General features: G+C 35.7%; 302 protein-coding genes and 7 pseudogenes (1 of these 309 cut by a window edge). 90 read left to right on the top strand and 219 right to left on the bottom strand.

What is annotated here, in order from left to right:
* The 9 genes from ASC72_RS17375 to ASC72_RS17335 all read right to left on the bottom strand — a co-directional run.
* Positions 1–1,365 (bottom strand): IS4 family transposase (locus tag ASC72_RS17375; RefSeq protein ID WP_131725836.1); only part of this gene is annotated, 1,365 nt, incomplete at its 3' end.
* A gap of 207 nt (positions 1,366–1,572) precedes the next feature.
* Positions 1,573–2,031, bottom strand: a complete 459-nt coding sequence (locus tag ASC72_RS17370; protein ID WP_056193506.1) for an RNA methyltransferase — start codon at positions 2,029–2,031, stop codon at positions 1,573–1,575.
* A 165-nt stretch (positions 2,032–2,196) separates the two neighbouring features.
* Positions 2,197–4,776 carry a glycoside hydrolase family 9 protein gene (locus ASC72_RS17365; protein ID WP_082564346.1) on the bottom strand — a complete coding sequence of 860 codons (2,580 nt, stop codon included), beginning with the start codon at positions 4,774–4,776 and terminating at the stop codon, positions 2,197–2,199.
* 28 nt (positions 4,777–4,804) lie between these two features.
* Entirely contained in the window at positions 4,805–5,932 is a 1,128-nt protein-coding gene (locus ASC72_RS17360; protein ID WP_056193503.1) for an alpha/beta hydrolase-fold protein, read from the bottom strand.
* 24 nt (positions 5,933–5,956) lie between these two features.
* Positions 5,957–7,255: a glycosyl hydrolase family 8 gene (locus tag ASC72_RS17355; RefSeq protein ID WP_056193501.1), complete on the bottom strand. Its 1,299-nt coding sequence runs from the start codon at positions 7,253–7,255 to the stop codon at positions 5,957–5,959.
* Positions 7,256–7,302: 47 nt separating this feature from the next.
* Positions 7,303–8,265 (bottom strand): glycoside hydrolase family 43 protein, encoded by a 963-nt coding sequence (locus tag ASC72_RS17350; RefSeq protein ID WP_056193500.1) that lies wholly within the window; start codon positions 8,263–8,265, stop codon positions 7,303–7,305.
* 61 nt (positions 8,266–8,326) lie between these two features.
* On the bottom strand, positions 8,327–10,933 hold the full coding sequence (locus ASC72_RS17345; protein WP_056193498.1) for a TIM-barrel domain-containing protein: 2,607 nt from the start codon (positions 10,931–10,933) through the stop codon (positions 8,327–8,329).
* 7 nt (positions 10,934–10,940) lie between these two features.
* The gene (locus tag ASC72_RS17340) at positions 10,941–12,878 is read right to left on the bottom strand and encodes a glycoside hydrolase family 97 protein (protein WP_198528516.1); all 1,938 of its coding nucleotides are present in this window, start codon (positions 12,876–12,878) and stop codon (positions 10,941–10,943) included.
* A 662-nt stretch (positions 12,879–13,540) separates the two neighbouring features.
* The gene (locus ASC72_RS17335) at positions 13,541–15,655 is read right to left on the bottom strand and encodes a thioredoxin domain-containing protein (RefSeq protein ID WP_056193493.1); all 2,115 of its coding nucleotides are present in this window, start codon (positions 15,653–15,655) and stop codon (positions 13,541–13,543) included.
* A gap of 295 nt (positions 15,656–15,950) precedes the next feature.
* Between ASC72_RS17335 and ASC72_RS17330 the strand changes: the two genes are divergently transcribed.
* Positions 15,951–17,417, top strand: a complete 1,467-nt coding sequence (locus tag ASC72_RS17330; protein WP_056193628.1) for an MFS transporter — start codon at positions 15,951–15,953, stop codon at positions 17,415–17,417.
* A gap of 131 nt (positions 17,418–17,548) precedes the next feature.
* Here the strand turns inward: ASC72_RS17330 and ASC72_RS17325 are convergent, their stop codons facing one another.
* From ASC72_RS17325 to ASC72_RS17195, 28 genes and pseudogenes are all read right to left on the bottom strand, one after another.
* Positions 17,549–19,714, bottom strand: coding sequence for a beta-glucosidase (locus ASC72_RS17325; protein WP_056193490.1), 2,166 nt, complete (start codon positions 19,712–19,714; stop codon positions 17,549–17,551).
* A 157-nt stretch (positions 19,715–19,871) separates the two neighbouring features.
* Complete coding sequence (locus tag ASC72_RS17320) at positions 19,872–21,320, bottom strand: RagB/SusD family nutrient uptake outer membrane protein (protein WP_056193486.1); 1,449 nt, start codon at positions 21,318–21,320, stop codon at positions 19,872–19,874.
* Between the two features lie 15 nt (positions 21,321–21,335).
* A complete protein-coding gene (locus ASC72_RS17315; RefSeq protein ID WP_056193485.1) occupies positions 21,336–24,485 on the bottom strand; it encodes a SusC/RagA family TonB-linked outer membrane protein in 3,150 nt (1,049 codons plus the stop codon).
* Positions 24,486–24,560: 75 nt separating this feature from the next.
* Entirely contained in the window at positions 24,561–25,076 is a 516-nt protein-coding gene (locus ASC72_RS17310; protein WP_056193478.1) for a hypothetical protein, read from the bottom strand.
* Between the two features lie 47 nt (positions 25,077–25,123).
* The gene (locus ASC72_RS17305) at positions 25,124–26,320 is read right to left on the bottom strand and encodes a hypothetical protein (RefSeq protein WP_056193475.1); all 1,197 of its coding nucleotides are present in this window, start codon (positions 26,318–26,320) and stop codon (positions 25,124–25,126) included.
* Positions 26,321–26,485: 165 nt separating this feature from the next.
* A complete protein-coding gene (locus ASC72_RS17300; protein ID WP_056193472.1) occupies positions 26,486–29,779 on the bottom strand; it encodes a VCBS repeat-containing protein in 3,294 nt (1,097 codons plus the stop codon).
* Between the two features lie 29 nt (positions 29,780–29,808).
* Positions 29,809–32,013: an FG-GAP-like repeat-containing protein gene (locus ASC72_RS17295; protein ID WP_131725835.1), complete on the bottom strand. Its 2,205-nt coding sequence runs from the start codon at positions 32,011–32,013 to the stop codon at positions 29,809–29,811.
* A 44-nt stretch (positions 32,014–32,057) separates the two neighbouring features.
* A complete protein-coding gene (locus tag ASC72_RS17290) occupies positions 32,058–33,554 on the bottom strand; it encodes a vanadium-dependent haloperoxidase (RefSeq protein WP_056193467.1) in 1,497 nt (498 codons plus the stop codon).
* Between the two features lie 164 nt (positions 33,555–33,718).
* Entirely contained in the window at positions 33,719–34,261 is a 543-nt protein-coding gene (locus ASC72_RS17285) for a hypothetical protein (RefSeq protein WP_056193463.1), read from the bottom strand.
* 176 nt (positions 34,262–34,437) lie between these two features.
* Positions 34,438–35,925, bottom strand: a complete 1,488-nt coding sequence (locus ASC72_RS17280; protein ID WP_082564345.1) for a RagB/SusD family nutrient uptake outer membrane protein — start codon at positions 35,923–35,925, stop codon at positions 34,438–34,440.
* A gap of 10 nt (positions 35,926–35,935) precedes the next feature.
* Entirely contained in the window at positions 35,936–38,944 is a 3,009-nt protein-coding gene (locus ASC72_RS17275; RefSeq protein WP_056193456.1) for a TonB-dependent receptor, read from the bottom strand.
* A gap of 655 nt (positions 38,945–39,599) precedes the next feature.
* A complete protein-coding gene (locus ASC72_RS17270; protein ID WP_056193454.1) occupies positions 39,600–43,721 on the bottom strand; it encodes a two-component regulator propeller domain-containing protein in 4,122 nt (1,373 codons plus the stop codon).
* Between the two features lie 244 nt (positions 43,722–43,965).
* Complete coding sequence (locus ASC72_RS17265; RefSeq protein WP_056193451.1) at positions 43,966–45,909, bottom strand: glycoside hydrolase family 97 protein; 1,944 nt, start codon at positions 45,907–45,909, stop codon at positions 43,966–43,968.
* Between the two features lie 49 nt (positions 45,910–45,958).
* Entirely contained in the window at positions 45,959–48,553 is a 2,595-nt protein-coding gene (gene xyl3A, locus ASC72_RS17260; protein ID WP_056193448.1) for a xylan 1,4-beta-xylosidase, read from the bottom strand.
* Positions 48,554–48,589: 36 nt separating this feature from the next.
* Positions 48,590–50,158 (bottom strand): glycoside hydrolase 43 family protein, encoded by a 1,569-nt coding sequence (locus ASC72_RS17255; RefSeq protein ID WP_056193445.1) that lies wholly within the window; start codon positions 50,156–50,158, stop codon positions 48,590–48,592.
* Between the two features lie 18 nt (positions 50,159–50,176).
* Positions 50,177–52,474, bottom strand: coding sequence for a glycoside hydrolase family 127 protein (locus ASC72_RS17250; protein ID WP_198528515.1), 2,298 nt, complete (start codon positions 52,472–52,474; stop codon positions 50,177–50,179).
* A 4-nt stretch (positions 52,475–52,478) separates the two neighbouring features.
* Positions 52,479–54,941 carry a glycoside hydrolase N-terminal domain-containing protein gene (locus tag ASC72_RS17245; RefSeq protein WP_056193442.1) on the bottom strand — a complete coding sequence of 821 codons (2,463 nt, stop codon included), beginning with the start codon at positions 54,939–54,941 and terminating at the stop codon, positions 52,479–52,481.
* Between the two features lie 39 nt (positions 54,942–54,980).
* Positions 54,981–57,698 (bottom strand): alpha/beta hydrolase-fold protein, encoded by a 2,718-nt coding sequence (locus ASC72_RS17240; protein ID WP_082564344.1) that lies wholly within the window; start codon positions 57,696–57,698, stop codon positions 54,981–54,983.
* Positions 57,699–57,725: 27 nt separating this feature from the next.
* A complete protein-coding gene (locus tag ASC72_RS17235) occupies positions 57,726–59,465 on the bottom strand; it encodes a glycoside hydrolase family 43 protein (RefSeq protein WP_056193439.1) in 1,740 nt (579 codons plus the stop codon).
* Positions 59,466–59,978: 513 nt separating this feature from the next.
* On the bottom strand, positions 59,979–60,227 hold the full coding sequence (locus ASC72_RS17230) for a hypothetical protein (protein ID WP_056193436.1): 249 nt from the start codon (positions 60,225–60,227) through the stop codon (positions 59,979–59,981).
* A 501-nt stretch (positions 60,228–60,728) separates the two neighbouring features.
* The gene (locus tag ASC72_RS17225; RefSeq protein ID WP_056193432.1) at positions 60,729–62,360 is read right to left on the bottom strand and encodes a beta-N-acetylhexosaminidase; all 1,632 of its coding nucleotides are present in this window, start codon (positions 62,358–62,360) and stop codon (positions 60,729–60,731) included.
* A 30-nt stretch (positions 62,361–62,390) separates the two neighbouring features.
* A complete protein-coding gene (locus ASC72_RS17220) occupies positions 62,391–63,245 on the bottom strand; it encodes a fumarylacetoacetate hydrolase family protein (RefSeq protein ID WP_056193429.1) in 855 nt (284 codons plus the stop codon).
* 174 nt (positions 63,246–63,419) lie between these two features.
* Positions 63,420–64,137, bottom strand: a pseudogene (locus ASC72_RS17215) (SDR family NAD(P)-dependent oxidoreductase); the annotation flags it as partial.
* Between the two features lies 1 nt (position 64,138).
* Positions 64,139–64,292: SDR family NAD(P)-dependent oxidoreductase (locus ASC72_RS24620; protein ID WP_241775746.1), on the bottom strand; the 154-nt coding region annotated here is incomplete at its 3' end.
* 25 nt (positions 64,293–64,317) lie between these two features.
* Positions 64,318–65,937: a UxaA family hydrolase gene (locus ASC72_RS17210; protein ID WP_241775742.1), complete on the bottom strand. Its 1,620-nt coding sequence runs from the start codon at positions 65,935–65,937 to the stop codon at positions 64,318–64,320.
* 53 nt (positions 65,938–65,990) lie between these two features.
* On the bottom strand, positions 65,991–67,280 hold the full coding sequence (gene fucP, locus ASC72_RS17205) for an L-fucose:H+ symporter permease (RefSeq protein ID WP_082564357.1): 1,290 nt from the start codon (positions 67,278–67,280) through the stop codon (positions 65,991–65,993).
* A gap of 212 nt (positions 67,281–67,492) precedes the next feature.
* The gene (locus ASC72_RS17200; RefSeq protein ID WP_056193423.1) at positions 67,493–69,751 is read right to left on the bottom strand and encodes a GH92 family glycosyl hydrolase; all 2,259 of its coding nucleotides are present in this window, start codon (positions 69,749–69,751) and stop codon (positions 67,493–67,495) included.
* 81 nt (positions 69,752–69,832) lie between these two features.
* A complete protein-coding gene (locus ASC72_RS17195) occupies positions 69,833–71,986 on the bottom strand; it encodes a glycoside hydrolase family 3 N-terminal domain-containing protein (protein ID WP_056193420.1) in 2,154 nt (717 codons plus the stop codon).
* A 459-nt stretch (positions 71,987–72,445) separates the two neighbouring features.
* Between ASC72_RS17195 and ASC72_RS17190 the strand changes: the two genes are divergently transcribed.
* The 3 genes from ASC72_RS17190 to ASC72_RS17180 all read left to right on the top strand — a co-directional run bounded on the left by ASC72_RS17190 (position 72,446) and on the right by ASC72_RS17180 (position 76,636).
* On the top strand, positions 72,446–74,119 hold the full coding sequence (locus tag ASC72_RS17190) for a GLPGLI family protein (protein ID WP_056193417.1): 1,674 nt from the start codon (positions 72,446–72,448) through the stop codon (positions 74,117–74,119).
* 196 nt (positions 74,120–74,315) lie between these two features.
* Positions 74,316–75,647, top strand: coding sequence for an alpha-L-fucosidase (locus tag ASC72_RS17185; protein ID WP_082564343.1), 1,332 nt, complete (start codon positions 74,316–74,318; stop codon positions 75,645–75,647).
* Between the two features lie 20 nt (positions 75,648–75,667).
* A complete protein-coding gene (locus ASC72_RS17180; protein ID WP_082564342.1) occupies positions 75,668–76,636 on the top strand; it encodes a M20/M25/M40 family metallo-hydrolase in 969 nt (322 codons plus the stop codon).
* Positions 76,637–76,947: 311 nt separating this feature from the next.
* Here ASC72_RS17180 and ASC72_RS17175 read toward each other — a convergent pair whose 3' ends face one another.
* The 8 genes from ASC72_RS17175 to ASC72_RS17135 all read right to left on the bottom strand — a co-directional run bounded on the left by ASC72_RS17175 (position 76,948) and on the right by ASC72_RS17135 (position 90,873).
* Positions 76,948–78,516: a SusD/RagB family nutrient-binding outer membrane lipoprotein gene (locus ASC72_RS17175; protein WP_056193410.1), complete on the bottom strand. Its 1,569-nt coding sequence runs from the start codon at positions 78,514–78,516 to the stop codon at positions 76,948–76,950.
* A 30-nt stretch (positions 78,517–78,546) separates the two neighbouring features.
* A complete protein-coding gene (locus ASC72_RS17170) occupies positions 78,547–81,879 on the bottom strand; it encodes a SusC/RagA family TonB-linked outer membrane protein (RefSeq protein ID WP_056193407.1) in 3,333 nt (1,110 codons plus the stop codon).
* A gap of 276 nt (positions 81,880–82,155) precedes the next feature.
* Entirely contained in the window at positions 82,156–83,172 is a 1,017-nt protein-coding gene (locus ASC72_RS17165) for a LacI family DNA-binding transcriptional regulator (protein ID WP_056193404.1), read from the bottom strand.
* 542 nt (positions 83,173–83,714) lie between these two features.
* Complete coding sequence (locus tag ASC72_RS17160; protein WP_056193402.1) at positions 83,715–86,384, bottom strand: glycoside hydrolase family 3 C-terminal domain-containing protein; 2,670 nt, start codon at positions 86,382–86,384, stop codon at positions 83,715–83,717.
* Between the two features lie 40 nt (positions 86,385–86,424).
* Positions 86,425–87,762 carry an alpha-L-fucosidase gene (locus tag ASC72_RS17155; RefSeq protein WP_056193400.1) on the bottom strand — a complete coding sequence of 446 codons (1,338 nt, stop codon included), beginning with the start codon at positions 87,760–87,762 and terminating at the stop codon, positions 86,425–86,427.
* A gap of 673 nt (positions 87,763–88,435) precedes the next feature.
* Positions 88,436–89,215, bottom strand: coding sequence for an SDR family oxidoreductase (locus tag ASC72_RS17145; RefSeq protein WP_056193394.1), 780 nt, complete (start codon positions 89,213–89,215; stop codon positions 88,436–88,438).
* Between the two features lie 66 nt (positions 89,216–89,281).
* Positions 89,282–89,629: an L-rhamnose mutarotase gene (locus ASC72_RS17140; RefSeq protein ID WP_056193391.1), complete on the bottom strand. Its 348-nt coding sequence runs from the start codon at positions 89,627–89,629 to the stop codon at positions 89,282–89,284.
* Positions 89,630–90,006: 377 nt separating this feature from the next.
* A complete protein-coding gene (locus ASC72_RS17135; RefSeq protein ID WP_056193387.1) occupies positions 90,007–90,873 on the bottom strand; it encodes an AraC family transcriptional regulator in 867 nt (288 codons plus the stop codon).
* 267 nt (positions 90,874–91,140) lie between these two features.
* On the opposite strand from ASC72_RS17135, the gene ASC72_RS24155 reads away from it, so the two are divergent.
* Genes ASC72_RS24155 through ASC72_RS17120 form a run of 4 tightly spaced genes read left to right on the top strand, consistent with a single transcriptional unit; the run spans position 91,141 to position 95,984 of the window.
* On the top strand, positions 91,141–91,311 hold the full coding sequence (locus ASC72_RS24155; RefSeq protein WP_157849291.1) for a hypothetical protein: 171 nt from the start codon (positions 91,141–91,143) through the stop codon (positions 91,309–91,311).
* 48 nt (positions 91,312–91,359) lie between these two features.
* Entirely contained in the window at positions 91,360–92,364 is a 1,005-nt protein-coding gene (locus ASC72_RS17130; RefSeq protein ID WP_056193384.1) for an isoaspartyl peptidase/L-asparaginase family protein, read from the top strand.
* 32 nt (positions 92,365–92,396) lie between these two features.
* The gene (locus ASC72_RS17125) at positions 92,397–93,845 is read left to right on the top strand and encodes an alpha-L-fucosidase (protein ID WP_056193381.1); all 1,449 of its coding nucleotides are present in this window, start codon (positions 92,397–92,399) and stop codon (positions 93,843–93,845) included.
* A 15-nt stretch (positions 93,846–93,860) separates the two neighbouring features.
* Positions 93,861–95,984, top strand: coding sequence for an alpha-L-fucosidase (locus tag ASC72_RS17120; RefSeq protein ID WP_056193378.1), 2,124 nt, complete (start codon positions 93,861–93,863; stop codon positions 95,982–95,984).
* 197 nt (positions 95,985–96,181) lie between these two features.
* On the opposite strand, the gene ASC72_RS17115 is transcribed toward ASC72_RS17120, so the two are convergent.
* The 7 genes from ASC72_RS17115 to ASC72_RS17085 all read right to left on the bottom strand — a co-directional run bounded on the left by ASC72_RS17115 (position 96,182) and on the right by ASC72_RS17085 (position 109,354).
* On the bottom strand, positions 96,182–98,416 hold the full coding sequence (locus ASC72_RS17115; RefSeq protein WP_056193375.1) for a GH92 family glycosyl hydrolase: 2,235 nt from the start codon (positions 98,414–98,416) through the stop codon (positions 96,182–96,184).
* A gap of 31 nt (positions 98,417–98,447) precedes the next feature.
* Positions 98,448–100,769 carry a beta-N-acetylhexosaminidase gene (locus tag ASC72_RS17110; protein ID WP_056193372.1) on the bottom strand — a complete coding sequence of 774 codons (2,322 nt, stop codon included), beginning with the start codon at positions 100,767–100,769 and terminating at the stop codon, positions 98,448–98,450.
* Positions 100,770–100,773: 4 nt separating this feature from the next.
* Positions 100,774–103,914, bottom strand: coding sequence for a glycoside hydrolase family 2 TIM barrel-domain containing protein (locus ASC72_RS17105; RefSeq protein WP_056193369.1), 3,141 nt, complete (start codon positions 103,912–103,914; stop codon positions 100,774–100,776).
* 214 nt (positions 103,915–104,128) lie between these two features.
* Entirely contained in the window at positions 104,129–105,211 is a 1,083-nt protein-coding gene (locus ASC72_RS17100; protein WP_056193366.1) for a putative glycoside hydrolase, read from the bottom strand.
* Between the two features lie 6 nt (positions 105,212–105,217).
* Positions 105,218–106,285, bottom strand: coding sequence for a carbohydrate-binding family 9-like protein (locus ASC72_RS17095; RefSeq protein ID WP_056193364.1), 1,068 nt, complete (start codon positions 106,283–106,285; stop codon positions 105,218–105,220).
* Between the two features lie 7 nt (positions 106,286–106,292).
* Positions 106,293–107,258: a glycoside hydrolase family 130 protein gene (locus tag ASC72_RS17090; protein ID WP_056193360.1), complete on the bottom strand. Its 966-nt coding sequence runs from the start codon at positions 107,256–107,258 to the stop codon at positions 106,293–106,295.
* A gap of 218 nt (positions 107,259–107,476) precedes the next feature.
* Positions 107,477–109,354, bottom strand: a complete 1,878-nt coding sequence (locus ASC72_RS17085) for a sodium:solute symporter family protein (protein ID WP_056193357.1) — start codon at positions 109,352–109,354, stop codon at positions 107,477–107,479.
* 426 nt (positions 109,355–109,780) lie between these two features.
* On the opposite strand from ASC72_RS17085, the gene ASC72_RS17080 reads away from it, so the two are divergent.
* Both ASC72_RS17080 and ASC72_RS17075 read left to right on the top strand, forming a co-directional pair.
* A complete protein-coding gene (locus ASC72_RS17080; protein ID WP_056193355.1) occupies positions 109,781–110,839 on the top strand; it encodes a sensor histidine kinase in 1,059 nt (352 codons plus the stop codon).
* A 62-nt stretch (positions 110,840–110,901) separates the two neighbouring features.
* Positions 110,902–111,615, top strand: a complete 714-nt coding sequence (locus tag ASC72_RS17075; RefSeq protein WP_056193352.1) for a LytTR family DNA-binding domain-containing protein — start codon at positions 110,902–110,904, stop codon at positions 111,613–111,615.
* Between the two features lie 338 nt (positions 111,616–111,953).
* Here ASC72_RS17075 and nagB read toward each other — a convergent pair whose 3' ends face one another.
* The 9 genes from nagB to ASC72_RS17030 form a co-directional block, all read right to left on the bottom strand.
* The gene (gene nagB, locus ASC72_RS17070; protein ID WP_056193349.1) at positions 111,954–113,867 is read right to left on the bottom strand and encodes a glucosamine-6-phosphate deaminase; all 1,914 of its coding nucleotides are present in this window, start codon (positions 113,865–113,867) and stop codon (positions 111,954–111,956) included.
* 186 nt (positions 113,868–114,053) lie between these two features.
* Positions 114,054–115,268 (bottom strand): MFS transporter, encoded by a 1,215-nt coding sequence (locus ASC72_RS17065; RefSeq protein WP_056193346.1) that lies wholly within the window; start codon positions 115,266–115,268, stop codon positions 114,054–114,056.
* Positions 115,269–115,331: 63 nt separating this feature from the next.
* Positions 115,332–115,913 carry a TetR/AcrR family transcriptional regulator gene (locus ASC72_RS17060; RefSeq protein ID WP_056193344.1) on the bottom strand — a complete coding sequence of 194 codons (582 nt, stop codon included), beginning with the start codon at positions 115,911–115,913 and terminating at the stop codon, positions 115,332–115,334.
* An 85-nt stretch (positions 115,914–115,998) separates the two neighbouring features.
* Positions 115,999–117,084 (bottom strand): nitronate monooxygenase family protein, encoded by a 1,086-nt coding sequence (locus ASC72_RS17055; protein WP_056193341.1) that lies wholly within the window; start codon positions 117,082–117,084, stop codon positions 115,999–116,001.
* Positions 117,085–117,100: 16 nt separating this feature from the next.
* Positions 117,101–117,553: a nuclear transport factor 2 family protein gene (locus ASC72_RS17050; RefSeq protein ID WP_056193339.1), complete on the bottom strand. Its 453-nt coding sequence runs from the start codon at positions 117,551–117,553 to the stop codon at positions 117,101–117,103.
* 1 nt (position 117,554) lies between these two features.
* The gene (locus ASC72_RS17045) at positions 117,555–118,289 is read right to left on the bottom strand and encodes an SDR family NAD(P)-dependent oxidoreductase (protein WP_056193336.1); all 735 of its coding nucleotides are present in this window, start codon (positions 118,287–118,289) and stop codon (positions 117,555–117,557) included.
* A 5-nt stretch (positions 118,290–118,294) separates the two neighbouring features.
* Positions 118,295–118,513 carry a 4-oxalocrotonate tautomerase family protein gene (locus ASC72_RS17040; protein WP_056193333.1) on the bottom strand — a complete coding sequence of 73 codons (219 nt, stop codon included), beginning with the start codon at positions 118,511–118,513 and terminating at the stop codon, positions 118,295–118,297.
* A 4-nt stretch (positions 118,514–118,517) separates the two neighbouring features.
* Entirely contained in the window at positions 118,518–119,072 is a 555-nt protein-coding gene (locus ASC72_RS17035; protein WP_056193330.1) for a YceI family protein, read from the bottom strand.
* A 409-nt stretch (positions 119,073–119,481) separates the two neighbouring features.
* Complete coding sequence (locus tag ASC72_RS17030) at positions 119,482–120,054, bottom strand: Crp/Fnr family transcriptional regulator (protein ID WP_056193327.1); 573 nt, start codon at positions 120,052–120,054, stop codon at positions 119,482–119,484.
* Between the two features lie 159 nt (positions 120,055–120,213).
* On the opposite strand from ASC72_RS17030, the gene ASC72_RS17025 reads away from it, so the two are divergent.
* From ASC72_RS17025 to ASC72_RS17015, 3 genes are all read left to right on the top strand, one after another.
* Positions 120,214–120,609 carry a DoxX family protein gene (locus ASC72_RS17025; RefSeq protein ID WP_056193324.1) on the top strand — a complete coding sequence of 132 codons (396 nt, stop codon included), beginning with the start codon at positions 120,214–120,216 and terminating at the stop codon, positions 120,607–120,609.
* Between the two features lie 157 nt (positions 120,610–120,766).
* Positions 120,767–121,654, top strand: coding sequence for an oxidoreductase (locus tag ASC72_RS17020; protein ID WP_056193321.1), 888 nt, complete (start codon positions 120,767–120,769; stop codon positions 121,652–121,654).
* Between the two features lie 66 nt (positions 121,655–121,720).
* Complete coding sequence (locus ASC72_RS17015; protein WP_056193316.1) at positions 121,721–122,533, top strand: AraC family transcriptional regulator; 813 nt, start codon at positions 121,721–121,723, stop codon at positions 122,531–122,533.
* A 138-nt stretch (positions 122,534–122,671) separates the two neighbouring features.
* Here the strand turns inward: ASC72_RS17015 and ASC72_RS17010 are convergent, their stop codons facing one another.
* The 9 genes from ASC72_RS17010 to ASC72_RS24615 all read right to left on the bottom strand — a co-directional run bounded on the left by ASC72_RS17010 (position 122,672) and on the right by ASC72_RS24615 (position 128,994).
* The gene (locus ASC72_RS17010) at positions 122,672–123,439 is read right to left on the bottom strand and encodes a LytTR family DNA-binding domain-containing protein (protein ID WP_056193313.1); all 768 of its coding nucleotides are present in this window, start codon (positions 123,437–123,439) and stop codon (positions 122,672–122,674) included.
* Positions 123,420–124,436: a sensor histidine kinase gene (locus ASC72_RS17005; RefSeq protein ID WP_056193310.1), complete on the bottom strand. Its 1,017-nt coding sequence runs from the start codon at positions 124,434–124,436 to the stop codon at positions 123,420–123,422. Before ASC72_RS17005 ends, ASC72_RS17010 begins: the two co-directional genes overlap by 20 nt.
* A gap of 220 nt (positions 124,437–124,656) precedes the next feature.
* Entirely contained in the window at positions 124,657–125,430 is a 774-nt protein-coding gene (locus ASC72_RS17000; protein WP_056193307.1) for a thioredoxin family protein, read from the bottom strand.
* A gap of 77 nt (positions 125,431–125,507) precedes the next feature.
* Positions 125,508–125,918 (bottom strand): organic hydroperoxide resistance protein, encoded by a 411-nt coding sequence (locus ASC72_RS16995; RefSeq protein ID WP_117595805.1) that lies wholly within the window; start codon positions 125,916–125,918, stop codon positions 125,508–125,510.
* A 95-nt stretch (positions 125,919–126,013) separates the two neighbouring features.
* Positions 126,014–127,051, bottom strand: coding sequence for an alpha/beta fold hydrolase (locus ASC72_RS16990; RefSeq protein WP_056193301.1), 1,038 nt, complete (start codon positions 127,049–127,051; stop codon positions 126,014–126,016).
* Positions 127,052–127,206: 155 nt separating this feature from the next.
* Positions 127,207–127,617 carry a cupin domain-containing protein gene (locus ASC72_RS16985; protein WP_056193298.1) on the bottom strand — a complete coding sequence of 137 codons (411 nt, stop codon included), beginning with the start codon at positions 127,615–127,617 and terminating at the stop codon, positions 127,207–127,209.
* A gap of 325 nt (positions 127,618–127,942) precedes the next feature.
* The gene (locus ASC72_RS24305; protein WP_056193295.1) at positions 127,943–128,494 is read right to left on the bottom strand and encodes a hypothetical protein; all 552 of its coding nucleotides are present in this window, start codon (positions 128,492–128,494) and stop codon (positions 127,943–127,945) included.
* A gap of 127 nt (positions 128,495–128,621) precedes the next feature.
* Complete coding sequence (locus ASC72_RS24860) at positions 128,622–128,768, bottom strand: hypothetical protein (RefSeq protein WP_371258469.1); 147 nt, start codon at positions 128,766–128,768, stop codon at positions 128,622–128,624.
* A gap of 16 nt (positions 128,769–128,784) precedes the next feature.
* Entirely contained in the window at positions 128,785–128,994 is a 210-nt protein-coding gene (locus tag ASC72_RS24615; protein WP_241775745.1) for an alcohol dehydrogenase catalytic domain-containing protein, read from the bottom strand.
* Positions 128,995–129,404: 410 nt separating this feature from the next.
* Between ASC72_RS24615 and ASC72_RS16975 the strand changes: the two genes are divergently transcribed.
* The 5 genes from ASC72_RS16975 to ASC72_RS16960 all read left to right on the top strand — a co-directional run bounded on the left by ASC72_RS16975 (position 129,405) and on the right by ASC72_RS16960 (position 133,467).
* Positions 129,405–131,048, top strand: a complete 1,644-nt coding sequence (locus ASC72_RS16975; protein WP_056193292.1) for an FAD-dependent oxidoreductase — start codon at positions 129,405–129,407, stop codon at positions 131,046–131,048.
* On the top strand, positions 130,999–131,577 hold the full coding sequence (locus tag ASC72_RS16970; protein ID WP_056193288.1) for a flavodoxin family protein: 579 nt from the start codon (positions 130,999–131,001) through the stop codon (positions 131,575–131,577). The genes ASC72_RS16975 and ASC72_RS16970 overlap by 50 nt, the downstream gene beginning before the upstream one ends.
* Before the next feature lie 181 nt (positions 131,578–131,758).
* Positions 131,759–131,887 carry a hypothetical protein gene (locus ASC72_RS24715; protein WP_256380486.1) on the top strand — a complete coding sequence of 43 codons (129 nt, stop codon included), beginning with the start codon at positions 131,759–131,761 and terminating at the stop codon, positions 131,885–131,887.
* Positions 131,888–132,068: 181 nt separating this feature from the next.
* Entirely contained in the window at positions 132,069–132,515 is a 447-nt protein-coding gene (locus ASC72_RS16965) for a hypothetical protein (protein WP_056193285.1), read from the top strand.
* Between the two features lie 271 nt (positions 132,516–132,786).
* A complete protein-coding gene (locus ASC72_RS16960) occupies positions 132,787–133,467 on the top strand; it encodes an SRPBCC family protein (RefSeq protein WP_056193281.1) in 681 nt (226 codons plus the stop codon).
* Between the two features lie 362 nt (positions 133,468–133,829).
* Here the strand turns inward: ASC72_RS16960 and ASC72_RS16955 are convergent, their stop codons facing one another.
* Positions 133,830–134,426, bottom strand: a complete 597-nt coding sequence (locus ASC72_RS16955; RefSeq protein ID WP_056193614.1) for a ferritin-like domain-containing protein — start codon at positions 134,424–134,426, stop codon at positions 133,830–133,832.
* A gap of 367 nt (positions 134,427–134,793) precedes the next feature.
* On the opposite strand from ASC72_RS16955, the gene ASC72_RS16950 reads away from it, so the two are divergent.
* Positions 134,794–135,189, top strand: a complete 396-nt coding sequence (locus tag ASC72_RS16950) for a YidH family protein (RefSeq protein WP_056193611.1) — start codon at positions 134,794–134,796, stop codon at positions 135,187–135,189.
* 116 nt (positions 135,190–135,305) lie between these two features.
* Positions 135,306–135,662, top strand: coding sequence for a hypothetical protein (locus ASC72_RS16945; RefSeq protein ID WP_056193278.1), 357 nt, complete (start codon positions 135,306–135,308; stop codon positions 135,660–135,662).
* Positions 135,663–135,726: 64 nt separating this feature from the next.
* Here ASC72_RS16945 and ASC72_RS16940 read toward each other — a convergent pair whose 3' ends face one another.
* On the bottom strand, positions 135,727–136,164 hold the full coding sequence (locus ASC72_RS16940; RefSeq protein ID WP_056193274.1) for a hypothetical protein: 438 nt from the start codon (positions 136,162–136,164) through the stop codon (positions 135,727–135,729).
* A 298-nt stretch (positions 136,165–136,462) separates the two neighbouring features.
* Between ASC72_RS16940 and ASC72_RS16935 the strand changes: the two genes are divergently transcribed.
* Positions 136,463–136,759: a hypothetical protein gene (locus tag ASC72_RS16935; RefSeq protein WP_056193271.1), complete on the top strand. Its 297-nt coding sequence runs from the start codon at positions 136,463–136,465 to the stop codon at positions 136,757–136,759.
* A gap of 135 nt (positions 136,760–136,894) precedes the next feature.
* Here ASC72_RS16935 and katG read toward each other — a convergent pair whose 3' ends face one another.
* Both katG and ASC72_RS16925 read right to left on the bottom strand, forming a co-directional pair.
* On the bottom strand, positions 136,895–139,168 hold the full coding sequence (gene katG / locus ASC72_RS16930; RefSeq protein WP_056193268.1) for a catalase/peroxidase HPI: 2,274 nt from the start codon (positions 139,166–139,168) through the stop codon (positions 136,895–136,897).
* Between the two features lie 423 nt (positions 139,169–139,591).
* On the bottom strand, positions 139,592–140,134 hold the full coding sequence (locus ASC72_RS16925) for an NAD(P)-binding domain-containing protein (protein WP_056193265.1): 543 nt from the start codon (positions 140,132–140,134) through the stop codon (positions 139,592–139,594).
* Between the two features lie 194 nt (positions 140,135–140,328).
* On the opposite strand from ASC72_RS16925, the gene ASC72_RS16920 reads away from it, so the two are divergent.
* Positions 140,329–143,352 carry a sensor histidine kinase gene (locus ASC72_RS16920; RefSeq protein ID WP_056193262.1) on the top strand — a complete coding sequence of 1,008 codons (3,024 nt, stop codon included), beginning with the start codon at positions 140,329–140,331 and terminating at the stop codon, positions 143,350–143,352.
* On the opposite strand, the gene ASC72_RS16915 is transcribed toward ASC72_RS16920, so the two are convergent.
* The 8 genes from ASC72_RS16915 to ASC72_RS16880 form a co-directional block, all read right to left on the bottom strand.
* Positions 143,349–143,978, bottom strand: a complete 630-nt coding sequence (locus tag ASC72_RS16915) for a response regulator transcription factor (protein WP_056193259.1) — start codon at positions 143,976–143,978, stop codon at positions 143,349–143,351. The two genes, ASC72_RS16920 and ASC72_RS16915, sit on opposite strands and share 4 nt — an antisense overlap.
* A 193-nt stretch (positions 143,979–144,171) precedes the next feature.
* The gene (locus ASC72_RS16910) at positions 144,172–145,773 is read right to left on the bottom strand and encodes a family 43 glycosylhydrolase (protein ID WP_056193256.1); all 1,602 of its coding nucleotides are present in this window, start codon (positions 145,771–145,773) and stop codon (positions 144,172–144,174) included.
* A 316-nt stretch (positions 145,774–146,089) separates the two neighbouring features.
* Positions 146,090–146,617 (bottom strand): PPC domain-containing DNA-binding protein, encoded by a 528-nt coding sequence (locus ASC72_RS16905; RefSeq protein ID WP_056193253.1) that lies wholly within the window; start codon positions 146,615–146,617, stop codon positions 146,090–146,092.
* Positions 146,618–146,744: 127 nt separating this feature from the next.
* Positions 146,745–147,965, bottom strand: a complete 1,221-nt coding sequence (locus ASC72_RS16900) for a response regulator (RefSeq protein WP_056193250.1) — start codon at positions 147,963–147,965, stop codon at positions 146,745–146,747.
* 27 nt (positions 147,966–147,992) lie between these two features.
* A complete protein-coding gene (locus ASC72_RS16895; protein WP_082564338.1) occupies positions 147,993–154,352 on the bottom strand; it encodes a HAMP domain-containing protein in 6,360 nt (2,119 codons plus the stop codon).
* Between the two features lie 84 nt (positions 154,353–154,436).
* Entirely contained in the window at positions 154,437–154,868 is a 432-nt protein-coding gene (locus ASC72_RS16890; RefSeq protein WP_082564337.1) for a response regulator, read from the bottom strand.
* Between the two features lie 3 nt (positions 154,869–154,871).
* A complete protein-coding gene (locus tag ASC72_RS16885) occupies positions 154,872–156,314 on the bottom strand; it encodes an ATP-binding protein (RefSeq protein WP_056193247.1) in 1,443 nt (480 codons plus the stop codon).
* A gap of 142 nt (positions 156,315–156,456) precedes the next feature.
* Positions 156,457–156,879: a response regulator gene (locus tag ASC72_RS16880; protein ID WP_131725834.1), complete on the bottom strand. Its 423-nt coding sequence runs from the start codon at positions 156,877–156,879 to the stop codon at positions 156,457–156,459.
* A 408-nt stretch (positions 156,880–157,287) separates the two neighbouring features.
* On the opposite strand from ASC72_RS16880, the gene ASC72_RS24150 reads away from it, so the two are divergent.
* Together ASC72_RS24150 and ASC72_RS16875 are read left to right on the top strand one after the other, a co-directional pair.
* A complete protein-coding gene (locus tag ASC72_RS24150) occupies positions 157,288–157,458 on the top strand; it encodes a hypothetical protein (RefSeq protein ID WP_157849290.1) in 171 nt (56 codons plus the stop codon).
* A gap of 176 nt (positions 157,459–157,634) precedes the next feature.
* Positions 157,635–158,003, top strand: coding sequence for a response regulator (locus ASC72_RS16875; protein ID WP_056193241.1), 369 nt, complete (start codon positions 157,635–157,637; stop codon positions 158,001–158,003).
* Between the two features lie 95 nt (positions 158,004–158,098).
* Here the strand turns inward: ASC72_RS16875 and ASC72_RS16870 are convergent, their stop codons facing one another.
* Complete coding sequence (locus ASC72_RS16870) at positions 158,099–158,338, bottom strand: hypothetical protein (RefSeq protein ID WP_056193240.1); 240 nt, start codon at positions 158,336–158,338, stop codon at positions 158,099–158,101.
* 186 nt (positions 158,339–158,524) lie between these two features.
* Here ASC72_RS16870 and ASC72_RS16865 point away from each other — a divergent pair, with 186 nt between their 5' ends.
* The 4 genes from ASC72_RS16865 to ASC72_RS16855 all read left to right on the top strand — a co-directional run bounded on the left by ASC72_RS16865 (position 158,525) and on the right by ASC72_RS16855 (position 163,234).
* Positions 158,525–161,809: a CheR family methyltransferase gene (locus ASC72_RS16865; RefSeq protein ID WP_056193235.1), complete on the top strand. Its 3,285-nt coding sequence runs from the start codon at positions 158,525–158,527 to the stop codon at positions 161,807–161,809.
* Positions 161,810–162,274: 465 nt separating this feature from the next.
* Positions 162,275–162,415 carry a hypothetical protein gene (locus tag ASC72_RS24145; RefSeq protein ID WP_157849289.1) on the top strand — a complete coding sequence of 47 codons (141 nt, stop codon included), beginning with the start codon at positions 162,275–162,277 and terminating at the stop codon, positions 162,413–162,415.
* Positions 162,416–162,440: 25 nt separating this feature from the next.
* Complete coding sequence (locus tag ASC72_RS16860; protein WP_056193232.1) at positions 162,441–162,902, top strand: hypothetical protein; 462 nt, start codon at positions 162,441–162,443, stop codon at positions 162,900–162,902.
* A 32-nt stretch (positions 162,903–162,934) separates the two neighbouring features.
* Positions 162,935–163,234, top strand: coding sequence for a hypothetical protein (locus ASC72_RS16855; RefSeq protein ID WP_056193229.1), 300 nt, complete (start codon positions 162,935–162,937; stop codon positions 163,232–163,234).
* Positions 163,235–163,896: 662 nt separating this feature from the next.
* Here the strand turns inward: ASC72_RS16855 and ASC72_RS16850 are convergent.
* Positions 163,897–165,126, bottom strand: a complete 1,230-nt coding sequence (locus ASC72_RS16850; RefSeq protein WP_056193225.1) for a PQQ-dependent sugar dehydrogenase — start codon at positions 165,124–165,126, stop codon at positions 163,897–163,899.
* A gap of 465 nt (positions 165,127–165,591) precedes the next feature.
* On the opposite strand from ASC72_RS16850, the gene ligD reads away from it, so the two are divergent.
* Positions 165,592–168,144, top strand: coding sequence for a DNA ligase D (gene ligD, locus ASC72_RS16845; RefSeq protein ID WP_056193222.1), 2,553 nt, complete (start codon positions 165,592–165,594; stop codon positions 168,142–168,144).
* On the opposite strand, the gene ASC72_RS16840 is transcribed toward ligD, so the two are convergent.
* Positions 168,141–168,920, bottom strand: a complete 780-nt coding sequence (locus ASC72_RS16840; protein WP_056193219.1) for a Ku protein — start codon at positions 168,918–168,920, stop codon at positions 168,141–168,143. The two genes, ligD and ASC72_RS16840, sit on opposite strands and share 4 nt — an antisense overlap.
* A gap of 188 nt (positions 168,921–169,108) precedes the next feature.
* On the opposite strand from ASC72_RS16840, the gene ASC72_RS16835 reads away from it, so the two are divergent.
* The gene (locus ASC72_RS16835) at positions 169,109–169,918 is read left to right on the top strand and encodes a mechanosensitive ion channel family protein (protein WP_056193215.1); all 810 of its coding nucleotides are present in this window, start codon (positions 169,109–169,111) and stop codon (positions 169,916–169,918) included.
* 63 nt (positions 169,919–169,981) lie between these two features.
* Here ASC72_RS16835 and ASC72_RS16830 read toward each other — a convergent pair whose 3' ends face one another.
* Positions 169,982–178,999 (bottom strand): gliding motility-associated C-terminal domain-containing protein, encoded by a 9,018-nt coding sequence (locus ASC72_RS16830; protein WP_056193212.1) that lies wholly within the window; start codon positions 178,997–178,999, stop codon positions 169,982–169,984.
* A gap of 597 nt (positions 179,000–179,596) precedes the next feature.
* Between ASC72_RS16830 and ASC72_RS16825 the strand changes: the two genes are divergently transcribed.
* On the top strand, positions 179,597–181,786 hold the full coding sequence (locus ASC72_RS16825; protein ID WP_056193209.1) for a tetratricopeptide repeat-containing sensor histidine kinase: 2,190 nt from the start codon (positions 179,597–179,599) through the stop codon (positions 181,784–181,786).
* A 23-nt stretch (positions 181,787–181,809) separates the two neighbouring features.
* Entirely contained in the window at positions 181,810–182,451 is a 642-nt protein-coding gene (locus ASC72_RS16820) for a response regulator transcription factor (RefSeq protein WP_056193207.1), read from the top strand.
* A 257-nt stretch (positions 182,452–182,708) separates the two neighbouring features.
* On the opposite strand, the gene ASC72_RS16815 is transcribed toward ASC72_RS16820, so the two are convergent.
* Positions 182,709–183,188: a CinA family protein gene (locus tag ASC72_RS16815; protein WP_056193203.1), complete on the bottom strand. Its 480-nt coding sequence runs from the start codon at positions 183,186–183,188 to the stop codon at positions 182,709–182,711.
* A 299-nt stretch (positions 183,189–183,487) separates the two neighbouring features.
* Here ASC72_RS16815 and ASC72_RS16810 point away from each other — a divergent pair, with 299 nt between their 5' ends.
* The 3 genes from ASC72_RS16810 to ASC72_RS16800 are packed head-to-tail and all read left to right on the top strand — an operon-like array spanning position 183,488 to position 184,580.
* Positions 183,488–183,859, top strand: coding sequence for a hypothetical protein (locus tag ASC72_RS16810; RefSeq protein ID WP_056193200.1), 372 nt, complete (start codon positions 183,488–183,490; stop codon positions 183,857–183,859).
* A 15-nt stretch (positions 183,860–183,874) separates the two neighbouring features.
* Positions 183,875–184,273: a hypothetical protein gene (locus ASC72_RS16805; RefSeq protein ID WP_056193197.1), complete on the top strand. Its 399-nt coding sequence runs from the start codon at positions 183,875–183,877 to the stop codon at positions 184,271–184,273.
* Between the two features lie 37 nt (positions 184,274–184,310).
* A complete protein-coding gene (locus ASC72_RS16800) occupies positions 184,311–184,580 on the top strand; it encodes a hypothetical protein (RefSeq protein WP_056193194.1) in 270 nt (89 codons plus the stop codon).
* Positions 184,581–184,913: 333 nt separating this feature from the next.
* Here ASC72_RS16800 and ASC72_RS16795 read toward each other — a convergent pair whose 3' ends face one another.
* The 9 genes from ASC72_RS16795 to ASC72_RS16765 form a co-directional block, all read right to left on the bottom strand.
* Entirely contained in the window at positions 184,914–185,288 is a 375-nt protein-coding gene (locus ASC72_RS16795; protein ID WP_056193191.1) for an STAS/SEC14 domain-containing protein, read from the bottom strand.
* Between the two features lie 259 nt (positions 185,289–185,547).
* Positions 185,548–185,685 carry a hypothetical protein gene (locus tag ASC72_RS24610; protein ID WP_241775741.1) on the bottom strand — a complete coding sequence of 46 codons (138 nt, stop codon included), beginning with the start codon at positions 185,683–185,685 and terminating at the stop codon, positions 185,548–185,550.
* A 123-nt stretch (positions 185,686–185,808) separates the two neighbouring features.
* Positions 185,809–186,036, bottom strand: a complete 228-nt coding sequence (locus tag ASC72_RS24605; RefSeq protein WP_241775740.1) for a hypothetical protein — start codon at positions 186,034–186,036, stop codon at positions 185,809–185,811.
* A 42-nt stretch (positions 186,037–186,078) separates the two neighbouring features.
* Positions 186,079–186,615, bottom strand: a complete 537-nt coding sequence (locus ASC72_RS16785; protein ID WP_241775739.1) for a hypothetical protein — start codon at positions 186,613–186,615, stop codon at positions 186,079–186,081.
* Positions 186,605–186,727, bottom strand: coding sequence for a hypothetical protein (locus ASC72_RS24710; RefSeq protein WP_256380485.1), 123 nt, complete (start codon positions 186,725–186,727; stop codon positions 186,605–186,607). The genes ASC72_RS16785 and ASC72_RS24710 overlap by 11 nt, the downstream gene beginning before the upstream one ends.
* 361 nt (positions 186,728–187,088) lie before the next feature.
* Entirely contained in the window at positions 187,089–188,858 is a 1,770-nt protein-coding gene (locus ASC72_RS16780; protein WP_056193189.1) for a RagB/SusD family nutrient uptake outer membrane protein, read from the bottom strand.
* A 5-nt stretch (positions 188,859–188,863) separates the two neighbouring features.
* Positions 188,864–192,148 carry a SusC/RagA family TonB-linked outer membrane protein gene (locus ASC72_RS16775; protein ID WP_056193184.1) on the bottom strand — a complete coding sequence of 1,095 codons (3,285 nt, stop codon included), beginning with the start codon at positions 192,146–192,148 and terminating at the stop codon, positions 188,864–188,866.
* 73 nt (positions 192,149–192,221) lie between these two features.
* The gene (locus ASC72_RS16770) at positions 192,222–193,238 is read right to left on the bottom strand and encodes a FecR family protein (RefSeq protein ID WP_241775738.1); all 1,017 of its coding nucleotides are present in this window, start codon (positions 193,236–193,238) and stop codon (positions 192,222–192,224) included.
* Between the two features lie 192 nt (positions 193,239–193,430).
* Complete coding sequence (locus ASC72_RS16765) at positions 193,431–193,955, bottom strand: RNA polymerase sigma-70 factor (protein ID WP_056193181.1); 525 nt, start codon at positions 193,953–193,955, stop codon at positions 193,431–193,433.
* Positions 193,956–194,219: 264 nt separating this feature from the next.
* On the opposite strand from ASC72_RS16765, the gene ASC72_RS16760 reads away from it, so the two are divergent.
* On the top strand, positions 194,220–195,281 hold the full coding sequence (locus tag ASC72_RS16760; protein ID WP_056193602.1) for a phosphatidylinositol-specific phospholipase C1-like protein: 1,062 nt from the start codon (positions 194,220–194,222) through the stop codon (positions 195,279–195,281).
* A gap of 330 nt (positions 195,282–195,611) precedes the next feature.
* Here the strand turns inward: ASC72_RS16760 and ASC72_RS16755 are convergent, their stop codons facing one another.
* The gene (locus ASC72_RS16755) at positions 195,612–197,555 is read right to left on the bottom strand and encodes a metallophosphoesterase (protein WP_056193178.1); all 1,944 of its coding nucleotides are present in this window, start codon (positions 197,553–197,555) and stop codon (positions 195,612–195,614) included.
* Positions 197,556–197,831: 276 nt separating this feature from the next.
* On the opposite strand from ASC72_RS16755, the gene ASC72_RS16750 reads away from it, so the two are divergent.
* On the top strand, positions 197,832–198,206 hold the full coding sequence (locus tag ASC72_RS16750; protein ID WP_056193175.1) for a YdeI family protein: 375 nt from the start codon (positions 197,832–197,834) through the stop codon (positions 198,204–198,206).
* 85 nt (positions 198,207–198,291) lie between these two features.
* Here the strand turns inward: ASC72_RS16750 and ASC72_RS24300 are convergent, their stop codons facing one another.
* The 7 genes from ASC72_RS24300 to ASC72_RS16710 form a co-directional block, all read right to left on the bottom strand.
* A complete protein-coding gene (locus tag ASC72_RS24300; protein ID WP_241775737.1) occupies positions 198,292–201,174 on the bottom strand; it encodes an RICIN domain-containing protein in 2,883 nt (960 codons plus the stop codon).
* Positions 201,175–201,398: 224 nt separating this feature from the next.
* Positions 201,399–203,036, bottom strand: a complete 1,638-nt coding sequence (locus ASC72_RS16740; RefSeq protein WP_056193174.1) for a glycosyl hydrolase family 18 protein — start codon at positions 203,034–203,036, stop codon at positions 201,399–201,401.
* 164 nt (positions 203,037–203,200) lie between these two features.
* Complete coding sequence (locus tag ASC72_RS16735; RefSeq protein ID WP_056193171.1) at positions 203,201–205,873, bottom strand: beta-1,3-glucanase family protein; 2,673 nt, start codon at positions 205,871–205,873, stop codon at positions 203,201–203,203.
* Between the two features lie 117 nt (positions 205,874–205,990).
* On the bottom strand, positions 205,991–209,875 hold the full coding sequence (locus ASC72_RS16730) for a family 16 glycosylhydrolase (RefSeq protein ID WP_241775736.1): 3,885 nt from the start codon (positions 209,873–209,875) through the stop codon (positions 205,991–205,993).
* Positions 209,876–210,535: 660 nt separating this feature from the next.
* On the bottom strand, positions 210,536–213,466 hold the full coding sequence (locus tag ASC72_RS16720) for a triple tyrosine motif-containing protein (RefSeq protein WP_056193162.1): 2,931 nt from the start codon (positions 213,464–213,466) through the stop codon (positions 210,536–210,538).
* A gap of 399 nt (positions 213,467–213,865) precedes the next feature.
* Positions 213,866–214,504 carry an HAD family phosphatase gene (locus tag ASC72_RS16715; protein WP_056193160.1) on the bottom strand — a complete coding sequence of 213 codons (639 nt, stop codon included), beginning with the start codon at positions 214,502–214,504 and terminating at the stop codon, positions 213,866–213,868.
* A gap of 79 nt (positions 214,505–214,583) precedes the next feature.
* Positions 214,584–215,048: an NUDIX domain-containing protein gene (locus ASC72_RS16710; protein WP_056193155.1), complete on the bottom strand. Its 465-nt coding sequence runs from the start codon at positions 215,046–215,048 to the stop codon at positions 214,584–214,586.
* Positions 215,049–215,232: 184 nt separating this feature from the next.
* On the opposite strand from ASC72_RS16710, the gene ASC72_RS16705 reads away from it, so the two are divergent.
* On the top strand, positions 215,233–216,402 hold the full coding sequence (locus tag ASC72_RS16705) for a DUF4861 family protein (RefSeq protein ID WP_056193152.1): 1,170 nt from the start codon (positions 215,233–215,235) through the stop codon (positions 216,400–216,402).
* Positions 216,403–216,596: 194 nt separating this feature from the next.
* On the opposite strand, the gene ASC72_RS16700 is transcribed toward ASC72_RS16705, so the two are convergent.
* Entirely contained in the window at positions 216,597–217,604 is a 1,008-nt protein-coding gene (locus ASC72_RS16700) for a LacI family DNA-binding transcriptional regulator (protein ID WP_082564336.1), read from the bottom strand.
* Positions 217,605–217,830: 226 nt separating this feature from the next.
* Between ASC72_RS16700 and ASC72_RS16695 the strand changes: the two genes are divergently transcribed.
* From ASC72_RS16695 to ASC72_RS16635, 12 genes are all read left to right on the top strand, one after another.
* Positions 217,831–218,280, top strand: a complete 450-nt coding sequence (locus tag ASC72_RS16695) for a YhcH/YjgK/YiaL family protein (RefSeq protein WP_056193146.1) — start codon at positions 217,831–217,833, stop codon at positions 218,278–218,280.
* A gap of 19 nt (positions 218,281–218,299) precedes the next feature.
* On the top strand, positions 218,300–219,112 hold the full coding sequence (locus ASC72_RS16690) for an SDR family oxidoreductase (protein ID WP_056193143.1): 813 nt from the start codon (positions 218,300–218,302) through the stop codon (positions 219,110–219,112).
* Positions 219,113–219,385: 273 nt separating this feature from the next.
* Entirely contained in the window at positions 219,386–220,570 is a 1,185-nt protein-coding gene (gene uxuA / locus ASC72_RS16685; protein ID WP_056193140.1) for a mannonate dehydratase, read from the top strand.
* A 194-nt stretch (positions 220,571–220,764) separates the two neighbouring features.
* Positions 220,765–222,405, top strand: coding sequence for a glycosyl hydrolase family 28-related protein (locus tag ASC72_RS16680; RefSeq protein ID WP_056193137.1), 1,641 nt, complete (start codon positions 220,765–220,767; stop codon positions 222,403–222,405).
* Between the two features lie 216 nt (positions 222,406–222,621).
* On the top strand, positions 222,622–226,716 hold the full coding sequence (locus ASC72_RS16675; protein WP_056193133.1) for a two-component regulator propeller domain-containing protein: 4,095 nt from the start codon (positions 222,622–222,624) through the stop codon (positions 226,714–226,716).
* Positions 226,717–226,930: 214 nt separating this feature from the next.
* Positions 226,931–229,933 (top strand): TonB-dependent receptor, encoded by a 3,003-nt coding sequence (locus tag ASC72_RS16665; protein ID WP_056193125.1) that lies wholly within the window; start codon positions 226,931–226,933, stop codon positions 229,931–229,933.
* Between the two features lie 12 nt (positions 229,934–229,945).
* Positions 229,946–231,463, top strand: a complete 1,518-nt coding sequence (locus ASC72_RS16660) for a RagB/SusD family nutrient uptake outer membrane protein (RefSeq protein ID WP_056193122.1) — start codon at positions 229,946–229,948, stop codon at positions 231,461–231,463.
* Between the two features lie 27 nt (positions 231,464–231,490).
* The gene (locus tag ASC72_RS16655) at positions 231,491–232,669 is read left to right on the top strand and encodes a glycoside hydrolase family 88 protein (RefSeq protein WP_056193119.1); all 1,179 of its coding nucleotides are present in this window, start codon (positions 231,491–231,493) and stop codon (positions 232,667–232,669) included.
* A gap of 191 nt (positions 232,670–232,860) precedes the next feature.
* Complete coding sequence (locus ASC72_RS16650; protein WP_241775735.1) at positions 232,861–235,182, top strand: glycoside hydrolase family 2 TIM barrel-domain containing protein; 2,322 nt, start codon at positions 232,861–232,863, stop codon at positions 235,180–235,182.
* Positions 235,183–235,332: 150 nt separating this feature from the next.
* Positions 235,333–237,141, top strand: a complete 1,809-nt coding sequence (locus tag ASC72_RS16645; protein WP_056193113.1) for a glycoside hydrolase family 2 protein — start codon at positions 235,333–235,335, stop codon at positions 237,139–237,141.
* 103 nt (positions 237,142–237,244) lie between these two features.
* On the top strand, positions 237,245–237,808 hold the full coding sequence (locus ASC72_RS16640) for a DUF2911 domain-containing protein (RefSeq protein WP_056193110.1): 564 nt from the start codon (positions 237,245–237,247) through the stop codon (positions 237,806–237,808).
* A gap of 121 nt (positions 237,809–237,929) precedes the next feature.
* Complete coding sequence (locus tag ASC72_RS16635) at positions 237,930–239,324, top strand: serine hydrolase (protein ID WP_131725833.1); 1,395 nt, start codon at positions 237,930–237,932, stop codon at positions 239,322–239,324.
* 173 nt (positions 239,325–239,497) lie between these two features.
* On the opposite strand, the gene ASC72_RS16630 is transcribed toward ASC72_RS16635, so the two are convergent.
* From ASC72_RS16630 to ASC72_RS16615, 4 genes are all read right to left on the bottom strand, one after another.
* Positions 239,498–239,953, bottom strand: coding sequence for an Hsp20/alpha crystallin family protein (locus tag ASC72_RS16630; RefSeq protein ID WP_056193104.1), 456 nt, complete (start codon positions 239,951–239,953; stop codon positions 239,498–239,500).
* 895 nt (positions 239,954–240,848) lie between these two features.
* Positions 240,849–243,059, bottom strand: a complete 2,211-nt coding sequence (locus tag ASC72_RS16625) for a xanthine dehydrogenase family protein molybdopterin-binding subunit (RefSeq protein WP_056193101.1) — start codon at positions 243,057–243,059, stop codon at positions 240,849–240,851.
* Positions 243,060–243,067: 8 nt separating this feature from the next.
* Complete coding sequence (locus ASC72_RS16620) at positions 243,068–244,048, bottom strand: xanthine dehydrogenase family protein subunit M (RefSeq protein WP_056193098.1); 981 nt, start codon at positions 244,046–244,048, stop codon at positions 243,068–243,070.
* Entirely contained in the window at positions 244,045–244,686 is a 642-nt protein-coding gene (locus ASC72_RS16615; RefSeq protein ID WP_056193094.1) for a (2Fe-2S)-binding protein, read from the bottom strand. Before ASC72_RS16615 ends, ASC72_RS16620 begins: the two co-directional genes overlap by 4 nt.
* 170 nt (positions 244,687–244,856) lie before the next feature.
* Here ASC72_RS16615 and ASC72_RS16610 point away from each other — a divergent pair, with 170 nt between their 5' ends.
* On the top strand, positions 244,857–245,984 hold the full coding sequence (locus ASC72_RS16610) for a cysteine desulfurase family protein (protein ID WP_056193091.1): 1,128 nt from the start codon (positions 244,857–244,859) through the stop codon (positions 245,982–245,984).
* Between the two features lie 60 nt (positions 245,985–246,044).
* Here the strand turns inward: ASC72_RS16610 and ASC72_RS16605 are convergent, their stop codons facing one another.
* Positions 246,045–246,632, bottom strand: a complete 588-nt coding sequence (locus ASC72_RS16605) for an NTP transferase domain-containing protein (RefSeq protein ID WP_056193087.1) — start codon at positions 246,630–246,632, stop codon at positions 246,045–246,047.
* An 11-nt stretch (positions 246,633–246,643) separates the two neighbouring features.
* Positions 246,644–247,765: an XdhC family protein gene (locus ASC72_RS16600; protein ID WP_056193083.1), complete on the bottom strand. Its 1,122-nt coding sequence runs from the start codon at positions 247,763–247,765 to the stop codon at positions 246,644–246,646.
* Positions 247,766–247,998: 233 nt separating this feature from the next.
* Here ASC72_RS16600 and ASC72_RS16595 point away from each other — a divergent pair, with 233 nt between their 5' ends.
* Entirely contained in the window at positions 247,999–248,331 is a 333-nt protein-coding gene (locus tag ASC72_RS16595; protein ID WP_056193080.1) for a YegP family protein, read from the top strand.
* 50 nt (positions 248,332–248,381) lie between these two features.
* Here ASC72_RS16595 and ASC72_RS16590 read toward each other — a convergent pair whose 3' ends face one another.
* From ASC72_RS16590 to ASC72_RS16525, 14 genes are all read right to left on the bottom strand, one after another.
* Positions 248,382–248,771: a helix-turn-helix transcriptional regulator gene (locus tag ASC72_RS16590; RefSeq protein WP_056193077.1), complete on the bottom strand. Its 390-nt coding sequence runs from the start codon at positions 248,769–248,771 to the stop codon at positions 248,382–248,384.
* 214 nt (positions 248,772–248,985) lie between these two features.
* A complete protein-coding gene (locus ASC72_RS16585; protein ID WP_056193074.1) occupies positions 248,986–249,405 on the bottom strand; it encodes a hypothetical protein in 420 nt (139 codons plus the stop codon).
* Between the two features lie 386 nt (positions 249,406–249,791).
* Complete coding sequence (locus tag ASC72_RS16580) at positions 249,792–251,729, bottom strand: family 43 glycosylhydrolase (protein ID WP_056193071.1); 1,938 nt, start codon at positions 251,727–251,729, stop codon at positions 249,792–249,794.
* A gap of 59 nt (positions 251,730–251,788) precedes the next feature.
* The gene (locus ASC72_RS16575) at positions 251,789–254,344 is read right to left on the bottom strand and encodes an alpha-L-arabinofuranosidase C-terminal domain-containing protein (protein WP_056193068.1); all 2,556 of its coding nucleotides are present in this window, start codon (positions 254,342–254,344) and stop codon (positions 251,789–251,791) included.
* Positions 254,344–255,714, bottom strand: coding sequence for a glycoside hydrolase family 27 protein (locus ASC72_RS16570; RefSeq protein ID WP_082564335.1), 1,371 nt, complete (start codon positions 255,712–255,714; stop codon positions 254,344–254,346). The genes ASC72_RS16575 and ASC72_RS16570 overlap by 1 nt, the downstream gene beginning before the upstream one ends.
* 306 nt (positions 255,715–256,020) lie before the next feature.
* The gene (locus ASC72_RS16565; protein WP_056193064.1) at positions 256,021–258,444 is read right to left on the bottom strand and encodes a sugar-binding domain-containing protein; all 2,424 of its coding nucleotides are present in this window, start codon (positions 258,442–258,444) and stop codon (positions 256,021–256,023) included.
* A 102-nt stretch (positions 258,445–258,546) separates the two neighbouring features.
* Positions 258,547–260,130, bottom strand: coding sequence for a glycoside hydrolase (locus ASC72_RS16560; RefSeq protein ID WP_056193061.1), 1,584 nt, complete (start codon positions 260,128–260,130; stop codon positions 258,547–258,549).
* 134 nt (positions 260,131–260,264) lie between these two features.
* Positions 260,265–261,899: a glycoside hydrolase gene (locus ASC72_RS16555; RefSeq protein ID WP_082564334.1), complete on the bottom strand. Its 1,635-nt coding sequence runs from the start codon at positions 261,897–261,899 to the stop codon at positions 260,265–260,267.
* Positions 261,899–263,500, bottom strand: a complete 1,602-nt coding sequence (locus tag ASC72_RS16550) for a RagB/SusD family nutrient uptake outer membrane protein (RefSeq protein WP_056193053.1) — start codon at positions 263,498–263,500, stop codon at positions 261,899–261,901. Before ASC72_RS16550 ends, ASC72_RS16555 begins: the two co-directional genes overlap by 1 nt.
* A gap of 12 nt (positions 263,501–263,512) precedes the next feature.
* A complete protein-coding gene (locus ASC72_RS16545) occupies positions 263,513–266,545 on the bottom strand; it encodes a TonB-dependent receptor (protein WP_056193050.1) in 3,033 nt (1,010 codons plus the stop codon).
* Positions 266,546–266,590: 45 nt separating this feature from the next.
* Positions 266,591–267,988: a hypothetical protein gene (locus ASC72_RS16540; RefSeq protein WP_056193045.1), complete on the bottom strand. Its 1,398-nt coding sequence runs from the start codon at positions 267,986–267,988 to the stop codon at positions 266,591–266,593.
* Between the two features lie 664 nt (positions 267,989–268,652).
* Positions 268,653–272,699, bottom strand: coding sequence for a two-component regulator propeller domain-containing protein (locus ASC72_RS16535; protein WP_056193042.1), 4,047 nt, complete (start codon positions 272,697–272,699; stop codon positions 268,653–268,655).
* A gap of 205 nt (positions 272,700–272,904) precedes the next feature.
* Entirely contained in the window at positions 272,905–275,460 is a 2,556-nt protein-coding gene (locus tag ASC72_RS16530) for an adenosylcobalamin-dependent ribonucleoside-diphosphate reductase (RefSeq protein ID WP_056193039.1), read from the bottom strand.
* Positions 275,461–275,840: 380 nt separating this feature from the next.
* Positions 275,841–276,839, bottom strand: coding sequence for a zinc-binding alcohol dehydrogenase family protein (locus ASC72_RS16525; RefSeq protein WP_056193036.1), 999 nt, complete (start codon positions 276,837–276,839; stop codon positions 275,841–275,843).
* A 92-nt stretch (positions 276,840–276,931) separates the two neighbouring features.
* On the opposite strand from ASC72_RS16525, the gene ASC72_RS16520 reads away from it, so the two are divergent.
* A complete protein-coding gene (locus ASC72_RS16520) occupies positions 276,932–277,312 on the top strand; it encodes a helix-turn-helix domain-containing protein (protein ID WP_056193033.1) in 381 nt (126 codons plus the stop codon).
* A gap of 119 nt (positions 277,313–277,431) precedes the next feature.
* On the opposite strand, the gene ASC72_RS16515 is transcribed toward ASC72_RS16520, so the two are convergent.
* From ASC72_RS16515 to rhaT, 10 genes and pseudogenes are all read right to left on the bottom strand, one after another.
* Complete coding sequence (locus ASC72_RS16515) at positions 277,432–277,908, bottom strand: GNAT family N-acetyltransferase (RefSeq protein ID WP_056193030.1); 477 nt, start codon at positions 277,906–277,908, stop codon at positions 277,432–277,434.
* Positions 277,909–278,608: 700 nt separating this feature from the next.
* Positions 278,609–278,992 carry a hypothetical protein gene (locus tag ASC72_RS16505; protein ID WP_056193023.1) on the bottom strand — a complete coding sequence of 128 codons (384 nt, stop codon included), beginning with the start codon at positions 278,990–278,992 and terminating at the stop codon, positions 278,609–278,611.
* A gap of 337 nt (positions 278,993–279,329) precedes the next feature.
* Entirely contained in the window at positions 279,330–279,917 is a 588-nt protein-coding gene (locus ASC72_RS16500; protein ID WP_056193020.1) for an LUD domain-containing protein, read from the bottom strand.
* Entirely contained in the window at positions 279,910–281,310 is a 1,401-nt protein-coding gene (locus tag ASC72_RS16495; RefSeq protein WP_056193017.1) for a lactate utilization protein B, read from the bottom strand. Before ASC72_RS16495 ends, ASC72_RS16500 begins: the two co-directional genes overlap by 8 nt.
* A 33-nt stretch (positions 281,311–281,343) precedes the next feature.
* The gene (locus ASC72_RS16490) at positions 281,344–282,084 is read right to left on the bottom strand and encodes a (Fe-S)-binding protein (RefSeq protein ID WP_056193014.1); all 741 of its coding nucleotides are present in this window, start codon (positions 282,082–282,084) and stop codon (positions 281,344–281,346) included.
* Between the two features lie 272 nt (positions 282,085–282,356).
* Positions 282,357–283,718, bottom strand: a complete 1,362-nt coding sequence (locus ASC72_RS16485) for an FGGY-family carbohydrate kinase (protein WP_056193011.1) — start codon at positions 283,716–283,718, stop codon at positions 282,357–282,359.
* 10 nt (positions 283,719–283,728) lie between these two features.
* Complete coding sequence (locus ASC72_RS16480; RefSeq protein ID WP_056193009.1) at positions 283,729–285,003, bottom strand: TIM barrel protein; 1,275 nt, start codon at positions 285,001–285,003, stop codon at positions 283,729–283,731.
* A gap of 382 nt (positions 285,004–285,385) precedes the next feature.
* Positions 285,386–286,484, bottom strand: a pseudogene (locus ASC72_RS24600) (SDR family NAD(P)-dependent oxidoreductase); the annotation flags it as partial.
* A gap of 1 nt (position 286,485) precedes the next feature.
* Positions 286,486–287,624: class II aldolase (locus tag ASC72_RS24595; protein ID WP_371258465.1), on the bottom strand; the 1,139-nt coding region annotated here is incomplete at its 3' end.
* Positions 287,625–287,653: 29 nt separating this feature from the next.
* Complete coding sequence (gene rhaT, locus ASC72_RS16470; RefSeq protein ID WP_056193007.1) at positions 287,654–288,703, bottom strand: L-rhamnose/proton symporter RhaT; 1,050 nt, start codon at positions 288,701–288,703, stop codon at positions 287,654–287,656.
* A 392-nt stretch (positions 288,704–289,095) separates the two neighbouring features.
* On the opposite strand from rhaT, the gene ASC72_RS16465 reads away from it, so the two are divergent.
* Positions 289,096–290,136 (top strand): GntR family transcriptional regulator, encoded by a 1,041-nt coding sequence (locus ASC72_RS16465; RefSeq protein WP_056193004.1) that lies wholly within the window; start codon positions 289,096–289,098, stop codon positions 290,134–290,136.
* 146 nt (positions 290,137–290,282) lie between these two features.
* On the opposite strand, the gene ASC72_RS16460 is transcribed toward ASC72_RS16465, so the two are convergent.
* The 3 genes from ASC72_RS16460 to ASC72_RS16450 form a co-directional block, all read right to left on the bottom strand.
* Positions 290,283–292,127: a rhamnogalacturonan lyase gene (locus tag ASC72_RS16460; protein ID WP_056193001.1), complete on the bottom strand. Its 1,845-nt coding sequence runs from the start codon at positions 292,125–292,127 to the stop codon at positions 290,283–290,285.
* Positions 292,128–292,282: 155 nt separating this feature from the next.
* Positions 292,283–294,409 carry a hypothetical protein gene (locus tag ASC72_RS16455; RefSeq protein ID WP_056192998.1) on the bottom strand — a complete coding sequence of 709 codons (2,127 nt, stop codon included), beginning with the start codon at positions 294,407–294,409 and terminating at the stop codon, positions 292,283–292,285.
* 145 nt (positions 294,410–294,554) lie between these two features.
* Positions 294,555–297,965: a DUF4450 domain-containing protein gene (locus tag ASC72_RS16450; RefSeq protein ID WP_056193597.1), complete on the bottom strand. Its 3,411-nt coding sequence runs from the start codon at positions 297,963–297,965 to the stop codon at positions 294,555–294,557.
* A gap of 245 nt (positions 297,966–298,210) precedes the next feature.
* Between ASC72_RS16450 and ASC72_RS16445 the strand changes: the two genes are divergently transcribed.
* The 3 genes from ASC72_RS16445 to ASC72_RS16435 all read left to right on the top strand — a co-directional run bounded on the left by ASC72_RS16445 (position 298,211) and on the right by ASC72_RS16435 (position 304,068).
* Positions 298,211–299,578, top strand: a complete 1,368-nt coding sequence (locus tag ASC72_RS16445; protein WP_056192997.1) for a rhamnogalacturonan acetylesterase — start codon at positions 298,211–298,213, stop codon at positions 299,576–299,578.
* 20 nt (positions 299,579–299,598) lie between these two features.
* On the top strand, positions 299,599–302,454 hold the full coding sequence (locus ASC72_RS16440) for a glycoside hydrolase family 2 TIM barrel-domain containing protein (RefSeq protein ID WP_056192995.1): 2,856 nt from the start codon (positions 299,599–299,601) through the stop codon (positions 302,452–302,454).
* Between the two features lie 105 nt (positions 302,455–302,559).
* Positions 302,560–304,068 carry a rhamnogalacturonan acetylesterase gene (locus ASC72_RS16435; protein WP_056192993.1) on the top strand — a complete coding sequence of 503 codons (1,509 nt, stop codon included), beginning with the start codon at positions 302,560–302,562 and terminating at the stop codon, positions 304,066–304,068.
* Positions 304,069–304,392: 324 nt separating this feature from the next.
* Here the strand turns inward: ASC72_RS16435 and ASC72_RS16430 are convergent, their stop codons facing one another.
* The 15 genes from ASC72_RS16430 to ASC72_RS16360 all read right to left on the bottom strand — a co-directional run bounded on the left by ASC72_RS16430 (position 304,393) and on the right by ASC72_RS16360 (position 329,673).
* Complete coding sequence (locus ASC72_RS16430; protein WP_026983373.1) at positions 304,393–304,569, bottom strand: histone H1; 177 nt, start codon at positions 304,567–304,569, stop codon at positions 304,393–304,395.
* Between the two features lie 232 nt (positions 304,570–304,801).
* Positions 304,802–306,181 carry a sulfatase-like hydrolase/transferase gene (locus tag ASC72_RS16425; protein ID WP_241775734.1) on the bottom strand — a complete coding sequence of 460 codons (1,380 nt, stop codon included), beginning with the start codon at positions 306,179–306,181 and terminating at the stop codon, positions 304,802–304,804.
* Positions 306,182–306,203: 22 nt separating this feature from the next.
* A complete protein-coding gene (locus tag ASC72_RS16420) occupies positions 306,204–308,612 on the bottom strand; it encodes a glycosyl hydrolase 115 family protein (RefSeq protein WP_056192989.1) in 2,409 nt (802 codons plus the stop codon).
* A 135-nt stretch (positions 308,613–308,747) separates the two neighbouring features.
* Complete coding sequence (locus ASC72_RS16415) at positions 308,748–310,076, bottom strand: glycoside hydrolase family 28 protein (RefSeq protein WP_056192986.1); 1,329 nt, start codon at positions 310,074–310,076, stop codon at positions 308,748–308,750.
* Between the two features lie 22 nt (positions 310,077–310,098).
* On the bottom strand, positions 310,099–311,532 hold the full coding sequence (locus ASC72_RS16410; protein WP_056192983.1) for a family 43 glycosylhydrolase: 1,434 nt from the start codon (positions 311,530–311,532) through the stop codon (positions 310,099–310,101).
* Between the two features lie 30 nt (positions 311,533–311,562).
* Positions 311,563–312,903, bottom strand: a complete 1,341-nt coding sequence (locus ASC72_RS16405; RefSeq protein ID WP_056192980.1) for a hypothetical protein — start codon at positions 312,901–312,903, stop codon at positions 311,563–311,565.
* Between the two features lie 265 nt (positions 312,904–313,168).
* Positions 313,169–314,521, bottom strand: coding sequence for a glycoside hydrolase family 105 protein (locus ASC72_RS16400; protein WP_056192977.1), 1,353 nt, complete (start codon positions 314,519–314,521; stop codon positions 313,169–313,171).
* A 33-nt stretch (positions 314,522–314,554) separates the two neighbouring features.
* Positions 314,555–315,841 carry a DUF4861 family protein gene (locus ASC72_RS16395; protein WP_056192973.1) on the bottom strand — a complete coding sequence of 429 codons (1,287 nt, stop codon included), beginning with the start codon at positions 315,839–315,841 and terminating at the stop codon, positions 314,555–314,557.
* A 122-nt stretch (positions 315,842–315,963) separates the two neighbouring features.
* Positions 315,964–316,293: an L-rhamnose mutarotase gene (gene rhaM, locus ASC72_RS16390; RefSeq protein ID WP_056192969.1), complete on the bottom strand. Its 330-nt coding sequence runs from the start codon at positions 316,291–316,293 to the stop codon at positions 315,964–315,966.
* 26 nt (positions 316,294–316,319) lie between these two features.
* The gene (locus tag ASC72_RS16385) at positions 316,320–317,390 is read right to left on the bottom strand and encodes a glycoside hydrolase family protein (RefSeq protein ID WP_056192966.1); all 1,071 of its coding nucleotides are present in this window, start codon (positions 317,388–317,390) and stop codon (positions 316,320–316,322) included.
* A 1-nt stretch (position 317,391) separates the two neighbouring features.
* Positions 317,392–318,924 (bottom strand): sialate O-acetylesterase, encoded by a 1,533-nt coding sequence (locus ASC72_RS16380; protein WP_056192964.1) that lies wholly within the window; start codon positions 318,922–318,924, stop codon positions 317,392–317,394.
* Between the two features lie 524 nt (positions 318,925–319,448).
* Positions 319,449–321,392 carry a RagB/SusD family nutrient uptake outer membrane protein gene (locus ASC72_RS16375; RefSeq protein WP_056192961.1) on the bottom strand — a complete coding sequence of 648 codons (1,944 nt, stop codon included), beginning with the start codon at positions 321,390–321,392 and terminating at the stop codon, positions 319,449–319,451.
* A 22-nt stretch (positions 321,393–321,414) separates the two neighbouring features.
* Positions 321,415–324,534, bottom strand: coding sequence for a TonB-dependent receptor (locus ASC72_RS16370; protein WP_056192956.1), 3,120 nt, complete (start codon positions 324,532–324,534; stop codon positions 321,415–321,417).
* Positions 324,535–324,984: 450 nt separating this feature from the next.
* Positions 324,985–326,523, bottom strand: coding sequence for a RagB/SusD family nutrient uptake outer membrane protein (locus ASC72_RS16365; RefSeq protein ID WP_056192953.1), 1,539 nt, complete (start codon positions 326,521–326,523; stop codon positions 324,985–324,987).
* Between the two features lie 6 nt (positions 326,524–326,529).
* Positions 326,530–329,673 carry a TonB-dependent receptor gene (locus ASC72_RS16360; protein ID WP_056192950.1) on the bottom strand — a complete coding sequence of 1,048 codons (3,144 nt, stop codon included), beginning with the start codon at positions 329,671–329,673 and terminating at the stop codon, positions 326,530–326,532.
* A 571-nt stretch (positions 329,674–330,244) separates the two neighbouring features.
* Here ASC72_RS16360 and ASC72_RS16355 point away from each other — a divergent pair.
* The 5 genes from ASC72_RS16355 to ASC72_RS16335 all read left to right on the top strand — a co-directional run bounded on the left by ASC72_RS16355 (position 330,245) and on the right by ASC72_RS16335 (position 340,240).
* On the top strand, positions 330,245–331,300 hold the full coding sequence (locus ASC72_RS16355) for a GntR family transcriptional regulator (RefSeq protein ID WP_056192947.1): 1,056 nt from the start codon (positions 330,245–330,247) through the stop codon (positions 331,298–331,300).
* Positions 331,301–331,539: 239 nt separating this feature from the next.
* Complete coding sequence (locus ASC72_RS16350) at positions 331,540–334,341, top strand: glycosyl hydrolase (RefSeq protein ID WP_056192944.1); 2,802 nt, start codon at positions 331,540–331,542, stop codon at positions 334,339–334,341.
* Between the two features lie 22 nt (positions 334,342–334,363).
* Complete coding sequence (locus ASC72_RS16345) at positions 334,364–335,482, top strand: glycoside hydrolase family 88 protein (RefSeq protein WP_056192941.1); 1,119 nt, start codon at positions 334,364–334,366, stop codon at positions 335,480–335,482.
* Positions 335,482–338,448 carry a sugar-binding domain-containing protein gene (locus tag ASC72_RS16340; protein ID WP_056192938.1) on the top strand — a complete coding sequence of 989 codons (2,967 nt, stop codon included), beginning with the start codon at positions 335,482–335,484 and terminating at the stop codon, positions 338,446–338,448. The genes ASC72_RS16345 and ASC72_RS16340 overlap by 1 nt, the downstream gene beginning before the upstream one ends.
* A complete protein-coding gene (locus tag ASC72_RS16335; RefSeq protein ID WP_056192936.1) occupies positions 338,432–340,240 on the top strand; it encodes a prolyl oligopeptidase family serine peptidase in 1,809 nt (602 codons plus the stop codon). The genes ASC72_RS16340 and ASC72_RS16335 overlap by 17 nt, the downstream gene beginning before the upstream one ends.
* Before the next feature lie 388 nt (positions 340,241–340,628).
* On the opposite strand, the gene ASC72_RS16330 is transcribed toward ASC72_RS16335, so the two are convergent.
* The 14 genes from ASC72_RS16330 to ASC72_RS24855 all read right to left on the bottom strand — a co-directional run bounded on the left by ASC72_RS16330 (position 340,629) and on the right by ASC72_RS24855 (position 352,168).
* Positions 340,629–341,429 (bottom strand): hypothetical protein, encoded by an 801-nt coding sequence (locus ASC72_RS16330; RefSeq protein ID WP_056192933.1) that lies wholly within the window; start codon positions 341,427–341,429, stop codon positions 340,629–340,631.
* Between the two features lie 27 nt (positions 341,430–341,456).
* Positions 341,457–342,305: a conjugative transposon protein TraN gene (gene traN / locus ASC72_RS16325; RefSeq protein ID WP_056192928.1), complete on the bottom strand. Its 849-nt coding sequence runs from the start codon at positions 342,303–342,305 to the stop codon at positions 341,457–341,459.
* 16 nt (positions 342,306–342,321) lie between these two features.
* On the bottom strand, positions 342,322–343,617 hold the full coding sequence (traM, locus tag ASC72_RS16320; RefSeq protein ID WP_056193592.1) for a conjugative transposon protein TraM: 1,296 nt from the start codon (positions 343,615–343,617) through the stop codon (positions 342,322–342,324).
* A complete protein-coding gene (locus ASC72_RS16315) occupies positions 343,607–344,071 on the bottom strand; it encodes a hypothetical protein (protein WP_056192925.1) in 465 nt (154 codons plus the stop codon). The genes traM and ASC72_RS16315 overlap by 11 nt, the downstream gene beginning before the upstream one ends.
* 6 nt (positions 344,072–344,077) lie before the next feature.
* Positions 344,078–344,686 (bottom strand): conjugative transposon protein TraK, encoded by a 609-nt coding sequence (traK, locus tag ASC72_RS16310; protein ID WP_241775733.1) that lies wholly within the window; start codon positions 344,684–344,686, stop codon positions 344,078–344,080.
* Positions 344,687–344,720: 34 nt separating this feature from the next.
* On the bottom strand, positions 344,721–345,902 hold the full coding sequence (gene traJ / locus ASC72_RS16305) for a conjugative transposon protein TraJ (RefSeq protein ID WP_056192918.1): 1,182 nt from the start codon (positions 345,900–345,902) through the stop codon (positions 344,721–344,723).
* Positions 345,903–345,906: 4 nt separating this feature from the next.
* Positions 345,907–346,542 carry a hypothetical protein gene (locus ASC72_RS16300; protein WP_056192915.1) on the bottom strand — a complete coding sequence of 212 codons (636 nt, stop codon included), beginning with the start codon at positions 346,540–346,542 and terminating at the stop codon, positions 345,907–345,909.
* A 12-nt stretch (positions 346,543–346,554) separates the two neighbouring features.
* Positions 346,555–347,169 (bottom strand): hypothetical protein, encoded by a 615-nt coding sequence (locus ASC72_RS16295; RefSeq protein WP_056192913.1) that lies wholly within the window; start codon positions 347,167–347,169, stop codon positions 346,555–346,557.
* Between the two features lie 6 nt (positions 347,170–347,175).
* Complete coding sequence (locus ASC72_RS16290) at positions 347,176–347,865, bottom strand: hypothetical protein (protein ID WP_056192910.1); 690 nt, start codon at positions 347,863–347,865, stop codon at positions 347,176–347,178.
* Positions 347,866–347,878: 13 nt separating this feature from the next.
* Positions 347,879–350,347: a TraG family conjugative transposon ATPase gene (locus tag ASC72_RS16285; protein ID WP_056192907.1), complete on the bottom strand. Its 2,469-nt coding sequence runs from the start codon at positions 350,345–350,347 to the stop codon at positions 347,879–347,881.
* Between the two features lie 33 nt (positions 350,348–350,380).
* Positions 350,381–350,683, bottom strand: coding sequence for a DUF4133 domain-containing protein (locus ASC72_RS16280; protein ID WP_371258464.1), 303 nt, complete (start codon positions 350,681–350,683; stop codon positions 350,381–350,383).
* 56 nt (positions 350,684–350,739) lie between these two features.
* On the bottom strand, positions 350,740–351,075 hold the full coding sequence (locus ASC72_RS16275; protein ID WP_056192903.1) for a DUF4134 domain-containing protein: 336 nt from the start codon (positions 351,073–351,075) through the stop codon (positions 350,740–350,742).
* 112 nt (positions 351,076–351,187) lie between these two features.
* On the bottom strand, positions 351,188–351,661 hold the full coding sequence (locus ASC72_RS16270) for a hypothetical protein (RefSeq protein ID WP_056192900.1): 474 nt from the start codon (positions 351,659–351,661) through the stop codon (positions 351,188–351,190).
* 186 nt (positions 351,662–351,847) lie between these two features.
* Complete coding sequence (locus ASC72_RS24855) at positions 351,848–352,168, bottom strand: hypothetical protein (protein WP_157849288.1); 321 nt, start codon at positions 352,166–352,168, stop codon at positions 351,848–351,850.
* 139 nt (positions 352,169–352,307) lie between these two features.
* Between ASC72_RS24855 and ASC72_RS16265 the strand changes: the two genes are divergently transcribed.
* The 3 genes and pseudogenes from ASC72_RS16265 to arr form a co-directional block, all read left to right on the top strand.
* A complete protein-coding gene (locus ASC72_RS16265) occupies positions 352,308–352,886 on the top strand; it encodes a Crp/Fnr family transcriptional regulator (RefSeq protein ID WP_056192895.1) in 579 nt (192 codons plus the stop codon).
* An 87-nt stretch (positions 352,887–352,973) separates the two neighbouring features.
* Positions 352,974–353,378 (top strand): VOC family protein, encoded by a 405-nt coding sequence (locus ASC72_RS16260; RefSeq protein WP_056192891.1) that lies wholly within the window; start codon positions 352,974–352,976, stop codon positions 353,376–353,378.
* 910 nt (positions 353,379–354,288) lie between these two features.
* Positions 354,289–354,669: pseudogene (arr, locus tag ASC72_RS24725) on the top strand (NAD(+)--rifampin ADP-ribosyltransferase); the annotation flags it as partial.
* Between the two features lie 550 nt (positions 354,670–355,219).
* On the opposite strand, the gene ASC72_RS16245 reads toward arr, so the two are convergent.
* From ASC72_RS16245 to ASC72_RS24575, 3 genes are all read right to left on the bottom strand, one after another.
* Entirely contained in the window at positions 355,220–355,687 is a 468-nt protein-coding gene (locus ASC72_RS16245; protein WP_056192883.1) for a hypothetical protein, read from the bottom strand.
* Between the two features lie 84 nt (positions 355,688–355,771).
* The gene (locus ASC72_RS24580) at positions 355,772–356,047 is read right to left on the bottom strand and encodes a hypothetical protein (RefSeq protein ID WP_241775732.1); all 276 of its coding nucleotides are present in this window, start codon (positions 356,045–356,047) and stop codon (positions 355,772–355,774) included.
* A gap of 4 nt (positions 356,048–356,051) precedes the next feature.
* Positions 356,052–356,204 (bottom strand): hypothetical protein, encoded by a 153-nt coding sequence (locus ASC72_RS24575; protein ID WP_241775731.1) that lies wholly within the window; start codon positions 356,202–356,204, stop codon positions 356,052–356,054.
* An 877-nt stretch (positions 356,205–357,081) separates the two neighbouring features.
* Here ASC72_RS24575 and ASC72_RS16235 point away from each other — a divergent pair.
* Positions 357,082–357,264 (top strand): hypothetical protein, encoded by a 183-nt coding sequence (locus ASC72_RS16235; protein WP_056192880.1) that lies wholly within the window; start codon positions 357,082–357,084, stop codon positions 357,262–357,264.
* A 515-nt stretch (positions 357,265–357,779) separates the two neighbouring features.
* Here ASC72_RS16235 and ASC72_RS24570 read toward each other — a convergent pair.
* On the bottom strand, positions 357,780–358,133 hold the full coding sequence (locus ASC72_RS24570; protein WP_082564333.1) for a hypothetical protein: 354 nt from the start codon (positions 358,131–358,133) through the stop codon (positions 357,780–357,782).
* 105 nt (positions 358,134–358,238) lie between these two features.
* On the opposite strand from ASC72_RS24570, the gene ASC72_RS16225 reads away from it, so the two are divergent.
* Both ASC72_RS16225 and ASC72_RS16220 read left to right on the top strand, forming a co-directional pair.
* Positions 358,239–359,036, top strand: a complete 798-nt coding sequence (locus ASC72_RS16225; RefSeq protein WP_056192877.1) for an alpha/beta hydrolase family protein — start codon at positions 358,239–358,241, stop codon at positions 359,034–359,036.
* A 256-nt stretch (positions 359,037–359,292) separates the two neighbouring features.
* The gene (locus ASC72_RS16220) at positions 359,293–359,808 is read left to right on the top strand and encodes a RidA family protein (RefSeq protein WP_241775730.1); all 516 of its coding nucleotides are present in this window, start codon (positions 359,293–359,295) and stop codon (positions 359,806–359,808) included.
* A gap of 271 nt (positions 359,809–360,079) precedes the next feature.
* Here ASC72_RS16220 and ASC72_RS24850 read toward each other — a convergent pair whose 3' ends face one another.
* The 4 genes from ASC72_RS24850 to ASC72_RS16200 form a co-directional block, all read right to left on the bottom strand.
* The gene (locus ASC72_RS24850; RefSeq protein WP_082564331.1) at positions 360,080–360,277 is read right to left on the bottom strand and encodes a YqaE/Pmp3 family membrane protein; all 198 of its coding nucleotides are present in this window, start codon (positions 360,275–360,277) and stop codon (positions 360,080–360,082) included.
* 23 nt (positions 360,278–360,300) lie between these two features.
* Complete coding sequence (locus tag ASC72_RS16215) at positions 360,301–361,494, bottom strand: hypothetical protein (protein WP_056192874.1); 1,194 nt, start codon at positions 361,492–361,494, stop codon at positions 360,301–360,303.
* 31 nt (positions 361,495–361,525) lie between these two features.
* Entirely contained in the window at positions 361,526–362,392 is an 867-nt protein-coding gene (locus ASC72_RS16210; protein ID WP_206743216.1) for an AraC family transcriptional regulator, read from the bottom strand.
* A 338-nt stretch (positions 362,393–362,730) separates the two neighbouring features.
* Positions 362,731–363,423 carry a hypothetical protein gene (locus ASC72_RS16200; RefSeq protein WP_056192867.1) on the bottom strand — a complete coding sequence of 231 codons (693 nt, stop codon included), beginning with the start codon at positions 363,421–363,423 and terminating at the stop codon, positions 362,731–362,733.
* A gap of 338 nt (positions 363,424–363,761) precedes the next feature.
* Here ASC72_RS16200 and ASC72_RS16195 point away from each other — a divergent pair, with 338 nt between their 5' ends.
* A complete protein-coding gene (locus ASC72_RS16195) occupies positions 363,762–365,462 on the top strand; it encodes a helix-turn-helix domain-containing protein (RefSeq protein ID WP_056192864.1) in 1,701 nt (566 codons plus the stop codon).
* Positions 365,463–365,735: 273 nt separating this feature from the next.
* On the top strand, positions 365,736–367,046 hold the full coding sequence (locus ASC72_RS16190) for a site-specific integrase (protein WP_056192860.1): 1,311 nt from the start codon (positions 365,736–365,738) through the stop codon (positions 367,044–367,046).
* 45 nt (positions 367,047–367,091) lie between these two features.
* On the opposite strand, the gene ASC72_RS16185 is transcribed toward ASC72_RS16190, so the two are convergent.
* From ASC72_RS16185 to mobA, 4 genes are all read right to left on the bottom strand, one after another.
* On the bottom strand, positions 367,092–367,409 hold the full coding sequence (locus ASC72_RS16185) for a hypothetical protein (protein ID WP_241775729.1): 318 nt from the start codon (positions 367,407–367,409) through the stop codon (positions 367,092–367,094).
* The gene (locus ASC72_RS16180) at positions 367,396–367,671 is read right to left on the bottom strand and encodes a DNA-binding protein (protein ID WP_056192857.1); all 276 of its coding nucleotides are present in this window, start codon (positions 367,669–367,671) and stop codon (positions 367,396–367,398) included. Before ASC72_RS16180 ends, ASC72_RS16185 begins: the two co-directional genes overlap by 14 nt.
* Before the next feature lie 365 nt (positions 367,672–368,036).
* Entirely contained in the window at positions 368,037–368,252 is a 216-nt protein-coding gene (locus ASC72_RS16175) for a hypothetical protein (RefSeq protein WP_056192854.1), read from the bottom strand.
* Between the two features lie 399 nt (positions 368,253–368,651).
* Positions 368,652–369,086, bottom strand: a complete 435-nt coding sequence (gene mobA, locus ASC72_RS16170; protein WP_056192852.1) for a conjugal transfer protein MobA — start codon at positions 369,084–369,086, stop codon at positions 368,652–368,654.
* 221 nt (positions 369,087–369,307) lie between these two features.
* Between mobA and ASC72_RS16165 the strand changes: the two genes are divergently transcribed.
* From ASC72_RS16165 to ASC72_RS16145, 4 genes are all read left to right on the top strand, one after another.
* A complete protein-coding gene (locus tag ASC72_RS16165) occupies positions 369,308–369,997 on the top strand; it encodes a nucleotidyl transferase AbiEii/AbiGii toxin family protein (protein WP_056192851.1) in 690 nt (229 codons plus the stop codon).
* Positions 369,998–370,045: 48 nt separating this feature from the next.
* Complete coding sequence (locus ASC72_RS16160) at positions 370,046–370,357, top strand: hypothetical protein (RefSeq protein ID WP_056193583.1); 312 nt, start codon at positions 370,046–370,048, stop codon at positions 370,355–370,357.
* A 2,045-nt stretch (positions 370,358–372,402) separates the two neighbouring features.
* A complete protein-coding gene (locus tag ASC72_RS16150; RefSeq protein WP_056192845.1) occupies positions 372,403–373,746 on the top strand; it encodes a hypothetical protein in 1,344 nt (447 codons plus the stop codon).
* Between the two features lie 17 nt (positions 373,747–373,763).
* On the top strand, positions 373,764–374,174 hold the full coding sequence (locus ASC72_RS16145) for a hypothetical protein (RefSeq protein ID WP_056192843.1): 411 nt from the start codon (positions 373,764–373,766) through the stop codon (positions 374,172–374,174).
* 205 nt (positions 374,175–374,379) lie between these two features.
* Here the strand turns inward: ASC72_RS16145 and ASC72_RS24845 are convergent, their stop codons facing one another.
* Entirely contained in the window at positions 374,380–374,784 is a 405-nt protein-coding gene (locus ASC72_RS24845) for a DDE-type integrase/transposase/recombinase (protein ID WP_371258468.1), read from the bottom strand.
* A gap of 59 nt (positions 374,785–374,843) precedes the next feature.
* Here ASC72_RS24845 and ASC72_RS16135 point away from each other — a divergent pair, with 59 nt between their 5' ends.
* Complete coding sequence (locus ASC72_RS16135) at positions 374,844–375,131, top strand: hypothetical protein (RefSeq protein ID WP_056192838.1); 288 nt, start codon at positions 374,844–374,846, stop codon at positions 375,129–375,131.
* Positions 375,132–375,149: 18 nt separating this feature from the next.
* Here the strand turns inward: ASC72_RS16135 and ASC72_RS16130 are convergent, their stop codons facing one another.
* The 13 genes and pseudogenes from ASC72_RS16130 to ASC72_RS16080 form a co-directional block, all read right to left on the bottom strand.
* Positions 375,150–376,376: a Glu/Leu/Phe/Val dehydrogenase dimerization domain-containing protein gene (locus ASC72_RS16130; protein WP_056192835.1), complete on the bottom strand. Its 1,227-nt coding sequence runs from the start codon at positions 376,374–376,376 to the stop codon at positions 375,150–375,152.
* Positions 376,377–376,435: 59 nt separating this feature from the next.
* Positions 376,436–377,875: pseudogene (locus ASC72_RS16125) on the bottom strand (aromatic amino acid hydroxylase); the annotation flags it as partial.
* 1 nt (position 377,876) lies between these two features.
* Positions 377,877–378,290: pseudogene (locus ASC72_RS24565) on the bottom strand (phenylalanine 4-monooxygenase); the annotation flags it as partial.
* Between the two features lie 66 nt (positions 378,291–378,356).
* The gene (locus tag ASC72_RS23695) at positions 378,357–378,680 is read right to left on the bottom strand and encodes a TSUP family transporter (protein WP_241775727.1); all 324 of its coding nucleotides are present in this window, start codon (positions 378,678–378,680) and stop codon (positions 378,357–378,359) included.
* 243 nt (positions 378,681–378,923) lie between these two features.
* On the bottom strand, positions 378,924–379,481 hold the full coding sequence (locus ASC72_RS16120) for a Crp/Fnr family transcriptional regulator (protein ID WP_056192832.1): 558 nt from the start codon (positions 379,479–379,481) through the stop codon (positions 378,924–378,926).
* 77 nt (positions 379,482–379,558) lie between these two features.
* Positions 379,559–381,067 (bottom strand): aminotransferase class V-fold PLP-dependent enzyme, encoded by a 1,509-nt coding sequence (locus ASC72_RS16115; RefSeq protein WP_056192830.1) that lies wholly within the window; start codon positions 381,065–381,067, stop codon positions 379,559–379,561.
* 20 nt (positions 381,068–381,087) lie between these two features.
* Positions 381,088–383,085 (bottom strand): cytochrome c biogenesis protein CcdA, encoded by a 1,998-nt coding sequence (locus tag ASC72_RS16110; RefSeq protein ID WP_056193579.1) that lies wholly within the window; start codon positions 383,083–383,085, stop codon positions 381,088–381,090.
* Positions 383,086–383,285: 200 nt separating this feature from the next.
* Positions 383,286–386,069, bottom strand: coding sequence for a pitrilysin family protein (locus ASC72_RS16105; protein WP_056192828.1), 2,784 nt, complete (start codon positions 386,067–386,069; stop codon positions 383,286–383,288).
* 77 nt (positions 386,070–386,146) lie between these two features.
* On the bottom strand, positions 386,147–387,280 hold the full coding sequence (locus tag ASC72_RS16100) for a TlpA disulfide reductase family protein (protein ID WP_056192826.1): 1,134 nt from the start codon (positions 387,278–387,280) through the stop codon (positions 386,147–386,149).
* Between the two features lie 31 nt (positions 387,281–387,311).
* Positions 387,312–388,505, bottom strand: a complete 1,194-nt coding sequence (locus ASC72_RS16095; RefSeq protein WP_082564330.1) for a TlpA disulfide reductase family protein — start codon at positions 388,503–388,505, stop codon at positions 387,312–387,314.
* 66 nt (positions 388,506–388,571) lie between these two features.
* Positions 388,572–389,978, bottom strand: a complete 1,407-nt coding sequence (locus tag ASC72_RS16090) for a RagB/SusD family nutrient uptake outer membrane protein (RefSeq protein ID WP_056192821.1) — start codon at positions 389,976–389,978, stop codon at positions 388,572–388,574.
* A gap of 17 nt (positions 389,979–389,995) precedes the next feature.
* Complete coding sequence (locus tag ASC72_RS16085) at positions 389,996–393,571, bottom strand: SusC/RagA family TonB-linked outer membrane protein (protein WP_056192818.1); 3,576 nt, start codon at positions 393,569–393,571, stop codon at positions 389,996–389,998.
* A gap of 207 nt (positions 393,572–393,778) precedes the next feature.
* Positions 393,779–394,924 carry a FecR family protein gene (locus ASC72_RS16080; protein ID WP_056192815.1) on the bottom strand — a complete coding sequence of 382 codons (1,146 nt, stop codon included), beginning with the start codon at positions 394,922–394,924 and terminating at the stop codon, positions 393,779–393,781.
* A gap of 559 nt (positions 394,925–395,483) precedes the next feature.
* Here ASC72_RS16080 and ASC72_RS16075 point away from each other — a divergent pair.
* Positions 395,484–396,083 carry an RNA polymerase sigma factor gene (locus ASC72_RS16075; protein WP_056192812.1) on the top strand — a complete coding sequence of 200 codons (600 nt, stop codon included), beginning with the start codon at positions 395,484–395,486 and terminating at the stop codon, positions 396,081–396,083.
* Positions 396,084–396,381: 298 nt separating this feature from the next.
* On the opposite strand, the gene ASC72_RS16070 is transcribed toward ASC72_RS16075, so the two are convergent.
* From ASC72_RS16070 to ppdK, 4 genes and pseudogenes are all read right to left on the bottom strand, one after another.
* Entirely contained in the window at positions 396,382–396,879 is a 498-nt protein-coding gene (locus ASC72_RS16070; RefSeq protein ID WP_056192809.1) for a hypothetical protein, read from the bottom strand.
* Positions 396,880–396,982: 103 nt separating this feature from the next.
* Positions 396,983–397,696, bottom strand: a pseudogene (locus tag ASC72_RS16065) (NAD(P)/FAD-dependent oxidoreductase); the annotation flags it as partial.
* Position 397,697: 1 nt separating this feature from the next.
* The coding region (locus ASC72_RS24560) for an NAD(P)/FAD-dependent oxidoreductase (protein WP_241775726.1) at positions 397,698–398,050 on the bottom strand (353 nt) is incomplete at its 3' end.
* Between the two features lie 636 nt (positions 398,051–398,686).
* Entirely contained in the window at positions 398,687–401,473 is a 2,787-nt protein-coding gene (ppdK, locus tag ASC72_RS16060) for a pyruvate, phosphate dikinase (RefSeq protein ID WP_082564329.1), read from the bottom strand.
* 1,365 nt (positions 401,474–402,838) lie between these two features.
* On the opposite strand from ppdK, the gene ASC72_RS24840 reads away from it, so the two are divergent.
* A complete protein-coding gene (locus tag ASC72_RS24840; RefSeq protein WP_371258467.1) occupies positions 402,839–402,895 on the top strand; it encodes a hypothetical protein in 57 nt (18 codons plus the stop codon).
* 801 nt (positions 402,896–403,696) lie between these two features.
* Entirely contained in the window at positions 403,697–404,740 is a 1,044-nt protein-coding gene (locus tag ASC72_RS16045; protein WP_082564328.1) for a hypothetical protein, read from the top strand.
* A gap of 427 nt (positions 404,741–405,167) precedes the next feature.
* On the opposite strand, the gene ASC72_RS16040 is transcribed toward ASC72_RS16045, so the two are convergent.
* From ASC72_RS16040 to ASC72_RS16015, 6 genes are all read right to left on the bottom strand, one after another.
* Entirely contained in the window at positions 405,168–406,541 is a 1,374-nt protein-coding gene (locus tag ASC72_RS16040; protein WP_056192794.1) for a DUF4302 domain-containing protein, read from the bottom strand.
* 27 nt (positions 406,542–406,568) lie between these two features.
* Positions 406,569–407,429, bottom strand: coding sequence for a substrate import-associated zinc metallohydrolase lipoprotein (locus tag ASC72_RS16035; protein WP_056192791.1), 861 nt, complete (start codon positions 407,427–407,429; stop codon positions 406,569–406,571).
* A gap of 15 nt (positions 407,430–407,444) precedes the next feature.
* Positions 407,445–408,920, bottom strand: a complete 1,476-nt coding sequence (locus ASC72_RS16030; RefSeq protein WP_056192789.1) for a RagB/SusD family nutrient uptake outer membrane protein — start codon at positions 408,918–408,920, stop codon at positions 407,445–407,447.
* 12 nt (positions 408,921–408,932) lie between these two features.
* The gene (locus ASC72_RS16025; protein ID WP_056192787.1) at positions 408,933–412,607 is read right to left on the bottom strand and encodes a SusC/RagA family TonB-linked outer membrane protein; all 3,675 of its coding nucleotides are present in this window, start codon (positions 412,605–412,607) and stop codon (positions 408,933–408,935) included.
* A 197-nt stretch (positions 412,608–412,804) separates the two neighbouring features.
* Positions 412,805–413,920 (bottom strand): FecR family protein, encoded by a 1,116-nt coding sequence (locus tag ASC72_RS16020; protein WP_056192785.1) that lies wholly within the window; start codon positions 413,918–413,920, stop codon positions 412,805–412,807.
* Positions 413,921–413,992: 72 nt separating this feature from the next.
* Entirely contained in the window at positions 413,993–414,610 is a 618-nt protein-coding gene (locus tag ASC72_RS16015) for an RNA polymerase sigma factor (RefSeq protein WP_056192782.1), read from the bottom strand.
* Positions 414,611–415,617: 1,007 nt separating this feature from the next.
* Between ASC72_RS16015 and ASC72_RS16010 the strand changes: the two genes are divergently transcribed.
* Complete coding sequence (locus tag ASC72_RS16010) at positions 415,618–416,427, top strand: oxidoreductase (RefSeq protein WP_056192778.1); 810 nt, start codon at positions 415,618–415,620, stop codon at positions 416,425–416,427.
* An 8-nt stretch (positions 416,428–416,435) separates the two neighbouring features.
* Positions 416,436–417,248 (top strand): AraC family transcriptional regulator, encoded by an 813-nt coding sequence (locus ASC72_RS16005; protein WP_056192775.1) that lies wholly within the window; start codon positions 416,436–416,438, stop codon positions 417,246–417,248.
* A gap of 427 nt (positions 417,249–417,675) precedes the next feature.
* On the opposite strand, the gene ASC72_RS16000 is transcribed toward ASC72_RS16005, so the two are convergent.
* A complete protein-coding gene (locus tag ASC72_RS16000; RefSeq protein WP_056192772.1) occupies positions 417,676–418,041 on the bottom strand; it encodes a helix-turn-helix domain-containing protein in 366 nt (121 codons plus the stop codon).
* A 223-nt stretch (positions 418,042–418,264) separates the two neighbouring features.
* On the opposite strand from ASC72_RS16000, the gene ASC72_RS15995 reads away from it, so the two are divergent.
* Entirely contained in the window at positions 418,265–418,612 is a 348-nt protein-coding gene (locus tag ASC72_RS15995) for a nuclear transport factor 2 family protein (protein ID WP_056193576.1), read from the top strand.
* Between the two features lie 89 nt (positions 418,613–418,701).
* A pseudogene (locus ASC72_RS23950) lies at positions 418,702–419,240 on the top strand (IS3 family transposase); the annotation flags it as partial.
* A 525-nt stretch (positions 419,241–419,765) separates the two neighbouring features.
* Here ASC72_RS23950 and ASC72_RS15980 read toward each other — a convergent pair.
* Entirely contained in the window at positions 419,766–420,944 is a 1,179-nt protein-coding gene (locus tag ASC72_RS15980; RefSeq protein ID WP_056192766.1) for an NAD(P)/FAD-dependent oxidoreductase, read from the bottom strand.
* Between the two features lie 266 nt (positions 420,945–421,210).
* On the opposite strand from ASC72_RS15980, the gene ASC72_RS15975 reads away from it, so the two are divergent.
* Together ASC72_RS15975 and ASC72_RS15970 are read left to right on the top strand one after the other, a co-directional pair.
* Positions 421,211–422,185, top strand: a complete 975-nt coding sequence (locus ASC72_RS15975) for an AraC family transcriptional regulator (protein ID WP_056192763.1) — start codon at positions 421,211–421,213, stop codon at positions 422,183–422,185.
* 1,335 nt (positions 422,186–423,520) lie between these two features.
* Positions 423,521–424,438 carry a YhcG family protein gene (locus ASC72_RS15970; RefSeq protein ID WP_241775725.1) on the top strand — a complete coding sequence of 306 codons (918 nt, stop codon included), beginning with the start codon at positions 423,521–423,523 and terminating at the stop codon, positions 424,436–424,438.
* 496 nt (positions 424,439–424,934) lie between these two features.
* Here the strand turns inward: ASC72_RS15970 and ASC72_RS15965 are convergent, their stop codons facing one another.
* Both ASC72_RS15965 and ASC72_RS15960 read right to left on the bottom strand, forming a co-directional pair.
* Entirely contained in the window at positions 424,935–426,668 is a 1,734-nt protein-coding gene (locus ASC72_RS15965; RefSeq protein ID WP_056193573.1) for an alpha-L-fucosidase, read from the bottom strand.
* A 211-nt stretch (positions 426,669–426,879) separates the two neighbouring features.
* Positions 426,880–427,122 carry an alpha-glucosidase domain-containing protein gene (locus tag ASC72_RS15960; RefSeq protein WP_082564326.1) on the bottom strand — a complete coding sequence of 81 codons (243 nt, stop codon included), beginning with the start codon at positions 427,120–427,122 and terminating at the stop codon, positions 426,880–426,882.
* 632 nt (positions 427,123–427,754) lie between these two features.
* Between ASC72_RS15960 and ASC72_RS15955 the strand changes: the two genes are divergently transcribed.
* Positions 427,755–428,636 (top strand): AraC family transcriptional regulator, encoded by an 882-nt coding sequence (locus tag ASC72_RS15955; protein WP_056192756.1) that lies wholly within the window; start codon positions 427,755–427,757, stop codon positions 428,634–428,636.
* A gap of 85 nt (positions 428,637–428,721) precedes the next feature.
* On the opposite strand, the gene ASC72_RS24290 is transcribed toward ASC72_RS15955, so the two are convergent.
* The 6 genes from ASC72_RS24290 to ASC72_RS15930 form a co-directional block, all read right to left on the bottom strand.
* Positions 428,722–429,288 (bottom strand): MATE family efflux transporter, encoded by a 567-nt coding sequence (locus tag ASC72_RS24290; RefSeq protein WP_198528514.1) that lies wholly within the window; start codon positions 429,286–429,288, stop codon positions 428,722–428,724.
* A complete protein-coding gene (locus tag ASC72_RS24285) occupies positions 429,200–430,108 on the bottom strand; it encodes an MATE family efflux transporter (protein ID WP_256380483.1) in 909 nt (302 codons plus the stop codon). The genes ASC72_RS24290 and ASC72_RS24285 overlap by 89 nt, the downstream gene beginning before the upstream one ends.
* A gap of 120 nt (positions 430,109–430,228) precedes the next feature.
* Positions 430,229–431,101: an AraC family transcriptional regulator gene (locus ASC72_RS15945; RefSeq protein ID WP_056192753.1), complete on the bottom strand. Its 873-nt coding sequence runs from the start codon at positions 431,099–431,101 to the stop codon at positions 430,229–430,231.
* A 175-nt stretch (positions 431,102–431,276) separates the two neighbouring features.
* Positions 431,277–431,819 (bottom strand): cysteine hydrolase family protein, encoded by a 543-nt coding sequence (locus tag ASC72_RS15940; protein WP_056192750.1) that lies wholly within the window; start codon positions 431,817–431,819, stop codon positions 431,277–431,279.
* Between the two features lie 468 nt (positions 431,820–432,287).
* On the bottom strand, positions 432,288–433,634 hold the full coding sequence (locus ASC72_RS15935) for a c-type cytochrome (protein ID WP_056192747.1): 1,347 nt from the start codon (positions 433,632–433,634) through the stop codon (positions 432,288–432,290).
* Positions 433,635–433,647: 13 nt separating this feature from the next.
* Entirely contained in the window at positions 433,648–435,090 is a 1,443-nt protein-coding gene (locus ASC72_RS15930; RefSeq protein ID WP_056192743.1) for a cytochrome c, read from the bottom strand.
* A 367-nt stretch (positions 435,091–435,457) separates the two neighbouring features.
* On the opposite strand from ASC72_RS15930, the gene ASC72_RS15925 reads away from it, so the two are divergent.
* From ASC72_RS15925 to ASC72_RS15910, 4 genes are all read left to right on the top strand, one after another.
* Entirely contained in the window at positions 435,458–436,063 is a 606-nt protein-coding gene (locus ASC72_RS15925) for a Crp/Fnr family transcriptional regulator (RefSeq protein ID WP_056192740.1), read from the top strand.
* Between the two features lie 195 nt (positions 436,064–436,258).
* Positions 436,259–436,648: a nuclear transport factor 2 family protein gene (locus tag ASC72_RS15920; RefSeq protein ID WP_056192738.1), complete on the top strand. Its 390-nt coding sequence runs from the start codon at positions 436,259–436,261 to the stop codon at positions 436,646–436,648.
* 150 nt (positions 436,649–436,798) lie between these two features.
* Positions 436,799–437,551, top strand: a complete 753-nt coding sequence (locus tag ASC72_RS15915) for a carbonic anhydrase family protein (protein WP_056192734.1) — start codon at positions 436,799–436,801, stop codon at positions 437,549–437,551.
* Positions 437,551–438,345: a DUF2490 domain-containing protein gene (locus tag ASC72_RS15910; protein ID WP_056192731.1), complete on the top strand. Its 795-nt coding sequence runs from the start codon at positions 437,551–437,553 to the stop codon at positions 438,343–438,345. The genes ASC72_RS15915 and ASC72_RS15910 overlap by 1 nt, the downstream gene beginning before the upstream one ends.
* Positions 438,346–438,416: 71 nt before the next feature.
* Here the strand turns inward: ASC72_RS15910 and ASC72_RS24280 are convergent, their stop codons facing one another.
* The 6 genes from ASC72_RS24280 to ASC72_RS15880 all read right to left on the bottom strand — a co-directional run bounded on the left by ASC72_RS24280 (position 438,417) and on the right by ASC72_RS15880 (position 442,223).
* The gene (locus ASC72_RS24280; RefSeq protein WP_056192726.1) at positions 438,417–438,725 is read right to left on the bottom strand and encodes a YHS domain-containing protein; all 309 of its coding nucleotides are present in this window, start codon (positions 438,723–438,725) and stop codon (positions 438,417–438,419) included.
* Positions 438,726–438,865: 140 nt separating this feature from the next.
* Positions 438,866–439,732: a helix-turn-helix domain-containing protein gene (locus ASC72_RS15900; protein ID WP_056192724.1), complete on the bottom strand. Its 867-nt coding sequence runs from the start codon at positions 439,730–439,732 to the stop codon at positions 438,866–438,868.
* Between the two features lie 35 nt (positions 439,733–439,767).
* A complete protein-coding gene (locus ASC72_RS15895) occupies positions 439,768–440,139 on the bottom strand; it encodes a hypothetical protein (protein ID WP_056192719.1) in 372 nt (123 codons plus the stop codon).
* A 10-nt stretch (positions 440,140–440,149) separates the two neighbouring features.
* The gene (locus ASC72_RS15890) at positions 440,150–440,764 is read right to left on the bottom strand and encodes an SCO family protein (protein WP_056192717.1); all 615 of its coding nucleotides are present in this window, start codon (positions 440,762–440,764) and stop codon (positions 440,150–440,152) included.
* Positions 440,765–441,117: 353 nt separating this feature from the next.
* On the bottom strand, positions 441,118–441,495 hold the full coding sequence (locus tag ASC72_RS15885) for a hypothetical protein (protein ID WP_241775724.1): 378 nt from the start codon (positions 441,493–441,495) through the stop codon (positions 441,118–441,120).
* A gap of 149 nt (positions 441,496–441,644) precedes the next feature.
* The gene (locus ASC72_RS15880) at positions 441,645–442,223 is read right to left on the bottom strand and encodes a Crp/Fnr family transcriptional regulator (RefSeq protein WP_056192713.1); all 579 of its coding nucleotides are present in this window, start codon (positions 442,221–442,223) and stop codon (positions 441,645–441,647) included.
* 233 nt (positions 442,224–442,456) lie between these two features.
* Here ASC72_RS15880 and ASC72_RS15875 point away from each other — a divergent pair, with 233 nt between their 5' ends.
* Positions 442,457–442,545: the 5' portion of a polysaccharide lyase family 1 protein gene (locus tag ASC72_RS15875; protein WP_056192709.1), read on the top strand. Its footprint extends 1,039 nt past the window's final position; 89 of the gene's 1,128 nt are visible here — the first part of the coding sequence; the start codon lies at positions 442,457–442,459; the stop codon falls past the right edge of the window.

Genomic DNA, 442,545 nt, shown 5'->3' with positions numbered 1-442,545 from the left:
TATCCAGCCTTGCATGACTGAATTGAATTTTTGCAGGCCAATCCAAAAGGTTGTGATACCAGGTTTTCTTTCAGAAAGATAACCTTTCCATCCTCCTAATCTAGCAATAGCCCATATATATCGTTTCAAATCGGACGATTTATATGGGTTTTTTAGTTTTTCGGTTTTACCTTCTAATTGTATGATTTGCAACTCTAAGCATTCTATTTCTTCTTCTGAAAAACAGCTTCTGGGTTCGGATTCTTCTTCGCTGGCATAGGCTATTTGCATGATAAAGAGCTTTATAATAGTCTCCAACATCAAAAGACATAGTTTGCGAACTGCTTTACCTTGGGATAATTCGCTGGCTTCTATATTGAAGCCCTCTTTCTTTAAAATTCTAAATACTTCTTCAATAGTCCATCTATAGGTGTACCATTCGATACAAAGTAATGCAGTTTGCAGATCTTCAACTTTCTTTGTTGTTAGTAATCTCCAAAGTATTGGATTTTCAATATTTTCTCCTACTTCTTTTGCTTCAATAGCGTAAAGATTGATTTTATCGGGAAGATGTTTCCCTGAATATTGATGTTTGCCTATTGTTATTTCTGAAAAGCGTACTTCTATAGTAGCTGTTCTTTTTTGGATCTTTCTCCTTTTATCTCCTTCTAGTTCAATTGTGTAGCTTCCTTGAAGTGGCTGTGAACTAAGATGATCGAAAAGTTYTATTTTATTATCAAGCAATCGATTAAATCGGGATCTAATCAATAAATGAGTCTTACTATCGGGGATAAGGCAAAATTGTTCGAAAATATCTCCCTCTCTATCCTGAATAATGATTATTTCTTTTGCTTTACTTAGTCTTTTCTTAGTTTCAAGAGAARAATCGATCCATCTATAAGACTCTTTTTCTTCAATGGGTATGCGATGGTGAGTATTAGTCTTCATTTTAGCAGGCAGTTCATGCCCTCTATTCCATATTTTCACATCTGAAAAACCATAGGGCATTAGTGTATCTGCATCTATGATAAAACTTGGATGAATAAAAAAGCCAAGTCCACCAACASAAGCATTGGTAAGTCCAATTGACTCATCCTTTTTGATCCTGTTTCTGTGATTATAAAGGTTTATTTCACTGCTGTCCTGAATACACAAAACAGATTTATCTTCAACGCAGCTTACACAATTAAAAGACATGTTCTTTATAATATCAGCTTCACTAACATTATCATTTTGTAAAAATCGGTAAATCGCTTTGGCTTCAGCGTCACTTTCTGCTAATTGTCTTATCGAATAAATACTATTAGCAAACAAGCGATTGAGAATAGAATTACCTCTATTCAACAATCGCTTGTCTTTTAAATTTTCAAAATATCTRGTCTGCACTTTTTCTCAAATATAATTAAAAAAAAATATTTGTGTCCAGACGGTAGGCTAAAAACCTTGTTTTTCTAAATCGGGAGATACCGCCCTCTATTCAACAATCGCTTGTCTTTTAAATTTTCAAAATATCTAGTCTGCACTTTTTCTCAAATATAATTAAAAAAAAATATTTGTGTCCAGACGGTAGGTTATAAAAGTTAAGTTTTTGTTTTAAGAACGTGGTTTAGGCAAGTTTCTGTCGTACATAATAATTGTTCCTGCCACGGCCACATTTAAACTTTTTTCTGATTTAAATTTTACTAAGTGATGGCATTTATCCATTACTTTTTTGGATAAGCCATGATCTTCTGCTCCCAATAAATAAACACAACGTCTTGGGTGCTCGAAGGTTTCTAAATCTGAAGCTTTGTCATCTAATTCTACACCAACCAATCGCGCGCCTTTAGGTAAGTTTTCAAAAAAAGCTTCAAAAGTATCATAATGAAAATAAGGAATTGCTTTAACCGCATCATGAGTATCACAAGCTTGTTTGGCATATCGATTACCAATGGTAAATATAAAAGTAGCACCCAAGTTTTGAGCCGATCGCCACAAAACACCCAAATTTTCAGGTGTTTTACCATTTTGTATTCCTATCCCAAAATATTCATTTATAAAATTATCATTCATAAGGGCAAAAATACAAACTGTAAGTACATAAGTCAACCCTCTCTATTTGGGAATTGAATAGATCTATTTCTTTCGCATAGGCCGCTCTGTGTTTTTAAACAGGCGAAGTGTCTTTTACCGCATGCTAAACTATGTTTCTATGTGTTTAAATTTTAAGTCTTCTTTTTATTTTTCCTTAGCCAGATCATTAACAGCATTTGCCAGAAAAACATACCACGCACCACCATCTATAATACATTCATTTTCTCCCCAAAAAAATGGCCAGTCGTCTTTATTCTCCAGATAATCCGGTTTTAGAAAAATAAGTCCCGGAACTACTCCGCCGGCAATTGTGGTAAAGTCTGCGCGATTGCCTCCATAAGCTACTTTTTTAGATCTGTTTCCGACCGCATTTACAAAAGATAAATTAGAATAAGGATGACAGCCTAAAACATAATTCAATCCCTGATAAACACTTTCTTTATCCATGATATCAGGATAAATATTGTGAATATAATAATTGGTACTTGCCCAATTAATAACCTGCGAACTACCTCCCCAGCCTCTTTTTGCAATCGGCACGCCGTAAGGATTCTCGCTGTTTTCTTTGTCCATTTTTTCTTTATACTTCATTACATAGCCACGTACTTTTTGCTTGTAATTATCGTCCATAGAAGAAACGGCCAGTAGCGCTGAATTCATATTAAAATCTAAGTTTTCATCCAGTAACTTCCATATTTTATCTTCAAAACCTTTTTTATACTGTTCGTCTTTTGTGCTTAAGTACAGCTGTAATAGTGCAATCATATCACTTCCTTTTCCCCATCTGGACATTGGACTGTTATCCGGTTTTGCCTTTTTATCTATTTCAGTTGCTTCGTTGGTTAACTTTATAGCAAGAGACAAACATTTAGCTGAAAGTGCATTATTATACCCTTTTAAAGCTCTGCTAGCTGAGGCTAATGCTCCTGCAGTTCTGAAATCCAGAAATGAAGTTCGGTTGGTAAATGCCCATCGGTCATCTTTCGTTCCGCTGGAAACTCCGTTAGACTCAAATGGTTTAAGAGATGAATTATAAGGAAGATTATCGGTTTCAGTTGAAGCATCTCCCAAATGATGGTACTGATGCAGATTAGGAACTACAATTCCTCTGACAGGGTGCCCAATATTCTCCACTTGTGCCACAAGGTTCAAAACGCCGTGCTCAATTTGCTGCAATAAATCCGGTTGCCCATCAGGACGGTGAATGTCTACAAACTGTGTTTTTTGATCTATATAAGTTTCATCTCTGCTTACTTTGAAAGCTTCCCAGGATTCTACAAAACTATTGATGACACTGACATGCGAAAAAGTCTGTATATCAAAATCACCGGCATCAAACCAGCCTCCAACCGACATTCCCGGAATACGTTCTAAAGGTTTGTATTTTGTTTCAGTTGTTGGACCTTGTTTATAACCATCAAAGTGTTCGTGATTGACTGGCGCCTGAAGGCAGTCGTCTAAAAACGGTCTTCCGTGCCATACTCTATACGCCTCATTCACTTCCATATGATCCATCTGAACCGGAAACCAAACGTCCATAGTGGGATGCCATATTTTGGAATAAATATCCTCCTCGATCTGAAACGTATTTGTTTTTTGGTCGCCATACTGAATATAATAAAGCCCTTTTTCTTTAACAGCGCTAAAATCAATCTGTGCATAATTGTATCGGAGATAAGTTCCCCAATCTTTGACATTAACCTTTAGTGCTTCTGTAAATTTCCCGTCCGCACCAAGTTTAAAAATCGACGCCGTACTTAACGCCTTGTCATTTTTATCCAGTTCGACAACCGCTACTTTCTTTTGGCCCGGCATATATCCCACTTGTGAAAAGCCAATTACGGGTTCTCTTTTCCAGTTTGGTATCGCATTAGGTTCAACATACCAGCTCATTACTTTCCCTTTTTTGTTTGAAGGAAGAATACTTCGCGCTATAAACCACCCATTCTGGCCCAAATTTCTCCCATCAAAAAGCATTACATCCTGATCTTCGGACTGAATTTTTACGGTACGTTCCGGATTTTCGGGCGCAAAGATGAAACTCTTACCCGATTCTAAAGGAAGTGTTGCTATAAATTCATTCCTTCCACGATCATCAAATGTGGTATGTCCCGCAAACTGAGGAATTTTTTCAGCCAACGGGCGAATCTCAGTATTACTTGCAGGATATCGAGGGAAAGTTCCCGCTTTTCCATCGACTACATAATTGCTCTCAAAATAAGAAGTGGGTATAAATTCCATATTAAATCCGGCCCTTCCTTCCAATTGCTTCGGAACTGGTTTGTCTAATATCACATCGATAACAAAACCTTTTCCTTTTGGCGTGACTATAATTTTGGAATCAAAATTAAACTCCTCATATCGCAAGGTGACTTCAATGGTTTTCTTTGCCTTGTCGACTTTTCGGCTGATCATTTTCGGAATTAAATCCCATTGTTCCGGTGTGTTTTGAAGTCTGATAGCACCGCCGGTTACCGTTCTGACACCATGATGAATAAATTCTATTCCGGCCGTTTTTTCGTCGAAAAACATTCCGTTATATTCATTATTAAAAACCCAGACATTCAGCCCCGGAGTTTCGAAATATTCTTTTTCATTTAATACTAAAGTCTGAGAAAAGGAACTGTTGAACAGGCTAAAAAAACAAATAAATAAGAATACTTGTTTCCATAAAGTTCTTTTGAAATGAAACAGAACTGTGGAGGTATTATTAAGTTTACGCATAATTTAGATTTTAATTTTTATTGAAAACTTATTCTTTAAACAAAAGCGGCGCTAATTCTTTAAAGCTGCGACGCCAGGTTTGAAATTCATGTCCTGTTCCTTCTGAAATATAAGGAACCGCATTAAAGCCGGCAGTTTTAAGAGACGAAACGGCAGTTTTAATACCATCAGGACGTTCCTTACTTCCGCAACTTAAGAAGATCAGTTTGACTTTTGATTTGTCCTTAATGTCTTCCGGTTTATAAGTTCCGCCACTAAGAAGTGCGTAGTGAGAGAAAACTTCAGGTTTATTAAGCGTTATCGATTTTGTTTCCATACCGCCCATCGATAAACCACCCATGGCACGGTTAGCCTGATTGGCAAGCGTACGGAAATTTGAATCCACATACGGAATTAATTCTTCTGTCAGAACCGCCTGAAAGGGTTCTATTTTAAAACTGGCCAAGCCACCATATTTAATTTCATTGGTCATTCCGTAGGTCATTACAATCAGGAATGGTTTTATTTTACCTTCTGCAATCAAATTATCCATGATCAAATTAACACGTCCCTGATTGCTCCAGGCTGTTTCATCTTCTCCCCAGCCATGCTGTAAATACAAAACCGGATATTTCTTTGCATTTTCTTTATCATAACCTGGCGGTGTGTAAACATAAGCTCTGCGAGACGTATTGGTATTCTTTGAAGGGAAAAGAATCTGCTGTACATTTCCGTGCGGAACATTTTTCAAGGCATAAAAATCCTGATCGTGGGCCGGAATTTCGATTCCGCTTTCCCAACGGGTAGAGCCGTAAAAGTTAAGTGCGCCTGGATCGTTAAAAACTCCTCCGTCAACCGTTATATGATAATAATGAAATCCTTCATCCATGGCGCCGGCGGTGGTGCCTTTCCACAAACCATCTTCAGCTTTTGTAAGGATTGTGCCTCCTTTTGCCCCTCCCAATCCAAGGCTTACCACAACAGATTTGGCTTGGGGAGCCATAATTTGAAATCTCGCATACCCCTGAGAATTCACTTGTGGATATTCTTGTCCGGGCTGATTGACTGTTGAAGGTTTAAAGTCTTCGGCAATGGTGCCCTGATTGGATTGTGCAAAACCTGTAAAACCTGATAAAAAAATAAAGCCCCATAAGAGCACAACTGTATACTGTTTCATATTTTTATATTTTAAGTTTAAAATTTATTTAACTGTCGGATTTATAATTTGGTAGTTTCCGCTTAGATGCATTAAACTGAAGAGATACATTAAACCATCATAGTACGGATCAAAATAACCGTCCTCATAAGGTTCAAGCTTCGCCTTCCAAAGCGCGTGAACAAAGTCCATACTTGCTTTATCGGGATTGACTAATGAAGCAGTAGCTGAGGTTGCTACCAATCCGATAGAATGTCTGAGTTTTTTAACCGGACCAGCCTGCAGTATAAATTCCGGTTTAGAACCATCGAGATTAAACTGATCCTCAAAAGTGTCTAATCCCTTTGATCTCAGAAAATTTTGAAATTTTCTGGCATATTCTTCCTGCCACCTTTTATCTTTTCCATACCAGGTATAATCCATTGCGATGTTCATAGGCACACGCCACGAATCGTAACGAAATCCGGAAGGCATCCATGGTGTCGCATGAGGTTCTCCGGTGAATTCGGTGTAATCGGAATTTAGGCCTGTTATAGTATGAGTCGCTTTATGCAGAAAATTACGGGAAACATCGGCACATTCTCTATAAAACTGCTCATGACCATCTTTGGCATATAAAGCCCATATTTCGTAAAACGCCGGAACATGATACGAAGGGTCGGTCCAATTGTACCCGCCCCCTTCCGGTACGAAAGATATCTGCTTATGTTCGGTATTTATAATATTATGGATATTACCTGTGCCGTCTTTTTTCCACATGGCATCCAATATTCTTCTGGCTTCCTTATAGTAATGAATTCCAGTATCATTGCCCCATTTGTTAGAAGCAAAAAGCAAACTGGTGATATAATACAACTCTCCATCTGACGCAGAACCAGCCGAATTTTGTTTTTTAGTTTGAGGATTTACACTCCACGCAAAATAACCTTCTCTGGGGCCATCCTGATGCTGCATGTATTTGACGGACCATCTCCAGATACGGTCAAAAACCTCTTTTTTATTGAGTTGAACCGCGACCATCATGCCATATGACATTCCTTCGGTACGGGCATCTTTATTTTTAACATCCGAAACATATCCTAAAGAATCGCCTTCTTTAAAATATACTTTATTCGGTCCTTCAAAAACATCATAATAGGCTTTGGCTAATTTTTGGTCTATTTCAGCCTGACTATAACCGGCTTCTTTAAAAAGATTGCGGTAGTGAGGTCTGTTGGATTCTGATTTTTCTGTTTTCTTTTTATTCTGACTCATCCCCAAAATCGGAACAATCATCAAAATAGCCACGACTAAAATCTGAATTATGAGAAAATTTTTCCTTCTGCATTTTTTATTTCTAACCATAATTTTTTTTATTGGATAACAAAAAACTTAAATTGAGATTCTACTTTTTACTTGATTTTGCTCACACCTTCAGTAGTTTGCATTATTTTTTGAATGGTTCCATCCTCATTATAATACATATAGTCTACACAAACAGAACGTCTGTAACTGCCGCCTGTAGGCAAACTTCCGTTGTGATAAAAAAAGTATGATTTGCCTTTGTAATCAATAATTCCCGGATGTGTCGTAAAACTGTTGGGTACATTTTCCTGAATAATGCCCTGATATGTCCAGGGTCCGGTTGGATTTTTGGCGGTACAATATTCGATCATTTCAGGTTTTGTTCCTGCACTGGCATATACTAAATAATAAATCCCTTTTCGTTTATACACCCACGGCCCTTCAATATAATTTTTAGGTTTGAAAGTGGTAATCTCGCCATCCAGTTCAATCATGTTCTTTTTCAGTTTTACCCATTTACAGCTTCCATTCCCCCAAAACATATACGCCTGACCATCATCATCGACAAAAACCGTCGGGTCAATATCGTCCCAGGCATACTTCATGTCGGTAGTCATTTCGTTAATGATAAGCGCTTTTCCTATTGCATCCTTAAAAGGACCTGTAGGACTGTCAGAAACAGCAACGCCTATTGCAGCACCGCCTCCGCTAACCTCGTCTTTTTTATGAAAGGTAGAAACGAACCAATAAAACTTTCCTTTTCGCTCAATACATTGTGCTGCATAAGCATCTCCGGTGGCCCAGGAAAAAGTACTTGGCGAGAGCGGTGACCCATGGTCTTTCCAGATAACCATATCTGTTGTCGAATATACACGCCAATCGGCCATTTTATAGTTGGTATCCTGCTCGGTAGCTACATCATGTCCTGTATACAAATACAAGGTGCCTTTATGTACAATTGGTGCCGGATCTGCAGTAAAAATATTTTTGATAATAGGATTTTGTGCTGTAGTTTTAATTGCTGACAGACAGCACAGTAGTGCAAATAAAATTTTGGTGTGGTTTTTCATTTTATTAGTCTTTTGGTTTGTATAGTTAATAGGGAATGCTGTGGTAATTATATCATTGAATTCATTTATTAATCTGTCTTTTTACTACTACTTTCTTTCCAACATACTTTATTGTTTCAGAAATGATATCGTTTTGTTTTCCGGAGATCCAGACAATATTCATGGTATATACTGCTGTTTGATTCTTATAGCTACCTATTTGTTTTCCTAAAGTCAGGGTTTGATTTTTTTCGTTCCAGACTATAGGAATCTCAGTATGTTTTCCTTTTTCATAATTGTAATTATCGCCTTCATCATTATAAAGAGTAAACGCTGCATCCTTACCGGTATAAATCCGAATTTCAAGTTCGTCCTGTTTCGAATTTGTATCCTGAATTATATTTCCCATCGCTACAATTGAACCTTCCTTTACGAAAACTGGAATTTTATCCAATGGTGCAGGAGTTGAAATCGTCTGCCCTCCTTCAAATCGCTTGCCGGTCCAGAAATCAAACCAGGCATTTTGTCTTGGCAGGTAAACATCCCAATTGGTAACATTGGGCGCGGTAACGGGCGCTATTAAGAATGCTTTGCCAAACATATATTGGTAAGCCGTACTGACAGCAGTTGGGTCCTCATTAAAATCCATAACCAGCGGCCGCATCAATGTTGAATTATTCTTAGTGATCTGCCAGGCTTCAGAGTATATATAAGGGAGCAATTGATATCTAAGATTCATCATGGAACGCATATTATTTTCTACTTTTTCACCATATTTCCAGGGCTCAGTTTCTGTTTGATAACCATGGATGCGAAATATGGGGTTGAATACACCCCACTGAAACCAACGTGTTAGTATTTCATGATACTTTTCATCTGTGTATTGTGTGGGTCCCGGGCGAAAAAAACCACCTATATCGGTCGTCCAATACGGCATTCCGGTAAGATTGTAATTTAAGCCCGCCACTATTTGACGTTTATAGGCATCCCAATCCCAGCCTATATCGCCTGACCAGTTGATTGTCGCATAACGCTGCTGTCCTAAAAAGGCAGAACGGGTAAGAATGGCGACTCTCTTTTCGGGATTAGTATTTCTTTGACCTTCATAAACAGCTTTACTAACAAATAATGGATAGGTTAATCGGTAAAAATCACCCAATCCAAAATAAGTCTGTTTGCCTCTTAAGGCATCATTTTCAGGTTCGGTAGCGTCCATCCACCAGGAATCTACTCCCAGTGCAAATAAATTTTTATTTAGTGCATTCCAATGTGTTCTCTGAGTTTCCGGATTATAAATATCAATCCAGGGACTGTTTGATATAAATAATTTTTTGGATAGATATTCCTTAGCAATTTCAGATTCCTTATTTAGATTTTCCCAGACAGAAATAGAAAAATGAGCCTTTAAATTGTGAATTTCCTTTATGAATTTTTCAGGTTCCGGATAATTTGTTTCATCAAACTTTGGCACTCCCCAGCCATATTTACCCCAATATTGCCAATCCTGTACAATTACATCCACGGGTAAATTACGTTTTCTAAATTCTTTTATAGTTGAAACCAAATGCTCTCCGGAAGTATAACGCTCACGACATTGCCAAAATCCAAATGCCCATTTAGGCAACATAGGAACATTACCGGTAAGATTGCGGTAATTGGCGATAATTTCGTCTGTATTATTTCCTGCAAAAACGACATAATCAAGTGATTTTGCATTGGGAGATTTAAAAACCGTTTCGTTATTAGAAAGTTTAAGACTAAGAGATGGCGTATTAGTCGATTTACAAATTACTTTTACCGTATGCTCTCCTGCCTTTAAGTGAACTAATTTACTCACTGCCGGTGGCAACCATAAATTAGATTGATTAATTACGTCAATGCCATCAATCAAGACTAAATGACGGCTATCCATGTCTCCAAAATCCAGAAATATCGAATATTCACCCTCTTTGGCTACAGAAAAATCTCCGGAATAGATGGATTGTTGTTGTGAAACTTTCTGCGTGCCCGAAGTTGTTGTCACTTCAACTTCATTTTTCTCCCCTTCATTTTTACTATTCTTAACCAAAGTGATCTCCTGACTTGTTGGATTAAAATAAGTTAGCCCATATTGATGCCATAACAAACCATACCCTTTATTGGATACCAAAAACGGAATGGCGATTTGTGTATTCACCTGAATTAATTTTCTGGTGGTATTTTTTAAATTATAAAAACCATCCTGAAACTGTCCTAATCCGAATAAATATTCATCCTCAGGAGATTCAAAACCTTGTTCAGCGATAAAACAAGGTTCTCCCATAATTAGGTCAGGCTTCAATAGCCTTGTATTTGCTTTTTCGCTAAGAAATACATTCCCTGATTTATCACTATACGCTAGTACGCCTGTCTTTTTATTGTACGTAACTACAATACTTTTTGTGCTGAGTTCTAAACTGGCAGCAGTTTCCTTTAATGAGAAAGCAGGTACATTCGGTTTATTTATCAAAACAAACTCTTGTTCTTCTTTTTTATTTCCGATTTGATATTGTATGCGGATCGATTTTTCGGTAAGAGGAAATATGTTTAGCACTCCTTCAGATAAGTCTATAGATAATCCATCCTTGCTTGCAGCATGTTTTTTATACTGCTGCGCACTAAGTGAAGTGGACAAAAAACTTAAAATTAAAATGTAAATAGTTGTTTTCATAACTAGGTTATTTATCTATTGGAGTTAATGAAATAGCAAAACCTCCTCTGCGAAGGACTTTAATATCGATAGTTGAATTTTTATCGACTTCTATCACTTGTGAAGCAAAAGTCTTATCATGATCGCCATCAGCAATTAAGACGGCACGATAATTAACTCCTTCTTTTAAAAATGAGAAGTGGAGTTTCTTTGTTGTTTCTTTGTTTTCAGAAGCACTAATTCCTCCAACATACCAAGCATTTCCTTTTCGACGAGCCATTATAACTTCCTGACCCGGATAACCGTCAATAAGCTTTGTGTCGTCCCACGCTGTAGGTACTTCTTTTAAAAAGGTTTTAGCTTCTTCAGGCAGTTCATAATATCCTTCCGGCCTGTCGGCTAAATGTTGCAAAGGAGATTCAAAAATTACGGAAAGCGCCAGCTCATGTCCGTAAGAAGTATGATGCGGATATTGCGAATTCGTAAAAGTAACCGGCGTATAATCCATTGCTCCTACTACGTTTCTTGTAAAGGGCAAAATGGTATTATGTTCCGGTGCTGTAGTTGAAAAATCAGGGCCATTATTATACCATTCTGCTCCCCGAACCGCTTCGTATGTCATTAAATTCGGATAAGTGCGTGACCAGCCCCGTGGTACAATACAGCCATGAAAATAAACCATCATTTCAAACTGGGCAGCATCTTCTAAAATATCAAGATAATATTGGATCATATCCTGTTTCTCGCTTTCAAAAAAATCAACCTTAACGCCAACAACACCCAGCTTTTTAAGTTTTGTAAATTCTTCAACCCTGTTTTTGTGCGTAAGCATCCTGTCTTTTGGAGTAGAAGGCACCCACGTATGATCTCCTCCCGAATTATACCACATCAATGGTTTTATTCCTTTAGAATGGATATATTTTAAGGCATCTTCCAAATTTCCGCCATTTGCCATACTATCCCATTCCCAGTCCAGAAGCGTGTAGGGCCAATTCATTTTTACGGCTAAATCAGCAAACTCACATACGGTTTTATAATCTTTGGTTCCATGATTGCTGGACCAGTAATTCCACGATACTTTTCCCGGTTTTACCCAGTCGGTAGTTTTAAAACGAGTTGGCGTTGATACATCTTCAATCAAAGTACTTTCGACAATATCAGACAAACTCCCCATAGTAATGACTCTCCACGGTGATTTCCACGGAAGTGAAATAGCAGGTTTAGATTCACCCTTTCCTCTGCCATCTTTTGGATCAGGGAATGTAAGTTTATAAGTATTACTGTCTTTTGTATTGCTTAATTTTGTTCCGCAGTAATTACGGTCCAGATCAGCTTCGTGCAGCAAATACCAGCACGATTGACCTGATGCATTAAACAGTGCCGGATAGCACCATTCCTGCTGTATAATTTTATCATCACTTGTGGCGGCATACAAACCCTCATTTGCCGGGTTCCATTTTTCCAGCCATCTCTTATGGTCTTTTGGTATCTCATACGCCGTCAACTCATCATTAATAGTATAAGCTCCCTGCTTCTCAGGAAATTCGTATCGAAAGGCAATACCATCATTATAAGCTCTTATAATTAGATTTAATTTTGCTTTTTTTGGATTCTCAAAGGAAACAATTACTTCATTAGCTGTATTTACACGTGTGGCTTTTTTGCCGAAAGGAAGTCCATAATGCTCTTTTATTATTCGCGGATTTGTGGCTTTTAAAAAATGAAGTTCTCCCGAAAAATCCTGATCGCTTCTTGAAAGTCCCAAGCTTATTTTTGGAATTATTTCAGATAAATTAGTATTGGTTTGATAGTATACCTTCAAATACCATTCTCCCTGATTTTGAGAATCCATAGCATGCAATGACATTGCAATTTTTCTATTTGGAGATTGCAATTGTAGTTGCTGCGACCAGGAATGGCAGGAACTGAGCAGAACAAAAAACACTAAAATAATTTTAAACTTCATGATTTTATTAATTCATTGTTATTATTATCTTTTTATCCTAATCGAATTACAGATCGTATAATTCGAACGTAATGAAAAAGCCGAAAGTGATGAAGCTTTCGGCTTTTAATTTAAAAACTAATACTTACACTTAGTTACAAACCAATTTTGTAGAATAACACTTATAACCAACATTAATTTTTAAATCTAAACTCAAAGTCTTTATGAGGTAATTGCATAAACAATTTTATAAATCTTTATAAGCGTATTTACTACAAATATAAGCAAAAACAATTAATACACAACCGGTTGTCTAATTATTTTATTTATGAATCGTCAAAAAATTATCAATAAAAAACATTCTACATATTTTTATCAAACAAATAATGAATTAAATATATTATGAGGATTGTTTTAAAAGGGAATTTTGAAAAATAAAGTGACTTCCATCTATTTTTTTTAATAACTCGTAAAAATTTAAAAGAATAAAAAAATAATATCAAATACTTGAAAATCAATAACATTTGATACTATAAGTTAAAAAATATGAAAGCAATTAAAAACAACTGGTTGCGTCCAAGTTTAAACAGGAACTTAACCAATTAATTTCAAAATTCACTTTGAAAAAGAAAAACAAGGATATGATGAAGTCTTAGACTAAGCAATTGATTTATAACTATTCGCTATAAACCATTTTTTATTTTATTCACCGCTACAGCGACATCTTTTTCAGGCATTTTACAAGTCTTGTTCACGCAGACATAAATATAAGTCTGATCGTCTGCAAAGCGATTTTCTAAAATAGGCAACTTACTTTCTTTAGTCGCTCCTGCAATCAGAATATTAGGCAAATAATAACTCTGAAGCTGACTGGTTTTAGTCAAAGCATCTTTGCCTGAAATGGCAACTTCATAATAATTGCCGGTATAATTGAGCATTAAATTCAGCCAATTGTAATATTCCGTTGGTGACTGCAAGGCTTCTTCTTTTACATTATTCAACATCTGCTGTGCCGTTTTGGAATACGTATCATTTGAGTAATAATGTCCTAATAAAAATAAATTTTGAGCCAGAATAGAATTAGAACCCGGAATTACATTGTCAGCGATTTCCATTTTTCTGGTAATTAAACCTGTTGCAGCATTAGAAGTAAAATAAAAAAGGTTCGATTTTTTATCCAGAAAATGAGTCATGGTATAATCCGTTAATTGCTTCGCTTTGTTGAGCCATTTTTCGTCAAGTGTAATCTGATACACCGCAATAAAAGCGTCTATAACGGTAGCATAATCTTCTGAAAAACCAACAATACTGCTTTTGCCGTCTTTATAACTGTGGTATAAACTTCCGTCTTTTTGAAGCTGGTTCTCCAGAATAAAATTGGCGTTTTTTAAAGCAATTTCCTTATAATGTGGATTCTTAAATGCACGATAAGCACTAATATAGCCCCTTATCATTAAAGCGTTCCATGAAGTCAGGGTTTTGTCATCTAAATGAGGTCTTGATCTTTTGTTTCTTGCTGTTAAAAGTATTTGTTTCCAGTTTTTTATTTTAACATCCAGTTCTGTTAAAGTCAATTTGTTTTGGAGCGCAAAGTCTTTATCTGATTGCGTTTTAAATAAAACATAGTTCCCATTTTCCCATAAACCATTTTCATTACTATTGAAATACTTTTGAAAAAGAGAAAAATCAGATTTTAAAAGCGCTTGTAATTCTTCTTTTTTCCAAACATAATACGCTCCTTCTTCCAGTTTTTTTTCTTTGTTTTTGCTGTCAGCATCCAGGGAAGAATAAAAAGCACCATTTGGAGCCACAAGTTCTTTTTCTACAAAATTCAGGGTTTCAACTACCGTTTTTTTATACAACTCATTTTTAGTAGCCAGATACGCATCAGCATATAAACTCACTAATTGCGCATTGTCATAGAGCATTTTCTCAAAATGGGGAACATGCCACTTTACATCAGTTGAATATCTGGAGAAACCACCACCAATATGATCGTAAATTCCGCCATTAGCCATTTTTTTGAGTGTGGTATCCACATAGGTTTGAATCGCTTTGTCTTTATTCTGAGTGCTATAGCGAAGCAGAAAACTCAATGCGTTTGGCATCGGAAATTTAGCATCCCCAACCAAGCCGCCTTCCTTATAATCTAATTGCTCTTGCCATAGTTTTACGGCTTCAGAAAGTTCTGAACTTTTAAAATTAGCCTGACTATTATTAACCGAAATTAATTGTGATTTCTGAATGCCTGCCACTAATTTATCTGCATATTCATTCGCTTTTTTGGGATTGTTTTTATACAAACCAGAAAGTTCCGTTAGGGCTTTTGTCCATTCTTCTTTGGTAAAATAAGTGCCTCCAAAAATAGGACGTCCATCAGGAAGTGCAATACAGTTTAAGGGCCAGCCGCCTTTGCCGGTCATTAATTGTACGGCATTCATATAAACCTGGTCAATATCCGGGCGCTCTTCCCTATCTACTTTTATACTGATAAAATTATCGTTCATTAATTTGGCTACAGCCTCATTTTCAAAACTTTCTTCTTCCATAACATGACACCAATGGCAGGCAGAATAGCCTACAGAAATAATAATAAGTTTATTTTCTGCTTTTGCCAGGTCTAGTGTCTCCTGATTCCACGCTTTCCAGTTAACAGGATTGTGCGCATGCTGCAAAAGATACGGGCTCGTCTCATTAATTAAATCGTTGGTATATTTGTGATACTCTTCAGTATGCTGTTTTTTATTACAACCAATAAAAAAACAGGAAACGATTAATAAAAGATAGAGAATACGCATATAAATAAAATGAAAAAAGTGTGAATAATGGTGTTGATTTTCAGTTGTTTTTTAAATCAAAAGCTAAAATAGCAATTTAAATTTAATAGATTTGCCATAACTAAAGAATGCTTCAAATGTGCTATTAAAGGCTTCAAAATTGACAATCTTATTTCAACTTTCAAGCTATTTTTACGTTTAACATTTTATTAAAATGAAATGAAAACGAAACGTTATTTTTATAATTAAACATCGCTCTAAAAAAATTTCAATCAACACGATGGTGATAAGCAGAAAAAAAGCAACCAGTATATTGATGAGCAATACTTCTCAAAAGCTTTCTGTACTGGAAAAAATTGGTTATGGTTTAGGAGATTTTGCGGCGAATTTGATTTTTCAGACCCTGCTAACCTTTTTAGCTTTCTTTTATACCGATGTTTATAAAATTCCTGCCGGAACAGCAAGTATCATCATTTTTATTGGAGGTTTTATCGGTGCTTTTTTTAATATCATTATGGGGGTTATTGCTGATCGTACCCAAACCCGCTGGGGAAAATTCAGGCCCTGGATATTATGGACGGCTTTACCTTTTGGAATTGGTGCTGTTCTTTCTTTTTTAACTCCCGATTTTGGAGAAAATGGCAAGATAATTTACACCTTATTGACTTACTTTTTCCTGGTTATCATCTACTCTGCTAATAATTTACCCTATGTTGCTTTAAGTGGTGTTTTAACTGGCGACATGAAAGAAAGAAATAGTCTTTCCTCCTATCGCTTTGTAGCCGTGATGATCGCTCAATTTATAATTCAGTCCCTTTTATTGCCATTGGTTTTAATTTTAGGACATGGCGATAAAGCAGTTGGCTTTAAAAATACAATGATTCTATTTGCCGTTACAGGAGTAATTTGTTTATTGATTACTTTTTTTACTACCAAAGAACGAATTATACCTGCGGAGAATCAGAAATCTTCGGTTAAGCAGGATTTTATCGATTTATCTAAAAACGGTCCCTGGCTGGTTATGTTGCTTGTTACCATTCTTGTTTTTATCACCTTATCTTTAAAAGGCGGAATGTATGTTTTCTATTTTAAATATTATTTAGATCCCGTAGCGCAAACTGTTTTTTTGAAGGATATTGGTTTTACTGCATTTATTCACGATCTGAACAATTCATTAATTTCAATGGGATTAGTTGATTTTCAGTGGCCAAAAGATGCTCCAACTTCTGCCTTTAGTCTTTTTAATGCCGGGGGAATTCTTTTTATGATTTTTGGAATTTTGTTCTCGAAATCACTCGCAGATTCTTTTGGTAAAAGAAATATTTACATCAGTTTCATTTTTTTATCCGCTATAAGTTTGTTGCTTTTTAATTTTTACAGCAGAACCGCTATTGTAATGGTTTTTCTGACCCAATTGGCACACGGATTTATTTATGGAGTAACGATTCCGTTATTATGGGCTATGATTGCTGATGTAGCCGATTACAGCGAATGGAAAAACAATCGAAGAGCGACTGCTACTGTTTTTTCGGCCATGATTTTTGGACTAAAAATAGGGATTAGTATCGGCGGTGCCCTGGGTGCGGCTTTTTTATCTAAATACGGTTATGTAGCAGAGGAAGTCAATCAGGTACCGGCAGCAGTAGATGGAATTAAATTGTGCGTAAGTATCTATCCTGGCTTTATATTCATTATAAGCGCCGTTTTACTCTGTTTTTATGTTATAGACAGGAAATTGGAAATTCAGATTGAAAAAGATTTAAGGGAAAGAAGAGGAAATTAGTTAGGTAATCCCTTTGCGTGCCTTGCGGTTAAATTTAACGCAAAGTACATGCAAAAAAAACAGTAATATAGTTTTCCCCACAAAACTATACTACTGCAAAAAATAGAAACCTTATTTTTTTTAAAATAAATTTATTGTACCATAATAGTTAGACTATTCACAATATTCTCTGCTGATGTTGCTGTATAAAGTACAAATTCACCCGGCTCAATTTTCCAGCCCGAAGTCTTCTCATCGTAAAAAGCCAAATCTTTTACTTTTACTTTTAAATCAACTGTTTTTTGCTCTCCTGGTTTCAGGAATATTTTATCAAATGCTTTTAATTCTTTTTTAGGTCTTAAGACAGATGAACTCGTTTGGCCAGCGTACAATTGAACTACCTCTGCACCATCCATTTTACCTGTATTTTTGATATTCAATTTTACTGTTATTTCATCATTGACACCGTAAGTTTTTTTATCAGACGCTACATTCGAGATTTCAAAAGAAGTATAAGACAAGCCATAACCAAAAGGATATTGAGGGGCAATTCCCTTGGTGTCAAACCAGCGATAACCTACCAAAATATCTTCCTCATAATTTACTTTTAAATCGTGCCCCGGATAGGCTCCTAAAGCATGTGCCGGAGATTGGCTTAAAGTAACAGGCATTGTAAAAGGCAGTTTTCCGGAAGGAAACTCTTTTCCGCTCAATACATCAACCACAGCGTTACCGGCTTCCATTCCGCCATACCATCCCCAAACTACCGCAGGCACACGTGATTCAATGCCCGCCAGTTCTAGTGGAGAGCCAGCAATAATTACGACGATTGTTCTCGGGTTTGCTTTGGCGACTTCCTGAATTAAAGTTTCCTGTCCGTATGGCAAACGCATGTGCATTCTGTCAAATGATTCGGAATCGAAATCATGGTTTAGACCTGCAAAAACAATGGCTACCTCCGATTTTTTGGCCTGAGCCACTGCATCTTCGATTAATTTCCAATCTACTTTATCAGTGTTTAACTGACCGTCGCTGCTTCTTTCCACCACATGAGATTGTTTTTCGTAACCTTGCGCGAAATTGATCTGCATCGATTTTCCGTATTTAGTGATTATGGCCTGAAGTGGTGTTACCTCATATAAAGCCTTGATTTCTGAGCTAAATCCACCACCGCAATGGGTACGAGTTGCATTATCACCAATAATCGCTACTGATTTTATCGCGCTCATATTTAACGGCAAAGTTTGTTTTTCGTTTTTCAGTAAAACAACCGCTTCTACAGCAGAACGATAGGCCGCCTGTTGATGTTCCTTTGTATTTATAGAACCTGTTATTCTTGTTTTTGGATCTAAAACTTTCGTTTTAATCATAACTCTTAATATGTTGGCCACTTTTTCATCTACGAGGCTTTCTTTTATATGGCCTTCCTGTACTGCCTTAATCAAAGGATCGGCGAAATACCAGTCGTTATAATTTTCTTTTTCGGTTCCCATTTCTAAGTCTAAACCAGCCAAAGCCGCCTTTTCAGTACTGTGAACAGCATCCCAGTCCGACATATAAACACCTTTAAATTTAAGTTCATCACGTAAAAGTGTTCGTCCTAAATAATCATTCTCGGTACAATAGGAACCTCTGAATTTATTGTAAGCACCCATAACACCCAACACTCCTGCATCTACAATGGAAGCTTTAAAACCTGGCAGATAAATTTCGCGTAAAGCGCGTTCGCTCATCGTCACATCAACAACAAAACGATTTTCCTCCTGATTATTAGCAACAAAATGTTTCACACAAGCCGCAACATCCTGAGTTTGCAAAGCCTTGATATAATTAATGGAAAGCTGCGAAATAAGAAATGGATCTTCGCTCAAATACTCAAAATTTCGTCCGCAAAGCGGAGAACGAATAATGTTGATTCCAGGCCCTAGCAAAACATCTTTTTTACGAAAACGCGCTTCTTCACCCAAAACAATACCGCGTTGTTTTGCCAATTCCAGATTCCAACTTGCGGCCATGGCCGTTCCCGGAGGAAAACAGGTCGAAGCATCATCTGTTTGTCCTGTATATTTCCAGTTGTGACGATTCATTTCTGCCCGTACTCCGTGTGGTCCGTCTGATAAGGCCCATTCCGGAATTCCGAGATGTTTTATTTCTTCCGTGTAAAATTTAGAATTTCCATGCAGCATGCCGACTTTTTCCTTCAAAGTCATTTTCTTAATTAACTGTTGAATTCTTTTTTCTGTCGAAGGATTTGTTTGTGAAAAAGAACTTTGAAAAAATACGGAAAACAAAGCCGCAGCTATAAATCGTAATCTCATTTTATATGTTTTAGAGAACCTTTTTGGTTAAATTAGATAATTAGGTTTTGAATGTTAAATGGAAAAAATTCCTGTTAACAAGCTCTCAAAAATAGCCGAATACGAAATATAGGAATCCTATAAATTGAGCATTTTATATAAAAAATGAAGCACGTATTTAAGGATTTGGCACCATTAATTTATTTGTGGAGATTTCCCCACTTGGTATAGGCCAAATATAATTACTGCTGGTTGGCAGCACCAAAGGAGCTGTTCCGATAGAACCTTTTTTGGCGGGCAGCGTTTGTACTTTTCTTTGCAGGTCCATCAATCGGAAACCTTCGCCTAAAAACTCAATATCTCGTTCTTTTTGTATGGTTGTAAGCAATGCCTCTTTTGTTGCAATGTCATTTACTGGAAAAACATAATTTGGGTCTGAACGATTTCGTACTGCTTTTAATAATGCTGTTGCCAGTACCAAATCATTAGAATTGGCAGTGGCTTCGGCATAATTTAAGAGTATTTCGGCATAACGAATTACAGGCACATAATCTCTGAAAGGTGCTGTGGTGACACTGAATTTTTTCAATACTTTTTGATTGGCTGCACTAGTTCCAATAAGGCCCGAGCGAGCATCAGCGGCAGAACTAAAAACCGGATCGCTCACAATTCCTGCAGCTGCCAGAAAGATAATCGGCTGTGTTAAATAATTATAAGCCAAAGCATATTGCGCTGAAGGAGTTTCGGTAGTAGAATTGGCAAAAGGAATCGAAAAAACAGCTTCAGTTCCGGTATAACTTCCTCCAAAAATTGCGACATAATTAGACTCTAGTTTTTGGGTTAAATTTCCTTCGGCATATTGAAAAGGCGGAGTAGCAGAAACGATTTTTTTAGCTTCTGAAATTACTTTGTCAAAATTATTCTGTACCAATAAAACCCTTGTTTTTAATGCAATTGCGGTAGCTTTTTTTGCTCTTGAAGTATTGAGTAATGGCGTTGCATAACTAACCGGTAAATCTGTTTCGGCTTCATCTAAATCTTTCAGAATCTGGTTGTACACCATTTCAACAGAACTTCGCGCTAAATCATTATTTCCAGAAGTAGTGATTGGTGTCAATCGCAAAGGAAGTCCTAAAGAACTTTTGTCCTGATTATATGGTTTGGCATAAGTCTGCACCAAACTAAAATAACAAAAGGCACGAACAAATTTGGCTTCGGCAATATAGTTTTTGGCCAGCTCTTTTGAAATCACCGTGGTTTCATTCATTTTGCTGATTAGAATATTAGATGCATTAATGGCAGTATATCCTACTGACCAAACGTTGTTTACAAAATCATTTGTCGAGGCTACATTTTGATTCCATACCGCAGAACCTGTTGCGGCATTTCCGTCATTCTGCCCAAATTGATCGGCACGCTGTTCATTAAAAACAATAAACCGGCCGCCATAAAAACTTTGGTTTTGCAATTGTTTGTATAAGTTATTAGTCTGCGCCAAAATTTTATCCGGAGTACTAAAGGCTATTGATTCAGGAATGCTGGTTTCTGGTTTGGTGTCTAATAAATCATCATTACAGGCCGTCATAAACATTAGAATAAAACAGCTCATTAAAATATATTTTTTCATTGTCTTTGCTTTTAATTAAAATCCAATATTTAAACCGACAGTATAAACCTGGGAATTAGGTGGAACATTTTGATCTTTTCCTGAATTAATTGAATTTCCGTTGATAGAAACCTCTGGATCAGAACCTCTGTATTTGGTAAATGTGTATAAATTGTTTCCTTGCAGATATACGTAAATCGAACTGAAAGTGTTTTTCAGGAAAGAAAGTTCCATTGGCACATTATAGCCTAAAGACACATTTTTGAATTTCAGATAAGAACCGTCTTCAACCTTCGAAGTGCTGGAAAATGAAAAACCCGCAGAAACATTATCGCCGTAATACAACTTTTGAATATCAGTAATCTGGCCAGGAGTTGTCCATCTGTTTTTAATAAATTCTCCATTGTTGAAGTAACGCTGATCGGAGTTGGTGGCTCGGGTTCCGTTATACAATTTATTGCCCTGTGCGAAAGTCATATTTACGTTCAGCACAAAATTCTTGTAACTGAAAGTGTTGTTTAAACCACCAAACAATTTAGGCAAAGAAGGCCCCTGTATCACACCATCTTTGTAATTGTCGATTGCCGGAGCAGCGGTACCGTCGAGATACGTCCATTTTGGAGAACCTATATGATTGTACTGTACCTCTTTGCCTTCGCTGTTTATAAAAACCATTTGGCCATTATCCGGATTTACACCTTTTGTCGGCACTGCAAAAACTGACCCGATAGAATACCCTACTCTCGTCATATTTTGTACACCAAAAACACTTGGTACAAACACATCACTGGTTAAGGAGGTCACTTTATTTTTAAGCGTAGAAAGATTCAGGCTTACATTCCAGTTGAAATCGCGGGTTGTAACAGCCAATGCGTTAATACCAATTTCAAAGCCTGTATTGTACATACCTCCCACATTTTCATTGATATAATTATTCGGAATTCCAGCTGAAAGTGATTGTGGCGTTTTCAGGATTAAATCTCTTATTTTGTTGTTGAAATAATCAAACTCCATCGAAATGCGATTGTTCAGCATGGCGAAATTCAATCCTAAATCGAGTTTTGAACTTGTTTCCCATTTTAGATTTGGATTAGCCGTTTGTGAATATCCTAAGGTTGGCGCGCCGCCATACGTAGATGAATTATACGTTCCGATAGCAGGATAATTTCCTATTTCACTATTTCCGACAATACCATAACTAGCCCTTAGTCTCAGGTTGTTCAGAAAATTTCTCACTTTAGAATCTTTAAAGAAAGACTCTTCTAATAAGTTCCAGCTTACAGAACCCCCTCCAAAATTACCATATTTATTTCCTTCAGGTAAAGCTGATAAACCATCAATTCTATAATTTAAGCTCAGGAAATATTTGTTTTTGAAATTGTAGTTTACGTTAGTAAAATAGGACAGTAAAGCATTCTCCGCAAGATCATTACCAATGGGAGAAATATTCGCGTAACTTCCCTGATAATTTTTATAGTATGGGTCTGTGACATTACTCTGAGATGCACCCCAGCTATCCAGCGTCGTTTTAATTCTTTCATAACCCAACAGAAAAGTGAAGTTATGGTTTTCCTTAAAAGAATCTTTGTAGGTAAGGGTATTTGCCCAGTCGGTTCTTGATAAATCGGTTGCGATGTTTGTTGCCACACCGTTATATGCAGCGCCTCCACCGTGAATTGGATTTAAAATCAATTTATTTTCCAGACCAATCGTATTCAATCCAAAACTGGTTCTAAAGATTAGTTTTTTGGTGATATCAAACTCTCCATATACATTTCCTAAAAGCGATTTACTGATCGAAGTTGTCAGATCGAGTTCCTGCACCATTGCCAGATTGTAGGCGTTTATGGTACCTATAATCGACGGAATATTGGCGCCATAACCTACACTTATTCCGTTTTGAATACTATAAGAACCATCCGCATTGTAAACCGGTACATTGGGAGGTAAAACATAGGTCATTCTCCCTAAAGGTTCATTGGTAATATATTCCGTGTTATAAGTGGATGATGATAAGGTGTTTCCTGCTACAGCACCCGTGTTCGGGCCTACGTTTTTAGCCCTGCTATAAGAAATGTTCACACCTACCCTGATAAAATTATTGACTTCATGACTCAGGTTTAATCGTGTCATGTAATTTTGAAAAGTGTTGTTTTTTATAAAACTATTTTGGTTGGAGTAGTCTGCTGAAAAATAATATTGAGTGGTTTCATTACCTCCTGAAATATTGATATTCTGATTGCTGGAAATTCCAGGTTCGTAGGCGGCATCATACCAATTTGTATCGACTGTGCTTCCATCCGGATTTTTGGACAAGAAAAAACCAGGGGCTTTACCTGCATTGACCAAAGCTTCATTTTTGATCATCGTATAATCTTCTGCATTTAATAATTTAGGCAAATTATAAGGCGTGCTTCGGCTGAACCAGGTATTGTAATTAAATCTTGTTTTTCCTTTTTTTCCTTTTTTGGTGGTAATAACCATAACGCCATTTGCTGCTCTGGAACCATAAATGGCAGCAGCCGAAGCATCTTTCAGTACATCGACAGTTGCAATATCATTCGGATTAATTCCGGATAACGGATTGTTGCCTACAAATCCACCCAAAGAACCCGTGAAAACGGCTACGCCATCTACCACAATTAAAGGAAAAAGTCCGGATGTAATGGTGTTTAAACCCCGAACCCTAATAACTGGTGTATTGTTTAATACGCTTGTAGACTGAATTACATCAATTCCTGTTCCCTGACCGCCTAATAGCTGGTCAAAACTAGTGGTTGGGCGATTCTGCAATTGCTTTGCCGAAACCGTAGTAACAGAACCCGAAAACTCCGATTTTTTTTGGGACAAATAGCCACTTGAAATCAGGACTTCATCTAATTGATTGGAATCTTTGATTAATTTTACTTTCAATAAATCAAACGAATTCACTATAATTTCCTGTGTCTTATATCCTATATAACTCAATGTTACTGTAACTGGTAATTTTTGATTCTGAATTACAAATTCGCCCCTTTCATTGGTCATAATTTCCTCCATTTCTGACTGAACTGTTACGCCGCTCAAGGGCAAATCGTTTTTACCATCTACGACTATCCCATTCAAATTTTGCTGTTGCGCCTGCATTTGGGCGCTAAGTAAAAAGAAGAAATATAATAATAACTTTAAATATTTTTCTAATAACATATTGTTAGTATTGATTTTAAATATTGAAATTTAAATTAAGGAAGTAGTTAGGCTGGTACTTTGCTGAAATATCATTTATTCGTTTAGAATTTGATGATTATGTGTTTGAGTATTTGCTGCAAATTTTTCCTGCTCTTTTTTCAAATTCATTTCTACATAATAATCCTCATTATATTTTCCAGCTATAACAAGTGCTCCCGCAACCAAAACGAGATTTTTGATAATGTATTGACCAACCAAAGTTGGTTCGTAAGGGAAGACCTCAAAACAACTGGATTTTAGAATAAAAAAAGGAAAAAGTGTTGCTGTCATATGTAATAACAGCAACATAATAGTTTTTGGTATCAATTTTCTTATAAGTAATCCTATTCCGATGAAGACTTCAAAAATTCCAAGAATTGGAATAAAAAATTCTGGTCTGATCCAAAAAACGGTTTTCTCTACCAAATCACCAGCAGGGCTCATTCCGAGGATTTTCAGAACTCCAAACCAAATGTAAATTATCGCAAGAGCAATGCGCATTAAGCTGACACCGTATTTTTCCATTTTTTTACTTAAAAAGAAATAGAAATTGTTAAAAGTAGTTTTCATTTGTTTCGTAATTAGATAATAAATTTTTACTACAATATGATGTGCTATTAAGGCATTGTTAGTTTCATCTTTTTGCCCAAACTAAATCGGTACGAGTATCCTAAATTGATAGAATAATCTGCGAAAGCAGCATCTCCCTGCACATGCACATATTTGGCCGGATCAGTGATAACCGAATTCTGCAAATTCTGACTGGCAATATCAGCAGCGCTTTGGATACGGTTTTTTACGATATTATAAGGGATAAACAAACTAAAGTTGTGTTTCCCGATATGATACGCAAAACCATATTCTATTGCTATAACATAGCCGGGGCGACGATAAGCTACTTGTCCTCCAAAAGCATCATAAGCTGGAATTCCTTCAATTCTACCAGCCAGCGAAACACTGAAATTTTCTTTTTTATCTACAGCTGCAGACAAACCTGCCCTTGCAAAATACTGATCCGGACAAGCATAAATTTCATAGCCTTCTAAACCTGCTTTTGGTGGTGATTTAAAAGTACCGTTGGATTCTTTTGGGTTGAATAAATAATAGCCGTTTGCAAATCCGTAAAGACGACCAGTTAATTGTCTGAATACTTGTATTTCTGCCGCGATTCCAATTCCGCCATCACCTGGCTGGATGGCCTGATCCATTATTACGCTTTTTGTAGTTCCGTCAGTTTGAGGTGCGTCATCCATTTTAGAATGGCTTCCTGTATTTAGCTTTACTCCCAATCCCAGCATTAAATTGCCTTTATGAGCCGTTTTAGGATCAAAAAACCAATAATTTACACTTATCCTTGCATCTGCAAAACCTTGTGCATAAACGCTGTATCTAAGTGTATCTTTTACAGGCGTTGCTTGTCTTAATACCTGAGAACGTTCATTGTGTACATAAGGTAAAGTAGCGTTGATCTGGATTCTATCGGTGATTCCGTACGAAAAATTAAAATCCAGTGCATGCGAATAAATATTTACGGCATTACCTTGTTCAACGCCATTGTCGTCATGTCCGCCGCCGGTAGTTTGACGCTCCAATTGTTCTTCTTTCCCAACAAAATGTCTCCAGGAATGAAAATAACGGTAATTTGTCCCGACCTGAAATTCGCCTTTGCCCAGATTATAAGAACTGGCAGAATTCATATAGAGTCCACCCATTTGGCGAACAGCTACACAACCCTGAGCGGTCATTTTTTGGGTTTGAAAAACGATAAAAATGAACGCCATAACTGATATATATAATGATGCTTTTTTTTTCATGATTGTGGTTTGGTTTTATTTTCTAAAAAATGAGTTATTAAATTTTAGAAAAAAAGATGATTTAGCTTAAAACATTAAATTCTGTATATAACAATTCCTTACAAGACCTCTTTGGATCTTGTAAGTATTGTATAAAAAGTTTTATAAGATGTTTCGGCTAAGGTTTTAATTTATCCTTACGCTTTGTAAAAACGAATTATTTTTTGTGACCAAGAGATAGTTTTTGCCTTTTACCTGAATTTTTTCCATGTTTTTAACATCGCCCGGAGTAAAAAATCCGCTGTCAACTGCTGCAATTGATTTGAATTTACCTTTGCCATCTCCCTTTAAAAACAATCCGTGACCAGCATCGTTTCTTGGAGTTTCTACTTCGGAGTTGTACATGTTACCCGTTATTAAAACATCAAGTTTACCATCTTTATCGTAATCGTCAACCATTATTTGATTGATGCAGCTAAGCTGTGCTTCAACTGGAAGTTCGTGAATGATGAATTTGCCGTTTTTATTTTCTAAATAAATACTGGCAAATGATTTTACTTTATAATGTAAGGCTTCTTTAAGTGATTTCTCTGTATAAACATCAACAAGGGTCGCTTCTGAAAAACTTTCGTAGTCTTTAAATTTCTTCTTGATATTTGGAATTTGCTGAGACGAACAGCCACGGCCACGCACGGGATATTGCTTGCCATCATTATAATAACTCAACACAATATCCTTGTGTTTATTATTGTCAAAATCTTTTACATAAATATCAAAGGTTTCACTAGGAGTTGCTTTGTATTTGTAATTCAAACCATTGTTTCCAACGATATAATCCATATCGCCATCATGGTCAAAATCGCCTTGCTGAATGCTCCACCACCAACCGGTTGTATCATCGTTAAGTCCCATATTTTTTGTGACTTCTTTGAAACCTGATTTAGTGTTTTCAAAAATACGGATCGGCATCCATTCGCCCACCACAATAATATCGGCTAGTTTGTCATTATTAAAGTCGGTAACTACGGCGCTTGTTGCCATTCCTAAATTGGTAAATTCTTTAGGAGATTTTTTAGAAACTTCAAATTTTGGCTGAATTGGCGAACTTATATTGTGCAGTAAGTAAGTGGTTGCCGGTGACGGATATTGTCCCGGAACCTGTCTTCCTAAAACTAAAAGATCTTTTTTTCCATCTTTATCAAAATCAATAGGATACACTTTTGAACCACTAGTTAACATGTTTGGCAACACTCCTTTTGGCGCTTTGGTAAAATCGCCTTTTCCGTTGTTGAGGTATAATCTGTCTTGTAATTTTGAGTCGTTAACCAAAAATTCATAACCACCGCTCACTACATACAAATCATTATCGCCATCGTTATCAGCATCAAAAATTAATGCTCCGGTATCTTCATTGGCTTTATCGTCTTCGAACGCCTGAATTTTCTTTTCTGCAAAACCAGTTGCAGTCTGCATAAATATTTTTCCTGAGTAAGTTGCGGAGCCTCCAATAAAATAATCATCCAAACCATCTTTATTTAAATCACCTACAGCAATGGCAGGACCAAAAGTTGACATTTTATGAGGCAACAAAACCTGATCTTTAAAATCATCGTATTTATTTTCTTCGTGTTTGAAAACCGGAAAAACTGCATTTTCAGTGGCGAACAAATGAGTTTTAGGAGTCGTTTTTGAAGCTGCTTCTTCTTTGGCGTCCTGCTCCTTAAAGCTTAGTGTTTGATTTACCTTAACATTAGATAATTTTTGCACCTTACCGTTTGTCCACACAACTTTTACTTCGTCAATAGTTTTGTCTTTGCCCACGCCAAAATGCAATTCAGGAGCGACTGACGACTGAAAACCCCTTGTTAAAGTAAGCTCTTGCATTTGAGTTCCTTTTTTCAATTTTATGTAAACACGATTTCCTAAACCAAAAGTATTTTTAGTATTTCCTTTAAAATTTACTTTGATGTAATTATTAAGTTTCGAACTTGAATTTTCAAAAACAGAAGCATAATCATCAATATTATTGACAACCAAATCTAAATCGCCATCGTTATCTAAATCAGAATACGCTACACCATTTGAAAAACCTTTGAATTCAATTCCCCATTTTTTATTGGCTTGTTCAAAATTTAGATTTCCCTTGTTTTGAAACATAAAATTGTCAATTTTCTCCGAAGGAATTTCCTGAGACTTCTTCAACAAATCTTTTGGCTTTAGATTGAGCGCTTCTAAACTATGAAAGAAATCATTGTTATTAATTTCTCTACGGGTTCCATTCGTTACAAACAAATCTTTATTCCCGTCATTATCAAAATCGGCGAATAAAGGTCCCCAGCTCCAGTCTGTAGACGAAGTTCCGGTAATACGGGATACATTACCAAAATGCGGAATACCATTTTCATTAACTCCTGTATTCAATTGCATGCAATTGTGCATGTATTGGTAGTTAAAACCGGCATCAACGACATCCCAGAAAAGTTTTGGATTCATACTGGACATGTTCGCTTTTTTACGACGATTGTCTTTTGCATCCATATCTACCTGAAAAACATCTAAATTTCCATCGTTGTTAAAATCAGAAATATCCACACCCATTCCGTAAAAAGAATTATGCGCCATTGCCTCTTTTACCACTTCCTTAAAAGTACCATCCTGATTGTTGATGTACATAAAATCAGGCGAGTTGAAGTCATTAGAAACATAGATATCAGGCCAACTGTCATTGTTTAAATCACCAATTGTAGCACTTAATGATAATCCGTAATTTTTTACACCAGCTTGTTCGGTAACATTGGCAAAATGATTGCCATCATTTCGATATAAATGTCCTGATTCATTGTCTTTGACATGGCGCATCATTTGCACATAATCACCCGTTGCCGAATTGAATTTTGTAGGCGGATAATTTGCTACAAATAAGTCTAAATCACCATCTTTATCGTAATCAAAAAAAGTTCCCTGAACACTATTTCCTATGTCATCAATACCATACTCTTTGGCTTTTTCTGTAAAAGTTCCGTTATGATTGTTGATATACAATTCATTGTTTTTAGGTCCAAATTTCCCTCCTACACTACAATAGATATCTAGAAAACCATCACCATTTACATCTGCCATAGTTACTCCGGTATACCAACGGGAATCACCGCTAACACCGGCTTTTTTTGTAATATCTTCAAATTTTAAATTTCCTTTGTTTAGGTACAATTTATTCGATACCTGGTTTCCTGTGAAATAGATATCTACAAGACCATCATTATTAATGTCGCCGGTAGCAACTCCTCCACCTAAATAAATATAATTGTAGGTAAAGTAATTCAGTGAATCATTTTCTTTTAGATTATTACTAAAATCAATCCCGGTGTCAGAACGATCTAAGGTAGAAAAGATCTTCTCGTTTGATTCTTTAGAACAGCTGGCAAGCAATAATAAACCCAGAAGGCTAAAAAAAGTTGCTTTTATTTTTATATTTTTCATATTTATGCTTCTAACTAAATTTAATTTTTTCAAATACAAAGAGGAGAATGTGCTCCGGCAGTTGAAAAAGAAGTTCTTTTAAGGTCTATTTTTGAAAAAGTATCTTCGCCTTCAATAATTTTAATGTATTGATTTGGCTTTATGTTTTTAAACACTTTTTTCTTTTGATTTTTTGGCCAGGTAATTTCGATTTGATCAATGATTGTTGCTTGTCCAATTCCGATTTCCATTCTTAAAGCCGACGCCCCAAAGCTACCACCTGAATTTAAGACCCTGTGCACCGATCTGGAAACACCATTTTCTTTGAAAGTGACTTTCACTTTGGTTCCAATAGCGGAACGATTGCTCTCTGTACCTTCTAACTGCAATTTTATCCAACGGTTGTTGTTTTGACCCGGGTTCATGTATAAGGAATTACTGAAAGAATCTCCTAAATAAGCACCACCTACTTCAATAAAAATATCGTTGTCACCATCATTATCTAAATCATTAATAGCCACACCATGACCTTTTTGCAGATTTCCTACCCGGCCGGAAACTGTGACATCAGCAAATTTTCCATTGCCCATATTTCTAAATAATCGATTCGGTGATAATGATTTATAATCCGGATTTCCTGTTCCGAGGTACATATCCAGAAAACCGTCATTATCGATATCCCCAAAATTGGAGCCCATTGCAAATACGGTTTTACTTAGTCCGGATATTTTAGAAACATCAGAAAAAGTGCCGTCATGATTGTTATGGTACAAATACATTTTACTGCTTTCATTTGGAATGTTCAGGGCTTCCATTGCAATTTCGCCTGCAATAGAACCATTATACTGATAACCACAAACAAAAATATCCTGCCAGCCATCGTTATCATAATCCCAAAACCAGGTTGGAAAAGTCATAACATTAATGCCTGCCAAACCTGCCTGATCTGTAGCATCTGTAAATTGTGGAATCCCATTTTTGAGTCCGTTATTTTTTAATAGAATTTTTCTCTTGTTCATTCCGGAGAGAAACAGATCAATATCGCCATCATTATCATAATCAGCTGCTGTTGCTCCTTTTATATAAGCGATAACATCGCATTTCGCGGCTTGCGCCACATTAGTAAATGTTCCATCCTGATTATTCAGATACAATTCTGAAGGATATGATTCATCTGATGATTCGTTGCCAATAAATAAGTCCAGATAGCCGTCATTATTAAAATCATTCCATGTACCAGCCTGAGTTGGAAATTCAGAATATAAGCCGCTCTTAATCGTTACATCTGTAAAAGTACCATCGCCGTTATTGCGTAAGAGTGAGTTGGGTTGTCGTCCGTATTTACGCATCCAGGCCCCTCTTAAAACAAAAATATCAATATCGCCATCATTGTCATAGTCCGCTTGTATCATGCTTAAGCCTCCTTTGAAAAGTCCTAAATTTGAATTTTTGGAATAGTCCAGGTATTTTCCTTTTTTATCGTTTTGATAATAATGCATCACGCCATCCAGACTCCAGTCGGAGGTTACAATATCCAGATAGTTATCGTTATTAAAATCATCCACAATAACTCCGCCTGACATATTTCTGCCTTTTATACCTGCATTTACAGCAACATCCAGAAAAGGTTTTATACTGTATCCTGAATCTTTATTCAGATTGGGTATCAGCCATTGTTTAGGAACTTCTGACGGATAACCACCCAATGTCATATAAGCTACATTGAGCAGCCATCTTGATTCGTAATCATCAGGGTTTATCGCTAATAATTTCTTATAAATTTCAATTGCTTTTTGAGAACCCTGACGTATTGTATGAATTCCATTTTTTTGTATGGGCATAATACACGATTCCGGATTGTGGTAATTTACACAATTCTGTTTTTCTCCCAGTCTCATATAGGCAATGGCCAAAAAATGTAGCGATTTCGGATTATCTTTTCCGTCTATCTTCTTCATCCTGTCGATGGCACTTTCGATAATGGCTACAGATTCAGCTTCTTTTCCCAATTTTAATAATGCATTTCCCTTATTTAACTCGTTCGTTAATTTAAAGAAACCTTCATCAGAATTGTTTATAATGGAATCATAATAAGCAACTTCTGTTTTTGAAGCAAATGCATTATCTTTTACATCATACATTTTTTTTCTGGCTTCCAAAATCTTAACTATCTTGTTATTTGGATTAGAAAAATAATCACAGGACTGCATTACAATAAGGACTATAAAGAGCAATGTTATTTGTTTAATTTTCATAATTAAAACATTTACAGATTGGGCTACTTTGTTGTGAACCTTACTCAATTTTCAGCTATTGTCTCAAAAGTTTTATTTCCAATGTGCAGATTATAAAACTTCCAAACTTCATGGGCCACATTTCTGCCCAGCTTTAATCCTTCAACATTATCTGCCTGGATATGATAGCCTCCCATTACTCTGGAAATTCCTGCCATATTTGCTGTTTCTGTAAAGGTTGGGAATTTAAGCACAACAGGTTTTCCGATGTTGTTTGGCTCTGTCATTGATCCTGGCGTACTACAGATTGCAGATTCTCCAAAAGTATCACTTCCGGTCCATAGTTTTAATGCTTCACCGCAACCTCCACTAATTGTACTGTGTCCGGAAACATACCCTGGAAAAGCGGGACATAAAAAAATATCCGGCGAGTATGGTCGCCAATCCTGACCTTTCATTTCTATATTTCCAAAACCTGGTCCGCCCCAGGCTTTTATAGTCTGATCTTTATAATAATAATGTACTAATGCATAAGGACGTGCAAAGTCATAAAACATTTTTGTATCCCAGCAGGCTATAAAGCAATCCATAGCAGTGACCTGATTGTAAAAAAACATTTTTACATCCTGATCTAAAGTATGATTATCACGTCTGGAAACATCCTGGGCAAATTTTAGCCAATGTCCTGCCTGTTGTACTGATTTTGGACCATCCCGCATAAATTCTACCAATGCTTTTTGTTCATTGGTAAGATTATATTGTAAATCAAGTAGCTCTTTAACTTCATTTTTAAGTTGTTCAGAATCCAATGCAGGAGGAGGTATAGGGCGAAACTGATCTCCTGATTTTAATCCTACAGGCTTTACTTTGTTCCAAAATGGAGTAGCGCAGCCTGGTGCAAACTTACCGCCTTTTCCATCTGAAAAATATTTTGGCTGCCAATGAATTACATCCTTCATTTCGTCTGGAGTATTGACTGGATTATAATTTACATAGTTAAAATAAGGAGTTCCATTTGAACCATTTTCTTCTCCATATTGATTTGATCCATCATGTTTTCTTGCTTCAATTACTGCTTTTGCGGCTAAATTTCCTATTCCAACCGGTGTTTTGGGATCTAGTGATTTATCATTAGGATCGAGTCCTAATTTGACCATAAAAGCGACAAACAAGTCTTTGTCTGAAAAATAATATTCACATAATGCATTATAGGCCGCATAACTGATAGCAATCTCCTTATTTTTGAGTGTCTGTTCTTTATTAGGTCTTCTTTCTGTATTTTTTAAATATACAGGAATTGCTTTTTGATCATAACGGCTCCAGGCATCAAAAACAGCAACAAATGTTAATCCTAAAAAACGGGAAGTCACTGTTGGTCTTGGTTTAAATCTATCAGTATCATTACCAGTGGCAACAATTGCGATTTGCGACCATTTATAGGCCATATTATTTTCGCCGGTTGGTTCTTTAATTTGATTTTTGTTGTCTTTTACTTGTGCAAAAGTATTTACGCTTAAAATGCTAAAAAATAACACTTTAAACAAAAATTTATAAGTTTTCATTTTTAGTTGGTTTATATGGTTGTTAAATAGCTTTTTCTTTCAATTAGGATTAATTGAAGTTGTATGTTAAATTGTAAATAAGCAGACTTAACCCTTAGCTATAACTAAAAATTTAGTATCTGAGAGTAATCAAATGCTATTTACATTTTGACATCAAGGAAATGCTATACCATATCAGGGGGAGGATAATTGGTAGTAAAATATCCCGAAAGAATATTTTGTTGTGGAAGGGATGAATTTAAAGTAACAGTCGAAACTAATTTTATAGAAGTACTTATAAAAATTATTGGGTTACCCGGAATGTAATCCTGAATAAAGGATTTCATTAATTTTTTGCCTGGATTTTCTTTATTTGAATTATCATCAAATAACTGACTATCGACAATTTTTTTTAAATCTTTATTTAAAGCTTCGTTATGCGAATTTTTTAGGCAATATAATTTTAAAACATTATTTTGAATTCTTTTCTTAAAGACATGATACGTTTTATTTTTGATCACGAAGTCTTCATTGGTGTCTTCAATACCCGAATCAACTACATAAGCATAAGGGTTGATTTTAACTTCAATTATTTCAAAATCTGAATTATCAGTTTGCTCCATAGCATTCACCCACACTTGCTCTTGTTGTTCAGCAAACATGATATAAAATCCCAGAACATTGTAAAACAATGTTACGATTAAAAAAAGTGAAGCAATTCTTTTCATATTGAATAAAATTGAGCCTGCCTTAAAACTTATTTAAATATTGAAAAGCTAAAGTCTTTAGAAAATAATCTGGTGTTTAACAAAACATAATGTACTGATAAACAGCGCATATTAAAATGCGCTGTTTGTCAAATACTAACTTAACTAACTCAAACTAACAAACTTCAATGACCTGCCTAGTAACCAGGATTGTTATCACTAGGTTTTATATTAGGATTTGAAGATGTTTCTCTATTTGGTATTGGCCATAATTCACTTCTACCAGCTTTAAAGCCTGTTCCCGCCAGTTCAGTACTAGCAATACCCCATCTAATTATATCGTCAAAGCGAACTTGCTCTCCAGCTAATTCTACTTTACGTTCATGCACAAGAGCGGTAAAAACCTGATCTTTTGTAAGTGTTAATAGTAATAGCGGCACACCTGCTCTAGCGCGAACCTGATTAATGTAACCAATAGCTGTTGCCTGTACACCTCCGGCTCTCATGCTTTCACATTCTGCCATCATAAGCAATACATCAGAATAACGCATTACTTTGAAGTTGATACTTGAATCCAGATTTTCATCAGTACGTTTATAGTAGTTTTGATATTTTTTCCATCCTGCTCTTCTAAGCCCTTCTGATGAAGAGAAATTAGCGGCTGTCATTGTATTGGCTCCGTTATTATATTTAGATCCGGGAACGTAAAAAGTATCTCCAAAACGCTTATCTCCAGGCTCATACGAATCTAATATATTATCTGAAGGATAAACATTATACCAACCTAAATTACCGTATTCCTGACCTCTAAGCGTTGATTCAGCCACACCATCTCCGGCAGTATCGCTACCCCATTTATCAGCTACTCCTAATTTTTCATCATATTCAATCTCAAAAATTGATTCCGGACCATGCTCCGTTTCATCCATAAAATTGTTATAAAAATTAGTTTCTAAGCTAAATCCTGTAACTTTATTAAAAGCAGCTAAAGCTTCATCATATTTCTTTTGATACAATAATGCTTTTCCTAAATAAGCAAAAGCGGCTTCTTTAGTTGCTCTTCCCTTATCTTCTACGTTTTTGCTTAATAAATTCTTAGAAGCAAAGTCAAAATCAGCTTCAATTAATTTATAGATTTCCGCTTTTGGGCTTCTTGGAGCACCTACAATTGTTTGTTTCGTATAAATAGGCAAATCACCAAAACGAGGCACTAGCAAAAAGTAATAATACGCTCTTAAAAAATGGGCTTCTGCTAAAAATTTATTCTTTTTCTCTTGCGTTAAAACTGAAGTTGGCAAAGCCTGAATTTTATCTTCATTATCTAATACAAAATTAGCTTTGGATATTCCTAAGAAACAGGTTTCCCAATAAAACTGGATAATATCACTACTCGCATCAAAAGAGAAATTAAGAAAAGGTTTTTTGTTACCTTCTAATTGTGGATTTCCTTTATTTTCCTGAGCCATATTATCTAAAGCAAAGAAAATATGTCTGGCATAGAGTCCTCTTGTCTGCAGGTTTGCATAGGCTGCGTTTACTGCAGATTGTACCTGTGCCTCCGATTTAAAGAAAGTTTCAGGGGATAATTGATTTGGATTTGTTAATTCTAAATCATTATCGTTACATGAATTTATTGTTAAAATTCCTAACAATACTACAACTATATATTTTATTTTTCTCATCATCTTTTATAAATTAAAATGTAACATCAAGTCCAAAAATTACTGATTTTGGTTGCGGATATCTTCCTATATCAATTCCGGCAGAATTTGCGTTAGTATCTACACGTGCAACTTCAGGATCTAAACCAGAGTAATCTGTAATTGTAACAAGATTTTGTGCACTTACATAGAATCTTATGTGTGAAAAATAGTTACTAAATGTATCTCCTGAAAAGGTATAACCTATAGTAACATTTTTTAATCTTGTGTAAGAACCATCTTCAACATATCGTTGACTTGCTGAAGACCAGTTTTGACTTGCCCCAAGTGCTCTTGGTAATGTAGCAGATGGATTGGTAACTACTCCATTTACAACAATTGATCTGTCCTGAACTTCAGTACCTGAGTTAAACAAACGTTGCATAGCTTGTAAGTCGAACTTATTTGCGTTAAAAACATCATTTCCCTGAACTCCTGTTATAAAGCAGTTGAAGTCGAATTTTTTATACGCTGCTGTAAGGTTTAAACCATATGTAAAATCAGGATATGGGTTTCCGATATTTGTTTTATCATCTGAATTGATTACTTTATCTCCATTACGATCCACAAATCTAATATCACCTGGCTGTACAGAAGTCTGACCAGCACCTAAAACAGCATCTACTTCTGCCTGGTTTTGATAAATTCCGTTGGTTTGATACCCATAAAAATAGAATAAAGGCTGACCAACTTCCAGTCTTGAGAAGCTCTCCAAACCAGCTCTTCCTGATGGACCACCTAATACACTTGTTACACCCGGAGCTAAAGCTGTTACTTCGTTTTTGCTTGTACCTAAATTAGCTACAGCAGACCACGTAAAATCTCCTTTTCTGTCATTGTATCCAAGTGATACTTCAAATCCGTGTACTTTTACATCGGCGATGTTTTGAATTTGAGTTCCTCCACCGGCTGAACCTACAGAAGCAGGAAGCGGCACTGCGAAAAGGATATCGCTACTTTTATTATTAAAATATTCGAAAGATCCTGTGAACTGCTCATCAAATAAACCAAAATCCAAACCTATGTTTCTGTCATTTTTAGACTCCCATTTCAAATCAGGATTTGCAGCTCTACCTGCTGTAACACCAGCTCCTGCAGTTCCATTAAACGGATAAGTATAATTTGCTGCTAAAGATGAACTGTATTGATAATCGTCTATTCTGTCATTACCTGTTGTTCCGGTACTTGCTCTAAGTTTCAATGTGCTAAAAACAGAATCAGCCATAAAACTTTCTTTTGCAATATTCCAACCTAAGGCAACAGAGTAGAAATTACCATAACGGTTATTAGACCCAAAACGAGAAGAAGCATCTCTACGTCCTGAAACAGCCAACAGGTATTTCTCATCATAATCATAGTTAATACGAGCGATATAACCTAAATTATTGGCTTCAATATTACTAGAACTTAAATTGGCATCCTGTAATCTCAACTGATCTATATCATTTGAAATATAGTAACGGCTGCTTGCTATTAAATTCTTGCTCTTATTTTCAATTTTAGTTATAACTCCTAATACTTCTAAATTATGTTTATCAGCAATAGTAGTTTTGTATGTTAAACTGTTATCAAAAACTATGGTTTGTCCTTTAGAATCTGTTTCAGCTGTTGAAGAATAAGCTTGTTTGTGAGCTGAACCATCTTCGTAACCAGGAATAAAAGTATGATCATCGCTTGTATAATAATCTAGCGAAACTTGTGATCTGAATTTTAAGCCTTTATAAATTTCCAATTCACCATAAATGTTTCCTATTATAGATAATCCATTAATTTTTTGATATCCTAAATTGGCAACACGAACCGGGTTTTCTGCATCTTGCCCATCAGCTGTAGAAGGACCTTGATAACCACCTACGTTATCTGCATTATAAACAGGTAAATAAGGCGCCATTTTAATAGCGTGCTCCAATAATGTTCTTCCTCCTGAGGCGCGCTCCGGATTAGTTTCACTAAAAGACAATCCGATATTACTTCCAATGGTTAGTTTACCTATGTTTTGTGTATTATTCGCTCTGAAAGAGTAACGTTCGAAACCTGTACTAATAACAGCTCCTTCTTGTTTTAAATATTCAGCAGAATAACGGCTTGTAGAATTATCTGTACCACTTGAAAAACTTAGATTATAATCCTGCATTATACCATCCTGAAAGATTTGGTCTTGCCAATCTGTATTGATGTTACCAAATTGAGCCGCTCTTGCAGTTAAATCACTTCCTAAAGCTTTGGCATATTGCAGATATTGTTGTGTATTTAAAACATCATATCTTTTAGTAATAGTTTGAAAACCTGCGTAAGTACTAAAGTTTATTTGACCAGGACCTTTTTTTCCTTTTTTAGTAGTCACCATAATTACCCCGTTAAAAGCTTTCGAACCATATAAAGCTGTTGTTGAGGCATCTTTTAAAACTGACATCGATTCAATATCGTTAGGACTTAATCCAGATAAGTTACCTGTCAAAACTCCGTCGATAACATATAAAGGAGCACTATTTCCCATTGTAGCTAAACCACGAATACTAACAGTAGGACTTGAACCAGGTGAACCATTTACAACAGTCACACCAGCCGCTCTACCTTGCAAGGCCGATTCTGCATTAGTAATAGGAACTGCCGTAATATCTTTTGAACTTACTGTTGAAATTGCTCCTGTTACCTTAGATCTCTTTTGAGCACCATAGGCTACAACAACTTCCTGTAAGTTTTGTGCAGCTTCTGCTAATGTTACGTCAATTGTAGAACGTGTACCAACTGTAATAGTTTGTGTAACTAAGCCAACATAAGAAAATATTATTTTGTCTGTTGGATTAACTCCTTTTAAAGAGTATTTACCATCAAAATCTGTTGATGCACTATTTTTTGAACCTTCTACATTAACACTGGCACCAGGCAAAGGAAATCCTGATGGATCAGTTACCACACCTTGTATGGTCTTTGATTGTGCCATCACATTCTGATAGCTTATCATTAGCAATGCGATTATTGCAAATTTTAATTTTAACATCATATTAATTGGTTTTTTGTTTAGTTTAAATAATTGTTTGGTTGTAAAGTTTTTTGTTATTTATTATATCGAGATGATTATAGTTTATTCAACTATTTTCTGCCTTTTTCAAATTTCGAAAACTCATGATGTGGCGTCTTCAAAATTTTAATTTTTTCATAATCATAATTTCATATTTCAATTTTGATTTTAAAAAAGAGGTTTTCAATACATAAATGTGGTTTTAATTCATATTCAAAAGTGGTTTTAAGATTGTTAATAATTGTTTCCTGATTATTGATATTAGTTAAACCAAAAATAGAACGTTAACATAAATTTCACATACTACATATGATGCAAAAACTATCAAATTTGTAGCACGAGAGTTAAAAAAACGAGTAAAATCAGTATTTTACGATTATTTAATATTGAAAATAAAAATAAGGAATTGATAATAATGATGCAGAATTTTTCTTGTATTAAGAAATTAAAAGACAATAAATATGTATTTAATAATTACTAAAAAACATCATATTTCTGTATGTGATTATTGCTTTAATAATTGAAGTGCAAGGTTATTGATTTATAAATATGAAAAAACCAAAATAAATATAGATTCGGTATTTATAAAAGCAAAAAAAGACGGCATAAGCCGTCTTTATATAATTCCTAAAAAGTACTATCTTTTATTATTATGAGTAGGCAGATAACCATATTTATCTTTATAACATTTCGTAAAATACGAAGGAGAGCTAAAACCAACCTTATAACTAATTTCGGTTATATTATCATTCCCTAATTCTATTAATTCTTTAGCTTTTTCTAAACGAACATTACGAATAAATTCATTTACTGACACGCCTGTCAATGTTTTAATTTTTCGATACAATTGGCTTCTGCTTAAAAATACCTTCGAGGCCAGATCTTCGACACTTAACTCCGACTCGCTTATATTTTCATTAATGTAATTCAATACATTTTTTATAAAATCATTGTCTAAAGTGGTAGTTTTTTCTTTTGCTTTTGGCGTAATTCCATTATAGAATTTATTAAACATAATTTGCCTGCTGTTAATCAATTGCACCAGACTGGACCTTAAAATATCCATATCAAAAGGCTTACTTAAGTACATATCTGCACCGGAATCAATTCCTTCCAGTCGATCTTTGACTAATGCTTTTGCAGATAACATCATTAACGGAATATGACTGGTTTTTAAATCGGCTTTAATGCTTTTACACAATTCTAAACCGTTCATAATAGGCATAATTACATCTGTTAAAATCAAATCCGGTAATTTCTGTAATGCTAATTCTAAACCAACCTGACCGTTTTCTGCAACCAGGACCTTATATTCTTTTTTGAGTTCGTTTTTCAAATAATTCCTTAGTTCTACATTGTCTTCCACAATGAGGATCGTATAAATTCGATCTTGTTTTTCCTCATCATCTTGTGATTGAATTTCCTCTTTTTCTATAATTGGCGTGAAACTCATTTTTTTCTCCTTTTTGAATTCCTCAAGCAGAATTTCGCTTTCATTAAAGAACTCTTTTCCAACAGGAAATAATAATTTGAAAGTCGTACCAACCCCCAATTCACTTTCTACTTCAATTATTCCTTTATGTAATTCTACAAATCCGCGAACTACTTCCAATCCTATCCCTGTACTTCCATAATAGGCTTTATTTAAATTATTTACCTGATAGAAACGGTCAAAAATTCTCTTTATATCTTTTTTATCTAATCCGGAACCGGTGTCTTCAACAATAACCTCAAATGATGGATAAGCAGTAGTTGAATCTATCAAAGGGAAATGAATCAATTCGTTGTCAACTACTATTTTTACTGTTATTTTTCCATTATCCGGAGTAACTTTGAAAGCATTTGAAACTACATTAAAAATAATTTTTTCGAACATTTTTGGATCTATCCAATCTTTCAACGCTGTTTTATTTGTTTCAAACTGCAACTGAATTCCACGACTAAAGGCTTCTTCATCAAAATAACTGACAATTTCTCTCGTAAAACTCACCACCTCAATTAGTTGTAATTGCAATGTCATTTTATTAAACTGCAATTGGTTAAAATCCATTAACTCATTGATTAATCTTGAAAGTCTGTCAGAACTTTTTTGAATGGTCTGCAATTTATTCAATACACCCTCTGGTAAATTCGCACTATAATTCTTGATTATATCTCCTAATGGATTTAAAATTAAAGTCAGCGGTGTCCTAAACTCGTGAGAAATATTGGTAAAGAATTGTAATTTTTTATTATTTAATTTTTCAATCTGAATCGCCTTTGTCTTTTCAAATTCTATCATTTGTTTTTGTTTAAAACGATTCTGATAATATTGATTCGCAAAATAAATAGCTGCTAACAACAATAAGGTATAGAATAAATAAGCAAAAGAGGTTTTCCACCAGGGTGGTAAAATTTCAATTTTTAATTCCAGTGGCTTTTGGCTCCATACTCCATTTTTCTCTGCCGCTTTAACTTTAAAAACATAATTACCAGGTGCCAAGTTGGTATAAGTGGCCGAGCGTTTATTGCCAACATAATTCCACGAATCCTCAAAACCTTCTAAATAATACGCAAATTCATTTCTGGCAGGAAAAGAATAATTAACCGCAATAAAATCAATAGTAAAAACAGACTGATCATGTCTCAGTATTATTTTTTTTGTTTGAGATATTACTTTTACTAAAGGCGAATTTTTTTCAAGCGGCCCCACTGATTTATTAAAAAGTTTTAGATCAGTAAAGTAAATCGGAAGCTGTTTTTTGCTTTTAACCAAATTCGTAGGATTAAAGTAATTTAGACCTTCGTAACTTCCAAAATACAATACTCCGTTTTCATCTTTTAAAACCGAATTGTTATTAAAGTCATTACCCAACAAACCGTCATAAATAGAGTAATTAAAGGTAGTTTTGTTTTTTAAATCCAGTCTTGTAATTCCTTTCTTCCCACTTAGCCAAATACCCCCATCATTAGATTCTACAATAGATGAAAGTGACTTTTCATGAAGCCCTTTGAAATTTATGTACCATTTTAGGTTATCTGTTTTTTTATTGTAGCTGAATAAACCTGCCCCATCTGTACCAATCCAAATTTCTTTGTTTTTAGCTTCATATAAAGTATTGATCGTATGCGTACTTTTATGATTTTTGAGTTTTTCAGACATTTTATCGCGAAAAGATACTACAGAAAAAGTAACAAAATCTTTTGTGGAAACCTTGTATAAGCCGGTTGTAGAACCTACCCAAACGGCATCATCTGAATCTACCATCACATTTCTGATATCTAAATTCATTACATTATGAAATGGTTTGGAATTACAATAGTGAAATTTCCCATCTGAAGGAGTATAATAATGTAATCCTTTTGCGAAGGTTCCGATCCATATGACCCCTCTTGAATCTTCCGTAATACTCATAATATTATCAGAGGCCAGATTAGTGTTTTTTGCATTGTAATTAATAAAGTTTCTGCTACCTTTCTTTAATAGAAAAATGCCTTCGTTCCAGCTGGATAGCCAAATATTCTGCTTTTTATCGATATATACTTTTGTGATATTGTCATTGGTTAATCCGGAATAAAAACTATTATCAGATCTGGTAATATGTTTAAACGTTTTACTTACCGGATTGTAAACATCGACTCCGCCGCCTTCCATAGAAATCCATAACTGTCCTTCATGATCCTTGGCAATACCTGTTACACAATTGGTTTGTAAGGATTGTGAATTCCCCGGCAAACTTTCAAGAATATTGACCTTGCTGTTTATTTTATCAAAAACGCCTAAGCCTTTGTTATAATAGCCCAGCCAAATTCTACGCTCTTTATCCAGAAATAAAGACCAAACCGAATTTGAACTTAAACTGCGCATGTTGAATTTACTGTTTATATATTTTTTTTGAACGACACCCTGATCGTTTACAATGATGAGTCCGTCATTTTCTGTTGCGCAAAGAATTGTTTTAGGGTCTGTTGCCAATATTGACATGATCCTTTTTGCAGTAATAGGATAAGAAACCGCCTCTTTAGAATTTAGATTTACTTTAACCAGTCCTTTATATCCATTGCCAATCCAGAGGTTTTGTCTGCTGTCCATAAACATAGAGACTATATTTCCGGATAAAATTTGAGTAGTGTTTACGGCAGTAACTTTTTTAACCTGGTTTTTTGCCTGATCTACTACTTTTAATCCAAAATTGGTACCCAGATAAATCGTTCCGTTTTTATCCTTAACCAGACTATTGATAAGATAATTGGCCGGATTAGCAACATCCAGTTTCATCGGGGTTATTTCCCTTGTCTTGATATTTAATTTCAGTAAACCGCCATTAAAGGTTCCTAGAAAAAGATTTCCGTTATTGTCTTCAATAATACTCTTGACAGAAATCACAGTTTCTTTTTTTGTTTTTTTCTGAATATCAATACTTTCAAAACTGTTCAAATCACGGTTATAAAGACATAATCCTTCATCAGTTCCTATCCACAACCGGTTGCGAACATCGACGTAAGTTGCGTAAATAAGGTTGCTATTGATAGAATTAGTTACGTTGGAGTTTTGTTCATACGAAACATAATTTACTCCATCGAATTTATATAAACCTGCACCATTTGTTCCAATCCACATGATCCCAAATTGATCTTGTGCAATGGTATAAATGCCACTTTTTGACGACTCTTTATTTACTAAACGAAATTGATAGTTTTCAAATGTATTTTGAGAAAACAAATTAGTTACCAGAAAAAATAAAATGACAATGAATCTAAAACAATTTTCCTTGGACATATAAAATGATTAGTAATTTAATTTAAATATATACTATTTAATCGAAAATCAATTGTTTGTTTTTCAATTAAATACAAGATTTCTTAGTTTTTCAGCTTAAAACCTCGCTTTAATCCTTCAGAATTAAGACGAATAAATTTTAAAAAATTCTTCCTCAGCTTTGTATTTTTATGGATTGTTTCCAAATTCGGCCCAACCAAAAATTACAAGTTCTGTATATTTTCAATTGATATAAAAAATCTACTTAATTCAATAAAAGTATTCCTCCGTTACAAGGAATTTTTATTTCAACCTCATTATTATTTTTAAGCTTTATTCCTTCTACTTTTCCATTAAGTTTTTGATCATCTGAATAATACTTCAATGTTGTACCAGAAGCTAACATCGGTAGTTTTAGCTTAATTTTTAAGGTTTCCTTTTGAGCATTAATGCCTGCTATATACCATTTGGTTCCTTTTCGGCGAGCAAATACTACATATTTACCCGGATATCCTTCTAAAAAACGAACTTCATCCCAGGTTGTCGGAACTTCTTTCATGAAATCTATAGCCCAGGCAGGAGCATCCGTTAAATTGTTTGGTGCCAATGCAAAATGCTGAACCCCACTTTGGAAAAGAACCGCGGTAGCCAAAGCAAATACATCCGAAGTTCTTCGTTTTGAGCCTTTATTGGGAATATTATCACTATTATAAAACTTATTTAAGGCACTCCCGCCAAAATCCATGCTTCCAACTGTATTTCGAATAAAAGTATGAGTCGCCGCATTAGTAGCTTCATTATCACAGCTTGCTTGTCCAAAATGCAGATTTTCGCTCGCTAAAACAGCCTCACTCGCTGCATAATTGGGATACATTCGCTCCCAGCCTCTTGGCAAGGTACAACCGTGAAAAATCACCATTATGCCAAAATCATTGGCATCTGTCAGGATATCTTCATACAATTTCATGGTTACCTGTTTGTCCCCTCCAAAAAAATCTACTTTGATCCCTTTCACACCAATGCTTTTCATCCAGGCCATTTCCTTACGACGGATTATTGAATTGTCCATTATTCCTCTTGGTCCTTGAGGTGCATCATTCCAATACCCGTTCGAGTTATACCATAAATACAAACCAACCCCTTTTCCTGCACCGTATTTTGCCAGTTCAGCGATTTTATCTTTTCCTATCTGAGTATCCCAAAGTGCATCAATTAAAATGGTTTCATAGCCCATTGCTGCACTAAAATCGATGTATTCTTTTTGTACTGGAAAAGTAGTATTTGAATCCATTTTCATGATCCAGCTCCACGAACCTTTGGTATATTTATAGTTTTGAGAAGCTTCGTACTTTGGTTTAACCAAATCAAAGGGAATAGTGGTTGCTACAATTGGGGCCAGGGTTTCTCCAATAGTAATGGTTCTCCATGGCGTTTCGCTAATAAGTGCTATTCCCGATGCTGTGGTTCCGTTTCCGTTATTCTCCCCCGCCATTGGAAATCCGATAGTATATAATCCTTTATCATGTCCAATTAATCTGCTGCCACAATAACCGCTATCAACGCCTGTTTCCGAGATTAAAACCCACCCATTATTTTTTATTTTAAAAAGACAGGGAAACGTATATCCTTCACCTATACCATTTTGGCCCATTGGCACATCTAATGTATACGAAGTTTCATAACTCGGGGCGCTTCTGGCATACCCGGTCATGGGTTTACTTTGCGGACAAAGAAATGTTGTACTTCCTTCGGGCAGTACAAAACCGGAAGCTTCTTCCTGCACTACACAGGACAGTATTTCTTTTTGTGGATATATTTTATATTTAAAGGCTACATTGTTATTGCTTACCCTGAATATTACATCAATGGCAGGTTTATTTTCTTTGCTGAAAGAAAATATAGCTTCATTAGCCTCATAATGTACAGTATGCTGTTTGATATTAGGCAATTCATACGTTTCATCAATTTTATTTTGATTTGCATCTGCTTTTAAAGCTAACCCTGTTGTAAAATCACCCGCACTGGTTTTTAACCCCAATGGAGAATTTTCAAGGAAGCTTTTTTCATTGTAAGTTACACTATACGAAGGCATTCCACTAGATACCATAAGAGAAACTTTAAGTTTTCCGTCGGGACTCTTTACGACAGCTTGCGCACTTAATTTTAAAAAACCTAACAGACATAAACACAAAACATATTTAAAACTCATAACGTACTTTATATTAATTACTTTTTTTGCTTCTAACAGAATAGCTAATTTATTGAATTAAAACTTTAATCGCTTTTAAATCTTTGGCAGCTGAACTTGTACCATAATAAACTTCATATTCACCTGCCGTTATATTCATTCCTCTCTTTTTTGAATCATAAAATTCAAATGAAGAAGCAGGCAAATCAATTGTTACGTTTTGGCTCTCGCCGGTTTTTAAATTGATTCGTTTAAAAGCTTTCAGTGTTTTTAAAGGTCCGTCTGTATCGTTAATTTTTCGAACATAAACCTGAATAATTTCTGTTCCTTCTCGTTTACTTGTGTTTTTTATGGAAAAATTTAACTGTGTACTTTCAGTTGTTTTTAAGCTTGTTTTAGCCAAATTTGCTTTACCAATTTGGAATGTAGAATAACTTAAACCAAAACCAAACGGAAACAAAACATCTGTTGTATATCGATACGTGCGACCCTTCATGGAATAATCTTCAAAATCAGCTAATTTATCTGAGTTTTTGTAGAAGGAAACCGGCAGTTTTCCTGAAGGATTATAGTCTCCAAAAAGAACATCGGCTACAGCCTGACCTCCGGATTCTCCCGGATACCAAGCCTGTAAAATGGCATCGCAGCTTGCTGTTTCGGGTGTTAATGCAATTGCAGAACCGGAGCAGTTTACAAAAACCACTTTTTTGCCTGCTGCTTTCAGTTCTTGCAAACATTTTCTTTGTACGACAGGAAGTTCGATATTGGTTCGGTCTCCGCCTTTAAAACCCGGATAAGAAACCGGCATTTCTTCACCTTCCAATAAAGTAGAAAGTCCGCCTACAAAAATTATCGTATCAATGCCTTTTAATTTCTGAAGTAAAGTGGCGAAATTGATATCATGTTCTTTTCCGAAATCAAATTCAAGATTGGCTTGCCAATTGTTGGACTGTGCATACAGAATTTCGATTTTATATTTTTTGCCTGCTTCGACCGCAAATTTAATTTTTCCCGGAAGCGTTCGCCAGTTGGTATATTTTGATAACGATTTACCATTAACCAATAATTCAAAAGCTCCAGTAGCTCCCGTTTTAAAAACAAGACTGTCATTTTCCTTAGCAACAAATTCTGTTTCATATTTGGCTGAAAATCCCTCTAGTTTTACTCCCGAAGCAAATTCATGCTGCCCGGCAGTTGTCATTTTTATTGGATTTACAATTTGCTGTGTCGCAACACTATTTCCTTCCCTGTTAGGATTGTTCCAATAAGTAGCTTTGATTCCTTTTTTTCCTTCAAAAGAAAGCTGGTCAAAATAGGTTTGATTTACCTTGTCTTCAACCAGATCACAGGCTTTGTCATACACGATTTTATCTGCCGTAACTTTTGATTCTATACCACTTTTAATCGTAATTGTTTTAACTGGCGTTCCATTATAATTTCCCCATAACATCGGTTCATTATCCGCATTCGGACCAATAACAGCTACTTTGTGTATGGTTTTATTTAATGGCAAAATGTTATTTTTATTTTGCAAAAGCGTCATTGACTTTTGTGCCATTTCGAGCGTTAACTGCTGATGTTCTTTACTATTAAGCACAGAAGCGGGAATTTGAGCCCAAGGTACAATCGCGTCATCATCCATTTCCCCCAAATCAAAACGGCCGGTTAAAACACGAAGCAGACTTTTGTCAATATCAGCCTCTTTTATTAAGTCTTTTTCAACGGCTTCAGGTAAGTTTTTAAAAGGATATTTCTCCCAGACACATTCCACATCAGTTCCCGCCAGAACAGCTTTTGAAGCTGCATGCGTTGCATCTGACGAAACTTTATGCGTCGTATAAAAATCAGTAACAGCTCCGCAATCTGAAACTACCATATATTTATAACCCCACTCATCTCGCAAAATACGCTGCAACAAACGCGTATTACTACAGCAAGGTTCATCATCCAAACGCTGGTAGGCACACATAACCTGACGCACATCGGCATCCTGTACCAAAGCTTTAAAAGCAGGCAAATAGGTTTCGTACAATTCACGAGGATCTACATTATTCAAGTTCAGTTCGTGTCTGCTCCATTCCGGGCCGGAGTGAACGGCAAAATGTTTGGCACAGGCCAAAAGTTTGCGGTATTTAGCATCTGCAGGGCCTTGTAATCCTTTAACGACTGAAATTCCCATTCGGGAAGTTAAATAAGGATCTTCGCCATACGTTTCCTGACCACGTCCCCATCTTGGATCTCTAAAAATATTAACGTTCGGAGTCCAAACCGATAAGCTCAAAAATCGTTTATTTTCATTACCGCCCTTAATCCATTGGTTGTATTTGGCACGGGCTTCATCAGAAACAGCATTAAAAACATGGTACACCAACTGATCGTCAAAAGAAGCTGCCATACCAATAGGTTCAGGAAAAACCGTAACATTATCATTATTGGCATAACCGTGCAGGGCTTCGCTCCACCAATTGAATTTTTTAATTCCGAGTCGCGTTATCGGATTACTCTGGTCGCACATTAAAGCCGCTTTTTCTTCAAGGGTTAATCGTGAAATTAAATCTTTGGCACGTTCTGTTGAGCTTAAAGATGCATCCTTAAAACGGTATTGCTGCGCGTTTACACTAAAGACAGCAACTAAACTTATGATAAACAGACAACTAATTTTCATGATTTCTGAATTATGTTATGAATATTTTGCGACGAACTAATTATTTTTTGAAATTTGATGCTCAATATGGAAATAATCAAAGTCAACAAAGCCTCCCGCATTTTTTGTTGCATAATTGAACAGACCAAATCGATACCCCATAAAATGCGGAAGTGTATAAGGCAGTTTTATCGTTTTGCCAATACTGATCCATTTTTTACCGTCTAAACTGTAAAAAAATCTTCCTTCATCTGTTCTGTTTTTAAAGTTACATTCTGCCCTGAAATAAATTTTATCCTGAGTTAAAGGAACGCTCTCTATTGTTGTTGGAATATCTTTCAGCGCTTCAATCATTACGATTTTCTTCGAATCCTTTTCAACCTTTACGCCGATCAGTCCGAAGTCTTTTTGCAATAAAGAAAGTCCGGCAAAGTCGCCATCTTTCATTTTAGAAACTTCCATCAGAATAGTTCCTGTACATTCCGGTCCAAAAGTTCTTTGTGTTAAGGTGTTTTTTGCCTGAACAAAACTGCTGTCTATTCTGCCGGTTTTTAATCTTAAATAACCTTTTCTTTCTTTTACCGACCAAAGTGAATGATCCGGATTGTGGTTCCATTGCCATACCAAAGGCAAATCGGGCTCATTTTTTTTTCGGTTAAAATCATCTGAGTTTACAATTCCCGGAATTAAACCTTTGCTTGCCGGTAAATCAAGATATTCCGGTACTTTACCATTTTCGCCTAAAATTGGCCAGCCATCTTGCCATTTAACCGGAACGAAATAAGGAATACGTCCTACTCCTCCAAAATCCCTGAACAGATAGGAGAACCATTTTCCGGCTGGTGTATCGATAAGTCCGCCTTGTGCCACGCCTAAATCCTGTAAGCTTACTTTTCCTTCCCACGGACCGGAAATTTTATCAGCTCTATGTATAATTACCGTTCGCATGCCGTCTTTTGGCCAGACGATATTAAACAGATAATATTTGTCTTTCACTTTAAAAAGCTGTGAACCTTCAGATTGCAGCATAATATTAGTACCTGCGGGAGCACTGGCGTTTTCTATTAGGACTTTTTTTGTTTCTTCTTTTACAGCTGATAAATCTGAATTTAATTCGACAATATGCAGTTTTCCAGCGCCCCAAACCATGTAAACCTTTCCATCATCATCAAAAAAAATAGAATGATCGTGATAAGAAGTAGTGAAAACCGTCCTTTTCCACGGACCTTTCTCTATATCTTTTGTAGAAAAAATATAGGTTTTACCGGTAGTTCCGGAGAAAGTACTGACATAATAAATACCATTGTGATAATTCAGACTGCTCGCCCATGAACCTCTTCCATAATCATTTTTGCCATTATCCAGATTTAGTTTATCATTATCATCTTCTAAGGTTTGATAGGCATAATTGACCAGTCTCCAATTTACTAAGTCATCAGATTTCATAATAGGAACACCTGGATTCATATGCATGGTCGTGCTGCTCATGTAATAGATATCGTTTACACGAATGATCGACATATCAGGAACATCGGCAAAAATAACCGGATTCTGCGCCTTGTTTTGTGCATAAGTACACAAACTAAAAAGCAGGATGACACTAAAAAAAGCATTTCTAATTTTCATTTTATTTGGGATCGTTTTCTACTCTTTTACAATTCTGAATTGATGAAACTTTGGACTATTGCTTCCGTCATTTGATTTTATAGTAATGTTTACAATTTCAATGTTTCCAACATTTAATCGAATGGTTTTATTTGCTGAAGAAATAATCTGTGCCGGTTTTTTATTAATGAGAATGGTAATTTTATCTGTTTTAAAATCGGCTGTGCAGCTTATATCCAAATATTTTCCGGACTTATTTTTATTTAATAATTGATAGGAAATATACGAGCGCGTACTTCTCCAGGCTTTTGTATCGTCGTAACCTGAATCACTTTTTTCACCTTTATAACGATGATCCACTTCTGACTGCTGTTCGCCACAGTTAATGTTATCGATAGTCCTGGTTTCCAAAGCCATTGCCTCAATTTCCTGCTGCTTCAATAAGGCGTGTTTTTCCTGATACTGTTCTTTGGTATAATTTTGAAAATACATTTGATAACGCGTGTCATGAATTTCAAAAAAAGGCTGTAATTCTAACGAATCTAAACGGAAATGAAGGTTTCCTGATTCCTTCAATTTTGCTATATACCCTGCCTTATCTCCAATCATTTCATACGCCTGATCAAGAGGATAATATTTACCGGAAGCGACATGTCCCATTCGGCTGTCATCGGCAAATAATCCATCTAAATCCTTGTTTGAGGTTTTGGCCGCCAATACAATAGGTCCGTTAACAAAAGCACTCCAGTTAGAACCGTCTGGCAAGCTTTCTAAATGTGTCGACGTTTTGAATGTAACGGTAATCTTGTCTCCTGATTTCCATTTTCTGTTAAGCGTTACATAACTGGACGGCTTTGCTTCTATTTTCTGAATTTTTCCATTGATCGAAATTTCAAAATCCTGAGCCCATTCCGGACGACGAATATTCATAGAAAATGTATTGCTTTTCTTTAGTTTCAAAACGAGTTCTGCACTGTTTTGATAGGGAAATTTGGTGCTTTGTTCGATATAAATTTCCTTTTCTTTCCAGTCTAAAGTGGACGGAATAAATAAATTTACAAAAACATCATTATCGGTGTGACTGTAAATTAATTCTCCATATTTAGAATGATTTTCAAGCCCTGAACCAACGCAACACCACATGCTTGTTTCGGGTTGGGAATATACCCTATAATGATTCGGCCTGATGGGAGTGAAATAAACAAACCCGCCTTTTTCAGGATGCTGGCTCGAAAGAATATGATTATAAAGCGTACGCTCATAAAAATCAAGATAACTTACCTGGTTTTTGTCCAGAAACAAAGCTTTGCTCAAACGCTCCATATTGTAGGAATTACAGGTTTCGGGTCCCTGGTTTGATTTAAGCATTCCGCTAAAATCTTCTGTTGGATTAAAATGTTCGGCAAAACTATTTCCGCCAAAAGCTACGCTGCGTTTTTGGGTAACATTTTCCCAGAAAAATTGCGCGGCATCTGTCCAGTCTTTATTTCCTGACAGTACGCCGATTTTCTCAAAGCCAATCACTTTTGGAATCTGTGTATTGGCATGCAATCCCGTTAACTTATCTTCTTTTTTCTCCAGCGGATTTAATATTGCCAAATGCGAAACTTTTTCGGCCGTTTCCAGATATTTTTTGTCCTTGGTGATGCTATACAAATCGGCAAAAGATTCGTTTATGCCGCCGTGTTCTGTTTTTAAAATATTCTGAATCTGGTCCTCAGAAAGCGGACGAATTAGTTCGATAAACCAATCGCCCAATTTTATTAAAACATCCTTTGCTTTTTCATTTCCGGTATAACGATAGGCATCAGTTAAACCGGCAAAAAGCTTGTGAATATTGTACAGCGGAACCCAGGTATTGTTTAATCCGAAATTACTTCCGTCGATGTCTCCGTTATGAATGCGATCCCAAAAAACTTTTCCCTGCGGAATTCCACCCACATAGCCATTGCCATTTTTTTGCTGACATTTTTCTAATTCTGAAATCATATAATCCAGTCGGTTTTTGACTTCCATATTTCCTGTAGAAGCATACATCATAGCTAATGCAGAAAGATAATGCCCTGCAATATGACCGTCAAGTCCGATGCTTTCCCAATTGCCATAGCGTTCTGCTTTTACCGGTATTCCCGAGGCAATTAGATACGGAGCTAAAAGACGATCAGGATTCATCTCTAAAATGTATTTGAGATCGACATCCTGGGCATTTTTAAACGGACCTTCTGTTAATCGTACCTCCTTTAAATCAAATAACTGCATTTGGGCTGTTACGGACGAGGTTACAACTAAGCCCAACAGGCAATACAAGATTCTATATTTTATAAAACGATTTTTCATGTTATTATTTAATTACGAAACTGTAGATTTTTCCCTTTTCAGTTTCTATGTCGTATAAGTTAGTTGAGTTAATATCTAAAGGTTTTATAGTAGCTGCAGCAGCGATAAGCGTTTTTTTCACTTCTTCTGTCTGATAAAAAACATTTGGATTCTTTCCGGCAGCTGTTTTTAATTCTTTATTGTTTTTTAGCTTAATTTCATTTGGCGTTCGTAATCGAAGATTCCCACCAAGATTGGACTGAATAGTTAGTGCAATTAATTTTCCGTCTTTCCATTTCAAATCCTTAATTTCAAAACCGCCACGTGCTTTTAAACCCCTTATTTCGCCATATTCCTTTAAAGCATCCGGCAAGGCAGGCAACAAATGAATCGCATCATCTGAACTTTGCATCAACATTTCGGTAATTCCTGAGGTACATCCAAAATTTCCATCAATTTGAAAGGGCGGATGCGCATCAAACAAATTATTATAAGTTCCTCCTCCCTCTTTGTTTACACCTAGCGGAGTCAATTGATTCTGAATTAAACTGTACGCATGGTTACCATCCTGCATTTTTGCCCACCAGTTTACTTTCCATCCCATGCTCCAGCCTGTAGAAATATCGCCTCTTTGCAATAAGGTATTTCTTGCTGCTGCAAAAAGCTCCGGAGTTCTGTAGGCAGAAATTTGATTGGAAGGATACAAGCCATATAAATGTGAAATATGACGGTGATTGTCTTTGGGATCATCGACATCATCCACCCATTCCTGAAGCTGATTGTGCTTTCCAATTTGCATAGGAGGCAGCATATTTCTTAAGGTTTTTAAACTGTTTGTATATTGTTTATTTTTCCCTAATACTTCTGATGCTTTTATAACCGAGCTGAAAACATCAAATACAATTTGATTGTCCATCGTTGAACCCGCCGTAACAGCTGAACCCTGATGTGCTGCAGGCGAGTTTTCAGGTGAATTTCCAGGCGCCACGACCAACCAGCCATTTGTAGGATCTTTTACTAAAAAATCAGCATAAAAATCGGCTGCGCCCTTAAGGGTTTCATATACAGATTCAAGATATTTTTTGTCACCTGTGTAGAGATAATGTTCCCATAAATGCTGGCTTAACCAGCCTCCGCCTGCGTTCCAGACTCCCCAGGTGGCACCGTCAACAGCGCCATTAATTCTCCAGATATCTGTGTTATGATGTGCCATCCAACCACGGGCACCATACATTACTTTTGCAGTTTCTTTTCCGGTTTGCCCTAATTCCTGAATCATTTTTAAAAGCGGCTCATGCATTTCTGATAAGTTGGTTTTCTCAGCCGGCCAATAATTCATCTCCGTATTAATATTGATGGTGTATTTGCTATCCCATGCAGGCGTCATACCAGCATTCCAAATTCCCTGCAGATTTGCCGGCTGACCTCCGGGCTGTGATGATGAGATCAATAAATACCGTCCGTATTGATAATATAAGGTAACAAAAGATGGATCTGAAACATTTCTGAAATTAGCCAGTCTTTCATCTGTTGGTACTTTTGAAGCTGTTGATGTTCCTAAATCAAGCGTAACCCTTTTAAAATATTTTTGATACTGGGCAATGTGAGCCTGCTTCATTTTATCATAATTCTTATCAAATGCCTTATTCAAAAAAGATTTTGCAAGCTCCTTTTCGCTACCGCTGATATCCTTATAATTAATAAAGTTGGTCGCAATAGAGACATAAATCAAAACGGAATCTGCTCCTTCAATTTGAATTGAATTACCGGTGGTATTTATTTGTCCGCCTTTTACTTTGAATTTGGCGAGTGCGTTAAATTTGACTTTTCCCTCTATTCCTTCATGATCACTTGTCGTGCCTGAAAGTGACAGCTCATTAGTACCGTTAATTGTTATTTCCTGTTTTTTATGCTGCGAAGTAAAATGGGCTCTAAAAGATAATTTTCCGGGTTTGTCGGCCGAAAGTTTTATCACTAAAACGCGATCCGGAAAAGAGGTAAAAGCTTCTCTTGTATACGTAATTCCATTAACTTTATAAGTGGTTTTTGCAACTGCCTTTTCAATATCAAGTTCTCGGTAATAATCGGTAAAGTTGTGCTGATCTGAAAAACTCAATTCTAAATTTCCCACAGGCTGAAACATCTGTCCATGAGATTTTTTAGTAATTATATTTTCATTGATCAGCTTTTCCGCTTTTTTATATTCTCCCTGAAAAATAAGGTTTCTTATTTCGCCCAAAGCTTGTTTTGCATTTGGGTTGTCATTTCTGTTCGGACTTCCGCTCCACACGGTTGCTTCGTTTAATTGAAAAATTTCTTTTTCGATATTCCCATACACCATAGCGCCCTGAAAACCATTTCCCAGTGGTAAAGCATTTTCCCAAACCGTACCAGCAGGATTTGTATACCAAAGCTTTAGATCATTGGTTTGCTGTGCAGACAATGAAACTCCAAAAAACAGCACTATACCAATCCAATATATTTTCATACTTCTTTTTCGTTTTTAGATCTATTCATTTCGAAATAATTAATTAAATAATAAGGGTGCGAACATCATTAAATCGTGTCTCCATACTGGCCAGCTATGACCTCCAGGATATTCGCTGTATTTATATTTAATGCCCAATTCATCAAATTTGCGCATCATTATTTTGCAATTTTCATAAGCAATGTCTTCCTTGCCACCCATTGAAATCCAAAAGTTTTTAATATTTGAATTAATAGTTGCGGCATTATTTTTCATAAACTCATATTGAGGTGCTGATAAAGTAGCATTATTAGCCCACCAACCTGAACTAAAAACACCAATCGCAGAAAACAGATCTGAATTTTTAACACCGGCATACAAGGTCTGCAATCCGCCCATTGATAAACCGGCTAAAGCCCTGTTTTTAGCGTCTGTTGCTACTTTAAAATTACTTTCTATAAAAGGGATCGCGCCTGTTTTTAATTCATTTTCAAAAGCTTTCAATGCATTTTCATTAAAACCTGCAACGCCTCCGCTATTTCCCATATTGCCATCAAGCATAGCGATCACCATTGGTTTTGCTTTCTTGTCGGCTATTAAATTGTCTAAAATTAAATTGGCCTTACCCTGTGTAGCCCAGCCGGTTTGGTCTTCACCTCCTCCATGTAATAAGTATAAAACCGGGTATTTCTCAGTGGAATTTTCATAACCCGGTGGTGTATATACATACATTTCACGCCAGGAATTAGTGGCTTTTGAAAAATATTTCTTAATTCTGATATCACCGTGAGGTACCGTTTTTAAGGCATAAAAATCTCCTTCTTTATTCGGAATTTCAATACCGCTGGCCATGCGTCCCATGCCATAAAAGGTATTACTTGACGGATCGGCTACAGCCACACCATCAATAACTAAGGAATAATAATTAAATCCTTTATTTATTGCATCAGTGGTTACGGTCCATAATCCATCAGAATCTCTTGACATATCATACTTTCTGCCTAAATCAATTTGCACTTTTGAGGCTTCCGGAGCTTTTACTTTAAAAACAACACGATTGTCCGGCAATATCTGCGGATACTTCGCATTACGAATGTTAGTTGGTACCGCATCTCCTAAAATAGTATAGGAAGAGAAAAGAGATTGATCTACAGGTTTAAACAAAAACTGCGAAAACATATACAAACCGTTTTTCCAAACTTTAAAATCATGTACTCCCGGCTCAATATAATAGATATGAGGCACATCATTTTTATACAAATAATCATGGGTTCTTCTGCTGTTTTCAATTAGCCAGTCGTTATCGCCACAGGAAATCCAAAGCAGTTTTAATTTCTTTTTTGCTTCTTCCGGATTCGGGAGCAATTCTTGAGGCATTTTTGTATTGGGAGCTGCTGAAAACGCACCAACCCACGCAAATTTATCCAGATTCCCCAAACCGAAATTCAGCGACTGCCCGCCGCCCATAGACAAACCGGCAATGGCACGGTGTTCCCTGTCTTTGTAAGTCGGGTATTTTTTTTCGATAAACGGAATTAAATCGTTTAGTAAGTCTTTTTCAAAAACCGCAAATGCCTGTACTTTATCCGGGGCCATAATGTTTCCGGTAGCACTGTCGTCTTTCATTGCACGGCCGTTTGGCATCACCACAATCATGGGTTCTATTTTTCCTTCAGCGTACAGATTATCTAATATAACTTGCGGATTTGCTCCATTAAGCCATTCTTTTTCATCGCCGCCAATTCCGTGTAAAAGATACAATACAGGATATTTTTTCTTCTTATTAAATCCAGGAGGCGTGTAAACAGTAACTTTTCGTACCGATCCTACTGTTTTGGATTCATAACTGATACCTTCTATTTTTCCGGATGGCACAGTTGAATTTAACTGATCATAACCAACAGGAGCCTGAATTCGTAAAGGCGCTTTGCCTTCTGCGAATTTATACCCCAATAAATAAAGCATTTTATCTGCATAACGTCTTCCTAATTCTCTGTAGCCTGCAGCATTGAAATGTAAAAAATCAGGCTCAGCGGTGCATCCCTGAGATGAAATTACATATGAATTCTCGATTGTTTTTGGCAGTGTGGCAATGATTTTATTCATGCTTCCACATTTACCATTTTGATCTTCGTTTACGGTTTCTCCTGAAAGCAGGGGCACCTTTTTAGGATCCAGATTTAAATCTTTTATCAAATTATCGTACACGATTTTTACCTTTTTAGGCCAAAGTGTATCGCCTGTATTTGATTCTCCCTGATGCAATAAAATCCCTTTAATTATGCCTTTTTTTTGTGCAATTTTGGCCATTTCTACAAGGCGCGCGTAGGGATTATTATCATATTCTTTCAATATTCCTTTCATCCAATCTGGCGCTGTTGCCACATAGTCTGCTGTTTTGTCTTTATCAAAAAGTTCAATTTTACAGCCTCCAACCGCTACATTGATAACGCCCACTTTTATATTTTTGGGCAGATTGGCTACCAGGTTTCTTCCAAAATAATCGACCGGTGTAAGTCCGGTGTTGCAACGACACAAAGGCGGGATAGCGGTATACCAATTTCCTTTTTCTTGTTTAAGATCAGGGCAATTAACCACCTGCAAAACCTGAAATCGTTCATCAACCCCTTCTTTATCCTTTGGTTCTATTTTGGCATATCCTTCCATATTCGACTGGCCAAAACTCAGATAAACATGAAAATTAGGATCTTGTGAATATCCTTTTTGTGCAATTAAAAAAACAACAGCAAATGCGAAAAACCTAATTATTGATTTCATTTATAAATGTTTTAATGTCTATATTTTCTATTTTACCTGAGCATCATTTGAAGCCGTAGCATACAATCCAACTAAAGCTCCCGTAAACCCTCCAGCCACATTGGTTGAAAGAATATCTCCTGAAACAATTCCACCTAAAATTTCAAAGTCGGTACCATTTAGCGCATAACTAAATTCGTAGCTGTCGCCGGTTGCCTTAACTTGCAAACGAATATTTTTCTTGATTTCAATTTTGGCACTTGCGATAATTTTTGAAACGCCTTTTTCAGTTCTTTCTAATAAAATATAAGTGTCTTTTCCTTTTTTTGTTATGCCAAAAACGTAATTGTAACGCTCGTTCTGAAGACATACAATTCCGGCAAGATCTTTTTCAGATGCAGGTTTATAATCTATTGTTGTTGCAAAAGAAAAAGTGTTGTGCTGCTGTCTGTAAAAAAGCGTTGAAGTTGGTTTTAGCTCTTTAATATTTACTTCAAAAGGCTTAATTTCAAGTCCTTTTTTAGTTACCGAAATAAATTTCTCACGAGGTCCTCTCAGTCCTATCCATCTGTAATCTAATTTTTCAGAAGTGAAATTTTCAGTAAACGTAAAATTTCCATTAGGGACAAATCCATCTTTTCCTGCTTTGTTCTCAGTAACACCTTTAGGCATTTTAATTTTTGGCTCCAACGGTACTAATCCATTTTCGAAAACAGGAAAAAGGCCCGACCAATCAATGGGAAGCATAAAAGTTTCGCGTCCTGTATTTACCCTGTCTTTATCATTTGGGCGCACTCCCAGAAATACACCATAATATTTATTATCAGGTCCTAAAACTAAATCGGCATGACCAGCCCAGTCTACTTTTTCATCTCTGTCCTTCGGAAAATAACGTTGTGTAAGGATAGGGTTATTTGATGCCGGTTTAAAAGGTCCTTTTGGACTGTCACTAATAAAAACCACTTCACTATGATTATCACCTGTTCCGCCCTCAGCGCACATTAAATAATAATGTCCATCTTTTTTATATAAATGAGGTGCTTCAACCCATATTGGTTTTTTAGAAAGATCTACTCCTCCATCTACTATAATTTTATCGGTACCCGGAATTACCTTATCGTTTGCAACATCGTATTCCCACACTTTAATGACACGATGGCCTTCATATAATTCTTTTCCTTTATCGGGAGCGTCATTATGAACGATATACCCTTTTCCGTTATCGTCAAAAAAGATGCAAGGATCGATTCCGTTAAAATCCAGTTTTATCGGACTTCCCCAACCCTTCATAGGATCTTTTGTTTTTACAATAATATTTCCCATATTCCCTGTAAAAGCGGTTACAATCATATAAAAAGTATCATTGTGAGGATTATATGTGATTCCCGGAGCATATACGCCCTGACTAATACCAGTATCATGCGGATTAAATTCGGACACTTTATTCAATACACCTCCCAGATCGGTCCAATTGACTAAATCTTTAGAATGAAAAATCGGTACTCCCGGAAACATCGCAAATGATGAACAAACCATATAATAATCATCTCCTTTTCTGGTAATGGCAGGATCAGGATAACATCCCTGTAAAACCGGAGAGTAAAACTCATCTGGTTTTAGCGGATTGTTTTTATAGATATTGTCATCTCCCTGATATATAACATTAGAAAAAATAGGCCCTCTCTCATTTTGTTTTTTTACAAGGGTTCCAGTTACTGATATCCCGTTAAAAGAAAAAAGAGCTAATACCGATAATGATAATAAGGAAAGGATTTGTCGTTGTTTCATTTGTATTTTCTTATTTATAACACTTCTTAGAAATGTCAGATTATATTAAAAATAGTAAATATTAAATGTACTTATTAATAAGTGTATTTATTACAAATATAAAAAAACATTTGAAAGCACAACCGGTTGCTTTGAAATATTTTTTACAAATCAACAATAAAACAAACCATAAAAAACATTCTATGGAATTAAATTGATAAAAAATAAATATATTATCAATTCACACCGATAGTAAATTTAAGGATTTTGCGGGATTTTTAAATTTCCGTTAAAAATGCAGTAACCTATTTTATAACGAAAAAGCTTTCTTTAAAACATGCTCTGCTATTTTATGCCGGTATCGGCAAGAAAATAACGGAAAACACTATCTTGTTTATTAATTTACCGATAACGGAATTTAGTAGAGAGAGATTTCGATAGTAAATAAATTTTACCTCTCTATAAAAAACAAAAAAGTGTTCAATTACTGAACACTTTTTTGTTTTGAATTTGAATACTAAACTATTTTTAATATCATTTATATAGCGTTATTGTATCTGCTAAGTTTTCTCTATTAATAAATGCAGTAATATATTCCTGTACTTCATTTTTTGTTTCAACAGGAGTTTCAAATGAATTAATATGAAACTCGTCATCCTGATCCAGAATATGTATGATTTCTGTATATCCTTTAGAAATTAAACTTCCTTTTAATTTAATTATATTAAACTGCTGTTGACCATTCAATTCCTTACGCACTTTCAATTGTATAGCTTTTTCCATAATAAATATTTTAAATTAATAAGCCGTTAACTAATTTCAAATATAAAAATTAATTTTTTGAAACTATTCATCAAACCAAACTTTAAAACATTATTTATCAACACATTAATAACATTTTATTTTTATTAAAACTTAACTATTATTTCTGTGCTGAAAATTGTAAAAAAAATGGAGCAAATTTTGTTTCGTTATTTACTGCAGTTACAGAAGTTGCTAACCGTACATGTTTAGGCACATTAATGGGCCCTGTCGCCTCTTTATTAGCCCGTATAAATAATTATGCAACTGGTCAGTAAACGGAACATTGACCGGATATTATCCGTATCAGGAAGTTCTATTTATATTGATCTGTATTTAGATCAAGTTAAGATATGCTTTACGTTAATTAAAAAAAATAAGCATCACAGCAACTTAAATTAATTTAAACGCATACTATAAAAAAACGAGGAACTAATGATTCCTCGTTTTCTTTTTAAAATCTTTCTACTTCAATACGAACTGTTATTCTTTAAAATAATTCGCTCCCCAGATTGTATATCTTTTTTTCATGGTTTCAATTTTTGTTTGAAACTCCGGCCAGTTTTTGTTTTCTTTTGGAGACCATAATACTTCACTCAAAGCACTCAAACGCGGGAAAATCATATACTCTACTTTTGCAGGATTTGCCATATATTCTGTCCAGACATTTCCTTGTGCTCCTAAAACATATTTTGCCTGTTGTTCATTTAATTCTTTAGGAATTGGCTCATAATTATAAACCGTCTCTATTGGCAAATAACCTCCGATCGTAACTTCCTTTTCATTCTTGGTTTGAGAATGATCTAAATAAACATGGCTACCTGGTGTCATAATAACCGGATGATTTTCTTTTGCGGCTGCAATTCCGCCTTCTTCGCCTCTCCAGCTCATTACCACAGCGTTTGGAGCAAGACCACCTTCTAATATTTCATCCCAGCCAATTAAGGTTCTTCCTTTTCCATTAATGTATTTTTCCATGCGCTGAATAAAATAACTTTGAAGGCCGTGCTCATCCTTCAAATCTTTTTCTTTTATTAATTGCTGGCAAAATTCGCTTCTTTTCCAGGTATCTTTGGGAGCTTCATCACCACCAATATGAATGTATTTGGAAGGAAATAAGGCAATAACTTCATCCAAAACATTTTGTAGAAACTCAAAAGTATATTCACTGGGAACATAAACATCCGAATGAACTCCCCAGGTTTCCTGAACAATTTTATTTCTTCCGTTTGCCATTTCCTCTTTACTTTTTGCTGAAATCATAGTATCAGGAAGTTGTGTTTTCTCGTTAGGGAAACAGCTCAGCTCCGGATATGCCGCAATAGCAGCGCTACCATGCCCTGGCATTTCAATTTCCGGAATTACCGTAATAAACCGATCTGAAGCATATTTTACAATATCTTTTACTTCTTCCTGGGTATAAAAACCTTGTTCTGGTGTGTTATCGCTTCCTTTACCCGGGTAGCTTCCAATGATGCTTCCGTTTCTCTTAGAGCCTATTTCAGTCAGTTTAGGATATTTTTTTATTTCGATTCTCCATCCCTGATCTTCCGTTAAATGCCAATGAAAATAATTCATTTTGTGCAAAGCCAGATAATCAATAAATTTCTTCACAAAAGCAACCGGAAAATAGTGACGCCCAACATCCAACATTGCTCCCCTGTAAACAAAACGAGGCTCATCTTTCACTTCTACTGCTGCAATCGCAAGACTTTTGCTTTTTTCAACAGGCAATAATTGAATTAGGGTTTGCATTCCATAAAAAGTACCAATAGCAGCATTTCCTGTAATTTCAACACCGTTTTTATCTGATATAAGAATATAGCCTTCACTTTTAAGGCCTTCAATATTCTTTTGACTGCTTAATTTGATGTAATTTTTATTTGCTTTTTTAGCAATAGGCAATACAAAACCATAATAATTAAATAAATAACCATTCAAAAAAGTAGCCGTAGCATTATCTTCTTTATTGGTAACAACCAAACTTGTTTGTGACGTAATCACAAAATTTCCGGTATTTCTAACAACTTTTACTGGCTGCGGAATAATATTTACTTCCTGTGCAAACGACAATGTACTGCATAAAAGAAGTGAAAAGAATAATGACTTGACCATGTTTATTATTATTAATTATTACCAATTTTATTATTTAGTATAGGCAACTGCAGTTTGTTTACTACTCCCTAAACCTTCAATTCCAAGTTCCACCACATCACCCGCTTTAAGGTAAATAGGATCCGGTTTAATTCCCAAACCAACTCCAGGAGGTGTTCCTGTACTGATGATATCACCAGGAAGCAGAGTCATAAACTGGCTTAGATAATGTACTAAAAATGGAATTTTGAAAACCAGATTCAATGTATTACTGTCCTGGTATTTTTTACCGTTTACCGTAAGCCACATCGATAAATTGTCAACATCCTTTACTTCATCTTTTGTAGCTAAGAAGGGTCCAAGAGGCGCAAAGGTGTCGCTTCCTTTTCCTTTTGCCCATTGCCCTCCACGCTCGATTTGAAAAGCTCTTTCACTATAATCGTTAAGTAATGCATATCCTGCAACATAATCCAAAGCTTCGGCTTCTTCTACATAACTTGCTTTTTTACCCACCACAAAGGCTAGTTCTACTTCCCAGTCTGTTTTTTCACTGTTCTTTGGAATGATCAAATTGTCATTTGGTCCGCACAAAGAAGTAGTCGATTTAAAAAAGATAATAGGTTCTGTTGGAATTGGCGCATTGGTTTCCAAACAATGGTCTACATAATTCAGTCCAATACAAATTATTTTTGAAGGTCTCGCCACCGGAGAACCTAAACGTATATTTGCATCCACTTCCGGTAAAGTCGGATTACTATCTAATGCTTTCTGTAATTTCTCCAGGCCATTTTCTTCAAAAAAACTTTCGTTAAAGTCAGTTACAATTGACGAAACATCATATCTCTTTTCACCAATTAAAACTCCTGGTTTTTCTTTTCCTATCTCTCCAAAACGTATTAATTTCATTTTTTTTCTTTTTTTAAGGTTCTAAGGTACTAAGTTCCTAAGGTCCTAAGGTTTTTTTCTTAGTACCTCAGAACCTAAGCCTCTTAGTCCCTTTTTTTTATTAATCATTTTTTTCGGTGCTGAGAAGCTTAAATACTAAAAAGCCTTAGTGCCTCAGCACCTTAGCCCCTTTTCTCAATTATTTAACTTGATAAATCCTCCGTCGATTGGGTAATCGCAACCGGTGATGAATCCGGCTTCGTCGCTGCATAAGTACAAGGCTAACGCTGCGATTTCGTCTGGTTTTCCCATTCTTCCTATTGGTTGTGACTGGGATAATTTTTCGAACATTTCTTCTTCTTTTCCGGCATAATTTTTCGAAATAAAACCATCAACAAAAGGGGTGTGAACCCTTGCCGGGGAAATAGAATTACAACGAATATTTTCTTTTATGTAATCCTTGGCTACTGATAAAGTCATGGCCATAACAGCTCCTTTTGCAGTTGAATAAGCAAATCGATCCGGGATTCCAACCCAGGCCGCAATTGATGCCATGTTGATAATGACACCCCCATTTGAAAGCCGGAATTGTGGAATCGCTGCAAACAAACAGTTGTACACTCCTTTTACATTTACCTCCATAACACGATCAAAATCTGCTGCCGGTGTAGTGTCTACTTTACCAACATGTGCTATTCCGGCATTGTTGATTAGAATATTGATATTGCCTATTTTTTCGAATGTTGCTGCAACTTCTTCCTGGTTGGCTACATTGCAGGCATACGAAAATACTTTTCCGCCATTTACTTTTATTTCGTCAACAGCAGTTTTAGCACTTTCTTCTGTTAATTCAATAATATGGACTTCAGCTCCCTGCTTTGCAAATAAAACCGAAATGGCTTTCCCAATTCCGNCTTTTATTTCGTCAACAGCAGTTTTAGCACTTTCTTCTGTTAATTCAATAATATGGACTTCAGCTCCCTGCTTTGCAAATAAAACCGAAATGGCTTTCCCAATTCCACTTCCGCCACCGGTAACAACCGTTTTTTTGTTTTGTAATGAAAACATATATTTTTATTTAAAATTTTAAAATTTATAGCGAAACTCCTCGTTTCCAAGGAATAAAATCATCCTGGTTTAATAAAACTGCCTTTGGAATAATTTCACCGCTTGCTGCTTTAATGCAATATTCCAAAATATCTTCACCCATTTCTTCAATCGACTTTTCGCCGCTAATTATCGATCCACAATCGATATCAATAATATCACTCATTTTATTTGCGAGAACAGAGTTGGTAGCCACCTTAATAACCGGGCAAACCGGATTTCCGGTTGGAGTTCCTAATCCTGTGGTAAACAATATTAAAGTTGCTCCGGCTGCCGCTTTACCGGTTGTTGCCTCCACATCATTTCCTGGTGTGCAAACCAAACTTAAACCTGATTTTGTGGCTGGTTCCGTATAATCTAATACATCAACCACGGGTGCTGTTCCTCCTTTTTTAGCTGCTCCGGCGCTTTTTATGGCATCCGTTATTAATCCGTCTTTGATATTTCCTGGTGATGGATTCATATGAAATCCTGACCCTACTTTATGCGCCAAAGCATCATAAGACTGCATTAAATCAATGAATTTTTTAGCAACCGGTTCTGATATACAACGATCAATTAAATTCTGCTCTACTCCACATAATTCAGGGAATTCTGCCAGTAATACTTTACCACCCAAAGCCACCAATAAATCAGAAGTATAACCTACAGCCGGATTAGCAGAAACACCACTAAAACCATCACTTCCTCCGCATTTAACTCCCAAACATAATTCGCTTAATGGTGCCGGAACTCTTTCTTGTTTGTTTATTTCAATTAAGCCTTCAAAAGTCTTTTTAATGGCATCGGCAATCAATTGTTCTTCACTTTTTGACTGTTGTTGCTCAAAAATAAATATCGGTTTATCAAAAGAAGGATTCTGCTTTTTAACATCATTAGTAAAATCCTGCACTTGCAAATGTTGACATCCTAAACTTAATACTGTAATTCCTGCTACATTTGGATGATTCGCGTATGAAGCCAATAAAGCACTCAAGGTAGCTGAATCCTGACGCGTACCTCCGCAACCACCCTGATGATTTAGGAATTTGATTCCGTCTACGTTTTTAAAAACCTTATTTGCATTATAATCCGGCGTCAATTGTACATCAATTGTCTCCAGGCTTTCTCCTTTTTTATAGGCCTCAAGTAAATGATGCGTATACTGCGTATACTTATCACTTACTGAATAACCTAATTCATTATGCAAAGCTTCACGTATGACATCAAGATTTCGGTTTTCACAAAATACAGTTGGTACAAATAACCAATAATTGGCTGTTCCAAAGCGACCATCATTTCTTTTATATCCTTTAAAAGTCCTGTCTTTATATTTTGATACATCCGGTGCCTGCCATTCAAATTCAACATCGCGATACTGATACGGTTCTGCAGCATGTTTAAGATTTTCTGTTGTCATGAGACTGCCTTTTGCAACATCATTTTGCACTTTTCCAACCAGGACGCCGTACATAATTATCTCAGCTCCCTCTTTCAGATCACTGGTATAAAATTTATGTTTTGCCTTAATTGTATCCTGAAGGATATAAGTCTCTTTTTCAAAAGTTACACTTTCTCCTTTTGCCAAATCTGTTAAGGCCACCAGTACATTGTCTTCCGGGTGCATTTTTATCACCAGCCTTTTAACTCCGTTTTCTAACATATTATATAAAATAGAATTTATGCTTTATTTGTTTTATGTCCGTTAAATGCGAACAATAGTATTACTGAAAAACAGATCAGCGGAACTACATAACCATTCTGAATACTTCCTGTAACATCTGAAATATATCCTAAAACCGGAGGCAGTAAAGCTCCCCCAACTATTGACATTACAATCAGTGAAGACCCTATTTTGGTATTGTGTCCGAGTCCGTCAATTCCCATTGAAAAAATCGTTGGAAACATGATACTCATAAAAAATGCAATTGCGATTAACGTATACACGACTATCATTCCTGTTCCTATAATTGCAAGTACTGATAACAGTATCGTAATGATCGAATAAATGATCAATAATTTCCGTGGCTGTATATATTGCATGAAAAATGTTCCTGCGAAACGACCTAACATAAAGGCAAGTCCATAAAAACCTAAATATTTGGCCGCTGTATCTTCATCTAAACCAGCTGAAGTTGTCGCCATTTTGATAAAAAAACTTGCTACACAAACTTGTGCTCCAACATAAAAGAATTGTGCTAAAATTCCCCATCGTAAACGCATTGAACTCAAAGCTCCGGCAAAACTCGCTCCGTCTACTCCTTCTTTATCTTCATCTTTTACATCTGGCATATTGGTAAAATAAAAAACTACAGCTACTGATAAAATAATCAATCCTAATATCAAATAAGGCATTTTGACACTTGCCGCTTCTTCTAAAATATGAGCGTGTAATGCAGCGGGCGTCATGACATTTAATTCAGCCTGAGTTAAGTTTTTTCCGGATAAAATCATTGGTCCAATATATGCGGGCGCAATAAAAGCCGCCAATCCATTAAACGATTGTGAAAAATTCAATCTTTTGGTCGCTGTTTCAGATGGTCCCAAAATGGTTACATAAGGATTTGCCGCTGTTTCCAAAAACGTAAGTCCGCATGCAATTACAAACAAAGCCCCCAGAAAATAAATATATTGTAGAGAATTGGCAGCAGGAACAAACAAAATAGAACCAATACCAAACAAAACCAATCCGATCATGATACCAGATTTATAACCGTATTTTCTCATGATATAACCTGCAGGCAAAGCCATGACAAAATAGGCGATGAAAACCGAAGAATCAATTAAAGAAGATTCTAAATCTGTTAGATTAAATGCTTTTCTTAAATGCGGAATAAGTATAGGATCTAAATTGTGTACAAATCCCCAGAAAAAAAACAAACTGGTTACCAATATAAAAGGAAACAGCCATTTTTTATTTTCTTTAGAACCAACATTCTTTTCAATATCTATCTGAGTTATTAATGCCATATATTTTTTATTAAATTCATACATTTTTAGTAATATAAAAATATAATACCTGAAGTATAATAATTAATTCAATATTACCCTTGTTTAATTAGTAATTATCTTTTTTTCCTGAAATTAGACCAAATAAAAAATGTGCTTACCAAAAGTCCGGAAAAACATTTCTATTCGTGATAAATAAAAAATATCTTTCCGGACTCATTCCTTCAAATAATTTATTCTGCAGAATAAGGTCTGTCTTTAGCAGCAACTCCCCAAGTTTTAGAAGGTTTTCCTCCCATAGTAAAAATCAATTCTCCACCCTTTATAATGTCCGAATGAAGCAGGTAACTTTTGGTATATGCTTTTCCGTTCAGTGTTGCTTTTTGGATGTAAATATTTTTTGGGCTATTATTTAAAGCCTTCACTGTAAAACTTTTTCCATCGGCTAAATTCAGGACCGATTCATCCATAGCTGGACTTCCGATAACATACATTCCGTTGAAAGGATTTACAGAATACATTCCCAAAGTACTCCAAACATACCAGGCTGACATTTGTCCGACATCTTCGTTTCCGCACAATCCATCCGGTTTATCACTATATAAATTATCAACAATATAACGTACTTTCTCAGCTGTTTTCCAGGGTTGTCCTACGAAATTATATAAGTAAGTAATATGATGGCTTGGTTCGTTCCCATGAGCATATTGTCCAATCAAACCCGTAATATCATTTGAAGCTTCAGTTCCCATATCACCTTTAACGGTAAACAAATTATCCAGTTTTTTTGTAAAAGGTTTTTCTCCCCCCAACATCGCAATCAGTCCTTCAACATCGTGAGGCACTAACCACGTGTATTGCCATGCATTTCCTTCGGCAAAATCATCTTTCATATGGGCAGATTTAAATGGGTCAAAAGGGGTTCTCCATTGGGTATCGCTTACTTTTCCGCGTACAAAGGTGGTCGAGGCATCATAATATTTTTTATAGGCTTTTGAGCGATTGAAGGAGTAATTATAATCTTCCGTTTTGCCCATTTTTTTAGCCATCATCGCAATCGCACCATCAGAGATTGCATATTCCATTCCGATCGCTACGGATTCTTTTAGACTATCTGCCGGAATGTACCCTATTTTTTTGACGAAGTTCAATCCGCGGTCGTCCTGCATGGCAGTTGCTTTTACTGCTTCAAAAGCCAATTCACCATCAATTCCTTTGATTCCTTTTAAATAGGCATCGGCAACAATCTGAATGGCACTGTTTCCAGGCATACAATAGGTTTCATTCCCCATCAAATGCCAAACCGGAAGATGTCCTGATTCCTGATAAATCGCCAACATCGTATTGACCATATCCGAAACTTTCTCTGTTTGTGTTAAGGTAAATAAAGGGTTTGCACCTCTATACGTATCCCACAGCGAAAAAGTGGTCAAATTGGTAAATCCTGCGGCTTTATGAACCTGTTTGTCTGAACCATAATAATCGCCATTGCTATCATTGTAAATCGAAGGTGCAATCATGGTGTGATATAAAGCCGTGTAGAACGTTTTCATTTTGGCAATATCACTAGATTTTATCGCAATTTTATTCAACTCTTTATTCCATTTTTCATCAGCCTGACTTACTACTTTTTCAAAGTCCCATCCTGCGATTTCTTTTTTAATATTCATTAGAGCGTTATCCATGCTTACTGCCGAGATTCCCACTTTAATTTTTATTACTTCATCTTTTGAAGTCGAAAATTGAATCACTGCTTTTGCACTGTCTCCCAAAACAACCTTATTGATCATTTCTTTTGTACTGTTGTACAATTGGATTTTCTTAGCCGGTTTTGACAAAATTGCGGCAAAATAAATTCGTTGGTCATTTGCCCAGCCTTTAGAAAATCGATACCCTTCGATCAAAGTATCATTTTTTACACGGATGTAAGTATCTACAGCCTTATCCCAGCCAATTCCTTCAACCAAATCCAGAATGATATGTGATTTATCCGAAGCCGGAAAAGTGTATTTTTGAAAACCAACTCTTTCAGAGGCCGTCATTTCTGCCTTAATTCCGTTTTTCTTCAAAATAACCGAATAATAACCTGGTTTCGCAACTTCGTCTTTATGGTCAAAACCAGAAATATAGCCGTTCTCCATGTCTTTGGCAGTTCCTTTTTTCAGATTTACTTTACCAACCGCAGGCATGAAAAGAAAATCACCAAGATCACCAATTCCGGTTCCGCTCAAATGCGTGTGTGAAAATCCGATAATAGTGGGGTCAGAATAATGATAACCCGAACACCAATCCCAGCCTTGTGAAATATTGACAGGCCCTAGCTGAACGGCTCCAAAGGGTACATTTGCTCCCATGAAAACATGCCCGTGAAATCCCGTCCCAATAAAAGGATCTACATATTGTGTCCAATTTTGCTTAGAACTCTGACTATTCACCTGCAGCGTACAAACTCCTAAAAGTGCAAAAAATGCTGATTTAAAAATTTTATTCATTTCTTCTATTATTTTACACAAAGAGCAAAGCAATAAAATCTTGCCTCTTGCTTCTTTACTCTATTTTCTATCCTCTATATTCTATTTCCCAATTTCAAAACTCGTTTCCAGCATTGCATCTCTCGAATTCGAACCGATTTTCACTTTATATTGTCCTTCGTAAATTTTAAACTGTTTTTTAGTATCATCCCATTTTTGAAGTTCTGTTAATGGAATTTCCAATGTAATTGTTTTTGAATCCCCTTTAGAAATAGATATTCTTTTAAAAGCCTTCAATTCTTTTAATGGCATTCGGTCTATATTTGGATATTCGATATAAACCTGAGCCACTTCATCAGCATTATAATTTCCGGTGTTTTCAATTTTTATTTGTATTGAAATTTTATCAGACGTCGTTTTAATATTCTCCGGTTTTTGAATCCAATTGTATCCAAAAGTCGTGTAGCTTAATCCAAAACCAAAAGGATATTGTACTTCCTTATCAAAATAACGATAGGTACGGCCTGCCATCGCATAGCTGCTGTAATCCGGTAGATCACTAAAAGATTTATAAAAACTAACTGGTAAATGTCCTGACGGAGATACTTTTCCGAAAAGAAGATTAGCCAAAGCAGTTCCGCCTTGTTCGCCCGGATACCACGCAAAAACAATAGCATCAACATAAGGTTCAATTGCCGAAATATCAACAGCACTACCTCCGGTAATTACAGCTACAAGAGGCGTTTTGGTTCCTTTTCTAAGTGCTTTAATGTAGGCAATATGTGAAGCCGGCAAATCCATATTTTTTCGATCCCCTTTTCCATCAGCCAGGAAAGCATCGCCTTCTTCGCCCTCATAAACGGGTGTAAAACCAATTACAGCAATCGTCAAATCGGCTAAAGAAGCAGCCCAGACTCCTCCAAAATTGGTTGTATCTGTAAAGTCGCAACCCATATCGTATTCTATACGAGTATCAGGATCAACAGCTCCGGCAATTCCTTCCACAAAATTCACAGCCTTATCTGTAATTCCATGATAATTCCCTAACAGAGCATCCAAAGAAGCAGCGTTTGGCCCTACCACCATCAGCGATTTATAATCTTCTTTTTTCAGAGGCAGTAACTTTGTTTTCTTCTCACCTACTTCTCCATTTTTCAATAAAACCATACTCTGCTCTGCCATTTTTCGGCTTAGATTTCTATGGTAAGTATTGGCTATACTGTCAATACCATATTTTCGATACGGATTGTCTTCCGGTTTATCATAAAATCCTAATTTGAATTGTGTTCGCAATGTTGGAGCCAAAGCATTATCAATGTCTTTTTGGGTAATTAATTTCTGATTCAGAGCATTGATAGCATCTTTTTGTAACAGACCGCTGCAATCCATATTCACGCCTCTTTTTATCGCTTCTGCTGCAACAGCTACACTGTTTGGCAACGTTTTGTGTCCTTCATAAATGTCCTGTAATGCCCAACAATCGGTTACTACATGTCCTCCGAATTTCCATTCTTTACGTAAAATATCCTGCAGCAATGTTTTACCGGTACAACAAGGCTCAGAATTCACGCGATTGTAAGCGCACATTACTGTTTCTACCTTAGCATCAACAAGTTTTTTGAAAGCATATAAATATGTTTCTCTCAAATCTTTTTCATCTACAATAACATCAATAGAATGTCTTGTTTTTTCAGGTCCGCTATGTACGGCAAAATGTTTGGCACAAGCTGCCGTTTTCATGTATTTTGGATCTGTTCCCTGTAATCCTTTGATGTAAGCTGTTCCCATTTTTCCGGTCAGAAAAGGATCTTCTCCATAGGTTTCCTGTCCTCTTCCCCAACGTGGATCCCTAAATATATTGATGTTTGGTGACCAAAAATTTAATCCCATATATTGTAAACGACGATCCTTGGCAACTGCCATATTGTTCTTTGCTCTGGCTTCAGTCGAAATAGAATTCGCTACTTCATTTAATAAATCATCATTAAAGGAAGCCGACATTCCTATAGCCTGTGGAAAAACAGTTGCTTTACCCGCTCTCGCTACGCCATGTAAGGATTCATTCCACCAATTGTATTGCGGGATGTCCAATCGCTTAATTGCTTTGCTTTCAAATCCTAACAAGGAAATTTTCTCTTCAGTGGTCAATTGTTTCAATAAATCGTCTACTCTTTTATCAATTGATAAATTCTGATTTTTATAAGGAAATGCTTTTTGCTGGCCTTGCAGCATACTTATGCCGAAACAAAAAAACATTATTAAACTGTAGCTTTTTAAACAATTCATTATTGTATTTTAATTATGTTAATACTAAAACAATGGTAACACTTTAAACTTAAGCGTTTTATATAATACAAAAAAAAAGTATTTTACTGTATTTTCTGCTAAATTTATATTCTTTTAAAAATTGAAAGGTATTGGGACTTCTATTTATATATTAATTCAATATTATCTTTGTTTAATCAATTTTTACCTTTTGATAAAACAAAACAGTGTTACTTCCTGTTACAATTCAAAAATATTTATCTTAGCTTTTGAGAAAAAATTAGCTCAGATCATAATCACTATTTCTTAAACGTATAATACTAGAACACAATGGAATCAGGGTTTTATTCGTCTTTAATTAAATCGATTTAGTAAAATAACGAAACCTCTTTTAATTTACCAAAATAACCGTCAGTTTTTATTCAGGGAGCTGATCAACAAAACCATAACATGAAGAAAATTTTATTTACATTCTTTGCTCTTTGCCTAATCAATTTATCTTTTGCTCAAAAAACAAACAGCGCCATTAAAATTACTTACCTAAGAAGTTATAACGGAAAAGTAAATCCGAATCAGGATCCGTTGTTTTTATACGCTTCTAAAGATTTGAGTTTGATTACAACAGATAAAATCATGCAACAAAAAGCAGATCTTCCTTTTGAGCAAACTTTTGTTGATTTCAAAACCAAAACCATTTTACAATTAGCGCAACTCAAAACCAACAAATTGATTCTCAATCAGGATAATGAAGCTTTGGAAAAACAAAAATTTGAATTCACAACGGAAACCAAAAAGATTCTAAATTTCAATTGCAAAAAAGCAATAACCATAGTGAATTCGAATAAAATCGAAATTTGGTACACCAATGAATTGGGACTAAAAGGCGGCCCAAGTGTTTTGGGACAAGATTTAGGTTTGGTTTTGGAAACTATTCGTAACGGAAATAGTATTGTTACGGCTACCAAAATTGAGTATTTAAAAGCAGTTCCAACCATTCTTTCAATACCAGCGGTTCCCGAAGTGGATCAACTGACCTATAAAGATTTATTGTGGAAAAGTCGTTTTATAAATATTTCTGTTTTCAACAAAGAACAAATTCACTTTGTAAATGATGCAAAATCGAATGACAGTGTCTTTAGATACGCGAGCGGAACGGTAATTGTTCGAAAAATAAAATTCCCGGAAATAAAAAAAGGAAGTTCTATTTATGTGGATGTGACGCAACAATCAAATGGTGATGCTTACGATAGAACCGGTTCGGTTTTTATGATTCCGATGGATAAAAAAAGCTCGTTTTTGGACGGATTAAAAAATGGAGTGAAAACATTACCGGTTTATGAAAACGGAAATGGCAAACAATATCAGGGCGTTGCCGCAACAGACAACTATGCACCTTTGCTGGAATTGATGCGCTTTTTTACTCCTTTTGGGGTAAAGCACTTTAATTATTTACAATTAAAAAATAAGGTTTGGCAGGATAGTGTTTTCTATCGTCAGGACATTTCACTTTTACAGCCTAAATTGAGTAATCAGGAAGTGTATATCGGAATGTTTATTGGAAATTATGATGCAGGCGGACATAAAGCAAGTTTAAACATTACAATTCATGAGGGAGAAGATAACAATCCAAAAGGCGATTTTATTTTACCTCTTTTCAATACACTAAACGTAATGGAAATGGCAGGACAAGAATATGCCACCATGTTTGATAACGAAAAAGGACTGGAAATGACTTTTGATGTTCCGCAGGGATATAAAAATTTTAAATTGAGTTACACCACCACAGGCCACGGAGGCTGGGAAAATGGTGATGAATTTTTACAGAAAAAGAACACTATTTTTATTGATGGAAAAGAAGTTTTTGGATTCACGCCATGGCGCACCGATTGCGGTTCGTATCGTTTGAGCAATCCGGCTTCGGGAAATTTTGGCAACGGATTATCATCTTCTGATGAAAGCCGTTCTAACTGGTGTCCGGGAACCACTACCAATCCAAATCTTATTGATTTAGGAAATCTTTCGCCAGGAAAACATACTATTCGCGTATTCATTCCGCTTGGAAAACCGGAAGGAACCAGCAGCAGCGCATGGAATGTTTCCGGATTTTTGATTGGAGAAAGGTAATTGATGATTAAATTTAGATAATATCGACTTACTGACTATGCTAAAGTCTTTATACATTTAAATTTCTAAAAACGTAAATTAATTAAGCACAATGAATTATGACTTTTGTCAATGAATTGTCATTTTATTCTAAATGCTTATTAGTTCTGGTTTTCACTATTAAAACTTTACTATCAAACCACCTAACTTAAAAAACATGAAAAAAACCACACTTTGCCTGCTGTTTTTCTCGATGAGCATGACAGCATTATTAGCACAAACTTATACTCCATTAGAAGGAAATCTAAAAAACAGACAAGAATTTCAGGATGATAAATTCGGAATGTTCATTCACTTTGGCCCATACAGCGTTCTTGGGAATGGTGAATGGATTATGACCACCCAAAATATAAAAGTTACCGAATACGGAAGATTGCTTAACGTTTTTAATCCACAGGATTTTGATGCCAAAAAATGGGTTGGCATTGCAAAAGCGGCCGGGATGAAATACATCACTTTTACGACTCGCCACCACGACGGTTTTAGCAATTTTGACACCAAATTATCCGATTGGAAAATTACAAATACCCATTTCAAAAGAGATTTATTAAAAGAATTAGCCGACGAATGTCATAAAGAAGGTATTAAATTGTTTTGTTACTATTCACTTCTGGACTGGACCAGAACAGATTATCAATATGAAACAGGAAAAACAGGACAAGGAACAGGCCGAACTAAAAAGAGCGACTGGAACAGTTATATTGCTTTTATGAAAGGTCAGTTAACAGAGTTACTGACCAATTACGGGGCAATCAGCGGAATCTGGTTTGACGGACATTGGGATCAATTGGATAACGACACCGATAAAACATTAACATCAAAAGTAAACTGGCACTATGATGAAATTTACAAATTGATTCATTCCATCCAGCCGAATTGTTTAATCTCTAACAATCATCATCTTACTCCAATTCAGGGCGAAGATTTTCAGGCTTTTGAAAAAGATTTACCAGGTGCAAATACTTCTGGATTTGGCGGACAATCTATTTCTCAATTGCCTTTGGAAACCTGCGAAACCATGAACAATTCCTGGGGTTTTAATATCAATGACAGAAAATATAAATCGACTAAAGATTTACTGCATTACTTAATAAATGCTGCCAGTTTAAATGCTAATTTTCTTTTGAATGTTGGGCCAATGGCTGACGGAACAATTCAGCCTGAATTTGTTGCAACTTTGAAAGAAATAGGAATCTGGATGGATAAAAATGGAAACAGTATTTACGGGACAAGAGGTAACGTAATGAAGCCACAAGACTGGGGCGTATTTACTGCTAAAGATAAAATTTGGTTTGCACATATCATCAATGCTCCAAAACAACCTAATTATATTTTTATCCCTGAAATGAAACAAAAAATAAAAAAATGTTATTTGATGGGTGGCAAAAAAGAACTGAAATTCAAACAACAACCAGAAGGAACTTTTGTGTATTTGGATGGCGTAAAAATGGATGCAATCGATACAATAATCGAAATGCAGATACAATAAGGCTCATAAATTATCATAACATGTTTAATAAAATTCTTTCCCTTTCTATTGTTTCTTTAATAGCAACTGAAAAAGGAACTGCACAATCTACATTTTCAGCCGAAAGGTTCCTGAAACACGATACCTATTTAGCTTCGGATAAATTAGAAGGGCGTCTTGCCGGAACTAAAGGAAATAACGAAGCGGCGGCTTACATTAAAAAATATTTTAAAAAATTTGAATTGAAAAAATTCAATAACGATTATTATCAGCCGTTCAAAATATTCATAAAACCCGACATCAACAAAATGAAATCGGACAGCGTATCGACTCAAAATGTTGTGGGTTATATCGAAGGCTCAGATGAAAATCTGAAAAAAGAATTCATTGTAATCGGTGCACATTATGACCATTGGGGCTGGGGCGGAAAAGGTTCCGGCAGCAAGAAAAAAGATACACTTGCGATTCATAACGGAGCCGATGATAATGCTTCAGGAGTTTCGGCTCTTTTATCTATTTTGGAAGAATTTCATCGTAAAAAAACCGCTCCAAAAAGAAGTATTATTTTCATCTCTTTCAGTGCTGAAGAAGAAGGTTTATTGGGTTCGAAGTATTTTGTCAATCATCTGCCTGTAGATAAAAATGCCGTAAAAGTGATGATCAACATGGATATGGTTGGTCGGCTAAATGATAAAAAAGAATTATACATGGGCGGTGCCGGCACTTTTCCGGACGGTGTAGAACTGATGAAAAAACTAGGGGAAGGCAGCGGACTGAATCCAATTGTTTTTGCGGGAGACGTTGGTGGTTCTGATCATGTTACTTTTTATAAAAATGATATTTCCGCTATCGGCTTACACACAGGCGGGCATCCACAATACCATACACCGGAAGACGATACCGCTTTGATAAATAGCGAAGGAGCTGTTTTGGTTTCCAAATATATTTACAATGCTCTGACTGCAATTGCCAACTACGAGCAACCTCTAACTTTTATCAAACAAAACTAAAATAGATAGTCTTTCCTACTGTGTTTTTAGAGTAAGCAAAGATCAAAAATAAAAAATCGGCGAACTACAGTAAAATAAACTGCAAATTCGCCTTTTTTTTATGCTTTATAGTTACCAATATTTAGAAAATTCTTTTATTTCCTGTAAACAAAGTTTCAATTTATCTATCACTAATTACCTCTAACATTGATACTTATAGTGACATTGTCATTGATATTGTAATTGATATCCAAAAAGAAACCCCATCCTCCGTGATGATCCGGACTCTGGGGTTTCTTACTAATAAACAAAATAATTAATTTAAAGAAGGATTACTTTACGTCCCAGAAAATTTTAGTGCTTAAGTTATCTTTATCCTTAACAGTATTATAATTATCTGTATTATAAACTCTCTCAGAATTTGGATAAGTCCAACGTGTTGGAGGTGTTTTTCTGATACTACTTGTTCCATCTTCCATAAAAGTTAATGCCGGAAGTTTTAGTCTTCTTTGTTCAGCCCAGGACTCATCAGCCTGCATGATATTGTAATGGATATACTTTTGGAAAGCAATTAACTTCAATTGATCAGCAGCTGTTAAGGCTCCGGCAAAGTTAATTTTAAGGATATAAGCCTCAATTTCAGCAGTTGTTGGCTCCGTTGTTGGTTTCCATGTAACATCATCAGCTTTATCACCTAATCGTACATAGTATTCAACCGACTGTCTGATCGCTTTCTCGAAATATGTTTTTGCTGTAGTAGCATTTCCATTTCTTGAATAATATTCTGCAAGAATCAGGTTTACTTCGGCTGCATTGATTAATGTACCAGGTAACCATTTATTTCTGCTAATTACAGATCTATTGTAGATTGCTAGTGTACCCTCAAGAATTAATTGATCCTGGTCTCCTGATAACATCATTGGATCTAGTCCTACATAAGTTGTACTTATTCCTTTTTCAAATAACCAAGCTTCACGAGGATCACTATTAGCATTCATGTGATCGATCATTGTTTTTGGAGCAATATTGTTGTTCCAGGACTCCATAGCATCTTTAAAACCTGCAGAATTTAATCCTGTATCAGCATTTTGATCATAAACTCTAAATGCAATATTTTCTGCATTTTCATCTACAATTTTTGCTTCAGCAATAATTTCACCCATTTCTGTATTGGCCCTTGCTGATAAAGCAGGAACTCCTGAAGCCCTGTTCAACATTCTTAAACGTAAAGAATTGCAATAGTTCTTCCAGCTTATCAGGTTTCCTTTATTAATCAGGTCCTGATTTTTGAATACTGTTTCTACACCCTGAGCCAAAGTAATTGAATTCAATTCAGTAGAAAAGGCTTTCAAATCGTCTAACATTTTAACATAAAGCTCTGTTTGATTGTCATATTTAGCTGATGCTTCGGCATAATTACCTCCTGTAAAACTAATTTTACCCGCTTCAGAGAAAGGAATATCTCCAAAGTTATCAATCATTTTTGCCGTATGATCATACAAATAAATGGTTGCCGTAATCATGTAAATTCTATTTGCAGCCTGATCAGCAGGAGATGAAGAAGCCATTACTTTTTCCAGCTCTCTGTATTGGGCAATAAATTTGTAATACCTCTTCCATCTGTCCTCTACAGCAGCTCCCGGAATATAACGTCCCGTTGTATTAGTAAACCCGTGTGCCTGGGTATAACTTAAAGAAGTCGTTCTTAGAACTGTAAAATAATTCCAATACGCTGGAATTACATCCTCATAGTTAATTTTCATGAACCCGGCAAACTGTTTAGGCACAGTTGTCGTTGTTACTGTAGATGGGTCTCTATATGCCTCTGCAAAATCATTATCGGAACAAGAGCCTAAAAAAATTGCTGCTGTCGCTAATGATATATATAATAATTTTCTCATGTTGTCTGTTTTTAATTATAATTTATCCAATTAGAAAGATGCTCTCAACATTACTCCGTAACTTCTTGTTGATGGAGCCAATCCAGCATTGTTTACGTTTTTATCCCATCTGGATCCTGAAGTGGTAGCCTCAGCATCCATATCTTTAATAGTTCTGTAGATATAAAACAAATTACGTCCAAAGAAAGACAAACTTAATTTAGTAGCTCCAAATTTACTGGCATAAGATGCTGGTACATTAAACGCAAAAGAAACCTCTCTTAACTTAACATAATCATTTTTCTGAATATACAATTCATAACGTGAGCTACTGTACTGTGGTCCTCCCCAGTTGTAAGTCTGATTATAATATCCTGCCTGAGAGATCACAGTTGTATTTTTAGTACCATCAGTATTAACACCGTCCATTAACATACCATCGCGGAATAATGGTTGCCCTCCCGGTCCGGCAGTTGCACTATTAGGCACCTGAACTCCTTTACCATTGTCCATATAATATGTTAAACCACCACGATCATTTGTACTATAATTCAATGTTTCCTCTGTTAAACCTCTAGATTTCATCCAATTAATACCAGTTGGCATTAAATAACCTCCATAAGAATAATCAATATTTACATCTAATGTAAAACTTTTATAGGTAAATGAATTCAACAAACCTCCCACACCTTTAGGCATAGCTGTTCCGTATTTTACCCATTTATCGCCATCAATCATATAGTAACCGTCAGCGTCAACCATTTTATTACCATTAGCATCTGTTTTAACAGGGTGCGCATAGATACCTCCCATCGGATCACCTACTACCGATTTCAATTGAGCAGCAGATCCATCATAGTCAGCATGTAACAACTCCGTTGCGCCGTTGGCTAATGATACAACTTTATTTATGTTTTTTGCCCAGTTTAAAGTTACATCCCAAGAGAAACTTTCTGTTCTGAAAGGAGAACCTGTCAGCGCTACTTCAAATCCTTTATTACTCAACTCTCCTACGTTAGCTAATATTTTACTTGCTCCTGTAGTTTGAGCCAGAGTCAAATCAAGAATTTGATCTTTAATTTTTGCATTGTAATAAGAAAAATCTAATCCTAATCTTCTGTCGAAAAATTTAGTTTCGAAACCAAGCTCGTATTCATTTTTCATTTCAGGTTTGATTCCCTCATTTCCATACTTGTCCTGAGAATTTGTAACCAAAACCGGGTTTGAAGTTCCCTGATTTCCCAATGTTTTTTGTTCGAATGCCACATTTGCTCTGTAACGATCCGGATAGTTACCTACAATACCCCAAGAGCCACGCATTTTTGCATAACTGATAAACTCTGGTAATTGTACCGCATCTGACAATACAAAACTTGAGTTTACTGACGGATAAGTAAAAGCATTATTATTTGGGTTCATCGTAGAAGTACGGTCTCTTCTGATCGTTCCTTCAACGAACAAATAATTTCTGAAGCTACCACTTAAGGTTCCAAAAACAGCATCTTTTACAGTCTCTTCCCTTTTTGAAGTACTCGTTGCTGTACCTATAGAAGAATTGATATCATACCATCCTTCAACACTTAAACCACGATAAGTAGAACGAGATAATGTTCTAAAAGTTTCTTTTGTACCAGAATAACCAAGAACAGCATTTACGCCAAAATCTTCATTGATTTTTTTGTTGTAGGTCAATAATAAATCACCGTAAAGAATATTATAGTCCTGTCCCTCCATCATAAAGGACCCAGAAGTATCTCCATCTCCCCCAAATTGATAAACCAGAGGTATTTCTACAGGATTTTTGTTTTCTATATTTACTGCACTTAAATCAGTTGAGATGCGACCACGTAATGCTAAATCATTGGTAATCGAAAGCGTCTCAGTAACACTCGCAATCAAACGGTTTGTAATCTCACTTTGTTGTTTAGCATTTGTGTTCCAGAAATAATCCCCAATATCAGCTTTGAAACCATTATAAATAATGTTTTCGCTTGGTGTCAAACTTTGACCAGTTACACCTCTAACATATTTGTATCCTAAACTGGTTTTATATTTAGCTCTGTACCAATCACCATTATCAAATGTACCAATCATACCCGTAAAATTATTTACCAAACGATCCATGGCAAAAGTACGGTTCTGTAAATTTTGATTCATATAACTAACAATAACATCCGTTTTCAGCTTACCTGTTTTGAATGATGCATTTACGTTAAAATTGTTCTTTTTGTTATGATTCCCCATACTCAATCCTTCTGATTCAATACGTGTGTAAGAAAAACGAATATTACTATTTTCAGTACTGTTTGTAAGAGCAAAGTTTGTTGTCGAATCCCAAGAATTCTGGAACATATTTTTGTATCCGTCTCTTTGAGCAGTATACGGACGTATTACTCCATCCCATGAAATAACAGGTTTACCGTCAAACCAAGGACCAAAGTTGCTTGAATAATTTTGAACCCCTCTTGTTTCCTTACTGCCATTACCATCTACATCATAATAAGTAAATCCGTCAGCTTCATATCCTCCATCTACATAAGAAGTAGGATAACCCGGTCCTCTTTCGTATTGAAATCTAGGCAAATATGCAATTTCATTACCCGAGTAACTCGTACTAAAGTCAACACCTAAACCTTTTTTCCCTTTACCAGATTTGGAAGTAATTAATACAACCCCATTTACAGCCTCAGAACCGTATAATGCAGCAGCAGAAGCTCCTTTAAGAATCGAAATATTCTCAATATCTTCAGGGTTAATATCTGCTAAACCATTATTTTTAACACGTTGTTGATTCCAGTAGTCATTGTTGTCAACCTCTCCATCACGAATTGGCACACCATCTAAAATGATAAGTGGCTGATTTCTTCCAGTGATAGAGTTAATTCCACGGATCTGAATATTGATAGCTCCAGCTCCTCCCGGAGTAGAACTAATACGAACACCTGGTGCTTTACCATATAAAGAGTTAGCAATAGTTGGTGAAGCTGTTTTTACGATTGCATCTGCTTTAATAATACTTGTAGCATACCCAATTGATTTGTTCTTTTTAGTTTGCCCCAATGCAGTTACCGTAACGCCTTCAAGTTCATTAGTACTACTTGCTAATTTTATTTTCATTCCGTCAACAGCTTTTAATTCTGTTGTTTTAAAGCCTATTGAGCTTACTACGATAGTAGCACCTTCTCTTACAGAGATTGTAAACGCTCCATTCTCATCTGTAATCGTTTCTACTTTTGTTCCTTTTTCTTTAACAATAACTGATGGAACGGGCAAATTTGCATTATCTGTAATTACCCCAGAGATTGTTGTGTTTTGCGCTTTCGCATTTTGAAAGCACAATACCATTAGAAAAACTAACAGCGATTCATATAACAGTTTTCTCATAATTAATATTAGTTTGGTTTGGTTTTTAAATTTTGTTTGAATTGAAGATTTCGATTTCTAAAAAATATGGAATACTAAAATCTTTAATTTTAAATTACCGGCTTCTCCTTATCAGAATTAGGTAATAATTTTCTCGATTAATACTCTGTTTCTTTTATATCATAAGCTTTTTGTTTGTTTAATAATTTGTTTAAGTTTTCTGAATTATTCTCTGAAATTGTGGTTTACAAGCACTATAACGTTTTAGTGTTTTGACTTTAAAAAAAGGCATTTTAATTATCCTACCGATTCTCTTATAATTAAATTGCCTTTTTTCTTCTCTTTTTCAATTTTATAATTACTTCCGTCATTCATTTGCATCATTAATAACCTTACTGCTTTTTTTCCCATTTCTTCAATTGGTTGGGATAAAACGGTTATAGAGGGCGAATGCAATCTAAAACTGTCGTGATCATCAAAACTAATTACTGCTTTATCAGTTGGGATTTTTAATTTCAATTTACTTAAGGACTGCAAGCCCGCCAGCAACAAATAATTTGCCCCAAACAATACAGCATCTATTTCGGAGCTACTGCTCAAAAAAACAGCAATCTTTTCTATTCTTTCCTCTTCAGGAATATGGTATTCCAAATCAAGTATTTTAGCTTCATCATACAAGCCTGCTTTTTTCATCGCATTACTGTAACCCTCTTTTCTGAACCGCATCTGAATTAACTGTGAGTAATTACTAATAAACGCAATTTTTTTAAACCCTTTTTCCAAAAGATAATTGGTTGCTGTTTCTCCTCCCTCAAAATTATCAAGCACGACATGGCTTACCTCTTGTTCTTCAAAATAACGGTCAACTAAAACAACCGGACATTGAAGTTCTGATAAGCGGTCTATAGTTGCTTTCATATTTTCTGTAGGAGTGATAATAAACCCATCTACATTAGCCTGTAACAGGCTATTCACTAACTCAATTGCACGAGCGTCATCTCCGCCTGTACTACAATAAAATACTCTATAATTTAAGTTTATTGCCTCTCTCTCAATTATTCTTGCCAAATCAGAAAAAAACTGATTTGAGATATCTTCGACAATAAGCCCAATAGATCTTGTTTTACCAGTTCTTAAACTACTGGCGATCATATTGAGTTTGAATTTCATTTCTCCGCTAATTGTAAGAACTTTTTCAATCACTTCTTTTCTAATCCCCATCTTCTCTCCCTTATCGTTCAGAACAAATGAAACCGTAGTTACCGATACATTTGCTGCTTTCGCGATATCTTTGATAGTGATCTTTTTGCTCATTAAATGTTAACTTTTTCTTAAACCTTAGTTAATTACTATTAGCAAATATATATTTAATAAAACGATTTACAAAAACGTTTTAGTATTTTTTTTATTTGTTATTATTACACTTAATATTTTATAGAAATAATTCTGATTTAAAATCACAACAGTCTATATATTAAATAAATACATATTATTTAATGAATAGCTTTCTTTAATAAACACCGCAAAAACACCTCTTGTTTTGATAAAAATTAAAGCCTCAAAAAAAGCCACTCAAAAATCAAAAAAATTATGATATTATTAACATAAATAGCTAATACTTAAAATTCATTTAACATTTTAATTACCCTTTTTTTTCGAACTTTTTTGCAAGCGTCATTTCTGTTTTTTCACCTTTTATAAAATTGATTCCGCAAAATTATTTTCATCTCCTATGTCTCTACTTTTGCTTCAATTGTAGTATTTTAAAACTTTTAAGTATTTTTTTACATTTTTTAAAAATCCTTGATCAAAACCGATTTCAAAAATTTATTTTGCATTACTTTTTGATTTAAAATCTACTCTGTAACCGTAAGAATTTCTCTCAATCGAATATCTCTGGAAGATGCGCCAATCATAATTCTGAAATCACCTGGTTCAACAACCCATTTCATATCATTATTCAACATTTGCAAAGTTTCTTTGTTGATGTCAAACGAAATTTCTTTTGATTCTCCTGCTTTAAGTGAAATTCTCTGAAAACCTTTAAGCTGTTTAATTGGCTGTGCAATAGATGCCAAAACATCACGTACATACAGCTGAATCACTTCATCACCGTCAATAGAACTGGTATTTTTTATGGTACAATACACTTTCGTAGTTTCCGATTTTCCTATTTGTTTTTTGTCAAATCGCAAATTGCTATAGTCAAAAGTGGAGTAACTCAAGCCGTATCCAAAAGGAAATAAAGGCGCACCGTTCAAATTCGTATAGTCATCTGAACGCCCTGTTGGTTTGTGGTTGTACACCAATGGCAATTGTCCCTCAAAAACAGGAAAAGTAATTGGCAGACGTCCAGCAGGGTTTTTATCACCAAACAAAATATTCGCAACAGCATGTCCACCATCTTCACCCGGATACCAAACATCTAAAATTGAAGGCACATTATTGATCCATTTGTCCATGGTAATCGCGCTTCCTCCAACCAAAACAACTACAACCGGTTTTCCTGTTGCAGCGACAGCATTTATTAATTCTTCCTGATGTCCCAACAAACCTAAATAAGCTCTGTCATTAAACTCACCTTCTTCAATTCCGGCAGCAATTACCGCCACATCTGATTTTTTTGCGACAGCTACCGCTTCGTCAATTTTATTTTGCCAATCGTTGTTTACACCTACATTCCAAACCAATTTGAATTTGGCATAGCCCTGCGATTCAAAAAACTCTACTTTGATGTCGTATTCTTTGTCTTTTTCAAAGCTGAAATCCACCAATTTTGTTGAATAGGTTTGGCTTTTCCAATGGTCAATAACCCGTTTTCCATTCAAATACAAACGGTAACCATCATTGCCTTCAAAACCAATTTTATAAGTTCCTGCTACAGGAGATTTGATCTTTCCGGTCCATTTAGCCGAATAAAAATCATAATTGATTTTTGCCTGATCCGGAGAATATAAAGTCCAGTCAAAATTGATTGAATTATCTACTCTTGTCACAACCGGCCTTCCACTTAATTGAACGTTATTGAAATATTCCCCTGCCAATCCGTTTACTGATTTCCCTTTTTCAACACTAAATAAATTTGCAGTTGGCACCGGAATATATTCTGTATTTTTTCTTGCACAACCATCGGCAAGATTAATCGTAACCGATTTTCCTAATTTCGCTTTGATTCCTTCAAGCATATTTACTTTTCCGTTGCCCGGACCACTATAGCCGCCCAAACGAGCTTCGGTAATATCATTTCCTATTAAGGCAATTGATTTTATTGATTTTCTAAGAGGCAAAACATTGTTTTCATTTTTCAGCAAAACCATTCCTTTTTCGGCCGCCTCTCTTGATACTAATTTGTGAAGCGGATTTCCGTTCCATTTATTTGTTTCTTTTTCGTCTGCATACGGATTTTCAAACAATCCCAATTCAAATTTCAATCTCAAAACTCTCGCAACGGATTCGTCGATATTTTTCATATCTATTCTTCCGTCTAAGAAAGGTGGTTGAAATAATTTATAATGATCATAAGCCGTTTGAAAAATCACGTCTAAACCATTGTTGATCGCATTGGCACCTGATTCCGGATAATCTTTTGCAGTATAATGCAACACATTTCCTCCTCCAACAGCATTTGCATCTGAAATAATGAATCCTTTAAAATTCATTTCCCCTTTTAGTTTTTTATTCAACAACCAATCGTTGGCTGTACACGGGCTTCCGTTTAAAGAATTATAAGATGTCATAACGCTACGACTTCCTCCCTCAGTAAAGCAGGCGCGAAACGGAGGAAGTTGATACTCTTCCAGATAACGTTCATTGTAATCAATTGGGTAGCTATCACGACCGCCGTCTCCGCTGTTTGCAAGAAAATGTTTGGGCGTTGTAATTACACCTCTTTCCTCAAAAGAAGACACATAAGCCACTCCCATTTTTGAAGAAAGAAAAGGATCTTCACCATAGGTTTCCTCTACACGTCCCCAACGAACATCAGAAGCAAGATTTACCACGGGCGATAAAATCTGACGAATTCCACGACTTTTCGATTCCATTGCAATAGCAGTTGAAACTCTTTTTACCAATGCCGGATCAAATGTTGCAGCCAATGAAATAGATTGAGGAAAAGCCGTTGCGCCATCTCTAACTAATCCGTGCAAAGCTTCATCAAAAGCAATAATCGGAATACCAAGACGTGTTTTTTCAACAAAATAATGCTGAATTTTATTAATCAATTTTACAGTTTCCTGAGCATTACTTGCTGCACTGTAATCTAAAATTTGATTGCTGGCATCAGTACTTCCTTTAGCACTTACCTGAAAACCAAAAATTCCATTTTTATAATTCTCAGCTCCATCAGACAAATCGCCGGGAATCATGAACATTTGCCAAAATTTTTCTTCAATCGTCATTCGGGATAATAAATCCTGAACGCGTTCTTCAACGGGTAATTTCGGGTTTTTATACTTTGGAGTGTTTTGGGAAAACAGAATTTGAACTCCAAGAAATAAAGCTGTTAAAAGTACTTTTTTGTTCATAATTGTACTGTTTCAATACCATTCGGCATGAATTATAATATTAGTTAGTCAGGAAACCACCCTGACCTCTGTATAATTTAACCGACGTATTTAAGGTAACTTTAATACAAGTCACATATTTATCGACAGCGTTCTCTGGCAAATCAATGTAAACCAATCCGGGAACAGCGCTCCAGGAGATTTTACCCACTACTTTATGCGTCAGTTTTACATTTGAACCCAAGACCGTAATATCTTCAATTTTATTATCAAGTCCTTTTAGCATCAATTGTCCTGAAGTTTTTCCGTGAACAAATAAATAAAGTGTTTTTGAATCTTTAGAAAGTGTCGTTGGTCCGTAAAAATGTCCTAATGGAATTCCGGGAATGGTTCCGAAAATCCCTTCACCGTTTCTTCTGTTCCAGTCACCTAATTCTTTCAATGTAGAAACTACCGTTTCTGGATAAGTCCCGTCAGGTTTTGGCCCGATGTCTAATAATAAATTTCCTCCGTTTGAAACAGCGTCCACAAAAATGGTAATGATTTCATAAGGTGTTTTCCAATTAGTATCGCTTACACGGTAACCCCAGTTTTCATTCATGGTCATACATAATTCCCACCATTTGAAAGCTGGACGCACAACCGGGAAATTTTGTTCCGGAGTATCATAATCGCCATAACCCTGCAAACGTCCGTTGATAATCGTATTCGGATTTCTGTCTAACATCATTTTACGCGTTTTCTCGGCTTGCCATTCTTCTGCGCTGTGTTCCCAGTCACCATCAAACCACCACAAATCAGGATTGTACCAATCTGAAATTTCTTTGATTTGCCCCTGGAAGAATTTTTGAAAACGTTCCCAACGAGCCGGTTCTTTTTTGATGTCGTAACGCGCCTTATCTTTCAGAAATCCCGGATAATCATTATGAGTCCAGTCGATTAAGGAGAAGTATGCACCGCATTTTATATCTCTTTTGCGCAATTCTTCGAAAAAAGGCTTCACCATATCTTTTTTAGCAGGACAGGTTTTTACCGAACTCAATTTTCCTAATTTGGTATCGTACATCGCTACACCATCATGATGTTTTGTTGTAATTACCGCATATTTCGCACCTGAATCTTTGATCATTTCTGCCCAGGCCGCAGGATCATAATGGCTTAAGGTGTAGCTTTTTTGTTGTTTCATATAATCTTCAACAGAAATATTTCCGTTGTGAAAACTCCAGGATTCAGAGACATCGGCAACCGAATAAATTCCGGCATGAATGAATATTCCCAATTTAGCATCTTCAAACCATTTCATTTTTTCAGCAATATCCTTTGCAGCGATTTTGTTCTGTGCATTCCCTGCTATAGTTGTTCCAACGACCAAAGCCGCTAAGATTATTTTTTTAATCATTTTTTATTTATTTAATTCTGATTATTGTTTCAGCAGATTGCAGTCCTGCACTTTCTACTTTCATAGTAAATTGTCCTTTTGATCTTTTTTAGCTTTTCCAATTACTAAAATTTTTCCATTACAAGCAGGTCTTTCAGTACTTTGAAATGGTACAGGATTCGTTGCATCTCCATTGTCTTTTATTTTACAATTTGCAATTAGAATGGGCCGTAAAGAAAAGACAGGTTTCTTCAAATAAAAACAACCTTAATTTAACTCGAAATCTAAACAAATTTAATATTTGACAAAACTATTTTAGACGAACGACATATAAACGAAGATAAACATCAAAAAAAATCATAAAAAACCATCTTATTATGAATTTTAGTTCTAATAAACTTTATCGTATATTATTACGTTATCATTTCTTTTTTGGCTTACTTACTTTTTATTTAACACTTTTCGATGAGAAAGCTATTCGATGATTATAGGTATTTTTAAAAACAAATTTGCTGGGTTTTCCAAATCACATGACTTTGTGTCCTATATGTACTTGCCATTTTGGAACAGCACAAAAAAAGATAATCCCATTGCCAAACAGTTCTTGTTCAGTGAAAATATCTTTTTATTTATAATTGGAAAGGTTCAATTATTTTGGTTTGATTTTTCGGAAAATTTATTTTTTAACTATAAATTATAACGAACGATCTAAATGTGTATAACCTCCATCTACATAAATCAACTGACCAGTGGTGTGGCTTGATTTATCAGATAATAAAAACACGACCATATTGGCGATTTCTTCTGCAGTTGTCATTCTATTTTCCAGTGGAATATTAGCCGTAATTTCTTTTAGTTTTTGCTCCGGATTTTCGAGTGTTTTAATCCACGTATCATATAACGGTGTATAACATTCAGCGACTATAACCGAATTTACACGGATTCCGTATTTCAATAATTCAACTGCCCATTCTCGGGTTAATGCATTACGTCCACCATTTGAGGCCGCATAAGCTGAAGTATTTCCCTGTCCGGTATCGGCAGTTTTTGAACCGATATTTACAATTGCTCCCTTTGTTTTTTTTAACTCCGGCAAAGCGTGTTGTGCCATCAGGTAATAATGTATCAGGTTCTTATGAATTGATGCCACAAATTTTTCGTAATCACCGCTTTCTAAACCGACACCATCATTTACACCGGCATTATTGATTAAGCCGTTAATCCGACCGCACATTTTGATTATTTGATCTACCGCGTTTTTACAAGCTTCAGGATTCGTTAATTCAGCAACTACAGATAAAGCTTTTCCGCCTTCTGCTTCTATTTCTTTGACTGCAATTTGATTGTCGGCATCTGCTCTGCCAACTATAACTGGAATCGCACCTTCTGCAGCTAAAACTTTACAGATTCCAAGACCAATTCCTTTTGCGCCACCCGTTACAATAATTATTTTGTCGTTAAGATTAAGATTCATTTGTTTTGTTATTTTGGTTGGATAGTTAGTTGTTATACGATTAAGATGAGCTTGTCATCAAATCGATTATGTATTCTTATGCAGGTCAAATATCTTTTCCATCAACATCCATTTTTCACCTTCTTTCGCTCCTGGCAAAGCTTTTTGATATTTCCACATCAGTTCTTCCCATTTCTGAACCACCGGATTATTGGCATCCATCTCCCCTTTTCTTTCAAAAGTAAAAGTTTCGTTCGCCTCGATGATCATAAACATTCTGTTACCTACGCAATAAATATCAAGATTTTCAATCCCGGAATTGACAATACTTGCTGTGATTTCCGGCCAGATCTTTTCATGATATTTTTTGTATTCAGTGATTAAACCCGGATCGTCAATCAAATCTAATGCGAAGCAATATTTTTGAGTTACCATATTATTCTATTTAAAAATTTAAGATTAAAACCTAAAATTAATGATTAAACAATTGACAAATTTGCTAAAATGAGATGCTTTTACTTTCTCCATTTATAATGAATAGAAACTGATTTACTAAAACGTTTTATATTTATGTACAACATTTTGACACAATCTCAAAAAAATAAAATTATTGCATTATTATGTTATATGCTAGCTCAAAATTATCATTAATTAAGCAATTATTATCTTAATAATTAATTTCACAATAAAAGAAGAAATAGCCGCACATTTTAGAGATAATTTACGAACTAAAAAAACAAAACAGATCTAACAAAAAGATATGGTATCACTGCCTACTATTATTTTAATTAAAAAAGAAGAATTCTCCAATCTTAAACTAAAGCATTTTTTCGGTATTCCTTTGGAGTTGTTCCAATTAATTTTTTGAACAGCTTATTGAAGTTGGAAGCTGTTTTATAACCACATTCGTAGGCAATTTCAGAAATTCCCAAATCAGTTTCAATTAAATACTTACAAGCATTTGAAACCCTTATTTCGTTAAGGTATTCTACAAATGGTTTTTTGGTTTTGGCTTTAAACATTCTGCAAAATGACGTAGGTGTCAGATTGGCGATTTTAGAAATTTCATCAAGTGATATTTCTTCTTTATAATTTGATTTTACATATTGGAAAACAGCTGCAAGCCGGTCATTTTTATTTTCATCGCTAACAGAAACATAGGAGTCATCATTGATATACCTAAGATCTTTGCTTTTTGATAAAAGAAATAAAATTTCAATAAGTCCCATAACAACTTCAAAACCTTTCTTTTTGAGCAATTTTTCCATCTTTTTAGAAATGATTGCATTAGTTTGTCCCGTGATCGAAACTCCTTTTATGGCCTGAGAGAAAAACTTTTTAACTTCAAGGGCTTCCGGTAATTCATAAAAAGAATTTCCAAAAAGATCTCTGCTAAAATAAATCACTATAGCTTTAGCTTTTAAACTATTTATTCCTTTATAAAAAATTTCATCATTAAGCCAAACATGCGGAATATCATCTCCCAGAAAAACCATATCTCCCGATTCGAAAGATTCTACAGAATTTCCAATAATACGTTTTCCGTGACTTTCTAAGATATAAACCAACTCAAATTCAGGGTGCGAATGAAAAGGCGATTGGAAAAAAGATTCCTCACGAGAAAACACAGATAGCGACGTATTTGTATAAGAAGCGATATTGGTTTTAACAATTTTCATTTTTTAGAATAACAATGATAATTAATAACTAAATAAGGATAAAATTGGAGTATTTATTAAATTAATTTAGATTTAATTTTATATTTCATATAAAACAAAAATAGCAAAAAATCCTTACGACATTACTAAATCGATTTAATAAATTTAAAAAAACGTAAAATTATCGGAAATAAATTGTTAAATCCTCAATTTTACTATTTTCAAGGTAAAACGATTTAGTAAAAGTCTGAAAATTTGGAATAAAAAGAAAAACACTTACACCGAAAAATGAAAAAAGCACTCCTAATTTTCTTGATTCTGTTGTGCATCAATTCGATTGCACAGACAAAAACGACCGGAAATGTTATAGAATATTTTGAAAAAGAAAAAAATATTAGCACAGCAGAGGGAAATGTTTTGCATCAATTTACAAACGGATTTACACTACAAACTGAATAAAAACACTTATTTTTAACAACAAAAGCAAAAAATAAAAAGACACAATATATGAACAATCGTAGAAATTTTCTAAAAACCGCTGCAATGGCTTCGGCTGCTGTAGCGCTAAGTTCTTTTACGGGAAAACCAGAAGAAGACGAAAGTCATGATAATCTTTCTGATGGAAAAATAAGAAAACCAATTGTCCTTTCTACATGGAATTTTGGTTTGAAAGCAAATGAAGCTGCCTGGGAAGTATTAAAAAAAGGTGGTCGTGCCCTGGATGCTGTAGAAGCAGGAGTAAAAATCCCGGAAGGTGATCCAACAGAAAGAAGTGTTGGTTATGGCGGAAGGCCTGACAGAGACGGACGTGTAACCTTAGATGCCTGTATCATGGACGAAATGTCTAATATTGGTTCAGTAGGTTGTCTGGAATTTATCAAGCACCCCATTTCTGTGGCACGTGCTGTGATGGAAAAAACACCACATGTAATGTTGGTTGGCGATGGAGCACTTCAATTTGCTTTGGCCCAAGGTTTTCCAAAAGAAAATCTACTAGTTCCTGATTCGGAAAAAGAATGGAAAGAATGGTTAAAAACTTCAGAATACAAGCCAATTGCCAATATTGAAAATCATGACACTATTGGAATGATTGCTTTAGATGCTGATGGAAATCTTTCGGGAGCTTGTACTACTAGCGGAATGGCCTTCAAAATGCACGGCCGTTTAGGAGACTCTCCTATTATTGGTGCCGGATTATATGTTGATAACGAAATTGGCGCCGCAACTGCAACTGGTCATGGCGAAGAAGTAATTAGAATTTCAGGAAGCCATTTGGTTGTTGAATTGATGCGTCAGGGAAAATCTCCACAAAAAGCGTGTGAAGAAGCGGTTTTGAGAGTTGTGAAACTGATGAAAAACAGAAACAAGGATTTAAAAGATATTCAGGTTGGATTTATTGCCCTGAACAAAAAAGGAGATTACGGTTCTTATTGCGTTCAGAGCGGTTTTAACTACGCTGTTTATGATGAAACCGGGAACAAATTAATCAATCCTGAGTTTTACATAAAGTAACCAACAGTAACTACTTATTAAAAAGATATAAAATGAAAAATAGATTCAAATTATTATATACAGCATTTGTCTGTGCTAGTGCACTTTCAGCTCATGCACAGGGTGATTTCAGTATGAAGGCCGACAAATCAGAAGAAGCAGGTTATGTTTGGACAAAAGATCCGTTAGTAAAGGCTAATCTGGACAAATGGCAGGGTTACAAATTTGGAGTCTTAATTCACATGGGACTTTATTCTCAGTTGGGAATTGTAGAATCCTGGGGACTAGCCCCTGAAGATTGGGTAACCAGAGACGGTTATGACGATTATTACAAATATGCTACGGATTACAGAAATACCAAATTCAAATTAAATCCGACAAACTTAAACTCTGAAAAATGGGCCAAAATGTTCAAAAATGCCGGAGCAAAATATATGATTTTCACCTCGAAACATCACGATGGATTCTGTATGTATGATTCGAAATTTACAGATTTTAAAATTACCAATCCGGAGTTACCGTACGCTAAAAATCCAAAAGCCGATGTCTTAAAAGACGTTTTGGATGCTTCAAGAAAAGAAGGATTGGCAGTGGGTGTTTATTTCTCAAAACCGGACTGGACTACAGAGAACTTTTGGTGGTCGTATTATCCTCCAAAAGACAGAAACCCTACTTACGATATCAAAAAATTCCCGGAAAGATGGCAAAGTTATGTACAATACACTCAAAATCAGTTGAACGAATTGACTACCAATTACGGAAAAGTAGATATTCTTTGGCTTGATGGCTGTTGGGTTCGTCCATTATCAACCATCAACAAAAAAGTAGAAGAGTTTTGTAAATATCCTTACGATATGGATATCAACATGAAATTGATTTCAGAAACAGCCCGAAAAAAACAACCCGGAATGTTGGTTGTAGATCGTTGGGTTCCGAGCGAATATGAAAATTATTTAACGCCTGAACAAAAAACTCCGGACAAACCATTAAGTGTGCCTTGGGAAAGTTGCATTACTCTTGGAGGTGCCTGGGGATGGGTGCCAAACGACCATTACAAATCTTCAACAGAAGTAATTCAGTTGATGACTAGTATTGTGGTAAAAGGAGGAAATCTATTATTAGGCGTTGGACCAGATGCCAAAGGAGAATTTGATCCAAAAATTGAAACAACTTTAGCGAACGTAGGGAAATGGTTATCTGTAAATGGTGAAGCTATTTACGATACCAAACCTGTTGCACCATATTTAGATGGAAAAGTGGGGTATACGCAGAAAGGAAAGTCAATTTACGGAATTTACATGCCTGCAAAAGACGAAAAAGAATTACCTGCAGAAATTAGCATCAAAACTGATATTAAAGGAAATTTAAAAGCTTCTTTACTAAATAACAAACAAAAATTGATCAGTAAAAAAGTGAATGACGGAATCGTTGTTACCATCCCTAAAGAATTGAGAACTTCATTGGCAAGCCAGGAAGCGGTGGTCATTAAAGTAACACAATAATTGATATAAGATCAAATGAAAAAACTAGTAGTAACTTTCTTAGGATGTTTTGCCTTTTTGTCAATGGCGGCACAGAGAGTTGGCCCTCCGGCTCCTTATGGGGCATTGCCAACCGAACCTCAATTACGTTGGCAGGAATTAGAACAATATGTTTTGGTGCATTTTACGCCAACCACTTTTCAGAATAAAGAATGGGGATATGGCGATGCAGATCCTAAAATTTTTAATCCTGCAAAATTTGATGCAAGTCAGATTGTGAACGCTGCTAAAGATGGTGGTTTTAAAGGCGTAATTTTCGTGGCCAAACACCATGATGGTTTTTGTTTATGGCCAACGAAAACAACGGCTTACAACATAAGCGCAAGCCCTTTTCGCAACGGAAAAGGTGACATGGTAAAAGAATTTGAAGTTGCTGCACGCAAGGCAGGAATGAAATTCGGACTCTATTGTTCGCCCTGGGATCGAAATAATGAAGATTATGGAAAACCTGAATATGTAGAAAAATACCGAAATCAGTTGAGAGAATTGTATTCCAATTATGGTACCTTATTCATTACCTGGTTTGATGGCGCAAATGGCGGCGACGGTTATTATGGAGGTAAAAACGAAAAAAGAAGCATTGACCGATCTACATATTACGGCTGGGATAAAACCTGGGGAATATCTCGCGAATTACAACCCGGAGCCGTCATTTTTGCTGATAATGGCGATGTACGCTGGGTTGGAAATGAAAGAGGTTTTGCAAATGAAACTTCCTGGGCAACCTTTACTCCAGAACCAATAGCAGGAAAAACAATTGCGGTTCCCGGAGAAACGGATTCAGAGAAAGCTCAGGGCGGAACTCGAAACGGTAAGTACTGGAAACCTGCCGAATGTGATGTACCACTTAGAAATGGCTGGTTTTATCATGCAAATGAAGATAATAACGTAAAATCAGTTTCGGAATTATTCGAAATTTACTTGAAATCTGTCGGAAGAGGCGCTGGTATGGATATCGGAATTGCACCAAATACGGACGGTTTATTACACCAAAATGATGTTAAGGCATTGAAGGATTTCGGAGATTTTCTGAAGAAATTATTTGCAGATAACCTTGCACAATATGCTGTGCTTACTGCTTCAGAAATTCGGGGTGAAAATCAAATATTTTTCGGAACCAAAAATCTTACTGATAACGACCGTTATTCGTATTGGGCAACCAGTGATGAAATAAAAAAAGCAACCCTGACTTTAGAATGGAAAACAGCACAAACGTTTAATATCATTCGTTTAAGAGAAAACATCAAATTGGGGCAACGAATTGAAAAAATAGAAATTGATGCTTTTATCAACGGAATTTGGAAAAAAGTAGGCGAAGCTACCAGTATTGGTGCCAACCGATTGGTACGCTTACCAAATTATATCACAACTTCAAAATTGAGAATTAGTATTAAAGAATCTCCAGTTTGTATTGCTTTGAGCGATGTCGGTGTGTTTAGGGAGCCAGAACATTTAGCACTTCCAAAAATTAAAAGAGATAAAGATGGTAATGTTTCTATCACTACTGAAACACCTGCACACCAAATCCGTTATACAATTGACGGAACAGAACCTACCGTACAATCGCCAGTTTATGGAAACCCATTTCCATTTTTAACCTCAGGTGATGTGAAAGCAAAATCATTTGGAACAGATATGAAATCTAGCGAAGCAACTATTCAATCTTTCAATGTGTACAAAAAAGACTGGAAAATAGTTACCACTAGTTTTGAAAATGAAGAAAATGAAAAAGCATTAAATGCTATTGATGAAAATGCTGAAACCGTTTGGAATACAATCGAAAATACATCTTTAACGCCTTTACCTCAATTCATAGTTATTGATATGGGACAAGAAATGGAAATTACAACTTTATCCTATTTGCCTCGTCAAAACGGAACGGGTGGAATTGTAAAAAATTACCAATGGGAAATAAGTACAGACGGTATAAGCTGGAGTACTGTTGCGGAAGGTGAATTTGCTAATATCAAAAGTAATCCGGTCGAGCAAAACATCACTTTAAAAGCATCGGCGAAAGCCAGATATATTAAATTCATTGGAAAAACCAGTGTAGATGGAAAATATATTACTGTTGCTGAAATAGGAGTAAAAACGAAATGATTTAGTTTTCTTGTAACATCGATTAGATGATACAAAAATGCCATTCGCAGTGACGAATGGCATTTTTTTATTAAGTTACTATCCCGAGCATCGGGGCTCAGATTCTAAGTGGCTAAGCTTAAATTCTTTATTCTTTATTCTTTATTCTTTATTCTTTATTCTTTATTCTTTATTCTTTATTCTTTATTCTTTACTCTTTATTCCTGAATCACTTTCAGCGTTGTTCCGTTTACAAAATCATCATGTGAAATAAAGAAACTATTCAGGGCTTTTCCATTTAATTGAATTTCCTTAATTTTTCCTTCTGTATTGCTTTCCCGTTCAATTACGATATTTTCTTTCTTATAATATCTTGGATCTAATTGAATCGTTACTTTATCAAACATTGGCGTTGTAATGGTGTAAATTGGATCTCCAGGCGATATTGGATAGAATCCCATCATAGAATACACCAGCCAGGCCGACATCGTTCCTGTATCGTCATTTCCGGGTAATCCTTTTGGTTCATTCTTGAAATATTCTCTCACTAATTTCTTTACCATATCCTGACTCTTCCATTCCTCACCTTTTATGTAATTGAATAAATAAGGATAAGCAATATCCGGCTCGTTTGCCATATCAAATTGTTTAATGTCAAAAACTTTTTGCAACTGATCAGAAAAAGGTTTGTCGCCTCCCATTAATTTTATCAATCCCCTGATATCATGCGGTATCATAAAAGCATACTGCCAGGCATTCCCTTCAATAAAGCCAACATTAGCCTGAAAATTAGCTCCTGCTTCAGGATCAAAAGGTTCATACCATTTGTCATTCGCCGTTCTTGGTCGAAGTAATTTTAAATCTTTGTCGTATAATTTTCGGTACGATAAGGAACGTTTACTAAAACGCTTAAAATCTTCTTTCTCACCTAAAGCTTTCGCTAAAAGTGAAATCGCATAATCTGAAGTATTATATTCTAACGTTGTAGAAACAGGTCCAGGGTAATTGGTTGATAAATATCCTTTGTCGAGATATTCTTTGAGCCCGGGGCGCAACGGGTTATCTTCAATTTGGTCTGCACCTTTCAACATGGCATGGTAGGCTTTGTAAATATCAAAATCCTGAATTCCTTTTAAGCAAGCGTCTACTATAACTATACTTGCGGGATCTCCAACCATGGTGAATGTCTCGGTTGAATTTAATTCCCATTTTGGTAACCAACCGTTTTCATCATACATTTCCAACATGCTTTTTATCATATCGGACTGCTGTTTAGGATACACTAAAGACGTTAACGGATGCATGTTTCGATAGGTATCCCACAAAGAAAATACCGTATAACGCGTATCTGTAGTTTTTCCAATCTTTGTTCTTTTTATTCGGGGATATTCTCCATTAATATCATTTAAAGTGTTAGGATGAATTAAAGTGTGATACAATGCCGTGTAAAAAATAACTTTATCCTGATAGGAGCCACCTTCGACCAAAATTTTAGAAAGTTCCTTGTTCCATTCGTCATAGGTTTCTTTATAAACAGTGTCGAATGATTTTCCTCCGGTTTCTTTTTCTAAATTCTCACGGGCATTTTCAATGCTAACATACGAAACTCCAATTTTAACTTCAACCGTTTCTTTTTTATCAAATTCATAGGTAAAATAAGTTCCGATACTATCTCCAACTACTGTTTTAATGGTATTTTTCATCATTCGGGTTTTACCATTGTACCCCATCCACTGCGCTTCTACACCTTCATATTTTGGCGTCTTTTTCCAGACTCCATAGTGGTTCGCCGGTTTTGAAAATTTAGCTACAAAATAAACAGGATAAGCTTCTTCAGGACTGTTATAACAAAACGAACCAACAGTACGCATTCCTTCTATTTCTGTTGAAGAAACCACTTTTACCATTGCTCCCTCTTCATTTGTCAATCCTAAACCAAGATTTAATAAAATATTAGATTGTCCTTTTGGAAAAGTGAATTTGCTTACTCCTACTCTTTTCGAAGCCGTAAATTCTCCCTTAACTTTATATTTATCAATATTTACGCTATAATAAGCCGTTTTGGCCACTTCATTCGAATAAGTAGAACCATATTTCATATGATTGGTTTCAACTGCTCCAGTCGTTGGCATTAGTAAAAGCACACCCAAATCAGGACAGCCTACACCACTTAAATTCACCTGGCTAAATCCGGTCAAAAAGGTATTTTCATTTACATAAGGATTTGACAACCATTGACTGTCTTTTTCTAAAGGTCGGTTTTTAGATCCTGCAACATTAAACGGGCTAATACTTGCCATTCCTCTTGGTGCGATTGGTCCCGGAGATGTAGCTCCATAATTTGAAGTCCCTATAAACGGATTCACAAGATCTGCGGGTTGTTGCCCAAAAATACTTATGCTAAAAAACAGCATGTAAAAAAAACATGCTGTTTGGATTGTCGTATTTCTCATTTCTTTTTTAGCTATTATTACTTCAGCTATTTTAATTCACTACTATTTCATCTACAAATAACCATGAACTATCGCCCTTTGGACTCTTTCTTAAGTTAACTGCAATTATTTTTACAAATCTCGCATTTTGTTTTTGAAAATCAATTTTAAAATCCTTTAATTCTGAAATTGGATTTGCTGCATAAGTACGATTCACTTTTCCAACTTCTTTATAATTGATGCTATCGTTTGAAACCAACACTTTTATTTGTGTCGGAAAATTTATTCCGGCTCCCTGACTTTCCAGTGTTCCAACCGATACCTGCTGTATGCTTTCTTGTTTTTCAAGATCAATTACAATTTCCATGTCATTGACTAACCAGGCCTGCCATTGTCCATCATGAAAGTTTTTAGAACCACGAATTGTATTTACCATTCCAAAAGGTCCATCACCTTTGTAATTGCTGTTGTATGGCGTAAGGTAACTGACTTTATGTCCAACTCCTTTATGAAATACGATCGTATCCGTAAATGTTTTTCCTACGGGTTTGTCATTCTGAAATAATGATGCTTTTAGAATCGTTGTTTCGTTAAACGGAATTGGGTTGGTATATTTTAAAGCCTGTTGATCTAAAGGTTTATTACCTAAAACATAGCGAATATCCGGATTTGGAAATTCATTTTTTAGTGTAACATTAATTTGTTTATGAACCAAATCTGCGCTTGAAGAAGCTGTTACTAAATAAGCACTTTTTGCATAATTGATCCCTAAATAATTGTAACGCTGAAATAATGAAGATAATCTTGTGGTGAAATCATTCCAGTTTCGACTTTCTTTAGGACTCCATAAAACCTCAGATAAAGCAGCCAATCTAGGGAAAATCATATATTCTGAAGCACTTGGACTGGAAAGAAATTCTGCCCATAAGTTCGCTTGTCCGCCTAAAACATGACTGGCCTGTTGTGGTGTCATAGTTGGTACAACCGGGTCAAATTCGTAAACTTTATTTAATGGATTATAAGCATCAAAAGCTAAAGGTTCTTCATTTTGAGGGCCCTGATAAAAATTAAAATAACAAGGTGATTCCGGTGTCATAATAACATCATGGCCTTGTTCTGCTGCTTCAATACCTCCTTTAGTTCCTCTCCAGCTCATTACAGTGGCGTCCGGAGCGAGACCGCCTTCTAATATTTCATCCCAGCCAATTAGCTTTTTGCCTTTAGAATTGATGTATTTCTCCATTCTTTTTACAAAATAGCTTTGCAGTTCATGGGTATTTTTCAAACCATTTTCCTGCATTCTTTTTTGGCAATGCGGACATTTTCCCCAATTGGTTTTAGTCGCTTCATCGCCTCCAATATGAATATATTTTGAAGGAAAAATGGTAATTACTTCGTCTATTACATTCTGCAAAAATTCAAATGTTGTTTCTTTCCCTGCACAATAAATATCGGTAATAGGCCATAATCCTCCTGAAGGAACTCCAATACGCTGATCAAAACAAGCTAGTTCCGGATACGCAGCAATGGCACTGCTTACATGTGCCGGCATTTCGATTTCAGGAATAATTTCTACATTTTTTGATGCTGCATATTTTACAATTTCTTTTAATTCTTCCTGAGTTAAAAAGCCTCCATAAGTTCCTTTTTCATCTGGATTTACAGCAAGTCTTGCATTCCATGATAAATTCTCCTGATCGACTCTCCAGGCTCCAACTTCGGTTAATTTTGGATATTTTTTAATTTCAATTCTCCATCCCTGATCGTCCACTAAATGTAAATGCAAAACATTCATTTTATGCATGGCTAAACGATCGATTGTAGCCAAAATATAATTTTTATCGAAGAAATGACGGGATAAGTCCAACATTAAACCTCTCCATTGAAAACGAGGTTTATCATTGATAACCAGATTTGGAATTTGCCATTTTTGCTTCGCTATCACATTTTTACTTTCGATAACCACCGGAAGCAATTGTCGAATGCTCTCTAATCCGTAAATAAAACCTGCCTGTCCTTTGGCTGTAATGGTAATGATTTTAGAATTTACATCTAGTACATATGCTTCTTTTTCTAAAGTTTCATCTACTTTAAATTGTACATAATTGCTATTTGGAATCGCAGTCGATAATTCAGGACGAAATCCTCCTGCTTTTTCAAACTTGTTTATAAGAGCATTTGAAATTTCCTTTTGAAAATCAGTAACAGCTATAAATTTTGTGCTTTTAGAAAATTCAAATACACCTTTGCTAATTACTAACTGCGTTGGTTTCGGAATAATTTTAATGTCTTTTTCCGTGTAGACTTTTTGACTGTAACCCGCAGTTAAAACGGTTAAGAAGATTAAGACAAATAATGGTTTTAATGTTCCCATATTATTATTTTAAAGATGGTGTAATTTTAAATTGATACTGATAATTTTTGTCTTTCAAAAGGTATTTTTCCATTGGCCACGCTTGCCAGCTGTCGATACCTCCTACTCCCATTTGTTTGTAATCAATCTTTAAACTGGTTAAATCTCTTTCTTTTAATTCGGCTGCGTGTCTTTGATCTTTTTTCAATCCGTCATCTAAATCTTCATTCAAATAATGCAAAGCTGTTATAGCTAATAAATTATCTGATTTTACCGTTAATTTCAATTTATCGTTTGATAATTCAAGCCAACGAATATCTGTTTTATTTCCGGTTTCCTGCGGGCGAATATAAGGATAATATTGCTCTGAAACCGTTTGATTATAAAGACCAACTTGCGAACTGTAATTACGGTCGATATAATTTTCATGGGGTCCTCTTCCGTAATAACTCATATTGCTAAAATCTTTCGGAACAATTATTTCCATACCAAATCTTGGCAACATGGGCTGTTCTTTTGTTTTATCAATATTGATTTCCTCTTTCACCCTTAATTCTCCGTTGCCGCTAAGTTCGTAATTCAAAACTAATTTTGAAACAACCTGAGGCAAATCATATGTTGCTATAACACTAATTTTATTGTCTTTGGATGTGGTGTAAGACCAGCTTACAAGTATCGGATTTTCAGTAGCGTCTTTCCATGATTTCAATTTTTCCTGAAGATAGGCCCCAAAATCATTATCGTTTGGCGCTCTCCAAAAATTAGGACGCAATTGATAGCCTTCTTTTATAATTGGCAGATTATTAAACGAATAGCCATTTACAAATCCGGTTTTTTTATCAAAAGCAATTTCCATTTTATCACTTTTAAATACGGTACTGTTTTCTTTTTTCTCTACCGTTATTTTTGAAGCACCTTCGATTTTAATATCGTTTTTCCAGCTTCCTTTAAATGCCAATTGTCCTGTTGCAATCTGAAAATCTTTTGGCAAAAACGGTTCGTCCTGTTTTATATGATACGTCACATTGATAAAAGCTTCCTGAAACTGTTTTCCATCTAAATTAACTGGTAATTTATACGATTTTGATTCGTTAGATTTTATTTCTAAATTATCAATAACACCACTTTCAGCCTCTTTTCCATCCAAAATTAACTTCCAATGCAAACTTACATTACTTAAATCTTTAAATGAAAATTCATTATAAACTTTTATAGTTCCGGTCTCTTTATTTTCCCAGGAAGTCAAAATATTTTGATACACATTTCGCATTTCAAAAGCATGTGGATTTGGTTTTCTTTCCGGGCTGAAAACACCATTGTCTAAAAAGTTATTATCACTTGGGGTATCTTTAGGTCCAAAATCACCTCCATAAGCTAAAACCACTGTTCCGTCTGGCTGTGTTTTATAAACCGACTGATCAATCATATCCCAAATAAAACCTCCTTGTAAATTTGGATACTTTCGGATAATATCCCAATAATCTTTGAAATTCCCCATTGAATTTCCCATCGCATGCGCGTATTCACACAAAATATAAGGTCTTGACGGATTTGGATTTGCCAATATATATTCTTCCATTTTATCCGGAGAACTATACATTGGATCTATGATATCAGAATTCCATTCGTATTTCAGATCTTTTCCATCCCACGCTCCGGCAGTTGCTCTTTCGTACTGAATTGGTCTTGATTTGTCACGATTTTTAATCCATAAATAACCTCTGTAAAAATTATAACCATTACCCGCTTCGTTCCCCATACTCCAGATAATTATCGAAGTGTGGTTTTTATCCCGCTCCACCATACGTTGCATACGCTGTAAGTGTGCCAGCTCCCAATCTGGTTTATTTCCTAACGTTTTGGTAAGATCATACCCCATTCCGTGTGACTCGATATTGGCTTCATCAACCACATAGATTCCATATTTATCACATAATTCATAAAAATACTCATCGTTTGGATAGTGTGCCATTCTAACTGCATTGATATTAAATTCTTTCATCAATTTAATATCTTCTTCCATACGCTCTCTTGAAACCGTTTGTCCCGTAACAGGATCGGTTTCATGACGATTCACTCCTTTTATGTAAATCGCTTTTCCGTTAACCAAAAGCTGTCCGCCTTTGATTTCTACTTTTCTAAAACCAATATTTTGATGAATAACTTCAACAATATTTCCTTTTTTATCTTTTAAAATAAAATCAACCTGATATAAATTCGGAATTTCAGCACTCCATTTCTTCGGATTATTTACAGCAAAATCGAACGTTTGTTTTTCGCTTAAAGTGGTAATGACTTTTGAGGTAATGACTTTATCTCCGTCTTTCAATTTAACTTCCAATGTATAATTGTCTTTTTTATTTACAGCTGAAAATTCAGTGGAAATTTTTAAACTTCCATTTACATAAGAAGCATCTAAATCCGGAACGATTTCGTAATCTTTTAAATGTGTTTTATTTCGGGCAACCAAATAAGAATCTCGGGTAATACCGCTAAATCTCCAGAAATCCTGACATTCCAAATACGAACCATCACTCCATTTCATCACTTTTAAAACGATCGTATTTTTACCTGCTTTTACATATTTGTTCAGATTAAATTCAGAAGGCAATTTTCCGTCTTCGCCATACCCCACATAAACACCATTTACCCAAACTGTAAGATTTGATTTTGCCGTACCAATATGAAGAAAAATATCTTTTCCTTCCCATGATTTATCGATTGTTATTTCGCGTCTGTAAACTCCGGTTGGATTATAATTTGTGGGAACAAAAGGCGGATTTACTTTTATGTATTTTGCAAAATCGTAAGTTGTATTAGTATAAACGGGAAATCCATAACCATTTACATCCCAGCTTGCCGGAATTTTAAAATTATCCCAGGAAGTATCGTTAAAGTTACTTTTTTCAAATGCCGCCGGAAGATCTGCAGGGCTGTCAACATATTTAAATTTCCACGCTCCGTTTATATCCAAATAGTTTTTTGATGATTTCCAGTCGTTATTGGCTGCTGATTTTTCATTCTCAAAAACATAATAGGCCGTGTGCATCGGCTCTCTATTATCTTCATTGATTTTTTCATTTTGCCAGAAAGGAATACTTTCCTGCGCCTGGACAGAAAATATAGAAGAAATTATAATTGCGGCGATGAATACAGTTTTTTTCATTATTTGATTTTTACTCGTATAAATTCTAAAATTTTATTTCATTAGAAAAATAATAAAGCATTCTTTCTTATGAAATAAACACACACACTATCTTAAAACAAACAGAACCACAATTACTATCATGGTTCCTGCAAATATATAAAGTTACTTTTGATCAAAATCCGAATATCTACACTAACCAAAAATTGCAGACATCCGGATTTGATAAAAACCACTAATTATTTAAACTTGCTTTTGTTTCTTTAATTGTTTTTAAATTACTTTCAGATAAAGCTCCGCCATCAAAAAAGGAAACTCCAACGGCTCCATTTTCTTTTGCTAGTAAAATGGCTTCTTTTAATTCTGCATCATTTTTCAATCCGGGAATATAAATTCCTGTATTTATTTTTGTTTGTTTTCCTTGTAAATCGGCTACGCCTTGTTTTGTTGCGTAACCAACCCAGTCAATTTCTTCATTATAAAAACTATGATAAATCATTGGGTACACTTCATCAATATCCCATTTATCCCAACGTTGGCGCACCATATGATCTGCCATTTCAGGATAAGGAAAAACTGCTGCTGTTAGTTTTTTGTTGTGTTTGTGTACAATTTTGTAAGCGTCATTAACGACAGCTTGTATCGCATTAAGTCTGAAGTTTTTCCACTCCATATCGATAGAAGTATTGTGGCTTGTTTTTGGGTTTTTATGATGGATTTTTTCAAACGCTTTCACACATTCATCACAATAACAAAAGTCGAATTGAGGTAATTCTATGTCCTGAACCAAGTTGTATTTTGGCAATAAACTGATTGGTAAAAAGATGTCCGGGAAACGAATGTAATCTAAGTGGACGCTTTCAATGCCTTCTACTTTAGCCAGTTCTTCAACTAAATGCAAAACGTGTTCTCTTGATTCTTTTCTGGTTGGACATAACCATTGATAATAATCTACGTACGGACGGTTATCAAAACAAGATTTTCCTTCTTTACTTACCTGATACCAATCAGGATGCTGCAAAGCAATTGAATCTCCGGGTCTGTTCATGGCCATAATCCAGGCGTGTACTTTTAAACCTTCTTTTGCTGCTAAAGGTGCTATTCTCGTTAAAAGTTTTGGATCTGTTCCTGTATTTATCAATACTTCATCAATTCCGCCATCTTTGTATTTTTTGAATTCTTTTGTATAATCTGCGTCAGATTTTTTAGTGTCTGCGGTTGTCCAGACTCCAAATTTAAAAGTGGTTTGTTCTTCTTTTTTAGTACACGAAAAAATAGTTAGTGCAAATAAAAAAAGTAATAGTTTTGGTAGTTTCATAGTGGTTTATTTTGATATTATTTTGCCATCTTCTTCTATAATTAAGGTTTTATTCGAAAATGGACTTTTTACTGAAATATTAAATCCGGACGCATGATTTTCAAGTACTGGTTTTAGAACTTTTCCCTCAACAGTAATCGTTTTTTTAGTAAGATCTGTTACCGATTTAGCCCATGTTTTATGCTTGCTGTAATACTCTTTCTGTGCCCGGTAAAGTGTGTACAATTCCCATTTTACTTTTTCATCCTGCGGAATTGCAAAACTGTCTTTTCCTTCTTTGGAAGAAAAATAAACATAACCCCATTTTTCGGGCTCATGCATGTTGATGACGCCCATTGGCGACCAAACCCAATTGTATTCGGGAAGAAATTTTCCGCCAGCATCTTTCTTGCGTTCGTAATTTCCATTTTTAATATCATGCTGCCAGTTTACTCTTGAGAAATTAACTCTCCAGAATTTATCTACAGGAACATTCTGATCGAAATAAGATGTTTTATAAGAGGCCCACGGAATAGCCATTTCCAACACCCAGCCTTCATCGGTATCGTTTGGGTTGTTTAAAGTTCCGTTGATTTTTACAGCCGATTTTAAACCCGGAATATTCCAGTCGTTTAAAACTACTTTATCATCTTCTCTGTACGGTTTTGTTAAAAATAGATCCCAAGCTGTATTTAAAGCATTAATTTCTAATTCATAATAGTTAAAAGTATCGCTGTCGGGATCTATGAAAACTTCGAAATCATTGTTATAAAAAATAATAGTATCACGTTGTTTTAAATTGGCCCAAACGTGTGGTTCCTCCATTTTTGCCAGTATGTAAAAGTTGGTTTCGTCCCAAAGCATTTTTATTTTGGTTGCATATTTTGGTTTTATATCATTTGATATATCTTCAAAAAGAGCAGTCCATTCTACATTATTCCACGAAGCATCCTTTTCCTCTCCATCAATTACAATTGGAGTTGAAGTTTTAGCAGCCACATACGTTTTTGGCACAACAGTTTTTTTCGATTGTGAATAGCCACTTATTGAAAGAATACCTAAAGCAACTGCTAAACATTTAGATTTTAAAAGCATATTTTTTCTATAAACTGTTATCTTTTGTAAACTGAACCACTTCACTCAATTTACCAAATGCCATTGCCACAACTGTATCGGCAGCACCATAATAAACAGCTAATTTATCTTCTTCTGTATCATGCAAAGCAGCACAAGGAAATACCACATTTGGTACATCTCCAACCATTTCATAAAGTTCCGCTGGCCCTAATAAATAAGGCTGTGTTCTGTATTTTACTTTATCCGGAGAATTGACATCCAAAAGTGCCGATCCCATTGCATAACGAAAACCGTTGCAGGTATTGATAACTCCGTGATAAATCATTAACCAGCCTTCGTTAGTAAGAATCGGGATTGGTCCTGCTCCTACTTTTGTACATTGCCAGGCGCTGTCTTCAAACGGACTTGGTTTCATTACCAAACGGTGTTCTCCCCAATATTTCATATCCGGGCTGTAACTGATCCAGATATCTCCAAAAGGCGTATGACCGTTATCACTCGGACGGCTTAACATCGCGTATTTTCCATTTATTTTCTGCGGAAACAAAACACCATTTCTGTTGAAAGGCAAAAAGGCATTTTCGCATTGAAAAAACTCTTTGAAATCAAAAGTATATCCAATTCCGATTGTTGGTCCGTTGTAACCATTACACCAGGTAATCCAGTAACGATCTTCGATAAAAACCACGCGAGGATCATATTTGTATGCCGATTCAATCATTTCCGTATTTCCGGACTGCATTACAATTGGTTCGTGATTAATGTCCCAATCGATTCCGTTTTTACTGAAACCAGCAAAAATATTCATTTGAACGGCTTTATTATCGCATCTGAAAACACCTGCAAAGCCATCTCCAAAAGAAACAACCGCACTGTTAAAAATACTGTTTGATGATGGTATAGCATATCTATCTATAATGGGATTTTGTGAATATCTCCACATTACATCGTTACTGTTTTCGGGTCTGTCTTGCCAAGGAATAGTACTCATCTTTTTTATTGTTTGTTGTTTGTTGTTGCTTGTTATTTAAACACATAGAAACATAGCTACCAGAAATGCTTAAAAGGCGTTTCACTTGCATTAAGAAACATTGCTATGTGTTAGAAACTAGTTTCTTTTTGTATTCTTTTTACACATTTAAAACCTATGTTTCTATGTGTTTAATTTTTTCTATTTGCTATTTTCAATTATCTAATTATCTAATTTATCTAATCTTCAATTCTGCGAACTTTATCCAACCAAGTAAATTTCAAAATGGTTGTTGTCACTAAAAACACTACTAATGCTATAATCGCCTTTGGATAATCTCTGATCACGAAGAAAATCGGAAGCAAAATCATACTCGATTGCCACACAATTCCGATAACACAATTCAGCATATCTTTCCAGAAATCATTATTCTTTTCGAAAGTCTGATCTTCTAATTTTAATGTTTTATAAACCGGACTCCACCATCCCCAAGGTCTAACATTGGTGTAGAAAGATCTTAGAACATCCATGTCTGTTGGTTTGCTTAAAAATGTTCCTAAAAGGCAGCCTAAAATAGAGAAACCAAATATTACCGGAAACAAATAAATCGCCTGTACGGCAGCCAAATCAAATAAAAATGACCCTTCTGTAAAAGTTCCTTTATATTGCCCTAAGACAAATTGGAAAGAAGCCACAATCAAACCTGCAAACATTCCCCAGAAGTAACCCCAGCCGTTAAAACGCCACCAAATCCATTTTAGAAAATTGGCAGCAACATAACCTCCGTATAAGGCACTCGTAATCCATAAGGTCAGGGAATTAATGGAATCTGCAAAGAATCCCATGAAAACCCCTAAACCAACAACCACGAAAGAAGAAATCTGACTCACTTTGATATAGTGTGCATTGGTTGCGACTGGCTTGAAGTATTTTTTATAAATATCATTTACAATATAAGCGGGTCCTGCATTTACAAAAGCAGAGAATCCAGACATAAATGCGGCCAATAAACCAGCAAGTAAAAGTCCTTTTATTCCAACAGGCAGATATAAGTTAACCACTTTTGGCATTAATAATTCTAAATCGGCCCCGGTTAAACCTGTGTTTGCATTTAGCTCTGGTGCCAGGTTTATCAAAGCAATTACCACAATTCCTGTGATTAATAAATATCTTGGGATGAACAGAATTAAATTCGTAAAACCACTCATATATGCAGCTTCTTTTACTGATTTTGTAGACAAAATTCTTTGTAAATCATAACTTGGGGTTGGTCCGGCAATACTAGCGAAGAAACCTTTGAATAAGGTCATTCCGATAAAAGCACCAAACATTTTATAGCCTTCAGAATCAATTAAATTATTGAAAGTCTGAAACTTTTCGCTCCATTGGGTTTCAAACTGCCATCCGAAGAAGACATTTTTCCATTCTTCGCTAATTACGGAGTTAATCTGAATATCAGTATAATTTACAAAGGCATAACCCGCGATCAAAACACTGGCAATAATCATAATTAAATATTGCACCACTTCTGTTGCCACAACAGAAAACATTCCACCTTTAACAGTGTAGATTGTCGTTAAAAAGATGATTATTAAAGCGTAAGATCGTTCTGATGTCAATAGAATTAAATCTCCATACTGAAGCGTTAAATCCCAGGGAAGAATAATGGTGATGAATTTCCCGATTCCTTCAAAGAAGTAAGCAATAAAACCAATGGTTGAAATGATGGCAAAAATGGCTACAATAATATGGGATGCTTTTCCGGCTTTGTCGTTTCCAAAACGGGTTAAAATCCATTCAGAACCTGTCATTACTTTTGATCTTCTGATCCAGACAGCGAGGAACATCATCACGAAGATTTGATTCCAAATTGGCCAGAGCCACATAAACATAAAACTTTTTACTCCATATAAAAACAGGACACCAATCATCCAGGAAGTTCCTGAAACGTCGAACATTCCTGATCCGTTACTTAAACCTAAAAAATACCATTTGATTGTTTTTCCGCCAAGGAAATAATCATCTAATCCTTTTGATGCTTTTCTTGAAATCCAAATTCCTATTCCGACTGAAAGCAGAATATAGGCTACGATGATCGATACGTCAATGATATCCATTAATTTTAGTATTTATTTGTTGGTTAGTTAATTGTAATTCTTGTTTTGGTTCTTTGCGTGATTGTTATTTTGTTTGGAGTTCTCCGTAATAAACCAATTCTAAATTGATTTTAGAATCCTAAGGAAAAACTTGTTGATGACGCGATATTGTTTCTTCGTTAACATAAGTATATTATTTTATATGAAAATTGATTTAGTGAAGAAAACATAATTAAAAAAAATCTTGCCGACTTTTATTTTTGTACACTTTTATTTTACAACTTGCAACTAGAAATTACGAGTAAAATAAAACACAGAATTCCTCAGATAAAACAATCTTAATTTAACTCTAAATCTAAACAAATTTGATTTTTAGTAAAACTATTTTAGACGGACGACATATAAACGAAGATAAACATCAAAAAAGTCACAAAAAACACTCTTATTATGAATTTCAGTTCTGGCAAATTTTATCGTATACCGTTGCGTTATCATGTCTTTTTTTGGCTTACCTACTTTTTATTTAATACTTTTCGCTGGGGAAGTTATTTCAATGATTACTGGTATTCCTTAAAAACAAATTTGCTGGGTTTCCCTATTCACATGACTTTATGTTATTTGAATATTTTGATTTTCATGCCTTATCTTGTGTATAGAAAAAAGTATTTTCTGTATGTAGTTGCGATTCTATCCTCTATTTTTTTAATGGTGATTCTTAAATACAACCTGACATACTTATTAATAACGCATAACGTTTGGCCAGAAGGACCAGAAACTATAAACAAACTGACACTCAATTACAGCATTGAGATGATGATGGGAGAATTGTACGTAATCACTTTTGTGGCCGCAATTAAAATAACCTATGATCTTTTGAAAGAGCAAAAAAGAGTTACAGATCTTGAAAAATCGCAACTGGAAACAGAATTGCTTTTTTTGAAGTCTCAAATTTCTCCGCATTTCTTCTTCAATACGCTAAATAATATTTATTCTTTAGCTGTTGAGAAATCAAACAAAACGCCAAAAGTCGTCATAAAACTCTCTGAATTAATGCGTTATATGTTGTATGATACCAAAAGCACAAGACAAACTTTAGAAAATGAAATATTGTGTATTCAGAATTATCTGGATCTTGAAAGGATTAGAAATGATGATCGATTAGAAATAAATATGTCAATTTCCGGTGATATTCATGATAAGGAAATTGCTCCAATAATACTATTGACCTTTATTGAAAATGCTTTTAAACATGGTGTAAACAGAAACACGGGTAAGGTAATAATCAATATTAATTTTAAAGTAAAAGACGATTATTTGCATTTTACGATTTCGAACCCAATGCCAGAAATTACGCATCATTCAGATAATTTTAACCAGTCGAGTGGCATAGGAATTGAAAATGTCAAAAAAAGACTGGAATTAGGTTATAATAAAAATGAGTACAAACTTTCTTTTACAAATAAAAAGAATATTTTTGTCGTAAAGCTTAAAATTAAAGTCACTTAATACGGCTTAGTGTAAAGAAATACTACCAAAATTATTTCGCTCAAAAAATAATATTTATAAAGATGAAAATAAATTGTTTAATAATAGATGATGAGCCATTGGCAATTAATGTCATTAAAAATTATTTAGAGCCAATTGAAAATTTTGAGGTGATCAACACTTTTAGTAATCCAATAGAAGGTTTGAATTTTTTGAAAAACAACAATGTCGATGTCATTTTTCTGGACATTAACATGCCGGTTCTTGACGGAATCAATTTTATAAAAAGTCTTGAAAATCCGCCGCTACTTATTATTACCAGTGCTTACAGCCAATTTGCTATTGAAACTTACGAACTTGATGTTTTAGATTATCTGGTAAAACCAATTGAATTTCCAAGGTTAATGAAAGCTTTAAATAAAGCAAGTAAAAGACTTGAAAACAAGAATAATATCTCACAGGAAAATAGTCCAGAAAGCCCTTTTATTTTTGTAAAAATTGATAAGAAGAGAATGAAGAAGATTTTCTTTAATGAAATTTTGGTCATAGAAAGCTTAAAAGATTATTTAAAAATAAACACCCTTACGGGCAAATATATCATTCACAGTACCTTATCTGATTTCACTGATTTACTTCCGGAAAGAAATTTTTTAAGAATACACAGATCCTATACCATTGCGATTGATAAAATCGACGCTGTTGAAGGAAACAGTATTGAAATTGAAGGCCTTAGATATGTAATTGGCAGATCATACATGGATCATGTTAAACAAAGGATTTTGAATTCTTCGATTTAAAAATACACACCCTTTTTTCCTGAAGTTTGTCATCCTGAGCAAGTCGAAGGACCGCACTAGCATCTCTACAACAATTGCCGATCTCTTTACGGCATTCCTTTGCGATCCTTCGACTTCGCTCAGGATGACAAGATTATGGATAATCTTTATTACATTTTAGTATGCGATATAGCTTTGCGTTCTTTCAACTTCACTAAGAATAAAAAAACCTTGCGATCCTTGCGGTTAAATTCGCACTCATAAAAAAAATGCAGCCTTACCAGGGCTGCATTTTCAAAACTTGGTAACTAACCACCAAATAAACCACATGAAAATAGTTTATTATATTTTTAATCAATCTAGAAATAATAACGTTTAAAAGCCTCAATAGCCGAATAATCTGCTAATCCCAAAGCGTGATATTTTTCTGCTGTTAATCTGTTTCTGTCTTCCACTCTTACCCAGAATTCTCTGCTGTCATCTCCTTGGAACATTACCCCGTCTTTTTGAGATTGGTGGTAGAATATAGCATGACGTTTTTTAAGCACCTGATCCGGGCTCATTGGGACTGCCATTTCAATTTGGTATGACTCCCATTCGTGCCAAGCTCCTCTGTACAACCAAACCCAGCAATCATCCATATAGCTCTTGTGTTTCAATCGTTTTAAAGCTTCAAACAAACTGTCTAGACAAACTTTATGCGTTCCGTGCGGGTCTGCTAAATCTCCGGCTGCGTAAATTTGGTGTGGTTTAATTCTTTCGATAATATCACACATAATTTCGATATCCGCTTCGCCAAGATTGTTTTTCTTAACTGTTCCAGTTTCGTAAAAAGGAAGATCAAGAAAATTTACATTTGAATCCGGTAATCCTAAATAGCGGGTTGCAGCTAAAGATTCACTTCTTCTGATCAAACCTTTTAATTTTCTCACTTCCAGCGAATCAATATCATTGCTTTTTTTGTTTTTTAAGAAGTTGATAATATTTTCTGATTCAACCGAATTGGAATTTAATGCTTTTGAAATTTCAGCAAATTTTAAAGCCTCTTCGTTTGAAACGGCAATATTTCCTGAAGTCTGGTATGCTATATGAACATCGTGTCCCTGCTCCACTAGTCGGTCAAAAGTACCTCCCATCGAAATAACATCATCGTCCGGATGCGGACTGAAAATGATAATTCTTTTTCTCTCTGGCGTTGCACGTTCTGGTCTGTAAGTATCATCTGCATTCGGTTTTCCACCTGGCCAGCCCGTAATGGTTTGCTGCATTTTATTAAACATTTTAATGTTTAAATGATAAGCAGTTCCTTCCTCGGTTAACACGCTCGACATTCCGTTATCGTTATAATCTTTGTCAGTCAGTTTTAAGAAAGGTTTTTTAGTCAATTCGCTCAACCAGGCAACGGCTTTCAATTTTAATTCTTCAGTCCAGATTACTGATTTTACCAACCAAGGCGTTTTTACCCTGGTTAATTCTGAGGAAGCTTCTGTATCTAAAACAAATGTTGTGTTGTTGTGCTGTTGCAGATATGTAGCCGGTACTCTTGAAGAAATTTCGCCTTCTATTGTCTTTTTTATGATTTCGGCTTTGCTGATTCCCCATCCTAACAATACAATTCTTTTGGCATTTTTTACAGTGCCAATTCCCATTGTAATGGCCTTTCTTGGTACATTATCAATCCCTAAAAAAGAAGAAGCTGCATCAACTCTGGTTAAGTGATCAAGTGTAATACTTCTGGTTCCGGAATTTACGTGAGAGCCAGGTTCATTGAATCCGATGTGACCTGTTCTTCCAATTCCTAAAAGCTGAAAATCAAGTCCACCGTAATCTTTAATCTTCATTTCATAATCAATGCAATATTGCTGAAGATCTTCACTGCTGACATTTCCGTCGGGAATATTGACATTTTGAGGTAATATATTGACATGATCAAAAAGATGCTCGTGCATAAAGTGCCAGTAACTCTGAATATTGTTTTTATCCATCGGATAATATTCATCCAAATTGAAAGTGACCACATTGGCAAAACTCAAACCTTCTTCTTTATGAAGTCGTACTAATTCTTCGTATACTTTTACAGGAGAAGATCCTGTTGCCAAACCTAAAACACAAGGTTCGTTTAGTTCTTCTTTTCTCTGAATTATATTGGCAATTTCCTGAGCTACTAATATCGAAGCTTCCTGAGACGACTCAAAAATTACATTATGAATCTTCTCAAAACGGGTTTCTTCAAACTTTCCGGCTTCTTTAAAATTGATGGTTTCTTTAATCATTTTTGTGTTGTCATTTAATTAGTCAGTATAAAATTAAATATTACATATTCTAAACAATTAAAAATTCGACAGATGACTTCTAACCTTCGGCAAAAAGCATAAATAGAAACTCAAAGCAATATCCGGCATTGAAACTTTGGATTAAAACAATTGAAAAAGAACCTGTTTAAACAAACTTCTTTTTAATTATGCCCTAACAGTCGCCGCTATAACATTTCTCGATCTGTATCTATTAAAAACTATAAAAATAAGACCCATAATAAATAGTAACGAAATGTTTGCTGTCCCAAGCAGTAATTGACTTTTAACGGCATATAAATTAACAAATCCATAGCTGAAGACGGAGCTGACCATATAAGTAGCACCTCCTGTAAGTCCGCTTGCTATACCTGCATTTTTTGAAAAACGACTTAAACAGTAGCCGTAAATAATATTAAAGATAAAACCTCCACAGACATTCAGTCCCATTGTAAAACCAATTACAGTGTAAATATTACTTTCAAATTGGGCGGTAAAAATCATCAGTAAAACTAACGTAAGTTGTACAGAAACCGCAATTGACACTTTTTTTGCCAAAGGTTTATGAATAAGAGATTTGGCAATGATACCGCCTGTCATCACAGATAAACCAGATAACAAAGAACTATAACCCGTTGTAATAGCAGAATACCCAAATACGCGTTCAATAATAAAAGGGCTAACCAAATTATAAATAACCACTAAGCCAAAACAAATACCAAGAATTACAATTCCCAAGGTAAAATCGGCTGTTTTTAGCATACCTGAATAAGTTTGCTCAATAGATTTTAATTTAAACGGATGAAAATATTTTAACGATTCTCCGCTATATAAAAGTTCTAAAACCAAAAAAAGCAATGATAACCCACCAAGGAAATAAAAATTAGATCTCCAGCCAAAAAGGCTTTGCAGATATCCGCCTAAAAATGGCGCCATAATAGGCGCGCAGGCCCAAATTATAGAAAATAAACTGATATAACTTTTTAATTTGTCTCCTGAATACAAATCGACAAAGTAGGCACGTTTCGAGACTACAATAAAGGCAATTGCAATTCCCTGAATGATACGCATGGCGTAGATTACATAAATATTAGGCACAAAAGCAATAACAAAACTTGTTACTGAAAACACGGCCAATGAAGCAATACTGATTTTAAAACGCCCAAAACTATCCAGTATACTTCCTATAAAAATCTGGCTTACTCCTAAACTGAACATAAAAAAGACTAATGAAAGCTGAATGGCACCGGCTGTTACATTTAAGTCTTTTGCCATGGCAGGAAGCGATGGTAAATAAATATCTGTTGCAAATCCGGATAACGGTATGAGTGCCAGAGCTAAAAGGGTACTAAAACCTTTATGGTTTTCTTGTAAATTTCTCATTTTGTAAAAATTATTATTAATTAAAATAGACCAATCGGTCTAAAATTGTTTAAAAAAAATAGATTATAAAACATATCTTTCAAATTCATATTTGATACTGTCCAGAACAATATTCATCTGATCATTGTTTCCAAATACTTTTCGGCATAAAATAGCGCCTTCAATCATTGCAAAAATCTTAACACTAAAATGTTCCGAATTTATTTCTGAAGACAATTCTTTATTCTGAATGCCGTCTTCCACTATAGTAAAAAATCTTTTTTGAGCAGAAAGAATTGCTTTTTTTACGTGTTCTCTCATGACCGGATTTGTGTCATCGGCTTCTGTTCCAAAATTCAAAATCGGACAGCCTTCTGCCATATTTTTGTCATTGCTATAAACATCCAGCAAACTAAAAAGCTTCTCTCTAGCAGATTTACCTTTAGAAACAGCCAAATCTAATTTGGAAGCTAATTGTGTCCTTAGATATAAAAAAGATTCCATACAAATCTCCTCTTTATTTTCAAAATTACCATAAATGCCACCTTTGGCCAGCTTTGTAGCCTCCATAATATCACTCAATGAGGTACCGGCCATGCCTTTCTTGTTAATAAGAGGCGCTGATGTTTCAATTATAAATTGTCTGGTTCGTTCTGCTTTACTCATGATTTCCAAATTCTAAGCTACAAATATAGACCGAACGGTCTTTAATTTGCAACTATTTTAACTTTAATTTTTAAAAGAAATGCTTTCATCCTTTCAAATCCTCAAAATAAGCTGTTGCTTCTTCAATTAAAGAATGCATTAATTCTTTGGCTTTTGTATGTTTTAAAATAGGTGCAATTTGTCCTCCCCAAAATAAAATCATATCCCATTTTTCCTGATCGAGGGCCGCTTTTCGCAAAGGTGACATAAAGGTCGTTTGTAATGGAAATGGTAAAACATTCGATTCTTTACCCCTAATTTCCTTTGCAATTCTGCTGGTTAATCCACGGCCTAATCTTCCTGTATAAGCGCGTGACAAAGTAGAATATTTTGCTGCATCTGAGAATAACATTTGTTTATGGATTGGCAACGCGTTCGATTCGTCAACGGCTAAAAAAGCGGTTCCAATTTGAGCTGCACTTGCTCCCAAAGCTAATGCTGCTGCGACTCCTTTTCCGTTTGCAATTCCACCCGCCGCAATAACCGGAATTTTTACTTTCTCCCGAATTAACTGCAACAAAACAAAAGTTCCGTTTAAAGAGCTTTCTGCCGAAGCTAAGAATGAAGGTCGGTGTCCACCAGCTTCAAAACCGGATGCGATAATCATATCAACACCTGAATTTTCTAAAAAGATAGCTTCGTCTAAAGTTGTTGCTGCACCAACTGTTACGATTCCTAATTTTCGACATTGTTCTAAAACATCGGGAGGCAGCGCACCAAACATAAAACTGAATACTTTTGGACGAACATCTAAGATCACTTGCAATTGATTTTCAAATCTGGATTGAAATGATGCTGGTTTCTCCGGTAACGGGATTCCGGCTTCATCAAAATAAGGTTTGAATAATTCTTTTGCTTTATTAAATTGTTCATCTGTTAAACCTCCTTCAGGAATATCATGATCAGAAACCCAAAGATTAAGATTATACGGTTTATCAGTTGCAGCTTTTATCTGTTTATCAATTTCAAAAATTTCCTGAGGTGTCATTGTATAAGCTCCGAAACCGCCAAGTCCGCCTGCATTTGAAACCGTCGCCGTCAAGGCTACCGAGGATAAAGTACCTCCAAATGGCCCTTGTAATATTGGATATTGAATTCCAAGTAATTCTGTTGCTTTTGTATTGTACCACATGACTTTACATTTAAAGTTATTCACTTAAATTGGTCAGCATTTTATTGATAATATACCATTTGCCATTAATCCTATGGAAAGATAAAAAATCCCGATAATTAAACTCGTACATTTTTAAATTAATCTCTGCCATCGCAATTGAATTTACGACTTTTATATTTAAAATTTCGCCCTTAAAAGGTTTCCCTGAATCTTTTGGACTTTGTCTGTTTTTGACGCCATTCAAATAAAGGTCGGCTGTTTTAAAGTACGGCTGTCCGTTTACATCTCCATAAACTAATGTTCCGGGATAAAAAATACTTTCCAACAGTATTGCATCTCCTTCGTAAATGCCTTTAAAATAATAATTTTCTATTGCGTCTGTGATGGCTAACACAGCTTCGTGTTGATTTTCCATTTTGATATTGTTTTGTGCTTTTATGCCTTGGAATGTCCAAAGCATAAAAGCGATTAATAAAATAGTTTTCATCTTAATTTAAATTATGACCAGCTGCTTTTCCACCATCAACATTGATAATTGATCCCGTAATAAAAGTGCTTTTTGCAACAGTGTATACCATTTCGGCAACATCATCGATTTCCCCTACTCTGTTTAATAAATGCAGGCCAGCATTCTGATCGGCTTTATCACCGTGCATTGGCGTTCTGATAACACCTGGAGCAACTGTATTAAAACGAATGTTTTGTTTTCCGAATTCTGCGGCCAATTGAATAGTTAAAGCATGAATTGCACCTTTACTTGATACCGGAGCCGAAGCTGGCCATCCGCCTAATCCGTGGTTTACCAAAGGCGTTCCGATGTTAATTACAACACCGTCTTTTTGTTTCAACATTTGAGGAACAACTGCCTGAGTAGTAAAATAAGTTCCTTTAAGGTTTATAGTTAAAAATTTATCCAGATACGCTTCATCCACTTCTAAAAAGGGTTTGCTGTCAAAGATTCCGGCATTGTTTACCAATACATCTACAGAGCCAAATTTTTCGATTGCGATTTTTACCAGTTGTTCACCTGTATTTTTATTGCTGATATCTCCGGCATACATTGCCAGATTATCTCCTGCACCAAATTCATTATAAGCACTTTCCAATGAAGCTGGAGTTACTGAATTGATTACTACATTATCGCCTCTGTCTAAAAAATATTTAGCGATTCCTTTTCCTATACCAGATGCTGCACCTGTTACAATTATGGTTTGTTTTTTCATGATACTTATTTTTTCTCGGCTGTTATGCCTTTTTCTCTTAATACTGATACTTGTTCTCCTGCATAACCCCAATCGTCTAATTCAATTTCCTGAATTACAACGTGGGTTAAATGTGGATCTTTGTTTAATACTTCTGTAATCAGGTTGGTGATACCACTGATTAATTCTTGTTTTTGCTCGCGTGTTACGCCTTCGCGAGTCAATTCGATTTTTACGTAAGGCATGGCTTTAGTTTTTAGATTGTCCCGAAAATATGGCTTCGGCAGTGATATTAAAATCCAACTCGAAGTCGTTATAAATTAATGTATCACCCAAATCTTTGAAGAAATTCCCTGAACGGAATCTGATATCATATTTAGTACGATCAATTACCAATTTACCAGTAAGTGTAATTGCATTTCTATTATTTTCTAACGTTGCTTCAAAACCAACAACGTGTGTAATATCTTTTATGGTAAGATTACCTTCAAGATAAAAAGTACGGTCTGTTATTTCTTTTACTGAAAGAATATCAAAAGTAGCAGTAGGAAATTTTTTGATTGAGAAAAAATCATCTGAGGCAAGATGACCCGCAAATTGTGTATTAGTTGCCGGATCTGTTACATCCAGAATTTTAATGGAAGCGGTGTCGATAACAACTTTTCCATCTTTTACTTTTCCATCGTTTAAGATGAAATTACCTTCTTTGATACCAATTGTACCATTATGAGCACCGGTAACTTTTTTACCAGTCCATTCTACGTTGCTATTTGAGCTTACGATTTTAAAATTTGTTGTTTCCATTTTTATTGTATTTAAAAGTACAATACAAAGGAACGGCGACTATAAAAATTGGTTACGTGATGTAGATCACATTCTGATTTTGGGGTTAAATCATGGAATTATATTGGTTTATTTCACGCAGATATAAGTTTTTATATATGTTGCCTTTTTAATCTCGCAATCCCGATAGCTATCGGGAGCTGAGTTGCAAAGTTTTTTTGTTTCACGCAGATTTAAAAAGATTTAAGCAGATTAGCGCAGGTTTATTATTTGCTAATGTTAAAAAAAATCTTTTTAAATCTGCTGAAATCTGCCAAATCTGCGTGAAAAATTGACAAAGATTAGCAAAAAACACAGCGTCAATCCACTTATCTTTTTAAATCTGCGTGAAACTTTTTGTACTTGCAGCTCCAAAAAAATAAAGTTTCTTTTACGAACTATATAATCGGCTTAAAGTTTCTCTTGAAACTCCCAGATATGCTGCAATCAAATGTTTTGGGACAAGATTGTATAATTGAGGATATAATGCCAAAAGTTCTTCATATCTTTTTTTGACATTATTATTCATAAACGATAAAAGCCTTTTTTGAGATGCTATGTAGCCTTTATTGGTTCTCCAGCGGAAAAAATGTTCTAACTGATGGAATTCTCTGCACAGTTTTTCGCGGTCTTCACTAGAAAGACAAAGCACTTCAGCATCTGTAATACAATCAACGCTTATTGTTGCGGGCGTCTGGTTGTATAAAGCAGCATAATCAGAAGCCCACCAGGTTGGCATGGCAAACTGCAATATGTAAATTTTGATTTCATCATTAATAAAGAAAGCTTTCAGGCAACCCGAAATTACAAAATATTCGCAATCGACTTTATCTCCTTCACCGATAATAACCTGTCCTTTTTTAAAAGACTGTGGTTTAAAATGAGAGAAAATATAAGTGAATTCATCATCGGTCAATGAAGCAATTTTTGCAATATGTTGTTGTAATAGTTCTTTGGCTTCCATTAGAAAATCTGAATAAATGTTTTGTAAAGTTATGAAATCCGTTGAACTTATTGATTGTCTATTTTGAAGCTGAAATTGTCCATTTCAACAAAAAAGTACTATTTTTTTTAATGCTTCTCATAGAAATTTGTCCTGTTTAACAACTTAAAATTTAAAATCATGAATGCAAAAACAACAAACATTATTTATTGGACAGGTGTACTATTAACTTCTTTATGGTTTGGTGCCAGCGGTTTTTTCGAGCTTACAACAAATCCAATTGTTTGGGGAATTACACAACAATTAGGTTATCCGGAACACTTCATTTATTTACTTGGGGTATTTAAAGTGGCTGGTGTAATTACGTTATTAATTCCGAATAAATTATTACGATTGAAAGAATGGGTATTTGCGGGGATTTTCTTTGACATTACCTTCGCTTTCTTTTCAAAACTGGCAGTATTAGGTTTTTCTGCCACAATTGATGCTATCATTGCTTTTACAATGGTAAGTGTGACTTATTTCATGTTTAGAAAATTATATAGCGCTGACTATAGTGTCAATACTGCAGCATAAAGCTAGTTTCAAAAAATAGAATCAAAAGCCTGAGATTTAATCTTAGGCTTTTTTGCATAGAAACTGAACTTCTCAACAAATAAATTTGAGCTTTTCAACAAACTATCTACCTACCCTTCTAATGTAATTTTGTAATGAACAATTAAATATAATTACAATGAACAAAATATGGTTTATTACAGGAAGCTCCAGAGGATTAGGACGTAATCTTACAGAAGCAGTTTTAGAAAGTGGCGATAAAGTTGTAGCAACAGCCCGCGATATTAATCAGTTAAACAATTTGAAGGAACGTTTTAAAGATCAGATTTTTCCAATAGCATTAGATGTTACCAACTACAAACAAGTGTCTAGCGCAGTTCACACAGCTGTAGAACATTTTGGAAGAATAGATGTATTGGTAAACAATGCCGGATTCGGAATCATTGGTGCTGCTGAAGCTTATACCGATGAACAAGTTAGAAGTCAGTTGGAAACCAATCTATATGCACCAATTGAGATTACACGTGCGGTCTTGCCTTATATGCGCAAACAGGGTTCAGGAAGAATTTTGCAAATCAGTTCTATTGGCGGGCGTGTCGGTAATCCGGGTTTAACGATGTATCAGGCGGCAAAATTTGGCTTAAGCGGTTTTACGGAGGCTTTAGCTAAAGAAGTGGCTCCATTAGGAATATTCGTAACCAGCGTTGAACCAGGTGGTTTCCGTACGGATTGGGCGGGTGCTTCCATGTCGTATGCAGCTGAAATAGAAGGCTACAAAATGGTAAAACAACGTACTGATTTTTTCAAAGAAGGAAAATTTGTTGCGGTTGGAGATCCTGAAAAAGCAGCCAGGGTAATGGTCGATTTAGCCTCTCATCCAAACCCACCGATACATTTAGTATTAGGAAGTGAAGCTATTGGAATCTTAAAAAATGCTGATCAAAGCCGAACAGAAGAAATGGAAAAATGGATTGATGTTAGTTTATCTACAGACCATACCGATGCCGGAAGCTTTTTTGATACAGCACAGGGAAAATGGTATACCAATAATGGTAAAAAACAATAAGGTAAGTACCTTTTACAATGGGCAGTTATCCATAATAACTGCCCATTTTTTTTATAAATTTGTGATATGAACGATTCAAAAATAAATCAAAAAACATCTCCAATTGCTTATTCGTGCTACTACACTCAAAATCGGGAAGGCGAGCAATTTGCTGCAGAACATGTTTTAAGTTTTCAGATTTCGGGAATACTTACTTTAAACAATGGAAATCAGGAATATATTTTCAAACCTGGGGATTTTCGATTTATCAAAAGGAATCAGCTTATAAAATTCATTAAACAACCCGATCCGAATACTGCTTTTCAATCCATATCAATTTATCTGAATCAGGAGGCGTTGCGCGATTTTTCTATAAAACACAATCAGAAAACCAGTTTAATTAAAAGCCCTGAAACAGAAACTGTCTTTCAGTTAAAACAAGTTCCGCTGCTTAAAAGCCTAATGGATTCGCTAATTCCTTATATCAATGAAGATCAATTGATTACTGAAGAACTTCAGGCTTTAAAAGTAAATGAAGCCATTACTATTTTATTGCAATGCAAACCGGAACTCAAAGACATTTTATTTGACTTCAATGAACCCGGCAAAATTGATCTGGAAGCTTTTATGAAAAAGAACTTTCATTTTAATGTGCAATTAGAGCGTTTTGCCTATCTCACCGGCCGCAGTCTGGCTACCTTTAAACGTGACTTCCAGCGTATTTTTGAAATTTCACCAAGCCGATGGTTACTACAAAAGAGATTACAACAAGCGCATTATCTTATAAAGGAAAAAGGAAAAACACCATCTGAAGTTTATTTGGAAGTAGGTTTTGAAGATCTTTCACATTTCTCCTTTGCTTTTAAAAAACAATATGGATTGTCTCCTTCTAAGGTGTGAAAAATTTAACCGCAAGGGACGCAAGGTTTTTTGAAATAGAGGACTTTATAAAAACGCAAAGGTCGCAAAGCTAGCAGATAGCTTTGCGACCTTTGCGTAAACTCCTTGCGTCCCTTGCAGTTAAATTAAATGTACCGCTTACCTATTTTCCAGCCAACTTAAAAATGTGGTAGCTTTCTCTTTTCCTACCAATAATTTTTCTTCTGTCGGAATCGTTAATTTAAGAATTAATTTGCGGGAGAAATAATGTTCTGCTTCTCTTATTGCTGAAAAATTAATTAAATATTGCCTGTTGATTCTGAAGAATTGCGTTGGAGACAATAACTTATGAACCTCATCAAGAGATTGCGTAATTTGATATTCGGCTTTATCAAAAGTAATAATTGTCGGAGTCTCGTTTTTAATGCAAAACAAAGCGATATTCTCTGTTAAAACCGTTTGGTATTTATTGTTTTTAAAAACCAGGAAACTGCTTTTACCTTTATTCTCGCCAGTTCGCGTTAATAAATACTCAAAATCCGGCATCATTTTTTTATTTCTTTGGAAGAAATTCTTCAATTCACCTGCTTTTTTGATTGCCTGAGCAATGCTTTCTCTCGAAAAAGGTTTCAGCACATAATCGATTCCGTTTGACTTAAATGCGTCGATAGCATAATCATCAAAAGCGGTACAAAATATGACAGGCGACAGAACCTCAACATTTTTGAAAATCTCAAAACAGAGACCATCTGCCAACTGAATATCCATAAAAATCAAATCCGGCTGATCATTTTCCAACAGATAACTCACGGCTCCGTCTATGCTTTGTATATACGACAAAATTTGAGCATCGGGCCTGATACTCAAAATTAGCTGACCAAGGCCTTTGGCCGTTTTTATTTCATCTTCAATTACTATGATAGTCATAAATCAGTGGTATTTTTACTTTAAAAATAGTTTCGGTTTTATCAATTTCAATTTCTTTGTGAACCAAATGCATAAAACGCTGATTGATATTGTCCAGGCCAACCCCGGTAGACAGTACGCCTCTTTTAAGCTGAATCTGATTTTCGATTACTAAGAAATCATCTTCGGTATATAATTTTATTTCTAATGGTTTATCCAAAGAAACCACATTGTGTTTGATACAGTTTTCAATCAATAATTGCAAAGTAAAAGGCGGAATAGCCGAATCGTATTGTTTTGGATCGACATTATTATTCAAAACAAATCCATCTTCAAAACGCGCTTTTAGCAAATAAACATAGGAATCTAAAATTTGAAGTTCTTCGCGAAGCGGAATTAAATCTAACTTGCGACTCTCCAATGTAAAACGATAAAAATCAGATAATTTCAGAATAAAATCAGAACTCTGCGGATCCTGAATATCGACCATTGATTTCAACGTATTCAGACTATTAAATAAAAAATGCGGATTCACCTGCTGTTTCAATAGTTCGTATTGTGCTCCCAAATTTACAGCATGAGTGCGTTCTAATTCAATTCCCATTTGCTGTGTCTGATAGTTTTGAAAAAGCAAATGCAGAAACATATAAACGATCAAATTGATTAAAATACCACGTAACTCGAACATAATTGGTGCATCCATTTTGGATATCTGAAAAAGTTCCTGATGTCCAATTACCAGTGCCACCATTATCAAAATCCCCATTACAACACTCAATAAAAGTTTCCAGTTGAATAAGCTTTTATTAGTGCGTTGTGAAGAATATTTTGGCAGGCTGTAAATATTGTAATACCATATAAAAATAGAGAACATCAAGGTAATCGAAGAATTGATGACAATATCCCCAGAAGTTGAATCGGCATCAAATAATTTTGGTATCGAAGCAAGAATTGCAAGCGCTATAGAACTTCCCCAGATCACCTTTTGGGAAACGTGAAAGCTTTTTACTTTTTCCATAATTGTAGATATTTTTTAAATCTCGCTTTGCCAAAGATAGAATATTTTGAAAAGGATTTTTATTGACGGAAAAATCGAAATAAAATATTTTACCCGATTTCATCCTCTTTATAAGTTCAAATTTCAGAGCCAAAGTGCTTTGTTTACATGACGCTTTAAAGTGTTGGTGCGTTTTGCTTTTCCATTTTACTGCAACGGGTCAAGCTTAAGAAGATTTTTTTCATAAGATAGAAGAAGATTGAAAAATAGCTCTTGCTGCTCCTGAAATAGTGCCCTTATTTTTGTCCTGAACAATACCAATCACTTCAAAATCTTTTGCATTAAAACTTTTTGGCAGATGAATAAAAACTGTTCCTTTTTTGTCTTTTAAAGCTACTGAATATAAATGATATACAATTTGATAATGTGACAAAATTCGGTTAGCATTCTCCCCTCTTTTTACATTACTTTTTGCTGTTTTTTGGACAATGGCAATTAATAAATTACTGTTTTTAAAAGTTCCTTCGATGCTATAATTTACGTTAAGCTTATTGTTGGCCTGTTTAGCTTCTAGAGATAAATTGGTTGTAACGGGTTTTGAAAGTGCCGATTTGATTCCGTTTCTAACCAAAGTTTCCTGCGAAGCGATATAATCTGCTCTTCCGTTTATGATTAACTGCGGTGTATAGATAGGTTCTTTTCCAAGAAACTTGGCATAATCATATTGTCTTTTGGCATAATCTGCATTACTAAAAATATCTTTCCAGCCTTGTCTGTCCCAATAATCGACATGATAAGCCAAAACATAAACATTGTCATCTTTGTATTCATTTTGAATTCGTCCCATCAATTCATCTGCTGGTGGACAGCTCGAGCAGCCTTCAGAAGTATATAATTCTAATAAAGCAAAACCTTTTTGACTATTAGTATTTTTAATATTCTGACTGAAAGAATCTATTGCTATTAGTAAAAACAATGCAATAAAAAGGCTTGATATTAATTTTATCTTTTTCATTTTTTCTAAAGTTAGAAGTTAAATGTAAAATGTTAGAAATTAACAATCACAACTAACATTTTACATCTATACCTATTTTAAAGAATATTAATTTCAACATTAATGTTTCCTCTTGTAGCTTTTGAATAAGGACAAGTCTGATGCGCTTCATCAGCTAGTTTTCTTGCTGTTTCAGTATCTAAGCCAGGAAGACTGATATTCAATCTTGCCTGTAAGGAATATGCTCCGTCTGTTACAGCCAAATCTACTTCGGCATCAACGGCGGTATCAGCGGGCAGTTTGATATTTAGTTTTGAAGCGGCAATTCCCATTGCGCCAATAAAACAGGCTGACCATCCAGCTGCAAAAAGCTGCTCTGGATTTGTTCCCGGACGTGAAGATCCCGGAGAACTCAATTTAATATTCAATTGATCATCTGAACTTTGTGATGCTCCTTCGCGACCACCAGTTGTGTGTGTTTTTCCTGTGTATAAGATTTTTGTTTCCATGACTTTATTAATTGTTAATTGTTAATTGTAAATTTTATATGCTTGATATTGAGATGTAAAATGTGAGATGCAAAAGGTAATTAATCATTTACAATTTACAATTTACTATTAGCTACGTCTATAATAGCCTGAGCAAATGCTTTCGGGTCTTCCTGAGGCACATTATGTCCGATGCCTTTTAGGATTCGGTGTTCGTATTTACCGGTGAATTTGTCGGCGTATGCTTTTCCATCCACGAAAGCGCCGTCAAAATCACTTGCTATAGTAATTGTCGGAACTTTAATTGCCGGTCTTGCTGCCAAACGTTTTTCTAAACCATCGTATTTAGATTCTCCAGCGTCAAGAGATTGTCTCCATCTGTAATTATGAATTAAGATTGCTACGTGATCCGGATTATCAAAAGACTGCGCTGTTTGATCGTAAGTTGCTTTGTCGAATTTCCATAAAGGAGAAGCCAATTGCCAGATTTGTTTGTTAAACTCATAAGTATTTTGAGCGTAACCTAATTTTCCTCTTTCTGTTGCGAAATAATATTGATACCACCATCCTAATTCTGCTTTTGGAGGTAATGGTTTTAGGTTCGCTTCAAGATTTACAACCAAATAACCACTTACAGAAACCAGTCCTTCTAAACGTTCTGGCCAAAGTGCCGCCATAACTACAGCCGTTCTTGCTCCCCAGTCGAAACCACCAATAACAGCTTTATCAATTTTAAGGGCATCCATCAGTGCTATAATATCGCTTGCTAATGCAGCTTGTTGTCCGTTTCTAAAAGTATCTTTCGAAAGAAAGGTTGTAGTGCCTGATCCTCTTAAATAAGGTGTGATTACTCTATAGCCTTTTGAAACTAAAATGGGAACCACTTCATTATAACTGTGAATATCATAAGGCCAGCCGTGAAGCAGAATTACTACTTTTCCGTTTGAAGGTCCTGCTTCAGTATATCCTACGTTTAATAAACCGGCGTTGATTTGTTTTAATGTTCCAAGAGAAGAGTTTACTGCTATTTCATTTCGCTTTTGATTTTCTGATTGTGCATTGATTGATGTCATTGCAAAGAAAAGAACTGCGATTAAAAATACTTTAGAAGTTAAAGCAGTAATACTGTTTGTGATTTTTGATATTGCTTGCATAATTCCTGATTGTTAATTAGTTGATTATAGTTAATTTACTCACCAAAAGTAGTTTGACAATAGTTATTCTGAAATTAGAAAAGAGTTCAAACGGACGAAGTAAATGGTGAAACGGGCAGACTGAAAGTTGAAAATTCTGCTGTTGAATACGTTGTTTATTTTTTAAGAACCAAAATTGGTTTTCCTTTTTCAACGATATAAGTCGCCAGTTCTGAAGCTTTTGCATTACTATTATTTCTAGCGGAATGCACTACGCCTGCCGGAATAAAAAGTACTTCTCCTGCTTTTAGTGTTACGGGTTTATCATCATTAATCTGATATTCTAATGAACCTTCAAGTACATAAATAACTTCTTCGCCGGGATGAGAATGTTTTCCGAAAGCAGTATGCGGTTCAAAATCAATTCTCGCCTGTAACGTTTCGTGTCCTGCAATACTAAGATCATGCTGTTGTAAATTGGTACGTTTTATTCCTGATTGTTGTGCCGAAACACTGCCTGAAATAAGTAATGCAAAAAAGCTAAGAATAGTGATTGCATTTGATCTGAAGTTTTTATTTGTTTTCATATTGTTTTGATTTTTAAATTATTTGATTATCAGTTAATTTCTTCGTCAAAAGTACCCTGACAATCCTTCTTTTAAAATCAGAAAATAGTCCAAACGGACAAAGTAAGGAGTGAAACGGACAGTATGAAATGTGAGATTTGAAATGAATAACTTTGCGACTTAACCGCAAGGTGCGCAAAGTTTTTTTAAGCAGGGTTTATAAAACACAAAGGTCGCAAAGCTATATGATGATAACTTTGCGACCTTTGCGTAAATCCTTGCGGTTAAACAATTTCAACCTAAAGCCTGAAACAAAATAAAGCCCTGAAATTTCAGGGCTTTATTTTTATTTCTTCTTTTTCGATTTTGATTTCGATCTTTTCGCTTTCTTTTTGGCTATTTTTTTTGCCTTAGCTTTATCTTTTGCTTTTTTAGCTTTTGCCTTCTTTTTGGCTTTTGCTTTTTGCTTTGCTTTTTTAGCTTTCTCTTTCTTTTTGTCTTCTTTCGCTTTTTCTTTTTTCTTGGCTACTTGTTTTTTCTTTTTTGCTTTTTCTTTGTCCTTGTCTTTTGCGTCTTTTTCTTTCATCTTGTTCTTCTTATTTTTAGTTTTACTATTATTTTCATCCTCTGAAACAATTCCTTGCGTTTCTTGCGAAACATCAGTCGAAACAACTTCTTCTTTTTGTTCTATTGTTTTTGGTGTAGAAACTGGTGCCTTTTTTACAGGTTTTTTAGCTGTGACAGTAGCCTTTGGCTTTGTCGGTTCTTTTGGTTTTGAATCTGCTACTTCAGCTTTTATTTCATTGTCAGAAGCAATTTCATTTTTAAGAGTTTGCTCACCGGTTTTTAAACTATCATTTTCAGAGTTCTGATTTAATTCATTTTCTTTTTCTTTCATGTACAGCAATATTTATTAGAGTGAAATTTTAAATAATTTTCAATGTTATTGACAGGTTACCTTAATGTTAATTAATTATTAACAAATATACTTTTAAAAACAACGCTCCAATGTTAAGCTTTGCCTCTCAGCGAAAACTTAACATTGGACATTTTTTGTTGTGCATAAAAGGTTTCAAAGTGTGGTACATTTTATCCTGAAGAAATTGAAGGTTTCGTGATAAATGCAGTACAATCATAATGGCTGCATCAATCGTTTCAGGAAAACCTTCAATTACTTTTATAATTGCCCTAATACCTCCGGCCGATGCACCAATGGCAATAAGATTTTAGTATACCACCTTCTGGCCCGTAATGTTCCGGGTTACTATGTTCGCAGTTTCCTACCAAATTATGATCACAGAAAAAACAATTTCCGCAGGCAATAGGAAACGGAATGACAACGCGATCGCCTCTTTTAAGATGGGTAACTGTCGAGCCTGTTTCCTCAACAATGCCCATAAACTCGTGTCCCAATACCATGGTCTTGGTTGTGGCAGTCCGCCGGAATAAATGTGAAGATCACAACCGCATATAGTGGTAGAAGTTACTTTTAAAATAATATCGTCTTTTCTTTAAGTTTCGGGTCATCGACTGTATCATATTGTACAGAACCGGGCCCATGTATAACAGCTGCTTTCATATATCTGTTTTTCTCGAATTAATAAAAATCTAATTAACTAATATTAAGCTTTTTACACTTATATTATTTATCAAAATTCTTACATAAAAAACACCATGGTAATCCTATAAAATTTAGCATTAAACTTATAAGATTTCCTTACAAACCCTTACTAGCTTTGATAGCATTTACTATAAATATCAGTCTCTTGCATAATTAGACAAATCTCAAAAACAAAAAACAAACAATCATGGACAATAAATCGAATCATAGTTTAAAAAGCTCCAGCATAACTTCAGGCGACAATGTTTCGTTTTGGATTGATTCTACGCAAATTATCTCCTGCAATATCCCTGACCAGGATATAGAAACTGAAGTTTTAATTATTGGAGGCGGAATTGCTGGTTTAACTACCGCTTATAAATTGCTAAAGGCCGGAAAAAAAATAGTTATGGTAGAAGACGGTTTTATTGGCAGTGGCGAAACCGGGCGAACTACAGCACATTTAACGTGCGCTTTAGACGACCGTTATTATTTTCTGGAGAAAATATTTGGAGAAAACGCTGCTAAACTTGCAGCTGAAAGTCATACTGAAGCCATAGATGAAATTGAAAAAATAGTGAACGAATTAAATATCGATTGCTCTTTTAAAAGAGTAAATGGTTATTTGTTTCTTCATCCAACGGATAAGGAAGAAAATTTAGATAAGGAATTTCATGTCACACAAAAAGCAGGATTAAAAACCTCTATTTTAAAAGGAATTCCTGCATTGGCGAATGCCGAAAACCAACGATGCCTGGCTTTTGCCAATCAGGCACAATTTCATATTTTACAGTATTTAAAAGGGCTTGCTGACGCTATAACTTCTTTAGGAGGCATAATTTATACAGAAGCCCATGCTGAAGATATTACCGAAAAAGGTGCAAAAGTGAATGGATATAATTTTTCTGCACAACATATTGTAGTAGCAACAAACAGTCCTGTTAATGATGTTTTGACCATGCACACCAAACAACATGCTTACAGAACTTATGTAATAGCCGGAAAAGTTCCGAAAGGAGAACTTCCTTACTCTCTTTGGTGGGATACAGGCGATCAAAAATCAAAATGGGTTTCACAACCTTATCATTATGTACGTTTGGAAAGTTATGATGAAAACTACGATTTATTAATTTCAGGAGGAGAAGATCACAAAACAGGTCAGGCAGATGAAGAAGGGATTTCGCCAGCTGAACGTTATGACAGACTCGAGGCATGGACCCGAACTTATTTTCCGATGCTCGAAAATGATTTAACTTACAGATGGTCAGGCCAGGTAATGGAACCAGTAGATTCTCTGGGATTTATGGGGAAAAACCCAGGCGATAACAATATTTATATTATCACCGGAGATTCCGGAAACGGTATGACACATACCACTATTGGTGCAATGATTATTTGTGATAGTATAATGGGCATTAAAAACAAATATGAAGATTTATATAACCCATCCCGAATTACCCTTAAAATTGCTGTTGACTTTGCAAAAGAAGTCTGCAATATGGCTTCTCAATATGTTGACTGGATTACGACATCTGACTTAAAGAATACGGCAGATTTACCTGCCGGAGAAGGTGGTGTAATTTCGTCCGGATTAAAAAGGATCGCCGTTTACCGCGATTATGATAATTCCTTAAAGGCGTTTTCTGCTGTATGCCCTCATTTGGGCTGTATTGTAAATTGGAATTCCGATGAAAAATCTTTTGATTGTCCTTGTCACGGTTCAAGATTTTCGACAGACGGATCCGTTATAAATGGCCCGGCACAAACAGATTTACATAAAATTCATATCAAATCAAAAGCACATGAAAGCAATTATACTTCTGGCTACACTCAAAAAGAAAGGCCGCTCTAATACTGAAACACTTGTTGAATTTTTTGTTGAATATCTGAAAGATCAAAATATTGATTACGAAATCATTAAACTTATTGATCATCATATCGTTCCGGGATCCTATATACATATGGATGTCAAAGATGACTGGCCGGAGATTTATCAGAAAATTTTAAATGCCAAAATTCTACTTTTTGCAACACCAATTTGGTGGAACAGCCATTCGTCTGAATTACAACGCTGTATCGAAAGACTCGATGAAGTATATGACATTATTCTTGCCGGAGAAGATTCTCCACTCGATCGAAAAATTGGCGGTGTCATCATAACGGGAGATTCAGATGGCGTTGAACATATTACAGGAAATATTGCAAATTTCTTTTGCAATATTGGTGTGACCGTTCCGCCGTACACATCCCTGGGTGTAATATGGGATGGGCATGCAAAAGATGCAAAAAAAACTAAGCCGCAATTACTGCAATATTACAAACGCATGTATGGCAAAGATGCTCAAGCGATGGCAGAATCCTTAAAAAAGGCATCGAAGTAAATAATTAAATTTAGTTTTTGTTCATGCAGATTTTAAAAAAGACTTAAGCAGATTAAAGTTGATTTAAAATCTGCTTGCCTTAAATTCTCTCGCAGATCTGGCGGATTGAGCAGATCTTGACTGATTTATGACTGAGACTTCTTTTTTTTAATTGTTTGACGCAGATTTTAAAACTTACTATATGAAATCCACAGATTCTAATACCCAAAATAAAGAGACTGATAAAAAGAGCAGTAACTCAAAAAATACCGATCAGAAATCAGGAAAAGATGCAGAGAGAACAGTCATTAGAAAAAGCCCTGCTAAATAGTTACTTCTAAGATGATGAAGAATAATAGCATTACTTGCTCATTAACTTTACGATAATAAAATAGTGTACTCCCGGTTTCAATTGTTTTTGATGTTAATGCTTACTGATTTTTTGACACCAATATTACTCGAAACGATGAGACTTGGGAGTACATTTTTTTAATAACCAAAACATTCTAATTATGACTTTTCATATACTATCACAAATACTAATTACCACAATAGCTGCAACATCTTTAATGACCTTGTTTAGTTATGTTGTCTCAGCAAGTGCCAGAGAATTGTACAAAGAGCCTGTATTGCTTACGTATCTACTTTCTTCACTAAAAATTGAAGTATCGCCACAAATAAAAACTTTTTTAGCGTGGCTTTTACATTATATAATTGGGCTTCTTTTTGTGTTAATTTATCATTATTTATGGGTGTATGATCTAGTCGAAATGTCATGGCCGGCAGCTTTTGTTTTGGGAGCAGCCAGTGGTGTCATAGGAATTTTTGGATGGATTTTACTGTTCAAAATTGTACCTCAAAAACCTAATATCAATTTTAAAGGTTATTATGTTCAGTTGTTTTTTGCACATATCATTTTTGGAGTCGTTGCTTTCCTTGTTTACAAACTTTTTATTTAAATAATTCACTGATTTTGCGGAAATATTTCCTACTGATTTTACGGATCAGGTGGGTGTTTGTGCTGTTTTTTTGCCGTTCCCGATAGCTATCGGGATAAAGGTTTAAAAAGTTTTTCTGCCACGACACAGACGAAGCAACTCACGAATGATAGTGCAGAATTGAATTATAAGGTTAATTCTGTAAGGATCAACATTAATAGTGTAATGCAAAAAACACATAAAGCGCTTATTTTTAACACAATAAAATTTAATATTAATAAAATATAGAATTATGGAAACAGCAGCAACCTCTTCAAAACAAGTTTCTAGTTCAGGGACTTCAAAACTTAAAACAAACGTTTCAGCATTGGAAAGAATTTTAATGGTTACCAGTGGTGGCTATCTTTTATATAAAGGTTTATCAAAAGAAGATAAAAGTATCGCGCAAATTGGCTCAGGAAGTGCCATGCTTTTACGCGGACTTTCAGGATATTGTCCTGTTTATGATGCCGTAGATCATTTAAAAAATGACAAGGCATCAAATGTAAATATCAGAGTTAGCAGTGTAATCAACAAACCTATAAGTGAGGTTTATAATTTTTGGCGTGATTTCGAAAATCTGCCAAAATTCATGAACCATCTTGAATCTGTAAAACCATTAAGTTATACAACCTCAAAATGGACAGCCAAAGGTTCGGCCGGACTAGGAAAAATAAGCTGGAAAGCTGAAATTATAAAAGACGAAAAAGAAAGATTAATCAGTTGGAATTCACTTCCGGATTCCTCCATTAAAAATGCCGGAAAAGTGGTTTTCAGACCAAGTGGAAATAGCACCGAAATTATTGTAACGATTTCGTATCACGCACCACTGGGAGTTGCTGGCGAAAGCGCTGCAAAATTGCTTAATCCGTATTTTGAAAAACTGGTAAAAGATGATATTATGAATTTCAAAACGTACTTAGAATCTGTTTAGGACTTGGTATATTTACCTAAACGATTTTAAAATAAGAAGAGCCTGTAATTGAATATTACGGGCTCTTTTTATTCTCTTCAACTGTAAAAAAATGGATATTAAGTTCGTTTATAATAAACGTAATCATCGTTTTTCGGGTAGCGGACTCAGAAAGGAAGTATAATAAATATAATTCATCCAGATATAGTACGTTATTATATAAACAAAGAAAAAGGATATGACATCCTGAACAGATGAAATCGATACTTGAATGTCACTATCAACGTGAAACTCCATTAAACGGTTCTAATTTTAAAATGATAAAAACCTGTAACCTTTTCTAAAAGAAAGATTACAGGTTTTTTATTTTTATATTATTGAATTTATTCTTCATCCGAAGCTTCAAAATTAATGTTGTTATAAGCTACTTCGGTTAAAAGTATGTCTGCTTCTTTTTCTTCGTCTAAAGTTTGCTCTAATAGATCCAGCGCTTCATCTTCACCTAAGGTGTGAGCAAAAGCGGCCAATGTACCGTAAGTAGCAATTTCGTAATGCTCAATTTTTTGTGAGGCAGCAATGATTCCGGCATCACGAACTGGCCCTTGTTCAGTTTCTTCCATAATGCTCACGCCTTCTTTAATCAGACCTTCCATTGCTTCGCATTTCTTTGCTGATGCTTTTTCTCCAATCAATTCAAAAACTTGCTCTAATCTCGTTACCTGTTCTTCTGTTACGGTGAGATGATCATTAATTGTAGCAATGAGATTTTCTGAAGTTGCATTTTTAGCCATTTTTGGAAGCGCTTTTACCAAAGCTTTTTCTGCCCAATAAATGTCTTTCAGTGAGTCTACAAATAATTCTCTCAGTCCTTCTGCGGCTGACGATTTTGCTTTTACAGCTCCATTTGCTCTTGATCTCGATGTTCTGGCACTTTTAGTTGTTGTGTCAGTTGTACCGGTTTTAGTGCTTGTCGTTTTCATAATATTTTTTTTAATTAATTTATACTTGTCAAAAATATACTTCACACACTATCAGTTATTTACAAAATTATAATTGGGTTTTATAAAATTAGCACACTCCTTTTCAACTCAGTTTTTTTGATATAGATATTGTATAAATGTGAAATACAATTCTATAAATAAAATAAAATATGTCGTTATAACTTTGATAGTAACCTTTTATACAACTAACATTATGGTAAAATTATTCATCCCATAATCCAAAATATGGTTTTAGTTATGGTTCCCGGAGAATTTAAAGGGTTAAAAAAAGATCTTTTTAAAGAGTCAATGAATTGGGTGGAAGGCAATAGCTCAAAAGAAGTTGATAATTATTAACAATAACAAAATGGAGAAAAATAAAAAAATGATCAATGAACATATGTCAAATGAAAGGACATTTTTGTCCTGGGTACGAACTGGTATCGGAATTATGGTATTTGGATTCGTAATTGTCAAGTTTTCATTGTTTGTCAATCAATTGCCTGCCACTTTTTTTCACGAAGCTAATATTCCTAAAAATGGTTTTACCATATTTCTTGGAATTGCTTTAGTTTTGACCGGTGCCCTTACTATTTTATTATCCTATTGGAAATACAAGCAAACACATAAACTTCTTCAAAAGGGTGAATATTTGTATTCTACCTTACTATTAACCCTTTTAACTGTTGTCATTTTTGTAATGAGTATCATCATAATTGCTTATTTAATTATGGCTGCGTATCCTTTTCCTTCCTTGGAATAATGGACAAACGCTTTTTAAAAACCTGTAAATTATGTAATTACCAGCGTTGTGTTTTATAAAATTTTGATTTTGAGTACCTGTATTTTAGCACTATTATAAATCTAAAATTAACCATTATGAATATAGATGAAAAAGAAAAATTCGGACGCGATGAACCGAATTTTCAAGACGAATATTTAGACGATGATAGAAATGCTGCCTTAGATGATGGGGTAATTGATGATGAAAATCAGAATCTAAATCGACAATTTAACGATATTGATAATAATGGTAATGACGAAGAAGATGTTGATGCTATTGACGATGAATCTCGTAACGATGAAGAGGATTATGATGATATTGATGACGACGATGATTTAGAAGAAACAGATCAATCAGGTGATCTTTATAAAGATGCCGATCTCTCTTTACAAGATGAAATAAATCAGGATCGTGAAGAAATAGATCCGGTAAATCATCAAAGGAAGTTTTAAACTCAAAACCGCTTTAATCGCATAAGCGGTTTTTGGGTTTATATTTTTAATTCTTTACAGTAATCTAATCGGCTTTGTATTTATTATTCCATAATAGCATTAATAATAAAGTGACAATTACACAAGAAGCAGATCCTTCAAAAAGAAGACAAAGTACATAAGTAGGTACTGAAGGATCGCCACCAAACATAAAAGCTTCAGACAGTGATTTTACATATGCATCGCCACCTCTGGCATAACTATAAATAAGTAATGCAATAATACTAAGTACAACCCCGGTAAAAGAAGTTATCATAGCTGATATTGCATTTGGAAGAAAAGTATTTTTGCCTTCTACAAGATTCATTTTTAAGGTCCTGTTTACACCATAAAAAATGAAAAGTACATTTAGCACACGCAGATAAAATAAGTGAGAAAGATTTAAAACTTCCATTAACAGGAAGAAAATGGCAATTCCCAGAAAGATATAAAAACCGTTAATTATTTCTTTAGGTATTTTCATAGTTTTCAATTTAAATGATACTAATTGGAGAGAAATAAATTTATATCAAATAAATAAAAAAGGATAATCAAAATCTTCTAAAATTTCTTTTGAAGATTGTAAAATATCCATAAGTATATTTTTTGACGAAGATTACACCAGAGAACAAAATGAAAAGAAAATAGTTCAGCTGGAGACATTAAAACCAAGTATCTGATAATAATATAATTATAGAATAAAAACCTATAACTCGTTTTTTTTTCTAGTTGGTAGATTTGTATTATTAACTTTTGTATTATTAACTATTAAATTAATTATTATGAATACGTCAAACCACAGAAACAGCAGATCTGATAATGAAGCTATTAATTCTGAAACAATGGAAAACAAAGATCCGGCAATTAATCAGTATCAAAATAACTATCAGAGCAGAGAGCCATACAACAATGATAATTCAAACAATCACCTAGATGACAATGATGATATTAATCTTCAAAAAAAAAGTAATCGAACAATAGATGCTGAAAGAGATTTAAGTGATAAAAATGATCCGGACCGAAGAACTTTAGACGAATACAGCGCCAATAAAGCAGAACCGGATGATGATGAGGAATAAATGCTTCAGAGAAATAAAAACAGAAAAAATAATAAATCAAAAAGCCGTCTCAGCGACGACTTTTTGTATTTTAATTTGGGTCAATAAAAAAGGCGCCGAATTACCGGCACCCTTTAGCTATTTATTTTGTCTTACTTAAGCAAGATCAAATCGATCCAGATTCATGACTTTATTCCATGTTGCAACAAAATCTTTCACAAATTTTTCCTGTGCATCGCTACTTGCATACACTTCTGCAACAGCTCTTAATTCTGAATTAGATCCAAAAACCAAATCGGCACGTGTTCCTATCCATTTTGGCTGCCCTGTTTTACGATCGTTTCCTGCATAAAGCTCCTTATCGTTAGAAACAGCTTGCCACTGTGTATTCATGTCAAGCAGGTTTACAAAGAAATCATTAGTAAGCTGACCCGGACGGTGTGTAAATACTCCGTTTTTAGAACCATCAGTATTAATATCCAATACACGTAATCCTCCTAAAAGCACTGTCAATTCTGGTGCTGTAAGCGTTAATAAATGTGCTTTATCAATTAGTAATTCTTCAGTTGCCACTGCTGATTTTGTTCTTCTGTAATTACGGAAACCATCTGCTTTTGGTTCTAAATATCCAACAGACTCCACATCAGTTTGCTCTGCGGTTGCATCCATTCGTCCTTGGTAAAAAGGTACATTAACTGAACTTCCGGCAGCTGCAGCTGCTTTTTCAACTCCTGCACAACCAGCCAAAACAATTAAATCTGCTAATGAAACTCTTTTTCCGTCTCCTTGTGCTGCATTAAAGTCTTCCTGAATACTTTCCAGTTTATCTATAACTACCTTAAGTTGTGCAGGATTATTTACAGGCCAGTCTTTTTGTGGAGCCAGTCTGATACGTGCGCCATTGGCACCTCCACGTTTATCTGATCCTCTAAAAGTAGAAGCCGAAGCCCAGGCTGTTCCCACTAATTGAGAAATGCTTAATCCTGAATTAAGAATTTTTACTTTTAATTGTTCTATATCGTTCTGATCGATTAATCCATGATTTAATGCCGGAATAGGATCCTGCCACAATAATTCTTCCTGAGGAACATCAGGTCCTAAATAACGTGAAATTGGTCCCATATCACGATGTGTCAGTTTATACCAGGCACGAGCAAAAGCATCTGCAAACTGATCCGGATTTTCAAGAAAACGTCTTGATATTTTTTCATACTCAGGATCCAATCGCAGTGATAAATCGGTAGTAAGCATGGTTGGCAAATGCTTTTTAGAAGAGTCAAATGCGTCCGGAATAATAGGTTCTGCATTTTTAGCTACCCATTGGTGCGCACCTGCAGGGCTTTTAGATAATTCCCATTCAAACCCAAATAAGTTTTCGAAAAAGTTATTACTCCATTGTGTTGGTGTTGTTGTCCAGGTCACTTCAAGTCCACTCGTAATGGCATCAGCACCTTTACCAGAACCAAAACTATTTTTCCATCCAAAACCCTGTAATGCTAAATCTGCTGCTTCAGGTTCTTCTGCCACATGATCAGAAGAAGCAGCTCCATGCGTTTTTCCAAAGGTATGTCCACCAGCAATTAATGCCACTGTTTCTTCGTCATTCATTGCCATACGCCCAAAAGTATCTCTAATATCTTTCGCCGCTAAAATAGGGTCCGGATTTCCATCTGGTCCTTCAGGGTTTACGTATATAAGTCCCATTTGTACTGCAGCAAGCGGTTTCTCCAGATTTCTGGAATGTACATGTCCACTGGCATCATCATCTGACGATACAACTCCATGCTCTTTCGGCACTCCTTCAGAACCATCTTTGTAACGTTCATCTCCACCTAACCATGTAGTTTCTGATCCCCAGTAAACGGCTTCGTCCGGTTCCCAAACATCTGCTCTTCCTCCGGCAAAACCAAAAGTTTTAAAACCCATCGATTCCAAAGCAATATTTCCTGTTAGAATCATCAAATCGGCCCAGGAAATTTTTCTTCCATATTTCTGCTTTATTGGCCATAATAGCCTACGTGCCTTATCAAGACTTACATTGTCAGGCCAACTGTTTAAAGGGGCAAAACGCTGTTGTCCGGCACCTGCTCCACCACGACCATCCTCTACACGATAGGTTCCTGCACTGTGCCATGCCATTCGGATGAAAAGACCTCCATAATGACCAAAATCTGCCGGCCACCATTCTTGTGAATCAGTCATTAGGTCATGTAAATCTTTTTTTAGAGCTTCAAGATCAAGGCTTTTAAAAGCTTCTGCATAATTAAAATTCCCTCCCATTGGGTCTGATAATGGAGAATGTTGTCGCAGAATATTTACTTTTAATTGATTGGGCCACCAGTCACGATTTTTTGTGCCTGTAGCTGCTACATTGTCCATACTGCCATTATGAAAAGGGCATTTACTGATGTCATTTGAGTGGTCTTCCATGATTACAATTTATTTTTTGTTTTTATTATTTGTCTAATTAATTTATGATCAGACTAATTTACAAACAATATAAAAGAGTTAAACGAAAGATGCATATTAAATTAATCTACTTTGATAGATAAAATCTATTGCTATAAGGAAATACTATTTAATATCTTGGGGTAAAATGAGGTAAATCAAAAGTTTACATTCCTTTTGTAGCCATTATTTATTAGAATTGAAAGGAAGGAAAAGTGATAATTATATAAGTGCAAATTTTAATTTTATAAACTTACGTTTTATAAGGTTTCTATATTTGAAAATATAATTATCGGAAAATTATAATCAAATTATGTACTTCCTTGTTGAATGTGTTTTTTTCATGCTGATATTTACAGAGGATAACCTGGAAGTACATTTTTTTTAACCGTACTATTTACAATTTTAGCATCGGCTTAAGTGATACTCTTCAAGATCGCAACCTGAAAAATTTATAGTTTTTAAAAAACTTTTTACCTTATTTTTTGCCTTTGTATTTGTTCCGGTATAAAATATTTCATTTCCGGTCTGATTTTGAGATCCTGACAAGATTATTCCCGGTTGTAAAATATTGAATATTTTAACCACATGAGCAGCTGGTAACAGAGAAGCTATAATTTCGCTGGAAGATTTGGTATACTTAGCAGATTCCAGATAATCCAGACTAAAAAGAGGATTGTTTGTATGAAGTAATATCTTTTCTGACATATCAGGCAAATCATCAAAAAAAGCTTTAAGGTCCTGACGAGGAATAAACAATATGATCATACTGGCTTTTACTGCTTTCTCTTTGGTAACCAATTTTACCTTATTTCCCATTCTTTCAATAATAGGCTTCAAACTTTGGTTGCAACGATTATGACTAATCAGCACTTCATGTCCTGATTTGGCCGCTCTGTCAGCAAAATCTAAAGTTATATTACAGACTCCTATAATACCTATTTTCATAATCTCTAATTTTTATTCATCTTTCTTTTTTAATGCAAAAGTTTTAAGACTACGTTTTAAACAAATATACCTGTATCGAACATTGTGAAATTACGATAACTTGTACCAATAAACCTACAACTTTGTAGATTTAAAACTACAAATCAAAAATTATGAATTATGTTTGTTAAGTTTGTGTGCCTAAAATCAGTCCGATGTCAAAAATGACGTTGTTTTCATCATTTCGTTATTGCTTCCTTGTAGTATTGCTAACTTCAATTAAAGTAAATTGTCAGGAAAACTATACAGCAAGATGGTATACGGCAGACAATAATGAATTACCCCAAAGTAGTGTAAAAGCAATTGCACAGGATAAATACAATTTTATCTGGATGACAACCGAAAATGGACTGGTTCGTTATGACGGTAACACATTCCTTACTTTTAATTCTTCTAATACAGACTTAAAACAATGTCGTTTTACTGAGATTTTAGGCAACGTACAAAAAGATAGTTTGTTCTGTTATAATACTGATAAAAAAGAACTTATTCTTATTAATCAGAGAAAGATACAGCTTATCAAAAAGGCAGGGCCTGCCTATAATATTACCAGAAATGGCCAACGTTTTTACTATCATGACGGGCTTCCTTCCAACAACACCATAAACCCGCATGAGCCTTATTATATTAGAACTTCCAGCGGAAATATTTTTTTTATAGATACCAAAAAAATAGAATTGTGTAATGCTAAACTGCAGCGTATTTATAAAATAAACTACAAAAGCGAAAGTGTGTTTAAGTTTTTTATCATTAAAAACACGTTATTTTATCTCAAAGAAAACGGTAACTACGATTGTTTTTCAGAGCAGGGAAAATTCCCGACAACGCTTCACTCTTCGTTTCTGGAGACCAAATACAAACTCTACTGGAATGTTAATGCCAGCCAGGTATTTATTTACTCCAAAAACAATATTTATCTTCTAACAACAGCTGCAGATCGCTTATCCTTTATACCAATTGTGAGCTTCAAAGAGTTCGAAAGGGGCAATATCGTTTCTCTTCTTTATGACAGCAAAAACCAAAAACTATATTTAGGAAGTTATACAAATGGACTATGCATCATCACTTTTCCCGATTTCAATACTGTAAAAAAGGATTTCCACAAATCAGCGGAAATTTATTATGGATCAATAGCTGCCAATGATAATACCCTTGTTACAGCTGAAGGGCTGATATTTACTAATAAAAAAGTTATCGATAGCCTGTCCTTTGTTAAATCTACCTACTTAAACGAACACATCACAATTGCAAAAGATACTGATGAGAATTTATGGATCGGCAGGGCTTTTAATGTTTATTGTTATTTAAAGAAAGCCAATTATAAAAAATATAATACCTATAAATTTAAACAATATACAAAAGCCATCTTTAAGGATCAAAGCAATACAATCTGGATCAGTCTGGCAAAAGACGAATCTCAAAAGGCAAAATTATACAGTATTAAAGAAGGGGCTTTGTCGCTTGTCGCAGTATTCGAAGACAACATCAACCATATTGCGCAATATGATAATAACACCTTGTATTTAGGAACTGAAATAGGTCTTTATAAATATACAAAAGAGGAAAAGAAGTTATTTTTTATAAAAAACTCCAAAAAAATACATGTTAGGGGTGTTTTTATTGATAGTGGAAAAAAAATATGGCTTACTACTTATGAAAAAGGTTTTTTCCTGTACTCAGACAAGGTTTTTCATACTTTCCCTAAAGATCAACACAATTATCTTAACTCCTCTCATTGTATAATTGAAGACAAAAATGGTTTTTTCTGGATCCCTACCAATAAGGGTCTCTTTCAGATGTCCAGAAAAGCATTATTAGATTACAGCAAAAATAAAAAACAATCTATATATTACCATCAATACAATAAGACAGATGGTTTTTTAACCAATGAATTTAACGGCGGGTGCCAGCCTTGTGGAAATTTTCTTAAAAATGAACAAATCGCTTTACCCTCGATGAATGGTTTTGTATTTTTTGATCCTTACAAAATTACTCCGTTGCTTCCCGGTCAGGAACTTTTTATTGACAAAGTGCTTGTTGATCAGAAAGTTTTTTATCCAAAAGATACTATTGTACTGAAGGATAATTTTCAAAGAATAAGCTTTTCAATAGTTTACCCCTATTATGGCAATCCGGAAAATATAAACATTGAAGCGAGATTAGATAAAATAGCCAATAGTCGTTGGGAAAAAGTAAGAGAAGATAATGTAATATCTTTTACTACATTACCTCCGGGAGAATACACGCTGACAATAAGAAACTTATCTGGTTTTGATGGAAAGTATGCCTATAAAAAATTCACCATATTAATTCCGGCCAAATTTCATCAAACCGTTTGGTTTGAGATTCTTTGTTATGTATTAGTACTACTATTTCTAATTTTTATCTGGTATGTACGATTGTATTATATCGAATTGAAAAATATCGAGCTTCAGGAGATTATTGCAAAAAAAACCAAAAAGCTGGCAAGAACTGTCAATAAACTAAAAACCACAGAAAAAGATCTTAAACAAGAGATCAAACAGCAGGAGACTTTGGTAAAAAGTATAAGTCATGATATAAAAAGTCCATTAAAATTTCTAACATCCTCTATAAATCACTTATCTGATAATATAAATAGTAATCAGGATGAAAAACTTAAACGACAAATAGAAACGATACAATTATCTTCAGATCAATTATATGAGTATGTTGAAAACCTTATAAAATATTCAACGATATTTAGCGAAGGGAAAAAACTCGAAGATAAAAGTTATTCCTTATATGATCTCATTGAAGAAAAAATTCAGATTTTCAGAAAAATTGCTGCCGCAGAAAATACGATAATCGTCAACAATGCAGATCAAAATCTATTCATTCGAACAAATAATAAAGCCTTGTCTATTATCATTCATAATTTACTTGATAATGCTATAAAGAATACAAAAAATGGAAAAATAGAATTAGTATCTTTTACACAGGATAATATGCTAACCTTAACAATTATGGATAATGGAAAAGGTATGAGTAAAGAACTGATTGCTTATTATCATGATTTTTACAAAAACCCCATCGTAAAAAATTATCATTTGGGGCTGCATATGATTATTGAACTTCTTCTAATTATTAAAGGAAATATCAATATTAAGAGTACTATTGATGAAGGAACCACTATCGAAATAATAGTGGAATTTAATTAATACTCAAAAATTTTATAGAGATTGATTAATTCTACCAAATTATTAATTTTAAGCTTCTCAAAAACTCTTGCCTTATAAGTGCTCACCGTAGACATGTGGATATCCAGCATATTAGAGATTTCAAGATTACCATTGCCATTTATTAATAATTGTGCGATTTGAAGTTCTCTTTTAGATAAAACGTCCATCGGATTTATTGCCTTTTTGCGTCCCTTTGCTTCTACTAATTTGTTTACGAGTTCAGCAGAAATATAAGTCGAAGTTTCAAAAATGGAGGTAATGGCAAACATCATTTTCTCTTCACTGCAAAGCTTATTGAGATATCCATTAGCACCAGCAGTAATATACTTTAAGGCATAATGCTCTTCTTCATGAGCTGAAAAAACAAGAATTCTAACACAAGGCTGAATGGCTCTCAAATCGGTAATCATCTCGGTACTTTTACCTCCCGGAATATTGATATCCAAAATAATCAGGTCAAAAGCGTCTTCCTTTAAAAGCGCAATAGCGTCAAAGAAATTTTCGGCATTTGAGATCGCTACATCTTCAATTTGTTTCTCTAAAACCATAGCAACTCCATTTCGCACCACTAAATGATCGTCAACTATTAGAATTTTTTTGGCCATAATGAATTACATTTCTACAAATGTAAATTATTTAGTTATTCAGCCAAATTTCTAAAATTTAAATTCCAATAAAAAAAATCCAAATTCCAAACTCGAGATTTCAGGTATCAGTTTCAAGGTTCACAGGTGCTATCATTTGTAGCGCCTGCCTTTTCACTTTTACGTTCCATTTTAAACTCATAACTTATAATTCCTAATTTTTCACCAAAGACACATCATCAACTAAACAAAATGCATTTGCATTTGCATCTGCCTTAAAACCTACTTCAACTTTTCCACCTTTAACAGCAATATTTTTAATTACAATTGTTTTCCAATCCGCATTCTCGTTTTTAATAGTCGAATTAAATGTTTTTCCGTTGCTTAAAGCATACATTTCCAAATTCGTAAACCCATTACTGTTTTTAACTTTTGCTGTTAAAATATAGGAACCATCCTCCAATTTTACATAGGGTGAGGAAGACATAATCTGAAAAATTTTTCTTTTGAAATTAACTTTATCGCTAATATTTAAACTCTTTTCTCCAATGACAATTTTTCTTTCACTTTCCGTATTAAAATGATTTAAAACCGGTGAATTAATACTGTCCAATCCAATTTTATTTCCTTCCAAAACTTCGCTAGCCCAGCCTGTCAATTGAATTTGTACCGGTTTAACAGGACTCGGAATATGTCTGCGATCCGCTTCGAAACTGCCATTTTTCACATAGTTATTCTCTGAAGCTACTTTCCAGTTTCCCGTTTTAGCATCGAGATCCCATGAACTTAAAGAATTAAAATAAGGTGTTTTTCCATCAAAAGAAATCGGACACCATTGATTGTATCCCAAGCCGTTTCCCGCAAAATCTGCCCAGCGGTCCCCACAATACACAATTGTTTCTTTCTGGCTTCCTTTGACAGAAAAGAAAAATCCGGTTTGCGAAATATGGGCAAAATCTTCTTCACAACCTTTCATTACCAGCATATCATTTGCTGGAAGATAAGGGCCTCTGATATCATCGGCTACTAAATAATAAGCAAAAGAAGCATCCCAGCCATAAATGTTAGAAGCAAACATATAATACTTATTTTGATACTTGAACATGCAGTTTCCTTCACGACTTTCTCCTTTAAAAACTTCTGTGCAATCCAGCAGATTTACTTTCCCGTCTTTCAGTCCAATTTCAGAAACATAGATTTTGTTACGGCCACTTCCGTAAGAATAGACTAAATACGATTTTCCGGTATCTTCATCTGTAAAAATGGTTTGATCGCCCGTATTACTTGTTCCGATCATTTTCTCCATATTTATTTTCCTATCCCAAACAAATTCCCCTGTAGGCGAATCTGAAAGCGTAATCAATACCTCTTTGTCATGTTGCACAAACATGGCATATTTTTTCAGCTCTTTGATATAACATACACCTAAGCGCCCCACCCAGCTTTTGCCAGTCGGATTAGCTTTTTCTTTTGTCAAAACGTTGCCTTCAAATGTCCAATTCACCAAATCAACTGAACTATAGCAAGTCACCGCTTCAAAAGTTGACCTGGTTAGTGTGATTGCCGGATTGGCCCGATAACGATTGGCTTCGACATATTGCACGCCATACCAATAATATTTTTGCACACCAGTTACAGGATCAGCAAATTTAAAGATTCCACCACCCTGACTATTTAGAGGAAGGCCGTCTTTGGTATTCCAGAATACATCATTTTTGATATTTAGTTCCTGAGCAATGCAAGAGTTTGAGATTCCAATAAAGAAGAAAATTATCAAAGCAATAAAACTAAAAGAATATCTTTTTTTAGTATTCATATCAATTTTGGTTAGATTAGTCACTAATAAAAGTATCTAATACTAACCAAATTAGCGTCATGCACTATCCTGTTTACTAAATTTTACAGAAAAAATGTTTTGTACAAATAAGAAATTCAAATCTGAGCAAAACAGAATATAATGTTCTTTTATATTACTGATTTTCATCAGCCAGCAGTATATTCTTCTAAACTTTCCCATTATGAAAAGCTTTTTTTTCATAATTAGTGGTTGTAATATGCTTATCGGGTCAATCTAAAAACCTAAATACCAGATACTTTAGCTCTAAAAGATTTTAAACTTTAAATTTAATACGTTAATTTTTCACACAAGGCAATTGCAATACATTTGCTCCTAATGGCTGTTCCATTTTTCTTTCTAATTTTTCCTGATTTACAGTTACATAAATTTCCATTGAACCTGTTCCGACTTTAAGTGCCAGAATATGTCCGCCATAAGCTTGGAACTGATCATCGGTTGCAACCCCATGGATATGCAAAGAAGGTTTTCCCCCACTCCAGGCAATGGAACCAGTAAGGCTCCCCATCTCTACTTTGTTAAATGTTTTGGGATTATACTTCTTCTGATTAAAGTCGAAAAAGCCAAAAGTAACTTCCCCTGCAAAACCAATTCCGGTAAAATTTCCAGAAGGGATTTGTTGCTCTTTAACAAGTTTTTCAATTGAAGCAATAACATCATCCCCTTCGCGCAATACGAGCAGAAATCCTTCAGCTGTTTTACTATAACGACATTTAGAATTTGTTGCGTTTTGCTGCGCGTTTACGAAACTGATTGCCAAACAAAAAACTGATGTAACGATTCTATTTTTTATGGATAAATACATAGCGATTGATTTTAAAATTAAACTTCAAACAAAAGAATAATCCTTTCATTTTCAGAACCTTAAAATTAATTTACTACTCATTTTAAATTTTATATAAATCCAAAATAGTATTACAGGAATTCAATTATTAACAAGGGATATAAATGTTAAAAGTTGCTCCTTGCATGGGTTCGCCAACAGCATTTATATGACCATTATGATTTTCGACAATTTTCTTTACGATCGCCAGTCCAATTCCGGTTCCTTCGTACAAATCCCTTCCATGTAATTTCTGGAAAACACCAAAAATTTTCTCGCTGTGTTGTGGTTCAAAACCAATTCCGTTATCTCCAAAACTAATGTGACAATAATTGACATCTCTCGACAAGTTTTCGATTTTCAAATCCACACCATAAACCAAACGGCTTTTTATATTGATCTCTAATGGAGTTTCTGTTTTGGCAAATTTGATGGCATTATGAATCAGGTTCTCCATTAACTGAACAAACTGAAAAGGGATTACTTTGGCCGTATCATGAAAATCAGTGACAATGGTAGCTCCTTTTTCGTTTAAATTTTCATTTAACGCCTCTTTTACATCGTTAATTATCGTATTGAGATCAACGGTTTCAAATCTTCTGTCCACAAGTGTGGCACGGGAAAACGTAAGAAGGCTGTTAATAAGTTCCCGCATTCTGTTGCAGGCATAAAGAATCCTGTCGAACTTTGCCTTTCCATCTTCTGATAAATTGCCATATTCATTAGACATAATGAGATTTGCAAAAGTCTGAATTTTTCGTAGTGGTTCCTGAAGATCATGGCTTGAAATGTACGTAAAAGCATCCAGTTCCATGTTTTTCTTTTTTAGTTCTTCGGCATGTTTTTCTATCGCTGCATATTGAGAGGCAAGTTCTTTATGGGTCTTTAGGATGATTTCATTAAGCGCATGGGTTTCTTCTTCTTTCTTTCTTAACTCCTGGTTTTTTCGGAACAATTCGGTAAAAACCATCACTTTTGCCTGCAAAATTTCTGGCGACAAAGGTTTGATCATATAATCAACCGCGCCGGACTGATACCCTTTGAAAATGTATTCATTGGTATTCATATTGGCGGTTAGAAATATAATGGGAACGTGTTTTAGTTTTTCACTTTGGCGAATTAATTCGGCTGTTTCAAAACCATCCATCAATGGCATTTGAACATCCATGAGAATAATAGCAAAATCCTGGTTTTTGAGCAGAATCCGCAAAGCATCTTTCCCTGATGTTGCTTCAACAAACTGATAACCACGGTCAGCCAGGATGACTTGTAGAGAAAGTAGGTTTTCTTTTTTGTCATCGACTATTAAGATTTTAATTGCGTCTCCCATTCTTATTTTGCATTGAATATAAAATTATTATTTAAGCCACACGCGCATTAGCGACGACAACTGCTCAACATTTACGGGTTTGGTCATATAATCTGAGGCTCCTGATTCTATACAACGCTGTCTGTCTCCTTTCATCGCTTTTGCGGTTACAGCAATAATGGTAAGATCCTTATGTTTGCCATCTTTTCGAATGCGTTTCATCGTTTCATAACCATCCATTTCAGGCATCATAATATCCATCAGGACAATATTTATATCTTTATTTTGATTCAGAATATCGATTGCTTCCTGACCACTTTCTGCACTTATTACATCCAGGCCATATCGTTCCAGAGCTGTTGTTAGTGCAAAAAGATTACGTACATCATCATCCACTAATAAAACTTTTTTGCCCTGCAATACATCCTCTTTCAAATAAAACGATTCGATGATTTCTTTCATTTCATTAGGAAGCTCTTTATGAACACGATGCATAAACAAAGCCGTCTGGTCAATCAGCTCCTCCATCGAACCAGCACTTTTCGTAATGATACTATGAGCGAATCTGTTTAGTTTTAGTCTTTGTTTTTTTGTAACATCGCCAGCCGAATGTATAATAATAGCTGTTTCCTGTCCGGCAATATTATTCTCCAAATCCGTAATGATCTCAAGACCATCTGCATCTGGCAAAACCAAATCTAAGATAATACAATCAAATGATTTTTGCTGTATTAATGCAACTGCTTCTGAGGCCGTTTTAGCGCTGGATATCGTAATATCATCTCCATCAATAGCATTTATTATTCGGCTCAGTTCAAGTTCATTATCATCTACTACTAGCAGGTTTTTTATCTTTTTATTCTTAAAGTCATGAATATCTTTAAAAAGATAAGACAGTGAATCGTTCTTAACCGGTTTTAAGAAAAAGTTTCTCGCACCACGTTTAAGTCCTTTATTTCTCTCGTCTTCACCAGAAATAATATAAACCGGAATATGGCGCAGGTTAAAATCGGTTTTTAGTCGGTCCAGAATTTTCCATCCACTGGTGTCCGGCATGTTTAAATCCATCGTAATGGCGTGCGGATGAAACTGATTAATAAAATCTACAACATCGTTTCCTTTAGTGGTTACAATTGCCTTAATTCCGTTGATATGCGCCTGTTCGAGCATAATTTTGGCAAATGTCAGATTATCCTCTGCAATCAGTAATATTTTGTCTCCAGGCTTAATATCTGTTCTGTCATCGCCTATTTCATCCACAAAGAATAAATCAATATCAGAGCGATTAAACTTCTCGGATGGTAATGATTTTATACGACCTTTTACATCAGCTTCTTCTTCTACCTCAATATCTTCTATTTCAGAAATATCTACATATTGCAATGGAAGGAACAAGGTGAATTTACTTCCGATATTCATGTCACTTTCCAGTTCGATACTTCCTCCTAATAAATCAGAAAGCCCACGGCTAATTGATAATCCCAAACCAGTTCCACCGTATTTACGGCTGGTTGAACCTTCGGCTTGTTGGAAAGCTTCAAATATGATGTTTTGTTTTTCTTTGGAAATTCCAATTCCGGTATCCGAAATCTCAAAAGCAACCACAGCCTCTGCTTTATCCAGACTAAGATTGGCCGTTTTCCAATTGTTATTGGCTTTGTATATTTTTAATTGTACTTCGCCTTTTTCAGTAAATTTAAAAGAGTTCGACAGCAAGTTTTTTAAAATCTGGTTCAATCGTTGTGAATCGGTTTCAATGAGTTCGGGAAGTTCTGCATCCATGCTTATTTTAAAGCGTAAATGTTTGGCCTCTGCAATTGGATTAAAGGTCGACTCCACAAATCGGCTGATTTCATCAAAACTAATCGGATTGTAATCCACAGAAATATAACCGGATTCGATTTTTGAAAGATCCAGAATGTCATTGATCAACTGAATTAAGTCATCACCACAGGAATTGATCGTTTTGGCAAACTGAATTTGTTTCTCGGAAAGGTTTCCGTCTCTGTTGGCGATTAATTCGTTGGCTAAGATCTGTAAACTATTCAGCGGAGTTCTTAGCTCATGCGACATATTGGCAAGGAATTCCGATTTATATTTGGATGTTAAGGTCAGCTGATCTGCTTTTTCTTCCAAAGCTTTTCTCGCTACCTCTACCTCTTGGTTCTTAAGCTCTACTTCTTCTTTTTGATTGGCCAGCAAGAAAGCTTTTTCTTCCAGCTCTTCGTTGGTGTTTTTCAGTACCTCCTGTTGGCTTTTTAATTCGCTTGCCAATGATTGAGATTGTACCAAAAGTTCTTCGGTTCTGGAGTTCGATTCGATCGTATTTAGTACAATACCAATACTTTCTGTCAATCCTTCCAGGAAATCTAAGTGTGTCTGACTGAAAGTATCCAAAGAAGCCAGCTCAATAACGGCTTTTAGTTGTCCCTCAAAAAGTACCGGTAGAATAATAACGTCCTGTGGCTTGGCATCTCCCAAACCTGAATTGATTCGGATATAGTCTTTTGGCACATTGCTCAGAATAATTCTTTCCTTTTCTATCGCTACCTGACCAATAAGTCCTTCTCCCATTGCATATTGCGTAGGTGAATTTTTTCTTTTGATGTAAGCATAAGAGGCAATCAGATTCAGTTTTGAGTCCTCAAAATTTTCATCTTCCTGCAAAATATAAAAGAGCCCGTGTTGTGCTGTTACAACTGTTGCCAGCTCAGAAAGGATTTTTCTGGTAACCGAATTCAGTTCTTTCTGCCCCTGAAGCATCTGGGTGAATTTAGCTAAATTCGATTTCAGCCAGTCTTGTTCCTGATTTCTTAAAGTGGTTGCTTTCAGGTTGGAGATCATTTGGTTGATGGTATCTTTAAGCGCCTCAACCTCCCCTTTTGCTTCAACACCAATGGTTCGTGTTAAATCTCCTTGTGTTACCGCAGAAGCCACCTCAGAAATTGCACGCACCTGAGTGGTTAAATTCGCCGCAAGCTGATTTACGTTTTCTGTTAAGTTTTTCCAGGTTCCGGAAGCTCCCGGTACATTCGCCTGGCCTCCAAGTTTTCCTTCTGCCCCTACCTCACGCGCCACGGTTGTTACCTGATCGGAGAAAGTGGCCAGGGTATCAATCATTTCGTTGATCGTATCGGTTAATTGCGCCACCTCTCCTTTGGCATCAATCGATAATTTTTGCTTTAGGTTTCCTTTTGCAACGGAGGTTACTACTTTCGCAATTCCACGTACCTGTGATGTTAAATTCGAAGCCATCAAGTTCACCGAATCCGTTAAATCTTTCCAGGTTCCGGCCACCCCTTTTACTTCAGATTGCCCTCCCAGTTTTCCTTCGGTACCCACCTCACGCGCCACACGGGTAACCTCAGATGAAAACGAATTCAGCTGTTCCACCATCGTGTTGAAGGTATTTTTCAGATCCAGAATTTCTCCTTTTACGTCAACGGTAATTTGTTTAGAAAGGTCACCATTGGCTACGGCTTTGGTTACATCGGCAATATTACGCACCTGACCTGTTAAATTCGATGCCATCTGATTCACCGAATCCGTTAAATCTTTCCACGTTCCGGCAACTCCCGGTACAAAGGCTTGCCCTCCCAGTTTTCCTTCTGTTCCTACCTCTCTGGATACACGGGTTACCTCCGAAGCAAAACTTCGAAGCTGATCCACCATCGTGTTTACCGTTTCTTTTAATTGAAGGATTTCTCCACGAACGTCGGCGGTAATTTTTTTGGACATATCCCCGTTTGCAACGGCGATCGTTACCTCTGCAATATTACGTACCTGAGTGGTTAAGTTACCTGCCATCTGATTCACCGAATCGGTCAAATCTTTCCAGGTTCCGGCAACTCCCGGTACATTCGCCTGACCCCCCAATTTTCCTTCGGTTCCTACCTCACGCGCCACACGAGTTACCTCGGAGGCAAATTCACGAAGCTGATCCACCATTGTATTGAGGGTTTCTTTCAACTGCAGAATTTCCCCACGAACGTCAACGGTAATTTTTCGGGACATATCCCCGTTTGCCACGGCAATCGCCACATCGGCAATATTACGTACCTGCGCGGTAAGGTTACCTGCCATCTGGTTCACCGAATCCGTTAAATCTTTCCACGTTCCGGCAACTCCCGGCACATTGGCCTGACCTCCCAGTTTTCCTTCTGTTCCTACCTCTCTTGACACACGGGTTACCTCCGAAGCAAAGCCTCGAAGCTGATCCACCATGGTATTAATTGTATTTTTAAGCTCCAGGATTTCTCCCTTTACGTCTACTGTAATTTGTAATGACAAATCCCCTTTTGCTACCGCTGTGGTTACCTCGGCAATGTTACGCACCTGACCCGTTAAATTCGATGCCATCTGGTTTACCGAATCGGTCAAATCTTTCCAGGTTCCACCAACACCTTCCACCTGCGCCTGACCTCCCAGTTTTCCTTCGGTACCCACCTCACGCGCCACACGGGTTACCTCCGATGCAAAAGAGTTCAGCTGACCCACCATCGTATTAATGGTGTTTTTAAGCTCCAGGATTTCTCCTTTTGTATCTACGGTAATCTGGCGCGATAAATCGCCTTTTGCTACCGCTGTGGTTACCTCTGCGATATTACGTACCTGACCTGTTAAGTTCGATGCCATCTGATTCACAGAATCCGTTAAATCTTTCCAGGTTCCTCCAACTCCTTTTACTTTTGCCTGACCTCCCAGTTTTCCTTCGGTACCCACCTCAAGTGCCACACGCGTAACCTCAGAAGAAAAGGAGTTCAGCTGATCCACCATCGTATTGATGGTTTTCTTGAGCTCCAGAATTTCCCCTTCGGCCACAGCCGTAATCTTTTTCGATAAATCCCCATTGGCCACCGCGGTTGTTACCTCGGCAATATTACGTACCTGCCCCGTTAAGTTCGATGCCATCTGGTTTACTGAATCGGTTAAATCTTTCCAGGTTCCACCAACCCCTTTTACTTTTGCCTGACCTCCCAGTTTTCCTTCTGAACCTACCTCTCTCGCCACACGGGTTACCTCGGCACCAAAAGAGTTCAGCTGATCCACCATCGTATTGATCGTATTTTTTAATTCTAATATTTCTCCAGCTACGTTTACTGTAATTTTTTTAGATAAATCTCCTTTTGCCACGGCGGTTGTTACCTCGGCGATATTACGTACCTGACCTGTCAGATTCGATGCCATCTGGTTTACCGAATCGGTTAAATCTTTCCAAACTCCCCCAACTCCTCTTACTTTTGCCTGACCTCCCAGTTTTCCTTCGGATCCAACCTCTACCGCCACACGCGTAACCTCAGAAGAAAACGAGTTGAGCTGATCCACCATCGTGTTGATGGTGTTTTTCAATTCTAAGATTTCCCCTTTTACGTCTACGGTAATTTTTTTGGATAAATCTCCCTTAGCTACCGCAGTGGTTACATCGGCAATATTACGTACCTGGCCCGTTAAATTCGACGCCATCTGATTTACCGAATCGGTTAAATCTTTCCAGGTTCCCCCAACTCCTTTTACCTGCGCCTGGCCTCCCAGTTTTCCTTCGGTTCCTACCTCTCTCGCCACACGGGTTACCTCAGAAGAAAAGGAGTTCAGCTGATCCACCATCGTATTGATGGTATTTTTTAGTTCTAAGATTTCTCCTTTTACGTCAACGGTAATTTTTTTGGATAAATCTCCTTTTGCTACCGCGGTTGTCACATCTGCAATATTACGTACCTGTCCGGTAAGGTTACTAGCCATCTTATTTACAGAGTCAGTCAAATCTTTCCAAACCCCTCCAACACCTCTTACTTTTGCCTGACCTCCCAGTTTTCCTTCTGTACCTACCTCACGTGCTACACGGGTAACCTCCATCGAAAACAGGTTCAGCTGTTTCACCATTCCGTTTACCTCTTTTGCAATTCTGAGGAATTCTCCCTGAAGCGGGTTCCCTTCAATAGAAAGCGGCATTTCCTGAGATAAATTCCCTTTAGCCACCGAGGTAATTACGTGGGCAATTTCGATAGTTGGATGCACAAGATCCGAAATCAGTGTATTTACCGAATCAACGCAGGAGCTCCAGGAACCTCTTGCGCCATCAAGGGCAACTCTATTGGTCAGTTTTCCTTGTTTACCAATACTTTTACCCACTTTCTGAAACTCAAAAACCATGCGTTCGTTCAGATCAATGATTTCATTCAAGGTATCGCAAATTGATCTTTTAATTCCATTCTGATCCGTTGGGAAACGCTGAGTGAAATTACCATTTTTGACTTTCAACAAAATCTTTAAAAACTCTGCATCAGTCAAAATAGATTCCTCAGCATCTACTTTTTTGCCCCTTGCTTTTGAAGGTTTTTCTGGCAAAACAATCGGAAACTCAAGAACATCCGGAGATTCTGTCGTTATAATTTCTTTTTTATTTTTCATATTCCCAACTTTTATCGAATGATTTAAAAAATCTGCCCCTTAATTTTTTACTAATCTACTGTTTTTTACTATAAAAACACTTTGTTATATACCGTCATCAAACAATATTTTCCTTAAATGAAATTGCACAAAGGCGTCCATAGAATCAGAACGTTTTGTATTATCATTGTAATTCAAAGGTTTTATAATATAACCTGATATCCCCAATCTTTCTGCTGCAGTACGATCATTTCCTTCTGAGGATGTTGTCATAATAAAAACCTTTAAATCCCTTAATTTTTTATCTTCTCTTACCACTTTCAAAAATTCTATTCCGTTCATTCTTGGCATATTAATATCCAGCAAAATTACATCGGGAACTAATCCTGTTTCAGGATCTCTGAGTATTTTTAATGCTTCAATTCCATTATAAACGGTGTATAGTACATATTCACTATCCAGTTTTTTCAGGGATCGCTCTACGCTAATCACATCCAGTTCGTCATCTTCAACTAATAAAATGGTTGGCTTTTTCATAACTTAATTATTTCTCCATGTAAAAATGAATTCGGCACCTTCGCCCAACTTCGATTTAACTATTATACTCTCCTGTTGATCATCAATTATTTTTTTTACAATCGCAAGACCAACTCCGGTACTTTCCTGTTCATTTTGTTCCCGAAGTGTCTGAAATATTTCGAATATTTTCTGGTGATATTCCCCTGCAATACCAATTCCGTTATCTTTTACCGAAAATTCATGCACACCATCAAATGTGACACAACTGATCTGAATCAAGCCCTCTTCCTGTGGCGTATATTTTACGGCATTACTAATCAAATTGGCAAAAACCTGTTCCAGTTTAATTCTTTCTGTAAATAAATACGGAAGGTTCCCTATTTCGAGTTTGAAATTTCGAGGAACGATCGAATCGGCGATTTCATGTACCAAAGCGTTAGTATCGATATATTCTGAAGGTGTTTTTAAGTTTAGACGGGCATAATCCAGCAAGCCATTAATAAGCGCTTCCATGCGTCTTGTTTTTTGCGGAATAATCCGGAGGTATCTTTTCAATTCTGGCGATAACTCGTTTTCCATATCTTCTTCTATCCAGCTTACCACATTATGAATACCACGAATAGGTGCTTTAAGATCATGAGAAACGGCATAGGCAAATTTATTGAGCTCGGCATTTCTGTTTTTCAGCTCATGAATATTTTTATCAAGTTTTCCTGACATTCTGTTTAGTGACGTTGCCAGGGCAGTCAGTTCATCGTTTCTGGTATCCTTAACTATAGTAAAATTTCCTTTGGAAATATTCTCGGCAAGACGAACCATCGAATTAATTCTTTTGTTGGTGACATACATAATAAAGATAGTACTTAACAACCCAACGATGACAGTTAGCGTTAGGAAAATAAATGAAAAAGTATGCGCATATCTCAAAGAAGTGAGTAATATTTCTGTATGATGCTTCCTTTTTTTATATTCGGTTTTATCGAATCGGGAAAATTTTTCGGAAATAGCGTCATTTATTTTTTTTCCAACATACCTTTTTAGGGAAGTATTGAATAACGTTTTATACGAATCCGGCATTTCTTTTCTGGATTTTATCAATTCATCAGAATAGCGAACCCAATTAGTATGAAGTGTACTAATCGAATCTAATGTGGCACGCTGGTCATTATTATTTCCAATGCGAAGTTGCTGCTCTTTGATTAATGAAGGGACTCTTTTGAGTCCGATAAAGTACGAATCCAGAAAAGTATAATCATCAGTAAGCAAAAAACCTCGAAAAGCGCTTTGCATTTCGATTATAGCTTTATGGGTTTTATTAGAATTACGAATAATCTCTTCAGATCTGGCCAGAAACTGCGAGTTAAGCTGCACCTTTTTTGATAACATATAATTCGTGTATGAGTCCGCAATGGACAACAAAATCACAAGGGTAAAGGCAACTAGAATTTGGGTAGATAATTTCATCTAATTACAATTAAAGGACCATATACACCATTTGGCACTCGATTATCCAATAAAAATAATAAAATCTTTCCTGAATATTTTCTTAGCATCATTTGCACTGCTGAACCTTTTAGAGCTACAATAATAGTATAATTAATAACTTCTATACTGAAAAAATATATTGACTTAAAATTTGTTTTAAGTCATTAAAATTATTTGGCTTGGATATATAATCATGGGCTCCATACGATTTGGCCTCATCAATAATATCATCTAATTGCGAAGTCGAAAAGATAATGATGGGGATTTCTTTTAATCCTTCCTCCTTTTTAATCTCAGTCATAAATTCAAGTCCTGACATAATGGGCATGTTAAGATCAAGAAAGATAACATCGGGGTTAATTTCCTTCTGTATCAATTTTCGCAATGCTTCGACCGGATCATAAATAGCAGTGTAGTTAGCGGCAGATACTGCTTCTAGTGCTTCCATGAATAATTCACAATCATCTGAATCATCATCAATTTGTAGTATATTACTATACGCTATGCGTTTATTTGTCATTTCTAATGTGTAAAGTTCTTTCAATAATTCTAATTTTTTAAAATTAAAAATAGTTTTCTCACTATTTGATATGCTTATAAATATGAATATCAAATTGAATTTGAAAATAAAAATATAATGTAATCAATTAAAAAAAAAGCATATTGATTGTAATAGCACTTGTTAAAATTGCAACCCTATTTTCATTTTCTGAATAATTTGAGCTTCTATTTTACATTATAACTTCGATTCGATTTTACAAAACTCCTCATCCTTCTGTTTCATTTTTTATTGGTAGAACCAATTTGTTTTTCTGTTGTAGAAATTTACTAAAAATAATGTGCATTTCGTCGAACATGGGAATTATGTAACGAAATACAAAAATTATATAAAATCGTCTTTTGTTAGCCATTTATTTTTATAAAAAATCAGTAACTTAACTTATATTTTGCTATGAAAAATTTAAATTTAAAAATCATAACAGGAGCATTATTTTTAACTATTGCAGCAATGAGTTGCAGCAAACATTGTGATGATGAAGATTATAGAAGAGATTCAAAACCCAAAACAACCATAACTTCGGATTCCTTAAAAGTTTCTTCAGACCATCATAATGAAACTTAATATGGAAGATTGAGAACTTGTTTAACAACAAGTTCTCAATATCTTTTCAATTTAAAAAACCAATAAAATCTTACAATTTATAAAAAAAACAACGCAATAAACTATTTTATTACCTTTAAAAGATTTAAATTTACGAGAAGATCATCTGATAGAAAATCAAACCAAATAACCTGCTTATGAAGTATAAAAATATTTTGCAAATTGATGATGATTTTGACGATTGCGAATTCTTTCAGCAGGCGCTGGAAGGAGTGTCAACTGCTGCATATATGGCACTTCATAATCCGATTGAAGCTTTACAAAAATTAGTTGACAGAGAAATAAAACCGGACTTGATTTTCCTTGATATTAATATGCCAATGATGAGCGGTATTGAACTTTTGGCAGAAATAAAAAAAAGAGATACTCTTAAAAATATTCCTGTTATTATATTTTCAACAGCTCCGATATCAGCAAATTTGGCAAAAATACTCGATGCTAAAGATTATTTAACTAAACCCAGTAATTTTAATGACCTCAAGAACATATTAAGAAGTATTTTATAATTGATTTTTCAAATCAATTAATTTACAGGTAATGAATTCAATAAAAAAGCCCGTATTACACAGGCTCTTTTCATTTTCTACAATTTGATTTTCCATTATTTTTCTGGTTTTATGGTATCAATTGCAGTTGTAGGTCTTGTACTGCTTTTCTTTTTAGTAACAGGATGCTTTGTTTTAACCGAATCTGTCTTATGTGTAGAAGATTTTGTGGTACGGTTACTTTTTAAAATCGTGTCTGTACTCGTTTTAGCTTTTTTAGTTGTTTTAGGAGTTTCCTGTGCAGAGACAGTTCCAACAAAAAGAAGCATGGCCAATGTCATTAATAAATTCTTCATGATATTGATTTTTAAATATTTATATTTTTTTTTAAAAAATCTTGTAATAAGACAAATTTTAAAAAGATTTTAGCAATTTATTTACATATTTATAATTTAAAGGTTACATCTTTTCCATAATAATTTTACATTATTTTTTTATAATCAAAGACTTCATTTATCTTTGATATAGTGATACCATAAGCGATGAAACTTACTGATACAAAACGCCCCAGAATAACAGGGCAGAATTTCCCGGTTGTAGGCATTGGCGCCTCAGCAGGCGGATTGGATGCTATGAAGAGATTAATTAAAGCGATACCTGCAGATTCTGGAATGGCTTATGTAATTGTGCAGCACTTATCTCCTGACCATCCTAGTAGTTTGCCCGAAATTTTAACCCAATACACAGAGATACCGGTTTATGAGATTATAAATGATATTAATCTGGCACCGGATCGTATTTATATTATTCCCGAGAACACTAATCTTGTAGCCGAAGATGGCCTTCTAAAATTGCATCAGCGAACACGGAACGAAAGAAAAAATGAAAGCATTGATATTTTCTTTGACTCGCTGGCAGAAGTGCATCAAAGTTTTGCCATTGGTATTATTCTTTCCGGAACCGCTTTTGACGGAACTTTTGGATTAAAAAAAATAAAGGAAATTGGTGGTGCAACGCTGGCCCAGGATCCTGAAACCGCTGAGTTTAAGGGAATGCCACAAAGTGCCATAGATACTGATATTGTGGACTATGTGTTGCCCCCAGAACTTATGCCTGCACAACTACTGGAAATACGAAAGAGTTACACGACAAATCTTGCCTATAATGAAGAAGGACATCTCCCAAAGAATGAAGAAGAAATTTTACTGCAAATTATAAACCTGATTTTTTTAAGAACCGGAAATGATTTTCGTCATTATAAGCAACCCACCATCAGAAGACGTATTGCAAGACGAATGGTAATAAACCGTAAAGAAAATTTACAGGATTATTACCATCATCTTCGTAATGATAAATCAGAACAAGATGCGCTTTTCAATGATTTTTTAATTCCTGTAACATACTTTTTTAGGGATCAGAGCTTTTTTGAATCTTTACCCAGACTTGCTTTTCCTCAATTACTTCAAAATACCGTTAATAATAATTTGCGTATCTGGATTGCGGGATGTGCAACTGGTGAAGAAGCATATTCACTGGCAATAGCTCTGCATGAATATTTAGCCGAAAGAAATAGCGATATTAAAGTTCAGATTTTTGCTTCTGATATTTCTGAAAAATGCATCGCCAAAGCGCGAACTGCTATCTATTCGGCACAAGACATACAACAAGTTTCGCAAAGCAGATTAAACCATTATTTTACTAAAAGAGATGGGTATTATCACATTAATAAAGTGATTCGTGATATGTGTATTTTTGCTGTACATAACTTTATAAAAGACCCGCCTTTTGCCAGAATTGATTTAGTTTCTTGTCGTAATGTGCTTATTTATCTGGATTCTTTTTTACAAAATAAAGTGTTAAGCTCTTTCCATTATGCGCTAAAAGACAAAGGAATTTTGTTTCTTGGAAAGTCTGAAAGTGTTAATAATGCACAAAATTTATTTGAACCTATTGGAAAGCATGAAAAAATTTATGTCCGTAAATTTGCAGCCGGACGCTATATTCCAGAAGCCTTTAAACCTGTTAATCTCAGCAATCGTGATAAAGTAGAAGCATCAGATAAAAAGAAATCTCTGGCAAGTGATTTTCTCAAAACAGCTTCTGATATTTTATTTACGAAATATACTCCGGCAAGTGTCATTGTTGATGAACATCTTGAAATTGTACATTTCCATGGAGATACAAGTCCTTTTTTACTTCAATCTCCGGGAAAACCCAATTTTAATATTTTAAAAATGGCCCGGGATGGTATTAGTTTTGAATTGCGAAATGCCCTCACTAAATTAAAAAAAGAAGCAGAACCTGTAATTAAAGAAAATATTCTGGTTAAGAACCAGCCTTATCTAGTTTCTTTTGAAATGATTTTGCTTCCGAATCCTAATAAGGAAGAATATTATTTAATTCTTTTTGCTAAAAAACCATTGCCCGATATTGATACTGAAAATAAAATAAAAAGTAAAAACGTTGATCAGCTTCGCATTAAAGAACTCGAAAATGAGTTGATGCAAATGCGGGAAGACATCAAAAGAATAAGTGAAGAACAACAAACCGCCTTTGAAGAACTGCAAACTACTAATGAAGAATTATTAAGCAGCAGCGAAGAGCTCCAGGCGATGAATGAGGAGTTGGAAACCTCTACAGAGGAATTACAGTCAAACAACGAGGAATTAATATGTGTGAATGACGAATTAATGGATCGTCAGGAACAACTCATCTCGATGCGAAATTATTCTGAATCTATTATCGATACGATTCGTGAGCCGTTATTGATTATCGACAGGGATTTTTTTGTAAAAAGTGCCAATCCCGCATTTTATAAATATTTTGAAACCACTGAAAAAGAAACAGAAGGACATTCTTTTTTTGAAATTGGCGACTGTCACTGGGACATACCAGAATTTAAGGAATTGTTATTTAAAATGCTTGATGAAAAAGAAGCGGTTCACGATTTTAAAGTAGATACGGTTTGCTCGGGAATAGGCAAAAAAATCATGATGGTTAACGCACGCAAAATCTTAAATGCACAACCGGCCGGTATGATACTTCTGGCTATAGAAGATATAACAGATTTGGTGACTACCAATACGTTATTGACCAAAAAGAACCAGGAATTACAAAAATATAACAATGAGCTGGAAGCTTTTAGTGCTGCAGCAAGTCATGATTTACAGGAACCACTACGCAAGATTCAGATGTTTTCTAACCGAATTATCGACAATGAAAAAAACCTGACAGAATCAAGCCTTCATAATCTTGAGCGAATCAGGATTGCTTCTTCAAACATGAGTCAGTTAGTTACTGATCTTATCGGTTATTCGAGAATTAATTTTATTGAGAAAGAATATAAAAGAACTGATCTTAATACACTTTTTAAGAAGATTATTTCTGATTTAAAGGATCAGATAGCCGAAAGAAATGCGCTCATCACGGTTTCATCACTACCCCAGGTAAATGTTATTCCGTATCAAATACAGCAGTTATTTGTCAATTTAATTATGAATGCTGTCAAGTATACAAAAGATGATGTTACACCTCAAATTAAAATTGAAGCAGAAGAGCCATCGAAAGAAGAAATAGTTAAAATTGGTGGAGATCCGCAAATTAATTATGCAAAAATTAATGTTATCGATAATGGTATTGGATTTAATACTGATTTTGAAGAGAAAATTTTTGATCCATTTTACAGATTGCACGGCAACGATCAATATAGCGGAAGCGGTCTTGGCTTAACTATAGCTAAAAAAATTGTATCCAATCACCATGGATTTATTGTCGGAACAAGTAAGATCAATCATGGCAGCACATTTTCTGTTTACATCCCTTTGTAAAAATATTTTTTTTTATCTCCTAATACATAAAAAGGTGCTACTTCATATCAGCATCTTTTTTTTGGCTTTAAGTGAAGTATTCCTGAATTTAAACCAAACCGCTTTTTTTAAACAACTTCACCAAAACACTGATAATTATACAATTACAAACTGAAATTTTGTAAAGAAAACGATCTGTACAGTTTTAAATTTGAATTACAAACATTAGATCACTTACAATGAATTTATAATTCAAGACTGTTTTAGAATTGATTTTGTACTTCTGGTATCCTAATAACTTTTTTTATCATGAATAAGAATTAGTAAAACTGCACCGGAGTTCACTGGAATTTCCGGGCTGATATCAGAAAATACATTTTCATATTCAAAACAAAACATCTGAAAATTATAAAAATGCAAATTATTATATTTTTTTAGTGATTCTATTTTTGTAAACCTATTTATTAATTAAAACTAATTATTATCATGAACACTTCAAATCAAAAAAGCAGCAGCACTACAAGTGCAAAAACTTCAGATAGAAAATCTGATGCTAAAGGAAGTACTTCAAAAAGTAGTACAAAATCAAATACCGCTGATAAAAAATCAGCTTCGAAAAAAAATTAATTTTTTTTAAACAAAAAACTCAAATATGAGAACAGAAAATCCGGAAAATTACGGTCAGCCTGACCGTGATTTTCATTTTAGCGAATCAGCAGTTACAAATCCTCAGGTAGATGAAAATTCTAGTTATGTTGATCAATACGAAAGCAATAAAACCGACACTGATTATGATCCTAATGAGGAAATCGTTAATGAAGAAGATTCGATCACAAACGATCAGGATAATTTAGACCAGGAATTTTTAGACGCCTTAGAAGAAGATCGGGAAGAAGAAACATACGATGATCAAAATAATCTTGACAAAGGCGATCCAAATGCTTATGATGACGGAAATCCGGATATCGATGATCTCTATGAAAACGAAGATGCAGATGATAATGATCTTGCAGACAATAATCTTAATGATCTGGAAGGCGATCATCTTAATAATCCGGATCTGGACAGAGAAGAACAGAATATCGGTAATAAAGATTCGTCAAAAGTTGATTAAACAAACTATTTCTAACTTATAAGTCTAAAATCATGGAAAATATTTTTAATCCCGAAAACATGGGCAATATTGGAGAAACCTTAGAAAATAAATTTTCAGGCCTTTCATCAAACACGTTCCTTTGTGCCGGAGCCGGCTCTTTGTTTCTGGCTGCAACTTTAAAACTGGCAGGAAAAGGTCTAGCCAGTTCACTCTTTGCAAAAGGCGCTATTCCGTTACTAGCCATCGGATGTTATAAGAAGTATTCAGATTCTCCTGTTTCTAAAACCAATGAAAATAAGGAAGAAGAAAAAGAAAACCAAATAGATAATGATCCAATTGCGAGTACTTAATAATAATTGATGTGTTTCATGTATTTTCAAATAATCAATGACAATAGATGAAACACATTCATTTAAGTATTCAAAAAGTAACCTGGTATGGATCTTTATATTATTCTTCAGATAATAATAGTTTCAATTGCCGCAACATCGGCTATGACCTTATTTAGTTATGCAGTTTCAGCAAGCTTTAGAGAATTATTCAAAGAGCCTCTATTGCTAAATTACTTCTTGCATAATTGGGGAATTAATCTCTCAAATGCTTCCAAAAACACGTTGAGTTGGTTGTTTCATTATGGTATCGGGCTAATTTTTGTAACTGTATATCATTATTTATGGGCACAAAATATATTAACAATTATCCTTTTCAGATGCTTTTTTATTAGGTGTTGTAAGCGGTATTATAAGTATCATCAGTTGGATGATTTTTTTTAAGATATCACACTACCAACCTCCCATTAATTTTAGAGGCTTTTATATACAATTATTTGCTGCACATATTATTTTTGCCTTTACAGCTACTGCAGTTTATGCTATTTCCTTAACTATCGCTTTGTTAACTAATGCTTATTTAGCCCCAAAGTGACTACAAAAATTCAAAAAAATTCACACTAATTGATACAACAAAAAATGGCACTTAAAAAGCGCCATTTCTGTTTTTATATGATTCAGTATTATTTCTTGTCAATTTTGTAAAGTCGGCCCTGATCTGTAACTGCATATAACGCACCATCATTTCCTTGTGTAATATCTCTAAAACGTTGTCCTTCGCCGGCAAGAAGTCTTTCTTCTCCAATCACTTTATTATTTTCTATAGCCAGGCGAACAATATGCATACCACTTAATGCCCCAATAAAAAGGTTGTTTTGCCATTCAGGAACACGATTTCCGGTGTAAAAAGTCATTCCGCTAGGAGATACCACAGGATCCCAATAATAAACAGGTTGTTCCATACCGTCTTGTTTTTGAATTCCTGCTCCAACTTTTTCCCCGCTGTATTCGATTCCGTATGTAATAGTTGGCCAACCATAATTAGCACCTGCTTTCAGACGGTTAATTTCATCGCCACCTCTTGGTCCGTGTTCAGACAGCCAGATTTCGTTGGTAACGGGATTAATTGCCAATCCTTGCGGATTCCTGTGACCAATAGAATATAACTCCGGTAAAGCTCCGGCTTGCGTAAAAGTTGGATTTCCTGCTGCCGCTTGTCCGTTTTTAGTTATCCTGATTACTTTTCCCAATGCTGCTGTAACAGATTGTGCCAATGGTCTGGTTTGTAATACAGAGCGTTCTCCTGTACTTACAATCAAATTTCCTGTTTGGTCAAAAAGTATACGCCCACCATAATGTAAATCACTTGGATTTGCAGGATTAGCGCGATAAATTACAACTGCCCCTTCTATTGTTTTTTCATCTGCAGATAATTTTCCTTTGGCAACTGAAGTTTGATTTCCTCCTGTTGATGCTTCAGAAAAAACCCAGTAAATCATTCGGTTTGACGAAAATTCAGGATCAAGACATAATCCTAACAATCCTCCCTGCCCTGCCGGATTTACAGTTGGAATACCTGTAATTGGAGCACTTACCTCTCCGGCAACAGTAACAATACGCATCGTTCCTGCCTTTTGGGTAATCAGTAACCTTCCATCGGGAAGACTTTTAACACCCCAGGGAGCAGTTAGTGCTGAAGTAATAACTTTTCCTTCGTAACTGGTATTGGTTTGCAAACCGCCAATTCGTGTTTGTCCTGAAAAAGCAGGAGTATAAGTTGTATTAGCCGGATTATTTTCTACCGGACTAGTAGGAGTTCCCGGATCTGGATTTGTAGCAGGATTATCGTTAGAGCAGCTACATGCAATTAGTAAAGCGCTCGAAAAAACAGCAATATAGTTAAAGTGTCGCATTGTATTTAGTAGGTTAAAGGTTAATATTAAATTAATTCGTTAAAATTTCAGACGAAGTTCTAAAATAAAATATAGAAAATCTTACATAATTAATCGTAGAACTTATACAATTTATTGTAAGTCAATGTAAATACTTTATCAGAACGTTTCCCAACGGTTGAAACGTTTTAAACAAATCTGTGCAAAATCAATTATAGCCTAAGGTTGAAAGCTTGGGAGACAATATCTGGTCATTGTGAATATTTGGATCTCAACCGTTGAACCATTAGTTATGTTTAACGGATTATTTGCAATAAAATCTGATAATTATGAAATCGTTAGACAGAATCTTATAAAAAAATTCCTCTTTTTCAATTCTATATTTGTTGTTATAACCAGCATAATAATCATTTAAAATTTTAAGCTATTATTTTTTTTATAGTTTGAGCCAGTTCACTCATTTTCCTAACTCCTCAATTCTAACCTATGTCACTTTCCAAATACAATAAAAAAAGAGATTTTAAACAAACACAGGAACCCAAAGGCAAAGTTGAAAAATCAGTAAATAAATTGATTTTTGTGGTGCAAAAGCATGCAGCTTCACATTTACATTATGACTTTAGGCTGGAAATGGATGGAGTTCTTAAAAGTTGGGCGGTTCCAAAAGGACCTTCGATGGATCCTGACGTTAAGCGTCTCGCTATGATGGTTGAAGATCACCCCTACAGTTATAAAGATTTTGAAGGTACTATTCCGGCTGGAAATTACGGTGCCGGAAATGTCATTGTATGGGATAAAGGAACTTATACCCCATCAGAAAAAACAACAACACCTGAAAAAACGTTATTGGTAAACTTAAAAAAAGGCCGTTTGAGTTTTATTCTTACTGGCGAAAAACTTAAAGGTGAATTTTCATTGGTAAAATTAAATGGAAAACAGGAAAATGCCTGGTTATTAATCAAGAAAAATGATAAATATGTCAACGATAATGACATATTGCAAAAAGATAAATCGGTTATTTCTAAAAGAACGTTAGATGAATTGGGAGAAAAAGCTACTAAAAACGAAGTAGTTCCGGATTCCAACGAGGAAAAGCAAACCGAAAAAACAGTTAAAAAGTCTGGTAAACCTGCTGAATTCATTAAACCGATGTTAGCCACAATTACGGATAAGGCATTTGATAGTGAAGATTGGATATTTGAAAATAAGTATGATGGTTACAGGACTATTGCGGTCATCAACCCAAATGATGATGTTGAATTATACAGTAGAAATGAAATCTCTTTCAATACTAATTTTAAACCTATTGCAGAAGAATTAAAAAAAATTGACCATGCAGTTGTGTTGGATGGAGAAATTGTGGTTGAAGACGAAAAAGGCAAAGCAAGTTTTCAATTGCTTCAAAATTACCTTAAAACAGGTTTTGGAAATTTAAAATATTATGTATTTGATTTGCTGAATTTAGACGGAAATCTTGTTACCAAATTGTCTACTCTGGACCGAAAAGAACTATTGAAAATTTTATTTAATAAATATAATTTTTCAAATATTATTTATGCCGACCATACTATTGGGGACGGGATAAAACAATTTGAACTCGCTAGCAAAAAAACAGAAGAAGGTATTGTTGCAAAAAAAGCAAACAGCATCTACCTATCTGACAAACGCAGTCATGACTGGCTTAAAATTAAAACCGCCAATCAGGAAGAAGCAATTATCATAGGAATTACAGAGCCAAAGAATTCCAGAAAACATTTTGGAGCCATTTTGATGGCGCAATATTATGGAAAAAGACTTCAGTATATTGGAAAATGCGGAACCGGTTTTACAGAACAAATACTTGAGGAATTGTACACTAAATTACAGCCGTATTTTATAGCCGAATCTCCTTTGGGCGAAAAAACGGGGCTACGAGATATCATTCAATGGGTAAAACCAAAATTAGTTTGCCAAATAAAATTTTCTGAATGGACAGATGATAAACGACTCAGACATCCTGTCTATCTTGGTTTGAGAATAGACAAAAAACCCAATGAAGTTTTTTTACCAACGGATATTAAAAATCCAACTGAACTAAAAGAAGAAGAAAAAATGGAGGATACTAAAAAAAATAAAACAGAGGATGATTTTGATTTAAAAGTGGGCAAAACGGTACTTCATCTAACCAATCAGAATAAAATTTATTTTCCTGATGATAAAATTACCAAAGGAGATATTATTCAGTATTATAATGAAGTTGCTGATTTGATGCTTCCCTATTTAAAAAACAGACCACAATCGATGAATCGTTTTCCTAACGGAATTGACGGCACTAGTTTTTATCAAAAAGAAGTGGATGTAGAAAAAAGTCCGTCCTGGTTAAAAACAGAAAAAATATTCTCTGAATCGAATGATGCTGATATAAACTACCTTATTTGCAACAATAAAGAAACCTTGCTTTATATGGCCAATTTAGGCTGCATTGAAATCAATCCGTGGAATTCTACCATTCAGCATATTGATAATCCGGATTGGCTTGTGATTGATATTGACCCTGACAACCAAGATTTTACCGAAGTTGTAAAAACTGCTTTAACCGTAAAAGAAGTCATGGATGAATTGGAAACCGACTGTTTGTGCAAAACTTCGGGTGCTTCTGGCTTACATGTCTATATTCCGTTAGGGGCGCAATACGATTACGATTCAACAAAGATTTTAGCCGAATTAATAGCCAAAGAAGTGCAATCACGTTTACCCGATACAACAACCATAGAACGCAGCATCAAAAAAAGAGATCGTAAAATTTATATTGATTTTTTACAAAACAGACGTGCTCAAACTTTGGCAGCGCCGTACTCCGTTCGTCCTAAACCTGGCGCAACAGTTTCTACTCCTCTAGAATGGAGTGAAGTAAATGACAATTTGCATCCATCGCAATTTACCATAAAAAATGTCTTGCAACGTTTTGATAAAAAAGGTGATTTATGGAAACCAATTTTAGAGAAAGGAGCCAATGTTAAGAAGATCATTAAAAAAATTGAAGATCACGACAAAGGCTAAGAAGACTTTTTCTTTTTAGTATCTAAACTTGCTTTTAGCATTTCCATAAGATTATCAGATTGTTTATGAACCACCTTAAATTCTGCCGGTTTTTTGGTTACTTTTCCTTTGGCTTTCTTTTTAATGATATCCAAAAGTTTCGCGGTATATTCATCCTTAAAACTACTGATATCAAATTTTTCAGTAAGCTGATCAATTAATTTTTCAGCCATATTAATTTCTTTCGCGCTGGTTTTAGCCACCGGAGGAAGTTTTAATTCGGATGGATCTCTAATTTCCTGTTCAAATCGGATTCGGTTTAAAACAATAACATTTTTATAAGGCTTTAAAATAGCAAGACCTTCTTTATTACGCAAAACAAAACTGGTAACACCCACTTTGCCAGAAGATGCAAGTGCATCACGAAGTAAGCCATACGCTTTCATTGCGCCTTTGTCAGGTTCCAGAAAATAAGGCTGTTCATAATAAATACTGTCAATCTCTTTTTCAGATACAAAACTTTGAATATCAATAGTTTTTGTTTTGACTGCATCTGCAGCCTGAAAATCTTCTTCTTCCAGTATTACATATTTGTCTTCTATTTTGTAGCCTTTAATGATATTTCCATATGCTACTTCTTTACCCGTACTTTCATTAAATCTTTTAAAAGTAATGTTCGAATGATCTTTTGAATCCAGCATATCCAAATCGAGATTACTTTCCTGTACAGCTGAAAATAATTTTACAGGAATATTTATTAAACCAAAACTGATTGAACCTGTCCATATTGATCTCATGATTTCACGATTTAAAAATTAAGCTTAAAATTAACTCAGAGCGCAGATTATCTTTTATAGGATCTCCAGAATCTTTTATAAAATACCGAGTCGGTCAAACGCTAAAATTTTATAAGATTTTTGATTTTTTCTATAATTCGTGCTTTTTGAATAAAACGTAAATTTATTTTTCATGAAAAATTATCATTATGGAAAATTTTATTCAGGACATTTTTAAGCATGTAGAAAATTATTATTACAGCCTTGTCGATTTGACTCCAAAATTATTACTGGCTATACTTACCCTGCTCCTATCCTGGTTTATTGCCACCAGAATCGGACTCTTTGCAGACCTCAGGTTAAAGCGAAAAATGGACGATCCTTTGCTTGCAACCTTTATTGCCCGATTGATTAAATATATTCTTTTGATTATCGGCTTATTATTCATGTTCCGAATTATTGGCCTTACCGGAGTTGCTCAAAGTATTTTAGCCGGAGCCGGAATTTCTGCTTTTATCATCGGTTTTGCCCTTAAGGATATTGGAGAAAATTTTCTCGCCGGAATTCTTCTTGCTTTTAAAAGACCTTTTTCAATAGGAGATATTATTGAAAGCAATGGTGTAAAAGGTGAAGTTATTACCTTAAACCTGCGTGATACCGAAATCAAAAGCGATAACAAAATCATTTATATTCCGAATGCCTTACTTATTAAAAGCACTTTAATCAACTATAGTAGTGGCGGTTTTTTGTTGCAATCTTTTACAGTTGGCCTGGAATATGGATCAGATTATGACCGTGCTATTTCATTGGTAAAGGAAGTACTTAAACAAAATGACAAAGTAAGCGACAAAGATCATGATGATGCCGTCGCTATAACCGATGTCACTGCTGCAATTGTACAGTTGAACATTCGTTATTGGGAAGAAACAAGCGTCAGGAAAAATGATTCAGAAAACCGTTCTAAAATTATAGCTGAGGTTCTGAATACCTTGAAAGAGAATGGATTTGTGCTGAAATAAAAAAAGGCTATCGGAATAAATAGCCTTTTCCTGAATTCTCTGCATTAAAATTTTATATTCTCATTAATTCTTCCCGGACATATATAAATATCCAGTTTTACTTACTGGTTCATTCAGATATGTGGTGTAAGTGATGACATAGAAATAAGTTCCGTCCGACAATCCTTTTTGCTTATTGATAGTGGCTCTTCCTTCAGAAATACCTCTAAAGGCTACTGCATTATTATCATAGTTATAAGCATCATAAACCAGAACTCCCCAACGGTCATAAATTTGTACATATGCGTTAGCATAACATTCGATGCCATCTATTTTAAAGAGCTCGTTTTGACCATCACCATCTGGAGAAAAAGCATTGTGAATCGTGACTTTACAAGCGTTTAAAGCAAGAACCGTAGGGTTATCTTCTGAAATAAAGTTGTCATCAGAAAGATCTTTTACTGTTAATCCATTAGCGCTTAAGGCAGTAACCTCAGCCTGATTTTCTACAAGACCTGCATCAAGATCAGCTGCAGTTAGTACATAGTTGCCAACAAAAGCAGTGGTATTACTTTCTTCTTGTTTCAGACTAATCGAATTTCCTGAAATCGCAACTCCGGGTTTAGGATCTTTTACAACAATGTTTGCTAAGTCAACATTTCCGGTATTGGTAATTGCAAAGCGGTAAGTCAAGGTCTCTCCTATTTCTGCATAACCATTTTTGTTTTCATCATTAAATAGTGCTGTTTTAACCAGGGCTATTGCAGGTCGTAGAGTCAAATCAATAACGGTCGGATCATCATCGCCGGCCAGTGTCGGATCAGTACTGTCTGAAACAGCTGTAACAGGTTTTCCCTGTGGATCATCACCAATCGCAAGAGCGGTATTTATTACTTCTCCATTTGCAACATCGCTTGCTTTTACAGTGTAAGAAGCCGTCGCTATTGCTGTTGCACCAGGTGCCAACGTACTTGGTGTTGCCGGTATTGAAGTTGTAGTCAACATCGGGTCTGTTATTGTAACATTTGTAAGAGGCACGTTTCCTGTATTTTTAACAGTAAAACTATAATTTATTAAAGAACCAGCGTCTCCGTTTCCAGTTAATTGTGCTCCTTTAATTAATGTTAAATCTTTAAACTGAATAACGGGTGTTACCGTTGGATCATCATTACCAATAAGTCTCGGATCATTGCTGTCTGATAAATCCTGAATGGCAGTTCCGACGGCAGGCTGAGCTCTAACCAAAGCCTGATTGACAACAAATCCTGCATTGATATCAGCCTGTGTTATCACATAAGTTCCCGTATAATTGGTTGTATTAAACTGTCCTGCGGCTAATGTCCCAATTGAAGTTCCGGTAATAATTGCTTTTGGATCTGTAACCGTAACATTAGTCAAATCTATGGTTCCTGTATTTGTAATGCGGAATGAATAGCGAATTGATTCTCCGGGTTGTGCGTAACCATCGCCATTAGTATCAGAGAAAACACCTTGTTTAACCAATGTAATTCCAGGTTGCAAAACCGAGATTTTAATGATCGCCTGATCACAATTTACGGCATTCAGATTTTCACAAATTCCATAAACAATAGTATATACTCCCGATGGTGTACCGGCCGGAACACTTACCAAACCTGTTGTTGCATTCAGTATCGGAACTACTGCTCCGGAAATAGGATTCGCAGGAGACAAAACCGTTATTTTAACCTGAGATAAAGTTGGTGCGATGTTCTCTACTAAATCATTCGTTAAAACATTTACCACATTGGCAGCTCCGTCTAAACCATTGATTCCGGTTGTGGCATCGTCATTGGCAATAATTGGTCCTGAAATAACCGTTAAAAGAATATCTGCCTGACGGCAGTTTATTGGATTTAAATTCTCGCAAATAGAATAACGAATGGTATACGTTCCGCTTGATGTGCCTGCCGGAACATTTACCTGCCCTGAAACAATATCTAATGTTGGTACTGGGCCAGCATTAATTGATATCGCTTGTGTTACAACTCCTATTGTAATTTCAGACAATAGCATTGCAACTCCATTTAGTTTATCATTGGTAATGGCATTTACAACATTCGCCTGACCGTTAAAACCATTTATGTTTAATACAGTATCATTATTGGCTTCAATTGCCGTTGCAGTAACAATAACAAATACTGTAGCGTCATCAAAATTTGACGGATTTAAATTCTCTGCAATCCTGTATTGAATCGTATATAATCCAGCAGGAGTTTGCGGAGGAACATTTATGATTCCGGTTGCAGGATCTAAAACAGGAATATTTGGGTTTCCGTTAATAGGATCTGCCGGATCTAAAATTGTAATGGTGATTTGGCTACTATTTATAGCGACCACTTTTGCTTTTTTAGCATCAATTGAAGAATCGTTAAAAGTATCATTGTCTAAAACATTTAATGCATTTGGATTTCCTGTATAACCGTTAACAGTGATATTATGATCATTATTAGCAATTATTTTAGCTGCATGTACCACAACAATACTATTTGCTTCGCTACAATTTGTTGGATTCAGTTTTTCGCAAATATTATAATGAATGGTATACACTCCCGCTGAAGTTCCTGCAGGTACATCTATACTTCCTGTTTGGGTATTGAGAACCGGAATCGGATTTCCTGCAACATAATCTCTCGGAGTTGTGGTATTTAATGAATTAATATTTATTTGCGTCAATTGAACTGTAGCTGCGTTTAGCGAGTCGTTTGCAATTGCATTTATAACATTGCCTGCACCTATATACCCGTTAACATTGGCTGTTGTGTCATCAACAGCAAGAATTGGTGTTCCAATAATTGTGATATAGACAGTTGCATCATTACAATTGACTGGATTTAGATTTTCGCAGATATGATACTTAATCTCATAATTTCCTGCCGGAGTGCCTGCCAGAATATGTACTTTTCCAGTTAAAGGATCAAATATTGGAACTGGCCCGTTATTAATTGGCGTTGCGACACCATCAACTATGATAGTAATATTGCTTAAACTGATTGGCGCCCCGTTAAGTGTATCATTTGCCAAAACATCGATCGCATTATTTGTTGCAATATAACCGCTACTATTTGCCAGAATATCATCGTTGGCTTCTATAACAAGTGGATCAACTACAATTGTAACAGTAGCTATATCATTATTGCTCATGGTTGATACTTCCCGAAGCGTGTATGTAATTGTATAGACTCCCGGAGTTGTGCCTGCCGCTACATTAACAACACCTGTTGCGGGGTCTAATACTGGTAGTGCTCCCCCGTTTATTGCTATTGCCGGAATAACATTGGTAATAAGTACAGCTGCCGGATTAACTAAAACTCCGTTCAAAGTATCATTATCTAAAACATTAATAGCATTTGTTGTTCCAACAAATCCATTGATTCCAGAAGTTGTATCATTAACTGCGTCTATTGGTGCAGGAACCACTCTAATTTTAATCACAGCTTCATCACAATTAAATGGATTTAATTTGCCACAAATTTTATAAACAATAAAGTATTCTCCCGCATGCGTACCTGATGGAACATCTATATTTCCTGTCACACTATTAAATACAGGAACCGGAGCCCCGTTGATAGTACCTGGTCCGGAAACTAATGTACCTCCGGAATTCAAAATTGTGATAGGATTGCCATCTAAAGTATCATTATCATAAGCGTTTAATGCATTATTTGCTCCTGTACTTCCGTTAATATTATCTACAAAATCATCACTTGCAACAATTGGCGGCACTACTACAAGAACCGTGATAGTTGCTTCATCACAATTTAAAGGATTGAGCCTGTCACAGATTACATATTTAATTTGATAAGTTCCCGCGGGAGTTCGTGGCGGAATAGTAACTAGTCCGGTTGCAGGCAGGAAGAAAGGAACTACACCTCCATCAATTGGTGTTGCAGGAGATATAATAGTGCTTTTTACTAAATTAATATCACTTAAAAATGCTCCGTTATAGCTGTCATTGCTGGTCAGAGCATTCACTACTTCTGGAGCACCTGGAAAACCCTCAACGTTAGAAATTAAATCATCTTCGGCTTTAATTTGAGGCGCCTCTACAATAACTACAATTATTGCCTGGTTACAATTGCCCGAATTTAATTTTTCGCAAATTTTGTATTGAATTGTATAAGTTCCTGCCGACGTTCCAGCAGGAACGTTAACATTTCCGGTAGACAAATCTAATACCGGCACAATTCCATTTGTTGAAGTTGCCGGTACTATTGTGTTTATGGAATGAATATCAATTTGAAGTGTTTGAACTGGCACACCATTAAGCTGATCATTTGTTAGCGCATTAACAACATTGTAAGCTCCTGTATATCCGTTAGTATTACTCGAAAAATCATTGTTGGCATCAATTATTGTTGCCGATACATTCAGGCTAATAGCTGCTTCACTGCAATTTGAAGGGTTTAATTTTTCGCAAATTCTGTAATGAATGGTATAATTTCCTTCTGATGTTCCAGCTGGTACATCTACATTTCCTGTTAGTGCATTCAGTACCGGAATTGGATTTCCTGAAACATAATCTGCAGGCGTTGTTGTACTAAGTGGTGTAATATCAATTTTAATTAATGGAATATCCATTCTGTTTAATCTGTCATTTGTAATAGCATTTATTACATCATTTGCTCCATTACATCCATCAATATTAGTCACAGAATCATTATTAGCAATAATACCTGGAGCTGTAACTGCGATCGTTATGGTTGCAGTATCAAAATTTGAAAGATTCATATTCTCGTTTAAACGATAGGTAATAAAATAAGCACCTGCTGTTGTACCTTCAGGAATGCTAACATATCCGGTTGTTGCATCTAATACCGGAATTGCTCCACCATTAATAGCACTCGCCGGAATGACATTACTTATGGTTACCTGGGATGGAATTATAGCAATTCCGTTAAAAGTATCATTAGTCAAAGCATTCACCACATTTGCTGCACCTGCAAATCCATTAACCGGAATTGAAGAAATATCATCAACTGCGTCAATTGGTGCGCCAACTATATTAATAAATACAATTGCATCATTACAATTGGCAGGGTTTATTTTTTCGCAAATATGATATTTAATTTCATAATTTCCCTCAGGAGTTCCCGCCGGAACTCTTACAATACCAGTTAATGGCTGCAGGACGGGAACAAGCCCTGCGTTAATTGATTGTGCAGGAGCATCAACTGTAATAGTTACCTGATTTAAATTTGCACTTAGGCCATTTAGTGTATCATTAGTTAAAACATTTATTGCATTCACCGTTGCGATATAACCATTAATATTTGCAACCGTATCATCATTTGCTTCAATAGCTGCCGCTATAACATCTATTATTACAACTGCTATATCGCTATTGGTAAGATTTAATTTCTCAGTTAAACGATACGTTATAAAATAGCTGCCTGCCGCAGTACCCGCCGGAACATTAACATTTCCGGTTAGGGGATTTAAAATCGGAACAGGATTTCCATTTATAGAAGTGGCCGGTATCAGAACATTTATTTCAACTTCTGAAGGATTTACTACAAGACCATCTAAAGTGTCATTATCTAAAACATTTAAAGTGTTTGGATTTCCTGTAAATCCATTTACAGCTTCAAAAGGAACATCATCTTCTGCAACAATTGGAGCCGAAACAACAACAATAGTTATGACTGCATCATCACAATTGTTTGGGTTTAACTTCTCACAAATCTTGTAAACAAATTTATATTCTCCTGCAGGAGTTAACGGAGGAACACTTACACCCCCTGTTGCTGTATCAAATGACGGAATTGGGCCTCCGTTTATTGCGCTTGGACCAGATATAACAGTAGGGATTACAGTATTAAGATCAAGTGTACCTCCATTTAATAAATCATTATCATAAGCGAATAAAAGATTTGTTTTACCACTATAGCCATTTACCGCTGTTAGTAAATCATCTGTTGCGGTAATGGTAGGTGCAATTACATTTATTGTAATTATGGCATCATTACAATTGCCGTAATTAAGATTTTCACACAACTGATATTTGATCTGATATTTTCCTGCCGGAGTTCCAGCCGGAATATTCACCCTTCCGGTAGTGACAATCAATTCAGGCACAGGACCACCATTTATAGCAGCAGCCGGACTCAGAATTTTTGGTGTAATAAAACCAGCTAAACTTATATTAACAATACCTCCGTTAAAAAAATCATTGTTTTCGTAAACATTAATTACATTACCAGCTCCCTCAAAACCATTAATATTATTCACAATATCATCGTTAGCGACGAGCGGACTGGCATCTACAACAATTGCGATACTGGCATCTGAACAGTTGTTCGGATTCAATTTCTCACAAATATGGTAAGTAATAAAATAGGTCTTTGCCGGAGTTCCCTCAGGTACACTTACATTTCCTGTTGTTGTACTAAATAACGGAACGTTCGCTCCTGAATATAAAGGAAGCGCAGCAGACTCTTGCGTTATCGTTATGTCATTAAAAGTTGTGCCACTAATTAGCACATTGTTTAATTCGTCATTTTCGATCGCATTAATCGCATTCAACCGACCAAGAAACCCGTTAATATTTTCAATTTTATCATCATTCGCATCAATATGGGCTACTCCTACTGACATTACAATTCTTGCTGTATCGCAGTTTCCCGGAGCAGCCAATTCGCATATTTTATATTCTATCTCGTACATTCCCGTTACTGTCCCTGCCGGTACATCGACATTTCCTGTTGAGGTATTTAAAACAGGAACTAAAAGAACATTAGGGTCAACAGGCAAAGCTGGATGAACAACCGAAATTTGAACATTTGAGGTTGTTGCCGGTATACCAACCAGTTTATCATTTGTTAAAACATTTACAACAGCTAAATTTCCTACAGATCCATTTAATATAACAGGAACAATATCAGTTATAGCATCTATTCCACTTGTAGTTACTTGTATTATTTCTGTAGCAGCAGAGCAATTGGAAGGATTTGTATTTTCACAAATTGTATAGTTAAGTGTATAATAATCTGCAGGTGTTCCAGGTAACACAGTAATAGTGTTTGTAAGAGCATTAAATGTTAAATAACTTGAAATAGAATTTACCGTTACAGTCACATCTGCCGGGTTTAAAATTACTCCGCTTACTAAATCAGCATCTAAAATACTATGTGTTGCCGTGTTTCCTCCCGAATCTCCTGAAATGGATGCAAATATTTCAGGGACAGCACATACTCTATTGAAAATTGTAAATTCGGTATTGGGAGATATACAAGTATTTAAACCAATCTTTCTAACAGAGATCTGTTTGACACCAGATGCAAGATTGGTAAAAACATTACTTGTCTGGAAGTTAACTCCATCGATACTGTATTCGTATCCTGTTCCCAAATCGGGATTTGAAATTGATATTGTTCCATAAGCATTCTCACATGATGGCTGTTGCGTAACACTGCCTACTGGGGCTGCTGCTTTATCAGACACATTCAAGGTAACCAGATTTGAAATGGTACGGCAAGCTGCTTGCGATTGAGAGATTAAAACCCTAAAATATCTATTTCCTGCTGTTGCGTAAGTTGGTGTTGTGTATGAGGCTGTTGTACCTCCTGTTCCTTCAGTTACATTCAAATAAGGTCCAAATGAAACTGTTGCCGTTTGCCATTGATATACTATATTTCCCGGTAAAATATTTCCGGAAGCTACTACTGTAAATGTATTGGTTTGATTAATACAAACTTTTCCATCTATAGGTTGTGTATGTATTACAGGAGATTCAAAAATATCAACTTTAGCCGGATTTGAATTGGCAACACCACAACCAACGCCTGAATCGATTGCCTTTAATCTATAAAAAGTATCCATGGTAAGCGTACCAGTTGTATAACTTGTTGTATTGGCACCTGTACCGTTAGTTACATTTGTCCATCCTGTTAATCCGTCTAATGATTTTTGCCATTGATACGTAAAATTTCCTGAACCATTTGCAGCAGCAGATGACATTGTAAAGGTTCCTCCTTCGCATATATCTCCGCCTGTTGGCTGTATTGTAATTGTTGGATCAGAAATAACAGTTGCCATAACTGTATCCGTTACAAGTGTACATTTTGGATTTAAGGACGTGATTACAGCCCGATAATATGTTGTGCCTGTTAAGCCGCCAGAAGTATAATTTGCTGTTGAACTACCTGTCCCGTCCGAAACATTAGTCCATGCTGTTGTGCCATCTGCAGAACTCTGCCATTGATACTTAAATGTTGCGGAACCTCCATTTGCGGAAGCTGTAGCAGACAGTGAAATTGTTCCTCCAACACAAATAGCAGCAGGAGTTACCGGCTCTTTAATAATACCCGGAATCATAACTACTGAAACATTTGAAGTAACAGGGACGCATCCTTGAGTAGTATCTGAAATTTCAACTACATAAAAAGTATTTTGTGTTAAAACAGGAGTTGTATACGATGCTGAATTAGCTCCCGAAATAGTAGTATAGGGACCTGCTAATATCGTAGAATTTTTCCATTGATAACTATAATTACCAGAACCTCCGCCCGCTGTTACATTTAAAGTTGCTGTTGAACCATCACAAATATTTGTTCTTAATACAGGTTGCTTAGTAATTAAAATATTGGGCAGAACAACCACCGGAGCAACAACTGAAGTTATTGTCAATTCATTTCCACTAGTTGAAACAGTTACTTTATAATAAGTCGTCTGTGCCAAAGCTGGTGTTATATATGCTGCTGATATTGCTCCGAAGACAGCTGTAAAAGTAATATTATCTGTACTGCTAAACCATTGATATAGTAAGCCTGGCGTATCGTTAGTGGCTGTTACAGATAACGTATGATTTCCCCCGGAACAAATTGTGGTTCCAAATGGCTGAACGGTAATTATTGGTTCAGGAACAACCGCTTTTACTGTACAATTTAGACCAGGCTCCTTATAAGCTGTTCCCGATAAATAAAAATAATTTGGCAGAAGCAATGGTTCTCCCTCTGGACATATAATTCTGTGTGTATTTGCATTTACGTCATTCGAAATTGTATAAATTGGTAAGATAAAAAACAGATAAATTAAAACTTTTTTAATCGTTTTAAGATCAATCAAAGAGTAAATTGATATCATAAATTCTTTGTATTAAAACTGTTTTGGTGCTTATTGCAAAAAAATGGGCAACTGTATGTAAAAAAGACAGGCGTTTAAAATTGTATATCAACGACAATTATTTATTCTAAAAAAACTTGGGGGTTCATTTTTTTAAAATAAAATTAAATTTTAGCAACGCTTTACTAATCAATTATAAGAAGCATTAAGGCTTATCTTATAAATTGAAAATTAAAAACTGACATTTTGGTGGAAGAATATAAGAGTGTAAAAAACAACTCTATTTGTTAAATATAGGAAATAAGTACTTAATAATAAAATTTCCCTCTTGCTTTTTCAACGAAAAATCTTTCGTTTTTAAATTATTGTTGGTTCTTACAGTCTAATCCCAGATATTCCAATACTTTTATTTCTTCTGGGAGATTTTAAAACAATGATAACAATGTAATCAATGGCTTAAATAAAAATTATTCGGTACAAATCTTATTTATCTAACATTTTTCTTTTAAAAAAGAGAATTTAAATGAGGTGTTTGTAGTATTTTTAAAACCTAAAACAAACCTAAACATCAAATTCACAAGCATTTAAGTATATTTTCTTGTTTTGATTGCAAATTATATGGTATATAAAAGATTATATTTCTGGATCATCTTTCTTTTCTCCATCACTGCGTCTGCGCAAATTGAAAATGAAAAAAAAGCCTTGGTACATAAAAAAAAGATTGTTTCAAAAGAAGAGAAAACAATTTCTGATCTTTATTGTTTATATAATAAAGGCGACGAGAAAAAAGCATTTGAAAAAGCTAAAATAATTTTACAATCTGCAAAAAGCAACAGGACTATTGCATGTTCTAACTTATTACTGGCTTATTATTTTAATAAGAGAGCCGTAATCGATTCATCACTTTATTATACAAAACAGGCTTTAAAATTTAATACTTCTTTAAATGATTCTCTCAAGAATAGACTTTTTTCACTGAGCTATAATTTACTAGCGATCAATTGCAAAAAACGTGGCCTTCCTGAAGAAAGTAAAAAATGGCATATTAAAGGTATTGAAACGGCTCAAAAATATCATGAAACAAACCTTTTCTATACGCACACGCATGGCTTAGCCAAAACATACAGCGATTTAGGGGATTACAATAAAGCGCTGGAACTCTTTAAAAAATGTCTTGATTACAAAGGAGATCAGGAAGTTATTTTAGGAAGTTACATTAATATGGGTGATATCTATTCTGAAATGAAGGACTATGATAATGGAAATTATTACTATAAAAAAGGGAAAATACTTTGCGACAAAATCAACAATAATCAAGCTCGAACTGCTATTTTACTTGGTTTGGGTTCCAATTATCAATTACAACACAAATCTGGTGAGGCTTTAAAAATGTATCAGGAAGCGGCAGTTATAGCCGAAAAAAACGAATTGAATCAGCTTGAAATAATAGCGCATGCTAGTATTGGTGATATTTATATTGAACAAAAAAAATATCCTGAAGCAAAACTTATTTTTTCAGAAGCATTACAAAAAGCGATTCGATATGGTCTTCTTCAAAATCAAATCTCTTTTTATGATGAACTCAAAAAAGTAGCAATTGCTCAGGAAGATTATAAAAATGCTTATGGCTGGTTAGGAAAATCAAACCAAATTAAGGATTCTATCAACAAACTTCAGCAGTTAAAAGAGATTCATGAACTAGAGGTAAAATACCAAACATCTCAAAAAGAAAAAGCTATTAAAATTTTGGAATTTGAAAATGAAACCAAAAAACTAGCACTCGAAAATCAGGCTGAAGCCATAAAAAACATGGGCCTTCAGAAAGAAATAACGGAAAGAATAAATGAAAATGCGATTTTGTTTTTCCGGAATTCATCGGATAAAAAACGAAACGAAATCTCACTTCTTAAAAAAGAAAAACAGTTAAAAATACTTGAAATTTCGCAGCAAAAAAGAACTAAAATATTTATACTAATTGCCTTCTTGTTGATATTAATTCCAACTTCTGGTCTTTTATTTCAATATCGAAAGCGTTTAAAAAGTCAGCGTTTATTAAATATAAAGCAGATAGAAATAAGTACCCAAAAACTAAACGGTATTTTAAAAGAACAGGAACTTCAACTAATCAAAGCGGCAATAAGTGGCCAGGATAAAGAACGGGAACGTATTTCGCAGGAACTACACGATAGTATTGGCGGAAATCTGGCGGCGATAAAACTACAACTCAATAGTTTAAATGCATCAAATTTAAACCGAATTGAAAACCTGAGTGCACAATTGGATGAAACCTATCAGCAGGTTCGGAATTTATCCCATAATCTGATTCCGAAAAAATTTAACCATCATAAATTCTGTGAAGTTTTAGAATCTTATCTGAACAATATAAGTGATGCCAGTAAACTAGAAATCTCATTTACAACGTATCCTAAAACCAGTATAAATGAGATGAATGAACTGGTGCAAATAGAAACATTTAAAATTGTTCAGGAACTTTTGACCAATACAATCAAACATGCAAAAGCTTCTAAGGCTGAACTACAATTAAACCTCATCGAGGATTGCTTAAATATTTTATTTGAGGATAACGGAATTGGTTTCGATACCCAAAATTATACCCGTGGAATTGGTTTTATTAATTTAGAAACCAGAGTAAAAAAATTAAACGGAACATTCTCTTTAGATTCAAAATTAGAAAGAGGTACTATTGCTAATATAGAAATTCCAACCCTTGCAGTTTCAATTAAAAAAAATACTTTAAAAGGGATTTCGGTAAAAAATCAAATAGATCAGTTGAATAAAAACGTTTAGTGAAAAAAGTATATTTTAGAAAAATGAAAAGAATTAACCTGCTTATTGCCGATGACCACACGATGTTCTTACAAGGAATTGTATCGTTACTCGAACAAGAATCTGAAATAAATATTGTTGGAAAAGCAAACAACGGCATCGAAGCGTTAAATATCATAAAAAAAGAAGCTATCGATTTGATCATCCTTGATATTAGTATGCCGGAAATGGATGGAATTGAGTTAAGCAAAATTCTCAAAAAAGAATATCCGGAAATAAAAATTCTCGTACTAAGTACACACAGTAATGTCAACATTATTTCGAGATTAATTAGAATTGGGGTTAATGGTTATCTTTTGAAAAATGCTGAAAAATCAGAATTGTTAGAAGCCATCTATTCTATTATTCAGGGTGATAATTATTTCTCAGAAGAAACAGAAGAAAAATATTTAGCAAATCAGTTTAAAATTGAAAAACAGGTTTCGACTTTAACCGAATTAAGCTCGCGTGAAAAAGAGATTCTGGTTTTGATTGCACATGAATACAATACCGCTGAAATTGCCGAAAAAACCTTTATTAGTCTTAATACGGTAAATACACATCGTCGTAATTTATTATCAAAATTAAATGCTAAAAATACGGCGGGACTCGTAAAATATGCTGTTGAAAATGGTTTAGTAGATTGATGTTTCAACTATTGTAAGTTGTAGCTTAATCACTCGTTACAGTGCCGCTTACTGTTTCCCCAAAAACATATGCGGCACCATTATGAGTTTTTTACTCAATGGCTCAGAGCTATCCTACTTTCACTTTTGCCATCTTAGTACATTATTCAAAATATATACTGAAGTTGGTGTTGGTTACCTTTTTCAGTATGATGCAAAATTACAATCCCACTTATTATAGCGCATCACTATAAATAGTGATTTTTCATTTTTGAATACTAATTTTTAGCTTCTTGCAAAATCAAATCGGCTATAGCATCTGTTGCCTGATCAAGAATTTCTTCAGGTGATCCGTTAAATAAAAGTCGTGTAGCAATTTCTTTATCAGGAAATACAATATGAATAAAAATAGTACCAACAGGTTTGGTCGGACTTTCACTTCCTCCCGGAGTTGTCAGTCCTGTTAAAGCAACACAGATATCTGATTTGACATGACGATGAAAATTTTGTGCCATTAATTTGGTTACTATGGCTGATTCTGCAGTATACTTTTTAATCGTTCCATGTGGGATGTGTAGTAAATCTTCTTTCATTGAAGGATGATAACAAATCATTCCGCCAATTAAAATTTTGCCAGAATCAATAACGGTAGAAAACTCATAATTAAGTTTTCCTGCCGAAGCACTTTCTACAAAAGTTATAGTCCATTTTTTTTCTATAAGGGCTTTGCAACAAGCGGTTACCTTTTTAGAAGCCATAGTATTTCAAATTTAAATGATACATTTTTTATTAGAACAGATGAGGTTTTTCTATCCTCAATTTCACAAACAAATATAAATAGTGATAATTAGTACGCGCTTACATGATTTTTATCGAAAATTATATGATTTGAACTATTAAAATTGTCCTATTTTTTATTCCAACTGATAATTATAGAAATAGAATCTAATTTTCTGTAACAATTTCAAACGAGCCAAAAGCTAATTTTGTAAAATACAAGCCTTTAAAGAAAAAATCGGAAAATTTATTCCAGGAAAACAATTAAAATTAAAATGTCATGGAAAAGTATAATAACGAGAATTATGGCCCGAAAGACCCGGATTTTATCGATCAGGAAACACTTATTGATACTGATAATTATAAAAAAGATGAAGATCCATATGAGGAACAGTATCGTGGGGAATTTATAGGAGATGTAAATCACGAGACAAATGATTATAACCGTAATGAAAATATTCCGAATGAAGAAAGAATCATTAATGAAGATGGTTTAATTACCAATGATGAAGACAAGGATAATGAATACATTCCCGACGATGTCGATGATCATAGTCAGCCCGAAGACGAGGAAGAGCATATAGACGACGACACTGACAAAATGGACGATTTCGAGGCAGAACATTTTCCTGAAACGCATCCAAGAGAATAAGAAAAACATCTATTTATGGATCTTTTAACCCAAATTATTTGGCTTTTCGTTTTAGCAGTTCCAATTGCATGTATCAGTTGGACAGTAACGCATGAAGAAATATTTCGGGAACCTCGCGAATGGTGTGTCAGACATTCTCAAAATGACAGGACATTATTGTCACGAAAAATGTTTTATCTTTTTACGTGTGAATATTGTTTTAGCCATTATGTCACAATTGCCTGTTTATTCTTTACAGACTATAAACTTTTGTTAAATGACTGGCGTGGCTACATTTTGGCAGGATTCTCGCTGGTTTTTGTAGCAAACGTCTATATGAGCCTTTTAGCTTTGTTAAGACAAGCCATTAAAAAAGAAAAAGTAGAAATTGAAAAAATTGAGATCGAAACAGATAATGAAAAGATTTCATCATAAAATACAAACAAGTTCAAACAAATAAATTAGTATAATCATGGAAAATTTAAATTTTATAGACCCACTATTGCACGGAATCACACCAAACCCGGCATCAAAACTTTCAGTTAAAAATTTAGTTTGTGCCGGTATCAGTTCACTTGTTATTGGTGCTGTATTAAAAAAAGTTGGTCACAATAAAACTGCAGCAATTGTAGGTGGTCTTGCTGTGCCATTATTGGCTTCTGCCTGCTATAAACATTTAGAAAAATCATCAAAAGCAAAAAGAGAAGCTACTGAAAGTAGTGGTATCGAGTATAATCACTAAAATTTTGTTTCAGGTTTTCTTTGCTTCATGTTTCAAGTTATTGGAACCTAATAATACAAACTAAAAAATTAGCCACGAAAATTCCTGAGTGTCTACTTCTGTAGAAAAACTCTTGAAGGCGTGGCTATTTTTTTGTTTGTTTCAAGTTTCAGGTTATTGGAACCGAATAGCAGCAGACTAAAAAAACCACGAATTCACTAATTAATTGTCTACTATGATGTAGAAAAATTCGTGAACTCATGGCTATTATTTTAACGTTCGCGGAGAACCTGAAACTTGCCTGGAGGCTTTAGCCGAATTGGCGAAGCGAACAAAAAAAACTTGAAACAAGTTCTACGCCAAATTAATATTTCCCTCAACCCAGTTTAAGGCTTTATTAAATTCTAATTTTTTAAATCCGTGGAATTCTCCCGGAACGACATAACTAAATCCGTTAGTAAAAGAAATAATATCTTCTGAATCTGTAATTATAGCAGCTCTGTTCCATTTTCCAAGATGTTTTAATCCAAGTAAAGCATCTTCAAGCCAGGCACCAGCCGTGAAATTTTCTGTGTCTGTATCTAAAACTAATAAGAAATTAATTTCATTGATTTGTTTCACTAAATGCTCAACCGCAGGAACTACTACACTTAGAAAATCGTCTTTAGTTACTTCTGCCAATGCTCTAAAAGCTACTATATTATCTGTTGTGTCAATTTGATGTATCATGATGTTATATTTTGAATTACTATTAATTTGTCAGTCGATATATTAATTTTTCCACAGTCTATGTGGAATTATCAAAAATACCACTAGTATATTATTCAAATATTATATCATTGCAGTCCTTTTTTATAAAATAACAACTATGAGGTACTAAGGTTCTGAGGAAAAAACACAGAATCTTGGGAGCGACAAATTAAATAGATACAGCTCTAAATTGCTAAGTTCTAAGCTAAAAACTTAGAATCTTAGTCCCTTAGCACCTTTACTTACTAATCCTTGATTTCTCAATTTCATCAATAAACGGAATTGAATCTTGAATTTCTCCTCTTATAGTGGTTTGAAGATATTGCTCTAACTGAACAAATTTGGCAGCATTGCGGCCGCCAACTGCTTTTTTCATTTTACTAAATGTTTTAGATAATAGTTTATCTGATTCAGCATTAGTTTTCAAATTTGTTTCTGTCAATTCTGCTGCTTTGGCATCATCAAGGTTATCGTAATTATTAGCATAATCATTGATTAATTACATTTTCTTTTGCCCTAATGCTTTACGTTGCGTTTCATATTCATCATAAATTTTCTGGAATGCTGATGCCTGTGGTTCTGACAAGTTCATATATTGTTTCACTAAATCAGCTTTAGATTTACCATAAATACTCTGGATTACTGCAACATCATCAGCAAGACTGGAATCAGATTGCGCATATCCGCTCACAAAGGTTAAGACAAGTAATAAAAATATTTTTTTCATGATTTTATTTTTAAGGTTGAAATTCGATTTAAGGTCTGTTTTTTATTTACTGAAGTCGTAGCTTAGAGAAGCTCCCAGTCCGAACTGAAATATTGACGCATAATCAGTAACCGCCAGAGGGCCATAATAGTAGTCCCAATAGTAATCATATCCAACAGCTGCCGACATAGATTGCAAATAAGCATGAAGATTAATTGATAGTGGTGAGTTGGTTTTTACTTTTACACCAGCTTTAATTTCCCACGCAAAATAAGTTCCGTTGCCACTTTGAGGTGATTCCAGAATCGCTACACCTGCTCCTGCACCAAAAAATGGTAATGCTTTTTGAGAACTTGATCCAAAATAATACGTATAATCAGCTAATATATAATTAATAGCACCTTTATCATCTCCGGCATTAAGCTGAGTCCCAGCGGGAACAGGATTATTAGGTGTCAAAGTCTTCGTGTATAAAGGCATTTTTGTATCAAGTCGGTTATATTTTAATTCTATAGAAGCATTATCCATTATAAAATATTCAAAACCTGCACCATATTCAAAACCATCTTCTACATAAGCATAAGAGTTGTCAAATTCCACCTTGTCCTAAGATATAACCTCCGTACAAATTAAGTAAAAATGCCCCTGAACTTTGTGCCGACATTACCCGCGAAAAGAAAAAAACAACAAATAATAAATGATACTTTTTCATGATTTCTAATTTTTATTTTGATTAATAATTTTATTTACTTGTAAATTGAAATTTCAGACAATACTACACTGTTACTTTTCTTTTTAATAATTCTGATGATCAGTCACTTTTAAATTAAAGTAGCTTAATCTCTCAATTGTCAATTAAATATTACATTTTTTCTCAAAGCTAAATAGAATTAAAAATAAATATCTGAAGTATTGTGCCTTAATGGTTTCAAATTATAATTTGAAACCAAAATGGAATAAAAAATAATGAAGAAAACTTCTTTATTTTTTTGATTCTTTACAAAAAAACAAAAGCCTGTCTTTCTGGGACAGGCTTTTTGTAAAAAAATAAATAAAAATAAACTAACACAAAACTAATTGTATCCTTGATTTTGTTTGAATTCCTTCGTCACATCAATTGTCGACTGCGGAATTGGGAATACTCTTCTAAAGGGCTGTGAAGCTGCTTTTGCAGTTCCTGGTAAATCAAACTTTCCAAAACGGATCATTTGTGGTCTTCTGTACAATTCCCAGTACAATTCGAAACCTATTTCTTTGTACAATTGCGCTGCATCTAAAGAAGTAAGCGCTTTTCCCGGAGCACTTGCATACAAAGATTCTCTTTTTCTGCTGGTACGTAATTTATTCAAATCATCCATTGCTAATCCTGTACTTCCTTTTCTGAAATAAGCCTCAGCTCTCATGGTGTAGATTCCACCTAAACGAAACAATGGAATATCAACATTACTATTTCCGTTTCCTCCTTCAGGATCAAATTCATATTTAAAAACACGGGCTCCCTGATTGATTTCGTTTTGGGCAAAAACAGCCTGAGCAGGATTTTTAAACGTTAATGATGGTGTGAAATCCATTCTTGTAGTGGTGCTTTTTTCCATATATAAAGGAGAAACTTTAATACGGTTCCCAACCATCTCTAAAGATCCCGAAGGCAGTAGTATTGGTCCATATTGAAGTCCGGCCTGAATTCCTCTGTTAAAATGAAACCAAGGTAAATTAGTACTTTTAGGTACAATATCTGTTGCCGGAACACTTACATCTGTACCGTCATTCATAAACCATGTCCCATCTGCGTATTGATAATGTTGTTGAAATCTCGGGTCATCGTGATTCCCATCCCATGTTGCATAAAATTCAGGTGTTGTACAAGCAGCATTTGTTCCTCTGTTTGCAGCAGATGTTCTCTGATTACGCTCCATACTCACATAAGCAAAACTATTAGAACCGTTACGGATGTAATCGATCTTTTGAGAAATAGCAAAAATAAGTTCCTTACCGTTTTCATTGTCTCTTGCAAAGTTTTTGAAATAATCACTTTCTAAACTGTATTTTCCGGAATTGATCAATAATGAAGTGTAATAAATAACACGATCCATATCAGTTCCTCCACCGCTTACCGCAGGCTCACTAAAATTAAAGCTTGAATTTGCATTAAAACGATCTTTAAAAACGGCACGGTTCAAATACATAGTAGCTAAAAAACCATACGCTGCTTCTTTTGTAAAACGTCCGTGGTGTGTTTGTTGTTCACCCATTGATGCCAAATCAGGAATCAAAGCTTCAACATCTGTAATTAACTGATCGATTTGAGTATCGGCTTTTAAAATTTGCAAAGGCGCATTCGGGTTCATTGGATCTCTGTATGGCGTTTGTCCGTACAAATCCAAAGTCGTGTATAAATAATACGCTAAAAGGGCTTTGGCTTCAGCCGAAAACAACTTTTTCTGCGGAATTGAACTTTCTTCAATCGACTGAATTGCTGTTAAAGAACGTGTAATTCCGTTAGTCAGTTTGTTCCAGTTGTCACCTACAACGGCATTATCAGATTTCCATGTAAATTCGTGCATGTCTCTCCATTTTCCTCCATCTCCCCAGTCACTTCCGCGGGTTGGCAAAATAGCTTCATCTGTTGTATATTCCTGTAAAGAAAAAATGGCTCCGTGATCAGTAAAAGTTCCGTCTCCCAGTCTGTCATAAGCTGCAGCAAGTGCACCAGCAGGATTAGAAGCATTATTTCCCAATACCTCATCCAAAACAACCTCGTTAAGATCAGTACAGCTGGCAAACAACCAGATGAAAGAGAACAATGCGATTAATTTTATATTAAAAATTTTATTTGTCTTCATAATAATTATAATTTTAAAGTTGCTCCAAAACTGAACGTTCTGGAAGTTGGATAACTAGCGTAATCAATACCAATAGACTGATTTCCTCCGTTTGATTTTGGGCTGTTGATTAAAGGATCATAACCAGAATAATTCGTAATCGTAATTAAGTTTTGCCCTGTAACATAAAGTGTCAATCCGTTTATCCAGTTCAATCCTTTTAAATCAAAATTGTAACCAACACGAGCTGTATTCAATCGAATGAAATCTGATTTTTCTAAGAAAAGTGTAGATAAAATTGGTGAGTTTGTCGCATTTGCACCCGACTCATAATATCCTGTAGCAACGTTTCTGTCAGAAGCTAAATTGTTTATGTTCAAAGCGTTTAATCCTGTGTTATTCAACAAGTATCCTCCGGTTTGACCAATGATAGAGAACGAGAACGTAAAGTTTTTATATCGCATATCACTATTAAATCCATAATAGAAAGTTGGCAATGCACCTTCAATAATTACTCTGTCGCTGTTATCAATTTTCCCGTCTCCGTTTTGATCTTTAAAAATATTCGCTCCGTTTGCATCAAAACCTGTATGTTGTAACAAATAGAAAGATCCGGCAGCATAACCGCTTTTGTAAATATTAGCATTTACTCCGGATTGTCCTGGTCCTGAAATCGTTCCGCTTAAAATTTCTGAAACCGGAAGGTCTTCAATTTTATTATTTAAAGTAGCACCGTTTACATCGATATTCCATGAGAAATCCTTTTTATCAATTAGCTTAGATCCTAACATAAATTCAAAACCTTTATTGATAATTTTTCCGTCAATATTCGTCCAGATTGTAGTTGTTGGACTCAATGCCTGTGAAGGAACATTCAAAATCGCATCCGTTGTCGTTTTGTTGAAATAATCTAAAGTTCCGTAGAATTTATCATTCCAAAAACTAAAATCTAAACCAGCATTATATTGTGTTACAACTTCCCATTTTAAATCAGGATTTGGTGTTCTGTTTACAGAAACTCCGTTTACCAAATTCAAATCGTTGTACAAATAATATCCGTCGGCACCTGATAAAGAATAACTTGCCTGAGTAATTTTGTTTTCAACTTCCTGATTTCCAGTTTGCCCCCAGCTTAATCTTAATTTTAAGTTACTTAGGGCTTTAGCGTTTTCTAAGAATTTTTCTTTAGAGATATTCCAACCCAAAGCAGCTGAAGGAAAGTATCCGTATTTATTATTATCACCAAAACGAGTTGAACCGTCTGCTCTCATCGAAGCTGTTAAAAGATATTTTTCATTGAAAGTATAATTCACCCTTCCGAAATAAGACTGCAATTCATTTTCCTGCGCATAACCAGAAACTCCGGATTGTGTGCCTGCAAATCCAGGATTAATTGATGGTGGTACCCCAACTCCCTGATTTGAAATTCCGTCAATACTGAAACTTGTTCCTGATCTTTCAAACTTCTGATAAGAAAATCCGCCTAAAGCTTCTAATTTATGTTTGTCTAACTGTAAATTGTAAGTCAGATAATGCTCGATCAAAGAGTTTTTTGAATCTAAATTATTTTGAACATATTTCCCTTTTGGATTCAAATCCGTTAAGTTTGGAAAAATTGTGGTGTTTCTTTCCGCTGTAGAACGATCAAAACCAATGTTTACTTTATATTCCAATCCGTCTACAATTCGCAATGATGCTTCAAAATTGGCCAAAACTCTTAGTGTACGCGTTTGGTCATCATAAATACTTAATAAATAAGCCGGATTGTAATGCGCATTCATATTGAAATTGGTATACTTTCCATTCGCATCAAAAACAGATCTTGTTGGATTTGCCATTAAAGTATGAACAATCAACTGCCCGTTTGAACCTCCGTCATCACTTGTCGGAACTCCATCGTCTTTGGTTTCACTCGCCGTAAGATTCATTTTTACTTTCAAGCGTTTGTTATCCAAAAATGATTCAGCCGCGTTAATTCTACCCGACATACGCTTGAAATTACTGTTTCTGATAATTCCTTCCTGATTCATTTGCGCTGCAGAAGCATAATAATTTCCTGTTTCTGTTTGTTTAGAAAAAGCCAGTGAATTATTTGTTGTAATAGCCGTTCTGTAAATTACATCTTGCCAGTCTGTATTTCCTCCATGGTCAAATGCCGGATCTTTAATGGCTTTTCTGTATTGATCAGCATTCAAAACATCCAATTTATTAGCTACTGTTGAAACTCCTGTATAAGAATCAAAAGTTAAAGTTCCTTCACCTTTCGATCCTTTTTTAGTTGTTACCAATACAACTCCGTTAGATCCTCTTGCTCCGTAAATTGCAGCAGCCGAAGCATCTTTCAAAACCGTAATAGATTCGATATCACTATTATTCAAAAAGTTTAACGGATTTTTAGCCTGCGAGCTTCCAAAACCAACATTACTTGCACCAGGACTCACATCGTCGTTTGATAATGGCACACCATCAACCACAAACAATGGTGTACTTCCGCTTCTGATAGAACCAACTCCACGAATAGTAACATTTACTCCCGCTCCCGGTTCTCCACTAGTACTTACCACTCGAACACCGGCAACCTTTCCTTGTAATAATTGGTCTGGAGAGGTAGAAATACCTTGTTTAAAATTGCCCGCTTCCAATTGTGTAACCGCTCCGGTAACATCCTTTTTAGATTGCTTACCGTAACCAACAACTAAAACCTCTGCCAATTCAGATGTATTTGGTTCTAACTGAATGGTCATAAAACCATTTTTTGCAACCACCGTTTGTGTTTTATAACCTAAATAAGAGATTTCGATTGTTTTTCCTTCTCCCACCGTGATTTCAAATTCACCATCAAAGTTTGAAACTGTTGAATTTGATGAGCTCGTCTCCATGATAGTTGCACCAGGAATTGGCACTTTGTTTTCATCAACAATTTTTCCTTTTACTTTGATTCTGTCAACCGCTTTATGTGTTGTCGTTTTTGGAGCTTCTGTTTTCTGAATTAAAACTAATTTTCCATTAATATTGTAATTGAAATTAGCTTTTTTAGAAAGGTCACTTAAAATTAACGAAACCGATTCGTTTGTATAATTTACCGTATAAACTGTATTATCAGCAATAATAGCTTGTCCATAACTAAATTTATAATCTGTTTGCTTACTTAATTTTGAAAAAATAGAAACTAATGTCGCTTTTTCTACTTTATTTTTTACATTTGATTTTTCAGAAAAATTAGTTGTACTGTAACCATTTTGAATGGCCAGTAACGCCATTACTAAAAAGACAATTCTCTTTAGATTTAAATAGGAAAGTTTAAAATACATGATTTAAGTTATTGGTTTTTTATCGATACTTACTTATTAATCGCAGTTGTTCTCAGCAATTGCTTTTTGTTTTTTAATCCACTTTTACTATTTCGTCATAAACTTTAAATTTTAGGTTTGTGATATAATTTATTTGTTCTAAAACATGCTCTAATGATGCGTCCTTCTTAATAAATACCGTTAACGGCGTTGCTAGTACTTTTTCATTATTATATTGAAATGAAACTCCGTATTTATATTGTAAAATGGTGATAACCTGTTTAAGAGTCGTTTGATTTAGCGAAACATCAGTGTTGTACCAATTCACTAAATAGGATTTATCTGCCAGTTGTTTGGTCAGTTTTTGAGATTCAAACAAGGCTTCTTCATTTGGAACCAAATCAACGCTCTGCCCTTTTGAAGTAACATTTACTTTTCCGGTTACAACAATCACTTCGCATTTTGATTTTGATAACTGAATGTGGAAAGAAGTCCCAACCACCCTTGTTTTAATTTCGCCGGAAGTAATAATAAAAGGATGCTTTTTGTCTTTGGCCACTTCAAAAAATGCATTTCCTTTTAACAGCGAAACCTTTCTTTCATTTCCCTGAAATTTTTCAGGATATTGAAATATAGAATTTGCTGCCAGATAAATTTTCGAGCCATCATTTAACTGGATAGATTTGGGGGTATCTAAAGTTTTAAATGTTAAGTGCTTTTCAACTGAAAAACCTGGTTTGAAAAAAAATCCCAAACCAACAAGAAAAAGAATACTGGCAGCGGCCATGTATTTTAAATAAGGATTGAAGCTTTCCTTCTTTCCTATTCGAAGTTGAATTCCTTTGTATATGTTTTGCGAAACTTCATCAGGATTTCCCATTTGAGTTTCATTCCATTTTGAATTTTGATATTGGTCAAAAGCAAAATCATTTAATAGATTTTCTTCTGACATTGATGTTTTATTTCGTGAACTTTTATCTATAAGATGTTCTAAACTATGTTTGATTCTTTTTATCATACTACTTATTCGTCCATGTTGGTGTAATTTTTTCAACACATAAGGATATAGTTTTTCACTCATTAAAGGCGTTTCACTTGCCTTAAAAAACATGGCGTTTTACGTTTTGCTATGTATGAAAACTAGTTTTTTAAATTCTCCTTTTCTTTAAAGAAAAATCTATGTTTCTATGTGTTTAAACAAAAAATTGCTAATTACCCTAACAGGTTATTATTACAAGTAAGTACCGGAATCACGAAATCGTACTATCGGGAAATATTATCAAAACATCAACAGAAAGTTATCTTAAAATTTTTGATGCAAAATGATGTATGGAGCCAGCCAGGCCAGGTCTTTTAAGCCTTCTCGAAGTTGTTTTAAGGCAGAAGAAATTTGATTTTTAACCGTTTGCTTCGAAATTCCAAGTTCGTCAGCAATCATATCGATTGACATATCCTGAAATTTGTACATCAACAAAACCTCTTTTCGTTTCTCCGGAAGTTTATCTAACAGCAAATAAAGTGAATCCATTACTTCAGGATCGATTGAAGCGAAATTATCAATAATATAATCTTCGAACTGATCTTCCAGTATGGTCTTGTCAAACCGATTATTTTGATAATGTTTAAAGACCTGATTTTTTACGGCTCGAAATAAATACGGCTCAATTGCATTAATGTTCAAATCGTCTTTTCGTTCCCATAAATCAATAAAAACATCCTGAACAACATTCTGCGCCAAATCTTTATCCTGAGTCATCGTATACGAAAACGCATTGAGCTTTTTCCAGTATTGGGTATACGTTTGTTCAAAAAGTTCAGGATTCTTCATAGCTGATTTTGGTAGTATTTGATGATGTAAAATAATAAAATGTTATACCAAAGTTTTTTGCCTGAAGGTTAACTTTAAATTAAATAATGAATTCTTTTGCTGTATAAATACTACTATTTTAAGGCAAAAATGACAATCGGTTTGCGATTTCTTTTTTTTAATGTAACATAAAATTCAAATTTTTCTATTACTTTAGTCATGGATAAAAAAGTATTCTCTTTTGATGCGTCCCCTAATCTGGAAACACTTTTTATACCTTACATCATGAAACAAATTTTGTTTACATTACTTCTTGCCGGCGCTATAAACAACAGCGCTCAGGCACAAGACGATAATCTAAAAATCAATCAAATTCAGGTAATTGGCTCTCATAACAGTTACCGTCAGGCCATTGAAACTGATCTATACAATATCATTCAGGCCAAAGACACAAGCCGTTCTTTAAAAGGTTTGCAATACACACATATTCCAATTACGGAACAATTAAATAAAGGGTTGAGAAATCTTGAAATTGATGTTCAGGGTGATGCTAAAGGCGGAAAATATGCCCATCCGAAGGGCCTGGATTTTGCAAAATCTGAAAAAGCATACGATCCAAATGGCGAAATGAAAAAACCGGGTTTTAAAGTTTTTCATATGATTGATATTGATTTCAGAACATCGTGCTATACACTTCAAAACTGCCTTGCAGAATTAAAAAAATGGTCTGATGCCAATCCTGATCACGTTCCGGTTTTTATTACTTTGGAACCAAAAGATGACGATAGCCACTTGGGTACAAAAGCCGAGAAATTTACACCCGAATTATTTGATGCTTTAGACAAAGAACTTAGAAAAGGTTTAGGAAATAAATTAATCACTCCAGATATGGTTCGTGGCAAATATAAAACGTTGGAAGAAGCGGTTTTGCACCACAATTGGCCAACACTGAAAAAAGCAAAAGGTAAATTCTTATTTATTTTGGATAACAATGGAGCCAAAAGAGATTTGTATGCCTTGAATCATCCTTCACTAAAAGGGCGCGCTGTTTTTATCAACGCCGAGCCAGGAAAACCAGAAGCAGCGACATTATTCAGAAATAATTCTGAAGATCCTCAAATTGCTGATTTAGTTAAAAAAGGCTACATCATCAGAACCAGAGCAGATTCGGACACCAAAGAAGCCCGAAAAAATGATTATTCACACTTCGAGGCTGCGAAAAAATCAGGAGCACAAATCATCACAACGGATTATTATTTGCCAAGTACGTTTTTCAATTCTCCTTATCAGATCAAATATGATGATGGAACTTATGTGAGAGTTGATCCTGTTAATGGCGGTAAATAATTTGTTTCAAGTTTTCTTTGTTTCAGGTTTCAAGTTATTGAAATAAGTAAAGTTTAACCGCAAGGTTCGCAAAGCTATAATTGACAAAGCTTTGCGAACTTTGCTTTTTAAAAAAGATTATAATTATAAATCTAGTTTTCAAACATAGCCCGTGGTTTCAACCGCGGGATTCCAACGTATATTGTAAAATAATTATCTGGGCGTCCCTGCGGTTGAAACCGCAGGCTATATTCACAAAAATTCACAAATCTTTGTGCAGATAGCTTTGCGGACTTTGCGTTTTCTAAGCACAAGCTAGGGCAAAAAATCTTTGCGCCCTTTGCGGTTAAATCACTTCAATCCAGTAATCTTTCCAGTCTTCAAATCTACACTAAAATGATCTGCCGGGACTTCGTGCATGAATTTATTGAAAATGATCAAAAACAATCGCATTTGGTTTTGCAGTGGTTTTTCTTTTGAGGTATCGGCTGTATGATTTTCAAAAAACAATTGAGACAACACTTTATATTGTTTGGCTCTTAAAGTCCCAACATCGGCTAAAGCCAATTCATCGGCACTTCTAAAACGATAAAAGTCAACAAGTAAATCATAACCTGTCCAGTTAAAACCTTCTTTTTTTAGTTTATTCTCTTTTAAATATTTAGCCGATTTTACTTTTGCTTCCTCCCACTCTTTTTGGAATCTTTCCTTGTTTTTCAGCACCTCATCAAAATCAGCGTCAGCCTGAACATTGGCTAAAACCAATAAATCTCGAGCAGAAAGTTTCAGGAAATAATCTTTGAAAGAGGGAGGCCAGTCGTCCGATAAAAAACGCAGGCGAACCAATTCTTTCAAATGGGAATCGGTAAAATCATGGTAGTTTTTGGTTTTCAGAATATCATTGTTCCAAATGTCTTTTGTTTGTTGGTTTTGCAAAAACTGATATTCCATTCTATACAAATCAAAAAGTTCGTCGTATCGCGGTACATCATCAATGGTGATAGTTTGAATATCAACAACATTATCTTTTTTAATGGTCAATAATTTATATGCCGGAATATAAGCAGCCAAAGAAGGTGTTTGAATATTCACCAAAGTATTTCCTTTTTGCGTGGTACGGACTCCGGTATCGTTAATGTGCATATGTCCACCAAAGTGAATTTTCAAACCGGCATCAGCAAACGTCTGCGCTACTTCTTCAACCGGAACTCTGTTCAACTGCCATTTATTTGGCCCAAGCAATTCTTTTATTTCCGCGGAAGCGTCATCATTAAAATCAATCATCGGAAAATGGCTGAAAGCGATTAAAATTTTGCCTTGTTTTTTGGCTTCCGCCGAAATTTCTTCCACCCATTTTATAAGATGCTTTTTGTTTGAAAGCACATTATTATAACCTGTACTGGCTTCTGAATAATTTTTAGGATCTTTTGGATCACCATCATTTTTCTTGGGAATATAAACATTTCCGTCAATCGCCATTAACCATAATCCGTCGATTGGTTCAACAACATAACTCACATCCGGAACTTCGTAACCCGGTGTCACGTTATAAACTCTGTTGGACAGTAAAGCGGCTTGAGAAGCTTTTTCAAAACTATAATTTTGGCTATTATAAGTCGAAAAGGGAGTTGCCCAAAATTTGTATTTTTTATTCGGATAAAAACCAAAATCTTTTAATCCGTCTGTGATTCCTAAATAACCCATTTTGGCAATATCGGCTGTTACAATTACAGGCTGTTCGGTACTTAAATTTGGCTTATAAACGCCGTATTTGCTATAAATGGGCTGGTTTTTTCCGTCTTTTCCAAGAAAATCTTCTTTACCGGAATCTTGTGCAAAAGGTCCAACCGGATCATGATTTCCAGTTGTGATAAAAAACTCGATATTATATTTTTTGCTGTATTGCTCTAAAATTTTCTCTAAGCCGCGAACGTGAATGGGCTGACCATCATCTGTATAATCTCCTGGAAGTGCCACATATTTAATTTTTCGCTTTGTGATATCCTCCAAAGCAGCTATAAAAGCAAAATAATTTTCATTGAATATTCGGGTAGAATGCAATTGAGAAGCCATCGTTCTTAATAAAACATACTGACCAGTTTTTGGATTCAGAACACCTTTATAATCATTATCTGAAAACGTCCCGAATAAATCCTGTAAGTGTACATCAGATAAAAAAGCGATTTGAGTACCATTAAGATTTTTTGGATTTTGCGCTGAAATATTGAAGTTGAAAAAAATGAAAAACAATATGAAAGAACTGTTTTTATTTAGAAAAGTATATTTAAAATTCATCGATTAAGTTTTTCATAAATGGGGATTTGCAATTTTATATATTAATAGATGAAAAGCCTTTAACTTATTGTTACCGAATAATAATTTTTAGTGCTTAATTATTTAACCGCAAGGTTCGCTAAGATTTACGCAATGTTCGCAAAGCTTTGTCAATCCAGCTTTGCGAACTTTTGCGGTTGTAAACACAATCAAAATAAAATCATTGCGCACTTTGCGGTTAAAAAACTACGCGGTTAAATTTTTTCATTAAATTTATATCAGCAATTGGAATTAATCATGGAAACAAAAGACGGAAAACTAGCCATTTATGCCCAAACCAGAAAAGAATGGCGCGATTGGTTACAGCAAAATTCTCAAACAGAAAAATCAGTCTGGTTGATTTTATACCACAAAAAAAGTAAAGTCGAAAGCATCAATCTAAATGATGCAACGGAAGAAGCTTTGTGTTTTGGCTGGATTGATAGTTTGTGCAAAAAAAGGGATTTTGAAAGTTTCTATCTGACTTATACGCCCAGAAATCCGAAGAAAAGCAAATGGAGCCAGCCCAACAAAGACCGCGCAGCAAAGATGATTGAACAAGGTTTAATCACCGAACATGGCCAACTTATGATTAATCTTGCAAAAGAAAACGGCAAATGGGAACCTGCATAAAAAAGGCTGCCATTTCTGACAGCCTTCCATTACATTAAAACCTTAAAATTAATGTATCTAAACCATTATGGCGAATGGGTTAGGATTATTTTTTAATAAAACGCTTAATCGTTTTCTCTCCATCTTTCTCAAAAACAACTAAATAAATTCCCTGTCTCAAATTAGAAACATTCAAACTATTATCATTTATTTTTTGAAATAAAACTACATTTCCTGTTTGAGAATCAACTACACTCAGATTTCCTCCCGAAACATCTTTTGTAAAGAATAAGGTCTCTGAAACCGGATTTGGGTATACATTAAATACAACATCAATTGGTTTTTCATCTTCAATAATAGATGAAGTTTCACGGGTTATAGCAGCTGCACCAATTTTGGTGATTTTAATCCAGTTAATGTTCATGCCCGTATTTTGAATGTAGATTCCAAAATTATACGTTCCGGCATTCACACTTACAGTTTGCGAAACCGTCTGCCAGTTTTGCCAGCCTCCAGTATTGGGTATATCAACATTTCCTAAAATAATCGTTCCTCCGTTTAAATCAGATGATAATCTGCCTCCGGTTACACCGCTTGCCACTCTGTATTCAATTAAATAAGAACCTGTGGTTGGAAAATTGATGTTATTGTACGCAATCCAATCGCCCGTTTCGGTATAACCAACGTTCGATCCTTCTCCAGTATCTGTCGTGGCTTCTACCTGAATGCCACTCATTGCAGAATAATCTTCGGCCTGAATTAAAGTTGAAGTTTGGGTAGTTGTGGTGGAGATTAATTTCCATTGTCCACAAGTCTGGCCATTATCCTGCCATTGCTGTACATTCGCAGCATTTGCCGTGCTCGCTCCTGCGACTTCGACCAGTTTACCACTGTGTCTGGCAATAATCTTATAAAATCCGTCACCGGCTGCAAATAAAATAAATTGCTGATTGGTGGTTCCGTTGTATGGATATTGCTCCACATTGGCACCATTATCCTTATTAAAATTATTTACATCTAAAGATTGTCCGCTGTGATTGGCAATAATTTTATAAAGGCCATCACCTAAATGGGTGAAAGTAAATTTTTGATTATTTCCTGTATTTACAGTTCCCTGCGCGACATTGGCTCCGTTAGCTAAACTGGCATTCCAGACATCCATATTGAGACCGCTGTTTCTGTTTTGTAAAAAGAAAGTCTGATTTCCTAAAGTGGTAACGCCGTTGGCCAGAATTCGAATCGAACTTACTTTGTCATTCCACGTTGTATTCAGACACGAATTATCAGAATTAATTACAGTCGAAGCGCCGCTAAAATTATCATCCTGATATAAAATCGCCTGAAAACCCTGCGTAATTCTAAGTGACGAAATATCATCATTTAAGATTCCCAAAGAATTTAAGCGTGCCAGGTTATAATCTCCGATGGTCAATCCACCTGAAAATCCAGTGTAATTGCAATCTTTGTAAGCTGTAATAACATCGGTTGAAGCGGCTATATTCCCCCCTGGCGGAATCGTTCCGGTAATCGAATAACTTCCGATAGAACCGTAAGCCGAATATCCTCCGTAACCGGCACTTCCTGCTCCGCTACCGTCAACACCAATAAAATATTTTCCGGCAGGCAAATTCACATTCATTGAAGCATTTAAAGCAAAAGGATCAGAATTCCAGTACGTTCCCATTTCGGCTCCGGCCGAATTATACAATCGAAGCAAAAGATGCAGATTTCCGTCTCTGGAAACCGTATTTGCATTTATAGATACATTTCCGCCTCCCGTAGTAAACGTAAAAAAATCATAATCAGCTTCACTTGAAACAATTCCGTTTTTCTGATTAATAGCACCGCTTCCGTTATAATCCAAAGTGGTGGCAGAAGCTGTAGTATTCCCGTAATCATCGCCTCTGTAACCAACTCCAAATTTAGAACCTGCAATAGTTGCAACGTCATCTTGTTTGTTATTGGCATAATCATATTCTCCTTTGCTCCATTGCACAACAGGCCTGTAATAACCCGCTCCCATAATGGGTGCCCACGAAGTATTGTTTATCCCAACAAAATAATCTTCTTTTGGAGTGGTACGGCCATCATGACCCAAATCGAAAGTATGTCCAACTTCATGCGCTGAGGCATCTCCACCCGATTTACCCGAAGTAATAAATACCCAACAAGGTACATCATTGTCCCAATTGAAGGAACCAATATAAGCGACACCTCCTGCTCCCGGAGCTGCAGTATTGGTTGGAGTTACCACCACGCGCATTCTTCTGTTTCTTGGATACGAATTAAAAACGGCTTCACTTGTAGTCACATTTAGATTAAAAGGTCGGTAATCTTCTGCCACTACTTCCCAATGTTGCTGAACATCAGCATCGCTCATTCCTGATGGTGCTGCATTGATTGCGTTTCCGTTATTCCATAGATTTCCTGCCGGCATATTATAGCCGTCAAAATCTAATAGTACACAACCTGCCGCACCCGGTAAACTTTGTAAATTCAATAAGGCCGGTGCAATTGCAGCGACCGCGGCTGTTTTATTTGTTGTTTTTTTAGTGTTCTCAGGCATATCATCAAAATTGATACAAACAATGGTATTAATATCCACTTTAGAAACATAGGCATTTCCCTGAGCATCTGAATAATATTTGTAGGCTTCTTTTGTTTTCTTTAAAATAATATGACCTTCAAGCTTTTTATCCAATACTTTAACGAAAAAAGAAGATTCCGGAACATCTTTAATTTCTCCAATCAGGAATTCACTAGACGCATTTGATTCTTTATAATTGATTTTCCCTTTAAAGTTTTTTGAATTTTCAACCTGAAGTAAAATGGTTTTTTCTGTACTTTTTGAGGTTGTACTGGTCACCAGTTCCTGCTTTAAAGTATTCATAAAAGTCTTGGTCGAGCCTAAGGAAGTCTGTGCAATTGCAAAACTGCTAAAAGCCAGAAATAGAAATAAGCTTAACCTAAATTTGTAATTGGTGTTCATATGTAAGGTAGATTTGGGGTTACTTTTTATTTTTCACGCAGATTTTAAAAAGATTTAAGCAGATACACGCAGATAAATTATCCAAATTAAATCTGCTCAAATCTGCGGAATCTGCGTGAAATAAAATCTTTTTAATCTTTTATCCCAATAGCTATGGGAGTGGATAATAAGAAAGCACTATTCCTCCTTTTAATAAAAAAGAAGAAATAGCACCCTTTTAAAATCTATTTTTTAATAAAACGTCTTACTGTTTTGATTCCGTTTTTTTCTACTAAAATCAGATAGATTCCCGATTTTAAACCAGAAACATCAAGACTGTTGTTAACGATTTTCTGTACCCAAACCGTGTCACCACCCTGAGAATTTATAACACTCACATTGGCTCCTGAAACTTCAGCAGTAAAGAAAATAGTGCTTTCTGTAGGATTTGGATAAATAGTCAGACTTTCAATCTTTTCTTCAGAAACTGTTTCTGTTAAAGCTGTTTTTGCTGCCAAACCAGAAGCCGATTTTGTAATTCGGAACCAGTTTAAATTCACACCAGAACTCTGAATATAGATTCCGAAGTTATACGTTCCGGCGTTTACATTAACTGTTTGCGTGATGGTCTGCCAGTTTTGCCATCCTCCTGTATTGGGTACATTAATTGCTCCTAACTGAATTGTTCCTGCACTTAAATCTGATGATATTCTGGCTCCGTTCACAGCACTCGCTACACGGTATTCAATTACGTAATTACCCGAAGTTGGAAAATTGATGTTATAATACGCCATCCAATCGCCTGTATCTGCGTAACCTACGTTTAAACCTCCGCCAGTATCTGTTGTGGCTTCTGTTTGAACGCCGCTCATTGTCGAGTAGTTTTCCGCCTGGATTAAAGTTCCGCCTGTTGGTGGCTGGCTTCCGGTAATCACCTGATTTACGGCTGTCAATAAGGATTTAGAACCAACAGCATCCTGAGATAATTCCCAAATCATTACACCGCCGGCATTTTGAATCGCAAAAGTTGTTTTTGCTTTGATCGTTGGAATTCCGTTGTAATAAATAGTATTTCCCACCTGATCAACATTTTCTGCTCCGGGATATTGCGCTACAATATTGGCATAAGAAATTCCCTGATTGGCCGAAGCTCCAAAACCATATCCGTAAAAAGGTAATCCAATAATGGCTTTACTAGCCGGTAAACCTCTTCCTGTCCAGTAATTAAACTGATTAACGGCCATACTGTATGGAGAATGCTGTCCCGGGTTATTTGGTGCCCAAGGACCTGTTGCATCATAAGCCATGATATTGATCCAGTCATAGGCTGCAAAAGTAGATGCAGGTACATTGGCACCGCCATATCCTTCTGAAAGCGCTGCTGAAATCAATTTGCCATTGGCATGCAGTTTATTGGCCAAAGCAATTACAAAACCTCCGTAGTCGCCATTAATTGCAGGACCTTCTAAATCGACATCGACTCCGTCAAAATTGTGGGCCACCACATAGTCGTAGATTTTTTGAACAAAAGCTGTTCTGTTTGCCGGTGTAATCAGATTAAAATAATTGTCGCGAATGGCACCACCTTCTGAAACTGCACCACCGCCAAGGGAAACAAAAACCTTAATATTTTGACCGTGTGCCGCATTAATAATGGTATTGCTTCCTGAATTGAAAGTCAGATATCCATTGGCATCCGGATTCTCAAAGGCAATATTAATGTGCGTTAATTTACTGTACTGAATACTGCTTGAAAAAGCATTCAAATCGATCCAGTTGGGAATGTAAGCGATAACTTTTTTTTGGGCAATTGCTAAATTAAAAACACCCAATGCCAAAATGATCATCCATTTTAGCTGCATTGTTTTGTAATTGTTTTTCATAGTAATTTGTTTTAATAGATTAAAGGGATTTATAAATGGAATTTTAGATTTTAGATGGAATTTGATACCAAATTACTTGATACCAAATTCCACTTACTTCATTTAAAAATCAGGGGCAAATCAATCTGAAATCTAAGTTTGAAGCCTAAAATCCGTTTTTAAAACTATTTTTTTATAAAGCGCTTGATCGTCTGTTTACCTTCTTTTTCAAAAACAATCAAATAGATTCCTTTTCTTAAGTGCGAAACATCGATACCATTGTTATTGCCTTTTAAAGCTGAAACAACTGTTCCGGTTTGTGAGTCCACAATTTTTACGTTTTCTCCGGAAATATCTGTGGTAACAAAAAGGGTATTTTCAACCGGACTTGGATAAACATTTAAAACCGTTTCGACTGGGGTTTCTTCTTCAACTGAAGCTACAGCCGCTTTAGCAGCCAGACCAGCACCCACTTTTGTGATTTTTATCCAGTTGATATTCATTCCGGTGTTCTGAATGTAGATTCCAAAATTGTAAGTTCCTGCATTCACGTTTACCGTTTGAGAAACCGTTTGCCAGTTTTGCCATCCTCCCGTATTTGGAATATCAACATTGCCCAATACAATAGTTCCTCCATTTAAATCAGATGATAATTTACCGCCAGTTACAGCACTTGCGACTCTGTATTCGATTAAATAAGAACCGGTAGTTGGAAAACTTATGCTGTTATAAGCTATCCAGTCACCCGTTTCAGTATAACCTACATTCGAACCTCCTCCTGTATCTGTGGTTGCTTCAACCTGAATACCGTTCATGGCAGAATAATCTTCAGCCTGAATTAAAACAGAGGTTTGCGAACTTGTCGCGGGAACTAATTTCCATTGTGCGCACGTCTGGCCGTTATCCTGCCATTGCTGAACATTGGCACCACTTGTTGTGCTTGCACCTGCAACTTCTATTAATTTACCACTGTGTCTGGCTACAATTTTATAAAAGCCATCGCCTGTTGCAACCAATATAAATTGCTGATTTGAAGTAGCATTGTATGGATATTGCTCTACATTGGCGCCATTGTCTTTATTAAAGTTATTTACGTCTAAAGATTGTCCGCTGTGATTGGCGATAATTTTATACATACCGTCACCCAAATGCGTAAAAGTAAATTTCTGGTTGTTGGCCCCGTTTACAGTTCCCTGCGCCACATTAGCACCGTTTGCCGTACTTGCGTTCCAGACATCCATATTCAGGTTACTGTTCCTGTTTTGTAAAAAGAAAGTCTGATTTCCTAAAGTAGTCGTTCCGTTTGCAAGAATCCTGATAGAAGATACTTTGTCATTCCAGGTTGTATTTAGACAGGAATTATCAGAATTAATTACGGTTGAAGCTCCTGTAAAATTATCATCCTGATACAAAATAGCCTGAAAACCCTTTGCCACTTTAAGCGAAGAAATGTCATCATTTAAAACACCCAAAGTATTCAAACGCGCCAGATTATAATCACCAATAGTTAGTCCGCCAGAAAAACCGGTGTAGTTACAATCTTTATAAACCGTAATCACATCTGTGGTAGCCGGTACTGAAGGAACTGATCCGGCATAACCTCCAAAACTAGCAATTACTTTTGTTGGCTGTGGAGAATGAAGCGATGGCGATTGATCGGCCACATCATCATAAGCAAATCCGTATGCCAGATTATCAACGCTAATGCCTGGCAAATGCCAAAATTTAGAATAATGATTCGTTGGATTTACCTGATAGAATTTTGATGCATCATACCAGTTTTGTTGTCCCGGATTTGCAGTGGTAGTATTTACAACATGTCTGTTAATCGCAGCTGTTAGTTGTGCCTGAATCACAAGATCTAAATCTCCGTCGACTAATCTTCTGTCAAGAACGCCTTTTCCTTCAAGCGCTTCCTGAGTCGAAGGTCGGTTTTGAACTCTTCCGGTACGGCCCGTAAAACCTCCTGATTGTCCAACCATTTCCAGTTGTTCGCCAATGACTCTTCCTTTGAAAACTCCGGCATCACCGGCAAAGAATATTAAATCTTCATTTTTATATTTGTTCCAAATGGCATCAATATAAGATTTTAGGTAGTTGGCCTGAGGTCCGACAGAAGTTCCTCCGGTTCCATCTGCGAAAGCGGGTGTTTTTGATGGCGCTGTAATTTCTCCTGTAGCGTCATTTACACAACCCTGAAACTCTGATGGAACATTGGCTTTGAAAGCCGCTACAATATCAGCGTGTTTTTTTAATTCACCTACTCTTTTTTGATAGCCGTTTGCTCCAAATAACTCCAATCCCATTGGGTATTTATACGAATCCACTCTCGAAGGATTTCCAAAGAAACCATATTGATTATTGGTCAATTCGATGATTTCATACAAAATTCCCTGATTCGGATCCGTTGCATTCAACGGATTTGGCGAAGTATAGCCAGAAGGCGCTCCACTTGCTCCAAAAAAGTAAAAATACAACTGTTGTCCTTTGGCAATAAAAACTCTACAACCTGCAATTTGCGGCAGAGTAAAAGTTTTGTTCGGAATCTCACTCAACTTGGTAAAACAATTGGCATATTTTGAGTTTTGTCCCGGTCCCGTGTTGCCACCAATTGTTGGTCCCGTAACTGTGTTATAAGACGAACTCATTGGTAAAACCTGACTCGTTTTGGCATTTACCCAAACGTGATTTCCGGTAGTGTAATCAATACCTACAATAGCCACATACAATTCGTTGTCGTTAAAGGTGGAGGTATTGCTGATGGTAAAAGGTATAGGCCCCTGCCCATACATCAAATTAGACAGTAATGCAAACAGCATTACAGCAAAAAATGTCTTTAGTAATTTAAAACTTCTCATTGTTAATTCTTTTAGGTTAATAAATTGGTTTTTAATTAATTAGTAATAATGAGAAAATAGCTATGCGTAAAAAGCCGGGTGTAACTATTTAGGATCATTACACCCAGCCTGTTTTAATTATTGCTTGATCAGTTTTTTAGACCAGCTTTTTTGATCTGATTTGAAATTCAGAATATAAATGCCTCTTTTTAACTGGCTAATGTCAATCTGACTTTCGTTAACATCAGCATCCAGTTTTTTATCCAGCAGTAATGTCCCTGAATCATTGTAAATGGTGATTACTTTATTGTCTAATTTTTCAGGTATTGAAAGCTGGATATAATTACGCGCCGGATTAGGATACATCACAAATTCTGTTGCCGTCACCTGAGTATCTTCAGGAGCTACTGCAGCTTTTTTCGCTGTTGATGCAGATCCGTAAGCTTCAATTTCGAATAGTGAATATCCGTATGGAGTCAAGGCTTTTGTGTTACATAAAATTCGAAGGTATCTTCCTGTTCCGTTTACGGCCAAATCATCAGTTCCACCGTCGCTGGCGCTTTGGGTATTTACGGTTTCATTTTCTGTGAAAACAGTATCTGTCGAAATCTGTATTTTATATTGGGTTGCAAAAGCAGCTTCCCATTTTAGAACCACACGATTGATGTTGTAATTGCTTCCCAAATCAACATAAATCCATTCGCTTGTATTGGCAAAACTGCTCGCCCAACGTGTTCCTGCATCTCCGTCTGTGGCTTTCGCCGAAGAATAAGTAGCGTTTTCTTCTGTAGAAGCTGTCGTTGTTTTCCCTAAAGCTAAATTGGTATTAGTTGGAACGCTAATATTTCGAACAATAACATCACTGAAAACTCCTGTTGTTAAAGTTCCATTTGCATGGGATGTTACAGCCATTCCGACGTAAATGGTACTTGCCATGGCAATCGTTCTTGGCGTACCAAGCTGTGTCCAGGTTGTTCCGTTATCTGAAGTATAAGAGGTAAACACATTTCCTGATCTTATGATACGAATCCATTTTGGAGCCGTTCCAGTCGCTACGGTAGCAGTTGTGATTCCTGAAACAGCATCTCTGGATAAAAATTCTACTCCTGCCGCTGCACTTACATCGGTCATGGCATGTTTAGAAGTTGGCGTAAGTGTCTCACGGAACATCACTCCGGCTTTGGCGTAAGTATTCGTGTTTGTAAGCGAATTTACTTTGGCAATAATTTCAGCATCACCTGTAATTGATTGGTTTACAAATTGAAATTGATCACTGGTTTCCCAAATATCATTTCCTGAGCCTTTTATGGTAAAAGTTCCGCTGGCGTGCGTTGCTTCTCCCGCCGGAGTTACAGCCCCTAAATCGGTACTAACCCATGGCGCTGGCAAAGTTGCCGGTGGATTTTCTGTAGAAACTAAATTTACAGCTCTAAGATTATCAAAATAATAGGTATTTCCAGAACTCGTTCCCGGTTCTAACAAGAAAACAAAACGATTTACTTCGCTCTCTAATGTCGATGCATCAGGTGAGCTTGCATACGTAAAAGTAACCGTGTGCCAGGCATTACTTTGTTTTACAACACCCTGATAAATACTATGTCTTCCGGCAGGATAATTTGACGGAATCGAAGCGTTGCTTTCTGCCTGCCAGGAAATTATAGATCCAACAGGTGCAGAAGTATACACATCCATAGCAAACTTTTTAGTTCCTGCTTTAAATTCTCCAATGTTGGTTAATGTGGTATTGAACGAAAAATTATCATACAATTCCGTTGCTTTTCTAACATATTTTCCAACGTTTGAAGACGTGTTAATCCCGCTCACGTTTGGATTTGCAGCGTTTGGAGTATACGTTCCGATGGCATCTCTAAACGTGATATTGTGTGTGCTTTGATAATCTTCATACACAACTCCAGGCGTAAAAGTATCCGGAAGTTTGGTTGAACCAATTCTGATATTATCAAAATAATACGTATCGCTGGTGTAAGAACCTGAGTTGGCCAATATAACCATTTGGTTGATTGCCAGGTTTGAAGTTCCTTCATCAGGGCTTGAATTATAATAGAAAGTCAGCGTTTCCCATTGATTTTGTTTGGTAGTAATCGCTACATAATTACTGTTTCTTCCTGTTGGAAAATTCGCAGGAAGCGATGTTGCGCTATTCTCTAAATTCAAACTCACAACCGTACCGATTGGCGCCGAAGTATACACATCGATCATGATTTTATTGGTCTGATTCTTAAGTAAACCAGCATCTTCGATTGTGCTTTGTGTGTTGAAGAATAACACATCGTATTGTTCGGTTACATTTCGAACATACTTCGCCACATTGGCAGATGAGTTAACCGAATTGGCACCCGGATTTGCAACTACAGTATATGTTCCGGTTGTCGTTCCTTTAATGATTTTATTTATGCCATCGTAGTTTTGCAGCACATCGGTAGCAATAATTGGCTTCTCGGGTGCTGCTTTTGTGAGCACATTATCGAAATAATAAGTGGCACCGGAATTCGAATTCGATTCAAAAAGAAACACCACATTATTGATTGTCAAGGCGCTTGTATTTGGGTCAATTACTTTTTCGAACTCGAATTCAATTGTTTCCCATTTGTTTTGTACCGTTGTTGTGGCTTTGTAACCGCTATGTCTTCCTGACGGAAAATTAGTTGCCGTTGTTACCAGACTGTTTTCCAGTTGCATAGAAATCTTTGTCCCAACCGGCGCCGATGTATAAATATCAAAAGAAAGCTTTTTTCTTCCGTACACATAATCATTGGCATTGCTGATTGTTACATTTTTGATATTCAAAACATCATATAATTCAGAAGCATTACGAACATATTTTCCCACTGAAGCAGAACTATTAATTCCGGTAGCCGATGGATTAGCAACAGCTTCTGTTAAAACTCCTGTTTTGTTTCCGTATACGATATTTCGGTTCGATTGAAAATCCTCATGGATTCTCTCCACTGGCAAAGGTGCTTCTGTTGTAACGGCCAATTTATACGTATTGGCTGTACAGCCTGAAACAGTTGTCGCAACACTAACATCTCCACCGGTTGTTCCCCAGTTAACCGTAATCGTATTTGTACCTTGTCCTGAAGTGATCGTCGCTCCCACAGGAACCGTCCAGTTGTAAGCTCCCCCTGCAATTGCATTGATAGAATAGGTTTTTGCGGTTTCATTATGATACACTGTTGCATCACCCAAAACGCCATAGGTAAAACTACCGCTATAAACGCGAACGTAATCTACTTGTAATTTTGCAGGGAAGTCTGCCGGAATTGGCTCCACTCCCGCACCGTTTACACTTGTATAAGGCGTTCCTAAACTACCAACTGCCAGATTCAAAATGATATAAAACTCTTGATCATTAAACGGCCATCCCCCATTTACGGTAGTATTTGGTGTAGCGGTATGAAATAAATTTCCGTCAATAAACCATTTAATGATATTGGGTCCCCATTCTACGGCATAAACGTGAAATTCAGTCGATAAATCAGTTGGTGAGCTATAACTTCTTCCGGTATAATGATATCCTCCTCCGTCATAATGAATAGTTCCATCAATAGATTTTGGATTTCTGTGTTTGGCTTCCATGATATCAATTTCACCTGTAAAAGGCCAATTGGCTGTGCCTGCCGGTAACATCCAGAAAGCAGGCCACGCTCCCATTCCGGAAGATAATTTCATACGGGCTTCAATTCTTCCGTATTTAACGGCATATTTTCCTTCAGTAGTCAATTTTGCAGACGAATACGGCTGTTGCGGAAATGATGCATTTGGTTCGTATTTCGCCTGAATATTTAGGTAACTGTTTGTCCCTTCTTTTACAATAGTAGCCTGATTGGGATCGTAACGTTGTGCCTCGCCATTTCCAAATCCGCAAAGCGAAGGACAGCCGTTTCCGGAAATACTTTGCCATTTGGTCAAATCTACGGTTGTTCCGTTAAACTCATCAGCCCAAATTAAGGTGTTGCATTGGGCATGAAGTTTTAGAAAAGGTGTAAGAAAAAATAGCATCAGAATGATACCCCTTTTTAAAAAATAATAATTGCTTTTCGGTGGTCGGCCGAAAAAAGAGTCTTTTTGTTTCATTATTTGTAGTTTTTTGTTAGTAACGCTTATTAACACAATAAATCTGCTTTTTTTCAAAAAACAAATGAATATTGTATTAATAAGATGACAATATTAACCAATAAACTACCCAAGACCCCAATTTTTGGCTACGGTTTGACTACGGTGTTTATAAAAAATTGTAATAATCAGCTTTCAAAAAGCGTAAAAGTACTTAGGATTTTACTGATAGTAAAAAATCGCTTATGCTGTGATTTTAAAGAGATAGAGGGTGGATTTATTTTGTAAGAATGTGTGGCAAAAAAGTAACCGGAGATATAAATCTTTTTAAATCTGCGTGTAAAAATATAACCAGATAAAAAATCTGCCAAATCTGCAAGAGGCAAAAAAATTCTTAATGCTATTAAGCTTTGGCTAAAATTTTCTCTCGCAGATTTGACAGATTGAGCATATATTCCCCTAAATTTCAAATGCAATTGTCATTTCCACTGAGGAGAAATCTCCGCAAGTAGCCCCGCCTGCAAAGTCGCCAATCTTTGTAGAGTTACCCGTATGATCCCTCCCCTTTCGGGATGACAAAAATGAGCATAAACTGTGTAAACACATTTAAAAATTAAGAATAAACTCCGTAATATTGGCATCTGAGGGAAGTTGCAATTTCTTACGGATGCGGTAACGGGTGTCTTCAACGCCTCTTACGGAGATTCCTAAAAGTGGTGCAATTTCTTTGGTATTAAAATTCATTCGCAAATAAGCACACAATCGCATATCGCGAGGCGTCAGTTCCGGAAAACTTGTTTTCAATCTTTGCATGAAATTATCATGAAGCTGATTGAAGATTTCTTCAAATTCGTTCCAGTGCTGATCGCCTTGCAATTCGTGATCGATGATTCGGTTTATTTTGGTCAGTAAACTGAAATTCGTATTGGAATCATTTTTTTTATCAATCTGGCCAATGAGTTCTTTAATAGAAAGCAGAATTTTATTTAAATGAATAAGATTCACGGTGTTGGAAGCCACTTTAGCATTTTTCAGATTGATAGTAGCTTCGAGGTTTTCCCGCATAATGGCCATATTTTCCTGCTCCAATGTCAATTTTTGCTCATTTAATTCGGCACGATTTCTTAAAAGTTCTTTTTCCTGATTCAGTATTAATTGTTCCCGATCGCGTTCTGCCAGATTTTTTTGGTATTTGATAATGGCATAAATCAGAACTCCAAAAAGTGCCAAATACAATATATAAGCCCAACTGGTGCGGTACCACGGAGGTAAAACTTCGAATTTAAAAACGGCTTCTTCACTAACAACATCGTAAATGTTTTTTGCCCTTACATGAAAAACATATTCATTTTCAGGCAAATTCGTATATTCTTTTTCGGTCTGAAGGCTCCATTGTGACCATTTGGGTTCAAAACCTTCCAGCCAATATTCGTATTTCGTTGCATCGACTTCATCATAACAAAGTGATGCAAACGAAAAATGCAAGGCGTTATTCAAATAGGCTAAATCCGGGCAAAATACTTTATCATCTGATTTTATATTGATGGGAAGCACATCATATCGACTTGAAAACAATAGGCTGTCTTTAGGAAAAATGGATTTAACTTCAGAAATAACAGCTTTATATTTAGACTGATAACTTTTAGTTTTCATCTTATTATAATGAATCAGACCGTCCTGGGTTCCAAAAAACACATCTCCACTCATTGTGGTTTGAATATTTTCAAAACCAGGTACATATAAGTATCTCAATTTCCTAAAAGGCAGTTCTTCAACTTCAAAACTTCCTCCTGCTTTTTGATTCATCTTTCCGGTATTTTCACCTGAAACGTACCAGATGTTATTTTGATTGTCCATTTTAAGCAGACGAATATGATTTTGCAAACCGAGATATTTTCTGAAAACAGGATCCGGAATCATTTTCTTTTGAGCTGCATTTTGTTTGTAAACCCCTTTTGTTGTTCCAAAAAGTATTTGGTTATTTATTTTGAAAGTATTCAAAAATAAACTCGAGGGAAAACCAGCTTTTTGATTGTAAAACTGAATATTTGAAACAGCATCAAAGCTTTTATTGAATTTTAGTTTATAAATTCCTTTATAGCCATGAGCGATCCAGATATTTCCTGCTGCATCCGTTTCAATTACCCTGCTGCTTTCTTCAAAACCTTTTATTTTATGCTGAAAGACCCACGCGTTATTTATTTTCTTCAATAAATACAATCCGTTATAGCCGCCAACTAATAATAAATCAGCATGGTTCGGAACAATCACGCCTTGCCAGGCGCCATCTGTTTTGGCTAATAATTGAGCCGAATTGCCTTTTATTTCGAAGATTCCGTTTTTTTCAAAAGCCAAAAGCGAATTCCCAAAAACACCAATATTCCACACATTCTCAGACATTCCGGAGATACGCTGAAAGTGTACATTTTTATGCTGGCCATTCTTGTAATCTTCCCAATCCATCCAAAAAGAGCCATTGTCTGTGGCAATGTAGAGTTTGTTTTGATAGATTTTGCTGCAGTATATTTTGGTTTCAGAATTTGAAGGATCCAATATTTTAGATAAGGGAGATGAAATCTGAATGAATGAAATTCCTTCTTTTAAAGTCACCCACAAATTCCCCCCGACATCCACTTTAAGATTGGTAACATATTCGTTCTGCAACCCCATTTGTTTATTTATGTGCTGAATCAGATTTCCTGCACTATCCAGAACTATCAGTCCAGATTGGCGCGTCCCGATTCCGAAATAGCCATCAGAAAGTAAAATAGCTGTGGAGATTTGATTTTGTTTAAGTAAAGCATCAACTTTGGTAACAAAAGGTTTTAGCTCGCTTTTTTTGTATGTGAAAAGTCCACTTTTTTGTGTCAGAAGCACCAAACCTTCTTTTGTTTCAAAGATTTTCCTAATCTTCAATCCGATAAATTGCATGCTGTTAGGAATTGCAACCAAAGCATCATTTTCCAGTTTTAATAATCCTCTCGCATTATCTGAAACATAGATTGCTTTGTCGGTATCAAAAAATTCGTCAAACTTCGCAGTAGATTCTATTACTTTGATTTTGTTTTTCTTATAAATAAAAATTGCTTCATTAGAAAAAAAGATGACTTCATTATTGCGAATGACAGTATGTAAGACATCACCAAAATTTTTGGCCGAAGCGGGAAGTAATTTTACCAGAGAGGTGTATTTATATTGCCCGTTGGGCAACCGCATTGTGTAACCAAAATCGCCCTGCGCACCCACATACATTTTATCATTTTTGTCAATGGCGAGAGAGCGAACCATGCTTTTGTTTTCCGGCTGCGTAACGATGCACCATCGTACGCCGTCAAACTGCATAATACCAAAATGATTGGCAAAAAACATCATGCCTTTTGAATCTTGTACCAAATCACAGTTTTCTGAAGCCGCTTTATACGTTTTCGGGCTGTAATTAGTGATAAAGGGGACTCCAATTTTCTTAATTTGGGCATTGACAATTGAAGGCAAAAGAGATATTGACAGAACTAAAATTCTAATTATAAATTTCGTCATTTTGTTTCTTTCTGTAGGTTAGTTTCGTGGTGTTGAGAACCACAATCCAAAAATTAACTTCGGGGAAAAGTCAACTTTCAGGCAAAAAGAAATTATTTGATCAGGCTTTTGTAGTAACGATTTGGCAATTTTAAGCACTAAAAAAATGAATCTCTGCAATCAAATATATAAAAATTTATTTTAGTGTAACAAATTGTATTTTAATTAGATAATTTGAGAATTAGAGAATGTCGCTATTAGAAAATTAGATAATTTTTAGCGCAATCTTGTCATGCTGACAGAAGAAGGATCACACAGGTAACTCTACAGGGATTGGCGATTTTGATTGCGGAGCTTCTAGTATGATCCTTCTTCCGTCAAGGATGACAAACTATCAAGACTTGAAACCTGAAACAAAAACTATATCCCAAGCAAATCACTTAACTCTTCGTAGGTATGAAAGAGAATCGCTCCTTCATTTTCCAAATCTTCGTTGTTGTATCCGTTGGCAAAACCGTACACTTTAAAACCGCCGCTAATTCCTGCTTTTACTCCTGCTTTGCTGTCTTCCAGAACAACACAATCTTTAACCTCGAAACCCATTTCTTTGGCGGCATGCAAAAATATTCCCGGTTCTGGTTTCCAGCTTTTTATTTGATAGGAACTGAATATTTTACCTTCAAATTTTTCTAATAAACCTGCTACTTCTAAATTCAATCTGATTTTTTCAACGGGACCACTTGAAGCTACACAGTACGGAATTTTTAATTTTTCAATAAACTCGAAAACACCTTTCATTGGTTTGACCTGTGTTTTGAAAGCCTCAAAGCTTTTTTCCCGGTATTCATTCTCAAAACTTTCCGGAAGTTTTCTATCGATTGCAGTTTCTATATGCTCAAAACATTCTTTTAAATTACGACCATTAAAATCGCGGTACGCATCTTCAATTTTCATTTCGAAACCATGTTCTGCCGCCATCGAAAGCAGAATGCCATTCCCTATTTTTTCTGTATCTACAAGAACGCCATCACAATCGAAAATAATACACTTAACTTCCATACTTTATTATTACATTTTTAATTATCCTAATTGACAGGAAATGTAAATTACAAAATTATTTTTATAAAGCGACCGGGATTTAAAGTGAAGTTGAAATTTTTGAAATAATCTGAATTATAAAATCAGCCTGAGCAGGATTGATCTTTTTCAGGGCTTCTGCAGTCTGAAACCATTCGGCTTTATCAATTTCAGGAAAGCTCTTCATGCTTCCTGATTTTGGCGGCCATTCCATTTTGAATTCATTACTTTTTACCAAAGCAACATCAATATCATATTCTACAGCCCAGGCAAAAATTGTTTTTCCCGATTTAAGTTTAACCGATTCGAGTGCTATAAAATCACCATCAACTTCAAAACCGGTTTCTTCCTGAAACTCCCGTTTTGCAGCTTCAAGCGGATCTTCATCAGCTGTAAACTCGCCTTTAGGAATAGACCAGCTTTCTAAATCTTTGTTTTTCCAGAAAGGCCCACCCGGATGCACTAATAAAAAATAAATAGTACAATCTATAAACTTGTAGAGTAATATGCCGGCGCTTTGTTTCATAGGAATAGTATTGATTTCTTATTATAAAGATACTATTTTAGAAGAAATCCCACTATTTAAAAACTTTTAATAATCAGCTTCTTGTACATATTTGTCCTCATTCTGTACTTGTGTTCGGAAATTGATTCGTAAATTTAAACTTTCGTGATGATAAACATAAACAGAAAATTAAACCCTCAATATTTTGAAAAAACATATCCTATTAACTACAATCCTCGCAAGCAGCTTTGCGCTTCACTCCCAAAATAAAACCGTTACAGTTACCAATCCTCTTCCTGTTGACAGGGAATTTGAAACCGTTGAACTGACAAAAAAGTTACTCAAATTACCAAATTCTGTTAAACTGGAAGAACTTGCCGTGAAAGAAAAAGATTCCGATTTATTTCTGGAAAGCCAGGCGGTCGATAATGATGGCGACGGCAATATGGACGTTTTATTATTTCAACCGAAGATAAAGGCTTCTTCTGAAAAAGAATTTGAAATTGTTCCGGCAGCCAATACTTCAGCATCAAAAAATATTAATTGTTATTCGAGATTTGTTCCGGAGAGAACAGATGATTACGCCTGGGAAAATAATAAAGTAGCTTTTAGAACGTATGGCCCTGTGGCTCAAAAAATGGTTGAAGATAAAATTGCCGGCGGAACTCTAACCAGCGGAATTGATGCCTGGCTAAAAAGAGTCGATTATCCTATTATTAATAAATGGTACGAAAAAACCGTTTCCGGAACCGGATCGTATCATAAAGATACTGGTGAAGGTCTGGATAATTTTCAGGTTGGTCCCAGTCGTGGAATTGGCGGAATTGCTGTAAACGCAGATGGTAAATATTATTTTTCGAAGAATTTCATCAGCTGGAAAACCATTACAACAGGTCCAATCAGAACGAGTTTTATTCTAACCTACGCCGATTGGGATGCTAAGGGCAAAAAGATAACCGAATCAAAATTAATCAGTCTGGATTATGGCAGTTATTTATCCCGTTTTGAAATTCATATTAAAGGGACAAAAACAATTGCTGCCGGATTAACCCTTCATGATAAAAAAGGGACAATTGGAACCAATATTAAAGAAGGCTGGCTAAGTCATTGGGAACCTATTGAGGATTCTGAAATTGGGATGGGTTTGGTTGCTCCAAAAAATACTTTAATCAGTTTTGATAATCATGTTACAGATGAAAAAGACTTAAGCAATTTGTATGGAAACTTAAAAGTAAAAGATAAAAAAGCCGTTTATTTTGCCGGTTTCGGATGGAAAAAAGGAAGTCCGTTTCAGACGAAAGCAGAATGGGAAAAATACTTGAGTTCTTTTGCTGAGAAGATAAATAACCCGCTTGTTGTTAAGGTCCAGAAGTAAGATAAATTGCCCGCGGATTATGTGGATTTAAACCCATTATTGCCGGTTTATTGTTACTACGCATTCTTATACATTAAAACATCAAACCCGACAGGTTTTAAAACCTGTCGGGTTTGATGTTTTAATAAAATGTCATGGTAAAAAAATCCGTGCCAATCCGTTTAAATCCGTAAAATCTGTGGGCAAAAAAACTTTTATTTCCTAACCGGAAAATAATTCTCTTTCAAAATAATCTCCAACGGAATATAATGCGTTTTTTCAACTGTTTCCTGTAGTACCAGTTTTTTATATAAATGATTCACGGCCATATAACCTTGTTCTTCTGGCCTTTGGTTAATCAGGAAATCGATAATCCCTTTATTTAGGTATTCTATATTGTCTTTTAATAAATCGTAACCAATAATGCGGACACCTTTGATATTGTTTTGTTCTAAAAATCTCGCCAAAATATAAGCTCTTGAATTGGGTACAAAAACACTGTTTATTCCCGAAAACATTTCCATAGACAACTGATCTATCCCTGAATCTTTAATGGTTACTTCTGAAAATTTAAAATTGGTCAATTCGTTATGGTCCTTAAAAAACGAATAAAAACCATCAATGCGCTGCAAATAAACGGAGGTGCTTTCGATTTCCCGGGTAATCTTAAAAATCAAAATGTGTCTTTCGTTATTAACGGCAAAACTAATTAGCCTTCCGGCCAGATAGCCGCTCTGAAAAGCATCTTGCCCAACATAGGCATGCTTTTCATCACTTGAAATATTTGAATCGATCATGACAACCGGAATATTTTTCTTTTCGTATTCATTCAAAAAACGAACCGATTCTTCATAAAAAATAGGCGCAAATAATAATCCGTCGCATTCAAAATCCAAAACTTTTTCGGTTGATTCCTTAAAGGAAGTGGCATTAAAATCATAGAAAAAATAGTCTAACGCAACGCCAAATTTTCCAAATTCGACAGCGGCTTTCTCTATCCCCGTAACCTGACTTTTCCAGTATTCTATATTTTCATATTTAGGTAAGAAAACGGCAAATCGGAATTTCTTATTCAAAGCCAGATTGCTCGCCAAAATATTTCGTTTATAACCGTATTGTTCGATAATAGCATTTACCTTATCAACATTTTCTTGTGCCACCTGACCACGATTGTGAATGATTCTGTCAACAGTTCCGGGTGAAACGTTGGCCAATTCTGCTATTTTTTTTATTGTTATGATATTCTTACTTTTTAAGTTAAAACCATTTTGAAACCACGTGAATTTAATTTTTTTAAGTAAAGATAAGTTGTTTTACTTAACTTTTTCTATACATTTGTAAAAGCCCGTGTGCGTACACGTAAAATTACATAATTTACATACAAAACAATAATTTGTTTGCATTTTAAAATAATATCTCCATAAAAAAACCAAATAGAAAATTTAAAATATGATTATAGATGTTCTAAGTAATGCTGCAAAATATTGTGGTTTACATCCAAATTTCAAAAAAGCATTCGATTATTTGAGTCAAAATGATTTGCTAAATCTTGAAGATGGTGCATTTGAAATTGCAGAAGGATTAAAAGTAATCGTGATTTCAGGAGAGGGAACAACCAGAGAAGAAAGCATTAAAGGCTTTGAGTGTCATGATCAGAATATTGACATTCAGATTTCGTTAAAAGGCCCTGAAACTTTTGCCTGGAAACCAAGAGAAAAATGTGTGAATCCAAATGGAGAATATAGTGACGAAAGAGATGTTCGCTTTTTCCACGACAAGCCGGATATGTTTTTTGAATTGCAGGAAGGCCAATTTGCTATTTTATTTCCTACAGATGTTCACGCTGCCATGATTGGAGAAGGAACGTTGAAAAAAATTGTAATTAAGGTCAAAATATAAAACCAAACATAAAATTAAAATGAATTCAATATTTAATCTTGAAGGAAAAATTGCTCTTATTACCGGCGGTGCAGGTGTATTGGGAAGCAACTTTGCAAACGTTTTGGCTAAACAAGGCGTAATGGTCGGAATTGTGTCTCAATCGATTGAAAAAGCCAATAAAACAGTAGCGGCCATAGAAAGCAATGGCGGAAAAGCGTTTGCTGTACAAGCCAATGTTTTAAACAAAGAAGAATTGGAAAAAGCAAAAGATTTAATTGTAGAAAAATACGGTCGTCTTGATATTTTGATCAATGCTGCCGGAGGGAATATGCCGGGAGCCACTATACAACCTGATCAGGCTGTTTATGATATGAAAACAAACGATTTACAACAAGTAGTCGATTTGAATATCATTGGAACTATGCTTCCATCACAGGTTTTCTCTGAACTTTTTGCCAAACAAAAAGAAGGAAATATTATCAATATTTCATCAACATCAGCACAAAGACCTTTAACGCGTGTGGTGGGTTATTCGGCAGCAAAAGCGGCAATTGATAATTTCACCAAATGGATGTCGGTTGAACTGGCTTCAAAATATGGAGAAGGCATTCGTGTCAATGCTATTTCACCGGGTTTTTTCATTGGCGAACAAAACAGAGCTTTATTGTTGACTCCGGAAGGAAAATTAACACCAAGAGGTGAAAAAATTATTGACCACACTCCTATGGGAAGATTTGGAAAACCAGAAGATATTGACGGTGCTCTTTTATTTTTATGCAGTGACATGTCCAAATTTGTTACCGGTACAATTATAGTAGTAGACGGCGGGTTTGCCGCTACCAGTATTTAAAATTGAATTACGTTTCCTGCAAGGCTTTCAAAACCTTGTAGGTATATTCAGTTCATCCCAAGATTAGGGGTTTAATAAAATGAGAAATGTTCTTGTGAAAATGAGTGCCCTAGCCCCGATAGTAGTGGAAATCCTTTTGTGACGGTCCCAAGGCTTGGGAGGCATAAAAGATTGTAGCGACTAGCAGGAATAGCTCCTGAAAAAAAATTAATAAATATACCTGCACGGTTTTGTCCCGAAGCTTCGGGATTGCAGGACAAAAAACGAATAAAAATGGAACAAACATTAAGATGGTTCGGACCAAACGATCCGGTTTCTTTACAAGATATTAAACAAACCGGCGCTACGGGAATTGTTACTGCATTACACCATATTCCGAACGGACAAGTATGGGAAATTGAAGAAATCATTAAACGAAAAGTAGAAATTGAACATGAAAACGGAGATCCTAAAAAAGGGGCTTCCGGATTGACATGGTCGGTTGTAGAAAGCATTCCGGTTCACGAGGACATCAAGAAACAAACAGGAAACTATCTTCAATACATTGAAAATTATAAAGAAAGTATTCTAAATCTGGCGTTATGCGGTATAAAATGCATTTGTTATAATTTCATGCCAGTTCTGGATTGGTCAAGAACTGATCTATCTTATGAAGTTGAAGATGGTTCAAAAGCATTGCGTTTTGATATTAATGCATTTGCGGCTTTTGAATTGTTTATTTTGAAAAGACCGGGGGCAGAAAAAGAATATTCCTCAGAGCAAATCGAAAAGGCGACGAAATACTTTCACGCCATGACTGATGAAGATAAGGTAAAATTACAGCAAAATATATTGGCAGGGCTTCCGGGTGCTGAAGAGGCCTATTCCGTAGAAGATTTTCTGGTAACGTTGAGCGCTTATAATCATATTGACAGAGAAGCTTTAAAGAAAAACCTTTTCTCCTTTTTGAAGGAAATCATTCCGGTTGCTGAGAGCAAAGGCGTTTTAATGGCGATTCACCCAGACGATCCACCCTACCCGATTTTAGGTCTGCCAAGAGTTGTAAGTACGGAAGAAGATTTGATTGAATTGATGGCCGCTGCCCCCTCTAAATCAAACGGATTTACGATGTGTACCGGTTCATACGGCGTAAGAGCTGATAATGATTTACCGGGAATCGTAAGACGTCACGGTGATAAAATGAACTTTATTCATTTGAGAAGTACACAACGAGATGAAGAAGGAAGTTTCTACGAAGCCAATCATCTGGAAGGCGATGTTGATATGTACGAAGTTGTAAAAGCGATCATTGAAGTAGAAAAAAGAAATAACAGCCAATTGCCTATGCGTCCGGATCACGGACACCAGATGCTGGATGATTTGAAGAAAAAGACAAATCCTGGTTATTCTGCCATTGGACGTTTGAGAGGTCTGGCCGAATTACGAGGGCTTGAAATAGGAATTAAAAGAACTTTATAAAGTTTTGCCACCAAGGCACTAAGACACCAAGTTATTTAAAGCCATAGATTACGGGATTGAAATGATTTTTTCTCGCAAATTTTGCTCTCATTTTTGTGATTTCTCCTCGGTCGAAATGACAAGATTACGGTAAAAACTTTGCGCCTTTGTGCCTTCGGCGGACCAAAACCTAACTAACCAAAATAACCACAACCATGAACCGTCAAACCATTATTATTTGTTGCAGTTTTTTTGTAAATAGTATTTTAATGGCGCAGCAAACACCCAAAATACTTACCGATTCAAAAACAAATTATCTGCCTGATTTTAGTTACGCCGGCTATCATTTCGGTGAAAGCCAAATTCCGGAATCTGGAGGAAAAATTGTGAATGCAACAGATTTTGGTGTAAAAGCAAATGATGGTTTAGATGATTCTAAAGCTTTACTAAAAGCTATAAAAGCAGCAAGCTCAACTGAAGGAAATGTAGTTTTACAATTGCCAGCAGGGCGAATTATTCTGAGTGAAATTTTGTATATCGAAAGAAGCAATTTCGTGCTTCGTGGCGCAGGTTCCGGTGAAAGCGGAACCGAAATGTACTGCCCCAGACCGATGATGTATCTTAAAGATCCGGAATCATTGGCAGAGCTTCGTGAATACCTAACTACTTTTGATAAAAGGCAGCGCGAACCAGAAAACAATATCGATTTGCCTTTTTCACAATATGCCTGGTCCGGCGGTTTTATCTGGACGCAGGTTCCAAACGAACGCGTAAAGTCGTATTTGGATAAATACGAACCGACTCCAAATATCCTTGCCAAAGTGAGTTCCGGAAATATGGGCGAACATGTCATTACTGTTTCGGATATAAAAGGATTGAAAGTTGGCGATATTGTCGAACTTCAATTGTTTAATAAAGATGGCAAAAATGGTGAAATCGTTCGAGATTTATACAAAGGCGCCAAAGTAAAACCGGGTTCTCATCATTGGAACTTCCCAAAATTGCCAATCGTTCGACAGCAAGTTGAAATCACTAAAATTTCAAACTCAAAAATTACCATCAAAACACCTTTGACCATTGCGATAAAACCAAGTTATCAGGCGCAATTGGTGGAATGGAAACATTTAAATGAGGTGGGTATTGAACATATCCGTTTTACTTTTCCCGATATTCCGAGAGTCGCGCATCATGTTGAGCCTGGAAATAATGCGATCTTTTTAACGCGTTTATTTAATAGCTGGGTTAAAGATATTGTTATTACAAATTCAGACAGCGGGATTCTGGCAGAGGAAGATTCCAATGTTACGATTCAGGATATTGTAACCGATGGACCACATATGGCACATTATACCGTAACTTTAGGCGGTGTACATAATATTTTAGTAAAGAATCTTAAAATTTATAATAAAACAGTTCACCCTTTGAGCTTCAATACATTTGCTACAAAAAATGTATATCAAAATTGTGAAATTTTTGCTGAACCGCTATTAGATCAGCATTCAGGAGCGAATCACCAGAATTTATTTGACCATATTACAGTTCATATCAATCTGGATAAAAACAATAGTTATCTCTTGTTTGGCGGAGGTGGCGCTGATTACTGGAAACCTTCACACGGGCCTTTCAGCACCTTTTGGAATTTAAATGTTCAGGTTGAAAAACCAGCTGATAGTGCAAAACCGATTTTATTATACGGAATGAAAGACGGCCCATTCGCGCGAATTATTGGCGTGAACGGCAATGCTAAATTCGAAGTAAAATACGAACCTGATGCTTATATTGAATTTTTAAATACATCGCTGGATAAAGTGCCATCATTATATGATTATCAATTGCAAAGGCGGTTAAAAAAATAATCTCGCAAAGTCGCGAAGTCGCAAAGTTTTTTTTAAACTGAACTTTTTAAGTTTTTGCTACTTTGTCGAAAATTATAACGTTAAAAATCTTTGTCAAAGTTTTGAGCTTTGACAAAGAAAAGAAACTAAAAAAAACTAAAACTTTGCGACTCTGCGCCTTTGCGAGATTAAAAAAAGTTTTGCTACTTTGAACCTCTGTACCTTAAAAAAATCGCCATGAAATACAAAATAGCTTTTCTGGTTTTAGTATTTATTTCCGGGAATATATTCTCCCAAAATAAATATCGTCTCAAAAATATCTCTACGACTGACGGGCTTTCGCAGAGCTCTGTCATTGCTATTCATCAGGATAGGTTTGGGCAAATGTGGTTTGGTACGCGCGATGGCCTGAATAAATATGACGGCAGCCACTTTACGATTTTTAGAAATGATGTTGCCAATAAATTATCTATCAGCAACAATGATATTTTGGCTATTGAAGAAGACAATTCGGGAAAAATTTGGGTGGGGACCTATAACGGACTAAATTGTTATAATCCTGTCACCAATACTTTTACAAGATATCTGCACACCAAAAACAATCATACCATAAGCGGAAATGCCATCTGGAGCATCAGGGAAATTGGCGATGAAATGTGGTTTGGAACTTCAAAAGGGCTGACTATTTACAATAAAAAAACCGGTCAATTTACCTCTACATTTCATTCTGATACCGATAATACAACGCTTCCGAGCAATAATATTCTGAGTATTTTAAAAACCAAAAAAGGCCAAATCTGGATTGGAACAACAAAAGGGTTATGCGTATTGACGAGTAGAAAAAACAGAAAATTTTCTTTTAAAAATTACCCTTTAAATGCTAGTGATTTGTTGACCGTACAGGCGCTTGCTGAAGATCGTGACAATAACATCTGGGTTGGAACAAAAAACAAAGGACTTCTAAAATTTAGTCCGGCAACAAATAAGTATGTTTCTTTTTTATCTGCTGAAAAATTACGTGAACTCAACACTGATATTCGTGCCTTGACTATTGACAATGAAGGTTCTTTATGGATTGGTGCTTATGACGGAATTTATATTTTGGGTCAGGATAAAAGCATTGAAAAAATAAACAACAGCAACAATAACAACGGAATTGATAAAGTAAAATCGGTTTTTCTGGATAAAAAAGGTTCTGTTTGGATTGGTTGTTATTACAAAGGCGTGAATATTTGGGATGTATCGAATGTGAATTTTTCCAATTACAATCAGAATTCGAAAAAGATTCCCATGAGTTTTGATGTCGTGAGCTCCATAATTTCGGATAAAAACAAAAACATCTATTTTGGAACAGAAGGTGGCGGAATCACCATTTACAATTCCAATACAGGATCTACAAATTACATCAACAGCAAAAGTGGCCAAACGACCAAAAACGATATTAAATCGATGTGTCTTGCCGAAGACAATATCTTGTGGATGGGAACTTTCTCCAAAGGAATCTCAGCTTATAACACTATTTCTAAAAGAATTGAAGACAACCGAATTTCATCTGAATTAAATGGTTTATTGAAAGATACAGGTGTTTACTCCATCAAAACAGAAGCAAACGGGATCTTGTGGATTGGTACTTTTAGCAAAGGATTGATTCGGTACAATACCATTTCTAAAACTTTTCAGATTATTGGGAACGATAATACAAAACCCAATTATTTAACCAATAATATCGTCAGAACAATTTTAGTCGACAGGCAAAAAAGACTTTGGGTGGGAACACAAAACGGACTGAATCTTATGGCGCTGTCCAATTTTCAACCTAATAAATACGCCATAAAACATTTCTTTTTTGATGCTGCAGCTTTAGCAGGAGATGATATTTTGACGTTGTTTCAGGATTCTCAAAACAAAATTTGGGTCGGAACAAAAGCAAAAGGACTGCATTATTTTGATGGAAAGAAATTCAACAGAATAAATCTTAAAATAGGAAATACGGTCATTACTTCTATCCATTCTATTTTAGAAGATAATGATAAAAACCTTTGGATCAGTACCAATCAGGGGATTATAAAATACAGCACCACCCGAAAAACAGTTGTGATTTACGATCAAAAAGACGGTTTGGCGAGCAATGAATTTAATGACAATTCGGCCTTAAAATTGGGTGACAATAAATTTTATTTCGGAAGTCCGTCTGGTGTCACTTATTTTGATGCCCGAAAAATTTCCCTAAATCAATTTGTGCCTCAGGTTTTAATTACCGATTTGAAAATCAAAAATGAAACGATTAATCCTCAGGATTCAACCCAAATTTTAGAGAAAAGCATCGGTTATACCAAAAACATCACATTGGATTATGACAAGGCAAATTTCTCGATCAATTTTGCGATTCCGAATTACATTCGTTCAAAAAACAATCAATACAGTTATCGCTTAACTGGACTGGAAAATACCTGGACCATTACCAAAAATACAGAAGCCATTTATGCGATTCAGAATCCGGGAACGTATGTTTTTGAAGTACGTGGTGCTAACAATGATGGTGTTTGGAATAAAGTTCCCACTACCCTGACGGTTGTTGTAAATCCGGCTCCGTGGCGCAGTATTTGGGCGTTTTTATTGTACGGAATTATAATTGGTTCAGCCTTATACGGCTTGATCTGGATTATGAAATCAAAAGCCAGACTGAAGCAAAAACTCGAATTGGAGTATCTGGAAACCAAACGTATTGAAGAAAACAACAGGGCAAAACTGGATTTCTTCACTAATATCTCGCACGAATTCAGAACACCCTTAACCTTGATTTTAGGGCCGTTACAACAGATTTTATCCAACTATAACGGGACAAATGAAATGTACAAAAAGTTGCTGGTGATTGAAGGAAGTGCCAATCATCTTTTAAGCCTGATTAACCGTTTGATGGATTTCAGGAAACTCGAAAACGATCAGGTTAAATTAGAATCTGCCAATGGAAATATCGTAAAATTCACCAAAGAAATCTTTTTGTCTTTTATAGAATATGCCAAAGACGGCGGCTACTATTATACGTTTGAAGCTGCTGAAGAAGAGATTCTGGTGTATTATGATCGCTATAAATTGGAGCGTGTTTTTTATAACTTGATTTCGAATGCGTTTCGTTATACGCCAAAAGGCGGAACTATCAACATCAAAATCGATCACGATCACGAAAACTTATTTATCGCCGTAGAAGATTCAGGAGCTGGAATTGCCGAGGAACATATTGATAAAATTTTTGATTTGTTTTTTGAAGTTCCGTTGCACAACAATGTTCAGAAAAACTATAATAAAGGAACCGGAATTGGTTTATCAATAGTGAAAAATATTGTCAAACTTCATAAAGGAAATATTGATGTAACCAATAAAGAAACTGGCGGCGTTGTTTTTAAAGTAACGCTTCCTTTAGGTCGTGCGCATCTTTCAGATGATGAAATAATTCAGGATTTTAAAATTAGTGATGACATTGTTCAATACACGAATCAACTGGAAACTGCAGAAGTAACAGAACCGGAAGATATCGAGGACTTCGTTGTAAGTGCTGAGAAACAAACTATTCTGCTAGTCGAAGATCATAAGGTTTTACGAACCTTCATGAAAAATTTACTCAAAAAAGAGTACAATATTATTGAAGCTGAAAACGGTAAAATTGCCTTCGAAAAAGCAGTACAATTTGTTCCGAATTTAATTATCAGCGATGTTATTATGCCCGAAATGGTTGGGACAGAGCTTTGTTCAAAAATAAAATCGAACCTAAAAACGAGTCATATTCCGGTTATATTACTGACTTCGAGATCGTCATTGGTTTACAAATTCGAAGGACTCGAAAGCGGTGCCGATGACTATATCAGTAAACCTTTTAATTTAATGGAATTCAAACTTCGCGTTAAAAACCTTTTGAATTCAACGGAAAGACTCAAAAACAAATTTGCCAGCGAAGACAATTTTGTACCATCTGAAATTACAGTTTCTTCTCTGGATGAAGAACTGTTAAAAAAGGCATTCAAAATTGTGGAAGAGAACATTTCAAATGAACAATTTGATATTCCGTTTTTCTGTTCTGAATTAGGCGTGAGCCGAACCATGTTGTTCTTAAAAATTAAAGCATGGACAAACTATACACCAAATGAATTTATTCATGAAATACGATTAAAACGTGCCGCTCAATTATTGGAACAAAACAAACTTAATGTTTCTGAAGTGAGTTATAAAGTTGGCTTTAATAATCCGAAATACTTCAGCAAATGCTTCCAGAAAAAGTACGGAGAGACTCCGTCACAATTTGCTGACAAATTTTCAAAACCTATGTCGGTAATTTAAAAAAACCACTGTTTTCAAGGCTTAAAAAAGGGTATCTGTATTTTTAGATACCCTTTTTTGTATTTCTATATCGTTTGCGCACCCTACATTTGCCTTATGAAAATCAGAAAAACAAAATTCTTATTGCTGCAAATCCTCTTCATGCTGCTAATAATCGGAATGAGTTTATTGCTTTTTTATTTTATCTGACATTAACCTTAAAACCAAAAAATGAATGTTTACAAACCAAAAAATTAAATCGCTTAAATGGTGTTTTCTGGTACTCTTCTTACTAGTCAATATCGTGATGAATGCACAGGAAAGAAAAGTCACCGGAAAAGTTACTTCCAGCGAAGATTTACTTGGACTTCCTGGTGCTAATGTTTATATCAAAGGATCTTCTGTTGGAGCATCTGCAGATATGGACGGGAATTATACTGTAATAGTCTCAGAAAAAAATGCAGTCTTGGTTTTCAACTATGTAGGATATCAAACTGTAGAAGTTCCGCTGGGAAACAAAACAGTCGTAAATGTGAGCTTAAAAGCAGATACCAAAAATCTTGACGAAGTTGTCGTTGTAGGTTACGGTACCCGCAAAAAGAGCGACATTACAGGTTCTGTATCATCGGTAACGGCAAAAGAATTGACAGCTTATCCTTTATTAAATGCAGAAATGGCTTTACAAGGTCGGGCTGCAGGGGTGTCGGTACAATCGAATAATGGTGGTGAGCCGGGTGCTCCGGTAAAAATCAGGGTTCGTGGAGGAACATCAATCAATGCAAGTGGAGATGCCCTTATTGTTGTTGATGGGTTTGCAGGCGCTTCTATGCCGGCTCCCCAGGATATTGCTTCCATTGAAATTTTAAAAGACGCATCGGCTACGGCTATTTACGGATCAAGAGGTTCAAACGGGGTTATCATGGTTACGACTAAAAAAGGAAAACCAGGTACACCGGTTATTGAATTCAGCAATTCCACTTCGACACAATCGGTAAACAACCAATTAGATTTACTTAACGGAGATCAGTTTGTAGCTTACAGAAAAAGTTTTACCACGCATACTTCTGGCGGAGCAAACACAGACTGGCAGGATGTTATTTATCGTGACGGAATGATTTCGAATTCACAATTATCATTTTCAGGTGGTTCGGACAAAATCAGATATTATGTTTCCGGAAATTATTACAATCAAAACGGAGTGGTAATCAATTCAGGAATTGACAAATACACCATCGTAAGTAATATTGAGGCTGATTTGAGCGACAAGTTTAAAATTGGTTTGAATTTATTTACAAGCAAGCAAAACAAAGATGGAATTATCAGCCAGACTGGGGCCGGAGGAACTGGGGCCGCAGGTGTAATTGCTTCTGCATACCGATTTATGCCGGATAAAGGAATCTACAATGCAGACGGATCTTATACCACTACAGCTCCAATTGGAGATGATATTGACAATCCATACGCAACCGCTATGGAAAATATTCTGGAAGTAATCAACATTACCAACAGAAGTAATTTCTTCGCTTCGTACCAAATCACCAAAGATTTAAATTTCAAAACGACTTTAGGATTAACAGAATCTAATTCTCAAACCGGAAGATATATTCCGTCTACTTTAATTGCAGGAAAAAATATCAAAGGAGAAGCTTCTGTCAACAATACGAGATTTTCTTCTTTCTTAACAGAGAATTATTTGACGTATAAACATGAAATTATGCAAAAAGGAATCCTAACCGTTCTTGGAGGTTATTCGTATCAAAAAAACACAAACGAAAATTCGTATGCGGCTTCAAGAGGATTTTTAACGAATACCAATTCTTATCATAATTTAGGTGCCGGAACTGTGTTCTTAAAACCAGATTCAGGATTGTCTGAAACCGAATTAATTTCTGCTTTCGGAAGGTTGAATTTTGATTACGATGATAAATACTTATTTACTTTCACAGCACGTCGCGACGGTTCATCCAGTTTCAGTAAAAATTACAAATATGGAACTTTCCCTTCCGGAGCCGTGGGTTGGAATATTGCTAAAGAAGATTTCTTAAAGGACAACAAAACAGTTTCAAATCTTAAATTGAGAGCGAGTTACGGTGCCACCGGAAATCCGTCAATTGGAGCCTACTCTACCTTATCAAGATTCTCAGAAATTTACGATGTGAGTGGCGATGTAATTGTAAATGCGGTTCAGTTGACTTCTTTGGACAATCCGAACTTAAAATGGGAAACATCTTATCAACAGGATTACGGAATTGATTTAGGTTTATTTGATAACAGAATCAGTCTAACAGCAGATTATTACAAGACAATTACCAAAGATTTGTTGTTCAACAGACCATTACCGGGGATTTCAGGAATTGCTTCCCAGCTTCAAAATGTGGGAGAATTAGAAAACAAAGGCTGGGAATTGGGTATCAATACGAAAAACTTCATTGGAGCAGATTTTACATGGTCAACGAACTTTAATATCTCTTCAAACAAAAATAAGGTATTGAAATTAGCGGATAATAAAGATTTATTAATCAACTCTGCTCCCGGGCATTTCCTTGCTACAGAATCTCAAATTTTAAGAGTTGGTGAGCCGGTTGGTTCTTTCTTCGGATTTATTTATGATGGTGTGATTCAGCAAGGTGAAACAGTACTTCCGGGGAATTTTGAAACGGCTCCGGGTGGTGAAAAATTCAGAGACTTTAATGGTGACGGAAAATTGGACTCCAATGATAAAACGATTATCGGGAATCCAAACCCGGATTTCATCTTCGGATTGAATAATGACTTCACTTATAAAAATCTGGATTTGAACATTTTCTTTCAGGGTTCAGAGGGAAACCAAATCTTGAATTATACTTTAATGGAACTGGCTTCAGGAAACAACAATGCAACGATGGAAGTTCTGGATGCCTGGACGCCAACAAATACGGATACTAATGTTCCGGCAAATGCAGCAAGAACCAAAAGAATCACTTCAAGATTTGTGTATGATGCAAGTTACATCCGTTTGAAAAACGTTTCTATTGGATATAGTTTAGATGATAAAGTGGTTTCAAAAATGGGGTTAAGCAAAGTTCGTTTCTACGTTAGTGCACAAAACCTTTGGACCATTACAGATTATCCTGGATCCGATCCTGAGGTAAATTACCTGAATGATACTAATGCCAGAAGTAATACCAACTTAGGACTCGATTATGGAAGCTATCCAAACGTGAAAACATTCACTTTTGGTTTCAATTTAAAATTTTAACAGAATCATATTATGAAAAAATATATAGCCTTATTTTTCCTGGGAATATTCGCTTTTGGCTGCTCTGATCTAGAAGAAAAGCCGGTTGGAATCATTCGCCCTGAAAACTTTTTTAACAATACAGACGACTTACAAGCCGCTGTAAATGGAGCATTTGCTAACATTGCCCACAATAATTACTGGGGAAGAGAATTTACAATCGCCCTGATGTTGCGCGATGACATGGCCGATATTGGCGACAGAACCACTCAGGCTGCCCGTATCGATGTAAATGATATGACAATGAACGATACCAACGCATTGGTTGCCAATTTCTGGCCGCAGTCGTATATCATTATCACAGCTGCCAATCAAGCTATTGAAGGTGCTAAAAAAACGCCCGGAGATCCGGCAAAAGTAAACGCCATTGTAGCTCAGGCTTATTTTGCAAGAGCTTTTGCTTACTATCATTTGGTTCGTGTTTTTGGCGATATTCCGTATGTTGATTTTGTTGTAAATGATGTTTCTCAGGTGAACTCCTTAGGTAAAACCAAAGAAGCCGATGTATATCCTAAAATTATAGCCGATTTAGAATTTGCAAAACAATGGCTGGAAGACAAGCCAAAAGTAAAAGCGGTGCCCGGAAAAGGTACAGCTGCAGGTTATTTGGCTTCTGTTTATTTGACATTAGGAAACTATCAAAAAGCATATGATGAAGCAAAATATGTGATTAACAATGAAGCTAAATTTGGTTTAGGTTTAGATGCTGATTTTCAGGATTTATTCAACGCTACAAAAGCGGCAGCCTTAAAAGAGCCTTTGTTCACAATTGACTTCAATAACTTAGTATCAGGGAATTACGGTCAGGATTATACCGCGTTTTTTACAGGTTCTTTAAAAGATGACAGTTACAGCTACGGACAGGGATTCTCTGTTGCAGTGCCTTCTTTAAAAGTTTTTAATGACTGGGATCAAAGAGATTACAGAAGAGCGGTAAGTTTTGATACCATTATCAGAAAGAAAACCGGACCAGGCGGAGCATTGCAGGTCTATCCTTCAAGTGATAATGAAAAAGCACCTCGTCCGCATATTGCCAAATATTACCGTTTTCCGGGAAAAGCCGGTGCTAACGGAAGAACTTCGCAACACAATTATATCACAATGCGTTATGCTGAAGTTTTGTTGACTGCTGCTGAAGCCTTAAATGAAATTACACCGGGAACTACAGAAGCTGATGGTTATGTAAACCGAGTGCGTGCAAGAGCAAGAAATAAAGCAGGAAAACAAGTTTCTTTTCCAGCAAATGTACCTCCGGGACTTTCGAAAGTTGATTTCAAAAAAATGGTCATCAATGAAAGAAGATTAGAATTGGCTTTTGAATATATCAGATGGTACGATATCAAAAGGCTGAAAAACGGACCTGAAGTATTTGGTCCAAATGGCTTTGAGCCACATGCGAATTTTGATCCAAACAAAGATTATTTATTCCCATTACCAGGAACAGAATTAGCAATCAATCCTAATTTAAAACCGAACAATCCCGGTTATTAAAACATTTAGATTAATTAATTAGTAAGTATGAATAAAGTTAGTTCATCAGTTTTAATTCTCGGATTTGCACTACTGGCATCGTGCAAGTCCGGGATTAATTCTCAGACCAAAACCACATCAGCTTCAGAAAATCTTCTGGAGAAAAGATATAAAATGCTGCTTGATTATCCGGTGGACTCCATGTCGATGCCGCGCAGCATGACCATCAAAACCAATACCATAAAAAAAGTTCCTTCGAGAGACTGGACAAGCGGTTTCTTTGCCGGAAACTTATGGCAATTGTACCGATTGACAGATAATGAAGCTTATAAAAATCAGGCGCAAAAATGGACTCCTTTTAGCAAAAAAGAAAGTGTAAATAGTAATTCGCACGACGTTGGATTCAAAGTGTTTTGCAGTTTTGGAGAAGCGCTAAAAGTGGAAAACAAAGAAGAATATAAAGCCGTAATTATTAAAGGTGCCGAAACACTATGTACACGCTTTAATGCCAAAGTGGGCGCCATCAGATCCTGGGATTTCAACAAGGAAATTTGGGGTTATCCGGTTATCATTGACAACATGATGAATTTAGAATTGCTTTTTGAAGCCTCTAAATTATCCGGAAATAAAAAGTATCAGGACATTGCGATTCAGCATGCCAATACGACTCTTAAAAATCAATTCAGGTCAGACAATAGCTGTTATCACGTTATTGATTATGATCCAGCTACTGGAGCGGTTAGAAAGAAAACAACACTTCAGGGCTTTAATGATGACTCTGTTTGGGCTCGCGGGCAAGGCTGGGCGGTATACGGATTCACAATGTCATACCGATATACCAAAGATCCGGCTTACTTAAAACAAGCCGAAGCAACTGCCAAATTTTTCATGACCCATAAAAATTTGCCTGAAGACGGGATTCCGTATTGGGATTTTAAAGATCCTGCAATACCCAATTCAGCGCGTGATGTTTCTGCTGCCACTATTATGGCTTCTGCTTTGTATGAATTGCAGGGTTATACTAAGAACAAAAGTTATTTGGCTTTCGCCGATAAAATAATGACTTCTCTAAATTCAGATCGATACATTTTAAGTGATGCTGTAAAGGCACCATTTATTCTCGATCACAGCACCGGAAACTGGCCAAAACATGACGAAATCGACGAACCTATAATTTATGCCGATTATTATTTTCTGGAGGCATTATTACGAAAGAGTAACAAATAAGTTGCAAAGGGACAAAGGTGTAAAGAGACAAAGGTTTTGAACCTCTGAACCTTTGAACCTTTAAGCCTTTGAACCTGAAAAAAGCTTTATAATCAATGACAAATCAACCGCATCACCATAACAAACTTATTATTTTTGCTCTTTTTGTTTTTTTTCAGATTTGTCTGAGCAGCAGTTTTGCTCAGACAAAAATGAATATTAATGACAATTGGCTGTATTTAGAAAATCATACTCCTAACCTTTCCGAAGCTCAAAAAGCTACAAACTGGAATACCATAAATTTACCACACAGCTGGAACGCCCAAGACGCTACCGACTTAAATCCGGGATACAGAAGAGATGCAAGCTGGTATCAAAAGAAATTAAATATTTCTCAAATAGATAAAAACCGACGTTATTCTTTATATTTTGAAGGTTCTAATGTCACTACAAAAGTATATGTAAACGCTAAAGAAGCCGGCGGACATATTGGTGGTTATATCGGATTTACGATTGACATCACCAACTTAATCAAAGAAGGAAACAACGATATTTTTGTACGCGTTGATAATAGTTATGACATCGAAATAATTCCGTCCCAAAAGAGCGACTTCTTTATTTATGGAGGAATTACAAGAGATGTCTGGCTGTTGTCTCAATACAAAAATCACATCGATAATTTAAAAATTACTACTCCTGAAGTTTCTGCTAAAAAAGCTTCGGTACAAATTCTGGCTTCGACAATAAATGCAGAAAATGCTGCTTTATCATTAACCGTTATTCTTAAAAATCCGAAAGGAAAAAAAGTGGCCAGTAAAACGATTCCTGTTTCAGATAAAACATCGAATATCACTTTTGAGAATATTAAAAACCCGGAATTGTGGGATACCGATAATCCGAATTTATATTGCGTAACCGTTATTTTATCTGAGAAAAATCAAATTAAAGACAGCGTTAGCGAAAAAGTAGGATTCAGATGGTTTGAGTTTAAAGATCACGGTCCTTTTTACCTGAACGGAAAAAGATTGCTGATTCGCGGTACACATCGCCATGAAGAACAAGCCGGTGTTGGCGCTGCCATGAGCAACGAACAACATTGGGCAGATATGAAATCCATCAAAAATATGGGGGCTAATTTTGTTCGTCTGGCGCATTATCCGCAAGATCCCGAAGTTTATAAAGCTTGTGATGAACTTGGACTTTTAGTTTGGGATGAACTGCCTTGGTGTCGTGGTGGAATTGGCGGTGAGCTTTGGCAAACGAATACCAAGAATATGCTGGCAGAAATCATCAGTCAAAATTACAATCATCCGAGTATTATAATTTGGTCTTTGGGCAATGAAATGAACTGGCTTCCAGATTTTCCTGATGGAGATAATACAGCCAAAACGAATGTCTTTTTAACCGAATTAAACGACCTCGCACACAAACTTGATCCGACCAGAAAAACCGCAATCAGAAAGTATTATGAAGGTTCACAGATTGTGGATGTCTTCTCCCCTTCTATCTGGTCTGGCTGGTATTCGGGAAGCTACAAAAGTTACCAAAAAGCCATTGACGTTTACAAGAAAGAATACAAACACTTTATCCACGCCGAATATGGCGGAGACAGTCACGTTGGCCGTCACAGCGAAAAACCGGTTACAGGCGAAAATGTTATAAAAGCTGAAGGATGGGAAGAAGCTATTGTACAAACCAAAGTAGCCAATATTGCACAAATTGGTGATTGGAGTGAGAATTATATCGTTGATTTATTCGACTGGCATTTGCATATATCCGAAAATGCCCCAACGTTCGTAGGGAATGTACAATGGGCATTTAAGGATTTTGCAACGCCTTTGAGGCCTGAAGATGATATTCCGTACATGAACCAAAAAGGATTGGTGGACCGGAACGGGATTCCAAAAGATGCATACTATGTTTTTAAAAGTTACTGGAGCAAAGAACCGTTTACCTACATCGAATCGCATACCTGGACCGAGCGTCAGGGGCCTGAAAATACACCGAGAATACTGAGTGTTTTCAGTAATTGTGAAAAAGTGACTTTGTATCACGATGGTAAATCACTCGGAGAAAAATTGAGAAATCTTTCGCTATATCCTGCAAATGGTTTAACTTGGGATGTCAATTTTAAAAAAGGAGACAATATTCTGGTGGCCATTGGTAAAAATAAAGAAGGAAAAACGGTTTCAGATACTTTAAAAGTCAACTATCGTTTCAACAAAAATGATACGGCAACTTCATTACAGTTGTCATCACAAAAATTAAAAAATGGCAATTACCTGGTTACCGCAACGGCGATTGACAGTAATAATTTGCGTTGTCTTGATTATGAAGAAAGTGTTTATTTCCAATGCATGAAAGGCGGAACAACGATGAAAAATCAGGGAACACCAACCGGAAGTGAATCAATAAAAATGGCAAATGGAAAAGCATCGATTGAAGTGATACCTGATGGCTCCGGTGCACCCATTGAAATGACAGCTCTGAACCAGAGTTTTAAAGGCGAATATTTGAAGATCCCGATTGAATAAAATGCTTACTTAACCGCAAAGTTCGCAAAGTGAAAACGTAAAGTTCGCAAAGTTTAAAAAAAGCTTTGCGAACCTTGCGTAAAATCCTGGCGGCCTTTGCGGTTAAAAAGATCCTTTTTAATTATAATAAAACAAAAATAGCATTTACCAATGAAAAAACTACTAACCGCATTACTCCTAACCCTATCCTTTTTAGGATTTGCACAAAATCAAAACCTAATCTCCAACGTTCCAAACCGAAATACAACTTCATTAAACGGCGTTTGGAATTACATTGTTGATCCTTATCAAACGGGCTTTTACAGCTTTCATCTTGATCAATATGACAAACAGGAAAAACCTGCAAAATCTGCGTTCTACAGTAATTACCATGCGGTAAACAAACAGGAATTGGTGGAATATGATTTTGATAAATCACCAAAAATCAATATTCCGGGCGATTGGACTTCGCAGGTTTCAGAGCTTAAATATTACGAAGGAAATATTTGGTTCAAAAAGTCTTTCGACTATGATTTAAAAGCAGGAAAACGTCTTTTTGTGTATTTGGGAGCGATCAATTACAAGGCAGATGTTTATTTGAATGGAAAAAAACTGGGAACTCATATCGGTGGATTTACGCCTTTTAATTACGAAGTGACTTCGATTATAAAACCAAAAGACAATTATTTGGTTATTAAAGTAGATAATACACGTCACAAAGAAGATGTTCCGACTGTCAATACGGATTGGTGGAATTACGGGGGAATCACGCGCGATGTGACCTTGATTGAAGAAGAAGCTTCATTTGTTGAAGATTATACTATTCAGCTTAAAAAGAATAATCTGACTTTGATTTCAGGTTTTGTAAAAATCAATAATCCTGATGCATTGAAAAATGCTGTGACCATTACAATTCCAGAATTAAAAATCAATTATAAAGGGAAAGTGGGTGTTGACGGTCTTTTGAATTTCGAAATTCCAGCCAAGAAAATCTCTTATTGGTCACCTGAAAATCCGAAACTTTACGATGTAACAATTGATTTTAACGGTCAAAAATTAAAGGATAACATCGGTTTTAGAACAATTGAAACCAAAGAAGATAAAATTCTATTGAATGGAAAACCAATCTTTTTACGTGGAATTTCGATTCACGAAGAAAATGCAAAAGGCGGACGCGCTAATTCTGAAGAAGATGCTTTACGTTTGTTGAACTGGGCAAAAGAATTGGGTTGTAATTATGTTCGTCTGGCACATTATCCACACAATGAAAATATTATCAGAACGGCTGATAGAATGGGATTAATGGTTTGGGAAGAAATTCCGGTGTACTGGACTGTAGAATTCACGAATAACGACACTTATAAAAATGCAGAAGATCAATTGACCGCTGCCATTACCAGAGATAAAAACAGGGCTTCTATCATTATCTGGTCAATGGCAAATGAAACACCGGTTTCTGATGCCCGAAATACTTTTATCAAAAATTTAGCAGACCATACCAAATCTTTAGACAATACAAGATTGATCAGCGCTGCTTTATTAACGAAAAAAGAAACCATCAATGATGAAATTGGTGAATTTCTGGACATCATTGCCTTCAACCAATATTTAGGCTGGTATGGCGGTAATTTGGAAGATGCTGAAAAGATTACATGGAAAACCAAATACAACAAACCAGTTATCGTATCTGAATTTGGAGGAGACGCCAAACAAGGATTACACGGTGAAAAAAATGAGCGTTGGACAGAAGAATATCAGGAATACCTGTACATTCAAAATTTGAAAATGATTGAAAAAATACCTCATCTGAGTGGTTTGAGCCCATGGATTCTGGTTGATTTCAGATCTCCAAAAAGACTTCTTCCTGGCATTCAGGACGGTTACAACAGAAAAGGTCTGATTTCGAATGACGGTCAAAAAAAGAAAGCTTTCTATATTATGCAGGATTGGTACGCAAAGAAGAAAAAAGAGCAAAACTAAAATTAAGCGACATTACCAATTCATTAACAAAAAACAAACTGTAATTATATGATTTTTCTTAATTATTAACTTACTTTGTAGTTATTCTAAAAATTGTAATCCTATGAAAAAATTATGCTTACTTGCAGTTATTTTATTTGCTGCCGTTACAGTTCAGGCTCAAGATGTGGTAAAATTTGCTCCATTAGACGCAAGTCCGGTTGATATTGTTTATTTCCCAAGCAGATCAATTAAATTCAAAAAAACGGATACACCATCATCATCAATTAAAGTTATTTATTCAAGACCAGCTGCTAAAGGGCGCGTGATTTTTGGAGATTTAATCAAGTACGGTGAAGTTTGGCGTGTTGGCGCTAACGAAAATACAGAAATCAAATTCTACAAACCGGCTACTATCAATGGCGTTGCAGTTCCTGCAGGATCTTATAGTTTGTTTGCTATTCCTGAAAAAGACAAATGGACCATCATTATCAATAAAGAACTTGATATGTGGGGAGCTTATGCTTATGACGAAAGTAAAGATTTAGTAAAAATTACAGTTCCGGTTAAAACGGTAACCACTCCAATTGAATTATTATCTATTGCTTTTACATCAAAAGATGGGATAGCAAATTTGGTTATTGGCTGGGATAAAACAACGGTTGAAGTTCCTATTACGATCAAATAACAAATCGTTATTTTAACCTAAATATCAAAGAGACACTTACTTAAACAATAAGTGTCTCTTTTTTTTGTTTAATATTGAAGTAATTTTAACATTACCAAAAACTAACCAAAAACCACAAACAATGAAGAAAACATGTTTACTTCTGTTATTTTTATTGTCCATTTTTTCCGGATATTCGCAGCAAAAGTTTAAAATTACGTATGAACAATTAAAAGAATATGAAGGTATTTATGAATATCAAAACAATACTACCTTACAAATAGCAGCGTCCCCAAAAGACACCATTTTATATGCTATTATCAACGAAAGCAAATATGCGCTAAAGCCTTCAGAAAAAGACACCTTTCTCAATATGTCTAAAGAAAAAGTAACCTTCCTAAGAAATAATACTGCTAGTATTACCGGTTATACTTCTGAAGGGAAAACTTTCAATCTTCTCAATAAAAAAGTCAGCTTTCCGAAAGAAATGTGGTATCCGCGACTTAATTCAAAAGATTTTAAATATGTCTATCAACAACCCAAAAAAGATCTTGACGGTTTAATAACGGGGCCGATTGATAATACAGTATTAGACAAGACATTATTGAATGAAATGATGCAAAAAATTGTTGATGGCACCTACCCTAACGTACATAGTGTTTTAATTCTAAAAGATGGAAAACTTGTATTTGAAGAGTATTTTTATGAATACAACAAAACGAAGTTACACGAAATGCGTTCTGCTACAAAAAGTCTGGTTTCTGCACTTACCGGAATTGCGATTGATAAAGGTTTAATTAAAGATGTAAATGAAACAGTGCTTTCTTTTTTTCCGGAATACACTCTTAAAAATCTAACAGAAGATAAAAGGCAAATTACAATCAAAAACCTTTTAACCAACCAAAGTGGTCTTGATTGCGATGTGAGCAATCCCAAATCTGAAGGAAATGAAACTACCATGAATTATTCTGATGACTGGGTAAAATTCACCTTAGATTTACCAATGGTTGATGTACCTGGCGGAAGAGGAATGTATTGTTCCGGTAATCCGATCACGTTGGGAAAAATCATTGAAAAAGCGACAAAAATGACACTTCCTGATTTTGCAAAAGAAACACTTTTTAAAGATATTGGTATAAAAAACTTCAAATGGAATTTTAAACCAGATATGTCGAGTGCCGAAACATTCTGCCAAATTTATTTAACTCCCAGAGATATGGCGAAATTTGGCTTGCTTTATCTTAATAAAGGTATTTGGAATGACAAACAGGTTATTTCTAAAAAATGGGTTAATGAATCGCTCACAAAACAATCTGTCGTTCAAGGTGTAAATTATGGTTATTTATGGTGGATTAAATATCTTGAAGTAAGCGGAACTAAATATTATGGAAAAGCTGCGCAAGGAAATGGCGGACAGAAAATTTATGTTTGGGAAAACCAAAATATGGTCACCGTTATCACCGGCGGAAACTATAACTCACAATCACCAAGTGATGAACTAATTCAGAAATATATTTTACCTGCTTTTAAGAAGTAATTAGAGAATTAGATAATGTAAAAATTAGATAATCAGATTATTGGATCGTTGGATCTTGGATAACTAGAATAAATGTATGAAATGCTACTATTTTAAATAGAAAAGGCTGTCATTTTTGACAGCCTTTCATGAATAAAAAACGGAGTAAATAATCTCAAAATCAGTTGAAATTATTATTCAATTTCAATCAATTTTGGAGTTTTTTGTTTTGCCTCTTCTTTTTTAGGGATGGTAAGATATAGAAGTCCGTTTTCGTAACGTGCATTGATTTTATCTTCATCCACTACATGTTTTGGCAATTCAAAACTTCTTTGGAAAGATTGATAACTAAACTCACGACGAGTGTAGTTATTGTCTTCGCCTTTGTTTTCTGTGTTGGTCGATTTTACACAGGAGATTGTCAATAAATTGTTATCCAGCGTAACATTAAAATCTTTTTTGTCCAGCCCAGGTGCTGCGACTTCAACTTCATAATTCTCAGCAGTTTCCTTCACATTTATAGAAGGTACTGTTGTACTGGTGGAAGAAAAGTTACTGTTTCCCCAGTTAAAAAGCTCTCGACTAAAAAAGTCGTCAAATAATGCTGGTAATGCTTGAGAGTGATTCCCATTTCTTCTAATACTTAACATGATTTTTCTTTTTAATAGTTATACATAGTAAATTAATTTCTCAGGGGAAAAAATGCAAAATAAATACCAAAGTAAAAAAACTGCCAATTTTTCAAGCTACTTGACATATTTTCAGATACATACGAAAAAATGTCAGTTTTACGATTCAAACATGGAAATTATGTAACATTTAAATGAAATTATATAAGCATTGTATGTGCTGCAAGTGTATATTTGACACTTATGATGTTGATTTTCGATTTAAAACTGTTCCACATACCTACTAAAAATCGTAATTTAATATTGTAAACCATAACCAAAACCAATTCCAAATGGTGCAGTATTACAACAACGTAATATAGTTTATAGAAACATAAAGAAACTATATTATGTCCCCCAAATAATAATGTAGTATTCTTCTATTATTCCTATACTCCTAAAAAAACTTTGATTGCTAATAACTGCATCATTTTTTTTTAGATAGACTGCTTCAATTTTTTTTGAATTCAGAAAACAAAACCAAATATGGAAATTATATAAAATTTGACAAAAATTATATAAACGACATTTTTTTAGAGCCACGTATTTTTGAGTTATAAATTAATAATGCTGAAAGAAAAATAATAATTAATAACCAAAACCAACAACAGAAAAATGATGCAATATCAAAACAAAATATCAGTGAAAATTTATAGCAATAGACAGTAATTAAAAGAACTACGCTTTATATCCCATCAATAATAAGTAGCATTCTTTTAATTTGTGTCTTTTAAATTTGATATTTTAGTTTAAGATGTTTTGCATCATTTTTTTATGTCAAAAATTTCAAAAACTAATTCATTTTACTTTAATTAAAAAATCCCTTTAAGAAGCTCTGACTCCTAAAGGGATTTTTCTATAATCTTAGAATTAAATATTAAGCTGTCGCTACATTTGGTTCCAGTATTTTATCCAACGTAATTGGCAAATCACGTACACGTTTACCGGTGGCGTTAAAAACAGCATTTGCAATTGCAGGCGCCATTCCCACCAAGGCCGTTTCTCCAAGACCTTTAGTTCCCATCGGATTACTGATTGGGTCTTTTTTATTGACGAAAAACACTTCCTGTTTCTCAATATCGGCATTTACAGGAACATGGTAATCGGCAAAATTATTGTTTATCGGGCGACCAAAACGATGGTCAATTTCTAATGCTTCCATCAACCCCATTCCGATTCCGCCCACAGCTCCACCAAACATTTGTCCCGCAGAAGTTTTCTGGCTGATTACAGTTCCAATATCAGCGCAGGAAACCACATGCGCTAGCCTAATTTTTCCTAAATTCGGATTCACCAGCACTTTTACAAAATGTACAGAAAACGAATAAATGGAATATTTTTTTGCTTCTTCAGTAGCTTTTGATACATTTTCTACTTCAAAATTTTCCAGTTTATTGGCACTCAACAATGAGGCTAAAGAAACGGTTTTCGAATTGTCTTTTTTAGATGTTATTACACCATTGGCGAAAGCCAAATCAGTAATAGCTGTTCCTTTAAAAGTTGGAGTTTCAACGGCCAAACCCAATATTTTACTGACCAATAAATTACAGGCATCATGAACCGCAGAACCTACAGATGCTGTTGTTGCAGATCCTCCCTGAGTTGGACCTTTTGGGAGTCCGCTTTTTCCCATTTCGATTACTACATTTTCTGTTGGCAATCCGGTAATTTCAGCTCCAATCGCTGTCATCATGGTTGCTGTTCCGGGACCCATATCGTTTACACTACACTGCAATACTAAATTTCCATTGGCTAAGAATTTTGCTTTTACAGAAGTTGGACTTCTATAACAGCCAAAAGTTCCCGTTCCCATTCCGTAGCCTACCAGCCACTCGCCTTCTTTAACTGAACCTGGTTTGTTTTTACGGTTTTTCCAACCGATGCGTTCCATTCCGCCTTCATAACATTCCAGAAGATATTTACTGCTCCATGGCTTGTTTTGTTCCAGATCTTTTTCGGCATAATTGAGCTTACGAAATTCAATTGGATCCATATCTAATTTATGCGCCATTTCGTCCATGGCACTTTCTAAGGCAAAAGAACCAGTTGCTTCACCGGGACCACGCATCCAGATTGGCGTGCAGGTGTCTAGTTTTACAATACGATATCGGGTCGAAACATTATCACAATTATAAATAAATCGGGACATGTTTACGGTTCCTTCCATAAAATCTTCATAACTCGACGTCATGGCTACAGCTTCATGCGTTAAACCAATCAATTTACCGTCTTTAGTAGCTCCTAAACCCATTTTTTGAATAGTGTAAGGTCTAAACCCGACATTGGTAAACATTTGCTCTCTGTGAAGCACTAATTTAACCGGACGATTTAATTTTTTTGATCCGATAAGCGCTGCAATTTCATAAGGCCAGGTATGCAATCCCATTCCGAAAGCACCTCCAAGGTATTCCGAATTTACCGAAACATCTTCTGGCGGAATTCCAAACACACCGCCAATACTTCTTCTTGTTCCTTCAACACCCTGACTTTTGGTATAAACTGTTGGTTTGTTTCCGTCCCATTTGGCAATAATATTCGCCAATTCCATCGGATTGTGAACTTCTGTCGGAATAATATATTCTTCCTCTAAAACAACAGCCGCATTTTTATAATTATCGTGAACACCGCGGTGATAGTCATCACCTTTATCGGTTTCTACTTTTTTCTCTTTGTCTTTTGCTTTTTGAAGATCTGTGATATGTTCTTCTTTAATGTATTCTGCTTTAATTAAACTCGCCGCATATTGCATACGCTCAAAAGTATCAGCGACCACCATTGCAATTGGCTGATCGTAATACAGAATCGTATTGTCTTTGAATACCTGAAGCGGTTGTCCAAAATTATGAGGGTCTTTTTCTTTTTGATATCCAGCGGGTTTGTCAACATTCAAATGCGAAATGACAGCCAGAACTCCTGGCGCCCATTCGGCTTTTTTGGTATCTATACTTTTGATTCTTCCTTTTGCAATCGTACTTCCAACCAGACATGCATACACAACACCATCGGTTTTATACTCAGCTGAATAGGTTGCAGAACCCGTTACTTTAGCGAATCCATCTACTCTATTTATATTACTTGTCTTGCTCATAATTCAAATTATTTAGATGATGCTATAGTTAATGCTTCTACAATGGCATTTGGTCCCAAAACTAATTTAAAATCGTTATCTCCGTAACCTCTTGCTCCTTTCATAGCCAAATCGGCCGCTTGCCTGAAAATCGTTTCTGAAACTGTTTTTCCTTTTAGAAATTCTTCCGCTTCAGTAAGTCGCCATGGTTTGTGTGCTACGCCACCCATTGCAAGTCTCACATCATTAATCGTATTATTTTGAATGTCTAAAGCAGCCGCTACCGAAATCAGCGCAAAAGCATAACTGCTTCGGTCACGAACCTTTAAATAATGCACATTTTTTGTAAAGTTGTTATTGGGAATTTCAACTGAAGTAATCAATTCCTTATTCTGAAGTGTATTGTCTTTTTCCGGAGTATTTCCCGGAAGGCGATGAAAATCTGTAAATTTAATTTCTCTCTTCCCTTTTGGACCTTCAACCTGAACAGTAGCGTCAAGTGCAGCCAACGCTACACACATGTCGCTCGGGTGAACGGCAATACAACTATCCGATGCGCCAAAAATGGCGTGCATTCTGTTTGCTCCGCCTATGGCCCCACAGCCGCTTTTTGGAACACGTTTATTACAAGCCATATCAGTATTATAAAAATACGAACAACGCGTGCGCTGCAGCATATTTCCGCCAACTGTTGCCATATGTCTAATTTGCTGAGAAGCTCCGGCCGTTAAAGCCATTGCCAGCAAAGGGTGTTTTTCTATTATGGCTTTATCCTCGGCAACCTGACTATTTTTCGCCAATGCGCCAATAGCTGTTTTTCCCGTTAGAAATTCTATCTTTTTTAAATCTAATGCGGTAATGTCGACCAGTTTGTCGGGAGCCACCACATTTTTCTTCATTAAATCCACAAGATTTGTACCTCCGGCAATAAACATAGCGGAAGGTTCTTTACCTATACTTGATACCGCTGAGCCTGATGATAATGCTTTAATTATTTGAAAGTTTTTCATGACAGCATCCCTCCTTCCTTAACTTCGGTAATGGCATCTACAATATTGTGGTAAGCACCACAACGGCAGATATTTCCGCTCATATATTCTCTAATTTCTTCCCTGCTGTTAGCATGACCTTCTTTGATACAGGCAATTCCTGACATGATTTGTCCGGGAGTACAATACCCACATTGAAAACCATCATTTTTGATGAAAGCTTCCTGCATTGGATGTAGTTTTTTCCCTTTTGAAAGCCCTTCGATTGTAGTTACCTGAGCGTTTTGCTGCATCGATGCCAATGACAAACAGGATAAAATTCGGGTTCCGTTAACATGTACGGTACATGCACCGCATTGCCCGTGATCACAACCTTTTTTTGTTCCGGTTAAATGTAATTGTTCACGCAGTAAATCCAGTAAAGTGGTACGAGGCTCCACATTGAGATTTTGTTTTACCCCATTTACTTCTATAGAAAGCGGAACCGTTTCAAGGTATCCGGCGATTTTTTCATCCCATTTATTTTCAGAGGCCATCACCAATGAAGGCGGTGCCAAAGCAAGAGCGGTAAACAATCCAGACTTCTTTAGAAAGTCCCGACGAGATGCATTTGATTCATCTTCTGTCAATTTGTCTTTTGTTGATCTTTTGGCGGCCATACCTGTATTTTTAAGTTAGAAAAAATCAAAAAATGTTATTCCTAACAAATTTAACAATCCTACAGAATAAATACTTATAAAATTCACATAAACTCATAATTTTTTTAAGTACTAAATAAGAGAATTATTTAAAGTACAAAATTGTATTTTTACATCTTTAAGTGCTCTTTATGCTGCAACCACCCACTATATACTTAGACAATAACGCGACAACCCGTCTTGACGAACGGGTACTCGATGCAATGCTTCCTTATTTTACGGATCTTTATGCCAATGCAAGCAGCAGTCATTTAGCCGGATTAGAAACTCGGGAAGCTGTTGAAAATGCTGCCTGGCAAACTGCTAATTTAATTGGTGCCACAGAAGAAGAAATCATCTTTACCTCAGGTGCAACAGAATCAATTAATTTAGCCATAAAGGGATTGGCAAATGAAAACAAAAAACATATTGTGACAGTTGCTACAGAACATAAAGCCGTTCTTGAAACTTGCCGTTATATGGAAAGCATTGGCTTTGAAATCACCTACTTATCAGTTGCTTCAGACGGGATTTTAGATGTTAACATTTTAAACGAGGTAATTACAACTAAAACACTGATTGTCATTGTAATGATTACAAATAATGAAACAGGTGTCATTCAGAATATTGCCGAAATATCAGGGGTTATTCATGCTAAAAATGCACTCTTTTTATGCGACGCCACTCAGGCTGTCGGAAAGATTTTTATCGATGTAAAAAAACTCGGAATTGACCTTCTGGCACTTTCTGCACATAAATTTTACGGCCCGAAAGGTGTTGGAGCCTTATATATTTCGGCGGAAGCCAAAATAAAATTGTCGCCATTACTAAACGGTGGTAATCAGCAACGAAAACTAAGGAGCGGAACTTTAAACGTTCCTGGAATTATTGGTTTAGGTAAAGCAGCTGAAATTGCTGTTTTAGAAATAGATAACGATTATAATAGAATTATACTATTGAGAGATCAGCTTGAAAATGGTCTCTTAAAAATTGAAGGATCATTCGTAAACGGAAACAGCCAAAACCGAATATATAACACTTCAAATATTTGCTTTCCGGGAGTAAATTCCGAAAAGCTTATTCTGGCTTTGCAAAACATTGCGGTGTCAAATGGATCGTCATGTTCGTCTGTAACATCACAACCATCACATGTGTTGAAAGCTCTAGGTTTATCGGATGAAGAGGCTTTGAGTTCGATTCGTTTTAGTTTAGGCCGATTTACAACTGCCCAAGAAATTGAGCAGACAATTGAAAGAGTAACTGCTTTGACGACCCAATAAAGAAAAGACACAAGTAAATTTAGTATTATAAAAAAAACTTTGTGCCTTCGTGGCAAAACGCTACAATTCAGAGATAAGTTTATTATAATCATCTTCTGTATCAATATCAATGTCGCCTTTTTCAAAAAAGATTGAAGCCGTATCATCTAAATATCGATTAATGATTTTTTTGGCTCCTTCCTGCCCTTTCAAATTCAGCAATTCGTTAAAGTATTTTTTATCAAATAAAACCGGCGTTCCTAATGTCTCGGCATAAGAAGAAGCCACAATTCCTTTTCCGGTTTTTTGATGTTCAGCTATCAGGTTTTCAAAAACAGAATGAGAAACAAATGGTTGATCGCAAACGGCAAAAATGCATTTCTCTATTCCTGGATATAATTGTAATGCTTTATTTAAAGCAGTATTTATAGAGGATGACATTCCCAATTCCCAATCTCGGTTAAAGACTGTTTTAATTTCAGAAGAATCAATTTCTTTTTCTATTAATTCATGATTTGATCCTGTTACAACAATAACAACAGACTCTTTTATTACAGAGGCTTCTTCAATTATATGTTGTAAAAGCGTGGTATCTTTATACCACAACAATTGTTTTGGCTGTCCCAATCTTGAAGAATTTCCTGCTGCTAAAATTATAATACCTGTCATAATCTGTATGTTTAGATCACTACTTTTGAATCGTGTATTTTTTGTGTTTTGTATTTTAGCGAAGTTCCTGTTTTACCACTCATAACCGCTTTAATTTCTGCTATAATGGATAAGGCAATTTCTTCTGAAGTTTCTGCACCAATATCAAGTCCGATTGGGCCGTAAATACGATCTAATTGTTCTTCACTTAAAATTATTCCTTCGGAACTCAAATCGTCGAGCATTCGGTTTAATTTTGATTTTGGCCCCAGAATTCCAATGTATTTGCAATCTTTTTTTAAAAGCAATTTTAAAACCGCCAGATCATATTTGTAATCATGTGTCATTAGAACAAAACAAGTCTGATCGTCGATCTGAATGTTATCGAGAAATTGTTGCGGTTTTACAACAAAAGTCTGTTTGGCTTCAGGGAATCGTTTTGTAGTGGCGTGCGTTGCTCTTCCGTCACAAACTATAACTTCCCAACCCAATAAAACGGCTATGTTTACAAGTGGCTGAACATCATTTCCGGCCCCTGCAACAACAAGAGCAACAACGGGTTCTATGCACTCAATTAAAGCTTCATTTTCATCCTCGTCTTGTATTTTTTTTATGATGGTCGTCTTGCTTTCAAGTGCTTTTTTCACATCCGGAATAGTATTTATTGCGATATCGTTGCTATGTAAAATATCTGAATCTTTTCGATAAAACAACACTGTTCCTATTTGTGGTGCATTCCTTTTAAGCGAAAAAAAAGTTAATACAATGGCCGCTTTTCGTTCGGTTTCCAATTGTTGTAAAAGCTGTATGGGGTTATTGATTAAATCATCATTTATATATTCAAAAAGAATATGAACAATGCCATTACAACCTAATTGCAATCCAACTTCGCTATCATTCTCATTAGTGGTATTGTACGTTATTAATTTATTTTGTTGCTGATGAATAGAAAGTAATGCTTTTCGCAAAGCATCGCCTTCTAAACAGCCCCCACTAATGGCACCGGTTAAATTTCCATCTTCAGTAACCAACATACGTGCACCAGGTTGGCGATAAGACGACCCTTCTACTTTTACTACAGTGGCAAGAGCAGTCTTTTTTCCGGCTTTTTTTGCCTCTGAATAGGCTTTTAAAATTTCGTTGATTTCCTTCATAGTAATAACGCTTACTAACAAAAGTAGATAATTATTTTTTTGCTGAAGATCCAAACCATTAAAAGTATTAACTCAAAAAAAGTTTTTTAATTCAAATGTGCTTTCTGAGGTTTCTACAATGTCTAATGTTCAAATATTCAATTTTATTTTTCTGAAAGATTAATTTATACCATCAAGTTTTGTATTTTTATTAAAGCAAAGTTTATTTAATACCTAACTTAAAAATAAATAATATGGGAAAATTTGTAATTACTAAAAGAGGAAACGGCGAATTTCAATTCAATTTAAAAGCAGGAAATGGACAAACAATTTTAACAAGCGAAGGCTATACTACAAAAGCGGCCTGCACGAACGGAATTGAATCAGTAAAAACCAATTCACAAGACGACAGCAAATTTGACAAAAAAGAGTCAAGCAACGGAAAACCATATTTTAATTTAAAAGCAAGCAACGGTCAAATTATTGGATCAAGCGAGATGTACGAAAGCACGTCGGCGAGAGATAACGGAATTGCATCAGTAAAATCAAATGCTCCCGATGCAGCCGTAGATGATCAGACGTCATAAATCATAGCAATACAAATTAAAACGAGGTATAGTACCTCGTTTTTTTTATACTATATCTGACCAAATTTTCTTTTATAGCGATTTAACTCTTCTTCTGTTTTGCTTAAAAGTTTTTCTAAAAGCTTTATTTTATCTTCATATAATTCTTTTAAGACGGCACTATTATCTGAATTAATCAAAATACTCCCGTTATTACTGTTACCTTTTACGGTATTAATGCTACTAAAATATCTTTCACTGTCAAAACTTATAATATCCTCTACACTAACTTCTAAAATTCGGGCTATTTCTACCAATTTAACATAAGTTAAAATAGTTTTTCCTTTTTCAATTTTACTATAACCCGCCTGGGTGACACCAAGTTGATCTGCCATATATTCCTGGGTATAATTTTTTAACTCTCTAATGCTTTTAATTTTATTTTTTATTGACGTGGCCATAAGTTTTATTTGGGGACGTGTATAGCTAAATCAGCTGCTACTAAACTTAAGGATTGTAGCTATTTTGAAACTCTGATAATGCTTCAAATTTAGGTTAATGAAGCAGAATTTATCTATTTGTTTATTTTTTTTCTTGCAGTAATGATGAAACCGTATACAAGAGCAACCACAATAAAAGCAAAATCATAATTGGATATTCCGTCTAATAATCGATTCATTTTAATGCTAATTTTTGGTTTGATGCCAAGATTCGATAATATTCATGATTGAGATACTCATCGATTTGTTTTCCAATTAACGGGCGGTCCAAAACATCAATTTTAACCTTAATTTCTTTTTGGTAAATGTCTTTTACAATTACATAATATTCAAAATCGATCTTGTTATGAAATCTTAAGATGATTAGAATTGTGTAACAAAGTAACGTTGGTATTACATAGTATAAATCCATTAAATCAGTAAAAAGCATGCAATAATAGGCTAACGCTGTAACTAAAATAAAAGCACTGTTTATAAAAAGATAAGTCTTCTTCTTTTTGAGCAAAATAAGATCTTCAATTTCATTAAAATCGTATTGCCATCGTAGAGATCCATAGTAAAATTGCAGTTGGTCTTGGGTAAGGGAAATGAACATAATAATTAATAGTATTAAAATAAACGAATCTATCACTAGAAAACTCCTAACAACTACCTAATAAAGAACTAGTTACAGTATTAAAAGTTATTTAAAAATATAAAATGTCACAGCAACACTTCATATCGCAATATTACGGAGAATCTCTATTTTTTTTCTTACAAACCATCTTATAGAATATAACCAACAGTTGTAATTAAATCCAAAACATCAATTTTTACTGACATTTCATAAAATACGTTTAACGTTTTACTTATATAACTAAACAAAACTTACACTATTGCTTTTTTTATTACAATTATATTCTGGTCAATTCAATAAACGCAAAAAAGCCATTTCTTTTGACAGAAATGGCTTTTAATTTTTTCAAAAAATAAGAATATAAGCTATTTTATTGCATTTATTCCGGTGTGGGTTGGCGTTACCTGCCTGATTGTTCCATCGGTATTAAACTCTAATTTATCAATACAAACTTCTCTGTGGAAACCACCGGCCTCTCCCATTTTTATTCCTGTTGGATAAGAAAAACGGTGATAGGTAATGTACCATTGGTCTCTCTTTGGAATTTGCAAAACCGAATTATGTCCTGTTGCGTAAATTCCCTGATCAGGAATTCCCTGAATTACTATATTATTTTCCGGAATTTCAATTGGCCCTAAAGGCGATTTTGAGGTTCCGTATCTTACTTTATAATTTGGGCTTCTGGTATCGTCTTCACTCCATAAAAAATAATAAATTCCTTTTCGGTAGATGATATAAGTTCCTTCCCTGAAAGTTTTATCAACCTGAATTAATTTGGTACTTCCTTCCTTAATCGAAATCATATCAGCATTCAATTCAGCTACAGCCATATACCCATTTCCCCAATACAAATAACTTTTTCCTGTTTTAGGATCTGTAAAAACATCCGGATCAATTTCCTGACCACCTTTTACTCCATCGGGTCTTTTATTTATCAAAGCTTTTCCGCTGTCTGTAAAAGGTCCAGTCGGATTATCTGAAGAGGCTACTCCAATTTTTTGGGCCGCTGTGAAATAATAAAAATACTTGTATTTTCCTTTTATCTTTTTCTCTACAATACAAGGCGCCCAGGCATTTCGGTTGGCCCAGCTTACATCTTTTCGCAGATCTACGATAATTCCTTCGTCTTTCCAGTCTGTCAAATTATCTGATGAGAAAGTTTTGAAATAATTTCCCGACCAGCCATCAAAACCATCACTGGTTGGATAGATATAATATTTTTTTGTTTTGTTTGAATATAAAATTTCAGGATCAGCATAATATCCTTCTAAAACAGGATTATTATTTATTTTTGGAAATTGCTCCGGCATTCCCCATTTCGCAATTAATCTTTTCAGCTCAGATCGCGTAATTGGCAAAATTGTTCCGTGACGCGGATTAAAATCCATTGAAATATCTTTGTCAATTACGGCGAAGTTTTCCAGATCTTTACTTTTTGTAAATTGATATTTCCCCTTTGTATAGAGGTCATACATCAAGATATAATCATCAGAATTGTTTAATTTAAAAACACCTGCACCTTCTACAGGATCTTTTGTCTGTTGCAGATAATTGTCATTTTCTGTCCAATTCCCGGAAGTCAGATCGGTTGTTGTGGCTACTTTTATTCCCGCTTTTTCGGTTTCTGTTTTATAAAAAAGATGATACACGCCATCTTTCTCAATAATATCGCCGTCAATACAGGATTTTTCAGATTTTGGAACAAATAACAATTTTGGAACGCTTTCAAAACCTGTAAAATCTTTATTGGCGTAAGCGTAATAGATTTTGTCCGGACCCCCTGCATGTTGCAAACTAAAGTAAATCAGATATTTTCCCGTTTTGGCATCATAAATAGTCTGCGGTGCCCAAACTCTTTTCAGATTCTCGTTTCCGGGAAATGTCGTTTGAATGTTTACAACGCTACTTTTCCAGTTTACAAGATCCGTACTTTTTAGCAAAACCATCGCACGATTACTGTCCCAACCTTTCGAAGAGGTCATATCGGTCAAAACCATATAAAATGTTTTGCCATCCTCGCCCCGCAAAATATGCGGATCACGAACGCCTCCCGTTGAGCTGATTACTTTGCTGTCTAAAACTGGTTTATTGTCATTGAGATGATAATAGTGATAACCATCTGCACTAATGGCAAATCGAACCGCTTCATCTTCAACAGAATTTCCTGTGAAGTAAACAAATAAATAAGCTGTTAAATCTTTCTCTGCAATTACAGGTGGAATTCCTTTTGTAGTATTGTTTTGAGCTTGTAAAAGATTAAAAATCATTAAAAATAATACAAGAGTAAAATGTGTTTTTTTCATTATTAATTAATTTTTTATGCTGTATTCTTTTTCAAAATTTGATCAGGAATCATGTACAGCTATCTCGTTTTTATGCGTATTACAGTGAAAGAATAAGGAGGCAGTTCTTTCGAAAACGCTTCTTTAATTGTTACTTTTTCAATGACTGGTCTTACTGTTGTATGTGTTGGATTTCCTGAAAGAACTGTATAACTTACATTTTCAGTTGTCGAAAGATCTTTTAAATCAATCAAAGGTGTTACAGAAACCGGAAGAATGTTTACTAACTTTATAATTAGATCACCCGAGGCGTTATCTTGTACCACAGATACGCCAAAACGTTTATTAACTTCATTATCAGCATTGGAAAGCTTAACTGTATTTTGCAGATAAATATCTCCGGGATTTTGACCATACAGCTGCTGTACAAAATAATTGACTGTAGGTTTTACTTCATTTCCTGTAAAATAAATCAAATCAGGGTTCCATTGAACATGTTTTTCACGGGCTAACAATGGCGCATAAGAGGCCATTGAAACTACATCTCCATTGCGTTCAACAGCCGTTAAATATATTGCCTCAGACAAAGCGTTGTAAAATTTATTAGCACGCGAAGCATATTCTCCTAAATATACTTTTGATTTCGTGCGATCATAACTATCGTAAAAATCCTGATTATTAATAAACCAGCCTGGACTTTGATAATAATGTTCGTCTACAATTGGCAGTTTTAGATCATCTGCAATTGCCCAGCCTTCATTATAATCTGTTCCTTCATTGAATGGGCCAACAGTACCAATTACAATGATTTCAGGGTATTTTTGCTGTACTGCTTTTATAATCATTCTATAACGCTCTTCAAAAACATCGCTAATAAGATCTTCGTTTCCAATACCAATATATTTTAAATTAAAAGGTTTTGGATGACCTGCTTCAGCACGTTTTTTACCCCAAACACTGGCTGCGCTTCCATTTGCATATTCAATTAAATCTAAAACATCCTGAACATACTCATCCATTTCCTGCATTGGAATCCCAAATTGCTGTCCGGCGCCTCCATCAGAAGAATTTTGACATGGTACACCGGCTGCTAAAACCGGAACTGCTTTTGCTCCCATATCTTCGCAAAACTGAAAATATTCAAAATATCCCAAACCAAGCGACTGATGATACCCCCAAATATTGCGCATTGGAATTCTGGCCTCTAAGGGACCAATGGTATTTTTCCAACGATAAATATTATGAAGCCCATCCCCATGCGCCACACATCCTCCCGGAAAACGCATAAACTTAGGTTGCATAGCTGCAATAGTCTCAGCAAGATCTGCCCGCAATCCATTTTTATGGCCCTTAAATGTTTTTTGAGGAAAAAGCGAAACCATGTCCAGAGCTGTTTCACCTGCGGTACTAATTTCCAAATGTCCATCAGTTACCGTTTTAGATGGTTTTAAAACCGCACTTAATTTTTTCCATGAAGAACCAGGCTTTAAAGCAGCTTCCGCTAAAGTTTCTCCAGAAGCCGTTTTTAGCTTAACAACAAAACCTGCTCCTTTTGCAAACACACTAAAATCATATTTTTCATTTGCTTTAAGAGCAATGCCATCAAATCCGGTGTTGCTTATCGCCCCTTTTGAAATTATTGCATAATTTGAATTATTAGGATGAATTGGATTGTCTTTTGCAACTTTAAAACTGCCATTCCAGGCCATTGAAGCATTCCATTTTTCATCCTTGCCTTTTTTATCATTAACCGAATATTCAAAATCACGATTTTGTATCAGTTCTGCATATAAACCTCCATCTGCCGCATAATTAATATCTTCAAAAAAGATACCCGTAAGCATGTTGCTTATTTTTTTTGAATCTTTGCCTTCTATGCTAATCTGAGCAGTAACCGGCTTTAGTTTTTTAAACAGTAAGCTGTCACTTTTTGGTGAAGCATCATTTTGTTTGTCCCTGAATTTTGAAGATTCTATACTTTTGATCATTGAATCTACCAAACTCCAGTCAACCTCTGTTATTGTTCCTTTTACAGTCTGTCCTTCTATTATAATTTCCGTTCGCAGATCAGGGTTTTTATCCGGATCAATCACTGCCTCACTATAGTTTTTAAAATCTATAGTTGTATTGCTGTAATGCGCATTTTCTGCTGTCCAATGTATCTTATACTGACCGTTTTTACGGCTTACTTTTACATCATGAATGATAAATTTGGCTTCTTGTTTTTTTTCTACACTTTTCATGGCCGGAATGTAATCCTGCCTTTTCCAGATTATGAGATCTCTGCTTGAAGAATGTGCAAAAACGTCATCAGTTACTTCCCAAAAACAATGAAAAATTCCTGCATCATCTTTCAAAAAGAAGGGGTCCTGCATACATTTGCCTGTTGGTTCCCAGCTTCCATAATCTGATTTTAAAAAGCTGTGCTCAGGACCTATTGCAAACCAATTTTTCTGATCTGTGCTCCAGGCAAAGTGAAGTCCGTTTCTCCCATTATTTTTTAATGTTGAATAAGCAAACAGATAGACCTTATCTGGTTTCTCGTCTTTTACTTTTATTTCAAATGCAGTTGCAGTAAAAACAATATTAAAAAGTAATAACACAAGCAAAATACTTTTTGGTAAATTTTTTCTCATTATTTTTTAGCTTTTAACTGATACAGAATTGAGCTGTGAGGTTTTAATTGTGCCGAAATTGCTGCAGCAGCAACTTTCGATTTCTCGCCTGTCCACATATTTAAGACTTCTGTATTTCCGGAAATTCCTAAATCAGAAAGGTTTACTGAAACAGTTTCTGAAGCTGTATCCGAAATATTAAACAAAGCCAGATACACACTTCCGTCTTTAGGATTCTTTGAAGTCACCGCAATTTTTCCGTCTTTCTGGAAAAGTTGTTTTACATCGGTACTTTCATTGTGCATTTTAACCACATTTTTATTGGTTAATAACGATAAAGTAAAAGCATCATTGCTTGGCAAATCTCCACCAAAAAACAATGGCGATTTAAAAATATTGAAAAAAGTAATTAAGGTATATTGCTCATCTTTTGTTAAGCGCGTCATTCGGTCTTCGCCACGTTCTCCCCTAACCGAAATACGACCTAACGGAATCATATCGCAGTCTGGCCATGTTCCAGGTGCAATATGCGGGTACCATTGCTCGCTTACCTTCATTAAATGTGTAATATGTGGCCAGGTGTCCCATACATCATCAACCATACGCCACATATTGGCATGTTCTTTTACGTGAGGAGCTGCCGTTATAGGAGTTTCACCAGGAGAAGTACTCAATACGATTTTGCGTCCACATTTGTCGATCGCATTTCTAATCAGGTTGATTTCGCCTTGGTGATAGGGTCTGGATAAATCATCAATTTTGATGAAATCAACTCCCCAACTTGCATAAAGCTCAAATATAGAATCATAATATTCTTGTGCTCCGGGCTTATCGGCAAGAACGGTGTAATTGTCCTTTAACCATTCGCATTGCAACGCTGTAGTATAAATTTGATCCGCTGTGATTCCCTTTGCGCCTTTAATTGGCATTTTGTCTTGCACAGCTTTTTTCGGGATTCCGCGCATAATATGGATTCCGAATTTTAATCCTCTCTTATGAATATAATCTGCCAAAGGCTTAAATCCTTGTGCGTCTTTTGCTGATGGAAAACGATTTACGGCTGGTAAATACCTTCCGTATTGATCCATTACATATCGTGGATCTGTTTGGTTGTATCCTCCTGCTTTATCATTTTCTACAAACCATCTGATATCAACAACGATGTATTCCCAACCGAATTTCTTCAGGTTTTTTGCCATATAATCGGCGTTGGCTTTAACTTCGTGTTCTTCAACTGTCGGACCATAACAATCCCAGCTGTTCCAGCCCATCGGTGGCGTTTGTGCCCATTGTTTGAATTCCCCTTTTTTAAAAACTTTTGTCTGGGCACTAGAAGAAACTACTACCAAAGTTAATCCCAAAATCAACGGAACTATATTTTTTATTTTCATTTTGATCTTAATAAGTGTTAACAATACACTTCAAATATAATAAACTTTTAGTCACTAAATACAATTAACCTGTCTGCTAACCAAAATGCTGACAGGTTAATTGGCAATTTAAAAACTAACTACTAATTCGTGTGGACTGGCTCCTGAGGAGCAACATATTTATAGCAAATCACAATCCGTTCCGGATATAGCTCTGGAGGAGCGATATGTAAAAAGATTTCCACGTTTCGATGGGGGTCGCACGCATAAATCTTTTCTATAAACATGTTGTTCCGTTGGAACTTAAAACTAATTGCATTTAACTTCTTACTTCACATTTAAAGTAACGTCAACCGGTTTTAACCATTGACTTGTAAACGTAACTTTTATAGGCTGAGATGATTCTCCCGTTGCCTGAATATATGCCGCAATATGGCCGTGGAATACGCGCTGCACGTTATCTGTATAATCTGTCATATCACTATTGTTTCCGGCTTCAAGACCCAATAAGGTCCCCGGACCAGTAATTGTGCAGGTAATTTCATTATCTGAAAGCATCACCGGAAGACCGTTTTGATCTTTTAGCTGCACCATAATTTTAGCCACACCTTTGTCTTTTGCAACTGTGATATTAGTATCAGCAATGGTTAATTCAACAGGTTGTTGTGTTGAATTAATCGTGTATCTGCTTACTTCCTTGTCCTCTTTATTTAAACCAACAGCTTCTAGTTTTCCAGCAGCAAATGGTATATCCCAATAAATAATTCCTGTTTTTTCATCATATGCTTTTGTTTCGCCCACTACTTTTCCGTTTAATTCTAAACGGGCTTTCGCGGCATTTGTATAACACACAACGCGGATTTTTTCACCTTGAGTGTAATTCCAGATTGCCCAGGCATCTTTCGAAATCTCTTTCTCATCTTTCAATGGATAAGTTCCAATGTAAGCCATTGGTTTATCAGACCATAAAGATTGACGGAAATAACCTCTAGGTTTAATCATTCCGGCGAAATCAACTAAGCCTGAGTAAAATCCTCTTGAAGGCCATCTTCCTGATTCTCCTAAATAATCAATACCTGTCCAAAGGAATTGTCCAAAAATATGTTTGTTATTTTTTACGGCAAGCCAGGGCTCCATATCATGAACATTCTCGCTTCCGAAAATAACTCTGTTTGGATATTTTTCGTGATCCGATTTATATTTGCTTTCTGTATAATTATAACCTGTAATATCTAAAGCTCCGGGATATTCTGTTTCGTTAGACATCGCAACACCGGCCAGACCTGCAGTTGTCGGGCGGGATTTGTCGTATTTTTTTACGGCTGCAACCAAGCGTTTTGCTATTACTCCAAGACGCATGGCATCTGGTGCATCTTTTTTATAACCTCCGTAAGCCGCTTGTCCAAAACCGTCTTTTCCTTTATCTAAAACTGGGTGCGAATAGGGATCGTTTGGATAATCTACCTCATTGCCAATACTCCAGGCAAAAACCGAAAGATGGTTTCTGTCGCGACGTACAAAATCTTCTAAATCTTTTTCTGCGTAATCTGCAAAAATGTCAAACGAGCCTTCAAACCCCGGTGTTCCGTAATTCCAGCCTTCTAACCATTTACGTTTTGGGAACTCCCATTCGTCATACGCTTCGTTCAATACCAATATTCCCAATTCATCGCACAATTCATAAAAAACCGGTGCTTGTGGATTATGGCTTGTACGGATCGCATTTACGCCAATTTCTTTTAATGTTTTCAATCTGGTTTCCCAAACTTCGCGGGGTACTGCAGAACCTAAAACCCCGGCATCGTGATGCAAACAAACACCTTTCATTTTCATCCAGGTTCCGTTTAGTGCAAAACCATTATTTGGATCAAAAGTGAACGTTCTAAAACCCGTTTTTGTAACGGTTTGATCTATTTGTTTTCCATCTTTGAGGACAGTCGTTTTAAGCTGATATAAATTTGGATGATCTATGTCCCATAATTGTGGATTTTTGACATTTAATTTAGCTGCAATTTTACCGCTTTGATTCGCCGCAACTTCTACTTTATTGGAAGCTTTTGCAACAGATTTTCCGTCTTTTGAAATCAATTCATTAATAACAGTTAAAGTTGATTTTGCCGAAGATCCATTCTCTACATCAACCTCAACATTCAAAGTTCCTGTTCCTTTTTTAACTTCCGGATACGCATAAACGCCCCATTGTGCAATATGAACCGGATTTGCATAAACTACCCAAACATTTCTATAAATCCCTGAACCCGTATACCATCTTGAATCAGCACTTTGACTGTGGTCTACACGAACTGAAATCGTGTTTTCTGCTCCGTATTTTACAAACGGAGTGGCATCGTAAGCAAAAGAAATATAACCATTCGGGCGTTTTCCTAAAGAATGTCCGTTGATAAAAACTTCACTTCTGTTGTAAACGCCTTCAAAATACAAATACACTTTTTCCCCAGCTTTGCCTTGCGGAATATTGATTGATTTTCTGTACCAGGCAATTCCGCCAGGCAAATAACCTGTACAGCTTGCCAGCGTTGGACTTAGCTGTCCTTTTACACTCCAGTCGTGAGGTACATTTACCGACTGCCATTTGCTGTCGTCAAAAGTGGTGTTTTTTGCATCTGAAATATCCTGAAGATTAAATTTCCAGTTGTCATTAATTTTATTAGAATCTCCAAACGAAATCTGGCTGAAGGCCGAGACGCACGAAAAGAGTAAAACAGGTAATAAGCTCTTTTTTGTAAACACTATTCTTTAATTTTTAGTTGTTGTTTTTAGTTTTCTTTGTTTCAGGTTTCAAGTCTCACGTTTCACGTTACGTAAAGAACCTGAAACTTGAAACCTGAAACTTTAATATTGTAATTCTCCCACAAACGTTACGACTGATTTTGCCGGGATTTCCAGATTATCCATTTTCTGAATTTCGGCTCTTTTTAAATTTGAATCTTCAGAAGTTACATAGGGTGTAACTTCATTATTTTTGAGTGTTCCTTTGGATAAATCAAACTTGTATTTCTGAGATGATTTTCCGCAATTTACTGCAACGACAATCAGTTTTTTGTTTGCTAAATCTTTATAGGCTGTTAGCATTACGTTGTTTGCTGCATCGAGTTCATTTTGATTTGGAACATCAATTCTCAACATTCCCGGACGCACAAACAAAGAGTAATTCCCTAAAGCCCAAAGCAGTTTTGAATCATGAAATTCTCCATCGTTTCTAACATAATCCGGTGTGGTTCCTCCGTTGCTTTTTCCGTCATCCAGATAAATCAAACCGTCTTTATAATCAACTCGGGTTATTGAAGTCCACCATTGCCATGAAGCGGCATTGGCTACAGCAATATCATTATGAATCAAACGCGCTACGAATAAGGCGGTCTGCATTCCTAAATCCCTGCCTCCGCCGGAACCACCCGGAATTTCAGCTTCACCCGGATTTTCTAAAATACAATATTCAGACTGCCAATATTTTAATCCCGGATTTTGTTTCACATTTGCCGCAATCAATTTTCGGCTTAAAACCTGTTTATCAATTGGCCAGGTGGTAAAATAACTATGACCCAGTATTACATTTTTAACATTTGAAAGTTTAGCAATGTTTGTTTTTGTTTTTCCGAAGAAATAATCAATCTGATTGTCACGGTTCTCGCCATTTACATTCTCATATAAATAATTGATTTGTGCGGCTTCGGCAATTACAATCTCAGTACTCATTTTTTGAGCTTTGAGTTTTTCTGAAAGTGATTTGGTTAAATCATAAATTTCCTGATTGGTTGCCGGTGTTCCTTCCTGACTGTTGGTATCGCCCTGTTTTGGCATCCACTCCCACTGCGGTTCGTTTATCGGACTTATATAATCGAATTTTATTGCTTCTTTTTTCTCTAATCCCTGAATACTTTGAACTAAAAAATCGGCAAATTTTGGAATTGCACCATCTTTTAGATTCAGTTTATTCTTTTGAGAGGCAAAAGATAATCCGTTATTTGTCATATAAACTGGCGGACTATTAGTAAAAATCAGGAATTTTTCAACACCTCGTTTTTTAGCAGCCTGCAAAAACCATCTTTGGCCTTCTTGTTTAGAGAAATCATAAGTCCCATCTGCTTGCAAAAAAGATTCGCTTCTTCTCCATTCATCCGAAACTTTGCTGTTTTCGCCTTGTTCTGCACTTCCAGCTCCCAAATTAAATCTCCATATCGAAAGTCCAATTCCTTTTGGGTTTCCCTGTGCGTCTAATTCTTTACTAAAAAGTAAATCGGCAATGGCATTCTTTTTCTGTTCCGGCCATTTACCCACAAATTGACATCTCCAGGCATCAGAACCTCCAAAACCATCCATGGTCTGTACAACATTATCTGTGCTAATGGTTACGGTTCGCTGTCCATAAGACAGCGAACTCATTACCAATAAAAGTGAGATATATATTTTTCTCATTTTCTTAATCTATGTAATTTTTATTCACGAACTATTGTTGTTCACCTTGTCAAAGTTTAAAACTTTGACAAGGATTACGCATCGATTCTAAAACCTCAGACTCCTGGAATCTCAAAACCTTTAGGGGCTTTTTCCTAATAACTTCCTATGTAAGTCACAATTGATCTTGCCGGAATTTCAAAATTAGAAGCATCTACAGCAGTACCTTTTTTCAAACTTAAAGTTTCAGAAGTAGTGTACGGCGTCAATTTATTCCCAGCTAAAGTTCCTCCTGCAAGATTTAATTTGTAGGCTTTCGCCGATTTGCTAATGTTAACGGCAACAACAACCAATTTTTTTGTTGCCGCATCTTTGTATGCCGTTACCATTACATCATTCACCGAAGTGGCATTATCCACACTCGGAATCTGAACTCGTACCATTCCCGGTTTCACAAAGAAGGAGAAGTTTCCTAAAGCCCAAAGTGTTTTGGAATCTCTAATATACCCGTCGTTTTTACAATAGTTGGCATCTCCGGCACCCTTACTTGCATTGTCATCCACATGAATTAATCCGTCTTTGTAATCACCACGGCTTATCGCAGTCCACCATTGCCATGACGTAACGCCTCCAATTGCAATATCTGTACTGATAATACGGGCTGTCCAAAGTGCCAGCTGAATTCCTAAATCTCTTCCTGCTCCGCCACCACCTTGTAATTCTGATGTTCCCGGGTTTTCTAAAACACAATATTCTGAAGACCATAAACTAACTGCACCAACTCCCTGAATTCTTGAAGCCGCTTGTTGTCTTGAGGAAACCAATTCGGCCAAAGGCCATGCCTGCCAGTAACTATGTCCGGAAATAGTTTTCTTTACATTAGATAATCCTGTTATTTTTTTAGTAGAATTTGCTCCAAAGAAATAATCAATCTGATTGGATCTGCTTTCTTTTCCTGAAACTGTTTTATATAAAGCATCATAAGCTCCGGCTTCTCCCACAACAATTTGGGCAGTAAGCCCTTTTGACTGTAATTTTGGAGATAATACATTTACAAAACTGTAAATATTAGCATTGGTAGCCGGAGAACCTTCTTGTGCAGTTCCGTCCCACTCGTATTGCGGTTCATTAAACGGGCTTATATAATCGATTGTTAAACCGTGCTCAGTTTTTAATTTTTCTAATGAAGTCACCCAGAAATCAGCCAATTCTGGCATTTTTCCATCTTTCAAATTATAAAATTCTTTGATGCTGGCATGTGCTTTTCCGTTTTGAGTCAAGTAAACTGGTGCACTATTGGTAAAAGCCAGTAATTTCTCAACACCACGTTCTTTTGCCGCTTTCATAAACCAAACCTGCCCGGCTTGTTTGCTCATATTGTAACTAACTCCGTCTGTTGTAAAACATTCTGTACGTCTCCATTCATCTGAAATATCACTCGCATCGCCTTGCTCTGTACTTCCGGCTCCAAGATTAAAACGCCATAATGATAATCCAATTCCTTTTGGATTACCCTCAGCATCCAATTCTCTGCTGAAAAGCAAATCGGCCATTTTATTTCTTTTATCCAACGGCCAGTTCTTTCCGATAAAATTACCTTGCCAGGCATCAGAAGCACCAAAGCTTTCCATCGTCTGGAGATTCATATCCAAATTTACACTCAATTCTGCAATGGTGTTCTCAGAACCTGAATCATCAGATTTTTCAGAATCGCAGCTAACCATAAAAAAGTTAGCGAAAAGCAAGCCTGCACATAGCAGACTTACTTTTTTGTTATTTATAAATCTCATTAGTAACCAGGGTTTTGTTTGATTAATCCTCCACTTAAGTCAATTTCCATCTGAGGTATTGGCCACAATAAATTTTTACCAGGATTAAAATTAATCCCTTTATCCTGAGGTTCTCTCAAATTGGTAGTTTCATAAGGATCTGCAGAGTTCAGGTTGTATTGAACGAAAGTTCCGTTTGGTCCCATCAGAGATTCGATAACCGGTTTTCCGGTAGTTGGGTCTTTCTCACGACGTATGTCGTACAAACGTAATCCTTCAAAAGCCAATTCTAAACGACGCTCTTTATAAATTTGTTTCAGAAGAGTCGGACCAGATAAACCTGTTTTTGGATCTAATTTTACACGTGCTCTGATAATGTTAATATCCCCTAAAGCATCTCCGGTTGTATGATAGCTTGCTTCAGCTCTTGTCAGATACATCTCAGCCAGACGAATCAATGGAATATTCAATGGCAAGTGTCCGTCTTTATTATCTAAGGCACGACGTGTTGCTATAGGAATATAATATTTACGGCAAATACGTCCTGATTTATTATCATTTAAACTGAATTTATGCGTTGGATTTAAAACCTCATCGCCATAAGCAGCTTCTCCCCATTTTGTGATGGTGCTTCTGCGACGGATAACATCATTTTCAGAAAGATATGCGTTTTCTAAATCGCTGGTTGGCATACCCCATCCCCAGCCATCCAAAACATCTGCGGCATCATTACTTGGAAAGTTTTTCTTGTCTTCACCTCTGGCACCTGAAAATGTTGGCAAGGCAGAACCTAAACTTTTGTTTTGTACATCAGAAGATTGTGCTTCTAAAATGGACTCCACACCATTGTGATTGTTAACATTCCAAATATTCAGGAAGTCAGCTTCCAATGTATAAGGTCCTTCGGTGATTACTTTGTTTGAATATAGTTTGGCTTCTGCCCATTTTTCCTGAAATAAAGAAACACGAGCCAATAGAGCATAAGCAGCCCATTTGTTTATTCTTCCGCTTCTGTTTACCGGAACAGTTTCCAATTTTGCAGCAGACTCCTTAAGATCAGCTTCAATCTGAGCATACACTTCTGCAGCAGAACTACGCTCTAATTTTAAATCACTTGTTCCTAATACTGTTGTATATAATGGAACACCTCCAAAAAGATTGACTAATTCATAATAGCAATACGCACGTACAAATAATGATTCTCCCATATATTGATTCTTTTGGGAATCAGTAAGTGGTGCCGCAGCCATTTTCTCCAAACCAATATTTGCCGATTGAATCGTATAGAAATGCGCTGTATAACAGCTGTTCATATCCCCCATATTATCCGGCGAAATAATGTATTGCGAACTTGGTCTGTGCGCACTGTTGTCCTGACCTGTATTTCCCATCCAGGCATCATCTGTTGCCATTTCGTTGGTAACTCTCGGTGCGATTAGTACCCACCATTCGTTAGGATCCAACAATCTGTGGGTTAATTCGTTGGTATAATTCTCGCATTCCTGTGCCGTTTGAAAGTAGTTTTCAAGGGTTTGCTTTCCTCTTTCTTCTTTTTCAATAAAATCAGAGCAGGAAACTGCAACTGCAGCTAAAGCCATTATTGATAAAATTATTTTTTTCATGTTCGTTTTTTATTAAAATGCTACATTAAGACCCATCAAAATTGTTGGCTGAACCGGATAGTTCCATCCTCCAACACCCGATCCTTTTACTCTGTCTCCCTTATCAGGGTCTCCTCCTGCAACTTCAGGATCAACTCCGCTGTAGTTTGTCCATGTCCATAAATTCTGACCCGATAAAGAAATTCTAAGCTTGTCCAATCCGAATTTATTATAGAATGAAAATCCTAACTGTAAGTTCTTCATGCGAACATAAGAACCATCTTCTACATATAAAGAAGAAAATTTAGTATAGTTCTCGTTGTTATCATCTTTAGACAAACGAGGAATATAATTAGAAGTTCCTTCTCCGTGCCATGCCTTTTGGTCTAATCCGCTTATTTTGTTGCTTAAACTTGCACCATTGTATAGATCTGAAATGTTTGTATTTACAATATCATTTCCGATACTGGAATAAAAATTAGCAACCAAATCAAATTGTTTATAGGCAAAATTCAAATTCAATCCGATGTTGTAATCAGCCCATGGAGAGCCAATTTTTGTACGATCTTTATCGTCTAGTTTACCATCACCGTTAACGTCTTTAAAACGAATATCTCCTTCTTTTGCGTAAGGTTGTAATTTAGTTCCGTGCTCATCGGTATGTGAGTTTAACTCGGTTTGATTTTGAAATAAACCATCGGCCACATATCCGTAGAAATATCCTGGCTCTTCTCCTTTAACAGTCAATGTTCTGTTAGAAGATCCGTAAAGTCTTTCTCCATCAGAGGATAAAGACAGCATTTCAACATCTACAGTTGTAAAAGTAAGATCGGCACCATAAGAGAAATCCCCTTTTTTATCTTTATACGAAATCAGTAAATCAATACCGCTGGATTGCATAGAACCTACGTTTGTCCAGATTGTTGCATTTTCCGGGAATCCGCTGTAAGCTGGAAATTGTTTTAAGAATAACATATCATTTGTTTTTTTCTGATAATATTCTAATGATCCTGAAAGCTTATTTTTCCATAATCCGAAATCGATTCCAAAACTCATATCTTCAACAGTTTCCCATTTAATGTCTTTATTGGCCATAGAAGAAGGAAATGAAGTATCTCCCACAACAGCTCCGATAGGATAAAATCCTTGTCCGATGTTGGACTGGTAAACCTGTGTTGGTAATCCCTGATTACCTACTTTACCCCAACCTGCTCTAAATCTAAGATCGCTTAAAACATCTTTGGTAGATTCCATAAATCCTTCATTCAGAATTCTCCATGAAACCGATGCAGAAGGGAAATTTGCCCATTTGTTGTTTGTCATGAATTTAGAAGAACCGTCACGTCTGAAAGTTCCGGTGAAATAATACTTATTGTCGTAGTTATAAGAAAAACGGGAAATATAAGACATCAATGAACTTGACCAGCTGTTACCTTTACTGTCGCGGTTTTTAGTTGCAGCATTTACCTCTCTCATTAAATCAGAGTTATTGGGCACACCTTCTCCGTAACCCCAAACATCATTTCCATTGTACTCTTCCATTGTATTGCCGACCATCAGGGAAACATTGTGTTTTTCTGCAAATGTTTTAGAATAGGTAAGCGTATTTTGCCATGTCCAGTCTACATTATTAGTAGCCCATCTTTCAACCTTATTAATCTCCTCTTTTTCGTGTGCAGCATCAATAATGAAATCGGGTCTGAACCTGCTTCTTATTTTATCACCAACTTCGACAGAAGCCTGTGTACGAAACACTAAACCTTTGATTGGAGCATATTGTAAATAACCATTTGTATTTAAGTTATATTGATCTGTATAATCATCATATCGCTTTACAGATGCAACCGGATTCCATACATACGAAGGCGAACGTGCATAAATGCTGTATTCGTTTTCATTTCCTGTTAACTGGTCTGCTGGTTTGTAAATTGGCGTAATTGGATCAATTTTATCAAAATCAGCCCAGTTTCCCGGACCACCATAAGTTTCATAACGCGGATTTAAAGTGATTCCGGCAGAAAATTTATCAGAGAATTTAAAATCATTCGCAATTCTCAGCGTAATTCTTTCCCAACCGCCTACTTCATAAATAGACTCTGTATCATAATAGTTCAGGCTGATTGCATAAGTATGTTTTTCAGAACCACCGCTAACTCCTAAAGAAGCGTTTGTAACCGGAGATCCACCTCTAATTCCGGCTTTCCACCAATCTGTCGTTTTTCCTCTGTATTGAGAAGGGTTTGGCAAATAATCTGCATAACCTGAATTGTTGTATGCTTTGTTCATGATCGTTGCATACCCTTCGGCATCAGCCATATGATATGGATTGCTCATAAGCTGCATTCCTGAACTTGTATCAAAGGTAAATCTTGTTTGACCCACTTTCCCTTTTTTGGTAGTGATCAAAATAACTCCGTTGGAAGCACGAGAACCGTAAATAGCACTTGCAGAGGCATCTTTCAAAACCTCCATCGATTCGATTTCATTCGGACTCAAAAAGTTAATACTGGTTCCCATCGGAATACCATCCACTACATAAAGAGGAGCAGTATCAAGATTTAGTGTCGAAATACCACGAATTAAAACTCTTGGCTGTGCACCAGGACCTCCCTGACTGGTAACCTGAACACCAGAAACTTTCCCTTGTAATGATTCGGTAACATTACCAACTGTCATGGTTTGTAATTCTTTTCCTTTTATGGAAGATATAGAACTCGTTACAGTGCTCTTTTTTACTGCGGCGTAACCTACAACGACAATCTCATCTAGTGCCTGGCTTGATGCTTCCAGAACAACATCTAGGGTTGTTTTATCGCCAACCTGAATTGTTTTGTTAGAAAAACCAACAAATGAGAATTCGATTTGAGCATTGTTATTGGGTACGGTGATAGAATATTTCCCATCAAAATCTGTTGATGTTGTTTTTGATGTTCCTTTTACTGTCACATTAACTCCGGGAATTGGCACATTGCCTTTATCCTTAACAATTCCTTTTACTGTTATTTGCCCAAATGTTGCAACAGTGCACAACATGGTGAAAAATAACCATATAAATTTATATTTCATATTAATATATTTTTTTATTAATGCTAAAACTCAGGTTCTAACAAACTATTTTTTTGTGATAAAGACTCTTTCCAATTCCGTATCCAGTACAACTTTGTATACTCCCGGAGCAGCTGGGTATTTTGCATTTCCATTTTCACCCGGTGACATTGTAGCGATACCATTTTTGATTAATCTCCATGACGGGCTCCACCACTGACCTGTAAAGGTTGCTTCTATTTGTCCTGTCAGGGTATATTCTCCAAGTAATTGATAAGGATTGTTTGGATTATTTGCCAAATGCAATCCGGTTTGTGTCCAGGCCGTCCATGTATCCCAGTCAGCCCCTTGAATACCGCCTCCGCAAACGCTCACAAAAGGTCTTCTTAACGCTTCGTCATCATGCCATAACCCGTTGGCAATATTGGCCCAAACTTTGCTTGAAGGTGTGTATTTTGTTGCAGTATAAACCAATGTATTTGGATTTATTTTTATTTTATAATATCCTTTTGTTGGTAAAATAATTGGAGTTGAAGCCACATTGTCTACTAATCCTCCACTTGCATTTAAACCAAAACAATGTGGGGCAAAGTCGGCTTCCTGACCCAAGAAATATACTTCTTTATTGTCTTTGTCAGCATAATATTTAAATTCGAAATCCTGTCCGTTTTTCTCATGGAAATACATCGGAACCCCAACAGCATCAGTGGTAAGACTGGTACCTCTTGGCTGATCGCATAAGTATAGTGCAGGATATTCGTTTGTCGCTACAATATTAATATTTAAAGACCCAGTGTTTGGAAGCGCAAATTTATCCTTGGCTGTAATTGTCAATACATAATTTGCTGCAGTTACAGGCAAAGTATACGTTTTATTGAAAGTATAAGATTGAGGTGAGCCAGTTAATTGAACCGTTTCATTAATACCCAAAGCAGCACATTGCACCTGAATATAGTCGATACCAGAATCGTCATTAACGACAAAATTTACAGGCATTTCTTTGCTGGTAGACAGTAAAATAACACTTCCTTCTTTTGGCGTAACCATCGTTATTGCCGGTGCAGCAAATTCTCCGTCAAGACGTAAATTGATATCCTCGTCTATGGCATTCCCTGAAACATCTGTGATTGTTAATTTAATTTTAAAAGATTCTGAAGTTCCTCTGTTCGAAGGCACTTCAAAAAAATAGCTTAAATCGTAGGATTTAAGTAATGGGTCACTTGCAAAGGTGATCATTTTATCTAAGGATAACTCAGGAATTTGAATTCTCACACTTTTCAGTCCTAAATCGTCAGTAAGTGCAGCTTTAATTTCGAATTTTCTGTTTGGTGCCCCGTAAATTTCCTTTGTTGTCACTACAACTGTAGGGTCATCAGAAGAAGGATAACCAGATTCGTTATTTTGACATCCGGTAACAAGGACGGCAAAAAGGGCGAGAAAAAATAAAAATACATTTTTTTTCATTTCTTTTAATTTTAAGGTTAGGTTAGTTAGATTGTTGTTATGCTAAAAAAAATTGTTGTTGAAGATGAGATATACTCATTTTTGAAGAGAATCTAAATTGTCTTTCTCCTGATAAAGAAATAAGACAATCAAAAGGTAATCGCGTGGTTTTTGTCATTCTAGTAAAGTTTGGTTAATATTCTTTGTTTTTATTTTTTTCTCTAAACGTATTGATGATTCTCAATACAAAAAGTTTTTATTTTTTATTTTTAAACCCGCAATTTTTAAACTGCGGGTCGATAAGTTATACGTAAAACTAACACTTACTATCTTATCTTAAAGAAGGCTCAGTTCTTTAAACAGATCAAAAACTTACCAAAAAAAACAAACACTTAATTCATTACACAGTAACAACTTAAAACCATTACTATAAGTGCAAAGAAATATGTATTCCACACTTCTAAGGAGGGGTAAAATGGAAAAAAAAGGAGGTCAAAATGGCAATTAACTATTATTTTTGATTTAAAATTAACAAGTATAAAAAAATAACAGTGTATTTTTAAAAAATTCGCAATTATTAAATAATCTTCAATTTACAACTAAAACGTTTGATTTTTTTCAAAGATTTGTACTCTTCTGCACAAAAAGCAAAAGAGTTTTCAAAAAACAAAAGTCTATGTGATACTTATTTGATGATATTCAGGTCAGAATTAAATGAATTCTTATACTTTTTGATGTATTCTGAAGGCGTCATTCCGAAGAGCTTTACGAACTGTTGCCTGAAATATTTTGGATCTTCAAAACCAACTTCTGCACTTGCTTGGGCAATATTCATATCTTCTGTGAGCATTAACATTGCCGCTCTTCTAATTCTTAGCGAACGGATAAAAGCATTTAAAGTCTGGCCTGAAATGATCTTTATTTTGGTATAAAGTGTTCTATGGCTCATTCCCATTTCGAGTGCAAAATTCTTAATCGTAAAATCTTTTTTATGAATATTGGCCTCGACAATATCAATACACTTTTTCAGGATTTCCTGGTATTCAACCGGAACTTTTTGCGAGTTTTCCCTAAGTGTTATACTGTCCAGGAAATAAGTACGCAAATTGCTTCTGTTTCGCAATAATGACTCCACACGTGCCAGGAGTATATCATCATCAAAAGGTTTTGTAATATAATCATCGGCACCATCTGTAATTCCCTGTAAATGTGTTTCCGGGTTTTTGGAGGCCGTCAATAAAATAACCGGAATATGAGATAAACTGTCGTTTTCTTTTATTTTTCGGCATAATTCCAGACCATCCATATGTTCCATCGTGATATCGCTGATGACCAGATCCGGCATATGCTTTTTGGTCAGCTTCAATCCCTCTTCTCCATTTTCAGCATTATAAACAATATAGTTTTCCGAGAATAATTTGATCAGATAAGCCCTGATCTCTGCATTATCATCTATTATTAAAACCGTACGTTTATCAGTAAGCATGATTTTCTGAAAATCACTTTCTAAAACCATATTATTTAAAGACGGGCTGTTTTCTTCTGAATCATCAATGATAAGTTCATCAAACAACTGACTTCTTTTAGCCACAACATCAGTAATTTCAATATCTTCAAAATGACGGTTTCCTTTCAGAAATGCCAATGTAAAAGTGCTTCCTTTTCCTACTTCACTGCTGCAGCTTACTGTTCCTTTATGTTTGTCAACAAAATATTTCACAATATAGAGTCCAATTCCAAAACCTGTCCCAACGGAAACTTTTGAATTGATCTGTTTGAATTTTTCGAATATAACATCAATATCCTTCTTTTCAATTCCATCACCATTATCAGAAATTGCTAAGATAACTTCATTTTCATTTTCAGAAAGCTTCAGATTAATTTCTCCTCCAACTGGTGTGTATTTAAAGGCATTTGACATTAAATTAAACAAGGAAATTTCTATTTTTTCATAATCGCCAATAATTTCAATATCATGTTGTGGAATATCGAATTTATAGGTAATATTTTTTTCCTTTGCCTGATTCACGAAGCATTGATATACTTCATTGCAAAGGTTATTTACATTTATATTTGATAATCTGAGGGAATCAGCATCATTTTCGGCTTTACGGAAAAGAAGCAACTGATCCACCAGACTCAAAAGCCTGCGGGCATTTCGGTGTGCAATGGCCAGATCACTTCCCGAAGAACCGTTTTGAACACTTTCTTTCTGAACGGCCTTTTTCAGCGGATTTATGATCAGTGAAAGCGGCGTTCTAAACTCGTGCGAGATATAGGTAAACATCGAGGATTGTTTCTCGGCAACTTCCTTTTCTTTCTTGCTTTCCAGCTCGGCTATTTTTACTTTATATTTTAGTTTCTCCTTATTTTTATGATATTCCAAATAGGCAAAAAGAATTCCTGCCAGAGCCAATAAATACAAAGTATAGGCCCACCAGGTTCTGTACCACGGTGGTAAAATTTCGATTGTTACAAGACTTATTTCTTTATTCCATCCACCTTTAAAATTGGTGGTTTTTACTTTAAAAGTATATTTTCCCTCGGTTAATCTGGCATAATTTGCTTTTCGGGCCTGACCCACATAATTCCATTGGGCATCCCAGCCTTCTAAATAATAGGCATAATTAATTTTGTCAGCATTATTGTAATCCAGGGCAACAAACTCAAGGGATAAAGTGGTCTGATCATAAGGCAGGCTTACTTCCTTTATTTTACCCGATTCCCATTCAGAAACCAAATCGTTTTTACTTTCTTCGATCGGCTGATTGTTTACGTAGAAATCTGTGAGCAGTAAATTATTTTGTTGGTTGAATCCTTTGATTGCTTCGGGGAAAAATATATTAAAACCATTAATTCCCCCAAAGAGAAACTCGCCTGTCGATAATTTAATTCCGGCATTAAAACTAAACTGATTGCTTTGCAGGCCATCATTTACAGAGAAATTACGGAACGTTTTTCTTTTTTTATCAAACCGGCAAACGCCATTATAGGTACTCATCCACAAATTACCTTCTTTATCTTCGAGCATTCTTAAAATCGTATTGGAGGGCAAACCATCATCGGTAGTCAGTCTTTTAAAAGTATTGGTTCTTCTGTCAAACAATAGTAATCCGCCTTCCTGGGTTCCCAACCACAGATTTCTGTCTCTGTCTTCATGAATGCATCTTATAGGATTCCCTATATTTGTTTTAGTGATTTTTCTGGTATTTTTTTCCAAAGAAAACAAACTTGTATAATTTCCGCCCCAGAGCTTTCCGTCACTCGTTTGGGTCAAACTTTGCAAATTGGTAATTGACTTATCAAAGAGAACAAAACTGTTTTTAGCCCTGTCAAAAAGATACAATGAACCCTCGTTTGTAGCACTGGCCCAAATATTTGCTTTTGAATCTTTGTAAACCAGCCAAATTTTCTTCTCGATTTGTTTGGTAAAAGGGTTAAAACAAGAATATTGCGTAACCGAATTGTTTTTTGGATTGATTTTATTCATCCCGCCATTCCATGTTGAGAGCCAAATATCATTGTTATTATCACGTACAATTCCGGTGATAAAGGGACTTGAAAGCTTATTGCCGTAATTACTGTATGTATTGGTTTTTCGGTTCCAGTATTTCAAACCTGCACCATCTGTGCCAACCCATAAATTTTTCTTTTCATCTTCACAAAAAGATAAAATAAAATTCTCTGCCGGATTTGTAGCGTTGTAACGAATGTTTTTAAAGTACTTGGGCGTGCTGCTGAGCATACTTATACCACCGCGCAAAGAACCAAACCATTTATTTCCTGCTTTGTCTTCATATAAACTCCAAACCGAGTTGCTTTTGGCCAGCTGCACATCATTTACCATGTTGTAGGGAATCGCTTTTTTATTTGCTGCGATGATTTTATAAATGCCACAACCGTCTGTAGTGATCCAGATCTCCTTTTTTTTATCCAGAAGAATATCGGTAACACTACATTTATTCGAAAAATAATTATCTGAAAGAGCTTCTGATTTGGTATTAAAGAGAAAAATACCTTCATCGGTTCCCAACCAAAGATTTCCGTCAGAAGCCAATTTCATAGATTTTACTTCTTTAGAAAACGGAAAAACTACTTTTAAGGTTTTTGATTTGTAATTGTAACTGCAGATTCCAATATTTCGCACATGAACCCAGCAATGTCCTTTTTTTTTATCGTCCTGAAGGGCAATTGCATCGTAATTATCAATACTGTTATTGCCCATAACTTTAAGGGGAATTTGTTTTCCGAGAAAAGAACCGTTCTCAAAAGCAATTAAACCCAAATTCTGAGAAGCTACTAAAACCAAATTCTCAGACACAGATTGCGTCTGGTGAATAATGTCTTTTAATATTTTTGGCTTTTTGTTTCGCAGCGTATATTCTACAGGATGAAATGTCGCGGTCGTTTTACTGTAAATGCAAATTCCGTTTGAACCGCCAACCCAAATGTTTTTTCGGGAATCACCCTCGATACTATAAATCGTATTAAAAAGTAATGATTTTTTATCGTTGATTCTGTTGCGGAAAACTTTGAAATTATAACCATCATAGCGGTTCAATCCGTCATAAGTTCCAAACCAAAGATAACCATCGCTGTCCTGAAAAATAGTGGTTACCGAATTATTTGACAGACCATCAGAAATATCAAGAAATTTTATGGGATTATCTTGTGTAAAACCTACAGAAGAAAAACCTATTAAAAAAAGAAGATGTAAAACAAAATACCTCAAAATAAATGTTTTTTTGCTTGGTGTAAAAGGTACAATTATAAGTTAATTTTATAGATATTTCATAAAAATTAGCATATAAAAATTAATATACTTCTTTACTTATAAGATTTTACCCTTAATCCGTATTTTTAATAAAGCTATACGTATAAAAATGCCTGCATAAATTCTATGCAGGCATTTTTATAATGGACTTCAAAATTAAATACTATCCACATTTAGATGATCCACAATCATTGCAGGTCAGACAACCTTCCTGATAAATCAAATTTTCAGAGTTACAATTACTGCATTTTTGCCCGTGCGCTTCCGTTCCATCTACAATATAACGCTTCAGTGCGCGTGCCACACCGTTTTTCCAGGTATTGATTGATTCATTGTCTAGTTGCAGGCTGCCTACCAATTCTACCACTTTATCAATTGGCATTCCGTGTCTTAAAGTGCTTGAAATCAGCTTGGCGTAATTCCAATATTCCGGATTAAATTTATGCGAAAGTCCTTCGATCGTGGTTTTGTAACCTCTGGTATTTTTATATTGAAAGTCGTAACGGGTCATGCCGGCATCATTTTTATTTTTAATAATCAATCCGTCCGTAACCCAACGCGGAATCAGGATTCCGTCTTCGTCATCAACAAGACCGGTGAAAATTTCATACGGTTTGCCCTCAATCAAGCCAATAAAAGCAATCCATTTGTCTTTACTGTTCTGAAAACGAACCACGTCAGCTTCTAATACTTGTGGGCGCTTTGTTGGGAACGCGCCTAATTGTACTTCTTTAACTTCTTCTTTTTTTTCTGAATTCGAAATCAAAACACCCGAACGCGAACCGTCACGATAAACCGTTACCCCTTTACAACCCGCTTCCCAGGCTTTCATGTACAATTGATTAACCATTTCTTCTGGTGTATCATTGGGTACATTAATGGTAACCGAAATAGAATGATCTACCCATTTTTGAATTCTGCCCTGCATACGCACTTTGCTCAGCCAGTCGATATCATTGCTTGTTGCTTTATAATAAGGTGATTTTTCAACTAATTGGTCCATTTCTTCCTGACTGTAATTTTTGGTCACATCAAAACCATTTATCAACATCCATTCTTTAAAACGGTGATGAAAAACTACATATTCTTCCCAGCTGTCTCCCACTTCATCCACAAAATCAACCCGGGTGTCTTTATCATTCGGGTTTACCTTTCTTCTGCGTTTATAAACTGGCAGGAAAACAGGTTCGATTCCCGATGTTGTTTGTGTCATTAAACTCGTTGTTCCCGTTGGCGCAATGGTAAGCAAGGCAATATTGCGGCGTCCGTGCTCTTGCATTTGATAATACAATTCACTGTCTGCTTCTTTTAAACGAAGTACAAACGGATTATTTTTTTCTCTTTCTGAATCATAAATCGCAAAAGCTCCTCGTTCTCTGGCCAAATTTACCGATCCGCGATACGCTTCAATCGCCAATGTTTTTTGAATCTTTTCTGAGAATTCAATACCTTCTTGGCTTCCATAGCGCAGGCCTAAAGCTGCCAGCATATCGCCTTCTGCAGTAATCCCGATACCGGTTCTGCGACCTTCATTGGCTTTATGTTGAATATTTAACCAAAGATTTTTCTCTACACGTTTTATTTCTTCATTTTCCGGATCAGCATTGATTTTTTCTAAAATAGAATCAATTTTTTCTAATTCCAAATCAATAATATCATCCATTACCCTTTGAGCTGCTGCAACATGTTTTTTGAAGAGATCAAAATCAAAAGAAGCCTTTTTTGTAAAAGGTTCCTTTACATAGGAAAGTAAATTGATGGCCAGCAAACGGCAGGAATCGTAAGCGCAAAGCGGGATTTCCCCGCACGGATTTGTTGACAATGTTTTGTAACCCAAATCGGCATAACAATCCGGCAAGGATTCATTGATGATGGTGTCCCAAAACAAGATTCCAGGTTCTGCCGATTTCCAGGCATTGTGAATAATTTTACCCCACAATTCTTTAGCCTTAATTTCTTTAGTATATAACGGATTGTCACTAAAAATTGGGTATTTCTGCGTGTAAACCGAATCAGACTTCACTGCTTTCATAAAAGCATCATCAATACGAACCGATACATTGGCACCGGTTACTTTTCCCTGATCCATTTTGGCATCAATAAAATCGGAAGCATCCGGATGATTAATCGAAACCGATAGCATTAAAGCGCCACGGCGCCCGTCTTGCGCCACCTCGCGGGTTGAATTCGAATAACGCTCCATAAAGGGAACCAGTCCGGTAGAGCTCAGGGCCGAGTTTTTAACCGGAGAACCTTTTGGGCGAATGTGCGAAAGATCATGCCCCACTCCCCCTCTTCGTTTCATTAACTGCACCTGTTCCTGATCGATTTTCATGATTCCGCCATAGGAATCAGAATCGTCATTGCCAATTACAAAACAATTCGATAAAGAGGCCACCTGGAACGGATTCCCAATTCCCGTCATCGGGCTTCCCTGCGGAACCAAATATTTAAAATCTTTTATCAGATTAAAAACTTCCTCTTCTGAAAGTGGATTTGCATATTTCGATTCAATTCTGGCAATTTCAGCGGCGATACGACGGTGCATATCATCAGGTGATTTTTCAAAAATATTTCCTTGAGAGTCTTTAAGTGCGTATTTACTTATCCAAACCGTAGCGGCAAGACTATCCCCTTTGAAATAAGCCAAAGATGCCTGCATAACTTCATTTTGAGTGTAAACTTTTCTGGTGCTTTTCGGGGTCCGTGTTTTATCCATGATGCTGAAATTTAGAAGTGATTTTGATAACGTAAATTTAAAAATAAATAAACTATTAAAAAAATTGATTCTAAAAAGTTTACAAAAATTAACACCTAAATAACTGTAAATAAACTATTTAAAAATTCAAAAACATAGAAAAGTTAACAAATAAAATTATCCCAATAAAAAGATAAGTCAAAAACAATGACAAACATCATAGTTGATAAAAAGCAAATTATTAGTTAAATAAGAGGCAGAAAAATCATTTATTTGGAGGTATTTTGAACAATTCTTTTTTTTATTAAGAAAATGAGTGAAGAGCTGTTTCTGTTTAACACCGCAAACTATAGTATATAAAAAAAACGGCCTATCACTTAGAATGAGTCTTGCAATTATTTTCATATTATAGCAATTTGCATTATTAATTTTTCTCCTTGTGTTTTATTTTCACGCAATAGTGTATGCGCCTTTGTAACGGTAGAAATTTCTAAATTTCCGACTATTTTAATGGCAGGTGGAGCGATTATTTTATTCTGCAACAGTAGCCTTAATTGATTTAATCCATTTTTATAATAATCATATCGCTTTTCAAATCCATACACATAATTGGATATATTTAAGATTGTGGCCCCTTTACTAAAAAGAATTCCAGACGACTCGGGCGTAGAAAGATTAGTCACATCTACATAAACGCCATTTGTTTTTAAAAGTCTGGCTCCAATTTCTGCCGTACTATCTCCTACCAGGTCCACAACAAAATCAAAGTTTTTATTTTCATTTAAGGAAAGTGCTGTTTTATAGATTTCTTCTTTTCTATAATTAATGATGTTTTCCGCTTTTACACCAAGATTAAGTAAGGAAGTAATACTATTTTCATTTCCCGCGGTAACCACAATGTTTTTATAGCCATTTGCAGTCAATATTTTTACCAGCATGCTGCCTACTCCACCTGCGGCGCCCATAATTAATATCGAATCATACAAATTGGCATTCATTCGGTTAAAGCACTGCAATGCCGTAAGACCTGATGAGGGAATTGCTGCGGCCTGTTCAAAAGAAATAGTCGCAGGTTTATGTATTGCAATTTCCTGGGGGATACAAATATATTCCGCGTAAGTTCCGTTAGACCCCATACTTCCGGATCCACAGAAAACAGGATCTCCTACTTTGAAATTGGTCACTTTTTGGCCAATTTTTGATACAATTCCAGAGAACTCCCGCCCCAGAATCGAAGAACGCAAAAGCTTTCTTTCTGAGCGGTCTTCAGTCATTTGATAATCAATGGGATTAAACCCCGAAGCGATAATTTTTACCTGAATCTGATACGCTTCAGGTTGTGGAATTTCTAGATCTTCAAGCCTAAATTCCCAATTTTCCTGTAATACAATTGCTTTCATTTTTATTGTTTTATTATACAAAAGTATAGCTGCTATGTGTTATTTTTGTTATGGGTTAATTCCAGGTAACCGGTTACCAGATAGAAACTAGTATGGCAAAAATTAATGATAAGGGAATTATTCGCGAGGCTAACTGCTCTGAAGAGCTTATGGCAATGCGTGATAGTCTGGACGTTTTAGGGGGTAAATGGAAACTGATGATTCTGCGTTTTTTAACCAATAGAACACATCAGGTTATTCACTTTAAGAAGATGCAACGCGAAATTGGCGGTATTTCAGCCAAAATGTTAAGCCAGGAACTTAAGCAACTAGAAACCAATTTACTGGTAAGCAGAACAGAACAAGATACTAAACCTGCTACTGTGGCCTATGCGATTACAGAATATGGAAAATCTGTTCTTCCGGTAACGGAAACTTTGGTAAACTGGGGACTTGCCCACAGGGAAAAAATTATTAAATCTGTAAGTAAATAATTCAATATTAAGCAATCAGGATATACATTTATGAAAAGTTGCTAAAGATATCCTTCCGATAGCTTTTCATAAAAACCTCGCTCTACAAGGTGTTCCATTGAGCTGCCTAAATATCTTACTTAACTTATATCACAACGCATCGTTGTCAATATTTGCTTAAAACCAGCCTTTTCATAAGCTCTGATTGCTGGTACGTTTTCAGAGTAAACATCGAGTCTAACCTCGGTTATTCCTTGAGACAGCACCCATTTTTTAAGATCATCAAGTAGTAGATTATTCAAACCATTTCCTCTAAATTCGGGACTTACATACATGAAGCCAAGATATCCGAATAATTCATGGTTTTGATATGGTTTTGCTGATCGGATTTGGGCATAGCCACAACCAATAATTTGATTCTTATAGTCAATGACCAAAAGTTCTGTTTTGTTATCTGATATAAATTCTTTTATATCATAATAGAATATTTCACCTTCTTTAAGTGTTGGGTCAAATGGTCGTTCTGCCGCAACAAGAGACTGCAGAAATTCTGCCAGTTTGGGTAAATCGGCAGTTGTCGCGCGCCTTATAGCTATGTCTTTTTTATTTATATCCATATTTCAAATGTACTAAAATCACATTTATTATTATTTTTTCTCCACAAACAAAGATATTATAAATGCTAAAATCCCAAATATTAGAAGTATTACAACTCTATAATATTTGGAATTATAATATCTATTAAATACATTATCATTTGGCTTTTTCTTAAAGTCTACTAAAGTGTAAATTATAAACGCAATTCCTATTATATAATAAGCGTACATCATATTTTTAATGTTTGTTTTTCATCTGATTTCTATTTTATATTCATAATCAAGATACTCCCCGATTACTACGGTTTAAGCAAACGAATCGTAAAATTTCAATAACAAAATTAAAAACAATAATATTGAAAAAAATATGAACATTAATGAAGTGTATTTTAGTTGTTTTAGGTATTCTTCAGAACTTCTTCTTTCCAATAACTTATTATAAGACCTACTAGTCAATTTAAATTTTAATAAAAACTTATAAAATTCAAGTCTTTTTAATTCTCTTTTTTGAAATTTTACGGGATTAATAAAAACATACAACCCAAAAATTAACGAGAATACAGCCAAAATAAAAGTAACTACATTTTCCATATATAAATATTATAATTTAATGTAGTTATCTCAATTGATGTCAATTTCTAAAACAGTTAATCATTTTCTCCATAGTTTCTAGTTGAGCTATATTCAAATCAAATACTATATGCTAAAAAGCATTGTAATTTCATTTGCTTTTTTTTAAGTAATCATTTGCCATTTTTTTTGTTTTATCATCCAAAACTTTTTTATCATGTGTAAGAATATCATACACATCAAAGGAAGCTCTTTTATAATTATATTTATTAGACATAATCAAAGAATAATAAAGCAATCCTGTAACTCTTTGTCCACCGATATAATAAATCCCTTTTAATTCATTATATGCTAGCGTATCACCATTAAATAGGGCACGATTCTCTAAACTATCCATTAATTTTTGATTAGATAATTTTTCCTTAAAAAAAGTTCCAGAGTTTTCAGATGTAATATGAACTTTTGCCTCTTCCTTTTTGTTGCATGCAAAAGCTAGTGCTAAAATCACAACAATGATTATAATATTTGATTTCATAATTTTTTAGTAAATTAAAATTTTCTTCTAAAAATTTTAGCCTCATTCTTATATGCTACTAAATTCCCGCTCCCCGAAGTGTTTGTACGCTGGCAAATGTCTCTGATTTTGCGCCATTCTAAACAAATATAATCGAAAAATAGAACATCATAAAGTCTCCGACTTTAAAACTAATTTTCTTAGAATGTTATTTAGTGAATGCAAAAAAAATCATCCCAATATAAGAACTACACATAAAAAATCGGGAAACTTTTATGGGGTTCGCAATTTCTAACAAACAAAAAAAATGCGCAAAGTCAGAGACATTGCGCAATTTTTCATAAGAACATAATATTTTCTATCCCAACAAAAAAACAACCAGTCCCCTCGCGCCATGCGCACCCAAAACCAATGACTGCTCAATATCTGCAGTCTTTGAAGGCCCGGCGATAAAAGTTCCGAAACCATATTCCTGGTTTCCAATTCTATCATATGCTTGTTGCATTGTTGGAATCAGGTCTTTTTTATTGACTATAATAGCCAAATATTGTGTTATGAATGGTGCAACACGTTGTCCTAAAATGTCATCAGTTACCCATAGTGCACTATTTTCAGCTACACCAAAATGTGCTTTTATAATCGTTAATTCCACATTTTGAAGCGAATGCGGATCGTCATTTGTCCAATCTAAAACAGCGATTTCGGAAAGCTCCGGAATTGTAGTTATAATGCGTTTCTCCACTGGATAATTATTCTTGATATAAGATGTTATTTCATTGAAATCAGCAACTTCTATCGGATTTCCGCCAATATTTCTTAATACCGTTTTATACATTTCCAGCACATCAAACTGTTCTGAACCTAAGACCGTTAAATCAGGTAATTCAGCAGCAAGATTCGGCTGACTTTGTTTTATTTTATTTAAAATTTCAGCTTTACTACTCATCTTTTTTCGCTTTAGATTCCCTTGAATTTTTCTTATACCATTCTCTAAAAGATTCTTCCGGAACAGCTGGCATTTCACGCTGATCGTACCATTTGTTCATTTTATTATTGACTAATGCCGGAATGTTTTTCATCACAAATCTTCCTGATTTTCCAGCCAGATTAAATATAGTTGGGTTTGCCAAAACTGTTGCCATGGTTTTCATCGCAATAGTTTTTGAAGTTGGGGTATACCCTTCCTTTACCAAAACCTGGCGCCATTTGTACAACTGGTCGTGAATATCAATTTTTACCGGACATACATTGGTGCACGAACCACAAAGTGTACTTGCAAAAGGTAAATCGGCATTTTTGCTCATGTCTAAATTAGGGGCTAAAATAGACCCAATTGGTCCTGCAACCGCATTATGGTAACTATGTCCACCACTACGTCTATAAACCGGACAAGTGTTCATACAAGCGCCACAACGAATGCATTTCAGGGAATTTCTAAAATCGGCTCTGCCTAATTGTGTGCTTCTTCCGTTATCGACAATTACAATATGAATTTCTTTTCCGTCTCTTGGTTTCTTAAAATGACTTGAAAAAGTAGTGATCGGTTGTCCCGTCGCACTTCTTGCCAATAATCTCAGGAAAACACCTAAGTGTTTGCGTTGCGGAATCAGTTTTTCGAATCCCATACACGCAATATGAACATCAGCTAAATGTGCGCCCATATCTGCATTTCCTTCATTGGTACAAACTACAAATTCGCCTGTTTCAGCAACCGCAAAATTAACTCCGGTTAAAGCTGCTTTACGAGTTAAAAAAGTATCACGAAGCTGGCGTCTTGCCGATTCGGTTAAATATTGAGGATCAAAATTTCCTTTTTCGGTGCCTAAATGTTCGTGAAAAGTTTCACTTACATCTTCTTTTTTAAGGTGAATGGCCGGAAGTACAATATGGCTCGGTGGTTCCTTACGGAGCTGAACAATGTATTCTCCTAAATCCGAATCGATTACTTCGATGCCTTTATCGGCTAAATAATCATTTAGATGACATTCTTCTGTAAGCATTGATTTTGATTTCACCATTTGCTTTACATCGTGTTTTTCCAAAATCGAATGTACAATTTCATTGTGTTCTTTTGCATCGGCAGCCCAATGCACAATGATGCCGTTTTTCTGGGCATTTGCTTCAAAATCACTTAAATAATCATGCATATTGGCCAGCACATTATTTTTGATTTGAGAAGCCGTTTCACGAAGCAGTTCCCAGTCCTGAATTTGATTTGCGGATTTATCACGCTTTTCACGAACAAACCAAAGCGTTTCATCATGCCAGTTTACGCGCTCTACATCTTTATTGAAAATTGTTGCTGCCTGGCTGTGATCTATATTTTTTTTTGAAGACATTTTTTGTGAGTTAGAAGTAAATGCTGAAATCTTTTAATTTTCCAGTGAATTTAATATCTCGGCAATATGAATTGTTTTGATGTTGCTTTTTTGTCTTTTCAGAATTCCTTCCAAATGCATCAGGCACGACATATCGCCTCCTGTTATGTAATCGACATTATGGTTTTCATGATCTTTAATTCGGTCCTGGCCCATTTTGACAGAAACTGCTTCTTCGGTTACGCAGAACGTACCTCCAAATCCGCAACATTCATCTTTTCTGGAGAGAGAAACCAAATCGAGTCCTTTTATATTGTGCAATAATTGTTCGGGTTTTGAGAAAAATGGCGCGTTTAATTCGGTCATCTGCGAAAGCTTTAAACCACGTTGTCCATGACAACTGTTATGCATTCCGACTCTGTAAGGAAAGTTTCCGTCTATATGATCTACTTTCAAAACATCAGTAATAAACTCTGTCAGTTCAAAAACTTTTTTACGGATTTCAGATGCTAATTCTTTGTTCTTTTCGTCGTGTAAATGATCTTTTACATGTAAAACACAACTTCCTGATGGGCAAACGATATAATCAAAACCAGCAAAATTGGCTATAAAATTAGCATCGCAGCCTTTCGTTAAATGTTGATATCCGCTATTAGCCATCGGTTGTCCACAACAAGTTTGTCCCATCGGAAAATGAACATCGCAGCCTAATTTTTGTAAAAGTTCATAGGTTGCAATTCCTACTTTTGGATAAAATTGGTCGACATAGCACGGGATAAAAAGTCCAACTTTCATATTCTTAATTTTTTAAACACATAGAAAAACTATGTGGTACTATTTTTTCTCTCAGATTTGGCAGATTTATTTTAATCTTTTTAATCCTTTAATCTGTGGCTAATATTTTCACGCAGATTTAAAAGATTTAAGCAGATGCGCGCAGATCATTATTCAAAATTAAATCTGCCCCACCCGAGCGATAGCGAACAGGCGAAGCAATCTGCGAGAAATAAAAACTTTCTAATCCTTTAATCTGTGGCTAATATAAGATATACAAACAAGCTATTATATTAATGTTTGTAAAATTTTAAATCAATTAAATCGTTCTGAATCGGTTTTGGATTCCAGTTTTGGTGGATTGCCAATGCAGCTCCTAGCGCACTTGCCTGCGCCATAGACGCGGCATACACTTCTACATCCGGGAAAGCTTCTGCCAGTAAATTCATGAAAATGGAGTTTTTACTGAAACCTCCATCCACAAAGATTTTCTTTACCGGACTATTGTGAATCACCAAATTAGTAGAAAAAACCTGTTGTTCAACAAGGTCAAGCATCAATTGATGATAGGCAATGTCGTAACTTTTAAAAGTATTGAGGTCTCTTTTTTGAAAGGGACATTCCTTCAGTATATCAAAATGATATTTCTTGGGATAAACAATCTGGAAGTTTAAAGCTCTTAGGTTTGACACGATTTTTTTATCAAAATAAATATCTTTAAAACTATCAAAGGGTACGTTAAAATGCTCTGCCAGTCTTTTAGCTTGTATTTCATGTTCGTTACCTGAAAACAAACGGGCCGCCTTTACGGGCTTCTCCGTGTATTGCATATAACACAAACAATCGTATTTTAATTCTTCGAAAGTTAAAGGTCTATTATTGAAGGGATTCAGAGAAATACTCCAGGTTCCTGTTGATAATAAAACAAAAGGTTCTGTAAAGTTGATCGTGTAGGGAATTATGGCTGATGAACTATCGTGTAATCCTACCCCAACAGCTAAACCATCTTCTTTTTTGATGATGTCTTTTCCAAAATGAAGTGGGGGAATCTTTTCGATTATGGCTTCTTTTTTGAGCCATTTATGATACTTCATCTTTTTAAAATTCCAAAGATTGGTATGACATCCGATACTTGTAATATCAGAATAGGCTTCGCCAGTTAAAAGAAAACTTAAATATTGTGGCAAATGCAGGCAATATTTAACCTTATCAAAAAGTTCCGGTCTTTCTTCTTTGAGCCTGTAAATTTGCATTCCGGAATTAAGACTTCCTAAAACAGGAGAAGCTGTTTTTACTGCAAAAACTTCTTCTCCTTTATACTTTTTATAAAATTCCTGCTTTAATTCCTCCGGATAATCTTTTAGATAATTATACAAAGGCGTCAAATTTTTGCCCTCTTCATCAATATAGACAAAACTGGCTCCATAAGTGCTGAAATTTATTGCTTTTAGAACATAGTTTGTCAGATTTTTTATTTCTGATAAACATTCAAATATCCAGTTTTTGAGTAACTCAATATCCTCGCATGGAAAACCGTCTTCGTCGACCGTTTCATCGAAATTCACCGATTTTTCCCAAACAATTCTATAATTTTCATCAAATAAAAAAACCTTTTTGTTTGTCTTACCAATATCAAAAATTGCAACTACATTCATTTTGTATTTTTTATAAGCCTGTAGCCATCGTTTTTAATCCTCTTTCTCCAATTAGATTTTTTCTAACATCAAGGCCACGATACAATGCAACGGGATTTAATGCAGCACCTGAACGCAAACGGGCTTCAGCAACTAATGCGCGAACATCGGTACGGAAAGCATTTTGCAGAATTTCCTGTGCTTTTACAACATCATTTTCGTCTTGCGCAATTTCTAATGCTTTTCTGTCTACTAAAAGTGCCTGAGCATAAGCAATCATAATCGCTTCAACTGATTGTAATAGATCTTCTAATGGATCTTTAATATTATGAGAAGCATCGATCATCCAGCCTAAATCTTTAGCATGATTCATTCCTCTTGCATCCATTCCTTCAACCAATTCATTGAAAATCAAGAACAATTGGTATGGTTTCAACGCTCCGGCAGTTAAATCATCGTCTCCGTATTTTGAATCATTAAAGTGGAAACCACCTAATTTTCCTTCCATGAGTAATAAAGAAACGATTTGCTCAATATTAGCATTTGGCAGATGGTGTCCTAAATCAACCAAAGTTTGTGCTTTATCTCCTAATTTTTTGACATAAGAATAAGATTGTCCCCAATCTGCCACTGTAGTGGAATAAAAGTTAGGTTCAGCACATTTGTATTCTAAAAATAGTTTCCAGTTTGAAGGCAATGCAGCGTAGATTTCTTCTAAACTTTCTAATGTGTTTTGATAGGCACGGCGGAAGTTTAATTGTCCAGGAAAAGAAGATCCATCTGCCAACCAAACGGTTAACGATTCTGACCCTAAAGCGATTCCTTGTTGAATAACTTCAATATTGTGGGCAATTGCCTGTTTGCGAACTGCTTTATTTACGTTTTGTAAGGATCCGAATTTATAGGTGTGATCCTGACTTGACTGATCCTGAAAAGTATTAGAGTTTACAGCATCAAACTTTAAGTTATGCTCAGCTGCCAAAGCTTTGATTGCATTGTGATCTGTTGGAATATCCCACGGAATGTGCAATGAAATCGCTCCTGAAGCATTGTTTAAAGCATGAAGCAAACCTACATCTTCGATTTTTTCTTCTAAAGAACGTGGTTCTCCACCACCTGGAAAACGCCCGAATCTGGTTCCTCCTGTTCCTAAAGCCCAAGATGGAATTGCGATTTGAAAATCGATTAATTTTTGAATAATTGATTCTGTTTCACCAATTTCAGATGCGGTAAAAGCAAATTTATTTTGGTGTTTTTTTAATAACTCATCATTGTGAGATTCTATTTTGTTTGCTCCAATTAACATATTCTTTTTCTTTTAATGGAATTACAACGCTAAATATATGTAATGAATTCCTGTTTAACTAACCTATTTTGTGCAATCTTGTTTGTTTAATAATTTCTTCATCTTTAAAAAAAATCTAACGCCCGAGGGCTGTCGGACGTTAAATTCACAAAAAACCACTTTTGCTTAAACAAACTTAAAAAAAACTATTTTTATCTATAGAAGCCCATTGCTACACCACCGTCTACGTTCAGGGCATTTCCTGTTGATTTATTCAACAATCCTCCTGNTGTTTGTTTAATAATTTCTTCATCTTTAAAAAAAAATCTAACGCCCGAGGGCTGTCGGACGTTAAATTCACAAAAAACCACTTTTGCTTAAACAAACTTAAAAAAAACTATTTTTATCTATAGAAGCCCATTGCTACACCACCGTCTACGTTCAGGGCATTTCCTGTTGATTTATTCAACAATCCTCCTGTAAACGCAAAGCATGCATTGGCAATATCATCAGGCAATATGATTTCGTTTAATAGTGTGCGCTTGGCATAGTAAGCCGGTAGTTCTTCTACCGTAATACCATACGCTTTGGCACGACCTTCTGCCCAGCCTCCAGACCAGATGTTGGAGTCTGAGATCACAGCATCAGGATTTACCGTGTTCACACGGATTTTATCAGCTCCAAGCTCTGCTGCCATAAGACGCGTTAAGTGTGCCTGTGCCGCTTTGGCCGATCCATATCCGGGATTGTTCGGACCTGCAACAACAGCATTCTTCGATACGATATTTACGATATCGCCTCCAAAGCCCTGTTTTCTCATTACCTCGATTCCGGCTTTCGATACAATAAATTGTCCTTTTACCAAAATGTCATATAATCTGTCCCATTCTTCAAGGGTATGTTCAGCAATAGATTTTGAAATACTGATTCCGGCATTGTTTACCACGATGTCCACGCCTCCAAAAGCAAGACAAGCTTCGTCGAGTGCTTTTTCAGTGCTGTTCTCATCGGTAACGTTTAGAAGTGTACTAGAAACAGCATCTTTTCCAAATGACTTGACAAAGTCTTTGGTTGCTTCTTCGAGTCTTTCTTCATTGATATCGTTGATAATGACACAAGCTCCTTCCTGGGCGAACTTTTTGGCAATAGCTTTTCCAATTCCTCCGGCTGAACCAGTGATTAGGGCTACTCTTCCAGACAATGCTTTTGGTTTTGGCATTCTTTGCAATTTTGCTTCTTCCAATAACCAATATTCGATATCAAAAGCTTCCTGATGTGGAAGGGATGTATATTCTGAAACTGCTTCTGCACCTTTCATTACGTTCACCGCATTCACATAATATTCTGATGCCAGTCTTGCCATGGTTTTATCCTTGGCAAAAGTAAACATTCCAACTCCCGGGTATAAAATAACCACCGGGTTTGGGTCACGCATTGCCGGTGAATTTGATTTCTTGCAGGCATTGTAATAATCCTTGTACATCGCTCTGTAGCTTTCAAAANTATAAAATAACCACCGGGTTTGGGTCACGCATTGCCGGTGAATTTGATTTCTTGCAGGCATTGTAATAATCCTTGTACATCGCTCTGTAGCTTTCAAAAGCAGGCTGTAATTTTGCTTTGATAGCCTCTACATCTGATAAATCCTCGTTTGGATCCAGTTCCAAAACAAGCGGACTGATTTTGGTTCTTAAAAAGTGGTCCGGACAAGAGGTTCCAAGCGGGGCCAGTTTCTCCAGATCATTGGAGTTTATGAATTCCAAAACCCTTGCATCATCGGTATAATGCCCGATCATCTGGCGCTCTGAGGAGCAGAATCCTCTCAAAATCGGAGCTATTTTTGCAGCTTTCAATCTTCTTTGGTCCAGCTCAAGGCTTTCTATTTTTTGTCCTCCAAAAACAGGACGTTTTTTTCCGTAGTTGTTCTCAAGATATGTTGCACATTTCTCGATCACTTCAAGGGTGTTGATGTAACTCTCATACGAAGTGTCTCCCCAGGTAAATAAACCGTGAGAGCCTAACATAATACCTCTTAATTTTTTTCCTTTTTTCTCTGCTTCTTCCAAACAGGCTCTTAGCTGCAATCCAAGATCGAAACCAGGACGCTGCCAGCCTACCCAGCCTATTTCACCATTGAATAATTCCTCGGTGATTTTTGCCCCGTCTTTAGCCGCCGCGATGGCAATAGCCGCATCAGGATGCAGGTGGTCAATATGTTTGAAGGGTAAAAATCCGTGCAAAGGTGTATCGATAGACGGCGCTTTTGAAGCCAGATCGAAAATACAGTGGTTGAAAAGTTCCACCATTTCATCTTCGAATTCAATGCCCCTGTAAACGTTCTCCAGATTACGAAGTCTCTCTAAATAAAGTGCCGCACAACCTGATTTTGTAAGTGTTCCGATATCTCCTCCGGAACCCTTGATCCACATTACCTCTGAGCTTTCTCCCGTTAACGGATCCTTGTCCGTGATCTTAACTGAAGTATTTCCTCCTCCGTAATTGGTTAATCGCAAATCAGCTCCCAAAAGGTTGGAACGATAAATGAAAAGCGCTACTTCATCTCCTGCCAAAGCGGCTGCCTTAGACTCATCCCACAGGTAGCTTACATGCTTAAAATTCAATTTTGTATTTATATTCGACATTGGTTATAATTGGTTGGTTATTTGTTTTCTTATAATGAATTTCCGATTCCGACCAATACGATCGAAAGCATAATTAATCCGATTCCCCATAAAAAAGTTCTGAAGGTCTTTTTCGACACTCCTGACCATTCTTTCAGATAGAATCCCCAGAAATTTGCGGTAAGGATAATTGTTGCCATATGCAGAATCCATGAGCTTGCTCCGTTTCCTAATTTGCTCTCTCCCATTCCGTAGAAGAAAAACTGCAAAAACCACATGGTTCCGGCAAGGGCAGAAAAGAGAACATTTTTAGTAATTGGAGTTGCTGTATTGGTATAATCTCCGAAAGTTTTGTTTTTGAAATTAAGGTACATACACCAAATAAAATTGGTTGTAAGTCCGCCCCAAAGCAAAACGATGTAGGTAACGTTATTCTGGAATAATGGATTGCAACCCGATACAATAGCAGCTTCAGCCATTGGTTTTCCGGCTTCAATACCGAAGTTGAAAAATGAACTCAAAATACCTGAGATCACCGCAATGATAAGCCCTTTTACAAGACTGAACTCTTTGTCCTTATCTTCATGTCCTGTTGCAAAATCTTTTTCTTTCAAAATCCCTGCTTTACCGGAAATGGCAATTCCCAAAAGGCAAACTACAACTCCTAATAGAACCAGTTGTCCACCTGGATTTGAAAGCATATGAGAAAATGAAATTTTTCCTTCAGTAGGATATATATCATAATAAATAGAAGGCACCAAAGCTCCAAAAGCAGAACAAAATCCCAAAATAATAGAATTACCAAGAGACATTCCAAGGTAACGAACACCTAACCCGTAAGTTAGTCCGCCAATTCCCCAAATTAATCCCATTGTATAGGTAAAAGCTTTTATTGTTGGCGACGCCGCAGCGATAACTTCGGTAAAATGTGGAATCGTTAAATAAGCTGCAATGGGTGGTACAATTAACCAGGAGAAAAACCCTCCTACGATCCAGTAGCTTTCCCAAGCCCAATCTTTAACTTTTTTGAATGGCATATAAAAGCTCCCTGAAGAAAATCCTCCAATGGAGTGAAAAATGATTCCTAATAATGATTCCATTTATTGTTTTTGTTTGTGGTTATTTGTGATAGTTAATCTCGTTTTGTAAAATAAGAGAATGTAGAAAACAAAACTATCCTGTACTATCCTTTATGATTTGCATTTATGTTAAAACCGAATAATATTGCAAAGAAGAACGCATTTATAGTCGGTAAATAAATTTAAAATTTCTATTTTAGCAATCGATTTCGCAATTGTTATACCTGCAATTAGCCTTTAAATAAGCAAATCACCCAAATATGAAAGTATTACCTTATTTAATTGGATACTTTTATCGAAAAAGCAGCAAAAAATGATGTTCAGAAGTTTTTTCGAATTCAGCTTTTAATACAAATTATAATTCAGAATTATGTTACGCTTTTATCTAAAACATAATTTGCAAGACTTACAAAATGATTAAACTTATTAAAATCGATGAAGATTCAAGGGTTCCTAAATACAAACAGATTGTAGACTCTATCCTGCAAAATATTGCTAACGGAAATTTGAAGATAAATCAAAAAATACCTTCTATAAACAGCTTTAGTGAAGAGTTCTATATGTCTCGCGATACGGTTGAAAAGGCGTATAACATATTAAAGGAACGAAAAATCATTTCTTCTATCAGAGGGAAAGGTTATTATATTACCCGAACCAAACTGGAATCTAAAGTAAACATATTATTCCTGTTTAATAAACTCAGTGCATACAAAATGAAAACCTACAACTCATTTATTGATACTGTTGGTGCCAATGCTCATACCGATTTACATATTTACCACTGCGACGAAACACTGTTTTTGAATTTACTTGATAAGTTTGAAGGAGCATACGATTATTATGTAATTACAACGCATTTTAAAACGGATGAACTGAAACATTTAAGTTTTACAGACGATGTTGTAAAAGCCATTCAAAAAATTCCAAGGGAAAAGCTGGTCATTATGGATAACATCAAGCTTAATATGGATGGCGAGATCATCAAAATTTATCAGGATTTTGAAAACGATATTTACAACGCCCTAAAAGAAGGACTTTCGAAAATAAAAAAATATAAAAAGCTCATTTTAGTTTATCCCGAGAAAGCAGTTTATCCTTACCCACGCCGCATCTTACACGGATTCAGAAAGTTTTGTGTAGAATACGAAATAAATTTTGAAATCCTGGATGAAGTGTATGATGATATGATCCTTAAAAAAGGCGATTTGTTTATTACTATTGAAGAATCGGATTTGGTGAATTTGATGAAACAAATCAGGGATGAAGAATATGAATTAGGAAAAGATATTGGCGTTATCTCCTATAATGATACGCCTTTAAAAGAATTGCTTGGTATCACGGTAATGTCAACCGATTTTAATGTAATGGGAGAAACTGCCGGCCGAATGATTTTGAATAAGGAGAAAGGATCGGTAAAAGTGCCTTTTAATTTTATTGATCGGAATTCGATTTAGGGGTTTTGCCACAAAGACACTAAGTTTTTTCTTTTAAATCTCGCAAAGACGCAGAGTCGCAAAGTTTAAGTTTTAAGCACTTTACTTTTCGACTCTGCTTTTTTTTTTGAACATAAATCTTAGTGTCTTTGTGCCTTCGTGGCAGATTATTTTTTCATTAAAACTATATTCGGCTTAGGTGCCGGTTTCATGTCTTTACCCATATAAAAACTCGTATGCGGAGGCTGATTGTAACCTACATTTTGCCAGGCAATACTTAGCCTGTATTGTGGGTCGTGCATTAGCGTATATTGTCTTAGCTCAGTTGGTATTGTTGTCGAATAGATTCTTAATTCTTTATTGTCTTCCGATCTCAGAATTAATTCTTCACGCCAGTCTCCTAAAATATCTGCAGAAAGTGCCGGTGTTGATTTTGTTCCGTTATTTGATGCGGCTCCTGTGGCGGTAAATAACCTGCCGGCATTATATTTATCTATATAATTTGAATTCAGAAGCTCTCTTGAAGTATCGCCATCCCAATAAATTAAGAAATTAGTTGATGTTGGTGCTTTTCCGATTACATTTCCTTTCATATCATGTAAGTCCGGAGAACCTGACCACCAGCATTGCGCCCCTTTTCTGGTCGGGTCGATATTGTCTGCAACACCTCGCCCGACATCTTCATTTAGAGAAGCAGTAAACAAAACTTTTCCATCAGCGGCTGAAAAGAATGTTACTCCCGGTCCTGTTGTTCCGTTCTCGATTTCATGTATTCCAAAAACTTCTAAACCCGGAACATCCAAATCAAGATCCGTAACATGCAAAGCGTCGCCATGTCTGAAACCTGTTGTATACAAACCTTGCCCATTATCATCAACACACATGGATCCGTAGACAATTTCATCTTTTCCGTCCTTATCCACATCAGCCACAGATAGTCCGTGATTTCCCATTCCGGAATACGGATTCTCAGCATCTTTACTATCGAAAACCCATCTTGAAGTCAGTTTGCCATTTTTAAAATCCCAGGCCGCTAAAACCGTTCTTCCATAATAACCCCGACACATAACAACACTCGGGTGAATGCCGTCTAAATAGGCAATACAGGCTGTAAAACGATCAATTCTATTTCCTTTGGTATCATTTCCACCGCTTCCGCCATGTCCGCCCCAGCCTCCAAGATCGCCACGCTCTGCGATATAATCTACAGTTGTAATGAGTTTTCCGGTTCTGCCATCAAAAACCGAAAGATATTCCGGGCCTTTTAAAATTTTACCACAAACAGCAGAATTCGGATCTCTGTCTACCCAGTCTTTTGAAGCATCTCCTACGACATTATTTTGACTGTCCGTAGTTCCGTCTGCCGTTTTACATACAAATTCAGATATTCCGTCGCCATCTAAATCATACACCATAAATTGGGTATAATGGGCGCCTTCGCGAATGTTTTTTCCTAAGCTAATCTGCCACAGAAATTTTCCATCTAAAGTATACGCCTGAAATATTGGTGGATCTGTGATTCCTTTAAAAGAATTATCCAGACTTTTTCCGGTCATATGCACAATTAAATCATATCTCCCATCACCATCCAAATCGCCCACCGAAAGATCATTCGGAATATATCCTTCAACTGGTTTTAGGACAATTGATAAATAATCTTTATCCGGACTAGAAGGAGGAATCGTAAAACTTCCTTTTGTTTCCGTTTCTTTTCCGTTTAAAACTGTTTTGACAAACCAGGTATTTTCTTCCTGCGGATTTGCTTTGGTATCTACAAAATTGGTCGCGCCTGAAATCGGCTTGTCATTTAATTTGGTTGCTTTTTTAGTACCACTTTTTCGGTACAAATTAAAAGCCAGATCATCAGAATCGGTTCCCAGAACACGCCAACCTATAAAAAACTGACCTTTGTCTTTAACGGCAATAATGCCACGGTCTAAGTTTTCCATTTGTCGCTGTGCAAAAATGGAACAGGAGAAAAATAATAGCAATAATAGAATTCTATTTTTCATAATTGATTTTTTTATGGGATTGTAATGGAACACGCATGACACGGATTTAGGCGGATTGTCACGGATTTTATTTTGATATTCTTTGCGGACTTTGCAGTTAAGCCATATAAGTACTAATCCGCCTAAATCCGTGTCATCCGCGTGCCAATTCTTTATCAAAACATTTTCTTAAATCCTTCGCTTTTCACTTTCCAGCTACCATCTTTTGGGAAACCTGGATTTTCTTCTGTAGTTCCGTCCCAGCCCGCGCACATCATGGCAACGGCGGTTAATAATCCTCCGTTTCCGGGAAGATATAAAGTCAGTCTTTCCGCCTGATAATTGTGTCCGTTTTTCAAATACGTATTGGTGGTAACATTCATAAATAAAGCATCAATTGCTTTATCCGGCATGTTCAAACGTGCTGCAGACATCGCTGTCATTGGAAAATCCCAACCCCATGTTTTATCCCATGACCATGTTTTCCAAACCAGATCAAACGTGTTTTTCATGATTTTTTTGTCTAAAAGAGAAGTTTCCGGAAGCATTCCGAAAGTTCCTAATACTGATGGATGATCGGTTTTGAATTCCGGATTGGTATACGAATCTGTGGCACTTTCTGTCGCCAGATAAACCTGATCAGCGACTGGTAAAGGAGATAATTTAGCCAAAACCGTTTCCCACTTTTCCGGTACTTTTTGGTTTAATTTTTTCTTCCATGCGATGGCTGTTTTTAGAGCCCAGTTCCAATACGCTAATTCGTATGTTGGGTTAAAGGTTTCCATGGCCTTAAATCTTTCCTGCGCCGGAATAACGCCTGGCCCTAAAACATAGCGATCCTTTTTAGCATCGTAATTGGCAAACGAAGCCATGAAATCTGCTGTTGCAAAAACTCTTTCGCTATATAAATTTAAAATAGCCGTTGTTGGTTTGTCACGGTACATTAATTCGGCATATGTAATAAAATGAGGTTGTTGCCAAATTAAAAATGAACCTACAGAAGACGGACTTTCATTCCCGTCAGGATCTGTCATTTTTTGCCATCTTGCACCTTCAAAACCTTGCCTTTTGGCAATATTTTTGGCTTTGTCAAAAACCTTTTGATACCACGGAAGGCTTTTCTCTAATAATTCCGGTCTGCTCCAAAGTGCAAAATGAACCCCATGCCACCAATGCATTTCTAAGTGCGGCTTTCCGTACCAGCTGTTATAGGTTAAACCCGTTTCCTGTGGCGGAACTTTTCCTGTACATTGTACTTTTGTCAAATATTGCGAGAGTATAACTCTTCGCTCTAATTCGGGTGCACGTTTGTCTGTACTCCCAGAAAAATCTACAGCTGCACCGCTTTTCCAAAACTGCTCCCAGCCTTTTATACTGCTGTTTTCAATATCTGCAAAAGAAGAATTTGTTGCCGATTTTTTATCTGCTAAAGCAAAAAGACAACTGACCTCTAAAGTGTTGGTATTTGATGCTTCAATCACAAAATAATGATCTGCAGTCTTTTTAATTTGTGCATTTCCTTTCCAATTTAAATTGATATTGTATGAAATACTATCCATCACATGGGCTACAACGGCTTCGGTTTTTGATTTTTCAACCAATGTGCTTTTGTAATTGTCCTTCCCTTCCCATTTTGTTCCCATATCCGCCCAGTCCCCTGTTGGAAACGGAATTCTCAAACTGATTTTTAACCTTTTTTGCTGCAATAAATCCGATTTTACTTTTACGCCAATCGCATCTTTTTCCTGATGTGAAGCGGTAACAACTGTAACCGGGGTTCCTTCGACTTCAAAATAACTTTCGATTTCCCCTGTCCATAAATTCAATTTTTGAGAAATCGCTTTGATGTCTTCCGGTTTTGCCAGAGTTCCATCTTTCCTGGTGATTTCAAAACCTAAATTCCCCAACTGCAATAAATGCGGATTTTGCCTGAACCAGTTCACTGCTTCCACTTTTCTTGCTGGTTCTTTAATTTGAACCGTGTACGAAATATCTCTGCCGTACTGTTTGTAATCACGTAAAGTCTCTGAGAATTTATAGCCTTTGGTATTTTTATAGCTGTCCCACCCCCACTCGGACTGTGTTCCAAGCGGAATTCCGTTTTGGTATTTCTTTGGAAATGTCTGCAATCCGGTAGCATCAACGGTAAAAGCAAAAGCACCGTTCCCGACAGTCAAAGAAGCCAAAGTATCAATGGCCGTAATTTGAACGTTATGTCTGGTTACCAAAGCTTTTCTGTCTATTTTTTGTGCCGACAACGACAAGGAAAATAATGCCGTAATAATCAATTGATATTTTTTCATTTGCCTGTAATTTGGTTAAATATGTCGCCCCGATGGGGCTTAAATCTTGGGGTTAATTCTATTCTATAAACATATTGCTCCTCCGGAGCATTTTTCAACTTTAGTTTGCACAATTATCTAATTGACGCATTATCTCATTGCCACATCATCTAATTAAAGTCACACTCATCAAACCAATCACCACATCATTTGCAATAGTTCTCAAAGTAAGATTCTTTAGAGTTTTATTTTTATTCAACGGCAATTCCAAAATCGTTCCTGCACCGCCATCAACTCCGTAATTTGAAAATCCTTTAATCGTTTTAAAATCCTTAAAATCCCTCGAAATTTCTCCTGATTTAAAATATACTCTTGGAGGTTTTGGAGCATCTGTTGTAAAGGCTAATCCGTCTACAAAATAATCCTGTTCAATCGGCCACCAGTTTTCCGGATTTTTTAATGGTAAAACTTCTGATGTCCCATCTGTATATTCCACTTTAATTTCACCGTTTACCATTCGGCTTTGCATTGGGTTTGTTGTTCCTGCAAGCATAAAATAAGCGTGTGAAGCTTTTCCGTCAAGCGGAATAGAAATACTTTCCGGGAAATTATCCCACATGGAAGTGAAAATAATATTCTTCAGATTTTCATCAGAAGGCGTTTGAAACGGAATTTCGTTTGGCGTTGTAATTTGCCCATTTGCTTTTGCTTTTTGGCGTAAGCCTGAATCATCAACTCTTACCGATACATTTGGATAACACCAGTTTCCGATTCCTTGTTTTGGTAATTGTAAGGTTGCTGTTTTTGGTCTTGGGGACAAATATTCGTAATTGAAAATATCGGTTACTTTTGAATTGAAAAAGGATGAAAGCGAAACGGTTTCAAATCGTGTTGATTGATCCAAAGGCACATCCCAATTCGTCTCTTTTTTATTGGATTTCTCCTGAGCTTTAATATTCAAATCAATGGGATTCCACCATGATAATTCACCTTGTTTCAATTCAATAAAAAAAGTTTTATGACCTTCGCCATTCATTTTCGCTTTAAGCGAATTAGCTGTTTTTGAAATTTCACTTAAAACCGATTGCGGATCATTAACAGAAACAATTTTAGCTTTTGAAGCCGTAAGATTTAGTATTTCACCCGAAGTATAACCTGTTTCCGATTTTAATTCTTCTAAAATATTTCCTTTCCAATTAACGATCACCTCATAAACTGAATTGTATGGCGCTTCAATACTGATTCCTGGAGTTCCAATACTTTCCGGAATTGCCTTCCAATTCACTTCTTTTCCATTTACTCTGATAGTTTCTATTGCATCAAAAGATGCCTTTAGAATCAATTTTAAATTCATTTTTGATGTTAAACGATTCTCGATTCGGTACGTATCTTTTTTATTTTCTCTTTTGAAAGAAAAAGAAATATCCGGAATTTCTAAAGAAGCTTCCTTCCATTTTAAAGGAAAACCGGGTTTAATTGTTAAAATTCCAGCAAGCGCATCTGGCTGGATTCCGTACAATCCTTCCACTAAAGTACGTGACGCCATCCCGATTGGGTCCGCAAAATCACGATACAATTCACCGCGAATGGCGTCCTGATATAACAGCTGTTCAAAACCTCCCGGAGACGCACCCAAATACATACTTTCAATCAACACACTTTCCCACATTTTGTACGCTTCTTCACTTTTACCGCCTTGCCAGAAAGCCAATGCCGTATGCAATTGTTCGGCCAAAGCCACATTATTAATCGACCATGTATAGGGCTGCCAATTGGTAGTGCTGATTACATAAAGGTCTTTTTTGTCCAACCCTTCAGCCGAAATCGGGATATGCGGAATCTGATTATCGACATAACCCAACATTTGATAACTTTCAAACGGGTTGGACAGCTCCGAATCTATCGTGTGGTAAATGCTCCAAATGCCAGGCGTGTCATGCAATAATCGGTTTCCGAGTGCGTCTTTATATTCGGCAAAAATTCCTTTATTGGGAATCCAAAGCTGGTTATTTGTTGCTTTTAAAATTTTATCGGCTTCTTTTGAAAAAGGTGCTGCATCTTCGTTTATTTTCTTTGCCGTTTCTGCAACTGTTTTATTGGCGTAATAATTATAGGCAGAAGAATGAATTACGCCGCCACCGCTATACTGCAGGGCATCGCTCGCCCAAATAGACGCATATGCATCATAGAGTCCGTCGCCGTCTGCATCAAAATTTCGTTTTTCCCAATTCAAATGCCGCTGAATCGTTGGCCACATTTCTTTCATAAAAGCGGTATCACCGGTCCATTTAAAATGACGCAACATCTGATCGATAAAAACCAAATTCATATCGTAATGATGTGCGACGGTATTTTTATTCGGATTTCGGCTAATGTATCCACTGCTGAACATTGAGGTTCCGATTTCTTCTTTCTGGCGTGCTAAATTCTTTTCTTCATCAAAAACAACCGGTCCATTTTCCGGACTTGTAACCTGCGATTTACTATAACTTTCAAAATGTGATTTTGCGCGATCGTGCCACCCCAATGGATCGGCAGTATACGCGCCACGCCACGCGTTCAGGTACATTCTCCATGCAATTGCTCCATGAAGATATGCGGGGCTTTCCCAGATTCCGTCAGAAGCAATCGAGAGCGCTGCACCCAAAGTATTGATATAAGGATCCGGAGTTACAACTTTCACTCTACTGGCCAAAACCTGTGTTTGCTGGACTGATTTGTCATAAAGTGCTGCCAGGCCTTTTTGTGAAACATCCATTTTAAGATCTTCAGTGGCCAAAAGCCAATAGCTGCTTTTTTCAGTAATTGCATTTATTTTCCCTGTAATAACCGGCAATGTTTCCGCAGTGGAATTAAACAATTCTAAAGGTGTTTTCTGCTGATTGGCATCCGCTATATGTGTTGAAGATTCTGGAAAAAATCCAACCAGACTTCTGTTGTTTCCCGTTTTCTGTTTGTTGTTTTCAGAACCATATTCCAACAAAAAAGATTGTTTTTGAATTGTATATTTATTGTTGACACAGTAATTCGGCTGCAAGTAAAATACCGATTCCGGATCAGCTCCGATATCGCCATCACGACTGAATTTCTTACCAGTTGCACCACCAAAAGCCCATATTAAATTGCTGTTTTTAGAAATATTTTTACCATATACTTTGACGATGAACCCTTCTTTTTCTTTCAGGGCAACTACATCAACAAATAATTTTCCGTTTCCTAAAAGAGCATCTTCAATTACATACTTCATAGTTCCCAAAATGTATCTGGTATCAATTTTAGAGGCTTCGGTAATCCATTTGCTTTCTTTTCCGTTTACAATTCCGAGTTTGAAATTCCCGCCCATTCCCGGCATGTACATGGCAAATTCGGGTAAATCTCCGCTCTCAACCCTAAAACCAGTATTAGAACCATACAAAGCGCGATTGAATTTTCGTGTTCCATTTTTCAATACAAAACTATTTCCTTCTGGCGCATAATGTATTTTACGCATTGCATTTTTTTCCTGACCAAATGAGACCATTGAACAGAGAAAAAAGCCTGCGATAAGAAAGAGAAAATGTTGTATTTTGATTTTCATAACATTCATTCAAAAAAAGCGTATTTCAATATTTACCAAACAAACAACTTTATCAATTTATTCCTAATTGTTTGATAATTTAATTGCAATTTCTTTGTTTTTTTATGGTATAGCATCCTGTACCTACCTGATTTTTATAATATAATAATTTACAATCCTATACTATTTTAACATCATAGTACAGGATACTATATAATAACGGAACTGTTAGCTTTGAAAGTGAAATAAACTTAAATTCAGAAAAGTTGGTAAAAATAAGTACTTTTTTATGTGTCTTTTGTTTGGTTATGCCTGCTGCTTTTTTCGCAATGCATGCTGACAATCATTTAAATAACAATAACTTTCTATCAAAAACACATTCATCTGACAGTATTAAAAACACAAAATCACTTTCGTTTCATTTTGGCACTTCAAAAGCTTCAAAAGGAATTGCAATCCATAAACCGATAGTTTACGATGCTCATACAGGATTTGGTTTCGATTTTAACTCTTCTTTCAAAGTAAAAATCAATACTAATTCTTTTTCTGCCGAAAAACCAACTTACTTCTCCGTACAACTTCCTGAAGGAAATTATCAGGTTGAAGTGACGATGGGAAGCAACGAAAAAACTTCAAACGTTTCTATAAAAGCCGAATCAAGAAGACTGATGGTAAATCAATTCTCTGTGCCAAAAGGACAAAAAATAACCAAAACATTCAATATAAATGTCAGAACTCCAAAAATCGATGATCAATTAAATGTCATACTTAAAGACAGGGAAAAAGATATTTTAGACTGGGATGATAAATTAACCCTTGAATTTTTAGGTGAGGTTTCAATCCAGAATATCAAAATTACTGCCAAAGACAATCTGACTGTTGTTTACCTGGCCGGAGATTCAACTCTTACCGATCAGGACGTAGAGCCCTGGGCTTCCTGGGGACAATTTATTACCAACTATTTTGATGATAGTATTGTTGTCGCAAATTATGCGTATTCGGGTTCTTCGTTAAGTTCTTTTAAAAATGGAAATCGTTTAAAAAAGATTCTTACCCAAATTAAAAAAGGAGATTATCTGTTTGTGGAATTTGGTCACAACGATGAGAAAATCAAAGGCGAAGGAAATGGTGCCTGGGGATCGTATTCCAATTTATTGACGGAGTTTGTTCAATCAGCTAAAGAAAAAGGGGCAATTCCGGTTTTGGTAACCCCAACACAACGTCGTTTCTTTAATGAAAATGGGGCTTTAAAAGAAACGCATGGCGAATTTCCTGCTGCGATGCGAACTGTCGCTCAAAAAAACAATATCGCCTTAATTGATATCACTAAAATGACAACCGAATTATACGAAGCCTGGGGCGATGAACCTTCCCGAAAAGCTTTTGTACAATATCCGGCCAATACTTTTCCCGGGCAGGAAAAAACTTTGGACGACAACACCCATTTTAATAGTTTTGGCGCTAACGAAATTGCACTTTGCGTACTGAAAGGAATTCGCGAACTTGATATTCCATTAAAGAAACAAATCAAAAAAGAAACACCTACTTACGATCCAAAGAAACCAAATTATATTTCGAGCTGGACACTCCCAATGAGTGACCGATTTGAAATTACTAAACCAGATGGCAATTAACCTCCAAGAATTCACCAATTATGCAACTAAAAAACACGATCCAAAATCTCTCTCTTGCTGCGTTTGCGCTTTTTCTGACCCAAAACAGCCACGCACAACAAACGGATAAAATTTATCTTTCAGGAAAAGATTTTGAACATCCTGTGCAATGGGAATTTTATTGTACCGGTGGCAACAACAGCCAAAAATGGTCTAAAATAAATGTCCCCTCGCAATGGGAATTGGAAGGTTTTGGGGAATATACCTATGGACGCTGGTACAAGGAACTGGAACAGAAAGAGCCAAGCAAAGAAGAAGGTTTGTATAAATACGAATTTGAAGTTCCTGCCGATTATAAAGGCAAAGAGGTGCTAATTGCTTTTGGCGGAGCGATGACCGATACCGAAGTAAAAGTAAACGGAAAATTGGCCGGAGCGATTCATCAGGGTGGTTTTTATGAATTTAAATATGATATCTCTTCTTTACTGAAATATGGTTCTAAAAATCTTTTGGAAGTTCATGTCTGGAAACACTCAGCTAATAAATCAGTAAACGCCGCAGAAAGAAGAGCGGACTGGTGGCTATTTGGCGGCATTTATCGTCCGGTTTGGCTGGAAGTTGCTCCAAAAACACATATTCAGAATATTGCCGTAAATCCAAAAATGGATGGCTCTCTCACTGTTGATTTGAAACTTAAAAATATTCCTAAAAATGTCACTTTAGAAGCGACATTAAAAGGTTTGAATGGAGAGGATTTTCAAACTTTTACTTTTCCGATTAAAGCAAAAAGTACAACAGCAACTGCTGCAGCACAATGGAAGAACATCAAACCGTGGAATCCGGAAACTCCTAATTTATATGACTTACAATTGGTTTTAAAACAAAACGGAACAGTTTTGCATCAATATGATAAACGAATTGGTTTTAGAACGCTGGAGTTTAAAAAGCGAGACGGAATTTATGTTAATGGTACCAAAATTATCATGAAAGGAATTAACCGTCATTCGTTTTGGCCAGAAGGCGGTCGAAGCACCAGTAAGCGCATCAGCGAACTGGATGTGAAATTAATTAAAGACATGAATATGAATGCGGTTCGTGGGCATTATCCGCCAGACGAACACTTCTTAGAAGTCTGTGATTCATTAGGCCTTTTTGTTTTGAATGAATTGGCGGGCTGGCAAAACTCCTATGATACAGAAACCGGAAAAAAATTAGCCACCGAAATGATTACCCGTGATGTCAATCATGCCTCAGTAATTATTTGGGACAACGGGAATGAAGGCGGATGGAATTATGATACCGATAAAGTTTTTGCAGACCTTGATCCGCAAAAAAGAATTGTGATTCACCCCTGGGCCGATTTTAATGGCTGGGATACACACCACTATCCTACTTATTTAACGGGAATGCACCGTTTTAATGCAGGTGAAAATGTGTTTTTCCCAACTGAATTCATGCACGGAACTTACGATAACGGACACGGAGCGGCTCTGGAAGATTTCTGGAACCGTTACAAAGAAAGTCCGCTTTTTGCGGGAGGTTTTATGTGGGCGATGCTCGACGAAGCCGTAAAACGCTCGGATTGGACGGGAGATGTAAAATTTGATTCGAAAGGTTCATTGGCGGCAGACGGAATTTTAGGACCGCACCGTGAGAGAGAAGGAAGTTATTATACCGTAAAAGAAGTTTGGTCGCCAATCCAATTTCAGCCAAAACAGGTTTCTGAAAATTTTGATGGCTCTTTCTTTATCAAAAACGATTATTTGTTCAGCAATTTGAATACCTGCAAAATGGAATTTAAAGTGATGAAAGCTGATGATAATGTACTTTATTCTAATGGCGTTTCTACAGCAATAAGTTCAGGAAAAATTGAACTTCCAAGTATTGATCCGGGAGAAACCCGTAAAATTAATTTTGCTGTTCCTAATAATTTTGCTGAAGGCGATGTTTTGTCTGTCACGGCTTACGATCAATTCAACAAAGAGATTTATACCTGGACATGGCCAATTCATAAAGCTTTGTTTTATGCCAATAAATTCCTGGCAGTTCAAAATACGAAAGCCAAGGCTTCAGCAGTAAAAAACGGAAATGAAATTACCTTAAAAGGAAGTGAAATCACGGTTGCTTTAGATGCTGTAACAGGAGAAATTACTTCTATTAAAAACGGAACTTCAACTATTGCGTTGACAAATGGCCCACGCCCAATTGGGATGAAAGCCAAATTAAAAGATATTCAGGTTTCGCAGGATGATGACAAAGCCGTTTGCATTGTAAATTATTCTGGTGGCTTATCTTCCATTAAATGGATTATGGAACCGGATGGAAGATTTAAAATGGAATTGGTTGCCCTGAAAAATGCTTCAGGCGGTGAAGGTTTTGATGGTGCTTTTTTTGAAGATAAAATCAGCGCTTTCGGAATTACATTCAGCTTTCCGGAGAAAGAAGTTACCGGAATTAAATGGTTTGGAAGAGGTCCGTATCATGTGTGGAAAAACAGAATTAAAGGAACCACTTACGGCATTTGGGAGAAAGACTATAACAATACGATTACCGGAGAAAGTTTTGAGAATTTGATTTACCCTGAATTCAAAGGTTATCACGCTAATTTATTAGGTGCAAATTTAAAAGCCGGAGCATCATCATTTAAAGTTTTTAGTGAAAATGATAATTTATTTTTGAGATTGTTTACGCCCGATTTGCCTAAAAATGGTTTCCCGGGGAGTTATCCACAGCCGGCATTTCCGGAAGGAGATATTTCGTTTATGTATGAAATTCCAGCGATGCGCGATTTCAAACCATTGGAACAACAAGGACCGCAAAGTCAACCAACCAACATCCGAATTAAAAGCGGAGATGATGGGATAAAGATGAATTTATGGTTTGATTTTAGAGGTTAATTGCCACGAAGGCAGAAAGTTTTTTATGCAACCTTAATTTATAGATTCTCTCATTTTATGTCATTATGGCAAGATTAGGCAATTTCGCAATTCACAATTCAAATTATGAAATCAATTAAAATATTTTCTATCTTATTTCTGACCTTATTATTTTTCAATTTTACTTCAAAACAAGATACTAAACCAACTCTTTATATGGTTGGGGACTCCACAGTTAAAAATGGCAAAGGCGATGGAACCGGCGGGCTCTGGGGCTGGGGAGATTATATCGGGCAGTTTTTGGATACTACTAAAATACATGTAGAAAATCATGCTTTGGGTGGCACCAGCTCGAGAACTTTTCAGGATAAAGGATTGTGGACTGCGGTTTTAAATAAACTTAAAAAAGGAGATTATGTCCTGATTCAGTTTGGACATAATGATGATGGTCCTGTAAATGACACAATTCGTGCTCGCGGAACAATTAAAGGTATCGGAAATCAAACGCAGGAAATTGACAATTTATTGACCAAAAAACATGAAATCGTTCACAGTTATGGCTGGTATATTCAGAAAGTAGTTCAGGAAGCTAAAGCAAAAGGAGCGATTCCGATTATTTGTTCGCCGATTCCCAGAAACGACTGGAAGGATGGAAAAGTACCACGTAGCGATAAATCATATGGTTTATGGGCCAAACAAATTGCTGAAAAGGAAAAAGTAACTTTCATCAATTTGAATGAAAAAATGGCACTTGAAATGGAAAAACTCGGTGAAGAAAAAATTACGGGAACTTATTTCTATAAAAAAGACCATACGCATACTTCTGCAAAAGGTGCTGTACTTTCGGCTTCGGTCATTATTAATGAACTGAAAGCAAGCAAAAATCCTTTAAAAAATTACATTTTAGCAGACCCAAAAATTGTACTTCCTGCAAAGAAAAAAGTGTTTTTAATCGGAGATTCGACTATGGCAAGTAATGACGGGAATCCTGATGCTGTGGGCTGGGGTGTTCCTTTTCCGCAATATTGCGATACCACAAGAATTGAAGTAATCAACAAAGCCAGAGGCGGAAGAAGTACCAGAACCTTTGTTTATGAAGGCCTTTGGGATGAAGTAAAAAACCAATTACAGCCTGGCAATTTTATCCTAATTCAGTTTGGACATAACGATGCCGGGGCTGTTGACAAAGAAAAACTTAGAGGCTCACTAAAAGGAAATGGAGATGAAACCCAAGAAGTAATACGTCCTGACGGCTCAAAAGAAATCGTTCATACTTTTGGGTGGTATATGGTAAAATTCATCAGGGAAGCCAAAGAAAAAGGTGCTATTCCGATCGTTTTAAGTCAGACGCCAAGAAACGAATGGCCAAATGAGAAAGTCGAACGTAGAACCGATACATATGGAAACTGGTCTAAAATTGCTGCCGATAAAGAAGGTGCTTATTATATTGATTTGAATGAAATTGTCGCTCTGAAATATGAAGCTTTAGGAAAAGAAAAAGTGAAAGCCTTCTTCCCGAAAGATCACACGCATACAGGTTTGGAAGGTGCTACACTAAATGCTTTGACCGTTGCCGAGAGTATTAAAAAAATTAAGGAATGTGGTTTGAAGGATTATATTGAGATAGCTAAATAGTTATGAGTTATGAGTTATGAATTTTGAGTTATCAGCTTTAAACATAGCCCATGGTTTTAACCGTGGGATACGTATTGTGATCATATTGTGTCCCCACGGTTGAAACCGTGGGCTATATTTGAAATTATGGTTGAAAAAAATCGTATAATTACCGCAAAACATCTCCCACGGTTAAAACCATGGGAGACGTTTAAAACAAGGTAGAAACCGGTGCATTTTAGAATAATGTCGAACACATTTAACCTTTAACATTTAACTTCTAACCAATAAAAAAACCTCGTTTAATTGCTTAAACGAGGTTTTATCTTTTTAGTTCAAAAAAGATTATTTTTTTGATTCTTCGATAGAAACTTTTCTGAACTCTTTTAAAAGTTTTTCAAGTTCTAATGTTGATTTACGTGCTCTAGCTCCGGCAGCTTTAATACCTTTTTCAGTTAAAGATTCAGCTTCTGCTTTGAATGTGTCAATTTCGGCGTTGATTTTTACTAATAGATCTTTCATGCTTATAAGTGTTAAATTAAGGCGCAAAAATAAAAGTTTGCTTGATAGATAACGCATCTTTAATGTTAAAATTATAACTCTTTTTTCTCTTTTAGTTAATAATAAATCAATCTCGATGCTTTACACTTTATTATCAATTACTTACATAAAATAAACAGCAGTCTTTTTTTCTTCTTATTGCTTAGCAATTATTTCGTAATTCCCATTTAAAGTACTTTTAGTAGCCCTATTTTTATTTAAGATTCTCATTATTGACTTTTTTAGCATCTTTTTTAAACTGATTTTCAAGAGCAGTTTTCATTTTTTCGGCGATTGCTTCATTTTGCTTCCAGACATTGTTCTTTTCTTCCGGATCCTTTTCAATATTATACAATTCATAATCTGCCGGTATTGCTTTGGGATGCCTCGTTCTGATTATTTTCCAGGGTTTGCTGATTAAACATTCCTGTAAATGTCCTCTAATGTAAATTTCCTGATTGGGCATCGTTTTGTTTTCAGCAATCGTTGGCCAGACATTTTTTCCTTCTACGCTTTGTGGTACATTCTTCTCTCTTGCCAAAGATAAAATACTTGGTAATAGGTCGATAACTGAAATATAATTTGAATTTTTATAACTTTTCAAATGATCTTTCCAATACATCACGCATGGGACTCGCACTGCTCCTTCATAATTGGATGTTTTCCAATCCCTAAGTGGCTTATTATCTCCAAGGGTGGTATTGGGTGGATGGATGTCATTATATTCATTTTTAGAATCCCAATTCTCCATAGCGCCATTATCACTCATAAAAATGACCAGTGTATTTTTATCCAGTTTTTGCTGCTTCAATTTTTCAAGTAGTAAACCTATACAGTTATCCATATGAGCCACCGCAGCGGCATAATCCCTGCGCGAACTGTCTTTGATGGAACTCATATAAGGATCTTTCCACTTTTGTTCTTCCTGCAAAGGAAAATGGGGGGCACTATAGGCGACCTGCAAAAAGAAATTTTTATTAGGATCTCTTATTTCAGAAATCCATTTGACGGTTTCATCTGTGATCAAATCAGTGGCATGGCCTTTCTCTTCTATGAACTCACCATTTCTATACCAGCTCTTATCTCCATTTTTATACAAATGTGTATATTGATCGATTTGCCCGTGTAAAAAGCCGTACGAATAATCAAAACCATACGCTTTGGGGCCACTGGCGAGTTGCAATCCCAAATGCCATTTTCCGATAAGTGCCGTCTGATACTGATTTTGATGTAATAATTTCGGCAAAGTTGGTATTGAATCAGGTAGTTTGGTCTGATCCCGATCTCCAATTGGAGCAACGATTCCCATTCGACTCGAAGGCCTTCCTGTTAAAAGGCTGGCTCTGGTGGGAGAACAAGTCGGATTTACATAAAAACGGTTGAGTTCTACACCGTTTTGAGCTAAATAATCGATGTTTGGTGTTTTGATTACTGAACCATGATAGCCAACATCATTCCATCCCATATCATCAGCAATAATCAAAATAATATTAGGTTTTTCTACTAATTTCTTTTGAATTTCCTGACTATACAAAATTGAAAAACAAAACAACATCAACATTAACAACTGTATTTTTGTATTCCTTTTTTTCATCATTTTAAAATTTAAATTAAACCTAATGATCATTTACCGCTATGTAATCAAGTACAATTCCGGTTTGATTGACTTCGATTTTAATCGTATGTTTTCCTTTTTGCAAACTTGCCGCTGGTACTTTTACAATGGCACTATTTCGCAACACATTTTCCTTCCATGTATTATCACGATCCTTTGTATTGATTTTGAAAAACTGAATTACTTTTCCATCTATTTGGACTCCGATTTCATGATCAAAATTATTGGAATGCGTTGGAAGCAAATGAACTTCAATTTCGTAGTCTCCTGCATTTTCTATTTCAAACTCATATAAAACAAAAGGCTTTTCGGTTTTAAAATGCTGCTGTTTCAACGGAAATAAAGTAACCGCATTATTACTGTATCCTAATCCGTTAATGGTCTTCCATTGATATTCCTTCGCCTCTTTTTTAGAAATAAATTGATTGGCCAGAATAATAATTCTATTGGAATTTAATTTTGACGATTCTTTAGAAAATGTATTTTTTTTAACTGCATCAAAAACAGGCAAATCCCTGGGATGCATCGACATCATATGATTCCACTTTCCATTGCTCAGTTTGGTATTATAATAATCTGTCAATTCTTCAATTCTCTGATACGCTTCTGAGGCCAAAACCTGATATTTTTCCTTCTTGTTTTCATCAGAAGTTGTCGCTTCTAAATTCCAGTATAAAAATTTGTGATTCATATAAGCGGCGCCTTTTACAGGATAAACCACTAGCTGAAACCAGGCGTCTTTTCGTTCTGCGGGAATCAAGTCAGACAACTTATCCACTTTCTCAATAAGAGAATCGTACGCTTTAATTCGGTTCCAAATTTCTTCTTCAGAGAAATCCGAAAGCTTTACAGGAGTTGTTGGTTCCGTTTGGCTCCATCCCATATATTCTGGTTTTCTTAGAAATGCCAAACGATAATATTCTTCAAAAATCGCACTTACTTCTGAACTGACTTTAGGCGAAAATTCCCTGGAAGCCCAATCTTTCGAATATTCCTTTAATCCATCCGATTTTATACTGTTGGTATTCCACGCTAAATCTAAAAAAAGCTCTGTGTTATATTCCGCAGGTTTGATATCGCCAACATTTACAATCCACATTTTCTTCGCTCCGTTTTCGTATGCTTTGTTCATCTCATACCAGATTAATCCCGGCTGTGTTGTACTCAGCCAAAGATAATCGTGTGGTCTTCCCCAATAACTGATGTGATAATAAACGCCGCTTCCTCCTGCTCTTTTTTGTTCCTCTACATTGCTCAAACGACGGATATAACCGTAATTATCATCGGGCCAAACTAAGGTAATATTGTCCGGAACTTTGAGTCCGTTATCGTATAATTCCAAAACTTCTTTATACGGAACAAAGGCTTGTGGAATAGCTGACAGAGGTTTTTTGAAAGTGTTTGAAAGCATTTCACGCTGATTGACAATGATTTTTTCGACCATTTCAATTGATGCTGCTAAATCTTTCGCACCTTCCATTTTACTGTCGTGCACGCCCCGCATTCCTAATGTCATGATCGTTTCATTTTGAGCCGATTTTAATTCGTCCAAACGATCCTGCCAATATTTATCGACCTGGATTTTATTCGTGAAATAATTATAATCACCATGAATTTTTGGTTTCCATTCGTCAACATTATTGCGGAGCATAGGTTCTGCATGAGAAGATCCGATAACGATATGGTATTTTTGCGCCATTTCTTTATTCCCCGCAAGGGTGAAAAATCCATTTGTAGAGGGATGCATCGCTGGCCAAATGATATTGGCTTTTAATCGAAGCAATAACTGAAATATTTTCTCATACGTTTTTGGACCGATATCACCTGTTTGGGGTTCAAATGTTTTCGCCGCCCAGGGTTGTAATGCCCAATCTTCGTCATTTAAAAAGATTCCTCGATATTGTACTGATGGCCCTGAAATTATTCCCTTACGGGGAAGTTGTAACGCTAATTTTTCTTTTTTTAGAGAATGAACATCTGCCCACCATTTCCATGGAGAAATTCCGAGTCGTTCAGCAATTTCAAAGATTCCATAAACCGTTCCTCGTACATCACTTCCTATAACTACTAAATTATCCTTTTCTTTTTGAATGGAAAATTTCTCCCATTGATTTGCTACTTCTTTTCTATTTTTTTGAGACTGAAATAGATTGGAAGAAGCTTCTCCTATGTAGATTCCCTTTTTAGAAAATGAGTTTGTTGGAATAATTTCCGGACGTTTTCCGGTTATCTCTTTAAGATCATCAGCCAAATCATTTACAGCCCAAAGAATTAGTGCATCGGTATTTTTATCGATATAAATAGTTGCTGTTTGATTTTTATCCGCAATTAAAAAGTCAATAGAACTTTTATCCTGACCGTAGGAGGTCAAAGTTGAAATTGAGAAGATGAATGCTCGAAATTTATTCATGATAATGTCTTTTTTGCCACAAAGGCGCTAAGGCGCAAAGTTTTTTTATTCAAGCTTTGTGGTTATTTTGTGTAGACGCACTGCTGCGTCTCTACAGAAAACCTTCCCTCTGAACCTTTGAGCCTTTGAACCTCTTTAATCAACAAGCACTTTATTCACATAAACATTTTTAAAAATCACTCCGCTTATCAGTCTTTTATTAATCTCCGTTTTAGTGGATTCTATGTTTAAATTTTCGAAAGTGAAATTGGATAGACGCACATTTGGATCATTTTCAACTCCGTAAAAAGTGTCGCACTTTAATTCTATATTTTTTAAAGTCACATTATCTCCATACGAAAGCGGGATATCAGGACGACCTTTTAAGTCGAAAAACTGTTTCCATGCGAAAACTGCCAAACCCGTTTTGGCTGAACCTTTGATGTCTTCTACTCTAATGTATTCATATCTTTGAGGCGTATCCGGACGCATTTTTAGCCATAATAATCTGGATGCACCATCGATTTTGCAATTACGCATAATTACGTTTCTGTTGTGAATCGATTCACTTCCATTGGTTAAGGACGAATGACAGAATCCGAAATTACAGTCTTCAATAATGATATTTGAATTTGGTCCATTGTTTTTATCCTGATCTGCGTAAGGCCCTTTTCCGCCCTTTAAAGCAATCGCATCATCGTTAACTGACAAGAAACAACCCTTCACTAAAAAGTTACTGCAAATATCAATATCGATAGCATCTGTACTTGGTGCTTTGTCTTTAAGATGTGGTGAAAAAATATACAAATCCAGCATTTTTACATTATTACATTTGTAGAAATGATTGGTCCAAAAACCAGAATTAATCAGTTTTACATCTTGTAATTGTACATTGTTTGAATTCCATATAAAAACCAATCTCGGTCTGGAAACTTCAAGATTGGTACATTTTGGATTCTCTTTACGGCGCGCCCAGAAAGCATCCCAATACTTTTTTCCGTTTCCGTTGATGGTTCCTTTTCCCGAAATCGAAAAATGATCAACTCCGTAAGCGTTTACCAATGCAGGAAAATAATCCAGATTCTGGCCTTCCATCCTCGATGGCATAATTGGATAATTGGCAATATCATCAGAACCTTTTAGAACTCCACCTTCACTAACGTATAAAGCTGTTTTAGGTTTGAAGAATAAAGCTCCACTCAGGTAAACTCCCTTGGGAATTACAATTACGCCTCCACCATTTGCAGCGGCTTTATCAATTACTTTTTGAATGGCAAGAGTTTGAATTTTGGTGCTGTCTTTACCAACTCCAAAATCGGTTATCGTGTATTTTTTACCTAAATCTTTTAATTGCAATTTGGTATAATCTTTAAACCAGGGCGTGATTTCACTTCCGTCAGGAAATTTATCATTGGCATATTTTTGCGAGAATGAGGCCTGAGAAATTCCCAGAACACATAAGGCTAAAGTGAAAAAATTTTTCATTGTCGTTGTTTTTATTTAATATCTATTTTTTTATTTTTATCTGATTTACAGAAACATAATATCCTGTACTTCCATAATGCGATTTTCTTTTATCGGACCAATTTGGCCTTTCTCCGGTTACAGAAACGGTCATTCTATATTTTCCTTTCTTCAAAATTGGAGAAACAAACACTTGCGATTGCATCGAAAATTTACTGTACATATCAATAATCGTCTTTAGAATTTCTTTTCCTTTTTCATCTGTTAAAACCACTTTGGCATAACCATTCTCAGAACCAACTAAACTGCTAAATGCGGTTTGTCGACCGTTAAATTGAATCGAAAACGAAGCCTCTTTTTCCTCCGATTTACTTTCTGAAACTTCATTATTTAAATGTTTCCAACTTCCATTATACTGAATTTGCTTATCGGTATTTTTGATAATTACATCTCTAATTTCCGTTTTAGAAACAATTCCTGATGAAATATCAATTTGCCAGGCTTCCTGATAATTTGGAATAGAAATTGAAGTTCCCGAAATCACAAGCGGCTGCCAAACATAAGTCGCCGAAGAAGCCTGTTTAGGAAACGACCAGCGATCGCCCATAAACATAAAAGTGGTTTCTTTTGTTCCTGTAATTGGGAGTACAAAAGTGGATTGTGAATTCCACGTCAAAGTATTTGCAGGAGCAATTAATCCTTGAGAAATCCATGGTCCTTTTAGTGAATTTGAGGTGTAATAATAATTGTCATTTTTCTCCCAACTTGTTAAATGCGAACCAATAAAATAATAAGTATCGTCTTTTCTAAACAATGTAGGCGATTCAAATCCTGTGGTGATATTCTCGTTTACTTTCTCTGTAACCGATTTATAATCATCACTTAATTTATAAATTTCACCGCCATGAACCAAAATATAACCAGAACCATCGTGGTCCTGAAAAGTTCCCATATCCCATTTTTTAATTGGTTTTCCTTCAAATAAAACGGGGCCTTTAAATTCATACGGGCCTTCTATTTCTTTGGAAACGGCATAGCCAACGAACTGATCTTTATAGGTTAAGCTATCAACGTGCATATACATAACATATTCATTGGTTTTAAGACATTTCATTACTTTGACCCTTTCTCCCACTCTATTAGTACCTAGTTTTCCAGATTCTTGCACCGGAAGTGCGATGTTTTCAAAATTCCAATTGTATAAATCTTTTGAAGAGTAACAATTAAATCCGACAAATGCATTACTGTCATTAATATGTGCTTCTCCGAAAAGATAAAATCTATCTTTTTCTTTAATGATGTTGGCACCATGAGCGCTTACAATATTTCCGTTTTGGTCAAACCAGGGAACACCAGAATAAATGGCGTCCATTTTTCCCGGCTGTTGCGCAAATGCAAAAACCGAATTCAGCAAAAGAATAATAAATTTTACTTCTTTTTTCAAACCTCTTAAATTGGAACCATTTTTAATCACCATTTCACTCTCTTTCTTCTATTCTCTTTCTTTCTATTTACGTTTCAGCCATTCTTTTGGAACGTTCACAATACAGATATTCATCGTTTTATTATCTGCAGAAAGCATTGCGGACTGAATTTGGATTTTAGTTCCATCCCTGTTAAAAGTGGGGTGAATATGATCTGCAGCCGTTTCTTTATGGCCCGTAGTCAGCATTATCATTTCGTTTGTTTTTCTGTCGATTAAATAAAGACTTCTTGAAAAATCATCTCCAACAGCCCATCTTCCATCTGCCGAACCATGAACATGCCATAAACCACTGCCGCTTTTAGTCTGTCCGGCAATAATCATTTCGCGGGTTCTTAAATTTACAATGGCCAAACCGGTTGGTTTTTCGCGTGTTCCTGAATTTCCCCAATTGCTTTCCTGACCCGGATTTTGAGGATTTCGAACTTCTGTACTTGTAGTAACTTCCACCGGAGCTTCTTTTTGAATATCTATTTTTCGATGTCCCATAATTGCCAAGGCAACCTCATTTTTCGAAATAACCGCTTCGTGCGTTACCCATTCAAAATCTGATTCGGGGTACAATGGCCTCAAACCTGTTCCATCGGCCATAACCGTCCATGTTCTTTGAGGAGATTTCCCCCCGGTTTCCCAACAAAAAACCAATTCTCCCGGATTCCAAATATTCGACTGAATATGTCCAACCTGAAATGGAACAGAAATTACATGTTTGAATTCGCCTGTTTTTATATTCATGCTGCCAATTCCACCCGGACCTGCACCCATATTTCTTGGGCCAAAATTTTTTTCAATTTTTATATTTGGATCTAAATGTCTTGCTGCTTCTTCTTTTCCAATTCTAAAGTAAACCCTATCTTCATCAGCATCCAAAGCCATATCGCCGGAAGCTCCCATTTCTGGATTTGTAATGCCGCAAACACGTTCATAAGCCGAAACCGGTTTCATTTTTCCAGCCTGACTGTCTTTAAAAACGGCATCCAAACTGACTTCCATAATTTGCATTTTATCGCTATCTGTTTTGCGCATAAAATACAATTTCATCGATTTTTGAGCCATACACAATGTTCCGTTATAGCCGCCTTGGGTAACCTGAACCATTATACCTGATTTTTCGTTTACCGCCATGGCTTCATCATTGGCTCTTTTGCTCCTAAAAATAAGCCATTCACCGTCTGATGTCCATTGCGGATGCGTTGGATAGGTTTTGGAATCACCGGCAGATTTTGTTGTCAAAAAGATTAAATCAACACCGGTCACAGGATCTTTGATGATCTTTTTTTCTGATGGAAAGCGGGTTCCTATCTGGCTAAAAGATGCTGTGGTGAATAGCAGGAAAAGTATATTTAGGAATGTTTTTAATTTCATAAGTTTTTGTTTGATTTTCTTTGTCGGTTAATCGCGCAAAGGCGCAGAGGCGCAAAGTTTTTTTACTGTAATTTACTTTGGCTACTAAGGCACAAAGGGTAAAGCTCTTACTTTGAAAAATTTGGCTAAAGCCGCTTAGTTGAACTTAATTTTATCCCCAGCTAAAGCTGGAGGCTATTCAATTTAAAACTTTGCGGCTCTGCGCCTTTTGCGATTAATTCGCACAGTGTATAAACTTCTAACACTTAACTTTTAACTTCCCACATTATTTATGCAAATTATTTTTCCCTTCTATTTTTAATTGAATGGAGCTATCATTTATTTGGAACTGACTATCATTCAACATCAAAATCACTTCGGCTCCTGCTAATAAAACAGGGCCGTAACCGTGGGCTGCGAAAACATTTACAGGACGATAATAATAAAATGAAGGATCAAAACCCATTCCGGTTCCAACGCAGGTTCCTTCTACCTGACCTTTATCGTTTACTTTTGTCGCTACGGCATTCCACGCCAATAATACAGCCGGAGCATACGTCATTTTATCAACGTAACCTCGATTAATAGCTCTGGCAATCGAATAGGCATAAATGGCTGTTGCCGATGTTTCTAAATACGAATCATTTCGATCCAGTAATTGATGCCAAAAACCCGTTCCGTCCTGATATTGTACCAATCCTGCAATATGTTTTTGCAATTGCGCCAAAACCTGAGGATATCCCGGATGATTTTTTGGTAAAACTTCTAATAATTCAACCATAGTCATAACCGCCCAACCATTGGCTCTCGCCCAATGAAACTGCGGATGTACTGTCATCGACTCTACCCAGCCGTGCATGTAAATACCTTTTTGTTCGTTAAACATTCTTTTAGAGAACTGATTCACTTGTTTTACAGCATCATCAAAATATTTTACATCGCCTGTGTAACTTCCCATTTGAGCTAGCGCCGGTACACTCATAAACATATCATCCAACCAAAGTGTGTTGTCCTGAGGTCTGTTTCTGGCTAAGGTTCCATCTTTTAATCGAAACTGTTTATTGCTGATAAAGTCAATATAATTATTTATCAAAGGATCAGCATTTGCTTTTAAACCTTCTTTTTTGGCTTTAATGAATGCTGCACAAAGTGCTCCTGCAAAATCTAATGCTTCGGGATGAAGCGTCTTGAGCATGTCTTTGTCTTTGATATTTTTTTCATCGTAATTGGCTGCGATATCCGCAATCAATTGTATTCTTTTATTGGAATAATCCGCAAAGTATTTTTCGCCTGTGGCTTTAGAAGCCAAAAGCATTCCGGCATACGTCACACCCCATTCGTAACTGGTTAATCGAAAAGCACCTGGTTCAAAAATGATATCCTGATTGCCTTTTTTATAATCCGTAATGGCAACTTTAGTATTAGCATCTACAATTTTAGAAGCTGAATTTTTATCCAAAAAATTATAGACTCTATCTAGTACAACTTTTATATTTTCTTTTTGCGGAATAACATATGGCGTTGGATAATCGGGCTGCATTAAGTGCAATGGCGCTGTTGCATCAGTTTTTTGAGCGTTTATGGCAGTGCAAACTCCAAACGCAAATAAGGTTATAATTTTGGTCGATTTATAGTTCATGGCTAGTGTTAGTTTAGTTTAAATGAGACTGTTTTATTTTCCTGTTTCAACATTTATTTTGGCAGACAGTTGTTTGGCCAAAGTGGTTACATAATTGCTGAAATAAGTAGCATCTTTAAAGTTTGGATCGGCGCTCAATTCCCAACCCGCTATCACATAATAGCTGATTTCCTTATTGTTTTCTACCGATAACTTTGCCAGATAAGAATCTGTTAATTGTCCGGTTTTAGGAGCTTCGATATAGCCTTTGTATGATTTCTTCGGAACCAGAATTGCCGTTCCTAAAATCCATGTGCGTTCGTAGGTTAAATAATCATGCTCAATCAGGCATACCCAATCTGCGGCTTCAACCACTTTCAACGGGTTTTTATTGTTCAGGTTTGAAATTGCTGCCAGAAAAATTTCTTTTCCTTTAAGACCGTCAATTTTAACGGTATTTTTATAACCGTACATTCCCGGCCAGATTGAAGTGGTTTCCTGAACCTGATATTTATTTCCTGAAGCTTCCCAATTTTGATATTTATAACTTAAAACCGAATTAACCGGGCCTTCACTTACAATTTTAAAAGTAGTTTTTTCGATGTTATTTAAAGTGTCATTCGTCAAAATTCCAAGTCGGTTGATTTTATCGTTGATCAATAGAGCGTAACCTCCTAAACCGGCTGAACTTCCTACGGGAAAAATATCTCTTCCCCAATCGTACATTACGTGATAATTGTCTTCAACGGCGCCTTTGCTGTTTATACCAACATTTTCAGGCGTAATTGCAGGCAATTTCTTTCCGAACACATCTTTTGAATTCCTTCCATCCAGATAATGCCTGAATCCTACTTTATCATTCTCCCAGGTAGGACCGTCTGTTTGGTATTTTTGGAAACCTAACTTTTTGTGTACCTGATTGGCCATCAAAACTTCTTCGGTTGCGGGCTGAACCGGCAGGTCTTTAGCTTCTCTTTTTCCGAAACGAACACTTGTTTTAATTGGAAATTTAGGGTCAATTGCAGACCATTTTAACTCCACAATCTTTTTTTCATTTGCAGCAAAATCAGTTACCAAAAAAAGTTCATCCCATTTTCCGTCTCCATCCAAATCATTTAACTGGGCTGGAATCGTATCTTTTTTATGAATTAAAATTGGATAAACTTTGGAACCCTCTTTTACTAAAAACCTATTTCTTTTTATTGCAATCGCTTTTTGAGGCACTGCTAATTCAGAGGTATTTGTTAAGGTAATTTTAGTTCCCGTCGTTTTTTGTTGTGCTTTACAACATGACAAAATCAGAAAACCTAATGTGATTGATAGATAGAATTGTGTTTTCATGTTTTATACTTTTTTTGATCTTTACTCTGTGCTTAATTTTTTCTCACGCAGATTTGGCAGATAACGCAGATTATTAATTCACTGCTTAAAACTATTGCTTTTGCTAAAAAATATATAATCTTTTAATCCAAATGAAAAACTTCTTTTAAGGGAACTGTAACTGGCGAATTATTAGGGTATGTTTCCATTATATCAGCCATATAAGACCACCATTTTTTTACAACTGGATGATTGGGCAGCAGCTTTTCATCAAAATTGGGGCTAATTTTTTGAACTGCAAAAAGGGTTAAACTTTCTTCATCCAAAAAAATACTATAATCCTGAATTCCGGCTTCTGAAAGTAATAATTGCAATTCAGGCCAGATTTCATCGTGTCTCTTTTTATATTCCACTTCAAAACCAGGTTTTAATTGCATTTTGAAAGCATTTCTGATAGTTTGGTTCTTTTTCATTTTTTGGGGTTAAAAATTAATTTTAATTAAACTATTTTAAAAATAAATCCGGAAGAGGTTTCATATTTCCCTCCTTGTGAAGCCATAAATAAATAAGTTGCTTTTCCGTTTTGAAATAATAATTGCGGACGTTCTCCACGACCGTATCTATTTAAATGTTTAGGTGCTTCGGGTTGTTTTATATATTTGTTTAAAGGCTGATATGAAATCAAAGGGTCGCTCCAGTGAATACCATCATCAGAATCCATATACAAACCATTGTCCATTCCGAAAACGCCCATATCGCGAGCTAACATCTTGAATTTTTTATTTTCAAACCAAACAAAAGCGTCTTCGCACTGCTTGTTATCACCCAGGTTAGAAAAATCAATTACCGGATTATTTTTGTATTTTTCATAAGGACCGTGAAGTGATTTTGAAATGGCCAATCCGTATTTTCTGTTTCCTTTAATAGGGAATTTTGGATGCTCATAATTCTCGGTATCCAACGATTTATAATATAACCAATACTCTCCATTTGGATGTTTAAGAAAAGAAGGATTTGTGGTTAAAAGATCATCCCATTCTCCTTTTTCTCCCGGAAGCAATAAAGGTTTATCAGGTCTTTCCCATGGTCCATAAAGCGAATCTGCGGTGGCTAACCCTACACGTTTGGTATTCATTTTTCCATTTGAATTTCCCATAAAAAACAGTGCATATTTTCCGTCTACAAAATGAATGCTGGGATTATGACAGGTTGTGGCATCCCAGAAACCTTCACCGCGAGGTGCCAAAATAGTACTTACATATTCGTATGGCCCTTCCGGTTTATCTGCAACGGCATGGGCAATTTCAGAACTGCTGATCCAGCCACTCATGCCTTTTGCTTTTGGCCATCTCGAAAAGAACACATGAATTTTACCATCCGGACCTTCAATGGGACTGTTGCACCAAACATAATAATCTTCAAACTCGAGTGCGCGACCAACTGGCTGTAGTCTTTTCTCGAAATCTGAAAGTTTCGGATCGTCCATAAAATCATTTGCCACAACCGGAAACGGAAGGCAAAGCGCCATAACAGCCAGAGAATTTCCTATTATAAATTTTCTTCGATTCATTTTATTTCTTTTGAACTCCCACTTCCCAATCGTCTGTTCTGAAAGGTGATGCGGGTAAATTTTCGGTATTGAACAAATTGGGCTCCGGAACTGCTTTCCAGGCAAAACGAACTGCTGTTGGATTTTTTACCTTTGATGAAGAAACCACAATCGTTTTTCCTTCAATTCTTGCTTCTGCAGGATAGAAAACCTGATCGTCTCCGGCAATTTCAAATTCTTTTAAATCTTCTGATGGCTTTTTAAAACCCGAATCAACAGCATCAAAAAACAACTGAATTTTATCTTTTTTGATTTTCAAATGATTGTACATTGGGCCAGAATACACCAATTTATTCTCTCCGTAAGTTTTGGCCCTGGCAATTAAAGCCAATCGATAACCAACAGTTTGTTTGTCTATAGGATGAATATTGGTTGCATTTCCAACATCGGTAGTAACAACCATTCCGGTATTTGATATTGTTTTTGAAGCAATTAATTGTGCTTCTCTAATATCCGGATTCTGTCCTTTATGGGGCGCAATCTGAACATAATAAAAAGGGAAATCTCCCTGTTTCCAGTCCTCTCGCCAACTTTTTACCATAGCCGGAAATAAGCTTCTGTATAAAAATGCTTTTTCTGCATTGCTTTCGCCCTGATACCAGATTACGCCTTTGATGGTATAATTTACCAAAGGATGCAGCATTGCATTATAAAGTACGTAAGATGTTTTGTTTTCTTCTTTTTTAGGCTTTTTTAGCTGACTTTTAAAACCTTCAATATTGTTTGCCAATCGTTCTTTTTTCAAATCGCCATAATAGGTTTCTAATTTTTCCTGAAACAGTTTTTCATTTTTTGCATCTTGTTCCAGAATTGGCAAAAACTCTGTGTTCCCTTCTAAAACCGTTTGAGAAGTCCAGGCCTCGGCTTTAGTCCCTCCCCATGAAGAAGAAATTAATCCGATTGGTGCTTTCAATTTTTGATACAAATCCCTTCCAAAAAAATAAGCCACTGCCGAAAATGTTTTTATGCTAGAAGGCGAACATGCTGCCCAGCTTCCGGTCACATCTTCTAATGGTTTTTGAGAAGCTTTTGTCGATACTGTAAACAATCTGATGGATGGAAAATTGGCATTCTGAATCTCTTCTTCATAATTTTTCACCCCTGTTTTCCAGGTTCCTTCTTCCTTCCCAACAGGGAAATACATGTTAGATTGACCCGAACAAATCCAGACTTCGCCAATCAGAATGTTTTTCAGCATAATTTTATTGGAAGCTTCAATTGTAATATCGTATGGTTTTTCACTTCCAACCGGTGTATTTACAGCAGTTTTCCAATTTCCATTTAAATCTGCTATAATTTCTACGGGAGTATTTTGCCAGCCCAACTGAATGTTTACTTTTTCATTTGGAGAAGCCCATCCCCATAAATTTACTTTTGAATTTTGTTGTAAAACCATATTATCGCCAACCAAAGCAGGCAACTTTACCTGAGCGTTGAGCGTCAGCTTAAATCCTAAAACAATGAATAATAAAGAAAGCTTTTTCAAATAAATCATCCCTAATGTAATTTTAATACTAAAGCTTTAAAGATAAGTTAGTAAATCGATACCGGTATCCTGTTCTACCCTGCAAATGGGAAAGAATTAATCATCTATTTTTGAGTTTTTAAACTATACTTTTGTGATGAAATTTGCATTATACACAGCCAAGGTTTCAACCTTGGGAGAGCTGGTGAAGATTTGAATATACGTCATTAATTTATGTCAATCTACATTTCCCACGGTTAAAACCGTGGGAAATGATTGAACTATGATAAAGCAAAGAGATGTTGAGTTTTTCATCTTTTGATTAACCAATAAAAACAAAAAAGGCAGTAACTGAGTTACTGCCTTTTGTAAAATTAAAACCACTTAATTTTACCAATTACCACTTAAATTCCAAACCATTCTTATTGAAAAATTTAGTAATCAAATCTACTTATTAAATAACTGATAACTATCCTGTTCTACCCTGCCTTGATCTAAAAAAAACCGTCTCAAAACTGAGACGGTCTTCAACAACAAAAATATAAAATAGTATACTAATAACCAGGGTTTTGCATAGTTGCTTTTTCTTCAGCAGTCAATGGTTTTCCGTTTGCATAAACAGCATCAAGGAAAGTTTGAGGGATAGGACGCAAATTATGGAATTCCTGAATATTTGCAGCCGCTTCAATGTTATAGGCTTTTGCTCTTGCAACCAAAGTTTTAGTTCTGCTCAAATCTCCCCAACGGTGAAATTCTCCGCAAAGTTCTCTGGTGCGCTCGTTTAATATCAAACATAACATTCTGTCGTAATCACTACCGTATCCCAGTTTTGCAATTACTGCCATATCTTCTGCCGGTAAAGCATTTACACTTGCGATTGTTAAACTTGTTGCTGTTGTTGCAACTGCGATATTATTAGATTCGTAATAAGAGTTTTCAGGAATATAAGAAATCGGGATTCCAGCCTGCCCCGTAACTGTCCAGGCTGCTGAACCATCGACATAAGCAGCACGATTTTCTCCAGATTTGTAGGCTGCACGAGTACGAACTGTATTGATATACGGCAGGGCATCAGCAAATGATGCGGATCCTAATTTTGCCAGACGCACCTTTGCTTCCGCAGCCATTAAATAGGTTTCTGCAGAACGTGCCAAAATAATGTCACGAGATCCTTTAATATTACTTAAATCTATCCTGTTTCCATCCATGTATTTACTTAAAGACGGGAATCTAACATCTGCCATTAAGCCTACTTTATCTGCTGCGTAAGCAACATAAGCGCTTGGAATTGTTTTTCCGGTTTTTGGATAAATGATAACATCAGTGTTTTTAGTTTTGGCAAAACGTGTATCAGCAGGTGTGTTTACAATGTACATAATTCCTAAATCGCCATTTTTATAAACAGCTCCTGATTGGTTATTCACGATACTTTTTGTTTGAAAACTTTTCCAGAAACGAGAATCGTTTACATGATCAAAAGTGTCATATACAAAATAAGTGGGTGCCAAACGGCTAAATGGTCTGCCTCCTGCCAGGTTACGTTTCATTTGTGGCAACTGATCATAAGTAGAAAGGAAGTATAAGTGCTGTTGATTTCCTCCCGTAGTTAATGTACTTGCATTAAACTGAGCAGATAAAATTAACTCTGGAAGTTTTTCGTTTGCACCATCTGCGATGGTATAATTCCATAAATTATCATAATTTGCAGCTAACGGATGATGCGAAATCACTTCATCTGATAAGGCAACTACTTGTTGCAAATCTGCCGCTTTTGTAGTTCCGTTCCAGCTGTCATTAATTTCACTGGCACGAATTAAATAGGCTTTTGCCAAATAATGTGCTGCAGCATCTTTAGTAATTTTAGCAGGAGCTCCGGCATTACCCAATAAAGCATAAGCCTGTTTAAAATCTTCGATTACTTGTCCCAACACTTCCTGAGGCGCAGCTCTGGTAAATTCCAACTGAACAGTAGAACTGGTCTTCAATTGCAAAGGAACTGCCCCGTATTGACTTACTAATTTCAAATAATTGAAAGCTCTAAAAAAGTATCCTTCTCCTAATGCTGTTTTCTTGATCGCATCGTTTGAAGAAACAATATCTGTAGCAGCTTCGATTAATTGATTGGCATTCCCAATTCCAATATATAAATTGTCCCAATTGGTATTTGCAGCAACAGTATTCGCATTTGACACCGTTACAAAAGCCTTGAAACCTGAAGAATAGGAATTCCAGATCCAGTTTGAAGGATCTCCTCCGGCGTGAAATTCATCTGTACCGGATTCTGTTGCCGAAAGCGGAACTTCGCCTTGAAATTCTGCAGCAAAAACCTGATAATAGGTACCATTGGCTAAGGCCTGAATACCTGCTTCGGTTTTATAATATTCTTTACTATAAGCTGTGGTCAGCTCTTCATCAAGAAAATCTTTATTGCAAGAGCTTGTCAGAGTCAATGCTGCAACAAGCATTAAATTGATATATAGTTTTTTATAATTTTTCATAATGATCTTTTTTAAAATTAATTTAGAATTCTACATTTAACCCTAAAGTCATACCTCTGTTTGACGCTGTTGTCTGTGTATCCAAATCAGTCCATTTTACTTTTGTGAAAATCATACCTGGATTTGTTGCCTGACAGTATAATCTCAATTTAGAAAGTCCTAGTTTTTGCACTAAATCTCTATCGAAATGATATGCTAGGGAAACATTTCTCATTTTTAAGAAAGAGCCACTACGATATCCTAATATTGGATAATATGGATCTCCTGTACCGGCAGAATAAATTGGTTTTTGATATTCGGCATCGGTATTATTATCTGTATAATAATCAATTGATCTCTGGCTTCCTTTTGCTCCTTCGTTTTCTCCTGAAGTATCATAATAATACCCCATACGACCATAGATAAAGAACGATAATTCTACATTTTTATAAGTAAAGGTATTGGTTAATCCCATAATGTATTTTGGATCTTTAGAACCTATAATCACACGGTCATTATTAGCATCAATTTTATAATCCCCATTTTGGTCTACTGGTCTTGCATTACCAAAAGTAAATATAGTCGAACCTGCAGCAGCATTGAATTTTGCCATCTCGGCAGCATCTTCAGGTTTCCAGATTCCGTTTGATTCGAAACCGTAAATTACATTTTGAGAATTCCCAATAAATAAATTGTTAGTGATATCATTAAATTTTCCATTTTGCAGCGATACAATTTTACTTTGTTGGTATGAACCATTAAAAGTAGAAGTCCACTCAAAATCTTTTACTGTTACGTTTACTGTATTCAGGGTCAGTTCCACTCCGCTTCCTTCAGTTTCACCAACGTTTTGATACGAATCTTTAGCACCATTTACTGTTGGAATCCCTCTTTTAAACAATAAATTAGTTGTTTTACTTGTATAATAATCTAACGCACCTGCTATTCTGCTGTTAAAGAGTGAGAAATCGATCCCATAATTAAACTGTGCTGTTTCTTCCCAACCCAAATCTAAATTCCCTAATGATGTATTGTTAACAACACCTGAGCCGTTTGGATAAACTATCCCTGTCAATGGAGGTTGGGTACCGTAAGCAGCAATTGCAGAATTTCCGGTAACACCATAACCAACTCTCATTTTCAATTGGTTAATCCAGGATACATCCTCAAGAAACTTTTCTTTATTTAAAACCCACGCTCCGGAAGCACTTGGAAAAAACGCTTCTTTATGCCCTGGTGCTAATTGAGAAGCCGAGTCACTACGAAACGATCCAGTGAACAAATACTTATCTGCAAAACTGTAATTTAACCTAGCCATATAAGAATATAAACCCGATTCTATTAAACCAGAAGAATAACCTGCAAGAGTTACATTAGAAGGAGTCAAAGCATTCCATTTGTTTCTTGGATCTTTTATATCATTGGCTGACATAGCACTTTGCTCATTATGATATTGTGTTTGACTCAATAACAAAGTCCCACCAACAGTATGATTACCAAAAGTTTTGTTATAAAAAAGCAAGTTGTCCAATGTATATGAGATGGTTTGTTCTTTAGTTAAAGAAGCAAAACTTGTTCCTGAGCGAATCGCTGATTTACCATCTAAAAAAACACCATCACGGTAAGAGGTAAGATCCGGACCAAAATTAACACGGTATTTTAAACCCTCAAGCTTAGAATTGAAACCACCTAAATCAAACTGTGCATATAAGCTACCAAAAGCACGCATTGTGACACGTTGATCCTGCGATAATTTATATTCATCAACAGGAGTCCTGATCGTAGAATCACCTCCGGGACTATCAATTCTGTTTCCGTTTAGGTCATAAGGAACTGCATAAGGGAGATTTGTACGCGCAGTAGCGTAAATTCCGGTAGAACTTGTAACCGCTGTTCTTCCTGTGTTTGATTGTCCGTATTCATTTATACCATAACTGGTATTAATGCTTACTCCCATCTGAAACCATTTTGTTGGTGTAATATCAACATTGGCCGTACCGCTATAACGCTTATAACTTTGCCCGAATAATGTTCCTGTATTGTTTAAATATCCAAAAGAACCATAAGCCTTCATTTTTTCAGTACCACCACTAACACCTAGCGTATGCTGTACTGTAATTCCGGTGCGGGTTACAAATTTGGTCCAGTCTGTAGTAGCTACCTTAGAACCATCCCAGGTTCCGCCTTCCCATCCTTTGGCAATGTTTGCCCATGCAGCCGGATCAGCAGAAGCCAGGAAAATTAATTTATCATTTTCTATATTTGGCGCATCTCCTTTTGGAAAAGCAGTTGGATTAGAATAATATCTTCCCCAACGACGAAAATCAATATATTCTCCAGCAGTCATCATTGGAGCATTTTCATGTATCTCTTCCGTTACAATAGAGGTATCATAATTTAATGTAAATCTCCCATTTTTTCCTTTTTTAGTTGAAATAATAACTACACCATTCGCCCCACGAGAACCATAAATCGCTGTTGCAGAGGCATCTTTTAATATATCAATTGATTCAATATCTGTAGGATTTAAAAAGTCGATTCCTCCTGAATTAGCATCAACACTATTTTTTCCTGTAGTTGCATCGGTATTAAGCCTTGTATTTAACGGAATACCATCTACTACGTAAAGTGGTTCATTGGAAGCCGAAATAGAACGAGCTCCACGAATGGTAATACTCGCAACAGTTCCCGGACGTTCGTTAGTGGTAACATCAACTCCGGCAGCCTTTCCTTGTACCGCCTGAACTGCATTAACAACAGGTCGCGAAGCAATTTCTTCAGCACCTACACTGACAATAGATCCGGTAAGATCTTTTTTCTTCTTTGTACCGTATCCTACAACAACAACTTCCTCAAGGGAATTGTCTTCTTCTTGTAATACGACATTAACAGTAGCCGCGCTTCCAACAGTGATTTCCTGTTTTTTAAAACCGATGAAAGTGTAAACCAGAACATTTCCGGGTGCCACACTGATGGAATAACTTCCATCCATATCTGTGCTGACTCCATTCTGACTTCCTTTAATGAGGACATTTGCACCTGGTACCGGCAGACCTGCACCGTCTTTAACAATACCTTTAACTACTTTATTCTGTGCGTAGCCCGATGCATGGAATAATGCAATCATTGCCATCAGCAACAGAACACTAAATTTGTTTTTCATAAAAGTTAAAATTTGGTTAATTAATTAGTTAACCAAATTTATCCAGAAGTTAATTCCGTACCGTCCTGTAGTATCCTGTAAAACAAATTAGTAGAACTCTAATTTATAGTATATTATCCATTTTAATTAAGTTTTTTTTAACCATAAAAACCTTCAATCCCTTGATTTTCAAAGAAGATTTAAACAAAAATCATAAAAATATAAATATCAAAATTAAATAATATATTTTTTTAACATACTGTAATTTTGTTCAAAAATTTCTATTGAATATAAAAAATACGACTAAAAACACTACATATTTAGCACCAAAACAATTTCAATTAAAAAACCTTAAAGTTGCTTATGTAAAACAAAAAGCCTTCTGTTTTTTCAACTAAATAAATCCAAAAAAAACCGCCTCAAAAAATGAAACGGTTTCTTTCTAAAACAAAAAAATAAAATACTTAGTTATTAATCGTATCCAGGATTTTGATCATAAAGTCCAGGCACAGCCAAAAGTTCCTGCAACGGAATAGGGTACAATAGCGAGTTATTGTCGATTACTCTAATTTTATTACCTGTATCCTCAATTATTCTCCATGCATTCATAATGGTCACCGCTTTTCCTGATCTGATTAAATCAAACCATCTTGTACCTTCTGAAAAGAATTCTTTTCTTCTTTCGTCAAACAATTGATCCAAAGTGATATTTACAGCATCTGCCGGTACACCCGCTCTGGTTCTAACCTGATTAACAATTGCATCTACATCTGCCTGAGTTCCACCACCGCCATGTAATGTACATTCTGCCATTAACATCAATACATCAGTGTAACGTGTTACCATAAAATCTACACCCCAGTCCTCACGACCGTTTCCGTATCTTGTCGGGTCTATATATTTTATGAAAACCGGCTCTGTATAACTTCCTTTGTAAGTTCCCGAAGCTACTGTATAACTTGTAGCAATACCCGCAATTTTTCTTTTATCAGTCGCCGCAAACATATTTAAAAACCCTTTCGAAATTGGTTTAGCTTCTAAGGATCCTTGCTGCCCTGCCGATGGATTTACTGAAGCAAAATAAGGCTCATATCCCAACTCAACCATAAAGTTTCCTCCAACCGGAGTTGAAATATTTTGTGTGTACGGAATAGTTAGTACATTCTCTTTGTTTGCAAGACCTTCTGTTTTAAAAATGGCTGCGTAATCTGCTCCAAAGGTATACAGTCCGCTTAATTTAATGTCATTTAGCTCTTTATAGGCTTTATCCCATTCGTTCAATCCAAGCATTGCACCATCAATTCCGTATTTTGGTGAGGAACGCGTCATGTAAACTAATCCTAGTAATGATTTTGCCCCATATTTTGTTACTCTTCCAAAATTAGCTGCATCATAAGTTGGACTAAGATCTGCAATAGCCAGATTTAAATCCGAAATAATTAAATCATAAATTTCAGTTACAGGAGTTCTGCCCACTTTAGAGGCCTCCTGAATCGTCATTGTTCTGTCAATTAAAGGCACTCTCCCAAACCATCTAATCAAATCAAAATAGCAAAACGCTCTTAAAAAACGAGCTTCAGCCACCATTGCTGTTTTATCAGCAGGATTTGTAAAGATTGCATCACCTTTTTCTGCAAGTTTTTCAAGTAACTGATTTGCCTTGTATATTGCATTGTAATTACTTGTATACGCTTCTTTTACATAAGTGTTAGAACTAATAGATGTATAAAAACTATTGATTCCCTCCCAATCTCTTGATGCTATTGTTGTTGCCAACAAGTTATCAGATCTTACTTCGCTCAGATTCAAAACCCTGTTTGCATAACCATAGGTTCCTGCTCCGTGAAAAGCTACTGAATAAGTGGCATTTCTCGCCTGGACAAAGTCACCCGGAGTAGCATAAAAATTCTCAATTGTCCCTTGCGATAACGGCAATTGATTCAACTCATCTGTACAAGATGTCAGCGCAAATAATACAGCGCCTGCCATTAAATAAATATATTTTTTCATTTTCTTTTAATTAAAATTAATGTTAAGCCCGATAACTAAAGATTTTGCCAAAGGCGCTCCACCGTAATCAACCGGTACAGCAAAATCAGAGTTTGAACTTCCTGAAGTATTTACCGCTTCAGGGTTAAAACCAACTTTGTATTTGTTCCAATAAAACCAGTTTTCACCTGTTACATATAGTCTTGCGTTATCAATTCTTTTAATCCCTTTTAATGCTTGTCTTAAATTATATCCAATAGAAATATTTCTAACGCTTATATAATCAGACTTATACAACCAGTCAGAGTTTGCCTGATAGCCAAAAGAAGTTCTCCAGTTTCCTCTAACTGCAGGGTCAACGTTTAGAGAATTCTCTACAGATCCCATTCCGGTACGGTCAATAGCACGTCCTGTTAATCCGTAAACTGTTCCTCCATTTTGTCCCTGAACTAAAATATTCAAATCAATGTCTTTGTATTTAAAAGTGTTCGTAATTCCCCATGTATATTTTGGAGTTGGATTTCCTAAATCTATACGGTCTTCTGAGTTAATTTTTTTATCTCCGTTTTGATCAACATATCTTGGATCTCCAAGCACCAATTTGTTCCCACCAATAGTGGTTCCGCCTGTATCTATATCCGCCTGACTAACTACTCCATCTTGTTTTAATCCAAAAATGGTATACATTGGTTTGCCAACTTCTAATTTTATAAAAGGAATTCCTCCATCAAAAGAATTACTAATTTCAATTTTGTTTTGACCCGGACCTAAAGCCACCACTTTATTTTCATTATGACTAATGTTTGCTGATGTTCTCCATTCAAAACTAGATGTTTTAACGTTTAGAGAGTTCATCTCAAATTCCCATCCCTGATTTTGTACTTCACCAATGTTGGTTTGAAATGTTTGAAAACCAGAAGAACTTGGAGTCGGAACTCTTAAAAGCAATTCGTTATTATTTTTTCTATAGACTTCAAATGTTCCGCTAAGTCTGTTTTTTATAAATGCGAAATCCAAACCAAAATCTATACTTTTTGATTCTTCCCAATGCAGATCTGAATTTGGAATCGAGGCTGCTCCCTGACCAGCTGCAGCTGCGCCACCAAGCGAATAATTAAATGTCCCAAGGGTTGCATACTGCGCATAACTTCCAATATTATTACTTCCATTTGTACCTGCACTGGCTCTTAACTTTAATTCACTTAGCCAGTCAACATTCTGTAAAAACGCTTCTTGTTTCACTCTCCATCCCAGAGAAAGAGATGAAAAAGTTCCCCATCTTCTCTCTGTACCAAATTTCGAAGAACCATCACGTCTTATACTTGCTGCCAGAATATATTTTTCTTTGAAATTGTACTGAAGACGAGTGAAATAAGAAAGTAATGTATTTTTTTCTGCAGTTGTTGAACCGATAGATCCCGCAGGCAATGTCTCTATAGTTGAGCTGTTATAAAGCGCTCCTGAAGACATTGTAGATTTTGTAATTTCATACTTATTAAAAGATTGCCCTAAAAGCACGTTAAAACTGTGGTCTCCAAAAGTTTTATCATAAGTAAGGGTGTTTTCATTAACTATATTTTGCCTTCTGTAGGTATTGTAAGCTCCTCTTATACTTGCAATTACATCATTTGGCGTATAGCTTTCATTCACATTATCTGAGTTATCAAAGTTAATGGTGCTTTTGAAAGTAAAACTTTTCGCAAATTGATAATTCGCATATCCAGAAATCAAAGTTCTATACATCGAGTTTCTACCCGTTCTGGCCAGTGCATTTAGCATATTGGTTGTACTTGATCCCCATGCATATCTTGTTGTATACTTTTCTCCTGCGGCATTTGAAGCACTTTCAAAAACCGGAGTTGCAGTAAGGGCTTTAAACAAAGTATTATCTTTTCCTTCAACTCCCGGATCATTTTTAATAGAATAAGATGGCGCTAAATTGATTCCCATCTTAAAACTTTCTGATAATTTAACATCAATATTTGCTCTCCCCGAAAAAAGAGTATAATCGGTACCAACAATGTATCCGGTATTTTTTTGATAGTTTGCAGAAACATAATAATTTACAGCATCTGTAGCACCAGAAGCAGTTAATTGATAATTACTAAACTCTCCGGTACGAAAAACTTTATCCTGCCAATCAATATAATCTAATCCCGGATGACCTGGAATATCCCATCTGTCATCATACAAATAGGTATAATATCTGCTATTACTTGGAATAAGAGGCGCTGTTGGATTTTTTAAATTATAAGCCGCAATTCTTTCAGCATTAGTCTGGCTGGCAGAAGCACCTGTAATTCCAGATCCAAGCCACTGTCCGTCAATCATTGTTTTTGCACGGTTAATCCATCCCTGAGCATCAAGCATATCAACTCTGTTTGCTTCTTTATTAACTCCTCCGTAAGTATTAAAAGTAAACTGTGGTTTTCCTTTTTTTCCTTTTTTTGTTGTGATGATAACCACACCGTTAGAAGCACGGGAACCATAAATTGCAGCTGCAGCAGCGTCTTTTAAAACTTCAACAGAAGCAACATCATTAGGGTTCATATTATCCAATGGACTTCCGTTTGAAAACCCTCCATTAGAATTTGATCCTTCGGTATAAATAGGAAATCCATCTACAACGTACAATGGCTCGTTTCCGGCAGTAATAGAACCTGAACCTCTAATTTCGATACTAAAAGGCTGTCCTGGTAAACCTGTCGTTTGCTTAACACGAACCCCTGCTACCTGTCCGATCAAACCCTGATCTATTCTTGAAATTGGCCTTTCTGTAAAATTCTCTGTTTTAATTCCAGATATGGCACCACTAGTTAATTTTTTCTTTTGGGTACCGTAGCCAATAACTACAACTTCATTTAAATTTGAACTTTCAGCATCTAAAGAAATATTGTAACTATTTGAAGCTCCAATTACTTGTTCTTTTTTGATAAATCCCACAAACGAAAAGGTCAAAGTTTCTCCAGGAGCTACAGAAATACTGTATTTTCCATCAAAATCGGTACTCGCTCCTCGATTTGTTCCCTTAACAATTACATTAACTCCCGGAATAGAGAGTTTGGACGGATCCGTAACTGTTCCTGTAACCGTTTTGTTTTGCGCATAGCCTGATGTATGCAAAAGCGCAAACAAGGCCATGATCAGCAAAAGATTAAATTTGTTTTTCATAAAAAGTTAAATTTGGTTAATTAATTAGTTTACCCAAATCTATTTAGAAGAAGATTGCACAGCATCCTGTAGTATCCTGTTAACTCTCAGTATCTTATAAATTATTTTATGCTTATTTTAACTAAAAAAACTATTCAACTTATTGATTTTCAATATTAAACAAAGCATTACTGCAACAACTAATAATATCAAAATAAAAGATCATTTTTTTTTCATATATCATATTTATCTTCTAAAAAAACTGAGAAATAAAAACATTACAAAGACACTTTTAAAATATTTCACCACATTTTGAACCAGCTTCTTCGTCTTTCATCCGTTCTATTAGTCGTTACTTTTTTTGATTTTTTATTAGTTTAAATTTTAACATACAGTACGGGATACTATATAAAGAATTATATAATATATTGCGGCAAATTAATAAGCTTATTTTAAGACTTTAAATACAACTAAATCAAAAAATTAACTATTTTACAGAAATAAATTCAAGATTAATTGCAAATGCTTTGTGGTGTTACAATCCGTCTAAATTTTATTATTTATTGTCGAATTATTACATTTATTATTCAGTATGATCCCAGAGACAGAACACATTATAGTCAATATTAAAGAACATTCAAGTGTTCCTAAATTTATTCAGGTAGCAAACAGTATAGCGGCTGATATCGAATCGGGAATAATAAAAACAGGGCAGCGACTTCCTTCAATTAATGAATTAAGTGATAAAAATTCAATGTCAAGGGATACTGCCGAAAAAGCATACAAAGTTTTACGTGACCGTTACCTCGTTATCTCTGTAAAAGGAGTTGGAAACTTTGTGCGTGATATAAATTCAGATATTAAAACTGATGTTTTCTTTCTTATCAACAAACCCAGTTCTTATAAAATGGAAGTTTATAATGCTTTTGTTGATACCATAGGTCTAAAAGGACGCGTAAACATGTATATTTATTATTGCGATGAGCAGCTCTTCATTAATTCCCTGAAAAAAAATATAAATAATTACAATTACTTTATCATTATGCCTCACTTTATAGGCAAAGGCAAAAGCCATGTTAACTATACTCCAAAGGTGATTAAGGCTATTGAAGCTATTCCAAAAGAAAAATTAGTAATACTTGACAATTCTTATTCTGAAATATCAGGAACTTTTACTGCTATTTATCAGGATTATAAAAAAGATATTGCTCAGGCTCTTGAAGAAGGTGTGGAGAAAGTTAAAAAGTATAAAAAATTCATATTAGTATACCCAAGCAAATCTCTTTTTCCATACCCTAAGGCAGTTTTACAAGGATTTGTACAATTTTGCAAAAAACATCAAATGGATTTTGAAGTTCTTGACGAAATCTATCCTGATCAGGAATTTGATTCCAGTGAAGCTTATATCACCCTTGAGGACAGCGATCTTGTAAATTTAATACAGCAGATCAGGGCAAAAAATTTGACCATGGGTGTTGATGTAGGGGTTATTTCCTATAACGAAACTCCACTCAAAGCCCTTTTAGGGATAACAGTTATTAGTACTGATTTTCAAGCAATGGGAGATCAAGCAGCAAAACTACTCCTTAGCGGTAAAAAAGAATTCATTAAAAATCCCTTCCGATACATAGAGCGGAATTCCTTGTAAAAAATCATTATAGTTTACCTGTAAATTCTATATTTTGCATGTTTAAGACCTGACTTATTTTTTTTAGCATTTCATATCTATTTTACTCAAAAAATAAGAATTAATAATAAAAAATACAAATTTATTATCCATTTTACTTTTTACAAATTCATTTTAAACAGGATGCTACAGGATAGCAATTTTACGAACTACTGCTACTTTTACTTCTAACTAACTGACAACCATTTGAAATGACAATGATGAGATTTAATAAATCAAATTGCTCCCTTATTCTTCTGTTTTTTTATTGCTTTATAAATTCATTTGCTCAGGAAACAACTTCTCCATGGCCAAAATCAACGAATATTAATCAGCCATGGACACGCTGGTGGTGGATGGGAAGTGCTGTAGACAAACCAAACCTAAAAAAGAGCCTTGTAGATTTTCATAAGGCCGGAATTGGTGGCGTAGAAATTACACCAATCTATGGTGTCAAAGGAGAAGAAAGCAATTTCATTGATTATCTCTCTCCAAAATGGCTGGAAATGTTGGATTATACCATTCATATTTCTGACAGTCTCCACATGCAGGTTGATATGGTTTTAGGAACGGGCTGGCCTTATGGAGGTTCGCATGTCACTTTGCCCCATGCCGCTACAAAATTGATTGTCGAGAAATACCAGGTGAAAAAGAATGAAACAATTGATCGAAATATTAAACTGGAAAACAGTAAAGAAAAACAGCCTGCAGAACTGTTATATGTGGTGGCCCATGGAAGCGACGGATCTGTTATTGATCTGACAAATCAATTGAGTAAAAATCTTTCTAAACCAAAGGATAAAGGTATTGACGGAAAATCTGTTTCTATTCCTAATTCATTAGAACCAAATAAATTAAAATGGAAAGCCAAAAAAACAGATTATACCTTATATGCTATTTTTAGTGGTAAAACCGGACAGCAGGTAAAAAGAGCTGCTCCTGGAGGGAGCGGTTTTACATTAGACCATTATTCCGAAGAAGCCTTAAATGAATATGTTGTTCCTTTTAACAATGCTTTTAAAGGACGTGAGGGAAAAATCAGGGCTATTTTTAATGACAGTTATGAAGTTTACGGAACTGATTTTACGCCTAATTTTTTCGAAGAATTTCAAAAACTAAGAGGCTATGATTTAAAAAAACAAATGCCATCATTGTTGAGTGAAACTGATAATGAAATTGGTAACCGAATAAAAAGTGATTACAGACAAACTATTGGCGATTTATTATTGAATAAATTTGACAAACCCTGGACACAATGGGCAAATTCAAAAAACTATAAAACCAAACTTCAGGCACACGGATCTCCCGGGAATTTAATTGATTTATATGCTTCCGCCGATATTCCCGAATGTGAAACTTTTGGTTCTATGCCATTTGACATTCCGGGTTTCAGACGTGAAAAAGAAGATATCCGTGAAGGAGATGCAGATCCGGTAATGCTGAAATTCTCGTCATCTGCAGCTCACATTTCAGGAAAAAACCTTGTTTCTTCTGAAACTTTTACCTGGTTAAGAGAACATTTTAAAACAGCTTTATCACAATGTAAACCAGAAGCAGAAGATTTAATGCTGAATGGCGTCAATCATATTTTTCTTCATGGTTCAACTTATTCGCCAGAAAGAGCAGCCTGGCCGGGATGGAAATTTTATGCATCTGTAAATTTCAATTCCAATAACAGTATTTGGGAGGATGCTCCTGCCCTGTTCTCTTATATTGCAAACTGTCAATCCCTGTTGCAACAGGGAAAATCAGATAATGAAATATTACTTTATTGGCCCATTTTTGATACTTGGGACAAATATCAAAAAGGAACTTTGTTTTTTCAATTCAAAATACATTCTTTATCTGAATGGTTGTATGAAACTTCTTTTTATGATACAACCAAAAGTTTAATAAAAAAAGGATACGGCGTTGACTTTATTTCAGATAATTTTATTGCCCAGGCAAAAGTCGTGAACGGAAAAGTTAGTCTGCCAGGCGGAACTTTCAAATCACTAGTTGTTCCTGAATGCAAAAAAATGCCGCTTGCCACTTTGCAGAAACTCCTTGAGCTGAAGAAAGCGGGTGCGAATATTATATTTGAAGGACTTCCGGAATCTGTTCCCGGTTTTAATGAGTACCAAAAACAGGAACAGGAACTTAAAACACTTTTAACGGCAAACACTGAACTAGTTAAACCAACAACTGATATTTTTACAACATTAGAAAATGCTCAAATATATCCTGAAACACTTGTAAATACAGGTTTAAAATTCATTCGAAGAAATGTTGATGGGGAAAAAATATATTATGTAGTAAATCACACTCCTAAAACAATTGATGAATTTATTCCGATTCAAATTGGTAATAAAGAGGTTGTAATTTTTGATCCGTTAAACAGAAATTATGGGAATGCTATTGTAAAGAAAGACGCCAATACAACACTTGTAAAAATTAAAATAGAACCAGGGCAATCTTATTTTCTAAAAACAGAAAACACGGTTTCTCAAAAGAAATGGAATTACTTCGAACCAACTGCTGCCGCTATTCCGTTAAAAGGAAACTGGAAAATTGCTTTTGATAAAGGCGGTCCAAAATTACCTCCAGTTGCAACAATTTCGAATTTAGAATCCTGGACAAAATTAGGTCCTGAGGCAGAAGCTTTTTCAGGATCTGCAACATACACACTTCAATTTGATAATCCGAATACCAAAACAGAAGCCTGGAGTTTAAATTTGGGAGATGTCCGCGAAAGCGCAAAAGTTTGGCTAAATGATCAGTTTATTGGAACCGCCTGGTCAGTTCCATATAATTTGAATATTGGAAAATTAAAAGCTGGAAAAAATACCTTAAAAGTTCAGGTTACCAATCTTTCTGCCAACCGAATCAGGGACAAGGAACTCAAAGGCGAAGAATGGAAAATTTTCTATGAAATTAATATGGTTGATAAAGATTATAAGAAATTCGACGCCACAAAATGGAGCCCAATGCCTTCAGGGTTACTAGGGCCTGTTACGCTAACACCATTAAAACCAAAAAACTAACTACTAAATAACCAGTACTAAAATGAGAAAATTACTTTTAATCTTCGCTATATGCTTTTTATATACGGCAAATGCACAACAGCCTTTTGATAAAAAACTGGTGCTGAAACAAATGATTTTGGCCAATGATTATTTTATGCAGAAGTGGCCAGAAACCGGCAAAACTATTATTACCAATAAAGAACGTCCGAGTAATATTTGGACACGCGGAGTTTATTATGAAGGACTCATGGCCCTGCACGAAATTTTCCCGAAAGACGCCTATTATGACTATGCTTATTCCTGGTCAGAATTCCATAAATGGGGATTCAATAGTGGTAACACAACCCGCAATGCTGACAATTATTGTGCTGCTCAAACCTATATTGACCTGTACAATTTAGAACCAGATTCTAAAAAACTAAAAAATACAAAAGCCAATATTAATATGCTTTTAAATACAGCTCAATTGGACGATTGGTCGTGGATTGACGCCATCCAAATGGGAATGCCGGTTTTTGCAAAAATGGGAGTACTTGAAAAAGACAATCGTTATTTCGAGAAAATGTACCAGATGTATATGTATTCCAGAAACAAACATGGAGACAACGGACTTTTTAATCCAAAAGATGGCCTGTGGTGGCGGGATGCCGATTTTGATCCTCCATACAAAGAACCAAATGGCGAAGATTGTTACTGGAGCCGTGGTAATGGTTGGGTAATTGGCGCTTTGGCAAAAGTACTTACCATCATTCCTGAAAATGCACCGCACAGAGAACAATATGTAAAGGATCTAAAAGCTATGGCAGCCGCGCTTGTTCCTATTCAAAGACCTGACGGATTCTGGAATGTAAGTTTACATGATCCAACAAACTTTGGCGAGAAGGAAACTTCAGGAACTGCTTTATTCGTTTATGGAATAACCTACGGAATTAATAGTGGAATTTTGAAAAAAGAAGCTTATTTGCCTGTTGTACAAAAAGCATGGAATGCAATTACAACTGAAAGTTTGCATACTAATGGATTTCTCGGCTTTTTACAATCAACCGGAAAAGAGCCTAAAGATGGTCAGCCATTATCATACGATAAAATTCCAGATTTTGAAGATTACGGATTAGGGTGTTTTTTACTTGCCGGTTCAGAAATTTATAAAATGAAATAATGAAAAAAGCGTTATTGTATTTTGTTTTACTTCTTTTTAATTCAGCTTTATTTTCTCAGGAATTTAAGAGAGAAAAATACAATTTTAATGCCGATTGGAAACTAAAAACAGGAGACTCAAAAGATGCAGAATCTCCTTCTTTTAATGATAATTCATGGAAAAAAGTAACGCTTCCTCATGCTTATAATCAGCAGGAAGCTTTTGAAAAAGACATTGAACATCTTACTACGGGAATTGTTTGGTATCGAAAGAAATTTAAACTTCCCAAAGGCATCAAAGATCCTAAAATTTTTCTTGAATTTGAAGGAATTCGTCAAGGGGGAGTGCTTTATTTAAATGGACAAAAAGTTGGTCTTCATGAAAATGGCGTAATGGCCTTTGGCTTTGATATTTCAAATTTGGTAAAACCTTTTCCTCAAGAAAATACAATTGCTCTTAGAATTGATAACGACTGGAAGTACAAGCAGCAAGCCACAGGAGCATCCTATCAATGGAATAACATCAACTTTAATGCTAATTATGGCGGAATTCCAAAAAACGTTTTTCTTCATATTACAGGCAAATTATATCAAACACTTCCGCTCTACTCCAATCTAAAAACTACCGGAGTTTACATCTATCCAACTAATATTGATATTCCGACAGAAAGTGCTGTTATCAATGCTGAAACAGAAGTTCGCAATGAATTTGAAAATTCAAAAACAATTCAATATGATGTTATCATTGAAGATTTAGATGGCAAAAAGATTGCTTCTTTTTCAAGCGAAAAAACGACAATTCTGCCAAACGAGACAAAAATTTTAAAAGCTGCTACTCTGGTTAACCATCTGCACTTCTGGAGCTGGGGTTACGGTTATTTATATACCGTAAAAACGGTTTTAAAAGTCGATGGAAAAATCATTGATGAAGTATCAACCAAAACCGGCTTTAGAAAGACCGCTTTTAAGGAAGGCCAATTTTGGCTGAATGACCGGGCGCTGCAGATAAAAGGATATGCACAAAGAACCAGTAATGAATGGCCTGCAATTGGGATGTCCGTTCCCGCATGGATTAGTGATTTCAGTAACAAATTAATTGTTGAAGGCAATGGGAATTTAGTCCGCTGGATGCATGTCACGCCATGGAAACAAGATGTAGAATCCTGCGACAGAGTTGGATTGTTACAGGCAATGCCAGCTGGTGATGCCGAAAAAGACGCGCAGGGAGATACCTGGAAACAGCGTGTAAACTTGATGCGGGATGCCATTATTTATAATAGAAATAACCCGAGCATTATTTTTTATGAAAGCGGAAATGAATCCATTAGTGAGGCTCATATGCATGAAATGAAAAGTCTCAGAAATACGTATGATCCTTTTGGTGGACGCGCTATTGGCTCTCGCGAGATGCTGGAGAGTCAGGAAGCCGAATATGGCGGAGAGATGCTTTATATTAACAAAAGTGCCAGAAAACCATTGTGGGCAACTGAATATTCAAGAGATGAAGGCTTGCGAAAGTATTGGGATGAATTCTCCCCTCCTTTTCATAAAGAAGGCGATGGACCTTTATATCGTGGAAACCCTGCCAATGATTACAACCATAATCAGGATCATCACGCTATTGAAAATATCATCCGATGGTATGATTATTACCGGGAAAGACCAGGAACGGGGAAAAGAGTGAACTCCGGCGGCGTAAACATCATTTTCTCAGACTCCAATACACACCATCGCGGTGAAGAAAATTACAGAACAAGTGGCGAAGTTGATGCGATGCGAATCCCTAAAGACGGTTATTGGGCGCATCAGGTCATCTGGGATGGCTGGGTTGATGTTGAGAAACATCGTGCCCATATTTTAGGGCATTGGAATTATACTGAGACTGTTACCAAAAACATTTACGTAGTTTCAACAACCTCTAAAGTTGAATTATTTATCAATGGAATCTCTAATGGATTTGGAAAAAGAAGCAATGGATTTCTTTTTACGTTTGAAAATATCAACTGGAAATCAGGAACAATAAAAGCGATTGGTTATGATGAAAACGGAACTGTTTTAAGCCAAGATGTAAAAACAACAACAGGAGAGCCATCAGAGATAAGACTACAATTAAGAACGCAGCCACAGGGGATGCTGGCCGACGGTGCCGATGTTGCTTTAATTGATGTTGAAGTTGTAGATAAAAACGGGAATCGCTGTCCGATCAGCAACAATATGATTGAGTTTTCAATTGAAGGGCCAGCTGCATGGCTGGGCGGAATTGCCCAGGGGCCTAAAAATTATATCCTTTCAAAAGACATTCCAGTAGAAAATGGTATCAATCGTGTTATGATTCAATCTTTGGCGAGGGCCGGAAAAATAAAAATCACAGCCAAATCAGCCGGATTGAAATCATCTGAATTGTCTTTTGAAACAAAACCGGTACTGGTTACAAACGGTCTCTCAGAAACACTTACCCGAACAAGCCTTCCCTCAAATTTACAGCGTGGGCCAACTCCTAAAACCCCCTCTTACACACAAAAAAGGATTCCGGTATCTATTCTAAATGCTGTTTCTGTGGCAAATAATGCTGAAACCTACAAAAGTTATGACGACAACGAGCTAACTGAATGGAAAAATGACGGGAATATTAATACAGGAACTATAACTTATACACTTTCAAAACCTTCAATCGTAAATGAAATTGTAGTTAAATTAACAGGCTGGAGAACTAAAATATATCCTATTCGAATTTTGGCCGATGGAAAAGAAGTTTTTAAAGGAAATACCACACAAAGTTTGGGATATATAACAATTCCCTTAGAACCCGTGTTGGCTGAAAAAATCACTATTGAACTCATTGGCGCCAACACAGAAAAAGATGGTTTTTCTAAAATTGTTGAAGTAGATCCAACAAAAGAATTAGATTTATATAAGGATAAAACAGCAGTAGGTGCAACAGGTCAATTACGCATTGTTGAAATAGAGTTTTATGAAAAAATCAATTAATTTAAACGTAGTTAAAGTACTATTCGTTCTTGCCTCTTTAGGAATAAACTTTTCCGTTTTTTCGCAAAATAAAGAAATTCCATTATGGGATAAAGTTCCCGATGAAATTATATCCAAGGAGTATTCAGAGAAAATCGTGACCGATAAAAACGGGATTGCAGAAGATGTTCGAAAAGTCACCAAACCTACCCTTACAGCTTATTTTGCTGATCCGCAAAAATCTAATGGAACAGCTGTCGTCATTTGTCCTGGAGGCGGTTATGGCATGCTGGCTATCAATAAAGAAGGATTTAAAGTTGCACAATGGCTTAATGGTCTGGGCATAAATGCTTTTGTTCTCAAATATAGATTGCCCAGTGATCTAATTATGAAAAATAAAACTGTTGGTCCATTGCAGGATGCGCAGCAAGCTGTGAGACTGGTTCGTCGAAATGCCGTTAAATGGAAATTGAATCCGAACAAAATTGGCATTATGGGGTTCTCCGCTGGTGGTCATTTGGCTTCCACTTTATCTACACATTACAATGATAAAATTTATGTTCCCCAAGACACTACGAGCGCCAGACCAAACTTTTCCATTTTAATTTATCCGGTTATCTCCATGCAACAGGGCATTACCCATCAGGGATCTAAGGATAATTTATTAGGCCAAAATGCTGGCACTGAAACAGCGGATCAATATTCAAATGAAAAACAGGTAAATGCCGGCACACCAAAAACATTCTTAGTTCATGCCACAGATGACAAGGCAGTCCCGGTTGAAAACAGCATTAATTATTATCTGGCTTTGAAAAAAGAAAAAGTTGCTGCCGAGATGCATTTGTATGAAAACGGGGGCCATGGTTTTGGTTTGGGCGTGGAAGGAACAAATGCATCCTGGCCCAAAACCTGTGAAAAATGGTTAGCCGCCAATAGTTTAATGCTACAACCAGAGGCTTATGTATTTACTTATTTTAAAGGAAACGGTGAGGATGGCCTGCATTTGGCCTACAGCGAAGATGGATATACATGGACGGCTTTAAAAAATGACACTTCGTTTTTAACCCCGGAAGTTGGAAAAGATAAACTCATGCGGGATCCTTGCGTTATAAAAGGCCCAGACGGATTGTATCATATGGTCTGGACCGTCAGCTGGACCGATAAAGGGATTGGATACGCGTCATCCAAAGATTTAATTCACTGGTCAAAACAGGAATTTATCCCTGTAATGGCATCCGAGGAAAAAACAAGAAATACATGGGCTCCTGAAATTACCTATGATGAAAAATCAAAAAAATACATGATCTATTGGGCCTCTACAATAGATGGGAAATTTTCGCAAACAAAATCAGCGGAAGAAAAAGGCTACAATCACAGAATTTACTATACCAGAACCAAAGATTTTAAGAAATTCTCGAAAACTAAATTACTGTATGAACCCGGATTTAATGTAATAGATGCGTCGATTGTAAAACAAGATCAGGGGTTTGTAATGTATTTAAAAGATGAAACCCGAAATCCGGTTCAGAAAAATATTAAAATAGCCGTTGGCAAAAAACTAAAAGGTCCCTATAGTGCAGCGAGCGATGCCATTACCGGAAACTATTGGGCAGAGGGCCCAACTGCCGTTAAAATAGACAATAACTGGACTGTTTATTTTGATAAGTACACCCAAAAGAAATATGGGGCAGTCAAAGAAACACCCCAGGGTTGGGAAGATATTTCAGCACAAATTAGCTTTCCGCCAGGCGCGCGTCATGGTACGGTTATAAAAGTTTCCAGCCAGGAATTAAGCGTTTTAAAAAAACAGTAGAAAAAAACCGGGATCAACCCCCTTATCCCGGTTTTGAAAAAAAAGCGCATAACATTCCAGTACAACTCCTTTCTTTTGATACAGTGTCCCTGCGTGTGAGGGCTTTTTTTAATCTGCCAAGAAATAAATACAGCTGGGCTTGTTATGCTTGTAGGAAGGTTCATACCTTAAATAACCATAATCACTAAGCTCTTTTATGCACCTAAAATAAGTAGTTTCGGATATTTTGGCCATGGACGCAATCTGATAGCTAAAGACCTTAATGGGATTTATAAAACCGCCGCAAAGGCTATATTGCAGCAGTGAGGCAAAAATCCCCAAATGGGTGTTGCTGATTCTCTGATCCCTCTCCACGGCGGCAAAGAATTCCAAAAAAACCTTGAAATTATCAGAGTTTATTGGACCTGTTATTTGTTCTTGCTTTAGCTTGCTTGGGCTTTTCAGGCTGGTTTCTATCCTCATGGAGGGCTTTTTTTTTTGACTCCCCCACTACATCATATTCTACATCGAGCTGTTTTATATCCTTAAATTGCCTGTTGTCCCTTTTCTTGAAATCGCTATCGTAAATTTCGATGGTCTTGAACTGGGGACTGGCCATGATATAAAACCGATCCTCTTTGCCGTCTTTTAAAAAAACAACGCTCTGCAGGTTTCCTTTTTTCAGCGAGCGCAAAAGGTTCTCGCTCAGGGTTTCATTCTGCAGCTCTTTTATTGGGTATTTGGCCAGGGTGCCCTGCAGGTTGTAGCCATAATTCTCATGGTAGAGCTGCAGCTTGAAATTCCCGCGCTCATCGGTTTGTTTAAAATCCATCTGCACCCAACCGTTAAAGCTGTGGCCCTCGCGGGTATGCAGGTCTTTGTTGATGGCTCTGCCCATCAAGAGGTTCTGGGCCTCCTTTAGGGTGATATTGCCCGATTTTCCGATATAAAACGTATGGGTCAGACTATCGGATATGTTTTCTTTCTGCATCTCTACTTTATAGGAATTAAAAAAATACATATCCGAATCCTTGGCCTTATTAAAGGTAAGGGTAGCCCTGGCCACACGATCCTCGGGGTAAGTCTCATGGTAAAGGGTAAAGCTTGGGGCCCCTTGCTTTAATTTCTCTTTTAATTCTAATTCTAGTGCCTCACCAAATCCGGTGTAGAGCAACTGATCGCGCAGATACTGGAAATTATTCTCGTTCATGACATTTAATTTTAAATTAGTACTTGTTTATAAACCACTGAGCACTTGCAGCTCCATGAGGTCGCTATTTTTAATATGAAGGCCGATTTGCCTTTCTCCACCGCGCTCCAAAAGCTCAATGGTCAGGTATTTCTTCTCGGGAATGGTAAATTTGGGCAGGGCAAAAACCACAGTTACCTCTGACACGTCGGGTATTTTAGATACTTTGGTGCTCGCAAATAAGGGCGTGATCTCGATTTCCTGAGAGGCCGTTCGCCTGGATTTTTTCTGATCGCATATAAAGAAACGCAACTGGTCGATATCATAGTTAATCGGGGATGCATTGCCAAGGACTATCCTGTAATACAAAACATCCTGATGGATAAAAAGCCCGCTCACTTCAAGTTTAATATCAAACTTTCGGGTCTTCAGCCCTTTTATTGTGGCCTTTTTTGAAAGGGCCAAAAGCGCGTACTGCTCGAGCTGTTTTTGATTTTCATTCTCTGCTGAAAATAAAATTTCCTGATTCAGGGTCATGCTGCCCTCCATAACCAGGTTCAGGTCAGGTGACAGCTCGTCATAACAGAGAATAAACCCAAAAAGTTTTCCCTCGGCGGTCACCACCGTGAGGTTGGTTTCTTTGAAATTTTCCCTGGCAGCCTTTACAAGCAAAATATTCTCCACCGCTTTTGCTTTTTGCACCAAAACCTCCTGGCTTCCCTTATCGACGCTCTTGATCGGATATTCAAATACAATGCTGGTGGTTTTCAAATAAGCCACCTGCACCCTTTTGTACTGGCCGTCATAACCGGACCCGGGAGTCTCGCCCAGTTGTGCCCAGAGGGGAAAAACCGCACAGAATATAAAAGCCCAAAACCATAACTTACTGTTTTTCATAGCTGTTATTTTTAAATTATTTCAAACTGTTTTCTTTGGCATCATAAAGCAGTAACCGATAGCCGGCCTTGACCACAACCTTTACAAGTTTTACCTTTTTACTCATAAGGCTCTTGGCAGCCTCTATGCCCATCCCGGCAGCCTGCGCTCCCCAGGAATCATCCAGGCCTGCCACTCCAACGGTTTGAATGGACCTCTCGGCCGATGCTTTGGCCACATCCCTGCTAATAGTCCCGGGGATATAAATGCCGCTTATCCCATCGGTATCATAGACCAGCAGGTCCACGGGGAAAATGGAATTTTGGTACTGTATGTGCTCTATCTTAACCTCCAGGCGTTCGGCTTTCAGCGCCGCAATTCCAAATAAAAAGGTATTCTTTGGAATCACAACTCCATTGATCATAACATCTGAGCTTAGCCTTAGTTTAACCGTGGATCCGTTCACCAGGGTCTGTGTCTGGTGCACTACGGCTTGCAGCGCATTTTGGGCTTTCTCTGGCAGAGAATCCTGCTCGGTGGAAAAAAATGCATTCCGTTGCACTGCTTCTTTGAGATTTGCGATCTGGTTTTGCCCAGCCTTTTGCAGCGAGGAGATATTCTCAGGACTCTTTCTCTTCTGTAGGGGAAATACTTTTCCCCTTTGCTGCTCTGAGGCTTGTTTTAGCCGTTGCTCTACCCTTCCTGGGTGCTGGATATCCAAAATGTTCTCCAGCATGCCCCCGAGCTCCTTAAGCTCGGGATCAGGCGCTGCAGGGGCACTCATCCTGGACATTAGCTGCTCTAGGTTTTGCATCTCGGAGGCCTGCTGCACGGAGGATCCATAATTGGTAAACTCGCGCATGTCCTGCTCTGGATCCATTTTAAAAGATGGGGTGCTGATTGTTTTTTCAAGCAATCTGAGTTTTTGATACACCTTCTCTTCATTGCTCCTTGCATTGATACCCTCCAGAGCTGTTTTTCCATAAGGTTGCTCAAATGCCTGGTTGGTTCCTTGCCAAAAAACAGCGTCCTCAGCGCTACCGGGCTGGGCATAATTGGGATCCTTTTTGATTTGCTCGGCCAGTTTCACAGAGTCCAGGGCTGCCCGATCGTAATAGCTCATCTTGCTAAGGGCTGAGTCTTCTGTGAAACTGGGGCTGGGAAGCTCCAGGTTGAATCCCTTTTTGTGCTGCATCTTCTCGCCTGCCTGCTGGTCTTTTTCCCCTTTAAGGCTCCAGAATAACATGGTGAGAAAAGGCAGCACCAGAAAAGGTAAAACCAACAGCATTTTACGCTTTTTTAATTCTTTTAAAGATTTTATATTATTTTCCATCATTGTACTCTTTATCATTAGACCTGTAATAATTCTCGATATAAACAAGGCTGTCCAAAAGCCCCGGACGCCATACCCTCAGGCTATCATAAAAGGCTCTTTCTGAGGAATCTTCCCTTTGCAGATACATTTTAAAATCCATCGTTGCCTTGTATTTTCCCCCCGAAACTGCAAAGGGCTGCAAAACGCTGTCTTTTCCTTGTGGCCCTGTGAGCACTTTAGCCTTCGAGGGGATCCTGATATTTTCAGGGGTATGGTTCTTAAAGCTGTTATAAACAATCAAAAGGTTCAGACTACTGCCAAGAAGCACAAATCCCGCCAGCAGAAAAATCATATCTCTTTTGCAGAGCCCCATGGTCAGCCCGCTCATTTCCCTGGCCCACCTATCGCGCATTTGCCCATAATAGTTAGCCAGCACAGCAATCATCTCTGTTTTGTTTAGTGAGGTTTTCATTTCTTTTTATTTTCGATTCTCTGTACTTAAATCCTTATTTTCCAGCGTAATCCAACGCTCGATGAGAAACCCGTGGGGATTGTTATCGCTTCTTGAGACCGAACGGAGCATGCCGCGGGTCAAAAGGCTTCTCCTGACAATACTGGTGCTTCGTATAATCTTTTGGGTGGCAAAACAGCTAAAGCCATAAGGATACTGCCCGGTATCAATTTGTATACTGTCAATTTGAATCCTCTGGCTGATATTGCCTGAAATGACCGAGCTGTAATACCCGCTTTCTTTCAGGTCGTCATAAATTCTCTTGGCGCTCTGATCGGCCAGGTACAAGGCCCGGGCCAGATTCTCTTTTATCACTTTCTCATCAGGGTCCAGGGTAAAGAAATACTGATGAAAAGTCTTTACATGGTCCTTTGCCTCCACCGCAATATTGTCTTTCCTCTCCGATAAATAGGCTTCAAGCACCTTTCCCTGAGCCAAGATGTAAACCCTGTCCTGCATGCGGGTCAGGGCCTGGTAACTCTTGAAGAGGGTAAAGCAGCAAATGATCACACAGCCGGCTATAACCAGCATGGTAAATCCCCTTACATAGCGAAAGGCCGTATCAATATTTTTCATTTTGGTAAACATCAGTGTTACTTTTTAATTGCTTTTACGAATTTCCCTTGAGCCGCTCTCCCATATAATTCCCTTTGTGTTGAAAATGGGGAGCATTTGAAGAAGAGGCTATATGCTGAGAGGTCCCAGCGGGATTATTTCCCATACCATCCCCTCTAACCGTTATGGAGCTTACCGAGGAGGCCGTACTGGCAAAAAAGTTGGTTACCTGTTGTCCCAGGGCGTCTCCTCCCCCGGCATGGACTATATAATTGGCCACAGAGGGAACCGTTACATAGCCAATAATGCCAATGATCATAAAAATCAGGTACCCCATATCGGTATCACTAAAAAAGGTATCACCGCTTTGGTTTACCTGAACGATATCGAGCTTTAGCATCTGCTGCTGGATCTTGCCGATTATCGCTCCAAAAATATTGGCCACCGGCAGCCAGAGGTAAATATTGATATACCGCGCCAGCCAAGCGCTGAGCGTATGCTGGAAACCATCGAAAACCGCAAGGCCAAACACCAGCGGGCCCAAAACCGACAGTACCACGAGCTGGAAAGTCCTCAGGGTATCGATACAAAGGGAAGCCGCCTCAAAAAGCACCCGCAGAACCTCGCTCATCCACTGCTTGACAGAATTTTTAAAATTATAAGAGGCTTTCTCCATGGCAAACTTGACATCGTTTCCAATTCCCTCGAGTACTCCCTCGGCGCGTGGATCAGCCTGATCGTGCGTGTATTTGTACCACTGATCGCGATCCCCCATCCCGGTGGCTCCCACATACATCTTCCAGGGATCGGTTTTCCTGATGGCTTTTTCCTTTTCTTGCAATAGCACTTCAATGGCCTTGTTGGACCCTTCGACCATGGCCGCGGTAGCGGTAACCGTTGGTTTTAGAATCCCATTGATCAGGGCCAGCACTGATGGAAAAATCATGATACAGAATCCCAGGACAAAGGGCCTGAAAAGAGGATAAAAATCAATGGGCTCAGCCTTGGCGATATGGCGCCAAACCCGAAAGGCGATATACCATAGCGCCCCAAAGCCCGCTATGGACTGCCCTACGGCCAAAAGGTTTTGGCAAAGCGGCATCATCTCCTCATAGAGCTGCTCGAGGATTAGCTGCAGCCCTTTTGTATCGGTTCGCGGGTTTTGCCCCTGGCCCGCCAGGGACCAGGGCAAGGCGGCAATTGTAAAGACAATCCCGGTTTTAAATTTCAAATGCATCTGGCTAGTTTTTTAATTCATGAAGTGCCCTTCCCTTCTCCACATCATTTGTTTCTTTGGATCGCTGCAGGGCCAGCATATTGGACTGGTCATTAAAGTTTTGAAGAAATAAAACCTTGTCCTGCATGTCTGCATAAATCCGGTCAATGGCAGCCAGCCTCTCATCATCGGACATCCGGAGCCTGTCTGCCGTTACAATCAGGGTAAGTTCATCCAGGTTTGCAAGGCTCTGCTTTAGCAAATTTCCATAGACCCGCTCTAAATACCCGAGCTCTTTTTGGGTAAAACGATTGCTCTTGGCAAAACCATCCAGCGCCGTTTTGCTCTCCCGTACCAAAAGGATCTGCAGACTGATAATATCCCCAACCCTTTTGTAATTCCTCACCACAGGGCTCACCTGCAAAAGGGCATCCAAAAAGGCCTTATGTAGGCTAAAGTTTCCCTCAGCCATATCCTTGACCGTTTTGTATCCGCCCGATAAAATCTGGTAGCCTTTTTTCATATCGCTGAGAATTTGCCTGAACTGGGTGAGCTTTTCAATATTGAGAATCAGCTGTTGTATTTCCTGGCCCTGGCCTCTAATCGGAACCGGGATCAAGCTGAGAAGAATGATAACTGTTAAAATCAATGTCTTTTTCATGAGCACTTGTTTTTATAATCCTTGCAAAACCCTTTGGTATTGTATTTCTTTTTTCTCCCTGTCCTTTGAAAGAGAAAGCCCTAGCGCCTGAGAGGTGAAACTCTCACAAAAAGTATAATCCTGTAACATGGTCTCATACAGGGCGTCAATTCGCTCCAGGCGCTGATCATCTGTCATCACCATTGTGGTGTCTGTCGTTACAAGTACGAGTTCATCCAGGGTCCTGTTGCAATTCTCAAAGAGTCTTGCAAAGCAGCGTTCGATATAATCCAGCTCACTGCCATGAAACAGATCATCGCCTTTAAGCCCTTTGATGGTCTTATTGGCTATTTTGATAATTTTAAGCTGCAGCCAAACAATCCGGACCACTTTTGAATAGTTCCTGATCCGGGGATTAACCTTTTTCAAAGAATTAAAATAATCCCCATGAAGCTTTACCTCCCCTTTTTTAAGGTCTCCTATCAAATGAAGTCCCCCTCTCACCACATTATACCCTTTCTGGGCATAGCCCATATAGACCTTTAAAGCCGCAATCTGCAGCAGCATTTCCCGTCGCCACTTTCCCTGGGCGCTCAGATTCTGGCTGCCTATAAAAAGCAATACCAGTACTAGAACTAACTTTTTCATGATCTTTTACTTAATTCCATAAAATTCCCTGACTTTCTTCACATCATGGCTTGTCTTGGCCCTTTGAAGGCTAAGGAGCATATTTTGCTTATTGAAAAGTATCAGGTCGTCATAATTGGCCTGGATCTGGTCGGCTGCCGTATTAATAATTTCGAGCCTTTTAAGATCGCTCATCTGGGTGGTAAAAGAATCCAGCACTAAAAAAATCTGATCTATATTCTTTATACTTTCCTGCAGCATGCCCTCATACATGCCTTGCATATAGGCTAGTTCCGCGGCGCTAAAATGAGTGTCCTGCCGCAAAAGGTTCCAGGTGCTTTCGTATTGCTGGATCAACCGGGTTTGCAGGCGGGTTATTTCTTTGATGCGCTGGTAATAGGTAATCGCGGATTTGACCCGTGCAAGCTCCTCATAGTACCCCTTATAGAGATCCCGCTGCTTTTTGGTCCACTGCGATATCTCCTCGAGTTTTAATTTGGAGAGTGCATTTTCGATTTGTTTCTGGGCATTCTGAAGCCAGATGGTCTTGTTTTGCAGGCGCTGGATCCGAAGATCAATAGCCTTGATCACCTTTTTGGTCACCGCCTTTACAATCTCCAGTATTGGAAGGGCTACTATATTTTCAGCAGGCCTTGCCGGTGTACCGACTAAAAATAGGCACAGCACACAAGTGATGAGTTTGATCCTTGCTTTCATTTTTCCTTTTCATTTAAATTCCATTTCTTATATCCTGGGCCAATGCCGCAATTCCCTTTTTAATGTCTCCATCAAATTTCTTAGCATGCGCATTTACTTTTACCTTCTCGCTCTCCTCGGTGGTATAGGCCAGATACTCTTCGAAAGACACTTCGGTCCTGTAAACTTTTGAGTACATTCCACCCAGGGAAATAAAAACCTCCTTGTATTTTTTTGAAGGGTCGTTGGCCTTGTTCACCGAGAGTACCAGGGCCTTTTCCTTCTCGGTGAGCCCCAGAAGTTCTTGTATCTGGTCAAACTTGTTCTGGTACTTGCTCTGATCCAGCAGGATCTTGCAGTCGCTGTTGTTGATAATGGCCTGCTTGACTACCGGTGAGGAAATAATATCCTCCACCTCCTGGGTGACTACTATAGCTTCTCCAAAAAACTTCCGCACAGTCTTAAAAAGGTACTTGATATATTCGGCCATACCCTCCTTGGCAATGGCCTTCCAGGCCTCTTCAATGAGGATCATTTTTCGGATGCCCTTGAGCTTTCGCATCTTGCTGATAAAGACCTCCATAATGATGATGGTCACCACCGGAAACAATATAGGATGGTCCTTGATGTTATCGAGTTCAAAGACAATAAACCGCTCTTTTAAAAGCTCGAGATTCTCTCTGGCATTCAAAAGATAATCAAACTCACCTCCCTTATAATACGGGCGCAATACATAGAGAAAATTATTCACATCAAAATCTTTCTCCTTTACCTTATCGTTTTGTAAAATACTGATAAAATCTTCCTTCAAAAACTCATAGAAACTGTCAAAACAGGGAAATATACTCTCATTGCCTTGCAGTTTCTCATAATAGAACTGCAGTGCATTGGAGAGGGCCACGTATTCGCTTCGGTTAAAGGTTTCATCATCTTTTTTCCACAGTGCCAGAAGCAGTGTTTTAATGCTTTCTTTTTTCTCGGTATCCAAGCTGTCGCCTCCCCCGATATAAAAAGGATTGAACCTTATGGGATTCTTCTCGTCATAGGTAAAATAATAGCCGCCCACCATATCACAAAGCCCTTTATAGCTGTGCCCCACATCCACCAGGACAATATGGGTCCCTTGCTCGTAATAGCTCCTTACCATATGATTGGTAAAAAAGGATTTCCCGCTTCCCGAGGGTCCCAGTATAAATTTATTTCTGTTGGTACACAGGCCCATCTTCACCGGCTCATCGCTGATATCCACATGCACGGGTTTACCTGTAAGCCTATCCCCCAATCGTATTCCTACAGGGCTTAAAGAGGACCGGTACGCTGTTTCCATATTCAGGAAACACACCGCCTGCTCGGTGAAGGTGTCAAAGGTGTCATTCATGGGAAAATCCGCGGCATTGCCGGGTATTCCCGCCCAATAGATTTGCGGTGCCCCAACGGTTTCCTGTTTGGCCGCGGCATCCATCTGGGCAAGGGCCGAGCAGACCTTGTTTTTAATCTCCTTTAGCTCTTCTTTATCATGGCTCCAGGCCAGCACATTAAAATGCGCTTTGACAGGGAGTCTTTGCTGGGCAATAGCTTCATTTAAAAAATCATTGGTGGCATCACGCGCTATCATATTCTCCCGGCTGTAGGCGGACAAGGACTGCAGGCGCAGCCTTTTGCTCTCGATTCTCTGAAGGGTCTTTTGGGCATCTTCAATAAACAGGTACTGATTGTAGATATGATTGCACGATAAAAGCTGTCCCAGGGTTGAGGCAAAGCCCACACTGAATTTGGTTCTGTCTGTAGAGTACCTGTCATAATTGATCCGCGAGCCGCATAAGGCCGGCAGATCTGCCGCGTCCCCAAGGGTAAAGAGCTGACAATGCTTGTCGCCCACCTGAAGCCCGGCATCGAATTTGACATCCTGGTATACAAACGAATTCTCATCTTCGGATAAAAAACAGTATCGCTCAATGAGTCCCTTTCTTAGGCTCTGGCTACCGAGCTGCACATCTGTCAGGCGGCTGAGCTTTACAAAGCCGCTGTCTTCCAGGATTCTTTTAAACTGCCCTGCGGAGTCTATAAAATCCTGCAACAGGGAAACTTTCAAAGTCTGCTCCGGTACGATGGAACTCCTAATGAGGCTTGAGAATAAAGAGCTTGAGTTTTTTCTCCCCTGTGGCTTTTTGGTGAGCATAATATAGCAGGAGTGATCCAAAAATGGCCGCTCGTTAAAGAACCGCTCGCTGCTTTGGCCCAGAAAACTGCTGTCCTGGCTTGCAAAATTGGCCTTATAGCTGCTTTGCAAAAACCAGTCCTGCTTGTGAAAAATACAAAACTTGGGCAATATTTTAATGGCTTTGATCCATGACTGATGAAAGGCTTCATATTCCTGGTCCGAGAGCGTAAAGATTTCGGGCAGTTCTGCCTTAAAGACAAGGGTTATATCGCCCTGCCGCGATAAAATACAATCGTGCTCAATGGACATAATAGGTAAAATATCCTCGATGCGTTTCTCCATGATCCTCTTCTCTTAACATTTAACGCCCTATAACTATCTTATCATAAAAACTCCCCTGCTGTACACTTTAATGCATTTTGGAATTTGTTTTCTTGCCAGAGCCTTCATAAGGCCATACTGCCCATACTGATGGCTCATCTTATAAATTTTGAAAACCGTAAAGGCGCCTGTGGTGGCAATAAATCCCACACAAAAAAGCGATGGCACACCCATAATGTATAAAGCGGCAAATACAATGAGCAAGCCCACAACGGCTCCTCCCAGATACCCGATATATTGAGCTTTTAACCCTTGGAACTGGATGCTCTGATTAATTCCCTTATTGATTTGATACACACTGTTGCTCATTTTGGCTATGCGTTAACGTTTTTTTTTCAGTGCCTGCTAAAATCTTAGACTCCAAAGAAAGATTTGATTACCGTGGCCACCACCACTAAAAACACGCAGCTTCCAAACCAGGCAGCGGCCACTTTACCTGTATCGGGATCACCGGCATTCCATTTCTGATAGACCTTCACGGCCCCTATAAGTCCCAGCAGTGCCCCAACCGCATACATAAGCTCGGTGCCGGCATCGAAATAGCTCCTGACTTTTTGGTTGGCCTCATTAATTCCAGCCACGCCATCCTGGGCCATGGCCTTGAAATGAAAGGCCAGCAATAACAGAAAAATACAGATCGTCTGTTTTTTAATTTGGATCCTTTTGAAATTGCAGTTATATTTTTTCATCTTACATCGTTTTTAAGATTGATTATTAAAAAAATAAAAAAGAGGAATATTCGCCGTTGCACACTCTGTTTCCCGTCACCCTAAAGCCATACCGCAGCAGAGAGAACAGGGATTATCCCTCCTCTTTTATTGATTGAGAATCTTCCTGCCAGAGCCTATCCACCTCGGCATAGGTTAAATTCAGCCGGGGACACTCCTGGCATAAAGAGACCGTAAGATCATTGATTTTTGCCCGAAGGGCAGACATTCTGATATAAGGATATTGCTCTAAAATGAATTTGATGTAGTTTTTAAATTCATCCCTGCTTCTGGATTGCTGATCACTCTCTGCAAAAGCATTCTCTAATTGGTGGAATAATTCCCGGGCATTGTCCAGAGTTTCAAAAGGCTCCTTAAACTCGGAAAACAAAGTATCCTTTTGGGCAGCTGTATTTTGATTTTCCCCAGGGAAACGCAGCTTTCGCCTACCACTAAAAATATCGGCCACCTCATTGGAATAAAACCGGAATACCAGACTGCTATACCAGAGAAGAAGCAGTATTAAAATTGCTAGGGCGTAGTGGCTCCAGGTAATATTTGTAAACATCGCACTTTCATTTATCGTTCAACATTGCAGTTCTACTGTAAATAAATCATTATCCATACTGGCAATGATTTATTTACATTTCAAAGGAACAATAAGAAATGTTTGTCTACAAGTACAATTTTTGGCTGTCCCTTTTTGTGCCTCATAGACCCAAATTAAAAGTATTGTAGAGGTTATGGCCACAAATTACAGGGTCACAGCTATTGCTGCACAGCTAAAAAGATTTGGTATATTATTCTTATATTCGCTTAAAAAAAGCTTATTAAGTGCACAAATCAATAAATGTTTTAGAGAAAGTTGGAATGTTGCCAGAAGCGCACACAAGAAAATTATTACCACTAAAATCAGGTTGGTCTGATAATTACGGTTGCGCAATTTTATCAACAGATTAAGAAAACGAATAAAAAAAGTAGAAATAAAAATCAACATTTCGTTCCAAATGACCGATCGCACAACAGCTACTGCACGGATTTGAGCAATAGGCTTAATGGAAAGCTGGTTTTGCATTTGGGTAGATTTACTTCGTCTGTGCGCTTCACTTGAGCGGTAAATTCGAAGATGGGCTTAATTTAGTCCCAAACCCGCTTTACTACAGAACGTTAGCGGTAATTGTAACAGAGACAACATCGAATAAATTTATAGTTAAATGAACAGCGAAATCTTCTTTCAAAAAGTAAATGAATATACCAACTTAACAAGCGAAGCAAAGCAAGAGTGGCTCGGTTTATTAAAGAAAAAGAAATACCTAAAAGGTGACTATTTTATTTCATTTGGACAAATACCTAAAAAAGTAGCCTTTGTAGAGAACGGATTATTTTCCCAATGTTTTATTACAGAGGCGGGAAATACGACAATAAAATACTTTTTTGCCGAAGGACGTATCCTTGGCTCAATTCCAGCGACTTTAACCAAAACAGAAAGTTTATTTTCAATTGTAGCATTAGAAAACGCAACGGTACTTGAGTATGACTTCCATGAGTTTAAAAAACTGGTTTTAAAATACCCAGATGTTGCTGAGTTTTATATTAACTATATGGAACGACATTGGATAATTGAAAAAGAGCCTTTTGAAGTTGCTATGAAAAATGAAACGGCGGCAATCCAATACAGCAACTTTCTTAAGAAATATCCAGACTTAGTTAATCGATTGAAAAAACACCACATAGCCTCTTATCTTGGTATTACACCAACTCAATTAAGCAGAATTTTTGCTTACCATAAATAATTTTTTACTTATTTCAACATATGTAAATGTTTTGTACTGCAAACTGTTTCATCTTTGTCTTATTATTAACAATTTAAAAATAAAAAAATGAAGCAGGTATTTATCAACTTAGCAGTAAAAGACATTGAAAAATCAATGAACTTTTATACACAATTGGGTTTTACCAACAATCCTCAATTTTCAGACGACACAGCCAAATGTATGGTTTGGAGTGAAAACATTTTTGTAATGATAATGACACATGAAAAGTTTAAAACTTTTGCGACCAAACCATTGGCAGACACAAAGTCAAATTTAGCAGGGCTTTTCTCTTTGTCTATGGACAGTGTTGACGAAGTGAATAATTTAGTAACTAATGGACTTAAAGCAGGGGGTATAGAACCAAACGAATTGAGAGATTATGGGTTTATGCAACAACGAACAATTGAAGATTTAGATGGGCACACCTGGGAAGTTTTCTTTATGGACATGACTAAATTCCCAACAGAATAAACTAGCAGAATAATACAATGAACCGTTAACGCCGGCTTGGCGAGATGGCGGCACGATGTATCTATGAAACAATTGTTAAAGGTTCAATATTAGGAGTTCTATTGAACTTTAGAACTAAAATCCACCGTAAGGAGAATCTGATGACTTGATTAATAATTGTTTAGATTTGATATCACACAATTGGTGGCATCAACCACTTATCCCCCAAGCCATAAATAGTATTGTGGAAAAAACTATTAAAAGTAATTTCTATTTCTAATTCATACATATGTCCTTTAAAGAAATTGTTAAAATTGGATAACTCATCAAGATGCTGAACTTCTTTATCTTGACAAAGAAAATTTATATTTCAATGATAACGGGCGAGCAGAAGATTTCCTAACTTTGCTTGAAGTTGCATAAAATAATACCCAGGTCTAATTATAGATGTGGATATGAGAGCATGTAGATTGAATTATACTTAACCGTTAGCGGTCATTGCTGAGCAACCCGAGCCGACTTTGGGCAAACAGATTTAAAATAATATAAATAGAAAAACGGTTAAAAAATGGAATTCTCACCTTTCAATAATGTTGTGAAACTTTGTATTCAGGGAATGGAAATGGAAGAAAAAGGCAAAGCAGGAGAAGCAAGAAAACTATTCCTCCAAAGCTGGGACGAAGCGACAAATGACTTTGAAAGATTTCTTGCAGCACATTATATAGCCCGACATCAAAAAACCGTTTCCGACATGTTAAATTGGCTTGAAACTGCTTTGCAGTTTGCCTTAAAGATTGATGATGAATCGGTTAAAAGTGCTTTCCCTTCACTTTATTTAAACATAGCGAAATGCTACGAGGACTTAGGGGACTCTAACAAAGCAAAAGAGAATTTTGACTTAGCAAATTCATATAAGTACAATCCTTCTGACAAAGGTCCGTTTTATCACGGTACGAAAGCGAATTTGCAGGTTGGCGATTTGTTGACAGCAGGGGGAAACTCTAATTATAAGTCTGAAATAAAAATGAATCATATTTATTTCACAGCTTTGGCTAATGGAGCTGGACTTGCTGCTGCATTAGCCAAAGGCGATGAAAATGAAAGAGTATATATTGTTGAGCCAACAGGGAATTATGAAAATGACCCAAATCTTACAGACAAGAAATTTCCAGGTAACCCGACCCGCTCATACCGTTCTGAGGCCCCGTTAAAAATTGTTGGAGAAGTTACCAATTGGGTTAGACCAAACCCCGATGACCTTCAAAAATTTCGTGGAAAATTGGAGAACAATAAAGGGGAAATAATTAATTAGTCAATGAATAAAGTAAGACATAGAAAAACAACGAACCGCTAACACGTGGGAGAATCTGAGCCAATTTCTGTAATAGCAGATAGTTTCAATGATTTTTTAATATTTTTGATAGAATCCATTGAAAATGAAAGTTTGAAATTAGTTGATGAAAGAGAGGATTGGATAAAGAAGATTGGCATATGGCTGATTTGTATTTTTAAAACGACCACAAACTTGACTTCGATCCACAATTTTTAGTTTATCTTTTTAGTTTTTCCTTACTATTTGAGATGTCACAGGTTCTCCTCTTTCTATAAAAACATCATCAGCATAGTAGTTTAAGAATTGCATAGGAAGACCAACACCTGTTACAAGAGATGGAGTTGTTTGCATATGATAATGTAAATGTGGTCCTGTAGAGTAACCGCTACCATCTTTATGTAGCACCCTTAATCACTCTTAGACTATTAATTAAAAAATCAAATAAAAAAAGGTCAGCAAAATATGGACATAGACAAAAAATGTACGCATAATGTCAGGTCTAGTACCTAACCTTCCACCCTTCGGGAATTTATATTGCTTCAACTAAATTACGGTAATCATATTTTTTATAAGCCTCTACATTGGCTTTTTCCCTGTTCAATTCGATCATCTCATTTTTAACTTGAACCCTGTACCACTGCTCTGGTTTTGTATGGGAGAATGTACTTAGTTTCAATACTAATTTTGCATTTAATTTTCGCTCTCCTGAAAGATATTTGTGAAGATTGCTGTCTTTCATTTCAAAGTAAGATGCCAATTCCTTTTTAGTTATATTAAGTGTTTTTAAATACATCTTAACAAAATCAAGGATTTTTAAAACCTCAGTATCATTTTCGCTTTGAATATAATCTTCCAATTTATATTGAATAGAAAGCAATTGATTCTTTAATATCTGCTCTTTAGATTGTTTTGAAGAATGTGATTTTATAATTTTTTTTAAATCATCTTTCTTCTTATCATTCCAAATATCACTAATTTGAATTTCTTTATTTTTCATATTCTTTAATTTAAAAACTCGGTAATTAATTTCTCACCTCCCACTGAAGGAATAATCATGGTTGTCTCACCATATCTGAGTGCATTATATTTTGTTGAATATACTGCCATGAGTTACCACATCAGCTTTATCCTCTTCCAAAACGTCAAATACCAAATAACCTCTATACGGTTCATTGGCCTTTATAAAACTTAACCTGCAGGCAAACGCAATTAAACAGCCTGCTACTTTTTCATGTTTTTTATTCAGCCCTTTATTGTGAGGGGCAATTTCTACATACGCCATATAAGGCTCAACTTTCTTTTTCATTTCAAAGATCAGGCATCCTTCGATTATATTTGGAGTTTCTTCATTTACCAAAATACTAAGTTTCGTGACCGGCTTCTTTGGAATGTTTTTTAAAATTAAACCTCCATCCGTCAGTTATGGAAGGAAGATTTAGTTTTACTAATTTTGAATCTGAAATTTTAGCATTTACTAAACTATCCTCATCGATTTTTAATATTTTTACATTCATTATCTGAAACAAGTTCGTTACACAAATATAATAAAAAATTATACATTTTGTATAATTTTAACTTCCCTTAATTTGTTTAGATACTTTGGAAATAGCTATTAATAAGTTCTCGCTGTTCCAAAGCATTTACTTACTAAATAATCTTACTCATTAAAAGTTTTTTTAGTATTTCTTAAGTGAACCAATTTTCGTTAAATCAAATCCATATTAATTTCTTCAAATCATCCATAAAGTGGTCCGAAAATTGTCCTCGTTAAATAAATATTAGTATTTTGATAATCACCTTCAAGGCAATTACAAGGAATTTAAACTATACCAAATCAAATATTGATGGTTCATAATTTAAATAGTTGAAATGAATTTCGGATAAAAATAAAATTACAACACACTAAATAAAAAGCAGTTACCAAAAACAAGCCGATATTTTTAAAAACATGCATTTTTAGTTAAAGGTTGAAAAGAGTCTTATAATAAATAAAAAAGGTGTCAAAATAAACAGTATTAGTTTATGTGACACCTTTCTGATTTTCTAACCAAAAAAGAAGGCGACTCTTTTTCGTTTATTCTTCAAGTTTCGGTGTCGAAAACCGAAACACAGGATGTTGTCGTTATTCTTGTAGTAAAGAAAAATCCTTATTTTAAAGAATAAATAAAATCTCACAAGAAAATACATTTTTTGTATTTTTTTTCCTATATTGCATTAGTTAATAACTTAAAAATAAAATTATGAAATTTATCACATTAAACTATGGAAGTCAAACTCTTTTGGTACTAGTTGAAGAAATACTTTNAAGAATAAATAAAATCTCACAAGAAAATACATTTTTTGTATTTTTTTTTCCTATATTGCATTAGTTAATAACTTAAAAATAAAATTATGAAATTTATCACATTAAACTATGGAAGTCAAACTCTTTTGGTACTAGTTGAAGAAATACTTTACGTAGTACCAAAAGAAGACGAACAGGGAACAAATACAATTAAGTTCAAATCTGGCCAAGAAATTTATTCAACCAATACTATTGTGGAAATTTTAGCTCTAATAGAAGATCAGCCATAAGTAAAGTACCACAGTGTTCTAGTTGGACACCAGAGTGATCATTGTCATCGGTAAAATAATCAAAGATCATGATGGTAATCCAACTATTATTACTGCAATTGCCCAGACTATTAATCAACGGGATAAAYTTTTTAAAATCCMRTATTAAATCTGATAATTTTCCCTCTTCTACTAGTTGAAGAAATACTTTACGTAGTACCAAAAGAAGACGAACAGGGAACAAATACAATTAAGTTCAAATCTGGCCAAGAAATTTATTCAACCAATACTATTGTGGAAATTTTAGCTCTAATAGAAGATCAGCCATAAGTAAAGTACCACAGTGTTCTAGTTGGACACCAGAGTGATCATTGTCATCGGTAAAATAATCAAAGATCATGATGGTAATCCAACTATTATTACTGCAATTGCCCAGACTATTAATCAACGGGATAAATTTTTTAAAATCCCGTATTAAATCTGATAATTTTCCCTCTTCTGATTGCACTGTTAAATCAGTATGATTACTCTCATAATTACATAACAGTATAAATCATTCCTTTATTGTTTATGCAATAATCTAAAGATTCAATTAAGGTATTTCTATAAGTTTGTAATTTCAAGTGTTTTTTAACGTATTGAGCAGTATAGGATTTTTGGCTTCTCAGGAGTTCTTCAACTGTTCCTTCAAAAATGACATTTCCTCCATATTTTCCTGCACCAGGTCCAATGTCAATAATCCAATCTGCCTGAGCAATAACATCCAGATTATGTTCCACTATAATTAGCGTGTTGTTTTTTTGTACTAATTTGTTGCAAAATAAAAGTAATTTTTGTGTATCACTTTGATGCAATCCTGTAGTGGGTTCATCTCCAACACAATTAGGCACAATAAGACAGGACTTGCTTATATAATTGTATTTCTCAACATATGTATACGTTTTAAGAAAACAGACAAGATAACTTTGTCCACATAATCTTAAAACACATATAAAATGAGAAAATCAATATTGCTTTTGGCTGTTTTCAGTATGACACATCACACTTTTTCACAGAGGATAGATACTTTAAAGGTGTATAGCGCTTCAATGCAAAAAAACATCAAGACCTTAGTAATAAGCCCCGATCAAAAGAGCAAAAAAAGTATCCCTAGCGTCTATATTTTGCACGGATACAGTGGCTATCCTGAAAGAACAATAAAGCAAGACATTCCTTCACTGCTTCAGTTAAGCCAAAAAATGCAAACCTTATTTATTTTACCTGATGCCAATTATGACAGTTGGTATATTGACAGCGAGATAACCAATTCAAAATATGAGACTTTTATAGCAAGTGAACTTGTCTCCTATATAGACAAGCTTTATGATACGGATACTTCAAAAACTGCCATTATGGGATGGAGCATGGGTGGACACGGGGCATTATACATTGGAGCAAGACACCAGGCTGTTTTCGAAGCCATTGGCAGTATTTGTGGTGCCATAGACTTTACAAATTATGGAAAAGATTATGGCGTGCAAAAATTATTAGGCCAAAACAACAAGACTTGGACAAGTTATACTGCCTTTTCTCAAATAAATTACCTGAAAAATTCAAAACAACAGCTTCTAATCAGCTGTGGTATAGATGATTATATTATTGGACAAAACAGAGAACTTCATCAAAAACTGATCGAGCTCAATATCGGGCATATCTATGAAGAGCGTCCCGGCGGGCATAATGCAGAATACTGGTCTAAAGCTGCCGATACGCAGCTATTTCATATAGATAACTTCTTTAAAAAAGAGCAGTAAAATAAGGTTCTATCGGGCGGCCAGTTTTGGTATTTTGCCAACCAATATCAGCTAAAATAATGGCTGGCATTGCCGGCTTTACTTTTTCACAATACCTGTTTGGGACTTCAATTCAGGTATTGTTTTGCCCATTTCTTTCTAACGCAAAGCAATCCACAAGAAAGAAATGGAGTCAAAGTATCCCAAATTAGTTATAATTCTACGATCCATACAACCAATGAACATTCAAAAGAAAAACAATAATCTAAACAATTAAATGAACCCTAAAAACAGATTTATGAGAAAAGCTATTCTACTAGTACTATTTACTTTGCTACTAGTTAACTGCGCAAATGTAAAACACTTAAATGATAAAAATAGGAGCCCTATTCTTCACAAAAACCCAAAAAAACTATTTGATCCTACCCCATATGCATTTTGCCATTCAACCGGTACAACCTCTAAGGGTAGTTTGATATTTATTTCGGGCCAGAGTGGCGCAGAGGATTTAAAGCATACTCTTTCTGGTGACTTTAAAACCCAGGCACATTATGCCTTAATTAATTTAAAAACAGTTTTGGACGATCATAATCTGACCCCTGAAGATGTTCTTAAAATAACGGTGCTGATAGTCGATCACAATGAAGAGAAACTAAAGATCTGGACAGAGGAAATGAAAGAAATCTGGAAGAATCAAAAATATCCTGCAAGCACCTTGATACCTGTGCCCCGACTGGCATTAGACACTATGCTCATTGAAGTAGATGCGATAGCTTTTACAGCCAAAAAATAGGCTTCATAATGATTGTAATCAAAAACAGGGCAAAACAATGCGCAGAAAAAATATAATTCAATATAGCGCAACACTAAAAAAAATAAGCCATTTATGTAAATGAGTTAACAGAAAACGTTTGAGAAGAAACTAAAGGCAATATCTTTCTGAACCTGCAGCATCTGTGACCATAAGTTGATCCAAAGTAACTATCTGATTGCCCCTTGAATCAATAAAGTTTTATTCTACCGCCAAGCTGCACAAGCATTTCTTTACTAAAACCTATAGAGGCTCATTTGTTTCTTATGGTTTTGATGAGCTTATTGTTGCGTTTATCGGCTCTTGAGTTTTGCAAGGAGATGACTGCCCAGATGGCGGCTGGAATCCATCCTATTAAGGTAATCTGCAAAATCAGACAGATAATACAGGTGAGAATTCTTCCTCTCAAAAGAAAAGAGATACAGGGAAAAAAGATGGCAATTAGTGTCATATATGGAATTTTAATAATTGGTATTAATACGATTTAATTTTCTTTATAATTCGCTCCAGGGTCTGGATGGCTTTTTCTTTATCCCTGTCCTCGGGCGTGTAGGATTTGCTCCTTACCGAATGATAGGAAAGCTCTTTTTTAAAAGGCGTGGACAGGTGAGGCACTATGATCTTAAAAAAATAGTTCATTGATCTGGCTTTGACCACCCTTGCCTCATCCGTTGCCCGCAATATCAATGCAATCTGATCTGCCGATAAATCACATTCAATTTTATCGTTTAATGTTCTATTGTGTAGAGGTTTTAAATCCCCTGAATTTGTTTTTAGGGCAAGTTCTAACTTTTTTTCCATATAAACGATTTCCTGGGAAAGCCAATTCTCCAGGGCATCTTTTATGTTTTGCCTATCGGGATCAAAGCTGATTTTTTTATTGGATGGTAGTTGGCTCAATTCTTTATAATAGTGCAATAGTTCATTTATTTGATCAATCAAACTTTCCTTTGAGGCGATACGCGCTTCTATTTGATTTATAAAATAACAAATATAAGGATGATAATTAAAATTCATCTCAATTAACAACTCATCAATCCCCGAGAACAAACCTGCGCGCTCTTGTGTATCTGTTACTGCTTCTAATTGCTTTAGAAGCGCCTTGTAATATAATATTTTTCGATAGGTGAATTTGCATTCGGGTTCATTTAAACCAGGATCAGATAAAGCAGCAAACACAATGTCTGTTATCTGGCTATTCTTTTCATTGACTATTTTTTTGTCTTTAATATCTTCCAGCCTTAAAAGGATTTCTTTTCTGAAAACCAGTACATATGAAAGTGGAGCACGCGCATCAAGGCTTAAATAGTTGGAATAACGACTCTCAACAAAGGCTAATAAATCATCTAATGCGCTAATTACTGTCTCTATAATACCATATAAAATTCCGGTTTGAAAAACAGTGCTCTTTTGATATTCTATTGCATTATCAAGCAGATAAACTAAACTGGAATGGTACTTGCAAACCAGTAGTCTAATTTGTTTCTTTTTCTGTAGAGTGAATATTTGACATTTTAATTGAACTGGAATCTTTTGCAATTCCCTTGAAAGATTCTCTGCAATACGAGTCAAATCATTCTCCGATAGATCCCTGATGTTTGTTTTCTCTGGATTTAAAGTTTGCAATAGCAATGAATCTATCCATTCAAAAGGATAAACAGCAATCATGACAATATGGTTTAGTTTAGGTAAATAAAATCTACGGTTTTTTAAATCTTCCCTTTGTATTTGAGCGATACTGGGAAGCTGAAATAGAGGTATGCCTTTTAAAAAACGCGCTTAATTTGGAAAGGCTGCTAAACTCAAAATCATCTGCAATACTGGTAATGGTGGATTGCGAGTTTTCAAGATCCTCTTTAATCTCATTTATAATGGCCTTATCAATGAGATTTTTTACCGTTTTCCCTGTAACTTGTTTGACTATTTTATTCAGGTGACCCGGCGTTACAAACAAGACATCTGCATAAAATTTAACACTGTGCTGTTTTTTGCAATGAATGACCAGTATTCTGAAAAATTCAATAGTGAGGCGCTGTTGCCTGTGAATATTAACTGCAATCCCCGGAGTATAGTGATTAAACATTAATTTTAACTTATTTAAAAACAGGCTAAAACAAAGATGCTCCAGTCCCGACTCCTTCTCATTAGGCCCAGTATTTTTATTAATTAAATCAATAAGTTTGTAAATGAGCGATACTACGCGAAAATCTTTATCGTCAAGGGTAATTTTGGTTGGAGTTTCTCCAAGCAAAAAAGTAAAGAAATCAACCGCTTCTTTTTTCAGGGTGTTTTCTAGTGCAAAATCCGATGTAAAGCAAATCAGAAAAAATTGTAATTTATCTTTTACTTCAAGCAAAGTACAATAGGCGTTCTTGGGCAATACTATAAGATCGTGCGCGCCAAGTTCCTGTTTACGCTCCTTTAGCTTCATTTTAAATTGTCCTGATTTTATAAGGATAATGGAATAATTACGAACTAAAAAAGATTCATTACAGGGTGTTTTAATCACATACTCTTTGATAATATGCACTTGTAAGCCTTCTCTGGGATGGTCCTTTAATTCCATATTTAGCAACTCTCTGATCATCTTGTGATAATTTTTATGAAAGATTTAAAGAAGATAAAATGGGCAGTACCACTCTATCTTTTATTTTTAAAGGCCCCCTCCATGAGAACAAAGGATAAAAAATAGAGATTCAAAAGACAGTTCACAAATAACAAATAAGCCAGCTGCTTAGGATCAGTTCTTCTTGTCCCACCCGAAATCGCGTAGGCCAGAATTTCATCATAGCTAAAAAGTGCCATGATGAAATAAAGGCTTACAAGATTAAGAATGACCAGTAGTATATAAACAATGATTCGTGGTTTCATTTTAAAAAGGTCAGCATGAATTAGATATGCGGTTTAATTAATCGTCTCAAGCAATGCTATTATAGAAATAATAGAAACTTCATTGGTTGAGAAAAAAAGGTCAGCTGGCTTGTTTGAGCTTGACTTGTCCCAGTCACGATCCTTTTGCTCTGCCTCCGAATAAAGCGAATAGCGGGAAATGGAGGCCACAGTTAAAATAGTTTCACTCTCCTCTTCCTGCCAGCTACCATTTCCAATCACCGTACTTTCATACTCCACTATATAGTTGTAGCTAATTGAAAAATCAAGTTCCCGTTGGATGATGAGTCCCTGAAGGAAGTCTATAAGACTTATTTTAGCCGAATCGCTAAGCTCGCTATTCTCTACTATAGAGATCATTTTATTATCGGGATCATCCATAATGGAATGAACAATTTCATCGGTAAAGAATAGTATACTTTTACCGGTTTTAGATTTTTTTTCAAATGGAGACCCAATAAAACGTATTTGCTTGTTTAACTCATCAATGGAGTTTGGAAATTGATTTTCCCCCTGGTACTCACGCAGCGTATCATAATAAAGTTTTCCTTTAAAATCAAAAGGATTTGCTTTATTGGCTGGATCTGGTAAAACTCCAGTGGATTTATTCAAGGTATCTGGATTACCCTTAGAGGCATTAAAATCAGACTCTGTTGAACAAGAAATTAAAAGACATAATAAAATGCTGCATAATAGTATATTTTTCATGATTTAAAATGGTTTGAATGTGAATGAGAATTTTATCTCAGTTCATTTCATCCGGATAAGCGGAACTTTTATCTGGCGCGATGCCCAACATTTTCGCTTTTGAATTCAGGGCAAAGCTATCGGCTTGAAAAATCTCCCACAAGTGCATTAATGGGGATTTATGGTATTTCAACTACGGATTTATAATAAATCCTCACCTCTTTTTTATAATAAAAACACTACAATTTTAAATGTTTGTATTAAATTTGAGTAAGAATAAAGCAAAATTAGTGTGACGGCAATTTTGAAGTGATACTGATAGGCTTAAGATCATATTTACCCCCAAAGCATCAGATATCATGAATCAAAATCGATTACTTTTAGTACTTATTCTCCTATCCCAAGCTATTACAGCACAAACAAATAGTTTAAAAATACCGGACTCTTTACAAAATAAGAGTTACCAGTATCTCGACGACAAAGCCTACCAGTTAAAAAAAGACAGCACCAGGGCTGCTGTTTACCTATATGCTTACCTGCATAAGGCCAAAAACGAGCAGAACTGGAAAGAGATTGCCAATGGCTATAAAAATTTATCGCACCACTATTCAGATACACTCTCTCTTGTTTATACAGACAGTCTAGTGTATGCTGCCAAAAAATCTCATGATAATGCTGCAATCGGATCAGCTTATCTCTCCAAAGGCATAGCGCACTACTGGCTAAAACAGCATAACGAAGCTCTGGATAATTATATTCTGGCAAACCAGTATATAGCCAAAACAAATGATCAATATCTCAGCCATAAGCTCAAATACAACATTGCCATGGTCAAATATTACCTGGGATATTACGATGAGGCTATTTTGCTATTACAACAGTGTATTTCTTATTTCAAAAATGAAAACGATCAGCCTTATCTGAAATCATTGCATTTTTTAGGACAGTGTTATAACCGAATTGGAAACTATGGGCTCTGCAGCCAGACCAATAAGCTAGGTCTTGAAGAGTGCAGAAAACTCGGCATCAAGGAAATGAAAGTTTATTTTATTCACTCGCAGGGCATCAACGAATACTTTAAAAAAAACTATGCCCTGGCTATTGAAAATATTGCATCCACTTTAGAAGAATTAAAGCAAAAACAAGATTTTGGAAATGAATCGGTAGGATATTTTTACATTGGAAAAAGTTATTGGGAGACCAAAAAATATGAAAAAGCGCTACCCTATTTTGAAAAGGTGGATGAGCTTTTTAACAAAAAAGGATACCTCAGACCAGATCTCAGAGAAGTATACGAATTATTGATCAATTACTATAAAACAAAAGATAACCCCAAGCTTCAGTTGTATTATGTAGACCAATTGCTCCGGGCCGATACAATGCTCAATGAAACCTTTAAATATCTGGTGGGAAAAATAAACAAAGAATACAACACCCAGGAATTATTGTTTGAAAAAGATAATTTGCGCGATCAGCTGGCAAGAAAAAATTACAAGTATTCAGTTTTAATTGGGATCACTTCCCTTCTTTTTTCAAGTTTTCTTTTTGTAGCTTATCGGAACTTCAGGAATCGAAAGCTCTATAAACAAAAATTTGATGAGCTAATGATGGAGATAAATAACTCAAAGAATAAAACTAAACCAAGAGAAAAGAATGAAAAACCAGCCATGCCCGATATTAACCCTGAAACGGTATCGGTTATTCTAAGACAGCTAGAAAAATTTGAAAAGGAGAAAAGATATCTGGACAAGGATTGGAAGCTCTCTAAACTAGCAACCCTTTTTAATTCCAATCCAACCTACCTATCGGCTATAATTCATCATTATAAAGATAAACGCTTTAATGACTATATAAACGATCTTAAAATCGAGCATATAATCTCTTTATTTTATACTGAGAAATTGGTTCGCAATTATACCAATAAAGCCTTGGCAGAAGAAGCTGGTTTTAGTACCACTGAATTATTTGCCAAAGCTTTTAAAGCCAGGACCGGAATGCCAACTGTGTATTTTATTGAAAGGATAAAAAAAGAAGGCTTGGATACAAATTCACAAGGTTAGAGCTCGAGGGTTCGAATCCCTCTTTCTCCGCGAAGGCCCGAAAACAAAGTAAAAATAAGATTTTCAAAGTTTTCAAAAAAGGCCAAAAAAAGCGGTAAACCCTGCAAATCCAACGATTTGCAGGTTTTTTTCTTTTATACCACTTTTCAATATTTATAAAATCGAACAAAATCTTTGTGGCACATTCGTGGCACACTTGGAGGGGTTAAGCACGTTTACATCTTGTTTAAATGAGGTTATAATTCTACATTTACTAATCTAATAAGTTGAATTATGCTAGAGAACAGCTTTGGGTTGATATTCTTTTTGAAAGCAGCCCGCAATGAGAGTAACATTAGAATCGTTTATTTTAGGATAACCGTTGACGGAATCCCGAAAGAAGCATCCACAAGACGGAAATGGGACAGCGAGCGCTGGAACCAGAAAACCGAGAGAGCAACAGGTACAAAAGAAGACGCAAAATCCCTGAACTTTTTTCTGGATTCACTCGCTATGAAGATCCATGAAATCAAATCAGAAATTATGTACACCGGAAAACCCATAACTTCCCAAAAGATTATGGACCATGTTATGGGAAGAATGACACCCAGAGCCAAGGTGCTGGAAGAATTTCAAAAACACAATGATGAATTGAAAGCCCTGATTGGCAACGGATATACAGAAGCCACATTGGAAAGATTCAATATCACTAAAAATCACGTAACGGCTTTCATTAAATTCAAATACAATACTAGTGATTTTGAATTTGCAGATTTAAATTTTGAATTCATAAAAGACTTTGAATTCTATCTTCGTACCGTAAGGAAATGCGCAAATAATACCACACTTAAATACATTTCCAATTTCAAGAAAATTGTAATACGAGCCATCGACAAAGAAATCATTATTAAAGATCCATTTAAGAATTTTAAAGGAAAGAAAACTAAAATTGTAAAGAAGCCTATATCTGCAAAAGAATTGGTTGAACTGGAAAGACGCGAATTTTCGACTGACCGGCTTAATACCGTGCGCGATATTTTTGTTTTCCAGTGTTACACAGGACTTGCTTATATTGATGCATTTCAGCTCCAGAAAGCTGACATAAAAGATGGCGTTGACGGAAATCAGTGGATTTTATCTGAGAGGCAGAAAACAAATTCTACGGCAAGAATCCCGCTTCTTCCAAAGGCGATCGAAATTCTTGAAAAATACAAAGATCATCCGGTTTGCATTAAACGCGGAACTGTACTGCCGGTTTCTTCTAATCAGAAAATGAATGAATACCTAAAGGAAATTGCTGCATTATGCGGTTTTCCATTCACACTCAATACACATATGGCACGCAGAACTTTTGGAAGCACGGTAACATTGAACAATAACGTCCCCATTAATGTAGTAAAAGAAATGCTAGGGCACTCATCAGTTAAACAGACTGAATCTTATGCTATTACCGAACAAGCTACCATAGGCCGGGAAATGACATTGCTGAATAAAAGACTACACCCTGAAAAAACTGAAATGTCGCAGGAAGATCTGACGGCACTAATCAGACTGGAGAATGAATTAGAATTAATTAAAGAGAAATATAAGATACCATCCTCTTAGATTATAATCTCCAAAATAATTTAATACAAAAAGAAAGAGGTTATCTCAATTATGGGATAACCTCTCTTGATATAATTCAACTTCACTTCTATAACCCGGATGATAAGAAGGCATATACTTAATATAGCCCAAATCCTGAAGCTGTTTGAAATATTTATGATAAGTTGGCAGTGTATTGATATGTGACAATAACATGAGCTTACGACGGCTGACTTTAATTCTCTGTCTCTCTCCTTGCATGTATCCCAAATTTAGAATTGCTGTTAAAATAGCCAAATGCCAAACATTGAGTTTGGGATCATCCATATAAATGGATAGGTGACCTATGATTTGTTCTTCTCCTTTACTATTAGTTTGATTCATCTTTGAAAAGTTTTAGTAAATCTTCTTTATTGTAGTAGTATGAGCCGAGAACCTTTTTAAATCTGACTTTCCGTGTCATTCGTAGATTTTGAACTGAACCAGCTGAAATGTCTAACAGCTTTCTGACAGCTTTACTCTTTAGCCATTCAGGCTGTAACAATCCGGTTGCTTCATTACTATTTTCTTGAATTATAGATCGCATGCTATCCAATAATAACAAACCAAACTGCCTTAAATCTTCCTTAGTTACAATTTCTTCCATAGCATAATTTTATTTCTATATTATATCATTAGAATGTTATAACAAAAGTAATGCATCAACAAACAAGTAATTAATTTAATGTTTTGAATGACGTTTTTTGGCTTTAATTGGCTTTTCCCTCTTAAGCAAATTGATTATCCTTTAAAATCTATCCCCTATCTTTATAGAATTCTTTTACTTTTAAAAATATAATTTCAAGCATTAGATTAAGATTTTTTGTTTTTTTGTCTCTTTAAACCTTCATCCTTTTTTGATATAATAGCCTAACTTAAAGATTTAAAAACCTTTAGCTTCAAATTTCTTGTATCTCATCCTTTTGAGTTAGTTTTTCTTTGTGTAAATTTTCTTTACTTAATAATTTTACTTTAAAAATCATTAAGTATTACTGCTAAGCGAAACAGGCTTTCAATTATATCCTGTCCCTCCGATTCTGATACTGTTTCAAAACCTTTAAAGCATCTTAATTCTTCAATAGTTAATTTTTCAGCTTTTTGTTTCTGATCGCAAAAGTTGCTTTCTTTTTCTTCTAGTCCTATATCCCGACTTTCAGCCTGTGGCTTTACCAAATTTTTACCTCCCATGATTCTTCTTTTAATAGTTTATTTTTTTGCCACCTGTTACCTCCTTCTGTAAACTGTAAAAGGCCATTTTCACAATTTTTACTACTTACACGTCATCAATTATTTTAATGAATAAAAAATACATGCTTAAAGTCATTTCAATATTCAATATTAATATCGAGATGCTCTTTTTCTTTTAAAGCCGTAATCTTCGAAACAAAAATTGTAGGCTGGCACTTTATGATGCTAAAAATTAAATCTGTGGCAGGACAACTATTCTTTTAACAAACGCAATTAATGAAATCTTAAGAATGTATCCTATCAATTCTGTATATATGGTACACTGAAAAGCATGTTTCATACACTGGACGTGAATAAACACGTCTGTAGACTTACGCTCTTGAAATTTTTGCTGTTATGTCAAGGTTTTTCAATGTGCTTTTCTGCAAACTCCTCCGTGAGCTGTATTATCTTTTTGGATAAAACAGCTAATTCTATTGTCTGCTTTTCAAGCTTGTACAGATATGCCGAAGCTTTCTTTTCGGAAAATTTTTGATATAAAATCTTTACAACCTGATTGTAATTTACCCCGACAGCCCGAAACTGGCTGTAAAAGGACGTCAGGCGCATATAATAATCCATTGTCGCTTTATCGATCTTAACTGTTTTTATTCCTTTTTGAAAAACACAAGCTGTAATAAAGTGAGCCATTACATGCATTCCTGATGTTTCAAAAAGAGTCAGAAAGCGCGCATTTTCCTCCGCAGTAAGACTGATAGAATAACGGTGGACGGCGGGATCTATTTTGGAAGGTCTGCCTCCTTTATGCGGGTTCTTTTTTTCTTCATTTTTCATGACTTTAATTAATGGTGTTACTTAAAACCAATATATTTTATAATCAGTATTTGTGACCTACTGTGGAAGTACTTGGAAGTGTTTGGAAGTATTTGGCTTAGCTGTTCCAAATACAGTCTTATATCTTTAGGATTGGACATCCTCTGTCAAATAAAGCCGTTAGAGGACACTTCAGAAGAGTAGGGCTTTTTCAGAATTAATTTTTCTGAAAATATAAAATTATGCTCTGCAAAGAAACTGTTACTTCGGAGATGTGGGAACTTCTCCAAAGGCTTATGAAAGATGAAAATTTGAAAGACCACATATTAGTTGGCGGTACAGCGCTGGCCTTACGATTAGGACACCGCTTATCGGTAGACATAGATCTTTTTACAGCAAAAGATTTTGATCCGCATGCGATGCTTAAATATTTGCATGCCACTTACAATGCAAATAAAGAGATAAGCAGACTCCACAATAACACAGTTCTTACCTTCATCGATAATATAAAAGTCGATATTGTTACACACAATTACCCTCTCCTGAATTCTGTGGAAACAGTAGAAGGAGTCCGCATGATTTCCAATGAAGATATTGGGGCAATGAAACTCCATGCAATCCATCAGAGCGGTACCAGATACAAGGATTTTGTCGACATGTACTTTATGCTTGAGCAAGAACCTCTAAAGTTTTATCTGCAAGCCTATCAGAGAAAATATGGCAAAGATCCGTACTGGGCTTGCAGGGGCCTGAATACTTATGACAAGATTACCACATTTGACGGTGTAGACATGCTGAAAGAAAAAGAGCAGAACTGGAAAAACATCCAAATACGGCTGGAACTGGCAGTAAAAAATCCTTTATATAAATTTAAATCGGAAAGCCAGGATTTACCAATTAACCCCAATAAAAAGAGAGGTTTTCGCAGGTAAATTAAGCAAAAAATGCTTATATTTGATACTAACCATTTTTATAAAACAATGGAGAAATTAACTAAAAACATACCCAATCTTCACCCTAAATTCTTTTGGGATTTTAGATTCGACAGCATTGATTGGGATGGAGGATATAAAATGGTTATTGCCCGTATCGTTGAACGTGGAGGTCAAGATCAAATTGACGAAATCGTGCGTTTTTATGGTCGTGAAAAAGTAATTAAGGCAGTCCGTGAAGAGATTTCCTTTCTTCCTAACTATGCCATTGAAGATGCCCTTAAATTCTTTCCCGAACTCAAAAAGGAAGAAATGCACTGCTACGTCAACCGCAAGGATAAACCGTATCACTGGATTTAATCCTGCATTTAATAAATTAAGCCCTCCGACACATAATGCTAATCACTTCATTATAGTGTGGAGGGCATGTCCATAAACATAATCTTTCAATTTTAGGTTTACTATCCGTATTATGGCGCTTGCTTTTAAATGATTATCTAAATAATATAGTACAAGCTTAAAACCGTTGTTTTAGAAAGCTGTCTGCAATATTCGAATATCTACTAAGATTGTAATTACAAAATTCCCGCAAAGTCTTCTACCTTTACAAGCGATCATTTATCTACCGATTGTTATTTATATTTTTATCAAAAGAAATAACAAAAAGAAACCGAAGGTACGACGGGCTGTTCCAGTCTGGCAAAAAGACTTCGGCATAATGCCTTGCTCGTTCCTCACAAGACACCCTTCGGGACTTATTCCGATTCCTTTTGGCCTGTCTGCATCCCGTCCTTTTAGATTGCTTTCTTTTTCTTTTTTCCCTTTTTCTATTTTCTTTTTGAAAAATATTTTTTTTTATTGTCGGTAATGCTGGACTACCTGAGCACCTACTGACCTGTGTGTATACTTGCATGCTTGAGTGGATGACTACATGCAGGCGTGCAGGCAGGAATGCCAACCTGCATACTTGCATACATCCCAACCTGCGCACTTGAACACATGATTGCTTGATTACTTGATTGCTTGATTGCTTGATTGCTTGAATAGCTGCATGTAAGAATACCTATAGACCTGCCTGCATGCCTGCATAAATATTTTCTTTTTTAATTGTACGCCAATGCCTTTGACTACTTTATTAAAAACCTGCCGTGTGTTAAGGCTGTACTGTCTAGACAGCATTTATTGTGTCAGTAAAATAATTACTTCATTGCCATTAGAATAAAAAAAAGGGCTTCAAGCCCTTTCAATTAAGACATATCTAATAATGTGTTCACCAGAACACTGCAAGTTGTGTTTTGAGATGCTCGAAATGAATTCAGCATCTCAAAACAACTTGCCCTGCGGGGCTGGAAAACGCCTCCGAAGTCGGCGTTTTATTAAAATTAAAGATGGAAACAAGTGGATTGAAACATTGTTTTTGCTTTCATCTAAATGTATTTGGTAAAGCCTGCCAAGCAGTTCTGCATCTTCCAATGGGATTAGCATTTTTAAGTCAAGCCAGTTTAGGTTTAAACGTTTATTATTACATTTTTTTTAGCAAGATAAAATATTGGATTAGTAATAATTTGAATTTATGTTCAGAATTGGTGCATTTAGATCTAAGACATGGGGTAAATCACTGTATAAAGACCACTTACACCTCTAAGTTCAAATCATTACTACATATAAAAATGCTATAGCAATTACCGGTCTAGATTTGTGGCAGAATCGTGGCGCATTGGTATTTGGAAAAAGGAAAAATCAGCAAAATCAAAGCCTAACAAGCTTAGGTTCGAAACTTTTAGATAGCAAATTTTATCACCTATTATTTATTGACTCCATAAATCAGTTAGTTTTTATATTTAAATTAATTTTATCTGTACTATTTAAAATAAACGATCGTAGATCATGACTAAATAATTTTCCAGGTTTGCCCAAATATAACATATGACCAGATTCATATTCTTTAAAAATGACTCTATATTCAGGAAAATTTGCTTTTTTGACAGTAATTTTAGCATACCCAATCGGAGTGGCCAAATCATAACTTTCTCCGGCTATAAACACTAAAGTAAACCTAAGCTTAAAATATACTGCCTGCAGAATGATATACTTTGGATAACAATGACTTTATGGGTTTAAAATTATAAAGATAAAGTTATTCCCAAATGCGACAGAACCCAGCAGGTCACTATCTTCTGCTGCATATATTACTATATATAAGAGCTTTAAGTTTGTTATTTAAAATAATTATAAATAATCCTCAAGAGAAAGCGTATTTGTAAGAATATATTTTTAATTTTGCTCAAAATAAAATTTTTTGAGTTCATTGTCCTACAATAATTCATCCGAATGGCCAACGGATTATTTACAATGAACCGGAAGAAGAATTACTAAATAATTAATTTATTAATACTCTGAAATTTATGAGCAATAAACTACGCAGATCAATTTCTTTTCTTGCAATTAGCACTGCCGTTTTATTATCAAGTTGCCAAAAAGATGAAATTGAATTAACAAATCAGGAATCATCTGTCCTTAATGCAAAAGAATGGTTTGAAAACACCAAGCCCAATTTAGAAGCATTAAAATATACTGAAACTATCGATTGGAGTAATGCAATTGTACTTGATAACGACGGTGAGCAGGCAATTGAAGTACCTTTAAAATTAATTGACGATGCTTCGACAAATGTTGTTTCTGACATAGAATATAAAACTTTTATGAGGCTTCTGTTGATTAAAAATATCGATGATACATATAAAGTATTTAATATTGTCTATACGACTAAAGATGTTTCATTCAATAATAGTGATAAATCATTTAATATACTTGATATTGGTTCGCAATTTTCCGGATATATAACAATTCAGAAAAGTGATAACACAATCGGTTACTCTGGAAAATACGAAAACAGTGAATTTTCCGGTCTGCATAACTATAATCCGGAAAAGAGATTAACCGACAGGCTAGTTTGCTCATACTACGTTACAGTAGGAAATTATACAACCTGCAGTAACTGGGTGTGGTATCCTGATTACACTTTTGGTCCCGGCGGTCCAGGCACCCTGCCTCCAGGATATATGCCTGGGATCTCAGGTCCGCTTTACCCAAATGGACTTCCAGCTTTTGACCCATGCTTCGCTGCAAAAAATGCAACTTCTGTCGCAGCAAATGCAAGTTTTATAAGTGCGAAAGCTGCTATTATTCAAGCTGGTGCTGATGGTAAAGAACATAGCATTACTTTAGGTTATCCAGGCCCTGCCGGCCCATATACACAGTCGGCAATGAGGAATGGAGGGACAAACGACGTATCAGTAAATGAAACCCTTTCTGGAGCATTTGCAGCAATACACAATCATCCCAATAATACTCCGTTATCTGCAGGTGATATTTATGTTGCTGTCACACTAAACACTAAAAACGCTGCCTTTTATACATCAATAATTGTAACCGGAGGTGAAACTTATGCAATTGTGGTTAATAACCTTCCAGCTGCAAAGGAATTTGTAAAAAATAATCCTCCTGACTTATCACCTAATTACCCTCCTGAATTCCCCGATAATATTTTCGATCAAATATTAGATATCAGAACTAAGCTGGGAGAGTCAATTGAAGCTCGAACAGAAGCAATTGCGACGGTTTTAGATGCTAATAATGCTGGAATTACATTAATGAAGCAAGACAGCAGTGGGAAATTTAATCGAATTAAATTGCAAAAAACAAACAACCCAGACGGCACAGTATCATACATAGCTGTTCCTTGTTAATTTTAAAAAAATAAATCATGAAAAATACAATCAAATTCCTAGCATTCCTATCATTTATAATAAGCAGCTGTCAGGCACAGCAGTTGGTCCAAGTTCCGAATGACGCTTATAAATTAAAAACTAACGAACAAAATTTCATCAATAAGCCTTTAAAAGATGTACTGAAAGAAATAAAACCAGAAGTAAAATTTGTGCTGGGAACAACAGATTCTCCATCGTACTTTACTTTTCGCTTTAAAAATAGAGAAGAATTAAACAAAGCAGCCAATAATACAGATGCTATCGGATTGCATATATATGTAAAAGAGCCTTTAAATTGGCACTTTGACCAAAGACCTAAAGGAAAAGAATACGAGTGGACAAAAGAAGATCTCGAAAAATATGGTAATCTTACGGTAATCCGAATTAAAGTTACAGGTAAACAGTAATTAAATCACAAGAAAAATCCTCAATCAAATTATTGATTGAGGATTTTTTTCAATATAAATATTCTCAAAATTCATTTTTTTGGAGAATTTTTTCAATTTTCGCCATATCATAATAGAAATATATCACCTAATTTAGTAAATGGCAAAATTCCGGTTCTGTCGCATCTGTCAGAATCAAATAATAAGACTTTAAGTAATTTTAAAGTTAGTCCATCAATTTACAGAATGATTTAAACATAGATATCCCTGATCTAACCATCTGATTCTTTCTTAGCATATGTACAACTTCAATTCCGCTCAATGTTCGTCTGACCGATTCAAAACTTTTAAAACCTAATCCGTTTTGTATGCGCCACTTGATAAAACGATGGTCCTGTTCGACAATATTGTTGAGATATTTACATTGCCGGATTTTAATCTTTGAGAACGAGCGCTTGTTATAGACTTTGATCGCTGCTGTATTAGAACCATTTTTATCAATGTTTATTACCCGTGGCCTGCAGTTATTACTAATTGCTTTAATTAGAAAAGACGGAGCGCTCATTCTCTGTCTTTTTCTGATCAAAAGAAAGTCAATCGTATTGCCTAATTTATCCACTGCCCTGTACAAATAACACCAACAATCCAAATTGAACTAGTTTCCGTAAATTTATATAAAGGATTTATTTTATGGAAACATTACCAATATTTCATATAAAAGTTCTGCAAATACTTGCCGGCAGATACGGCACAAACTGCACTTTAGAAGAGTTGACTAGTATACTTACTCAAGTCAGTAATTTTACAACAGTATTTACAGACAATTTGTCGAATGAAAACGAAAAGCAAGCAAGAGTACTAGATGCGTTAATATTTTTGAATAATCAGGGTTATATTTTTTTAAACTCAAATACTGACAGAAGTTCCATCACTATTAAAGGTCTGATTAAAATAAATAGTGAGATCTTTTGCAATTAACTTAAATCTAACAATTGATTATACTAATTGTTTCAGTGCGATTTCAAATGCAGTCGCACTGATATTGGTTTTGGATGGATTCAAAGCATGAGCTTTTACAATCGCATTTTTTATAATTTCTGAAGTATCATTAAAGATCGCCTCATCTGTCATCTGCACTTTTTTCTCCATGAAATAAGCAAAAACTCTCGCCATTCCGCAATTCGAAATGAAATCCGGAATCAAACTTACTTTATGATCCACTTCTTCCATAATAGATCCGAAGAAAATTTCTTTATCAGCAAAAGGAACATTCGCACCACACGAAATAACTTCTAATCCGTTTGCAATTAAGCTGTCGATTTGAGTTTGTTGCACCAATCTTGAAGCTGCACAAGGTGTGAAAATTTCAGCACCAATGGTCCAGATTTTAGAATTGATTTCCTCGAACGGAATCATATTATCGGCAATCAATTTGTTTCCGTCTTTATTTAAAAACAATGTTCTGATTTCCTCAAAAGAAAAACCTTTTTCATTAATTAATCCTCCGTCACGATCAATAATTCCGATAACTTTGGCTCCCATTTCAGCTAAATAAAAAGCGGCTGCAGATCCAACATTTCCGAATCCCTGAACGATTACTTTTTTGCCTTTAATATCACCACCATAATTATTATAGAAATGACGAACAGCCTCGGCAACGCCGTAACCTGTAATCATATCGGCAACAGTATATTTTCTCGTTACGTCTGGAGAGAATTTAGGGTTTTCGATAACCTTGATAACACCCTGACGCAATTGACCAATTCTATTGATTTTATCTGCTTCGGTTGGTTTGAAGTGTCCGTTAAAAACACCTTCCTGCGGATGCCAGACACCACATTCTTCTGTCATAGGGATAACTTCGTGAATTTCATCAACATTCAAATCACCACCCGTTCCGTAATAACTTTTTAACAAAGGCGAAACCGCTTTGTACCAACGTTGTAAAACGCCTTTTTTACGAGGATCGTTCGGATCAAAATTAATTCCGGATTTAGCGCCTCCAATTGCAGGACCAGAAACTGAAAATTTAACTTCCATTGTTTTTGCCAAAGAAAGAACTTCGTTCATATCGAGGCCTTTTCTCATTCTTGTTCCACCACCCGCGGCTCCTCCACGAAGTGAATTAATTACTGTCCAACCTTCTGCTTCTGTCTCAGAATCTTTCCAGTTAAAAACAATTTCAGGTTCCTTATTTTCGAATTGCTTTAATAGATTTTTCATTTTTTACTTATATTGGGTGATTAAATATTGTAGATTGGAATACAGATAGCATTAATTGATCATACAAAACGATTAAAAATCAATTCCAGGCCGCCTGAAATCAAATGTGCCACTTCAGGGCGTTTTGCTTTCAGCTGATCCAAATAAACCAATACTTCTTGTAGTAATTGTTTTTCTTCAGAATCCTTCAAAAGTTCTGCAATTTCAACAGGAAGTAGCCAATCGTTTGTATGATTATTTTTCAGTTTTTCAAAAACAGCTTTTAGTTCTGATTTCGAATCTTTATTTTCTCTTATGAAACGAACAGTCTGATAAAGAACTTCTAAATCATCGCGTTCATCTGTATGTTTTGCTTTAATGGTTTGAGAGGTCGGAACAATATTAATCAGATCAAAACTAGTCACATCCGCTGGTCCGGAAAAAGCAGAAACTACTTTTTTACCAATGGCCATATCGTAATTTCCCCAGTCAGGCTGAAACAAAATCGTTTCGCCATGCGTTACGGTACAATTTCTAAAACTGATTAAAATGATCTCTCCGTGTAAGTTTCTGGAACCTGTAATGATTTCTCCTTCCACAATAATATTGCCTTCAAACTCCAGTTTTACAGTTTCATTTTCGACAATACTATAAGCTTGTAAATCCTTCGGACTCATATCTTCGATCGCTAAATTAAAGCCTTTTAATTTCCCAATCGGACTTCCAAATCCGTGTGGATGAGTTAAAGTTCCGTGGCCCACTAATTCTTTTTCACGGTATGATAAAGCTGTTTTTCCGGTAGTCTGAATGTAAACCGGTTTTCCTTCTTCTTCCAAAACATTGGTAAAAACGCCTGAAATTTGTAGACCAGTACTCAATTCAATTGTACCTAAAGCATTCGAATGAATTAGTTTCTGAATTCCGGAAAGGCCTCCGGTTCTCAATGCCATTTTATTGGCAAATTCCTCCAGGATCAAACTTAAATATGAAAAAGTAGGCGTTACATAAAGTTGAGGTTGTAACTGCGTAATATCAAAATTTTGGTTCGCAGCCGAAATATCATAGGGGATTTTCTTCACGTTATCTGTCATACACCAAGCGCTTTCTCCAATAGAAGAAAGTAATCCGGCACCGTATATTTTGGGGTCTTCAACAGTTCCAATCAAACCGTACTCCACTGTCCACCAATGCAGGTTACGAATCTGGGCCATTTCAGATAATTCACTCATATTATTTTGCAAATCGGCAACTGCTTTTTCTGCTTCGTCGATTTTTTCTTGTGGTGTATCTTCGGCCTCTTTCAAAATCGAAAGCAAACGAATCGCTTCATACATCTGGTAATCTTTGTGTGATGAGATGGCTTTGCATCCAATTTCTCCAAAACGACGTAGATATTCCGCATATTCAGGATTCGCAATAATAGGAGCGTGGCCGGCACCTTCGTGAATAATGTCTGGTGCGGGTGTATATTCAATATGTTCTAATTGTCTGATGTCTGAAGCTATAACCAAAACGTTATANAGGAGCGTGGCCGGCACCTTCGTGAATAATGTCTGGTGCGGGTGTATATTCAATATGTTCTAATTGTCTGATGTCTGAAGCTATAACCAAAACGTTATACGCCTGGAATTCCATAAAAGCATTCGGCGGAATAAAACCATCAACCGCAACGGCAGCCCAGCCAATTTCGGTCAGAATTCTATTCATTCCATACATACTCGGAATAGAATCTACTTCGATTCCGGTTTTTTTCAAGCCATCCAAATAAGAATGATGGGCAACTTTTGATAAATAATCTACATTTTTGCGCATCACATAACGCCAAACAGCCTGATTAATCGGCGTATAATCGCTATAATCCTGAGGTTTAATAAATTGCTTTAAATGTTTAGGCAATCGCTCTAATAACGGGTTTGTCTCAATATTTGGATTCATTTGTAATTCTACTATTATAAATTTAGAAAATTATGTTGGTGTATTTGATAGATAAAAAGTGATCTATTACTTTAAGATATTAAAATCAGATACTGCCGCTATAATCATCGGTATAGAAAACACTATCATAATAAGTAAGTCTTTTGAAAGAGTATAAGAAGCTACGGAAAATAAGTTGGAAGCAATATTGGGAAATATCACCTCGCGGATGACCAGTATGAAAAAAATTGACGGCAAGGCAAAGTATAAAGCAGATTTAAATATGAGATTGCCCATTTTATAATGATTGTAGCTTCCGAAAAGGGCAGTTAAACCCACTATAAACAAAGAATACGAAGTTGCCTTTTCAGGATTTACCTTAAATAAATAAACTAAAATAGGGACAGTCAAAACAGAACCCCTCCACCAACTAAACCAAGTGAAATGCCTATAATAATTGAAGCAAAATATCCAGCGTATTCCATTATTTTTTAGGGCAAAGATGGATTATAAAAGGAAAAAAATAGTAACATATAACCCAAATTATTTCAAAAATTTTCATATTTGCCTTATGCTCAAATTAAAAATCAGTTAGAAAAAAATCCTAACTTCCATTAGGATTTTTTTTATTATCAAATTACTTTCAAATTCATGTTAAAATTGGCTCAGGGTCTTTCTGGTTATTCCCAAATAAGAAGCAATCATAACTTTGGAAAGTCGAAGCTGTATCTTTGGATATTCGCGAAGAAACTGCTCATAGCGGTCCTTTGAATTTGAACACATAAAAAGCAGGATTCTGCTTTGATACATTATACTGTTTGTGTTGCTTTTCTTTCGGAAGAAAAATTCCATTTTTTTAGATGTTTCACACAGCTTTTCTTTTTCTTTATATGAGATGCAATAAAACTCTGTATCCTCCAGGCATTTAATGTCAATACTTGCAGAACAGCCTGTATTGAAAGACCGTACGTCTGATATCCATTGCCCTTCCAAGGCAAACTGAATTATATGATTTTTACCAATATCATTGAGATGTGAAGCTACAGCTAAACCTTCAAGGATAAAAAATTCATATGTAGAAAACTTTCCAGTCTCTATTATATATTTGCCTTTTTTACAACTTTTTTTATCGAAGAACTTTTCTATTTCCAGATACTCTTCGTCTGATATCTGAACTACTTTAGATATATGTTCCTTAAGCGTTTCCTTCATGTTCACTTTAATTAAAGTTAAATTTATCAATTAGAATAAAATTCAATAATTAATCATTCCAGATCATTGTACTGAATTTAGATATATTGATCCATACTAAACCATCCTTTTACCGCTTCAGCAGTATTTTCAACACCTGCTACATTTTCAAACTCGTTGCTGGCTGGATTGTATTTATATGCTTTCTGCCATTCTGTATAATAAAAAGCTACCTTTTGTACTGCATCACAGATAAAGAGAAGATCTTCGTTTGTCATTGTGGGGTGGAGCGATATACGCACCCATCCAGGTTTTTGGCTGAGATCCATTTCAAGTATACCATTTGTAATTGCTTTGGACTCATCCTGTTTTATATTGAAAAGTGCATGCGCATAAGTACTGGCGCATGACCACCCGCCTCTTACCTGTATTCCAAATCGATCATTCAAAAGACGAACGATTAGATTATAATGAATATCTTCAATGACAAAGGAAACACAGCCAATACGTTCGGCTTTCAGATCACCCAAAATATGAAGCCCATCTATTTTCTTTAATTCAAAAAAGCAAAGTTCCAGAAGTTCCTTTTCCCTTTTTTTCATGTTTTCTATTCCCATCTGATCTTTTAGTTCCAGACAAAGAGCTGTGCGCATCACTTGTAGAAAGCCGGGAGTTCCTCCATCCTCTTTAACCTCTATAGAATCACTGTAATGATATCCCCCCCAAGGATCAGTACATTTTACATTTCCGCCTCCCGGATTATCGGGATAGCACGAACTGTAAAACTTTTCATTAAAGACTAAAATTCCGCAGGTTCCCGGCCCTCCCAAAAACTTATGCGGTGAAAAGAATATTGCATCGAGCTGCTCCTGAGGATCCTCAGGGTGCATGTCAATTTTTACATAGGGCGCAGATGCTGCAAAGTCTACAAAACAGTAACCCCCATGTTGATGCATGATTTTCGCAAGCTGATGATATGGAGTAATAATTCCAGTAACATTTGAGCATGCGGTAAAAGAGCCAATCTTTACAGCCCTATGTTCATATTTTTTAATTTCAGCAGCGAGAATCTCAGGATCAACCATATTGTTATCATCCGGAGCAAGTATTACCACATCGGCAATGGTTTCATACCATGGAACCTGATTTGAATGATGTTCCATATGCGTTATAAAAACCACCGGCCTTTCATCTTCATGAAGCAGACCGACATTGTAAATATTATCCGTGGAACGAAGCCCCATAATACGCTGTAATTTGGATAATGCCGCAGTCATACCGGTTCCAGTAGTTACCAGGACATCATATTGGCTAGCATTCACGTGTTTTTTAATCAGCTGTCTGGCATATTGATAGCCATATGTTGAAGCCTTTCCCGTCTCACTTGAAAATGAATGTGTATTGGCAATCATTGGCCCTATTTTATGGCGTACGATATATTCTATTGGACCATATAATCTGCCACTGGCAATCCAGTCAGCGTACAGCAATTTTTGCTGTCCATAAATAGACTCAAAACTATGATCTGCCCCAATTGTGTACTCTCTAAATTTAGCAAAATACTGCTCGACTCCGATATTCGCGGTTTTATTCTCAGTGACACTCATTTTTATTCGTTTTAAAAAGTTTATTTTTTAAAATTTTTAATTCCCCGCTCAAGCCAGTTCAAATAATTCTCGACATCGGGATTATATGCAGAAGGCTCTCCAAGATTAGAACTGTTATGATCTACAATCACATAAAACGGCTGTGCATTTGCTTTATAGGTCTTGATCTGTAAATCACTCCATTTATTACCTATTGTCTTTATTTTTTTGCCTGTCGTCTCAGAAACGTACTGTTCATTTTCAGGCAGTTCTTTTTTGTCATCTACATAAAGCGAAATCAAAACCACCTCGTTGTTTAAAACTTCCAAAACTTTAGCATCTGACCAGACCAATTCTTCCATTTTTCGACAGTTTACGCAAGCATAACCAGTAAAATCCAGTAAAACAGGTTTTCCTGTTTTTTTGGCAAACTCCATGCCTTTGTCATAATCATGAAAAGTGATGATGTTCTGTGGACCATACTCTGCTCCGTCGGCCAAAGCAGACTTACCTCTCTGTACTGTGTTTTTAGCTCCAAATCCATCCGGAGATTCACTATACTGTATTGGTGGTGGAAATCCGCTGATAAGCTTTAAAGGAGCACCCCACAATCCGGGAATTAAATAAATTGTAAAACTCAAAACGATTAGGCCAAAACTCAATCTTCCCACAGAAATATGATTAATTGGCGAATCATGGGGCAAAGTGATTTTTCCGAATAAATAGAAAGCCAATGTTCCGAAAACAGCAATCCAAATTGTTAGAAAAACTTCTCTTTCCAAACAATGCAATTGCAAAACCAAGTCGGCATTAGATAAGAATTTAAAAGCTAAAGCCAATTCTAAAAAACCTAAAACTACTTTTACGGTATTCAGCCATCCTCCCGATTTTGGAAGTGCATTTAACCAACCAGGAAAAGCAGCAAATAATGAAAATGGTAAAGCAATAGCAGTAGAAAATCCTAACATTCCTACTACTGGCGCGATACCTCCTTTTGAAGCGGCTTCTACCAATAAGGTTCCCACAATTGGTCCGGTACAAGAGAACGAAACAATTGCAAGGGCCATAGCCATGAAAAAAATCCCAATCAACCCTCCTCTGTCTGCTTGTGAATCGACTTTATTTGCCAATGCATTTGGCAGCATAATTTCAAAGGCACCTAAAAAAGAACAGGCAAACACAACCAATAAAATGAAGAAAATTAAATTGAACCAAACGTTTGTTGACAAGGCATTTAAGGAATCTGCACCAAAAATAGCCGTTACAATCGATCCTAATAAAACATAAATAATAATAATTGAAAATCCGTATATCAGGGCATTTCTAATTCCGGCAGCCTTGGTTTTACTTTGCTTGGTAAAATAACTTACTGTCATTGGAATCATCGGGAAAACGCATGGTGTCAATAAAGCGGCAAAACCAGATAAAAAAGCAATTATAAAGATGCTTAACAATCCTCTCGATTCATTTTTTTTGATTGGGTTTCCAACCGCTATTTCAGCTTTTTTTTCGACAGCTACAATTGCTTTTTCTTCTTTTATTGAATCTCTCGGAACCGAATTTACTTCAGCTGAAGCCAATTTATTTGCATTTGGAAATTTAAATAATAATTTTTCCGAAGTGGGCGGTAAACAATTACTGTCATCGCAAACCATAAATTCAACTTCGGCGGTAATGTTTGCACTATTCTCTGAATTAAATTTTATTTTTTGGGTAAAAATTGCTTTATCTTCAAAATATTTAATTTTCATATTGAAGATTCTATCCACTACTTCATGTCCTTTTCCCTCAGTCGTTTTACCCACTAATTCGAAGTTTTTCTTATCCTTTTTAAAAGTAAAAGCTGTTGGCGATGGTCCGCCTTCTTCAATATATTGTCCGTACAAATGCCAGCCCGATTGTATCTTGGCTTCAGCTTTAAGTAAATATTCTTTTTCTGTAATTTTTTCAACAGAAGTTGTCCATTTAACCGGATTGTACATTTGTCCAAACATGCTGAAACTCACCAGCAGCAGCATGGTAATTATGATATTTTTCATTTTTTTTGATTTGATATTTTTTAAAAAAGAGCTGTCGGCAAACAGCTCTTTAAGGTCTCTCACAGAAATAATAACTAATTCAATTCTAAAATAAAAATAATGAAAGACGACTATTAAAATTTACTTTTTGTTTCAGGTTTCTAGTTGCAATAACTTTTTCAAAGTTTAAAACATTGACAAAGTTGAATACCTATTTTAATTTATTGTAAAGGATTGCCATCCGTATCAAGTGAACCCGCTTTTATGACAATCATTTTATCTAACTGAATGTATTTTTTAATCGCATTGTTAACTTGTTCCAGCGTTACTTTTTCGATATCCTTTGGATATTGTTCGATATAATTTGGTTCCAAACCTCTTTCGACAAAGCTTAAAATCGTTCTTGTCATTCCGTTAGTAGTAGACATTCCTACTTTAAAACTTCCAATTAAATTGGTTTTCTTATTCTCTAATTCCTCCTCAGTTATTCCGTCATTTACCCATTTTTTAACCTGTACCATAGTGGCATCCAATCCTTTTTGAAATAAAGTTGGATTAAATGATGCATTAACAAACCAATAACCTCCTGTTGTAATATTGCCTCCCAATCCTGATGAAATATTGTAAGTCAAACCATCATTATCACGAACGGTTTGCATCAAACGACCGGCAAAACCAGCACCTAAAGTGTAATTGCCAATATAAAATGGGATATAATCCGCATCTGCTCTTTTTAAACCGGTATATTGGCCTACGAATAATTCGGCACTAGGTTTTTCTGCAATGGTAATAACTTCCGTCTTCGAAGGTTTTTTTGCAGCATCTTCAAATTTTAAAGTCTCAGCCACACCGCCATTCCAGTTTTTAAATGTTTTTTTTAATGCGGCATTTAAATTTGCTCCTTCTGTATCGCCAACAATAACCAAATGCATGGATGCTGGTCCAAAGTATTTTTTATGAAAGGCTTTTACCTCATCCAGAGTTGCATTTTTAATGTTTGCTAAATCATCTTCAACACTCAAACTGTAGTTTGGATTTCCTTTTGGATAAATTGCCTGTGCCAACGCTATGCCCCCTCTTTCTCCTGGATCATTTAGGTTTTGCTGTATATTTCCAGTAAACTGCTGTTTTAAATTCTCAAATTCTTTTGTATCAAATAATGGTGAACGTAATTCTTCTGCCAAGAGAGCAATTACCTGATCCAGATCTTTTTTCAAACATTTAAAACCAATATTTATTTTTGTATTTGAAGCACCAATATTGATGTTTACTCCTAATTTTTGAAGCTTTTCTGAAAACTTAAATTTATCATTCAGCGTTGTTCCTTTTGATAACATTGCTGTTGTTAAAGAAGGAATCATTTCATTTTTACCTTCGTTAGCAAAATTTCCTAATGAAATACTGGCTGCAACTGTCATAAAATCTTTAGCTGAAGTTTTTACTGATACAACATCGATTCCGGCGATTTTTTCTCTTTTAAAAGAGGAAGCTGTTTTTTCTGCAGCGATTTCCTTTACATCAAAAACTTTATTCACTGTGTGTTTTTGTTCTGATGATATACCTTCTTCAACAAGGTTGTGCTTTGGATCTCTGTAATAAAATGGGGCATTGTCTGGCATAAAATTTTCGGCTTTCGCTTCGAGTCCTTCATTTGATCCGGATTGTTTTGGTATAAAATATCCCGTTGTGCTTTGATCTTCAACTAAATATTTTTTGGCAACACGCAAAACATCCGCTGGTGTCACTTTTTTAAGTCGGTCAATACCTGTTACATAATCTGTCCAGTCTCCCGCAGCGATTGCTTCATTCAATTCAGATGCGATAACTCCTGATCCATCACGGCCTAAAATAGTCTGCGCACTAATTTTGGCAACCACACGATTTACCTCATCCTGAGTAACACCTTCTTTCTGAATTTTAGCAACGACTTCGCCTATTTTGGCATCAATATCTTCATGTTTTGAAGTGGTTGGAAAACCAACACCAATTGTAAATAGACCAACTTCCTTAAAATTTGTCGCACTCGCATAACTATAAATTCCCATACGGGTATCAACAAAAGTTTTGTTTAAAATTGCCGAAGGTCCAGCCCCAATAATTTCACCGAGAATATTTAATGCCGGTAAATCTTCGTGCAAAGCTCCCGGAATTTTATAAGCTTTGTTCACAACGCCTAATTCTCCCGGTTTTTTTACGATAATTTTTCGAGGTCCGTATTGCTGAGGCTCTTCGGTATACGGTTGCGGCATTGCGTTTGGCGCTTTTGTAATTCCTCCAAAATATTTTTCTATTAATTCAAAAACATTCTCTTTTTTAAAATCTCCAATAATAGTCAACGTCGCATTATCAGGCCAGTAATAGGTATTATAAAAATTACGCAGAACCTCAATTGGTGCTTTTTCAATATCCGATTTCCAACCTATTGTAGAATGATGATACGGATGTGCGATATAAGCTGCCGCCCAGATTTCTTTATCCAGCAAACTGTTTGGATCGTTTTCACCACGTTCGAATTCGTTACGAACTACGGTCATTTCTGCTTCTTTATCTTCTTTTAGTAATAAAGAATTACGCATTCTGTCGGCTTCAATCTGCAATGCCAAACCAATTTTATCACTTGGCAGTGTTTCAAAATAATTGGTTCTGTCGTACCAGGTTGTGGCATTTAACTGTGCTCCTGTATTTTGAAGTACATCAGTAATGGTAGTGCCGCTTTTTTTATTGAAAGTCGGAGTTCCTTTGAACATTAAATGTTCCAAAAGATGTGTTGACCCTGTGTTTCCTAAGACCTCATTTTTAGAACCTACACGATACACGATTTGTACCGTTGCAACAGGCGAAGCATTATCCTGCAAAAGCAAAACATTCATACCATTAGGTTGGTACAGATATTCCTCTATACCTCCTAACTCTTTCACTTTCTTAAAGTTAATAGATTTATTCTGCGCTGAAATCAGGGTACAGAAAGCTAGTGAGCAATAGCCCACAAAAATGTATTTTTTCATTTTTTGTGATTTTTTATTTTATGAAGAATATAAAACGATCATTAAAACAACAATCGTTTTATACTATAGAAGTGTACTTATGATTTACTGAAAATCTCCTTCAATTTGGTTTGAAGTGCTTCTTCTCTAAGGTTTTTGGCAACAATTTTCCCGTCTGGTCCAATTAAGTAATTTGTTGGAACCAATTTTACTCCGTATAAAACTGCCGCTTCATTTTTCCATCCTTTCAAGTCAGAAACATGAGTCCAGGTTAAACCGTCTTTTTCGATGGCTTTCTCCCAAAGTTTCTTTTTATCATCTAAAGAAACGCCCAGAACCTCAAATCCTTTATCGTGATAGGTTTTGTAAGCTACAACCACATTTGGATTTTCTTTTCTACATGGACCACACCAGCTTGCCCAAAAATCTACCAAAACGTATTTTCCTTTATAATCTGATAATTTTACAATTTTACCGTTTACATCTGTTTGTGAAAACTCAAGAGCAGGAGCACCAACAGCCGTTTTATCGTTAAGATCAATCGCTTCTTTTATTCTCTTTCCAAAATAAGATTTTTGAACTTCAGGAGATAAAACAGCAAAATATTCTTTAACTTGCTGTGGAGTTCCGTAAGTTACCAAACGATCTTCTAAAACTAAAACACCCGCAACTTTATCTTTATGTGTTTTGATAAATTTAAAAGTAAGATCATCTGCAAGTTTTTGTAAATCAGCCCAGCGTTTATCCATCATTACTTGTTGATCCGGAGTTAATTTTACTTTTCCATTTTGAGATAAAGAGTCAGAAGCTTTGTAAACAGGTCCGGCAATACTTTGGATTTTTTTAAACTCGTTTTTGTAATAAAGTGAATAAATTGAATCCTGAGTTGCACCGGACAATTTCGCATTAAAGATCGAATCTTTCTTCGCCGTAAAACCAATAGTTTCATTGGATAAAATAAAAACCCTTCCGTACTCTTGTCCTTTTAATTTTACGCTGTAGCGAAGCGGTTCTTCCACTTTTCCTGCAAAAGTAAATTTACCCTCTACAATTTTAGCAGAATCTTTAACCAATGGTTTATCCCCATCAAGAAATTCCAAATAAACAATTCCGTCTTTTTGTCCCGAAATAGTACCATTTATAGTGTAGCCTTCTTCTTTTTTAGAGCAGGAAGTAATTACAGTTACCAATGCAAAAGCTAATAAACCTGATTTTAAAAATGTATTTTTCATTGTTTGCTGTTTTTTTATTTGATTAGTCAGATTATGACTTTAATAATTCTTTTAATTTTTCTTCTAATTCAGCACCTCTTAAATTATCGCTGATGATTTTTCCTTTACTATCTACCAGATAAGTGGCAGGAATAGTTTTTACATTAAATGCCTTACTTACTTTATCGTCATCATGTAAATTGGGCCATTGCATGTTTTCTTGTACCAATGCTTTTTGCCATGCTTTTTCGTCTTTATCGATCGAAATGCTTAAAACTTCAAAGCCTTTTTCTGAATAGTTTTTATAAGCTGTTTTTAGATTTGGAATTTCCTTGCGGCAAGGTGCACACCAAGATGCCCAAAAGTCAATCAGAATATATTTTTTTCCTGCAACAATTTCTTTTACACTAAGTGTTTTACCATCTTTATCTTTTAATCCAAAATTTGAAACACTTGTACCAATTAATGTTTTTGGATTTAGATCATTATCTGCAACCTGACCGTAGTAACTTTTCTTTGCTGTTTCAGAAAATTGTTCATAAATAGTTTTCTGGTCTGGTGTAAAGTAACTGTATTGTGTCAACATGAAAAACGGTCCCCACCAGGTAGCTTTATTTTTTATGATGAGATCTCTTGTAGATTTTTCCACTTTAGCAAAAAAGGCTTTTTCTTTGGCTTCAAAAGCTTTCCATTCCGGAGAATTTCCAATAGAATCCATTAGTTTTTTATTCCCTGCAACTCTTGCATCCGAATATGCTTTGGTCACTTCTTCTGTACCTTTATGATATTCTTGGTAATCTTTGTTTAGTTCTTCTTTAAAAGCAGTTTCTTTTTTATAATAATCGTTCGATTTTGATCCTAAAATCACTTCATTTTTAAAATTAATTCTATCGTCTTCCTGTTTTAAAACTTCTGCATCTGCTGTTATTTTTATTTTGGAATTTTCAACTAAAACTGGAACTTCCCCTTTATTTTTTCCAAACGTAACATAAAAAAAGCGAGGTTCATTTAGTTTTCCTGTAAAGGTAAATTTGCCGCCTTTTATTTTAGTTTCGGCTACTGGCGTTTCTGATAGATGCGTTGCACCCGGAATTAACTGAACTATTGTTCCGTCTTCAAGTCCTGATATATTTCCTTCAAGAGTATACGATTGAGGAACAACTTTTTTTGTTTGTGCCTGATTGCCGTTAGAAAACATAAACGCGCAAATACACAACCCTAATATTTTATGTTTAATAGTGTTCATTTTTGATTGATGTTTTTTAGATAAAGCTTCCTTTTCAGATTTCTTACTCAGGAAGCTTTGTGGTTTTTATTTTGCTACGTTTTGAGTTATAGTTCCGTTTCCAGGATTTTTTGTTGCTCCCTGTGGAAATGGCATTGTCCACATATGAGAATCTGAAGACAAAGCATATGTTGTTCCCTCTTCTACTTTAGAAAAACTTACTTTATAAACTCCTTCGGCATTTAAACGACGTGCATCAGCAAAAGGAATGATCGTTAAGATCAGCTCGTTGGATTTAGTTTTGAAAATAGCGTTCAGAGCCGTTGTTTTATCTGCAGTTACAATATCCTGGTAAGAAGCAGGAAGAATACGTGTTTTGCGTACTTTATTTAATAATGTCAATGCTTCGCTTACTTGCCCTGCGCGAGCCAGACATTCTGCTTTAATTAAATAAATTTCAACCGTTGTGATTCCGCCATAATTAAACATACCCGACAAAGTCCTTCTGTAATACGTTTCAGCACCAACAGTTCTGATTTTCCAACGTGATTTAAAACGGACATCCCCAGCCTCAAATCGTTGTGCACGATCTATCGGAATACTATATTCTGTGGATAAACGAGCCGTTGCACCGTGGCGATAAGTGTAATTCTCAACATAGTCATATCCCATTGGAGATGGTGTATTTGTATAGGAATTTGGAATGTCGATTATCGCTTTGTTTGTGTTATAATAGCCTACCCAATCATAAAGCGCATTATTCTCTGCTAAGGCCAAATCTGCATATTTTAAAGCTTCTGTATAATTATTCATTTGTAAAAATACGCGGGAATAAAAGGCATATCCTGCTCCTAAATTTGGGTGTAATGCTGTTTGGGAAACCTTTGGCAGATAAGGCAATGCCTCTTTTACATCAGCCAGAATAAAATCATACATTTCCTGAATGGTAACTTGTTTGCTTGGTGCATTAATATTGGCGCTTGTAATTAAGGGCACGGATAATTTGGTAGCTGCTGTAGAAGCTACGTAAGTATCTGCATAGAAATTAACCAAATTATAATATGACATAGCACGTAGAACTTTTGCTTCAGCCCAAACTACTCTTTTTTGCTCTTCGGTAGCTTCTGTGGTTTTCAGTGCATTTTCAATAATTAAATTGAAAGTTGAAATTCCTGCATATTGTCCGTAATATGTCGTTTCATCTGCCTGATTCAGAGCGATACGATCTGCGGTTTCATCCCAGAAATAATTGGCTTTTGTCAATCGGTAATAGGCTAAATCAGCTACGGTTTGATATCTGTCATTCAAGAGATTTAATGCCTGTTCAACATTTACGCTTTGGTTGGTATATTCATCGCGGATTAAAGCTTCAAAATCAGCCAATGTTGTTGGGACTTTAGAGCCTTTTGGCGCATCGTCCAAATAATTCTCACAAGATGTGAAAGCGATCGCAACTAGTAATGCGCATAGAATGTTCTTGTATATATTTTTCATCGTGTAGTCTTTTTAAATTAGAAGTTAATATTTACACCAAAAACTAAACTTGGAGATTGAAAGCCATTTAAAAGATATTTAGCATCTCTGCTTTTGGCTACAGTAAAAACATTTTCTGCATTAAGATTAAAGCGAACATTTTGCAATTTTACTTTTTTAATAAGAGCTGAAGGCATTTGATAAGCCAATGAAATATTACTTAATCTCACATTAGAAGCGTCAAGAATATTGATATCTGCATAAGAATAAATAGTACGTGAATCAGAGCTAAACTCCTGATCGTATTCGTAAACTGCTCGGGGCACATTTGTAAATGCTTCATCTCCCGCTTGCTGCCAACGATTTGCAATATGATTGTTAACGATTCCAATTTTTGCTACATAACCGCCCATTGCTTGCGAATACTCATTATTTAACATTGGTAAAAAGTTATTTCTGATTTTGTGCCCCAATTCATAAATGAAAAGTGCTGAAAGAGAAAAGTTTTTATAAGCAAAAGAGGTGTGAAATGAACCGCTATGAGTTGGTACTGTTGAACCATAATCCTGTATGGCATTTAAATCTGCCGGATTGTATTTTACCGCAGTTCCGGATGCATCATAAACCTGAGGCAAACCTGCATTGCTTAAACCCGCCCATTTGTAACCGTAAATAGAGTTGAAATTTTTACCCACTCTTGGAAAAGTCGATGCATAATCTAATTGCAGAAAATAAACCGGAGCTTCAACATTTACATACGTAACTTTATTTTTATTATTGGCATACAAAACTGATGCATCCCAGGAGAAAGAAGGTGTTTTAACAATTGTACCTCGCAAACTTACTTCAATACCTCTATTAGTCATTTCTCCATTATTGAGTCTATAGGTCGAATATCCCCAGCCTTCTGTTGGAACACCTGTGCTACTTGCTAATAAATCTTCTCCTTTTTTGTTATAGACATCAAAAGTTCCGCCCAATCTATTGCTGAACATTGAAAAATCTAAACCTATATCGGTTGTTGTTGTTTTTTCCCAGGATAACTCCGGATTTGGTCTTGAATTAACATACCCCTGATTTCCTCCAACATTTGGATTAGAACTATATGATGCTGTCAAATAAGGTGCAGAATCCTTGGCAACGTTTCCTCCAATACCATATGATGCACGAAGTTTAAGCATATTTATAAAAGAAGATTTAAAAAAAGTTTCCTTATCAATATTCCATGCCGCACCGGTTGACCATGTAGGTTTGTTTTGATATTTGTTGTCTGTTCCCCAGAGGTTAGAGCGATCCCAACGCAAACTTCCTGTAACAGAATATCTTCTGTCATAAGTGTAACCTGCTGTTCCATACAATGAAACGTAACGGTTTACCAGTTCACGTTGTGCCGAAAAATCATTTTGACTCATATAACCCCCAAAAAAAGATCCGTAAACTTTCAATAAATCAACCTGATTTACCGGAGTAAAGGATAAAGTCTGATCGTCATAACCGTAACGGGTATTATCGCCATATTCTAATTTTGAATGACGAATTTCCATACCGGCAATTGCTGTTACATTGTGAATATTATTAAAAACCTTATCAAAATTTAACTGCTGACGGAAATTGTACGCATTAGAAAACTGATTTGTTTCTTTTAAGATATCTCCGTAAGGCAGATTATAAACAGCTATGTTTTCAGGAGAAATTGTAGCTAAACTATTTACTCTACTTCTAACATAATAAGAATCCTTATCTCTTAAATCTGAGGTGCGATCTACTCCGTACTCGTATTGAAACATAGCATTATAGTTAAACGCCGGGCTAAATTTAACATTTAATTTTGCAAAAGTTCTGTTTAAGAAATTCTTGCCTTTTATTACATTTCGCCCCAACTCATCCATTGGCGTAATATCCATATTATAAAGACCATAATCCTCAATAGACTGCAATGTAAAATTATCGTAACGAGATGCTGCGGTTGAAGTAAAATAGCTTCCGTCACTATTAACAAACTGATTGTATGGCTGTACTTTATAATCTTGCTGAGTCAGAACATTATAACTTTGGGTATCACTTACACCGTAATTAATATAAGTTCCTAAATCAACAGAAAGCCAATTGTTTATTTGGGTTGAGTTTTTAAGATTAACACCAAGAGATTGATTGTCGGAATATTTATCTTCAAATTTATTTCCTTTATATGTCAGAGAGGCGTTAAAAGTATTTGATTCTGTAGCTTTCCCTATACTTACATTATGCTGAACAAAGTATTGATCACGTTTTGCATATCTCGCCACGTCATCATAATATTTATAACCTTGTGCTCCTAATGCGTTCAACCGATTGTTCATATCCGTTTGTGAAATATTTCCGGCGTAACCATTTAGTAGGACCTGCATTCCCTGACTTGTAAATGCTGCACTTTGCAATAAAGAAGTTGCATAAGCGCCAGCTCCTGCTCCCTGCAAATTAGGATTTCCGTCTGCCCAGCCTTTTTCTAAACCAATAATATCGGCAGAATTTGTAAGATTACCAGTATAATTTCTATATGGCGTCACAGTCAGGTTACTTGAAAATGAAATATTGGTCTGACCGGCTTTGGCTTTTTTGGTTGTGATGACAACAACACCATTAGCCGCACGCGCACCATAAATGGAAGATGCCGCCGCATCTTTCAAAACCGTAATAGTTTCAATATCTTCTAAGTTTAAATTTGGAAGATTTTCTTCTAAGCTGAAATATTGATTAAATTTTGTATTTTCGATAGGAAAGCCATCCACTACATACAATGGAGTCGTTAATCCATTCATCGAAGTTGTACCACGAATTTTACCACCCTGATACCCTACAATGCGTCCTTCTAAAATTTTGTCTAAACTGCTTAAACGCTGTTCCTGAAAATCTTTTGCTTTTATGCTGGAGAAAGATCCTGTTGCCCTGTCAGCCGAAATATTTTGATATCCTGTTGTTAAAACAATTTCACCTAGTTCAAGCGTATCTTCTTTAAGTACAACGTTAATTACGCTTTTTCCTTCCACTTTTATTTCCTGTCTGACAAATCCCAGATAAGCAAAAGCTAATGTAGTCTCGCTGCTCACGGCAATAATCTGATATTCACCATTAAAATCAGTCTGAACGCCTCTTCCTGAACCGTTATCTGAAACCGCAGCACCTGCTAAAGGCACACCTTTTTCATCAGTCACTTTACCTTTTACAATAAAATCCTGCACTTCTTTTATAACTACTGGCTTCTCTTCCGGCGCTTTTTTAGGGGTTAGAATAATGTGATTTCCTGAAATTTTATAGTCGGTTCCAGTGTTTTTAAAAATTGCACTTAGAATATTTTCCATAGAAACATCATTGAGTCTAAGGTCTATTTTTCGATCTAAATCAACGGATCTGACATTATATACAAATCGATAATCTGTTGTGTACTCAATCTTTTCAATTATTTTCCCAACAGACATATCGCTGGCATTAAATGACATTTTTGCTTTTTGAGAGTAAATTACCCCCGCCTGCATAACTGTAAGACTGGTCAATAAAAATAATGTAGTCAGTTTCATTTTCAAATCAAATTTCAAAAAAGGCTTATCGAACCTGATTTTGTTTAATACTTTTTTCATACTTTTAAATGTTTTTAATTGTGGTTGGTTAGTTTACTGATCGCATTTATCCTACCGGGAAATGTTGGCGCATTTTCCGGTTTTTTTATAAATAACAATCCTTTTATACGTGGTTTTTATTACATAGGCGTGGTTTTTATTTATTACTGATTATAAATTTTTACTATAATTTCTGATTTAAGGCTTTTAATTCTTTTTACCTAATTGTTATCTTATTGTTATCTTATTGTCATCAATAGTGTAATCAATAGCATAACTATCACTAAAATATTTAAGTACCACTTCAATAGGTTCATTATCAAAACGAGCATTGAAAATTTCTTTTCCGAGTGCTTTATTTTTATTGATAAAAGTGATATTGTAATAACGTTCCAGCTTTTTAATAATAGAAGTAAAAGACTCATTTTTAAATACTAAACTTCCTTTTACCCAAGCCGTATAATAATCTGTATTTACAGCTTCTGTCATAATTTTTTGCTGTCCACGTAAATTTGAGCCTTTTATTCCTGGTATCAGATACACTTGATTTTCGGCTGTTTTTTTGTCTTTATAAAGCGACACTTTTCCTTCAACTAAAACGACATCCGTACTTATATCTTCTGTATATGAATTCACATTAAACTTAGTTCCCAAAACTTCTACATTTACTTCCTGTGTATTTACAGTAAATGGATGTGCCTTATCTTTTGATACTTCAAAATAAGCTTCACCTGTCAAATACACTTGTCGGCTTTGATTTTTTAGAAACTGAACCGGATATCGCAATGATGTTCCAGCGTTTAAATGCACTACTGTTCCATCTGACAATTGAACTTCGAATTTTTTACCGTACGGAATTTTTAATGTATTGTAAACCAATTTTCCATTCGAATACGCATTGGAATACACTAATCTGTTTTTCTCTTGTTTTCCAATTATTTTCCCAAATTTATCTGTTACCATTCGCGCCTGAGTCGGATCAATGCTCTGCATTGATTCATTCCCAACCTGTAGCACTATTTGGTCTTCTCTTGGCACTATAGCATTTTGTTTACCCTTAAAAATTGTGGAATTAGTATAAAAATAAATACCTCCCAAAAATAATATCAATATTGCAGCGTACTTATAATAGGCGTAAAAGCTTTTCTTTGAAAAGACATTCTTTTCATTGTTAATTCTTGCCAGCAACTGTTTTGTTACCTCACTAGAATCATTTACAGTTGTTGCGACATCTATAAGGTAATTAACTTTTACAAAATCTTTAAATACTTTTTTATTTTCCCCCTTGGCCAACCATTCTGTTAATTCTTCAATTTCTTCCTCAGAAGCTTCATTAGTAATAAATTTTACAATCTGTTGTTCTATTTTTCTCATTGTTATTTGAAATATTTTTATAAATTCATTATGATTAAAACCCCAATCATAATGATGAAATAATTTTATTTTACTTATTTCTTCAAAACTAAAATTACTGCTAAAAAGTCATTTAAACTAATTATAACAATAACTGTATTATCATAGCAATTCGATAAGTTATTTTTAAATACAATAAGCAATTAAAACTTAAAAGCGTAAAGCATCACATTATCTATTTTTCTACTATTACGATTAAAAAAAGCGCAACCCTAACTATTTGATAATATTTTTTTCATTTTAATGTGTTTTTTATTGATTAAGATGTATTTTTTAGTCAAAATCTTACAACCTTAACTTTAATGATGCAAGATATATTCAACATCCAGTGCAGCATACAACCTGTCTCAGCGTTTTTGACATATTTGTATTTTTATCATTTTAAAATTTTAACCTTTTTTACTATAAATTCCTCTTTTTTTAATATTATATATGAATCAAAAGGCAAAAAACTAATAATTAGATAACATTTTTTTTAATTAAATAAATAATTAATTTAAAAATTCTTTTATTTGTGATTATGAAAGCGAATCAATATAATAGTAATGAAGTTTTAATAGAGGCTCTAAAAGAAGGAGATGAAAAAGCATACATTTATCTTGTTGACACCTTCCATCATAATTTGTGCGTATATGCTAATAGTTTACTTAAAAATATATACAGCGCAGAAGATATTGTACAGAGTGTTTTCATAAAAACATGGGAACAGCGCGCTTCTTTAAAACCAGAATATTCTATAAAAAGTTTCCTTTATAAATTAGTTTACAATGAGTTCATTGATGGATATCGGAAAAAACAAACGCTCTTTCCTCTTGAAAAAGAATATTTTAAAACTTTAAATACTGTAGTTTTAGAAGATGATGCAGAATCTTTTCAAAAAATTCTAGATATTGTAAACAAAGAAATTCAGACACTTCCTCCAAAGTGCAAAGAGGTTTTCATTTTAAGCAAAAAAGAGGGTCTGACAAATCTAGAAATTGCTGAGCATCTTGACGTTTCCATTAAAACCGTAGAAGCACAGATTACCAAAGCTTTTTCTATTTTGCGTAACTCCCTAGAAGAAAAAATTAAAAATTTCTTATTTCTTATATTTGGCAGAAAAAAAATAAGGTTTCACTAATATAACTCAATTTAAATAATTAAGATGTCTTTGCATTTAGTTATTTTCCTCCTAATAGTGACAAATATTTTTAATTAAAACTCTTTTTCTATTTCCTAATTCAGCTTTTTATCTAACTGTGAATTTAAAAATAAGTTTAATTTACTAATTGTCGTTTTTATGCGCAAAAATCTATAAAACAATATATTTGCTCAATTACTAAGGGCAGGATTTTTCCCTACTCGCTTCCGATCAAATGAACCATAATAAATTAATCTGCTCAACTGTAACTACTCTATACTAGAACCATATAACTTTATTAATAATTCCAATCGGTAACTATTTTATATTGATCAGAACTTTGAATTATCCTTTTAAAAAAAATATCGATATGCTTCTGTATAAATTTTCCTGCCAACATCTTAAATAAAAGCATCTCAATCTTAGAACGCATTTGAAACTGATATGTAGCCGACACAATAGAACTCTTATCCCCATTATCAAAAAAAGTAAACTGATACTCCACTGCCGATATTGGACTTAAGCGCATTGAGGTAAAATTATCGATTCGTACTGAAAAGGACCAATCATTAATAAATGTCAAAAAAACATGTCTGGCAGAATTAAAATCTTCAAAAAAAATAATAGATTCACTTCCCAAACTGCGATTTACCTCTGACTGATCGATTGGCGCAAATCTCTGGACAAAAGGAATATTATGAAAAACCGTTAAAAGATCCCTGCTGGCAATATGCTTAAATAATTCTACTACTGGAATATTAATGTCTTGTGAGGATTGTATTACTATTGTATTCAAAATTATTATTTTATGTCCCTTAAAAATCTCAACACTTTATCACTTAATTTGCGCCTTTTTCTTTAATAGTACAGCTAGCACTATCTTTTTTTTGAATTTTAATCTAGTCTTTTGAAGCCAGATAGCGTTCTGCATCAAGAGCCGCCATACAACCTGTTCCGGCAGCAGTAATTGCCTGACGATAAGCATGATCTGCAGCGTCTCCGGCTACAAAAACACCATCAACATTTGTTTTAGATGTTCCCGGAGTATTTACAATATAACCCGTTTCATCAAGAGTGATGTAATCTTTAAAGATATCTGTGTTTGGTTTATGACCAATGGCTACGAAAAATCCTGTTGCAGGAATTTCAATAACTTCAGCAGTAGTTTTATTCAACACTTTTATAGCATGAACAACATTATTATCTCCTAAAACTTCAAGAGTATCGTGGTTCATTAAAATTTCGATATTTTCTGTTTTACGAACGCGTTCTTCCATAATTTTTGAAGCTCTGAATTTTTCGCTTCTTACCAACATCGTTACTTTTTTACAAAGTTTAGATAAGTAATGCGCTTCTTCACAAGCAGAATCTCCTGCTCCAACAATCACAACTTCCTGATTACGGTAGAAAAATCCGTCGCAAACAGCACAGGCAGAAACTCCTCCACCCATATTTAAATAATGTTGTTCTGATGGCAATCCTAAATATTTAGCAGAAGCACCTGTTGAAATAATAACCGTTTCACAGTGCAATTCGATGCTATCGTTAATCCAAACTTTATGAATATCTCCTGAAAAATCAACCTTAGTAGCCCAGCCATCACGAATATCTGCNGAAGCACCTGTTGAAATAATAACCGTTTCACAGTGCAATTCGATGCTATCGTTAATCCAAACTTTATGAATATCTCCTGAAAAATCAACCTTAGTAGCCCAGCCATCACGAATATCTGCGCCAAAACGTTTTGCCTGATCTTGTAACTGAATCATCATTTCTGGTCCTGTTACTCCATCAACATAACCTGGAAAGTTCTCTACTTCATTTGTAGTTGTCAACTGACCGCCTGGCTGCATTCCCTGATATAAAACCGGATTCATATTTGCTCTGGCAGCATAAATTGCAGCAGTATAACCTGCAGGACCAGAACCTATAATAAGGCATTTAATCTTTTCGTATATATCTGACATATTTTATTATTATAATCATTAATATAAAAAGAGCTGCTGGTAGTCAGCTCTTTTCTTGGCCTTTACATATGTCGAACAAATATTGATCTAAAAAACAAAGTATGTTAAAGACAATTTTTTAATTCTCTGAGCAGATCTGCCACTCTGAAAAAATGAATGTTCCAATAATTTTACTAATATTTTGTAATAGCATTAACATCAATCGTAAATTATAGCCGGCTAAAGTTCGATGTTCTCATTTTACCCCTGCAATCTTAGAAGAACAAGTCATATTCATTTTCTGCGACGAAAGTAGAAATTCTAATTCGTCCATTATGTGCCATTTGTCACAGATATTAAATTATTACTAGCATTTTTAATAAATATTTAAAAAAATAAGATTAAATAAGTTAAATAACAAAAATGAAATAAAATTTATTCCTGTAGTTATATGAATTATCTAAACACAATATGCTGTTTTTATGAAGTGTATAATAGTTACCAGACATACGTTAATGAGCAATTTAAAAATCATAATAATTCATAAATTAAAAAGTAACTAAATCAATTTAACTCGATACTCTCTGACATATTAGGAAGGCTGTCCTACGACAGTTTTCCCAATTATTCAAGCTGGAGTATTAAAATTCATAGCCGTTAAATCAGCAGGCTTTCTTGTCTTTTTATTGCGTACTGAGCAGCTGCGTTTATTTTTTTATCTTCTTTGATAGCAGCGTGTGCCGCGGCCAACCTAGCTATTGGTACGCGATAAGGTGAGCAACTTACATAATTTAGTCCTTCATTATGAAAGAACTCCACACTTGCGGGATCTCCGCCATGTTCACCGCAGATACCGATTTTAAGATTCGAACGGCCAATCTTTCCTTTTCGTACAGCCATTGTAACAAGTTGCCCCACGCCTTCCTGATCTAAAACCTGAAAGGGATCATCTTTTACAATACCCTTTTCCAAATACATTGGAAGAAATTTCCCAGAATCATCACGCGAATATCCAAAAGTCATTTGTGTAAGATCGTTAGTCCCAAAAGAGAAAAATTCTGCGTGCTCAGCAATTTTATCTGCAATAAGTACTGCACGCGGTACTTCAATCATTGTACCTACAAGATATTCGATCCGATCACCATACAGTTCAAAAATTTTCTCTGCAGTTTGATTAATTATTTTTTTCTGCATCTGCATCTCTTCCACTGTTCCTGTAAGAGGAATCATTATTTCAGGGCGGCTTTCAATACCCTCATATTTTATATGCAATGCCGCTTCTAAAATTGCAGTTGCCTGCATTTCTGAAATCTCTGGGTAAGTATTTCCCAGCCTACAGCCCCTATGTCCCATCATGGGATTAAATTCATAAAGAGATTCGATTTTTTGCTTAATGATTTCATGTGAAATCCCCATTTCATCTGCCAGTTCTTTCTGGACTTTTTCATCATGGGGAACAAACTCATGCAGTGGAGGGTCAAGAAGTCGTATATTTACCGGCAGCCCGTTCATTAATCTGAATATATCTTCAAAATCCTTTCTCTGCATAGGCAACAGTTTCGCGAGGGCTTTCCTGCGTCCTACTTCATTCTCTGAAAGTATCATTTCACGCATTGACATAATTTTATCATCATCGAAAAACATATGTTCGGTCCTGCAAAGTCCGATTCCTTTGGCTCCAAATCTGCGCGCTGTCATAACATCCTTTGGGGTGTCGGCATTTGTTCTAACCTCAAGCCGGGAGTATTGATCACTAAGATCCATTAATTTTTCAAAATCTGCTGTTAGCTGCGCTTCTGAGGTTTTAAGTTTTCCCTGATATATTTTACCGGTTGATCCGTCCAGAGAAATCCAGTCTCCTTCCTTCAGTGTTAAGTTTTCAGTCTGCATAATGCGTTGTTTGTAATCAATCTTGAGCCTTTCGGCACCTGCTATACAGCATTTTCCCATTCCTCTTGCTACAACTGCCGCGTGAGAGGTCATACCACCTCGTGCAGTAAGTATACCATTTGCTGCAACCATTCCTTTCAAGTCCTCTGGTGAGGTTTCTATACGCACCAAAATTACACTTTCGCCCTCTGACGACCAAAGTTGAGCATCCTCAGCGAAAAAAACGATTCGTCCAGAAGAGGCTCCAGGTGATGCAGGAAGACCTTGCGCAATGATATCGGACTGAATTATTTCACCTTGGTCGAAAATTGGGTGAAGCAGCTCATCCAGCCTTTTTGGATCAACTCTTAAAACAGCTGTCTTTTCGTCTAATAAATTTTCCTCCAGCATATCCACAGCCATCTTTACCATCGCAGCTCCAGTCCTTTTGCCATTTCTGGTCTGGAGTATCCACAGTTTCCCTTCCTGAACGGTAAATTCGATATCCTGCATATCTTTGAAATGTAGTTCCAACACTTCGGCACAGCCAAGTAACTCTTGATAAATCTCAGGCATCATTTCTTCCAGGGATGGAAAATCTATAGATCGAATATCTTCGGCGATGCCAGAGAGGGATGCCCATCTTCTTGAACCTTCAATTGTAATCTGTCGAGGTGTCCTCGTACCTGCAACCACATCTTCTCCCTGCGCGTTGGTCAAAAACTCACCATTAAAGATTTTCTCGCCAGTACTGGCATCCCTTGTAAAGGAAACACCCGTTGCAGACTTTTGCCCCATATTTCCGAAAACCATAGCTTGAACATTAACCGCAGTTCCCCATTCTTGCGGTATATTGTTCATTTCCCTGTAGTATATTGCCCTTTCATTCATCCAGCTATCAAATACGGCAGTAATTGCGCCCCAAAGCTGTTCCCATGGATCACTTGGAAAATCTTTTCCAGTGGATTTTTTAACTAATTTCTTAAAGCTTTGAGCAATATTTTTTAAGTCTTCAGCATTAAATTCACTATCAGTCTGATAGCCCTTTTGGATTTTTGCCTCGTCTAAAATTTCTTCAAATGGGTCTACAAAATCGCCTTCCTCAGGTCTGACGTCCATTACTACCTTGCCATACATTTGTATAAATCTCCTATAGGAATCCCAAACGAAACGAGCATTGTTTGTTTTTTTTATCAACCCTTTAACAATATTTTCATTCAGTCCAAGATTTAAAATAGTATCCATCATCCCTGGCATAGACGCGCGCGATCCAGATCGCACCGAAACAAGACATGGATTATCGACATCTGAAAACTTAGTTCCGGTGCGATCTTCAATAAATTTAATTGAAGCTGTTACTTCATTTTTAATAATACTGATGAGTTTGTCATGTCCTTCGTTAAGGTAGATTCTGCACATTTCGGTTGTAATAGTGAATCCCGGAGGTACTGGAATTCCAAGCAAATTCATTTCGGCAAGATTGGCTCCTTTTCCTCCAAGAAGATTCTTCATTTCGGCATTACCATCTGCTTGTTTATCACCGAAAATAAATACCGTTTTAGTTAAATTGTTCATGTTTTTTTTCTTTTTTTTAATTCAAAATAATATTACGAAATCGATATAGTGATTTGGTTAAAAAAAAATACATGAAAAATAGGCTGCGAATATAAAGTATCCACTGCTTCCAAACTACTTGAGTATTAGAATTTGAATCAGCTTCTTATCAGGTAAAAATTTTAACACCGCGAAGTTATGATATACCTTTCTGTCAATGTGTAACTTTTGTTACATTCTGCATTGAGAAGTAACAAGTGATAAAAAATTATATAAAAATCCTTTCCAATTCCTTAAAATCATTTAAAGCAATTTCAATTTTATTCTTTGTCATTAATTATAAAAATTTGTATTTTTATAATTAAAACAATAAAGAATTATAACATTCATTTTAAACAAATTTGAAATTTGTGGCATATTCGTGGCACAGCAAAAAAAAATATTAAAAATGCAGTATATAAACGGGATGTGACGGTTTTGTTCGAATCCCTCTTTCTCCACGAAGGCCCGAAAACAAGGGAAAAACAAGATTTTCAAAGTTTTCAAAAAAGGCCAAAAAAATCGAAAAACCCTGGAAATACAACGATTTGCAGGGTCTTTTCTTTTATAACGCTTTTCAATATTTACAAAAACACTCAAAAACTTTGTGGCGCATTTTCAATGGAATGGATACCTTTTCTTTAAGAACATCAAACTGGAACGAGATATTCTCGAAAAAGGTGGTGGATCTCTTTTGCAGAAAAGACGAGTACGGTATCAAGTTATCAGAGAAAATGCAGATAAGTTGCCCCATTATCAAAATATGCAAATTTCTTTATGTAGATCCCAGCAGCTATTATAGATGACTGAAAGGACTACCTGCAAGCAGAGATGAACGTAAAGTATTTATTACATCAGAGATTTCAAAAATTTATCATTGGAGGCCGACCGGTTCCAATCTTAAATTGGTGATTTTAACAGATTTAAAAGATTACAGACACTTTGTTTACATCTAAAAAAAATATTATCTTTATTTATCTTAATAAAAAACATTTAATAATCAAAGACGGTTAAAATGAAAAATAAAATTCTTTTTCTGTTTTTTATTCCTTATTTATCCTTTGCCCAAATCGGAATAAACACTACTGATCCCAGAACAACATTAGATGTCAATGGAGCAGTTACAAGTAGAGAAGTAAGCTTTACGGTGGCTTCTAACGCAGTGAACATTAACACAGAAACTTCACTGGCCAATATTATCGGTAATGCTACAGGAACGGTTACGGTAACAGCATATACCCCGACTATTAATGGTCACATGTTAATTATTTCAAATAATACTACAGGTGGTTTTGGTGCAACGTTTGCAGGAACAACTATTCCCAATGCCCAAGCCATAGCTTTTGTATATACCAACAGCGCATGGAAAACTACAATGGGCACATCTACCATATCAACAAATAATCTGTACAATAGTGATGGTACCCTGACTAGTAATCGTACGGTAGCCCTTGGTTCAAATAGTCTTACTTTTACTGGTACAGGAAGAACTGAATTTCAAAATTGGTTCGGGTTTGCAAAAGATACGCGAATGGGGATTTCGACAATATATAATCCTGCTAATGGCGATGTGTACGGTATGGAGCAGGTTTCAACTACCCAAAGCGGTACGACTCCGGCACTGCGTTTATTTACCGCAAGCGTTGCAGCGGCACATCTTGCTTTTGGTAAGTATACCACTGCAACTGCTTATACCGAATATGCCAGATTTACCAACGGGGGAAATTTTGGTATTGCTACCACTACGCCAACTTCTACATTTCAAGTAAATGGCAGCATTGCAAATAGTATCATAGTTATTTCCGGGAACTTAACATTAGATCAGAGTCATAAAACGGTAATTATTCCGCTTGGGTCTGCATTTACCGTTACGCTACCCGCAGCAGCAGGAATACCGGGGAGAGTTTATACCATTGTTAATAATACAGTCGATTCGAAATCCCTTACCGTAAATTATTCTGATTTAACAGGGACTTCTGTAAATACAATCAATGCAGCAAGCAGTGTAGAAGTGCAGAGTGATGGTACAAACTGGCATCAGATACAATAAGACAAGAAGGGTTTTGATAGACTTATCGATGTGAAATTGAAGGTTGAAACTTTTTATCAAATAATTTTTCATCGTAATATAAAGTCATTGCTTAGAAATGACGGCTTTATAAAAATTTGCTTTAAAGTATTACATAATCCAAAAGGACAATTAAAATGAAAAATAAAATTCTGCTCCTGTTTTTTATCCCCTACTTATCCTTTGCACAAATTGGGATGAATACTACTGACCCCAGAACAATGTTGGATGTTAACGGAGCGGTCACTCTTAGGCAGACAAGTTTTACGGTGTCTTCTAATGCGGCCAGTATTAATACTGATACTTCGCTGGCCAGTATTACAGGTACTGCTACAGCTACTGTAACTATAACAGCATTTGTTCCAACTATCAATGGTCACATATTGACCATTTCTAATAATACTACAGGTGGTTTTAGTGCAGCATTTTCAGGCACCACAATTCTCAATGGTCAGGCTGTAACTTTTGTCTATACCAACGGATCATGGAAAACTACTTTAGGATCATCAGTAACCGCGACTGACATTTACAACAGTAATGGTACGATAACAGGTAATCGTACAGTTACTTTAGGAGCTAATAATCTTACCTTTTCGGGCTCCGGAAAGCCTGAATTTCAGGCTCCAGTTGGGTTAGGATTTGCTAAAGATACACGAATGGGAATAGCTGCAATATATTTTATTGCTAATGGTGATGCGTATGGGATGGAAAAAGTTTCTGCTGCCCAAACCGGTACAACAGATGCACTGCGCGTATTTACATCAAATTTTGCAGGAGTACCACCACATCTCGCTTTTGGTAAATATACTAATGCAACGGCTTTTACTACATTTGCAAGGTTCACCAACACAGGGCTTTTTGGAGTCGGAATTTCACCAACATCTACTTTTCAGGTAAATGGCAGTATTGCCAATGCTATCACGGTCATTTCTGCAGACTTAACATTAGATCAAAGTCATAAAACAGTCATCATTCCACTTGGGTCTGCATTTACTGTTACGCTGCCTGCTGCTTCGTCAGGAATAATGGGTCGGATATATAGTATTATCAATAATTCTGCCTTATCAAAGTCCCTTACAGCAAATTATATTAATTTAGCAGGAAGTTCAGTAAATACAATCAATGCCTCAAGCTGTATTGAAGTACAGAATGATGGCATCAACTGGTATCAGATACGATAGATTATTTTATTTCTATATATAGTACCCTGCCAATCCAGAAATACTGATTTTTCTTCTGATTTAAAAGCTTGAGTAATTTCCCTTATTTATAAGTTTGAAAATTATTAATACGAGCGGAGCCGTTGTTGCTAAATCTGGAGTAAAACCAATTGGCATAGATCTTTTACATCATGATTTCATATGAAAAAACCGCCTCAAATTTTGAATTGAGACGGCTTTCAGTAGGTATTATTGATTGTGGGATTGTTTGATCTCGCGCTTACCGGACAAATAATGGTATTACGCGGATCGTTTTGTATCAGAATATAATTTTCTTTTTCAGGAGTTTTAGCAATTCAATTTTGGAAGTATTCGTCAATCGAATCAAACTGTGTCCTGACAACAAAATTCATGGTAACTTTCTTTGTAAAGTGTCTTTAATTAATTTTTAAAGAGAGCTAACAACCATCCTAAAAGGACTTGTTGTACTCGCAAAAGTATAGCCTCTATAACCAACAGTCGGTATCTCTGCGAAATAAAGACCATTAGGATTCATAAACTGATCATCTAGTGCTTTTAAGAAAGAGGGGCGTGAGATTGTTGGTCCCTGCGGAGCAGTCCCTGATTCTCCTGCGATAGCAGTATTTGATTTCCAAACACCTGGAATAAATGTAACGGTTTTGCTTACATCATCTGCTTTTATGGTAAAATAGTGATAATATCTTACTTCTGTTTGGTCGTCACCAGATCTGTATTCTACATAATTAGTCCCATCAGTATTATTAAACCAAAACTGAGCTCTAATAAGCGGTACTCCACTATCTTTCTCTATGTCTTCTAATAAAGATAAAAATAATGCAGAGTTTGGTCCTTCAAATTCCGTAAAACCACGCATATAAGCATAGACATTATTACCGCCTCCGGGTAAAAGCAATTTATAATCATCTGTTAAAACCAAAGGTTTATCACTATATTTAATTGCTGCACTCACACCATTTGTGCCTGTTGCAGTAAAACTCCCTGTACTATCATCATAAATAAATTCAGTTAATTTCTGATCGTTGACCACTACCGCGGGACTTACAGTAATACCTGTTTTTGTAAAAGCGACACCCATATTATAACTTATATTGTAACCATTTTCTACAGAATTTGCAGTTGCAAATCGAGTATTTGAAGCATAATTAAAATCTAATTTATGAATATCGGTACCATCATTAATTTCCAATAATCTAAAAAGAGGGCGCTTATCTGAACCTATTACATTTTGAGCCATTTCTGTATTTAGTTCAAGATCTGTCCAATCTTCAGCTGTTGCTTTTACGAAGCGTAATTCCTGAAAACTACGATTGGTTTTAAAAATTATTTCACCATTTTCCTGCCCGTAATATAGAAATTGAAAACCTCCTTTGTATCCTTTACCTTTTAATCCCGCAGTAGGATAATTATTTGAATCAGATAACAAGTGTATTCTGTTTTTAGTAGAGAATAATAAACTAACTGTGCTTCCTATCTCAATACTGTAATCGCTGTTATAAATATTGGTATCGCTATCAAAATCAGATGCCATGGCTACTTTTCCGTCAGCAGAAAATTTAAACAGATGTGTAAATCCGCCAAGTTGTGTATTATCTGTATAATAAACAGCTTTCCATCCGTATTCAGACGAAAGCAAGACATCATTAAGCTCTTTTTTTTGGGCATTTATTCTTTCTGTTGGCGTCTTATCAAATTTTTGTTCTGCTTCATTCTTGTCGCAAGCTCCTAATTGCGTTGCCAGAAAAGCAATAATCAGAAACTTAAATATATTTTTTATTTTCATAATGTTTTCTTTTTTATCTCAATTAGCCTAATTTCCATTTAGTACAGCTGTAGTATTTTTTTCTGCCTCATCCCTTAAAGCGTAAAAATCCAGATTGAACTCTCTTTTGAAATATTTGACAACAATAGCTTCTTTGGCTCTTATCGCAGCAACAGCTGTCTCACTGTGTATACCTGCCAAAAAGGTCTCATATTCATCTTTAGAGTTAATTAGCATAATAGAAGCCATTTCAGCAAAATCCTCATTAATATTCGATTTCGCATAAGCTGTAATAAATCCTTCTTCATTAGCATCCTGATCTGAGGTAGCATACCAGTTTGCCGTATAACCGGATGGTGTTATTTTTGCCATCGATTTTTCATCATATGGTTTATGCTGATTCAAAATATGAATGTATTCATGCTGGATCGTATGGATAAATCGTTTTACGTTTTCTCTGTCTGTGACATCTACATTATCAGTTTCAAAAAGTGTTACTCTTTGCCCACCTTCTGCCAAACCCAAAGTAATGGTTCCGGTTAAATCCAAATTCATTCCCCCAACCATTACAATTTCCCGCGGAGCAATTTTCTTTACAAAAGCACGACCAGCAATTGTTGTATAACTATCTAACCAGATTTTTTGTATAATTTCTAAAACGGTCTGTACTTTATCTTCCTGGGGCGGATACAGGTAGCGATTATTGTCAACGGTATTCTGGTTCCATTTGTATTGAATATTTATGTTATAAGGATTTGAATAATTAGCGGTAATCCAATTATCTAACGTTGATTGTGGAGGATTTATAACATCCAATTGACTGCCTTCAGGCTGATCCTCATGTGTACATCCCGAAAAAGCAATTGCAGCTATTGCTAAAAAAGCCATATATTGTTTTATTATTTTCATGTGCTTGATATTAATTTATCTTGGATTTTTTTCGATACCATTTGTTGATGCCTGAAGTGGTATTTGTAATGCCCGACGATTGTCATCTTTAGTTAAAATATTTGTTGGTCCATTATACATTTCATGTTTAACCTCTAAATTAAATCGTTTAACATCAAACCATCTCATGCCTTCCTGTACAAAGTCTTTCCTGCGGAGTTCTCCTATAGCATTTATGTATGATTTTTGCAAATCTGTCAGAGCATAAAAAGGAGCATATTTATTTTGGCTTGCAGGATATTTATTAACTATTAATTCATCAGTTAAAACATCGGTTGCCGGATCATAATTCGCCGTTCTTGTTCCAATAAAATACTGCAATGCCGTTCTTGCCTCCTCTATTCTGTTTGCCATCACAAGTGATTCTATCCTATTCAAATAGAATTCATCGTTACTGAATAATACTATTGCAATATATCCGTAACCAATACCTGCATTGGCATTTGTATATTTGAACTGTTCATTAAACTTAGGTACAAATGATGTATTATTATTGTAACTTAAGAACACATAGAGCCATTCTTTATTAAAAATATTTGTTGCGTCACCTAAAATTTCATCTTGTCTGGCTAGTGTAAGCTGAAACCTGTTTAGATAAAAAGATCTTGAATAATAAGACGGCACGGAGACAATCAATAAATTTGTTTCCTGAGTTGGCTCTGCATAAATTCTTAATTGAGTATCATAATCAAGACTCAGATAAGATTTAAAATCTCTTAGTTTTCCATCCGGATTAGCTGCTAATTGATCTGTAAGTTCAATAACTTTGTCCCAATTTCCTTTTATTAAATAAAAACGTGATGCAAAAGCTTTAGCTGCCTCTTTATTAAAATGGAATTTGCGCAGATTTTGATCGTCGGTAACATATTTTAGACCTTCTTCTATATCATTTTCCAGATAGTCAAAAACTTCCCTCATAGAATTTCTTTTGTATTTTTTGATCAATACATCTTCCGGTTCTCTTACATACGGTATTCCCAAATCTGTATCAGCAGTAGCCGGATCATAACGTTTAGACCAAAAAGAAACCAACATAAAATGTGCATAAGCCCTTGCCATTAGGGCCTCTCCCTTTTGCGGATTGAGGTTTGCCGGGCTGCCTAACTGCTCAATAGCATCAAGTGCTTTATTGGCATGGGCAATTGCATTATAACAGGCATTCCAATAATTGGCCTGCGTATCGGTAGTAGTACTATTGTTCATTTCCCAATTGTAATTTTCTGAATTTATAGTTGTAAATAATCCAGTATCACCACTATCAAAAACATTGTCAGTCATGGTTTCTGCAAACTCTGTATAACATGCATTTGGATAAGCATTAACCAGCAATTCAGAAATTTTTTCAGGTGTATCTATTTGTGTCCTGTTATCGGGGGTTTCAGAAAGAAATTCATCACAACTGATAAAACTTACAGGTAGTAATAATGCCAGTAGAATTTTTAATTTTTTCATAATATTTATAGGTTATAATGAAACGTTTAGAGTAAATGTATATTGAGTCGTAATTGGTAATGCTACACCTCCTGTATTACGAAATTCCGGATCCTGACCGTTTAATCTTTTATCGGAATAAATTAATAAGGGATTAACTGTTGATCCTTTTAATGTAAAATTTGTTACTCCTATTTTTTGTTTGAAAGCTTTAGGGAACTCCCAACTTAGGGATACATTTTTTAATCTGACAAAATCTCCATCTGCAATACGCACATCCGAGAAATTGTATGTGTTATAAGCAATCCCTAATGATTTGGACTGGGCATTATAATTACTAATCAAAGCCTTATCTGCAATTACCGGTACATTAGTATTATTTTCATCTCCCGGATTAATCCAACGATTGGTAAAATCTTTTGTAAAAACAGTTAAGTCATCGTATTGGCCGGAATAAACAGGATTCAAACGAACTTTATTTCCTCCTGATGCAACAACAAAGACGTATAATGACCAGTTTTTGTAGGTAAAAGTATTGGAGAGCCCAAAAGATTTATTAGGTTCGATAGAACCCTCATATTTCAAATAATTAGTTACATTTTCACTATCATAAAAATTGGCACCGGCAATATTATCCAATTGCCCATCTTTCATTATAAAAGTTGGCAATCCCTGATTATTTAATCCTGTAAAATGATAAGAATAAAGAGAATTTCGTGGGTGGCCAATAGTATTCCCTCCCGTTCCTTCGATTAATTCAAAAGCTGATGCCTGGCTCTCTAATTTTGTAATTTTCTGATTATATATAGAAAAATTAAAATTGGTTGACCATTTAAAATCTTTAATAGCTATATTTTTAGAAGACAGGCTAATTTCAAGACCTTTAGTTTCCATATCGGCATTATTACCCTGTTTCATTGTTTGTCCTCCAATTCCTGATGTCATTACATAATCAACTAAATCAAAAGCTTTACGGCTGTATACATCAGTTGTTAATTGTAGCCTGTTATTGAATACACCCATATCAAAACCTAAGTTGGTTTCAAATTGTTTTTCCCAGGTTAAATCTTTATTTTGCAATTGGTCTATACTAATCCCGGATTCTCTGTCGCCAAGATTTATACGATCGGTGATAAAACTTTTATAAATTGCTAATGAATTGGTAGCCGGGCCAGCCGTTGCGGTAAGTCCGTAAGAAGCTCTTAATGCCAAAGTATTTACAGATTCAATATCTTTCATGAAATTTTCTTCCTTAACATTCCATTTTCCGCTAAGCGTATAGGTCGGCAGCCAACGAGATGAATTACTGCTGCCTTGTCTGTTTGAACCATCATAACGTCCGGTAACTGATGCTGTATAACGTCGGTCGTAGGTATACCCCGCTTTTCCAAAAAAACCTACCGTTCTTTCTCTTTCCGCATTAAACCCAAAATACGAACCTCCTTCAGTGATAGTTTTCTCCAATATTCTTGGATCTGTAAAACCAGTGAGACCTTTATTGTATTGTATTCCATAAGCAGTAAAATTGTCGTTATTTCTATTTAAAGACCGTAACTCCGTACCAAACAATCCCTCAAGCTCATGTCTGAAATTTAAAGTACGTCTATAGCTCACACTATTTCTTATATAATAGGAAGTCAGATCGTCTGTAAATTTTCTTAACATTCCACCATTGGGAAGAACGGCAACTTTTGGAGCTGTTAAATCATTTGGATCCTGGTATAAAAAAATATTCGCATCTCTCACAGCAGTTGTTTCCGTGGCATTATAAGCTCCTACTATATTTGAATTTTCAAGAATTTTATGTTCCCTGCCAGTGTTGGCATAACGTGCTGAACCCGCGAGATTATAAGTCAGGTAAGGATTAACTTTATATTCTAAATCCATTTGGAAACGAATATCTTTTACCTGAATTTCCATAAAATTATTTTTAAGTTCATTTAAAATATTAAAAGGCGCCCAATTACTTCTATAATATTCCAAATTCCCATTATCATCGTAAGGTCTTAGCGTTCGGTTTGTATTTAAGGCATATTTAAAAGGATTAATATCAAAATTTCGGGTTGTCGTTCCAAAATAACCGTCCATTTCACTATCATAACTTCCAGGAGCACCCTGGTTCCTTAGAGAAGCCTGTGTAGTTAGTGTAATATTTAAGTCCTCATTAATATAAAAAGTACCTTTCAAATTTGATGATACTTGTTTTACATGATCAGCAATACTCCAGCCCGGATCACTATAATAACCTAATGAAGCGTACATCGCACTTTTTTCTCCTCCTCCCGAAAAACTCAGGGAATGATTTTGGGCAATCGAAGGTCTAAAAAGCACCTTAAACCAATCTGTATTGGCTAGTTCATATTTTCTTAAAAAAGCACTACGTCCAACTGGGTTATTATCTACTAAATAGCTGTCTGTTTCGGGAACATACGTATTAATTCCTCTTGCCAAAATATTATAAACACCCCCGTAACGTCCTTGTACAGTTGAAGGCAAATCTAAAAATCCTTTTGCTTCAACTTCTTTCAAAACACTCATTGTTTCTTTTGAATTCAAAATATCATATTGAGTATAATTAGGAGTTGTTCTGGTCGTTTGATCTAATGAATAGGTTATCTTTAATGGAGAATCTTTTCGTCCTTGTTTTGTAGTGACAACTACAACTCCATTTAAAGATCTTGATCCATAAATCGAAGTTGCAGATGCATCTTTCAAAATTTCAATACTCTGTATATCATTAGGATTAATTCCGGCAATTGAAGAACTTAATAACGTTGCTGAATTTCCGGAAGCCAAATCAGATACAGACACGTTAACGATATCTTCCTGCACAACACCATCAATAACCCATAATGGCTTTGTATCTCCAAAAATTGAAGAAGATCCACGAACTGTAATTTTTGGAGCAGTACCAAAGGTTCCCGAAATATTCTGTACGGTAACCCCAGCCGCTTTTCCTTCTATTGCCCTGCTTATATCTGCTAATCCGTCAACTTTAAGTTCTTCAATAGGAATTTTACTAATGGCCCCCGTAAAAGTTCTCTTGGAGGTTTTCTCATAACCCGTTATAACTATAATTTCTTTTAGGCTTTGCCATGCCTCAGCTAAAACGATTGTTGGAGAAGTATTCTCTACACCAATTTCTTTGGTTTCCATACCAACATAAGAAATAATCAGCTGGTGACAATTGGGTGGTATTTTGATCGAAAAGGTACCATCAAAATCAGTTGACACGGTTATTTTACTCCCTTTGGCTGTTACTGTCACCCCTGGCAGAGGTACACCGTTTTGGTCAGTAACTTTTCCTTTAATAACAGGTTCAATAACAGGATCAATAAAACTATTTGATTTTATATTTTGCAGAACAATCTGATTGCTTACTTCAATAAAAGTAATATTGAGTGGTTTCAGGATTCTAGTAAGAATACTTGACAATGTTTCCTGATGAGCCTTGATAGTAACTTTTTGGTTTAGCTGCAGTAATGAATTGTACGAAAATTTTACATGTGCAGACTTTTCAAGTTTAATTAATGCATTATCCAGGCTTAAGTTTTCAACTGTAATAGTGACTTTTGTATCTAATTTTCCTTGCCCATTCACATTGTTTGCCAGAGTAACACTTGAAAATATAAGTGCGCAGACAAACTGAAATAGTGTTATTTTCGAGATTCGATAGCGTAATCGTTGTTTACCAACTGATTTTTTCATAATTTTGATTTGTTTTGATTAATACTGTTCAAGCGTATTTTTTAGAAACACAATAAAATGACTCTTTCCAGAGAGTTATTTTATTTTATCAAGTGTCGGATATGTTGCAACATTTCGACACTTTTTTTATATAGTTTTATCACATAGGCAGTAATTTCGTTTTAATAAAAGTTATAAATAGTTTAATTGTATGCTGCTTAATAACAACCCTCTGAGGTTATTACAACCTGATTTCCATTCATTTCAAATCCTGTATCATGGCCAATACTTTCACAAATAATTTTAAGTTTTTCTGACAATGGCTGGTCACTTAATGAAGCTGTTAAATGACAATCTTTTAATTTATCCTTAGGAAAATCAATTTTGATCAGATATGCCTGCTCTATTGTTCTAAGAATTTGATCTACAGGAATATCAGTAAATTCAAAACTTAATTGTTCAATTTTGCCAACATTACTGGTCAAGGTCTTGTCTTCTGTGATATTGGTGATCTTATTGAAACTTAAATCACTTCTGAAAAAGCGTACGGCTTCATTTGGAAGTAAAACAATCTCTTTTTTCTGATCTGAATTTGAAGCCAATTCGTTTGAACTTACCCTGACTTTACCTGTACGGACAAGCACTTCAATATTTGGTTGATCCGCGTACGCTTTTACCCTAAAGCTTGTACCAACTACTTTTGTAATAATTTCATTTGCGTAAACAAAAAAAGGATTATGGGAATCTTTAGTAATTTCAAAGAAACCTTCGCCGGATAAATAAACTTTCCTTTCGTTTCCTGTAAAGATCTTAGGATAACTTAATTTACTATTGGGCTCTAATAAGACAGAACTGCCATCAGAGAGCGTAATTACTTGCGGCTTGTCAGAATTATTTGTTTGCTCAACAAGTCCTTCGTTACTATCATTAACGAGTTCTTTGTATGTAACAAAAGTAGGATTAGTTCGAAATTGATTATTATAAAACCAAACCGATAAAAAGGCAAAAAATAGAGTAGCTGCAACTCCTGTTAGCCAATACTTTTTCAGGTATCTCTCAGTATTGCTTTTAGTTGATTTGTTGAGATTTTCCCTCTCTTCAATTTTAACCCATGTTGATTCGAATGCAGTATTTAGTTCTGAAGAAGAAATAATATAAGGCACTTTCATTGCCAGCAACAAAAGCCGGGCATCTTCAACCATTTTAGCGCGTTGTTGATTCTCTAAAGTCCATTCTTCCCAGCCATGCTCATCAACTTTGGACAAAATCCATGTTCGGAATGATTCATCAGATAAGAAATCTTCAATTTCGATATAATAATTACGTTTTTGCATCTATAAATTAGGGTTACAAAAACACAGAGGGCAGTTTGGTTATAAAGTACTCACCAAACTATATATTTTTTTTTAAATAAATTTAAAAGCACCTGAGGACAGCAATGCAATAATTGAAAGATGACCCTTCCATTCTGAGCGAAGCTTAAATAATCCGCGATGCAAAAGATTCTTTGCCGATTGGTAATTAACATCTAACATTTCTGCAATCTCTTCTACACCCAGGCCTTGATTATATCTTAAAAATATAGCTTCTTTTTGACGAGGGGGTAAATCGTTTAATAATTTATTGAGGTAAAAAACATTTTCCGCAGTTTCTTCATCATCAATAAGTTCTTTCTCAATTGAAAAATCAAAAAGAAATTCAATTGAATCTGTAGTTGTAGTTTTTCTAAAAATATGATCCCGCTCGTACAAACGTGCAATTCTCTTTCGTACACTTGACAATAAATAAGCCTTTACCACATTTGGTTCTTGCAAGGATTCACGATATAACCAAACATCTGCAAACACGTCCTGGACACAATCCTGAACTCTTTCAGGAAAACGATAAAATGAGTTTCCATAACTAATTAAATCACCGTAGTACTTTTCAAAAAGCAGAGAAAATGACTTTTCGTCGCCCGCTTTAAGTTTATTCCAAAGCTTGTGGTCATCGTAGGTTTTCGTTGTCAGAGATTGGGTCTTCATAAAAAAATGTTTTTTAGTAAAAAATTTTCACCTGCAAACCTCATTAAAACTTCTTTACGCCATGGTATCCTTTTGTATCAAAAAGCTGCCTTGTTTATTAAATATAATGGTATCGACCAAACTATCGGATTTATAGTTATAACTGGATAAAAAATAAAGGTTGGTTTGTAAATATTACTGTTGGAGATATTCAATATGGTTTTGAAATCTCATCCTGCTACGGTACAAAATATTCCCTAACCGGAATGTTAACGATGCACAATATAACCAAGAAGGTTACTATGACGATGGTACACAATGGGACCATAAACAATCCAGTGACGAAAAAAAAAGGCTGGTTTTCAGATTACCGATACGATACGTCGTTCGTATTTCGAAATAGGAGGCAAGTTTCCTGGGACATTGGTAGGGATGACGATTTTATCATCACAGATACTGAAATACAGTTGCAGTAAGATGATCTGGAATGGAAACGAATACAAAATTCGCAATGAAACAAAAATCGTTATGTTCATTTTGGGAAGAGAATCTAAAATAGGCTTTTGACCTTACTGTCGGGTTGGCATCAGGACGGCTGTGGGCTGTAGCAGGAAATTCAAGCGTAATTTTTCTGTTTATTTTTTATATTTCAGCAGAATGTTTGGCTTTGATTTCCCCTTGAACCCAAAGCCCCGAAACGTCACCAAATAGTTCATTTTATATTTTCGAAAAATATCAAACTGCCATCAAGTGTTGATTGCTATCCCTGACATTTCACGATAATTTGCAAACCTCCAAAATCATTTGATTTTGGAGGTTTGCAAATTTTGTAAATTCAACCTTAATATGTTTAGACTTGATCCAGCCACAATCCAATTTTAAGCAACAATGCAAATTGTTTATCAAACTCAGACAAATAGCTGCTTTGAAAATTATAAATTGAGCTTTTCACCAAACAAAATTGGTCTTGTCAGAAAACCCTATGCAAACAGTCTTGATCTAATTTTGTACAATAAAAATAAAGAATTATGACAAAGACAGTATTAGTAACTGGTGCTTCAGCAGGAATTGGTAAAGCGACAGCTATTTATTTAGCACAAAATGGTTACAATGTCTATGGTGCCGCACGCCGAACAGATAAAATGGAAGATCTTAAAAGCTTTGGCATTAAACCGATTGCCCTGGATGTAACAAAAAAGGAAAGCATGTCTGCATGCGCAGAACAAATTTTAAAAGAAGCAGGAAGCATTGATATTTTAGTAAATAGTGCGGGCTTCGGATCAGCCGGCGCAATTGAAGACTTACCGATGGAAGATGCACGCTATCAGTTAGAAGTAAATGTATTTGGTGCACAGCAATTGACACGGCTGGTGCTGCCCAAAATGAGAGAAAATAAATTTGGTAAAATCGTAAATATTTCATCAATTGGCGGAAAAATTGCCTTCCCTCTTAATGGCTGGTATCACGCTAGTAAATTTGCTTTAGAAGCATTAAGTGACAGCTTGAGGATGGAAGTAAAACAATTTGGAATTGATGTAATTGTAATAGAACCTGGTGGAATAAAATCTGAATGGGGAGATATTGCAAATGATAATATGAAGCGTATTTCTGGAAAAACAGCCTATAAGGAAATGGTGGAAAGTGCACAAAGAGCAACGGCAAATTTGAAATTACCCGAACCAATTGTAATTGCGAAATTGATTAAAAGCAGTATTGAGGCGAGAAACCCAAAAACAAGATATGTTGGTGGTTTTTCAGCTAAACCATTTTTGATGATAAGAAAACTTCTTTCTGACAAACTAATGGATAAACTGATAATGAGCCAAATGAAGAAATAATTAATCCTATGCAAAATGTAGTACAACAACATAATATTTTATACTCCTGTGTAGGCGAACAGAAACAAGGGGAAGAACCATTCGTTCCCGAACATGTTTTGGGTTTAATAATACAGGGGAGTATAGATGTTTTTACAGAAAATGGTATAGAAAGTTTAGGGAAGGGTTCCTTAAGTTTGGTTCGGAAAAACCAGTTGATAAAAGCTGTAAAAAAACCCGATACAGGAAAGCCGTTTATGGGCATTTATATCTTATTAGATTCTAACACACTTAAAAAGTACTGTGTCGAACACAGCATAGAGACTAGTCGAATGTATGCAGGAGAGCCAAACATAAATTTACAGTTGGATCCTTTTATGAAAGGTTATTTTGATTCGCTAATGCCTTATTTTGATGAACCCGAAAAGCTAACAGAAAATTTGGCAAGAGTAAAAACTATTGAGGCTATTGAGTTGTTACTTCGTAATCCTTTATTGAAAAATTTTCTGTTTGATTTTAGCGAGCCACATAAGATTGACTTGGAGGCCTACATGAACAGATATTTTTCATACAACGTTCCTATAATACAATTTGCTACGCTCACAGGTCGTAGTCTTTCATCATTTAAAAGGGATTTTGCAAAGTTATTTAGTACATCACCAGAAAAATGGCTTCAAAACCGTAGATTGGAAATGGCATATTTTCTCATTTCTCAAAAGAAAAAACGCCCAACGGAAGTATATTTGGAAGTTGGTTTTGAGAATCTTTCTCATTTTTCAACCGCATTTAAAAATAAGTTTGGTGTAAATGCCTCTTTATTGTACAATGAAATCAAACCTTAAAGATGTGTTTATGATGGAGTACATACCTTTTTTGCCACAAAAATTTAATTTGTATTTTTCTTCAATTTGTTTCACACAATTTAAAAGAATTAGATTTTTTTATTATTCCATATAAAACTATATTTTTACTTAGCAAACAATTATGAATTACAACATTCATATTAAACAAGGTAAACTCTCCTATTTTATTGAAAAATGGTCAAAAATTGACAATTTGAAATTTGTGGCACATTCGTGGCACAGTAGAAATGGAGTGGATACCTTTTTTGCCACAAAAAGTTAAGGCGATTTTTAAAGATATTTGACCATTATAAGTTTTGTGGCAGAATCGTGGTGCGTAAGTCTTGACCTGGTACTTAATTCATTAAAATCAAACTTTTCTCTTCTGAGGTTCGAATGGCAGAGCGACCACAAAAAATGAGAAAACCTATAACTGGCCGCTAAGATCTTTGTGTCGCTTTCCCCAATCTTCCATCTGCTGTATTATAGGCCTTAATTCATAGCCTATCTCTGTTAGCTCATACTCCACTCTAGGAGGAACTTCGGCATGTATCTTTCTAGTTATGATGTTATCCTTTTCCAGCTTTCGCAGCTGCAACGTCAACATGCGTTCAGTTATGTTTGGAATGGATTTCTTCAACTCTCCAAAACGCATCTTGCCTTGCAACAACCAAGAGCAAATTACAAGGGACCATTGACCGCCAATGATGTTTGCCGCATATACCTCTGAACACTCATCTGCCAAAGCCTTTTTGTTCTCAAAATTGGTGGAGGTCTCCTTAATCTTTGTCATTACTTACATTTTTGATAGTACCATACAATTGGGTGGCAGGGAATCTACTATGGCTTTTAAGTTATAGCTTTGTAGAGCGATCCTAATATTAAACGATCCTCAATTCAAAAATAAATCAAAAATGTTGATTATGAAAAAAACCTTTACAATTATTTTATTGTTTATGACAGTACTTAATATCTATTCTCAAAATAAAAATTTAAACTCAAAAAAGTCAAATATTATGAACAACACAAAAATTTTGCTTGATGCAAATCAACTCGTACGAGAAGGAAAATATGAAGAATATCTATCGTACCTTACTGAAGACAGCAAATGGGTATTTGTTGGTGAGAGAACCCTTCTAGGAAAAGAAGCGGTAAGGCAGTATATAAAAGAATTTTATCTGGCTCCGCCAATATTTGATATGGAAAGATCAATTGAAGAAGGCAACTTTGTAACTGCAACGGGAAATATTTCCTTGAAAAATGTAGACGGAAGCTATAGCCATTACAGTTACTGCGACATTTGGCGATTTGATAATGGTAAATTAGCGGAAGTAAAAGCATATGTAATTGAGAAAAAACCTTAAAGTTTTTGCGTGAATGGGATCAAAGAGCTTCAAGACATCCCTGTGCTCCTTTTCAAGCATTTCAAGATATTCCGAGAGAGCCTGTCACAGAACTTGGTAAAATAGCTCCCAATATACTAAAACGTAATTTTAAGGCTGCAATGCCTAATGAAAAATGGGCAACGGATGTCACTGAATTTAATGTCTCTGGTAATAAACTGTATCTTTCTCCAATTATTGATTTATTTAATGGAGAAATAATAAGTTATGCATTATCCGAAAGACCTCATTTTAATCAGATAGTCAATATGCTAAAAAAATCTTTTGAAAAAATACCAGATAAAAGTAATTTAATACCGCACTCAGACCAGGGCTGGCAATATCAAATGAAACAATACCAGTTCTTATTAAAGGAAAAAGTAATTAAACAAAGTATGTCCAGAAAAGGAAACTGTATTGACAATGCTATTATTGAAAACTTCTTTGGAATTTTAAAATCAGAACTTTTTTATCTTAAAAATATAGTTCTATTAATCAATTAAAAAAGGAAATAATCGAATATTTAGACTATTATAACAATGACTCAATAAAACTTAATCTAAAAGCAATGAGCCCGATACGATATCGAGCTCATTATTATCAAATTTAATTATAAATTCGTCTAAACTTTTGGGTGCAGTCCACAATTTTGGAGCTTTCTTTTTCTTCTTCTTTTCTTTTTAAAACTTCACAATCCTTTTGTAAAATCCAAAGAGAATATTTTTCAAATGCAATAAGCTTAACTTTTACAGCCTGGATGGCAGAAAAATTTATAAAACTGGTTAGCAAACGGTGCAACGCCTTTGGCAAAATGTAAGTGGCTCTGCGCATTATCCTTTCTTTACATTTTGCCAAAAAGGTTGCAGCTATTTTGTATGGGATATTTATTATCCCATTTGTTATTTCTGGTATGTATGGCCAAAGGAGATTTTATGTTATGACTCAAGTCTTTTATCCGTTTTTCCATTGAATTAAAAGGTCTATTGGGAAAACTCTTAAATAGAAAATTCTATTATTTTAAAATTTAATAATGAAGACGAGACTTAATCTTGATATATAAAAAAAACTCTTAGTAATAGACTGATGAATTCACGGCATACCATATCAATTCTATGCTGCACTATTGCATTAACTGTTATTCTTTATGTGAATATTTCCAACCATAAATCCAGTCAAGCTCTTGAATTTGTTTGACAATAAACAAGCCAATTAAGCGATCACGGAACCATGCTGCTATTGGATTCGTTTTTGTTTTAGTATTGCCTACTTTTCTGGCGCTTTTTATTACTTTCTCTACTCTGGGCTGACGCTCGGACTGAAAAATCTCAAATGCAGTTCTGTAGTCTTTTTGCGATTTTAATAACTCGGCAATTACAACCGTGTCTTCTAATGCCAGTGATGCTCCCTGCCCAATATGTGGAGAAATACCATGTGCGGCATCTCCAATAAGACAAACCCTGCCTTTATGCCAATGTGAAAGCTTGGGCACATCATAAATAGGATAGGCAATAATCTCGTAACTGTTTTTGATTATTTTGGAGAATAAAGGATCATCGTTTTTATGAACATCTGCTAAGTGGTCCTGAATTTCAGTTTTTAATGTTTTCTCTATTTCCTGTGGCTTTGGTTGTTGCTCTCTAAAATAATTATTGAACCACCAGACTTCGCCTTTGTCAGAAACCGAATAAGCAAAAAATCCTCTTTCACCAAAGGTCATTCGTATTGAATCCAGTGGTTTTGAAAGTTCGGGAATTTTTGCATAACCACCGGTAGAGATAAGTTTTGTGTACTTGAGTACAGAAGATTCCGGGAACAATTGGTTTCTGAGCTCAGAAAACATTCCGTCACAGCCGATCATAATATCACCGGTAGCCGTAGTTTCATCAGCAAAATATGCTATCACCTTTTCATTTGTTTCATCATAGCAGACAAATTTTTTATCGTACCTTATTTTTATGCCTGCATCAGCTGCTGTTATCCGGGCATATTTATTCAGGTTTGCCCTTTTTAACTGAAGTGTTTCTACGCCATATTGCTGCTTTTGATAAGCTGTGCCCAATTCTGCTATCTGTTTTCCTTTGGAATTGAAAAATTTCATTGAGCCGGGGGTATAATCTTCTTTGAGCAACCTTAAATCAACAAATTCTTTCAAGACATTCAGGCCATTGGGAGTAAGTCCTAGAAAAGCTCCCTCTTTTGTATTGCCTTCTGATCTCGATTCGAATATTTCAGACTCAAAACCTATTTTTTTCAGGTGTAAAGCTAGTATTGGCCCTGCAATACCTGCACCTATTATGATTGCTTTTTTATTCATTGTTTTTCTTCTTTATTTTTATTTAATCAAGTAGTAGTAAAAAATTTAGTGCAAAAAAGCATCGCTACTCTCACATAATTTAAATTGCGACAATGTGCTGTTTTTGCTTGCCTATATTCTTAATGATCATTTCTGATCGTCATTAGTATATGTTTTTTTCTAACTTTGATTTTTTTATTCCTTATATGAGATCGCGATGCAAAATTATCGCACTATCAAAACATGAACTTGTAAAAAAAGGAGCTAAACTGGTAAATTAGGGAACAATGGGATTTAAATTAAGAAATGATAATAAGGCATTTGAAATGGCCTTTGATAAAAATAATTTTGATCATCATGGTTTTAAAGAGGATGCCTTTAAAATAAACATCCCTTTTGGAGAATTATCTGCTAAACAATGGCTTTTTGATGGTATTAAGATCCTGTATTCCGAAACTAATCTTGACAAACCAGCAGAACTGGATTGGAAAGGAGATACGGAATTGGTAACCATGCACTTTAATTTGCAGGGAAGAACTTCAATAAGACAAGATGGGATGAGCAATTCCTTTGAGTTGAATGGGAATCAGCATAATTTATTCTACGGTAACAATGCTGAAGGTAAGATGAAGTTTGATGAATTGCAGATGAAATCATTTATGGTTCAATTTGCAAAGGATTCTTTCTTGACTATATCAAAAGATGGAAATGAAAGCCTTAAGCAGTTTGCTGACAAAATAGTTTCGGGAACACCTGTGGCTTTTTCAAATTCTAATCTAAATATTGATCTGCCTCTACAGACTTGCATTAATTCGATTTTGAATTGTGATTATTCTAATGGTTTAAAGAGATTATTCCTTCTTTCGAAAACTATTGAATTACTTGTTTTGCAGGCGGAATCATTTAATAACCATCAAAATTCAAAATCTGAATACATAAAACATAATTACGACAAAGAACGAATTGTATTTGCCCGTGATTACTTGGTTCAGAATATTGAGTCCCCGCCAACGCTGGTAGAGTTGGCAAAAATAGCAGGGATAAATGAATATAAACTCAAGCGGGGATTTAAGGAAATATTCAATCAAACAGCTTTTTCTTATTTATCTGACCTGCGTTTAGAGATGGCAAAAAATGATTTGCTCGAAGGCAAAAAACAAGCTACCGAAATAGCATTTGAATTAGGCTATTGTTCATTGCAGCACTTTAGTAATGCATTCAAGAAAAAGTTCGCCATTACCCCAAGTCAGGTGAGACGTTGAGGATAAAGAACAATCAGACAAAGATGTTCTAAATGAAAATATGCAATCACCACAATACAAACATCTTTTTACTTCCTTTTTTATTTTTCCACTGTTTGGTTGTTTTTGCCTATGAAAAACCTTAACTAAAAGGGCAAGGCAGCAGTCTGTTTAATATAGCGCATTACAAATGGAATTAATTCCTTTTTTGCCGCAAAAAGTTAAGGCGCTTAATTTAATTGCTACTGCAATTCCGCACGTTGTAAGTTTTAGGGCAAAATCATGGCACAGGATATTTTGTGAAACTAAAATAATCTGGAAATCAAATAGTAAAAGATTAAGGTTCGAATCTGCAGCTCCCCACTAGCAGGAAGAAAATTTCATACTAGAAAATACTCCAGAACAATCCAATTGTGTCCGCACTGTAGACACAATTTACTCAGATAAATAAAATTTATTTAGAATACATATTAACTTTTAGATTATGTCCTAAGACATACTTTAATTAATATTGTAACTAATATTTCTTTTCTTCTTGTGAACTTACCATATGTGGGCAATACAAAACTCTCAACAGTGTTGAGAGAAATAAATATCCCTTATAAAATCAATATACTAAAAGACTGCTATATATTGATTTTCAAAATTTTCCCGAACCTTGTCGTAAAGAATGTGAAAAAGAATTATATCTAACCTATCAATCTTTGGCTATATCTACTATAAAAAATACTTTCTCGACTAAAGTTTTTACTTTAGCTAGCATATAATTATCGTTTTTTGCAAGTCATACTTGCACAATCAGACGCCTATTATTGCTAAGAAGAGAAACAACTTAATTGTCGTGACACTGTCACGACAAATTCCTTATCAGTAGACAGATCTGTAAATTGCATAATTCAAAGATTATTTTCTTCGACGTTTCTTCCGATATCTATTTCCCAATTGTGCCGACAATGTTGGCACAATTTATTTTTCGTATTCTGCAGTAGTAGCTCAGAGTCTTTTTTACGACGTAAACAAAATTACCATAACAACTATACATCCATAAAAGCAAAATAATCAGTGATTGGTTATATCAAGAATTTCTACAACACTTCCAAAAGACATTCTGCTCTTGAATAAAACAACACAAATACTTAAAAACCACATATTTACAAGTAATCAGCTATATTTATTTAGTAACAACCTATTTGATTTTATCTGTTTTTATTACTTTTTTGTATGTTTGCAAACTACAACTAACTTCCTTACTTAAAAAAAAATGCTTCAAAACCAATCCATAATTCCTGATATAAAGGCAATAATTGCGAGTTCAAGGGAGAACGCAATAAAACTGTTGATAATGAAAGAACCAAAATGTATTGGACAATTGGAAAACGTATTTTCGAGGAAGAGCAACAGGGGAAAGAGAGAGCGGATTACGGAGCTTACTTAATTAAATATCTCGCAGAAGAATTACAACCCGAGTATGGCAGTGGATTTTCATACCGCCAATTAAACTGGTATCGTCAATTTTACAGGACTTTTCCAATTGTGTCCGCACTGCGGACACAATTGAGCTGGACACAATACAAGTTCTTATTATCAATTGATAATCAAGAAAAAAGAGAATTTTACATTGCTGAAAGCGTAAAAAACAATTGGACGTCCCGACAATTGGAGCGTCAAATAAACAGCAGTTTATATGAACGCCTCTTAATGAGCAGTGATAAAGAAAGTGTCATGGCAGTTGCTAAAAATGAAAAGTTGCCTTCAGATGCCCGAGAAATTATTAAAGACCCGATGTATTTGAAATTCTTAGGCTTAAAACGCGAAGCTGCGTATTATGAAAAAGATCTCGAACAGGCCATCATAACACATCTTCAGGAGTTTTTATTGGAAATAGGAAATGGTTTTTCTTTTGTTGCAAGACAAAAAAGAATTCATATTGATGGAGATGAGTTTTTTGTAGATCTGGTATTTTATAATAGATTACTTCAATGCTTTGTTTTAATAGAAATCAAAACACATAAGCTTACACATCAAGATATTGGGCAATTGCAGATGTATGTTAACTATTATGACCGTATTGAAAAAAATGAGAATGAAAATCCTACAATTGGAATATTACTTTGTGCTAATAAAAATGACGGTGTAGTTAAATTCACATTACCCGAAAGCAACAAAAATATTATTGCAAGCCAGTATCATTTATATCTTCCAAACGAGCAGCAATTACTAGAAGAAGTCAACAAAGAATTAGCAAATTTTGAACAGGAGAAAAATGAAATCTAAAAAAGAAATTCACATTTAATTTTTTTGGCAGAATCGTGGCACATTGCTTTTTTCAAAATTATAAATAAGTATTTACAGGCTTACAACGTTTAGATTCGAATATATTATACGCTGTTTATTTTAGTTTTTTTGTCAAGAGTTTCTAATCCCGTTCCGGCTACAAGGTTAAAGCAAAAGCCCGAAAAATCTTGATTTTTCAGGCTTTTTTGTCGTTTGATAAATTTTACTTCAATTTCTTAAAAAATCTAAACGCCCTGTATTTTCAGCATTACAAATTAATCGTAAACTATGTTTGTGTTTTCTATTACCTAAATCTAAAGTTTTTTGTATACATTGCCACTGGGTTTCTGTTAAATAGTTGGATACATCTTTGTATTGTTTAATCACTAAAAAGACTAATTTCAATCGGTTTCTTTAGCCCATAATGGTTTTTATTTTACATTTTTAAACAGGATCTAACAATTAATTACAGTTTTTCAGTATAAGACCTAATTTTTTACTCAATTTCAAAAACAATAGCTGTAGCAAATGGCATATTCTTAGGGCAAATTATCAATAAACCATCAGCTGTTTCTTTCCATTTTAACTTTCCTTTGTAACCTAACAACTTAACCGTTTTGACTTTCTTACCATAATGCTTTGCATCTGTACCAAGAGACTTAATTTTTATTTGAGTATTCCGAGCTGGTACATTCATACAAAAGGCATACAGTTTATTGTTTTTTCCAACTGTAAATCGGATATCCTGTGAATCAAACTTAAATTCAGCTTGACTACTACCCAATTTTCCTCCAGGAAGCATTTTTAATTTTCCATTTTCCATTTCTCCTTCGGCTGGAATTACCCATGCATGGCTTCCATATACTCCTTCTCCATTAATCCGCATCCAGTTTCCTACTTCTTTCAGCATCTTTTGACTCTCTTCATTAATTGAACCGTCGGGCAATAAAGAAATGCATATTGCAGCATTTCCATCACGTGCTATAGCTTCAATTATATAACGGATCATCATACCTGAATCATAAGTAAAGTCTGGAGCATAAAACCAATCTCCTACCGGAGCTTCAGCAATCCAAGGTTGGTCCTTTTTAATCTCTGAAGGAATACCAAACTCCTCAGTATTTACTGTACCATTAGTATTATGGCGAAACTTAACAATGCTAAAAGTATTTACCTCACCGCGGCGCTGTAAACTAGTATTGTAAAAATCAGCTATAACGCTTTGCATCGCATTGGCTTTTAAACCTGTTCCTGTTCCATCTCCTGTAAATGGTCCTTGAACAGTGCCATCAGTATAAATAAAATCAGGATCGTAATTTTTTACAACATCCATCATTCTTAAAGCCCAATTTGTTGCATACCATTTAGCATATCCTAAATGATTACTAAATATTCCTGCCGGTGGTGGTGACCATTCAGTATGTGCTTTTTCTTCTACTCCTTTGTATTCTCTTAAATCGATACCATAAAGCATTTTTGGATCGTATCCTTCCCACCATTTCCCTTTACCATCAGCAAGGGTAAGATAACCATCATAAGGAATTCCTTTTTTAGGGCCTTCTTTATCGCTTCCAAATGCTGTTTGCCACCACCACCATGTGTACTCGTGATGAAAAGTTACTCCGTATCGCATTCCGTTTGCTTTACAGGCTTTTGCCCATTCGCCAATCAAATCTCTTTTAGGGCCAATATTTACTGAATTCCAAGGCTGGTATTTAGAATTCCATAAATCGTAATTATCATGATGCACTCCTTGAATCATTAAAAAACGAGCACCTGCATCTTGATAAATTTTTGTAAGTTTCTCCGGATCAAGCTTTGTAGGGTTCCAATCACGCAAAACTTCTTTGTATCCAACTTCCGAAGGATGTCCATATCTTTTTACATGATTTTCATAAGCCTTTTTATCTGTCTTATAAAGATTACGTGCATACCAATCACCACTTTCCCCGGCAGCTTGTGGTCCAAAATGAACCCATATACCAAACTTTGCCTCACGAAGCCATGCAGGCTCACCAGGGTAATTTTTCTCTATTGATTCCCATGTTGGCTCAAAAGGTCCTTTTGCAATAGGTAGTTCTAATTTTACCTCAGAAAATGTTTCCAAATCTCCCATTTTCACACTATTTATAGGTAATGAAGCAGGTATAGCTGGCATAGGATTTTTATCCTGAGCATAAACACTAAACTGAAGTAGGGATAAAAGCGTGAATAAAATTTTTGTTCTCATTTTTTTATTTCTATTATTTGTTATCTGAAGCTTTTTTACAGCGCATTGCTTCATAAATTTTATATATGAACATTCTAAACTAGCAACTTGAATAATTTAATAAAAGCATTAAAAATCATTCTAATTTAAATATGTGCTCCATAGGCAACCATTTCTCCCCACCTTTGCTCCTGGGAGTGCTTGTTGAAAAGATTTGTCTCTATTAAATTCTTCATAGACCGTCTGGTTTTTCACTTAAAAAAAGCTTCCCTTCATACTTACGATACGATAATGCCCCGCTCTTTTTATCTACTACAACAGTCATTTTTGATGTAGTGATTTCAAGTTTTGCCTTCGATTCAGAAACCTTAAATTCGGGTATATTAACTATTGAAGTAAAAACCAACTCGGGCAAATTACTTTTCATTTCCAAACCATACTGAACCCTTACGGCATTTTCGGTTAAGGGACTCAAATAAAGCGGGCCTTATCAAGGGTTATAATTACTTTATCCATGTATTTTTTATAGCTCTTTACTACCTGCCCAATACATAACATTGGCATAAGAAGGATAAATAATATCTTTATTCGTTTCATTATTTTTTTCTTTATTTAATATATAACCTTTAAGTATATGAACTTAAACTTCATATAATTTCCATAGCATTCCCATAAGAAGTTTCCGGTTTTTGATTTGGAAAATATACTTCAAGGCCATTTGAATCCTGTTTGAACTTCGGTTGTTCGCCTGCACTAACTAGTTTTATTTGTCTTATTTTTTCTGTATGATGTGGATTATATTTTCATAAATTTTTAATAATTACAGTACCACTTTCCGGCCAGGCCATTACGGGTAGCATAAAGAGATTTGTCTTTTTGCACATTACAGCTAAAAAACAGGCTAGAATTCAGCTACAAATATTTGTAAATTCTTAACAAAATAAATATCACATAAACATTTAAGGATAAAATTTAATTATTATTATTTTATTACTTTAATTTACATCAATACAACAAAACAAATGTAAAATATACACCTTTAGGATTAATTATTCAAAGACGACCTTTTATTATTCAAAAACGATATTTCATAATTATAATGTCATTATGTCCAACAGTACTTTTAAATATTCCTTTTCATTATTGCATATTGATTATGTAAAACTCGATCATAATTGGAATTATAATAGTGTAATAAGCCCCTATTATCGAATTTATTATATAGATGATGGAATTGGATTTATTTCCGACAATTCAAACTGCTTGACTTTAGAGCCAGGCAATCTTTATCTTGTTCCCAGTTTTACAATTTGTAATCTGAACTGTCAAGTCTATTTGAGCCAATATTTTATTCAGTTTTTTGAAGAATCTCCTGATGGGATTTCTTTGTTCAACAATAATAGAAAAGTGATAAAATTAGCTGCTACAGAACTTGATGTAGTCCTTATTAAAAAAATGCTGCAAAATAATCCCGGAAGAGGAATTAATAGATCAGACAATCCAAAAGTATATGAAAAAGAAGCCTTTTATAAAGAATACCGTTTGCTGAATAATTCAATAAAAACGCAACTTAAGTTTGAAAATCAGGGCATTCTTCTTCAATTAATTTCCAGGTTTCTAAGCACTAGAGACTTTAGTTCAAGCCAACAACAGATTACATCTTCTAAAATATTAGATACGATGAGTTATGTACAGCTTCACTTGAACGAAAATATTACGGTCGCTCAATTAGCCAGAAGAGTCAATCAGAATCAGGACTATTTTTCCAAACAATTTCTAGCCCATACAGGACAAAGGCCCTTAAACTATATCCATGAAAAAAAAATCGAAAGAGCACAATACCTCATTGCAACCAGTGATAAAACATTTTTGGAAATTGCTTTAGACACCGGATTCTCAAACTTACCCCACTTTTCAAAAATATTCAAACAAATAGTGAGTCTTACTCCAGGAGAGTATCGCAATCAGAATAGTCAACATTACAAATAAAAAATAATGTCTTCTTTTGGAATAAAAATACTGATACCTTCATTTACAATATTTAAAAATTATTTTGTTTGTACGTTCATTGGATTTATATTAAGAGATTAATATTGTCTTGTAGATTATTATCCAATGTTTTTTTCATTACATATCGGAATCTTAAATACAGTAAGGCAGATGATGTTAACAAACCCAGAGTCAAACCATACCAGATTCCCTTTACTCCTTCATTCAAATGAATTCCTAAAATATAGGCAGCTGGCAGGCCAATAATCCAATAAGCAACAAAGGTTATAAAAGTTGGAATATTTACATCTCCCATTCCTCTTAATGTTCCGAGTCCGACTACCTGAGTACCATCAAAGAGCTGGAATATTGCGGCAATTATCAATAATTGTGCAGCAAGTGCTACAACATTTATATCATTTGTTATTAAGTAAGGTAAATATTGATTAAAGAGTGTAAAAATTACAGCAAAAAACAGCATAAAAATGATAACTAAATGATAGGACGCATAAGCAAACCTCTGGAGTCTTTTGTAGTTTTGATTTCCAAAACTATTTCCGACTTTAATAGTTGCAGCCGATGCAATTCCTCCTGCCATCATGTAAGTCATTGCGGCAAGGGTAATTGCTGTCTGATGTGCAGCCTGTTCCATTGCGCCTTATATGACCAGCCATTAAAGCGGCAACTGCAAATACCCCTATTTCGAATACATACTGCATCGCTACAGGTAATCCTATTTTTACCACTTTCGCAATTTTCGAAAAATCAACAAACTTAGCCGAGAAATGCTTTAGATAAACTCTAAAATTCTCTGACCGAAGTACATATAACATCATGACCAGCATCATTAAAACCCGATCTATCAACGTTGCAATTCCTACACCCCGAACTCCCATTGGTTCAATCCCAAACATTCCCTTTACCAGAATCACTGCGATAATTACATTAAGTACATTTCCCCATATCGTTATAGACATGGCTTGCTTTGTAAAACCCAACCCTTCCGCAAACTGTTTGAAAGTTTGAAATATCATTAAAGGCAGGATAGACAAACTTAAAATAAGTAAATAAGGTTTTGCTGTTTTTACTACCTGAGGATCCTGATCTGTATGTTGTATCGCAAACATAGAACCATAATAGACTACTAAAAAAAGAATAATTGCAGCTACGACATTAAGCCATAAGCTGTTTGACAGAAGCTCCGCGCATTCCTTAAAATTTGATTTTCCGTTTTCCTGTGCAATCAAAGGTGTCAACCCGTAGGCAACCCCTAATCCAATGACCAAAACTACCATGAAAACAGAATGAACCAGCGAGACTGCTGCCAATGATATAGTTCCTGCATAATGCCCTATAATAACTGTATCGAGAGTCTGTACCAGGGTATGCCCCAACTGAGAAATTACAACAGGCCCTGCAAGTGCTATTGTACTTTGGTAATATATCTTATTGGATTTGTATTTTTTGATCATATTAAAAAATTGACTGCCTCAAGGCAGATTTATATGTATTGAAATTGCCATGACATAAACTTTTATTTAAAATATAGCAATCTTGGAGATTTATCCTATTCTGTAACAGCCTTAAAAATACTATGAAAATATACCATTTTGGTAATCTGATAGGAACTGGCTGCTGGTTATTCCTGTCTGGCTTTTAAAAAAACGCATCATATGTCCGGGTTCTGAAAAATGAAGATCATAGGCAATCTCAGCAATAGTTTTTCCGGAATGTATCAGGTCATTTTTTATCTCAAAAAGAAGTCTCTGTTTCAAAAGCTCTGTCGCGGTAACATTAAACTGCTTTTTTACATAAGTATTAATTGTAATCCTGCTCACATTTAATAAATCTGCATAATAGTCAATCCGCTGCTTCTGCCTGATATGTATTTCCAGTAACTGCTTAAACTGATAAGCAAAGTTATTTTCTGCCCTGTCAATCGAAAGATTATTTGCATCAGCATATATTCTATTAAATTTCAAAAGCAGGTAATAAGTAAGAGACCGTATGATATGAATGCTATCTGTCCTGCTATTCACAAGCTCAGATTTGATTTCCATAAGCTGGTCAAGTGCTTTTTGAAGCTCCTCTTTTTCAATACCAATATTTAAAGCATAATTCAACTGATAAAAATACAAAAGGCGGTAGGTAAAGAATTTATCTGAAAAAAAGTCATTAAGAAAATTTTCCTTGAAAACCAGAACTGTAAAATCCAAACCCTCTTTCTCCAAAGTCCATTGCCTTTTTTGAAAAGGAGAAATAAAAATAATTGTATTGTCAGTTATATTGATTTTCTGCTGATTTAAAATCAGGGAGCCCTTCGCAGTCTTAAAAAGCAATATTTCAAAAAAATCAGTATTGTAAGTATCGCGCTCCAAATATCTCTCACTCAGCATATCGCCGTGCAGTACATTAAGAAGCATTTCAACACCACATTCTGTTTTATGAAATTTGACTGTTTTCATTTTCTTTAATTCGTTAATGTATTGAAATCCGTTTCTTTTACTTTTTTAAGATATGATCGAATATTATAATTAAAACAAATTTACAACTTCATTTACAAATTACTTAAACCAAAAAAATGAGCAGTAATAAATTACAGCTCATTTTATAAAAGTGATTCCTTATTTACCCTTTATTTTATAACTGCAAATAATCTTCTGTTGTTGTAATTTTTGCGTAAAAGAATTCCAGTGCCGCCAAAAAAGCATTATGGACATCTGCAGCCTTGACATCCTGACCATTTATATGAAGATCCATTGTAGCGCAGGCATCTCCAATTACTGTGCATTCAAAGCCAAAATCAAAAGCAGCCCTTGTCCCTGCATCAATGCACATATGAGTCATCATTCCCGCGATTACCAAATGTGTTATTTTTTTTGACTGAAGATATTCCAGTAAATCAGTCCCCCTGAAACTATTAGGAAATTGTTTGGTGATCACTTTCTCACCTGCAAGTGGTTTTACATTTTCATGAATTTCTACTCCTTTTGTACCCTGAACAAAAAAGGGAACACCTTCTCCAGATATATGCTGAACATGAACAATAGTCCCATTTTCTTTTCTAAAATGCTCCATTAGTTTCTTGGCGTTTTCACTTGCTGCAATAGGATTTACAAGTTCTAATGCCCCATTTTCAAAATATTCTTTCTGTATATCAATTAATAATAATGCCTTATTCATTTTACTTTAATTTTTAATATTTATATATGACAAAATTAAAACTTAGACTAGTGATATCAGGTACCAAAACACTTTCAATATATACCATTTTGATAAGCAACTTTTTTTTAGCTATGGTATTTTCAATTTCATAATCCAATTTTGCCTCTAAAATTTCAGTCTACCATAAATAAAAAAGAAACCCTGTGTGTGTCAGCATCAACAGGACTCCAGACTATCAAAATTTAAAAAAGAAACTTCTTTTATGGACACTTTTTAACTAATACAGTCCCTTTATAAATTGATAATCCTTTTCTAGTGGGTTTTCTTTGTTATTTACTTCTTTTGACTTTATAAGCTGCAGTGTAACCGATTTTATTTTTATCAGAAAAACAATTGCAAGAAGAACAAAAATTAAAATCATAATGGAAAAAACTTGAGTCATATTATTTTATTTTAAGTTAAAAATTGAATACTGATTCTTATTATTTATTTGATATTGAGGATATACTCTGCAAGCTGATCTAACTGTTTTTGATCCAGCTGAGATTCAAAACCGGGCATTTGTGGATAATCAGGACGTTTTTTTCCAGGATTCTTTATCCATTTCTGCAAATCTGCAATATTACCTTTATAGATTTTTGCCATTTCCAACACTGGCGGCCCTACTAATTTTTCATCTATTTTATGGCAGGAAGCACAATACTGGCTGAATACTTTCTGGCCTTTCTCTGCCTCTGTCATATCTGCCGACGCTGCGCCTGCTTCCTGGGCTTTTACCTTAGCTACAGCTTCTTTTTTCAGAATTTGAAATTCTGCTGTTTTAATTTTTACCAGCTCTTGATGTTTTTCCAGCGCATTTGCCCTGTATATCTGTCTTCCAGATCCCATACACAAAACGGTAATTCCCAACAGCAGTGCTATTTTATAAAAGTCTTTTTCAATATTTTCCTTCTCCCCTGTAAGTCTCTTCCATATCATCCACATGGCAGGAACAGCAAAAATAACCCCAGAGAAAATAATCAGAATCAGGTTCCATCCCATCCCTTTAGACGGCAAGGTCAGCAGAACTAACGGACCAATCATAAACTGGCAAATAGAAGCTGTCAGCGCAAGAGAATAACCTTTCTTTTGAATATCATATCGGGTAAACTTTTGATATATTTCTTCAAATGGATAATTTTTTCGGCTGTTGTACCAAAATAGAAATAATCCTGTAACAGCCAGTGAAGACAAGATAAAGTGCAGATATCTGGGAAAAACATTCGGCAGAAACAGCGCATCAACAAAGCCTTTCACTACTGCCCATTTTTCGGGAAACAACATTAAATTGATATTGGTCAAAAATATAAAGGGAATAAACAGAAAGATAAGGGTTGCCAGAGCCAGAATAGAAATATGAACCGCTTTGTGATTCTCCAGTGTCTCCCAGGTATATTTGTGCAGATAAGTAAGCAGGAATGCCACAGTTACCAGCGGTATTACCGCTATCCACATCAATCCGGTAAGGGCATTTGCCGAGTAAAAATAGATCGTATACAATACATTAATACTCAAAAGCGGCGCAATACCCAGTACAACGGCGATACTTTTATTTACCGTTATCGTTTTGGCTATTTCATGGGCAAGTATATCGTACTGCTTATTTTTAAGCCCCTTGATCTGAGCTATCAAAGCCAGAATTGAACCTCCGAGCATCAGATTGACAAAAAGAATGTGGAGCAGAAATGAGAGCACCAGAACAACTACAAAGAACCATTCAGGCATTGGCAGGGGCAGCGGAATATCTTTTGGAACCGGAACGTTATTTTGTAACGCAATATATAAATTGATCATTTTTTAAACTTTATTATTTTTTATTTGCTAAAACTGTCTGCGTGTTTTGCAGCTCGCTCACATGTACACCTTCAGATTGTGCTCCCTCCAGCACATCACCATTATCTTGAATGTTACGGATATAGGCTGCTAATGCTTCACTTTCTTCCTGGGTACCTGGAAAAGGAGGCATATAAGTACGTCCGTTGTGCATATTGGGTATGTAGGAGGCCATCGAATTAATATCCAAAGGCTTTCCAATTCCGTACATTCGCTCAAAAACATACACAACACTATTGACACCCTGCGTAGTATGGCAGCGGCTGCAGGCAATTGCAAAAACATTTCTGCCGGCTTCAATCTTATTTTCAGGAGTTATTTCGGTAACAGTCGTATAGGTGGCATTCTTCAAAAGCCCGAACTGCTGGTAAACAGGATAATCTTCCTCCAGTAATAAGTTAGAATACATATACCCTCCAATCACATAGGGCTTTCGGACAAATTCACGCACCCTTTCGAAAAAGCCCAGATATGCAAAAGCCATCAGTACAGGAAAAAGGACGATATAACTTTTAAGCCATTTGGCTTTGTACAAGCCCAGAATGGCCATGATTAAAGACGATGCTATTCCAAATAGTATAAAATACTTCATTAAATCATAGTACTTATTGAAATCCATTGTACCTACCGCAGTACTCATATTGGCCGTCATGGCCTCCGGAATGGCATTATAATAAATCACCGCGCCTAAAAGCGATATCGGAGCCCAGAGAATGATCCATTTTGAAACGTATTTCACAGCTTTGAGTCTTAAATCAGTCCCCTTTTTAAAGAACAAGGTAACCAGCAGCATTCCAAAACTACCCGCTACAAGCATGGCCGTAGGAGTCCTGAACAATAACTGCGGAAGATAAATTGGGTTGGTAAAACCGTTAAGCAGACTTTTGTGCGTATTCCAGTTACCGGGATCCATCATAAAGCTCAAAATCGAAACAATGATTGCCATTGTAATCCAGGAGAACAAACTCAGGAACCATCCAAAACGAATGTGCAATAATTTCGCCCTAAGGGATGTATTGCTGCTCTTCCATGTCAAAAAGTAAATCATGATCAAAATCACTTCGGTAACAAATACAAGCCATTCTATAAACCATGCCCAGTAAAAAACACGGATCAAACTTCCAATCGATGTGGGACTGACAAGGGCAACAGAGAACCATATTCCAACTCCTGTCATCGCTCCTAGCGTTGTTGTAATGATAAAAGCAACTTTCATCATATTATAAACCCTGTTGTCCCAGTCTAAATTGGTAATCTGCTCCCTGCCGCTGTTCTTTACCCCTTTCTGTTCAAGCCAGGTTATAAGAGGCATAAAACCAACAGCTAAACCATGATTAATCATTACGTGAATAATGGCTATGATAGCAATAAGCATTCTATTGTTGAGCCAGTCTAAATGAAAAATTGGAAAGTCCATAAATTATTCTGTTTTTATTGGGCAAATTTCGGTCACTAATCCAGAAACTGCTAAAAACAAAAAAGCAGGAAGTTTAAAAAAACGTTACTGCCAGATTTGTTAACAGCACTTTTTATACGGTATTTTATTCCGCTCAATTTAGTTTTTTACTCCCTAAGATTCGTTAAATACACCTTATTGTCAGATTTCTAAAGAACAGTTAAATTTAAATTCAAATATTTAAAATGTAATCACCTGAAAAACAATTACTTAATTAAAAAATAAAGGCTTCTAGCAAAAGTAACTTCTGTTTTGTGAACCATAATATTTAGTTAACATAAGATATTTAAATTCAGCTATTTTTGCATTTTTAAACCGGCATACTATAATGAGTGCAGAATCCCTCGATATTATACTTCAGCATTTTAACGATTTAATTCCCCTGAGTCAAAAGGAATCCAAACTTGTCTCTGAGAAGTTTCATTACCGCTTATACCGCAAAAACCAATATCTGCTTCAGGAAGGCGACATCTGCAAAAATTACCATTTCATCATTAAAGGATGTGCGCGCATGCACTGGGTTGATAAGGCAGGCAAAATTCATATACTTCAGTTTGCGGCTGAGAATAGCTGGATAACAGAAATAAATAGTTTTTACAACCTGGAATCTACCATAATAAATATTGATGCTTTGGAGTATACGGAAGTTTTACAGATAAGCCGAGACGATTTGATTTCTTTGTACAAGCTGGCTCCAAAATTTGATCGTATATTCAGAATACTTACTGAGATTAACCTCTCTAAATTACAGCAAAGGCATCTGCAGGCTATCAGTTGTTCGGCAGAGGAGCGCTATACTTCATTTTTAGAGATCTACCCTATGCTGCAAGGTCGTATCTCCCAAGTGCAGATCGCAGCCTTTCTGGGTATTACCCCTGAATTCTTATGCCGCCTGCGCAGCCGCAAAAGTAAAAGCAGACTGCAAGAATCTTAACCTAGGTCAATGTTTTTTCTTAAACCAGATCATTGGTGTTTCTTTTTGAATAGTAATAAATTTGTCCTTCAAAACTATGATAATACTTAGGCTAAAAAATACTGGCAGTTATTTATTAGAGAATTCTGAAACAATATTTAATTAATCAGGTATTATTATACAAACTTTAATTTATTAATTATAAATATAAAAATTATGACTCCAAAACAAGTAGTAGAATTGTATTCAGAAGCGTTAGGAACAGGAGATATCCCTAAAGCATTTTCTTTTTTTTCAGCAGATTCAAAATGGCATCAACCTGGAAATCATAAATTCTCCGGAACCAATAATCATCCTGGTGAAACTGGAGAAATGTTAACAGGCATGATGACTGAAACAAAAGGTACTTTTGTTATCAAACCTACCGGAGCATTAATGGCAAATGGCAGCTTGGTAGCTATGCCAGTGCATTTTACCGGAGAGAATAATGGCAGAACTATTGATATGACAGGTATCGATTTATTTGAGGTAATTAATGAAAAAATCACTCAGGTATGGCTTTTTTCTGACGACCAGATTAAGGAAGATGAATTTTGGGGCAAATAAAATATAGCTAGAATAAAATTTAAATTTAAGAGGCTGTTTCCAAGTAGGGAAACAACCTCTTTTCCTGTTTTATATAAGTATTCAAAAAATAATAAGCGGAAATGCCGAACACCGTTTTACAAAGTAGGCAGATTTAATTTAATAAAAAAGATGAATAATCAATTTAAATCAGTGGTAATGCTATTCGCAGCAGTACTTTTGGTTTCTTGCAACAACGGAACAAAAACAGAAAAGTCAAACTCAACTTCCACTAAAAAAGAAGATCAAAAACCTGCAATTTGTCATGTAATGACCAAGGAAGAACAAACCAGGCTTACCCCTGATGCCATTTTACAGGAATTTATAGAAGGAAATAAACGTTTTCAAAGCGGTACAACTACTGTGCGAGACCATAGTGAGCAAGCTAGAAGATCAGCACCAGGGCAGTTTCCAAAAGCAGTTGTGTTAAGTTGTGTAGACAGTCGTGTACCAGTCGAAGATGTATTTGACCAGGGTTTAGGTGATATTTTTGTGGGAAGAGTAGCAGGGAATTTTGTAAATGTCGACTTATTAGGCAGTATGGAATTTGCTTGTAAAGTGTCAGGTGCAAAATTAGTTTTAGTAATGGGGCATCAGCACTGCGGGGCTATAAAAGGCGCAATTGATGATGTAAAATTGGGCAATATTACAGCCATGCTTTCAAAAATAAAACCAGCTGTAGCAATGAGCCAGGATTTCATAGGTAAGAAAAGCTCTAAAAATGATGAATTTGTAAAACACGTTTCGGAAAACAATGTGCGTTATGCTATTGCGCAAATCCGTGATAAAAGCCCTATTCTTAAAGAGATGGAAGACAAAGGAGAGATAAAAATTGTTGGCGTATTTTATAATTTAACAGATGGAAGTCTTGAATTTATAAAATAATGAGCATTAAAAATTATTTACTAACAATCTTTTTTTTGCTTGGAATGTTACAATCAACATTCGGGCAAAACAATCGTATTAATACAAACAACACGATTGGATGGTATAATTTTTTTGGAACATTCAAAATCTCAGAAAAATTTGCAATACATACCGAATACCAATGGCGCAGAAATGAAATGATTACCCAGTGGCAGCAAAGTTTATTAAGGGTTGGGGTAAACTATAACTTAAATTCAAGGGTATTATTCCGCGTTGGTTATGGCTGGATCGAAACTTATCCATATGGAGAAATTCCTCTAAATGGGATGGGAAGAGATTTTACAGAACATCGAATTTTTGAAATGGTTCAGCTAAATCATAAAGAGGGAATTGTTGATTTCTCCCATAGATTTATGCTAGAACAAAGATTTGTAGGCCGTTACAGTTCAATTAATGAGCCAACAGAAGACGAATTTCCGTTATTAAACAGAATTCGATATATGATAAGAGTTCAAGTGCCTTTAAAAGGAAATGAGATAAAAGACAAAACACCCTATTTGGCTTTCTATGACGAAATTTTTATTGGATTTGGAAAAAATGTAAATATGAACGTTTTTGATCAAAACAGAATTGGAATTTTATTAGGCTACAGGTTCAATAAAAATATACGAATTGAAGGAGGCTACCTCAATCAAACCGTTCAGCTGGGAAGACAAATAAACGGACAAAATGTTTTTCAAAACAATAATGGAGTCATATTGAATACCAATTTAAATTTTGACCTGACTAAAACAAATAAAACCATTGAATAGAACTTATTAAGAATCGCATAAAAAAAGCTAAAAAGTGTTACTTTTTAGCTTTTTTTTTATTTCCTTTAGAATTACTTCCGGCTTTTTGCCAGGTATTCATCCGGCTTTTTCATAAAATCTTCTTTGCATACTGTTGAACAAAAACCGTATAATTTCCCTTTGTAGGTAACTGTATCACTAATGCCATACTTGCTGACATCCATGTTACAGCTAAAGTCCAAGCTGCTGGCATAGGTTAATTTATTAAGCGGGTTTTTAGGATCTTTATACACGGTTTCAGATTCCATGGTATGGGGATGATCATGTGGGTGTGCTTTTTTCTCTTTTTTATTACAGCTTAACACAGCGGTAATGGTAACAATTAAAAGGATTTTTTTCATAATATTTAGTTGTGACGGTTATTTTATTAGTGCGGAATTATAGTCATAAGCAAGCGGTTTTTGTACAAATTGAGCTGATACTGATAAACACAGCAACAGCATAACTATTAAAATCTTTTTGTTTAACATGTTTTTTATTTTTATTGATTAGATAATCTGCGGAACTGTTCTGGTGTTTTACTTGTTTGTCTTTTAAAAAAAGTAACAAAGTAAGACGCGTTTTCAAAACCCAGCTGATCGGCAATTTCATTTATAGAATAATTGGTAAAATGAATGAGCCTTTGCGCTTCTATCACAATACGTTTTCGTATCAGATCACCCGCTGTATAATTGGTAACTTCCTTACATATCTTGTTGAGATAATTTGGCGTCACGTTAAGCAGATCCGCATAGGCGGCAGGCATTTTTTTAAGTTTAAAATCCTTTTCAATGAGTTTCTCGAATTCTTTTATCTTTTGCTGTTTCGGGGAATTGCTTACTACAAATCCCAAAGGATCATAAAGACGCTCTAAATCGAAAAGTAAAATATTGAGATAGGATCGAAGAACTTTTACCGATTCTCTTCGATGAAGCCTGAACTCCTTAAAAAATATTTCAAGCAGATACATCCACTTGTTCTTCTCCTCTTCGCTTAGTCTTATAAATACTTTTGAAGTATCATGAAGAAAGGAAAATTGGTCTAAAATGTTATTGTTATAACGCAGGGAGAAAAAATCTTCCGTGAAGCAGATTATTTTCCCCTTTGCTTTGCTATTGATGTCTATACTGCTGATACAGCGCGGCTTTATGACGATAACCTTGGCATTATCCATTCGGATTTTCTGATTGTCAATACTAATTTCTCCTTCTGCATCATCAATAAAGAGAAGCATAAAGAAATCCTGTCGGTGAGGATATTCGAGCTGCGGAAAACGCTGCAGGAGGTTCATTAGATTATCCATCCAAAAATGACTGTTATCATCTGAGAATAAACCCAGACTATGGACTGGTATTTCTGATAGTTGCATTTTTTTGATTTTATGATTAATACTAAACGAGAGTATTAACCGAATCTGGGAGGATGATAAATCAAAAAAATAAAATCAGACTTTTGACTGTCAGCCTTTAGCACCGGATATTTCTTTTTGGGCACAAAGTGTATCACTCTGAATGGAAAACCGATAGGGCTTTCAAAAAAAAGCTGTACTTCTTTATACGTTACAGTTGGAAATTTTTGTTCCTGCTTATCATTTGCTTTTAATTTATTATCCAGATAGCATTTTCCATTACAAATTGGAATAGCATCAAACCTGTTGATACAGACATTCTTGGCAATATAATCGCGATTGATGTAAAAATCACCAATAATCCAGATACTGCCTGCATTTTGAAATACAAGCAGCATGAGAATAAATAAAGTGATACATTTTTTCATCAGTGAACTATTATTTGGCTGCACTTTCTTCTAAAAGATTTTTCACATCTTCAATCAGCCTTGCAGTTTCCTTTGGATTAGTGCCATCATAAACCCCGCGAACATGTCTGTCTTTATCTATGAGCAGAAATCCGCCGCTATGCACAAAACCTCCCGGCTCATTTTTATCCGGATATGCCGTTGCAAAGTAGCTCTGGGTTGCAATTTTATAGATACTATCCCTGTTTCCCGTAACAAAATGCCAGTTCTTTTTTATACCGTTATCCACCGTATATGCCTTAAGGCGCGGTATAGTATCATGATCCGGATCTATGGTGTGAGAAAGAAACAATACCTCATTGTTGGTTTTGTAAACATCGTACACTTTTTTAAGTTGTGTATTCATTTTCGGGCAGATAGAAGGACATGAAAGAAAAATAAAATCGGCTATATAAATTTTCCCGTCAAAGGTATTGTTGGTTATCTTCAGGCTGTCCTGATTGGTAAACGAAAAGTCTTTAATACAAGGGTACTCTGTTTCATTTCCTTTTACTATTGGATTTCCTAAAACAGGAAGTTTCTCCTGAGCTTTCTCACATGATATTACAAGTAGAGAATACAAAAGAATCAAAACTATTTTTTTCATATTTTTTAATTTCTAATTATTTAATCCAGCAGATTATTCTATAAACTACTGACTTTTTTTGAATGTATAATTTCAATGAAGATTGATCAATAAAGTTCTATCGATATTCAAGTAAGAACATTACCAACCGTATGACAAACAGCCTTAAATTAAGCTGTTGTCATGCCTTGATGCGGGTAAGTAACTTTGGAAAGCTATTGCCAAAAACTTTTAAATTTCCAATTTAATCCTTGGCTCTTAATAAGAACAAATGAATGCGGAAAAATTAATTTAGTTCATAGCAATAGTCATTTTGTCAAGTTGCGAAAGGCAATGACAAATTTTTCTTAATGAATTTGAAAAGAAATTTAGATTTATAAAATAGCGGCGGGCGGGCGAAAAGTAGTAGAGGAAATTCGAACCGGTTTGCTGTTTAAAAAAGCAAAAACCTTTTGCTGGCCTTCTACAAGAGGGATAAGAGTAAAGGTTACTTCAGAGCTAATGCAGATATAGACAATCTCTAATTTTTCTTTAAGGCTGTCCTGCATTTGTTTTTCGTTATCAGAATATTTCTTTAGGCTTTTCTGCAGTTCACATCGCCCATTACAAGAGTTAAAAATCTGTTTACGCTGTATACAAATTGTTCTGGCAATTTCCTGCTGATTCAATTTAAATGAAGCATACACAAACATGCTTCCCAGAGAGGGAAGAAAAATCAGACCACAAAGTACTATGATAATATACTTTTTCAAGAATGTTTATTTGCCTAGAAATGCAAAATTACATTAATTTTGTTTTTCTTCTGAAGAAACTACTTGTTTTATTAAACAAAAAGAACATCCCTACTTTATTGCAGCCATTTAGAACATTTAAAGTGAAACAAATCTGAATCGGTACCCATTTATTGTGTAGATTCTTTCTTAATCTTCGATAAAAATTCATGGGAAACTCCAAGATATGAAGATAAATTTCTGCTACTGATCACTTTCATTTTATGCTGGTATCTTTCTATAAATTCGAGATATCTTTGCTTAGAGGTTTTAGTTAAAACATCCAAAAGCCTTTGCTGGAGTGCAAAATTAACTTTTTCGATCATTATAATATGAAACTCAACTAGCTTGGGTACTAGCTCTAATAATAGCATTTTATTTACTTCATTAAAAATGACTATTTCGCTCTCCTCAATGGCTTTAACATTGTAAGTATTCAACTTTTGATAATAAAAACTTTCATGATCACAGATCCATTCATTTTCAAATGAAAAGAAAATAATGACTTCTTTTCCCTTTTCACTCAGAATATAAGTTTTAAAAGCTCCTTTTAGAATAAATAAGCTATGAGAACATTTTGAACCCTGAACTTGTAAAAGTTCGTTTTTCTTTAATTTAATAATTTCGCCTTTCTCTGCTATGCATTTCCATTCGTAATCTGTTAGGTTAATTTTATCTTCAATATCTAATCTAAGGGCAGGCTTGTACATGTATTTTTACTTTTATTCTTACTTGGGGCGCAAATATTTAAATGAATTAATAATCGATGTAGTCGATTGCGCAAAAGTATTTTTTTTTCGAACTGTTTTTGTGGCTTAACAATTATTTAAAGAAGACTTATTATTGGATTTTTTTTTTAAATGTTGAATAAGTTCAACATTTAAAGAAATAATTAGTCACAGATTTGCACTATTAAATATTTATAAACCCCAAATTTAAATTTATGAAAATTAAATCAACAATCTCGGTGTTCCTACTAACACTGGCATTCGGTTTTACAGCATGTAACACTGAAGAAATTGCTAAACCTCA

Origin of the sequence: Flavobacterium sp. Root420, assembly GCF_001427905.1 — a bacterium.
In the GTDB taxonomy this organism is placed as follows: domain Bacteria; phylum Bacteroidota; class Bacteroidia; order Flavobacteriales; family Flavobacteriaceae; genus Flavobacterium.
The sequence above is the reverse complement of the archived record's forward strand: the minus strand, read 5'-3'. Positions and strand labels throughout refer to the sequence as shown.

What these genes read in the sequence shown, in the direction of transcription:
- ASC72_RS17370 (WP_056193506.1), bottom strand. Translation starts at nt 2,031, where the DNA reads ATGAATGATAATTTTATAAATGAATATTTTGGGATAGGAATACAAAAT.
- ASC72_RS17365 (WP_082564346.1), bottom strand. Translation starts at nt 4,776, where the DNA reads ATGCGTAAACTTAATAATACCTCCACAGTTCTGTTTCATTTCAAAAGA.
- ASC72_RS17360 (WP_056193503.1), bottom strand. Translation starts at nt 5,932, where the DNA reads ATGAAACAGTATACAGTTGTGCTCTTATGGGGCTTTATTTTTTTATCA.
- ASC72_RS17355 (WP_056193501.1), bottom strand. Translation starts at nt 7,255, where the DNA reads ATGGTTAGAAATAAAAAATGCAGAAGGAAAAATTTTCTCATAATTCAG.
- ASC72_RS17350 (WP_056193500.1), bottom strand. Translation starts at nt 8,265, where the DNA reads ATGAAAAACCACACCAAAATTTTATTTGCACTACTGTGCTGTCTGTCA.
- ASC72_RS17345 (WP_056193498.1), bottom strand. Translation starts at nt 10,933, where the DNA reads ATGAAAACAACTATTTACATTTTAATTTTAAGTTTTTTGTCCACTTCA.
- ASC72_RS17340 (WP_198528516.1), bottom strand. Translation starts at nt 12,878, where the DNA reads ATGAAGTTTAAAATTATTTTAGTGTTTTTTGTTCTGCTCAGTTCCTGC.
- ASC72_RS17335 (WP_056193493.1), bottom strand. Translation starts at nt 15,655, where the DNA reads ATGCGTATTCTCTATCTTTTATTAATCGTTTCCTGTTTTTTTATTGGT.
- ASC72_RS17330 (WP_056193628.1), top strand. Translation starts at nt 15,951, where the DNA reads ATGAGCAATACTTCTCAAAAGCTTTCTGTACTGGAAAAAATTGGTTAT.
- ASC72_RS17325 (WP_056193490.1), bottom strand. Translation starts at nt 19,714, where the DNA reads ATGAGATTACGATTTATAGCTGCGGCTTTGTTTTCCGTATTTTTTCAA.
- ASC72_RS17320 (WP_056193486.1), bottom strand. Translation starts at nt 21,320, where the DNA reads ATGAAAAAATATATTTTAATGAGCTGTTTTATTCTAATGTTTATGACG.
- ASC72_RS17315 (WP_056193485.1), bottom strand. Translation starts at nt 24,485, where the DNA reads ATGTTATTAGAAAAATATTTAAAGTTATTATTATATTTCTTCTTTTTA.
- ASC72_RS17310 (WP_056193478.1), bottom strand. Translation starts at nt 25,076, where the DNA reads ATGAAAACTACTTTTAACAATTTCTATTTCTTTTTAAGTAAAAAAATG.
- ASC72_RS17305 (WP_056193475.1), bottom strand. Translation starts at nt 26,320, where the DNA reads ATGAAAAAAAAAGCATCATTATATATATCAGTTATGGCGTTCATTTTT.
- ASC72_RS17300 (WP_056193472.1), bottom strand. Translation starts at nt 29,779, where the DNA reads ATGAAAAATATAAAAATAAAAGCAACTTTTTTTAGCCTTCTGGGTTTA.
- ASC72_RS17295 (WP_131725835.1), bottom strand. Translation starts at nt 32,013, where the DNA reads ATGAAAATTAAACAAATAACATTGCTCTTTATAGTCCTTATTGTAATG.
- ASC72_RS17290 (WP_056193467.1), bottom strand. Translation starts at nt 33,554, where the DNA reads ATGAAAACTTATAAATTTTTGTTTAAAGTGTTATTTTTTAGCATTTTA.
- ASC72_RS17285 (WP_056193463.1), bottom strand. Translation starts at nt 34,261, where the DNA reads ATGAAAAGAATTGCTTCACTTTTTTTAATCGTAACATTGTTTTACAAT.
- ASC72_RS17280 (WP_082564345.1), bottom strand. Translation starts at nt 35,925, where the DNA reads ATGATGAGAAAAATAAAATATATAGTTGTAGTATTGTTAGGAATTTTA.
- ASC72_RS17275 (WP_056193456.1), bottom strand. Translation starts at nt 38,944, where the DNA reads ATGATGTTAAAATTAAAATTTGCAATAATCGCATTGCTAATGATAAGC.
- ASC72_RS17270 (WP_056193454.1), bottom strand. Translation starts at nt 43,721, where the DNA reads ATGTCCAAGGAAAATTGTTTTAGATTCATTGTCATTTTATTTTTTCTG.
- ASC72_RS17265 (WP_056193451.1), bottom strand. Translation starts at nt 45,909, where the DNA reads ATGAGTTTTAAATATGTTTTGTGTTTATGTCTGTTAGGTTTTTTAAAA.
- xyl3A (WP_056193448.1), bottom strand. Translation starts at nt 48,553, where the DNA reads ATGAAAATTAGTTGTCTGTTTATCATAAGTTTAGTTGCTGTCTTTAGT.
- ASC72_RS17255 (WP_056193445.1), bottom strand. Translation starts at nt 50,158, where the DNA reads ATGAAAATTAGAAATGCTTTTTTTAGTGTCATCCTGCTTTTTAGTTTG.
- ASC72_RS17250 (WP_198528515.1), bottom strand. Translation starts at nt 52,474, where the DNA reads ATGAAAAATCGTTTTATAAAATATAGAATCTTGTATTGCCTGTTGGGC.
- ASC72_RS17245 (WP_056193442.1), bottom strand. Translation starts at nt 54,941, where the DNA reads ATGAAAATATATTGGATTGGTATAGTGCTGTTTTTTGGAGTTTCATTG.
- ASC72_RS17240 (WP_082564344.1), bottom strand. Translation starts at nt 57,698, where the DNA reads ATGAAATCAATAATTAGGTTTTTCGCATTTGCTGTTGTTTTTTTAATT.
- ASC72_RS17235 (WP_056193439.1), bottom strand. Translation starts at nt 59,465, where the DNA reads ATGAAACAACGACAAATCCTTTCCTTATTATCATTATCGGTATTAGCT.
- ASC72_RS17230 (WP_056193436.1), bottom strand. Translation starts at nt 60,227, where the DNA reads ATGGAAAAAGCTATACAATTGAAAGTGCGTAAGGAATTGAATGGTCAA.
- ASC72_RS17225 (WP_056193432.1), bottom strand. Translation starts at nt 62,360, where the DNA reads ATGGTCAAGTCATTATTCTTTTCACTTCTTTTATGCAGTACATTGTCG.
- ASC72_RS17220 (WP_056193429.1), bottom strand. Translation starts at nt 63,245, where the DNA reads ATGAAATTAATACGTTTTGGAGAGATAGGAAAAGAAAAACCAGGAGTT.
- ASC72_RS17210 (WP_241775742.1), bottom strand. Translation starts at nt 65,937, where the DNA reads ATGCACCCGGAAGACAATGTACTGGTGGCCTTAACAGATTTGGCAAAA.
- fucP (WP_082564357.1), bottom strand. Translation starts at nt 67,280, where the DNA reads ATGGCATTAATAACTCAGATAGATATTGAAAAGAATGTTGGTTCTAAA.
- ASC72_RS17200 (WP_056193423.1), bottom strand. Translation starts at nt 69,751, where the DNA reads ATGAATAAAATTTTTAAATCAGCATTTTTTGCACTTTTAGGAGTTTGT.
- ASC72_RS17195 (WP_056193420.1), bottom strand. Translation starts at nt 71,986, where the DNA reads ATGTTTTTTTGTTTCGGCATAAGTATGCTGCAAGGCCAGCAAAAAGCA.
- ASC72_RS17190 (WP_056193417.1), top strand. Translation starts at nt 72,446, where the DNA reads ATGAAGAAAATTTTATTTACATTCTTTGCTCTTTGCCTAATCAATTTA.
- ASC72_RS17185 (WP_082564343.1), top strand. Translation starts at nt 74,316, where the DNA reads ATGAAAAAAACCACACTTTGCCTGCTGTTTTTCTCGATGAGCATGACA.
- ASC72_RS17180 (WP_082564342.1), top strand. Translation starts at nt 75,668, where the DNA reads ATGTTTAATAAAATTCTTTCCCTTTCTATTGTTTCTTTAATAGCAACT.
- ASC72_RS17175 (WP_056193410.1), bottom strand. Translation starts at nt 78,516, where the DNA reads ATGAGAAAATTATTATATATATCATTAGCGACAGCAGCAATTTTTTTA.
- ASC72_RS17170 (WP_056193407.1), bottom strand. Translation starts at nt 81,879, where the DNA reads ATGAGAAAACTGTTATATGAATCGCTGTTAGTTTTTCTAATGGTATTG.
- ASC72_RS17165 (WP_056193404.1), bottom strand. Translation starts at nt 83,172, where the DNA reads ATGAGCAAAAAGATCACTATCAAAGATATCGCGAAAGCAGCAAATGTA.
- ASC72_RS17160 (WP_056193402.1), bottom strand. Translation starts at nt 86,384, where the DNA reads ATGAACAAAAAAGTACTTTTAACAGCTTTATTTCTTGGAGTTCAAATT.
- ASC72_RS17155 (WP_056193400.1), bottom strand. Translation starts at nt 87,762, where the DNA reads ATGATTAAAAAAATAATCTTAGCGGCTTTGGTCGTTGGAACAACTATA.
- ASC72_RS17145 (WP_056193394.1), bottom strand. Translation starts at nt 89,215, where the DNA reads ATGAATCTTAATCTTAACGACAAAATAATTATTGTAACGGGTGGCGCA.
- ASC72_RS17140 (WP_056193391.1), bottom strand. Translation starts at nt 89,629, where the DNA reads ATGGTAACTCAAAAATATTGCTTCGCATTAGATTTGATTGACGATCCG.
- ASC72_RS17135 (WP_056193387.1), bottom strand. Translation starts at nt 90,873, where the DNA reads ATGAAAATTGTTAAAACCAATATCGCTTCTTATACAAATACGTCGCTA.
- ASC72_RS24155 (WP_157849291.1), top strand. Translation starts at nt 91,141, where the DNA reads ATGAAAAAAGCACTCCTAATTTTCTTGATTCTGTTGTGCATCAATTCG.
- ASC72_RS17130 (WP_056193384.1), top strand. Translation starts at nt 91,360, where the DNA reads ATGAACAATCGTAGAAATTTTCTAAAAACCGCTGCAATGGCTTCGGCT.
- ASC72_RS17125 (WP_056193381.1), top strand. Translation starts at nt 92,397, where the DNA reads ATGAAAAATAGATTCAAATTATTATATACAGCATTTGTCTGTGCTAGT.
- ASC72_RS17120 (WP_056193378.1), top strand. Translation starts at nt 93,861, where the DNA reads ATGAAAAAACTAGTAGTAACTTTCTTAGGATGTTTTGCCTTTTTGTCA.
- ASC72_RS17115 (WP_056193375.1), bottom strand. Translation starts at nt 98,416, where the DNA reads ATGAGAAATACGACAATCCAAACAGCATGTTTTTTTTACATGCTGTTT.
- ASC72_RS17110 (WP_056193372.1), bottom strand. Translation starts at nt 100,769, where the DNA reads ATGGGAACATTAAAACCATTATTTGTCTTAATCTTCTTAACCGTTTTA.
- ASC72_RS17105 (WP_056193369.1), bottom strand. Translation starts at nt 103,914, where the DNA reads ATGAAAAAAACTGTATTCATCGCCGCAATTATAATTTCTTCTATATTT.
- ASC72_RS17100 (WP_056193366.1), bottom strand. Translation starts at nt 105,211, where the DNA reads ATGAAACTACCAAAACTATTACTTTTTTTATTTGCACTAACTATTTTT.
- ASC72_RS17095 (WP_056193364.1), bottom strand. Translation starts at nt 106,285, where the DNA reads ATGCTTTTAAAATCTAAATGTTTAGCAGTTGCTTTAGGTATTCTTTCA.
- ASC72_RS17090 (WP_056193360.1), bottom strand. Translation starts at nt 107,258, where the DNA reads ATGAGTACTATTCCTTGGCAAGACAGACCCGAAAACAGTAACGATGTA.
- ASC72_RS17085 (WP_056193357.1), bottom strand. Translation starts at nt 109,354, where the DNA reads ATGGATATCATTGACGTATCGATCATCGTAGCCTATATTCTGCTTTCA.
- ASC72_RS17080 (WP_056193355.1), top strand. Translation starts at nt 109,781, where the DNA reads ATGAATTTCAGTTCTGGCAAATTTTATCGTATACCGTTGCGTTATCAT.
- ASC72_RS17075 (WP_056193352.1), top strand. Translation starts at nt 110,902, where the DNA reads ATGAAAATAAATTGTTTAATAATAGATGATGAGCCATTGGCAATTAAT.
- nagB (WP_056193349.1), bottom strand. Translation starts at nt 113,867, where the DNA reads ATGATTAAAGAAACCATCAATTTTAAAGAAGCCGGAAAGTTTGAAGAA.
- ASC72_RS17065 (WP_056193346.1), bottom strand. Translation starts at nt 115,268, where the DNA reads ATGAGAAATTTACAAGAAAACCATAAAGGTTTTAGTACCCTTTTAGCT.
- ASC72_RS17060 (WP_056193344.1), bottom strand. Translation starts at nt 115,913, where the DNA reads ATGAGTAAAGCAGAACGAACCAGACAATTTATAATTGAAACATCAGCG.
- ASC72_RS17055 (WP_056193341.1), bottom strand. Translation starts at nt 117,084, where the DNA reads ATGTGGTACAATACAAAAGCAACAGAATTACTTGGAATTCAATATCCA.
- ASC72_RS17050 (WP_056193339.1), bottom strand. Translation starts at nt 117,553, where the DNA reads ATGAAAACTATTTTATTAATCGCTTTTATGCTTTGGACATTCCAAGGC.
- ASC72_RS17045 (WP_056193336.1), bottom strand. Translation starts at nt 118,289, where the DNA reads ATGAAAAAACAAACCATAATTGTAACAGGTGCAGCATCTGGTATAGGA.
- ASC72_RS17040 (WP_056193333.1), bottom strand. Translation starts at nt 118,513, where the DNA reads ATGCCTTACGTAAAAATCGAATTGACTCGCGAAGGCGTAACACGCGAG.
- ASC72_RS17035 (WP_056193330.1), bottom strand. Translation starts at nt 119,072, where the DNA reads ATGGAAACAACAAATTTTAAAATCGTAAGCTCAAATAGCAACGTAGAA.
- ASC72_RS17030 (WP_056193327.1), bottom strand. Translation starts at nt 120,054, where the DNA reads ATGGAAGCCAAAGAACTATTACAACAACATATTGCAAAAATTGCTTCA.
- ASC72_RS17025 (WP_056193324.1), top strand. Translation starts at nt 120,214, where the DNA reads ATGAATGCAAAAACAACAAACATTATTTATTGGACAGGTGTACTATTA.
- ASC72_RS17020 (WP_056193321.1), top strand. Translation starts at nt 120,767, where the DNA reads ATGAACAAAATATGGTTTATTACAGGAAGCTCCAGAGGATTAGGACGT.
- ASC72_RS17015 (WP_056193316.1), top strand. Translation starts at nt 121,721, where the DNA reads ATGAACGATTCAAAAATAAATCAAAAAACATCTCCAATTGCTTATTCG.
- ASC72_RS17010 (WP_056193313.1), bottom strand. Translation starts at nt 123,439, where the DNA reads ATGACTATCATAGTAATTGAAGATGAAATAAAAACGGCCAAAGGCCTT.
- ASC72_RS17005 (WP_056193310.1), bottom strand. Translation starts at nt 124,436, where the DNA reads ATGGAAAAAGTAAAAAGCTTTCACGTTTCCCAAAAGGTGATCTGGGGA.
- ASC72_RS17000 (WP_056193307.1), bottom strand. Translation starts at nt 125,430, where the DNA reads ATGAAAAAGATAAAATTAATATCAAGCCTTTTTATTGCATTGTTTTTA.
- ASC72_RS16995 (WP_117595805.1), bottom strand. Translation starts at nt 125,918, where the DNA reads ATGGAAACAAAAATCTTATACACAGGAAAAACACACACAACTGGTGGT.
- ASC72_RS16990 (WP_056193301.1), bottom strand. Translation starts at nt 127,051, where the DNA reads ATGCAAGCAATATCAAAAATCACAAACAGTATTACTGCTTTAACTTCT.
- ASC72_RS16985 (WP_056193298.1), bottom strand. Translation starts at nt 127,617, where the DNA reads ATGAAAACAAATAAAAACTTCAGATCAAATGCAATCACTATTCTTAGC.
- ASC72_RS24305 (WP_056193295.1), bottom strand. Translation starts at nt 128,494, where the DNA reads ATGAAAGAAAAAGAAAATGAATTAAATCAGAACTCTGAAAATGATAGT.
- ASC72_RS24615 (WP_241775745.1), bottom strand. Translation starts at nt 128,994, where the DNA reads ATGGGCATTGTTGAGGAAACAGGCTCGACAGTTACCCATCTTAAAAGA.
- ASC72_RS16975 (WP_056193292.1), top strand. Translation starts at nt 129,405, where the DNA reads ATGGACAATAAATCGAATCATAGTTTAAAAAGCTCCAGCATAACTTCA.
- ASC72_RS16970 (WP_056193288.1), top strand. Translation starts at nt 130,999, where the DNA reads ATGAAAGCAATTATACTTCTGGCTACACTCAAAAAGAAAGGCCGCTCT.
- ASC72_RS24715 (WP_256380486.1), top strand. Translation starts at nt 131,759, where the DNA reads ATGAAATCCACAGATTCTAATACCCAAAATAAAGAGACTGATAAAAAG.
- ASC72_RS16965 (WP_056193285.1), top strand. Translation starts at nt 132,069, where the DNA reads ATGACTTTTCATATACTATCACAAATACTAATTACCACAATAGCTGCA.
- ASC72_RS16960 (WP_056193281.1), top strand. Translation starts at nt 132,787, where the DNA reads ATGGAAACAGCAGCAACCTCTTCAAAACAAGTTTCTAGTTCAGGGACT.
- ASC72_RS16955 (WP_056193614.1), bottom strand. Translation starts at nt 134,426, where the DNA reads ATGAAAACGACAAGCACTAAAACCGGTACAACTGACACAACAACTAAA.
- ASC72_RS16950 (WP_056193611.1), top strand. Translation starts at nt 134,794, where the DNA reads ATGGAGAAAAATAAAAAAATGATCAATGAACATATGTCAAATGAAAGG.
- ASC72_RS16945 (WP_056193278.1), top strand. Translation starts at nt 135,306, where the DNA reads ATGAATATAGATGAAAAAGAAAAATTCGGACGCGATGAACCGAATTTT.
- ASC72_RS16940 (WP_056193274.1), bottom strand. Translation starts at nt 136,164, where the DNA reads ATGAAAATACCTAAAGAAATAATTAACGGTTTTTATATCTTTCTGGGA.
- ASC72_RS16935 (WP_056193271.1), top strand. Translation starts at nt 136,463, where the DNA reads ATGAATACGTCAAACCACAGAAACAGCAGATCTGATAATGAAGCTATT.
- katG (WP_056193268.1), bottom strand. Translation starts at nt 139,168, where the DNA reads ATGGAAGACCACTCAAATGACATCAGTAAATGCCCTTTTCATAATGGC.
- ASC72_RS16925 (WP_056193265.1), bottom strand. Translation starts at nt 140,134, where the DNA reads ATGAAAATAGGTATTATAGGAGTCTGTAATATAACTTTAGATTTTGCT.
- ASC72_RS16920 (WP_056193262.1), top strand. Translation starts at nt 140,329, where the DNA reads ATGTCAAAAATGACGTTGTTTTCATCATTTCGTTATTGCTTCCTTGTA.
- ASC72_RS16915 (WP_056193259.1), bottom strand. Translation starts at nt 143,978, where the DNA reads ATGGCCAAAAAAATTCTAATAGTTGACGATCATTTAGTGGTGCGAAAT.
- ASC72_RS16910 (WP_056193256.1), bottom strand. Translation starts at nt 145,773, where the DNA reads ATGAATACTAAAAAAAGATATTCTTTTAGTTTTATTGCTTTGATAATT.
- ASC72_RS16905 (WP_056193253.1), bottom strand. Translation starts at nt 146,617, where the DNA reads ATGTATTTATCCATAAAAAATAGAATCGTTACATCAGTTTTTTGTTTG.
- ASC72_RS16900 (WP_056193250.1), bottom strand. Translation starts at nt 147,965, where the DNA reads ATGGGAGACGCAATTAAAATCTTAATAGTCGATGACAAAAAAGAAAAC.
- ASC72_RS16895 (WP_082564338.1), bottom strand. Translation starts at nt 154,352, where the DNA reads ATGAAAAATAAAAAAGAAATTATAACGACAGAATCTCCGGATGTTCTT.
- ASC72_RS16890 (WP_082564337.1), bottom strand. Translation starts at nt 154,868, where the DNA reads ATGAAAAAGCCAACCATTTTATTAGTTGAAGATGACGAACTGGATGTG.
- ASC72_RS16885 (WP_056193247.1), bottom strand. Translation starts at nt 156,314, where the DNA reads ATGAAATTATCTACCCAAATTCTAGTTGCCTTTACCCTTGTGATTTTG.
- ASC72_RS24150 (WP_157849290.1), top strand. Translation starts at nt 157,288, where the DNA reads ATGAAAAATTTAAATTTAAAAATCATAACAGGAGCATTATTTTTAACT.
- ASC72_RS16875 (WP_056193241.1), top strand. Translation starts at nt 157,635, where the DNA reads ATGAAGTATAAAAATATTTTGCAAATTGATGATGATTTTGACGATTGC.
- ASC72_RS16870 (WP_056193240.1), bottom strand. Translation starts at nt 158,338, where the DNA reads ATGAAGAATTTATTAATGACATTGGCCATGCTTCTTTTTGTTGGAACT.
- ASC72_RS16865 (WP_056193235.1), top strand. Translation starts at nt 158,525, where the DNA reads ATGAAACTTACTGATACAAAACGCCCCAGAATAACAGGGCAGAATTTC.
- ASC72_RS24145 (WP_157849289.1), top strand. Translation starts at nt 162,275, where the DNA reads ATGAACACTTCAAATCAAAAAAGCAGCAGCACTACAAGTGCAAAAACT.
- ASC72_RS16860 (WP_056193232.1), top strand. Translation starts at nt 162,441, where the DNA reads ATGAGAACAGAAAATCCGGAAAATTACGGTCAGCCTGACCGTGATTTT.
- ASC72_RS16855 (WP_056193229.1), top strand. Translation starts at nt 162,935, where the DNA reads ATGGAAAATATTTTTAATCCCGAAAACATGGGCAATATTGGAGAAACC.
- ASC72_RS16850 (WP_056193225.1), bottom strand. Translation starts at nt 165,126, where the DNA reads ATGCGACACTTTAACTATATTGCTGTTTTTTCGAGCGCTTTACTAATT.
- ligD (WP_056193222.1), top strand. Translation starts at nt 165,592, where the DNA reads ATGTCACTTTCCAAATACAATAAAAAAAGAGATTTTAAACAAACACAG.
- ASC72_RS16840 (WP_056193219.1), bottom strand. Translation starts at nt 168,920, where the DNA reads ATGAGATCAATATGGACAGGTTCAATCAGTTTTGGTTTAATAAATATT.
- ASC72_RS16835 (WP_056193215.1), top strand. Translation starts at nt 169,109, where the DNA reads ATGGAAAATTTTATTCAGGACATTTTTAAGCATGTAGAAAATTATTAT.
- ASC72_RS16830 (WP_056193212.1), bottom strand. Translation starts at nt 178,999, where the DNA reads ATGATATCAATTTACTCTTTGATTGATCTTAAAACGATTAAAAAAGTT.
- ASC72_RS16825 (WP_056193209.1), top strand. Translation starts at nt 179,597, where the DNA reads ATGGTATATAAAAGATTATATTTCTGGATCATCTTTCTTTTCTCCATC.
- ASC72_RS16820 (WP_056193207.1), top strand. Translation starts at nt 181,810, where the DNA reads ATGAAAAGAATTAACCTGCTTATTGCCGATGACCACACGATGTTCTTA.
- ASC72_RS16815 (WP_056193203.1), bottom strand. Translation starts at nt 183,188, where the DNA reads ATGGCTTCTAAAAAGGTAACCGCTTGTTGCAAAGCCCTTATAGAAAAA.
- ASC72_RS16810 (WP_056193200.1), top strand. Translation starts at nt 183,488, where the DNA reads ATGGAAAAGTATAATAACGAGAATTATGGCCCGAAAGACCCGGATTTT.
- ASC72_RS16805 (WP_056193197.1), top strand. Translation starts at nt 183,875, where the DNA reads ATGGATCTTTTAACCCAAATTATTTGGCTTTTCGTTTTAGCAGTTCCA.
- ASC72_RS16800 (WP_056193194.1), top strand. Translation starts at nt 184,311, where the DNA reads ATGGAAAATTTAAATTTTATAGACCCACTATTGCACGGAATCACACCA.
- ASC72_RS16795 (WP_056193191.1), bottom strand. Translation starts at nt 185,288, where the DNA reads ATGATACATCAAATTGACACAACAGATAATATAGTAGCTTTTAGAGCA.
- ASC72_RS24610 (WP_241775741.1), bottom strand. Translation starts at nt 185,685, where the DNA reads ATGAAAAAAGCAGTTGGCGGCCGCAATGCTGCCAAATTTGTTCAGTTA.
- ASC72_RS24605 (WP_241775740.1), bottom strand. Translation starts at nt 186,036, where the DNA reads ATGAAAAAAATATTTTTATTACTTGTCTTAACCTTTGTGAGCGGATAT.
- ASC72_RS24710 (WP_256380485.1), bottom strand. Translation starts at nt 186,727, where the DNA reads ATGAAAAAGTATCATTTATTATTTGTTGTTTTTTTCTTTTCGCGGGTA.
- ASC72_RS16780 (WP_056193189.1), bottom strand. Translation starts at nt 188,858, where the DNA reads ATGAAGACAAATAAAATTTTTAATATAAAATTAATCGCATTGTTCTCT.
- ASC72_RS16775 (WP_056193184.1), bottom strand. Translation starts at nt 192,148, where the DNA reads ATGTATTTTAAACTTTCCTATTTAAATCTAAAGAGAATTGTCTTTTTA.
- ASC72_RS16770 (WP_241775738.1), bottom strand. Translation starts at nt 193,238, where the DNA reads ATGTTTTTTAAGGCAAGTGAAACGCCTTTAATGAGTGAAAAACTATAT.
- ASC72_RS16765 (WP_056193181.1), bottom strand. Translation starts at nt 193,955, where the DNA reads ATGAAGAATCCTGAACTTTTTGAACAAACGTATACCCAATACTGGAAA.
- ASC72_RS16760 (WP_056193602.1), top strand. Translation starts at nt 194,220, where the DNA reads ATGAAACAAATTTTGTTTACATTACTTCTTGCCGGCGCTATAAACAAC.
- ASC72_RS16755 (WP_056193178.1), bottom strand. Translation starts at nt 197,555, where the DNA reads ATGAATTTTAAATATACTTTTCTAAATAAAAACAGTTCTTTCATATTG.
- ASC72_RS16750 (WP_056193175.1), top strand. Translation starts at nt 197,832, where the DNA reads ATGGAAACAAAAGACGGAAAACTAGCCATTTATGCCCAAACCAGAAAA.
- ASC72_RS24300 (WP_241775737.1), bottom strand. Translation starts at nt 201,174, where the DNA reads ATGAACACCAATTACAAATTTAGGTTAAGCTTATTTCTATTTCTGGCT.
- ASC72_RS16740 (WP_056193174.1), bottom strand. Translation starts at nt 203,036, where the DNA reads ATGAAAAACAATTACAAAACAATGCAGCTAAAATGGATGATCATTTTG.
- ASC72_RS16735 (WP_056193171.1), bottom strand. Translation starts at nt 205,873, where the DNA reads ATGAGAAGTTTTAAATTACTAAAGACATTTTTTGCTGTAATGCTGTTT.
- ASC72_RS16730 (WP_241775736.1), bottom strand. Translation starts at nt 209,875, where the DNA reads ATGCTATTTTTTCTTACACCTTTTCTAAAACTTCATGCCCAATGCAAC.
- ASC72_RS16720 (WP_056193162.1), bottom strand. Translation starts at nt 213,466, where the DNA reads ATGACGAAATTTATAATTAGAATTTTAGTTCTGTCAATATCTCTTTTG.
- ASC72_RS16715 (WP_056193160.1), bottom strand. Translation starts at nt 214,504, where the DNA reads ATGGAAGTTAAGTGTATTATTTTCGATTGTGATGGCGTTCTTGTAGAT.
- ASC72_RS16710 (WP_056193155.1), bottom strand. Translation starts at nt 215,048, where the DNA reads ATGAAACAAAGCGCCGGCATATTACTCTACAAGTTTATAGATTGTACT.
- ASC72_RS16695 (WP_056193146.1), top strand. Translation starts at nt 217,831, where the DNA reads ATGATTATAGATGTTCTAAGTAATGCTGCAAAATATTGTGGTTTACAT.
- ASC72_RS16690 (WP_056193143.1), top strand. Translation starts at nt 218,300, where the DNA reads ATGAATTCAATATTTAATCTTGAAGGAAAAATTGCTCTTATTACCGGC.
- uxuA (WP_056193140.1), top strand. Translation starts at nt 219,386, where the DNA reads ATGGAACAAACATTAAGATGGTTCGGACCAAACGATCCGGTTTCTTTA.
- ASC72_RS16680 (WP_056193137.1), top strand. Translation starts at nt 220,765, where the DNA reads ATGAACCGTCAAACCATTATTATTTGTTGCAGTTTTTTTGTAAATAGT.
- ASC72_RS16675 (WP_056193133.1), top strand. Translation starts at nt 222,622, where the DNA reads ATGAAATACAAAATAGCTTTTCTGGTTTTAGTATTTATTTCCGGGAAT.
- ASC72_RS16665 (WP_056193125.1), top strand. Translation starts at nt 226,931, where the DNA reads ATGTTTACAAACCAAAAAATTAAATCGCTTAAATGGTGTTTTCTGGTA.
- ASC72_RS16660 (WP_056193122.1), top strand. Translation starts at nt 229,946, where the DNA reads ATGAAAAAATATATAGCCTTATTTTTCCTGGGAATATTCGCTTTTGGC.
- ASC72_RS16655 (WP_056193119.1), top strand. Translation starts at nt 231,491, where the DNA reads ATGAATAAAGTTAGTTCATCAGTTTTAATTCTCGGATTTGCACTACTG.
- ASC72_RS16650 (WP_241775735.1), top strand. Translation starts at nt 232,861, where the DNA reads ATGAATATTAATGACAATTGGCTGTATTTAGAAAATCATACTCCTAAC.
- ASC72_RS16645 (WP_056193113.1), top strand. Translation starts at nt 235,333, where the DNA reads ATGAAAAAACTACTAACCGCATTACTCCTAACCCTATCCTTTTTAGGA.
- ASC72_RS16640 (WP_056193110.1), top strand. Translation starts at nt 237,245, where the DNA reads ATGAAAAAATTATGCTTACTTGCAGTTATTTTATTTGCTGCCGTTACA.
- ASC72_RS16635 (WP_131725833.1), top strand. Translation starts at nt 237,930, where the DNA reads ATGAAGAAAACATGTTTACTTCTGTTATTTTTATTGTCCATTTTTTCC.
- ASC72_RS16630 (WP_056193104.1), bottom strand. Translation starts at nt 239,953, where the DNA reads ATGTTAAGTATTAGAAGAAATGGGAATCACTCTCAAGCATTACCAGCA.
- ASC72_RS16625 (WP_056193101.1), bottom strand. Translation starts at nt 243,059, where the DNA reads ATGAGCAAGACAAGTAATATAAATAGAGTAGATGGATTCGCTAAAGTA.
- ASC72_RS16620 (WP_056193098.1), bottom strand. Translation starts at nt 244,048, where the DNA reads ATGAAAAACTTTCAAATAATTAAAGCATTATCATCAGGCTCAGCGGTA.
- ASC72_RS16615 (WP_056193094.1), bottom strand. Translation starts at nt 244,686, where the DNA reads ATGGCCGCCAAAAGATCAACAAAAGACAAATTGACAGAAGATGAATCA.
- ASC72_RS16610 (WP_056193091.1), top strand. Translation starts at nt 244,857, where the DNA reads ATGCTGCAACCACCCACTATATACTTAGACAATAACGCGACAACCCGT.
- ASC72_RS16605 (WP_056193087.1), bottom strand. Translation starts at nt 246,632, where the DNA reads ATGACAGGTATTATAATTTTAGCAGCAGGAAATTCTTCAAGATTGGGA.
- ASC72_RS16600 (WP_056193083.1), bottom strand. Translation starts at nt 247,765, where the DNA reads ATGAAGGAAATCAACGAAATTTTAAAAGCCTATTCAGAGGCAAAAAAA.
- ASC72_RS16595 (WP_056193080.1), top strand. Translation starts at nt 247,999, where the DNA reads ATGGGAAAATTTGTAATTACTAAAAGAGGAAACGGCGAATTTCAATTC.
- ASC72_RS16590 (WP_056193077.1), bottom strand. Translation starts at nt 248,771, where the DNA reads ATGGCCACGTCAATAAAAAATAAAATTAAAAGCATTAGAGAGTTAAAA.
- ASC72_RS16585 (WP_056193074.1), bottom strand. Translation starts at nt 249,405, where the DNA reads ATGTTCATTTCCCTTACCCAAGACCAACTGCAATTTTACTATGGATCT.
- ASC72_RS16580 (WP_056193071.1), bottom strand. Translation starts at nt 251,729, where the DNA reads ATGAAAAAAACACATTTTACTCTTGTATTATTTTTAATGATTTTTAAT.
- ASC72_RS16575 (WP_056193068.1), bottom strand. Translation starts at nt 254,344, where the DNA reads ATGAGAAAAAATTTACCAAAAAGTATTTTGCTTGTGTTATTACTTTTT.
- ASC72_RS16570 (WP_082564335.1), bottom strand. Translation starts at nt 255,714, where the DNA reads ATGAAAATAAAAAATATAGTTCCGTTGATTTTGGGATTAACTTTGGTA.
- ASC72_RS16560 (WP_056193061.1), bottom strand. Translation starts at nt 260,130, where the DNA reads ATGAGAAAAATATATATCTCACTTTTATTGGTAATGAGTTCGCTGTCT.
- ASC72_RS16555 (WP_082564334.1), bottom strand. Translation starts at nt 261,899, where the DNA reads ATGAGATTTATAAATAACAAAAAAGTAAGTCTGCTATGTGCAGGCTTG.
- ASC72_RS16550 (WP_056193053.1), bottom strand. Translation starts at nt 263,500, where the DNA reads ATGAAAAAAATAATTTTATCAATAATGGCTTTAGCTGCAGTTGCAGTT.
- ASC72_RS16545 (WP_056193050.1), bottom strand. Translation starts at nt 266,545, where the DNA reads ATGAAATATAAATTTATATGGTTATTTTTCACCATGTTGTGCACTGTT.
- ASC72_RS16540 (WP_056193045.1), bottom strand. Translation starts at nt 267,988, where the DNA reads ATGAAAAAAAATGTATTTTTATTTTTTCTCGCCCTTTTTGCCGTCCTT.
- ASC72_RS16530 (WP_056193039.1), bottom strand. Translation starts at nt 275,460, where the DNA reads ATGGATAAAACACGGACCCCGAAAAGCACCAGAAAAGTTTACACTCAA.
- ASC72_RS16525 (WP_056193036.1), bottom strand. Translation starts at nt 276,839, where the DNA reads ATGAAAGCAATTGTATTACAGGAAAATTGGGAATTTAGGCTTGAAGAT.
- ASC72_RS16520 (WP_056193033.1), top strand. Translation starts at nt 276,932, where the DNA reads ATGGCAAAAATTAATGATAAGGGAATTATTCGCGAGGCTAACTGCTCT.
- ASC72_RS16515 (WP_056193030.1), bottom strand. Translation starts at nt 277,908, where the DNA reads ATGGATATAAATAAAAAAGACATAGCTATAAGGCGCGCGACAACTGCC.
- ASC72_RS16505 (WP_056193023.1), bottom strand. Translation starts at nt 278,992, where the DNA reads ATGAAATCAAATATTATAATCATTGTTGTGATTTTAGCACTAGCTTTT.
- ASC72_RS16500 (WP_056193020.1), bottom strand. Translation starts at nt 279,917, where the DNA reads ATGAGTAGTAAAGCTGAAATTTTAAATAAAATAAAACAAAGTCAGCCG.
- ASC72_RS16495 (WP_056193017.1), bottom strand. Translation starts at nt 281,310, where the DNA reads ATGTCTTCAAAAAAAAATATAGATCACAGCCAGGCAGCAACAATTTTC.
- ASC72_RS16490 (WP_056193014.1), bottom strand. Translation starts at nt 282,084, where the DNA reads ATGAAAGTTGGACTTTTTATCCCGTGCTATGTCGACCAATTTTATCCA.
- ASC72_RS16485 (WP_056193011.1), bottom strand. Translation starts at nt 283,718, where the DNA reads ATGAATGTAGTTGCAATTTTTGATATTGGTAAGACAAACAAAAAGGTT.
- ASC72_RS16480 (WP_056193009.1), bottom strand. Translation starts at nt 285,003, where the DNA reads ATGTTAATTGGAGCAAACAAAATAGAATCTCACAATGATGAGTTATTA.
- rhaT (WP_056193007.1), bottom strand. Translation starts at nt 288,703, where the DNA reads ATGGAATCATTATTAGGAATCATTTTTCACTCCATTGGAGGATTTTCT.
- ASC72_RS16465 (WP_056193004.1), top strand. Translation starts at nt 289,096, where the DNA reads ATGATTAAACTTATTAAAATCGATGAAGATTCAAGGGTTCCTAAATAC.
- ASC72_RS16460 (WP_056193001.1), bottom strand. Translation starts at nt 292,127, where the DNA reads ATGAAAAATAGAATTCTATTATTGCTATTATTTTTCTCCTGTTCCATT.
- ASC72_RS16455 (WP_056192998.1), bottom strand. Translation starts at nt 294,409, where the DNA reads ATGAAAAAATATCAATTGATTATTACGGCATTATTTTCCTTGTCGTTG.
- ASC72_RS16450 (WP_056193597.1), bottom strand. Translation starts at nt 297,965, where the DNA reads ATGAAAATCAAAATACAACATTTTCTCTTTCTTATCGCAGGCTTTTTT.
- ASC72_RS16440 (WP_056192995.1), top strand. Translation starts at nt 299,599, where the DNA reads ATGCAACTAAAAAACACGATCCAAAATCTCTCTCTTGCTGCGTTTGCG.
- ASC72_RS16435 (WP_056192993.1), top strand. Translation starts at nt 302,560, where the DNA reads ATGAAATCAATTAAAATATTTTCTATCTTATTTCTGACCTTATTATTT.
- ASC72_RS16430 (WP_026983373.1), bottom strand. Translation starts at nt 304,569, where the DNA reads ATGAAAGATCTATTAGTAAAAATCAACGCCGAAATTGACACATTCAAA.
- ASC72_RS16425 (WP_241775734.1), bottom strand. Translation starts at nt 306,181, where the DNA reads ATGAAAAAAAGGAATACAAAAATACAGTTGTTAATGTTGATGTTGTTT.
- ASC72_RS16420 (WP_056192989.1), bottom strand. Translation starts at nt 308,612, where the DNA reads ATGAATAAATTTCGAGCATTCATCTTCTCAATTTCAACTTTGACCTCC.
- ASC72_RS16415 (WP_056192986.1), bottom strand. Translation starts at nt 310,076, where the DNA reads ATGAAAAATTTTTTCACTTTAGCCTTATGTGTTCTGGGAATTTCTCAG.
- ASC72_RS16410 (WP_056192983.1), bottom strand. Translation starts at nt 311,532, where the DNA reads ATGGTGATTAAAAATGGTTCCAATTTAAGAGGTTTGAAAAAAGAAGTA.
- ASC72_RS16405 (WP_056192980.1), bottom strand. Translation starts at nt 312,903, where the DNA reads ATGAAATTAAAAACATTCCTAAATATACTTTTCCTGCTATTCACCACA.
- ASC72_RS16400 (WP_056192977.1), bottom strand. Translation starts at nt 314,521, where the DNA reads ATGAACTATAAATCGACCAAAATTATAACCTTATTTGCGTTTGGAGTT.
- ASC72_RS16395 (WP_056192973.1), bottom strand. Translation starts at nt 315,841, where the DNA reads ATGAAAACACAATTCTATCTATCAATCACATTAGGTTTTCTGATTTTG.
- rhaM (WP_056192969.1), bottom strand. Translation starts at nt 316,293, where the DNA reads ATGAAAAAGAACCAAACTATCAGAAATGCTTTCAAAATGCAATTAAAA.
- ASC72_RS16385 (WP_056192966.1), bottom strand. Translation starts at nt 317,390, where the DNA reads ATGAATCGAAGAAAATTTATAATAGGAAATTCTCTGGCTGTTATGGCG.
- ASC72_RS16380 (WP_056192964.1), bottom strand. Translation starts at nt 318,924, where the DNA reads ATGATTTATTTGAAAAAGCTTTCTTTATTATTCATTGTTTTAGGATTT.
- ASC72_RS16375 (WP_056192961.1), bottom strand. Translation starts at nt 321,392, where the DNA reads ATGAAAAATTATAAAAAACTATATATCAATTTAATGCTTGTTGCAGCA.
- ASC72_RS16370 (WP_056192956.1), bottom strand. Translation starts at nt 324,534, where the DNA reads ATGAAAAACAAATTTAGTGTTCTGTTGCTGATGGCAATGATTGCATTA.
- ASC72_RS16365 (WP_056192953.1), bottom strand. Translation starts at nt 326,523, where the DNA reads ATGAAAAAATATATTTATTTAATGGCAGGCGCTGTATTATTTGCGCTG.
- ASC72_RS16360 (WP_056192950.1), bottom strand. Translation starts at nt 329,673, where the DNA reads ATGAAAAACAAATTTAATCTTTTGCTGATCATGGCCTTGTTTGCGCTT.
- ASC72_RS16355 (WP_056192947.1), top strand. Translation starts at nt 330,245, where the DNA reads ATGATCCCAGAGACAGAACACATTATAGTCAATATTAAAGAACATTCA.
- ASC72_RS16350 (WP_056192944.1), top strand. Translation starts at nt 331,540, where the DNA reads ATGAGATTTAATAAATCAAATTGCTCCCTTATTCTTCTGTTTTTTTAT.
- ASC72_RS16345 (WP_056192941.1), top strand. Translation starts at nt 334,364, where the DNA reads ATGAGAAAATTACTTTTAATCTTCGCTATATGCTTTTTATATACGGCA.
- ASC72_RS16340 (WP_056192938.1), top strand. Translation starts at nt 335,482, where the DNA reads ATGAAAAAAGCGTTATTGTATTTTGTTTTACTTCTTTTTAATTCAGCT.
- ASC72_RS16335 (WP_056192936.1), top strand. Translation starts at nt 338,432, where the DNA reads ATGAAAAAATCAATTAATTTAAACGTAGTTAAAGTACTATTCGTTCTT.
- ASC72_RS16330 (WP_056192933.1), bottom strand. Translation starts at nt 341,429, where the DNA reads ATGAACGAGAATAATTTCCAGTATCTGCGCGATCAGTTGCTCTACACC.
- traN (WP_056192928.1), bottom strand. Translation starts at nt 342,305, where the DNA reads ATGAAAAACAGTAAGTTATGGTTTTGGGCTTTTATATTCTGTGCGGTT.
- traM (WP_056193592.1), bottom strand. Translation starts at nt 343,617, where the DNA reads ATGGAAAATAATATAAAATCTTTAAAAGAATTAAAAAAGCGTAAAATG.
- ASC72_RS16315 (WP_056192925.1), bottom strand. Translation starts at nt 344,071, where the DNA reads ATGAAAACCTCACTAAACAAAACAGAGATGATTGCTGTGCTGGCTAAC.
- traK (WP_241775733.1), bottom strand. Translation starts at nt 344,686, where the DNA reads ATGAAAAATATTGATACGGCCTTTCGCTATGTAAGGGGATTTACCATG.
- traJ (WP_056192918.1), bottom strand. Translation starts at nt 345,902, where the DNA reads ATGCATTTGAAATTTAAAACCGGGATTGTCTTTACAATTGCCGCCTTG.
- ASC72_RS16300 (WP_056192915.1), bottom strand. Translation starts at nt 346,542, where the DNA reads ATGAAAAAGACATTGATTTTAACAGTTATCATTCTTCTCAGCTTGATC.
- ASC72_RS16295 (WP_056192913.1), bottom strand. Translation starts at nt 347,169, where the DNA reads ATGAAAAAGTTAGTTCTAGTACTGGTATTGCTTTTTATAGGCAGCCAG.
- ASC72_RS16290 (WP_056192910.1), bottom strand. Translation starts at nt 347,865, where the DNA reads ATGAAAGCAAGGATCAAACTCATCACTTGTGTGCTGTGCCTATTTTTA.
- ASC72_RS16285 (WP_056192907.1), bottom strand. Translation starts at nt 350,347, where the DNA reads ATGGAGAAACGCATCGAGGATATTTTACCTATTATGTCCATTGAGCAC.
- ASC72_RS16275 (WP_056192903.1), bottom strand. Translation starts at nt 351,075, where the DNA reads ATGAAAAAATATAACTGCAATTTCAAAAGGATCCAAATTAAAAAACAG.
- ASC72_RS16270 (WP_056192900.1), bottom strand. Translation starts at nt 351,661, where the DNA reads ATGTTTACAAATATTACCTGGAGCCACTACGCCCTAGCAATTTTAATA.
- ASC72_RS24855 (WP_157849288.1), bottom strand. Translation starts at nt 352,168, where the DNA reads ATGCAAAACCAGCTTTCCATTAAGCCTATTGCTCAAATCCGTGCAGTA.
- ASC72_RS16265 (WP_056192895.1), top strand. Translation starts at nt 352,308, where the DNA reads ATGAACAGCGAAATCTTCTTTCAAAAAGTAAATGAATATACCAACTTA.
- ASC72_RS16260 (WP_056192891.1), top strand. Translation starts at nt 352,974, where the DNA reads ATGAAGCAGGTATTTATCAACTTAGCAGTAAAAGACATTGAAAAATCA.
- ASC72_RS16245 (WP_056192883.1), bottom strand. Translation starts at nt 355,687, where the DNA reads ATGAAAAATAAAGAAATTCAAATTAGTGATATTTGGAATGATAAGAAG.
- ASC72_RS24575 (WP_241775731.1), bottom strand. Translation starts at nt 356,204, where the DNA reads ATGAATGTAAAAATATTAAAAATCGATGAGGATAGTTTAGTAAATGCT.
- ASC72_RS16235 (WP_056192880.1), top strand. Translation starts at nt 357,082, where the DNA reads ATGAAATTTATCACATTAAACTATGGAAGTCAAACTCTTTTGGTACTA.
- ASC72_RS16225 (WP_056192877.1), top strand. Translation starts at nt 358,239, where the DNA reads ATGAGAAAATCAATATTGCTTTTGGCTGTTTTCAGTATGACACATCAC.
- ASC72_RS16220 (WP_241775730.1), top strand. Translation starts at nt 359,293, where the DNA reads ATGAACCCTAAAAACAGATTTATGAGAAAAGCTATTCTACTAGTACTA.
- ASC72_RS24850 (WP_082564331.1), bottom strand. Translation starts at nt 360,277, where the DNA reads ATGACACTAATTGCCATCTTTTTTCCCTGTATCTCTTTTCTTTTGAGA.
- ASC72_RS16215 (WP_056192874.1), bottom strand. Translation starts at nt 361,494, where the DNA reads ATGATTGCTGTTTATCCTTTTGAATGGATAGATTCATTGCTATTGCAA.
- ASC72_RS16210 (WP_206743216.1), bottom strand. Translation starts at nt 362,392, where the DNA reads ATGGAATTAAAGGACCATCCCAGAGAAGGCTTACAAGTGCATATTATC.
- ASC72_RS16200 (WP_056192867.1), bottom strand. Translation starts at nt 363,423, where the DNA reads ATGAAAAATATACTATTATGCAGCATTTTATTATGTCTTTTAATTTCT.
- ASC72_RS16195 (WP_056192864.1), top strand. Translation starts at nt 363,762, where the DNA reads ATGAATCAAAATCGATTACTTTTAGTACTTATTCTCCTATCCCAAGCT.
- ASC72_RS16190 (WP_056192860.1), top strand. Translation starts at nt 365,736, where the DNA reads ATGCTAGAGAACAGCTTTGGGTTGATATTCTTTTTGAAAGCAGCCCGC.
- ASC72_RS16185 (WP_241775729.1), bottom strand. Translation starts at nt 367,409, where the DNA reads ATGAATCAAACTAATAGTAAAGGAGAAGAACAAATCATAGGTCACCTA.
- ASC72_RS16180 (WP_056192857.1), bottom strand. Translation starts at nt 367,671, where the DNA reads ATGGAAGAAATTGTAACTAAGGAAGATTTAAGGCAGTTTGGTTTGTTA.
- ASC72_RS16175 (WP_056192854.1), bottom strand. Translation starts at nt 368,252, where the DNA reads ATGGGAGGTAAAAATTTGGTAAAGCCACAGGCTGAAAGTCGGGATATA.
- mobA (WP_056192852.1), bottom strand. Translation starts at nt 369,086, where the DNA reads ATGAAAAATGAAGAAAAAAAGAACCCGCATAAAGGAGGCAGACCTTCC.
- ASC72_RS16165 (WP_056192851.1), top strand. Translation starts at nt 369,308, where the DNA reads ATGCTCTGCAAAGAAACTGTTACTTCGGAGATGTGGGAACTTCTCCAA.
- ASC72_RS16160 (WP_056193583.1), top strand. Translation starts at nt 370,046, where the DNA reads ATGGAGAAATTAACTAAAAACATACCCAATCTTCACCCTAAATTCTTT.
- ASC72_RS16150 (WP_056192845.1), top strand. Translation starts at nt 372,403, where the DNA reads ATGAGCAATAAACTACGCAGATCAATTTCTTTTCTTGCAATTAGCACT.
- ASC72_RS16145 (WP_056192843.1), top strand. Translation starts at nt 373,764, where the DNA reads ATGAAAAATACAATCAAATTCCTAGCATTCCTATCATTTATAATAAGC.
- ASC72_RS16135 (WP_056192838.1), top strand. Translation starts at nt 374,844, where the DNA reads ATGGAAACATTACCAATATTTCATATAAAAGTTCTGCAAATACTTGCC.
- ASC72_RS16130 (WP_056192835.1), bottom strand. Translation starts at nt 376,376, where the DNA reads ATGAAAAATCTATTAAAGCAATTCGAAAATAAGGAACCTGAAATTGTT.
- ASC72_RS16120 (WP_056192832.1), bottom strand. Translation starts at nt 379,481, where the DNA reads ATGAAGGAAACGCTTAAGGAACATATATCTAAAGTAGTTCAGATATCA.
- ASC72_RS16115 (WP_056192830.1), bottom strand. Translation starts at nt 381,067, where the DNA reads ATGAGTGTCACTGAGAATAAAACCGCGAATATCGGAGTCGAGCAGTAT.
- ASC72_RS16110 (WP_056193579.1), bottom strand. Translation starts at nt 383,085, where the DNA reads ATGAAAAATATCATAATTACCATGCTGCTGCTGGTGAGTTTCAGCATG.
- ASC72_RS16105 (WP_056192828.1), bottom strand. Translation starts at nt 386,069, where the DNA reads ATGAAAAAATACATTTTTGTGGGCTATTGCTCACTAGCTTTCTGTACC.
- ASC72_RS16100 (WP_056192826.1), bottom strand. Translation starts at nt 387,280, where the DNA reads ATGAAAAATACATTTTTAAAATCAGGTTTATTAGCTTTTGCATTGGTA.
- ASC72_RS16095 (WP_082564330.1), bottom strand. Translation starts at nt 388,505, where the DNA reads ATGAACACTATTAAACATAAAATATTAGGGTTGTGTATTTGCGCGTTT.
- ASC72_RS16090 (WP_056192821.1), bottom strand. Translation starts at nt 389,978, where the DNA reads ATGAAAAATATATACAAGAACATTCTATGCGCATTACTAGTTGCGATC.
- ASC72_RS16085 (WP_056192818.1), bottom strand. Translation starts at nt 393,571, where the DNA reads ATGAAAAAAGTATTAAACAAAATCAGGTTCGATAAGCCTTTTTTGAAA.
- ASC72_RS16080 (WP_056192815.1), bottom strand. Translation starts at nt 394,924, where the DNA reads ATGAGAAAAATAGAACAACAGATTGTAAAATTTATTACTAATGAAGCT.
- ASC72_RS16075 (WP_056192812.1), top strand. Translation starts at nt 395,484, where the DNA reads ATGAAAGCGAATCAATATAATAGTAATGAAGTTTTAATAGAGGCTCTA.
- ppdK (WP_082564329.1), bottom strand. Translation starts at nt 401,473, where the DNA reads ATGAACAATTTAACTAAAACGGTATTTATTTTCGGTGATAAACAAGCA.
- ASC72_RS16045 (WP_082564328.1), top strand. Translation starts at nt 403,697, where the DNA reads ATGAAAAATAAAATTCTGCTCCTGTTTTTTATCCCCTACTTATCCTTT.
- ASC72_RS16040 (WP_056192794.1), bottom strand. Translation starts at nt 406,541, where the DNA reads ATGAAAATAAAAAATATATTTAAGTTTCTGATTATTGCTTTTCTGGCA.
- ASC72_RS16035 (WP_056192791.1), bottom strand. Translation starts at nt 407,429, where the DNA reads ATGAAAATAATAAAACAATATATGGCTTTTTTAGCAATAGCTGCAATT.
- ASC72_RS16030 (WP_056192789.1), bottom strand. Translation starts at nt 408,920, where the DNA reads ATGAAAAAATTAAAAATTCTACTGGCATTATTACTACCTGTAAGTTTT.
- ASC72_RS16025 (WP_056192787.1), bottom strand. Translation starts at nt 412,607, where the DNA reads ATGAAAAAATCAGTTGGTAAACAACGATTACGCTATCGAATCTCGAAA.
- ASC72_RS16020 (WP_056192785.1), bottom strand. Translation starts at nt 413,920, where the DNA reads ATGCAAAAACGTAATTATTATATCGAAATTGAAGATTTCTTATCTGAT.
- ASC72_RS16015 (WP_056192782.1), bottom strand. Translation starts at nt 414,610, where the DNA reads ATGAAGACCCAATCTCTGACAACGAAAACCTACGATGACCACAAGCTT.
- ASC72_RS16010 (WP_056192778.1), top strand. Translation starts at nt 415,618, where the DNA reads ATGACAAAGACAGTATTAGTAACTGGTGCTTCAGCAGGAATTGGTAAA.
- ASC72_RS16005 (WP_056192775.1), top strand. Translation starts at nt 416,436, where the DNA reads ATGCAAAATGTAGTACAACAACATAATATTTTATACTCCTGTGTAGGC.
- ASC72_RS16000 (WP_056192772.1), bottom strand. Translation starts at nt 418,041, where the DNA reads ATGACAAAGATTAAGGAGACCTCCACCAATTTTGAGAACAAAAAGGCT.
- ASC72_RS15995 (WP_056193576.1), top strand. Translation starts at nt 418,265, where the DNA reads ATGAACAACACAAAAATTTTGCTTGATGCAAATCAACTCGTACGAGAA.
- ASC72_RS15980 (WP_056192766.1), bottom strand. Translation starts at nt 420,944, where the DNA reads ATGAATAAAAAAGCAATCATAATAGGTGCAGGTATTGCAGGGCCAATA.
- ASC72_RS15975 (WP_056192763.1), top strand. Translation starts at nt 421,211, where the DNA reads ATGGGATTTAAATTAAGAAATGATAATAAGGCATTTGAAATGGCCTTT.
- ASC72_RS15970 (WP_241775725.1), top strand. Translation starts at nt 423,521, where the DNA reads ATGTATTGGACAATTGGAAAACGTATTTTCGAGGAAGAGCAACAGGGG.
- ASC72_RS15965 (WP_056193573.1), bottom strand. Translation starts at nt 426,668, where the DNA reads ATGAGAACAAAAATTTTATTCACGCTTTTATCCCTACTTCAGTTTAGT.
- ASC72_RS15955 (WP_056192756.1), top strand. Translation starts at nt 427,755, where the DNA reads ATGTCCAACAGTACTTTTAAATATTCCTTTTCATTATTGCATATTGAT.
- ASC72_RS24290 (WP_198528514.1), bottom strand. Translation starts at nt 429,288, where the DNA reads ATGGAACAGGCTGCACATCAGACAGCAATTACCCTTGCCGCAATGACT.
- ASC72_RS24285 (WP_256380483.1), bottom strand. Translation starts at nt 430,108, where the DNA reads ATGATCAAAAAATACAAATCCAATAAGATATATTACCAAAGTACAATA.
- ASC72_RS15945 (WP_056192753.1), bottom strand. Translation starts at nt 431,101, where the DNA reads ATGAAAACAGTCAAATTTCATAAAACAGAATGTGGTGTTGAAATGCTT.
- ASC72_RS15940 (WP_056192750.1), bottom strand. Translation starts at nt 431,819, where the DNA reads ATGAATAAGGCATTATTATTAATTGATATACAGAAAGAATATTTTGAA.
- ASC72_RS15935 (WP_056192747.1), bottom strand. Translation starts at nt 433,634, where the DNA reads ATGATCAATTTATATATTGCGTTACAAAATAACGTTCCGGTTCCAAAA.
- ASC72_RS15930 (WP_056192743.1), bottom strand. Translation starts at nt 435,090, where the DNA reads ATGGACTTTCCAATTTTTCATTTAGACTGGCTCAACAATAGAATGCTT.
- ASC72_RS15925 (WP_056192740.1), top strand. Translation starts at nt 435,458, where the DNA reads ATGAGTGCAGAATCCCTCGATATTATACTTCAGCATTTTAACGATTTA.
- ASC72_RS15920 (WP_056192738.1), top strand. Translation starts at nt 436,259, where the DNA reads ATGACTCCAAAACAAGTAGTAGAATTGTATTCAGAAGCGTTAGGAACA.
- ASC72_RS15915 (WP_056192734.1), top strand. Translation starts at nt 436,799, where the DNA reads ATGAATAATCAATTTAAATCAGTGGTAATGCTATTCGCAGCAGTACTT.
- ASC72_RS15910 (WP_056192731.1), top strand. Translation starts at nt 437,551, where the DNA reads ATGAGCATTAAAAATTATTTACTAACAATCTTTTTTTTGCTTGGAATG.
- ASC72_RS24280 (WP_056192726.1), bottom strand. Translation starts at nt 438,725, where the DNA reads ATGAAAAAAATCCTTTTAATTGTTACCATTACCGCTGTGTTAAGCTGT.
- ASC72_RS15900 (WP_056192724.1), bottom strand. Translation starts at nt 439,732, where the DNA reads ATGCAACTATCAGAAATACCAGTCCATAGTCTGGGTTTATTCTCAGAT.
- ASC72_RS15895 (WP_056192719.1), bottom strand. Translation starts at nt 440,139, where the DNA reads ATGAAAAAATGTATCACTTTATTTATTCTCATGCTGCTTGTATTTCAA.
- ASC72_RS15890 (WP_056192717.1), bottom strand. Translation starts at nt 440,764, where the DNA reads ATGAAAAAAATAGTTTTGATTCTTTTGTATTCTCTACTTGTAATATCA.
- ASC72_RS15880 (WP_056192713.1), bottom strand. Translation starts at nt 442,223, where the DNA reads ATGTACAAGCCTGCCCTTAGATTAGATATTGAAGATAAAATTAACCTA.